Source organism: Ferroplasma acidarmanus Fer1, assembly GCF_000152265.2.
In the GTDB taxonomy this organism is placed as follows: domain Archaea; phylum Thermoplasmatota; class Thermoplasmata; order Thermoplasmatales; family Thermoplasmataceae; genus Ferroplasma; species Ferroplasma acidiphilum.
This window is the reverse complement of record NC_021592.1, coordinates 1-461,373: the sequence shown is the minus strand read 5'-3', so window position 1 is coordinate 461,373 and position 461,373 is coordinate 1. Positions and strand designations below refer to the sequence as shown.

At 35.8% G+C, this 461,373-nt stretch carries 425 protein-coding genes, 8 tRNA genes, 1 other RNA gene, 2 pseudogenes, 1 CRISPR repeat array and 1 riboswitch (1 of these 438 only partly in view); of the genes and pseudogenes, 213 read left to right on the top strand and 223 right to left on the bottom strand.

The window, feature by feature from the left end; genetic code table 11:
* Positions 1–442: the 3' portion of a M48 family metalloprotease gene (locus FACI_RS02135; protein ID WP_148285711.1), read on the top strand. Its footprint begins 131 nt before the window's first position; the window shows 442 of its 573 coding nt (coding positions 132–573); its start codon lies beyond the left edge, outside the window; the stop codon is at positions 440–442.
* An 11-nt stretch (positions 443–453) separates the two neighbouring features.
* On the top strand, positions 454–717 hold the full coding sequence (locus tag FACI_RS02130) for a hypothetical protein (protein WP_009886453.1): 264 nt from the start codon (positions 454–456) through the stop codon (positions 715–717).
* Positions 718–1,288: 571 nt separating this feature from the next.
* Here the strand turns inward: FACI_RS02130 and FACI_RS02125 are convergent.
* Positions 1,289–1,537, bottom strand: a complete 249-nt coding sequence (locus FACI_RS02125) for an AbrB/MazE/SpoVT family DNA-binding domain-containing protein (RefSeq protein ID WP_009886452.1) — start codon at positions 1,535–1,537, stop codon at positions 1,289–1,291.
* 270 nt (positions 1,538–1,807) lie between these two features.
* On the opposite strand from FACI_RS02125, the gene FACI_RS02120 reads away from it, so the two are divergent.
* Positions 1,808–1,882, top strand: a tRNA-Arg gene (locus tag FACI_RS02120).
* Between the two features lie 62 nt (positions 1,883–1,944).
* Here FACI_RS02120 and FACI_RS02115 read toward each other — a convergent pair.
* The gene (locus FACI_RS02115; protein WP_009886451.1) at positions 1,945–3,246 is read right to left on the bottom strand and encodes an ammonium transporter; all 1,302 of its coding nucleotides are present in this window, start codon (positions 3,244–3,246) and stop codon (positions 1,945–1,947) included.
* 295 nt (positions 3,247–3,541) lie between these two features.
* Between FACI_RS02115 and FACI_RS02110 the strand changes: the two genes are divergently transcribed.
* On the top strand, positions 3,542–4,141 hold the full coding sequence (locus FACI_RS02110; RefSeq protein ID WP_009886450.1) for a 2,3-diphosphoglycerate-dependent phosphoglycerate mutase: 600 nt from the start codon (positions 3,542–3,544) through the stop codon (positions 4,139–4,141).
* Here FACI_RS02110 and FACI_RS02105 read toward each other — a convergent pair.
* Both FACI_RS02105 and FACI_RS02100 read right to left on the bottom strand, forming a co-directional pair.
* The gene (locus FACI_RS02105; RefSeq protein ID WP_009886449.1) at positions 4,138–5,376 is read right to left on the bottom strand and encodes an MFS transporter; all 1,239 of its coding nucleotides are present in this window, start codon (positions 5,374–5,376) and stop codon (positions 4,138–4,140) included. The genes FACI_RS02110 and FACI_RS02105 overlap by 4 nt on opposite strands.
* Before the next feature lie 30 nt (positions 5,377–5,406).
* The gene (locus FACI_RS02100) at positions 5,407–6,069 is read right to left on the bottom strand and encodes a DedA family protein (protein WP_009886448.1); all 663 of its coding nucleotides are present in this window, start codon (positions 6,067–6,069) and stop codon (positions 5,407–5,409) included.
* 117 nt (positions 6,070–6,186) lie between these two features.
* Here FACI_RS02100 and FACI_RS02095 point away from each other — a divergent pair, with 117 nt between their 5' ends.
* From FACI_RS02095 to hemB, 3 genes are read left to right on the top strand one after another with little or no spacing between them, the layout of a single operon-like run.
* Positions 6,187–7,122 (top strand): 2-hydroxyacid dehydrogenase, encoded by a 936-nt coding sequence (locus FACI_RS02095; RefSeq protein ID WP_009886447.1) that lies wholly within the window; start codon positions 6,187–6,189, stop codon positions 7,120–7,122.
* A 22-nt stretch (positions 7,123–7,144) separates the two neighbouring features.
* The gene (gene queC, locus FACI_RS02090) at positions 7,145–7,864 is read left to right on the top strand and encodes a 7-cyano-7-deazaguanine synthase QueC (protein WP_009886446.1); all 720 of its coding nucleotides are present in this window, start codon (positions 7,145–7,147) and stop codon (positions 7,862–7,864) included.
* A gap of 40 nt (positions 7,865–7,904) precedes the next feature.
* Positions 7,905–8,873 carry a porphobilinogen synthase gene (gene hemB, locus FACI_RS02085; RefSeq protein WP_009886445.1) on the top strand — a complete coding sequence of 323 codons (969 nt, stop codon included), beginning with the start codon at positions 7,905–7,907 and terminating at the stop codon, positions 8,871–8,873.
* On the opposite strand, the gene FACI_RS02080 is transcribed toward hemB, so the two are convergent.
* The gene (locus FACI_RS02080; protein WP_009886444.1) at positions 8,803–10,656 is read right to left on the bottom strand and encodes a hypothetical protein; all 1,854 of its coding nucleotides are present in this window, start codon (positions 10,654–10,656) and stop codon (positions 8,803–8,805) included. The two genes, hemB and FACI_RS02080, sit on opposite strands and share 71 nt — an antisense overlap.
* A 1-nt stretch (position 10,657) precedes the next feature.
* Positions 10,658–11,434 carry a GtrA family protein gene (locus FACI_RS02075; protein WP_009886443.1) on the bottom strand — a complete coding sequence of 259 codons (777 nt, stop codon included), beginning with the start codon at positions 11,432–11,434 and terminating at the stop codon, positions 10,658–10,660.
* 110 nt (positions 11,435–11,544) lie between these two features.
* Between FACI_RS02075 and FACI_RS02070 the strand changes: the two genes are divergently transcribed.
* Positions 11,545–12,690: a cytochrome P450 gene (locus tag FACI_RS02070; protein ID WP_009886442.1), complete on the top strand. Its 1,146-nt coding sequence runs from the start codon at positions 11,545–11,547 to the stop codon at positions 12,688–12,690.
* 166 nt (positions 12,691–12,856) lie between these two features.
* Here FACI_RS02070 and FACI_RS02065 read toward each other — a convergent pair whose 3' ends face one another.
* Genes FACI_RS02065 through FACI_RS02050 form a run of 4 tightly spaced genes read right to left on the bottom strand, consistent with a single transcriptional unit; the run spans position 12,857 to position 17,543 of the window.
* Positions 12,857–13,714 (bottom strand): carbamate kinase, encoded by an 858-nt coding sequence (locus tag FACI_RS02065; protein ID WP_009886441.1) that lies wholly within the window; start codon positions 13,712–13,714, stop codon positions 12,857–12,859.
* A gap of 4 nt (positions 13,715–13,718) precedes the next feature.
* A complete protein-coding gene (gene argF, locus FACI_RS02060; RefSeq protein ID WP_048074133.1) occupies positions 13,719–14,648 on the bottom strand; it encodes an ornithine carbamoyltransferase in 930 nt (309 codons plus the stop codon).
* A 5-nt stretch (positions 14,649–14,653) separates the two neighbouring features.
* The gene (locus FACI_RS02055) at positions 14,654–15,955 is read right to left on the bottom strand and encodes an arginine deiminase family protein (RefSeq protein ID WP_009886439.1); all 1,302 of its coding nucleotides are present in this window, start codon (positions 15,953–15,955) and stop codon (positions 14,654–14,656) included.
* A 28-nt stretch (positions 15,956–15,983) separates the two neighbouring features.
* On the bottom strand, positions 15,984–17,543 hold the full coding sequence (locus tag FACI_RS02050) for an APC family permease (RefSeq protein ID WP_009886438.1): 1,560 nt from the start codon (positions 17,541–17,543) through the stop codon (positions 15,984–15,986).
* Positions 17,544–18,237: 694 nt separating this feature from the next.
* On the opposite strand from FACI_RS02050, the gene FACI_RS02045 reads away from it, so the two are divergent.
* From FACI_RS02045 to FACI_RS02035, 3 genes are read left to right on the top strand one after another with little or no spacing between them, the layout of a single operon-like run.
* Complete coding sequence (locus tag FACI_RS02045; RefSeq protein ID WP_009886437.1) at positions 18,238–19,233, top strand: sulfite exporter TauE/SafE family protein; 996 nt, start codon at positions 18,238–18,240, stop codon at positions 19,231–19,233.
* Entirely contained in the window at positions 19,214–19,615 is a 402-nt protein-coding gene (locus tag FACI_RS02040; protein WP_009886436.1) for a DUF1634 domain-containing protein, read from the top strand. The genes FACI_RS02045 and FACI_RS02040 overlap by 20 nt, the downstream gene beginning before the upstream one ends.
* Positions 19,616–19,646: 31 nt before the next feature.
* Positions 19,647–20,114, top strand: a complete 468-nt coding sequence (locus tag FACI_RS02035; protein ID WP_009886435.1) for a GNAT family N-acetyltransferase — start codon at positions 19,647–19,649, stop codon at positions 20,112–20,114.
* Positions 20,115–20,118: 4 nt separating this feature from the next.
* Here the strand turns inward: FACI_RS02035 and FACI_RS02030 are convergent, their stop codons facing one another.
* The 6 genes from FACI_RS02030 to polX all read right to left on the bottom strand — a co-directional run bounded on the left by FACI_RS02030 (position 20,119) and on the right by polX (position 27,142).
* The gene (locus tag FACI_RS02030) at positions 20,119–21,333 is read right to left on the bottom strand and encodes a methionine adenosyltransferase (RefSeq protein ID WP_019841393.1); all 1,215 of its coding nucleotides are present in this window, start codon (positions 21,331–21,333) and stop codon (positions 20,119–20,121) included.
* Between the two features lie 135 nt (positions 21,334–21,468).
* Positions 21,469–21,924 carry a DUF5680 domain-containing protein gene (locus tag FACI_RS02025; RefSeq protein ID WP_009886433.1) on the bottom strand — a complete coding sequence of 152 codons (456 nt, stop codon included), beginning with the start codon at positions 21,922–21,924 and terminating at the stop codon, positions 21,469–21,471.
* Positions 21,925–21,971: 47 nt separating this feature from the next.
* On the bottom strand, positions 21,972–22,364 hold the full coding sequence (locus tag FACI_RS02020; protein WP_009886432.1) for a hypothetical protein: 393 nt from the start codon (positions 22,362–22,364) through the stop codon (positions 21,972–21,974).
* 80 nt (positions 22,365–22,444) lie between these two features.
* Positions 22,445–22,783 (bottom strand): hypothetical protein, encoded by a 339-nt coding sequence (locus FACI_RS02015; protein ID WP_009886431.1) that lies wholly within the window; start codon positions 22,781–22,783, stop codon positions 22,445–22,447.
* Positions 22,780–25,281 (bottom strand): penicillin acylase family protein, encoded by a 2,502-nt coding sequence (locus tag FACI_RS02010; protein ID WP_009886430.1) that lies wholly within the window; start codon positions 25,279–25,281, stop codon positions 22,780–22,782. The genes FACI_RS02015 and FACI_RS02010 overlap by 4 nt, the downstream gene beginning before the upstream one ends.
* A 142-nt stretch (positions 25,282–25,423) precedes the next feature.
* A complete protein-coding gene (gene polX, locus FACI_RS02005; RefSeq protein WP_009886429.1) occupies positions 25,424–27,142 on the bottom strand; it encodes a DNA polymerase/3'-5' exonuclease PolX in 1,719 nt (572 codons plus the stop codon).
* 151 nt (positions 27,143–27,293) lie between these two features.
* On the opposite strand from polX, the gene purH reads away from it, so the two are divergent.
* The gene (purH, locus tag FACI_RS02000) at positions 27,294–28,796 is read left to right on the top strand and encodes a bifunctional phosphoribosylaminoimidazolecarboxamide formyltransferase/IMP cyclohydrolase (RefSeq protein WP_009886428.1); all 1,503 of its coding nucleotides are present in this window, start codon (positions 27,294–27,296) and stop codon (positions 28,794–28,796) included.
* Here purH and FACI_RS01995 read toward each other — a convergent pair.
* Together FACI_RS01995 and FACI_RS01990 are read right to left on the bottom strand one after the other, a co-directional pair.
* A complete protein-coding gene (locus tag FACI_RS01995; RefSeq protein ID WP_201800965.1) occupies positions 28,793–29,662 on the bottom strand; it encodes a presenilin family intramembrane aspartyl protease PSH in 870 nt (289 codons plus the stop codon). The genes purH and FACI_RS01995 overlap by 4 nt on opposite strands.
* A complete protein-coding gene (locus FACI_RS01990; protein WP_084593828.1) occupies positions 29,634–31,910 on the bottom strand; it encodes a DNA topoisomerase I in 2,277 nt (758 codons plus the stop codon). Before FACI_RS01990 ends, FACI_RS01995 begins: the two co-directional genes overlap by 29 nt.
* A 142-nt stretch (positions 31,911–32,052) precedes the next feature.
* Between FACI_RS01990 and FACI_RS01985 the strand changes: the two genes are divergently transcribed.
* Positions 32,053–32,328, top strand: coding sequence for a hypothetical protein (locus tag FACI_RS01985; protein ID WP_009886425.1), 276 nt, complete (start codon positions 32,053–32,055; stop codon positions 32,326–32,328).
* On the opposite strand, the gene FACI_RS01980 is transcribed toward FACI_RS01985, so the two are convergent.
* Positions 32,325–32,702, bottom strand: coding sequence for a transferase (locus tag FACI_RS01980; protein WP_238553356.1), 378 nt, complete (start codon positions 32,700–32,702; stop codon positions 32,325–32,327). The genes FACI_RS01985 and FACI_RS01980 overlap by 4 nt on opposite strands.
* A gap of 132 nt (positions 32,703–32,834) precedes the next feature.
* Between FACI_RS01980 and FACI_RS01975 the strand changes: the two genes are divergently transcribed.
* Positions 32,835–32,907, top strand: a tRNA-Val gene (locus FACI_RS01975).
* Between the two features lie 370 nt (positions 32,908–33,277).
* On the opposite strand, the gene FACI_RS01970 is transcribed toward FACI_RS01975, so the two are convergent.
* Positions 33,278–34,192 (bottom strand): hypothetical protein, encoded by a 915-nt coding sequence (locus FACI_RS01970; protein ID WP_148285710.1) that lies wholly within the window; start codon positions 34,190–34,192, stop codon positions 33,278–33,280.
* 259 nt (positions 34,193–34,451) lie between these two features.
* Positions 34,452–37,124 (bottom strand): ATP-dependent DNA helicase, encoded by a 2,673-nt coding sequence (locus FACI_RS01965; RefSeq protein WP_009886422.1) that lies wholly within the window; start codon positions 37,122–37,124, stop codon positions 34,452–34,454.
* A gap of 313 nt (positions 37,125–37,437) precedes the next feature.
* On the opposite strand from FACI_RS01965, the gene FACI_RS01960 reads away from it, so the two are divergent.
* Complete coding sequence (locus tag FACI_RS01960) at positions 37,438–38,169, top strand: hypothetical protein (protein ID WP_009886421.1); 732 nt, start codon at positions 37,438–37,440, stop codon at positions 38,167–38,169.
* 491 nt (positions 38,170–38,660) lie between these two features.
* A tRNA-Leu gene (locus FACI_RS01955) sits at positions 38,661–38,745 on the top strand.
* A 188-nt stretch (positions 38,746–38,933) separates the two neighbouring features.
* On the opposite strand, the gene FACI_RS01950 is transcribed toward FACI_RS01955, so the two are convergent.
* The 3 genes from FACI_RS01950 to FACI_RS09735 form a co-directional block, all read right to left on the bottom strand.
* Entirely contained in the window at positions 38,934–40,067 is a 1,134-nt protein-coding gene (locus tag FACI_RS01950; RefSeq protein WP_009886420.1) for an HD domain-containing protein, read from the bottom strand.
* A 12-nt stretch (positions 40,068–40,079) separates the two neighbouring features.
* An RNA gene (gene ffs / locus FACI_RS09925) (signal recognition particle sRNA) lies at positions 40,080–40,383 on the bottom strand.
* 33 nt (positions 40,384–40,416) lie between these two features.
* A complete protein-coding gene (locus FACI_RS09735; RefSeq protein ID WP_009886418.1) occupies positions 40,417–40,941 on the bottom strand; it encodes an NTP transferase domain-containing protein in 525 nt (174 codons plus the stop codon).
* A 191-nt stretch (positions 40,942–41,132) separates the two neighbouring features.
* Between FACI_RS09735 and FACI_RS01940 the strand changes: the two genes are divergently transcribed.
* Positions 41,133–41,333: a hypothetical protein gene (locus FACI_RS01940; RefSeq protein WP_009886417.1), complete on the top strand. Its 201-nt coding sequence runs from the start codon at positions 41,133–41,135 to the stop codon at positions 41,331–41,333.
* Positions 41,334–41,419: 86 nt separating this feature from the next.
* Entirely contained in the window at positions 41,420–42,010 is a 591-nt protein-coding gene (locus FACI_RS01935; RefSeq protein ID WP_009886416.1) for a class I SAM-dependent methyltransferase, read from the top strand.
* Here FACI_RS01935 and FACI_RS01930 read toward each other — a convergent pair whose 3' ends face one another.
* Genes FACI_RS01930 through FACI_RS10080 form a run of 4 tightly spaced genes read right to left on the bottom strand, consistent with a single transcriptional unit; the run spans position 42,011 to position 44,892 of the window.
* Complete coding sequence (locus FACI_RS01930; RefSeq protein ID WP_009886415.1) at positions 42,011–43,456, bottom strand: menaquinone biosynthesis decarboxylase; 1,446 nt, start codon at positions 43,454–43,456, stop codon at positions 42,011–42,013. It lies immediately after the preceding gene.
* 30 nt (positions 43,457–43,486) lie between these two features.
* Entirely contained in the window at positions 43,487–44,320 is an 834-nt protein-coding gene (locus tag FACI_RS01925; RefSeq protein WP_009886414.1) for a hypothetical protein, read from the bottom strand.
* A gap of 25 nt (positions 44,321–44,345) precedes the next feature.
* Positions 44,346–44,654, bottom strand: coding sequence for a winged helix-turn-helix transcriptional regulator (locus FACI_RS01920; RefSeq protein ID WP_009886413.1), 309 nt, complete (start codon positions 44,652–44,654; stop codon positions 44,346–44,348).
* On the bottom strand, positions 44,644–44,892 hold the full coding sequence (locus FACI_RS10080) for a hypothetical protein (protein WP_009886412.1): 249 nt from the start codon (positions 44,890–44,892) through the stop codon (positions 44,644–44,646). The genes FACI_RS01920 and FACI_RS10080 overlap by 11 nt, the downstream gene beginning before the upstream one ends.
* 91 nt (positions 44,893–44,983) lie before the next feature.
* On the opposite strand from FACI_RS10080, the gene FACI_RS01915 reads away from it, so the two are divergent.
* From FACI_RS01915 to FACI_RS10200, 3 genes are all read left to right on the top strand, one after another.
* Positions 44,984–45,196 carry a hypothetical protein gene (locus tag FACI_RS01915; protein WP_009886411.1) on the top strand — a complete coding sequence of 71 codons (213 nt, stop codon included), beginning with the start codon at positions 44,984–44,986 and terminating at the stop codon, positions 45,194–45,196.
* A 103-nt stretch (positions 45,197–45,299) separates the two neighbouring features.
* Positions 45,300–45,650, top strand: a complete 351-nt coding sequence (locus tag FACI_RS01910; protein ID WP_009886410.1) for a hypothetical protein — start codon at positions 45,300–45,302, stop codon at positions 45,648–45,650.
* Between the two features lie 720 nt (positions 45,651–46,370).
* Complete coding sequence (locus FACI_RS10200) at positions 46,371–46,535, top strand: hypothetical protein (RefSeq protein WP_009886408.1); 165 nt, start codon at positions 46,371–46,373, stop codon at positions 46,533–46,535.
* A 51-nt stretch (positions 46,536–46,586) separates the two neighbouring features.
* Here the strand turns inward: FACI_RS10200 and FACI_RS10195 are convergent, their stop codons facing one another.
* From FACI_RS10195 to FACI_RS01890, 5 genes are all read right to left on the bottom strand, one after another.
* Complete coding sequence (locus FACI_RS10195; RefSeq protein WP_009886407.1) at positions 46,587–46,763, bottom strand: hypothetical protein; 177 nt, start codon at positions 46,761–46,763, stop codon at positions 46,587–46,589.
* 180 nt (positions 46,764–46,943) lie between these two features.
* Positions 46,944–47,016: transfer RNA gene (locus tag FACI_RS01900), tRNA-Thr, on the bottom strand.
* Positions 47,007–48,167 (bottom strand): DUF1015 family protein, encoded by a 1,161-nt coding sequence (locus FACI_RS09920; RefSeq protein WP_009886406.1) that lies wholly within the window; start codon positions 48,165–48,167, stop codon positions 47,007–47,009. Before FACI_RS09920 ends, FACI_RS01900 begins: the two co-directional genes overlap by 10 nt.
* Complete coding sequence (locus FACI_RS01895) at positions 48,164–49,012, bottom strand: deoxyribonuclease IV (RefSeq protein WP_019841384.1); 849 nt, start codon at positions 49,010–49,012, stop codon at positions 48,164–48,166. Before FACI_RS01895 ends, FACI_RS09920 begins: the two co-directional genes overlap by 4 nt.
* Positions 48,996–49,709, bottom strand: coding sequence for a TrmB family transcriptional regulator (locus FACI_RS01890; RefSeq protein ID WP_019841382.1), 714 nt, complete (start codon positions 49,707–49,709; stop codon positions 48,996–48,998). Before FACI_RS01890 ends, FACI_RS01895 begins: the two co-directional genes overlap by 17 nt.
* A gap of 259 nt (positions 49,710–49,968) precedes the next feature.
* Here FACI_RS01890 and coaBC point away from each other — a divergent pair, with 259 nt between their 5' ends.
* The 4 genes from coaBC to FACI_RS01870 all read left to right on the top strand — a co-directional run bounded on the left by coaBC (position 49,969) and on the right by FACI_RS01870 (position 54,397).
* The gene (gene coaBC, locus FACI_RS01885) at positions 49,969–51,186 is read left to right on the top strand and encodes a bifunctional phosphopantothenoylcysteine decarboxylase/phosphopantothenate--cysteine ligase CoaBC (RefSeq protein WP_009886403.1); all 1,218 of its coding nucleotides are present in this window, start codon (positions 49,969–49,971) and stop codon (positions 51,184–51,186) included.
* A gap of 45 nt (positions 51,187–51,231) precedes the next feature.
* Entirely contained in the window at positions 51,232–52,284 is a 1,053-nt protein-coding gene (locus FACI_RS01880; RefSeq protein WP_009886402.1) for a Y-family DNA polymerase, read from the top strand.
* Between the two features lie 13 nt (positions 52,285–52,297).
* Positions 52,298–52,852, top strand: coding sequence for a DUF309 domain-containing protein (locus FACI_RS01875; RefSeq protein ID WP_187288959.1), 555 nt, complete (start codon positions 52,298–52,300; stop codon positions 52,850–52,852).
* 96 nt (positions 52,853–52,948) lie between these two features.
* Positions 52,949–54,397, top strand: a complete 1,449-nt coding sequence (locus tag FACI_RS01870) for an MFS transporter (RefSeq protein WP_009886400.1) — start codon at positions 52,949–52,951, stop codon at positions 54,395–54,397.
* 7 nt (positions 54,398–54,404) lie between these two features.
* On the opposite strand, the gene FACI_RS01865 is transcribed toward FACI_RS01870, so the two are convergent.
* Positions 54,405–56,042: an AMP-binding protein gene (locus tag FACI_RS01865; protein WP_009886399.1), complete on the bottom strand. Its 1,638-nt coding sequence runs from the start codon at positions 56,040–56,042 to the stop codon at positions 54,405–54,407.
* A 164-nt stretch (positions 56,043–56,206) separates the two neighbouring features.
* On the opposite strand from FACI_RS01865, the gene FACI_RS01860 reads away from it, so the two are divergent.
* On the top strand, positions 56,207–57,664 hold the full coding sequence (locus FACI_RS01860) for a 4-hydroxyphenylacetate 3-hydroxylase family protein (protein WP_009886398.1): 1,458 nt from the start codon (positions 56,207–56,209) through the stop codon (positions 57,662–57,664).
* Positions 57,665–57,744: 80 nt separating this feature from the next.
* On the opposite strand, the gene FACI_RS01855 is transcribed toward FACI_RS01860, so the two are convergent.
* The gene (locus FACI_RS01855; RefSeq protein WP_009886397.1) at positions 57,745–58,512 is read right to left on the bottom strand and encodes a crotonase/enoyl-CoA hydratase family protein; all 768 of its coding nucleotides are present in this window, start codon (positions 58,510–58,512) and stop codon (positions 57,745–57,747) included.
* A gap of 95 nt (positions 58,513–58,607) precedes the next feature.
* Between FACI_RS01855 and FACI_RS01850 the strand changes: the two genes are divergently transcribed.
* A complete protein-coding gene (locus FACI_RS01850) occupies positions 58,608–60,152 on the top strand; it encodes a thermopsin (RefSeq protein ID WP_009886396.1) in 1,545 nt (514 codons plus the stop codon).
* Between the two features lie 22 nt (positions 60,153–60,174).
* Here FACI_RS01850 and FACI_RS01845 read toward each other — a convergent pair whose 3' ends face one another.
* Both FACI_RS01845 and FACI_RS01840 read right to left on the bottom strand, forming a co-directional pair.
* Entirely contained in the window at positions 60,175–60,411 is a 237-nt protein-coding gene (locus tag FACI_RS01845) for a biotin/lipoyl-containing protein (protein WP_009886395.1), read from the bottom strand.
* Positions 60,408–62,435 (bottom strand): alpha-ketoacid dehydrogenase subunit alpha/beta, encoded by a 2,028-nt coding sequence (locus FACI_RS01840; protein ID WP_009886394.1) that lies wholly within the window; start codon positions 62,433–62,435, stop codon positions 60,408–60,410. Before FACI_RS01840 ends, FACI_RS01845 begins: the two co-directional genes overlap by 4 nt.
* A gap of 97 nt (positions 62,436–62,532) precedes the next feature.
* Between FACI_RS01840 and FACI_RS01835 the strand changes: the two genes are divergently transcribed.
* The gene (locus tag FACI_RS01835) at positions 62,533–62,931 is read left to right on the top strand and encodes a hypothetical protein (protein ID WP_009886393.1); all 399 of its coding nucleotides are present in this window, start codon (positions 62,533–62,535) and stop codon (positions 62,929–62,931) included.
* Here the strand turns inward: FACI_RS01835 and FACI_RS10190 are convergent.
* Positions 62,928–63,080, bottom strand: a complete 153-nt coding sequence (locus tag FACI_RS10190) for a hypothetical protein (protein ID WP_187288958.1) — start codon at positions 63,078–63,080, stop codon at positions 62,928–62,930. The genes FACI_RS01835 and FACI_RS10190 overlap by 4 nt on opposite strands.
* 106 nt (positions 63,081–63,186) lie before the next feature.
* Here FACI_RS10190 and FACI_RS01830 point away from each other — a divergent pair, with 106 nt between their 5' ends.
* Together FACI_RS01830 and FACI_RS01825 are read left to right on the top strand one after the other, a co-directional pair.
* Positions 63,187–64,551, top strand: a complete 1,365-nt coding sequence (locus FACI_RS01830; RefSeq protein ID WP_009886391.1) for an APC family permease — start codon at positions 63,187–63,189, stop codon at positions 64,549–64,551.
* A 79-nt stretch (positions 64,552–64,630) separates the two neighbouring features.
* Entirely contained in the window at positions 64,631–65,809 is a 1,179-nt protein-coding gene (locus FACI_RS01825) for an NADP-dependent isocitrate dehydrogenase (protein WP_009886390.1), read from the top strand.
* Positions 65,810–65,816: 7 nt separating this feature from the next.
* On the opposite strand, the gene FACI_RS01820 is transcribed toward FACI_RS01825, so the two are convergent.
* Positions 65,817–66,059 carry a hypothetical protein gene (locus FACI_RS01820; protein ID WP_019841370.1) on the bottom strand — a complete coding sequence of 81 codons (243 nt, stop codon included), beginning with the start codon at positions 66,057–66,059 and terminating at the stop codon, positions 65,817–65,819.
* Between the two features lie 249 nt (positions 66,060–66,308).
* Here FACI_RS01820 and FACI_RS01815 point away from each other — a divergent pair, with 249 nt between their 5' ends.
* Entirely contained in the window at positions 66,309–68,003 is a 1,695-nt protein-coding gene (locus FACI_RS01815; protein WP_148285709.1) for an APC family permease, read from the top strand.
* A 22-nt stretch (positions 68,004–68,025) separates the two neighbouring features.
* On the opposite strand, the gene FACI_RS01810 is transcribed toward FACI_RS01815, so the two are convergent.
* The 7 genes from FACI_RS01810 to FACI_RS01780 all read right to left on the bottom strand — a co-directional run bounded on the left by FACI_RS01810 (position 68,026) and on the right by FACI_RS01780 (position 74,199).
* Complete coding sequence (locus FACI_RS01810; protein ID WP_009886387.1) at positions 68,026–69,090, bottom strand: cobalt-precorrin-5B (C(1))-methyltransferase; 1,065 nt, start codon at positions 69,088–69,090, stop codon at positions 68,026–68,028.
* Positions 69,080–69,679, bottom strand: a complete 600-nt coding sequence (locus tag FACI_RS01805; protein ID WP_009886386.1) for a precorrin-8X methylmutase — start codon at positions 69,677–69,679, stop codon at positions 69,080–69,082. The genes FACI_RS01810 and FACI_RS01805 overlap by 11 nt, the downstream gene beginning before the upstream one ends.
* Positions 69,680–69,682: 3 nt before the next feature.
* A complete protein-coding gene (gene cobK, locus FACI_RS01800; protein ID WP_009886385.1) occupies positions 69,683–70,435 on the bottom strand; it encodes a precorrin-6A reductase in 753 nt (250 codons plus the stop codon).
* Between the two features lie 8 nt (positions 70,436–70,443).
* Positions 70,444–70,632, bottom strand: a complete 189-nt coding sequence (locus FACI_RS01795; RefSeq protein ID WP_009886384.1) for a hypothetical protein — start codon at positions 70,630–70,632, stop codon at positions 70,444–70,446.
* A 228-nt stretch (positions 70,633–70,860) separates the two neighbouring features.
* Positions 70,861–71,358, bottom strand: a complete 498-nt coding sequence (locus FACI_RS01790) for a PadR family transcriptional regulator (RefSeq protein ID WP_009886383.1) — start codon at positions 71,356–71,358, stop codon at positions 70,861–70,863.
* Between the two features lie 29 nt (positions 71,359–71,387).
* Positions 71,388–72,746 (bottom strand): COG1361 family protein, encoded by a 1,359-nt coding sequence (locus tag FACI_RS01785; RefSeq protein WP_009886382.1) that lies wholly within the window; start codon positions 72,744–72,746, stop codon positions 71,388–71,390.
* Positions 72,733–74,199: an MFS transporter gene (locus FACI_RS01780; protein WP_009886381.1), complete on the bottom strand. Its 1,467-nt coding sequence runs from the start codon at positions 74,197–74,199 to the stop codon at positions 72,733–72,735. The genes FACI_RS01785 and FACI_RS01780 overlap by 14 nt, the downstream gene beginning before the upstream one ends.
* Before the next feature lie 67 nt (positions 74,200–74,266).
* Between FACI_RS01780 and FACI_RS01775 the strand changes: the two genes are divergently transcribed.
* Positions 74,267–75,016 (top strand): enoyl-CoA hydratase/isomerase family protein, encoded by a 750-nt coding sequence (locus FACI_RS01775; RefSeq protein ID WP_009886380.1) that lies wholly within the window; start codon positions 74,267–74,269, stop codon positions 75,014–75,016.
* 42 nt (positions 75,017–75,058) lie between these two features.
* Here FACI_RS01775 and sdx read toward each other — a convergent pair whose 3' ends face one another.
* Positions 75,059–75,394 carry a sulredoxin gene (gene sdx / locus FACI_RS01770; RefSeq protein ID WP_009886379.1) on the bottom strand — a complete coding sequence of 112 codons (336 nt, stop codon included), beginning with the start codon at positions 75,392–75,394 and terminating at the stop codon, positions 75,059–75,061.
* A 115-nt stretch (positions 75,395–75,509) separates the two neighbouring features.
* Between sdx and FACI_RS01765 the strand changes: the two genes are divergently transcribed.
* Positions 75,510–75,887: a DUF302 domain-containing protein gene (locus FACI_RS01765; RefSeq protein ID WP_009886378.1), complete on the top strand. Its 378-nt coding sequence runs from the start codon at positions 75,510–75,512 to the stop codon at positions 75,885–75,887.
* A gap of 521 nt (positions 75,888–76,408) precedes the next feature.
* On the opposite strand, the gene FACI_RS01760 is transcribed toward FACI_RS01765, so the two are convergent.
* Together FACI_RS01760 and FACI_RS01755 are read right to left on the bottom strand one after the other, a co-directional pair.
* Positions 76,409–76,774 (bottom strand): hypothetical protein, encoded by a 366-nt coding sequence (locus tag FACI_RS01760; protein WP_009886377.1) that lies wholly within the window; start codon positions 76,772–76,774, stop codon positions 76,409–76,411.
* A 239-nt stretch (positions 76,775–77,013) separates the two neighbouring features.
* Entirely contained in the window at positions 77,014–77,982 is a 969-nt protein-coding gene (locus FACI_RS01755; RefSeq protein ID WP_009886376.1) for an MBL fold metallo-hydrolase, read from the bottom strand.
* 141 nt (positions 77,983–78,123) lie between these two features.
* Between FACI_RS01755 and FACI_RS01750 the strand changes: the two genes are divergently transcribed.
* The gene (locus tag FACI_RS01750) at positions 78,124–79,287 is read left to right on the top strand and encodes an MFS transporter (RefSeq protein ID WP_009886375.1); all 1,164 of its coding nucleotides are present in this window, start codon (positions 78,124–78,126) and stop codon (positions 79,285–79,287) included.
* 2 nt (positions 79,288–79,289) lie between these two features.
* Here the strand turns inward: FACI_RS01750 and FACI_RS01745 are convergent, their stop codons facing one another.
* Positions 79,290–80,801 (bottom strand): AMP-binding protein, encoded by a 1,512-nt coding sequence (locus tag FACI_RS01745; RefSeq protein ID WP_009886374.1) that lies wholly within the window; start codon positions 80,799–80,801, stop codon positions 79,290–79,292.
* 8 nt (positions 80,802–80,809) lie between these two features.
* A complete protein-coding gene (locus tag FACI_RS01740; protein WP_019841363.1) occupies positions 80,810–82,456 on the bottom strand; it encodes an acyl-CoA dehydrogenase family protein in 1,647 nt (548 codons plus the stop codon).
* A gap of 143 nt (positions 82,457–82,599) precedes the next feature.
* Between FACI_RS01740 and FACI_RS01735 the strand changes: the two genes are divergently transcribed.
* The 5 genes from FACI_RS01735 to FACI_RS01715 are packed head-to-tail and all read left to right on the top strand — an operon-like array spanning position 82,600 to position 87,449.
* Complete coding sequence (locus tag FACI_RS01735; protein ID WP_187288957.1) at positions 82,600–83,361, top strand: DNA adenine methylase; 762 nt, start codon at positions 82,600–82,602, stop codon at positions 83,359–83,361.
* Positions 83,362–83,410: 49 nt separating this feature from the next.
* Positions 83,411–84,196, top strand: coding sequence for a DUF72 domain-containing protein (locus FACI_RS01730; protein ID WP_009886371.1), 786 nt, complete (start codon positions 83,411–83,413; stop codon positions 84,194–84,196).
* Positions 84,197–84,245: 49 nt separating this feature from the next.
* Complete coding sequence (locus FACI_RS01725; RefSeq protein ID WP_019841362.1) at positions 84,246–84,503, top strand: hypothetical protein; 258 nt, start codon at positions 84,246–84,248, stop codon at positions 84,501–84,503.
* The gene (locus FACI_RS01720; protein WP_009886369.1) at positions 84,500–85,423 is read left to right on the top strand and encodes a hypothetical protein; all 924 of its coding nucleotides are present in this window, start codon (positions 84,500–84,502) and stop codon (positions 85,421–85,423) included. The genes FACI_RS01725 and FACI_RS01720 overlap by 4 nt, the downstream gene beginning before the upstream one ends.
* Positions 85,338–87,449, top strand: a complete 2,112-nt coding sequence (locus FACI_RS01715; RefSeq protein ID WP_084593826.1) for a helicase HerA domain-containing protein — start codon at positions 85,338–85,340, stop codon at positions 87,447–87,449. Before FACI_RS01720 ends, FACI_RS01715 begins: the two co-directional genes overlap by 86 nt.
* 24 nt (positions 87,450–87,473) lie before the next feature.
* On the opposite strand, the gene FACI_RS01710 is transcribed toward FACI_RS01715, so the two are convergent.
* Together FACI_RS01710 and FACI_RS01705 are read right to left on the bottom strand one after the other, a co-directional pair.
* Entirely contained in the window at positions 87,474–88,148 is a 675-nt protein-coding gene (locus FACI_RS01710; protein WP_009886367.1) for a metal-dependent hydrolase, read from the bottom strand.
* An 83-nt stretch (positions 88,149–88,231) separates the two neighbouring features.
* Positions 88,232–89,332, bottom strand: coding sequence for a glycosyltransferase family 4 protein (locus FACI_RS01705; RefSeq protein WP_009886366.1), 1,101 nt, complete (start codon positions 89,330–89,332; stop codon positions 88,232–88,234).
* 198 nt (positions 89,333–89,530) lie between these two features.
* Between FACI_RS01705 and FACI_RS01700 the strand changes: the two genes are divergently transcribed.
* The 3 genes from FACI_RS01700 to FACI_RS01690 all read left to right on the top strand — a co-directional run bounded on the left by FACI_RS01700 (position 89,531) and on the right by FACI_RS01690 (position 91,718).
* Entirely contained in the window at positions 89,531–89,797 is a 267-nt protein-coding gene (locus FACI_RS01700; protein WP_009886365.1) for a DUF211 domain-containing protein, read from the top strand.
* Complete coding sequence (locus FACI_RS01695; RefSeq protein ID WP_009886364.1) at positions 89,794–90,318, top strand: hypothetical protein; 525 nt, start codon at positions 89,794–89,796, stop codon at positions 90,316–90,318. The genes FACI_RS01700 and FACI_RS01695 overlap by 4 nt, the downstream gene beginning before the upstream one ends.
* Before the next feature lie 102 nt (positions 90,319–90,420).
* Positions 90,421–90,520: riboswitch (TPP riboswitch) on the top strand.
* A complete protein-coding gene (locus FACI_RS01690; RefSeq protein WP_009886363.1) occupies positions 90,507–91,718 on the top strand; it encodes an MFS transporter in 1,212 nt (403 codons plus the stop codon). Its footprint overlaps the riboswitch before it by 14 nt.
* Here FACI_RS01690 and FACI_RS09915 read toward each other — a convergent pair.
* Complete coding sequence (locus FACI_RS09915; protein WP_009886362.1) at positions 91,702–92,667, bottom strand: uracil-DNA glycosylase family protein; 966 nt, start codon at positions 92,665–92,667, stop codon at positions 91,702–91,704. The genes FACI_RS01690 and FACI_RS09915 overlap by 17 nt on opposite strands.
* A gap of 163 nt (positions 92,668–92,830) precedes the next feature.
* On the opposite strand from FACI_RS09915, the gene FACI_RS01680 reads away from it, so the two are divergent.
* The 6 genes from FACI_RS01680 to FACI_RS01655 all read left to right on the top strand — a co-directional run bounded on the left by FACI_RS01680 (position 92,831) and on the right by FACI_RS01655 (position 96,473).
* Positions 92,831–93,505, top strand: coding sequence for a hypothetical protein (locus tag FACI_RS01680; protein ID WP_009886361.1), 675 nt, complete (start codon positions 92,831–92,833; stop codon positions 93,503–93,505).
* A gap of 181 nt (positions 93,506–93,686) precedes the next feature.
* Positions 93,687–94,157 (top strand): hypothetical protein, encoded by a 471-nt coding sequence (locus tag FACI_RS01675; RefSeq protein ID WP_009886360.1) that lies wholly within the window; start codon positions 93,687–93,689, stop codon positions 94,155–94,157.
* 36 nt (positions 94,158–94,193) lie between these two features.
* Positions 94,194–95,090: a dihydroorotate dehydrogenase gene (locus FACI_RS01670; RefSeq protein ID WP_009886359.1), complete on the top strand. Its 897-nt coding sequence runs from the start codon at positions 94,194–94,196 to the stop codon at positions 95,088–95,090.
* Positions 95,087–95,830: a dihydroorotate dehydrogenase electron transfer subunit gene (locus FACI_RS01665; RefSeq protein ID WP_009886358.1), complete on the top strand. Its 744-nt coding sequence runs from the start codon at positions 95,087–95,089 to the stop codon at positions 95,828–95,830. Before FACI_RS01670 ends, FACI_RS01665 begins: the two co-directional genes overlap by 4 nt.
* 36 nt (positions 95,831–95,866) lie before the next feature.
* Positions 95,867–96,100, top strand: coding sequence for a hypothetical protein (locus FACI_RS01660; protein ID WP_009886357.1), 234 nt, complete (start codon positions 95,867–95,869; stop codon positions 96,098–96,100).
* 34 nt (positions 96,101–96,134) lie between these two features.
* Complete coding sequence (locus FACI_RS01655; protein WP_009886356.1) at positions 96,135–96,473, top strand: YidH family protein; 339 nt, start codon at positions 96,135–96,137, stop codon at positions 96,471–96,473.
* A gap of 10 nt (positions 96,474–96,483) precedes the next feature.
* Here FACI_RS01655 and ilvC read toward each other — a convergent pair whose 3' ends face one another.
* Genes ilvC through FACI_RS01640 form a run of 3 tightly spaced genes read right to left on the bottom strand, consistent with a single transcriptional unit; the run spans position 96,484 to position 99,494 of the window.
* Positions 96,484–97,482 carry a ketol-acid reductoisomerase gene (gene ilvC, locus FACI_RS01650; RefSeq protein WP_048074125.1) on the bottom strand — a complete coding sequence of 333 codons (999 nt, stop codon included), beginning with the start codon at positions 97,480–97,482 and terminating at the stop codon, positions 96,484–96,486.
* Between the two features lie 4 nt (positions 97,483–97,486).
* Positions 97,487–97,801: an ACT domain-containing protein gene (locus FACI_RS01645; protein WP_009886354.1), complete on the bottom strand. Its 315-nt coding sequence runs from the start codon at positions 97,799–97,801 to the stop codon at positions 97,487–97,489.
* Complete coding sequence (locus FACI_RS01640; RefSeq protein WP_048074123.1) at positions 97,761–99,494, bottom strand: acetolactate synthase large subunit; 1,734 nt, start codon at positions 99,492–99,494, stop codon at positions 97,761–97,763. The genes FACI_RS01645 and FACI_RS01640 overlap by 41 nt, the downstream gene beginning before the upstream one ends.
* A 317-nt stretch (positions 99,495–99,811) precedes the next feature.
* On the opposite strand from FACI_RS01640, the gene ilvD reads away from it, so the two are divergent.
* A complete protein-coding gene (ilvD, locus tag FACI_RS01635; protein ID WP_009886352.1) occupies positions 99,812–101,470 on the top strand; it encodes a dihydroxy-acid dehydratase in 1,659 nt (552 codons plus the stop codon).
* A 35-nt stretch (positions 101,471–101,505) separates the two neighbouring features.
* Positions 101,506–101,757, top strand: coding sequence for a hypothetical protein (locus FACI_RS01630; protein WP_009886351.1), 252 nt, complete (start codon positions 101,506–101,508; stop codon positions 101,755–101,757).
* Between the two features lie 265 nt (positions 101,758–102,022).
* Here FACI_RS01630 and FACI_RS09725 read toward each other — a convergent pair whose 3' ends face one another.
* The 3 genes from FACI_RS09725 to FACI_RS01615 all read right to left on the bottom strand — a co-directional run bounded on the left by FACI_RS09725 (position 102,023) and on the right by FACI_RS01615 (position 105,231).
* Positions 102,023–103,057: a signal peptidase I gene (locus FACI_RS09725; RefSeq protein WP_187288956.1), complete on the bottom strand. Its 1,035-nt coding sequence runs from the start codon at positions 103,055–103,057 to the stop codon at positions 102,023–102,025.
* 557 nt (positions 103,058–103,614) lie between these two features.
* Positions 103,615–103,965 (bottom strand): hypothetical protein, encoded by a 351-nt coding sequence (locus FACI_RS01620; RefSeq protein WP_009886349.1) that lies wholly within the window; start codon positions 103,963–103,965, stop codon positions 103,615–103,617.
* Between the two features lie 84 nt (positions 103,966–104,049).
* Positions 104,050–105,231, bottom strand: coding sequence for an acetyl-CoA C-acetyltransferase (locus tag FACI_RS01615; protein WP_009886348.1), 1,182 nt, complete (start codon positions 105,229–105,231; stop codon positions 104,050–104,052).
* A 292-nt stretch (positions 105,232–105,523) separates the two neighbouring features.
* On the opposite strand from FACI_RS01615, the gene FACI_RS01610 reads away from it, so the two are divergent.
* Together FACI_RS01610 and hepT are read left to right on the top strand one after the other, a co-directional pair.
* On the top strand, positions 105,524–105,892 hold the full coding sequence (locus FACI_RS01610) for a nucleotidyltransferase domain-containing protein (protein WP_009886347.1): 369 nt from the start codon (positions 105,524–105,526) through the stop codon (positions 105,890–105,892).
* Positions 105,889–106,311: a type VII toxin-antitoxin system HepT family RNase toxin gene (gene hepT / locus FACI_RS01605; RefSeq protein WP_009886346.1), complete on the top strand. Its 423-nt coding sequence runs from the start codon at positions 105,889–105,891 to the stop codon at positions 106,309–106,311. Before FACI_RS01610 ends, hepT begins: the two co-directional genes overlap by 4 nt.
* A 99-nt stretch (positions 106,312–106,410) precedes the next feature.
* On the opposite strand, the gene FACI_RS01600 is transcribed toward hepT, so the two are convergent.
* A complete protein-coding gene (locus FACI_RS01600) occupies positions 106,411–107,574 on the bottom strand; it encodes an acetyl-CoA C-acetyltransferase (RefSeq protein ID WP_009886345.1) in 1,164 nt (387 codons plus the stop codon).
* A gap of 92 nt (positions 107,575–107,666) precedes the next feature.
* Here FACI_RS01600 and FACI_RS01595 point away from each other — a divergent pair, with 92 nt between their 5' ends.
* The gene (locus FACI_RS01595; protein WP_009886344.1) at positions 107,667–108,185 is read left to right on the top strand and encodes a hypothetical protein; all 519 of its coding nucleotides are present in this window, start codon (positions 107,667–107,669) and stop codon (positions 108,183–108,185) included.
* On the opposite strand, the gene FACI_RS01590 is transcribed toward FACI_RS01595, so the two are convergent.
* Both FACI_RS01590 and FACI_RS01585 read right to left on the bottom strand, forming a co-directional pair.
* Positions 108,179–108,670 (bottom strand): TIGR00725 family protein, encoded by a 492-nt coding sequence (locus tag FACI_RS01590; RefSeq protein ID WP_009886343.1) that lies wholly within the window; start codon positions 108,668–108,670, stop codon positions 108,179–108,181. The genes FACI_RS01595 and FACI_RS01590 overlap by 7 nt on opposite strands.
* Before the next feature lie 28 nt (positions 108,671–108,698).
* Complete coding sequence (locus FACI_RS01585; protein WP_009886342.1) at positions 108,699–109,004, bottom strand: NfeD family protein; 306 nt, start codon at positions 109,002–109,004, stop codon at positions 108,699–108,701.
* Positions 109,005–109,139: 135 nt separating this feature from the next.
* Here FACI_RS01585 and FACI_RS01580 point away from each other — a divergent pair, with 135 nt between their 5' ends.
* Together FACI_RS01580 and FACI_RS01575 are read left to right on the top strand one after the other, a co-directional pair.
* Positions 109,140–109,847 (top strand): SDR family oxidoreductase, encoded by a 708-nt coding sequence (locus tag FACI_RS01580; protein ID WP_048074025.1) that lies wholly within the window; start codon positions 109,140–109,142, stop codon positions 109,845–109,847.
* Positions 109,844–110,506 carry a uracil-DNA glycosylase gene (locus tag FACI_RS01575; RefSeq protein ID WP_009886340.1) on the top strand — a complete coding sequence of 221 codons (663 nt, stop codon included), beginning with the start codon at positions 109,844–109,846 and terminating at the stop codon, positions 110,504–110,506. The genes FACI_RS01580 and FACI_RS01575 overlap by 4 nt, the downstream gene beginning before the upstream one ends.
* Here FACI_RS01575 and FACI_RS01570 read toward each other — a convergent pair whose 3' ends face one another.
* The gene (locus FACI_RS01570) at positions 110,507–110,851 is read right to left on the bottom strand and encodes a hypothetical protein (protein WP_019841360.1); all 345 of its coding nucleotides are present in this window, start codon (positions 110,849–110,851) and stop codon (positions 110,507–110,509) included.
* Between the two features lie 67 nt (positions 110,852–110,918).
* The gene (locus FACI_RS01565; RefSeq protein ID WP_009886338.1) at positions 110,919–111,839 is read right to left on the bottom strand and encodes an NAD-dependent epimerase/dehydratase family protein; all 921 of its coding nucleotides are present in this window, start codon (positions 111,837–111,839) and stop codon (positions 110,919–110,921) included.
* A gap of 309 nt (positions 111,840–112,148) precedes the next feature.
* Here FACI_RS01565 and FACI_RS01560 point away from each other — a divergent pair, with 309 nt between their 5' ends.
* Positions 112,149–112,928, top strand: coding sequence for a chorismate synthase (locus FACI_RS01560; protein WP_009886337.1), 780 nt, complete (start codon positions 112,149–112,151; stop codon positions 112,926–112,928).
* Here FACI_RS01560 and ppsA read toward each other — a convergent pair whose 3' ends face one another.
* Positions 112,929–115,292 (bottom strand): phosphoenolpyruvate synthase, encoded by a 2,364-nt coding sequence (ppsA, locus tag FACI_RS01555; protein ID WP_009886336.1) that lies wholly within the window; start codon positions 115,290–115,292, stop codon positions 112,929–112,931.
* A gap of 324 nt (positions 115,293–115,616) precedes the next feature.
* Here ppsA and FACI_RS01550 point away from each other — a divergent pair, with 324 nt between their 5' ends.
* Positions 115,617–116,201, top strand: coding sequence for an alpha/beta fold hydrolase (locus FACI_RS01550; RefSeq protein ID WP_009886335.1), 585 nt, complete (start codon positions 115,617–115,619; stop codon positions 116,199–116,201).
* Positions 116,202–116,224: 23 nt separating this feature from the next.
* Here the strand turns inward: FACI_RS01550 and FACI_RS01545 are convergent, their stop codons facing one another.
* Positions 116,225–117,202, bottom strand: a complete 978-nt coding sequence (locus tag FACI_RS01545) for an NAD(P)/FAD-dependent oxidoreductase (RefSeq protein ID WP_009886334.1) — start codon at positions 117,200–117,202, stop codon at positions 116,225–116,227.
* Between the two features lie 309 nt (positions 117,203–117,511).
* Here FACI_RS01545 and FACI_RS01540 point away from each other — a divergent pair, with 309 nt between their 5' ends.
* Entirely contained in the window at positions 117,512–118,294 is a 783-nt protein-coding gene (locus tag FACI_RS01540; RefSeq protein WP_009886333.1) for a coiled-coil domain-containing protein, read from the top strand.
* Positions 118,295–118,354: 60 nt separating this feature from the next.
* On the opposite strand, the gene FACI_RS01535 is transcribed toward FACI_RS01540, so the two are convergent.
* On the bottom strand, positions 118,355–118,978 hold the full coding sequence (locus FACI_RS01535) for a metal-dependent transcriptional regulator (protein ID WP_009886332.1): 624 nt from the start codon (positions 118,976–118,978) through the stop codon (positions 118,355–118,357).
* Between the two features lie 487 nt (positions 118,979–119,465).
* Here FACI_RS01535 and FACI_RS01530 point away from each other — a divergent pair, with 487 nt between their 5' ends.
* Positions 119,466–120,053, top strand: coding sequence for a peroxiredoxin (locus tag FACI_RS01530; RefSeq protein ID WP_009886331.1), 588 nt, complete (start codon positions 119,466–119,468; stop codon positions 120,051–120,053).
* Positions 120,054–120,104: 51 nt separating this feature from the next.
* Complete coding sequence (locus tag FACI_RS01525; protein ID WP_009886330.1) at positions 120,105–121,133, top strand: TrmB family transcriptional regulator; 1,029 nt, start codon at positions 120,105–120,107, stop codon at positions 121,131–121,133.
* A 92-nt stretch (positions 121,134–121,225) separates the two neighbouring features.
* Here the strand turns inward: FACI_RS01525 and FACI_RS10185 are convergent, their stop codons facing one another.
* Positions 121,226–121,369 carry a hypothetical protein gene (locus FACI_RS10185; RefSeq protein ID WP_187288955.1) on the bottom strand — a complete coding sequence of 48 codons (144 nt, stop codon included), beginning with the start codon at positions 121,367–121,369 and terminating at the stop codon, positions 121,226–121,228.
* Between the two features lie 53 nt (positions 121,370–121,422).
* Between FACI_RS10185 and FACI_RS01520 the strand changes: the two genes are divergently transcribed.
* Positions 121,423–122,178: a polyprenol monophosphomannose synthase gene (locus tag FACI_RS01520; RefSeq protein ID WP_009886329.1), complete on the top strand. Its 756-nt coding sequence runs from the start codon at positions 121,423–121,425 to the stop codon at positions 122,176–122,178.
* Here FACI_RS01520 and FACI_RS01515 read toward each other — a convergent pair.
* Entirely contained in the window at positions 122,152–123,468 is a 1,317-nt protein-coding gene (locus tag FACI_RS01515; RefSeq protein WP_009886328.1) for an FAD-dependent oxidoreductase, read from the bottom strand. The two genes, FACI_RS01520 and FACI_RS01515, sit on opposite strands and share 27 nt — an antisense overlap.
* 295 nt (positions 123,469–123,763) lie before the next feature.
* Between FACI_RS01515 and FACI_RS01510 the strand changes: the two genes are divergently transcribed.
* Positions 123,764–124,705 carry an alpha/beta hydrolase-fold protein gene (locus tag FACI_RS01510; protein WP_048074121.1) on the top strand — a complete coding sequence of 314 codons (942 nt, stop codon included), beginning with the start codon at positions 123,764–123,766 and terminating at the stop codon, positions 124,703–124,705.
* Positions 124,706–124,734: 29 nt separating this feature from the next.
* On the opposite strand, the gene FACI_RS01505 is transcribed toward FACI_RS01510, so the two are convergent.
* Positions 124,735–125,040, bottom strand: coding sequence for a hypothetical protein (locus FACI_RS01505; RefSeq protein WP_009886326.1), 306 nt, complete (start codon positions 125,038–125,040; stop codon positions 124,735–124,737).
* Between the two features lie 114 nt (positions 125,041–125,154).
* On the opposite strand from FACI_RS01505, the gene FACI_RS01500 reads away from it, so the two are divergent.
* Positions 125,155–125,967, top strand: coding sequence for a UbiA family prenyltransferase (locus FACI_RS01500; RefSeq protein WP_009886325.1), 813 nt, complete (start codon positions 125,155–125,157; stop codon positions 125,965–125,967).
* A 217-nt stretch (positions 125,968–126,184) separates the two neighbouring features.
* Here the strand turns inward: FACI_RS01500 and FACI_RS01495 are convergent.
* The 5 genes from FACI_RS01495 to FACI_RS01480 form a co-directional block, all read right to left on the bottom strand.
* Positions 126,185–126,267: transfer RNA gene (locus FACI_RS01495), tRNA-Ser, on the bottom strand.
* A 2-nt stretch (positions 126,268–126,269) separates the two neighbouring features.
* Positions 126,270–126,431, bottom strand: coding sequence for a hypothetical protein (locus tag FACI_RS10180; RefSeq protein WP_009886324.1), 162 nt, complete (start codon positions 126,429–126,431; stop codon positions 126,270–126,272).
* Between the two features lie 273 nt (positions 126,432–126,704).
* The gene (gene ribA, locus FACI_RS01490; protein WP_009886323.1) at positions 126,705–127,283 is read right to left on the bottom strand and encodes a GTP cyclohydrolase II; all 579 of its coding nucleotides are present in this window, start codon (positions 127,281–127,283) and stop codon (positions 126,705–126,707) included.
* 89 nt (positions 127,284–127,372) lie between these two features.
* Positions 127,373–128,533, bottom strand: coding sequence for an SAM-dependent methyltransferase (locus tag FACI_RS01485; protein ID WP_009886322.1), 1,161 nt, complete (start codon positions 128,531–128,533; stop codon positions 127,373–127,375).
* Positions 128,530–128,868 (bottom strand): carboxymuconolactone decarboxylase family protein, encoded by a 339-nt coding sequence (locus FACI_RS01480; RefSeq protein WP_009886321.1) that lies wholly within the window; start codon positions 128,866–128,868, stop codon positions 128,530–128,532. Before FACI_RS01480 ends, FACI_RS01485 begins: the two co-directional genes overlap by 4 nt.
* A 126-nt stretch (positions 128,869–128,994) precedes the next feature.
* On the opposite strand from FACI_RS01480, the gene FACI_RS01475 reads away from it, so the two are divergent.
* The 3 genes from FACI_RS01475 to FACI_RS01465 all read left to right on the top strand — a co-directional run bounded on the left by FACI_RS01475 (position 128,995) and on the right by FACI_RS01465 (position 131,490).
* Positions 128,995–130,083: a glucose 1-dehydrogenase gene (locus tag FACI_RS01475; protein WP_009886320.1), complete on the top strand. Its 1,089-nt coding sequence runs from the start codon at positions 128,995–128,997 to the stop codon at positions 130,081–130,083.
* 2 nt (positions 130,084–130,085) lie between these two features.
* Entirely contained in the window at positions 130,086–130,931 is an 846-nt protein-coding gene (gene folD / locus FACI_RS01470) for a bifunctional methylenetetrahydrofolate dehydrogenase/methenyltetrahydrofolate cyclohydrolase FolD (RefSeq protein WP_009886319.1), read from the top strand.
* Positions 130,932–131,220: 289 nt separating this feature from the next.
* A complete protein-coding gene (locus FACI_RS01465) occupies positions 131,221–131,490 on the top strand; it encodes a hypothetical protein (protein WP_009886317.1) in 270 nt (89 codons plus the stop codon).
* 3 nt (positions 131,491–131,493) lie between these two features.
* On the opposite strand, the gene FACI_RS01460 is transcribed toward FACI_RS01465, so the two are convergent.
* The 3 genes from FACI_RS01460 to FACI_RS01450 all read right to left on the bottom strand — a co-directional run bounded on the left by FACI_RS01460 (position 131,494) and on the right by FACI_RS01450 (position 134,122).
* Positions 131,494–132,300, bottom strand: coding sequence for a hypothetical protein (locus FACI_RS01460; protein WP_009886316.1), 807 nt, complete (start codon positions 132,298–132,300; stop codon positions 131,494–131,496).
* Between the two features lie 74 nt (positions 132,301–132,374).
* Complete coding sequence (locus tag FACI_RS01455; protein WP_009886315.1) at positions 132,375–133,343, bottom strand: GHMP family kinase ATP-binding protein; 969 nt, start codon at positions 133,341–133,343, stop codon at positions 132,375–132,377.
* A gap of 230 nt (positions 133,344–133,573) precedes the next feature.
* Positions 133,574–134,122, bottom strand: a complete 549-nt coding sequence (locus FACI_RS01450; RefSeq protein WP_009886314.1) for a D-sedoheptulose 7-phosphate isomerase — start codon at positions 134,120–134,122, stop codon at positions 133,574–133,576.
* A gap of 120 nt (positions 134,123–134,242) precedes the next feature.
* On the opposite strand from FACI_RS01450, the gene FACI_RS01445 reads away from it, so the two are divergent.
* From FACI_RS01445 to FACI_RS01415, 7 genes are all read left to right on the top strand, one after another.
* Positions 134,243–134,806, top strand: coding sequence for a hypothetical protein (locus tag FACI_RS01445; RefSeq protein WP_009886313.1), 564 nt, complete (start codon positions 134,243–134,245; stop codon positions 134,804–134,806).
* A 210-nt stretch (positions 134,807–135,016) separates the two neighbouring features.
* Positions 135,017–136,780: a chloride channel protein gene (locus tag FACI_RS01440; protein ID WP_009886312.1), complete on the top strand. Its 1,764-nt coding sequence runs from the start codon at positions 135,017–135,019 to the stop codon at positions 136,778–136,780.
* A 59-nt stretch (positions 136,781–136,839) separates the two neighbouring features.
* Positions 136,840–137,511, top strand: a complete 672-nt coding sequence (locus tag FACI_RS01435; RefSeq protein ID WP_009886311.1) for a stage II sporulation protein M — start codon at positions 136,840–136,842, stop codon at positions 137,509–137,511.
* A 24-nt stretch (positions 137,512–137,535) separates the two neighbouring features.
* On the top strand, positions 137,536–138,348 hold the full coding sequence (gene pheA / locus FACI_RS01430; protein ID WP_009886310.1) for a prephenate dehydratase: 813 nt from the start codon (positions 137,536–137,538) through the stop codon (positions 138,346–138,348).
* Positions 138,349–138,681: 333 nt separating this feature from the next.
* A complete protein-coding gene (locus FACI_RS01425; RefSeq protein ID WP_009886309.1) occupies positions 138,682–139,134 on the top strand; it encodes an SRPBCC family protein in 453 nt (150 codons plus the stop codon).
* A 13-nt stretch (positions 139,135–139,147) separates the two neighbouring features.
* The gene (locus tag FACI_RS01420; protein ID WP_009886308.1) at positions 139,148–139,408 is read left to right on the top strand and encodes a hypothetical protein; all 261 of its coding nucleotides are present in this window, start codon (positions 139,148–139,150) and stop codon (positions 139,406–139,408) included.
* Between the two features lie 56 nt (positions 139,409–139,464).
* Positions 139,465–139,989, top strand: coding sequence for a gamma carbonic anhydrase family protein (locus FACI_RS01415; protein ID WP_009886307.1), 525 nt, complete (start codon positions 139,465–139,467; stop codon positions 139,987–139,989).
* 21 nt (positions 139,990–140,010) lie between these two features.
* Here the strand turns inward: FACI_RS01415 and FACI_RS01410 are convergent, their stop codons facing one another.
* The 3 genes from FACI_RS01410 to FACI_RS01400 all read right to left on the bottom strand — a co-directional run bounded on the left by FACI_RS01410 (position 140,011) and on the right by FACI_RS01400 (position 142,162).
* Positions 140,011–140,481 (bottom strand): peroxiredoxin, encoded by a 471-nt coding sequence (locus tag FACI_RS01410; RefSeq protein WP_048074119.1) that lies wholly within the window; start codon positions 140,479–140,481, stop codon positions 140,011–140,013.
* Positions 140,482–140,610: 129 nt separating this feature from the next.
* Positions 140,611–141,288, bottom strand: a complete 678-nt coding sequence (locus tag FACI_RS01405; RefSeq protein ID WP_009886305.1) for a transaldolase family protein — start codon at positions 141,286–141,288, stop codon at positions 140,611–140,613.
* A gap of 460 nt (positions 141,289–141,748) precedes the next feature.
* Positions 141,749–142,162: an HIT family protein gene (locus FACI_RS01400; RefSeq protein ID WP_009886304.1), complete on the bottom strand. Its 414-nt coding sequence runs from the start codon at positions 142,160–142,162 to the stop codon at positions 141,749–141,751.
* Between the two features lie 687 nt (positions 142,163–142,849).
* Between FACI_RS01400 and FACI_RS01395 the strand changes: the two genes are divergently transcribed.
* Together FACI_RS01395 and FACI_RS01390 are read left to right on the top strand one after the other, a co-directional pair.
* Positions 142,850–144,019: a YeeE/YedE thiosulfate transporter family protein gene (locus FACI_RS01395; protein WP_009886302.1), complete on the top strand. Its 1,170-nt coding sequence runs from the start codon at positions 142,850–142,852 to the stop codon at positions 144,017–144,019.
* On the top strand, positions 144,020–144,298 hold the full coding sequence (locus FACI_RS01390) for a hypothetical protein (RefSeq protein ID WP_009886301.1): 279 nt from the start codon (positions 144,020–144,022) through the stop codon (positions 144,296–144,298).
* Positions 144,299–144,344: 46 nt separating this feature from the next.
* On the opposite strand, the gene ribH is transcribed toward FACI_RS01390, so the two are convergent.
* The 4 genes from ribH to FACI_RS01370 all read right to left on the bottom strand — a co-directional run bounded on the left by ribH (position 144,345) and on the right by FACI_RS01370 (position 146,568).
* Positions 144,345–144,749 (bottom strand): 6,7-dimethyl-8-ribityllumazine synthase, encoded by a 405-nt coding sequence (gene ribH, locus FACI_RS01385; RefSeq protein ID WP_009886300.1) that lies wholly within the window; start codon positions 144,747–144,749, stop codon positions 144,345–144,347.
* Between the two features lie 9 nt (positions 144,750–144,758).
* Positions 144,759–145,247: a riboflavin synthase gene (gene ribC / locus FACI_RS01380; RefSeq protein WP_009886299.1), complete on the bottom strand. Its 489-nt coding sequence runs from the start codon at positions 145,245–145,247 to the stop codon at positions 144,759–144,761.
* On the bottom strand, positions 145,244–145,936 hold the full coding sequence (gene ribB, locus FACI_RS01375) for a 3,4-dihydroxy-2-butanone-4-phosphate synthase (protein WP_009886298.1): 693 nt from the start codon (positions 145,934–145,936) through the stop codon (positions 145,244–145,246). Before ribB ends, ribC begins: the two co-directional genes overlap by 4 nt.
* Before the next feature lie 62 nt (positions 145,937–145,998).
* Positions 145,999–146,568: a RibD family protein gene (locus tag FACI_RS01370; RefSeq protein ID WP_009886297.1), complete on the bottom strand. Its 570-nt coding sequence runs from the start codon at positions 146,566–146,568 to the stop codon at positions 145,999–146,001.
* A gap of 86 nt (positions 146,569–146,654) precedes the next feature.
* Here FACI_RS01370 and FACI_RS01365 point away from each other — a divergent pair, with 86 nt between their 5' ends.
* From FACI_RS01365 to FACI_RS01355, 3 genes are all read left to right on the top strand, one after another.
* Complete coding sequence (locus FACI_RS01365; protein ID WP_009886296.1) at positions 146,655–147,653, top strand: amidohydrolase family protein; 999 nt, start codon at positions 146,655–146,657, stop codon at positions 147,651–147,653.
* 137 nt (positions 147,654–147,790) lie between these two features.
* Positions 147,791–148,024 (top strand): hypothetical protein, encoded by a 234-nt coding sequence (locus FACI_RS01360; protein WP_048074024.1) that lies wholly within the window; start codon positions 147,791–147,793, stop codon positions 148,022–148,024.
* A gap of 44 nt (positions 148,025–148,068) precedes the next feature.
* Complete coding sequence (locus tag FACI_RS01355) at positions 148,069–148,578, top strand: hypothetical protein (protein WP_009886294.1); 510 nt, start codon at positions 148,069–148,071, stop codon at positions 148,576–148,578.
* On the opposite strand, the gene FACI_RS01350 is transcribed toward FACI_RS01355, so the two are convergent.
* The 3 genes from FACI_RS01350 to FACI_RS01340 are packed head-to-tail and all read right to left on the bottom strand — an operon-like array spanning position 148,579 to position 151,266.
* Complete coding sequence (locus FACI_RS01350) at positions 148,579–149,298, bottom strand: alpha/beta fold hydrolase (RefSeq protein ID WP_009886293.1); 720 nt, start codon at positions 149,296–149,298, stop codon at positions 148,579–148,581.
* Between the two features lies 1 nt (position 149,299).
* A complete protein-coding gene (locus FACI_RS01345) occupies positions 149,300–150,028 on the bottom strand; it encodes a hypothetical protein (RefSeq protein WP_009886292.1) in 729 nt (242 codons plus the stop codon).
* A 2-nt stretch (positions 150,029–150,030) separates the two neighbouring features.
* Positions 150,031–151,266, bottom strand: coding sequence for a hydroxymethylglutaryl-CoA reductase, degradative (locus FACI_RS01340; RefSeq protein WP_019841351.1), 1,236 nt, complete (start codon positions 151,264–151,266; stop codon positions 150,031–150,033).
* 94 nt (positions 151,267–151,360) lie between these two features.
* Between FACI_RS01340 and FACI_RS01335 the strand changes: the two genes are divergently transcribed.
* Entirely contained in the window at positions 151,361–152,167 is an 807-nt protein-coding gene (locus FACI_RS01335) for a hypothetical protein (RefSeq protein ID WP_009886290.1), read from the top strand.
* Between the two features lie 17 nt (positions 152,168–152,184).
* Here the strand turns inward: FACI_RS01335 and FACI_RS01330 are convergent, their stop codons facing one another.
* A complete protein-coding gene (locus FACI_RS01330; RefSeq protein ID WP_009886289.1) occupies positions 152,185–152,538 on the bottom strand; it encodes a nuclear transport factor 2 family protein in 354 nt (117 codons plus the stop codon).
* Positions 152,539–152,774: 236 nt separating this feature from the next.
* On the opposite strand from FACI_RS01330, the gene pyrB reads away from it, so the two are divergent.
* Together pyrB and pyrI are read left to right on the top strand one after the other, a co-directional pair.
* Positions 152,775–153,692, top strand: a complete 918-nt coding sequence (gene pyrB, locus FACI_RS01325) for an aspartate carbamoyltransferase (protein WP_009886288.1) — start codon at positions 152,775–152,777, stop codon at positions 153,690–153,692.
* A gap of 1 nt (position 153,693) precedes the next feature.
* The gene (gene pyrI, locus FACI_RS01320) at positions 153,694–154,149 is read left to right on the top strand and encodes an aspartate carbamoyltransferase regulatory subunit (RefSeq protein ID WP_019841348.1); all 456 of its coding nucleotides are present in this window, start codon (positions 153,694–153,696) and stop codon (positions 154,147–154,149) included.
* A gap of 185 nt (positions 154,150–154,334) precedes the next feature.
* On the opposite strand, the gene FACI_RS01315 is transcribed toward pyrI, so the two are convergent.
* Genes FACI_RS01315 through FACI_RS01300 form a run of 4 tightly spaced genes read right to left on the bottom strand, consistent with a single transcriptional unit; the run spans position 154,335 to position 156,650 of the window.
* Positions 154,335–154,964 carry a diphthine--ammonia ligase gene (locus tag FACI_RS01315; RefSeq protein WP_009886286.1) on the bottom strand — a complete coding sequence of 210 codons (630 nt, stop codon included), beginning with the start codon at positions 154,962–154,964 and terminating at the stop codon, positions 154,335–154,337.
* A 5-nt stretch (positions 154,965–154,969) separates the two neighbouring features.
* A complete protein-coding gene (locus tag FACI_RS01310) occupies positions 154,970–155,632 on the bottom strand; it encodes a DUF120 domain-containing protein (protein ID WP_019841345.1) in 663 nt (220 codons plus the stop codon).
* A 50-nt stretch (positions 155,633–155,682) separates the two neighbouring features.
* Entirely contained in the window at positions 155,683–156,039 is a 357-nt protein-coding gene (locus FACI_RS01305; RefSeq protein ID WP_009886284.1) for a type II toxin-antitoxin system VapC family toxin, read from the bottom strand.
* A complete protein-coding gene (locus tag FACI_RS01300) occupies positions 156,039–156,650 on the bottom strand; it encodes a translation initiation factor IF-2 subunit beta (protein ID WP_009886283.1) in 612 nt (203 codons plus the stop codon). Before FACI_RS01300 ends, FACI_RS01305 begins: the two co-directional genes overlap by 1 nt.
* 243 nt (positions 156,651–156,893) lie before the next feature.
* Here FACI_RS01300 and FACI_RS01295 point away from each other — a divergent pair, with 243 nt between their 5' ends.
* On the top strand, positions 156,894–157,271 hold the full coding sequence (locus FACI_RS01295; protein ID WP_009886282.1) for a ribbon-helix-helix domain-containing protein: 378 nt from the start codon (positions 156,894–156,896) through the stop codon (positions 157,269–157,271).
* Entirely contained in the window at positions 157,258–157,749 is a 492-nt protein-coding gene (locus tag FACI_RS01290) for a hypothetical protein (protein ID WP_009886281.1), read from the top strand. Before FACI_RS01295 ends, FACI_RS01290 begins: the two co-directional genes overlap by 14 nt.
* On the opposite strand, the gene FACI_RS01285 is transcribed toward FACI_RS01290, so the two are convergent.
* The 3 genes from FACI_RS01285 to FACI_RS01275 are packed head-to-tail and all read right to left on the bottom strand — an operon-like array spanning position 157,727 to position 160,303.
* The gene (locus tag FACI_RS01285) at positions 157,727–158,626 is read right to left on the bottom strand and encodes an ABC transporter ATP-binding protein (protein WP_009886280.1); all 900 of its coding nucleotides are present in this window, start codon (positions 158,624–158,626) and stop codon (positions 157,727–157,729) included. The genes FACI_RS01290 and FACI_RS01285 overlap by 23 nt on opposite strands.
* A complete protein-coding gene (locus FACI_RS01280; protein ID WP_009886279.1) occupies positions 158,626–159,447 on the bottom strand; it encodes an ABC transporter permease in 822 nt (273 codons plus the stop codon). The genes FACI_RS01285 and FACI_RS01280 overlap by 1 nt, the downstream gene beginning before the upstream one ends.
* A gap of 7 nt (positions 159,448–159,454) precedes the next feature.
* Entirely contained in the window at positions 159,455–160,303 is an 849-nt protein-coding gene (locus FACI_RS01275; RefSeq protein ID WP_148285708.1) for a hypothetical protein, read from the bottom strand.
* 245 nt (positions 160,304–160,548) lie between these two features.
* On the opposite strand from FACI_RS01275, the gene FACI_RS01270 reads away from it, so the two are divergent.
* From FACI_RS01270 to FACI_RS01260, 3 genes are all read left to right on the top strand, one after another.
* Positions 160,549–160,623, top strand: a tRNA-Glu gene (locus tag FACI_RS01270).
* 7 nt (positions 160,624–160,630) lie between these two features.
* Positions 160,631–161,515, top strand: a complete 885-nt coding sequence (locus FACI_RS01265; RefSeq protein WP_009886277.1) for a universal stress protein — start codon at positions 160,631–160,633, stop codon at positions 161,513–161,515.
* A 40-nt stretch (positions 161,516–161,555) separates the two neighbouring features.
* Positions 161,556–162,212, top strand: a complete 657-nt coding sequence (locus FACI_RS01260; RefSeq protein ID WP_009886276.1) for a class II aldolase/adducin family protein — start codon at positions 161,556–161,558, stop codon at positions 162,210–162,212.
* Here the strand turns inward: FACI_RS01260 and FACI_RS01255 are convergent, their stop codons facing one another.
* Together FACI_RS01255 and FACI_RS01250 are read right to left on the bottom strand one after the other, a co-directional pair.
* Positions 162,213–163,760 (bottom strand): tRNA uridine(34) 5-carboxymethylaminomethyl modification radical SAM/GNAT enzyme Elp3, encoded by a 1,548-nt coding sequence (locus tag FACI_RS01255; RefSeq protein ID WP_009886275.1) that lies wholly within the window; start codon positions 163,758–163,760, stop codon positions 162,213–162,215.
* 22 nt (positions 163,761–163,782) lie between these two features.
* A complete protein-coding gene (locus tag FACI_RS01250; protein WP_009886274.1) occupies positions 163,783–164,466 on the bottom strand; it encodes a hypothetical protein in 684 nt (227 codons plus the stop codon).
* A 267-nt stretch (positions 164,467–164,733) separates the two neighbouring features.
* Between FACI_RS01250 and FACI_RS01245 the strand changes: the two genes are divergently transcribed.
* The gene (locus FACI_RS01245; RefSeq protein ID WP_009886273.1) at positions 164,734–165,630 is read left to right on the top strand and encodes a pyridoxal-phosphate dependent enzyme; all 897 of its coding nucleotides are present in this window, start codon (positions 164,734–164,736) and stop codon (positions 165,628–165,630) included.
* Here FACI_RS01245 and FACI_RS01240 read toward each other — a convergent pair.
* Positions 165,627–166,238: a histidine phosphatase family protein gene (locus FACI_RS01240; protein WP_009886272.1), complete on the bottom strand. Its 612-nt coding sequence runs from the start codon at positions 166,236–166,238 to the stop codon at positions 165,627–165,629. The genes FACI_RS01245 and FACI_RS01240 overlap by 4 nt on opposite strands.
* 111 nt (positions 166,239–166,349) lie before the next feature.
* On the opposite strand from FACI_RS01240, the gene FACI_RS01235 reads away from it, so the two are divergent.
* Both FACI_RS01235 and FACI_RS01230 read left to right on the top strand, forming a co-directional pair.
* Positions 166,350–167,234, top strand: a complete 885-nt coding sequence (locus tag FACI_RS01235; protein ID WP_048074118.1) for a phosphoribosylaminoimidazolesuccinocarboxamide synthase — start codon at positions 166,350–166,352, stop codon at positions 167,232–167,234.
* A gap of 584 nt (positions 167,235–167,818) precedes the next feature.
* Positions 167,819–169,495 (top strand): long-chain-fatty-acid--CoA ligase, encoded by a 1,677-nt coding sequence (locus tag FACI_RS01230; RefSeq protein ID WP_009886270.1) that lies wholly within the window; start codon positions 167,819–167,821, stop codon positions 169,493–169,495.
* Positions 169,496–169,656: 161 nt separating this feature from the next.
* Here the strand turns inward: FACI_RS01230 and gltA (FACI_RS01225) are convergent, their stop codons facing one another.
* Both gltA (FACI_RS01225) and FACI_RS01220 read right to left on the bottom strand, forming a co-directional pair.
* On the bottom strand, positions 169,657–170,781 hold the full coding sequence (gltA, locus tag FACI_RS01225; protein WP_009886269.1) for a citrate synthase: 1,125 nt from the start codon (positions 170,779–170,781) through the stop codon (positions 169,657–169,659).
* Position 170,782: 1 nt separating this feature from the next.
* Positions 170,783–171,208, bottom strand: a complete 426-nt coding sequence (locus FACI_RS01220; protein WP_019841339.1) for a CBS domain-containing protein — start codon at positions 171,206–171,208, stop codon at positions 170,783–170,785.
* A 144-nt stretch (positions 171,209–171,352) separates the two neighbouring features.
* On the opposite strand from FACI_RS01220, the gene FACI_RS01215 reads away from it, so the two are divergent.
* The 5 genes from FACI_RS01215 (at position 171,353) to FACI_RS01195 (ending at position 176,336) form a co-directional block, all read left to right on the top strand.
* Positions 171,353–172,093, top strand: a complete 741-nt coding sequence (locus FACI_RS01215; RefSeq protein WP_009886267.1) for a hypothetical protein — start codon at positions 171,353–171,355, stop codon at positions 172,091–172,093.
* Between the two features lie 106 nt (positions 172,094–172,199).
* Positions 172,200–174,026, top strand: a complete 1,827-nt coding sequence (locus FACI_RS01210) for an FAD-binding protein (protein WP_009886266.1) — start codon at positions 172,200–172,202, stop codon at positions 174,024–174,026.
* Entirely contained in the window at positions 174,019–175,212 is a 1,194-nt protein-coding gene (locus FACI_RS01205) for an NAD(P)/FAD-dependent oxidoreductase (protein WP_009886265.1), read from the top strand. Before FACI_RS01210 ends, FACI_RS01205 begins: the two co-directional genes overlap by 8 nt.
* Entirely contained in the window at positions 175,213–175,500 is a 288-nt protein-coding gene (locus tag FACI_RS01200; protein WP_009886264.1) for a ferredoxin family protein, read from the top strand.
* Positions 175,501–175,547: 47 nt separating this feature from the next.
* The gene (locus tag FACI_RS01195) at positions 175,548–176,336 is read left to right on the top strand and encodes an MBL fold metallo-hydrolase (RefSeq protein WP_009886263.1); all 789 of its coding nucleotides are present in this window, start codon (positions 175,548–175,550) and stop codon (positions 176,334–176,336) included.
* Between the two features lie 2 nt (positions 176,337–176,338).
* Here the strand turns inward: FACI_RS01195 and FACI_RS01190 are convergent, their stop codons facing one another.
* From FACI_RS01190 to carA, 4 genes are all read right to left on the bottom strand, one after another.
* The gene (locus tag FACI_RS01190) at positions 176,339–177,931 is read right to left on the bottom strand and encodes an amidohydrolase (protein WP_009886262.1); all 1,593 of its coding nucleotides are present in this window, start codon (positions 177,929–177,931) and stop codon (positions 176,339–176,341) included.
* 134 nt (positions 177,932–178,065) lie between these two features.
* A complete protein-coding gene (locus FACI_RS01185; RefSeq protein WP_009886261.1) occupies positions 178,066–178,719 on the bottom strand; it encodes an endonuclease III domain-containing protein in 654 nt (217 codons plus the stop codon).
* A gap of 66 nt (positions 178,720–178,785) precedes the next feature.
* Positions 178,786–181,941, bottom strand: a complete 3,156-nt coding sequence (gene carB, locus FACI_RS01180) for a carbamoyl-phosphate synthase (glutamine-hydrolyzing) large subunit (protein WP_009886260.1) — start codon at positions 181,939–181,941, stop codon at positions 178,786–178,788.
* Positions 181,938–182,990, bottom strand: a complete 1,053-nt coding sequence (carA, locus tag FACI_RS01175; protein ID WP_019841337.1) for a glutamine-hydrolyzing carbamoyl-phosphate synthase small subunit — start codon at positions 182,988–182,990, stop codon at positions 181,938–181,940. The genes carB and carA overlap by 4 nt, the downstream gene beginning before the upstream one ends.
* 559 nt (positions 182,991–183,549) lie before the next feature.
* Here carA and FACI_RS01170 point away from each other — a divergent pair.
* From FACI_RS01170 to FACI_RS01155, 4 genes are all read left to right on the top strand, one after another.
* On the top strand, positions 183,550–183,939 hold the full coding sequence (locus FACI_RS01170) for a HEPN domain-containing protein (RefSeq protein WP_048074023.1): 390 nt from the start codon (positions 183,550–183,552) through the stop codon (positions 183,937–183,939).
* On the top strand, positions 183,893–184,159 hold the full coding sequence (locus FACI_RS01165; protein WP_019841336.1) for a nucleotidyltransferase domain-containing protein: 267 nt from the start codon (positions 183,893–183,895) through the stop codon (positions 184,157–184,159). Before FACI_RS01170 ends, FACI_RS01165 begins: the two co-directional genes overlap by 47 nt.
* A gap of 224 nt (positions 184,160–184,383) precedes the next feature.
* Entirely contained in the window at positions 184,384–185,061 is a 678-nt protein-coding gene (locus FACI_RS01160) for a DUF3834 domain-containing protein (RefSeq protein WP_009886255.1), read from the top strand.
* 79 nt (positions 185,062–185,140) lie between these two features.
* Complete coding sequence (locus FACI_RS01155; protein ID WP_009886254.1) at positions 185,141–185,653, top strand: hypothetical protein; 513 nt, start codon at positions 185,141–185,143, stop codon at positions 185,651–185,653.
* A gap of 21 nt (positions 185,654–185,674) precedes the next feature.
* On the opposite strand, the gene FACI_RS01150 is transcribed toward FACI_RS01155, so the two are convergent.
* From FACI_RS01150 to FACI_RS01135, 4 genes are all read right to left on the bottom strand, one after another.
* On the bottom strand, positions 185,675–186,754 hold the full coding sequence (locus FACI_RS01150; protein ID WP_009886253.1) for a 5-(carboxyamino)imidazole ribonucleotide synthase: 1,080 nt from the start codon (positions 186,752–186,754) through the stop codon (positions 185,675–185,677).
* Positions 186,751–187,221, bottom strand: coding sequence for a 5-(carboxyamino)imidazole ribonucleotide mutase (purE, locus tag FACI_RS01145; protein WP_048074022.1), 471 nt, complete (start codon positions 187,219–187,221; stop codon positions 186,751–186,753). Before purE ends, FACI_RS01150 begins: the two co-directional genes overlap by 4 nt.
* 45 nt (positions 187,222–187,266) lie before the next feature.
* Positions 187,267–188,910: an oxidoreductase gene (locus FACI_RS01140; RefSeq protein WP_009886251.1), complete on the bottom strand. Its 1,644-nt coding sequence runs from the start codon at positions 188,908–188,910 to the stop codon at positions 187,267–187,269.
* A 67-nt stretch (positions 188,911–188,977) separates the two neighbouring features.
* The gene (locus tag FACI_RS01135; RefSeq protein ID WP_009886250.1) at positions 188,978–189,544 is read right to left on the bottom strand and encodes a DUF4382 domain-containing protein; all 567 of its coding nucleotides are present in this window, start codon (positions 189,542–189,544) and stop codon (positions 188,978–188,980) included.
* Positions 189,545–189,673: 129 nt separating this feature from the next.
* On the opposite strand from FACI_RS01135, the gene FACI_RS01130 reads away from it, so the two are divergent.
* The gene (locus tag FACI_RS01130; protein WP_009886249.1) at positions 189,674–191,125 is read left to right on the top strand and encodes a gamma-glutamyltransferase family protein; all 1,452 of its coding nucleotides are present in this window, start codon (positions 189,674–189,676) and stop codon (positions 191,123–191,125) included.
* Between the two features lie 15 nt (positions 191,126–191,140).
* Here the strand turns inward: FACI_RS01130 and FACI_RS01125 are convergent, their stop codons facing one another.
* From FACI_RS01125 to surE, 5 genes are all read right to left on the bottom strand, one after another.
* Entirely contained in the window at positions 191,141–191,377 is a 237-nt protein-coding gene (locus tag FACI_RS01125; protein WP_009886248.1) for a MoaD/ThiS family protein, read from the bottom strand.
* Between the two features lie 3 nt (positions 191,378–191,380).
* Positions 191,381–192,328 (bottom strand): GTP 3',8-cyclase MoaA, encoded by a 948-nt coding sequence (moaA, locus tag FACI_RS01120; RefSeq protein WP_009886247.1) that lies wholly within the window; start codon positions 192,326–192,328, stop codon positions 191,381–191,383.
* A 77-nt stretch (positions 192,329–192,405) separates the two neighbouring features.
* Entirely contained in the window at positions 192,406–193,128 is a 723-nt protein-coding gene (locus FACI_RS01115; RefSeq protein WP_019841335.1) for an ABC transporter permease, read from the bottom strand.
* Positions 193,118–193,957: an ABC transporter ATP-binding protein gene (locus tag FACI_RS01110; RefSeq protein WP_009886245.1), complete on the bottom strand. Its 840-nt coding sequence runs from the start codon at positions 193,955–193,957 to the stop codon at positions 193,118–193,120. The genes FACI_RS01115 and FACI_RS01110 overlap by 11 nt, the downstream gene beginning before the upstream one ends.
* Positions 193,958–194,062: 105 nt before the next feature.
* A complete protein-coding gene (gene surE, locus FACI_RS01105; RefSeq protein ID WP_009886244.1) occupies positions 194,063–194,872 on the bottom strand; it encodes a 5'/3'-nucleotidase SurE in 810 nt (269 codons plus the stop codon).
* Positions 194,873–195,163: 291 nt separating this feature from the next.
* On the opposite strand from surE, the gene FACI_RS01100 reads away from it, so the two are divergent.
* On the top strand, positions 195,164–195,469 hold the full coding sequence (locus FACI_RS01100; protein WP_009886243.1) for a hypothetical protein: 306 nt from the start codon (positions 195,164–195,166) through the stop codon (positions 195,467–195,469).
* A 111-nt stretch (positions 195,470–195,580) separates the two neighbouring features.
* Here FACI_RS01100 and FACI_RS01095 read toward each other — a convergent pair whose 3' ends face one another.
* Positions 195,581–196,201, bottom strand: coding sequence for a hypothetical protein (locus FACI_RS01095; protein WP_009886242.1), 621 nt, complete (start codon positions 196,199–196,201; stop codon positions 195,581–195,583).
* A 194-nt stretch (positions 196,202–196,395) separates the two neighbouring features.
* On the opposite strand from FACI_RS01095, the gene FACI_RS01090 reads away from it, so the two are divergent.
* The 4 genes from FACI_RS01090 (at position 196,396) to FACI_RS01075 (ending at position 201,218) form a co-directional block, all read left to right on the top strand.
* Positions 196,396–197,433, top strand: coding sequence for a TDT family transporter (locus tag FACI_RS01090; RefSeq protein ID WP_009886241.1), 1,038 nt, complete (start codon positions 196,396–196,398; stop codon positions 197,431–197,433).
* A gap of 27 nt (positions 197,434–197,460) precedes the next feature.
* The gene (gene proS, locus FACI_RS01085) at positions 197,461–198,852 is read left to right on the top strand and encodes a proline--tRNA ligase (RefSeq protein ID WP_048074115.1); all 1,392 of its coding nucleotides are present in this window, start codon (positions 197,461–197,463) and stop codon (positions 198,850–198,852) included.
* 1 nt (position 198,853) lies between these two features.
* Positions 198,854–199,492 (top strand): HAD-IB family phosphatase, encoded by a 639-nt coding sequence (locus FACI_RS01080; protein WP_009886239.1) that lies wholly within the window; start codon positions 198,854–198,856, stop codon positions 199,490–199,492.
* 310 nt (positions 199,493–199,802) lie between these two features.
* Positions 199,803–201,218, top strand: coding sequence for an ATP-binding protein (locus FACI_RS01075; protein WP_009886238.1), 1,416 nt, complete (start codon positions 199,803–199,805; stop codon positions 201,216–201,218).
* A gap of 108 nt (positions 201,219–201,326) precedes the next feature.
* On the opposite strand, the gene asd is transcribed toward FACI_RS01075, so the two are convergent.
* From asd to FACI_RS01055, 4 genes are all read right to left on the bottom strand, one after another.
* Positions 201,327–202,349 (bottom strand): aspartate-semialdehyde dehydrogenase, encoded by a 1,023-nt coding sequence (asd, locus tag FACI_RS01070; RefSeq protein WP_048074021.1) that lies wholly within the window; start codon positions 202,347–202,349, stop codon positions 201,327–201,329.
* Entirely contained in the window at positions 202,334–203,380 is a 1,047-nt protein-coding gene (locus FACI_RS01065; RefSeq protein ID WP_009886236.1) for an amino acid kinase family protein, read from the bottom strand. The genes asd and FACI_RS01065 overlap by 16 nt, the downstream gene beginning before the upstream one ends.
* A gap of 116 nt (positions 203,381–203,496) precedes the next feature.
* A complete protein-coding gene (locus FACI_RS01060) occupies positions 203,497–204,702 on the bottom strand; it encodes a (Fe-S)-binding protein (protein WP_009886235.1) in 1,206 nt (401 codons plus the stop codon).
* Positions 204,689–206,101 (bottom strand): FAD-binding oxidoreductase, encoded by a 1,413-nt coding sequence (locus tag FACI_RS01055; RefSeq protein WP_009886234.1) that lies wholly within the window; start codon positions 206,099–206,101, stop codon positions 204,689–204,691. The genes FACI_RS01060 and FACI_RS01055 overlap by 14 nt, the downstream gene beginning before the upstream one ends.
* 91 nt (positions 206,102–206,192) lie before the next feature.
* Here FACI_RS01055 and FACI_RS01050 point away from each other — a divergent pair, with 91 nt between their 5' ends.
* A complete protein-coding gene (locus FACI_RS01050) occupies positions 206,193–207,548 on the top strand; it encodes an MFS transporter (protein ID WP_009886233.1) in 1,356 nt (451 codons plus the stop codon).
* On the opposite strand, the gene FACI_RS01045 is transcribed toward FACI_RS01050, so the two are convergent.
* Both FACI_RS01045 and FACI_RS09720 read right to left on the bottom strand, forming a co-directional pair.
* On the bottom strand, positions 207,512–207,922 hold the full coding sequence (locus tag FACI_RS01045; protein WP_009886232.1) for a molybdenum cofactor biosynthesis protein MoaE: 411 nt from the start codon (positions 207,920–207,922) through the stop codon (positions 207,512–207,514). The genes FACI_RS01050 and FACI_RS01045 overlap by 37 nt on opposite strands.
* Before the next feature lie 45 nt (positions 207,923–207,967).
* Positions 207,968–208,336: a helix-turn-helix domain-containing protein gene (locus FACI_RS09720; protein WP_009886231.1), complete on the bottom strand. Its 369-nt coding sequence runs from the start codon at positions 208,334–208,336 to the stop codon at positions 207,968–207,970.
* A 109-nt stretch (positions 208,337–208,445) separates the two neighbouring features.
* Between FACI_RS09720 and trxA the strand changes: the two genes are divergently transcribed.
* Together trxA and FACI_RS01030 are read left to right on the top strand one after the other, a co-directional pair.
* Positions 208,446–208,832, top strand: coding sequence for a thioredoxin (trxA, locus tag FACI_RS01035; RefSeq protein ID WP_369678030.1), 387 nt, complete (start codon positions 208,446–208,448; stop codon positions 208,830–208,832).
* A gap of 10 nt (positions 208,833–208,842) precedes the next feature.
* Complete coding sequence (locus tag FACI_RS01030) at positions 208,843–209,799, top strand: NAD(P)/FAD-dependent oxidoreductase (protein WP_009886229.1); 957 nt, start codon at positions 208,843–208,845, stop codon at positions 209,797–209,799.
* A 174-nt stretch (positions 209,800–209,973) separates the two neighbouring features.
* Here the strand turns inward: FACI_RS01030 and FACI_RS01025 are convergent, their stop codons facing one another.
* A complete protein-coding gene (locus FACI_RS01025) occupies positions 209,974–210,816 on the bottom strand; it encodes a DUF929 family protein (protein ID WP_009886228.1) in 843 nt (280 codons plus the stop codon).
* Between the two features lie 107 nt (positions 210,817–210,923).
* Between FACI_RS01025 and FACI_RS01020 the strand changes: the two genes are divergently transcribed.
* The 3 genes from FACI_RS01020 (at position 210,924) to cobJ (ending at position 213,920) form a co-directional block, all read left to right on the top strand.
* Positions 210,924–212,213 carry an MmgE/PrpD family protein gene (locus FACI_RS01020; RefSeq protein WP_009886227.1) on the top strand — a complete coding sequence of 430 codons (1,290 nt, stop codon included), beginning with the start codon at positions 210,924–210,926 and terminating at the stop codon, positions 212,211–212,213.
* Entirely contained in the window at positions 212,206–213,063 is an 858-nt protein-coding gene (gene prpB, locus FACI_RS01015; RefSeq protein WP_009886226.1) for a methylisocitrate lyase, read from the top strand. The genes FACI_RS01020 and prpB overlap by 8 nt, the downstream gene beginning before the upstream one ends.
* A 113-nt stretch (positions 213,064–213,176) precedes the next feature.
* Complete coding sequence (gene cobJ / locus FACI_RS01010) at positions 213,177–213,920, top strand: precorrin-3B C(17)-methyltransferase (RefSeq protein ID WP_009886225.1); 744 nt, start codon at positions 213,177–213,179, stop codon at positions 213,918–213,920.
* Between the two features lie 44 nt (positions 213,921–213,964).
* On the opposite strand, the gene FACI_RS01005 is transcribed toward cobJ, so the two are convergent.
* Entirely contained in the window at positions 213,965–214,654 is a 690-nt protein-coding gene (locus tag FACI_RS01005; RefSeq protein ID WP_009886224.1) for a GNAT family N-acetyltransferase, read from the bottom strand.
* A 34-nt stretch (positions 214,655–214,688) separates the two neighbouring features.
* Positions 214,689–216,389: an MFS transporter gene (locus FACI_RS01000; RefSeq protein ID WP_009886223.1), complete on the bottom strand. Its 1,701-nt coding sequence runs from the start codon at positions 216,387–216,389 to the stop codon at positions 214,689–214,691.
* Between the two features lie 138 nt (positions 216,390–216,527).
* Here FACI_RS01000 and FACI_RS00995 point away from each other — a divergent pair, with 138 nt between their 5' ends.
* On the top strand, positions 216,528–217,235 hold the full coding sequence (locus tag FACI_RS00995) for a hypothetical protein (RefSeq protein WP_009886222.1): 708 nt from the start codon (positions 216,528–216,530) through the stop codon (positions 217,233–217,235).
* Between the two features lie 99 nt (positions 217,236–217,334).
* Positions 217,335–218,573 carry an NAD(P)/FAD-dependent oxidoreductase gene (locus FACI_RS00990; RefSeq protein ID WP_009886221.1) on the top strand — a complete coding sequence of 413 codons (1,239 nt, stop codon included), beginning with the start codon at positions 217,335–217,337 and terminating at the stop codon, positions 218,571–218,573.
* A 263-nt stretch (positions 218,574–218,836) separates the two neighbouring features.
* Here FACI_RS00990 and FACI_RS00985 read toward each other — a convergent pair whose 3' ends face one another.
* The 5 genes from FACI_RS00985 to FACI_RS00965 form a co-directional block, all read right to left on the bottom strand.
* Entirely contained in the window at positions 218,837–219,958 is a 1,122-nt protein-coding gene (locus FACI_RS00985; RefSeq protein WP_009886220.1) for an iron-containing alcohol dehydrogenase, read from the bottom strand.
* Between the two features lie 125 nt (positions 219,959–220,083).
* Positions 220,084–220,845: an SDR family oxidoreductase gene (locus tag FACI_RS00980; protein ID WP_048074111.1), complete on the bottom strand. Its 762-nt coding sequence runs from the start codon at positions 220,843–220,845 to the stop codon at positions 220,084–220,086.
* 56 nt (positions 220,846–220,901) lie between these two features.
* Positions 220,902–221,795 (bottom strand): diacylglycerol/lipid kinase family protein, encoded by an 894-nt coding sequence (locus tag FACI_RS00975; protein ID WP_009886218.1) that lies wholly within the window; start codon positions 221,793–221,795, stop codon positions 220,902–220,904.
* Positions 221,770–221,967 (bottom strand): hypothetical protein, encoded by a 198-nt coding sequence (locus FACI_RS00970; RefSeq protein WP_009886217.1) that lies wholly within the window; start codon positions 221,965–221,967, stop codon positions 221,770–221,772. The genes FACI_RS00975 and FACI_RS00970 overlap by 26 nt, the downstream gene beginning before the upstream one ends.
* Positions 221,968–222,053: 86 nt before the next feature.
* Complete coding sequence (locus tag FACI_RS00965) at positions 222,054–223,205, bottom strand: IS256-like element ISFac7 family transposase (RefSeq protein ID WP_081143164.1); 1,152 nt, start codon at positions 223,203–223,205, stop codon at positions 222,054–222,056.
* Positions 223,206–223,296: 91 nt separating this feature from the next.
* Here FACI_RS00965 and FACI_RS00960 point away from each other — a divergent pair, with 91 nt between their 5' ends.
* Both FACI_RS00960 and FACI_RS00955 read left to right on the top strand, forming a co-directional pair.
* Positions 223,297–223,968 (top strand): nucleoside phosphorylase, encoded by a 672-nt coding sequence (locus FACI_RS00960; protein ID WP_009886215.1) that lies wholly within the window; start codon positions 223,297–223,299, stop codon positions 223,966–223,968.
* Between the two features lie 57 nt (positions 223,969–224,025).
* Positions 224,026–224,916 (top strand): annotated as a pseudogene (locus FACI_RS00955) (IS256 family transposase); the annotation flags it as partial.
* 216 nt (positions 224,917–225,132) lie between these two features.
* On the opposite strand, the pseudogene FACI_RS00950 reads toward FACI_RS00955, so the two are convergent.
* The 8 genes and pseudogenes from FACI_RS00950 to FACI_RS00915 form a co-directional block, all read right to left on the bottom strand.
* Positions 225,133–225,849: pseudogene (locus FACI_RS00950) on the bottom strand (IS5 family transposase); the annotation flags it as partial.
* Between the two features lie 31 nt (positions 225,850–225,880).
* Positions 225,881–226,102: a hypothetical protein gene (locus tag FACI_RS00945; RefSeq protein ID WP_019841329.1), complete on the bottom strand. Its 222-nt coding sequence runs from the start codon at positions 226,100–226,102 to the stop codon at positions 225,881–225,883.
* 1 nt (position 226,103) lies between these two features.
* Positions 226,104–226,325 (bottom strand): hypothetical protein, encoded by a 222-nt coding sequence (locus tag FACI_RS00940; RefSeq protein ID WP_048074018.1) that lies wholly within the window; start codon positions 226,323–226,325, stop codon positions 226,104–226,106.
* Positions 226,326–226,424: 99 nt separating this feature from the next.
* The gene (locus tag FACI_RS00935) at positions 226,425–227,624 is read right to left on the bottom strand and encodes an MFS transporter (RefSeq protein ID WP_009886209.1); all 1,200 of its coding nucleotides are present in this window, start codon (positions 227,622–227,624) and stop codon (positions 226,425–226,427) included.
* A 3-nt stretch (positions 227,625–227,627) separates the two neighbouring features.
* Positions 227,628–228,050, bottom strand: a complete 423-nt coding sequence (locus FACI_RS00930) for a nuclear transport factor 2 family protein (RefSeq protein ID WP_009886208.1) — start codon at positions 228,048–228,050, stop codon at positions 227,628–227,630.
* A gap of 534 nt (positions 228,051–228,584) precedes the next feature.
* Positions 228,585–228,657, bottom strand: a tRNA-Arg gene (locus tag FACI_RS00925).
* Entirely contained in the window at positions 228,657–229,139 is a 483-nt protein-coding gene (locus FACI_RS00920; protein WP_009886207.1) for an adenosine-specific kinase, read from the bottom strand. Before FACI_RS00920 ends, FACI_RS00925 begins: the two co-directional genes overlap by 1 nt.
* Positions 229,140–229,291: 152 nt before the next feature.
* A complete protein-coding gene (locus FACI_RS00915) occupies positions 229,292–230,737 on the bottom strand; it encodes an amino acid permease (protein ID WP_009886206.1) in 1,446 nt (481 codons plus the stop codon).
* Between the two features lie 252 nt (positions 230,738–230,989).
* On the opposite strand from FACI_RS00915, the gene FACI_RS00910 reads away from it, so the two are divergent.
* Together FACI_RS00910 and gltA (FACI_RS00905) are read left to right on the top strand one after the other, a co-directional pair.
* On the top strand, positions 230,990–231,604 hold the full coding sequence (locus FACI_RS00910) for an MBL fold metallo-hydrolase (RefSeq protein WP_009886205.1): 615 nt from the start codon (positions 230,990–230,992) through the stop codon (positions 231,602–231,604).
* Between the two features lie 29 nt (positions 231,605–231,633).
* A complete protein-coding gene (gltA, locus tag FACI_RS00905; RefSeq protein ID WP_009886204.1) occupies positions 231,634–232,752 on the top strand; it encodes a citrate synthase in 1,119 nt (372 codons plus the stop codon).
* 2 nt (positions 232,753–232,754) lie between these two features.
* Here the strand turns inward: gltA (FACI_RS00905) and FACI_RS00900 are convergent, their stop codons facing one another.
* Positions 232,755–233,483, bottom strand: coding sequence for a metallophosphoesterase (locus FACI_RS00900; RefSeq protein ID WP_009886203.1), 729 nt, complete (start codon positions 233,481–233,483; stop codon positions 232,755–232,757).
* 306 nt (positions 233,484–233,789) lie between these two features.
* Here FACI_RS00900 and FACI_RS00895 point away from each other — a divergent pair, with 306 nt between their 5' ends.
* Together FACI_RS00895 and FACI_RS00890 are read left to right on the top strand one after the other, a co-directional pair.
* A complete protein-coding gene (locus FACI_RS00895) occupies positions 233,790–234,929 on the top strand; it encodes a pyridoxal phosphate-dependent aminotransferase (RefSeq protein ID WP_009886202.1) in 1,140 nt (379 codons plus the stop codon).
* A gap of 34 nt (positions 234,930–234,963) precedes the next feature.
* The gene (locus FACI_RS00890) at positions 234,964–237,273 is read left to right on the top strand and encodes a hypothetical protein (protein ID WP_019841327.1); all 2,310 of its coding nucleotides are present in this window, start codon (positions 234,964–234,966) and stop codon (positions 237,271–237,273) included.
* A 38-nt stretch (positions 237,274–237,311) separates the two neighbouring features.
* Here FACI_RS00890 and FACI_RS00885 read toward each other — a convergent pair whose 3' ends face one another.
* Entirely contained in the window at positions 237,312–237,647 is a 336-nt protein-coding gene (locus tag FACI_RS00885; RefSeq protein ID WP_009886200.1) for a DUF4870 domain-containing protein, read from the bottom strand.
* Between the two features lie 223 nt (positions 237,648–237,870).
* Here FACI_RS00885 and FACI_RS00880 point away from each other — a divergent pair, with 223 nt between their 5' ends.
* Positions 237,871–239,106 carry a glycosyltransferase family 2 protein gene (locus FACI_RS00880; RefSeq protein WP_009886199.1) on the top strand — a complete coding sequence of 412 codons (1,236 nt, stop codon included), beginning with the start codon at positions 237,871–237,873 and terminating at the stop codon, positions 239,104–239,106.
* Positions 239,107–239,110: 4 nt separating this feature from the next.
* On the opposite strand, the gene FACI_RS00875 is transcribed toward FACI_RS00880, so the two are convergent.
* From FACI_RS00875 to FACI_RS00860, 4 genes are all read right to left on the bottom strand, one after another.
* Positions 239,111–240,277 (bottom strand): lactate 2-monooxygenase, encoded by a 1,167-nt coding sequence (locus FACI_RS00875; RefSeq protein ID WP_009886198.1) that lies wholly within the window; start codon positions 240,275–240,277, stop codon positions 239,111–239,113.
* A gap of 54 nt (positions 240,278–240,331) precedes the next feature.
* The gene (locus FACI_RS00870; RefSeq protein WP_009886197.1) at positions 240,332–241,159 is read right to left on the bottom strand and encodes an SPL family radical SAM protein; all 828 of its coding nucleotides are present in this window, start codon (positions 241,157–241,159) and stop codon (positions 240,332–240,334) included.
* A 5-nt stretch (positions 241,160–241,164) separates the two neighbouring features.
* On the bottom strand, positions 241,165–242,394 hold the full coding sequence (locus tag FACI_RS00865; RefSeq protein WP_009886196.1) for an Nre family DNA repair protein: 1,230 nt from the start codon (positions 242,392–242,394) through the stop codon (positions 241,165–241,167).
* Positions 242,395–242,466: 72 nt separating this feature from the next.
* Positions 242,467–243,126 carry a helix-turn-helix transcriptional regulator gene (locus FACI_RS00860; RefSeq protein WP_009886195.1) on the bottom strand — a complete coding sequence of 220 codons (660 nt, stop codon included), beginning with the start codon at positions 243,124–243,126 and terminating at the stop codon, positions 242,467–242,469.
* Between the two features lie 113 nt (positions 243,127–243,239).
* On the opposite strand from FACI_RS00860, the gene sufC reads away from it, so the two are divergent.
* The 4 genes from sufC to FACI_RS00835 all read left to right on the top strand — a co-directional run bounded on the left by sufC (position 243,240) and on the right by FACI_RS00835 (position 249,622).
* A complete protein-coding gene (sufC, locus tag FACI_RS00855) occupies positions 243,240–243,974 on the top strand; it encodes a Fe-S cluster assembly ATPase SufC (RefSeq protein WP_048074108.1) in 735 nt (244 codons plus the stop codon).
* A 5-nt stretch (positions 243,975–243,979) separates the two neighbouring features.
* Positions 243,980–246,487 (top strand): SufD family Fe-S cluster assembly protein, encoded by a 2,508-nt coding sequence (locus FACI_RS10070; protein ID WP_009886193.1) that lies wholly within the window; start codon positions 243,980–243,982, stop codon positions 246,485–246,487.
* 31 nt (positions 246,488–246,518) lie between these two features.
* Positions 246,519–247,733: a SufD family Fe-S cluster assembly protein gene (locus tag FACI_RS00840; RefSeq protein ID WP_009886192.1), complete on the top strand. Its 1,215-nt coding sequence runs from the start codon at positions 246,519–246,521 to the stop codon at positions 247,731–247,733.
* A gap of 65 nt (positions 247,734–247,798) precedes the next feature.
* Positions 247,799–249,622 (top strand): amino acid permease, encoded by a 1,824-nt coding sequence (locus tag FACI_RS00835; protein WP_009886191.1) that lies wholly within the window; start codon positions 247,799–247,801, stop codon positions 249,620–249,622.
* A gap of 291 nt (positions 249,623–249,913) precedes the next feature.
* Here FACI_RS00835 and FACI_RS09710 read toward each other — a convergent pair whose 3' ends face one another.
* The 3 genes from FACI_RS09710 to FACI_RS00820 all read right to left on the bottom strand — a co-directional run bounded on the left by FACI_RS09710 (position 249,914) and on the right by FACI_RS00820 (position 251,156).
* Positions 249,914–250,618 (bottom strand): SDR family NAD(P)-dependent oxidoreductase, encoded by a 705-nt coding sequence (locus tag FACI_RS09710; protein ID WP_009886190.1) that lies wholly within the window; start codon positions 250,616–250,618, stop codon positions 249,914–249,916.
* Between the two features lie 47 nt (positions 250,619–250,665).
* A tRNA-Ser gene (locus FACI_RS00825) sits at positions 250,666–250,749 on the bottom strand.
* 17 nt (positions 250,750–250,766) lie between these two features.
* A complete protein-coding gene (locus FACI_RS00820; RefSeq protein ID WP_009886189.1) occupies positions 250,767–251,156 on the bottom strand; it encodes a CoA-binding protein in 390 nt (129 codons plus the stop codon).
* 151 nt (positions 251,157–251,307) lie between these two features.
* Between FACI_RS00820 and FACI_RS00815 the strand changes: the two genes are divergently transcribed.
* The 3 genes from FACI_RS00815 to FACI_RS00805 all read left to right on the top strand — a co-directional run bounded on the left by FACI_RS00815 (position 251,308) and on the right by FACI_RS00805 (position 254,991).
* Positions 251,308–251,613 (top strand): transcription factor S, encoded by a 306-nt coding sequence (locus FACI_RS00815; RefSeq protein ID WP_009886188.1) that lies wholly within the window; start codon positions 251,308–251,310, stop codon positions 251,611–251,613.
* Between the two features lie 57 nt (positions 251,614–251,670).
* Positions 251,671–253,044: a signal recognition particle protein Srp54 gene (locus FACI_RS00810; RefSeq protein ID WP_009886187.1), complete on the top strand. Its 1,374-nt coding sequence runs from the start codon at positions 251,671–251,673 to the stop codon at positions 253,042–253,044.
* Positions 253,045–253,341: 297 nt separating this feature from the next.
* Positions 253,342–254,991 carry a thiamine pyrophosphate-dependent enzyme gene (locus FACI_RS00805; RefSeq protein WP_009886186.1) on the top strand — a complete coding sequence of 550 codons (1,650 nt, stop codon included), beginning with the start codon at positions 253,342–253,344 and terminating at the stop codon, positions 254,989–254,991.
* A gap of 1 nt (position 254,992) precedes the next feature.
* On the opposite strand, the gene FACI_RS00800 is transcribed toward FACI_RS00805, so the two are convergent.
* A complete protein-coding gene (locus FACI_RS00800; RefSeq protein WP_009886185.1) occupies positions 254,993–256,183 on the bottom strand; it encodes a digeranylgeranylglycerophospholipid reductase in 1,191 nt (396 codons plus the stop codon).
* Positions 256,170–256,379: a DUF362 domain-containing protein gene (locus FACI_RS00795; protein ID WP_009886184.1), complete on the bottom strand. Its 210-nt coding sequence runs from the start codon at positions 256,377–256,379 to the stop codon at positions 256,170–256,172. The genes FACI_RS00800 and FACI_RS00795 overlap by 14 nt, the downstream gene beginning before the upstream one ends.
* A gap of 671 nt (positions 256,380–257,050) precedes the next feature.
* Here FACI_RS00795 and FACI_RS00790 point away from each other — a divergent pair.
* The 4 genes from FACI_RS00790 to FACI_RS00775 all read left to right on the top strand — a co-directional run bounded on the left by FACI_RS00790 (position 257,051) and on the right by FACI_RS00775 (position 262,879).
* The gene (locus FACI_RS00790) at positions 257,051–258,193 is read left to right on the top strand and encodes an RAD55 family ATPase (protein ID WP_009886183.1); all 1,143 of its coding nucleotides are present in this window, start codon (positions 257,051–257,053) and stop codon (positions 258,191–258,193) included.
* A 37-nt stretch (positions 258,194–258,230) separates the two neighbouring features.
* Entirely contained in the window at positions 258,231–259,727 is a 1,497-nt protein-coding gene (locus FACI_RS00785) for a glycosyltransferase family 2 protein (RefSeq protein WP_187288954.1), read from the top strand.
* 117 nt (positions 259,728–259,844) lie between these two features.
* The gene (locus tag FACI_RS00780) at positions 259,845–260,783 is read left to right on the top strand and encodes a hypothetical protein (RefSeq protein ID WP_009886181.1); all 939 of its coding nucleotides are present in this window, start codon (positions 259,845–259,847) and stop codon (positions 260,781–260,783) included.
* A gap of 665 nt (positions 260,784–261,448) precedes the next feature.
* On the top strand, positions 261,449–262,879 hold the full coding sequence (locus FACI_RS00775) for an APC family permease (RefSeq protein ID WP_009886178.1): 1,431 nt from the start codon (positions 261,449–261,451) through the stop codon (positions 262,877–262,879).
* 7 nt (positions 262,880–262,886) lie between these two features.
* Here FACI_RS00775 and FACI_RS00770 read toward each other — a convergent pair whose 3' ends face one another.
* Positions 262,887–264,380, bottom strand: coding sequence for an aldehyde dehydrogenase family protein (locus FACI_RS00770; RefSeq protein ID WP_009886177.1), 1,494 nt, complete (start codon positions 264,378–264,380; stop codon positions 262,887–262,889).
* A 5-nt stretch (positions 264,381–264,385) separates the two neighbouring features.
* Entirely contained in the window at positions 264,386–265,630 is a 1,245-nt protein-coding gene (locus tag FACI_RS00765; RefSeq protein ID WP_009886176.1) for an iron-containing alcohol dehydrogenase, read from the bottom strand.
* 327 nt (positions 265,631–265,957) lie between these two features.
* Between FACI_RS00765 and FACI_RS00760 the strand changes: the two genes are divergently transcribed.
* From FACI_RS00760 to FACI_RS00750, 3 genes are all read left to right on the top strand, one after another.
* Positions 265,958–266,464 (top strand): inorganic diphosphatase, encoded by a 507-nt coding sequence (locus FACI_RS00760; RefSeq protein ID WP_009886175.1) that lies wholly within the window; start codon positions 265,958–265,960, stop codon positions 266,462–266,464.
* 297 nt (positions 266,465–266,761) lie between these two features.
* Positions 266,762–268,438, top strand: coding sequence for an APC family permease (locus FACI_RS00755; RefSeq protein WP_009886174.1), 1,677 nt, complete (start codon positions 266,762–266,764; stop codon positions 268,436–268,438).
* A 66-nt stretch (positions 268,439–268,504) separates the two neighbouring features.
* Positions 268,505–268,888, top strand: coding sequence for a GntR family transcriptional regulator (locus FACI_RS00750; RefSeq protein WP_009886173.1), 384 nt, complete (start codon positions 268,505–268,507; stop codon positions 268,886–268,888).
* Positions 268,889–269,037: 149 nt separating this feature from the next.
* Here the strand turns inward: FACI_RS00750 and FACI_RS00745 are convergent, their stop codons facing one another.
* Entirely contained in the window at positions 269,038–270,636 is a 1,599-nt protein-coding gene (locus FACI_RS00745; protein WP_009886172.1) for a B12-binding domain-containing radical SAM protein, read from the bottom strand.
* A 169-nt stretch (positions 270,637–270,805) separates the two neighbouring features.
* Here FACI_RS00745 and FACI_RS00740 point away from each other — a divergent pair, with 169 nt between their 5' ends.
* Positions 270,806–271,696, top strand: coding sequence for a Rossmann-fold NAD(P)-binding domain-containing protein (locus FACI_RS00740; protein ID WP_009886171.1), 891 nt, complete (start codon positions 270,806–270,808; stop codon positions 271,694–271,696).
* Between the two features lie 16 nt (positions 271,697–271,712).
* Here the strand turns inward: FACI_RS00740 and FACI_RS00735 are convergent, their stop codons facing one another.
* Positions 271,713–273,731: a DUF2079 domain-containing protein gene (locus FACI_RS00735; RefSeq protein ID WP_009886170.1), complete on the bottom strand. Its 2,019-nt coding sequence runs from the start codon at positions 273,729–273,731 to the stop codon at positions 271,713–271,715.
* A 417-nt stretch (positions 273,732–274,148) separates the two neighbouring features.
* Here FACI_RS00735 and FACI_RS00730 point away from each other — a divergent pair, with 417 nt between their 5' ends.
* On the top strand, positions 274,149–275,657 hold the full coding sequence (locus FACI_RS00730; protein ID WP_009886169.1) for an oligosaccharide flippase family protein: 1,509 nt from the start codon (positions 274,149–274,151) through the stop codon (positions 275,655–275,657).
* Between the two features lie 117 nt (positions 275,658–275,774).
* Entirely contained in the window at positions 275,775–276,689 is a 915-nt protein-coding gene (locus FACI_RS09705; protein WP_009886168.1) for a glycosyltransferase family 2 protein, read from the top strand.
* Between the two features lie 2 nt (positions 276,690–276,691).
* On the opposite strand, the gene FACI_RS00720 is transcribed toward FACI_RS09705, so the two are convergent.
* Both FACI_RS00720 and FACI_RS00715 read right to left on the bottom strand, forming a co-directional pair.
* Complete coding sequence (locus tag FACI_RS00720; RefSeq protein ID WP_009886167.1) at positions 276,692–277,621, bottom strand: cyclase family protein; 930 nt, start codon at positions 277,619–277,621, stop codon at positions 276,692–276,694.
* A 44-nt stretch (positions 277,622–277,665) separates the two neighbouring features.
* Positions 277,666–279,606, bottom strand: a complete 1,941-nt coding sequence (locus tag FACI_RS00715; protein ID WP_009886166.1) for an acetoacetate--CoA ligase — start codon at positions 279,604–279,606, stop codon at positions 277,666–277,668.
* A gap of 119 nt (positions 279,607–279,725) precedes the next feature.
* Here FACI_RS00715 and hppD point away from each other — a divergent pair, with 119 nt between their 5' ends.
* The 4 genes from hppD to FACI_RS00695 all read left to right on the top strand — a co-directional run bounded on the left by hppD (position 279,726) and on the right by FACI_RS00695 (position 283,605).
* Positions 279,726–280,805 carry a 4-hydroxyphenylpyruvate dioxygenase gene (hppD, locus tag FACI_RS00710; protein ID WP_009886165.1) on the top strand — a complete coding sequence of 360 codons (1,080 nt, stop codon included), beginning with the start codon at positions 279,726–279,728 and terminating at the stop codon, positions 280,803–280,805.
* Positions 280,802–281,689 (top strand): fumarylacetoacetate hydrolase family protein, encoded by an 888-nt coding sequence (locus tag FACI_RS00705; protein ID WP_009886164.1) that lies wholly within the window; start codon positions 280,802–280,804, stop codon positions 281,687–281,689. Before hppD ends, FACI_RS00705 begins: the two co-directional genes overlap by 4 nt.
* The gene (locus FACI_RS00700) at positions 281,690–282,838 is read left to right on the top strand and encodes a homogentisate 1,2-dioxygenase (RefSeq protein ID WP_009886163.1); all 1,149 of its coding nucleotides are present in this window, start codon (positions 281,690–281,692) and stop codon (positions 282,836–282,838) included.
* Between the two features lie 368 nt (positions 282,839–283,206).
* Positions 283,207–283,605, top strand: coding sequence for a hypothetical protein (locus FACI_RS00695; RefSeq protein ID WP_009886162.1), 399 nt, complete (start codon positions 283,207–283,209; stop codon positions 283,603–283,605).
* 111 nt (positions 283,606–283,716) lie between these two features.
* Here the strand turns inward: FACI_RS00695 and FACI_RS00690 are convergent, their stop codons facing one another.
* On the bottom strand, positions 283,717–284,388 hold the full coding sequence (locus FACI_RS00690) for a TenA family transcriptional regulator (RefSeq protein WP_009886161.1): 672 nt from the start codon (positions 284,386–284,388) through the stop codon (positions 283,717–283,719).
* A gap of 458 nt (positions 284,389–284,846) precedes the next feature.
* On the opposite strand from FACI_RS00690, the gene FACI_RS00685 reads away from it, so the two are divergent.
* The 13 genes from FACI_RS00685 to FACI_RS00625 all read left to right on the top strand — a co-directional run bounded on the left by FACI_RS00685 (position 284,847) and on the right by FACI_RS00625 (position 300,649).
* Positions 284,847–286,640 (top strand): ABC transporter substrate-binding protein, encoded by a 1,794-nt coding sequence (locus tag FACI_RS00685; RefSeq protein ID WP_019841322.1) that lies wholly within the window; start codon positions 284,847–284,849, stop codon positions 286,638–286,640.
* Between the two features lie 10 nt (positions 286,641–286,650).
* Positions 286,651–287,652 carry an ABC transporter permease gene (locus FACI_RS00680; protein WP_238553354.1) on the top strand — a complete coding sequence of 334 codons (1,002 nt, stop codon included), beginning with the start codon at positions 286,651–286,653 and terminating at the stop codon, positions 287,650–287,652.
* The gene (locus FACI_RS00675; RefSeq protein WP_009886158.1) at positions 287,652–288,611 is read left to right on the top strand and encodes an ABC transporter permease; all 960 of its coding nucleotides are present in this window, start codon (positions 287,652–287,654) and stop codon (positions 288,609–288,611) included. The genes FACI_RS00680 and FACI_RS00675 overlap by 1 nt, the downstream gene beginning before the upstream one ends.
* On the top strand, positions 288,592–289,380 hold the full coding sequence (locus FACI_RS00670; RefSeq protein WP_019841321.1) for an ABC transporter ATP-binding protein: 789 nt from the start codon (positions 288,592–288,594) through the stop codon (positions 289,378–289,380). The genes FACI_RS00675 and FACI_RS00670 overlap by 20 nt, the downstream gene beginning before the upstream one ends.
* Before the next feature lies 1 nt (position 289,381).
* Positions 289,382–290,365 carry an ABC transporter ATP-binding protein gene (locus FACI_RS00665; RefSeq protein WP_009886156.1) on the top strand — a complete coding sequence of 328 codons (984 nt, stop codon included), beginning with the start codon at positions 289,382–289,384 and terminating at the stop codon, positions 290,363–290,365.
* A 34-nt stretch (positions 290,366–290,399) separates the two neighbouring features.
* On the top strand, positions 290,400–291,416 hold the full coding sequence (locus FACI_RS00660; RefSeq protein WP_009886155.1) for a TrmB family transcriptional regulator: 1,017 nt from the start codon (positions 290,400–290,402) through the stop codon (positions 291,414–291,416).
* A gap of 56 nt (positions 291,417–291,472) precedes the next feature.
* Positions 291,473–292,912 (top strand): beta-galactosidase BgaS, encoded by a 1,440-nt coding sequence (gene bgaS, locus FACI_RS00655; RefSeq protein ID WP_019841320.1) that lies wholly within the window; start codon positions 291,473–291,475, stop codon positions 292,910–292,912.
* 84 nt (positions 292,913–292,996) lie between these two features.
* Positions 292,997–293,638, top strand: a complete 642-nt coding sequence (locus FACI_RS00650; protein WP_009886153.1) for an SGNH/GDSL hydrolase family protein — start codon at positions 292,997–292,999, stop codon at positions 293,636–293,638.
* A gap of 946 nt (positions 293,639–294,584) precedes the next feature.
* On the top strand, positions 294,585–296,078 hold the full coding sequence (locus FACI_RS00645) for an IS1634 family transposase (RefSeq protein ID WP_009886151.1): 1,494 nt from the start codon (positions 294,585–294,587) through the stop codon (positions 296,076–296,078).
* Positions 296,079–296,218: 140 nt separating this feature from the next.
* Entirely contained in the window at positions 296,219–296,896 is a 678-nt protein-coding gene (locus FACI_RS00640; RefSeq protein WP_009886150.1) for a hypothetical protein, read from the top strand.
* A 360-nt stretch (positions 296,897–297,256) separates the two neighbouring features.
* Positions 297,257–297,940, top strand: a complete 684-nt coding sequence (locus tag FACI_RS00635; protein WP_009886148.1) for a DUF973 family protein — start codon at positions 297,257–297,259, stop codon at positions 297,938–297,940.
* Between the two features lie 68 nt (positions 297,941–298,008).
* Positions 298,009–300,000: a M13 family metallopeptidase gene (locus tag FACI_RS00630; protein WP_009886147.1), complete on the top strand. Its 1,992-nt coding sequence runs from the start codon at positions 298,009–298,011 to the stop codon at positions 299,998–300,000.
* A gap of 187 nt (positions 300,001–300,187) precedes the next feature.
* Complete coding sequence (locus FACI_RS00625; protein ID WP_009886146.1) at positions 300,188–300,649, top strand: hypothetical protein; 462 nt, start codon at positions 300,188–300,190, stop codon at positions 300,647–300,649.
* A 57-nt stretch (positions 300,650–300,706) separates the two neighbouring features.
* On the opposite strand, the gene FACI_RS00620 is transcribed toward FACI_RS00625, so the two are convergent.
* The 4 genes from FACI_RS00620 to FACI_RS09700 all read right to left on the bottom strand — a co-directional run bounded on the left by FACI_RS00620 (position 300,707) and on the right by FACI_RS09700 (position 306,225).
* Complete coding sequence (locus tag FACI_RS00620) at positions 300,707–301,216, bottom strand: class I SAM-dependent methyltransferase (RefSeq protein WP_019841317.1); 510 nt, start codon at positions 301,214–301,216, stop codon at positions 300,707–300,709.
* 126 nt (positions 301,217–301,342) lie between these two features.
* Positions 301,343–303,106 carry an alpha/beta hydrolase family protein gene (locus tag FACI_RS00615; RefSeq protein ID WP_009886144.1) on the bottom strand — a complete coding sequence of 588 codons (1,764 nt, stop codon included), beginning with the start codon at positions 303,104–303,106 and terminating at the stop codon, positions 301,343–301,345.
* A gap of 148 nt (positions 303,107–303,254) precedes the next feature.
* Entirely contained in the window at positions 303,255–305,051 is a 1,797-nt protein-coding gene (locus FACI_RS00610; RefSeq protein ID WP_009886143.1) for a phosphoenolpyruvate carboxykinase (GTP), read from the bottom strand.
* A gap of 133 nt (positions 305,052–305,184) precedes the next feature.
* Positions 305,185–306,225: an ISNCY-like element ISFac3 family transposase gene (locus tag FACI_RS09700; RefSeq protein WP_009886142.1), complete on the bottom strand. Its 1,041-nt coding sequence runs from the start codon at positions 306,223–306,225 to the stop codon at positions 305,185–305,187.
* Between the two features lie 35 nt (positions 306,226–306,260).
* On the opposite strand from FACI_RS09700, the gene FACI_RS00600 reads away from it, so the two are divergent.
* A complete protein-coding gene (locus FACI_RS00600) occupies positions 306,261–306,422 on the top strand; it encodes a DUF2080 family transposase-associated protein (RefSeq protein WP_009886141.1) in 162 nt (53 codons plus the stop codon).
* 580 nt (positions 306,423–307,002) lie between these two features.
* Here the strand turns inward: FACI_RS00600 and FACI_RS00595 are convergent.
* Complete coding sequence (locus FACI_RS00595) at positions 307,003–308,220, bottom strand: tetratricopeptide repeat protein (protein WP_009886140.1); 1,218 nt, start codon at positions 308,218–308,220, stop codon at positions 307,003–307,005.
* Positions 308,221–308,450: 230 nt separating this feature from the next.
* Between FACI_RS00595 and FACI_RS00590 the strand changes: the two genes are divergently transcribed.
* The 5 genes from FACI_RS00590 (at position 308,451) to ppcA (ending at position 316,710) form a co-directional block, all read left to right on the top strand.
* Entirely contained in the window at positions 308,451–309,668 is a 1,218-nt protein-coding gene (locus FACI_RS00590; protein ID WP_009886139.1) for an MFS transporter, read from the top strand.
* 28 nt (positions 309,669–309,696) lie between these two features.
* Entirely contained in the window at positions 309,697–310,950 is a 1,254-nt protein-coding gene (locus tag FACI_RS00585; protein ID WP_238553353.1) for an MFS transporter, read from the top strand.
* 133 nt (positions 310,951–311,083) lie between these two features.
* The gene (locus FACI_RS00580; protein WP_009886137.1) at positions 311,084–312,937 is read left to right on the top strand and encodes a DNA/RNA helicase domain-containing protein; all 1,854 of its coding nucleotides are present in this window, start codon (positions 311,084–311,086) and stop codon (positions 312,935–312,937) included.
* Between the two features lie 675 nt (positions 312,938–313,612).
* Positions 313,613–315,010, top strand: a complete 1,398-nt coding sequence (locus tag FACI_RS00575; protein WP_019841313.1) for an ammonium transporter — start codon at positions 313,613–313,615, stop codon at positions 315,008–315,010.
* A gap of 173 nt (positions 315,011–315,183) precedes the next feature.
* Entirely contained in the window at positions 315,184–316,710 is a 1,527-nt protein-coding gene (gene ppcA, locus FACI_RS00570; protein WP_019841312.1) for a phosphoenolpyruvate carboxylase, read from the top strand.
* 47 nt (positions 316,711–316,757) lie between these two features.
* Here ppcA and glnA read toward each other — a convergent pair whose 3' ends face one another.
* The 3 genes from glnA to FACI_RS00555 form a co-directional block, all read right to left on the bottom strand.
* A complete protein-coding gene (gene glnA / locus FACI_RS00565) occupies positions 316,758–318,083 on the bottom strand; it encodes a type I glutamate--ammonia ligase (protein ID WP_009886134.1) in 1,326 nt (441 codons plus the stop codon).
* Between the two features lie 356 nt (positions 318,084–318,439).
* Complete coding sequence (locus tag FACI_RS00560; RefSeq protein WP_009886133.1) at positions 318,440–320,335, bottom strand: class II glutamine amidotransferase; 1,896 nt, start codon at positions 320,333–320,335, stop codon at positions 318,440–318,442.
* On the bottom strand, positions 320,332–322,416 hold the full coding sequence (locus FACI_RS00555; protein WP_009886132.1) for an FMN-binding glutamate synthase family protein: 2,085 nt from the start codon (positions 322,414–322,416) through the stop codon (positions 320,332–320,334). The genes FACI_RS00560 and FACI_RS00555 overlap by 4 nt, the downstream gene beginning before the upstream one ends.
* 212 nt (positions 322,417–322,628) lie before the next feature.
* On the opposite strand from FACI_RS00555, the gene FACI_RS00550 reads away from it, so the two are divergent.
* Positions 322,629–323,846, top strand: a complete 1,218-nt coding sequence (locus FACI_RS00550) for an MFS transporter (protein WP_009886131.1) — start codon at positions 322,629–322,631, stop codon at positions 323,844–323,846.
* 101 nt (positions 323,847–323,947) lie between these two features.
* Here the strand turns inward: FACI_RS00550 and FACI_RS00545 are convergent, their stop codons facing one another.
* Positions 323,948–325,129: an MFS transporter gene (locus FACI_RS00545; RefSeq protein WP_019841311.1), complete on the bottom strand. Its 1,182-nt coding sequence runs from the start codon at positions 325,127–325,129 to the stop codon at positions 323,948–323,950.
* 251 nt (positions 325,130–325,380) lie between these two features.
* On the opposite strand from FACI_RS00545, the gene FACI_RS00540 reads away from it, so the two are divergent.
* Positions 325,381–325,950, top strand: coding sequence for a DUF998 domain-containing protein (locus tag FACI_RS00540; RefSeq protein WP_009886129.1), 570 nt, complete (start codon positions 325,381–325,383; stop codon positions 325,948–325,950).
* A gap of 146 nt (positions 325,951–326,096) precedes the next feature.
* Here FACI_RS00540 and FACI_RS00535 read toward each other — a convergent pair whose 3' ends face one another.
* On the bottom strand, positions 326,097–326,870 hold the full coding sequence (locus FACI_RS00535) for a DODA-type extradiol aromatic ring-opening family dioxygenase (protein ID WP_009886128.1): 774 nt from the start codon (positions 326,868–326,870) through the stop codon (positions 326,097–326,099).
* Between the two features lie 214 nt (positions 326,871–327,084).
* Here FACI_RS00535 and FACI_RS00530 point away from each other — a divergent pair, with 214 nt between their 5' ends.
* The 6 genes from FACI_RS00530 (at position 327,085) to glcV (ending at position 334,614) form a co-directional block, all read left to right on the top strand.
* Positions 327,085–328,242 carry a mandelate racemase/muconate lactonizing enzyme family protein gene (locus FACI_RS00530; protein ID WP_009886127.1) on the top strand — a complete coding sequence of 386 codons (1,158 nt, stop codon included), beginning with the start codon at positions 327,085–327,087 and terminating at the stop codon, positions 328,240–328,242.
* 45 nt (positions 328,243–328,287) lie between these two features.
* The gene (locus FACI_RS00525; RefSeq protein WP_009886126.1) at positions 328,288–329,364 is read left to right on the top strand and encodes a glucose 1-dehydrogenase; all 1,077 of its coding nucleotides are present in this window, start codon (positions 328,288–328,290) and stop codon (positions 329,362–329,364) included.
* 792 nt (positions 329,365–330,156) lie between these two features.
* Positions 330,157–331,731: a glucose ABC transporter substrate-binding protein GlcS gene (gene glcS / locus FACI_RS10175; protein WP_187288953.1), complete on the top strand. Its 1,575-nt coding sequence runs from the start codon at positions 330,157–330,159 to the stop codon at positions 331,729–331,731.
* A gap of 6 nt (positions 331,732–331,737) precedes the next feature.
* Positions 331,738–332,592: a glucose ABC transporter permease GlcT gene (gene glcT / locus FACI_RS00515; RefSeq protein ID WP_019841309.1), complete on the top strand. Its 855-nt coding sequence runs from the start codon at positions 331,738–331,740 to the stop codon at positions 332,590–332,592.
* The gene (glcU, locus tag FACI_RS00510) at positions 332,585–333,451 is read left to right on the top strand and encodes a glucose ABC transporter permease GlcU (protein WP_009886123.1); all 867 of its coding nucleotides are present in this window, start codon (positions 332,585–332,587) and stop codon (positions 333,449–333,451) included. Before glcT ends, glcU begins: the two co-directional genes overlap by 8 nt.
* Positions 333,452–333,465: 14 nt before the next feature.
* Positions 333,466–334,614 carry a glucose ABC transporter ATP-binding protein GlcV gene (glcV, locus tag FACI_RS00505; RefSeq protein WP_009886122.1) on the top strand — a complete coding sequence of 383 codons (1,149 nt, stop codon included), beginning with the start codon at positions 333,466–333,468 and terminating at the stop codon, positions 334,612–334,614.
* Positions 334,615–335,086: 472 nt separating this feature from the next.
* Here glcV and FACI_RS00500 read toward each other — a convergent pair whose 3' ends face one another.
* The 4 genes from FACI_RS00500 to acs all read right to left on the bottom strand — a co-directional run bounded on the left by FACI_RS00500 (position 335,087) and on the right by acs (position 342,074).
* Positions 335,087–336,247, bottom strand: a complete 1,161-nt coding sequence (locus FACI_RS00500; protein ID WP_009886121.1) for an MFS transporter — start codon at positions 336,245–336,247, stop codon at positions 335,087–335,089.
* Positions 336,248–336,657: 410 nt separating this feature from the next.
* A complete protein-coding gene (locus FACI_RS00495) occupies positions 336,658–338,526 on the bottom strand; it encodes a glycoside hydrolase family 15 protein (RefSeq protein ID WP_009886120.1) in 1,869 nt (622 codons plus the stop codon).
* Between the two features lie 295 nt (positions 338,527–338,821).
* Complete coding sequence (locus FACI_RS00490) at positions 338,822–339,850, bottom strand: aldo/keto reductase (RefSeq protein WP_009886119.1); 1,029 nt, start codon at positions 339,848–339,850, stop codon at positions 338,822–338,824.
* Positions 339,851–340,154: 304 nt separating this feature from the next.
* The gene (gene acs, locus FACI_RS00485) at positions 340,155–342,074 is read right to left on the bottom strand and encodes an acetate--CoA ligase (protein WP_009886118.1); all 1,920 of its coding nucleotides are present in this window, start codon (positions 342,072–342,074) and stop codon (positions 340,155–340,157) included.
* 601 nt (positions 342,075–342,675) lie between these two features.
* Here acs and FACI_RS00480 point away from each other — a divergent pair.
* The 3 genes from FACI_RS00480 to FACI_RS00470 all read left to right on the top strand — a co-directional run bounded on the left by FACI_RS00480 (position 342,676) and on the right by FACI_RS00470 (position 345,377).
* Positions 342,676–343,281, top strand: coding sequence for an acetate uptake transporter (locus tag FACI_RS00480; protein ID WP_009886117.1), 606 nt, complete (start codon positions 342,676–342,678; stop codon positions 343,279–343,281).
* Between the two features lie 265 nt (positions 343,282–343,546).
* Positions 343,547–344,323 (top strand): glucose 1-dehydrogenase, encoded by a 777-nt coding sequence (locus tag FACI_RS00475; RefSeq protein WP_009886116.1) that lies wholly within the window; start codon positions 343,547–343,549, stop codon positions 344,321–344,323.
* A gap of 64 nt (positions 344,324–344,387) precedes the next feature.
* Positions 344,388–345,377 (top strand): mannonate dehydratase, encoded by a 990-nt coding sequence (locus FACI_RS00470; protein ID WP_009886115.1) that lies wholly within the window; start codon positions 344,388–344,390, stop codon positions 345,375–345,377.
* A 53-nt stretch (positions 345,378–345,430) separates the two neighbouring features.
* Here FACI_RS00470 and FACI_RS00465 read toward each other — a convergent pair whose 3' ends face one another.
* The 5 genes from FACI_RS00465 to FACI_RS00445 form a co-directional block, all read right to left on the bottom strand.
* A complete protein-coding gene (locus tag FACI_RS00465) occupies positions 345,431–345,817 on the bottom strand; it encodes a TDT family transporter (RefSeq protein ID WP_009886114.1) in 387 nt (128 codons plus the stop codon).
* A 62-nt stretch (positions 345,818–345,879) separates the two neighbouring features.
* Positions 345,880–346,791, bottom strand: a complete 912-nt coding sequence (locus FACI_RS00460; protein ID WP_019841306.1) for a transposase — start codon at positions 346,789–346,791, stop codon at positions 345,880–345,882.
* Between the two features lie 49 nt (positions 346,792–346,840).
* Positions 346,841–347,407 carry a TDT family transporter gene (locus FACI_RS00455; RefSeq protein WP_009886112.1) on the bottom strand — a complete coding sequence of 189 codons (567 nt, stop codon included), beginning with the start codon at positions 347,405–347,407 and terminating at the stop codon, positions 346,841–346,843.
* A 79-nt stretch (positions 347,408–347,486) separates the two neighbouring features.
* The gene (locus tag FACI_RS00450) at positions 347,487–348,041 is read right to left on the bottom strand and encodes a hypothetical protein (protein WP_009886111.1); all 555 of its coding nucleotides are present in this window, start codon (positions 348,039–348,041) and stop codon (positions 347,487–347,489) included.
* Positions 348,038–348,628 carry a hypothetical protein gene (locus FACI_RS00445; protein ID WP_009886110.1) on the bottom strand — a complete coding sequence of 197 codons (591 nt, stop codon included), beginning with the start codon at positions 348,626–348,628 and terminating at the stop codon, positions 348,038–348,040. Before FACI_RS00445 ends, FACI_RS00450 begins: the two co-directional genes overlap by 4 nt.
* Before the next feature lie 556 nt (positions 348,629–349,184).
* Between FACI_RS00445 and FACI_RS00440 the strand changes: the two genes are divergently transcribed.
* Both FACI_RS00440 and FACI_RS00435 read left to right on the top strand, forming a co-directional pair.
* Positions 349,185–350,087 carry an oligopeptide/dipeptide ABC transporter ATP-binding protein gene (locus FACI_RS00440; protein ID WP_009886109.1) on the top strand — a complete coding sequence of 301 codons (903 nt, stop codon included), beginning with the start codon at positions 349,185–349,187 and terminating at the stop codon, positions 350,085–350,087.
* The gene (locus FACI_RS00435) at positions 350,074–350,811 is read left to right on the top strand and encodes an ABC transporter ATP-binding protein (protein ID WP_009886108.1); all 738 of its coding nucleotides are present in this window, start codon (positions 350,074–350,076) and stop codon (positions 350,809–350,811) included. The genes FACI_RS00440 and FACI_RS00435 overlap by 14 nt, the downstream gene beginning before the upstream one ends.
* Here FACI_RS00435 and FACI_RS00430 read toward each other — a convergent pair.
* Complete coding sequence (locus tag FACI_RS00430) at positions 350,808–352,370, bottom strand: APC family permease (RefSeq protein ID WP_009886107.1); 1,563 nt, start codon at positions 352,368–352,370, stop codon at positions 350,808–350,810. The two genes, FACI_RS00435 and FACI_RS00430, sit on opposite strands and share 4 nt — an antisense overlap.
* Positions 352,371–352,519: 149 nt before the next feature.
* Positions 352,520–353,680 (bottom strand): IS256-like element ISFac8 family transposase, encoded by a 1,161-nt coding sequence (locus FACI_RS00425; protein WP_009886106.1) that lies wholly within the window; start codon positions 353,678–353,680, stop codon positions 352,520–352,522.
* Between the two features lie 193 nt (positions 353,681–353,873).
* Here FACI_RS00425 and FACI_RS00420 point away from each other — a divergent pair, with 193 nt between their 5' ends.
* Positions 353,874–354,629, top strand: a complete 756-nt coding sequence (locus tag FACI_RS00420; protein WP_009886105.1) for a class I SAM-dependent methyltransferase — start codon at positions 353,874–353,876, stop codon at positions 354,627–354,629.
* A 266-nt stretch (positions 354,630–354,895) separates the two neighbouring features.
* Here FACI_RS00420 and FACI_RS00415 read toward each other — a convergent pair whose 3' ends face one another.
* The gene (locus FACI_RS00415; RefSeq protein ID WP_009886104.1) at positions 354,896–356,104 is read right to left on the bottom strand and encodes an MFS transporter; all 1,209 of its coding nucleotides are present in this window, start codon (positions 356,102–356,104) and stop codon (positions 354,896–354,898) included.
* 113 nt (positions 356,105–356,217) lie between these two features.
* Between FACI_RS00415 and FACI_RS00410 the strand changes: the two genes are divergently transcribed.
* The 3 genes from FACI_RS00410 to FACI_RS00400 all read left to right on the top strand — a co-directional run bounded on the left by FACI_RS00410 (position 356,218) and on the right by FACI_RS00400 (position 359,121).
* On the top strand, positions 356,218–356,940 hold the full coding sequence (locus FACI_RS00410) for an ArsR/SmtB family transcription factor (protein WP_019841303.1): 723 nt from the start codon (positions 356,218–356,220) through the stop codon (positions 356,938–356,940).
* Positions 356,941–356,969: 29 nt separating this feature from the next.
* Entirely contained in the window at positions 356,970–357,455 is a 486-nt protein-coding gene (locus FACI_RS00405) for a hemerythrin domain-containing protein (protein ID WP_009886102.1), read from the top strand.
* A 115-nt stretch (positions 357,456–357,570) separates the two neighbouring features.
* Positions 357,571–359,121: a tetratricopeptide repeat protein gene (locus FACI_RS00400; protein WP_009886101.1), complete on the top strand. Its 1,551-nt coding sequence runs from the start codon at positions 357,571–357,573 to the stop codon at positions 359,119–359,121.
* 30 nt (positions 359,122–359,151) lie between these two features.
* Here FACI_RS00400 and FACI_RS00395 read toward each other — a convergent pair whose 3' ends face one another.
* From FACI_RS00395 to FACI_RS00370, 7 genes are all read right to left on the bottom strand, one after another.
* Entirely contained in the window at positions 359,152–360,552 is a 1,401-nt protein-coding gene (locus FACI_RS00395) for a hypothetical protein (protein WP_009886100.1), read from the bottom strand.
* A 287-nt stretch (positions 360,553–360,839) separates the two neighbouring features.
* Complete coding sequence (locus FACI_RS00390; RefSeq protein ID WP_009886016.1) at positions 360,840–361,889, bottom strand: IS4-like element ISFac10 family transposase; 1,050 nt, start codon at positions 361,887–361,889, stop codon at positions 360,840–360,842.
* Between the two features lie 158 nt (positions 361,890–362,047).
* Positions 362,048–363,352 carry a glycosyltransferase family 2 protein gene (locus tag FACI_RS00385; protein WP_009886099.1) on the bottom strand — a complete coding sequence of 435 codons (1,305 nt, stop codon included), beginning with the start codon at positions 363,350–363,352 and terminating at the stop codon, positions 362,048–362,050.
* Positions 363,353–363,627: 275 nt separating this feature from the next.
* A complete protein-coding gene (locus FACI_RS00380) occupies positions 363,628–364,830 on the bottom strand; it encodes an RAD55 family ATPase (RefSeq protein ID WP_009886098.1) in 1,203 nt (400 codons plus the stop codon).
* A 72-nt stretch (positions 364,831–364,902) separates the two neighbouring features.
* The gene (locus FACI_RS10420; RefSeq protein WP_009886097.1) at positions 364,903–365,037 is read right to left on the bottom strand and encodes a hypothetical protein; all 135 of its coding nucleotides are present in this window, start codon (positions 365,035–365,037) and stop codon (positions 364,903–364,905) included.
* A gap of 243 nt (positions 365,038–365,280) precedes the next feature.
* Positions 365,281–366,606, bottom strand: a complete 1,326-nt coding sequence (locus FACI_RS00375) for a hypothetical protein (RefSeq protein WP_009886096.1) — start codon at positions 366,604–366,606, stop codon at positions 365,281–365,283.
* Between the two features lie 55 nt (positions 366,607–366,661).
* On the bottom strand, positions 366,662–367,285 hold the full coding sequence (locus tag FACI_RS00370) for a hypothetical protein (RefSeq protein WP_009886095.1): 624 nt from the start codon (positions 367,283–367,285) through the stop codon (positions 366,662–366,664).
* A 222-nt stretch (positions 367,286–367,507) separates the two neighbouring features.
* Between FACI_RS00370 and FACI_RS00365 the strand changes: the two genes are divergently transcribed.
* Together FACI_RS00365 and FACI_RS00360 are read left to right on the top strand one after the other, a co-directional pair.
* Complete coding sequence (locus tag FACI_RS00365; protein ID WP_369678029.1) at positions 367,508–369,007, top strand: long-chain-fatty-acid--CoA ligase; 1,500 nt, start codon at positions 367,508–367,510, stop codon at positions 369,005–369,007.
* A complete protein-coding gene (locus FACI_RS00360; protein WP_009886093.1) occupies positions 368,997–369,497 on the top strand; it encodes a hypothetical protein in 501 nt (166 codons plus the stop codon). The genes FACI_RS00365 and FACI_RS00360 overlap by 11 nt, the downstream gene beginning before the upstream one ends.
* A gap of 210 nt (positions 369,498–369,707) precedes the next feature.
* Here the strand turns inward: FACI_RS00360 and FACI_RS00355 are convergent, their stop codons facing one another.
* Entirely contained in the window at positions 369,708–370,964 is a 1,257-nt protein-coding gene (locus tag FACI_RS00355) for an MFS transporter (protein WP_009886092.1), read from the bottom strand.
* A gap of 146 nt (positions 370,965–371,110) precedes the next feature.
* Positions 371,111–371,467 carry a hypothetical protein gene (locus tag FACI_RS00350; RefSeq protein ID WP_009886091.1) on the bottom strand — a complete coding sequence of 119 codons (357 nt, stop codon included), beginning with the start codon at positions 371,465–371,467 and terminating at the stop codon, positions 371,111–371,113.
* A gap of 187 nt (positions 371,468–371,654) precedes the next feature.
* Here FACI_RS00350 and FACI_RS09905 point away from each other — a divergent pair, with 187 nt between their 5' ends.
* Positions 371,655–372,173, top strand: coding sequence for a DUF996 domain-containing protein (locus FACI_RS09905; RefSeq protein WP_187288952.1), 519 nt, complete (start codon positions 371,655–371,657; stop codon positions 372,171–372,173).
* Between the two features lie 30 nt (positions 372,174–372,203).
* Here the strand turns inward: FACI_RS09905 and FACI_RS00340 are convergent, their stop codons facing one another.
* Positions 372,204–373,430, bottom strand: a complete 1,227-nt coding sequence (locus FACI_RS00340; RefSeq protein ID WP_019841297.1) for an MFS transporter — start codon at positions 373,428–373,430, stop codon at positions 372,204–372,206.
* Between the two features lie 387 nt (positions 373,431–373,817).
* Between FACI_RS00340 and FACI_RS00330 the strand changes: the two genes are divergently transcribed.
* From FACI_RS00330 to FACI_RS00315, 4 genes are all read left to right on the top strand, one after another.
* The gene (locus FACI_RS00330; RefSeq protein WP_009886087.1) at positions 373,818–375,353 is read left to right on the top strand and encodes an RNA-guided endonuclease InsQ/TnpB family protein; all 1,536 of its coding nucleotides are present in this window, start codon (positions 373,818–373,820) and stop codon (positions 375,351–375,353) included.
* A 23-nt stretch (positions 375,354–375,376) separates the two neighbouring features.
* Positions 375,377–376,072 (top strand): hypothetical protein, encoded by a 696-nt coding sequence (locus FACI_RS00325; RefSeq protein ID WP_009886086.1) that lies wholly within the window; start codon positions 375,377–375,379, stop codon positions 376,070–376,072.
* Positions 376,073–376,184: 112 nt separating this feature from the next.
* Positions 376,185–376,985 (top strand): hypothetical protein, encoded by an 801-nt coding sequence (locus tag FACI_RS00320; protein ID WP_148285704.1) that lies wholly within the window; start codon positions 376,185–376,187, stop codon positions 376,983–376,985.
* A 451-nt stretch (positions 376,986–377,436) separates the two neighbouring features.
* Positions 377,437–379,116, top strand: a complete 1,680-nt coding sequence (locus FACI_RS00315) for an AMP-binding protein (protein WP_009886084.1) — start codon at positions 377,437–377,439, stop codon at positions 379,114–379,116.
* A 534-nt stretch (positions 379,117–379,650) separates the two neighbouring features.
* On the opposite strand, the gene FACI_RS00310 is transcribed toward FACI_RS00315, so the two are convergent.
* Positions 379,651–381,027 carry an IS1634 family transposase gene (locus FACI_RS00310; RefSeq protein WP_009886083.1) on the bottom strand — a complete coding sequence of 459 codons (1,377 nt, stop codon included), beginning with the start codon at positions 381,025–381,027 and terminating at the stop codon, positions 379,651–379,653.
* Between the two features lie 166 nt (positions 381,028–381,193).
* Here FACI_RS00310 and FACI_RS00305 point away from each other — a divergent pair, with 166 nt between their 5' ends.
* The 3 genes from FACI_RS00305 to FACI_RS09695 all read left to right on the top strand — a co-directional run bounded on the left by FACI_RS00305 (position 381,194) and on the right by FACI_RS09695 (position 384,305).
* On the top strand, positions 381,194–381,685 hold the full coding sequence (locus FACI_RS00305; protein ID WP_009886082.1) for a peroxiredoxin: 492 nt from the start codon (positions 381,194–381,196) through the stop codon (positions 381,683–381,685).
* A 191-nt stretch (positions 381,686–381,876) separates the two neighbouring features.
* Positions 381,877–383,076, top strand: a complete 1,200-nt coding sequence (locus FACI_RS00300; RefSeq protein ID WP_009886081.1) for an MFS transporter — start codon at positions 381,877–381,879, stop codon at positions 383,074–383,076.
* A 578-nt stretch (positions 383,077–383,654) separates the two neighbouring features.
* A complete protein-coding gene (locus FACI_RS09695; protein ID WP_009886079.1) occupies positions 383,655–384,305 on the top strand; it encodes a type II toxin-antitoxin system death-on-curing family toxin in 651 nt (216 codons plus the stop codon).
* 360 nt (positions 384,306–384,665) lie between these two features.
* On the opposite strand, the gene FACI_RS00290 is transcribed toward FACI_RS09695, so the two are convergent.
* Positions 384,666–384,926, bottom strand: a complete 261-nt coding sequence (locus FACI_RS00290; protein WP_009886078.1) for a TetR/AcrR family transcriptional regulator — start codon at positions 384,924–384,926, stop codon at positions 384,666–384,668.
* A gap of 89 nt (positions 384,927–385,015) precedes the next feature.
* Between FACI_RS00290 and FACI_RS00285 the strand changes: the two genes are divergently transcribed.
* Positions 385,016–386,050: an SLAC1 family transporter gene (locus FACI_RS00285; RefSeq protein WP_009886077.1), complete on the top strand. Its 1,035-nt coding sequence runs from the start codon at positions 385,016–385,018 to the stop codon at positions 386,048–386,050.
* 159 nt (positions 386,051–386,209) lie between these two features.
* On the opposite strand, the gene FACI_RS00280 is transcribed toward FACI_RS00285, so the two are convergent.
* Positions 386,210–386,878, bottom strand: a complete 669-nt coding sequence (locus tag FACI_RS00280; RefSeq protein WP_009886076.1) for a hypothetical protein — start codon at positions 386,876–386,878, stop codon at positions 386,210–386,212.
* Positions 386,879–387,097: 219 nt separating this feature from the next.
* Positions 387,098–388,645: an ATP-binding protein gene (locus tag FACI_RS00275; protein ID WP_009886075.1), complete on the bottom strand. Its 1,548-nt coding sequence runs from the start codon at positions 388,643–388,645 to the stop codon at positions 387,098–387,100.
* Between the two features lie 192 nt (positions 388,646–388,837).
* Between FACI_RS00275 and FACI_RS00270 the strand changes: the two genes are divergently transcribed.
* Positions 388,838–389,224: a hypothetical protein gene (locus tag FACI_RS00270; RefSeq protein WP_048074014.1), complete on the top strand. Its 387-nt coding sequence runs from the start codon at positions 388,838–388,840 to the stop codon at positions 389,222–389,224.
* 332 nt (positions 389,225–389,556) lie between these two features.
* Here FACI_RS00270 and FACI_RS10170 read toward each other — a convergent pair whose 3' ends face one another.
* From FACI_RS10170 to FACI_RS00240, 7 genes are all read right to left on the bottom strand, one after another.
* Positions 389,557–389,709 carry a hypothetical protein gene (locus FACI_RS10170; protein ID WP_009886073.1) on the bottom strand — a complete coding sequence of 51 codons (153 nt, stop codon included), beginning with the start codon at positions 389,707–389,709 and terminating at the stop codon, positions 389,557–389,559.
* 332 nt (positions 389,710–390,041) lie between these two features.
* The gene (locus FACI_RS00265) at positions 390,042–390,425 is read right to left on the bottom strand and encodes a type II toxin-antitoxin system VapC family toxin (protein ID WP_009886072.1); all 384 of its coding nucleotides are present in this window, start codon (positions 390,423–390,425) and stop codon (positions 390,042–390,044) included.
* A complete protein-coding gene (locus FACI_RS00260; protein ID WP_009886071.1) occupies positions 390,422–390,649 on the bottom strand; it encodes a hypothetical protein in 228 nt (75 codons plus the stop codon). The genes FACI_RS00265 and FACI_RS00260 overlap by 4 nt, the downstream gene beginning before the upstream one ends.
* A gap of 348 nt (positions 390,650–390,997) precedes the next feature.
* Positions 390,998–392,236: an MFS transporter gene (locus tag FACI_RS00255; protein ID WP_048074094.1), complete on the bottom strand. Its 1,239-nt coding sequence runs from the start codon at positions 392,234–392,236 to the stop codon at positions 390,998–391,000.
* Positions 392,237–392,608: 372 nt separating this feature from the next.
* The gene (locus tag FACI_RS00250; RefSeq protein ID WP_009886069.1) at positions 392,609–393,055 is read right to left on the bottom strand and encodes a hypothetical protein; all 447 of its coding nucleotides are present in this window, start codon (positions 393,053–393,055) and stop codon (positions 392,609–392,611) included.
* Positions 393,031–393,528: a hypothetical protein gene (locus FACI_RS00245; protein WP_009886068.1), complete on the bottom strand. Its 498-nt coding sequence runs from the start codon at positions 393,526–393,528 to the stop codon at positions 393,031–393,033. The genes FACI_RS00250 and FACI_RS00245 overlap by 25 nt, the downstream gene beginning before the upstream one ends.
* Before the next feature lie 16 nt (positions 393,529–393,544).
* Positions 393,545–394,201 carry a hypothetical protein gene (locus tag FACI_RS00240; protein WP_009886067.1) on the bottom strand — a complete coding sequence of 219 codons (657 nt, stop codon included), beginning with the start codon at positions 394,199–394,201 and terminating at the stop codon, positions 393,545–393,547.
* Between the two features lie 572 nt (positions 394,202–394,773).
* Here FACI_RS00240 and FACI_RS00235 point away from each other — a divergent pair.
* Complete coding sequence (locus FACI_RS00235) at positions 394,774–395,745, top strand: hypothetical protein (protein ID WP_019841293.1); 972 nt, start codon at positions 394,774–394,776, stop codon at positions 395,743–395,745.
* Positions 395,746–396,067: 322 nt separating this feature from the next.
* Here the strand turns inward: FACI_RS00235 and FACI_RS00230 are convergent, their stop codons facing one another.
* The gene (locus FACI_RS00230; protein ID WP_238553363.1) at positions 396,068–396,478 is read right to left on the bottom strand and encodes a GNAT family N-acetyltransferase; all 411 of its coding nucleotides are present in this window, start codon (positions 396,476–396,478) and stop codon (positions 396,068–396,070) included.
* A gap of 174 nt (positions 396,479–396,652) precedes the next feature.
* Positions 396,653–397,870, bottom strand: a complete 1,218-nt coding sequence (locus FACI_RS00225) for an ATP-binding protein (RefSeq protein WP_009886064.1) — start codon at positions 397,868–397,870, stop codon at positions 396,653–396,655.
* Positions 397,871–398,136: 266 nt separating this feature from the next.
* Here FACI_RS00225 and FACI_RS00220 point away from each other — a divergent pair, with 266 nt between their 5' ends.
* From FACI_RS00220 to FACI_RS00210, 3 genes are all read left to right on the top strand, one after another.
* Positions 398,137–398,535 (top strand): hypothetical protein, encoded by a 399-nt coding sequence (locus FACI_RS00220; protein WP_009886063.1) that lies wholly within the window; start codon positions 398,137–398,139, stop codon positions 398,533–398,535.
* 266 nt (positions 398,536–398,801) lie between these two features.
* Positions 398,802–399,404, top strand: a complete 603-nt coding sequence (locus FACI_RS00215; RefSeq protein ID WP_009886062.1) for a helix-turn-helix domain-containing protein — start codon at positions 398,802–398,804, stop codon at positions 399,402–399,404.
* A gap of 57 nt (positions 399,405–399,461) precedes the next feature.
* A complete protein-coding gene (locus FACI_RS00210; RefSeq protein ID WP_048074012.1) occupies positions 399,462–399,638 on the top strand; it encodes a DUF1059 domain-containing protein in 177 nt (58 codons plus the stop codon).
* A 245-nt stretch (positions 399,639–399,883) separates the two neighbouring features.
* Here FACI_RS00210 and FACI_RS00205 read toward each other — a convergent pair whose 3' ends face one another.
* From FACI_RS00205 to FACI_RS00175, 7 genes are all read right to left on the bottom strand, one after another.
* Positions 399,884–400,726, bottom strand: a complete 843-nt coding sequence (locus FACI_RS00205; RefSeq protein WP_009886060.1) for an SWIM zinc finger family protein — start codon at positions 400,724–400,726, stop codon at positions 399,884–399,886.
* On the bottom strand, positions 400,726–403,773 hold the full coding sequence (locus FACI_RS00200) for a DEAD/DEAH box helicase (protein WP_009886059.1): 3,048 nt from the start codon (positions 403,771–403,773) through the stop codon (positions 400,726–400,728). The genes FACI_RS00205 and FACI_RS00200 overlap by 1 nt, the downstream gene beginning before the upstream one ends.
* A 260-nt stretch (positions 403,774–404,033) precedes the next feature.
* On the bottom strand, positions 404,034–404,219 hold the full coding sequence (locus FACI_RS00195) for a hypothetical protein (RefSeq protein WP_009886058.1): 186 nt from the start codon (positions 404,217–404,219) through the stop codon (positions 404,034–404,036).
* A gap of 93 nt (positions 404,220–404,312) precedes the next feature.
* On the bottom strand, positions 404,313–404,444 hold the full coding sequence (locus FACI_RS10415; protein ID WP_256378721.1) for a hypothetical protein: 132 nt from the start codon (positions 404,442–404,444) through the stop codon (positions 404,313–404,315).
* A 536-nt stretch (positions 404,445–404,980) separates the two neighbouring features.
* Complete coding sequence (locus tag FACI_RS00185; protein ID WP_009886056.1) at positions 404,981–405,259, bottom strand: DUF6364 family protein; 279 nt, start codon at positions 405,257–405,259, stop codon at positions 404,981–404,983.
* 328 nt (positions 405,260–405,587) lie between these two features.
* A complete protein-coding gene (locus FACI_RS00180; RefSeq protein ID WP_148285702.1) occupies positions 405,588–405,872 on the bottom strand; it encodes a hypothetical protein in 285 nt (94 codons plus the stop codon).
* 98 nt (positions 405,873–405,970) lie between these two features.
* Positions 405,971–406,150: a hypothetical protein gene (locus FACI_RS00175; RefSeq protein ID WP_148285701.1), complete on the bottom strand. Its 180-nt coding sequence runs from the start codon at positions 406,148–406,150 to the stop codon at positions 405,971–405,973.
* Positions 406,151–406,964: 814 nt separating this feature from the next.
* Between FACI_RS00175 and FACI_RS00170 the strand changes: the two genes are divergently transcribed.
* From FACI_RS00170 to FACI_RS00160, 3 genes are all read left to right on the top strand, one after another.
* Positions 406,965–407,768: a DUF234 domain-containing protein gene (locus FACI_RS00170; RefSeq protein WP_052317721.1), complete on the top strand. Its 804-nt coding sequence runs from the start codon at positions 406,965–406,967 to the stop codon at positions 407,766–407,768.
* 179 nt (positions 407,769–407,947) lie between these two features.
* A complete protein-coding gene (locus FACI_RS00165) occupies positions 407,948–408,160 on the top strand; it encodes an antitoxin VapB family protein (RefSeq protein WP_019841290.1) in 213 nt (70 codons plus the stop codon).
* Between the two features lie 8 nt (positions 408,161–408,168).
* Positions 408,169–409,554, top strand: coding sequence for an ATP-binding protein (locus tag FACI_RS00160; protein WP_048074011.1), 1,386 nt, complete (start codon positions 408,169–408,171; stop codon positions 409,552–409,554).
* A 381-nt stretch (positions 409,555–409,935) separates the two neighbouring features.
* Here FACI_RS00160 and FACI_RS00155 read toward each other — a convergent pair whose 3' ends face one another.
* Positions 409,936–410,163, bottom strand: coding sequence for a hypothetical protein (locus FACI_RS00155; protein WP_048074010.1), 228 nt, complete (start codon positions 410,161–410,163; stop codon positions 409,936–409,938).
* An 888-nt stretch (positions 410,164–411,051) separates the two neighbouring features.
* Here FACI_RS00155 and FACI_RS00150 point away from each other — a divergent pair.
* Complete coding sequence (locus FACI_RS00150) at positions 411,052–412,455, top strand: APC family permease (protein ID WP_009886047.1); 1,404 nt, start codon at positions 411,052–411,054, stop codon at positions 412,453–412,455.
* 193 nt (positions 412,456–412,648) lie between these two features.
* On the opposite strand, the gene FACI_RS00145 is transcribed toward FACI_RS00150, so the two are convergent.
* Positions 412,649–413,809, bottom strand: a complete 1,161-nt coding sequence (locus FACI_RS00145) for a pyridoxal-phosphate-dependent aminotransferase family protein (protein WP_009886046.1) — start codon at positions 413,807–413,809, stop codon at positions 412,649–412,651.
* Between the two features lie 461 nt (positions 413,810–414,270).
* Between FACI_RS00145 and FACI_RS00140 the strand changes: the two genes are divergently transcribed.
* Entirely contained in the window at positions 414,271–414,981 is a 711-nt protein-coding gene (locus FACI_RS00140; RefSeq protein ID WP_148285700.1) for a hypothetical protein, read from the top strand.
* Positions 414,982–415,112: 131 nt separating this feature from the next.
* Here FACI_RS00140 and FACI_RS00135 read toward each other — a convergent pair whose 3' ends face one another.
* From FACI_RS00135 to FACI_RS00115, 5 genes are all read right to left on the bottom strand, one after another.
* Positions 415,113–417,452 carry a glycosyltransferase gene (locus tag FACI_RS00135; protein WP_009886044.1) on the bottom strand — a complete coding sequence of 780 codons (2,340 nt, stop codon included), beginning with the start codon at positions 417,450–417,452 and terminating at the stop codon, positions 415,113–415,115.
* A complete protein-coding gene (locus FACI_RS00130) occupies positions 417,406–420,291 on the bottom strand; it encodes a glycosyltransferase (protein WP_009886043.1) in 2,886 nt (961 codons plus the stop codon). Before FACI_RS00130 ends, FACI_RS00135 begins: the two co-directional genes overlap by 47 nt.
* Complete coding sequence (locus tag FACI_RS00125) at positions 420,275–421,126, bottom strand: UDP-glucose 6-dehydrogenase (protein ID WP_009886042.1); 852 nt, start codon at positions 421,124–421,126, stop codon at positions 420,275–420,277. The genes FACI_RS00130 and FACI_RS00125 overlap by 17 nt, the downstream gene beginning before the upstream one ends.
* Position 421,127: 1 nt before the next feature.
* Complete coding sequence (locus tag FACI_RS00120) at positions 421,128–421,709, bottom strand: NYN domain-containing protein (RefSeq protein ID WP_009886041.1); 582 nt, start codon at positions 421,707–421,709, stop codon at positions 421,128–421,130.
* A 492-nt stretch (positions 421,710–422,201) separates the two neighbouring features.
* A complete protein-coding gene (locus FACI_RS00115; RefSeq protein WP_009886040.1) occupies positions 422,202–424,838 on the bottom strand; it encodes a hypothetical protein in 2,637 nt (878 codons plus the stop codon).
* Positions 424,839–425,700: 862 nt separating this feature from the next.
* On the opposite strand from FACI_RS00115, the gene FACI_RS00110 reads away from it, so the two are divergent.
* The 7 genes from FACI_RS00110 (at position 425,701) to FACI_RS00080 (ending at position 441,000) form a co-directional block, all read left to right on the top strand.
* Positions 425,701–426,951, top strand: a complete 1,251-nt coding sequence (locus tag FACI_RS00110; RefSeq protein ID WP_048074008.1) for a DNA cytosine methyltransferase — start codon at positions 425,701–425,703, stop codon at positions 426,949–426,951.
* Positions 426,951–427,619 (top strand): HhH-GPD family protein, encoded by a 669-nt coding sequence (locus FACI_RS00105; RefSeq protein ID WP_187288950.1) that lies wholly within the window; start codon positions 426,951–426,953, stop codon positions 427,617–427,619. Before FACI_RS00110 ends, FACI_RS00105 begins: the two co-directional genes overlap by 1 nt.
* A gap of 1 nt (position 427,620) precedes the next feature.
* Positions 427,621–431,385: a DISARM system helicase DrmA gene (drmA, locus tag FACI_RS00100; RefSeq protein ID WP_009886037.1), complete on the top strand. Its 3,765-nt coding sequence runs from the start codon at positions 427,621–427,623 to the stop codon at positions 431,383–431,385.
* A gap of 1 nt (position 431,386) precedes the next feature.
* The gene (gene drmB / locus FACI_RS00095; RefSeq protein ID WP_009886036.1) at positions 431,387–433,264 is read left to right on the top strand and encodes a DUF1998 domain-containing protein; all 1,878 of its coding nucleotides are present in this window, start codon (positions 431,387–431,389) and stop codon (positions 433,262–433,264) included.
* Between the two features lie 3 nt (positions 433,265–433,267).
* Positions 433,268–436,294, top strand: coding sequence for a hypothetical protein (locus FACI_RS00090; protein ID WP_009886035.1), 3,027 nt, complete (start codon positions 433,268–433,270; stop codon positions 436,292–436,294).
* Positions 436,295–437,068: 774 nt separating this feature from the next.
* Entirely contained in the window at positions 437,069–439,843 is a 2,775-nt protein-coding gene (locus tag FACI_RS00085) for an ATP-dependent helicase (RefSeq protein WP_009886034.1), read from the top strand.
* A 248-nt stretch (positions 439,844–440,091) separates the two neighbouring features.
* Positions 440,092–441,000, top strand: coding sequence for a hypothetical protein (locus FACI_RS00080; RefSeq protein ID WP_009886033.1), 909 nt, complete (start codon positions 440,092–440,094; stop codon positions 440,998–441,000).
* Positions 441,001–441,232: 232 nt separating this feature from the next.
* Here FACI_RS00080 and FACI_RS00075 read toward each other — a convergent pair whose 3' ends face one another.
* From FACI_RS00075 to FACI_RS00050, 8 genes are all read right to left on the bottom strand, one after another.
* Positions 441,233–442,765, bottom strand: a complete 1,533-nt coding sequence (locus FACI_RS00075) for a hypothetical protein (RefSeq protein WP_009886032.1) — start codon at positions 442,763–442,765, stop codon at positions 441,233–441,235.
* Positions 442,758–442,922, bottom strand: coding sequence for a hypothetical protein (locus tag FACI_RS10165; RefSeq protein ID WP_009886031.1), 165 nt, complete (start codon positions 442,920–442,922; stop codon positions 442,758–442,760). Before FACI_RS10165 ends, FACI_RS00075 begins: the two co-directional genes overlap by 8 nt.
* A gap of 265 nt (positions 442,923–443,187) precedes the next feature.
* A complete protein-coding gene (locus FACI_RS10160; RefSeq protein ID WP_009886030.1) occupies positions 443,188–443,328 on the bottom strand; it encodes a hypothetical protein in 141 nt (46 codons plus the stop codon).
* A 269-nt stretch (positions 443,329–443,597) separates the two neighbouring features.
* Positions 443,598–444,026, bottom strand: a complete 429-nt coding sequence (locus tag FACI_RS00070; RefSeq protein ID WP_009886029.1) for a hypothetical protein — start codon at positions 444,024–444,026, stop codon at positions 443,598–443,600.
* Entirely contained in the window at positions 444,019–445,944 is a 1,926-nt protein-coding gene (locus FACI_RS00065; protein ID WP_009886028.1) for an AAA family ATPase, read from the bottom strand. The genes FACI_RS00070 and FACI_RS00065 overlap by 8 nt, the downstream gene beginning before the upstream one ends.
* Positions 445,931–446,110 (bottom strand): hypothetical protein, encoded by a 180-nt coding sequence (locus FACI_RS00060; RefSeq protein ID WP_148285699.1) that lies wholly within the window; start codon positions 446,108–446,110, stop codon positions 445,931–445,933. The genes FACI_RS00065 and FACI_RS00060 overlap by 14 nt, the downstream gene beginning before the upstream one ends.
* Positions 446,111–446,133: 23 nt before the next feature.
* Positions 446,134–447,489 (bottom strand): DEAD/DEAH box helicase family protein, encoded by a 1,356-nt coding sequence (locus FACI_RS00055; protein WP_009886026.1) that lies wholly within the window; start codon positions 447,487–447,489, stop codon positions 446,134–446,136.
* A 304-nt stretch (positions 447,490–447,793) separates the two neighbouring features.
* Positions 447,794–450,463: an ATP-dependent DNA helicase gene (locus tag FACI_RS00050; RefSeq protein ID WP_009886025.1), complete on the bottom strand. Its 2,670-nt coding sequence runs from the start codon at positions 450,461–450,463 to the stop codon at positions 447,794–447,796.
* A gap of 635 nt (positions 450,464–451,098) precedes the next feature.
* Here FACI_RS00050 and cas6 point away from each other — a divergent pair.
* From cas6 to FACI_RS00005, 9 genes are read left to right on the top strand one after another with little or no spacing between them, the layout of a single operon-like run.
* The gene (gene cas6, locus FACI_RS00045; RefSeq protein WP_019841286.1) at positions 451,099–451,824 is read left to right on the top strand and encodes a CRISPR-associated endoribonuclease Cas6; all 726 of its coding nucleotides are present in this window, start codon (positions 451,099–451,101) and stop codon (positions 451,822–451,824) included.
* Entirely contained in the window at positions 451,821–453,368 is a 1,548-nt protein-coding gene (locus FACI_RS00040; RefSeq protein WP_009886023.1) for a hypothetical protein, read from the top strand. The genes cas6 and FACI_RS00040 overlap by 4 nt, the downstream gene beginning before the upstream one ends.
* The gene (gene cas7i / locus FACI_RS00035; protein ID WP_009886022.1) at positions 453,358–454,266 is read left to right on the top strand and encodes a type I-B CRISPR-associated protein Cas7/Cst2/DevR; all 909 of its coding nucleotides are present in this window, start codon (positions 453,358–453,360) and stop codon (positions 454,264–454,266) included. The genes FACI_RS00040 and cas7i overlap by 11 nt, the downstream gene beginning before the upstream one ends.
* Positions 454,253–454,966, top strand: coding sequence for a type I-E CRISPR-associated protein Cas5/CasD (locus tag FACI_RS00030; RefSeq protein WP_009886021.1), 714 nt, complete (start codon positions 454,253–454,255; stop codon positions 454,964–454,966). The genes cas7i and FACI_RS00030 overlap by 14 nt, the downstream gene beginning before the upstream one ends.
* A complete protein-coding gene (locus FACI_RS00025; RefSeq protein WP_009886020.1) occupies positions 454,950–457,190 on the top strand; it encodes a CRISPR-associated helicase/endonuclease Cas3 in 2,241 nt (746 codons plus the stop codon). The genes FACI_RS00030 and FACI_RS00025 overlap by 17 nt, the downstream gene beginning before the upstream one ends.
* An 11-nt stretch (positions 457,191–457,201) precedes the next feature.
* Complete coding sequence (cas4, locus tag FACI_RS00020; protein WP_009886019.1) at positions 457,202–457,699, top strand: CRISPR-associated protein Cas4; 498 nt, start codon at positions 457,202–457,204, stop codon at positions 457,697–457,699.
* A 2-nt stretch (positions 457,700–457,701) separates the two neighbouring features.
* A complete protein-coding gene (gene cas1b, locus FACI_RS00015; protein WP_009886018.1) occupies positions 457,702–458,688 on the top strand; it encodes a type I-B CRISPR-associated endonuclease Cas1b in 987 nt (328 codons plus the stop codon).
* A 1-nt stretch (position 458,689) separates the two neighbouring features.
* Positions 458,690–458,935, top strand: coding sequence for a CRISPR-associated endonuclease Cas2 (gene cas2 / locus FACI_RS10450; protein WP_009886017.1), 246 nt, complete (start codon positions 458,690–458,692; stop codon positions 458,933–458,935).
* Positions 458,936–458,949: 14 nt separating this feature from the next.
* Entirely contained in the window at positions 458,950–459,999 is a 1,050-nt protein-coding gene (locus FACI_RS00005) for an IS4-like element ISFac10 family transposase (protein ID WP_009886016.1), read from the top strand.
* A 455-nt stretch (positions 460,000–460,454) separates the two neighbouring features.
* A CRISPR array of direct repeats spans positions 460,455–461,359; the repeat unit is 30 nt; unit sequence GTTAAAATAATTCCATATAGGAATTGAAAT.
* Positions 461,360–461,373 lie beyond the last annotated feature (14 nt).

Sequence of the window (461,373 nt, the reverse complement as noted above, 5' to 3'; positions counted from 1 at the left end):
TCTAGCCAGTCTCATCTCGTTTGCAGTAATTTTATTAATAATGATACAACTTCAAAGTTCAAAACAGGGAAGAAAAACGGATATAACTCAACGTTTCAGTGCAATAATAGATTATGATTTGTCTAAAAAATACACTGCACTAACCAAGCATATAACTCATGTTGATTTGGAAGTATTTAAATTCCCTGAAGTTAATAAAACATACAGATCTCCATCATTTACCCCTTTAGGAAAACAAGCAAAGATATTTATAAATGAAAATTTCTTTCATTCCTTGGACGATAGTGAAAGAGAAGCTTTAGTTTTTCACGAAATCCATCATTTCATTAGAAAAGATGCAGCCAAAACCTATATTCTAGCTCTCACAATTTTACTTATAGCAGCGGTATCTCTAATAGTATTGATACAATTCTGGCTTTCCGGTTTTATTTTCTTTTTATAATTTCTGCCATAGTGGCATTATCCAGTATAGTTATAATTATACTTATCCTCAAGATCCATCTCATATATAGCGAAATATCTGCAGATACATTTGCCGCAGAGACAATGGGAACAACTATTCCCGTAATTTCAACGCTAAAAAAAGCTTTGGAGATTGTTATACAAAATTACCCTGATAAAGGGAAAAGATATAATGCAATTTACCTCCGGAGAAAAATTAGCCTGGAGAAGAAAACATATTTAAATGGTGCAGATGAAAGTAACGCATCTAAATGACATGGTGATGGTATATATGGGCATTAGACCTATAAGATTATGTGTTTGAATACACCCGCGTTTCCACCAATTGATATAGATAAAAGGGGCGAATAGTTACTGACGGGTTACCGGTATACACAAATATCAGGATTGAGTTGAGAAAGGAATATACTTCTATACTCACCAATATTGGAAATAGAGAGTACTTTCAGTATACTGGAGGGGATACTAAAGTGTGAGAATATCTGGTACATAAGCAAAAGAAACTTTGTTGCTGCTATAGGCCTAAAAACAATTGCACACAATCTAATTCTAATATCAAACAGGAGACTGGAAAAAATCAGTGTAATATTGCAAAATGTATTTTAAAATTTGAGCTACTCCATAAAAAAATACTATTTAAATTCCATTATGCCTATTCTTTTTAACCCAGTTATTTTGTCAAAATTCCCATCCCAAGATATGTTAATGAGCTGGTAGATGCCTCGATACTTCTATTTTCCACTTTTTCTAAAATAAGTTTGGCATTATTCCCCCAATCCTTCATTGATAAGTGCAGCGAATATAAATATATTAGAATCGGTATATATCATGATTTATTCCTTTTAATAATTTCATCCTCATATTCGCTATATTTTATTTCATTTACATTTTTTCCCTTTTTTGAAGTCTCCCTGAATATATTGACTGAATCTATTTTTAATTTTTCCAGTATTATTTTATTACCGTCTATTTTGAAAATCATTTTTGAACCGGGGGTGATTTTTAATGTTTTCCTTAACGCAACCGGTATTACTACCTGCCCATTCGAACCCACAGTCATTTCCTTTTCAAACATATATAACTCAACAGTATACCAATGCATAACTTTTATCTATACTTTATTATCTGGTCTATAACCGATATTGACTGTATGTAATGATTTTCAATCTGTTATGGCGAGCACAGAAATACTGGATTTGCAATACAATAGCTTAGATAACAATTGTGACGTGCAGAAAAATATCTAAAAGTACCGTAATTTCCTGTAATTACATTGCAATAAGGCAGAAACTAAATATTCGGCATAGATAGAAATACTTATATTATATCCTAAAATATTGGAAGCGGGCTCGTGGCCTAGTATGGATAAGGCACCGTCCTTCTAAGTCGGTGATCGTGGGTCCAAATCCCACCGAGCCCGCTAGAATTCTCTTATTCATAGCATTGTCTAATTTAAAAAAACTAGAAAAATTTTAAAATTTATTATCTCTCCGATTGTTTATATGCGTCCTCATTGAGAATTCCATGGGATATTTTCCCAATAATGAATATAGCCAGGAAAGAGATCGCAAATACAGTTATAACTACAACGAAGACGCCGAAAGCCTCTATACCAAGCTGTCTTAGAGCAGCAAAACCACCACCGAATAATAATCCATTTGGCAGTATAGCGTTTCCAGAAGCTGCGGCAAATGCATGCTGTGTAAATAACCCTATCATCAATACACCGAATATGCCACCTACTCCATGGGCAGGGAATAATCCCACTGGGTCTGAGAACCATTTAACCTTAGCGAATAATTTTTCTGCGCCAACAAACAATGGGCCACCTATTAAACCAAGTATAAGTGCACTGGCAGGGCTGACAAATCCTGCCAGGGGAGTTACTATTATCAAACCCATTAATATCCCATTGACAGCGACAATAATAATTGGAGTTTCCCTATCAAACATTCTTGAAAACAACATGGTGGATACCATTCCAGCTCCAGAGGCGACAAATGTTGCAATCACAACTACCAATACATCATCATTGAATGCAAGTATGCTCCCCGGATTAAATCCAAACCACCCAATCCATAAAATCAATATTCCGACCGCTAGCCACTGGTAATCTGGCTTTATATTTACTTTCAATGATGTTTTTAACCCCTTTTTTCTCTCTTCCCTCCATATTTCATATACTATGGCGAGCCCGGCGATGGCAGCAGCCCCATGTACTACAATCCCGCCTGCAAAATCCCTCATGCCCATCTGGTAAAGCCAGCCAGATGGATTCCAGATCCATGCAGCAGGGAGATTCCATATAAATATAAAATATACTATAGAAAAAGCAAAAAAGGCCCCGAATTTTACCTTATTTAAAACTATGACACCAACAAGGGCGAGTGTTACAGCTGCACATGCAGTTTCAAAGAAAAAGTATGAACCTGTAGTTAAACCTGTATTAAAATACGAGGTACCCATTGACCACCAGGTATTGAATATGACTCCAGGGGAGAATCCGCCAAGCATGAAGCCATCCTTATAAAATGGATTTCCAATTATACCATATAGTGTAGGGGCAAAAGCCGTATTAAACCCGATTATAGCCATTACAAACATAGCTGTCCCGGTGATTACTATGGTTTTCAGCATACTATTTTTAAATTTCTTTCCCAGCTCACCTACTTCCAGGAATCCAACTGCAATTGTCATAGCAAAAATGAAAATTGCAGCGATTACTATCCACAAATTATTTATTAAAATATTAGAAATCGAAAGATAATCAATGAAATCAAACATATTTTCTACCTGCTGGGTAAACTGATGTTGTTATAAATAAATATTCATGGAGATATAATGCCCTGTTGCATGGATACTTTTAATCATAGTTGCCTGAAAGCAATACAAAACAATAGTATATCACTTTATCAGCTTTCAGGAATTTAAGGCAATCTCTACCTGAAACCCTTCAAGGATAGAAGAAATTAATTATTATCGCAGATATTGCAATATATATACATATTTGTCCGATAAAAACTCAATCAGGCAAAGTGATATGTATGTATATTTATTAATAATTATTTTATTCCCACCTATGAGAGGATATATATTTATCAGGCACGGTGAAAGCAACATAAATGTTGAAAAAGTACTTTCCGATGATGTTGACCACAATACACTTACGGATACAGGAGAAAAACAGGCAGAGAGAACCGGTGAACAATTAACCGGATTGAAATTTGATGGAATAATATCAAGCCCGATAAAGAGGGCATACGATACAGCGAATATTATTTCAAATTACGTTGGTCTGGATGTTAAAATAGATGACCGTTTAAGGGAGGTCTACCTGGGAAACGCTAATGGGCATAATATAAACGAATTCCTTGATACCCTGTATCCAAATTCACATATAACGGGAAAAGTAAGGGACTCACTGGGAATGGAAACGTGGGAACATCTACAGGAACGTGTTAAGGCATGCATGGATGAGTATAAGGGAAAATATATATTTGTTTCACATTCAGACCCTATCCGTGCAATTGCATCCTATTACATGGGATTATCTGAGGGAGAAAGTTTTGGCATGGCTATTAAAAATGCATCCATGACTGTTATTGCCCGGAGCCCTCTTAAATTACTGTCACTTGGAGCTATAAACCTTGATGATAAGATAAAATCAATATTTTCTTAATTGGTTTTTACTGTTTCACTTCTGCGTTCAGAACTCTTCTCCGGATGCCAGCTTTTCACAAGCACATAATAAAGAACTCCGCCGGCGGCCTGCATGGCTCCGCCAATCAATAATGGAAATGCAAAATTTAAATCCATAAGATAGCCAGATGCACCGGTTGTTAGCTGTGATCCCCTTCCGGACACTCCCTGTATTGAAGTGGATGTGCCATAATCCTCCTTGTCAATGCCCCTTACGTTTATGGCGCCCCTCATGGGCGATCCTATTCCTGCAACAGCCATTCTTCCAACATATATAGCGGTGGCTATAAACAGGAATGGGGTAAATGCTATTATTATAAACAATGCCCCCTGAAGAATATGGGCTATAGATGCCATCTTAAGTGAATCTATCCTGCCATTGATGAATTTTCCTGAAGTAAAAGACCCTATTGCCGTAGCCGCATAAGCTATTGTATATATATTTCCCACGGTTCCGGGGTCTACATGGAATTTCAGCTCAAAGAAAAGAGGCAGCAATGGCATCGCTATCCCAATTGCAGCGGCGTTTATGCTATTGGGCAAAATAATCCTCAATAGATACTTGAAACTGGCCTTTTTCATTATTCTTGTTGTCTTTTTAGGCCTTCTGTATTCATGAAGCCTTGATAATGCTATTAATGACCCGAATACCAGCAAAAATGATACTATAAAGAATACGCGGTAAAACAGAAGAATGCCTATGGCGGATGATATGATGCCATAGAGTGATAGGAATAATCCACCGAATATTGAAAAAAAGGATGCCGTTGCAGTCAGAAGCGACAGGCGGTTTACCCTGTTGCCTTCTCCTGGATAATTATTGGCGACGAATGCTGTCATTCCAGGTGAAAATGCACCTCTCATCCCCCCTGCACCACCGGTGATTCCAGCTATAATTGCACCTGTGGCTATAACATATATGTTCGTGGATAAGGCAAGCAATAATAATCCTACTACAGGAAACGCCTCGCCCAATATGAGTATTTTTGAATATCCGATCTTGTCACCGAGCCGTCCAAGAATAAGTACAAGGACTACATTAAAAAGTATAATGGGGATATATATGAGGCTGATAAATACCAGTGAGAAGTGGAGAAAGTGAAGATAAAGGGGCAGGGAGAGTGTTACAAATATAAGTGCAGAACTCCGGAGAGCCCTTGAAATGAGCAGATAACGGAAAGACCTGTTAACAACATCAGGCGAATCTGAAAACATATTATTCAATATTGTTTATTAGTATATTATTTATTTGTTTAGTTGTGTGTTCCGGTTTCTATTCCTTATTACCCTGACAATTAGATAAACAATTATTACAGCAAAGATGGCGATGCCCACATAGGAATATTCAGTAAAGTATTTTGAAAGAATTTCCCAGTGTGACCCGAATAGTATACCAAGGTAAATAAGTACCACATTAAATATAATGTCTCCCGAAAGTGTATAAATGGAAAATTTCCTGAAGTTCATTGTAGCAATCCCGGCCGGTATTGAAATAAAAGTCCTGAATACAGGTATAAACCGCGTTATAAAAACAGAAAGATCTCCATATCTGTTAAACCAGGCCTTTGTCCTGTCTATTGTATCAGGTTTCAAGAACAAATATTTTCCATATCTAATTATAAATGGGTCACCACCGTATTTGCCTATCCAGTAAGCTATCCATGCACCTATAAGGTCTCCAACAGAACCCACAATAAGAAGCAGTACAACTGAGACATAGGGGCTATACGGATCCAGGAGCCTGTAAAAAGCAAGGTAACCGGAAAATGTCATGACGATTTCAGATGGTATTGGCAGTAACATACCCTCAAGAAGCATAAGGAAAAATACTCCACCCAATCCAAGCTTTATTATTATTGCCTCAACGAACTTTATAAGGCCTACAGTTATAGAAGTAATTACACTCAATTTATCTGCTCTCTATTTTTAACGTATTATTAAGATTTATCTATATATACTATATATAAATATATAAAGCCCAATCTTTCATGGAAAAAGTTTTATTATTTTATTATATGAGTTTATATGTATAAAATTCTTGTGACCAGGAATATACCGGGAAATTATATTGAAAAAATAGAAAATATGGAGATAGAAGTTTTTTCCGGGAATGGGAATATGAGAGATTGGCTGCTTTCAAACATTGGAAGCGCTGATGGAATATTGATAACATTAAATGAGAAAATAGATAAAGAATTAATAGACCATGGTAAAAAATTGAAGGTAATAAGTACATACAGTGTTGGATACGACCATATTGATGTTGAATATGCAAAGTCAAAGGGGATAATAGTTACGAATACTCCAGAAGTGCTCACAGACGCTACAGCGGACCTGATATTTGGCCTGATGATAGCTGCAGCAAGAAACATTGTATCCGGAAACGACCTTATACATAAAAATGATTGGAAAGCCGGATGGAACCCCACATTTATGCTTGGAAGCGAAATACATGGCAAAACACTTGGAATAATAGGAATGGGTAGAATAGGGAAAGCAATAGCCAGAAGAGCCTCTGGCTTTGATATGAAAATTATATATTATAGCAGGCACAGGCATGATGTTGATGCTGATTTTGCCAGCATAGACGAACTTCTGCAACAATCAGATTTTGTTATAATAGCACTGGACCTTAATGCAGATACTTTCCATTTCATGGATTACCAGAAAATTTCTAAAATGAAGAAAACTGCATTTCTTATCAATGGCACAAGGGGAAAAATTGTAAATGAAAAAGACCTCGTAAGGGCACTGAATGAGAAAATAATTGAGGGTGCTGCACTTGATGTTTTCGAGGACGAGCCTGTTGACAATACAAATCCTATTCTTTCATTCAGCAACGTTGTCGTGACGCCACACCTTGGAAGTGCAACATATGAAACAAGGGACAAAATGGCTGAGACTGCAGTAACAAATCTTGTAAATGTGCTCAATGGGAAAGACCCGCTATATAAATTATAATACTGTGCTATAATTATGTGCCATGGCTAATGATAAGGCAGTGATACTGATTTCAGGAGGGCTTGATTCTCCTACCGTTCTGGCATATGCACTGGATAATGGTTATAAGGTTTATCCTGTAAGTTTTGACTACGGGCAGAGGCATATTCGGGAACTACAGAGTTCGGAGGATATTTGCAATTACTATGGGGTCAAGCTGAAGAAAATAAAAATTGACATGACACAGATAGGTGGTTCTGCACTCACAGATAAAATAGATGTGCCTGAGCGTGGATTGGAAAACATTGAAAAGGAAATACCGGTTACATATGTGCCAGCCAGGAATACCATATTCATCTCACTTGCTGCCGCATATGGAGAAACAATAAAAGCTAATTCTATTTTTATAGGGGCAAATGCAATAGATTATTCTGGATATCCTGATTGCAGGCCAGAATTCTTCAACACCATGGAAAAAACATTAAATCTTGGCACAGAACTGGGAATTACAGATGGATTCAGGATTATGGTGCCATTGCAATACCTTACAAAAAGTGATATAGTGAAGCTTGGCAGGAGACTTGGTGTTCCATACCGGCTTACATGGTCATGCTACAATGGAAGGGATAAAGCATGCGGAAAATGTGATTCATGCCTGCTCAGGCTGAAAGGCTTCATGGAAGCCCATGATTTCGATGATATAGAATATGAGGCCTATCCGGAATTTTACAGTGAATACTTAAAAAGCAACGGAAAAATTTGAATTAACAATATTTATTTAGCAATTAACCATATTTACCATTATGTTTCCAGTTGAACGTATGAGAAGGTACAGGTTAAATAGCAATCTAAGGGATATTTTCAGTGAAACTACAATAAATTCAGATAAGCTTATAATGCCAGTTTTTGTAGATGAGACAGAAAAATCGAAAACTGCAATTAAGTCAATGCCAGGAATTTACCGGTATGCATTGAACGAATATGAAAAATATATAGGGCATCTTGAGGACATCGGGGTCAAAAATATTATAATTTTCGGAATACCAAAACATAAGGATTCTTCAGGCACCGCATCCTATGACCATGATGGAATAGTCCAGAAAGCCATCAGGTCTGCAAAGTCAAATACAAAATTGAATGTAATTGCAGATCTCTGCCTCTGTGAATATACGGATACAGGTCATTGTGGGGTAATATCCAATGGCTATGTGGATAACGATAAAACCCTTGATATTTATGGAAAAGAGGCAATAAGCTATGCAGAGGCAGGCGTTGACATAGTTGCCCCTTCGGGTATGATGGACGGGCAGGTCGGGGCCATAAGGAAGGCAATGGATTCCAATGGCTATGTCAACACACTTATTATGGCATACAGTTCAAAATTTGCATCCAACCTCTATGGGCCATTCAGGGATGCCGCAGATTCCACACCACAATTTGGCGACAGGAAAAGTTATCAGATGGATTACCGGAATGGTGACGAGGCAATGCGTGAAATAGACCTTGACGTGAAGGAAGGCGCCGACATAATTATGGTAAAGCCAGCTTTATTCTACCTGGATATGATTTACCGGGCAAAGCAACTTTATAAAATGCCACTGGCAACATACATGGTGAGCGGTGAATATAGCATGGTCAAAAATGCAGTACTCTCAGGGGCACTGGCTCCCGATACTGTAAATGAAGCGCTTATTTCCCTGTTCAGGGCAGGCTCTGACCTAGCGATAACTTATTTTGCGGAGGATTATATAGCAAATCATGGTAAGGCATAACCTTCCAGTTATTTATTGTGTAAGCAGATGAACCCTGGACGGTTCCATTGTACCCTATCAGGTCAATTGTAATATTATCCGGTATTGTTTCACCCCTTACAGGGTACAGTGTAATATTTGTTGTGCTTCCCGGACTCAATCTATTACCAGTGTAATTAAACAGGAGGCCATTATAATTTGTTTCATTTATTATTCCCCTGAAATATATATTTTCCGCGGCAGTGCCTGTATATGTAACATTCATGTATATCTCCTGGATTTTACCCTTTGACATGTCAAGGCTTATGGAATTGACTTTCACATCCTCTGTGGAATGCACACCGAAATATGCCCCCACAATTAATATTGCAATTAATATTGCAAAAGCGTATGTGGCATAACGTTTCAGGGCTTTTTTATCTATATTTATTTTCTTTTTATAATTTATATCCTCTATGGATATGAGGGATATAATTGGCCAGAATGCAACATAGGTTATGAGCAGCCTGTAATTGAATAACAGTATCAGCATGGGAAATGCGAAAAGTTCGAATTTTAATGTATCATAATGGGTTACATATAAAATAAAGGTTACAACCAGTGACAGCACAAGCAAAACAGTAAACATGGTGGCAGGAATGTGTATAAAGTTAAGGAAAGACAATTGCGATGGCCCGAATCCGATGCCTATGAGCTTTGCTATCTCTGAAGAAAGGATATCTTTGAAATACAGTACAGGTGATTTGATAATAAAATATCCATTGATTAGCATGAATACCAGGAATGCAGATAAAGTCCACTTTATGGCTGCAACTATCCCCTTTTCCCTGTATATCATATAAAACATAAATGGGAAAATAATTGCAGGAAACTGCTTTGCTGACAATGCCAATCCAAAAAATATGCCGGAATACACTGGTTTATCCCTGTAATAATATGATACCATAATGAATACTACCCACACCAGCCCTATTAATGAAAAAGCCGAACTGTAAAGGAATATTACATTTACCAGCAGGGCAAACATTGCATACAGCGCTACTTTTCTGTTATTGAATTTTTTATATATTATAATGAACGGAATAAATGCTATAGCAGAAATTATCAGGTTTGCAAATTTGCCTATGTACACATAGGGTATGTAAATAAGGAAAGCCAGTGCGGGATATCCCTGCAGTGTTATATCCTTACCATACATGGTGGGGGTTACGTTAAGGTCAAGGTTGAAATGCTTGAAATATAGAAAGACCCCTGCCGTGGTTGCAGGATTATAGGGATTCAATCCATGCATGAATTTCATTGCGGAATACAAATCAATAAGAAACTCATCAGTGGGTTCAAATGCAACAAGTACCGCAATTGCAGACACAGCTACAATGAATGCAGCGGACACAATTATGTAAATAGGTTTTACCATATGCTCCCTTTTTTTCAGGAAATCGTAGGAATCCGGGTCTTTATAGAATATATAGGACACAAGCAGCAACAATGCTGTCACAACTGCAAGAAGAACATATTTCATTGCCCGGTTGGAAACTGCCAGAAATATTACCATGTCCACAAGCAACATGGTGGAATACAGGAAAGCCTGTACATAAATTGGGCTGAACCTGAACCACCCATTGAGGTTAGATGCAAGAAGTATTATAAATGCAAGCAGGAGCAATGCAGTTTCCAGTACTATGGCGTAAACGTTAAGGTAACCAAAAAGCCCGAATGCCACGAAAGCAGATAAAATTAGCACTGTGGCGGTTTCATTCAATATAATGCGTTGAATCCTGTTCAGTGTACCTGTTTTTTCCATGTTACCACACTATCATGGTGGCAGTTGTGTATGTAATTATAAATGCCACCAGTATACCAAGGAAATCTGCCACATATATATCTGTCCTGTAATACACCGCAGTATAATACACACCAAGATTGGCAGCGAATCCTATGAGATTAAATAAATTGTACTTAGCCAATCTCATGTAAAAATGCCCCCTCCCTTTAAATGTATATCTATTGTTTAAAATAAAGTTATAAATAATTGAAATTTCAATTGCAGGTATAATGCTTAATTCGCTTCCAAGCTTGCCATGCAGGAGGAGCAGCACACCCTCATTTACAATGACTCCTGTAATTCCAACAATAACATACCTGAACATATTTCCTCTTCTGATAGTCAGGTCCAGGAAGTCCTTAAAGTGAATATTTTCCCTGCAGCGCAATCCGGTATTTATTATCTTATATTCAAAACTCCTGTTCTTCAACAGCAATGTGTTTCCAAGTATCATGTTTTTTTCCATGTCAGGCACAATATTTTTTGAAATGAGATATTCATAGGCATTCTTTGAATAAATAGTTCCAAATGGAAGTACCTTCCCTTTCTTGACAGATAGGGAGAGTTTGATAAACAATCCATAAATAAAAGCGATAATACCCTGCTTTCCAAATAATAGTGTAAGGTCGTAACGATTGGAATAAACGTCATGGAAAATACCGTCAAAGGTATCTGATTTTATTGTCATACGGGATATAAGTATATAATCAAAATCATCTCCATATGAAGGTTTGCCCCTGTAATATTTCTGGATCATCTAAGAAGTGATATTATAATCCTTTTTATTTTTATTGATTAAGCTTAATCCTGCTGTCATATTTTAATTCACAATGGGCAAAATAATATATTAAATCGCAATATTAATTTATGGAAATTCCTACATATAAAGAAGAACCATTTGAATGGTATCGTGAAATGAGGAAGAACTCACCTGTATACAGGGAAGGAAATATGATACATATTTTCAAATATAATACTATATCCAAAATCCTTTCTGACCACCAGAATTTTTCTTCCCAGTTCCGTGATCTTTTAGGGGAAGAAATGGCCGCAATGCTCAATGAGAAAACCACACCAAGCATATTGCTGCTTGACCCTCCCCTGCACACCACTTTAAGAGGGCTTGTGGGCAGTGCGTTCACACCGCGGAGTATAGAATTATTTGAACCGAGAATAAGGGAAATTGCCAGAATGCTTGCTCATGCAATTGTGGAAAAGGAAAATTCAGATATTGTTTCAGATCTGTCCTACCAGTTGCCAATAAGGGTTATTTCTGAGATGCTGGGCGTTCCAGAGTCCGATTCTGAAATTTTTAGGGATTGGTCCGATAAGCTGGCAACATCACTTGGAAGGGGGCCTGATATAGAAACGCAATATGATATGGCAGATTATTTTTACAAAAAAATAGACAGGAACTCTAAGGGAAATAACCTCATATCAAGGCTTTCTACAGTTGAAATGGATGGAAGGAAGCTTTCAGATAAGGAAATTGCCGGATTTGCAATACTGCTTCTTGTGGCCGGAAACGAAACCACAACCAATCTCATCACAAATGCTATTCTTTCTTTATATGACCATCCTGAAATTTATAATGAAATGCGAAAAACACCATCCCTAATACCCGGCGTTGTAGAGGAAACCCTGAGATACAGATCGCCGGTGCAATCTACCCGGCGGTACTCTAAAATCGATACAGAGATAGAAGGTGAAGAGATTTTGAAAAATGACATACTTGCTTTGTACCTCGGATCCGCTAACAGGGATGAGGAAGCATTTGAGGACGGTGAATCATTTAATCCATACAGAAAGGAAAAGAGGCATATGGCATTCGGCCAGGGAATACACTTTTGCCTTGGTGCACCACTTGCAAGGTTAGAAGCCAGAATAGCACTGGAAGAATTTTCAAAGGCTGTTCCTGGATTTGAAATTGAAAAGCCTTCTCCTGATGATAGAATAGATAGCGATATAATGTATGGTTTCAGAAAGCTTAATTTGAAAGTAAACCGGAGTTAAGCTATTGCATGGGGAGAATATATAAACTCTGAAATTCATAACATAGGGTCATATGCCAGGCAGTACTCACCTGTAAATCACCGGCATAAATGCTTTAACATAACAAATTGAAAGAATTTTATTCTATATACCAGAATGCCTGGCCGTGATATCATAAATAATGCTTTTAATTCCGATCTATCACAGTCCCACTTTCCATATTTTCTATATTTGAAATTGAAGTGATATAGACCTTTTCGCCGCCGTGTTCAATAAATCTTAGTGCGGCAAGTATTTTAGGCTTAATTGTGCCCTCCTCAAACTTAATTTTGTTATAATATTCCAGCATTTGTTTATAGGATATTTTGTTAATGGGATCACTTTTATTCTTGAAATCCAGATATACGTTATTCACATCTGTAATAATAATAAATTTCTTTGCGTTTAGAAGTGTTGCGAGCAAGGACGAACTCAAATCCTTATCTATGACACCCTGAAACCCCATATATTTTTTATTCAATATTTCTACAGGCACCCCACCTCCTCCGACTGCCAGTGGCAAATAGCCATTTGACACCAGATTGATTATAGAATCTATCTCCAGAATACTTGCAGGTTCAGGAGATTTTACCATTTTCCTGTACCCTTTGTTCATTTCCATGGCATATGTATCGTCTATCTTATGATCGAAAAATGGGCCTATAGGCTTTAGAGTGTATTTATTTTCGTCTATAACAGTATTTGTCAGAATGGGGACTATATTTTTTTTGAGCTTGCCTGAAATCTTCAGGGAACCATATGCCATTGCCAGAATGTGCAAAAGCAGCCCCTGGGACATGCTGCCGCTAATATCTAAAGGATATCCTGTTTTATCGTATATTTCACCTACCTGTGGCCCATTTCCATAGGTTATTACAACTTCGTTGTTATTTATAATTTCTGACAGCCTTAGAAATGTTTCAGAGGCTTTTTCTATCTGTTCATCTATACTTGATTTTCCATTGTCGAGGGCATTCCCGCCAAGTGCTATTACTATGCGTTCCATAGAATTAATATCCCATTGCCCATTCTATGCTGCTTGCAGCACCGTATATTTTATTAACTCCCTGTTGCCATGCTACTGATTGTTTTCCTTCTATGACTTCATCTGTTATTTCAAGCCCTCTTTCTGCGGGTAAGCAATGCATTACAATGGCATCAGGCCTTGCAAGTTTCAATAATCCACTATTAATCTGAAATCCTTTGAAATCTTCAAGTCTTTTCTGCCGTTCTGCCTCCTCTCCCATGCTGACCCACACATCTGTATAAAGTATATCGGCCCCAATAGCCGAATCATGGACATTATCTGTTACTGTTATTGCAGACCCTGCTTTTTTCCCTAGTTTTTCAGCAAAAGCTTTATAAGACGCATCCGGCTGATACGCATCAGGAGTTGCTATTGTAAGATCAATTCCTGTCATGGAACATGCAAGCATAAGGGAATTAGCCATATTATTGGTGCCATCGCCGACAAATGTCATTTTTAATCCTTTAAATTTCTTTTTCTTTTCCATTATTGTAAGAAAATCAGAGACCATCTGTGTTGGATGTTCGGAATCGCTCAGTGCATTAATTACCGGGATGCCGGAATATTTCTTAAGCTCCTCAAGGGTAGATTGTGCGAATACCCTTGCAACCATGATATCCAGCCATCCACCAAGCATTCTAGCCACATCTTTTACAGGTTCTCCTCCGGAAAGATGGAGCTGGTCTGAAGATAAATAAAGTGCATGCCCACCCATTCTTTCCGAAGCTACCTCAAATGATGTCCTTGTCCTTGTTGATGGTTTCTCAAACAATAGCCCTGCATATTTTCCTTTTAATACTGGAACTACCATTTTCTTGTTTCCAATCATTGATTTATAATACACTGCCCTGTTTACCATTTCTGTAAATTCTTCCGGTTCTATATCCTTTAATGTTAATAACGACCTTACCATTTCAATCACTTTCTCTCTATTGCAGCTGTCATGCAGTGTGCCCCACCATATCCGCCTGTTATATTCTCAAGGTTGAGTACATATGCATCTATTCCGTTTTCGTACATCTCTTTTTTGTATGGGAAGACTCCCCCTGCCCCGGTGAACTGGGCATATTCCTTTTTTACTTCATCGAGTAAAGCGCCGTATCTGGAAGGGTTTTCTTTGGCTTTATATACCAGATCATTCAATACTGATTTTATAATTCGTGCACTATCTATAGCAAGTATTGTACCATCCTTTATGCACAGGAAGTTAGATGAATAAGACATCTGTTCCAGGGTGGACAGGCTAACTATGTTAAACCCCTTCGATTTTATGTAGTCATGCAGGTTTGTATGTGTTCCTGATTTTTTATAATTGCCCATCTCTTCCTTATAATATACATCGACCTTTGCATTATTCAATAAAAGTTCCGAACCTATTACAGTTGAGCTGGAAGCCACGTTAAAATATGTATCCACATGCATGTCTATCATGGGATCAGGCTGGTCTCCGGGTATTAAAGGGTGTAAAGGCTGGTGTACAACTGCAACTTCATCGAATCCAACCCCTGATTCAAGCATTTGTTTAACTCCCTCATCGTTTGTCCTGTCGCCATTGCCCAGCAGTGCAAAGTCTTTCATAGGTATAAAATCACCACCCTCTATGGTTGCGTTGCCCTTACCTTCACCTGCTATAGGAAGGTTCATAGCTTTCCATACCAATTTTGTTACCTCAGGCTCATGTCTCCTCTGTGGCTTAGACATTCTCGACATGAATATTCCCCTATCTGTTGTTGCCTGCTGGTCGCGCATGAAATATAGGTTTGATAATGGGTCATTGCTGGTTATTTTCATATGCATGGCCGACGCCCCCCTGGCACTTTTAAGATGGACTTCAGGCCTCATCAGAAGAATATCGATAAAGTGGTTCATGTCGTACAAATCGATGTTTTCTTTTAGCTGTGCTTTTGCTTCATTTACTTCCGCTTCCACTCCATCGAAATGGAGTACACTTAGTGCCATGTCTATTAATGCGGATTTTACCGAATTGTCCTTTTCTGCAATATCCATAAGAGACTTATCCATCCTCTGGACTGTGACACCAAATTCCTCCTTCAACGTTCTCTGCAGGGTATCATGCTCGGATCTTGCTTTGTACCTGTTAAATGCCCTTTCATAGAGTGAAGCTTCAGGGTCGAGAAGACCCATGAACATTTCTATTCCCGGCTTATGCACCACTACTTTTCTTAATGTATCCCATTCTGCTTTTATTTTTCCTTCCATTTTTTCACCTTTTATTATTTTTCCTTTTTTATTCTACCTGGTCAGCCAGGGGCTTGTACTTTATATTTTCAAAATATGCCCATACAAATATTATTGAGGCAAAGATCCCGAGTGTTATCAAATCGTATGGTGAATTTAATATTCCCAGCGGGGCTATGGGCAGGATATTATCATATATGTACGTCTTGCTTCCGATATAGGATATTACAACTATACCGACAAGATACACTATTAGCCAGAGGTTCCTCTTTAATTCAAATGTTTTTTCCTTTTTCACGAATATGTAAAGCACATAACCTATTAGAATCAGAATTCCTCCAATTATTGTCCATGGCCATGATGCAAAGTATATCAAAAAAGTGCTCAGAACAAAACCAAAGAATGCAAAAATTGTTCCACCATATAGCTTGAATGGCCGTGTTGTATCCTTATCGGTTTTTCTCAGGATGGGCAGCGACAATGCGGCGGCTGCATATGGCACCAGTGTTGTGATTGATGCGAGAAGTGCAACCTCCGGAAACGAGGGGAGCAGTATCATCGTCACTCCTGTGAGAACCGATGAGAATATTAATGCGTTCTGAGGGGTTTTATACTTTTCATTGACCTTGCCCATAGGTGCCCAGAAAAGATCGTTGTCTGCCATTGCATAGGGTATCCTTGCTTGAAGAAGCACCCAGTCCTCCCCTGCCCCAAGTGTGCTTATTATAACACCAGCTACCACGATCGCTGCCAGTACAGGAAGCCCTATAGAGTCAGCCGCTGTTGCAAATGGGGATGAAAGATTCCCAATAGCTCCCCAATCTCCTACTGGTATCCCGGCAGCGCTCCAGTTGAACATTCCCGTGAATGCAATAGACATTATAGCATAGACTGCTATAACTATTAATATTGTAAATATCATTGCCCTTGGTATGACTTTTGAAGGATTCTTAACCTCTCCTGAGGGTATTACAACACTTTCAAACCCTGTAAATGCGAAAAAGTCAAGTGCCATTGCCAGTCCAAGGCCACCAAGGCCATAGGGCAGGAATGGGGTGAAATTTGCAATTTTGAAGACTAAAAACCCAATTACCGCAAATATTACCAGCGGTATTATCTTGCCTATTGTTGTAATCACAGAGAACAAAGCCCCAAATTTAACTCCAAATACATTTATTATTGTAAATATAGCCAGTGCGACTAGAGATATCCCTATGCCCAGTGGTGTAAGCACAAGCCCTACTGAGAGTCCAGGAACATAAAATCCAAGGTATGTAATAAATATATCTATTATGGCAGCAGTCCCTGTAAAAGCATATATAAAATATCCCCAACCCAGCACGAATCCTGTATCATTCCCAAGCGCTTTCCTTGGAAGGGAATAGGGCCCACCGGTCATGGTGTATGTTGATCCCAGTTCGGCATAAATGAGCCCCAGAATAAGTATAATGATTCCAACAGCAACAACTGATATGACAAATCCCGGCCCCGCAACAGCTCCCATAATTGCCGGCAGGGCAAAAATACCTGATCCTATAACCCCACCAACACCAATTCCGACAAGCCCTACTAAACCAATATCTCTCTTGAGATTTTCCTTTTTAGGCATATAAATTAATCAATCAAGATGGACAGTTAAATATGTGTAAATGCAGGAACATGTTCACTTGATTGCAAAGAAATTAATATACAACGTATATATATTAAACAATTTATCTTATTTTCTATAAATTAATATACAACGTATATATATTAAACAATTTATCTTATTTTCCATGAAATATAAATAACATTATTATTTGTTTACTCCCTCTATATCCATATACTTTTCCTATGAATACCACTGAAGAAGCAGTCATCTGTGATGAAGGTCGCAAGACAGGATTCTGAGGAGAAATAGCTATATTTAACCGCCCCTGGTCTTTTATTGAATAAGGATCATGGCAAAACTTCAGAAATGTTTGTAATAGTATACAATGTACAATTACAGGGCATTTAATGAGTACAATCAGAGAAGGCAGAGAACAAAATACGTGCCAGGAGATCAAATATCGAATTCAAAGGGATGAAGAAGATATGATCATTTCAACAGAAAATTATTGTTAAGGCCGGTTTTATTAATAATGAAAGATATCAAACAGGAATAGGTCACCGGCAGAATTAATATTAACATGTACGTAGATCATGATGTTACAGCAACTTTTTGAAATTACAGCAATTTATATACACTATCAATAATTTAAAACAGGATATATATAATTTCCTTTGATAAATAATAAATATAGTAATGTAATAAAGTGTAAATGACTTTACTTTTAATAGCATTGAAATTCCTAACTATAGTTTTCGGTTCTATTATTGCAGGATTCATTGGATCATTAACGGGACTTGGAGGAGGAACAGTACTGGTTCCTGTGCTGACATTATTCTATGGCATTCCTTTTATCTTTGCTGCCGGTGCTAGCCTTATTTCTACTATAGCAACATCTGCAGGGTCTGCAAGCGCATACACAAAGAAAAAAATAGCCAATATAAAGATAGGAATAGGATTGGAAATTGCTACCACCACAGGGGCAATAGTTGGGTCGCTTACATTAGTTTTTATTGATAAGCACGCATTGATATGGTCCGTTTACGTTATCTTCGGGCTTGTGCTTTTATTTTCATTAATACCAACAATTAAAAAAATTGGAAAGGAAGTTCCACCTGAAACAAAACCGGACTGGAGCACAAAGTTATTCCAGCTTACCGGATCTTATTATGATGAAAGGTTGAGAAAAACAATAAAATATCATGGGATTAGATGGTGGCTTGGAGAAATAGTAATGTTTTTTGCAGGGTTTGTGTCAGGGCTACTCGGAATTGGCTCTGGTGCATTGAAAGTCCTGGGGATGGACTGGGCAATGAACCTTCCCATGAAGGTTACAACAACATCAAGCAATTTTATGATAGGAATAACCGCAGCAACAGGGAGTTCAATATACTGGTATGAAGGATATATAAATCTATTCATAGCTGCAGCGACGGCAATAGGTGTTTTAATAGGGGCATTTTTCGGGGCAAAGGTGCTTGTAAAAATTTCTAATGAGAACATAAGATGGATATTCTTCGCAATCCTATCATTCCTGGGGTTCGATATGGTGTTTAAAGGGCTCCACCTGATAAATTTCCTGATCACATTCTCATTGATGATACAGTTCTTTATATCTGTTATAATATCTATAGTCTTAATATCGCTTCTATATTACAACTCTAAAAGGAAAGAGTGGGGGAAGGTCAATGAAAAATCACGACGATGAAATAATAATTAGTTATTTCCTTAAAGCTGGAGTAATGATAAGCGTTTCTTTTATTATAGTTGGTGTCATAATACTGTTTGCGAAGAATGGGGGAGATGGATTCACACTATCTCAGATGTCCAATTATAATTACGCACTGGCACATGGAATAGATTCAAAATCAGTATCGCTGAGCAAGATAGTATCAGGCCTTTCTGCAATAGATGGCCTTTATTTTATAACAGTAGGACTGTGGGTTCTCATATTCACACCTATCACTGTGGTGTTTATAGGCTGGCTTTCATTTTTTGATGACAAAAACTATCTTTATGTGGGAATGGCTTCTATAGTACTTTTCAACCTGTTCTTTGCAATGCTTGTCATCCCAAGGTTCATAGTATAATTGGAAACATTATAATATTTTATACCTATATATGGCTTATATGGCCGCAGGCAACTCATTTTTTGGTTACCCCAGAGGATTCGAAATAAAAGATAGTGAGACTATCATGGAAATAATAAAGTGCTCATTGTCCGAGTACTATACTAAATCTCTGATACTTGACCTTTACAGGGCATGGCCCCAGGCATTTATAGTGTACGACAATTTTGATTCTGTAGTTGGTTTTATTATTGGAGCTAAATATTCCGGCACGGAAGGCAGAATTTTACTGTTTGCCGTTAGGCAGGAATTCCGGTTTGCAGGCATAGGCAAGGCACTGTTGACACAGGAGTTAAATGTCATGGTCCGTGCCGGGCTGTCAACAGTAAGGTTGGAAGTGCGCACTGACAATGAAAATGGAATAAAATTTTACAAAAGGAATGGTTTCTCTATTATTTCAACATTAAAAAATTATTACTCGGATTTATCCGATGCTTACCTTATGTGGAAAATAATATAAAATTTTAGAAGACGTCTGCTTTTCCGTCAACAAACATCTGGGTGAGCTGGTCTATGTGTGCCAGTTTGTCATCTGCTATTGCCCTTATATTGTTCTTATGTTTTGAAGGGTCAACATTGTCTTCGTAGATAAGCTGTAAAGATGCAACATGAGGCTCGTCTACAGGCCTTCCTATCTGGGAAACTATCCTTACAAGGACTTCCTTTATATCTCCTCCCTCTTCCTTTACCACTTTGTCTGCTATCTGGTTTGACAGTACATTATACAACTTTCCCACATGGGTTACAGGATTTTTCCCTGCTGCAGCTTCCATACTCATTGGCCTGTAAGGTGTAATTATCCCATTGACTCTGTTTCCTCTTCCTACAGAGCCATCATCTCCATTCTCCATGGAAAGCCCTGTAACAGTAAGGTAATAAACGCTGTCTGATTGGACATCTCCAGTATTTACAAATACCTGAACGTCCTCATCTGTGTATTTTACTGCATTATCCTTTATCTTGCTTACAAGTTCATCCTTTATGGAATAATATTCTGAAGGGTCTTTAACATATTTATCCACATATGCTGCTGCCACTGTAAGGTTTATGGTCCTTCCTTTCCTGAATCCCATTACCTTTATATCATATCCTATTGCTGGCAATGATTTCTTAAGGTCACCGTTTATATATTTCTCAGTAAGTTTTACAAGTGTCTCTGTATCGGTGAACGGTGCAAATCCAACTCCAAAAGAGGTGTCATTTGCTTTGAATTTCCTTGTATCATATAATCCTCTAAGATCCACGGATCCATTTCCTATTCTTGAATCTATCATTACATCTGAATCTATGTCAAGATCCGGGAAATGCTCTCTCAAGTAATCTTTTGCTGACTTAATTGCCAGTGATTTTACAGGAATTCTCTCGTTTCCAACGGATGCAGTAGCACGCCCACTTAATAATATGTATGTGGGGTCTAGAACATTTCCTCCTTTGAATTTAGGATCTGCCTGTCCTCCTACTACCTCTACCTGATCTGTATTATGGTGTAATATCCTGCCGTATTGTTTTAAGTAATATTTGCTCAATGCCCTGCTTACTGACTCGGCAATTCCATCCGCAACGCTGTCCGGATGCCCAATTCCCTTTCTCTCCACAATTTCAACTTCCCTGCTCATTGTAGGGCTCTGCTTTATTGCCTCTACCTGGATATTTCTTTCAACTTTTAATTGTGACTCCATAAGCCTCACATAGGTATAAGTTTTTAAACCTTTTGTCTTCAGGATATAGAAATTACTGGCTATTCATAAATATTACCATGAATCATTTTGAAGGTTCCCGGTTAAACATTTCAACATGGTTAAAATAATTTCAATTCAGAGGATATAACCGCCTGAATAATGCATTTCATAAATAACATTATCAGCTTCTTCAATTTCTTCATATCCCATAAAATGCCCTATATCCCCTTCACTGGCATTTTTGTATGTAAATTTATTATTTGAGAAAACATCCTTTCCTCTCAAGGGCAGGCTTTCCGGCATAGTCCTTAGGGCACTCCGGAGAAAATCATGGACCTCTTTTGAGTCATAGCTGTCATCCAGGATTGCACCGTAATATACCATACCCCACTGTGGAATATTATTGTCAAATACAGTTTCTTGCCCGATAAATGATACAGTTCCAGAATAAATGTCTGCATATTTCAATTTACCATCTTTAAATGAAAATTCCAGTGTTCCGGCAATTTTCCCCTTAGAATAAGCATTTCCGGAGCTATAGCCATTTAATTTTGCTGATGTTAAAAATTTTGTGAGTTTATTATCGTCCATTTATAGTATATTATGAACTAAAAGATAAAAATTTTCAGGATACTGTGTTATTGTTGTGTGGCTATGTTCTGCAACTCATCAAGCAACTCTTTTTCTACATGGTCTGACCATGCTATTTCAGGGACATCGACAACTATGAAAATTTCTGAAAGGAGGATAACCTCTATAGCTGTTACGGCAATATCGCCCAGCAATTTACCGACTCCAACCTGGACTTTAACCTGTGACCCGTCCGATGTAAATAGAAATGTAAGTGCCCTGTCAGCTGCAATCAATCCCCTTAATATTCCAAACTTTTGTGCCTGCAGTATTGCTTTGTCTGCCTGGACATTGCTCTGAACCCTCCATTTATTATCTGTAAGGTATTGTGAAAAGGCTTTAATCAGGTCAGGAAGATTTTTAGTAGTATCAATAGTTCTCTCTTTTTTAAATATTTCCATAATTATTTAATTCCTATATGGTATAAAAGTATTTTGAATAAATTATAGAAATAAAATATATTAAATACACTTCCTGGCAATTATTTATTAATTGACGAGCCTATTAGCAATCCCGTTATTGTTATGGCAAATATAATCAGGAAGGTTAACAGTATTACCAGGTAAAATGGAATTCCCGCTATGCTGGACGCTAATGCCGCACCCCTGATCCTTGTGGCATAGGATGGTATTAAAGCTATAAAAATTCCAAGCATTGAGGCTACGCCTGCTAAAACTATATATGAAATTTTCCTAACCATGAAATAGCCGATTATAATTGCAGGTACAATTTGCAAATACCAGTAACCATAATATCCTAGCAAAAAGGCAGTTACAATTAATATGAATATTCCATATATATTAAAATATTTATCATTCATTTTTGACCACCGTACCCCTGATAAAATTGTTCCGGCATATTTACTGGAATTAATGTATAATAGACACCGTTATTCCACGGTATGAAGTTGTTTGAATAATAACTGCTCAATGGGTTTTCAGAGACGCCACCGGGATATATGCCTACGGACTTTGCAGGATTTGAAAGATTCACAACAAGCCTCCATGAGGGGCCAAAATTGGATGTAAGCCCGTATGCTGCGTTTATTGTATTTCCATTTCCAGCCGCCGGGATTTCCTTTGTATTCAATGTATTTATGCCAAAGAAGCTGGATAAATACCTTGTATGAATATTGCCCCAGTCCCATTTCGATGATATTGTGCCATACTTTTTATTAAGCTCATTTATTGTCTGGTTAAATGCGTGCAGTGCCAGCGATGAAAAATTCTCAACATTGCCATTCAAAGGGTTATTGAAGTACGCTGAATCCGGAGAATTAATTGTCCAGTTTACCAGGTCTTCCATCAGGGGGCCATGGTATGTTACATCGCTACCAAGGAAGAATGATATGTTATATAATCCATCCTGAGAAGTTATTCCGTATTCTTCCATGTATGGCAGGAAAGTATCGTTTACTATATTATGTTCCCAGAAATGGAAAACACTTGCTGCTGAAGAATTAATATCCATATCTCCGTTCCATGACGCCAATTCATTATATATTTCTGTATTTCCATAGTATTTCTCTATGGATTTCAACAGGGGCTTCAGGAAAATATTGGTTGAATAATCATGTACCGACAACTGTACTTTTTCCATTTTTGACGTATTAAACCCGGAAGTTGAATTTAACAGTGAATATATCTCATTTGCACGTGGCCCTGTTTCATAAAGCCAGCCCGTGTAATATGGATAACCAGGCGAAACAGTTATCTGGTTAGCAGAGAATACAAATCCCCTTGCCGGGTCGTATAAGGACGGCTCATATTTCAATGGTATAAAGCCCACCCAGTTTGACCTGCCGGTTCCATTTAATACACCTCTGGGATTGCCTGATTCTATGACAGGATAATCTCCATACGGGAATATGCCGATATTGCCCTTTGAACCTGCAACTGCCCAGTTCTGTATTGCAACCTTGAAATATTGTGTAAGGTTGTCCCTGAACTGCGATACTGTATGTGCCCTGTCTATATGCAGGAAAAATGTAAGCTCATAACTCGGAGATAAACCTGTCCAGTCCATGGCAATTTTTGTTCCGGAATCATTGTCAACCACAACCCCATTGTCTGCAACTTCCAGCTGTAGATTATATGGCTTTGAATCCTTCACATTTATTGTTTCATTTATAACTGTGAATTTTGCCCAGCTTCCGTTGGAATAGTAACTGTATGGATGTGCACCGGATGTTTCTTCAGCATAGAAGTAAGTTTCCTGTGTCTGCCCGTTAGTTGCACCCCATGCTATATAGCTATTATGCCCGAGAATTACACCTGGAAAACCAGGGAACACAACTCCGATTACGTTCATGCCTGGAGATACAAGCTGGAAACCTATCCATATTGATGGCACACTTGTTGTGAGATGCGGGTCATTTGCAAGCAAAGCTGAAACATTGTCTGTTTTTACCCCATTGACTGCCCAGTCGTTGCTGAAACTTTCTGAGGATGGAAATGCAAGTGATGTTGGCGATGAAAATGCAGGTATGCTGCTAATGTTTACCGGGATATGCACAGATGGAGTGTATAATGTTAAATTGTTAATATCGCCTGTTTCGTTGTAAATTCCGGGATTGCATTGATAAGGCACAATGGGGTTTTGTATTCCTGCCTGGTATGCCGGATACAGTGCTTTTATAATGTTTTCAGGCATTTTCTGCAATGCATACTGGAAGTAAAGCGGCTCAAAGCCTCCTGCACTGTTTTCCCACAGAAAAGTTTGCTGTATTGCAAAGATATTGGTTATGTTAAAATCATTAGGCTTATAATTGAGCAGTTTAAAAAGCAGTGGCGTATTTCCATAGCTCAAATTGTTTATATATGAATTTATACCTGAGACAAAGTTGCTGGTTGCCATATAGGTGTAAGAGGTTTTTGAAAGGTTGTTTACTTCAGATTTAGCTATCTGGCAATCCATCAATTCCCTTGAAAATATATCTGATGATAATTCACTTTTGCCAACAAGCTGGGACAAAGTGCCCTGTGCTTCCTTCTTGATGAAAACCATCTGTGCAAGCCTGTATTTTGCTTCTAAATAGCCCTGTTCATAATATAACGACCAGTTATGGTTGCTATATACGCCTATAAACCCATCAGATTCCTGGAAAGTTATTACCTCTGCTGTTTTACCATTGTAAGTAATATTCATATATTTAGCACCGGTTTTATACTCCGGTGGAATAGAATAAATACCTTTTGAAGGATTTAGCAGTTTATTAGTCGGTGGCAAAGGCCCTATGGACACTGAGATCATTGAGATTATAACTATTGCAACAATTATCCCTACTATGAATCTTTTTTTAGACGAAAAGACTTTCATAAAATTTGATAACCAGGATTTATTTAAATATTAGTTAGTGGACGAATATAGATTTAACTATAAAATCCCTGGCAATTCCTAAATTCCTGAAAAATATTCATGGTTATTAAAATAAACAATTAAGATGCAGTTTATTAAATAATTATTTTTTTAAAAACTTCATCAGGCCATTTAAATCCATTGTATTTATTACTTTTTCCTTTCCGAGCCATCCCCTTCTTGCGGTTCCAACGCCCAATTCCATAAAATCATACCCGTAAATGTTATGCGAATCCGTGTTTATTGAATAATAAACATTGTACTTCGAGGTTTTTAGAATGTTTTCATCGTTTAAATCTAATCTCTCCGGAGAGGAATTAATTTCCAGTGCAGTTTTATATTTTTCACAGTATTTTGAGACCTCATCTAAATCTATTTCATATGGCGGTCTTTTATTAATCAACCTTCCGGTTGGGTGCCCCAGGATATTTACCTTACCAGTTTTTATTGCGTTTATTACTCTCTGTGTCATATCTTCCTTTCCCATTGAGGTATTCATATGGACAGAAGCAATTACGCAATCCATCTGTCCCAGTGTTTCATCCTTTAAATCCAGTGAGCCATCCTTTAAGATATCAACTTCTGCGCCTTTCAATATTTTTATCTTATATTTCTGATTTAATTTATCTACTGTATCAAAATATTTGATAAAATCCTGATCTCCCATTCCATGGGCTATTTTTAGATTTTTTGTGTGGTTTGTCATTGCAATATATTCATAACGCTTTTCCAGTGCAGCATTAACCATCTCTTCCGTTGTGTTCAGGCCATCGCTTTCCTTTGTATGCAAATGCAAATCTCCCTTTATGTCATTTAAACTTATTAATTCCGGTACCCTGTGTTGCAATGCCAGTTCTATCTCACCACGGTCTTCACGCATTTCTGGAGGTATATAATCCATATTTAGCCTGTTGTATATGAATTTTTCATCCTTACCGGCTGCTATATTGCTATCATTATAAAAGAGGCCGTATTCATTCAACTTATAATTATTGCCTATTGCTATTTTTCTTATCTTTATATTGTGGTCTTTGCTGCCAGTAAAATATTGCAATGCAGCACCAGAGCTTACATCGTTGATAACACGCAGGTCGCAGGTAACACCGGTGCTTAATAGAATTGTTGTTTTTGTCTCACCTTTTACCACTACTGACCTTGCATCCTCAAAATTTATAAATAAATCCATAGTTTTTTTGCTATCTTTCGATGTTGCCAGTATATCAATGTCCCCCAGAGTCTCTTTCATTCTTCTTGTTGACCCGGCGATAAAGCATCTGTCTATAAAATCACTTTTTGTTAAATATGAAATGATTTTTCTTGCCTCATTTAATCCCTGGGCAAGCAAAATTCTACCGTGCAACGAAGCCAGCATTGAAATATTCTTTAATATTAATTCTTCGCTTTTTTTCCCAAAGCCGGGGATATCTGCTATTTTATGTTCTTCTGCAGCTTTTTTTAAATCATTTAAATTTTTTATGCCGAGCTTTTTATACAGTAATATTGCTTTTTTAGGCCCTAATCCTTCTATCCGGAATAAATCTCCAAAATCAATAGGGTATTCACTTTTAATTTTTTCATATTTTTCTATTTTTCCGGTTTTCAGGTATTCTATTATATGCTGTGTGATTCCCTTGCCAACACCGGGAATTTTCATTAATCCATCAATGCCATATTTATCATAGAGATCAGAAACATCATCCGGCATTGATTGCAATTCCCTTGCCACCCTCTGGTATGCCAGGGCTTCAAATTTTGTTTTTTCATCAATGCTTAAAATATTGTATAAATTTTCAAAAATCCCAGCTATTTCCGAGTTTGACATATTAAATACATATTGCCCTTAATTATAAATCTATGGAATAAAATTAAATATGCATTTGTTCTGGTCAATCCCCTGAAATAATTATTGTAACCCGGAGATAAATATGATAACCTCTGCAATAAATATTTAAAACATTTTTTAATAGGGTAATATGAGAATTCTCATAAGCGTCTATGACAAGACAGGCCTGGTTAATTTTTTAAGTTCAATAAAGGACCATATTGATGAGATATATGGGACAGAAGGCACAGTAAAATACCTCAAAGATAATAATATTGCAGCAAATAATTCATCAAATCTTACGGGGTTCGACGATCTTCTTGGCGGGCGTGTAAAAACACTGCATCCCGCAATCTTTTCAGGAATACTTTCAAAACGTGACAGTGAAAGCAATATGCAGCTGGAAAAATATCATTATAAAGATTTTGACATGGTAATATGCAATTTATATCCATTCGTTGAGGCGTCTAAAACAGATGATCTTGAGAAAATGATAGAAAATATAGACATAGGTGGCTTGTCGCTTATAAGGGCAGCTGCAAAGAATTACAAAAATGTTGCAGTACTTTCACATCCGGATGATTACAGCATGGTAAAAGATGTTCTTCAAAAGAATGGGAAAATTGATATGAAAACCAGAGAAATACTGGGGTTAAGGGCATTCTCAAGATCTGCAGATTATGATATCCAGATATACAACAAGCTGTACAGAAAATTAAATGATAGGCAGCCCGAGGAATTATTTATACATGGCTACGATAGGACAGATCTGAGATATGGGGAAAATCCAGACCAGGAAGCATATATGTTTAAGGTAAATGAAAAATATGGCATACCGAATTCCATACAGTTAAACGGCAAAGAATTATCATATAATAATATACTGGATGCCAATGCAGCACTGGAAACAGTACAGGATTTTCAGGATATTACATCCGTAATAGTAAAGCACAGGACTCCATCAGGCGTATCCAGTGCAGGCACATTGAAAGAAGCCTTTATCAATTCATACAATGCAGACCCTGAATCAGCTTATGGATTTGTAGTTGCCCTGAACAGGAAGCTTGATATGGATACAGCAAAGGAAATGCAAAAAAAATTCATTGAGGTACTTATAGCCCCTGAATATGATACAGATGCATTGAACCTGTTAAAAAAGAAAAAGAATATGAGAATACTGAAATGTTCCATGGATCATGACCCTGAAAAAGCAATTTATTCGGTATCTGGAGGTGTACTTGTGCAGTCAAGGCTGGACTACAGGTATGACAATCTGGAATTGAAATCAACGGCAGAAGCAGGAAAGGAAAAACTTGCAGACCTGGAATTTGCGTGGAAGGTAGTTGCACATGCAAAGAGCAATGCTATGGTACTTGCAAAGAACAGGACAACCGTTGGAATTGGTGCAGGGCAAACATCCAGGATAGAATCATTAAAAATAGCTATAGAAAGGGGCAATAGCAATGTAAAGGGTTCAGTGCTGGCTTCTGACGCATTCATTCCATTTGACGACTCGGTCATTGAATGCTATAAGAATGGAATAGACGCTATCATACAGCCTGGTGGGTCCATAAGGGATGATGATGTAATAAAAAGGTGCAATGAATATAAAATACCATTATACTTTACCGGAAAGCGGGTTTTCCTTCATTAAATCGCTACAACTGCAAATGCAATGAGGAAGCCAATTATAACTCCAGTATTGATATAAGGAAGCCCTGGCGCAGGTTTTCCATGGTTAAAAAAGAAAAGAAATCCAAGGGCAGAGAGTGCCCCTGCCAGGGTAAGTGCAATAAACAATGCAATATGGAGTGGATTGTATATTGCAGAGGAGATAATTAATAGTTCAGGAATTGCCATATCTCCAAACCCCAGCATTATTACAGAATGTGTGCCGCGATTATCGAATGTAAGGTCTTTAATTTTGATTCCACCTTGAGATGGAAGGGTGAACATAAGTGGAAACTGATTGTCAATCGCCGCCTTAGCAAGTGTTACCATATGCTTCGTTTTATAAACTGATATATAATCATACACAGCGAAAACTACCAGCAAAGTTATTGCAATATAAGGCCTGAGAAGTATGCCCAGTATAGCCGCTGCCCCGGATATCATAATAAGCCCTGCAGCATCTGTGATATACCATTCATTCCGGAATATCAACATGTATGCAAAGAAACCTGTTACTATAGCAATTATTGCATAATATTCAGGAAGATTCACAGCAACTATTCCTGCAACTATGGATGACACCAGGAAAATCATGTATAGTACAAGTACAATAAATATTGCTTTCATTATCTTTGCATGTTTTTTAATTATGTAAAGTGCCGCAGCAGTAAAAATGACAATGAAAACTATATAGTATATAACAAAGATAAATGATATGCCATTTGACTCTGCAGCTATGCCGGAAATCTGGTCAAGGTTAAATGCCAGGTACAGTGCAAATGCTGTTGAAACTATGAAGAGCAGAATGCCGAACAGCTCACTATTTATTCTCTGATTCGCTTTTTTCAACTTTATCCTTCCTGTTGTATTCACATTTCATATTCGGGCAAAATTTCCATTTTCTCTTTCCATTAACCATTATAAGCAATGGTGCGCCACAGTACCGGCATATTTCTCCTGTTGGCATTATCACACCTTTCTGGGGAAGTGGATATGTTACGGTGCATTTAGGATAGTTGGAGCATCCCAGAAACCGCTTTCCATACCTGGATTGCCTGATTATGAGGTCACCATCATCAGAGGGGCATTTTCCAACAGAAAGCTTTTTTCTGTTATATTCGCAATTCGGATCGACACATCTATATTCGGGGGATTGCCCTTTCCTGATAATCTTTATAATTGGCAGGGAACATACATCACATCTTTTATCCGTCATCTGTACGAGCCCGGTGGCGTTAAGGTTAAAATTGATTTTGCAGCCTTCGGTTGAGCACTTTATTTTTGAAAAATTCCTGAATTTAACCAGTGATATTTCTCCTCCATCCAGCGGGCATGTCCCTATAGAATCGCCCTTGTTAGCATATGATGTAATTGTTTCTTTAATTTCTTCCTTATTTCCCCTGAAACCTTTTAACGCACTGTGAAGCATATTTCTTGAGTCATTGACAACATCATCTAATTTTTTCTGGTTTTCTGCTATTTTATCCATCTCTTTTTCCAGCTCGGCAGTCATATCAGGCTTTGCAATATCTGAATCGATAGTTGTTATAGATTTTATGAACCCTATACCCAGTGGCGTTGGCCTTAAGGGATTGCCTGTTGCAAAGTTCCTGTCATTGAGCTTCTGTATAATGTCATGCCTTGTGCTTTTTGTTCCGAGATTCAATGATTCCATGAGTTTAAGCAGGGATGCCACATCGTATCTCTTTGGAGGCTCTGTATACTTTTCTTCCATATCCCATTTTTTTCCTTTTACTGTTTCCCCTATTACCAGTTCCGGGAGTTTGGACTCTCTTAATTTTCTGTATTTGTAAATATCAAACCATCCGTTGTCTATTATTTTTTCGCCCGACACTTTAAAATTGTAACCTTTTATGTCAATATCCGCATCAGATTTTTCTATAACTGCATTTTTATACAATGTGGCTAAAAATCTTCTTACTATCAATTCATAGATATTTTTATATGCACCTGTAAGGGCCTTTTTCGGATATGAAACAGGGTATATTGGTGGGTGGTCTGTAGTCTCAACCTTGCCCCTGGATGGATAAATCTTTTCCTGCCCCAGTACCATCTTTGCTTCAGTATCAAATTCAGTCCCTTCAAATTTTTGGGCTATGCTTTTAAGTGGTATGGACCGCTGGTAAACTGTATTGTCAGTTCTTGGATAGCTTATAAGCCCGCTCATATAGAGCTTTTCGGCTATTTTCATAGCATTTGAGGGTGTAACCCCTATTCTGGATGCTTCCCTCAGGAAATCTGTTGTGCTGAATGGTGGGGGCTTATATACCTCTTTTTTCTCATTTTTATATGATTTTACTATTCCATCATTCCCATTTATTGCATTAAAAATTTTATTTGCTTCATCTTCGTCTTTTATATTTTTTTCATATACGCCCTGGAAATCTATTCCCTTATTGAATGTAACATTTATGACAAAATATTTTTCCGGCACAAAGCTTTTTATTTCTTCTTCCCTTTCAACTATCAATGCCAGTGTTGGCGTCTGTACCCTTCCCACAGAGATAAAATCTTTCCAGAGCCGGTTGCTTGTTACAGAAAAGAACCTTGTGAGGACAGCACCCCAGAGCAGGTCTATCTCTTCCCTTGCCTTGGCCGAGTCTGCAAGCCCGTAATTTACATCAAGAAGATTGTCAAAGGCATCCTTTACCTCCTGTGATGTCAATGCACTGAATTTGGCACGCCTGATGTTTGTATAACCCGGCTCTATAAATTTTAATGCCTCGACTCCTATAAGTTCTCCTTCACGGTCATAGTCAGTAGCTATAATGATATTATCAATGCCTGAAAATGATTTCAATGCAGAATATGCCCTCTGGTTGGTAACTTTATAGATAATATTGGAGTCTATAAGCTTATCAAGGTCAGATTTAACCCAATCTTTGAACTCTTCTGGAAAATCAGCTCCTAGTATATGCCCACTTAATGAGACCATGATATTCTGCTCATTGTTCCTTTCAAATTCTATATAACTGATGTTCTTAGTTTTTTTCTGCTTCGATGTTTTATCCGAGAGAATGTACGATATACGCCTTCCGGCATCCATTTTTTCTGCTATAATTAAATTGAGTACCAAAGTAATCTACTAATAATTAACAATACTAAATAAAGATTTTTAAGATGTATGGTGAAAACAGCGGCACATAAAATTTATGGCGATTTCTGTAATTAACTTAAATTATAGGAACATTTAAATATTTACGTTGTGATATAGATATATGACAGAAGTAATAGTAGTGCATAAATGGAAGGATGAACAGAAAGATCAGGTTATGAAGTTTGCAACAACCATAATGGATATGGCAAAATCAAAGAAATTGCCTGCAGGATTAAAACTTGAAGAGCTTTTCTTGGCAGATAAGGAAAACCAGGCAGTATGCAGATGGGATGTTGATACACTCGACCATTTGATGGAAACAGCAAAATCAATGAAACCAACATGGGACATACAGGCAACAGAAGTAACACAGAAATTTAAAAAAGGACTTTTCTAAATCTTTTTAGTTATTTTTGGGGGAATGCCAAGCTTAGAGGCATATTCCTCAATAGTTTTTATCTGCTCTCTATGAAGACCAAAAAATATCCCTTTTCCCTTGCCGCGCACATATAAATTTCCATGAAATTTCATGAGTTTCCCAAGTGTGGTGCTTATGAGTATGAGTTCATGTCCTTTTACAGGTATATTGACTTTCTCTGAATTCCAGTTAATTTCAGGATAATCGCTATGCCTTGGCAATAATATCTTTTTAAATGTCATGCTTTCTATATCGATATGTGTAACCCTTGCGCGGCCATATCCCTTTACATGAATGAAAATTATCGCATCATCAGATTTAACACCATCCAGGAATACCTCCCCAGATACCATTATCTTGCCCGGCATTATATTCAAAATATTATATTCATATTTAATAGCTTCATTATAATATAAAATAAATAAAATATATATTTTAAAGGACAGACATAAAAATTATTATATCATTATAGACTTATCCTCTACGGGCTCGTAGTCTAGTGGTTATGATACCGCCCTTACAAGGCGGTGATCACCGGTTCAAATCCGGTCGGGCCCATTTATAGTTAGAAAAGATAGATATAAATTCAAAATGTGCCGCTTTATTTCATTCAATTAATATAACATTATTTCCTGCATTAAAATATATAATATTCAAAATGTACTGCGGTCATATTTAATTTGTCCTTCATTTCCATTTTTGGTTCCATTTTTAAAATTTCTCAAACCCCTTTCTGAGGAAGTGAATGTTTGCCTTTGTTTCACTCTAATGTTAACGTCTATTACATGAAGTCTTTCTTGCCTACGTATTCAGAATAAAGTTCATGGGTTACATCCACTTATGGCATATCCGACAAATTGATATTTCTGTGTTGAGCTATAAGTTTTATTGTTAATAATTTATACAGAATGAATGTATTTTCATTGTATTACATTACTATATTGCTCTTTCCATTTAATTTCCCAAGAGTTGGCGCAGGGACGTTATCAATTATTCCGTTTATATTTATGTTTTTAATATTTTCGCCGTAGTATATACCTTTTTCAATTTTGTGGTATTCACTATTGCTTATTATTGCATCGATGTTTATATTCATTGAATTTGATATATGCAATGCTGTTTTTCCCGTGTCCCTTATCCGCACATCAATTTTTAATATATTATTCATATCTCTGCTATATTTTCCAATTAAAATACCATACTCATTATTATTAATATAAGCCTTATCGTTATTCCATACGGTTCCTTGAAAATATGAATTCTGTGTCGAGTCTATCTGCATTCCTGTGTACTGGCAAGAATCAATAGAAAAATTATTGATGCTTATATTATTCGCATTAAACATCCTTATCCCCGTCGAACAGTTAACTACCTGCAACTCTTTTATTCTTATATCTGATGCATTTTCGAGGCTTAAGCCTATATTGCCCAGGTAGATATCTATATTGTTGATGATAATATTGAAGCCATTTATTTCTATTGCTTTAATAATTCTATTATCAGGGCCATTCCCTGTATTGTATATTTTAATATAATCTATATTTATGGAATTATTTGCATTGTCTTTCCCTATGGATATTCCGGATTTGTTATTCGAATTCAGAATGAGATATTTTATATCTGAGTATTGTTCCACCACGATAAAAGGGATATATTTATTTTTCATATCATTAACCAGGATTGACTTATTATTGGAAATTAACATTGTTCCACTCTTTATAATTAGCTGGGTTTTTATATGATATTCTCCAGGTGAGAGAAATATATAACCAGATTTACTGGAATCTATTGCTTCCTGGATTCCTGAAGTTAATGAATTGTTGTCGGGATTTACAATATCCATTTTTAATACTATATATTTGCAGTAATAATACTTTTCTTTTATTGTAGGAGTTAAGCAGTTTGAGGATATTGCAATAAACCCCATGTGAAATTGAGTATGGTCCGCAAAATTCAGATTTAATCAGGGGAAAAATATTGAAACTATAAGGAACAAAAAAATTTCTTAATGCATACAATATTTATCTCAATACTGCCATCATAAAAGTAGTGAGGAAATAGCTACAAAATCTATGCACATTATGAATAGATAGAAATAGCAGTTATTTTAGAAGTTCTGCTAATCTTTCATATAATGTATCTTCACTGGGTTGCTTAAGATAGTCCTCAATAAATTTATCCGGATTGCTTTTATACTCAAGGAATTTTGATATATATTTTTTCAATGAATCTTCAGAACGCTTGTCCGGTTGTTTATAAATTAGGCCTGATGTATTCTCATGTGTGTTTATTTTTCCTCTCATGCTAATATACCCTATGGCAGTATCTATATTTTCAGGGTTGATATTATTTTTTATAGAATAGAGGATTTTATATGCTAATAACTGTACTCTGTGGTGCGATGCTTTTTCTATGGTTTTATCCGTCTTGTAATCCAGGATAACATATTTCTTTCCGTCACTGAAAACGGCATCAATTTTGCCGAAAAACATAATATTATCAGGTTGACCAGAAAACTCCTCAAACATCTGGTTTATCCTGGCTATTGCTGAAACTTCTGCCTCAATCTGCTCCATATTAAAACCTGATTTTATCTGGTTTACAACAGATTCTATGTTTGAGAGTATCTGTTTATCCACATTGCCAAGAAGTTCATTTTTTATTTCATTTTTATAAAGTGATTCCGCCATTTCATGGGCATTTAATCCGTAATACAGAGCATCTGTTTTTTCATTGAGCTTCAATATATTGTTCTTTAGCATGAAAAACGGGTTTTCAATGCTTATAAGAGAAAATGAGAGGACATTCTTATTCTGGAAAAATTCGTAGATTATATTCTTTAGCCAGTTTTCCTTGCTGGAAAGGGTCTCCTTAGCGCCATTATAATCACCTGATACGAACTGTAAATATGCTTCATTGTATTTTCCCGGTACCGTAACTTCCTGTTTCTCGGGAATATTCTCATAGGCAACCATTTCAGAATATTCAGGTATAAGGTAATTCGGTGCTTCCCTGCGATTTGTACACACCCAGAGCTCCTCTTTTGCCCTTGTAAAAGCCACAAAGTCTATTCTGACGCTCTCGTTTTTAAGTTCATCATCAACGTTGATCCGTTTTATTTCCTCTATTATAGAAGATACAATAATATCTATGTATGTATCTGATTTTCTCGGCTTTTTTGGTAGATATATTACATTGTCAAATTCGCGACCTTTGGCCTTGTGCACTGTGGTAAGGATTATCCTTGAATTGCCAGATTTGCTAGAATTTTCAGAATACGATAAATCCAGAAAATCGAAGAAATTTTTCCGTGTGTAATCACGTTCCGCATCAAAAAATTCACCTATTGATGATTTTACGGTAGCAGCTGTAAGGAAATATTCCCTGCTTATTGACGATGCAATAGGGAATATTCTGCTTTCGAAGAGGTCCATTATATTTTCCCTGGATAGTTCTTTATTTCTCAATGAGAAAAATGGATTTGAACTGTCAAATAAATCAATTGTGTTTTCTTCACTTCTAAGTGATTCAGCAATTTTGAAAGCCTCTTTCAGCGATATGCCAGAAAATGGTGTTACCATGGCATTAATTATATCATCCGGGCGATCATATAGAATACCCTTTAAAAATGCGGTTATATCTTTTTTTGCCTGGTTTATTGTGTGTACATTTGAATCACTTGAATAATCAATACTATATCTATCCAGAAGTGAAGATATAGTATCTATCTGTGAATTTGTCCTTGCTATGATTCCTATGTTGCCACTGGACACTGGAATGCTATTTATAATTTCCATGACAGATTCTTCTGGAGAATCTACTTCAACAATTTTTACTTTATTCCCATTTTTATTCGTTCCCCTGAAATTTTCAAGTTCCGGTACATCATTTTCGAATTTTAAATAGTATTGTTTCGAGTAAGCCAGTATGGTTTCAGTGCTTCTGTAGTTAATCTTCAGGTCTTTCTTCTCTATTCCGCTGTTTCCAATCAATGAGTTAAATACTGATAATGCGCCCCCCTGAAATCCGAATATGGACTGTTTCCTATCGCCCACCAGAAATTTCACATTTCCTGTAGACATTGCAATTCTGGATTCTATATCGTTAACATCCTGCAATTCATCAACAAAAACATATTCGTATGTTTTTTTATCTTCCAGTTTCTGGAATTGAAACAATAAATCATTGAAATCCGGATTTTCTTTATTTTCCTCATAATAATTAAATGCCTGGTAGAAATAATCAAACAGGTACTCTTCCTCCTCAAGGCCAATATTTCTTACAATTCCGGAGTTGTATTTTTTTCTCAGCGATTCCATTATAATATCCCTGTTTTTTGCTATATCCACCGGCATAATTCCGAAGCTTTTTATGTATCTGATTGCATTTTCCAGTTTAGGGACAATATCTTCTATAACATACTCCCTTCCATAATTGAATGCCTCAAGGTCCCTGAGTTTCTTATATATAAGGTACCTTGCAATATTATATGAGACTATATTTTTTTCCGCCTTTGATTGGAAAAGTTCCTGGAATGCCAGTGCATGGAATGTGTAAATGTTTACATCATATGCAGTTACATTCTTAATTTTATTGTCAATTAGCAATTTGTCAATGCTTTTCTGGAGTTCTCCCACTGCATTGTTTGTAAATGTGATGCAGAGTATTTTTTCCGGTTTTACCCCTTCTTTAATCAGATTAATAACTTCATTGGAAATCATGGTTGTTTTTCCTGTTCCTGGATTAGATATTACTAAAGTATCTCTATTGATCATTGTTAATATAATTGTTTTGTGTCTAATAAACTATAAGGTAGTGGTATGCCGGTGTAATAAAAGCTAATTAATCCCTGTATTTCACTTTACAGAAGATTTACATTGAATTGAAATTCTGGCAAAGTGAATTATGCAATACATTTTAAACAATTAAAGAATTTATATTACAATATGGTCAATATTATATTTTTAGATAACCATTTCAATGTTTTTTCATTAATTTCAAATAAGTAATATATAAATTTAATTTATTAATAAATTATTTACTAATACTATCATAGTAATATATATATATTTATGTATTAATATCATTGTGAATAAAAAGAAGGTAATAATAGGTGTGTTAATGGCAGCAATATTTATAATGCTCGCATTTATTCCTGCGGCAGATAATATGCATACAGCTCAAAGCAGTACAGCAATACCACAGCAGGGTAAAGCATATCAATTGAATAATCAGGCTACTCCACATTTTCTTTTAAATCATCCAAATATAACAATAAACACAGTAAAATTACGCGATGGGTTTATGATCTTAACTTTCATAAACGGTTCATTATCATCCTGGGTTATTTATCAGAACAATATTCAGGCTGGAAGAGTGAATATAATGGCATTCAGTGATGGAAATTTCTCACATTACTCACACAATGTTAATGAAAACAATACAACAGGTGCAGTGAATACCAGCAACATGACTAACCATACAAAGGCAAGTATAGCTGCTACCTATTCACCGGGAGATGCAAAGTACAGTATCGGGTGGGATGGCTGGGCTATAAGCTTTTCGCACTCCGAACTTTGTGAAATAGTGACAGCATTAAATGCGGGAAATGCTGTATCATCTATAATCGCACTTATTACTGGATTCAGTGGGATAGGTGCTGCAATAGCCGCAATACCTACTGTCGCATCAATAATTATGGGGTTAGGAGCTATAGGATTATCCGACCTTGCACATAAATGCGGTAATGGAGCTTGGATGGGGACAAATATTTTTGTCCATCCAGAAGTTGGTTGTAATCCCGTCCCGTACGGTTATTAAGGTAAATAATATGAATAGACATTTAGAACCATTTAAAAATTTACCGTTAAGCATTAGAATTATTTATTATGTTCTACTTATTTATGGATTTATATTCCTCTTTGTATATTTTTATTTGATTTATATCGGAGACTCTGGCAAATATGTATCAATTCTTACTATAAATCGGTGGATATTGACAATTAGCGTGGCACTGGCTGTGTTATACCGTATAATGAGAAAGTAGTTTAAACTACATTTTCAACCTAAATTGTTTAAATTTATTCCCGCTGTGCCTGTATAATTGGAATAAATCTGAATACAGTATATATTGACTAATTCATAAAGTTGTTAATTACAAAATTATACGGTAGTGGCACATACATATTAATTGTGAAACGTACTATCCTTTATTATAGTGTATAGATAGGAACTCAATTCTGGATATACTGATTCTGGTTTTTCGCTGGAAATTTGATTAAAGTTAATATATCTAAAAATAATACCCAAGGGCAGAGGTTACCGAGTTAGGACAAAGGCGCTAGATTAAGGGTCTAGTCTCGAAGGAGTTCGCGGGTTCAAATCCCGTCCTCTGCATAATTATAAGGGTTTTTGCATGGAATTAATTTTCCGGTGTTTTTTTAAAGCTATAAAGATTGTATTTAGACTAACTGCGCTTCTTCATACCTGAAGAAAACGTATGGCACGGTTATAAGAACCGTATTTCATAAAACATTAGGCATGAATATTTTAAAAGGTCTAAAGATGTAGTTTTTTTGTGAAAATCATATGCCATTTAATAATTTCCTTATTTTATCATATGACTTTTCTGAAGCAGATACTATTAACTGTTTATTTTCCATCTCCCCTGACAGGGCCATTGCCATAGATGACACGTTGTTTATGTTTTCCATTTTGCCCCTGTAATGCACTTTCGCATAATTTTTTATCCTGCTGCTGCCAGCAAAATACAGTGGTGGAATAATATCAACAATATATTCGTGTTCCTGGAAATCCTGTAGCAGTGAGTTTATATTTGACGTAGATTCCTCTGTATAGGCTCCCCTGTAAGCAACCTTGAACAGATTGCGGTTCATTATGCTTCTAACTAGTTCTGAAGAATTTCCATGTTCCAGCTTATTAATAAACTGGTAATCTGTCATTTTCATGTCATCACTGTTCTTTTCATTATTTTCAAGATATGCATATCCAAGCATTTTCTGTGCAATTCTACAGGTTTTGTGGAAATAAACTGTATTGAACATCAATATCCTGGTTATTATTATGGATTCTATCGTCGGAATTGATTTTTCCACTCCAACCAGGTCTGTTCCTTCCACAATTAATGTATTGAAAAGCCTTTTATAATCGATCTGTCCCATTGTTACCCCGCAGAATAAAGCATCCCTCCTGAGGTAATCTATCTCATCCACATCTATTGGCCCGCTAACCATTGTTGAATATAAAGGATATTTTTTAGAAGAACCTGTTGCCACTTCCGCTATTTCCCCTGGGTTGTAACCATATTTTTCAAGAATATCAGGAATGGTGCTATCACCGTATGGCCCCTTTCCCAGAATAACATCCTTTGTCATATCCTCATGCACTTTTCCGTAAAGCCCGTAAAATTCATTTTCCAACCCATGGCTAAACGGCATGTGGCCTATATCGTGCAGCAGGGCTGCAATTGCCGGTATCTCATCTTTCACTCCAAGGCTCTCTGAAAGCTCATGGGCCATAAACATTGCACCGACAGAGTGTTCAAACCGTGTATGGTTTGCGCCAGGGAATACGAGGTTGCAGAGTCCAAGTTGTTTTATATATCTTAGTCTCTGGAAGTAGCGGGAATCCACAATTTCGCTAAAGAGCCCCTCAATCTTTACCGGTCCATTTACAGGGTCCTGAATAATTTTATACATAAATAACCATAATACTGGACACATCTGGTTCAGACCAGGTGTTTTGGTAGCGTCCTCCACTTCCTCTCCTCCCCGCACCCTCTCAGCATCGATGGTTCGGAATACCGGTGTTCCCTTCCGGGCCTGGCGGGGTTTTCCCGACAGATTGTATATGCATCATCCTTTGAAGTTGCATATGCAAACCCCCGATCCAAAAGGACAGAGACTCTACGATTTCATGAAGACTGCCAAAGGCCTGGTTGCCCTCACCAGACAGTCGCCCCCGCATTTCGGCACGGGTCACAGGGAGTGCCTAGCTCCCCGGTCTAGTCCAGTAATACTCGAATGTGTACATGTTAAAAAAATTTTGCTATTTTCCAAACCTCTGTAAAGCTTCTTTGTAGTCATCAGGATAATTAAGGTTAAAAAAATCATCCCTTAATATCTCTATATTTTTATATGGGAGATTTCCTGTTTCCGGTTTTTTAAAAAACATAGAAATTCCGGATAATTGATTATTAACAATTAGTGTTGCAATTGCAGTGTCCAGGGAAGATGCGCTTGTAACGAAATCGTGTATCATATCAGGCGTGATTATAACATCAGATGGAACAATTAATACAGGCAACGAGCACGTTTTTATGGCATAATTGAGGTCAAGCGCATAATCGCCCTGCCCCATTATTGTTCTTAAAGAATGATACCCATCAAGAAATCTGGTGTTTTCACTTATGCAAAGGCTTATGTTAAAATTTAGATTTTGCAGGATTTTAATAATAGCATCAATAACTTTCTCTCCATTTATTTTCAGGAGCATTTTTTCCGCTGTGCCCATCCTGCTACCTTTCCCACCAGCCATTATAACTGCGTCCACCTGTGTATATTGCCTATCCATAATTTAATTTTGCCTGAATATCTTTTATTTAACATTATTATCCAATTTCATCTGCAAATTTTTTGAAATAAAGCATCAAACCATTCTAATATTATCACTTTGCCCTGTTCAGATACCTGGAATTGCTAGCAGTGAATTAAAGCTTCGTGGAATAATTTATATAATATACAAATATATATAATTGAATATATATGGCTGACGTAAAGTTCTGCCCCTCAGAGGCTCATATACAGGTTAAAAAGGGATTGATAAGAAGGTCCAGCACACAGGAAAACTATCCTATGGAACGGTTATACGTTCAGGATATAGTGGAAGGTGCAGTATCCTATAGAGCAGTAGGGTGGCTGTGCGATAAATGCAAATACGTAGAAATCGATGGCACACCAAAATAACAAAACCACAATTATTCAGAAAATATATATAATAATATATTAACAATAATAAGAAAATTTATAATTCCTGTTCACAATACCATAATATGAAAGATTATTATCTGGAAGGTGAAGAAAAGTTCGGATTTTTCACAACATCGTTTTACAATCGTGTTGCCTGGAGGCTTTTAAAAAAATTATATGGCTTTGCCCTGGATGAAATGAAGGATATGGAACCGTCGTCTATACTGGATATCGGTGCAGGCCCGGGCAAACTGTCATTAATGGTATCACAAAAATTTCCCCATGCAAAGTTTTTTGCCATAGACCCATCGTTAAATATGGTAAAGGCGGAGCAGAAGAATTTTGAAAAAGCCGGCATAAAGGCATCATGCAAGCCCGGGAGCAGCAGGGATATTCCATTTGACAACAAATTTGACCTTATATATACAACACTGTCATTCCACCACTGGCAGGATAGGGATAGCAATATCAAGTACATACTTTCAAAATTAGCCGATAATGGAACATTTTTAATAATAGAATTTATGCAGGATTATTACAAATCTCCCATGTCACTGCACGGAAAACATTCTATTTCAAAGAAATACGCAGAATCATTGAACTTCGATGGGTATGAGCGTGAAATAAATACTTCTGGAGAGTTTATCTCACTTAAATTCAAAAAAGTTTCCTGATCAGCTATGTGGCTGTTCAAGCTTTTTGAGCAATTCATCTGCCTTTCTTTCTATTTCCGGTGTCATTGATAATGTGTCTGGCCACGGCCTGTTATAATTTTCAGCTGGTGACTTTTTGGTTGCGTCTATGCCCATCTTTGAACCCAGGTTAAATAGCCTTGCCGGGTGGTCAAGTGAATCTGTCGGGGTATTTGGAACCATAAAAACATCGTTAACCGGGTCAATACGTGTAGTCATTGCCCACATAACCTGTTTCATGTCATGTACGTCCACATCATCATCAACTACAACAACAATTTTTGTGAACATCATCTGCCCGGTGCCCCATATGGCAAACATAACCTTCTTAGCCTGTCCGGGATACCTTTTTTTAATTGATACAACTATCATGTTGCTTACTACAGTTTCTTCAGGTATGTTCATATCAACAATTTCAGGTATCTGTATCTGAATTAACGGTAGAAACATCTTTTCTATTGCTTTTCCAATCCTTACATCCTCATGCCATAGTTTTCCAACTATTGTGGTGGAATAAACAGGTTCTAATTTCTGTACAACTTTCTTTACATGGAATACGGGGAAAGCTTCTTCAAGTGAATAATAGCCTGTATGGTCCCCAAATGGCCCCTCGATCCTGGTTTCAGAAGGGTCTATATAACCTTCAAGCACAATCTGAGAACTTCTTGGATATTCCATGTTAACTGTTTCGCCTTTTATAAGCTCAAGGTGTTTCTTTGCAAGTATTCCCCTGAAAGAAAATTCATCAATTCCATTGGGTAGTGGAGCTATTGAAGAGAAGAATGTAAGAGGGTCAACGCCTATTGCAACAGCAACGTCCATTATTTTACCCTCGTTTCTGTATTTGTCCATATGCTCTGCACCGCCTTTATGTATGTGCCAGTGCATGCCAACAGTTTCATCATCGTATACCTGCATCCTGTAAGTTCCAACATTTCTCGTTCCTGTATCCGGATCCTTGGTCATGACAACAGGCATTGTTATATAGCGGCCGCCATCTCCCGGCCAGTTCTTTGTTATTGGATAATCGGATAAATGCGGCTCTACAACTTCAAATTCAGAATTTTTCCTGTTATAAACCTTGGGCTTTATTCCACTCATTTCCTTCAGCATTTCAAGCCCGCGTGATATCATGGACTCGGTATCATCAGGTATTCTCACCAGATTCTTTAGTTTGAGGCCGATATTATACGGCGTATCACCCAGTATAGCCTCTATTTTCTTATCTGATGAAAATATATTTCCTATTACGGGCATCTTTGACCCCTTAACATTGTTGAATAGCATGGTTCTCTTCTTGCCTATGCGTTCCTCCTCGCTCAGTATATATGTAAGTTCCAGTTCAGGATCGACTTCTTCGTTTACCCTTACCAGGTCGCCGTTACTTTCCTGATATTTTATAAATTCTTTCAGGTCATCAAATGTCATAGTTACTGATGCCCTGATTAAATATAATTTTTATCTCATAAAATGTATTCTTGGTTTTATTACAGAATCATAAAATTTCATTATAGACTGGATAACGAATAATATTCCTGTAATTAATGCCAGGATTCCCGCAATTATGAGCACTCCAGAAATAGAATCGCCAAGTGCTGCAGGGAGTGCCACAACATTGTAAGAAACCATGGACGCGCCTGTAATAATTAATCCTATGCCAAAGATAAATATTGCGAGTGGTTTTGCAGAACTGGTAAGAAAATCCGATATCATTGCAGAGGGTTTGAAGATAAATCCAAGGATGAGAAGAATTTCCATCACTATAAAAGCCTGTGCCCACAGGGCTGAATTCAGGTAGGATGTGCCGAATACAAAAATATATGGTGCAAGCGGGTAACCGATCAATCCAATATATGCAAGCATTGCCGCGATTATAATCATTATCCTCGAAATTAATTCGTCATCCTTAAAGAAATAATATAGATACCCGAAAGCAAGTGAAACAAACCCCAGAATAGCTGGAATTATTGTGCTCCCTATGCTAATTGACAATAGAAGTTCAGAAATGAAAATCAACGAAAATAAAATCAGTGACATAAATATGAACCTATCCGTAATATCAAACTTGCCTGAACTATAAATGCTGAGTATTATAGCCGCATAGAAAATATCGAATATAATAACAATAATGTCACCAACTTTAAACAAACCACTATGGTGGGTAGTTAATGTATATATTGTGTTTATCAGGGAAGCAGCTATAAAGAATCCAATTGATATGAGCAAAAGCAATCTTGATATGCTATTTAGCCTCTCCCTTGAATTTTCGTTATAATATGAATTACCTGACATATAAAGCTAAACAAAAAAGGCATATTTAGTTTTTCCTATTCTTATTGAGGGATTCAATAGTATCAAGCGGGTCTATCATTGCTTTCCCCTTATCGGTAAGGTAGTACATCACACGTACCGGCTTAGATGAAATAATGTTTTTCCCTATTATACCCTCAGTGGAAAGCTTCCCTAATGCCTCAGTCAATGCCTTTGGTGTAATATTTTCCATAGAATTTGATATTTCGCTATATCCTGAACTCCCGTTAATTGATAAATATTTTATTATAAGGGGCTCCCATTTTCCCCTGAGCGGCCTTAAAGCAATGCTCAGCGGGCAATCATCAGTTTTCATTTTTCTCCCTCTGCTGGTATCTGGCCACCAGCCCATTCTCCAGTATATCCATGCTCGCCACATAATGCTTTCCATTCACATTGAAAGCCACACTGGCAGTCCATTTCTTTAGCCCGGAATAATAAAATACATCTAAAATTTCAACATTTTCAGCTGGAATATTCTCCATTTTTGTTATCTGTTCGACTATAGTACTCTTTAAATCTTCCATACGATCTATGGTTAATTTAAACTCCATAATCAATAATACATTCTATTATTATAAGGGTTTTTCAATTTTTAAGTAACAATATAAGCAAGTATTTTATATTTTTTATATATGCATTCCAATGGAAGACCGCAACACAGCTGCTGCATTTATCAGGGAATACATATACCATAATTATGGGGGCGTTGAAAATATAAGGATAAGGGAAATGAAATTTGATAAATATACAGGAAACTGGACTTCCCACACAAGTTTCAACGACATTGACAGGAGCTATGAAATTGCAATAGTTTTCAATAAGGATAAAATAATATTTGTTAAAGAATTTATATAATAGAATTTCTTAACCACAGTAGGAGCAAAGTTTCAGATTAAATCGTAGGAGTATATATAAAATCTCCTACAATAGAATTGCTTTATCTGTAAATACCAGCAATATGACTAACCATACACAGACAAGCATAGCTGCTACTTATACACCGGGAGACGCAAAGTACAGTACAGGATTCTTTGGTTGGACGGCAAGTTTTTCGCCTTCCGAACTCGAGTTGCTATCCATAGCATTAGGTAGTGGAGCGACCGTGGCAGGCGTAATTGCATTTTTTACCACAGGAACAATAGTGGGTATTCGATTAGCAGCTATACCAGCTGTCGCAGCTGCAATTATGGGGGTAGGGAGTGTAGCAATAGGCATTCTTGCATATGAGTGCGGTAATGGAGGCAATATTGGGACAACATGGTTTGGTTCTCCAGAATTTGGTTGTAATCCGGTTCCATGGGGTTTCTGAGGCAAAAATATGAATATGCATATAGAAACTTTTAAAAATTTTCCATTAAAACTTAGAATTATTGGCTATATTCTACTTACCGATGCATTTGCGAATTTATTGACAATTTTTATGATATATACTGGCAAATTACCATTTGAATACATGATAATTGCCGGTATAAATGCAATGGTATTGGGAATATGCTCGTTTTTCTTTGCGGAATACAGTATAAAGAAAAATATGCGTAATAGCAATAAACCCTAATACCTTATTCATTGATTAGCTCTTTATCTATATTATTACAGTAAGCGGGAAGGCTCAACTCTTTACAGTAGATCAAAAGTTATCCCTCGAGCGCCTGTTTGGATCAACAGGATTAGCAACAAAATGATTCGTTCTTATGTGTTTGGATAATCTAATTTATTTATTTATCCCAGAGCTAAATTGTTTTTTCAACAAAATACTTTGATATTATATAGGGTAAGCTCTATTGTTTTGGCATCATAAAGATATATCGTATATGCGCGCATATAAATATAATTAATTTTTCTCACAATTTTTATCCTTAAATTTCTTTAGCAGGTTCTGATCTTGTAAAATTTTTTCCAGGAGATTTACGATTATTTTATTTCTGCATCGCACTGGCTTTTTTCCAATATAATCTATCTGAATAGAGCCTTAAAAAATTCGTCTCCAAAAGTCCATAAACGCTTATATACAATAATTGGATATATTTTTATGATTTCTTTAAAATTCAAGGAAATGTTTTATGTTGATTACAGCTTGGCTTATGCAATAATAAAACAGTATGGTCTTACAGATAAGGATAAAGAAAAAATAGAAAAAATGAACATGGATCCAGGCGTTAGAAAAGCAATATATGAAATCCTGAAAATAGCATGATTTACTATTCCGCCCTTGCCGAATCATCAGCATTAATATTAACAATATACTTCATAATTTCAGATATATTTTTGAATAATGATACACGTAAAGTAAGGCTAACAGCATATCATAATTATTTATCCTTAATTTTTTTCTTTTTGTGCTATCTATTATAACCGCTATACTTGGTCTGTGGTATTCTATTATTATTTTTATAATATCTGCTATTTTCCTTGGATTTTCCATCGACAAGCTTTTCAAAATGCTTATAAAGGAAACACCTAATTAGCTTTATTATTGGTTTTTATTTCTCACCATCCCTGGCTTCTGTGTTAATCTTACACGCTCTGATTTTATAGCTCGTTCTACTCCATATATTGCCATTACTACCCTATGGATACAGAAGGATTTAACCTTTTGTTGGTTAGCCATCGGCGAGATTTGAACTCGCGACCTGCTGATTACGAATCAGCCACTCTTCCTGCTGAGCTACGATGGCTTGAGGTAAATAGCAATTCCTGATGGGATTTTTGGATAAAAATATGTTGATTTCTGCGGGAATATTACGCCATCCAGAGCCATTTTCAGGAAAACATCCTTCTGCCATGGCGGTATTATAATGGCAAAGTCGCATTCATGCATATCCACCGCATTTATGGCATCTGTGGTATTATATATATACCCTATTTTTGTTTGCATGTTACTTTTGTTAATTCCCAGCACTTCCCCGAATAATATCTTATTTACTATTTCAGTGGATACTTCATACTTGCTATCCATTACCTGGTCAATTGCATATTTTTTAGGTACAAGCTTATAGAAAAGCCCCCTGCTATAAACACGAATATTATTATCTTCCACTATTGTACGTTCAACAGTTACGTCAAATAAATTTTCTATTTTAGGGATATTCTCCTCAAAGTTGGTCCTGTAGACAAGCCTGTCTACTCCACCAATCATTAATCCATTGTCATATATTGAAGTTATATATGCCATGGCATAATTCCAGAAACTGTCTCCTGTTTCCTTTTTTAAATCCTTTATTGCCTGTGTACGGTGGTGCCCATCTGCAACTATCCCCTGGTCATTCTTTATGGAATCTTTCAGTTTTTCTATTTTTTCCTGGTCTTCCAGAAAATAAACATAATTTTCCACTCCACTCGGCTCCTCAAATTTGAATTTTTCCTCAAGGTTGCTGGCAAATCTCCTGACCATTTTATCAAACCCATTATCTGGCACAACAATGAAAATTGGCTCCGGCTCCCCGTTCAGTGAGATCATTACATTTTTTCTTTCCAGAACCTGTTTTTCAAATGTACTTTCATGTGCTTTCAGGCTACTATCTATTTCCGCAAGCGATATGATGCCGTACCTTGTAATAATTTCCTTATTAATGTAAAATACCTGTTTCAATATTATTATAATATCTTTCCCGTAAGGGTAGATAACATTATCGCCAATCCATTTTTTGATGAGTTTTTCCGGTGTTAAACTGGAATTTCCATACTCCGGAAGGCTTAATGCTGTAATGTTATACTTTGCAGCCCGGAGCTTTTTTTCCTGTTCAATTGTTATTGTGTCGAATGGAGGCGATACTGAATCTACTATGTTTCCTGAGAATATATACGGTTTGAATTCTTTAATATTCATTGCACCACCAGCAAGCTCTTCAATTTTTCCATATTTCCTGAATAATGTTCATCTCCACCTGGAGTTTCCATAATCATAGGTATATTATTGAATGTCCTGTCATTTATTATGTTTGAAAATCCAGCATCTCCTATGTATCCATTTCCAATATTTTCATGCCTGTCCTTTTTGGAGCCAATATCAAACATTGAATCATTGATATGCAATGCGCCTATATGGCCTGTAATACCATTGGATCTCAGTGAATCAATAGATTCTTTGTAGCCATTTTTCAAATCATAACCCCCAGCAAAGAAATGGCATGTATCCAGGCATATGCCTATCTTATTTTTTGATAAATCCAGCATTTTTCCCATCTCTTCCGATGTTGCTGGAACCGTGTTTCCTTTGCCGGATGAATTTTCTATAAGCATTGTCACATTTCCTGTTTCCAGTGAATTTAACAATTCCATAATCGAATTTAATGCAATCTCCCTGTTGCTATTGGAACCTGGGTGCAGTACCAGCCTGTCAACTCCAATTCTATTGCATACCTCTATCTCATATTTTATGTCATCCATAGACTTCTCAACCAGTTCGCGGTTTTCTGAACCGAGGTTTAAAAGATATGTGGCGTGTACAACCGGTTTTGCCATATGGAATTTCTTTACTCCATCCCTGAAATTTTCCACCTCTTCTTCAGTAACAGGCTTATATTTCCACTGGAGGTTGCTTTTAACAAATATCTGGAATGTATTGAACCCAAAGGCAGCAGCCCTCTCCGGTGAAAGCCCGATACTTCCTGCTATTGATACATGCCCTCCAACTAATTTATCAAAATCACCAAAATCACATTTTGACTTCATCATTCATCATCATGTTAATAAATTGCAGTACGTGCAGGGAGAGTATAGGGTTATCGGTGTAACCGCAGGCATCCAGATCCGCTCCTGCCAGCATTGCACGTGAATCGTCGCTTGCAACATCTGTTGCTATGAGCCCTTCTTTTCTATGCACCTCTGTGTTGTGCGGAACCCTCTTATTCGGCGGTGTAATAAAAACCACTTTTACACCCCTTTTAAGGGCATTATCGATATTTTTCTTTAACTCACTCCTTATTTCCCTTATTCTCGGTGTTGCAATAAGAATTTCACGCTCTGTCAAATCGAACATCTCGGCCATTTTATTCATTACCTTTGACCTTCCATAAATTGTGAAAACAAGTTGCGGGTCTCCCTTGGATGGAAGCACGTCCTGCAGTTCCCTCAAATCATCAAACAGTTTGTTGACGCTGTTTATGAAGTTTTCCCTGATTTTCCCCATATCTTCAGGTTTAAACATTCTGGGGCGCCCCTCTGTTTCCCTGGCAAACCCCCGTGAAACAAGCGATTCCATTACTTTATATGCAGAAGTTCTGGGAATCCCGGCCGTATCCGCAATAGTATCAGCGTTTGCCACACCATGATATACTAATGAGGCAAAGGCCTGTGCTTCATAGGACGACAGCCCAAGGATTTTAAGCATATTTGCAGTTTTCATAATATGTTCTGGATTAGCTTCCATAACTAATTAATGCTTTATTAATTTAAAACATTTTCCTTTTACCACTAAATAACAGCAATATTTAATCCGGAAAAATTAATTCTTTAGAATATGAATAGGCCATTTAATGGCAATATTTTAACGATACACCGGGATAATTTAAGCATAATTATGTCAAAGGTATATACACAATAAAATCCTTTGATTTCAGTAATATTCCGTGATAAAATCAATAATATGAATAGATAAAAGATATAAAACATGAAATACTATTAAAAATATGAATTACATAGAATCACATTTTGAGAATATGCTATCCGGCAAAAAAATAATAATAGCAAGTTCTGCAAGCATTTCCATATACCGTATTCCTGATCTTATAAGAGACCTCAAGCGTGAGGGTGCTTCTGTTGTATCTGCAATGAGCCAACAGGCTGTTTCCATGATAGGGCAAACAATAATGGAATGGGCTACCGGAAACCCTGCGGTTACCCAGATAACAGGGAATATAGAACACATATCAATGTTTGATGAAAATACAATACTCCTTGTGGCACCTGCATCATATAATACAATAGGAAAAATGGCCAATGGCATATCTGATAGCATTCCTTCACTATTTTTTTCCTATGCACTGGGCCACGGAAATAAAATAGTTGTTGTGCCGGCAATGCACAGGGATATGTTTGAAAATCCTGTCAATAAGGAAAATATTGAGAAATTAAAAAAACATGGCGTTCTGGTTGTTGATCCGGAATTCGATGAAACAAAGGCAAAGATAGCAGACAATGACCGGATAATTGATTACGTTTGCAGGTCTATTTATGGCAATGCCCTGAATGGCAAGAATGTTCTGATAATTTCAGGCAGGAGCGAGCTGGCAATTGATCCTGTAAGGGTAATCACAAACAGGTCATCGGGATATACAGGCTACTGGCTGGCCCGAAATGCTTTCAGGCTCGGTGCCTCAATAATTACCTATGTAGGAAATTCCGAATATAACATTCCCGGCTATGCAACATATATGGAAAAATACAATCTCCGTGATATAATTGTAGAAATAAACACATATATCAGCGTGAATAAATATGATTACATAATTATGCCCATGGCATTAATGGATTTTGACATGAAGGAAAGCAAAACAAAACTTGATAGCGGGGCAGATCAGAACCTGGTTTTAACACCACGCCCTAAAGTCAGGGACAGGATAAGGCAAATGGCTCCGGGTGCAGTGCTTGTTCTGTTTAATCTTGAAAGCGAAAAATCCTATAATAGCAAGAAATTTGAGAAATCAGATCCAGATATGGTGGTGCTTAACAGCTTTGATAAAAAGCCATTCGGGGATACTAAAAACGATTACACAATTATTTCAAAGGGCAGGAAAGAAGAAATAGAGAACGCAGACAAGGCTACAATCTCCCTGGAGATATACAACAGGATAAAGGATATGACACGCGATTCTGGAGAACCCGGGATGAATTCACTTGTACTTTGAATATTAAATGGCAAAAATTAAATTCAAAGTATTCATATAATATTTATGCCCTTCATCATATTCATTGATTTTGATTATTTTTATGCACAGGTGGAGGAAATAATGGATCCGTCTATAAAGGATAAGCCTGTGGTAGTATGCGTTTATTCCGGCAGAACAGAAAATAGCGGAGCTGTCGCCACATCCAATTATATTGCAAGGTCCATTGGAATTAAATCTGGCATGCCTTTGCCACAGGCAATGAATATAGGAAAGGATAAAGCTGTATTCATACCTATCAGGAAGGATTTTTACAAGGAATTTTCAGACAGGGTTATGAATACAATATCAACCTATTCAGATAAAATGGAAATAGCCAGTATTGACGAAGCTTACCTGGATGTAACCGGTGAGTGCAGCACTTTCCAGGATGCAGTTAAACTTGGAGAAGAAATAAAGGAAGAGATATTCAAAGAATACGGTATGAAAGTTTCTGCAGGCATATCAATTAATAAGGCCATAGCAAAGATTCTCGGTGACATGGCGAAACCTGATGGGTTAAAATATATCGACGAATCAATGGTTGAGGAATTTCTCAATACCCTGGAGGTAAAAAAAATACCCGGCATCGGATCGATCCTGTCAAAAAAATTAAACGATGCTGGCATAAAATATTTGAAAGATATACTTGGTGCAAACCGCCAGGCAATGATAGAAATACTTGGCAATGCCAGATATAATTATCTGGTTGAAATCGCTGAGAACCGTTATAATAGCCCTGTTGAAGAAAGAATAAGAAAAAATTACGGGCGTTATATAACACTCCCGGAAAACACAAGGGACACAAATATAATAATGCCACTGCTCCGGAAAGCCGTTGATTCCGCATTCAGCAAAGCGCCAGGGCTTCCGGGCGAGATATCTGCTATCGGGATAATGGAAGACCTTAATATTGTTTCCCGCTCTTATACAGGCGGAAGGATAAGCCTGGAGAGCGCATACGGTATTGCCACCGGCTTAATGGGAAAAATACTGGAAGCAGACAGCAGAAAATTAAGGCGTATAGGCGTAAGGATTGGAAAAATGAGCTCAAATGAAAGCCTTGATAATTTCTTCTGAGGGGATAGGTAATATGCAGGAATACTGGAATCCGGGAAGATATATTAACATATATAATATGCGCATGGACAGGCTTAAGAGAGACTCCTTATTCAGGAAATTAAAAGAAAATGATCCATTCGTGTATGATTTAAGGGTAGAGAATGGCATGGTAGAACTTTCTTATTTCCTGAATATCAATAAATATACAACAAATGCCATGGGAAAATATTTTTTTACCTCTGATATAAATTATCTTCAGGAAATAAGGTCATTCGATTTTGCAGTATACCTTATGGAAGGTGAGCGCTACTGGGAGGCACATGAGGTACTGGAAAATAACTGGAAGAACAGCTCCGGAATAGAAAAACTGACCTATCAATACATTATTCTACTGTGTGCAGCAGGAGTGCACATGCAAAGGGGGCATGATTCAGTATGCAGGAATATAATTCTAAGGGCAAATAAAATGAAAATCCTGAATACAATGGGCAAGCTTGATATTTCAGGCATGCGGAATGAAAAGTCGAAAAATCCATACGCAGAATTAAGCGATCTAGTTTTTCATTACAGTTTACAAAACCCTTAAATTTCATTTATAAATCACCGTTCTGTTTCATAAGCCTATTTAAACAGGGATTGGCACTCCCGCTGCAGTGACCCGACTGCGCGAAGTGATAATAAGATGGATAAAGTAGAGGATAAAAAACGTACGTATATTCTTGTCAGTGTTTTAATAGGAATGTTGATGTCGGCAATAGATACAACAATAGTTATACTGGCATTGCCCACACTTACAGTTGACCTCCATGCCCCTTTTATTAATACCATATGGGTTATACTGGTGTATCTTCTTGTTCTGGCTACATTGACAACACAGATGGGCAAGCTAGGCGATATATTTGGAAGAGGCAGGATATTTAATGTAGGGTTTATCATTTTTATAATAGGGTCAGTAATGTCAGGAGCCTCCCCTACTATTGACTTCCTCATTTTTTCACGTATAATACAGGGATTCGGCGCAGTACTGCTTCAGGCTAACAGCAACGCCATAATTGCAGATTATTTTCCAGCCCGTGAAAGGGGTAGGGCATTTGGCATTACCAGCATGGGATGGAGCATCGGCGGGGTCCTTGGAATTGTCCTTGGTGGAATTATAACCACTTTCATAGGATGGAGATATATATTTTATATAAATGTGCCAATAGGCCTCATAGGGTTTTACATAGCATCAAAGTACATAAAAGATAATAAAAAATCCAGTACAAAGATTGATTATACAGGAACGGCTTTAATTGTGGCCATGCTGGGGCTCATATCATATGGTGCCATTGAGGTGGCTTCAGTTGGCGCAAATTATTTTAATCTTGCACTGGTAATAATAGGGCTTATAATAATAATTCCCTTTGCCATTCTTGAAAAACGCTCAAAGAGCCCTGTTATAGATACACGGGTTTTCCAGAACAGAAAATTATCCATGTCCCTTGCTGCTGCTACACTCCAGGCAATAGGCTTTTTATCAGTAATTTTTATTCTTATAATGTATTTGCAGGGCGTAAGGGGATTGACACCATTTTACGCTTCCCTGGTTCTGGTTCCAGGCTATCTTCTATCCAGTTTTCTGTCACCTAAGATGGGCAAGCTTTCAGACAGGATTGCACCAGGGATGCTTGCCGGAACAGGCATATTATTAATGGCTGCAGGAATAGTTGTTTACCTGTTCCTCGGCGTATCGACACCGGTATATGTGGTAATAGCAGGGTCTATAATAACCGGGTTTGGCGGGTCCATGTTCTGGCCATCAAACACAAGCTCTGTCATGTCCAATTCGCCGAAACAGCTTTATGGATCCTCTTCCGGGTTGTTGAGGACGCTTACAAATATAGGCACATTGATGAGCTATGTCATTGCCATTACAGTAGCTGCATCCACAGTTCCACGGTATGTTACATTCGAAGTCTTCCTCGGCGTTGACAAACTTCAGGGCGGGTTATCCAGCAAGTTCATAGTAGGGTTGCATTACGCCCTTCTTGTTTCCATGATTGTTCTGGTTATGGGAGCCCTCATGTCATATATGACTGTGGCAAGAAAGAAGAAGGCAGCTTCAGTTGAAACAAACTCTGGAGGTAAATAATTTTAATTTATTTTTCCCTCTCCTGGAGTTTTCTCCAGTCAACTTTACCCGTTGCAGTTTTCGGCAACGATTCTATGAATTCAACTATTCTTGGATATTTATAACCACCTATTTCCTTTTTAGCCCATTCAACTATTTCCATTTCAGAGATTTTCTTGTTTCTTCCAGGCTCCCTAAGAACAACATAAGCCTTGACCTCTTCTCCATTTCTTGGATCAGGCGTGCCGACCACACAGGCTTCCAGTATATCCGAATGTTTTAGCATTAAACTATCCACCTGGGCTGGCCAGACCTTGAAACCCGCACGGTTTATCATTCTTTTTAGCCTGTCAACAACAAAAAATGAGCCTTCATTGTCCATATATCCAATATCTCCGGTTCTGAGATATTTTTGCCCATCGATATCTACAAAAGCCTGCATGGTATCAAGTGGCTTATTTAAATATCCGGTGAACAGGCTTGGCCCAGTGACCACAATCTCGCCCGTGCCTTCTTCTACAGGGGTTCCGGTTTCTGTGGAAATTATTTTTGCATCATAGCCAAATTGCGGTATTCCGATGCACTGCAATTTCCTGTGTTCCGGCGGATTTATGTGTGTTTGTCCCATGGTTTCTGTCATTCCATAGCCTTCTACAAAAGGAATATGAAATAAATCTTCCATATTCTCTGCAAGGATTTCTGGCATTGCTGCACCCCCGCCACCGATAAAACGCATGGAGGAGAAATCTCTATTTTCAAGGTTCTTCTGGTTCAGCAGGTCAACTATCATCGGGGCTACAGATACAAAATGGGTTACCCTGTATTTTTCAATTGCTTCTATTGCCGCCTCGCTATTCCATCTTGTTAATATTGCAATTGTTGCGCCGGAATACACTGGAGACAGCATCGAAAATGAGAGCCCTGTAACATGGAAAAATGGTGCTGCTCCCAGCTCAATTGCCGACGAAGTAAGCCTCCTCCATATGGAAGCTCCTATTGCATTGGATATCACCGATCTGTTTGTATGGACACATCCCTTAGGAATTCCTGTTGTGCCTGATGTATATGCTATCAATGCCTCGGCGTCAGCCCCCGACTCAATATGCCCGGCATCAGGGCGATTTTCCACCGCTTCGCTCCATGGTACGCCTTTTATATCCAGATCAGCGAGCACAAATTCAGGAACAGGGATATCGGGCTCTTTAATGTAATCCTTGAGCAGGCCGCATATTACAGGAATATTGAATTTTTCATGGAGGTCCCATGGCACCTTTAAAAGTTCAGCCGTGGTAATTACCATTTTTAAATTCGTATCTCTTGCAATATACTCTGCAGTTTCCATATCCAGTGCCGGGCTCATCAAAACAATTGTGGCTCCGGATCTTGATATGGCAAAAAATGAAATTATGAACTGGGGGGAATTCTGCATCATTATTCCGATTCTATCTCCTTTTCCAAACCCCATCATTTTTATATATGTAGAAAGATTTTTTACGTTCTGCCATAGCTCCCTGTATTTTATTCTATTTCCATAATATACCAATGCATTTTTATTCCCGTATAATCCGGATGGGCTTTCCAGCATTTCCCATATGTCCATTTCAGGATAATCTATTGTAAAAGGTAGATAGTAGGGCCAGATATCAAACCATTTCTTTTTTTCCATGGTTATTATAAAATTAAACTATATTTAAATCTGACGCTCTTCCTGTAAATGAAAAATAGGTATGATACCTGCTGGCTGCAAAAACATTATTATAAGATATATATCATTTTAATAGACTATAGTTTCCCCGGATAAAATTAAATAAGGCATCATTATAAATTATTATGTTAATGAATGTGGAAAGCTATAAGAACAGCCTCAATGATGGAAGAGTTGTATATTACCGTGGAAAGAGGGTGGAAAATGTGGCTGCACATCCTGCCCTTGGGGTTCCTGTCAGTCATGCATCCGGAATTTACCGGCTTCAGCAGGACAGCAAATATGAAAATATGATGTGTTTTACAGACAAAGAATCAGGAAAGGCAAGCATATTCTATAAAATACCGCAGAATACGGAAGACCTTGTTGCACGGCATAAATTAATATATGAAACTACCAGACTCGGCAGGGGGCAATTCAACATAGTAAAAGCCATCGGGTCAGATGCCCTTTTTGCCCTTATGTATGTTTCCAGGAGGATAGACAGTAAATATAAAACAGATTATTATAACCGGGTAATGGCCTTTTACAGGTATGTAGTTGAAAAAGACCTGAGCCTTTCGCTGGCACAGACCGACATGAAGGGGAATCGCTCATTAAGGCCATCGGAACAGGAAGACCCGGACATGTACGTACACATAGTAAAAAGGGATAAAAATGGAATTTATGTTTCAGGAGCGAAGGCACATACAACCCAATCCATAGCATCAAATGAAATTATAGTGATTCCTACGAGAAACATGACAGAAGCTGATAAAGATTACGCTGTTGCTTTTGCCATACCTGCAAACACCAAGGGAATTACTATGATTGCCCGCCCCCTGAAAGAAACTGAAACAACAATGAATGATTCCCTGTCGGTGATAGGCAGGGAAAATATAGAAGTTGAAACCATAACAATATTCGACAACGTATTCATTCCAATGGAGCGCGTATTTTTGAATGGTGAATATGATTTTGCAGGGCTCCTGGCCATGATGTTCCCCACTTTCCACAGATTCACTGCAATATCTTACAGGGCTGCAATGGCAGATTTCCTCATTGGCACAGGTAAACTGCTAGCTTCATATAATGGAGTTGATGATAAATCAAACATAAGGAGAAACCTTGCAGTGCTTATAAGCTATAAGGAGACATTAAAGGCAACAGCTATAGCTTCCTCATATAGCTGTACATATGATAAGCAGGCTTCTCTTGCAATACCGGATATAATCTTTACAAATGTGGGAAAATTATTCGCAAACGAGAATTATACTGATGTTGTAAAGAATATAGTTGACATAGCCGGAGGGCTGGTTGCTACTATGCCTTCCTACGAGGATTTTGAAAATAGCAATGAGAAAACCTATCTGATGAAATACCTTGCAGGAAGAAAGAAAGAAGAAACAATGGAACGTGTAAGGCTATTCCAGACACTAAGGGAATTTATATCGTCTCTGGGGAGCCTCTATCTGGCAGGAATGATTCATGCAGAAGGTTCCATTGAGGCAAGTACTATGGAACTCTGCAGGTCATATGATTACTCTTCAAGTATCGATCTGGCGAAATTTGCCTCAGGGATCAATGATAAACTGGAAAAGTAACTGCGGCTATTTATAGCGCCATGTCCCGTATACTATTCTGAACTTCCCGGGTTTCCAGTGCTATATCAATATATCATTTTTTACAATTTATCTATTTTTCCATGTCTTCCATTACCGGCAATAAACTTTTGCGCACCATCTTCCACTATTCCGCTATCTATAGTTTTTTTCCCGTATTCTGCTTCTATTCTCAATCCCTCGCAAAGAGGCCTAGATAACCCTTCAAGCAGGGCTAAACGATCGTTCAGCATTGTAACGGCAGGATACGAATCCATAAGTTTTGCTATTTCCATGGCTTTATCAAGGCTTTTTCCATGTTCTGTTACGTAGTTTACAAGCCCTATAGACTTTGCCTCATCAGCAGATACAAGCTTGCCGGTTAAAATCATGTCCAGTGCCCTCCCTATGCCTATTATCAATGGGAGCCTCTGAGTCCCACCATCTATCAATGGCACCCCGAAGCGCCTTTCCAGAAATCCAATCATTGAATCAGAATCAGCAATCCTTATATCAGCTGCCAGTGCCATTTCAAGCCCTCCGGCTACGCAATACCCTGATATTGCAGCTATTACAGGTTTTACAATTTTCATTCTCGTAAAGCCCATAGGCCCGTTTTCCCCGAGAACTTCCTGAGACATTGCCTTTGCATCGTTCAGGTCAGCGCCTGCAGAAAATATGCCATTTTCTCCTGTAATAATGGCTATGTGCTGTTCAGCATCCATGTTAAAATCAAGAAACGCATTCCCAAGCATCTTTGAAGTTTTATAACCCACCGCATTTCTAACGTTATACCTGTTTATGGAAATAATAGTTATATGCCCATGCTTTTTAATATTTATTTCACCCATAAATATTCAACATAAAGAATTTAATATTAATTTAACTATTTCGAAAAATATAGAGTTTTAAAAATCTTTTTATATTCAGCTATATTATTAAACTAATGAACAAATTCGCTATTGTTTTCATTTCAATTATTATGATTCTCTCTGTATATGGTGGAATTTACGTCCATAATGGCACTAATGCACATTTAAACAATTCTGCTGTTTCTCCAGCAGTGGTATATCCAGAGGGATATTATACAAAAGAACCGGCTCCTATGGGCATTGCTGATTATGGAATTGGGCCCGGTGGAACCCCCAGTTCCTTCAATTCAACAGCATTCACAGGTATTGTCAACATCACGGATTTAAAAACCTATAATGCGTCTATTTCCAGTTGCCCGAATAATATGGGAATACAGTTAAATTTGATTTATAGTTTTCAAAACGGGAATTCTACCTATTATTACTGGGTTCAAAATGTGGCTGTGCTGAACACTTCCAATCGGCAGGTGGTGTTTATAGATAATGTCTGGAATTTTACATCTACAAATGCAGAAATGCATAACAGTACAATGCATGGCAATGGGACATTAATGAACAGCAGTTCCGCGCACCTTTACTATTTTGCATCCGATAACGGCACATTCAGGTCTTTCAGTTATAGCAATATCAAGCTGAGAAGCGTATCCTATACTGCCAGTGGTTATCCACACATATACATGGAGTATAATGATGGAAATGGATGGAAAACCTATGATACCTTAAATTTCACCTTCGCTTCCAGTGTGTCCCACAACTACGGGTTCATAGTTAACGGGCAAAACCTTCTTCCCAATAATTCATATGCCGATGCGGGTTTAATTCTGGGCGGTCCGGGAAACTCAACCAATACCAGAGTTATACAGGCAAATCTGACAATGGGATTGGAATACTGGAACGGGCATAATTACCAGGTTGTATCCAACGCTTACAACCACGGAAGCGATACGGCAGAAGGCGTTTGTAATGTATCGGTATCCTATAATTCTGCTTCTATGATTCCCATGGCACACATAGAAACCGGAAACACTACTCCCGGCGAATTGTATAATTCAAGCAATGTGGCGGTATTTAACTTTAAGAGTACTGTTAAGAATACTTATATAAAGTTAAATGGAAGCAGATATAATTTTACGGGGCAATATCTAAATTTAACCCTAAATCCCGGAACGTATAACTTTACATTATTTTCCAAATACGGGCAGCCAGTTTATAGCAGGAATTATACTTTATCGGCTGGAGGATATTATAGTTATACCTCCGGCCCATCATACAATGTTACCTTTACAGAGAAGGGTTTGGCTGCCGGTACTGAATGGGGCGTGCAGGTCAATGGTAATGCACTGTATTCAACTGGCAATAACATTACATTCGTTCTGTACAACGGCACGTATAATTATACCATTCCTTCGGTAGCCGGTTATTCAATAACAGGTGGCTCAGGCAATTTTACCGTAAATGGTGCAGATAACAGTATAAATATAACCTTCGTACAGAATCCCTCCCCTGTAACATTGTATAATTATATACAGGATTATAAAATAATTATAACTATTGTAATAATTGGAATTGTTGCTCTAATTGCAATCGCCGCAATAAGGTCAGAGCATAATAAAAAATAATAATATTTTGATCAAATAATTTTTATGTTTCAACTTCCAGCAGATCATCTCCGGGAACTATCTCTGCGTTGATATCCCTAAAAATTTTTGTCACTTTACCTTTTGCCTTTCCTTCAACTTCAACGGTTACTTTGCCCGCCATAATCTGGCATACCGGGGTATCTTCCTTTATAGAATCCCCAACTTTTACATACCACTGTGTTATTATAGCTTTTCCAAGGCCCTGGACATCCCACAATTCCGGAACTTTTATTATCACTTTTTGAACATCTCCATAACTCTGTTTACAATTTTCTGTGTGTCCGGAAGCCAGTATTTCTCCATTGGCTGGCTATAGGGCACAGGCACATCAGGGGATACAATGCTTTCAGGAGCCTTATCAAGTTTCCCGAAGAGGGCATGGCTTACAGCCGATGTAATTTCCGATGCAAGCCCGAATGCAGCATAATCTTCATCAGCCACAAGCAGTGATCCGGTTTTCCCGACAGACCTTATAACAGTATCAGTATCAAGCGGCTTTATGCTTCTCAGGTCAATTACTTCAGCGTTAATTCCATTCTCTTCAAGCTCCATTGCAGCTTCCATTGCCATATGCACCGTAGCGCCTATACCGATTATTGTTATGTCTTTTCCTTCCCTGGCAATTCTGGCTTTTCCTATTGGGACAGTATATTCTTCCTCAGGTACTTCGGTCACTGTAGATTGTGGATATGGCATCCATGGCAATCCCAGAAGCCCCTTATGAAACATATAGACAACCGGGTTGTTATCTTTTATTGCAGATACCATCAACCCTTTTGCATCATAGCTGTTTGAAGGTACCACTACCTTAAGCCCGGGAAGATGCCCGAAGAGTGAATACAACGTTTGCGAATGCTGTGCTGCATCACCATAGCCGCCTCCAACAGCGGTGGTAATGACAACAGGCATATTTACAGTGCCGCCAGACATATAATGGTTTTTTGCTATCTGGTTCATTATGGGGTCAAGTGTTACGCCGACAAAATCTGAAAACATCAGCTCAACTATAGGTCGCTTCCCGGCAGCAGCGAGTCCAGCAGCCGAGCCAATAAATGCTGATTCGCTTATTGGAGTGTCCCTTATACGTTCAGCCCCAAATTTTTTAAACAGGCCGGTTGTTGCCCCAAAAATTCCGCCATATTTTCCCACATCTTCACCCATATAAAGTACATCTTTATTTCCCTCCATCTCCTGGGATATTGCCTCTGAAATTGCCATGTAAACCGGAAGTTTTCTGCCCTTTGTTGTGGGTTCTATTGAATAGTCTACAGGAGCATACACGTCATCCATGGAGTCGCTTCCCACCGGAAGAGGGCTGTCTTCTGCAAATGCAAATGCCTGGCTTATTTCTTCCATAGCCGAATTATTTATCCTGTCGTCTTCGTCCTTTGAGATAATGCCCTTCTTAAGCAGGTCGGATTCCATTATCTTTATGGGGTCTTTTGCAAGAAGTTCCTTTACCTGATCTTTAGGCCTGTATACTTCAGGATCACCTTCAAAATGCCCGTAGTACCTGTACGTATCGATAGCAATAAGGGTAGGCCCTTCCCCGCTCCTTGCCCTCTTAACAGCTTTTTCTGCCGCTTTATACATTTTTACAGGGTCATTATTTTCTATGTAAACTCCGGGCATTCCAAAACCATCGGCTCTTATAGCATCATTTTTAAGCGGCGTAGAATCCTTTGTTTCCACAGATATTGCCCAATCATTGTTTTCTATTACAAAAATTACGGGAAGTTTCCATAATGATGCAAGATTTAATGATTCAAGGAACATACCCTGGTTTAATGAACCATCACCTCCAAATGCCACTGCAATGCTGTCTTTACCATCGAGTTTCGATGCCAGGGCTGCTCCAAGTGCAGAGGGAAAAGATGAACCTACAATTCCGGCACAGGCGAAATTAACCTTTTTATCAAAAATATGCATATGCCCACCTTTTCCTTTGCTTAACCCACCATGCTTTCCCATTATCTCCGCAGTCATCCTGTTCAGGTCTACTCCCTTAGCTATGGCAGTATGGTGTGGCCTGTGTGTGCTGTAAACAAAATCATCATTCCTTAGCAAAACCGACATCCATGCAGCCGACGGTTCCTGGCCAGCCGAAAGATGCATTTCACCGGGAATCTTCCCGGCTGCAATGTTAAATAGTGGTTTTTTATCGCTGAGATAGATATCGCGCAATTTTTCTTCATATTTTCTGATCTTTATCATAGTAGAATATATCGTTATTAAATCTTCATTTTCTTCACTTTTTTCCAAAAAATCACCTAAAATATAACCTTATATGTATATATAAGCGTTGGCATTGAAACATATGTGCGGTAAAAATTGATATATATTATATACATCCCATCACATGGAATTTAAAAAAGAAATAGAGGTCAACTCGGACAGAGAGGATATCTGGGAACTTATAAAGGACTATAAAAGAATTCCTGAATTCTGGCATGGCACCAGAAGCATTGAAAAAGAAGGAAATTACTATATGGTACAGTTTGCCTTTCCTGGAAAGGGGAAAATGCAGCTCAAAGAAGATGAAGATAATTTCATATTAAGTGAGAATTACTTAAAAGGGCCATTCACTGGAGAAAAAACAACGCAGCTCTACGGTAATGATCCTGTAAAAATAGTGTCTGTATGGAATATAAAACTTTCACCGATGCTGAGGGCATTCTCAAACAAATTACAGGGGCATTTTGAACAGGGGACGGAGGACGCTTTGAAGCGCATAAAGGATTATTTTGAATCATCCTAGAGCTTAAAATCCAAATCATATTTGTGCTTTATAAATCCCTGGCAGCAGTCAAGGAATACTGTATGCCCGCACACAGGGCACGCAGAATAATGCCTGTAATTATAACAGCTATCGCATTTGCAGCTTTCATCCATACAATCTTCGCACATGTGTTATTAATTAGACTTTATTATTAAATTTTTTCTCTCTTATACCCCTATTACAATACCTCTTAGAATCAACATATTGATTTATGAAAGGGCAATATTGCGTTACATGGAAACATATGGCCTAAAAAGGATTCTTGGATTGCGGTCAGCCATAATTATTAATTTAGGGGCGATAATTGGCGCAGGTATATTCGTAATTATAGGCATCGCTGCGGGGAAGGCCGGCCCCGCAATTATAATTTCTATCTTTGTTTCAGCAATCATAGCTATATTTACGGGGCTGAGTTTTTCTGAAATAGCCCAGCACACATCCAAAGAAGGCGGCGTTTATGAGTACGCAAAAGAATCATTTGCCCCATCGGCCGGATTTATAGGCGGAACAATGTGGACATTCTCCAATATGATTGCCATTTCAGCAGTATCATTGAGCACTGGCAGTTACATTAACTCCCTTTTTCATCTTCATATAGATCTCATAGTTTTTGGCATTCCTATAATCATAATGTTTGCAATCCTGAATATGCTTGGCATAAAGAATTCTGCAAAGACCTTATCTATTCTTGTCGGGATAAATATCGCAATACTGATTATTTTTGTAGTTTCCGGCTTATTTTATTTTAAATTAACAGATTTTTCTAATTTCGACCCTCACGGATTTACCGGAATAATGGAGGGTTCTGCCCTGATATTTTTCGCTTTTACGGGATTTTCCCGGATAACAACTATTGGAGATGAAGTTAAGAATCCTGAAAAAAATATACCGAAAGCCATTATCATTTCCATAATTATATCATCTGCCCTTTATTCTATTGTAGCTGTAGTGGCAATAGGATTAATCCCATCATCCAATCTTGCATCAGCTTCAGCGCCCCTCTCAGCCGCAATAGCAGTTTTGCACAATTCCTATATTCTTATAATTGTAGCTATAGGGGGAATCACTGCAACTGCCGGTGTAGTATTAACAGGTATACTGGGTACCAGCAGGGTGCTCTACGCGATGGGAAGGGATAGGGAAATACCAGGTACCTTCGGCAGGATAGATAAATTTGGGACGCCTTTTTATTCCATATTGCTTTCTATGGCGATTAGCTTATTATTCGTTTATTTTGTTGGCTTTGCAACAATAATAGAAGCGTCAAATGTATCAGTGCTCATAGCATATTCAATAATAGATTTTTCAGCAATAATGCTCTGGAGAAAGGTAAAAAGAGAAAATCCCAAACATATGAGGGAACAGAAGTATTTTTTTATCATACCACTGATAGGCATGGCTACAATATTCATTACGATCAGTTATCTTGGCCTTCATGCAATAGAAATAAGCCTTGCAGTTCTGGCGCTGGTTTCAGGTATTTATGGCATAAAGCATGTCATGGAATCCGGAGGCTATATCAGGAAAGCGAAACAAATAATTCCAGGATATAGCAAAGTAAGGTTGTTTGGCAGGAGCAGGCAACAAATTAAAAAATGAGTATGTGTTTAAAGCAATTCAATTGATTGGTAATAACAGAAATATTAATAATTCATATGATAATTATACATAGGTTTTTATGGCAAAAATAACATTTGAAAATGGAAAGTGGAAAGTGCCCGATAATCCGACAATTCTGTACACAGACGGTGATGGCATAGGCCCAGAAATCATGGATGTAACGAGGAAAGTTGTGGATGCTGCAGTTAAAAAGGCATACAAAAATAAAAAAATAGAGTGGAAAGAAATTCTTGTAGGGGACAAAGCACTGAAAGAGAAAAATGATCGTTTCCCGGAAGAATCACAGGAGGCAATAAAACAATACCGTGTACTGTTAAAATCGCCGCTTGGAACACCTATAGGTACTGGTTTTAAGTCAATCAATGTAAGGATAAGAGTTATGCTCGACCTTTATTCAAATATAAGGCCTGTTAGTTTTATGAAAGGTTTAGAAAGCCCACTCAAACACCCGGAAAATGTAAATTTAACCATATTCAGGGAAAATACTGATGATCTTTACACCGGAATTGAGTATAAGTATGACAGCAAAGAGGCTGCCGAAATTAGAAAATTTTTCAAAGACAAATTACATGTTGAAATAAGCGACGATTCTGGAATTGGAATAAAGCCAATGAGCAAATATAAAACCCAGAGAATCACAAGAGCGGCTGCAAAATTTGCAATTGAAAACAACAAAAAGAAGATCACTATAATGCATAAGGGAAATGTAATGAAATACACGGAAGGCGCTTTCAGGGAATGGGCATATGAAACACTTAAAAACGAATTCGGTAATTATACATCAACCGATGATTCAAGTAAAATACTTGTAAACGACATGATAGCCGATAATATGTTCCAGCAGATAATAACAAGGCCTGAAAACTATGAAGTGATATTAGCTCCAAATATAGATGGGGATTATATTTCTGATGCAGCAGGTGCATTAATAGGAAATATCGGGACTCTAGGCGGCGCAAATGTTGGAGACGATGCAGGAATGTTTGAAGCAGTGCATGGAACCGCACCGAAATATGCAGGGCAGAATGTAGCAGACCCGCTGGGATTGATAAGAGGAGCGCAGCTTATGATTAAATACCTGAACTGGCACGAAGCATTTGATGTGATAGAAAAAGCTATAGGGGAAGCTATAGAGACAAAGAAAGTCACAAAGGACCTTGCTAAATTCTTTGATGTTCCGGCAATGGGGACAAAGGAATTTGGTGACTCGCTTGTGAAAATTATAGATGGGCTATAAGCCATATTTATAATTCCCTATTCATTTTTTCTACAGATTTTTTATAATTATAAAGTAAGACCAATTCAACCAGGAACAGGAATCCGGCTATAGCAAGTACCGTTAAAGTATCATTTAAGCCTATGCCAATTTTCAGATTCAAATATCCTGTAGCGATCTTTATTATAATCACCGTTACCCCATAGGAAAATAATACTTTTCGATGTTTCCACGTAAACCGCTCATAATCAGCCTGGCTTAATACGGTCATTACAACTTATATTTTTACACTATATAAATAATATTACTCATATCTATTATGGGCTTTCGAATTATTTGCAGAATAAATTTATCTCTATACTATGATACAATGTATAAATATGTAAATTTTATATGAAAAAATCTTTGAGTATTTATCAATAATTTTATGTATGTCGAAATTAATTTCATTTTTATAAAAAAAATAACGAAATTCATAATTTTGACGAAAGTATTAAATAAGCTCCCTGTATCTATTGCTATGCAAGACGTAGATAATAAAGTTTTGGGAAAGCGTACCAAAACTGGAATGAGACGGGGAATGAGCACACATGAAGCCATTATGTTTGGAGTGGGCGGAGCAGTAGGTTCTGGTATACTATTCGCAGCTGCAGGCGGAACAGGATATGCCGGCCCTGCAATTATAGTGTCATGGATTATTGCCGCGATTTTTATCATCCTTGTAACCCTCCCATTTGCTGAATATGCAGCAATGTTTCCGAGATCGGGTATAAGTGCAAGGGTGGCGTATTACTCATACGGTTCATATGGTGGATTTATGTCAGGTTGGGGACTGCTTATCTGGGCTGCAACAATACCTGCTATCGAAGCTGTTGCGGTGTCAACATATGCATCCTTATATTTCCCATTCCTGTATGATTCCACAACAGGAGTCCTTACAGGTTATGGAATACTGCTGGCAATTCTGCTTCTGCTAGGATTCTTTGCATTGAATATGGTGGGCATTGCCAGATTTGGAAAATTCAATAAAGTTCTAACATGGGTAAAGATTGGGGTAGTTGTTGCATTTATTGTAATACTTCCATTGTTTATATGGCACTGGGGCAATTTCACATCTGGCCTCGTAGGAGCAAGCAGTGCAGGAGGATTTGCTGGATTCATGCCATCAGTTGGCGGTTTATTCATCGCAATCCCTGCCTCTGGAATATTATTTTCCTTCGGCGGTTACAGGCAGGTAGCTGATATGGCAGGGGAAGTGAAAAACCCGGGCAAGACAATGCCTAAAATTATAGGAACAGTACTGGCAGTACAATCACTTTTATATATTGCAATGGCAGTGGTAATAGTAGGGACAGTCAGCTGGGCTGGATTTGGAATACAAACCGGAGACTGGAGCTTTGTAGCAGCCCTGGGATCTCCACTTTCCTCTATTATACATGCTAATATAATTCCAGGAATGACTGTAGCTGAAGCAGACCTCCTTGGTGGAATGGTAATTGTATTCTTCTTATTTGCCATATTTTCGCCCGGAGGCACCCTTGGAGTATACCTGACCGGAGCAAGCAGAATTATATTTGGGTATTCAGAAGAGGATGCACTGCCTAAAGGATTTAGAAAAACAACAAAACACGGTGCACCTTACTTTGCATTGATACTCGCACTGGTCCTAGCAATTATATTCCTTCTTCCGTTGCCCTCATGGTATGCACTCGTTGATTTCGTGGTAGTCGCAGCAGTGGCAAACTTTGCGGTGGCATCAATTTCACTTCCTGTACTGAGAAGATTGTATCCAAATGTGGAAAGGCCATTTAAAATCCCGCACCCAATGGCATGGGCTTTTGTCTCATTTGAAGTTGCAACTTTCTTAATCTACTGGGCAACATTCCCAACAACACTTTACGCACTTGGTGCAGTGCTTGCAGGTTCGGTTGTATTCATATACCAGGCCAGCAGAAAGCATTTCATGGGGCTGAATCTTCGCAACTCCGTATGGATACCCGTATACATAGCAGGAATGATAATTCTTTCCTATGTAGGCGGAACACCAACCGGGGGGTTGAACATTATAGCATATCCATTTGATTACGTTGTTCTTGCAATATATGCTGCAATATTCTTCGTGATAGGATTAATGAGTGCACCGAAAGAGGCTTTAATATCTGCCGATTCGTTGCTTGACACCACAAAAGAAGTGGATGTTGAGGGCGAATACTAATATTTTTTTAAATTTTAAATTATCAATATTCATTTTTTATAATTTCTATATCTACTTTAATTTTATTTCCTGTAATTTTATTGATGTTTTCTATGGATCTTTCCTTAAGAGTATCCAGGAATATACTATCATAGTTTATTATTTCCATTACATTCAATACAGTATTGGCATGGCGGATTCTGGAAATAATTTCATCCGGGTATCCTATTTTTTTCCCGATAGATGCCAGAAAATCAAAATTGACGGAACTCTTTGAAGAATGAAGGTCCATATTGTTATCTGCCAGTTTTGATATTTTTCCGGGCATTCCTGCAATTACAAGATTCCTGATTCCTGTGTCCACCGCCCGTTTTACAGAAAATCCAAGAAAATCACCGATTTCTATGAACTGTTCTTCTTTAAAATCCGGGAAAATTTTATGCACTGCAGTATCACTTCTTCCACCTGTGCTGAAAACCAGAGTATCCATATCCATGCGTGAAGCAACCCTGATTCCAAGCACTATTGAGGCTTTCCACGAAGAATCAGAGAACGGTATCACTATGCCTCTGGTGCCCAGTATCGATATTCCACCAATGATTCCAAGTTTAGGGTTGCATGTTTTCGTTGCTACTTCAGCACCTCCGGGCACAGATATTGTGATTTTCAGCCCACGGTGAACCTCATAGGAATCCAGTACTTCTGTAGCTGCAGCACGGAGCATTTTAAGCGGAACCGGATTTATTGCTGGATTTCCGGGCTTTATTGGCAGTCCCTCCTTAGTTACAACTCCAACACCCTCACCTCCGGTAATTTCTATACCAGATTTTTCTGAATATTCAACCCGGGAATAAATATACAGGCCTGTAGTAACGTCCGGGTCATCCCCTCCATCTTTCTTTACCGATGCTATGCAATAATTTTCGTATATTTTGGAATTTTCAATTAAAAAACGGGCAGTTTTTTTAGCCGGCAGGTTAATCTCAACATAATCAACAGTTTTCCCTGTAACCATCATGATCAATGCTGCCCTGGTAGCAGCCGTTGCACAGGCTCCGGTGGTATAACCGTACCTCAAGTTTGTCCTGTCAGGATTTTCAATATACATGTAAATACGCGACCATTGCATTAAATATAGACGCTGCTACTGCAGACCCTCCCTTATTGCTTATATTTGTAATAAAGTTCCCCTGAAATGCTAGCAATCTGGATTTCATTTCAAGGGCAGAGACAAAGCCTACCGGAACACCGATAACAAGCCTGGGAAAGCATATGCCGGCATCAATGGAATCAATCAATGCTTCCAGTGCAGTGGGGGCATCGCCTATAACATATATTGCTTCAGGGTTATCCCTGCATGCTCTGGACATAGATAAGTATGACCTTGAAATTCCGGTACGTTTTGCTTCCCGGATGATATCATTGTCGCCAATGTAGCATTTTTTATTGTTATACCTTGAAATTCCGGACATAACCATATTTATATCTGCAATAGCTATTGATCCCTCCTCAATTGCAGATAAAGAATCCTCAAATGATGATGAGAATACCATTGACTTTCCAATTTCAAAATCTGCAGTGGCATGCACAACACGCGTAATTATACTGGACTTAAGGGAGTTGTCAAGCCCCATCTTTTCCTGTATAAAGGTAAAGCTCCTTCTGTAAATCTCTGCCGGGCTAAGAGTACTGGTCATATCCTATTTTATTCTATAATGATTTAAAATCTTTGTTATTTGTAATGTTGTATGCCCTATATTCTCCCAGCTATAATTTTTCCTTGAAATAATTATTATGTTAATTCCAAGGGAAAGGGCTGCCAGAATTTTGGGTTCAGCATTGAAGCCACTATCCTTTGTAATAACTGTGTCAATTCCATAATATTCCATTATTGCCCTGTCCAGGCTTTCTGTAAAGTTTCCCTCCATGGCAATAATACTGGCTCGTCTTACGCCCATATCAATTAATGCTTTTATTCCATCCGGGTCAGGAAGAACGCGGAAATATACATTGTGCTCTTCCAGAAGCCCTTTATAATTTTCTATATTTCTTACCCCTGTGGTCACAAAAATATTTTTGCCTATTTTTCCGGCGAGGGCAACAGCTTTTTCATAATTGTCTGTGTATACGATCCTATCACTTTTTATTTTCACCATTTCCCTTTCAAATCTGATAAGTGGAATGCCAAGTTTTATGGATGCATTTATTGCATTTTCGTGCATTGCATCTGCATAGGGGTGTGACCCATCTATTATCGCATTTATAGAAAGTTCCCTGCATTTTGAAATAATGGTTTCATGATCAAGTTTTCCTTTAATTGCCTGAATATTTTCCTTTTCTAACTTTTCTGTACCTTCCTCTGTGGTTGCGGTAGCTATTATCGAATATCCATAGGATATAAGTTCTGAACCCAGTTTCCTTGAGTCAGAAGTTCCATCAAGAAGCAAAATCATATATTTCCCTATTTCCTTCCTTCCCTTATTTCTTTCTGGAATTTTTCCAGGTCTTTAAGCTTGACTTCAAGTACGAAAACACCAACATAATTGCATTCCTCGCATTTGTAGACCGGCCCTGCGATGCCTCCTGCAATCCAGTTAATCCTGAGTGATCCGCATTGTGGGCATATCTTCGTTGTCCTGTATTCGTCCATATAGATTGCCATATTGAAATTATATTTAATAATTGTTAATAGGTGCCTGCACCCGCAATTTTCCACAGGTGATTAATCTAAGCAGCTAAATTTATGGGGACTAACTAATTTTATTTCTCTGTAGTTGTTATGTACTTTATCCTGCCTTTAAACAGAATGTTATGGTTCCCAATCATATCTGTTTAGATTTATACCACCTAAGAATTCCTGATACCAAGAAACACCATATTATTTATTGTTGCGCAAATTTCTTTCTTTGGCACGTTCAAGCAATTCATCCATCATAGTTTTTATTAGCTCTATTCCTTCCTCATCTTTCTTCTTTCCCAGGTAGAACGCCTGGCGGATTATCTCTATAATCGGGTGCCCTATATCCTTTATAATATTTTTTAATAATGTATAATCCTCAACATCTGTAAACACGTTTATATATGGGAATTCACGGTCAATGGCATCAAAAATTGCCTGGTCCCGTACTTCCTCATTGAGGTCTAGAACATTTCCCACAAATTTTTTCCCTTTTTCTGTTAAATGATAATATTTCTTCCCATTTCTTACAGAAAAATCTATGAAATTGTCAGATAATAACCTGTTTAAGACCGGAATCAGTGCTCCGTTTGAGATATTTTTTCCCGTTGCAGAATTATAGAGTTTCCTGGAAAGGCCGTACCCTGTCATATCTTCAAGGTTGAGAATGTAAAGTATTCTAAGGGAATAATCGTTCATATTAACCAATTTCCAGGATATTTAAATATTTATGGTTTCTTCCCGGAACCATTATTATTTTTTTCTTCATGTTTTTCACTTCCTGCATGCCTTGATTTTCTGTTTTTCTTTCTTGTGTGCAGCACTGCTGCCCCTATTGCACCAAGAATGATAATTATAAGTGCTGCCATGCCCGCATATAGCGGTTCGGTCAATGTGTTGCTTATTTGCTGTGTTGTTGTAGGAACAATTTTCTGGTTGTAGGTGTACACTTTATTGAAAGTTTCTGCAGTATTATTGAAATGATATTCTACAAGCAACTGCACAGGGTAAGTACCGGCAGCGGAAGTAGAGGTATCTATTATGTAAGTTACCTTAATGCTCTGCCCTGGTTGGAGCTGTGCAAATGTTACATTATTTGCAGTAAGCGCACCAAGTGGATTTGATGATGATACGTGTATAGATAAAACACTGGGAGAAAGCATATGTATTTCAAGGTCTCTATATACTTTATTTCCTGTATTATTCAGATAAAATGTCAGAAGCTGTTTTTTTGTATCTGAGATCATGTCCTTATTTTTAATAGCCACTGTCAAATTATTCTTTTCATTTCCATGTATATATGTATCCATAGTATAAACTGCATTATCAATATGGAAATATACAGGAATTGTCCCTGTAACATTTCTAGCATTTATATAAAATGTAAAATTCATCAACGTTCCGGCAGGATAGTATGCAATTGAATAATTTGCCGGTGACACGACATTATAATCCATGGATGTTATATTGAAATTTACATTCTTCATTGCCGATGTGCCTGTATTTTCTGTATAAATTGTTAATTTAATGAATTTCTCGTTCTGATATATTACCGGTGGGTCGGTAGTATATGATATCACACTTATATCCGGTTTCCCAACAGGAATTGTGAACACTGTGTTCCCTGACATTGTGGTATTATCATAGCTTATGTTTTCATCATAGAAAGATCCACTGGCGGTTTTACTTATATTGACCAGCTGCATTATTGTATATGAGTGCCCTGCCTGAATTTCAGGAATCTGATTGTATGTGCGCACGTTTTTGTCAGGGCCGTTTATGTAAGCATATGTAAATGGTGATTTATAGGCGGACAGATTCATGGACACATTAGCATTTGCAATATCTGTGTAGGATTCAAATGTGACATAAAGTGGTATGCCATTGCTTCCAGGTGATGGCAATTCAGTTGAATTAGGAGCAAACCATGACACAGAAGTTACTGTAAGCTCATTGTTTGCAACCGTTGCCGGTGCCATTTTACTGTGGTTTGCATCTCCTGAAGGCATTAAGCCAGATGCACCGATAGCAAGCATTACCATAGATAAAACTATAAATCCAGTTATTAATTTTTTATATGTTTTCATTATTATCACCTTTTTTCTCCACTATAAGGGTTGTTAGCAGCACTGCAAACAGGAGGAATATTATACCTGTGATGTAGGTAAAATTATAGGCTGTAGCGGATGGGAATCCATAGGTAATTGGAATAAACGGCAATCCATTGAATCTGTAGGGTATTAATCCTATTATTACCCTGACTGAATACATTGTTTCATATGTTCCGCCCAATGCAGGCGCTATTGTCATTCCAAGTTCCCTGAATACTGTGTTCATGCCTGTTGCTTCTCCAGATTTTGATTTCGGTGTTGATATCAATAGAAGATTAATGATGCCCACCAGGACAAAGGAAAAACCGGTACCCAGGACTGTTGCGGCTTCTATAATATCCAGGATAGTTGATCTGTCCAGGATCAAAAGTATAAAAGCTATAAAACTGACTGAAAGGCCGATTAAGATTGAAATTTTAGGGCCACGGGCATCGGTGACCCTGGCGGCAACAGGCGCAAATACCATTGCGAGGATAGTTGCAGGAAGCATAATCAGGCCCGATGTGAAAATAGATTTTCCAAATCCGGAGGGGGCAGGGTCCTGAAGCAGTGTCGGGACAGTAAAAAATAGGAAATACATGCCTGCCATGGTGAGTAGCCCGACAAAATTCGCTATCAATATATTCCTGCTTTTTAATAAATGCATATCTATGAATGCATACCTGCTTGCAAGTTCATATTTTATAAATGCGTAAAATGCAGCAATTGAAAATACGAACGAAAATAATATGAGCGGGGAGAGCCATCCATAGGTATTTCCTTCAGACAACCCGAATATGAGCATTACCAGCCCTGATGCCATTATTGCGACCCCGGCAAAATCTATTTTTTCCTTTGCAGGCGCAGTGTTGTCTTTCAGGAAGAAATAAGATAATATGAATAATGCAAAGGCAACAGGGGCAATTGCGTGATAAGACCACTGCCAGCTATAGGCTTCTGTAATATATGCTCCGATAACCAGAGCCATGCCGGCACCTACAGCAAAGGTTGCACTCATCAATCCCTGTGCAAGAGCAAGTCTCGACCTCGGGACAACATCATTGATTATTGCGTAAGCTAGAGGGTACATGCCAAATCCAATGCCCTGAATTATCCTTATTACTATTAACTCATCAAGGCTTGTGGCAAATCCACCCATTGAAACGGAAATTGCATAAATTAATGAAAGAATTAAAAACACTTTTCTTTTGCCAAACACATCGCCAAGTTTTCCGAATATTCCGGCAGCTACTGTACCTGTAATAAGGTAAGCAGTGAGAATCCATGAGACATTATTATATGTTGTATTAAAAAAAGTGATAAATACAGGGATGGCAGGAACAATCATTGTTTCCACATAAACAATTAACGTCCCTGCAAACGCCATCAGGGCCACTATTCTTGCAATATCACCCTTTTCAATATTCTCCATATATGTCTTATTAGACATGTCTAACTAGTATAAATATATTACCGGCACTTCAAAATATTTATTTAAATGGCTATGTTATATAACTATGCCATATAAAACCATAAAAACAGCAGAGGAAAATGGCACGGGTTTCATTTATTTTGATAGGGAAGACCGCCTGAATACCATTACAGTTGAAATGATAAATGAGATATCCAGTGCATTATCTGATATGGAAAGCACATGCAGGTCAATTGTAATTGGTGGAAAAAAGAATTTCTCCGCCGGAGCGGACGTATTGCAATTTCCGGAGCTGAATCCATCAGAAGCCTATGAATTTCACAGGAAATTAAATGAACTTGCACTTTATTTCCGGGAATATACATGGCCGGTAATATCTTTTTTAAATGGATATGTCTTTGGGGGCGGACTTGAACTTTCGCTTTCTACTGATATAAGGGTGTGCAGCAGAGATGCACAGTTGAGCCAGCCAGAAATCGGGCTAGGCATAAACGCAGGTGCAGGTGGCAATGTAATACTTCCACATGTGGTTGGAAGAAATCGGGCACTCTACATGATACTGACCGGTGCAAGGCTAAATGCCCAGACTGCATACGAGTTCGGGCTTGTAGACATCCTGGCAGGCAATGCACTGGAAGAAGCTACAAGAATAGGGCAAGTAATCAATACTAAACCTGAGAATACTGTAAAACTGGCAAAACGTGCGGTAAACAATACTTCATCGTCACATATTAAAACTAACCTGGATTATGAGGCTGCATTGTTCGGGATTTTATTTTCCGGGCAGGATACGAAAGACAGGATAAATAATTTTATAAAAAAGAAAGAAAAATAATTTTAATTTTCATGGTTTATCTAATACTTTTCTGCTATATGGTTACTCTTCAATTTCAATAAAGTTGCCCTCTTCCCTCAGATTGTATGTTTCCAGTGTGTATTTTTCCATTGGAGTCTGGGGTGCTATAAACGGGGGCTCAACCATTTTTCCGGTGTCAAGTTCAAACTTTGCATTGTGGCATGGGCATATAACATGTTTGCCATCTTCAGACACATTGCCGAGTATACATTTAAGGTGGGAACATATTCCATTGATACCGTACAGCTTTCCATTTTGCTTTGTTATGAAAACTACTTTACCATCTCCAAGATTAATTGACACATGGTTGCCTGAGTTTTCCAGAGCTTTTATTCCCAATATTTTTCTCCATGTCATAGTTCAATATGCATTAATATAATTTATATTTTTACGGCTTCTATAGCAAGAATAAAAATATGCATTCTGTGCAATAATTCAAATAAATATTTATACCAATTAATAATAATAATCCATGTTTCTAAAATACAAAAGTGTACACACATTCGAAGAGACTGTGAAACTAGCCACTGATTTCATTAAATCAAAGGGCATAACTGTATTCTCTATAATAGACCACAGGAAAAATGCTGACAACGCAGGATTGGAAATGCAAAATGAAACTTTAATATTGTTTGGTTCTCCGGTGGTAGGCACATTATTGATGAAAGAAAACCCTGAAATCGGCATCGAACTGCCATCAAAATTATTAATCTATTCAACAAATAGCGATGTTTATATCCTGTACAAAGACCCGGAAGAATTTTTGAAAGTATATGCAATACGTGAATCCACGGATGCAATTGAAAAACTGAAAATGTTATATAAGCAAATAGTTGAGCAGGTAATTTAATCCAGCAACCTTTTTTTAATTCTTAAAACAATTTAAAACTTTTCCCCGGTTTAACGGATATTAATCACGTTTCATAATTTCCTGACCCACGGGGAATTCGAAGCCCAGCCCCTGATCGGATGGTCATTGCAATGTGACACGCAATATGCTATATCCGGAGCCCATTAAAGGCCGGGTTGCCTATAGTCTTACGTCGTCATATATATTCATAAATCGTATATACTTATTTATAAGACATATCTCTATTAATTACTGCTTTTAAATGTTTTGGAAATTACTGTTACAATTATATTAAGTTTGGAAAATAATTATTTTATATTCCATTCAACCTTTAAAATTACTGGTGCGGCAGAAATGTAATTCTTATGCAGCAATTTATAAGGATAAATGTATGGAGACCAGCTGGCAGGATAACGATAATCAATATTATTTATAAAAAGCGATGTAATTTCTGTGTGATATAATAAGTCTCATGCCATATTATAAAATAATAGCAAATATATAAAAAAATTACCGGCTTATTATGCCATAAATTTGGCAATTCTTTGGGAAACAGATGAGGGTACCTTGCCCATTGCAGATTGTATCATATTCATATCTCTTGTTCTAATATCAGCCGGGAGTTCTGAATTTGCTTTCATTCTTAAAGCCACAAATGCTTTCAGCTCATCATCTCCCATGCCTGATGCAATGCCAAGATTTGTGGTGCAAAGACCTATATATGTGGCATCATCTGTTTTGTTCATAGCCGTGATCAAATTTTTCATCATTTCCACCTTTTTGGCATCGTCCTCTTTAAACATATTCCCGAATAATTTCATCATTGTTTCCTTTCTCTTTTCGCTATCCATTTTTGCAATTGTCACTATATCTTCCATTTTTATCATTTTATAATAACTTTAAAACATAAAAAATTTTTTGTTACATATAATTCATAAATATGAAATTTACGAAATATATTTTAAAATTATAGAGATAACCTGCTAATGTGCTTGATATAGCAAATAAAACTTAACTGTATAATTCATCTTTTCTGAATTGCGAAGGTACTTAATGATCATATGCTACCCTCCATCTTAGAATTATGGCGATTCCTAGCATATATAAGGATTAAACTATAGGGCTGCTAATCTACCTGCTGGTTCTGAGGAAATTGCCCGACAATAGAATGGTATAGAACCGTTTCTCCGGAGTATTTTGAATCTATTTTGCCTGTTCTCTCCATATGTACCAGATGTGCAACAGTTTCCAGTATAGCAAAATTTTTCTCCATGTTGTTCATATCCTCCATTTTGCGCCCCCTGCTCCATGCTATGGAGGATGCTATGTCAAAGGCACTTCTCCAGGTGTTTAATTCTAGGGACATGTTATACATCCTCTTTTCGTGATGCTGAATGATCTGGTCAATTCTTTCTGTAAAATTAGTAAAAGTCTCCCTATGCCCCGGATATGCAATTTCAATATCATAATTTTGAATTTTTTTGAGGCTTTCAATATACATGCCAAGGTAGTCTACATTATTTCTGTAAACACTAATATTTGGAGATATATTTTTAAGTACATGGTCTCCTGTAACCATTGCATGGATATCTTTCAGGTATATAGCAACAGAACCGGGCGAGTGCCCGGGGACATCTATGATATCTGTATCTTTCATAGCCATATTGCCTATTATGTTCAGGTTCAATGATGCATAATAGTCCATAAATTTCATGACTGGATTTCCTTCTGTTATATTCCTGAATAACTCTTCTGGCACACCATTGGACATCATTAAATTTCTGTATTCACTGAAATACTCCTGCCTGTTGTCTACCATAGTTTTAATTATATCATAGTCATTTTTTGATATATATACGGGTATTTTATTATTTTTTTCCAGATAAAGTGCTCCGCCTATATGGTCAATGTGCAGATGTGTAATTATACACATATCTATGCGTGAAAGGTCAATAGTATTAGCAATCTGCCTGTATCCATTTTCGGACATGCCAGTATCAACAATGTAGTTATAATCCCCATTAATATTGTAAACATTTGCAGTTTTCAGTGCCCTGATTTCTATAGGGACCTCTATTTTCTGAATGGAATTCATTATAGCTCATTATAAACTATCTAATTAATAATTCCCAGTGGAACATAAAACCTGTTATGGGCATATTCTCTTGCCAGCAGTTGAGTTATGATTCCCGTTTACTGGTAAAATATTAATTAGTGTTTATAAATTACAAACGAGATGGCATTTAACAACACAGATGGAAATAACAGGCATTACACCGGAATTCTGGGTTCTTCAATAATGTCATTTTCAATGAATTCAACATTGCGATTTTTTATTCCTGTACTTATACCCCTGCTGGTATCATCCCTGAACATATCTGTATATCTTGGTTCCCTATTGATAACTGCATACTGGCTTGGTTACACGGTATTTCAGATCCCTGCCGGAATGATATCGGACCGTGTGGGCGTATCAAAAGTCGCTAAAATATCATTTATTTTGATGGTTCTGTCATTTTCATTATTCTACTTTTTTATGGATTCATATACAGGCATTTTCATTATACAGATATTACTTGGAAGCTTCTCTGCAACAGTATACCTTTCTGACACATCAGTGATACAGAAATGGCTTCCACAATCCAGCAGGGCAACCTTTGTAGGAATATACCAGACAGGATTTTTTATAGGGGCGTCACTGGGAGAATACCTTATCCTCCGCACACTTTCTATAGGTTTCCGTTTTGCATTCATTGTTATTCTGTCAATACTTATTATTGCAACAATACTGAACATTGTATTTTTAAGGGAGCCGGAACATAATAAACTGGCAAAGCATGGAAAAATTGATAGAAAAATAATTTATGTAGCCATGATTAGATTTTCTGCAGGGTTTTTATATATAGGATTTATAACCTTATTTACTACTTTTATTGTATTCGACCACATTGTGCCATATTCCAGCGCATACTTATATGCATGGATTCCTGCTGCAGGTGGAATTATTACATCTCCACTGGGCGGGATGATATCAAGAAGAATGAAGCATGGAAAATCCATAGTATCGGTATTGCCTGTAGTCGCCCTTGCAGTTACAATAATTTATATAAACTACGCTCCTGTTGCCGTAATTTTTCTTATATCATTTCTTACAGGAATGTTTTATGGTCTCTATGCAGGCCCTTCAATGGGAATGGCATCTGACTTTAGCGGGAGTGATGCCAACCTTGCCTCATCCAGCAGCATACTGAATTTCAGTTCACAGGTAGGCGGTACGGTTTCCCCGCTCCTTATGGGATTCATGTTCTCAATATATGGAAATTTTGCTCTGGCATTCACAGTTGTTGGCGCAATTTCAATTATTACACTCATAATCCCCTTTATAAAATTAACATTTTGAAATTATTTTTTCATTTCCCTGAGCTTTGCTTTGTCTATTTTTCCAACACTGGTCATAGGCATTTCTTCTATGATAATAAACTCAACTGGAATCCACCATTTGTTAATATTCCCGTTTGATGCGTGGGTTTCCATAAATTGCCTGATTTCTTTAATTTCAATATCTTCCGAAGCTTTGACCCATGCAACTGGCCTTTCTCCCCATTTCTCATCAGCTATACCGGTAACAGCCGCTATTTCTATTCCTGGAAACTCAGATATCAGGGATTCTATAATCGACGTTGGGATCCATTCGCCACCACTTTTAACCACATCCTTTACACGATCCAGGATTTTTATTCCACCATCAGGTGTCATTTCACCCACATCACCCGTCTTGAACCACCCGTTTTCATAGTCATGGTTTTCTGGCCTATTGAGGTATTTTTCCGGAAGCCATGGGGCATTAATCCATAATTCTCCTATTGTTCCGTTTTCCAGTATATTCCCGTTATTATCCCTGACTGTAGCACTTACCATAGGAACAGGGTATGTTACAGACCGTAAAGATTCGTGTTGATCCGGCCTCCCAAGGGAAATAGATGTGGCAAGCATATCTGTTCCGCCATATATTGTTGAAAATTTAATCCCCTTTGCATTTAACTTTTCCGCCAGGTTTTTGCTTATAGGGGAACCGCCTATTAACATTTTTATTCCATTCAGCCTGTTTTCCCTATCATGGGATAAGAGGTCATAAACCATTGTGGGTACAGCATTTATCCACGTTGCCTTATTCTCTTTTATTGCATTCAGCACATTCTCCGGATTATATTTTCCGGTGATTATATAATCTGCACCCAGATACGCAGCATGGAAAGCAGACCCCCATGACCATATGTGGTAAAATGGGATAAGAGACAATATAGTATCACTGGAAGTTAATTTGGCGGGTGTATTAAACAATCCAAGCTGGTAGAGAATACTTAATGCACCGTTTACAGATTTTTCGTTTGTATACAGCACTTCCTTGGGTTTTCCCGTTGTTCCAGAAGTAAATAATATGGAATAATTATCGTTTCCGGTTGTTTTCTCCTCCCTGTGCAAATCACTTGTAAGCATATCATGGAATTTAATATAATCTCCATTTTCAGACAGCGATACTATATGGTCGTCGCGGAATCCTTTGTATATGCCTGCATTCATAAACTCTTTTGATGCAAATACATATTCTGCCCCTGATTCTTTTACTGTTTCCATTGCCATATTCCATGGAAGTTTTATATTTACAGGATATATGATTGAACCTGTAAGGCTGGAAGCAAACAATAATTCCATAAACTCTATTGAATTATAATCAGCAACTGCAATCACCGTTCCTTTCGATATGCCCATTTTATTCATGGACGTTGACAGGCTCAAAACCTTTTCAAACAGGTCTCTGTATGTAATACTTCTGCTGCCAGATATAACTTTCTTTTCCGGAAAAAGGGACGAAGCTCTCTTCAGTATATTTATAACTGTGAATCCATTGCCCATTTTACCACCTAATTTTTCAAGGACCTCTCCGCACTATCTACATGGATGATTCCACCGGCTTGCCCGATAGCATTGCTTTCATAGTCCTCTTTCTTTACAAACCTTCTGGCATACAATGACCCTGCCTTTACAAAATCATTGTTCCCTGTTTTATTACCTATATGAATTAATAGAATAGCTGCCATGGAATGCCCCATAACCTCCATGCTATATTTTGCATGGAATTGTGCTTCTTCTACTCCCATAGATAATAAATTATCTATACTGTTTTTCAATGAATTGTAGCATGATTCTGCAGCAGCCTTCTCTTCTCTAATTTCAGATAGAATGTTCTTAAAGTCTGAGAGCAATTTTATGTGCGCCTTCTTTCTCATTATGGCTTCAAGCATATCAAGTGCCTGAATATTGCTTGCACCTTCCCATATGGGTGTTATAAGTGCCTCCCTGTGCCATCTTTCCACTGGAAATTCAGATAGGAATCCTATTCCACCATGTAGTTCTGTCGCCATCTGCGTAATTCTTGCTGAGGAATCTGCTGTAATGTTTTTCACTATATGTGTCATAAGCCTGGTATAATTATATTCATCATCGTAAGGCGGCTTTGAATTTATGGAATTGTTGAATAGTTCAATGGATTTAAACGTAAGTGCTATAGACCCTTCAAGCAGCACCTCCATATCCAGCAAATCCTTTACTATTCCCGGATGTTCAATAAGCAGTTTGCCAAAAGTCTTTCTTTTCCCGGTATAATAATAGGCTTCAAGGTATGCCTTTCTAGCTATTCCGCATGCTGCCGCGGCGTTATCTAATCTGGATACCATTAAATCTTCAGTTATATAGTATATTGCTTTGCCAGCATCACCTATCATATACGCTTCGGAACTATCAAGCTCAACCTCGCCAGAGGGAACACTTTTAGTAGCGCTTTTTTCTTTGAGTCTCCTGAGCCGGTAATTCAATTCGCCATCATTATTCTTTCTTGGAATAAGAAATAATGATAATCCTTTTGCCCCGTGATTATCACCATGAAATGCAGATGTAAGTGCAACATCTGCCAGTCCTGCATTGCTTGCAAAATATTTATCACCTGTAAGATACCAGAGGCCGTTTCCTGATTCAGCCCTGGTTTTATTTGCTCCGAGATCACTGCCTCCCTGAATCTCTGTAAACCATGTTGCACCGAGCAATGTATCTTTAGTATCACCTATCAGCCCTGGCACATAGTCATTCTGGAAGTCCGGTGCATATTTATGTATGGCATATGCTGTCTGGTGTGTAAGTGTGAGTATGCAGTATATGCCGGGGTCTGCTACCAGATACCCCATTGCGTAGTGCTCCATTATAGATTTCCCATGAAAATATGGCCTGCTTATGCCATACTCATGTATCAATTTGTCAAGGACATGCTTTTCCATCGGGCTAATCAGTATGCTATCTATCCTTTTTCCGTCTATACTCCACATCTTCTGCAATGGCTGTGAAACCTTATCTATATAATCGGTAGTTTCATACAGGTCTTTCCCGGCATATGCTCCCAGCGGGCTGAGATTTAGATGCTTGCCCATATAAAAGTCAAGTATTTTCTGGAATGGCTTATCAATATCATAATGGTTTTTTCCATATATACTGGATAGAAAAGAATATGTATCATCCATATTCATACAACTTCAATTTATATATAAAACCATTGATGTGGCTATTACTTCTTTTTCCCGGATTTTACTTCTGCTGGCATGCCAATACTACCATAAATTAAATACCAGATGTGCATAACATTAAATCTCATATGTTGAGAATAATGAAATATCCTGGATCGAAAACTGCAATAGTAGGTGAAATACAGAGAGTGTTTGACATATCACAATGCACCAGGTTTGTTGACGTGTTTTCCGGTTCAGGTTCTGTGATAATCAATATCCAAGCCGGGATTGAGGTATACAATGACCTTAACAGGGATCTTTTTATATTATTTAATTCACTAAAAAATAACTTTTCGCAGCTTTACAGGGCAGCTGATGCCGTGGCACGGGACAGAAAAATGTTTTTTGACTATTATGATGGCAGGATAGTTATGGATACAGGAAATCCAGACATTGAAAAGGCTTTTTCAATTTTTTTTAATTTTAACACCGGTTTCGGGGGAATGGGCAATAGCTATGGAAAGAAAGACAAATCACTTTTCGGCACATATAGAAAGAATGTATCCAACCTTCTTAAGGCAGAATCAAAAATAAGAAAAATGAAAATAGAAAATATGGACTTCCGCGAAGTTATAGACAAATATAATGACCCGGACACATTTTTTTACCTCGATCCTCCATATCCCGGAAAGGACTGGTATGTGCACAATTTTCTTGAAAGTGATTTCATGGAGTTAAGGAATACTCTGGGGAGCATTAAAGGCAAATATTTAATGAATTTTAATTCCACGGATAAACTCCCTGTAAAAGTATTCGGCAAACCCTCGTTTGTAAAGGAATATGCAAATGAGAATGGTAAACCGGGGGAAACAAATGCAAGAAAAGTATCATTTTATACCAATATGAATGTAAAAATATAATGCCATTGAGATAAGAATTATTATTTATTGTTATTCAATTACATTATACATGATTTACCGTACAGGATGCTCGGGCTGGAGCTATGATTTCTGGAAAGGAAAAATTTATGATTACTCTGAATCCCCATCTAACTATCTCAGGGACTATGCGAGAATATTTGACACTGTGGAAATAGATTCTACATTCTACGCTGCACAGAGCCAGGAAACAGTAGAAAAATGGGCTTCATCTGTACCTGAGAACTTCCTGTTTTCTCCTAAAATGCCACGTAAAATAACACATGAGTTCCGCCTTGAGAGATGCGAGGACGATCTTGCGTATTTCATGAAAAACATATCATTATTAAATAACAGGCTTGGCACTGTGCTTATCCAGTTGCCTCCGGACTTTCCATTTAATACCGGTGTTCTGGAGAACTTTATAGAGCTGCTTCCCAACAATATCAAATATGCTATTGAATTCAGGCATCCTTCGTGGTTCATAGATGAAGTCTATGGAATCCTCCGGAAATCAGGAATAACAATGGCATGGTCAGTCCTGGATTATATAAAAACGCCTGAAATTAAAACCACTGAGAACCTTTATGTGCGCTTTCTAGGAAACAAATCGCTTGAAAAGAAAGACCTTGGCGAAATAAGAATAAATCGGCATGGAGAAATTGAACAATGGGTCGGAAAAATAAAAAAGCAGGATTCAGGCCAGGGTACGGTTTTCATATATGCAAACAACCATTATGAGGGATTATCCCCGGACACCATAAAATTTATCAGGCACGAACTCGGGTTGCCCACAACCGGCAATATGCTGATGGACAGGCAAAAAAAGCTTTTCTGATCTATGTTTTTTACCGTTATTATTTTATATTTTCGTATTATTACCAAAAATGTTAATCGACTACGCCATTGCATCAATCAATGCAATGATGGGAAGAATAGATGATATAGTTATATCAGTATCCGCAGTTCTTATTACTCTCCTGTGGATACCTATTGCACTGAATTTCTTCAGTACCGATGAGAACAAAAAGATAATGGCAAGGGAACGGCTCAAGAATGCTGCTATAGGCACAGTAATATTTATCATGGCAATTAGCGGCATATTATTTACTGTTTTCAACTATGTGGTTACCGGTAAAGTATGACATATACCTCAATTTTCCAGGAAATTGTAAAGGCTATAATAGACCTATCAAGGCCTTCAATAATATTATTATGGCATATGATGGTAAAATACGGGCTTAACCCGGAATATTCCTATGAACAGTTTATAAAGGGTAATTCTCCATTCATTAATTTCTATAACTACCTTTTTTACAATGTTTATTCCGATGCCATCCTTGGAATAATAACAATTTCAGCCATAGTTATGCTTGTGTACAACTCATTTATAAAGCCATATCCGCCCGCTAAATTTTTAATAAAAACATTTGCAGCCGTCATACTTTTTGAAGCATCCTACAGAATATCCATGATATTTATCAGTATTTCCCTGGTATTTTATAATAATATATATTCGCTAAAAACAGGCTGGTATGGACTGGAATTTTCAGGGCTGTCTTTCTCAAATAGCCTTATATCGATTCTATTTACCGGAACATTTGTCATGGCAATTATGCTCCTTTTCGGCGTACTCATAATCAGGCAGGCCTTACTTCTGTTCTTTATTTTGTTTATGCCAGCAGCATCTTTACTGTTAATTATTCCCGGCAGCGAAAAGCAAATATTAAAACTGTACCGGATTTTCTTTGAACTTGCATTTTTCCCTTTTTTCACCATAATTATTCTTTATCTTATCGGCCTATTCAATAATCCATTTCTTGAAATTGGATTGATTTATGTAGCTGCAACTGCACCGTTGTTCTTTGTTACCGAAATGTACAGGTATTTTCAGGGAACTATGAATTTTCTTAACACGGACGCAGCTGTAACTGAAATCTCCTCTGGAATTGGTGATATAAATCCTGTTTCCGTGTTGAATGGAGGAATTAATTTCGGTATTGATCCTGACACATCAGAAAGCCGGATACCCGGAATCATTGACGAAAATGGTGGTATACATTAAAATTCCTTCAAACGTTTATAATTTTAAATCATACATATACGGAATGCCTGTGGAGAAATTTGTTATCATACTTTCCGGAATATCCATGGCGGCAATACTTTTTACCATATCGTTGCCTGTTACGATTTCCGCCGTTGCAATATATTTCGGGTTTATGGCATACATTAAATTTGACTTCTCAAACATTTATAAACTGAGAAAACTCTATTTTCACGGGCTCGCCGGGCATAATATAAAATTTGTCCGCAATGGGTTTTTATTCTGCATCCTGGGGCAGGATATATTTTCAGCAGTGGAAATAGAAAATCAGGAATTGTATACAGATAGCAGGAAACAAAATCATATAAGGGCTATAATGAATATCATTGATAGTCTGGATTGCAGTGCAAATATCATAACAAAAACGGAAGTTTACAATGGCAAAAATTATTACAGGACCTTTGTTATATTAAAAACACATGGATCCGGCATTGAAACATCCATGGATTTATTGAAAAGAAACATATCCCTTATCATTTCAAACACTGCGCTCCATGGAAAAGCTGTTGATGATGAAAAAACAATTAAATCAATGTTTCCAGAAAATGTAACACCGGGGTCAAGATATATAGATGCCGGCGGGTTTTACATGGCATATTTCGATCTGCTTGATACAGATTATTCACAGGATTTCTTTTATCAAACCCTTATTGAAAAAATGGGTTTTATGGTTGAAATTAACATGGAAATCAACCAGATTAAAAACCCTGAGATGCAGGTTAAAAGGCTTCTGGCGTCCAGGAAAGCAGAAATAGTTTATACAAAAACAGGGCATTACGCCGGGCTTATAAGAAAACAGATCTCTGCACTGGAATATATGTCAGGGCAAGAGAAGCTATATAATGCTTCGTTGAGGTTCTCTGTAATATCAGGGCATCCGGCTATTCTCCGCTCTAATGCCGAAATATTCAAAAAAACAATGGAATCTGCAGGATTCAGGTTAAAAACTTTCAATTATTTTAATAGAAATTCATTCAATCCCCTTGAACTGCAGGGACAGGGCATTAAATATATGCTGGATTCTGCTTCAATATCAGAACTCTTCCCATGTTCATTTACACCTATTCCAGATCGGGCAGCGGAACCACTTGGAATCAATGCAATAACCGGGAAGCCATTTTACTTCCAGCCATTCAGGGGCAATTCATATAATATTGCCATAACAGGCGAAACAGGTTCTGGAAAATCTTATTTTGCAAAAAAATTGCTGGATCAGAACGGAAATGCGAAGGTTTATGTCATTGACCCGCTAGGAGAATACTCTTACGGGCACGTGATAGACCTATCTCTTGGGGAGTATGTAGATTTTTTTATTGAAACTCCGGAAATGGCAAATATTATATCAACCGCCATAGCAAAACTGACAGGAATAGGCGAAAACACTATTACCGGAATTTTAACAGGATTAATGTCAAAATCCGGTGTTGCCACGTTCAATGAATTAATTTCTGAAATCAGGCTGGGCTATTCTGGAAATAAAAGTACACATGGAACCGTTTACAGTATGCCATTCAAAACACCTGTAAGACTTGAAGGAAATTTTACAGTATTCCGGTTCGGGCATAAAAATGCAGACATCCGTGATGCCTTCTTCGATCTGGTATTCAGCTATATAATTTCTACAGTTGAAAAAGGGGAGGGAGAGAAAATGGTTGTTATGGATGAAAGCCATCTGTTTCTGAGAAACTCCCGGGAGGCTGAGATTATAGATATGCTTGCCAGAAATTCCAGGCACTTCCGGACTTCTCTCATAACGGTAACACAGAATATAAATGATTATTATATGAACAATTATTCAGAATCTATACTCATGAATTCTATAAACTATTTTATATTCAGGCAACACGGAAAGATTAAAAGCAGTATGTTCCTTGGCTATGAAATTGATCCATCGGGCCTTGCGGGCGGGAGTTATTCCACCTATTCGGAATGCTTTTATTCAACAGGATCGCTTATAAGAAAAGTAAAAATATCTGAGAAGAAATAAAAATATTGCTGTTTGATTGGATTTTTATAGCTTGAAAGGCTTTGCGATATCAGGAACTATTGTCTTAACACCACTCCTTTCCGCTTTCTTCTGAAATTCTGAGGCATCTGCCTTAATCGGAGGGAATGTGTTATAATGCATAGGTATCGCATTTTTAACTTTAAGAAGTTTCAGCGCTTCTATTGCCCCATCCACATCCATTGTATAGTGGCCGCCAATTGGAAGCATTGCAATATCTGGGTGGTAAATTTCTCCTATGAGTTCCATATCTTTAAAAAATGTGGTATCGCCCGCATGGTATATTTTTAGATCACCATTATCGATAATAAATCCCATTGCTTCACCGGCATATGCGCCATTGTAACTTGATGAGTGTATTGCCGGAACCGCAGTTGCCTTCACACCATTATATTCTATTGTGCCTCCCGGGTTGATGTCTATTGTTTCAACATTTTCCTTTTTAATAATTTCAGAAAGCTCAAAAGAACATACAATAGGGGAACCATTTTTTTTAGCTATTGTTACAGCATCCCCTGCATGGTCAAAATGACCGTGGGTAACTAGTATCAGATCAGCTTTAATGCCATTAACGTCCTCACTGCTAAGCGGGTTTGCACTGAAGAACGGGTCAACAAGTACGTTAACAGCATTCTTTATTGAGAATCCAGCATGTCCGTGCCATATAATTTCTGTCGCCATAATGGTTCTATTTCAATATAATATAAAATTTTTAGTTTTTTTTATTTCCATAATAAAGCTAAAATATTCCATGCATGTGTATATCATTCACTGTAATAGGCGTTCTTCATTTTATTATAAAACTGTGGCAGCACAACATCCCACCCATATTTGCCCGAAATATAATTGTGCATTTTAACCCTGTTTTCATATTTTCCCGTGTATTCTATTTTCCTATTCAGATCTTCCAGTGATTTCAGTATTGCACTTTCTGTGCTCTCTATATATTCAAGAAAATTCATTTTTTCAATATCATCAAAGCGCGGCCTCAACGATTCTGACCCTATAACATAAAGCCCTGATGATAAGGCTTCCAGTACGACGTTTCCAAAATTCTCCAGAATCGAGGGGAAAATAAAAGCATCCGAGTTCCTGTATATTTCTGCAAGCTTTTCATTATCCGGATTTTTTAGATAATTTACATTTTTAACCGGCGTTGAAAAAAGTGATTCCAGTTCACCTGACCCTACAACTGTTAATTCAATATTTAGAAGATGCTTTTTAAATACGTTAACAATTTTATCTATTCCCTTTGATTTCTCCAGCCTTCCTACGAATAGAAGGCGAATTGAATTACGCATCCTTTCGGATGGAAAGAAACGTGAAGTGTCGACTCCATTGGGGACACAGAAGGTATTCTTGAATGGTGCCAGATTCATATTATAACAGTTTATGAGGTGCATTGCTTTTATTTTCCTGAATATGAGCTTATTCTTAATCAATGCATATATTGCATTATTCAGCGCTTTAATTCCTGTATAATTTGATGGTATGTTGCCATGCTCACTCCAGACAAAAAATTTCCCATGGGCGAATAAATAATAATAATCATCGTTTGTAAGGTAAATTACCTGTGAGTTGTTTTCAATGTTCCTGATAATCCTGTAGTTTAAGAGCCTATCAAATTTTAAAATAAAAGGCGCCATTGCCCTCACAAAAAAATTTAACTTACCTGATGTGGATATGATAAGTTTTGAATAGACAGAATTAATGCCATAGACATCTTTATTGTTACCTCCAGGTACACCCTGAAGCACTATTTTTTTGAAATCTTCTGTATTATAAGAATTATAGCGGGCTATAGTTTTCTCTATCCCGCCATTGTAATCCAGGCTGGAAGGTATCACAAATGTTATGGCAATCATTAAATTTGATATGCAATTTAATATAAAAATATATGCCGCAAATTTGGCTTGGTTAAGTTATGATTGCATAGAGCAGGTATAGTTTTTTGCTAATATATATTTAGAATTGCAAAAGGTTAATAAATCATAATTTAATAGTTGATTTAAATAGAGAAGAATGAAGCCCATGGCTGAAATGCTTCGAGGTTTGAAATATATATGAATCTGAGGAGAATTTTACTGGATGTAGACAAAGGATTGAATAGGCCAACACTGACTGAACTTGCCGGTTCCATCGAGGATGTGCCGGGAGTAGATGCCGTGAAAATTACGGTTACTGAAATGGACATGGAAACCATGGGTACGAGCATCACGGTAGAGGGAATAAATATTAATTATAATTATCTCATAAAAGTGATAGAGGATATGGGGTGCGCTATACATTCTATTGACGAAGTTATCACGGGAAAACACATAGTAAAATGAATAAAAAATATATATTCCCTGTTAGTATCGGGCTTTCGGATGGCATTATAACTGCATTGATACTTGCTTCAGGTGGGATAATAGGAAAGAGCAGCATAGATCTTTTCCAGGCTTTCAGGATATCATTTGGTTCATCTTTTGCAGGGGCTTTCAGTTATTTTATAGCACAGTATGCAGGCTTGAATGAAGAACTGCACAGGACAGCACTGCAATTGAACCTTAAATCGACAGATTACCTTTTAAAAGGGCACCTTGGCATAGAAATATTTGTTGAATCACTGCTGGGGGCATTAATCGCAGCCTTTTTCGGTTTCCTTGGAGCTTTAATCCCATTATCTTCATCACTTATAGTTAGAAATAATATTGAAATTCCATTATTCCTTTCATATTTATCACTGGCTGTGCTGGGGCTGTTCATAAGCAAAACAACTGCAGGCAGGGCAAAATTCTGGATAGTGGTAATGGTAATAGTTGGCATTATAGTAACCATTGCAGGTTATGAACTGAAACTAATAGTCTGACCACCCAATTTTCCATAGAATCCGGTTCGATCTTTTATATATAAAATAATGCTGATAAATTTCTACCCGGCAAAAATTAAATATTGCTTCAAAATAGCCTGTTAAATATCCAGGGGGAGCTATTATAGCTGAGAGGATAGGGATCGACCCCGGGAACCTGATCCGGCCAGTACCGGCGGAGGGATTGGATGAAAGATGTAGAAAATATAAACCTATCAGAGAAAATAAGCAGAATGCCATGGAACAGGAAGCACTGGATTATTTTCTTTACAGTATCAATTTCATTTTTTATGTGGGGAGTCACACTGGCAATAGCACCATTGATAACAACATGGTATTTTGTCCCGCAATTTTCATATTATTATATTATCGGTGCTGCACCTGCCGGCCTGCTTGCGGGAAATATGTCCATGGGCTATATATCGGACCGCCTGGGGAGAAAAAATATCTTCCTGCTGACTATGGGCATAACAGTTGCCGGCCTTATAGGAATCGGGGTATCTTATAATTACGTTGCACTTATAATATTTGTATTTATCGCGGAGTTCGGGCTTGGTGGAGATGAAACCCTCTCACTGGCAATACTGATAGAATATCTTCCATTAAAAAGCAGGGGGTTTGCAATTGTGGAATCCTCAAATATGGCAAACATTGGTGTTACTGCAATAGCCGGGCTTTTTCTCGTATATCCTTCATCTGTGATAACACAGAAGAGCCTGCTGCTAGCTATTGCAATTATAGCTGGTGGAGCAGCCATATTTGCCCGGTACCACATGGAAGAAAGCGGGCTATGGAATATTAGCAAAAAATTAAATGAAAAACTGGAAATTACTCCAAGAAATACATTGAAATTCCTGGCACTTACATTTATGGGAATGGCAATAATAGTGGGATTTGCATTTTCAGATCTTGTAATTGGCCCGTTCCATTTCCCGGAAGATACAGGGCTGATTATATTTTTTTCCGTCCTTGCAGAATCTTTAACGGGAGTAATTGGTGGATACTATCTAGGAAAAAGCAAAAGAAAATCTATAGCCATCACAGGGTTTTCAGGGCTTCTGATTTCCTGGGCAGTTATTATAGTATTTTTAGGTGCAATCATAGCAAATTTATATCTTCTGTTATTGATGCTGGCTATCAGTTCCATATTCGGGGAAATTGGCTGGGCAGCCAGAGAATTGCTTGAACCTGAAAACTTTATAAGCAAATACCGTGGGCGTGGAATAGGTGTTATCAGGTCAGCGGGCTACGTTCTATATATAATATTTATATTTGCCCTTATAAATGCGGATATTTCAACATACGCCTATTTCATTCTTGGCGTATACATAGCCGGATTTGCCGGATCATTGCTGTATGCTGTAACTGGAAAAGAAACCCGGTTCATTGCCGCCCGTTGACAATCTTTTCCAGAGCCCTGAAATCAGATCTCATGATCTCTACGTTTGCTGGATTACGCAGGGCTGCGGCAGGATGCAGGGTTACAAAATATTTATCCATAAACAGTTTTCCATGTTCTTTCATTATGCTTTTAACCTGAACCAGTGTACGGGCAGCAACTGCACCGAGCAGGACGATTATTGCAGGATTGACTATTTCAATCTGTTTCATAAGGTAAGGAAGGCATAGAGCTATCTCATCATCAGATGGTGCCCTGTTTTCAGGAGGAAAGAATTGAACTACACTGGTGATATAGAGTGACTCGCGATCCATGTGTAATTCATCAGTTATAAGGCTCTCAAGGAGTTTGCCGCTTCTTCCGACGAATGGTTTTTTCATTATATCCTCATTTCTTCCCGGTGCCTGCCCTACAATAAATATTGCGGCATTTAAATTTCCTTCTCCGGGAACAAAACTGGTGCTTAAATCCCATTTTCTGCCTCTGTAAATTTCACTATACTCTTTATTCAGGGCACGCATCCGGTCCAGTTTTTCAATATAAGTGTTTGTATATTCAAGCAAGCCTTTCTGATTGCCGAATCTGAGCTCCTCCATTGCCTCCTGATAGTTTAACCATACATATCCACGGTGTTCATATGATACTTTTACTGTTGTCTCCGGTAAAACTTCGGAAAGATACATGCCAACATGTTTCAGAATTTTGGTGCCCTTATATGTAAAAAAATAATCAATATTGTAATAGAAACCATGGACAAGATTGCCGGGCTGCAAACACACGCCGGATTCTTCGCAGGTTTCCCGTAATGCCGCTTTTACCCCATCTTCGCCTTTTTCAATATGTCCCTTGGGGAAGTCGAGCCACCCCTCTTCCCTTTTGAGCAATAGATATTTACATTCATTATTGAATTTAGAGTATACGACAGTTCCATAACTGAATTCTTCTCTCATAGATGTGTTATTTAATTATACTATAAAAAATAACACAGGCACACTAGAAAATAAAGTTTATTTGCCTTAAAAATTAATTAATCATGGTAATTTAAAATTAATGATTTCACGTATTTCAAAAGGCAATAACAAACTCTTTATTTAATAATTGCTAGCCCAATAGATGAAAACATATGCCGAAATATACCCTTCAAAGAATCTGGATAATATAAAAGATACCATTGATGCCCTGGAATCATTTGATGGGTTTAATATACCTGACAACCCACTGGGATATCCTACAATGCCACCGGAACTTATAGGCTATATTATAAGGCAGAAATTTCCAGAAAAAGACATTATAATAAACCAGAGGCTCAAAGATATCAATGAATTAAAGGTGAGGTCTATAATAACCGCATCTAAAGCCATAAACGCATCTATTATATTTACGCAGGGGGATACTCCAAAATTCGGAAAAGAATTCAATGAAGTCAGTTCATCATACGCAATGAAGCTTGCAATACACCGTGGCGTAGAATCAGGGCTTATTCTCAGCTTTAAAAAGCCATTGAATGAGATACTCCAGAGAATGCAGCTAAAATCAAATATTTTTCTTGTAATAAACATGGATAACCCTTCCATACTGGAAAACCTGGACACATCAAGGTTAATTCCATATATCATAGTAAAAACTAAAAAAAATGCAAATATACTGAATAAAATAAACCAGACTTCTGTGGATCTGGAAGATCTGGCCATCTACATGGATACACTTAATAAATACAGGCTTAAAGGAGTTTTGTTTTCAGTTCCCGGTGATAACGAAACAATGGAAAATATACGTGATTATTTTTAAATCCATTTATATATTGCCCCGGAAATAAAGTTTCATTGTTAAGCACATTTACATTTCTCAATTATATAGCTGGATATTTCATTTTTATCTACTTCGCCACTGTACCTGTTCTATGTTGAATTTAAACTTTAAATCCAGGCCTCGACAAAAATATTAATATTGTTTGGTATCATATTATGGCGTGTACTGCGTAACAATTAAGGACAGAAAGGTAGCAAATTATGAAAACATATACCAGATTTTGCAGTTAAAGGTTGATTCAATATTTGTGATAGATTACGATGCATTGAAAAACAGGTACTTAAATCTAAAACTCTATGAGGAACTTGCAAAATTTTTCGAACTGACAGTAATGAATTACCCGGAAACAGAAAGTGATCTCATGGACACAATAATAAATGGCGCTTCTGTGGTTGTTGTAAACAACAACCTTACATTTAAGCGCATAGCCAGGTATCTGGAATTTACCCAGAATATTGCCATGAAATACCGGTATATAGACACATGTATTTATTTTGCAGAAAAAGGCGGGAATATGTACCTCACGGATAAGGAAATAATGCTGCCATACACGCTCGCCTATAATGCCAGGGGATTTCCAATTAAAAACTCAGTCCAGCTACAGAATTTTCCCCCAGATTTGATGGATTAGAATAATTTAGATATAAAGAATAAATACTGAATATATATGAAATTAAAGCCAGATATAGGCATAGGTGCCGCTAATCCATTTATCCTTGCTTCGGGAATACTTGACGCAAATGGCTACACTATAAAAAGAATTCTAGAAAATGGTGCCGGGGCCGCCGTTACCAAATCCATAGGCTCTGAAGAAAGAAAAGGTTTTGACCCTCCTGTAATTTACAGCGATGGCCGCTCTGTAATAAATGCAATCGGGCTTTCAAATCCGGGCATAGAAAATTACGGGCAGGAAATAAAAATAGCAACATCTTCCGGCAAACCTGTAATAGGAAGCATATTCGGGCAAACTCCAGAAGAATTTGCAATGTTGGCAGAAAAAATGCAGGCATATGGCGCATCTGCAGTTGAGCTTAACCTTTCATGCCCCCATGTAAAAGGATATGGCACAGAAATCGGCTCAGACCCGGAACTTGTTTCTGCAATAGTGTCCGCGGTGAAATCCAGGATTAATATACCTGTATATGCAAAACTATCACCGAATACCTCTGATATGCTTGGACAGGCAATTGCTGCCGGAAAGGCTGATGGGTATGTACTTATAAATACTATAAAGGCAATGAAAATTGATATAAATACAGGAAAAGCTGTGCTGAGCAATATATATGGTGGTCTCAGTGGGAAATCCATAAAACCTGTAGGCATCAGATACGTATATGAAGTTAAAAAGGAAACAGGAAAAACTATTATAGGTGTGGGAGGCATTAATAATTTTGAGGATGCACTGGAATATATTATGGCAGGTGCATCGGCGGTGCAGATAGGGTCAGCAATTTCACAGGCAGGAATTGGAATATTTGCAAATTTAACAAAGGAACTGGAATCATACATGGAGGCAAATTCAATAGATAATATTGAGGAACTTGTGGGGGTGGCCATAGAATGAAATATTTTACAATCAAAGAGAACATAATGGAATCACGGGATGTAAACACCCTGACTTTTGAGGATGATATAAAAATAAAGCCCGGGCAATTTATCATGGCATGGGCTCCCCGCATTAACTATATACCATTATCTTTTTCATCTGTTTCACAGATAAAGAGCATTACTGTAAAGATATACGGAGAAGCTTCTGCATATCTCGCGGGATTGAAACCTGGTGAGAAATTATTTTATGATGGGATTTATGGCAATGGCTATGATGCAGTTCCAGGGAAAAAACTCCTGATAGGTGCTGGAAGCGGAATTGCATCCCTGATACCATTGATTGATGAAAATACAACTGGAATAATTTCCGGTAAAACTAAAACTGACATACTTTTCCGTTCTAAATTTAAAAAGGAAAAGCTGCATATTGTTACAGATGACGGGTCTATGGGGAAGAAAGGCTTTGTAGCAACAGCAATGGATGAACTTGATATTGAAAGTTTTGATATGATCTATGTCTGTGGTCCTGAGATTATGATGTTTTCGGTGTTAAATTACCTTAAGGGCATGAAAGTGAATTGCCAGTTTTCCCTGGAGAGGTCAATGAAATGCGGCATAGGGCTGTGTGATTCCTGTTCCATAAATGGATTCCAGGTATGCCGTGACGGCCCTGTATTTTCCATTGAGAAATTGAAATCAATGGACGAATTCGGAAGGACAAAACTTACATCCTCAGGCAAGCGGGTATCTGTTTAGAAAATATTTAATAACCCTGTACAATTATAATGATACATGGCAGATGGAAGCATAGAACAGGAATGTGTTTTTAACAGGGCAGGAAAATGCTATTTTCTTGAATCCAGTATTACAGCATGTTCACTCTGCTTTAATTTTAAAACATTCAATATGTTAGGCAAAAAAAGGAAGGTATACTATAACCTGTTTGATTATTTAAAGGAAGCAAATCTCTCTGAAGGGCTTTTCCCCAGCAATGATAGTGAACAGGATTCATTAAAAAATTTATAATAAATGTTATATCATTCAATGTTATGTAATCAGAATGTCATCCGATACAGATCATTTTGCCAACAAAAGGACATTTCTAGCATGGATGAGGACAGGTATCTCATTAATGGGTTTCGGATTTGTAATAGCAAAATTTGTTATATTCCTGCATGCCCTTGAGAACAAGCCAACTTCATCCTTCAGCACCTCATTAATCGCCGGGGAAGTTATGATAATTGTCGGTATTATAACTATTGGATATGGCTTCTATGAATATTATTCCACTGAAAAAGATATAGATAATAATAAATATTATTCAAGGACGACAGAACTTTTTGTATTTACCGCCATAATAATAGGAATGGCAATACTGCTCCTTCTGTTTATAATATAAAAAAATAAAATTATTTTTTCGGCTGCCCCCTCAATACAATTTCTCTCAGTTCCCTTCCAACCTGCTCCTCCAGTGAATTGTCAAGGTCATCCATCAGGGAAGCAAGGTTTTTAGAACCCTCATCATACTCCTCTATCCATTCATCGGCAAATTTCCCGCTTTTTATCCTCTCTGCTTTTTCCTTCATTCTTTTCTTGACATCATCATTAATTACATATGTGCCTACAGTAAGCCCACCATACTTTGCAGTATCTGAAACAGCCCGCAGCATTCCTGATAATCCTTTCTCGTATATCTGGTCTGTAATTAATTTCATTTCGTTTATAGCTTCGAAATATGCCATTTCCGGGCGGTATCCAAGGTCTACTATTGTGTGGAAGGTAGCACGCAGCATTGCAGTCAGCCCTCCGACCAGGTCCAGCTGCTCCCCCATAAGATCAGTTTCAGTTTCTTCCTTAAAAGTTGTTTCAAGGACACCTGCCTTTGTGGCCCCTAATCCTTTAGCAATTGCAAGAGCTTTTTGCAGCGCCTGCCCCGAGTAATCCTGATTTACGCCAACAAGAACAGGAACGCCGCCGCCCTTAACAAAGAATTCCCTCACAGAAGGGCCCGGTGCCTTGGGTGCTGCCATGTAAACATCAACGTTTTCAGGTGGCTGTATTAGCTTGTAGTGTATGTTAAACCCATGGGCAAAGACCAGATCCATCCCGGGCTTAAGTACAGGTTTTACCTTTTCAGAGTATATCTTTCTCTGAACCATGTCAGGGACAAGGAAGATAACTATATCAGCGCCTTTCAAAGCTTCTTCTGTTTTCATAGGCTTCACGCCGTCTTCCTGTGCTTTCTTCCAGGAATTTCCTTCCCTTTCAAGACCGAGCTTTACATTCAGCCCGGAATCCAGAAGGTTCAATACCCATGCTCTCCCCTGGCTCCCATAGCCCAGCACTGCTATATTTTTCTCCTTTACATATTTCAAATCTGCATCATTTTCCGTATAAACTTTTCCCAGTACTTTACTCACTTATAACACCCCATTCAAATTTTTTTGATTTTTTATAATTCATTTCAAATTTTTTGTATTCATATCCTTCCAGTTCTTCAACGAAGTCAATATCAACCATCTTGCTTAACGTCACGATGGATAGATCCAGATTTCCAAGATTGTGTGCATCATTTATTGACATGTATATGGTACACACACCAGAATCACATTCCATATTCATCCATTTTATGTCAACCCAGAATCTCCTGAAACTGGCAGCTATCCTTTCTACCAATCCGGAATCTCTATAATCTGCCTGGATTTTTATTACCTTTTCTTGGGTCACTCACTATCACCTCCCTTAATTTTCCACCGGGTGGAAGCGTCGGAAGTGCAAGTTCTTCCTTATCCACCGGCACACGTATTACAGCAGGGACATTATCCCGTATTGCTTTCCCTATAAATTCCGATATATCGGAGTAATTGTTTGCATCAAAGGCATCGGCTCCAAATGACTCTGCATATTTAAGTATATTGGGTGAATTGCCATAATCCACACCTACTATCCGTTTGCTCTGGAACATATCCTGAACCTGCCTTACCAGCCCCAGTGTTCTGTTATCGTTAACCACTGCTATTACAGGTATGTTTTCATCAACGGCAGTTGCAAGATTATTTCCTGTCATCATGAAAGAACCATCACCGTCATAATCTACCACAACTTTTTCAGGTTTTCCAACCTTGGCGCCAATTGCACAGGGAAGCCCGAACCCCATTGTTCCCATTCCTGTTGAAGAAAAGAAAGACCTTGGCTCAAGATTTTCCCAGTGTGTTTCCGCCCACATCTGGTGCTGCCCTACTCCCGTTGTCAATATTGCATCCCTTGGAAGAGACTCTCTAAGGGTTTTCAATATCTTCCATGGCCTCATATGCCCGTCATCAGGAGGGTGCGAAAACTGGGAATAGTATTCCTTCAATTCATTTATCCTCCTGTTCCATGCGTATCTTGTACCATTACGTGACATCTTTGACAGAGCTTTCAGAAGTTCATTTACGAGAATCTTTGCATTCCCTGCCATTGACACATCAGGTTTTATCCCCTTGGTAAAATCCGTCGGGTCAAGGTTTATTGCCATAAAGAGCTTCTTTGTATCATTCATTTCCTCATAGGATGTAAACGTCCTATCACTGAACCGCGCACCTACAGCCAGGAGAAGATCAGATTCCAGGGCGACCATGCTGGCTTCAGCCCTGCCATAGTACCCCATAGCACCCACGTACAGTGGATAATCAGCCGGAACAGCGGATTTCCCGGGCAATGTTGATACAACAGGGCATCCTAAGAATTCTGATAGCTTTAATACCTCCTCTGTTGCGTTAGCCCATGTAACACCATTGCCAACAAGGATAACCGGCTTTTCTGCCTTTAAGAGATTGGTTGCCATTTCCCTGACCGTATCCATGTTTATAACGGTACCGAAGGGTTTGTAATGCACATTGACTTTGCCAGGTTCCTCAACTTTCTCTATATTTTCCATCTGGATATCTCTTGGAATATCAACTACCACGGGCCCTGGCCGCCCGGTTGAGGCAATATAGAAGGCATTCCGTACCCATACAGGTATTTCTTCGATAGTTTTAACCTCTACGGCATACTTTGTCACAGGGAATGACACGCCAAGTGTATCAGATTCCTGGAAAGACAATTTCCCCATGGCATTCCGGTTTACCGCTCCTGTGATAGCTACCACCGGAGAGGAATCCTGGTATGCTGTTATTAACCCTGTTACTATATTTGTGACCCCCGGGCCTGCTGTAGCCGTACATACCCCAACATTTCCGGTAGCCCTTGCATATCCATCCGCTGCATGTGCTGCAGCCTGCTCATGCCTCATCAGTATATGCCTTAATTCTCCGGATTCTATATCTTCTATAAGGGAATCATACATGGGCATGTTGTACAGGCCCGGTATTCCAAATATACTTTTAGTGCCCTCTCTTTTCAGGGAATCCACAAGCAACTTAGAACCTATCAACAGGAACACCCTTTTAAAACTCTAAAACTCAATAACCAGCTATTACAAAATCTGCGATTAAAAACTCCGCCACAGATGTTAGATAAACCTGCTCACACTTTTCACATTTCTCACCTATGCCTTAATTTAAGTTATTGCCACACTGCTAGTCATAGACAGCCGTATTTAGCATAGCAACAATATTGTAATTAAGGTAATATCTTCAAATACTTTATACTATTTAGTATTTTCTTTTTTCTTACTTTTTGAACTGATACTTTATTCCAATTTTTAAAAATCTATTAAAAAATGTTAAATAATATATTGGCTTTTATTTAAAAATGAAACGTTCTGATTTAACATACAGTGGCCCGGAAAGGGCACCAAACAGGGCATACATGAAGGCTATGGGCTTAAATGACAATGATCTCAAAAATTACATGGTAGGCGTAGCAGCCGCATGGAATGAAGCAGGCCCCTGCAATATACATGTTTTATCCCTTGCAAACCATACAAAGGAAGGAATAAGGAGCAGGGAAGGGACTCCAAGAGTATTCGCCACACCTGTGGTAATAGATGGAATTGCAATGGGAACGGAAGGCATGAAGTATTCACTGGTAAGCCGTGAACTTACGGCCAACACTGTGGAGCTTACAGTAAATGCCCATGGATACGATGGGTTCGCAGCACTATCGGGCTGTGATAAGACATCTCCGGGAATGATGATGGCTATGGCAAGGATGAATATACCATCCATAGTTATGTATTCAGGCACAACATTGCCTGGATATTATAAGGGTAAGCGCATAGCTGTTGGAGACCTTTTTGAAGCCGTTGGGGCATATATGAATAATACAATGACATTGCAGGATTTCAAGCTGATGGAAGACAACGCAATACCAACCGCAGGTTCATGCGGCGGGCTTTATACAGCAAATACAATGGCCATGATGACAGAAGTGCTTGGCCTTGCATTGCCGGGCAGCGCTTCTCCACCTGCGGTTGATGGTGCAAAGCAGAAATTTGCATATAAAACAGGGGAGACTGTAATGCAACTCATAGAAACTGGATTGAAGCCAAGAGACATATTGACGGAGGAATCATTTTATAATGCAATAACAGTCCTGATGGCATCCGGCGGTTCTACCAATGCAGTTCTACACCTCCTGGCAATAGCACATGAAGCAAAAATAAAGCTGGATCTTGATGATTTTGACAGAATTTCAAGAAAGGTTCCGGAAATAGTCAACATGAAGCCATCAGGAGAATATGTAATGGCAGACCTTAATAATATCGGCGGGGTTCCTGTATTAATGAAAGTGCTTATGGACCATGGCCTGATAGATGGGGATCAGCTTACCGTTACCGGAAAAACAGTAAAGGAAAATCTTAAGGATATAAAAATTTACACAACCGGGGATGTCATATCTGATTTTGATAAGCCATACAAATCCGATGGTGGCATAAGCATACTCAAGGGTAATCTGGCTACAGAGGGTGGAGTTTTTAAGACATCCGCTTCGAAGGTAAAATACCATAAAGGCCCGGCAAAGGTATTTAACTCCGAGGAAGAAACCTTTAAAGGCATAAAAGATAAAAAAATAAAGGCAGGAGATACTGTTGTAATAAGATATGAAGGCCCCAAAGGCGGCCCCGGAATGAGAGAAATGCTTTCTGTAACATCGGAACTTATAGGTGAAGGGCTCGGTGATAGTGTTGCCCTGATAACAGATGGCAGATTCTCCGGGGCCACAAGGGGAATAATGGTTGGCCATATAGCTCCTGAAGCCATGGACGGGGGTTTAATCGCTATTGTTAAGGACGGTGATATGATAGAAATAGACGCACCCAACAGAAAAATAAACCTTCTTGTGGATGAGGCCGAGATAACCCGCAGGATGAAGGAGTGGAAAAAACCCGATATAAAATACGAAACAGGGCTTTTAAACCAGTATGCAAAACTTGTAGCATCTTCATCCAAAGGTGCTGTAATGCAATAACCAAAACACTATATATTTTTTATCAATGCCTATGAATGGATAGCACAGAAGATATGAAAAAACTTGAAGATAATATAACGGAACAACTGGATAATTTCAGGCAAACTGCAGAAAAAAACTTTAATGAGATTTATGATAAATTGAATAATCAGAAATTGTCAGAGGAGAACGAGGAAAACCTTTCACTTGCTTTGACAATGATGGAAGCACTTGGAATAGATATACTTCACCTGATAAGGGATTACGAGGATTTAGTAGATTATCTAGATATTCTGAAAAAATTATAAATTTTAAGTACAGAGATAATTGCTGAAATAAAATATTAAGAAATCCATATTACTTTTTATAATATAATGAGGAATCTTCATATTGAGATTATGAAATCCTGCATTATTTATGTGTATGAATACCAGTAGTTTATGTTGCAACTTAGAAGTATTTCATTATCATATAACCCTGGGACTATTGTGCTCCGACCCATGTGTGCCTGTATATGTGGCTATGGAAGCTCTTTATGAAGAATATTATAAAACACAATCATCAACATCATACCTATAATATTACCATAATTAGGATTAACGATATAGCAATGAAGTATATGTTGAAATATAGACTACTTTTCCGTGCCCTGATATTAAATGGAGTAAAAAATGGCAGGTCTTCTTTATTGCTATTATCGCCTATCATTTCTATGCCGGTAGCTCTCCTGTTAATGTAAACAACTTTAGCCACTGCGATGCCAACTATATCATCTAATCTTATTTTCATGTAATCTACTACTTTGTTATTATCTCCTTTAGTCCTTATTATATCGCCCGAAATCTCATGAATTCTATGCGTTATATACCCTGAAGCATTTAAAGGCGAGTTAATATTTGAAGATTTGTAAGTTATAATATCACCAACTTTTAGTTCATGCCATGTTTTAATTCTCTTTATTATAACCGAATCTCCTGCCTTAAATTCTGGATTCATACTTATGCCGCGAACTCCTATTAGTGCAAATTCATTTCCATTAATTTTAAACCAGTTCAATTTACGGTGAAAACTAGTGAAAATTGAATTAAGCAAAAAATATATTGAAAATGCACCATAAACTATCATATAAATACTACCTAAACTGATAATATCTATCGTGAAAAATCCAAATACGATGAATCCAAATAAAAATAAAGAAATAAAAAAATATAGTGAGAAATATTCTAATGCCGATATAAAATGATTTTTTAGCAATTTAAAGATGATTATAGCATCTACAGCAAGCATGTAAAAATCAATAAAATAAGCGACCTTTAGCCACTCTATAGAGACATGTTTCATATAAATCAGTTTTGTTTCTATAGGCCAGGCAAAAATGAAGCTAAAAATCGACATTAGTAATCCAGATGCAATAAATTTCATATACATTCTAGCACCAGTAAAATTATCCTTGAGTTTTACACTCTCTACTATAAACATAAACAAAATAAACGAAGCAGCACTTCCTATTACAGTTCCTGAGATTTCAAGTATCCCATTTGGTAGGACATAGTTAAAATAACCATCAAGCATAGAACCTACTATTACTGGTATAGTAATTATAGACATAAAATAAAGATTTGCAAAAGTTGGAAGAAATAGAAAGGGAGAACCTAAAAATATTAGTGAGAGGAAAGCCATGTTGTGTATAATTATAAAGAATGAGACCGTTTTTATATTTCCGACCGGTTTTAAAAATATCAAATAATTGTTGCTGGTTTCAGTTAAACTAAGATATAGAGGTTTATAAATAAGAAATATAAGTGATGTGAAGAACATAACTGAAAAAAATATAATAAATAAGAATATTGAGAATCCATAATAGAATCCTACATTGTCTTTATTATTAGAAAAAAACTTCCCCTTAAAATAAAGTATTATCGGCATTAAAGGAAATAACTCTAATAAACCGTAATAAAGTTTAAAGTGACCGGTTTTATAAAAATTCATAGAGATAAAACATAGATATAATACGATAGCGATGAAAATTGATCGTGATAATGTAGACGAGAATATAAATATTGAATTATGGAAAAAATCCACGAATAATATAGCTAGATAAAACACTAGAAAATAAAATAAAAGATAAGAATATATATTGTACGATTTGTTAGGCATATTCTATCTCACGCTGCCGCTCCAAATATTGCCAATAATATCATATAGCCCCATGGGCCCAGTACACTAAGAACTGTATATCGAATAAAGACTATAGTACCACCTGCAAGAAACGCTTCATATCCAGCAGTACCTAATAGATAAGTCATAGCAAAACCTCCCGGAAAACCCAATGCAGTTAAAGAAAGTGCAGCAGAACTTTCAGATATGTGCCCAGTAAAATACAATGCCAGTATAGCACTATTACCATACATCGTTATACCACTCATTCCTATTACTGCTATAGAAGCAAATGCAGCAATAGAAATCCCAATAGCCAACATTCTATAATTAAGACCTGTATCTCTATATTTATTCATAATTAAATATAACTCATATATATATATATATATATTGTATCTTTAATAACTACATAATGCAAATTATTTAACTAAATAATAATTTTAAACTTTTTCTATTAAGAGTGAGTATCCCTGTCCGCCACCTACACATAACGTTGCAACTCCAAGATTGCCTTTCTTTTCCTGAAGTGTCCTTGCAAGTGTTCCGGCTATTCTTGCACCGGTTGCACCTAGTGGATGCCCGATAGCTATAGACCCTCCATGTATATTTACCCGGTTTCTGTCTAAATTAAGGTGCTTGATAGCATTCAATGCAACAACTGCAAATGCCTCGTTAATTTCCCAGTAATCTATGTTATCCGGTGAAAGTTTATTTTTCTTTAGCAGTTTGTTAGTTGCAGGTACTGGCCCATGCCCCATTATGGTCGGGTCTACTCCGGCAGCAGCATAGTCTATTACTCTTGCAAGTGGCTTTAATCCATATTCTTTAATTTTTTCGCCAGACATAAGCATGAGAAGTGAAGCGCCGGAACTCAGCGGCGGCGAATTCCCGGCCGTCACTCTTCCGTTTTCTATAAATGCTGGTTTTAACTGGCTCATCTGTTCCAGGGTACTCTCTGGCCTTGGGGTCTGGTCGGCATTGATTGTTTTAGCACTTCCATCATGCGTTACTTTAACCGGAAGAATTTCATTATTATAGAACCCTTCTTCTATTGCATGTGCAGTGAGTTTCTGGGATTCAAATGAAAATTTATCCATTTCTTCCCTGGAAATATTATTAATGGCAGCAAGTTTCTCTGCTGTTAATCCAACATGGTATGTAACATCCATATCATATTTTCTGTATTCCGGCTTTTCCATTAATTCCGTATTATATTTTACATACGGATCATTATATAATGGCACATGTGTCATGTGTTCCATTCCTCCGGCAAGGACTACGTCAGAGTTCCCTGTCTGAATTTCCATTGCACCTATTGCAGTGGCATTTAGCGAAGATGAGCAGGCCCTGTCAATTGCCATTGATGGTACACTAACCGGCAATTCAGAAAGAAGTGTCTGGTGCCTGCCTCCATATGTCCAGTTTTCACCTGCCTGAATAGCGCATCCTGTAATTACATCGCCTATGTCTTCAGGATTTATTCCTGTGCTCAGGGAATCTTTTATAAGCTTTGAAAGCAGGACATCCATGGATACCCCGTTGTATACATCTTTTGATGGATTATCGGGCTTTGCTCTGGAGAACGGAGTTCTTTTATAATATGCTATATAAACATCTTTCATTTTAATCACTATTTAGTTTGAAATTTGCAACGGTGCATGGTTCAAACACAGTACTCATATGAGGAACATTTTAATAAATATTCCTTTGTAGAAATATTGTTATTAAGTTTGTACAGGATTGTTTTTGGCTTTCAGTATATATTGATACATTTCTATACAACTATATTAAGAACTTTCAGCTGAAAAATATTAGCAGAAAGTAAAATGCAACCGTTGAGGGAACTTTTGGGATGCAAAATGGAAAAACCTTTTAATTATAAATTTATACTGTTATGTGTATAATTTTGATAAAATGATATCAGACGCAGTCAAACAAATATTATTTTATGGAAATAATAAAGTTGTGTTTATAATGAATTATGGGTCATATTCAAATAATACGTTCCATAACGGGTCCGATATTGATTTATGCATATATTATAATGGCACCCTTGAAGAAAGGCAGAAATTCAGGCTAAGTATGTTGTCCAGTTTAAATGATATATTTGATGTGCAGATTTTTCAGGATTTGCCTTTGTATATCAGAAAGGACGTATTGAATGGCAAATTATTGTATATGAAAGATAAATCTATTTACGAGATAGCAAGAAATACAATTGAGGAATTTGAAGATTTTAGAAGAGGTTATTACGACGCAATCGGACTGGAGAAAATAATATGAGAAAGGATATAGTTAAAAATAAAATAAATGAAATAGAGCAAAGCCTCGATTTAGTTACTGAAAATATGCCCGATACTTTTGATAAGTTTAACGAGCTGGGTATAATAAAAGATGGAATTTATAAACGCATCGAATACTCTATTGAAAATCTTATAGATATATTTTATATGTTTAATTCTGACTTTAAGCTAGGCATACCCTCCGACGACTCTGACCTAATAAATAATTTAAAGGCAAAAAATATTATTTCAGAGGATATAGCTATTAGAATGAGGGATTTAAAGGGTTTTAGAAATATTGTGGTTCATAGATATAGTAAAATAGACGACCGCATGGCATATGATTTTATCAAAACTAATCTGGATGACTTTTATATTATAATTAATGCAATAAAATCTGTTATTGACCAGAATAAATGATACTCCATATCTCCACGTTTTGCATTAAGTGCATATAAAAATTAATCAAAGTTAGGCAATGTGCAGGAAATAAAAAATTATAGAATAAGCATTATATAACTACATCAGTTCGAGTGTAAGAGTATGTCCTCCTCCACCGCCATGGCAAATTGTTGCAAGCCCTGTTTTCATATGCCTGCTCTGTAATGCATTGATCAATGTCACAATTATTCTCGAACCGCTGTTTCCGAGTGGATGACCTATAGCAATGGCGCCGCCGTTAACATTAAACCTCTCCTGGGCAACTCCCAGCTGGTCCCTTACAATAATGGATGCTACTGAAAAAGCCTCATTATGTTCCACAAGATCGTAATAATCGATGTTTTTGTGCTGTTTTTCAAGCAACTTTCTGGTTGCAGGTATTGGAGCTTCTACAAAATCCCTTGTATCAAGTGAAGCTGAGCTGAATCCTGTGATTTTTGCTATTGGTTTTAATCCGTATTCATTCAAAGCCTTTTCCGAGGCAAGAATAAGAGCCGAAGCTCCATCAGACAACTGTGAAGAACTTCCTGCAGTGAGTATCCCATTCCTGTCAAAGGCAGGGTTTAGTTTCGCAAGGTCTTCCATTGATGTTTTCCTCATGCCCTCGTCTTTCTGAAGGTTGTCCAGTTTAACAATTTCCCTGGCAAACTCCCCGGATTCTGTGGCCCTGATAGCCCTGTTCTGGCTTTCTACTGAAAATCCATCTGTCTGGTCTCTTGTTATTCCGTATTTTTTTGCCGAACGCTCTGCGGATACACCCATATGTTCGCCGTACATGGCATCAACAAGACCATCAACAAGCATTGAATCTTCTATTTTGAGATTCTTATATAAAAGCTGTTTGGGCCCCCATCTGAATTCAGAAGGCATTATTAATGGGGAGTTGCTCATATTTTCAAACCCTCCTGAAACAATAATATCATGCTCTTCCAGCATAATTTCCCTTGCAGCATTCTCTGTTGCGAGCATCCCGGAGGCGCATACAACGTTTACTGTATTTTTTGTTACTTCCGGTTTGAGCCCGGCAGAAAACGCTGCCTGGCCTGCCGGATTTTGCCCGACATTAGCCTGTATAACGTTTCCCATTATAACCTCCTCAATAAGGTCTTTGTCTATGCCTGAATCCTGAATTACACCTTTAATAGCAGCCGCACCGAGTTCAGTGGCCTTTATTTTTGCCAGGGATTTTCCAAATTTCCCTATAGGTGTACGTTTTGCTGAAACAATATACACATCTTTCATATTTTTCCATATATGCCATGGCTTTATTTATTTTATCATCGGCTATTATCGAATATAGGAAAATTTAATAACGGGAAACTTATGTTAACTGAATGACGGAAGAAAATAGCGCGGAACCAAATCCGGAAGAAAATCATTCCCCCGATACTGTAAATCCCGGCGATAAGGACACAGGGACACAGAATAGGGAACAGGTCAAAACCACACCTGAGAAGTCAGATAAACATGTTAAATTATATATAGAAATTGGAATAGTCATAGTTGGAATTATACTTATAATAATTGCTTCTGTCCAGATTAAGAGCATTGCACATGTAAAATGGAATGAATTCAGTGAGATTGCATTACCATTAAGCATTATATTTATTGTGTTGCCCTCACTTCTGTATTTCAAAAAACTGAGATCATTAAAACCCGCACTGACACTGGTAATAATAGCTGTAATAGGGATAATATTGCTCTACTACCTGCTTGCTCCGTATAAGATGTTCAGTGTACGTTTCGGCCTTCTGGGTGATGTCTTAGTTGAGTATTTAATAGGAATTTTCCTGGTAATATTCATGATATCACACCTTACAAAGGTACATTTAATGAAAAATAAAACTCAGTGAAATTTTTCAACAAAATTTTTTGCTTCCTGTATAGCTATTTCTACGGCTTTTTCCGGATCATTCTCATGAACCAATTTTCCATCAGTATCCTTTGTTTTTATTTGCAGGTTTCCTATGGATACCACAGTTTTTCCTTCTGTTATTGCAAATGCGGCTTCAGACGTAGTTCCGGAATAACCTTCTATGGCTATTATTGCATCCGATGCCCTTATAATTAAGAAATTTCTCATGTATCCTATTCCTGTAGGGATAGTCAGTGAAAGATACTTATTGCCTTCCATCCTGTTTTCTCCGGGAAGAATGCCTACAACCATTCCATTACTGTCATGCACTCCATGGGACACGCATTCCATTATACCTTCTTTCCCACCACAGAAAACAGCACAATTATTTTCCGCAAGTTTTTTTCCAACTTCATATGCTATGTTGCAATATTTTTTATCCGCAAAACTCCCACCAATCACGCCAATATTATAATTATACATAATAAACAAAGTGTTAAAAGGTATATAATTATTTAATTTTGGAAATGTACAGTGTAAGATCCCTCACAGACTTTACATATGCAATTTCTCCCTTTTTAAAAGTTTCACCCGGATCGTCCGGAACAGCCCTCCATAGCTGTGAATCCACAGCAATTTCATAGAAATTATTTTTAAGCGTTGACTTGATTTCTCCAGTTTTTCCAACAAGGGAATCTTTCCCTGTGGCCGGTTTTCTCCGGAATGGATGCCTTAACCAGAATCTGGAAAACCATGCCCCAATGAAAAAAGCTACAATTGTATCTAAAATGTATCCAATTATTATTATCTGCCCCATGCAAAAATCAATATAATTATAATATATTAATCTTAAGATTCCGGTATTATTTTCGGCCAATACATAATGTACTATGATAACCGGAGGAAATTTCTATACCGCAATATATTTTAGATGGTAGCTAATGGTATCCATATGTCTGGAAAAAATATACTTATTGCAGGAACCGGAGAATTAGGGAAATCATTGAGTTACGATCTACTTCTTCAAAATAACCGCGTGATAATTAATTCCCGGGATGCCGGCAAGCTAAAAGAAATCGTTTCTGAATTTTCAATTTACGGAAAAATTGATTATATAGCCATGGAATTGAAGGATGAAGGAAGTTGCAAAAATCTGGTAGTGAAAGCTGCAGAATCAATAAAACATATTGATTCGTTGATTGTAATGGTGGGTGGCTTTATAGAAGATAGCATTGAGAACCTGGATGGGCTTGAAAGTATGATCACAAACCATCTGAAAATTCCACTATATCTGTCTAAATACGCTCTGGAACATATGGTATACGGCTCTTCAATAATTTTTGTTAGCAATTCTTCAATCTCCATAAAAAATAAGACCAATCTCCTGTCATATTCAATATCAAAATATGCACTGGAGAAGTCAGCAAAGATAATGGCGGCCGAGCTTCTTGAAAAAGGCATAAGGGTAAACGTTGTCGCCCCGGAATACATAAAGCAAAACTTTGAAATTGGAAGAAATTATTCAAAAATGAGAAAATACGGAGATCTGGAAACACCACCTGAGGATATATCCGATCTTATAGATTTCCTTGTAGAGGGAAAATCATCATGGATTAATGGCGCAATAATACCAGTAGACGGAGGGCACAGCCTGAAATGAATATAGAAAAATTAAACCGTGAAATTGTTTCCTGCAGAAAATGTACACGGCTAGTTGAATACCGGAGTAGCAGAAGCCCCCGGGCAGGATTTGCAGGGGAAACATACTGGAATAAGCCAATAACAGGTTATGGCAGTATAGGAAGCAGGATTCTTATTGTCGGGCTTGCACCTGCGTTTGATGGGGGAAACAGGACGGGAAGGATTTTCACAGGGGACAAAAGTTCAGATTTCCTTATTTCTTCCCTATATGCTGCCGGGCTTGCCAATATGCCAACATCAGAGCGGAAGGACGATGGGCTGAAGTATATAGATACTTACATTACCCTGGCATTGAAATGCGCACCACCGGACAATAAGCCCGAAAAAGAAGAACTTAACAATTGCAGTGGATTTTTTGAAAAAGAAATTGAACAGATGGAAAATCTTAAAGCCATACTGTGCCTGGGAAAGATCGCCTTTGATTCCACATTAAAATTCTTTAGAGCCCATCAAATTAATACTCGTGGCATTAAATTTATTCATGGAAAATACTACAATATTGGGGGTGTGCGCCTGTACTGTTCCTACCATCCCAGTCCCAGGAATGTAAATACCGGGCTGCTCAGGAAGGAGGAATTTATATCCTTGTTAAAGAAAATAAGGAATTTTGTCGGTTAATTATTCCTTTTTATGGTATATCCACCGGTCATTTTCCAGATGTATATATCCGCCATTTCTAAGGTATACCCTTATTACTTTATGATATCCTGATTCTATTTCTTCGAAGTTATGCCTGCATATCCTGCTTCTTTTTATGGCTTTTCTGGCACAATCCATCCTCGCCCCACATTTATTCAGGGCCTTCCTGAGGTTCGTAATATTGTCCTTTTCCGCCTTCATTTTCTGTTTTTCTTTGGTTAAGTATCCCGGTTCAAACCTTTCTCTAGATGAATGTTTTCTTTTGCGAACAAATGTTGCTCTTTTTGGAATAAACATGCCTTTTCTTGGAGATACTGACATCATATTATTAATGAAAAAATATTATTAAAAAGTATCCCTGCTTTTCTGCTAAACCAGAATATTTTTAAAATCAATAATTATAATATTTTATGAGTTTATCTATTCCCTCATCGAGGGAAATGCTGGCTTTGAAGCCTATTTTCTGCTCTGTTTTTTTAATATCAGCAAGGGTATAGTAAACATATGTGTCTTTCATGGGATTTTCGATATATTCGGGCTTTATGTCTTTTCCCAGATGTTTGTTAAGTATTTTTACCAGTTCATTAAGTGTATAATTTTTACCCGTTCCCACATTGTACACATTGAATTTTTTATTATTTTCGGCAGCAAGCATGAGTGCTTTGACAAGGTCTTCAACAAAGACAAAATCTCTTTTCTGTTCCCCATCACCGTATAATACAGGTGCAATGTTGTCATGCATTGCCCATAGGAACTGGGAAACCAGGTTCGCATAGATTTTTTTGGATCTTTCATTATACCCATACACCGAGAAAAATCTCATCCCTGAGACATCCATGCCATATAGATTGCAGTAAAGGTTGGCTATTCTTTCCATAGCTATTCTGGCTTCTGTATAATAATCTGATACCTTCGGTATTACATCTTCTTTCTGTTCCTCTATTCCATTATATATGGAAGAAGTTGAAGCATAAACTATTTTAGATTTATTCTTTTTTGCATATTCAAGTACAGTAATAAGATCATCTATGGCATTTGCTATTAGATGTGGATTATTTTTATACATTGGGGAAGAGGAGTATATGCCTATATGGAAAATATAATCAGGATTTATCTCATAATCATTTATATTCTTTACCCGGTCTTTAATAAATTCTATTCTGTCCATAGAATCTTTAAGATTATGCATTGACCCTGTTTGAAGATCATCCAGTGCATATACATGGTTGTCCTTTGATAATGTATTTACCAGGTTTGATCCTATAAATCCAGCTCCCCCGGTAACTAAAATTTCTTTGTTCTTTATTGACATGACCTGTAATTGCACATGTATATAAATAAGTTTTTTATTTATTTTTCTGGCGTTCAAGCAGCATTATTTTCCTGAAATTACAGGGTTTCGATGAGAATTATTCAGTATCTGGCATATGTGGATAAGTTTCAGCATAAAGCAGTGTATACTATATTAATGAATTTAACGTTGATTCCAACCTGAACTTATGCATGAAAAATATCTGATTACTATTTTAAAACAGTGTTATCCGGCTTAGACGATATATATTGCCACAACTTGACGGTAAATGGGCCAGTTAAATTTAAATTTAGTTCGCAATAAGGTTGCATGGAAGTCCGGCGTGTTGAAAATTCGTCAGAAATAGAAAATTTTATGGAAATTATAAAATCTGCCTGGCATAGTGATTCTGCATTATCCGGTTTTAAGGATACAATACACTCAATGGCATACCATGGTGGATTTGTTCTGGGCGCGTGGGATGAGGACAAATTAATTGGCATGAGTTTTTCATATCCAGGATATAAAAATAATTACACATACCTGTATTCACACATGACCGGTGTAATTGACCAGAAGAAATACTCCGGTGCCGGGTACTTGATGAAAATGAAACAGAAAGAGCTGGCACTGGACTATGGATACAGAATGATAGCATGGACCTTTGATCCTGTGATGAGCCTGAACGGCTATTTCAATATAGGCAAACTCGGTGCAGTGTCACGCAATTATCTGGACAATTTTTACGGTGTGATGAACGATGGGATTAATAAAGGCCTTCCAACCGACAGGCTTGTTGCCGAATGGCACATCAGGGAAAATTATAACGTTGAGTTCAACAATCCTCTATTTATTAATCAGGTTGATGGGTACAATATGGAGTTTACAGAAAAACCTGCAGGCGATGTTATCGGGATAAAAATAATCAGGGATTTTTATGAATTTAAAAAGAATGACCTTAATAAAGCTGTGCAGACTAAATTAATGTTGAGGTCTAAATTTCATGAGGTTTTTTCCGCAGGCTATGTTTTGATTAATTTTGACAAAGTTAACAATGCGTATATTTTTTCAAAAAATTATAAATTGGAAGAAAAAAATATATTCAACTGATTATGGAAGATCCCAATCAGGGTCAGAGTAAACCTTCCCCAGGGCTGCTTCCAGTTGAATCCTCTTTTCTACAGATGCAACCATCTTCCTGACATGTGTAACAGCATCAGGATTAACTGATATATCATCTATTCCGGACCTGACAAGAAAGTCCACTATTTCATCATACTGTGATGGTGCCTGCCCGCATATTGATACTATTTTGCCATCCCTGTGGGCTATTTTTATCAGATACCTGATTGCCCTTTTAATGGCAAGGTCACGTTCATCGAACATGGAGCTCATCTTTCCATTATTCCTGTCTGAACCCAGAAGAAGCATGGTAAGGTCATTGGAACCTATTGAATATCCATCAACATACTGGTTGAATTTGTCTGCTAATAAAATATTGCTCGGTATTTCTGCCATAAGGAACAGTTTGAAATCCTTTGTCCTTTCAAGTCCATTATCTTCCATTATCTTGACTACCCTTTTTAACTCCTCAACTGTTCTGGTGAAAGGTATCATAACCCATAGGTTTTTCAGGAGGTAATCGTCCCTTGCTTTCTTTATGCCCTGCAGTTCAAGTTTGAAAGCCTCCTTGTAGCGATCATCATAATACCTTGAAGCCCCCCTCCATCCCAGGAGTGGATTGTCCTCCTCAGGTTCAAATTCTTTTCCTCCTTTCAGGCTTTTGTATTCATCAGATTTAAAGTCAGAAAATCTCAATACTACAGGCCTCGGTGCAAAATCCCTGCAAACCTTTGCCAGTTCAGATGATAACCGGTCTACAAAGTATTCGCCCCTGCCATTTTTTATCAATGAGAGCGGATGTTCACCTATTTCTGCCCATATGAATTCTTCCCTCATAAGGCCTATCCCATCTGATGGAAGCTTGGAAACTTTTTCCGAAAGTTGTGGTTCACCCATATTAACAAGAACTTTGGTACCTGTTATAATGTCACTTTCGTAGGAAACATTCTGTTCCGGAGTTTTTTCTTCCGTTCCAGTGGTGATGCCTCCAAGGTATATGAGGCCGTTTTTAGCATCAATTGTAATGGTTTCCCCATCTTTCAGTACTTCTGTTGCCTTTTTTCCATAGGATGATGTACCGACAATGCATGGCACTCCAAGTTCCCTGGAAATTATTGCCGCATGGCATGTGAGTCCGCCCTCATCGGTTACTATAGCTTTTGCTTTGCCCATTATAGGGACCCAGTCAGGGGCAGTCATTTTTGTTACCAGTATGTCTCCTTCCTTAAATTTATCCATTTCCTCAACTGAGAGCAAAACTTTGGCCACTCCAGCCACCTTTCCCGGCGATGCAGGCAAACCTTTTAAAATAACCTCATTCTCATTTGCTTCTTTTTCCTGTTGCATTTTATCTTCACCAACTCTGTTTCCATTCCATACAGTTTCAAATCTAGCCTGTAGAATATATATTTTATGATCAAAAGAATCCTTCGCCCATTCAACATCCATGCTGTTTCCATAATGCTTCTCCAGCTGGAGCCCATAATTTGCCAGGTGGATGACTTCTTCATCTGAAAGCGATTGTTTATTCGCCATTTCTTTCTCAACCACCAGTTCCTCGGTTCCGCCTGTCTCCAGGCATTTTAACATTTTATTTTTGTTTGTTATTATCTTGTTTGTAATTTTCATTGTTGACTTGTCAACATAATATGTGTCGGGCGTAACAACACCGCCCACTATATATTCACCCAGGCCATAACTGGATTCAATAATTATTTTGGAATTGTCTCCTGTAGACACATCAACTGTAAACATAACCCCGGATACCTCAGAAAATAATTGTTTCTGTACTGCCACAGCAAGATATATATTGAAATGCCCGAAATTTTTCTTTTCCCTGTAATATATAGCCCGCGGGCTGAAAAGGCTTGCATAACAGGCCTTTATATTCTGTACCACATCATCTTCGCCGTGTATATTCAGATAGGTATCCTGTTCCCCTGCAAAGCTTGCATCTGGTAGGTCCTCTGATGTAGCAGATGATCTAACTGCAACGTATACGTTTTTTTCTTTTTCAATAAGTTTGCGGTAATATTCCCTGATTTCTTTCCCGAGGCTAGCGTTGAAATGGGCATTGAGGAATAGCTGCCTTATTTCTTCACTTGCTTCTTTGAGTTTTCTGGAATTTTCTATATCGGTGTGTTTTATTATATTAATAATTTTATCGTCCAGGTCATTTTCTATAATAAATTCTTTATAAGCATAACTGGTGGTGGAAAACCCGTTGGGTACAGGCACCGTTTTCATTTTAACCATTTCTCCCAGATTAGCAGATTTCCCGCCTACAAGAGGTAAATCTTCTTTTGATATCTCACTAAACCACAGAATTCTAGCACTAGTTCTATCTGTCATTGGCTAAATATTTTTTCTTGATATTTAACTACTACCTATAATAATAGCAATTTTTCGTCAATCAACGTTGATTAAATATAGTAAAAGTTTCAAAAATGAAAGTTGTACTATAATATTATGCAAATATTATGAGTTAAAATTACACATTTTGAACTGTTTGTAAATTACTTGATATGAATTTTATATTAAATACAATAATACAAAATATTTATATACTATAATTATATTATAATAGTTTATTGATACTTATATGAAAATACGTTTTAATAGGCTCTTTAAATAGGGGAATCCAAAATTTTAACTAATACGAAAGCATGTTCAATTATGTTAGAAGATAAATTTGTTAATATCAATGATGCGAAAATACACTATATAGAAGATGGAAAAGGTTTGCCATTTATTTTCTGCCATGGAGCCAGGTTTAATGCAAGGACATATGAAGAAACTGAAACTATACAGGCGGTCGTAGATTCAGGTTTCCATGCGATTTCTCTTGATTTTCCTGGATATGGAAAGTCTGAAAACCTTTCCATAGATATGTATACTTTTATTTCAAGTTTCATAGATGCCCTCAAGCTTGAACCTGTTGTTATATTGGGTGCTTCAATGGGTGGAGAGGCTGTGACAGGATTCGCAACAAAGTATCCAGACAAAGTTAAGGCAATGATTCTCGTAGGTGCCGTGGGGATATCTGATTTCGAACCTGATTTGAGCAAACTTGAAGGCAAGCCAATGCTTTTAATCTGGGGGAAGAACGACGCAATATCTGTGCCGGGTAACTATGAAATGCTCATGCGCTATAATCCATCAGCTGAATTTTCTAATATAGGAAGGCAACATGCCTGCTATCTGGACGATAGTAAAGGATTCAATGACCGTATAGTTGAGTTTCTCCACAAATTAATATAATTTTAACCACTAAAAATCCATTTTTAGCTGAGGAAATGCCTTAGAAATGGCATTATTTCAAGTTTAATTCCAAATTCATTTATTGTTTTCTTAATATCTTTTAAAGCAAGCAAATTTCCTGGTTTCATTATATTTCCCCTCTGTATATTCATAACCACCGATGCAAGTTTGTTGTAATATCCAAATTTCTGATTAATCAGCTTCCGGTATTCTGCCAGTATGCCGGTAACGTCTCCGGCCTTCAGGCAATTAAATAGTATCTCGGCGCTTTCAAGTGAAGGCACTATTCCCTCTCCGGTAATAGGCGACACAGTTCCAATAGCTTCCCCTATGCCTATTATATTTTCCTTTCCCATATTATTAAACAGTGGAGCCATCCTGATATTCCTAGTAGCGATCTTTATTTTTCTGTATTTTCTCACCAGTGAGAAATCTTCACTGGAAAGTGACCCGACACCTATATGGAACTCTTTGCCCAGTGGAAAACTCCAGAAATACCCCCTTCCTTCTGGAAGGAAATAAAAATAAAAATCTTTATAATCAGAATATGTAGTAAGATATTCGAGCGTTCTATATTGCAAATCACCGGCCGATGGCCCTATATATGCCCGTGAAATCCCTGTGGCATCAATTATTAAATCACCTTCTTCCTGCCGTATAGGTGACATTGGAATACCGGCGGCAGCGTTTTCCTCAAGCCTGTTTTTATCGAATGTGCACAAACCACTGGATTTCAGGATTCTGCCATCAAATTTGTTTCCAGAAAATGTAATATCATCTGCCCGGCTTAACACGTAGTCTGAAAATTCAATATTAATCTTTGACATGTATCTGGATATGTTAAATTCATTCGTAGCGTAGCCACATGGGATGTAATACCCTCTTTTTTTAGGATCAAAGGCGCATACGTCAAACCCCTCATCTTTTAATCTCCTGTAAAGATATATTCCTGATATTCCCAGACCCGCTATTTTTATCCTGTTATAATTTTTGTTATCCATACTGAAATCCCTCACCGGAAATTATTAACTCCTGTACAGTCAAAGCTTGTAAACTTAATATTAGATCGCACATTGCCCGAAATTATTTGTATACCAAACTTTAGAAGTTATTATCTCTTTGGTACTTAAATTTTCTGAATGTAACTCTGTGGTTATATCCTTGCCATAACTGTGATAAGAAAACACAGGCTAACTGTATTATGTATATTCAACACGATGCTATTTTTAGTGTATACCGGGAGTTAACGGCGAATGTATCTATACAAATTTAATACAAATAATTATATATTGAATATCACATAATGCTACATGGTTAATGCAAAAAAACAACTGGAAGATTTTCAGGAGCAACTACAGACAATGCATGCAAATCTTGAAGCTGTCCAGGCTGAAAATCAGGAATTAACATCTCATATAAATGAACTTAATAATAAAATAGCAGCAGGCCTGAAAAGGGAAGACGATCTAAAAAATCAGAACGAATCTCTTAAAAGTTCCCTTCTTGACACCAACGAGGCACTTGAATCCTTTAAGAAGCAGAATGAGGATATTCAGCATGAATTGGAAGATAAAAATACCAGGCTGGAAAGCACTGTAGAAAAAATAGAAACTCTGGAAGAGGAACTAGAAAAACTAAAAATTGAAAATGGTAAGATTCAGGAAGATATGGAAAATACTACTGCTTCCAGCCAGAAAATTTCATCAGAATTAAAGCAGAAAATTGACCGGCTACAAAAGTATATTTCCGAGCTTGAATCTAAAGATTCACAGAGCCAGAAAGCTATTAATGAACTATCGTCTACTGGTAGGGAACAGTCCGCACAAATTAAGTCACTTCAGAAAGAAATTAAGGATAAAAACTCACTCATAGAAGAACTGGATCTTCATAATTACGAGTTAAACCATGATTTAAAAACATACGAGATCAAAGAAAAAAGCCTGAGAGAAACTATGGAATTATTGAATGCAGCAAATGATAATTTTAAGGGATTGCTGGAAAAATACCGTTTTCTTCTGGAAAACAATATAACAGTAAAAAAACGTTCTATGTCTACTAAAAAACCGGTAAAGCCCAAAAAAACTCCTCCGTAAAATTTAGCTGCAACATAAATAAATCCTATTTATTATCTTATATGCATTATAATCCTATAACTATTTAATAAGCCTGATAGTCTTGCCCCATAAAATAGGCAACTTTAATTCACCATTTTCATTTGATATTACTGAGGCATTGTCTGGAAAAATCTCTACAGGCGTTCCCGGGTACATACCGAGGTCGGCTAATTTTTTCAATATATCTGTATTTTCATAAACAATTCTATTTAATTTATATTTACCTGAATTAGCTGTTAAAGCATTAATATCTTTTACTTCATGGTTAAAATATATCATATTGCCGTGCGGGCAGGTAAGTGGATTTCCAAGGTTTTTGGAGAACGTATCAAAATATTTGTCTTCTATTGTATGTTCTATATCCATAACTGCAGAATGTGAGTATTCCCATGGGACTTCTAGCATTTTTACTGCGAACACCTCAGAGACCCGGTGTTTTCTGATTACCGGTATAGCCATTGAGTAACCCTGCTTTGTCAGGTATATATCTCTGTTGTTCCTGGTTATCAGTTCTTTCCCTTCAAGTTTTGAAAGATATTCAGACACAGTAGCCATAGATACTCCAAGATCCTTGCTTACCATATTTTCATTGGCACTGCCGAATGCTTCGCATAATGAAAAAATTGTTTTAATGTAATCTTCCTCGTTATTCTTGAAGTTCATAAATAGGAATTATGTATATCTAATTAAGTTTTTTTATCCTAATACATGTTGTATCTAATTATATGCATGAATTTAAATTAATTAAGTGGGGTACTTTCCAATGCCTGGAAATATTTCCAGCGCCAATAAATACACACTTAATGGATGGCAACCCCTACTCACCTGAATTGTTGGGCTCAGCTGTTTGATCCCACTGCTTTCCTCATGTCTGTCGATGCAATATCACCACTTTCCACAAAGCCCATGGATTGCATTTAAATTTGAATTCTGCCGGAAAATTCCACATATAAAGAATATTATTATTCAGGGATACCGGGTAATTCTTTTCTTTCCACCACAGTAAGGATTACCTCAATCTGTATAGTCGGAATTATCCATATATTAACCTGCATTATGATAAGGTAAAATTGGGCCGCCAACATTTTATTTATATTTTATTTATAAGGATTAAATTAATATAAGATATAATTATCCAATATCGATAAATATGTTACAGATAGGAGAAGCAGCACCTGAATTTGACACGGAAACTTACTTTCCGGAAAAGAAAGAGATAAAGAAGATTAAATTGTCTGATTATAGAGGCAAGTGGGTTATACTGACCTTTTATCCGGGAGATTTCACATTTGTCTGTGCAACAGATATTGAGGCTCTTATGGGGTCATACGATAAATTCCTTAAGGAAGGGGCACAGGTATTTGGAATTAGCGAGGATTCAGTGTTTTCACATAAGGCATGGTGTGATACATCTCCAAGGGTAAGCAAGAGCAAAATACCCCTGATTGATGACTATACAAAGGAGATCGCGAAAAACTACGGATTCCTTGATTCAAAGGGATACCAGGCACAGAGGGGGCTTGTCATTATTGACCCTGAAGGAAAAATCCAGTATGAAGCCATGTTCAATGATGGCCTTGGAAAGGATGTCAGGCATATCTATGGCGCATTTATGGGCCTGAAAGTACTTCACGACACACCGGAAGGGGAAGGCCATATGTGTGCAATACCAGCAGACTGGACTCCAGGAGAATCTCCGCTGGATATAAATGTAGTAAGAGATATAGGAAAATTATAATTTTTTATTTTTCAATATAAATATTTATTTAGATAATTACAATAAACGTATATGACCGGTGATGAATTATTTAGCAAATTATCGAAATTTGGCCTATCGCCATATGAGATAAAGGTTTATAAGACACTGTTGTTGAATGGGCCTCAGACATCCACATCTATAGTATCGACCGCTGGCGTTCCACAACCGAGAGTTTATGATCTTTTTAACAATCTTTTAAATAAAGGATTAATTGAAATAAGCCCTGGAAAGAAAAAAATATACAGGGCAGTTCCAGTTGATATCGCACTTAATAAAATAATAGAGGATATGACAGCATACAAGGACGAATTGACAGAATATGTAAAAGTTTCAGAACCGGAAATGACCAAATATAATCCATATTTATGGTATTTAGACAATACAAATTTAATCCGGGAACAGATGAAAAATATGGTAATTAATGCAGAAACAGAAATAATACTTTCTTTACGGCTCCCGCTTTTAAAATACCTTGATAGGTATATACTGGATGCAGCCGATAGAGGCATTTCTGTAATACTTACAATATTCCCTGATTCTGACCGTTATGATATAAGTGAACTTGTTAACAGGGTTGTTATAAAAAGGAGGCCAGGAATTTCACCGGAAATCATGATAAAGGATAGAGATGAGGCAATAGTTTATGTGGACAATGTAAGTGCTCGGGCAAAATACGCACTTGATTTCCAGGAACAGGAAATGATACACATCATTAATTATTATTACTACAATATTGTATGGAAACCGTCAATTTACATATCAAAGTTCCAGATTAGACAAAAATGGGAATTTAAGACTTCATGGATATCCTGTGAGGCAATAAATGTATTCATGAACAATGGATATAAATTAACCGGGAGGGTAATAGGAGAAACCCAGAACGGTGAAATTGATATTAGCGGTAACGTAAAGGGAACAGATGTAATACCTGGATACAAAAATTCTTTCCTTATAGAAACCGATGAAAGGGTATTTACAGTTGGAGGAAGGTTAACAAGGATAGAAGATATAAGGCTCGAAAAATTCCAGTTAACCGCAGAAAAAAATAATACTAAATAATTCTGCCCGGGTTGTTTTATCCGGATAAATACCATTTATAATCGCATACCAGCATGTGTTATAGGGCAACTAACCTCTGTTAACTTGCCTGATTATAAAGTATATAGGTCCGTCCTGGATAGTGCCACAATAGAATTTTCGGCCGTATCCAGTTCCCTGCGCAGAGGAGTGCATAAAATATCTCTCCTTTCAACATTTAAGGTCGAGTAGCTTCCTGATATCCACCTTTTTATCATGGTTACACATACACTGCAATATTTTAATAGGAAAAATACTATTCCGTTTATATATGCAATATAATGCCTCTGTTGTAATTCCTGCCCTGAATGAAAAAGAAAATTTAAACAGGCTAATACCTGCTCTTGCAGATGACAACATTTCATCAATATATATCATAGATGACCAATCAACAGATGGCACAGCAGACCTGGTTAAAAAATATCCTGATGTGCATTTCCTTTTCAGGGGTGGCAGGCTGGGGCTTATAAGCGCAGAAATAGACGGAATGCGGTTAAGTGGCACCGAGTATGTTGTGGTAATGGACGCTGACCTTTCCCATCGGCCTGAAGATGTACCCGGGCTGATAGATCAGGCTATAAGAACTTCTTCAGATCTGGTTATAGGGTCTAGATACACAGATAAGGGTATAACAAATGATGAATTTATCCGTAAAATCATAAGCAGGATCGCCAATATGCTATTCCGGATATCATTTGATATAAATCTGAATGACTGTACATCCGGATTCAGGGTATACAGCAGAAAGGCATGTGATTACCTTGGGAAGCAGGTAGATATAGAAAATGGTTACGTTGGCCAGGTTGATATAGTAAGCAGGCTGGCACACAATGGATTTAAAATTACTGAATATCCTGTTGTATTTGTCAAGAGGACACAGGGAAAATCAAAGTTAAAAATGCGTGAAATTGTAAATTTTTTTCTTTTTGTAATATATAACAAAAAGATATTCCGCGCAATTCTTGGAATGGCTGCACTCGTTATACTGATGATAGTTTTTTCATACCTTTTTATTCTCTTTATCTAAGGCAAGGCTTGCTGAAATTATTATCGGGTCCCATACAGGGCCGTACTCCGGTTCATATCCAAGATCATTATACAACAGATCATATAGATTCATGTGGCCGGATATGGCTGTTGCTATTACATTTAACCTCCATGCAGCATTGTCTTTGCCAATAATCTGCCCACCCATAATTTCTTCTGTTTTTTTATTATAAATAATTTTCAGGAATATATCGGAGCCGTGCAGATAATTTGATTTGCTCTTTGCTTTTATGTAAACGCTTCCATAATCAATCCCGGTTTTCTTTGCGGTGGCTTCATTTATTCCGGTATATCCGACCTGGTAACCAAAGACATTTATTATTGTGGTCCCTAGCGCTCCAGGAAACGCCCTGCTATTTCCGAACATGTTAATTCCAATAGTCCTTCCCATTTTATTTGCAATCTGTGCCAGTGGATAATATCCATATGACCCGGTAACAATATTTTTTGTTGCTACATTATCGCCGGCAGCGTAAATATCCGGATTCGAAGTTTGCAAAAAGTCATTTACCTTGATGAGCCCATCTGCAGTCAGCTCCAATCCAGCTTTCTTTGCAAGTTCTGTTGATGGTTTAATTCCAGTAGCAAAAATTACAATCTGTGTATTGAATGACCCATTCCCGGTAGTTACCTGATAATTGCCCGGTGTTCCTGATATTGCTGATGGAACAGAGTTATATTCAATCTCATTTCCACTTTCATTCACTATGGAAGTGAGTACATTCCCCATATCAGTATCCATATGCGGGAGTACGTATTCATGTTTGGAAATTAACTTTACTTTGAATTTATGCGAAAGCAGTGAGAACAGTTCGGTACCCAGGACACCTGCACCTATTATAGTTACATTGTCCAGCCCTTTTATCTTTTCCTTTATGCCTATTGCGTCATCCATATTTCTCAGGGCATATGCATACCCTTTGAATTCATCAGGTATCCGTGGTTCTGCCCCGGTAGCTATAACCAGTTTATCGTATGGAAACTTTTTGTTCCCTGCGAATACATATTTTTCACCAGGATTTATAAATTCAACTTTCACCCCTGTTATTATTTCCAGGTTTCTATGTTCAGTAAATTCACTTAAAGGGTAATGAAGAAGTTCACCAGAATCCTCAAAATACCCTGAAAGATAATATGGCATTCCACATTCAGCATAGGATACATATCCAGTCTGTTCAATTACAGTTATGCGGGCAGTTTTGTCCATCCTCCTTGCTTTGGATGCTGCTGACATTCCTGCTGCACCTCCGCCAATAACCACTATATTCATGAATAATTATATGTACTGGCTATATAATGTTAATCTACAGCATTAAATAAAAAATCAAAAACAGATAAAAAGCATTTACAGGAAACAATTCTAGACAGCAATATTACTCGTCGTCTTCATCCTCGTCCCCATCATCATCGTCGTCATCGTCATAACGCGTCATGAAACTGACCATTGAAGCACCTCCACTGAATAGATAAATATAATGGCAAATAAACTTTTGGTATGATTGTTCGCTATGCCATTAATTAAAAACTCAAGCTCAAATCTTTATATGTCTGAAACATTGACCGGTATGCATGAAATTATTATAGACAAATTGGTGGCAGAATCTCTGAAAGGCAATCCTCTCGGGGATGAATACAACAGGGAAATAATAAAGATAGAGAACAATGTAAAATCCAGTACACCGGTATTTATAGGACTTCCAGGATTTTTTGGCTCAGGGAACAGTTTTCTTAATAAAAGTTATACATCCTTCGATTTCACAGATCTCCTTGACAGGCTGGATAGGGAATATGGCTACATTATTGTCCTGCCAGATACCATGACAAAATTTGGGGGAAATCAGTTTGTAGATTCAACTGCAATTGGAAACTATAAAAGTTTTATTGCCCGTGATCTGGTAGATTATATACACAGATTATATGGAAATCGTGACATTTATCTATTCGGGAAGTCATCAGGGGGATTCGGCTCAATTTCTATCACCCTGGATTACCCGGAGAGCTTCAAAGGATTTATAGACATATCGGGCGATTCATATTTTCCATACTGTTATCTACCGGATTTTTCAACTGCATACCTTGCAATGAAAGGAAAAACGCTGGAGGGCTTTATTGAATCATATCGCCAGCAAATGGTACACAGCCAGGATGAACTGGAGGCATACAATGTCGTGGCAATGGCCGCTTCCTATTCTCCAGATGGGAAAAATATACAGCTCCCATTTTCAATAGACACAGGTGAAATACTTCCAGAAGTATGGAATAAATGGCTGGAATTCGACCCTGTCAACAGGCTTTCCAGTGAAGTGGAAAAGCTAAAAGGCAAGAAAATAATATTGCAGACTGGCAATAGGGACGAGTACAAAATAAATATCGGAATGAATATGATACATGAAATATTAAAAAGAAATAAAATTGACCATTATTATAAGGAATACCCGAATGGGCATTTTAATACTAATTATTTCTATCTGGATTCATTTCCAGAAATTTTAAAAAGTTATAAATAAATTATTAATTTAATTATTTTCCGGTATTTTTATCCTTTCCAGATTCCAACACCAAGGCCTACCAGGAATAATACAAGCACAAGCGTAATTGATCCAACATGCCCAAGGCTTACTAACCCTGGAGCCTTGCTTATATTGTCAATGAAAAATGTCTTTGCATATGTGTATATCTTGCTGAATGAAACGTTGGGTACGAATGAAAGCCCGGCATAACTTGCCAGCACAAATGCTATTATGAGCAAGATAGCTGAAACAATTCCCTTTTTAATAGCAAGCCCGAAAAGTAATCCATCGATTAAAGCAATAGCTAATATTATATATCCCGAAACATCCATAAATGATTATGCGAATCAGAATATATAAATATATGCAAATTGGTCGAGAAAAATAATATTTTCAACTTTCAAACAGGACAAAAATATAATATCTATGTAAATATCAGTCTCTAAATGAATAAGTGGATTAAAATTACACGCCCGGTAAACGGATTCATGGGATTCTTCTCCATATACATAGTAGGATTTATTGCCGTTAACTTGCACATTGCTGAATTTATCATACCACTAACACTTGGGGCAATAAGCGTGTTCCTTGTAACAGCAGGCGGAAATATAATAAATGATATCAGTGATGTGGAAACAGATAAATATAACCATCCGGACAGGCCGTTGCCTTCAGGAACCATAACAAAAAAAGCAGCATACTATTTAGCTATCTCATTTTTTATTATTGCATTCATAGTATCTACTTTTATATCTCTTTTTATAAGTTTGGTGGTTGTAATAGCTGAATTGTTGCTTGTCAGCTATGAATTTAAAACTAAAAAAATTGGTTTACCAGGAAATCTTACAGTAAGCCTGCTTATAGGTATGATTTTTCTATACGGAGGTTTTATCACCGGCACTATATCAAAAATGCTCCTTCTCTTTCTACTTGCCTTTTTCTCCAATATGTCCAGAGAAATAATGAAAGATATAGAAGATATAAATGGGGATGTTGATAGGGTTACGTTCCCTAAAAAATACGGAATTGGCAAGGCAAAAATTGTATCAGCTATTTTTGTAGTCATAACAATTTCAGTATCTGTCCTGCCATATTATTTCCATGTGCTCTCAATTTACTATCTTTATGCAGTGGTATTAGACGATCTCCTATTTGCCATTACCATATGGTACTTGAAAGCTAATATATCCCGCGGTGAAAAAGTTTCGAAGGTAGCTATGATCTATGGAATGGTGTGTTTTCTAATAGGCGGAATATAAAACATCAAATTCCAGTAGAGGGCTCTAATTTTGCTAGTATCCCAATACTGCATATAATTGATGAAACACCACGAAATATTCAAGTGATATGAGAGTATGCAAGTTAACTATATTAGTTGTTATAAATTATAATTGAGCACCCGAAGGATCAAATAATTTTTAGCTATAATATATAAAAAATACTTCAATCAATTAATGTAAAATAATATAATTAGAACGCGGGGAATGGGATTTGAACCCATGCTCTCATTTCGAGAAACAGCTTAGCAGGCTGCCGCCGTACCACTGGGCCATCCCCGCATTTATGCTGGATACCTATCCTGGAGGTCGTTTGCTATTTCTTCCAGTATCTCTTCAAAGTTTTCATTCTCCATGCTAACAACTTCGCCACTCGGCAAAGTCATACGGACATAGTATATTTCGCCATCTTTAGATATTTCAATGTCAGCCAGACTTTCTCCCATACACCTATAATTATTAGGCATATATTATGTTTTTCAATATTTATAAGAGTTCAGTGGTTTGAATTACCTCCGGTTTAATATAGATTTGAATTTTCCTTCATGGGGAATTCCAGTACACGTTATACCATTATGTAATACGTTGCCCCTTTCCCTGATATTCAACTTCCTGGCACTTTCCTATACCTAACTATTATTAATCTCTCGTGCTCAGTCTATCAATATAAGATTAAATGGCAAACAAAGCCATCTGCCAAGTGCCAATTGGAAATATGGTTAAAGCATATGCCCCATTTTGTCTTTTTTTGTTTCCAGATAGAATTTATCAAAGGAATTTGGCTCTATTATTACCGGTATTCTCTTACTTATCTTTATGCCATTTTCTTCAAGGTTTTTAATTTTCTCCGGGTTATTTGTCATTAACTCTATAGATTTTATATTGAAGTATTTTATAACATCTATAGCAAAATTATAATGCCTGTTATCTGCTGGCAATCCCTGTTCTATATTTGCTTCTACAGTGTCTTTCCCGTTATCCTCGAGGTTATACGCCCGTATTTTATTTAAAAGGCCAATTCCCCGGCCTTCCTGCCTGAGGTATATTAACATCCCCCGTTCGCGGCTGCCTATATATTTTAAAGATGTTATGAGCTGATCCCTGCAGTCGCATCGCATGGAACCAAATACATCACCTGTCAAGCATTCAGAGTGTATACGTACCGGTACATTTTCTTCTTCCTCAATGTCTCCGTGAACAAGCACCGCATGATCTTTTTTATCTTCATTCTTGAATACGTATATATTAAACACACCAAACCTTGTTGGCAATTTTGCTTTTGCATAGAATTCAATCATATTTATCAAAAGAAATTACAAAATTCTATAAAAACATATTTAAAAATGTTTTTAATTATTTAAAATAAAGTTGATCTTTCATCAGAATGTCAATTTATCTCTTCAGCAATAATATATCTGTTGTTATTCCTGAATATGTACACATTTTTTGGCCCGGTTAATTCCTTTTCAATAGAATTCTTGTAAAGGTATGTTTCTTCCGGCTTCATTTTAAACCTGAAAAAAACCTTTCCAGCATCCACATTGCGCAGCAAAGGAATAATATTCATATCATCAGAATATGAAATCACACTATACTGTTTGCCAGGAAACGCTGATTCGTATGAGTTGCCGGAAAATATCTGCCTTCTTTCATCAATATATACCGGCACCCACTCTGGCTTTACAACCATGTTAAGAAGCCTTGCGTAGGTAATGGATATGTCAGGAACATATATGTACTGCCCTGTATTCTTTCCATATTCTATGTTTGCCTTAAATCCGCATGGCTTGCCTGTTATTATAATATTCTCAGGCAGGATTACTGCTGTACTTATTTTTTCAGAGATTGAAGGTGAATAGAGTGTAAGCCTGTTTAATGCACCTTTAATGGATATATACTCCTTCTCCCCTTTAAGTGGTATATTATCCCATTCCATATGTGGAGGAAGGTCGATGGCATAACCTGATAATTCTGGTTTTTTATGTATTATTTCTACAGGGTCCGGTACAAGCTGGGAAAATAACTTCTCACTGGAATTCACCGGCCTCAGCGGATCAGAAAATAAAATACTTCCGGAAAAATCACCATTAAATGAAAAAATGTCACTGTTAATAAAATTCACATTAGATATGTATGGTATTTTATTCAGGTTGGCCATTGCATACCTGTTTGAATCGATTTCCACACCTGTCACATCCGAGAACCCAGAAAACATTATATCCTGCATTCCAGCACCGCTGCCTGCATCTACTATTTTATTCCCGGCAAGCTTTTTCGCCCTGTATTTCCCCACTATCTCAGGTGTGGAATACATGGATGAATAATAATCCATGAATAAATGATCATGTAGAGAAAATTTGCCTGCAATTTTTATTCTCGATTTAGCAAATTCAAATAAAAAATTGAAGTTATTCTTATGAAGTTTTTTTATGTATTCTGGCTGATAGCCAGCACGGATGAGTTTTACGATCTCATTTATTTCGCTATCAATTAATTTATAGTAACTTTCTGAATTAACTAATTTTGCCAGGAAATTATATAATTTCATTGTTTTTCAAGTTTATTTATAGCATCAAGCAGACTATTCATTTCCATCAGGGCCTGTGAACCATACATTAACACGGTTACATATCCTACCTCCATAAGCTCTTTCCTGGTTGCTCCGGCTTTTATCGCCTCATTGACATGGTATGAAATGCACCATTCGCATCTGGCAGCTATCCCAAGTGCAAGTGCCAGGAATTCTTTCGTTTTAGTGTCAAGTGCGCCTTTTCCCATTGTGGCTCCCATGAAATTCATAAAAGAACCTGCAAATGCACTATTGTCTTTACCGGCTTCTTTCATTATTCTGTTTACTTCCTCTAATTTTTTTTCTGTGTCCATAGGTATCCTATATTCATTACTAGTATATATTTGAATATAATTATATTAAATATATCTATATTTATCTTATACTCTTCAAACAGTTATAATCGACAGGTTGATTTATCATCATATCCTAACCTAAGCATGGAAGGAGTTATGGCACTGACAACATCTCCACCCGGTGGTGGCATATCTTATAGCAGAATTACTATGGCAGATCATATGGATGGGAAAGCAAAGATAAGACCTGTATACACCGGAATATGTGGGACAGATCGTGCTGAAATTGCTGGCCACCTGCCATTTGCATATAATCCCACCGGGCAAAATTACATGGTCATTGGCCATGAGGCGGTTTGCCAGGTTATAGATATAGGAGAAAACAATTCCAGAATCAGGCCTGGTGACTACGTTATCCCCATTGTAAGGCGTAGGGGTACATGTATAAATTGCAGAATCGGGAGGCAGGATAATTGTTCGGATGCAGATAATGATATAACCGAGGCAGGTATAAGGGGCGCTGATGGTTTCAACTCCGAATATTTTTTCGATTCTCCGGAAAATTTAATAAAAGTTAATGATAGTTCAATGGTGATGTTAAGCACCCTGACAGAGCCAGCGAAAAACGTCATGAAAGCCTTTGAAATATTTAATAAATTATCGGCACGGTCAATATTCGAATCGGAAGATTCCACATACACATCTAAAAACTGCCTGATAATTGGAACTGGAAGTGAAGCTTTTCTATATGCCTTTATGGCGAGAGAATATGGCATGACCGTTTATCTAACAAACAGGCACAGGCTTTTAGAAGAGAAAATGAGAATTATAGAAGGAATTCACTGTTTGTTTTACAATTACCTTGAGGAAAATGGACCGGATAAAATAGATCTTCTTATTGATACCAGTGGTGACCCTGCAGCAGTTATGAAATTTGTAGGGAAATTAAATTATAACGGTATCGCTATTCTTTTCGGAACTAACGGCGCTGCTCCCGACTCACAATTGACGGGGAACGATCTGAACTATATCATTGAACATAATATTGCAGTTTCCGGGTCTGTTGATGGCTCCAAAAAACATTACATGGACGCTATCGGTTATCTGGAAAAGTGGAAATACTCCAGCAGTGGGATTATAAATAAGCTTATAACCGGAATTTATAAACCGGAAGATACGGAAATATTCAGGGCAAAGCCGCCTGAAGAAATTAAATCTATAATAAAGTGGTAAAAATGTTACTTGATGGAAAAGTAGTTGCATCTGAGAAAATGGAAAGATTGAAGAGTGAGATTAAAGGCATCATTGAAAAATATGGAATTGAGCCGGAATTAAAATTAATCCAGGTTGGCAATGACCCTGCAAGCACCATATATGCAAATTCAAAAATAAAGAGGGGTACAAAGCTTGGAATAAATGTTACCCTGGAAAAATTCGATAATATTACCATGGGCAAGCTGGTTGATTATATAAAAGATGCCAATGCAAATTCGCGTATAAATGGTATTATGGTGGAGTCTCCACTTCCTCCCTCACTTAATTTTCAGGAAGTAGTGGACAATATAAGTTTTTACAAAGATACGGATGGAATGACATCTTTTAATCAGGGAAACCTGTATACAAAGAATGAGATGATAGCACCGGCCACTGCGAGGGCAGTTGTAGATATACTGGAATATTATAAGATACAACCTGGAAATGCCTGCATTATAAACCGGTCAGCTGTAGTAGGGCGCCCTCTGGCAATGTTGTTGCTTAACAGGGACTATACTGTAACGTTATGCCATAGCAAAACCGTTGATATTAAAAGAATAGCAAGGGAAAACAACGTTCTTGTAGTTGCAATCGGAAAACCAGATTATATCGATGAAAGTTATGTAACATCTGAATCTACAGTAATAGATGTGGGAATAAATTATTCTGGAAATAAAATATCCGGTGACGTAAATTTTGATTCTGTGAGCAATAAAGCAAAAAATATAACGCCTGTACCCGGAGGGGTTGGAATAGTAACTGCAACAGACATATTCGAGAATTTTCTCAATGGGCTGAAATACCAAATCAAAGAGAAATTAATTTAATGGAATCATATAACAACATCTATTTCCCAAGCCATTCCATTTAATAACTTTTTATGCAATTTGCAGGCATCCCGGATCATGTGGCCTGAAATGAATATTTGCCATTTTGGCATTATAGTGAATAGCAATCCTCGCACAGTTGATCGACAACAAAAATACAGCATATTATTGCAATTCAACATAAAAATTTTAAGCCCGGATTTTTTTAATCCAGGTGAACGCACAATTTTTCATACAGTGCAAATAAGAATTAGAAACATTTATTAATTGACAGATATTACTTATGTTGATGGATGATATTGAACATTTTCTGGATGGATGCATATATTTCTCTATTAAAAATATCCAGATGAAATCATACATTCTGAAAGGGTTTTATGACGTATCTATCAATAAAACGGTATATTTAAAGATAAATATGCTTTCAATAAAAAACGAAAACCTGCACATATACAGGATAAGCTCACAGATTTTTTCTATTTCCATGGATAATATTAAAGAGTTCTGGATCAAATGGGATTACAGAAAGCCAGATTTCAGAATTCAGGCCAGAAATTAATTTTTAATGCTTATTTATTCCATGGTGAAAGGTTGGCTTTTTTGTATTCCTCCCATTCCCAGTATGTGCCATTTTATATCCATTGTTTTTTATTTCCATCCCCGGTTTAATTTCATAAAGCAACTTGCCTGCGGCATTGGCAGCCAGCTGTACACTTGGCAAAACAGGAAACAGGTTCCATTCATTTTCTCCATGTGCCAGCAAATTTCTTACATTTAACGAAAGCCTGAACATTAATTGTGTTGGTCTGTCCATAAATTTTGTCGCCCAGCCAAGCAATGCATTCTCTGACCCCGGAAAAATGTCTCCATTGACCTTTATATCGGTTCTGCCCAGATGGTTTAGCCTTATGTAGAGTTTCAACCGCCTGTAATCATAGTTTTCCAGAACAACATTATCCATTCCGTATCGGGATATTATAATTTTATTGCCCAGCCATTTTGAATAGGCACATCTCATAGCCATTTCCAGGAGTAGATAAAGTTCCAGTGTTGCGAGTTCATTAAATTTTTGCATACTGATAAGCTCTTCTGTATCGGTCTTTAGCTTCTCCAGTTTGGGCGGCAATTTATATTCTCTGTTGCCTCTTTCATTGAACATGAGTGGCAGGTTTGCCAGGAAAAAACCGAGCATATTTTCATCTGTATACTGAAAATCCGGCTTAACTTTTACACCGTTAAACAATAGATTGTCTCCTGAACACTCAAGTTTGCCAAGTGCAGCATTAATAATTGCCCGGTCATAATTTTCAGGATACTGAAAAAAATCAAAAATATTATCCAGTATATAACGGGAATGGTCTGAATTCATAGTACATAATTAATATTAATTATTAAAATAATATGCAAAATTCTGGGATGCAGGGCTATCTGTTTCACTTTATTTCACTGTGAAAAATATATTATTCTGGAACCTTCGAAATCAAAATCAAAATCTATCTCACGGAGCCCGAGTTCACGCAATTTGTGTTTATCTTTTGCCTCTACTATGAAGACCAGAAAACCACCGCCGCCTGCGCCGATGAGATTTCCACCATAAGCCCCGAGGCTAAGTGCTTTCGAGTAATATTCATCCACAACGGGTGTCGAAATTTCTTTGTATAACGCTCTCTTTGAATGCCAGTTCTGATCAAGAAGCTTTCCAAGTTTTTCAATATTCATGTCGTATAAAGCATGGTAAAAATCCATTGTATACTCTTTCATTTTCCGGTAATCATCCAGATGCTCCGATATTTCCCCTCGTATGTTACTGTGTATTCCTCCAGAATTGTGCCCTATCCCTGTGTAAAGCAAGGACATATTATCTTTCAGTTTCTCAAGTTTTTCATAATTTAATGTTACCGGATTTACATAAACGGAGTCGTTTTCATTAAATTTCAGCATGTTGATGCCACCAAAGGATGCCATATATTGATCCTGCATTCCTCCTGGTTCCTGCAATACATTTCTTTCTATTTCTATTGCTTCCCTCGCAAGTTGCTCCCTGCTGGCAAATTCTGATTTATATGCATGCAATGCGTTAAGGAGCCCTACAAGGAATGTTGAACTGGAACCTAATCCGGTTCCGGTCGATGGAATATCTGAAACACTGAGAATTTCAATTCCCCCATCTATATCAAGTAGTTTCATTGCTTCCCTTACACTGGGATGTTTTATCTGGTCAACGGTATCAACAATTTCTGTGCTGGAATATGATACCCTTATTTTATGGTCAAATTTTTTGTTTACAATAATATAAATATATTTATTAATGGCAGCAGAAAGAAGCAATCCTCCATAATTTCTATAATATTCTGGTATGTCCGTGCTCCCTCCAACCAAACCAATTCTCAATGGAGTTTTAGTTATAATCATAAAAGTTCAGTGAAAATCTTTATAAAAAATTATCTATGGTTTAAATTGTCAGGCTTTGTTTTCTATACAGTCTGGAAAATACACCCCAAATACCAAAGTTCCTTTTTCATCAGCAGGCCCTAATAAATGGATACGGGCTTATTCCTGTTTTGTTCCCTAAAAATTAGAAATATACTGGATACAATGAATCTATTCATTGAAACAAAAAGCTTCAGGGAATAGCTGAAATGTCAAAAATCCCCGTCTATAATAGCACAGATCATATGTATAGCTGTTATATGTATTTCCTGTATTATAGGAGTTATATCACTATCAGAATGAAAAACATCTCTGCATATTCCAGCAAGCTTGCCACCTGATTTCCCAGTAAATCCCAGTGTAAATGCGCCTATTGAGTTTGCTTCTTCTATCCCTGCTACAACGTTCTTTGAATTCCCTGACGTGCTTATTCCAACCACATAGTCTTCCTTTTTGCATAACGCCTGTACCTGCCTGGAAAATATATCATTATATGAGTAATCATTTCCAATTGCAGTAAGTGCTGAAGTATTTGTTGTCAGTGCAATAGCTGGGAGGGCCTTTCTCTCCTTCATGTAATGCCCTGTGAGTTCTGCAACGAAATGCTGTGCATCCGCAGCTGATCCACCATTTCCAAACACTATTAATTTTCCATTGTTTCTAAAAGAATTTATTATACCGTCGGCTATTTTCTTAATCTGGCTTGTGTCTATATTTTTCCGGGCTTTGATCCCTTCATTTTTGTATTGTTCCAGGTCCATGCTGGTAAAATTATCCTGTATTAATAAATATATGGTTTTCTATTTGATTAATTCCTGAATTCTGGAAGCCCTAACTTCATCTAAGAAAAAACTTAATTATATAAAGCAATAAAGGTATTAATGTCTTATATATTGTTTCCTAAAAATATTCAGGTTAAGGATAACACCAGCATATACATAGACAGGAAAACTGTGAAAGATGAAGAATCATTTTCCCTTTTAATACCTGAAAAAAAATCTGACATGGTGATACAGTATTTGAAAATACATAGGGGGTTTGCCAATGCAACTCCGAGTTTTGACCATGGCGAAGATTACGGTATTTCTAAGATAATAAAAGCTCCATGGGAGCTCCATATCCGGTTATACAATGACTCGTATTTTCCGGGCTATTCCAAGATGATGGCGCATATCGAAATTGCAAGAAAATACCTGCAACATTTAAATTTCGAATATGTGCAGCCTGTTATTTATGAACCCTATAGATATTATAAATCCGTATTCGGTGAATTTATACTGGCATACAAATCAAGGTACATGGTTGAAAATATTAATGAAAATTACTGGTTCCGCCTGCTGAATCCTGAATTACTTATCCCCTGGTCTCCAGCAGCATTGATGAAAACTTCATTCAATATCGTATCTGAAAAAATTAAAGATTATTTTGATAAGGGAAAGCCCTAAAATTCCAATACATATAGCAGGCATTGAAAACCTTAATTACTGGCAATTCATATTTATGATTCTCTGAATAACTCCAGAGACTATTGTTTCCAATTCTCAAAATTTATATAAATACTATTAATACTGTTTAATAATGTATCTAAATACATATTTACACTCATATCAAGTACTCTTAAAATTCAATAACAATGATATCCATATGGTGATGAAATGAATCTTAAACTATCATCACTCCCATACTTCCAGCGCTGGTTCATAGTGGGTGCCATAATTGGTGTTGTCGCCGGTTTTGGTGCACTGGCGTTTTATTTTACTATTCGCCTGTTTGAATTCATATTTTTTACCCATATAGTTGGGATGCCAATACCACATCCCCTGGGTGAAGGGGGTTCCCTTGTTTATCATTTCTACGCATTGAGGTATTACTTGATTCCTGTTGTAGTCGCTGCCGGGGGCCTGATTACCGGGTTTATAATTTATACATTTGACCCCTCATCGGAAGGGCACGGGACAGATGCAGCGATACGCTCATTTCACTATAACCATGGAAAAATTAAACGCAGAACTCCTGTGGTCAAAACAATAGCTTCTGCAATTACGATCGGTTCTGGCGGCAGTGCAGGTAGGGAAGGACCCACGGCTCTTATAGCTGCAGGAATAGGCTCATTTCTCGCTGATATTCTCGGGCTCAGTCCGAAAGATAGGCGAATAGCTGTAGCGGTTGGCATAGGCGCTGGCATAGGGACAATATTTAAAGCGCCTATTGGCGGAGCCGTTCTGGGAGCTGAAATACTATACCGGAGAGACTTTGAATCTGAAGTAATATTTCCATCTCTGGTGGCATCATCCATAGGCTACTCAATATTTGCATCCGTTGTTGGATTTGAACCTATATTTGGTGATTATCTCAACACATTCAATGTTTTGAGATTGCCTTTTTATGCAGTACTGGGCCTTGTTGCAGGATTATTCTCAATTCTCTATATCCGGACTTTCTATGGCGTTAGAAACCTATTCAAAAAATTTAAAATACCGAATCACTTCAAACCAATGATTGGTGGTGCGATAGTAGGAGTGATAGCCCTGCTGTTTCCTGAAATACTTGGCACCGGCTATGGCTGGGTTGAATTACTGGAATATGGGAAATTCAATGAACTGGTAACATTTGGGCTCCCGATTCTCCTTATTCTTGTATTGCTTCCATTTATCAAGATTATTGCAACATCCTTTACTGTTTCCTCGGGAGGAAGCGGTGGTGTTTTTGCACCGGGTATATTTATTGGTGCTTCACTTGGTGCACTTTTTGGCGTCCTGTTCCATATGATTTCCCCGGGAATTGTGCCAGTGGTAGCGCCATTCGTTATTATAGGCATGCTGTCATTTTTCGGTGCAGCGGGGAAGGCTCCACTTGCCGTGATACTTATGGTAGTTGAAATGACAGGAAGCCTGCAATTGTTGCCTGGTGCAATGCTAGCTGTATCTATTGCGTACATAGCATCAGGAACAAAATACTCCATTTACGAATCACAGGTGGAGCAGAGGAGGGACTCCCCGGCAAATATGGGTGAGTACCACACGCCCATGCTTCTGGAGATGAAAATTTCAAGTTTGAAGATTATTAATGATGTTTACGCAGACCTTTACTATACTATATACCGTGCTGATAATATTATGAAGGAAAATGATTTATTATCACTTCCAGTTGTTTACCATGAGAAGCTAATGGGAGCCGTTTATCTTTATGATATTGTAAACAGGTCATACGGTTATGTAAAGGATTATTACAAAGCTGGTATTTCATATGTGAAACTCGAAAATAGCGCAGAAAATGCATGGGAACTTATGATGAAAAATAGGACCAAATGGTGCGCTGTTGTGGATAATGGGAAATTTATAGGCATAATAACGCTTGATTCTATACTGAATAAATACGAAGATGATATAAAACTTATAAATCAGGAGGATTCCGACTAAATTATATTTTAGTCCATTTTTTGACCAAAATATAAATAATACAATTGAGATTAGGAAATATGGAAATAAAAATGCCGAGGCTCAGGAAAATATTTTTATTATCATTCATTATAGAACTCGTCGGGTTTGCCGTCATTTCATCCCTTCCAATACATGACCCTGCACTTTATGCAAGTTTTAAATCAGAAGATAGCGCCATTATATCACAATCCTTTTTTCCAATGTGGCTAAGCATATTTCCACATAACCTTTTAATAGCCAGTATAGAGTTTATACCTGTAGTAGGAATACTGATGTTCGGCTTTTCTATAGGGTCAACTGCAAGTGTGATAGCAGTAGAGGGAACTGCCACAAAGGTTAGCGGCCTGGCAATATTTACAAGCCTTATGATACTCCCGCATTCATGGCTTGAACTTCCAGCTTATGCTGTAGCTGTAAGCACCAGTATATACATATTATATTACCTGTTCAAAGGGGAACTGGGAAAGAAATACATGAAAATTATTTATATGTATATATTTGTAGTTATAGAACTGGCGTTTGCAGGAGCTATTGAAACATCTGAAATAATACTGGAAGAATCTGCACATCCATTATATTCTCTATATATGTGGATTCCTGCAGTTCCGATTATAATATTCCTTATATGGCTTTACAGGCGTATGGATTCAGATGAATATAAGCACAAAAAGGAAATAGAAAAAGATGAATACGACTTTAACCAGTTTTAAATATATTAATTATATTATGCTTTATTGAAAATAGGTTATTTTGGCGAACCGGGGGCATACAGCCATATTGCAGCTATACAGATGGCTACAGGTGAATATGTACCATTAGAATCGGTAAGGGCAGTATTCATGTCACTGGAGGATGGAAATATTAACCTTGCTGTCGTTCCTGTTGAAAATTCAATTGAAGGTGCAGTTAACCAGACATATGATTTTCTATTCAGGATGAATTTTTATATAATTAAAGAGTACTATCTGAGAATAAAACATTGCCTTATAGGGCATGCTGGAGCAAAAACAGATAATATAACACATGTCCACTCCCATCCACAGGCTTTATCGCAATGTTCCGATTTCATATACAGCCACGGCATGAAACCTGTAAGTGAATACGATACTGCCGGAAGTGTACAGATAATTAAAGAAAATTTTGGCTTATCCCATGCAGCTATTGCAAGTGAGATCGCAGCTAATTTAAATGGCATGCAGATACTTGAGAAAGACATAGAAAACAACAGGCACAGTTATACCAGGTTCTTTTTAATAGCTAAAGCACCTGTTAAGGCATCTGCTCCATCAAAGACATCAATAGTTTTTTCAACCAGAAATAAGCCTGGGGCCTTATATAAAATTTTGAAAATACTTAACGATTACGGGATAAATATGACAAAAATAGAGTCAAGGCCGGTACAATACATACCATTTCAATATATATTTTTTATAGATATAGAAAATAATAAAAATACTGATGCGGCAATAACAGATATACAGAAATCAGTAGAACAGTTTAAAATTCTGGGAACGTATGGAACTGCCCGTATCAACGATGAAGACTAATACCTGGTTCGCCCTATTCCTCTTACATCTTGTGGTTTATATACAACATAGAAGTTATATCATATAAGCGTGGTTGTAATCTATCAATTACACACAAAAGTGTAGGAAAGATGTGATTGGAGATAGCTGTGGATATGCTGCGGACAAATTATGGAAACTGTATATTGTAACAGAGGAAGAATAGTAAATTGATAGCACCTGGAAAAAATCATGCTGTTTATATTTGCACTATAAAAGTTTCATATAATTCTATGAAATATGCAGCGGGCCATTGAAAGCAAAAATACAATGGATTAGCATAAAGATTTATCTATTATGTTTTAATGTAATCATATGTTAACATTTGAAGACTCTTTTGATGTAAAAACCACGCCGGAAAAAGCTTACGGATATGTTGTGGACCAGGAAGCACTGATAAAACTTATTCCCGACCTCCTGAATTATGAGAAAGTAGATGAAAATGAAATGAAGCTAACTGCAAAAGCAGGCGTTTCATTCATAAAGGGAAAATTTGACCTGGTTCTGGATATTACCGACAAAAAAGCCAGTGAGCATATCACTTTAAAAGGCAAGGGAAACGGTTCAGGGGCATCTGTTGACTTTACCGTTAATTTTGATTTTTTGCCTGATGAAGATGGTACAAAGGTTAACTGGAAGGCTGATATGAATATTGTTGGGACCGCAGCAAGCATGGGTGCAAGGATGCTTAAAAGTGCTGCTCAAAAATATATTGTAAAACTGGTTGGTAATTATAAAAAAGCCCTTGAAGAGGATGCAGGGAACTGAAGAGTGATTTGCTATGCCTGTAGATAAACAACAGTTTGAATCTTCCGGAACCAATTCAATCGGCGCAACAGTACTTGAATTTCTTGAAAAAAACACGGTAAATGCATACACTTTAAAAGAAATAGATGAACATATTGCAAAGGACCACGATGATCTGATTATTCATATGGAACTTACATTTCTTGTATGGTCAGATAAAATTGAGTACAGGGACATATACAATCAGGACGGAAAGCTTGTGCGTTATTTCCGGTTCAAGGAAAGCAAAAAATAAATCCCGTACATTTTCCCAGATAATTAAATTTAAATCTTTATCTCTGTTCTACCTGCATGATATATGAGTTCGAAGGGCAGGTTCCGGAAATAAGCAGGAAAGCGTATGTTTTTGAGAATGCCACAGTGATAGGGAATGTCCATATAGGGGATTATGTGTGGATAGGCCCGGGCGCTGTATTGAGGGGGGATTATGGTGAAATATCTATCGGTGCTTACTCTGCAATTGAAGATAACTGTGTAATACACGCAAGGCCCGGGGAAAAAACTACAATAGGAGAACATGTAACAATCGGGCATCTGTCAGTTATACATACCGGCACCATAGATGATTATGCTGTGATAGGAATGAATTCTACCGTTTCAGATTTTGCCACAGTAGGAAAATGGGCGGCAATAGGCGAAGGCGCTGTTGTTAAAAGCAAGAGCAAAATACCTGACAGGTCAATCGCTGTAGGCGTTCCCGCAAAAGTTGTTGGTGAAGTTTCTGAAGACTACATAAAAACCTGGGAAAAGTATAAGGAAAATTACAATAGCTTCTGTAAGCGGTATCTGGAAAATTTAAAAGTAGTAAAAAAATAAATATTTCCGGTTAACTTCAATTTAATTATATTTTGAAATTACTTCTTCTATTTTCTTATAATCGGGTTCCTTTCCCGCATCTTCACTGACCCATTTATATACAATTTTACCAGTTTTGTCAAGTACAAAAACAGATCTTTTAGATGCTGTCAACCCGTTTATGTTAAGAAAACTTTTGTACAGAGCTCCGTATTTACCAGATATTTCACGGTTGCCATCACTTAACAGGTCAAATTGCAGTTTGTTCTTTGTGGCAAATTCCTTGAGTGAGAACGGTGAATCCACACTGATGCCCACGACTTTTGCATTAAATTTGTTAAAATTTGCCATAGAGTCCCTGAACGTGCACATTTCCTTTGTGCAGACAGATGTGAAAGCACCCGGGAAAAATGCGAGCACGGTAACGTTTCCCTTATAATCAGACAATTTTTTGCTTTTCAATCCTGTATCCAGAGCCTCGAAATCCGGGGCCAATTCTCCTTCTTCTACCATATCATTCATTAATATATACGAACTGCATATAAAAACATAATGTGGCTGAATTTATAAAACGAACTTTATTTACAGGACATTCCAAAGGTTCTGCAGGAGCCGGTACATATTTAAATTAATTTTATAATATTATTTATTAAAAAATGTTCTGCTGCTTTCAGCAATTCTATTCCACGCTTCCATCTGTTCAGCGATTTCGGTTCCCGTGTTAATATCTCCCTCCACCTGTTTCAGGAGCGGGTACGTAACTGAGATTGCACCGGCACCCATGATACCTGCCCTGGTTATGTCTTCAGGGTTTGAGATGCCTCCAACAAGAACCTTCGCGTCAAAGCCACAGTTTTTAAATGTTTGGTTTACATTGTAGGCCAGCTCCATCCCATCCTCGGCGGTATTTTTTATTTTTCCGGTTTTTATAGAAACATATTCCGCGTAGTTCTGTGCTGCCATAATGGCCTGAACTGTATTGTAAACAGATAAAGCAGAACATTTTACCTTTTTCTCGTTTAGCTTCAACATTGCCTTAATCCCGGTAAATGTTGCCGGAATGTTTACTATTACATTCATCCCGAGGGAATGGATTTTAAATGCCTGGGCCATTATAGAATCGTAATCCTGTGAAACAACCTGTATGTGCACCTCTCCATTAACTGCCTTTATTATGGATGTAATCACCTGTTCTGTAGTGGAACCCTTTGTTACTTCCCTTGCTATAGAAACAGGGTCCGTTGTAACCCCATCAATGAAGCCGTAATCTGATATCTCCTTGATTTCATTAATATCGGAACTGTCCAGAAAAACTTTCATTCAAATCCAGTTATAATTATTATTATATATATAATAATATTGAATTGCAGAATAAATTGCCTGATATAAATAACCATGCATTTGAACCAATTTTAATATTTTCCCTAAGTTTTGATAGGAGAACTTTGTGTCACCGGTAGAACGGAATAGTTGGAATTTATAACCACTGAGAAAGCCGCATTCAATGATAAACCGGACTTCTCGAAATTACATTTAGTGCGATTTATTTAATGGTGTAAATGTGTACATTCATACAATAAATATATGATGCAAAACTTGTGGTTGCAGCTACAACAATAATGGTAGAAATGTAAAAATAGTAGATAAATTAGCTGCTTTATTAATGAATTGAATAATGTCCCTTTATCTATACAGTTTGGAGAAAAAAACACCAACAAATTTTAATCCTGATAAAATTATAAATAAATATAGAAGTTATAATATAAAGTAAATATAATATTTAACTTTTTAATTTATTCATTATGCCATTTAAATTTTCATCATTAACTTTAATAATTTTATTAAGCCACCACTCATCTATAAAATTTAAATTATCATTTTCCCTCCGTGGAATAACATGTATATGGTAATGAAATACCGTTTGATTCGCTATCTCACCGTTGGAATTCATTATATTTACTGCGTTGATATTTAATTTATCCTTTAATATTCCTGTAATTGCTTTTACCGTTTTTATAGTTTCAATTAATATATTACTATCCATTTCATATATATCTTTATAATGTTCTTTTGGAATAACCAGTATATGTCCATTTGAGATTGGATGTATATCTAAAAACGCTAATGTTTTATTAGTCTCATATATCTTATGTGATTTTACCTTATCATTAACGATATCACAAAATATGCACATCAATAATTATACTTAAATCATATATTAATATATTTGTAATAATTTTCATGAAATATTAAACTTTCATTTTTATACTATGTTTATGTGGGGATATCTGATAGTACGTTCTCCCAAATAGATATATAATCGCTATTCGGAATCAATTATCATTAGAATAAAGGTACAAGAGCAGTCTATAAATTAGCTGCTTTATTAATGAATTGAATAATGTCATTTCAAGATTTAGGTTCCCGTAAAAAATATAAATTATATAATATTATAGTATTTTAATAAGATACCTTATATATAAGCATACAGTTTAAAATACCTAAAAATACTGTTAATTTGTAAGTAATAGAAACCAGATAAAAGAGTGAAGGAAATGATTAGTGGTGTGCCCCCTCTAAATTTGGACACTTTTGATGATATGGTTAGATTAATAAAATCCTTTATTTTGCTATATTTCCATAGACAAACCTTATCATCCTACTTTTGCAGCATATCCTTGTGATCTTTACTGGATTTCCAGATAAATTAAGTACCCGGAGTGGTTAATCTGTATATTTCTATATATGCCAATAATCAGAAATGTAGCAGATTTCTGGGATATTGTCATCTTTTATATATTCTCAATGATAACTGTCCTAAATTAAGTGGAGCAGATCAATTAGTGTAACTGCATGGGAATGGATTGGTTTATTTATTGGAATGGTAATAGGAGGGCTCGCTGAAGCCTGGGGAATATCTAATCCCGAGGTACTTCTAAGGTTAGGTAAATGGCAGGATAGGTTATTTGTAGGATGTATAGCAATAGCTATAGGAGCAGGAGCTCTTGCACTTTATGGGCTGGCTGCCTTTGGGGTTGCATTCCATTGGGGAGTTAAGCCCGATTATGTACTGGGTGTGGCCTTCGGAGCTGCATTGTTCGGAGTTGGAATTGCGGTTTCAGGATATGTTCCAGGTACGGTATGGATGGGACTCGGGGAAGGAAGGCGTGACGCCATATACGCGCTGCTTGGTGGATTGCTTGGGGCAGCATCCTGGACACTGATATATCAGACATCGTTCGGGCAATGGTTAGTGAGCTACGATAATTTTGGGCAAATTTATTTTGGTGGCAAAGTAGATACAAATCTATATGTTGGATTTGGAATAGCAGTTGTATGGGCGATAGTTATGTTTTCCATAGCATATTTCCTTCCAAGGTATAAGGGAGGAAAAAGCTGTGCATATACTTCATTGCACAAATCAAGGAAAATGAGTACAGTCGAACAGGAAAAATACATAGAAACTGCGGGAATGCTTATGGAAGGGGCTTCTATGCCACTTGGCAAGAACAATATTGCTGAGAAAGTAAATTATCACTGGACTGTTTCATCTAAATTATTTGGTGTGGTCATGATGTCCGTAGGAATAATTATAGGGCTAATGGTTGTACTGGAAATGTTTCTACACCAGATCTTTGGCGAATCAACAACATATTCGTGGATTGTGGCAAAATTATGGCTTCCGGCAGGGGCATATAGTTATAGCACTCTTGTTGTCCATACAATAGGATGGGAGCCTTTCAGTGATATAGGTACTCTATTCGGTGCTTTTCTGGCTTCAATATTCTTTACAAGGAGATTCCAATCATTCAACAGTGTTATTCCACCTTCATGGGAGACAAGGTTTGGGAATAGCCAGATAAAAAGGGCAGGAGGTGCTTTTACCGGTGGCTTCATGATGTTACTAGGAGCAAGGATGGCAGATGGCTGTGCTTCAGGGCATATATTGAGTGGTGATTTGCAGATGGCAGTAAGTAGCCTGGAATTCTTTATAGTAGTGATAATATTCCTGCTAATTGCTGCACGTTTAATATACAAGAAGGTGAACTAAATGGAAGAAAAAGAAATTGATCAGGCTGAAATAAGCAGAGAAAATGTTGAGCCGAAAAAGAAAGATGAAAGAGGAGTCAAAGCCTTCGTGATAACTATGGTGGGCATTGTGATAGTTACAGCTGCACTGACATCCGGTACATACAATGGTTATGATCCAAATGCATATTCTGTTGCAATTACAGGATTCTTTGTGATAGTCACAATTGTTATGACCGCAGCATGGTACAGAACAAAATATGACAATTATAGTTATGACCCGAAGAAAAATAAAAAATAATATTAAATTTTATTATGAAATTTCCAAATAATATATTAAAATAAATTTATAAATTATTCAATGATTTAACCATTTTAACGCAGCTTTCCAGAGCTTCTTTTGCCATGTCTATTCTGGCTTCAGCCTGCAATCTGGATTCCCCGGGACCGGATATGCCTAAAGCAACAGGTTTTTCATATTCCAATGATAAATCAGTTATTTTTCTTGCTGCATTTTCCATTATTATTCTGTGATGATCGGTTTCCCCTTTTATCACAGCACCTATTGCTATTATGCCATCTATATCGTCAATTTTTAACAATTTTTTAATTCCTAAGGGTATATCAAAAGTTCCCGGTACTTTAAGTATTTTATACTCAACACCTAGAAAATCTGCATAATCTTTAGCTCTCTCCACCATCATCATTGTTATATCATAATTAAATTCTGCAACTACCATTCCTATTTTCATTTAGATCACCTAATGTTTGTGCCCGGAACTTCCCGAATTTACCGGGCCCCTGTCCTCAAATCCCTGCCTTAACCCACTGCCCGCATTTTCCGTTAATTTGTCCGGCTCGAATAGCAAATAATATGCGTTCACTGCATGTTCCCTTGACCTGTTGTCACATAGCCATGCAAGTTCTCTGTCATCCTTCGCTTCATCTTCATGGACAAAAACTTCCAGAATATGCTTCATTGTTTTTAACTGTACTTCCATTAAACCTGTTGATGCTATCTGTGCTGACATTTTATCTACAGGCATCGGCCCGGGCATGCCAAATGCCATTACTAAATCGCAGTTGTATTCACTGAACAATCTTAATGCTGCTACTGGCGTATCCTTTATTCCAGGGACAGTGTATCTTTTTATTTCAAATCCAGTTCCGGTTTTATACAATTCATCTATTGCAGATGAAGCCATGTCGTACCTTGCAAATGTTGTATCCACTATCCCTATCAATTTCATTGTAAAACCCTGTCCGTTTTATTGAAATCGTCTATAATCTCTTTCCCATTTATCAACACCATATTATGTTCATCTGCATATTTTTCAGATTCATCCAGGGTCATGGAATTAAAGGAATCACTCAGTGTCTCTACTATTGTTGCACTGGGTACCAGACCTGCTTTCTCTACAATATATGTACTTAATTCAGTATGCCCCTTCCTCTCTTTAAAATAATTATTCCTTGCTATTAATAAATGTATATGGCCTGGAACCCTGAATATTTTTCCGAAATTCTTTTCATTTACATTTACATTATTTCCGAGAGCGTTTATAAATTCAGAAAAATGCTTTACCGTTTTATATCTATCATTGTCAGGTATGCCCGTGTAAGTATCCCTTGAATTTACTGTCAATGAAAATGCGTCTTTCGTATCATAGCCCATGTCTGATGAATTTAAAACAGATTTATCCATATTCAGTGACTTATAAAACAAATCATCCAGATAGGGCAAATTGAACTTTTTTGCATCTTTTTCCTTAATTGTAGTGCATATTAAACCTCCTCCATCTTTTCTCATTGTCCTTATTATTTCAGGGGTAACAAATTCGGATGCTATTACCATATCCGTCTCATTTTCTCTGTCATTGAAATCATGGATTAAAATTATTTTTTTATTTTTCAATGCCCTTATTGCCTCATCAATCATAAACCATGATTGTAACATATTATTTAATTATTTGGTAAATACTTATAAATGAGTTAATAATTTTAAAAACTATTAATACCTTTAATATTCAATAATAAACCCTCACCTTCCATGGATATTTTATAATTTAATTTCATTTCCTCTTTAAACAAGGATATTCCATCCAATATTAAGCCGGGATTTATAAATATATAAAATTCATCAAATATTTTTTCATCTATAAATTGATTTATAACATTGGAACCCCCTTCTACCAGTATGCTTTTTATTCCCATATCATATAGTTTTTTTAATATACTGGTTATTGACAAATCATCTAAAATTATTATTTCCGCATTTTTTATTTTCTTATTATTTTTTGAAAATATATATGATTTTGATTTTCCATCGAATACATGGTAATTGTCGTTTAATCTAAATTTCTCATCTAAAATTATTCTATTCTTTGCATAATTCAAAACCGGATTATCTACCTTTACGCTGTTAGCCCCCAGTAATACGCCGTCAACATTTTTCCTTATATCCATTACCCTGGTCATGTCAATGTCATTTGAAATCCTGTATCTTCCATTTATAGCCGATATTTTGCCATTTAGCGACATTGCAACGTTTATTATAATATATGGAATCATATAACCTTATTAAGAACTAATATAACAATTTTGAGATATTACCTAATTATGAGTTAAACTTTTATAATATATATCAATTATAAAAAATGGAATTTTCAGGCAATATATATTATAATGGAAAGTTGCGAAGAGGTACATTAAAAGTCGATGACACCGGCGAAATATATAGTAATAAAACAGGAAATATGAACCATGGTACATTAATTCCAATGCCCGTAAATGCCCATACACATGTGGGTGATTCATTTATAAACGAAGAGCCGAAAGGCACATTGCCTGAAATTGTGGGTCCGGATGGCTTAAAGCATAGATTTTTAGATAATGCTGATGACAATGAAGTAATAAATTATATATCAAAGACCAACAATTTTATGGAGAAAAATGGAATAATATCATATTTTGATTTCCGTGAAAATGGGTTGAAGGGAATAAATATGATAAAAAGAGGAAATAAAAAGTTTATAAAACCCGTAATATTTGCAAGGCCTTACAATAACGATGACATAGATAAAATCATAGCCAATTCTAACGGTATAGGCATAAGTTCAATCTCAGATATGGATTACAACGATATCTATGATATCAGCATTAAAACCCATAAAAAAAATAAAATATTTGCTTTGCATTTCAGCGAAAATATAAATGAAGATATAGATAAGGTTATGAATTTGAAACCGGATCTATTGATACACGGAATAGAATCGAATGATAATGATTTAGATAAAATAAGTAAAAATAATGTAAGTATTGTAATAACTCCCCGGTCAAATATATTCTATGGTAAAAGGCCAGATTATAATAAATTTTTAAAGCATAATATAAATTTAATGCTGGGAACTGACAATGTCTTTGTCACAGAGCCCGATATATTCTCGGAAATGGATTTTTTGTACAGGTATCAACGGTTTTTAAATTATGTAAGCCCTGAAAATATTTTAAAAATGGTTATAGATAATCCTTATACATTTCTTAAAAATAATAATATAAAAATTAAAAAGAGATACTTATTTTTCAAAAATGAATTGTTGAATGAATACCAGATAGTAACAAAAAAACATTATTTTAAACCGGTAAAAATTTTATAATTTTTTGGTTTGCTTAACATTTTATATGCACCTAATGCAGGTATCACATCCAGATCAACAATTATTAATATTGCAAATAATATAAAAAATAAATTGCAATTTGGAAACAATTATTAATAAAATACAGATAACCACCTATGGGAGTAGAAAGTATGAAAGATGTTAAACTCATTGCTGAAAAAAATATTAAGGATATGTATGGGGAGAACATCTCAAACTTTACAATTAACAGCATAGTAGACAATAGCGATAGATACGATGTATCAACAGAGTTTGACTATGCCGGCTTTCATTATACCGTTTATCTGAGTATAGATGATGATGGGAACGTTACAAAATTCAACCAGATAGCAAAGGCAAAGTTAGAATAAGCGCTGGTGGGAATATTTAATTAACATCCCGGATATTCAGTTATATGAAAAGTATTGATAACGCATGGAAGGTTCCGCTATCCAGAGGTGGCATTTTTAAAATCATAATAAATAAGGATAGCCTTGAAATTTACCGTATATTTTCCGGTAAATATATAGAAGAAAAACTTCATCTGAGAAAGGATATGGATTACATTGATTCACTTATTGTTCCTGGAGCTACAGACCCTGTGGAGCCTGAGGATCTTTATAATGATTTAAAAAACATGATTAAAACTATCTTCCAGCATTACAATTTAAACCAATCTGCAAAAATTCAGGAGATTGATAATGAAAAAGACAGTGCAGAATATCAGAAAATAAAATTTGCCGATATTCATGATATTAGCATATCTGTATCCGGAGATGAAAAGTTTCCGGAACTGGCTCTAAATGGTGATCGTTATATATTGCCATCAAAAAATTTCCTTGCATTTAGCGATGAGGACAGGGAGAGGTATGAAGAATACAAAAATATTGTTGATAGAATCAGGAAACAAACTGGAAAAATGTGATTAACAGAGAGAGTATTCTTTAATTTTTCTGTTTATTATTTCTGCGAATTCCTTGGGCATATCTATAAATGGTGTGTGGCTGGCATCAGGCATAACAATTAATTCACTGCCAGAAATTTTGCTTTCCATGGCATGCCCATAGGATACAGGTATTATATTATCCACACTTCCCCATATTATAGTTGTTTTGCTTTTGATATTGCCTAAAGCTGTATCGCTTATTTTCTCTTCCTGTTTTTTATTATTTTCCATTATTCTTTCCAATGCGTTTCTGTTATTATAATTCCTTAATTTCAAAATGGAATCAAGAACGCGGTTCATATTCTCCCTGCTTCCATTGCTTAAAGCAGGCGAGATTCCAGCGCTATCAACAGGGAAAATCATATCAGGTTCCAGCATTCCTGATGCAAGTTTCAGCGTAATCCAGCCCCCATAGGAGTTTCCTGCAATGGAAAATTTAGAAATATCAAGTGTATTGATTAAATCAACGATGGATTCAGCCTGTTGCTGTACTGTATATTCTATATCTGGCTTATCAGAATGGCCATGCCCGAGCAAATCCACAAGTACTGGCCGTATGCATTTTTCCAGGTACGGCGTGGTTTTCAGCCATGTGTTTCCTGTACCACCAAAACCGTGCAAAAAAATTACAGGATAACCGGAGTTGCCATCCAGGTATGACAGTTTTCCATACCGGGTTGTACAGTATTTTCTTTCCATTTTATTCCTTTGACCTGGCTGCTATTTTCATAGCTTCATCTATATTTTCAAGCTCCATTGCAATATCAGATACAGAGTCATAGAGGTATGAAACAGAGTCTTTAAATTCTTTTTTATCCTTCTTTGTTTTAATAGTATTCATTACCGTATCTATTTTATCCAGCCCTGCTTTTCCAGCATCGAAGGCAGCATTGATATCGGCATCACGTAATATGCTAATTTTCCCATACAATGCCTCGAAGTAATTCTCCCAATCTTCTGACTTCTCTGTTAGTTCCAGAACGTTATCATATATTTTCATTGCCTCTGCCTGTTTGGATTTCAGGCTGGAAAGTGCCTCTGCCTTTGCATTGTTTGAAAGTGCAAATAAAGTAACATCCTTTATAGCATCTGCTGCCTCTATAGCTTTATTGAAATAAGAAATCCCATCTTCCCTTTTGCCACTGTCCAGATAAATATAGCCAATATTTATCAGATCCATTACCTCAAGCTCGCTATCTCCAAGTTTGTGGTGGAGTTCAAGTGACTCTTCTGCATATTTAAGCGGATTTTCTGTGCTTTTGTGATCCAGGGAAGAATAACACTGGGAGAGTTTATAACAAATTTCAGCTTTTATGTCATCCTCTGAAATTGCGTCATATGCTTTAGTATACTCCCTGATAGCATCCATGAATTTTTCCTTCTTAACAAATGCATCCCCATTCTTTATATTCTGTTCGTATTCTTCCATATTTATTCATCCCTAAATTTTTTAATTATATCGACTGCTGCTGTGTAGCTAATGCTCCCGGTGGATATCATCTCGCCGGCAACTTTTTCAACCATTTCTCCTGTAGCACCTGCTGCAATAGCTATATTTCTTGCATGCAATTTCATATGCCCGCTCTGGATTCCCTCTGCTGCCAGTGCCCGCAGTGCTGCAAAATTTTGTGCCAGCCCGACTGAACCCAGGATATTTGAAAATTCACCGGATCCATGTATTCCCATTATCTTCATTGCAAGCATTGCTTTTCTGGATGTTTTTGTTGCCCCGCCTACTGTGCCAACAGCTATAGGGATTTTTATTGATCCAATCAAATTCCCGTCAATGTCTTTTCTATACTCTGTCAGTGGGCCATATCCACCCATGGATGCATAGGCATGTGAGTTTGCTTCCTGTGCCCTGAAATCATTCATGGTTGCCAGAAGCACAGCATCGATGCCGTTCATTATACCCTTATTATGGGTAGTGGCACGGTATATATCATTTTTTGCAAATTCATTTGCCCGTATTATCCTATCCACTGTTTCCTCTCCAAGCATTTTCCCGTCAAATTTTGCATATGCATATGTAATTCTTTCTGTTGTAAGGTTGCTCATGATCCTGAGATTTGCCTGTCCTCCTGTGAGTTCTTCTATATAGCCTGACACATATTCGAGCATGGTATTTATTATATTAGCGCCCATAGCATCAGCCACATCTATTATAATATTAATTATAAGTTCATTATTAACAAAATGCAGGTCTATTGATTTTGCACCAGCATTCATGCCTGAGAGTGTTTTTGATCTTGTATTTGCCATTTTCAATATATTTTCCTTATTTTTAAGAATATTTATGGCTGCATAATCCGGGTCCGGTACATTATATAATTCAATTTCGCCCCGCATATAAGAATTAGTAGAATATGCGGTAAAGCCTCCTGGCCGTGCATATCTGGCGGCATTGGAACACGCAGCTATAACAGATGGTTCTTCGAGGCTCATAGGTATTAAATATTCTTTATCATTAATTTTGAAGTTTGTGGCAATTCCCACTGGATAATCCATAATAGTATACACATTTTCTATCATATTTCCGGCGGTGCTAATATCCATCCTGTAATCCATTGCCTCCATATCTTCTGAAGAGAGGCCTGAAAACTCCCTGATGATCTGTCTTCTTTCATCTACGGTCATCTTATGAAAGCCATGTATTAATGAATCCATGTTAAGTAATCATTCATATATTATTAATTTTTATCACAATTCCGGATCCAGATTACAATAAAAGCATTTAAAATATAAATGAATACATGTGGATATGGGAAAAGATAAGCCTTTTAAATATAAAAAATATACAGCTAACTTTGAAAAACGGTCAATACTGGATTATCTGGGAAATAATGTGATTATAAATGAAAATTATGAAAGCAAAGCAATTGAGTTGATGCAATATATAACAGACAAAACAGACAAACACTTTTCTTATAATATAACAGGAAGTGCCATTACTGCCCTGAAACAGGCACATTTTTCTGCTAAAAACGGAATGGCCAGTGCAGCATTCGAGAATACCAGATTTTTTCTTGAACGAATTTCACTGGTAAAAATAATTTCAATGATGAAAACTGAAAACAATCCATACGAAATTGCACTGGAACACATGGAATGGCACAGATTGATAGATAAAAAATTTATATTATATGGCTTACAGCAATTTACTGGCCGGATATGGCATTACATGGGAGAGAAATATGTTCCAACAGGCAATACCATATTTCTAAGCGGGATTGCGCTCTGTGGAAATCATTCAAAGGCTTACACAAAATATTCCCGGACCGTAAAGGAAATAGAGGATGAGGCGGGAATATCCATTGAGGAAAAATGTGCAAAATGCGGGAAGGAAGCCACAAGGTTTACAATTTCACTCCCAAAGGCGGGTGCTATACTTGGGATGCTTGGTTTTTACACTGGTTTTGATATCACAAAACTGGGGCGTTTTTATGGAGATTATTCCAGGGTCCTCCATCCATACGGATTTTACAATTATCCTGGACATTTTTTGATTAATCTATGGAGCATTGATTTTATACGGCTCGGCGTGGAGCTTGATAAAATATTATTTTAGGATTATTGATAGGAAAATTAAACGCTCTGCCCATCGAAATAAGTATGCCTTTTTATGGCTTTCCCGCTGGAAAATGTATACACATCAACGAAAGTTGTGTGGGATTTGCTGCCATCCTTTAAAATACCATTGAATTCTCCTTCAACAATCACATAAGGGTCGCTTGCTATGATATTCGATAGGGTATGGTGACCCTCTTTTATTATTCTATTCTTCTGATAAAACTCTTTAAAGTTTGCCATGCCCTCTATAGGTTCGTATCCGGGTCGTTTGTAAACTATGTTATCGGCAAATATAGAAAACAGGGTATCCAGATCATTTTTATCTACAGCAATATAATATTTTTTTACAGTATCTTTCAGGTCTTCCATTATTGCATATTTATTCTCATTATAAATTACTTTTGAACATTATAATGAATCTTATTTATGGCGCGGCATGAAACACCCGTTTACATGAATATTGCCAAATTTAATATCAATAAAATATAACTGCTTGCTGGAAAAACACATTCTAAAATAATCTGTTTATTTATAAAAATCTGTTATTATAATATACATAACCATTTATAATAAAGTTAAAGATAGTGTTAATAATTATGGTAATAATGTTAAAAAACAGAAGCATTATTTCAATCTCTGACCTTGACGGTGAAGACATAAATGAAGTATTTTCCCGGGCAGATAAGATGCTTGAAAATATAGAATCAGGAAAGAAAATTAATGTTATGTCCTCTAAAATACTTGCAACTCTTTTTTATGAACCCAGTACACGGACACGGCTATCCTTTGAATCAGCAATGGAACGGCTTGGAGGTTCAGTAATCAGCATGGCTGATTCAAAAACGTCCTCGACTTCAAAGGGAGAAACACTTGCGGATACTATAAGAATAGTGGAATCCTATTCCGATCTTATTGTAATCAGGCACCCTCTTGAAGGAGCTGCATTTCTTGCATCCAGATTCTCATCAAAGCCCATAATCAACGCAGGAGATGGTTCTGGTGAGCATCCCACACAGACCCTTATTGATCTTTATACAATAAGGAAAGAATTCGGTTCCATAGACGGCAAAACCATAACTATTATTGGTGACCTTAAATATGGCAGGACAGTTCATTCACTGCTCTCTGCCCTCTCGAGGTATAATGTCACTGTTAACCTTGTCTCTCCGGAAAATCTTGCAATACCGAAACATGTATACAATGACGTAAAGGGCAGGCTAAATATGAATATTTCAACTGACATTACTAAATATCTCGGGGAAACCGACATACTTTATGTTACAAGGATACAGAAAGAGCGGTTTACGGATAAGAATGAATACGCACGGCTTATCGGTTCATATAAAATAACTGTAAGTGATGTGAATAAGTTAAAGAAGGGAGCTATTATAATGCACCCTCTTCCAAGGGTAGACGAAATCTCCTCAGAGGTAGATAATACTCCTGCTGCAAGATATTTCAAGCAGGCATATTATGGGGTACCTGTTAGGATGGCTATAATTTCTATGATAGCAGGTGAATAAAATGGATAAAACGTTAAAAATATCAAAAATAAAGGATGGGACAGTAATAGACCATATAGCCGCCGGGAAAGCCCTGAAAGTCCTTGCCATTCTTGGCATTGACGAGTCAAATTCTATAAGTATTGGCATCAGGGTCACCAGTGAGAAGCTTGCCTATAAAGATGTCATAAAAATAGAAAATAAATTCCTTGAAAAACTTGAACTGGACAAAATAGCACTCATAGCAAATGAAGCCACTATTAGCATAATTAAGAATTATGAAATCATAGAGAAGTTCAAGCTTGATATGCCACAGGTGTTTAAAGGCATAGTTAAATGTGCAAACCAGAACTGTATAACAAATGCTGGTGAACCAGTAAAATCCGAGTTTATGACTGTGAATGCTGACCCATTAACAATTAAATGTGTTTACTGCAAGAAAGAGATGTCTGGAGAAGAGATAATTAATAATATATAGTAAATTAAAAATAATTGTATATATTATTAACAATAAAACTTAAAGGGTTATAACCTGGCACACAGATATTAATTGTATAATAAAATGTGGCTCCTCCGTATAATTGCATCTATTTCGGTTTCAATGTAATTATGAATAAATGTGTTATAAAGCCATTGACCTGGTACAATTTTATCATCACGGCATCAGGTGCTGAGAATCATATATCCTCCTGAATTTTTCCATATTTTTTCTTTCTTAAGGCCATGTATTTCCATGTTTCCAAGCCCGTAGACAAAAGTTTCATATTCCCCGCCCTCGCCAGCTATATTTATTCCATATTTTCCATTAATATATTTTAGATGCTGGAAATAATCTCTATCAATTGTAGCGCCAAGGTCACCTTCTCCCAACCCTTCGGCTGATACAGATACAATCATAGCCCGTATATCGCGCAAAATTAACTGGTCTATGATACATTCCTGATTTTTTCTCCACAGGGGGGAGTATATGATAGTATCGGTATCATAGCATGCTCTTTCTATTCTGGTTTTCTGGTAATCTGAAGCTATGGCACCAGTTATTATGGCATCAATGCCATTCCTGCATATTTCTCCAAGGTAGCTCCTGTAATCCTTTTCGTTGATATATTTAATGCTGAAACCAAGAAGTGAAGCGGCATATTCTGATATCCTCGAGTTTGGATAGTGGAACATCATTGAATACTCTTCAGGAACAACTGTTACCCCGTAGATAATTTCATATCCCTGTTCCACGGCCATCATAGCCGACAAAAACGAATCCTTGCCGCCGGAAAATAACGCTACAGCTTTCATATTATTCAGTGATCAAGTGCTACCCTGATATTTAATTCATCCCCATCCTGAAGTTTTAAATCTTTTCGAAGGAACTTATCCGAAATGATCTCAACAATATCGGTATAATTGCTTCTTTCAGGGAAAATTAGCCATGCCCTGGTACCATCGATTCTCCCTGAGAAACATTTTACCCCGCCGAATGTCCTTTCCTTATCTTTAAATCCACCTATATGTATTCCATCGGCACTGCGTATCCTTCTCAGAACGTTTTCATATTCAGGAAAAATTTTTATATTCAATGTGCCAGGGTATGGCGAAATTCCTAATTTGTCGAGAAATTGGGCCATGTAACCTTCCTGGGAAATGTAATATTTTCCCTCTCCCAATCCACTCTGTATCTCTCCTTTTAAATTAAATTCCTGCCGCATCTCAAGAATGGAATTGAGCTGGTTTAATTCCGAATATAGCAGATCAAGGGAGGGCTCCAGCAATGTAATCTTCTGTTTCCTGTTCTGCAATGTCCTTTCGATATATTTTTTATCAGCCAGTTCTATAATAAACCGTGATGATGTTTGCTGGCTAACACCGAGTTCCTCAGCAAGTTCGCCTGATGAAATATATACTGTATTGCCTGAACCGGAGAGCTTTTTAAGTATCTTTATTGTATTGTATAAGTTATAATCCATGTATGGGTATATCTCTATAATATTTATAATATTTTTAATGGCTATAGGAATCAATAAAACTGAAGGTTATTCTGGTTGCCCATTGTAACACACGGAATTCCCTTATTTTTCAATATTTTGCGAAAACGCCTGTCGTTTGTAAGAACCGCGGCATTTAATGATTTAGCAACCACCATTATGCAGAAATCTCCTTCACCATGGGATTCTATGTTTTTAAACCTTTCACTATATTTCAAGGCTGCCTTTGCATACCATTTTGTTGTTGCCAGCCCACGCAATTCGGCCAGAACGCATGCGGGGATAAGTGGCTCCATCCTCGGGGTTATTGACATTATGCCATTTTCAAGATCAATTTTGTTTTGAATTGCATAAATCAATATATTGGTATCCAGAATTATTTTGTCCATTATTTTACGACTTCCCCTATTGCTATATTTTTCCTGATTTTCTTGATCAATACTTTTGGGCGTTCTCCCTTCTTTGTTCCCGGCACATATATTGTGAAATCACCATAAAATGCATGCCCTTCTCCGGATTTGCCAATTTCTGTGATCTGGACTGTGTAGGTTTTTCCTTCAGTAAGCTGGTCTTCGTTTTCCTTAATTTCCCTTGAAGCTTTAATTGGATGCTCTGCACCGCACGCCTTACATACGAGAAGGTATGTCCTGCCAACTTTCTCTATTGTAGTATCCGGCGAGGAACATTCATAGCAGAGTACATATGTAGCCATATAGGCATTCAATTTTTCCCTGATCTCTTCTTCCCTGAGTTTTCTATTGATAATAAGCCGCCTGCCGGCTACGGAAGCTCCTATCCCGAATTCCTTTGTAAAATATTTTACCAGATCCTCCGGATTCCTGTTTAGCATCTCTGTAATATCAATAAAATTCCTGATAATAGTAGATTTTCCCTCGTATATTATCTCCGGTTCAGGCACCTTTAGCCGATCTTCTGTCCGGTTTTTGGACGATAGAACGCCGGATGCATCCTTTAGTAATTTATTATAATCAAATTCCATAATATCTAATTATAAACACGTTAATTAATATTGTTTTATTATTAATTTTTAAAATTAAATGTACAAAATAAAATTAAAAAAAATTAGAGTTTGATGATTTTATTATTTGTATTCCTGAATCCTTTATTTTAAGGCTAATTAACTTATGTATATTATTTAGCTCTAACAAATTAAATGTACATTTCTAGAATATTGTCCTTACAAACAATAAATTTAAATACAGATATATCTATTAACATAATAATGACAGAAAAGAGTGAAAAGCTCACCATACGTATATCTAATGACGAACTCGAAGAAATAGATTCTTTTCTCTCATACAACAGCAATTATGCGAGCCGGTCAGAATTTATACGAATGGCTGTATTAGAATACATTTCCATAAAAAGGATAGGGATAATCACCAAAAATAACAGTATCCATCCGGATCCACTTATTGAAAAAGCAATTAGCAAAATGGTGTCAGCTGGATTCTACAAAAGCATAGATGACGCATATGAGGAAATAATAAAGGAAGCATGGAGGCAAAATCTGATATCTGGGATGTTGAAAGCCACCGGTGATGAATTTAGCAAAATTGAAAAAATACTTGAGGAGGAAAAAAGATATGATAAATTATGACGATCTTGAGGAGATGCTGGCTAATACGGATGTTAAATATTTCGCTTTTATAGGGGATGATCGGAATATATTAACAGGATTTAAAGAGAATATAAGGAATGTTTCTACTTTTGTCGCTGTCAGAAAAATGGCTAAAAAAATTTCTGTTGAGGAATATACAAATACAAAATTAAAGAAAGTGGAGCAGGATGATACCATGGTAATAGAGCAGGAAATAAAAATGCCTGACTATAAGTTCGTAAGGCTCGGGGTATTCAGATCAATGGAAGATGTAATCTCACAGGCAATTGATGAACCTTCCATGTATGTGTTTATAGATTCCGGAACCACTTTTGACTCACTATGCAAATACCTGTCATCGGCAGAAATACCATTTCTGCACATAAAATACAACCGTAACGGGCTGGCTCTCAACGGGAGAAGGTTTTCATCAATTAGCAGTTTAACGGGCTATATTATGAAAAATTATTATCTTTAGCCTTTCCTCCTATCACTGAAACATAAATATTTTCAAGATTATCGAATTTTTCCACATATTCTATTTTAAGCCCCTGCTTAATTAAATCACCTATTATATCGTAATTGCTGAAGCTTGGGTTTTTCTCAATTATAAACACATTTCCATCCCGGGAATAATCTTTTATTTTGTCACCGGTTATGTCGATACTGTTCGTGGCTGTAATTTTTAATAAACTCCGCTCAGCAGACATAGCTGAATCATATTCTATTTTCCCGCCGTTAATAATTATAGTCCTGTCACATAACTCACGCGCTTCAGAAATCAGGTGGGTGCTCAGAAGAACTAGATGCTCCTTAGCTATATCTTTTATAATATTCCTCACATCAACCATGCCCTTTGGATCAAGACCGAAAGTAGGTTCATCAAGTATTATTATTTCCGGGTTTCCAAGCATTGCCACTGATAATGCAAGCCTCTGTTTCATCCCGCGTGAATAGGTGCCGGTTTTTCTATCGGCATATGCATCTATCCCGGTAAGTTCCCCGAGGCGTTTCATCTCTGATTTGAATTCGTCCTTCCCGATACCTTTTATCTTTGATGTAAATTCCAGAATCTCATATCCTGTAAGGTAACTGTAAAACTCTGGCTGTTCGATAAGTGCACCAACAGGTTCAAGTGCCTTTTCTGGATAAATTGCAACATTTACATTATTTAATTCAACCTTGCCATGTGACGGTTTTATTATGTTCGTGCACAGTTTTAACATTGTAGTTTTTCCTGCTCCATTGGGGCCAAGCAGTCCGGTACACCCATGCCCTTCTATTTTAAGGTTTATTGAATCAAGTGCCTTTATCTTTCTATAATTTTTTGTTAAACTGTCAAGATATATTTCCATCAGGACACCTCCTTTTTATCGAACAGCAACATGCCTATTACCAGTGCTATTACCGCATATATCACCATTATAAGGGCAGAAAGCATTATTTCAGAAAATGATGCAGGATTAATATCTATATGGCTTACAAATGCATTGCCAGGGTTTATGTTTATATATACCCTTTCTATGATGCTGGCTGCATCATTCAGGAAATATACCGGAGTATATTTGTATAATAATTCTATAATAAAGGAGCCTGCTTCAAAAAATATGTAATATATAACAAAAACTGTAATGTATGCATATGTGTTTTTATTGAATATTGCACTTATAAGGAAAGTTACAGACATTATGCTTAATATGAACAGAACCAGCATTATGAACGAGTATGAAAAATAGGTGGCCGGTATAGCACCTAAAAGGTATGATAATGTAAAAACTTCGAATATCAGGTATATTCCAACAATAAACATTGTAACTGTGAATGCTGCAAAATATTTTCCAAAGAATAATTTGTATCTATTAATTGGCAATGGAAATATAAAATATGCTGTTTTGTTTTCTATCTCGCTGGATATGGCAGGAGACCCGAAGAATACTGATGCAAATACAGGTATATATAAGAGTACAAGTGTCCAGAGATAATAGAATACATTAACCTTCATAGAGGCCGGGAATACAGTGCCGCCCAGGAACGATGGAAGATCATTTACATATTTAAATGAAAAATATGACATCATTGAACCTATAAGCAGTATAAGGAAAAGCATCAGGAAGAAACTTCTGGATCTGTAATAGTTTTTAATGTACTGTAAATAAATAGTAGAGGTTTTTGACATATATTACTTATATAACTCCTATATTTAACGTTTTAAGTACTGCTGGCAGGCTGGTATAGCCCTTATCTATGTTTAAATGTATCTGACTGTTTGATATTGTAATTGTATAGTTATTTCCTATTTCCCGGGATACATTAGAATTGCTTATTGCCGTTTGAATAAGAAATTTGTCAACCTGGAGGTCATTTGAATTTACAGGACTTATATTAAAATATGTTTTGTTGGACGTTGAGTTCATTGTAATATAGCTTATAGTGGGAATTGTATTATTCGCCCTGTAGTACAGAGAAATGTTGGAACTATCATTCATATACCCTTTGAAGCTTACCGCATCTCTCGATGATAGGTGGGCCGATATAGACTCATTTATCGCTTTCTGTTCCCCGATAACTATGAAATTTCCTGATGTATCGTATGCAAATATGTTTGCTGTAGTGTTTGTATTTTTCAATGATACGTTTAGCATATTTTGAAGTATTCCTGATACGTTGATATTCTGTATTTCGTAGACTGTAACATGGTCATAGGTAATGGTTTTGACATTGGACCCGGAGAATAATCCTGCAGTGCCTGAACCTGATACAGCAGCAGGGCTATTTGATGCAGTTAAATTCGGGTCAACCTGTGAAATAGCTGAAATATTGGCTACTATTCCAATACTGCCGCCATCCATGTATAAATAGTATTCAGTTCCATTCGTATGCACGGTTGATATCACTGTTGAATTTCCCGGTATATATTGAAAAGGCTGTATGGATGATGGGACATTTGATTTTGAGTAGTATTCATATGCAAAGTATGCAGCCGGTGCAACAATTGCCGCCGCTATGATAATAACAACAATCTTGGTTGCCATAGGTTTCATATATATACATGTAAATCAGGCTAAAAAGACTTTCCCATTAACATACATTTTTATATATTTTTATATATTTTTATATATTTTTATATACGGAATTTCTTATCATCCTGTTGTGTACATAATTCTAGTTAAATATAAACCCTCTGTTATCAATAAATTGATCATTAAATAATAGGAAAGGGCATCTCTCCGTGGATGGAATGAATATATTAAATATAAAAAAGTAATACTCTTCTTAAGCTCCGGTGGTGTAGCCAGGCCAAGCATTAGGGACTCTCAATCCCCCGACTCGGGTCCAAATCCCGGCCGGAGCATAATTGTATGATTTTTGAAGAACCACAGGTTGTCACACTTAAAAATAGCAATTTTTATATTCTTTTCAAACATAAATATAATATGTTTGAGTCTTCAAGGTCATATTACCTGAAAATAGACCACTTAATAATTCCAATGTTCAAAGGCACCAATTCCAGCAAGGTTTTAAAAATGTCATATGATATGGCTAAAGCTAATAATTCAGAAATAACTGCTATAACCATCAGGGAAAAAAATGACCCGATAGACATTTCCGGGAGGCTTGGTGTAGTAACTACTGCCTACAACGAGGGGAAAAAAGCAGGAATAAAGGTCATACCAAAAATCCAAACATTTGATAATGCAAGGGAAGGGCTGGTTATGGAAACATCGGGCCATTATTATGACCTTCTTATACTTTCAACAAGAAAAAGGTCAATGCTTTCAAGCTCAATTTTTGGCAATATAGGAGATTATGTATTGAAAAACTCCTCAATACCAGTGGCAATCTTGAGTTCAGGGGAGAGAGGTTATCCATATAGCAATATTATGTTGCCACTTTCCGAATCTATTAATACACGGGCGGCCGTATTTTTTGCCCTTCAACTTGCAAAACTTAACCGGTCAAATGTTACAATACTGGATTTGCGGAAATATGACAAAAATCCGGTTCATGGTTTTAAAGCACTGATGGAAAATCCTGGCATACTATCTGAAAGCAAGATAGAAATAAGAATTGTGCGGTCCGGTGGCTTCACAGGAATAAAAGAAGAGGTTGGAAATTATATTAAATCCGATAACCCGGATTGTATAGTGGTTGGTACTAGCAGATCACACAATATAAGAATGACATCAGATATCAAGTTTATAATCAAAGAACCGGAAATTGACACAATTCTTGTTAAAAAATAAAAACAAAAAAATATTTTATAGAGAATGGCAATTATTTAGAATGCTTTATTCAGAAGAAAGAGAAATTGTTTTAAATGCCTGCAGGGAAATGGTAAGCAGCAATCTTACTGTCGGTTCATGGGGGAATATCAGTTTGAGGGCCAAAGATGGCAATATAGTTATTACGCCAAGTGGTACAAACTATAATAAAAGCAATGCAGAGGATATGGTTATCACCGATATTGATGGTAAAGTGATAGACGGAAAATTAAAGCCTTCAAGTGAGCGCCTGATGCATTATGAAATATATAAAAATAGGGCTGATGTAATGGCAATAGTACACACACATTCTATATATTCTTCAGTACTGGCAGTTACCGGTGACGGCATTCCTCCTGTGACAGAGGACACGGCAATGCTGTTGGGAAACCGGGTGAATGTATCCCGTTACGCTTTAACAGGGACCATGGAATTAGCCAGATATGTTGTTGAAGGGCTGGAGTTGAATAACGCTACCATAATGAAAAATCACGGGGCTGTATCTGTTGGCACAGACATGGAGAGAGCAATTATAGCATCCCAGGTTCTTGAAAAATCAGCAAGAATTTTCGTTACAGCAAAAATGATAGGAGAAGTAAATATACTCCCGCCGGAAGATGTAAAAAAACTCAGGGAAATGTCAGAAGGTTATCTGAATCAGTGGAAGAACTGGAAATAATTAAGAAATTTCCTTGGCCATATAGGGACCCAGCCTTTCATATCCATATTTCCTGAAATAGTTTCTAACTCCTATTCCACTGATTACAATTATACGCTTTTTACCATATTCCTCAAGTGATATCCTTTCGGCTTCATCCAGCAGTTTTTTCCCGAATCCATGGTGCTGCCAGTTTTCTCCGGACTCTTCACCTATCGGTACTATATTTCCCATAACCTTTATTTCCCTTATCACTGATGAGGATAGAACTTCCTTGCGATGTGCCATTTCTGATGGAATTCTAAGCCTGAGGTATCCAATAATATCACCATTCGAACTCTCAAAGGAAAGGAATATTTCATCACCGCCGGATGCCCTGTAATTCCTTCTTGTGAGGGTATAATCATTTCCAAAGGAATCTTTCATTATTCCAACTTCCCGGCTTCTAATTTCCATAGTTTTTATTCCCATTTCCTCCATTTCCAGGTCAACAAGGTTATGCAGGTCACTCCTCTTTACCCCTGCCTCAATAAAATTAACAGGTATATCCCTCTGCATCCTCATTACCCTTACCCATGGTGGCATGTTTTTCATAAAATAGGTAACCATCCTGACTACCTTTTCAGTATCGTATGGTATGTATTTTCCTTCTTTCCAGTACTTATACAATGCTGTATTTTTTACAACGAGCGTTGGATATATCTTTAGCATATCTGGCCTGAACCTCTCATCACCCATAACCATATCAAAGCTTTTTATATCCTCTTTATAGGACGACCCGTACATTCCTGGCATAAGGTGATATAAAACCTTCAATCCCGCATCCCTTGCGAGCTGGGTTGACCTCACTATTTCTTCCACGCCATGCCCTCTTCTGTTAAGCCTGAGTATCCTGTCATTAAGTACCTGAATGCCAAGCTCAACCTTAGTTGTCCCGTAGGATAACGCCTCATCTATTTCCCTCTCGTTGAACCAGTCAGGCTTTGTTTCAATAGTCATGCCAACACAGCGCCTCTGTGAAAATTCATTTTCCAGTATTGCCTGGTCCAGCGTAGGGGATATTTTCCTGTTCATTCCATCAATGCATCCTTTAACAAATTCTTCCTGGTATTCTCTGGATCTGGCGGTAAATGTACCACCCATGACTATTAAATCAACTTTACTGGTATCATGGCCTATTGTTTCCAGCTGTTTTAGCCTGCTGAATGCAATATTATAAGAATCATAATAATTTGTCCTTCCCCTGAGGGCAGATGGCTCATACCCTGTATATGATTGGGGAGAATTGCTGTCAATTCCACCAGGGCAGAAAATACATTTGCCGTGGGGGCAAGCTTCAGGGGATGTCATAGCCGCCACAACCGCAACTCCTGACACAGTCCTGGTAGGTTTCTTCCTCAGCAACTGCACAAATCTTCTATTATCTCCATAATTAAGAATTTCTACATCACTGGGAACAACGTCGAGATTGAATTTTTTTGATAATAAGAGTTTCTCTCTCTGAAGCTGATCCTTATCCTTAATTTTCCCGTTAACTATTAGAGAAGTTATCTGATCATAAAAATCCATAATATATGATAATTGTATATGGTTATAAATTTTTATTCATTCCATTGTCTTCATCATTTTTGTGCTCTTCCTGGTACTTCTTCCGTCCTGCAGACCGTATAACGAATGAAAGGGCTATGACTATTATCAGTATCAGGAAATCGTAATCTCCCGGTATTCCAAGAGATGTTGAGAATACAATAATAACAATTGCAACAAGGAAAATAACATTGGATAAAATTGCATATATCCGTGGCATCCTGTATGCATTTGCTCTTCTGTTCCCCTGCGGATTCTGTGCATTTATACCATTATATGTAGATTTTACATAGGGGGACATAACACTCATATAGACTATAACCGGTACTTCATCATTCATATAATCATATGTGCCCGTTAGGACACCAGCCCCGAAAGTAAGGGTGCCTATTTTAGAATCATCGGATTTAATGTCCATTTTTCTGGTATCCATATCTGCATATGGCTTTGATAGAGAATATGTCCTGCCGTTATAGCTCATTACAAGGTTTCTGGAAAGGGTTCCCATGTCCATAGATCCCTGGCTAATTTTATAGCCACCAGGTGCTTTGTCAATATAAACACTCTGGAGGCCCGAGGTATTTGATATCTCTATTGATTTCGCTCCCAGGGAAGATGAATTTGATTTTATTGTGTAAATTTCATTGTCATCCTGGTATATCTTTCCATCCTTAAATGTATATTCCACTCATTAACATTTAAATATCGTATATTATTTTTTCTATACGCACTGTACAATTTTAATAATGCAAATAGTCCGGCAGCATAAGCCGGCTCTCCTTGCTATCCTGGAAAAGCTATATGTGGCACATTAAGGAAACCATCCTGTTCCGGCTCTGTGATTCAAGAATAAGAAAATTTTATAGAAAAATCAGCATGTTAGAATATATACTATGTTTAGTTAATATTCCGGGTCTTTCAATAGTGTTAATTACTTAATTTTAATTTGCTATTCATGTCACTATTTAATGAAATTGCTATGGAATCCAATAAAATTGGAATTGGAAACACACCACTATTCAAAATAGGAGAAACAGGAATATATTCTAAACTTGAATATTACAATCGCTTCAGGTCAATTAAGGATCGGGCAGCATTTTTTATGATAGATTATGCACTTAAAAGCGGAGAGTTGCGAAGCGACCAGACTATTATAGAAGCATCATCAGGAAATACCGGTATTGCTATTGCTGGAATTTCAAGTATACTTAACTTAAAAAACGAGATAGTCATTCCGGAATCGGCACCTGACGCCACGAAGAAATTGCTTTCAAGTTTTGGTTCCAGAGTTGTAACAACTCCAGGCAATAGCACAGAAAACTCAATAAACTATGTAGAAGACATGATAGAAAAATATCCGGAAAAATACTACAGGCTAAGCCAGCATGCAAATATTATGAATTCTAACGCCCATTATTACGGAACCGGGCCTGAAATTAATGAAAAATTGGAGCATATTGACAATCTCGTGGTGGGAGTAGGCACCGGTGGGACTATTACAGGGCTTGCCAGATATTTTAAGGAAAAATACAACATAAATGTCACAGGCGTACTTCCAGCAGAAGGGTCAAGAATAGTTGGACTGCGCAATCCATTTAAATCAAACCACAGAGTTCTTCTTGATACCTATAAATCTCTTATAGATAATTTTGTAACCGTCTCGGAAGACGATGCATATGAGGGTGTCAGGCAACTCAAGGCTAAATATAACTTACTCGTTGGCCCTTCGTCGGGTGCTAATTATATGGCATCCCTGGCAATATCTGAAAATAAAGGTACTACCGTAACTGTATTTCCTGACGACTATTATAAATATCAGTCAATATACATTGAGAAATCAATAATAGATTAATTGAAAGATTTATTTTTCCTATCGGGGTAGTTGTTTAGTGGAAGCCAGTTAAACCCTTTCAATTCTATATCAAAACCTTCAACAGAGAAAATAGATATGGAACAGTTGCTAATTTCAAGACTCGTCAATGGCAGCCCCTCCACTCCTGTTGACAGCGAATACATACCACGGATCGGTTCAAGGTGTGTTGCAATAAGTACCTTCTTAAAACCGTTCCCTGAAATAGAACCTATAAATTCCTTCACCCTTTTTTTGAGATCAGAAAACTTTTCCACACCGTATCTGTTCTCAACCCCATCCTGAAATGTTGAGTACCACGCCGGATCCTTGGATTCAATTTCCGTTATTTTCATTCCTGTGAGCTTCCCTGTGCCAATATCCCTTAGCCTGTTGTCCGTGATATATCTATCAATTCCCATATTTTCAAGTGTTTGTTTTACCCGCAAAACCGGGCTGCTGTATACAGCATCAAAATATAACTGTTCCAGATATTTTCCCGTTTCCCTGGCCTGTTCCAATCCATTTTCATTTAATTCAGTATCATCAAGAGGAAATACAGCAGACGCATTATTATATGTCTCACCGTGCCTTACCATGTATACAAGCATGAACCGTTATTTAGCATTGATAATTAATTTTTATGTTTAAATTTGGGTGACTCACAAATATTTATTCATTAGAAATCAATAAAATTATATTGGCATTAACTATTTATGGGCATGGAACTTCTTAGAAAAGGCAAGGTAAAGGATGTATATGACGATGGAAAGGATCTGGTCTTTAAATTTTCGGACAGAATATCCGTATTCGATAAGATTATTCCAGATTCTATCCCACATAAGGGCGAATCACTGTGCAGAACCTCAACTTACTGGTATAATATTGTATCATCCCTGGGGATAGATACAGATTTTATTGAACTTGTGTCTGATTCAGAAATGAAAGTAAAAAAATTCAGGCAGATAGACCGCGGTTATAAATTTCTTTCAAATTATATGGTACCTCTGGAGTTTATAACAAGGTACTATCTTGCTGGTTCCGCCTATGACAGGGTAAAATCGGGGGAAATTGACTATCATTCCCTGGGTTTCAAGAATCCTCCTGTTTATGGAGAAAAACTTCCAGACCCATTTTTTGAAGTTTCAACAAAATTCGAAAAGTTTGATAGATATCTTCATACTGATGAGGCACTTGAAATTTCTGGCCTTGATGCCGGTGAATTATGCGAGATTCAGGAAACCATTTTTAAGATAGACAGAAGGATAAATAGTTCTGTGGAAAGCAGGGGGCTTATTCATGCCGATGGAAAGAAAGAATTTGCACTGGGCCTTGAAAGAAAACCGGTAATAATTGATACATTCGGCACGCTGGATGAAGACAGGTTCTGGGATAAGAAAGATTATGAGAACGGGCAGGTAAATGAACTCAGCAAGGAAATGGTAAGGCAATATTACAGAAAAACAGGATACCACCAGAAACTCTATGATGCCAGGGATAATAATCAACCGGAGCCGGATATAGAACCTTTGCCGGAAAATATTGTTAAAACAGTTTCAGATTTATACATTCATATGTACGAAAAAATAACTGGATTAAAGTGGTGAACTACCTCATTCCAAAGCATTGAAGCTTCCTGGTTCATCGACATAATTTGCCTTCACATATGAAGTATTAAGCCCTTCAAAGGTATCGGTTAATGTTTCCCCGGGCGTAAATCCCCTGCTATCTTCAGGTAAAATATAGGTGTTGATGCCTTATGTTTAAGTGCATCGATTATTCCACCTACGTTAATAAATTTAATATTATCATATAAACATTACTATTATATATGCATATGTTATAATTATCTGAAAAATAATTAATTTGTTGTTATTTTAAAAATTATAACTTTCATGGGATTTGAAAATTGTTTAAATATTAACTAATTATTGAATATTTAAACAATTCCATAAATTCATCCACATCGTAAACTCAGTGGCTTTCTTTCTGGTAGCTCGATTTGTAATAAATTTCTGTTCTTGTCATTTTTTATTAAGGAAATAATCTATAATAAAACGGATCTCCAATCATATCTATTTCATTCCTCTGAGTTTTTGTTCCCATAGGAATATTATTTAAACAGTGTGGGATACGACGGCATCGGGATTTATATTGTTTTAAAATCTCACAGGTGATCGTTGTGGAATCGATGATGAAAGAAGAAGACCTTGACAGCTTAATGATAAAATCTTATCCGCCCGGCATTAAAAGACATATTCAAATTCCTGAAATTGGAATTTACCAGCAATTTTGCAGGTCGGCCAGTAAATATGCTTCCCATGTGGCTATAGACTTTATGGGAAATAGGATAAGTTATTCCAGGTTAAAGCAGGAAATAGAGTCTGCAGCATCATTTTTAAAAGGGCTGAATCTCCATAAGGGTGATAAGCTCACAATTATGCTGCCAAATATTCCCCAGTATGTTATTTTTTTCTTTGCCTCAATGAAACTTGGAATATCTGTAGTCCAGATGAATCCTATGTACATGTTGCCGGAAATTGAATATGAACTCAATGATTCAGGGTCAAGAAATATTGTAGTTATGCATGATATGCTCTCAAAGGTTTTGCCGTTGAAGGAAAAAATGCTTGACAATATTATAGATGTAAGGGTTGAAGATTACCTGCCACCGGTAAAAGCCCTTCTTTATAAAGCTGTAAAAAAAGGGAAAAGTGAAAAGCTTGCAGCTCCAGCAGGAATTATACCTTATTCAGGGAAATCCAGGAATCCTGCTGCAGATGACGAATCAATTGATCCCTATAATGACGCTGCCCTATTACAGTATACTGGAGGAACTACAGGTGTCCCAAAGGCAGCTACACTGACACACAGGAATTTGCTGGCAAACGTAAATCAGCTGATAGAATGGTTTCCTGAGGATTTCAAGGAGAGCATATCTTATTTATCGTCCATACCTTTTTTCCATGTTTACGGAATGATGACTGCAATGTTAACCCCGCTTATGCAGGGGTCTACTATTATTCCTGTACCCGACCCGAGGGATCTGAAAATGACATTGAACATAATCAAGAAGAAAAAGCCCACGGCGTTTCCCGGCATACCAACAATGTATCATAGCATAATTAACTATCCAGATCTGGAAAAATATGATATCAGCAATATTAAACTTTGCATTTCCGGGGCTATGCCACTCCCGCTGGAACTGCAGAAAAAATTCGAGGGCAAAACCGGTGGAACGCTGGTAGAAGGATATGGATTAAGCGAATGTTCCCCGGTAACCAATATTTCTCCTTTATTGCCGGAGTGGAAAAATCGCAGGAAGCCAGGGTCCATAGGGCTTCCATTGCCTGAAACATATGAAAAAATAGTAGATATTGATGACGGCATAACAGAAGTACCACAGGGCGTGGAAGGAGAACTTCTCATTAAAGGGCCGCAGGTAATGAAAGGCTACTGGAACAGGCCTGAGGAAAATAAACAGATCCTGGTGGACGGGTGGCTCCATACAGGCGATATAGCTAAAATGGATAGCGAGGGTTATTTCTATATAGTGGACAGGAAGAAAGATATGATAATTGCAGGTGGGTATAATATATACCCGGAGGAAGTGGAGAAAGTTCTCTACGAACATCCTGGCGTGTCCCAGTGTGCTGTTGTAGGGGTACCTGACGCGCATCGCGGGGAAACTGTTAAGGCAATAATAGTACTTTCCGACAAATCCGTTACGGAGGACGAAATTAAAAAATACTGCCAGGAAAAACTCGCAAAATATAAAGTTCCAAAAATTATCCAGTTCACTGATAGCTTACCACTGACACCTGTGGGAAAGATTGATAAAAAAGCCCTCAGGCATGATAAAAACTAGGAAAAATTTAATTTTATAATTTTTAGTATCTATAAATATAAATATTGGATAAATCTGTATATATTTATAACCTGCATCTTATACTTATAAAGTCAACGTATGGAAAAACTTTTTAAAAATTATATGGTATTAATTAATTTTGTGAGAAATAAATGAAATTATTATTTTCTATCCTGAATTTTCACAAAATCACGTTTGTCTGGCCCTGTATAGACTGCCCTGGGCCTGATTAACCTCTCCTCTTCCTCTACATACTCTGTTATATGTGAAAGCCATCCGAGAACCCTGGAAAATCCAAACAGGGTTGTAAACATGTATATGGGGAAGCCGATTTCATTGAAAACTATGCCGGAATAATAATCTGTATTTGGATATATTCCTTTGCCACCGAATTCCTTTACACCAAGTTCCTCGAGTTTAACTGCAATTTCAAAGAGTTTTTTCTGCTCATCTGTCTGTTCCAGTGTAGTTGCCAGTTTCTTGAATATTTTCATTCTCGGGTCATATGTCCTGTAAACCCTGTGCCCGAATCCCATTAGTCTTCTCTTGCCATCTAATATGTTTGTTTTGAACCAGTTCTCCACATTGTCAACATTTCCTATGTCAAGCAACTGCTTATATGCCGCTTCAGCTGCTCCACCATGCAGCGGGCCTTTAAGTGCAGCAGTAGCTGCTGTTATGCATGAATACATATCGGAAAGAGTAGAAGAAGCAACAAGGGCTGCTGTTGTAGAAGCAGGGACCTCATGGTCAACGTATATAACAAGAGCAGCATTCATTGCAGAAATCTTTTTCTCATCAGCATTTCCAAAGCAGTTCCTTAGAAATGCTTCGGCGTAGTCGTATTTCGGGTCAGGATTCTGGAGTCCCATTCCCATCTTGTGCCTGTATATATTTGATATTATTCCCAAATTTTCCCCGAGGATTTTTGGAACCTGTTTTCTGTCATTTTCCTTATTCCACTGGTAATCACCTGAGGAGAGAGAGGCAAATGCGGTTTCCATCATTGTAAGTGTATCCGCTTCCCTTGGCAGGTCAGATATTAATTCCATAACATGGTCAGGCAGCTTATAATGTTCCTTAACAGATTTTTTAAATTCTGCCAGCTGCTGGCTATTCGGTAGCTCCCCATTGGTCATGAGATAGCACACTTCCTCGAATCCAGTATTCTGGACAAGATCGTTTATGTCATATCCCCTGTATCTTAGCACGCCTGCGTTTCCATCTATAAATGTTAACCCTGTATATTTTATGAATACATCTTCCAATCCCAAACTTACTGCCATTTTAATCACTTCCAAACCAATCTGAATTTTTTACGTTTGCCAATTCTTTCAAAGTATAGCTCTCACGCATCAGGTCCCTTGTAGAGAGAACTCCCGTTACAGCACCATTTTCCGATTTTACTATGAGGTGCCTTATATTATGTTTGCTCATAAGTACAGCTGCCTTTGTTATGGAGTCATCCTCATGCACAAAAATTAAATTCTCCTTTGTTGCAACGTCCCCGACCGGTGCAGTCAGAGACTTTCCTCCGGCAATTGCCTTAATAATATCCCGTTCCGTAACAATCCCTTTCATGGATTCGGCGGAACCAAGCAGGAGAGACCCTTTGTTTTCTTCAGTCATTTTCTTCGCCCCATCATATATAGTTGAAGCACCATCTATATAAGCAGGATGTTTTTGCATGATATTACTTATTTCGAGAGTCATTGGCTAATCATGGTACGATTTAATTTAAACATTACGTTTGGTAAAAAAATGGCAGCATTAAACGAAATTTACCAATAAAATATCGTCAATTAATGAATAGAGAAAAATCCATAAAAGATATAAATTATAATTTTATGGGCTGGTATGAAAAATAAAAGTCTCATACTCTTTATGGTTGGCATTATTATAATTTTGAATGGTTATGAGCTTTATTCAAAATTTGGATACCTATTTTACCCTGAATCATATAATTACCTGGCATCTGCAAGTACTGCCAGGCTATACACCTCACTGGATGATATTATATTCATTTTAGGTGCCCTCTTTATTGGCATATCGATATATATGTTCATAAAATCACGTTATTCTATTCCAAAGCTCAAACATTTTTACCCCATTCTTGCAATTTATACCATTATTCTTATGGTAGAGGGAGGAATGGTACACATCATGCCATCGGGATATAAGTACCCCCATTATCTTACATCTGTATACGGGCTTCCAATGTTTACCCCTAATTTCCTGTTTTATGAATCACATATAATTGGAATATATATTTACCCTTTTCAGGTCCTTTCTTTAATAGGCGCATCAATACTTGGCAGTTCAATATTTGCCTTTTCAATTATGGGGCTAAAATTGAAGAAGGCAACACCCCTGTCCCTTGTAGGCGCCATAGGTGTATGCCCGGCATGTGCTACAGGAACATTTTTCGGGTTAGTTATAGGTGCAAGCCCATTTTTAAGTTCTTTCTACCTCAACCAGATTTACGGCAGCACCTTTAATGAAATCATATTAAGCGTAATATCTATTGCCCTGTTGCTTGGTATTTTTCTGTACATGATAAGAAAAAATAAAATCACATTTAAATATTTTAAAAATTAAGTATTTTTGTCATTTTGACACAATTTTAATGGATTGCTTTTACGCTTTTAAATAAAATCTTATTTCCTTTCGAAAAGATTTTTAATAGAACTCTGTATATACCTTCATGAAAGGCATTAATATTGTTGTTTCTGTAAAGCAGGTTCCGGATGCCGACGATTTAAGGATCGATCCGGTAACAAATAATCTGGTCAGGGAGGGCGTGCCGGCCATTATTAATCCTCCTGATTTGCACGCCATAGAGGAGGCTCTCAGATTAAAGGAAAAATATGGTGGAACCGTTTCAATAGTTTCTATGGGTCCGCCTAAGGGTGATATTACACTCCGGGAATCCGTTGCAATGGGCGCCGACAATGTCTATTTAGTTACAGATGCGGCTATGGTTGGATCCGATACATGGGCTACATCATATACCATATCCAGAAGCATTGAAAAAATAGGAAAGCCTGATATAATTTTATTCGGAAGGAGGGCCCTGGATGGGGAAACACAGCAGGTAGGCCCACAAACAGCAATGTGGCTTGGAATTCCTGAAGTTGCTTACACCGATAAAATTATAGACATAGATATGGAAACAAAAATTGCCAGATTGCAGAGAACTACAGAATTTGATACTGAAACTGTAGAGGTCAAGATGCCATTTGTTGCGACAATTACGGAAAATTCCAACAGTCCAAGGGAAGCCACGCTTGAAGGCATGATTAAATCAATAACATTCCCTGTTACCAGATATTCAAAAACTGATATAAACGCTGACCCGAAAATGATCGGGTTAGCAGCATCTCCCACAAAAGTTATACGGGTAAGGCCACCGCCTAAAATGAGAAATCCAGAAATTATAAAAAATGAAGATTTAAACAAAACGGTTGATTTTCTTATATCAAAGATCAAAGGTTCCCTTACAGGAATGAAGGCAATGGAGGAGGCATATCAAAAACCTGAACCGGTTACAAAGGTTGAAGATAGTATATGGGTATACATAGACCATTTTGACGGTGAATTGAACAAAACCTCACTTGAAATTCTTGGTGCAGCCAGGAGAGTAGCTGATTTGATGAGCACTAAACTGGGGGCAATTATAATCGGCACAGGAGATGAGAACCTGATTGATGAGGCCTTTAAGTATGGAGCTGATGAAGCCTATTACTGCGAAACTGACAATGCAAAGAGGTATGACAATGATATTTATACCCAGGCTCTGGGAATGATGATTAATAAATATAAGCCGAACTCACTCTTTTTCCCGGGAACATATAATTCCAGGGAACTGGCAGCCACAACCGCAATAAAGGTCAACACAGGTTTAATAGCGGATTGCATTATATTTGATGTTGATGAAAAAGGGCAGTTGCAGGCAACAAGGCCTGATTTCGGTGGAAAGGAAACATCTACAATTATATGCCCAAACAATAAGCCCGTAATGGTGACAACAAGGGCAGGCGTATTCTCAGCACTGCCAGAACGTGATTTTAAGGGTAAGGTAATTAAAGACAAACTGGAAAAACCCGTTTCCAGATTCAAAATCACAGATTACAAGAATATAGAAAAAACCAATGCCCTTGCAGCCGCACAGGTTGTAGTTGGAGTTGGAAGGGGAATTGTAAATAAAGACAACATAAAATTAGCTGAAGACCTGGCAAAGAAAATTGGTGGAATAGTGGGTGTAAGCAAACCACTTGCAGATTCTGACTGGTATCCAAAGGATAGGCAGGTAGGGCAGACAGGAACAACAATAAAGCCTAACTTATACATTGCCATGGGAATATCGGGAGCTATACAGCATCTTGTAGGAATACAGGGTTCCAAGAGAATAATAGCTATCAACTCAGACCCTGATGCCCAGATATTTGAAAACTGCGACTATGGAGTTGTAGGTGATATATTCCAGATAGTTCCAGAACTGATTAAAAAAATTGGTGATTTAAATGCTTGAATATGATATTGTTATAGTTGGCGCAGGTCCAGCCGGATCAGCAGCCGCTCTGAAAGCGGCATCGGAAGGAAAAAAGGTTCTTGTTATTGAAAGGGGGCCTGAACCCGGTTCAAAGAACGTTTCAGGTGCAGAGGTCAGAAAGGATTACATAACATCTGTTTTCGGGGAAGGCATGCCATATGAAAGAACTGTTGATACCATGAAGCTTTCACTGTACGAAAAAGATAAGCCTGTAAATATTGATTTCCATCCTGAAGGGCTTGTCACAACAGGAAGATTAAAACTCGATAAATGGCTTTCATCTGTATCCGAACAGGCAGGTGCTACTATTATTCCAAAAACCACCGCACTTAAGCTGAACTGGGAGAACGGGATTGCAAAATCACTTACAACAGACAGGGGAGATGTTGCTGCAAAATCTTTCGTTCTTGCAGAGGGTGTAAATGCCCTTGTATCCATGAACTCAGGAATAAATGTGGACTGGACACCTTCAAACTCTGTACAGGCCGTTAAAATGGTATACTCTATTAAAAAAGGAGACCTGAACAATATATTCGGTTTTCCAGATGACGATACAGGCATGTCCTGGAGAATGATTATGTCAGATCCACTTGTTGCTGGATTCATGTACACCTACAAAGATAGCCTGGCAGTTGGAATTGGTTCTCCAATAAAGGAACTTGTTGACAGGAAGATCAGGCCAGAGGCTCTGCTGGATAAATTCCTTGAAACAACGGGCATAGCGGAAAAGGTGAAGGGATACTCATTGAGGGAATACTCAGCCAAGGTTATACCTGAAGGAGGGTTCCCGGAAACAAATGTGGCAAAGGGCAATGTATACCTGTGTGGGGATGCAATCGGCCTTGTAGACCCGCTCACATTTGATGGGATAACCCCTGCTATAGCATCCGGAACACTTGCAGGTGAAGCAGCTGTTATGAACTACGATAAGGAAGTTTACAGGTATAACCTGATGAAACACCCGGAAATTTCAAAAATAGCTAAAGAAAGAAAATTGGAATCTGACTTCATGACCAGCAACAAAGCAGGAGAATACATAAACATGGTTTCTTCCCTTCTTGAAGGCTGGGCTGCTGGAGATTTGATTGGAATTAGAAATACCATGGTAGGTAATTATAGAAATATTATACCTGACCTGATGAGTTTTGTTATGAGGATGAGATAAATGAGAACAGAAGAGAAATTATATACACTGAGATATAAAAAGGACGATAAATCACATCTTGGCATTAAGGATGTAAATACCTGCCTTGAATGCACTGAGAGATTTGGCGAGCCACAGCCGTGTGTATCCATTTGCCCGGCAAATGTTTTTACATGGGAAAACAACAGGATAATCATAGGATATGAAAATTGTGTTGAATGCGGTGCTTCAAGAATAGCCTGCCCCTATGACAATATTGACTGGAACTATCCCAGATTCGGAAAGGGAATCGCGTTGAGATACGCGTAATTCCGTTAATTTAAAAAGATTAATATTTTTATTTATACTATTTAACTATGGAAGAAATCTATTTTTTAAACGATGGCACATATGAGCTTGATTCAGGAGCTTATTTCGGTATAGTTCCAAAAGTATTATGGTCGAAATATATCAGTGATAATAACAATAAAATAAGGATTACAACAAATATTCCATTTTTACGTGTAAACGATAAAAATATAATGGTGGATGCAGGGATCGGAAATAATTTTTCTGACAGGTTCCGTAGAATATTCGTGCCGGAGAAAAATAATGACATTGCAGATTCCCTGGAAAACGATTATCATATAAAGGGAGTTGATAACATTATACTATCACACATGCATTTTGACCACAATGGCCATATATTCTCTGGAAATAAATTATTCAGGAACTCGCAGATAATAATGCAGGAAAAAGAGCTAAAAGCCTTCAGGCATCCAAATGACTTTACAAGGGGAAGTTACATCCCTGGCAAAATTCATGGAAAAATTAAAACTATTGAGGGCTCCAGAAAGATTACCGGCAACATAACAGCTATAAATACAGGCGGGCACACGGAAGGGCACATGGTAATATTCTTTGAAATAAATTCAAAAAAATATATGTATGGCGGGGATTTATTTCCATCATCATTCCACCTGAAACCATACTATATCACAGCCATAGATTCATACCCCATTGAAACACTGAAGATGAAGAAAAAACTCTTAAAAAAAGCTATAAATGAAAATATATCGATAATATTTAACCATGATAATAAAAATATAATGGGAAAAGTTTACGGAAGTGCAGAAAAACCTGAAATAGAATTTGGAAACCCATAACCTTAAAGGGTAATGGATTTAAGATTTATGTGCAGATAATCTTCTATATTTTTCCCGGCTGTTGCAGGATCAGGGTCCCAGACAGTAAAATCTGAAAATTTGCCAGTTTCCAGCGATCCTATTTCATTCCATCCAATTACCGCTGCACTTTCAGATGTATATGTTTTCACTGTCTCTTCAATGGTAAGTGATTCATTGTTACTGTAAACAGAAGAGTTTTTCCCTGTAAGTGTTTTTCTGAATACAGATGAATATATCCCATATAGCGGGTCAAATGGTGTCACCGGGCTGTCAGAACCATTTGATACCCTGATGCCTTTTTCAACCATAGTTTTTGCAGGAAACAGGCATTTAGATTGGTCGAGCCCTATATTGTCACTCAATGAGTCTCCTATAAAATACACAAAGGCAAGCTGTGTTTCAACACCCACATCAAGTTTCTTAATTTTCTCTATTGTTTTCTCCTCAAGCTTGTAGCAGTGTACCAGGGCATATGTGGATGCAATGCCGGAGCTTTTTAATTTCTCAATAGAATCCAGTGCAGTTTCAATAGCACGGTCTCCAATTGTATGAATGCTTATGTGGTGGCCGGTAGCCGAAAGCTGTTTGAGGCCTTCCCTGAAATTTTTAATGTCCCACAGCGGGATGCCCATATTGCCTTTGCTGCCCACATAGCTATGCTTCATCCACGCAGTTCTGGATAATATGCTTCCATCAAGGAACATCTTGAACCCTGCAAACATGATATGCTGATTTTCCTCCAATATGCTAGCCAGCTCAATTTTTCTGCTGACATCCTTTAGCGAGTAAACAGGCAGTGCCACTGCAATTCTTATTTTATGGTTTCCCTCTTTGCTTATCCGGTTTAAAGCACAGATTCTGGTTTCTTCGTTAACATCGTTTCCTGTTCCACCAATATCCTTTACCGTTGAAAGCCCGGCTTTTCTGTACATTTCAGACCCGGATATTATTGCTTCAATATAATCATCTAAGGTATATTCGGGAATTCTGCTCTTGACCATGTCCATTGCATTGGCCTCATAGAGTACCCCGTCAGGATTTCCATCTGAATTTCTTCCAAGTTTGCCGTTTGCAGGGTCTGCCGTATTCCTATCTATTCCCGCTATTTCAAGGGACCGGGAATTGCAGATGCCGTAATGTTCTGTCATCTGTGTTATAAATACCGGTGTGTTTCCCATAATTTCGTCAATAATTTTTATATCTGGCAACCTCTTTTCTTTCATGTTGTACTCATTAATGCCATACCCCTGAAACCATCCGTGTACGATTTTGTTTCTGTTCTCCTCCAGCACCCTCCGAAAATCTTCAAATGAGCGCACACCTGAGAAATCTACCTGGTATTTCAATTTCAGGGATGTGAGCATAAAATGGTCATGGGAGTCTATTAACCCTGGAGTAACAAATTTTCCACGCAAATCCAGAACTTCGTTGCCACTCTCCATGATGTTTTCCATATCCTGCTTATTTGCAGTATATTTTTCTGCTATAATCCCGTTTTTAACCTTAAAAATTGTGGAATTATTCTCCCATTTATATCCATCAAAGTATCTGTCCACTATAACATATTTTTCCATTTATACCACCATGACTTCCCTGAATGTTCCTGTGAGAAAGGATATATCGGGGTACCGTTGCCGGAATTCTATTAATTCAAATAATACACATACCATTTATTATCCTTTCGTTTCACCATTTTCCTTTACCCGTGCTATTTTTTAGATTTTATTGCGGTATCGCCGGTATTTTTCTGGGCAAAATAATCACAGCAATCTGATACCGGGCATATATTGCATCGTGGTGATACGGGTTTGCAGATATTTTTGCCAAATTCTACCATAACAGGATTAAATTCTACCTGGTACTCAAGAGGCACTATGCTTTTCAATGCCTCTTCCGTTTCATCTGGATTCTTTGTATGTACCAATCCGATTCTGTTTGACACCCTGAAAACGTGTGTATCTACTGCAATAGCTGGAATATTGAATCCCTGGGTTAACACTATATTTGCAGTTTTACTTCCTGTGCCCGGAAGTTTCACAAGCTCATCATGGGTATCAGGCACTTTTCCACCATATTCATGGTTAATTATTCTGGCAATCTCTATAATCCTCAGTGATTTCACATTGCTGAACCCCACATATTTTATAATGGCTTTTACATCCGCAGGATCGGCGTTTTCGAGTCCCACAGAATCATGGTATTTATTATATAAGGACCGCGCAGCCTGATCTGTTACAATATCCTTTGTCCTGTGTGAAAGTATAGTTGTTATAAGTATCCAGAACGGTGAATCTGTAAATTCAAAATGGTGTTCCGGTGATACCTCCCTGATTTTCATATAAATATTTTTAAAATCTTTCATAGAAGCATAATAATTGTATTCTTTATATGTTTTCCTTTAAAATTTATATGTTAATTAAATATTATATCAATAATATTCTGTCAATTCCATTACCTGTGCCTTTTTTTCATGTAAAATGGAATCTACAAGTTCGGATGCAAACCTGATATTTGTTATGAGCGGAATATCTTTCTTGATTCCGAGGTTTCTGATTGAGAACCCATCCCTTATAGAGCCATATGATTCTGAAGGCGTATTGATTATCATTGATATATCTTCATTTTTTATTATTTCGCTGATTCCCGGTGACCTCAAATCTTTGACCCTGTAAACAACATTTGATTTCACTCCTGCATCCTTCATGGCATTGTATGTACCCGGTGTTGCATATATTTTAACATTCTTTGCTGCGAGTTTTCTGCCTATTTTTATGGCTTCATTTTTATCAGCATCATTTACTGTAATAATGACAGAGTTTAATTTAAAATCCCTTTTCATGATGCGTATTACCTTAGACATAGCCTCCTGGAAAGTTTTTCCGCAACACATTGCCTCACCGGTTGATTTCATTTCCGGGCCGAGGATGACATCCATATCCCTGAACCTTTTGAATGGGAATACAGGCACTTTTATAAAGAATGATGCCGGCTCAGAATATTTCAGGTCTGGCTCAATTCCAAGCATAGCTTTAACACCGGAATCTATCCAGTTAATTCCAGTTGCCTTGGACACAAATGGAACAGACCTTGAAGACCTTGCATTCAGTTCGATAACATATATTTCACTGTCCTTTATTGCCAGCTGAAGATTGGATAACCCTGAAAGGTTAAAATTTTGCCTCATCTTTTCAACTATTTCTTTGAGCTGTTCCAGCGTATCAGAATCCACTACACCGGGGCCAAGTACCATTGTCGCATCTCCGGAATGTGTTCCAGCTTCTTCTATGTGTACAGAAATACCCGCTATTATAGATTTCTCAGCTGAGGAAATAAAATCAACATCAATTTCGGTTGCATTTTTTAGATAACTGCTTACAAGGACAGGTGAGCCCGGGCGTTCAATAAATAATTCCCTGACACGGCTAACCAGAATATCATAGTCGTATATTATATCCATAGCCCTCCCACCTATAATAAAACTTGACCTTATGATTACAGGAAGGCTAATGCCCTTGATTTTTTCTTCCAGCTCATTAATATTTGAAGCTTCAATGAAATCTGGTTGTTTTATGCCAAGGCTCCTTAAGGTCTTTGAGAATATCGTACGTTCTTCTATTCTGTATATATCTTCCGGCTTAGTTCCCAGAATTATGTTGTTAAATATTTCCGATATTCCGGATGCCATATTCTGCCCGGTCTGGCCTGAAAACTGAATAATAATTCCCTCAGGTTTTTCTGCACTGGCAATATTAGAAATATGTTCCAGGGTAACAGGTTCAAAATAAAGTTTATCAGATATATCAAAATCCGTTGATACAGTTTCAGGATTGCTGTTAACCATTATAGCTTCGTATCCCATTGAACGCAATGACAGTATAGATTTAACGGCACCATAGTCAAATTCAACTCCCTGAGATATCCTGTTAGGGCCAGAACCTATGACTATAACTTTCTTTTTATTGCTTATTCTGTTGTCATTATGTGTATCATAGGCTGAATAGAGGTAGGTGGTATCAGCATTAAACTCACCGGAGCATGTATCTATATTTTTGTATACAGGAACAATCTTTTTTTCAATTCTATATTTTATTATTTCAGTTTGTGGAATGCCGGTATAATATGAAATAGTTTCATCTGAAATTCCAAGCATTTTTAGATTCTCCATATTTTCAGGGATTACACCCCTTTTTATTGTTTCCATGGCATCTACAATATTTTTTATTTTCACTATGAAAAATTTATCATACCCTGACAATTCTGAAATTTTATCCACACCTATGCCCTGGAATAATCCATCAAATATGGCAAATAACCTCAGGTCATTTGGCACTTTCATCAGTTCTATTGTCTTTTCCGGAGATGTAAATAACCTCATGGGTATAGATTGTTTAATGTCCAGCGAAGATATGGCTTTCATCAAAGCCTCTTCGAATATTCTGCCAATGCCCATTGCTTCCCCAATGGATTTCATTTCAATTCCTATCTCTCTCTTTACTGAGAATTTGTCGAATGGCCACCTTGGAATTTTAACAGTTATGTAATCCATTGATGGTTCAAATGCAGCATATGTGTTTTTGGTTACAGGATTTTTTATCTCATTTAAGTTATATCCTACTGCAATTTTAGTTGATACCCTGGCTATTGGATATCCCGATGCTTTGGATGCGAGTGCAGAGGATCTTGATGTTCTCGGGTTTACCTCAACAATGTAATACTCATCTTTCTCCTGGTCAAGGGCAAACTGTATGTTGCAGGATCCAATAACACCAATTTCATTGACAACATGGATAGCAGATGTCCTTAATTTCTGGTAACTATCATTGCTCAATGTGAGTGATGGCGTTGTTACTATGCTTTCACCGGTATGTACTCCCATGGGGTCAAGATTCTCCATGTTGCATATTGAAATGCAGTTTCCATTATTGTCACGCATCATTTCGTACTCTATTTCCTTAAGGCCAAGTAACGACTCATCAAGCTCTACCATATCATCATGAACTGAAAAATAATCATCACAGTAATCGCTCAACTCCTTCACATTCTTAATTATGACGCCGCCTGATCCGCCCAGTGAGAATCCCGTGCGCAATATTAATGGATATTTTTTAATGCCAGGCATTAAATCCCTGTAATCATTTTTTGTGAGTGTATATGATTCTATTACAGGCTCCCCAATTTTTTTCATCAGGTTAAAGAATTTTTTCCGATCTTCTGCAATTTCTATTGATGTTACAGGTGTTCCAAGCACCTTGATATTGTATGAGGAAAGTATTCCAAGCCTCTCAAGCAGGATAACAAGGTTTAACCCGACCTGCCCACCGGTTGAAGGAAGTATAGAATCTATTTTTTCTTTTTTGATAATTGCCAATACACTTTCCGGGTCTACCGGCTCTATGTATACCCTGTCAGCTATTTCTCTGTCTGTCTGTATAGTTGCAGGATTTGAATTGAGGAGTACTGTCTTTATTCCCTCTTCCTTCAATGCCAGGCAGGCCTGAGACCCTGAATAATCAAATTCTGCAGCCTGGCCTATTACTATTGGGCCTGAACCTATAACCAGTGTGCATTTTATGTCTGAATTCATATTTTTTCACCTAGAGTTGTTTTAATATCATTGAAAAACCATGTACTATCGTAGGGCCCTGGATATGCTTCGGGATGAAACTGGACAGAAAATACCGGGAGTTCCCTGTGCTTTATCATTTCAACCGTACCATCATTGATATCGGTGCCACAGATTTCCATGCCCGTACCCTTCAGGGAATCTCCGTTAACGGCGTATCCATGGTTATGTGATGTAATGTAAACCCTGTTCCCTATGAGCACAGCATGGTTTATTCCCCTGTGCCCGTATTTCATTTTCTCTGTTTTGCCGCCCATAGAAAGTGCTATAAGTTGATTCCCAAGGCACACACCCATTACAGGCATGCTGCTACTTTTCTCCCTTATAAACGCCCTTAATGGCTCTAAAGAACTATGGCCAGGGTTTCCCGGACCATTGGGCAGAAAAATTGCATCATAGTGGAATTTAATGTTAAAGAAATCATAGTTATATGGAACTATGTGCAGGGAAGCTGTTTCACTTAGCCTCTTAATAAGGCTATTTTTTGTTCCAACATCTATGAAAAGTATCTGTTTTTTATGCCCTGAATTGTAATACTTATATTTTTTAATTGACACCATGGAAACAAGGTCCAGATCCATGGTATCCTCAAATTTATCCGGAAATTCATTTTTGTTTTTTATATAACCCTTAATTGCGCCAGATTCCCTTATTTTTTCTACCAGTGACCTGGTATCTATCCCGTCTATTGCAGGCACCATGTTTTGCTTTAAAAACTCATTGAATCCTGTTCCTGATTCTCCGCCAGAATAAATTGAATGTGCGTCCTTTGTAATAATCCCGGCGACCTGCACCTTACTGGATTCCATATGTTCCAGATTTAAGGGGTAATTTGCAATTTCCGGGAAGGCGAAAATTAGTATTTCACCAGCATACGATGGATCCGTAATAGTTTCCAGATAACCGGACATTGAAGTTGTAAAAACTATTTCACCGTTTGTCTCGCCCTCATAGCCATAACCAGTGCCTTCATAAGTTGTGCCGTCCTCCAGTAATAAATATCTTTTCATGTAAATCTTAAAAAACCTAATTTCAACTTTAAATATATCATTTTCTATTTTTTTTGATAGTTCCAATGTATGAATTTATATTATTTCCTATGTGGCTACTGTATAATTTTTATATATATTATTTACAATATTTAACCTACCTTGAATATCTGATTTTACACGAATTCTTTAAGCACGAAAGTCACAAAGCCTGTTATGTGGATGAAATAGTAAAAACATATTAAAGTTTAAAATGCATACACCTGCAACTGCTAAATTTTGACACGCTTATTTCCATGTTGCTCTATGCCTGGTTAAGAATAATTCTGCTATTCTATTACCGGGGCATTAAATTTCGAGTACTTTCCAGTTTCTGCAGAATTTATATATTTTAATTCACCAATTTTAGTTCAAAAACATGCATTCCACTATTTTATTTAACGGTCAATTTATTAATAAATATATTACCGCATAAGAACCATGATAATTTCTATAAGGCAATTGAATTATTTAAAAACAGAGATTGCAGACCAACAAAGATCATAGAAATGCTTATAAAGACTTTAATTATAGTTAGTAAATGCCGTCAAGATCGATGGATTGGCTAAAACAGGCTAAAAGGGATCTCGAAGAGGCTGAAGGCTCATTAAATAATGAAAAATACGAATGGGCTTGCTTTGCATCCCAGCAATCTGCTGAGAAAGCAGTGATAGCCTTGTACCATTCAATAAATAAGGAAATATGGAGCCAGTCCGTATCAAGGATGTTATCGCAACTAACGGAATTCAATATTGATAATAATATAATTGCCACAGCAATGGAGCTCGATAGAGTGTATATAGGTTCAAGATACCCCGATTATTACAGTGAAGGCTCGCCATTTGAGTACTATTCAATAGAAGACGCAAAGAGGTGTTTAAATTATGCAAAGGAAATATTTGAATTCTGCAACAAGAACATACGAAATTAATTACCCTTTTATTTTTGAAAAACTCATTGAATATGGAAATAATTCAATTAAAAAAGGTTCATTGCTTACAATATTGATTGGTTCTCTTGCCAGAGGAGATTGTACTCCATTTTCAGATGCCGATGTTATAATAATTACAGATTCAACCAGAAGTGAAATAGAATTCATGGACCCTTATATGCCAATTGATATAGAACCGCGTGTTTTCACAATAAATTAGATATACGAAATGGCAAAAGGCAGAAGAAAAATAATAGAAGAAATAATAAAAAATAGCAAAATCCTTGCTGGCAACTATGAAATATTTAATAATTTAATTAAATTATATAAAATAGATTAATAACAATAAGTAAAGATGCTGCTGGAATTTTGTTTATAATATTTATTTTATTTTTATCCATTAAATTGACAGCAACTTAATTAATATTGTTGCAATTTAATGGTATGAAAGTTATAGCAGCACCTGGACCGGTTTGCTACCCTCTGGTAGCAGCAATGATGGAACGTAAAGATATCGATATAGAATTCAAAAAATCTTCAGAAATAGGCAATGATAAGCCTGATGTTGTTCTGGATTCAACTGTCTCTCTCGTGAAGAGTGGATTGCCAATAGACTATGTAACCATAAATGGGCTATCAAGGGTTGCCCCTAAACTTGGATATAAGGTAGGGATGACCAGAAAGGGTGGAGCCGCTGATATTCTCTTCCGTGCATACGTTGGTGAATCCAAAAAGGATGTGGAAATAGAATATTTTGAAAATATGAGTGACCTGATGGGAGCACTGAATTCCAATAAGGTAGATACCGTAGTCGTGCCCGCTATTGATAATTCAGGCGTGAGCATAGAAGAATACATGAAGAAGATAAATGTAAATATCCCGGGAAGTTGCGGAGCAACTGTATACAATAACGAGAAGGAATTTGTTGATGCGTATAATCTGGGCATTAAACTATTAAAAGAAAAGCCCGAAGAGGCAGCAAAATTTGTTGTGGAACATTTACCCATGCAATTCCCTGTGGAATTCGTAGCTAACACTATGAAAAACTCTAATTTAAATGTCCACAAACCGGAAAATTATGACGTTTTTGTAAATTTAGTTAAAAAATATTCTTCCCAGTGAAGATAAAAATTAATAATTTACTTTGAAAAATTAATATTTTATATTGTATTTTTAAATACTTCATTTACATTAAGCTTTTATGTGGGACTACATAAACAAGGTATTCGATAATTACCCGGCGGAAAAGAAAGTGGTGCAAAAAATGCTTAAAATAGGCATATCGGTAAAAATTCTATATGATGAGCCGAAGTTATTCTGTGAATCAATTGAGATTAAGCCAAATTCAATAGCCCGGGCTTTCCATGTTGATCGAAGGGTAATTGTCAATATGATCCAGAAAATTATAAATGACCCTGAGCTTTTTGATTTTTTCAGCAATCTTGAGCCCATGTCAAATTTTGAAAATTCTGGCTCAAAGATGGGATTCGGGGTGATTGAAATTATCCCTACGGATGCATCTATGCCCGGTATTATAGCAGGCGTAATGAATGTACTTGCCGAGAGTGGCATATCAGTAAGGCAGTTCATAGCCGATGACCCTGACCTCGTGGACAATCCGCGTGCAATTATTGTCACAACAAATACCATAACAGGAGATGTGCTTAACGGCATTAAAAAAGCCAGAGGAGTAAAGGCTGTAATGTTGCTTTAAAAAATAAAATTATTCTTGAAATTATTGAATAAAATCTTCAAGTCTATCTCCGTACAGTATTTCTATTATTTCTCTTATTTTTTGTTCAACGGCATTGTATGATTCGCCATATACATTTACATGCCCCATTTTTCTCTTTCCCCGCACCTCATTTTTATGGTACCAGTAAATATTTGTATTTCCGAGGTTTAATAGGGATCCTATCTTCTCTCTAATATCGGTTCCTATAATGTTAACAATCCCTGAGGGCACAAACAGATCGGGCCTGACTATATTCATTCCAGCAACAGCCAGTATATGTTCTTCAAACTGGGAAATAGAACTGCCGGTTAAAGTATGGTGGCCTGTGTTATGTACCCTCGGAGCGTACTCATTGATTATAACTTTTCCATCCACCACGTAATATTCTATTCCCATGACACCTATATATTCCAGGGAATCCATAAGTTTTTTCGCAATATCGATCATCTCAATGGTGTTGCCTATGGGGGAGATATTGTAAATTAGTATTCCATTCTGGTTGTAATTAAAGGAGGGTTCAAAATGGTAAAATTTGCCATTTGCATCCCGGACCGCTATAATAGAAGCTTCATATTCATAATCAATAAATTTTTCCACCACGTACGGAATATCAGGATGTCCTTCAAATCTGGAACTGTTGTCAATAAAATATTGATTTTTCCCATCATAGCCACCCTTGCAGCTTTTTATTACCGCTTTGCCAAAATTTTTTGCCTTATTGAATGCATCCCTGTAAGTTTCGGCATATTCGTAATCTGCGATGGGAAATCCATGATCTTTCAGGTATTTCTTTTCAAGTGACCTGTCCTGTTTAAGCTCAACCGCCTTAATAGAAGGCCTTAATTTTCCTTTGCTATCTGCATATTCCAGTATATTTTTATCGATATGTTCGAATTCGTAGGTTACATAATCACAGGAATCAACAAATTCTTTATACTGTGAAACATCAAAGAATTTATCGGCAATAAAAGCGGATGGGCCTTTATTATCATCTATCACATAAAATTCTATGGGGTATCTTCTCATAGTGTTTATCATCATATATCCGAGTTGCCCGGAACCAATAATTCCAACTTTCATAGTTTATCACCTAAAACTGTATCCCGCTGGTTGTCTATAAATGCCTGCAGCATTTCCTTTATTTTAGGATATTTTATTGAAAGAATCCTTACTGCAAGGAGGGCAGCGTTCCTCGCTCCATTGATGGACACTGTAGCTACAGGAATTCCTGGGGGCATCTGCACTATTGAGAGAAGAGAATCAATGCCGTTCAATGCCTTTGATTGCACCGGAACCCCGATAACTGGCAACGTTGTCATTGAAGCCACCATGCCTGGCAAATGTGCAGCTCCGCCTGCTCCAGCTATAATAACCTCTATATTATTATTTATGGCATTACGGGCATATTCCAGCATAAATTCCGGCGTCCTGTGTGCGGATACAATCCTGTATTCCACTTCAATGCCAAAATTTTTTAACTCATTAACTGCGTCCTGCATTACGGGAAAATCTGACCTGCTTCCCATTATAACCGCAACTTTCATGATTCATCATTAATATGACACTAATAAAAATTTAGATGGTTTAAATTTTTACAGGAATTCTGTTTCGTTTTCGAGAATATAGTTTTCAATAACCCTTCTACCGCTTTTCATGGCCTCAAGTATATCGTACTGGCTGCTGTCATATAACTTGAAATCATAGTGATCCATATCTTTGAATTCTATTCCTGCTTTCTCTGCTAGCCTCCGGTACCCGGTTACCCTTGACCTCTCAAGGCTATTAAGGGAATTATTGCTCATAATAACCTTATTTTTTTCAGCTATTCTCAGGGCATCATCGAAATATCTGTATATATTCGTATCAATTGATACATCCCCCACATCCAGAATATCAGGATATACCTTATCAGGAAGGCAAAATATTCCTGTATTTGAGGATTCCTGCCTTATTTCTATTCCATACTTTTCAAGCATTGACCTGTAATACTCTATCAGTGGCGTAAAATCACGTTTTTTGTATTTATCAATTATTTCGTTGAATTGCCCGCCAAAACTTGATTCTTCATATATAATAGGTTTGAAGCCTTTGTTTGCAGAGTATAAAGCTGCTTCCAATCCCTTTATTCCGGAACCAACTATAGCAATTTCACCATGGTATTTCCTGCCAGGGTGAACTGTTCCTTCAATTCCTGTGTATGGATTAATAGTGCATCGAACTTCCGCGTTGGCCAGATTTCTGCATGCCTGGTTGCACCTTATGCATACCCTGTATGGCATTTTCATCTTAATTTTTACAGGTGTGTATGGATCTGCAAGAGCCTGCCTGCCCAGTACAACAAAATCAGAAACTGTTAAAGCTTTTTCTATATCTTCCATAGATCTTATGGAACCTACAAGCATTGTATTTTTATCAAGTTTTTTCTTAAGCTTTGCACCTATATGCACGTTGTCATAGTAGAAAGAGGCAGAGGATCCCGGTGGGGCAAACCTCCCGGAAGAAAAATGTACATAGTCCATATTTTCCAGCCTTGATGCCACATCTATCCCATAATCAGCATCGTATCCACCCTCGTCATCCTCATAGAGGCTTAGCCTGATTCCTAAAGGCATATTGAGTTTTGATTTTATAGCACTAGAAATCTCATTTAATATCCTTATTCTGTTTTCTACAGAACCGCCATATTCATCAGTCCTTTTATTCAGTGCCGGTGAAATAAATTCCTGAAGAAGGTACCCGTGCGCACCATGGAGTTCTATTCCATCAAATCCGGCCCGGTATGCAAGTTCAGCAGCGTTTACAAACTTCTCCTCCACTTTTTTGATATCATCTTTTGTCATTTCTTCAGGTATACTTCCGATATAATCAACGCTGGAAGGAGCGAATATTTTACCGGTGTTATAATGGGGATTTGCCTTTCCTCCGGAATGTACAAGCTGGACAAATATTTTTGAACCTGCTGAATGTATTCTTTCCGTTAATCTTGACAGTTTTGGCAACTGTGACCTGGAAAATATTCCCATTTCGTTTGGCGAGCCTTTTCCATTAGAGTCATCTACATAAGCGTATTCAGTGATTATTAGCCCGAAGCCACCACGGGCCCTTTCCTCCAGGTATCTAATATGATTTTCATTTGTAGTTCCATCTGGATTGCAAAGGTTAGAAATCATGGGTGCCATGACAAATCTGTTTTTAATTTCTGCTCCACCTATATTTGCTTTTTCAAAAGGATTCATCTTTTCAGAAGTAAATAATTAAAATAAAGTTTTTGTGTATTCCAATGAAATGAAAAATTTATAAAAATTAAGAAACAACATCTACTGTTGCGCTTATATTAAATGTTTTGGTTGATAGATGTATGTTATTGGCCAGGGCAAGATCTGTTACTATGCTTGTAGTTGAATGTGCAGATACTGTCACTGGATGTACAAGAACTATAGTGGCAAAATTATGTGCCAGATGCAAGCTAACTGTTGAGTTTAAGCTATATATACCCTGTAATGATGAATTTATGTATACAGTTACACTTTTGATGTATATCTTCATCTTATTATACGAGCCAGCATGTACAGACAGGTTAGACAGAAACGCTGCGTTGCTTGCATTTAAATTCAGTATATTTACAGTCTTATCATGTAGTGAGTAGTTCGTCCATCCTGTTGAGTTTGAGGATGCATTAACAGAGTGCAATGCAATTGAACTGAATGTAACATTTACATCCATAACTCCTGTAAGACCTGTAGAGGTATCAGCTGCACTTACTTTCATAGTTCCGGTGGTTTCATAATGATAAGCGTAGTAGCTACCGCCTGCTATCACTGCAATTATTATAATTGCCACTATTACTGCCATCAATTTTTTTGATTTCATAAGCTTAAAGTGAAATTTAGATATATAAGTGTTTATATTTACTTATAGCGATAAAAAGTTCTGAATTTTAACTTTAACGTATGGAACCTTATTGAAATTATTTATATAGTTTGAATAAATATTTGCACTATGAAATATAATGTTGCCACAAGCCACCCGTTGAGCACAATGGCGGGAATGGAAGCACTGGAAAGGGGAGGCAATGCCTACGACGCCATGCTTGCTTCATCATCTGCCCTCGTTGTCGTCCAGCCCCATTTTAACGGGCTTGGAGGGGATTTATTTGCCACAATAAAGGATAATGGATATTACTGCATCAATGCAAGCGGGTATGCAGCATCCGCAGCGAGCATCGATTTTTATTCCAGAAATGGCTATCAGGAGATACCAAAAAGAGGCAGCCTCTCGTCATTTTCAATTCCCGGACTTGTAGCTTCATGGAAAATTGCTGCGGAAAAATCCACGATGGGCATAGGTGAAAATTTTAAGAGGGCAATACAGTTCGCAAAGGATGGCTTCGAACCAAGCAGAAAACTTGTAAGGGCAATTAACCGGTTCGAAGGCGGCGATGAAGATTTTAATAATATTTATAAGGGCACTGACTCATGGCTTGTACAGAAAAGCCTTGGCAATACTCTTGAAACATTGGTAACGGAAGGGTTAGATTCATTTTATAACGGTAACATTGCTGATAAAATAGAGGCCGATATGAAGGAAAAGGGCGGACTTATCACAAAAAAAGACCTTTTAGATTACAAAGCCTCTATCACAGAACCGGTAAAGGTGAATTACAGGGGGTATAATGTTTATACAAATCCACCTGTTAGCCAGGGATTGACAGCATCTGTATGGCTAAGAGACCTGAATGCCTATGATCTTGCGGGCATGGAGCACCAGGAATATTACGATACTTTGATAAAAACCATGCATGACGCGTACAATATTCGCAGGAAGTACGTATACGATGGCGTGAAATTACCGGAAAACATAGATGACATGAAACCGGATAATGATCAACCAGGAAATCAGAAATCCAATCTTTCCGATACAACTGCATATTCAATTTTCGATGGTGAAATAGAGATTAGTGCTATACAGAGCAATTATATGGGCTTCGGTTCAGGGCATAGCATTAAGGGAACTGGCATAAATATGAACAACAGGGGCAGTTATTTTTCCCTTGACAGTGAAAATAAAAATAGCCTGAAACCGGGCAAAAAAACATTCCACACACTTATGAGCATTCTTGCCTCTGGAAAAAAGGATGTAATTTTAGGAACCATGGGAGGTGATGTCCAGCCACAGGTCAATGTTCAGATACTTTCAAGGGTCATTGACCTCGGAAGCAATATGCCGGATGCTATAGCTTACCCTAGATTTGCATATCCAGCATCTATTTACGGTGATTCAAAGGTTTATTATGAAAGTACATTGAGGCTTAACCACTATGAACCGGTTGATGACCTTAACGATATGATGGGCCATGCCCAGGGAATATTAATTGATTCTGATTCAGAAGCTGGTGTTGATCCCAGGGGCGATGGGCTACTACATTATATGAAGGAAAAATACTTTAAATAATTTTGTAAATCAGGGTTACCCACCGCTTACAGGGGGGAAAAATGCAACCCTGTCATTTTCATTGAGCGGGAGCCCGGAATAATATTCATTATTTACTGATATGAGCAAATTATTAATGGCTCTCAACTGTGGATATTTGCTGAAAATCTTTTCCCTTAACAGATCCATGTTGCCTGTCTCAAGGTCAAAAACTTCCTGCGGCAACCCGGTTATATCTCTCACATGGGCAAAATAAAGAACTACTATCTTCATCTATTACCTCCAGTATGGCACCCTTGCCTCTACAGCTTTCCTGTACATGCTATCAATTTCACTTTCATCACCGAGCATATCTTTTATGTCGAAATAATCATTTTCCCTTAATAAGCAGGTCTTGAACTGGCCATCAGCCGTGAGCCTCAATCTGGTGCAATGTTTGCAGAAATCTTTATTTCGCATGGGTTTTACAAATTCTATCTTTACTTCTCCATAATCGGTTTTAACTGTGTATCTCTCCCTGTTATGCAATGGATTGTGCTCCACATCCATAGCCTGTTTCTGTATTCTCCTTTCTATGGGCTCAAGTGGAACGTGATATTTAAGATACTCCTCACTATGCTCCTTTTCCCTGTTAGCCTCGAATTCTATTAACTGCAGGGTAGAATCATTTTCAGCACAGAATTTTATCATTCCATCAACCTGATCCTCATTGATATTTTTCATAAGCACAAAATTAATTTTTATAGGCCCAAGACCCGCATCCCTGGCAGCCTGTATTCCCTGTTTTACTATGGGAAGAAAGTTTTTCTTTGTGTCTGTTATAAAATGGAAATTGTACTCATCTATTGCATGCATAGATATATTTACCCTATCCAGCCCCGCCTCTTTAAGTCCCTTTGCCAGTTTAGGAAGTTCCACTCCATTGGTTGTTAATGAAATATTTCCGGTAATATGCTTTCTGGTCCTCCTGACAATTTCCAGTATGTCTTCCCTTAAAAGCGGTTCGCCCCCTGTAAATTTAATTTTGTTTACACCATGGCTTGCTGCTACAGCTACAACATTTTCAATCTGTTCCGGAGTCATATATTGCATGCTCCTTTCTGTTCCTTCCATGTGGCAGAATATACAGTGAAAATTGCATATGGCATTTAACTGGATTCTCATACTATTTACTGGCCTGCCAAAGTTATCATAAAGCAGCCCTGAATGCACACTGTTTAACATATAATTTCATATTGCCTGAAAAGTATATAAGCATTTCTTAATGCTTTGATCCAAAAAATGTATAAATATCCGGGTTATTAGTTTTCCCTCCATCGGACAAGTATTCTGGCAAGTATAGTATAGATCACCGTTTCAATTATCATTATGTAAAACATGGAATCCATAGGAACTGAAAGCCCGAATGCACCCTGGGCAATGACCGCTGCTGGCGTTGTAGGCGAAAGTGCTATAATGTATAAAAATGACTTTGGAACATAACTGTATGGATAGAATGTTGGTGGCAATATGCTTGTGATGATGGTCAATATACCGGTTATGCCCCATATATTCCTTAAATGTTTAATAGAACCTGATATTATAAAGGATATAGATGTGGTAGATATTATCAATAAAACCATAACCAGCAGCATCATTGAAGAATCGTACAGGTTGAAAAGATGGTAAGAGAGCCCGAGATAAATATACAGTATTATTCCAGGTACAGAAAAAACCAGATAGCTCAGTGTGAAGGCAGCCATATAATCAAATGGAGAAACTTTGCTCGGAACATACAGATCCTGGATTCTCAATTGAAGCCTGAAAAAGGCTGAATCTCCAGCACCGGAAAGGCCTACAGAACCAACAAATGCAATCAACCCTCCGACAATAGCAAATTTAACCAGGGCCCCATGGCTCAATACAAATACAAGAAAGAGCAAGGTTAAAGGTGTTGCCAGTGAAGCAATCAAATAGGAAGGGCCCCTGAAAATAGTTTTGATTCCATAATACCATGCCATTGACAGTATAAATCTAAGATTCAAGGTCAACCCCCCTTATTATAAATAAATCCTCTATTGATATCTGCTTAATCGAATAATAAAGATTTTCGTATCTGTCTAAATCCGATTTATCCACATATTTTACATATATATTTCCAATTCTATAGGACCCCTGCATCTGCTCCTTAGATTCTATCCTGACTTTACCCCTTAAATCATAGAGGAGTTCATCTGCAGTTCCTGACCCGATGAATTTTCCCGAGTCCATCATGTATATTTTCCTGGATAACTCTGTAGCCTCTTCCATATAATGTGTCGTAAGAACAACATTTCCTGTAAGCTCCTTTATTGCACCCCATGTTTCCATTCTGGATAAGGGGTCAAGCCCGGTTGTGGGTTCATCTAAAAATACAGTTTCAGCATTGCATCCCAGTGCCATAGCAACAAACATTTTTCTCTTCATGCCTCCGGAGAGTATATCAGTTGGGACATCCATCTTATCTCCCAATCCAACAACCTTCAAGGCCATTCTGGATTCCTGCCTGGCTGAATGGAAAGAAAATCCCTTCCCTGTAAGATATAAAAAAACCTGCTCATATGCTGTAAGTATTCCTATAGGAGACGCTTCCTGTGGAATGCTTACTATTTTATTTCTGATTTCTTTAATATCTTTATTAATACTGAGCCCGTCGATGAATGCATCACCGGATGATGATTTCAGCTGTGTGGATAATATTCTCAAAAGAGTTGTTTTCCCTGCTCCATTTTTGCCAATGATTGATACTATTCCACTATCCAGATCCTGGGTTATATGATCGAGGGCTCTCTGGTGTTTGCCATATTCTTTTTCAAGCTCCCGGATTTGAATCATCCTGGGCTATTAACATGAATAATATAATATATTGCATTTCGTAGGGTGACCTGTTATACAGCAATCATGGGCAGAAATTCAACTATCAGGCTCTATTATTAAAATTTATAACATGCTATCTTCATTTTCAATTATCTTTTTTGTTATCCCAGCGAAAAATTTCCTTGTAGGCTCATAATTTTTTACAGTGTGCCCATACACAGAGAGAGGAGTTACGGAAATATTATTTTCCTCCATCAATACGTAGTAATCTGTATTCCTGTCCTGCGTTTTTTCTACGGTATTTCCCAGCCAGTAGTAATCCTTTCCATTGGGGTCCACATTATGCTCAAGATAATCATGGAAAACATTTTCGGCCATGGGGACAACCTTGATTTCTGTCTCATCTGTAATCTGTGCAGGAAAATTAATATTAAGTATATCTGCGTTTTCAGGAAATCCAGATTTTTTAAATTCTTCTATAATATATCTTGAATACATTCCAGCCTTTGAAAAATCAGGTCCTTCATTACCATTTATCTGGTCAGTAACCATTGAAAATGCGATGGACTTTATTCCCTTTAATGCAGCCGCAATTGCAGCAGATATAGTTCCACTGGCATATATTGATCTGAGTGATATGTTAGAGCCTATATTAATCCCGCTTGCTACCAGATCTATCTTTTTGCCCTTTAATATAATATTCTGTGCTACCGTGATTGTGTCAGCAGGATAGCCTGATACACAGTATCCATTAATTCCATATGTTTCCAGTGATTGTATTCTCATAGGCCTTGTAAATGTTATACTCATTCCAGAAGCGCTTCTCATGCTATCCGGTGCAACCATTACGGCATCATCCACCATGGATGCGTTTTTATAAAGCTGCTTTATGCCAGCAGCATTAAAACCATCATCATTTGTAACCAAAATCATAATGCCATAATATACCCATATAATATTTAATAATTATTGTGCATATATTGCTGGAAAAGTGGAAAATTTATCCAGGAACCACAAATAAAGCTGATCATTGGGGATTCGGAAATAGCAAGTTTAATTTATGTGGCATAGCCATTTGAAGCATTTTCAACATAGTCGATCGGGCAGGATTGGTCGTGAATTTAATATTGCAACCGGCAATGAGGCTTCATTTTCATATATAAATGCGGGCACGTATCTAACATGTTAGAGGAACACTTAAATATAACATAGGGATAATATATTATGGAGCCATTTTTATTTAAATCATATGATAGAATATTAGGGATTGCCTGTGATATTGAAAGCCTTATAACTGAATTACAGTGTGTTAGCAATTATGATTATGATGCAGCCAGTTACCACATTATAAATGGGCATATTTCTATGTGGTTAAATTATATGGGTTTTCCTGAACTTGCTGAAAATTTAAAGACAGCCAGATCACCTGATGAAGCTATAAGGATTCTAAAATCTTCTCAAAGATGGAAAACTAGAAGTCCAGAACATGCAGGAAAACACCAGAGAAACATGAAGCAAAAAATGGCTTAATTATAATTTATTATATTTAATTCATGGTTAATTGTCATGCCGGTCTAGTATACATTGAAGTGCATTATTGTAATCCTCAGCATTTTCTGTTTTCATTGCTTTTTAAAGCATTTACACACAATTGTTATCGCCAGCTGCAGATATTGTGTCATTGAATAGTGGTTTTATGGGGTTGTTTACCCTCATCAATGCGCTTTTAACAGTGAACGGGTCATCCGGGCATCCATAATCGGTGCTGGATTCTTCATTATATAATGTGCATTGTTTTTTCTCATATTTTATGCTAAAATCTTTCGTCCCTGAATATTTTGCAAGTACAATTTTAATTCCCCCCGGTTCTACTCCCGTCCAGCCGCCTTCCAGTACAGAATACTTGCTGCCACCTGATAATGTGTAAAGAAAAGCCACAAGCAATCTGGAATCTGAATTTTCTATAACCGCCAGGGGAGCATTATTGGTTCTGGCCGAAACGTTAGCCAGTGGTTCCGGTTCAGTCACGAAATCAACATTGAAATTTTTATAATAAAGCGGATAGAAAGCGTCACCGAATGCATATATCTCAGAAACTTTATTGTTCTCTGTAATTCCCCTTAAAAGTATAAATGATCTTGTGGTACTGCCTGTGTTTTCAAAATTCCACTGTATTATTCCCTTTGCTTTTTCATACCATGTATAATTGACCTTTACCGGATTCTCTATCGCCTGTTCAGAAATAAGTCCCGCTATTCTCATAAATAATATAACAGAATTATACTATAAAAATGTTAACTGTTAAATACGTTTTGCGTAATAATTAACATGAAAGTATATCCTTTGACTTTCCTATTTTGCCAGATAAACTTATATTTAATCCTCCAATTATTGCCGGCTTAATGACCTATTAATAAATAGATGAAATTATTAATAATGTAGTTATTGCCAGTTTAATGGCTTATAAGGGATTGGATTCAACATGGTTTCCCGTTGTTCTGGGAACATTATCTGTTTCACTTGCGTTTTTTATCATATACCTTGTTTTTCACAACGTATTAATTTTTAACATAGGAAAAATAATATATTTTATCGTCCTGATATTTTTTGCTTTTGTATTTGCCTCATGGATTTACAGATATATAAAAAATAAAAAACTTATAAAAGAGGATTATAATGACATGACAAAGTTAAGCTTTCTGGCATTTCTGGGCATATTTTATTATGCCTTTGCCTTTTTCTATGTCGCATATGTAGGGGTAAACGCATTTGTGGCATACCTGTTTTATTATCTTCTTTTCCTCTTTTATATTCTGGTACTGGTTATCAATATAATACTTAATTATAATTTATATACAAATAAGTATAGCTTTGACAGGATAACGTATGCTATTCTTGTTCCAAACGTTGTTATGAGTGCAAATATAATACTTACATCCATTATGTTAACTCCACCAATGTCCGGGTACTATAACACAACAATTCTGCGTACAGTTTATTTTATGGTTATGGTTGCATTTGGGATATCCTTTTTCCAGTTTCTTTTTGTTGGGATTTCAGCATATATTTCACATATAAGCAATAAGCCAAATTATCTTCAGACCGTTCCAGCAGCAATGATTCCTGTGGGAGCTTCAAGCATGCTAATAATAAATATTATGTTCATGCCCCAGTTTAATTACATAGGAATTTTTAATGTTCCACCAAACCTTGCAATAGACATTTCCGTTATATTATGGGGATTCGATTTATTTCTCTTCCTTGTTTCCGGCGCTATAGCGATTACCCACATAAAGAAGAGGCAATCCATGACTGTATGGGCTTATGTTTTCCCTGTTGGTGTATCCACATTCGCAGATTACATGATTTACGACTACACGAAACTGGAAATTTTTGTGTATTCAATAATTGCATTTACCGCAGCCCTTATAATTTTATATGTATATTCCTGGATTAATACATATTTTATAACAGGCAGGCCGGTTAAAAAATAATATATAATGGTTAAAGATAAATGCCAGATGGAAAATAAAAAAATTGATTTCAGTGAATGGTACAATGAAATTATTGACACTGCAAAATTGAGCGATAAGCGGTATAACATTAAAGGAATGAATGTCTGGCTCCCCTATGGGCTTAAAATAATACACTCCATAGATTCGCTTCTCAGGGAATACTCGGATGATGGCGGGATAGAAGAGGTAAGTTTTCCTGTATTAATCTCCAGGGAACAGCTGGAGGTTGAGTTCGAACATGTCAAGGGGTTTGAAAACGAGATATACTGGGTGACAAAGGGCGGAACCACACCACTGGATATAGACCTTGCACTAAGGCCTACCAGCGAGGCTGCAATGTATACAATGTTTCCACTCTGGATTAGATCTCACTCAGACCTGCCATTCAGAATATACCAGATAGTAAATGTATACAGATATGAGACAAAGCACACAAGATCATTTATCCGTGTTAGAGAAATCCATTTTTACGAAGCACATACAGCACATGTGGATTTCGAAGATGCAGAAAAGCAGATGGATGAATACTTAAAAATAATGGAAAGGCTCTCAGATGACCTGTGCATATATTTTTCAATGGATATTCGGCCTGACTGGGATAAGTTTCCAGGGGCTATGTATTCAGTTGCATTTGACACGCCAATGCCAGGGTATAGAAGCCTTCAAATAGGGACAATACACGAATACGGTGAAAATTTCGCTAAAAATTATGGAATAAAATATCTGGATGAGAATGGTGATATGAAATACGTTTCACAGACAACTTTCGGACTCAGTGAGAGACTTATGGCAGCCGTAATAGGAATCCATGGAGACGATAAAGGGCTTGTATTGCCATACAAACTTGCACCGGTGCAGGTAATAATAGTTCCAATACCCTCAGATAATTACGATGAAATAATTGAATATTCAAACGGAATTAAATCAAAGTTGATGGAGATTGGAATCCGGTGCCAGATTGATAACAGCGATTACACACCGGGTTACAAATTTAATGAATGGGAAATGAGGGGAGTCCCTGTAAGAATAGAAATAGGAAAGCGGGAGGTAAACGATAAAACACTTACAATTTCATTAAGGACAAGAAAGAAAAAGATAAAAATTGAGTTAGAAGAGATAAGCAATATGTACCAGTACCTGAAAGAAGTAAATTTAGATATTAAATCAAAAGCATCGGAGTTTTATATGGCAAATAAAGTATTCATTGACAGCCTGGAAAAAATAAAGGAAGATAAAATGGTTACTGCATACTGGTGCGGTTCAAAGGCTTGCTCTGACGAAATAGAATCCTTATCGGAAAAAGCGGCTCTAGGTGCAGTGAGAAATGATGGCACCTCTGGTCCGTGCATTGTATGTGGCAGTCCAGGGAAACTATCCGCGTTTTCGAGGACATATTAGGATGATCAAATTAATTTTCTTTGACATGGATGGAGTACTTACAGTAGAAAAGAGCAGCTGGTTCTATGTGAATAACCGCCTGGGCATAAACAACAGGGAAAATTATTTGAAATATATAAGTGGAAAGCTTGATTACTACGATTTTTTCAGAATGGACATAGCTGCATGGCGCGAAAAATATCCAGAAATCACCATGGAAGAGATAAAAGGCATACTGGATGAGATACCCGTAATACCGGGCATTGAAAAATGCATGGCATACCTGAAGAAAAATAAAATTATATCAGTAATTGTTTCGGGAGGCATCTCATGGCTCTCAGACCGGCTTAAAAACAGTTTTGGAATTGATGAAGCATATGCCAACAGGATTTTTTCTGATCATGAGGGCAAATTAATTCCTGAGGGTGAGGTACAGGTAAATCCAATGAGAAAGGATATAGTAATGGAGAAAATAATGGCAGAGCATAACGTATCTCCTAAGGATTGCATCGCTCTCGGGGATTCGGAATCAGATTATTCTATGTATAAAGCTGTGAATAATTTCATTGCATTTAATAGTGATAGCGATCTTCTGTCCAGAGTTGCTAGAATAAATTTGAGTGGCAATATAGATTCGATTATCGATTATATAAATGAATAAAAATTCCGGATATATTTGGATATGTTAGAAATTCCACATACCAGGTTAATAGCAGTTAAATCCGCATATAGGAAATACGGGTATAACCTGCTTGCTGAATAAGTAAAAGCTATACTGGATAACTGGCATATTCTCACAGCTAAAGCCAGTGAGCTTTCTATCAAGGGATCAAAAAGAAATATGACGAGAAGTTGTTTTATATTTTTTATTTATTTTATATTAAACATAATCTATATTATGATAATTTAGATTATGATAATACAAATTATTAAAATGGAAATATTTATAACATTATAAATCATCTATAACTATGTTCATAGGAAGGAAAAATGAAATAAATTACTTAACTAGCCAATACAGAAACAATGAAAGCTCATTAATATTGATATATGGGAGAAGAAGAGTTGGAAAAACTGCATTAATAGAAGAATTTATAAAATCAAAAAAATACATTTATTTGCTTGCAACGCAGCAGGATATAAATATTATAATAAGAAATTTTTCAATGGAAATGGCCGAATTTTTTCATGATGATATAACCTACAGAAATCCATTAACTAACTGGGATGATTTATTTAAATATTTAATAAAAAATTTACAAAATGTTGATGAGAAAATAATATTTGCGCTTGATGAGTTTACATATTTAGTAGCAAAGGACAAATCTATACTGTCAATTTTGCAGAAATATTATGATTTATATTTTAAAGATATGAAAATTTTTATTATCATAACGGGGTCATTGATGGGAATAATAAACGATAAAATATTAAGTTACGAATCTCCATTATATGGACGGAGAACCGGAAATATATTGCTAAACAAAATGAATTTATGGGAAATTAAAGATTTTTTTCCGTATTATAGTGTTCAGGACCTGATTAAAATTTATTCGATTACCGGTGGACTTCCATATTATTTAAGTGCATTAAAAAATAAAAAGTTCAATGATATAATAAGTACCGTTATTAATAAAAATTCAATTTTTTATAATGATGCATTTTTTATATTAAAAGAAGAACTGAAAGAACCTTCAAAATATTTCAGTATATTGAATATAATTTCAACCGGCCATAATAGAATAGGCGAGATTGCATCATTATTAAATACAAACAGCGGAGAGATCACCCAGTATCTGGACAATCTCATTAAACTCGGAATAATAAGCAAACGCAAACCATTTTTCAGTAATGAGTCAAATAAACAAAGCATATATAAAATAAATAATAACTATTTCAATTTCTTTTTTAGATATATTTTTCCATACCAGAATTTAATAGAAATAGATAATTACAATGTATTATTGAATATAATAAAAAATGATTTTGATTTTTACACATCAAAGATTTTCGAGGATATCTCAAGAAATATACTATTTAAATTTGGCAAAAACCTGACCGGGGATAATATAACAGGCATAGGAACATGGTGGGGGAAAAATAAACTGGAAAATAATGGAAAAAATGAGGAGGAAATTGATATTATAGCTTTAACTGAAGATAAAAATATTATTGTGGGAGAAGTTAAATGGAGAAATAAACCCTTGAAAATTGAAGTGCTTTATTCGTTGCAAAATAAATCTGTTTTTATTAAACCTTATAAATATATATTATTTTCAAAATCTGGTTTTGATGAAAATTTAACTAAACTATCTGAAATAGATAAAAATATAATATTAGTAGATTTAAATAAAATAGGTGAGTTGTTTAATAGCATCCCGGATTAAAATAATCTAAAAAACCAGATATTGATATAATAGAAAACATATTTCACTCGACTAACAGTAAATTCAAAATCTAGATGGAATATATATTTTAGCAAGCACGGAAAATAATTATAATTTCATCTGTTCCATGAGTTCAAGTGTGAGTATTGTAATTCCAGCCGCGCCCCTTACAAGGTTATTGCCAAGTATTACCATTCTCAGATTCCTATCAGTGTATGAAATTCTGCCAACATGGACTTCCATGCCATTATATGTATCTATTGCGTTCTGTGGCCTATCTGCCTCATTATGTACAACTATGGGGTGTGCAGGTGCATTGTAAAGCCCGTTGAAACCTTTCAGGGGTGAAAAATTATTCAGGTTTTTAATAAGTTCTTCTACATCAACACCCTTTTTTATTTCCATGTTAAGGACACCCATATGTCCTACCTTTACCGGAACCCTCACAGAGGTTACAGACATTCTGATATTCTTTCCGTTGATTTTTCCATCCTGCACTGTTCCATACATTTTTGAAATTTCTGCTGGTATCTTCTCTTCTTCTCCATGGATATAAGGTATTATATTGTCATCTATGGACATATATGGCAATCCGGAAAATCCCGCACCACTTATGGCCTGCATTGAAACAAGTGAAATTCTATCGTAATCAAATCCTAAAAGTTTGACCAGTGGCATTGCCATTATTGCAGATGTGCAGTTTGGATTTTTTACGAATTTTGTATCTTTTCCCTCCAGTATCCTCAAATGTTCAAAATTTATTTCAGGATTTATGAGTGGTATATCCTTAGAAAGCCTGTATGGAGATGCATTTGAAATGACATTTATCCCGTTTTTAACAAGTTTTAATTCTACAGGTTCAGCAGCCTCTGGAGGAAGCGCTGAAAGAACATAATCAACATCTTTATTATCCTCCGGTGATGTGGATACAAGCTTCATGTCGCGAAATTTTTCGGGTATGCTTCCGTTCTCTATCCATTTTACAGTTTCTGAATATTTTTTTCCAATACGGGAATCAGAAGCGCTTAGCTTTACCAGTTCTATATATGGATGATCTGCCAGAAGTTTAATCATTTTTTGGCCAACCATGCCAGTTGCCCCGAGAAGTGAGACTTTTATTTTATCCATAATGGCGCCTCTTCGAAATAGTTGCTGTGCTTTATCAGATCTTCATCTACAAGAATGGAGAGTGAAAGAGAATCCATATGATACAGGTGGTCTTTTCCAATTTTAGAAATTATATCCCTGCTTATAGACGGGTCAGAAAGTCCGTGCCCTATAAACACAAGCATATTCTTTCTATCTTTCCTTCCATAATTTGTCATAGCAACGCATTTAATGCTATTCACAGGTTTTTTTGTTATGCGGGTTACACTATCTACATAAAGTGATTCCACAGTAATGTTTATATCTGTTCCAAGAACTGGCATAAAGGTTTTGTAATTAAAGTTCTTAACTCCAAAATATGACATTTTAAGGACTTCACTAAGTGAAACTTCCGCAAGCGTCCTGGAATTTTTGAATAATTTCGGGTCTGATGTCATTATTCCGGGCACGTCTGTAATTATTCTAACATCGCAATTAAGTATGGAAGCTAATACCATAGCTGTATAATCGCTGCCCCCGCGCCCCACAGTTGTTATTTTTCCCTCAATGGTAGCACCATAAAATCCAGGCACTATGGTGAAATCTCCAAAAACACAGTTCTTTATTTTTCTGGCTGTTTCATCCATAAGGCAACTGGAATCTCCATAATTGTTATCAGTTACCAGCAAAGGCTCTATTATATATGAAACATTAAATCCGTTGTCCTTGAAGAAATTATAAAGAACCAGTGTTGACATACGCTCTCCGTATGATATTATATGGTCACGCAAAGAAGGAGAATTTTCCCGAACAACCAATTTTTTCAATTCTTCCCTTATCCCTGCAAGGGTTGATATTATACTATTGTCAAGTTGTATCATATCTGTATGCATGTGGTAAATACTGTCAATAATACCTGTATTTTTTGTTTCGTAGGCTTCTATCAACATATTCGTTACATTCTTCAGGGCGGATGTAACAATAATGCAATTATGGCAGTCTATCAATTTTTGTTTTATAAGGTTTAAATCTTCCTTATTTTTCAATATTGATCCACCGATCTTTACAACTTGCATTTTACCACTTTCATTTTGTATGACTCTTCCGTATTAATATTTTTCGAAATCAGTATATAACGAAATGAGGGGCAGTAATTTAATATACAAAATTTGAATAAATAAAGTGAAAAATATTATTTTTTTACCATAAGTTTACCCATAAATTCGGAAAAATCCATAACATTTTCATCATATGCCAGATTATTGTAACATAATGGACATATTGTAATTACATTATCAGATTTTGCTTTGAGATCTTTATACCTTTTCATAGAAACTTTTTTTGCTGTATCAGGGAAAAGCAATTCGTCTGGCCCGCCGCAGCACATTGTTGATTTTCCGCTCCTCTCAGGAAGTTTTATTTCTGCCACGGAATTTAATATGTCCATCGCTTTAAAATTATTATTATGCAATACAATATGGCAGGGTTCCTGAACTGTTATATTGCCATTAAATTTTCTGTATTCAAGATCGAGGAGGTCTGTGTAATAAACTACTGGAATTTTAAAGCCTTTCACAACTTCGGGGTAAACATTCTTGAAAATATCATAGGTATGAGGGTCTATAGCAATAATTCTCTTCACACCCTTTTCTTTAAGCAAGTTATATACAGTTTCCGCATACTCCTTGAATTCCTTTGCATATCCCAGTTCATGCAGGAACATACCAGGATACGGCTCTTCAGCACCCAGGTAATTAAACTTCACACCGGATTTCTGAAGCATGGAAACGATATTTTTTAAATCACCATTCATCTTATCCCTGAATTGCTTATTATAGAAATGCCGTGAAAATTTAATCAGTGATATATGCCTTATCATTGCTGATGCTATGTTTATTGTTAAATTCTCGTCAATATATTTCCTAACTTTATTGATTTTTCTTGTATATGGCATCATCTGGTACATTTGCCCTGTAATCAGCATTGTGCTGCTATCATCAAATTTAATGCCATCAGCCCATTCGGCTGATTCCTCCTTCAACCCAAGAGGGTTTCCGTATTCCATTATGCTGGTTTTTATCATTTCAGCCACAGGATTCTTTGTACCCCTATTTCCGGAAGCTACAAGCTCCCTCATAAGTTCACTTACAACCCCTGCATTTACCCCGGCAGGGCATACGTTAACGCAGGCATAGCAATCAAGGCAGGAATAGAAAGAATTGCCCAGTTCAAGCCCTTCCGAACTTTCTTTTAATGCAAAATCAGCCAGAATTACCCTGCCCCTGGCGCCGAATACAGAATTATACCCATCCGGCTCAAGTGTAGGGCACACACTTTCACAGAATCCACAACTTATGCATTTATCTGTAATTTCCTCTATCTGCTTAATCAGGTTCATAAAATATCTTACCTCTGTTCAGTATATTGTTCGGGTCAAATGCTTTCTTTATTAATCTCATTACTTCAAGCGTGTATAGGGAATTTCGTTCCTTATACTCCTCGTAAAGCAGCTCATTTTTTTCTGTTCCGATTCCATGCTCAGCAGAAACCGATCCCCTATGCCTTATAGCTACCCTGGCTATATCCATCTGGAGTTTTGCCATCTTTTTTCTGCCCTCTTCTGTATTGTCCATAAATATATTCGCGTGAATGTTTCCATCCCCTATATGCCCGAAAAGGGTGGTTTTTAACCCATCAGTTCTGGCATAGCCCTCTATTTGACCGAGTGCATCTGCCAGCTGGCTTGATGGTACAATTACGTCCCCTATAACAATTAGCTGGTTGCTGTTATCCCTCTGTTCCAGAAGGGCAGAATATGCGCCTTTTCTTGCTGCGTATATCTCATCCATCCTTTTCTGGTCCCTTATCACTATTACATCCTCTGAAAATTTGCCCATTATATCTTTTGCCGAAGCAAGTTTTCTTTCTAAAGCCTCAGGAGCGCTGTCAATATCAACCATCAGAAGGTACTGTGTGTATGCAGGTACCTCAATTCCCATAGCTTTTTTGATTGAATTTATTGTTGGAAGGTCCATGAATTCCGCTATTATGGGTGTAATTCCCTGGCTTTTTATTGTATCCATGGATTTCCCGACAGATAATATGTCACGGTAAAACCCCATAATTTTTGCAGTGGTTTCAGGCAATGGCTCAATTTTTAATATTGCTTTTGTTATTATCCCCAGTGTTCCTTCGCTTCCTATCATCAATGCAGTAAGGTCATAGCCTGCACTACGTTTCAATGTGTATTCGCCGGTCCTTATAATTTCCCCTGTTGGCAGAACTACTTCCATGCCAAGCACCCATTCCTTTGTGGCTCCATACCTTACTGCCCGCAATCCTCCTGCATTGGTGGACAATGAGCCACCTATTGTTGATGCCCTTGAACTGGCAGGGTCAGGCGGGTAAAAAAAATTATGCTTTTTAAGCTCCGCATTCAATATATCTATCCTCACTCCCGGTTCACATACCACATACCTTGAGGATAAATCCAGTTCAAGGAGCCTGTTTAAATTCATGGTGCTTATAATTATTCCGTCAAAGCTTTCTACCGATGAACCGGTGAGTGAAGTGCCGCCGCTTCTTGCAGTAACATTGATTTTAAATTTATTGCATATTTTGAGTATGCTGGAAATCTGGTCTGCATTTTCTGGAAGGCAAACAGCCAGTGGCATTTTTCCCTTAATATATGAAGCATCCTTCATATAAGGTATTAATTCTTCCTTGGTCGTTAAAATAATATCTTTGCCAAGTTTATCTATCAATTCCTGGATAGCACTTTTACCTGATATTTGCATGATAAATGTAAAGCCTGCTAACTAATAATACTTTCTTATTTCCGGGGCTTATTCGCAAATATTTATATTTTCATGATGCTTAACCAGTACAATGGAATCGAATACCGTTGCTGATTTTGTATATAAGCACAATAATATAAAGGGTGCATATATGGTATTTATAGCTTCCGCCAGCGTATTTCTCGATGTCTGGGATTTAACATCATTTGGCTTTGTCCTCGATTTTTTTAAGGCAGATCTCCATCCAGCCGGTGCCATGCTTGGCATCTCGGTAGCCGCAGCGAACATAGGTGCCATTGCCGGGGCCATTCTTGGTGGATACCTTACCGATAAATTTGGCCGGAAAAGGCTTTTAATGTATAATATGGCAGTATTCATTATATTCGCATTTTTAATCGCCATTTCTACTAATATATTTGAATTTACATTATTCAGGCTCATTATGGGCTTTTCTATTGGAAGTGATGTTGCAACCGGATTTTCATATATTTATGAATATATAAGCAGGAAACAGAGAAACCATTATTACTCATTATGGGCATACAGTTTTTCAGTTGTTGCGTTAATAGCCATTGCCTCTGTATTTCTCCTATATCACATAACACATAATGATTCGGTCTGGCGTTATATATTTGTTATAGGTGGTATTTTTGCAGCCATAATACTCTTATTAAGGTCAAGAATGACTGAAACCCCTATCTGGCTTTATGGAAATGGAAAATACAAAGAAACCCAAGATGTAATAAAGCACGTTTATGGAGAGGATATAAATATAAACCAATCCGGCCAGAAAAACCATGTAACCTTGAAAAATATTATTTCATTATTCCGCAATGGCCTTAACAGGGAACTGGTTTTTGCCTTTTCCCTGAATGGCATAGTTGGATTTATAGGCTGGGGATTCGCATTTTATATTACATACATGCTGGAAACCTTAAAGCTGTTTACATTTTATCAGATACTGGGGGCTGATGCTATAATATACAGTTTTGGTTTTGCCGGCGCAATAATTTCGCCAGTAATGGCTAAACATTTAGGCATTTACCGTGCATCGGTTATTCCCTCAATAATAGCTGCAATAGCAATATTTGCACTTTTCATAACATTCGCTGGCATTCTGCCTGTATACCTTGTTATTCCATTTTCAATAATTATTATCTTTATGAATTATTCAGGCCCCATGGCTTACAATGCCGTACTCAATGGTTTTATTCCCACATCATTAAGGGGCGTGGGCAATGGCTGGAATTACATGTTTAATAAGATTACAGAAGCCGTAAGCGGTTTAACAGGTGGAGCCATTCTTGTTCTTGTTGGATTAAAATTCAACACTATTATCCTGTTCATAATAGTTGCAGCCTTTACAGTCATAGCAGTTTATACAGGAAAATCAAAATATTTTAAAAAAGGCTATGCCTCTGACCTCCAGACTTCGCCTGAGGAGTAAATCTCCTTTTTCCATATTGGCGGCAAAATTTTTATTTTGTCTATTATAAATTCACAGGCATGGAATGCGCTATCCCTGTGTTCAGAGGAAACAGCTATGCCTATGGAGTCCTCACCAACATTTACGCGCCCTATTCTCTGAATCACAGCCACATTGATTACCGGATACTTTTTCTGTGCGTCTTTTATTATTTCTTCTATTTTTTTAATTGCCATCTCTTCATATGCTTCATATACCAGTGCTATAATATCATCAGAAGTTTCATCTATTGACCTAACTGTTCCATAAAATGTGACGATGGCGCCAGCCTTATCATTTTTAACTTCATTTACCAGTGTTTCATGGTCTATTTTTTCTTCCTGTATTTTGATCATTACTATAATAATTGCTAATCAATATTAATATTTTTGATTGGCATCTTATTTTTTAAATTCACTTTCCATATCTTTGAGGAGGCATTGAAGTACAGAATGGAATTCCCCTTCGCGGTTATTGATAAGCTCTACTATTTTTGCTTTGCTAATCCGGGAGTACGAATAATAATATCCTCCCTTTTCAAGGATACTTTTCTTTTTCGTTACAATTCCTGTTCCAACAAGCCTCTGAAGGGAGCGGAATACCGTTGTCCGGTCTTTGTGTACCTTCACTGCAACGTCATCAAGTGTTGCCCCTGTTTCATTATCAAGGGAATAGAGGACAGCTACATCCGCTGGCGATAGGTCAAAGAAATATTCAAACATGTCCCTGCATGTTGCATTTTCGTCCAGTATCTGGTTAAATGAACCCATATGCACTGTATAACAAATTTCTATATAACGGTATTGTATTGTTTATACAATATAATACAATACAGTTAAATATTTCTTTATAATATAGTAACAATAACATAGCTATCAAATTAGCTGTGCTATTGGTAGGGTAATTAAAACGGAAAACAATAATGTATTTGGCAAAAGTTCAGGAACCAGCGGACCTGTAGAGTTGAATGATGGAAATTTCCAGTCATTCGTAAGTTCATCGAAGTTATCAGTCATAGATATGTGGGCAGCATGGTGTGCTCCGTGCAGATACCTCTCTCCTGTAGTTGACGAACTTTCAAAGGAATATGCAAATGTTGCTAACTTCGGAAAGGTAAATGTGGATGAAAATCCAGTTACATCAAGAAATTACAGAATAGAAAGCATACCTACAATACTGTTCTTTAAAAACGGAAAAGCTGTTGATATGTCAATAGGTGTTGTACCTAAGGAAGTTCTGGCACAGAAAATTAAAAGCCTGGCATGAATGTGATATCATGGATTCCTATGATACCATAATAGTGGGCGGTGCTTCTGCCGGCCTATCTGCAGCAATTTACGCTGCAAGGCAGGGCATGAAAACACTTGTAATAACAAAGGATATAGGCGGGCAGGCTTTGCTGACAACAGATATTCAGAACTACCCTGGCTTTGATATGATCGGTGGATTTGAACTGGCAAATAAGTTCAAGGAACAGGCAGAGCATTATGGAACAGAATTCGTGTACGATGAAGTTTTAAAGATTTCAAAGGAAGGCGATAAATTTTTCCTGAAAACAGCAGGCAAAGAATACTCATCCATGTCCTTAATACTTGCATTCGGAAAAACTCCAAGAGACCTTGATGTAGAAGGCGAATCCAGATTAAAAGGGCATGGCATCTCATACTGTGCAATCTGTGATGGCCCACTTTTTAAAGGTAAGGAGGTAGCGGTAGTCGGGAATGGGAGCCATGCACTTGAAGCTCTTGTGTACCTTTCATCGGTTGCAGGAAAGGTTTATTATATTACCAATGCTAAAAAGCTGGTGGGAGATGATGAACTTCTCCAGACCGTTAATAGCATAGAAAATAAAGAAATATACTTTGATAGTGTGCCTGCATCGATTAATGGTTCGGAATCTGTTGAATCCGTTACTTTCCAGAACAAATCCAGTGGCGAAAATAAAACGGTAAAATTATCAGGTGTATTTGCGGAGAAAGGGTATATTGCTAAATCTGAATTTGTCAGGAACCTGGTAGATCTGAATGAGAACAATGAGGTAGTCGTCGATAAATATTGCAAAACTTCTACGGATGGAGTGTTTGCATGTGGCGATGTTACGGATACGCCATATAAACAGGCTGTAATCTCTGCCGGGCAGGGAGCTATCGCAGCACTTTCCGCATACAATTATGTACAGAAAAAGAAGGGCAAAGTTGCAGCAAAAAGTGACTGGAAACTCATAAAAAATTAATTCCATTTATTTTTTTTTATTTATATAGATTTATCTTTTTATCGGGACTCTATTGCATATTGCAGTTAAAAATCAAAATTATGTATAAGCATCTAACTTCATCCATTTTCAAATTCAACTTTGATAGTAGCAGATATCTTTATAATCTAATGTCCCAGGAACATGTTGTGGATTTCATTGTACCTTGGAAAGATATCCACTGAATGTCCCGGCTGCATCTGTTATGCTTTTTGATTCAGATAAATGAGACATTACATGTTCTGGAGTATTTGGTTGCCAGCTTCCACTGGAGGGAGTTCCACTTCCAAGCAAACCACCTGAAACAGGTGTATACATGTAAGAATTCAATATATATGAGCCATGTGGCCCTGTTATTAAAACCGTAGTGGTCAGGTGATGGTCATATTCAGTATAATTAGAATACTTATAGAACATGGCTGCAACCCTGGCAGGATATGTTTCGTTTATCAGATTAAGGCCGTAAGGGATAAGCTGTGATGTATTCAATTTACTATTTGTCACTGTACCTGTCATGTTTTCATTATACATATATAAAGGATAGAATGTGAATTTATGACCGGATGTTGTAAATGTAAAATTTCCCTTGAATAAGAGCCCTGGTTGGCCTGTAGTGCCATTAGAGTATACATCTGTGGGGTCTGCAGTATGCAATTTAACGTGGCTGTATATGTCACTGGTGGAATTAATTGCAGAATAAATAGCCCAGGAATCTGTTGCACCTATAGGGCATCCAATCCATGATAAAAAGAATACAGCTGATTGTCCATTTGATAGAAGGTCTCCTCCAGAAACTTTATAATAAGTGTCAGGGTGTATGCTTGCCGGTGGTTCAAAGAAGGGATTAAAAATGGCAACCAGTACAATAACCACTATAATAACGGTACCTATAACTGTCCATATAAAATTCCTGCTTTTAATAAATCCTGTGTAGTTTTCTTTTTTAGTATTGATTTTCTTTGTACTTTTGTTATTTTTTTTATTATTCTTGCTGGCCAATTTAATCTATTAATTTAATCTCCTTTATTAAAGTTTTGTGTATGCAATTAATCTCATTATCAATTTCTCAATAACAAACAATATATTATTTGATGTTATTATTTATTATGGCTATTGAAAATAAACTGGCTGAATTTATTACGGGGGTATCCTATAAAAGTTTAGGAGAAGACGTAAAGCATGAAGTAAAACGAAGATTCATAGATGCTCTTGGTGTTGCCTATTCATCTATTGATTCTCCGCCGGCATTAAAAATTAAGAAAATGATAGGATTATACCCTGGAAATGCAAAGATTATAGGCATGGGAACATCATCTCCTGATTATTCTGCATTCCTAAATTCATTATTTATAAGATACATGGATTTTAATGACACATATCTTTCACTTGAGCCACTGCATCCAAGCGATATGTTTGGCCCACTGGTAACCCTCTCTTCCATTTTCAATAAAACAGGTAAAGACCTGATCACAGCAGCAGCAGTCGGCTATGAAATCGGCACAAGGCTATGCGACTCCACCTCCCTCAGGGCAAAAGGTTACGACCATGTTAATTTTACAGAAATAGCCATGGCAGCAGCACTTTCCAGGTTGCTGGAATTTGATGAGAGCCAGACAATAAATGCAATATCGATAGCGCTTGTTCCACATGTGGCATTAAGGCAGCCAAGGGTTGGGGACCTCACAATGTGGAAGGCAGGCGCAGCAGCAAATAGCGCCAGAAATTCAGTTTTCGGTACCCTGGCAACATTGTATGGGTTTACATCGCCAACTGAGCCACTGTCAGGCAAAATGGGGTTCAAAAATATAGTTGCCCCTGATATAGATTTCTCAAAACTGGAGGGAAGCAAAGTTAATGGAATTATGAGGACATACGTTAAGAAATATCCTGTTGAATACCATGCCATGGCTGCAGTTGAAGCTTCATTGAAACTTGTTAATGACATGGATTTAAACCATACCGATTCAATAGAAGTTTATACCTATGAGGCAGCAGTTTCTATACTGGCTGATAAGGAGAAATGGCATCCGGAAAACAAGGAAACCGCAGACCATAGCCTCCCATTCATCATAGCTTCTACTCTTGTCAATAAGGATTTCTGGGTAAATAATTATAATGATATAAGAAACAAGCAGATTTCTGAACTGATGGGAAAAATCCACGTAACGGAATTGAAAGAATTCACGGAACAGTACCCGGATAAACTGCCCATAAGATTGGAGGCAAAGTGCAATGGAAAGAAGGTAGAAAGCGAGATAGAAATACCCAGAGGGCATTATAAGAATCCTATGGATGACAGGGAAATCGAATCAAAATTTGTCAGGCTTACAGGAATTACAGATTCCTTAAAGGATATGTGGACAATGGAAGACAGGGAGGTGTCAGAACTTGTCTAATCTTCTTGATAATAAATTTTTATCTGTTCCAGGTGTTTATAATCCGTTTTCTGCTATGCTGGCAGAGAGGAAAGGCTTCAAGGCTGTATATCTGTCGGGCGGTGGATTAACGGCATCCATGGGCCTTCCGGACCTGGGTGTAATAACATTGACAGAGCTTACAAATATGGTAAGGGGAATACACGAAATTACAGACATACCTATCATAGTTGATGCTGATACCGGCTTTGGGGAAACCCTGAGCGTATACAGGACTGTTAAGCTTCTGGAAGAAGCAGGGGCATCTGCTATACAGATTGAAGACCAGGTGTCACCAAAAAGATGCGGCCACCTCAATGGAAAGGAGGTTATATCCAGGGATAACATGGTTGAAAAAATCAGGGCAGCAAATGCAGCAAGAAAGAATGCTTTGATAATTGCAAGGACGGATGCAAGGGCTGTAACGGGCATGGAGGATGCCTTGTCCAGGGCTAAAACATACATAAAAGAGGGCGCGGACATAATATTTCCCGAAGCCCTGACAGACCGCGATGAATTCAAATATTTCGCAGACAATACAGACTTTCCATTGCTGGCAAATATGACCGAATTCGGAAAAACGCCATTTATAAAAGCAGGAGAGTTTCAGGAAATGGGGTACAGAATAGTTATTTTCCCGGTTACATTGTTTAGAATCGCTGCAAAGGCTATGGATTTAGCACTTGATGCACTCAAAAAAGATGGAAACCAGGAAAAGATTATTGATCAAATGATGACCAGGAAGGAGCAATACGAAGTTATAAACTATGATTTTTATCAGGATTTTGATAAGAATATATCAGATAAACCCTCAAAGGCGAACGATCAATAAAAATTTAAAACCATCTACAAGGCTCCATTATATATGGAGATATATTTATCCGATGTTGTATATTTATTTATAAAAAATAGCAAAGAATATTATTAATTCATTTATGAAGGTCTATGCCTAAGTTATATTTAATTGGTATCGGGCCAGGCAGCAATGGGGAAATTACAGGTGACGCCATAGAAAGCCTGAAAAACTCAGATATTATTATGGGATATAGCAAATATATAGAGTTAATTGAAGAATTTGTAAGCGATAAGGAAATAGAATCAGGCCCTGTAACGGACGAAATAGGCCGTGCAAATAATGCAATAAAATATGTAATGTCAGGAAAAACTGTATCTATTGTTTCCAGCGGAGATTCAGCCATATATGGCATGGCAGGCATCGTTTTTGAAATTATTGCATCACATAATTACAGAATTGATTTGCAGATAATTCCTGGCATTACAGCATTAAGTTCTGCAGGGTCGTTGCTGGGAGTTCCTTTTATGAATGATTTCTGCTCCATAAGCCTTAGCAATAAATTGACGCCTGAGGATGTTATACTTAAAAGAATACACGCTGCTGGTGCCGGTGATTTTGTCACTGCTATTTATAACCCCGTGAGTTTAAAAAGAACAGAACTTATAAAGAAAGCAAGGGAAATAATGCTGGGATATAGAAATAAAGACACACCTGTGGGTTTGGTGACAAATGCCTACAGGAAAGAACAGAAAGTAGAAATATCCACACTTGGGGACTTCCTGCAATCTGATATTAATATGTTTACCCTGGTAGTAATTGGCAATTCAAGTACATACGTATATGGAAAATACATGATAACTCCGAGAAATTACGATAATAAGTATAGCATCTAGGAGCGGCATTCAAAGCTGTTAATAGAAATTACTATGTAATGAATTTATAAGTTATCTGGCCTATGCGAGGTTTCCATTTCAAATATATATCCAGATTGAAATCCATAATCAGGTTGCAATTTTATAAAAGGCGCAATTGTTTCCGGGGCGCAGGTTGATCCTTCATCAGTATATTTGAATTCATCCCCACTTAATACGGTATAGTATAGCATTCTTCCAGTATGAAGGTAAACTTGCCTATTTCCCTTAGAATAAACAATCTCATGCACACTATCAAACTTCCATTCCTTATTGGCATAATTTCCTACATGAGAATATGATTTTTCAAAGCCAGATATATCTATCCCTCCGGAAAAAAAGAAATATTTATCAACAACAGATAAACCGAAAGATTCCATAAGCCTGATAGATGGGATATTATTTGTTTCTACCATACATCTGAGCGACTTATAACCATTGTTTATAGCATGATCAAGTGCGAATTTGAGAAGTTTTGTTCCCACATGATTCCTGCGTGATTCTGGCCCGACTCTCAATCCACTGAACCATAATGATTTGTCAGCAAGTGGCTCCAGTTTAATAAAACCATCGATTTCCTGCGAAATATGTACGTAAACGTCACGTCCATCCAGATAAGATCTACCAAATTCCATGTTAATGTAATCATCATATCCTGCCCTTGCCGAAATGGAACTTATGGATTCCCAGTCTTCTACATTGGCTTTCCTTATCATGGTGGATTAATTTAAAGGCATTTAAATATACTTTCTATTTTGACCTGTTGTTCCGGGAAGCATTATTACCCCCTACTTTTGCTTCACCATTATCACCAGAAGGCGTTCTGAAGAGCGATGCGATGCCTGCAATGATCGATGCTCCAAAACCAACGTAGAATACGTCGTGCATAGATGTCATGAAAGCCGTGGCTATAGTTTCAGGGAACCATATATTGCCGGAAATAGTGTCCATTACCCCTGAAGGGAGACCTGAAACTACGCTGGTTGGTATTGTAGAGATAACATCTTTCACAGTGTTTAGCCCGAGAAATGTGGAAAATAATATTTCTGTAGGTGGAATATTATTGAAATACTGGACGAGGCTACCAGCATTTTCAGCTGTCAATCCATGTGTGATTGAACCTGGATATGTTAAGGAAAGCCCCAGCAACAATATTGAGAAAAATGCCCCTATGCTTGCCGCGTATCCGGTATTTCTCATAGTATTGAGTATTCCTGATGTAGCACCCCTTTCATCTGCCGGGACAGATGACATAGCTACGGTTAAATTGGGAACGTTAAATATGCCATACCCGATTCCGAAAATACTTATTACAATGGCGAGGAAAACATAGGAAAAGTTATACGTTAATGTAACCAGTGCAAGGAGGGCAAAGCCAGATATGAAAAGCCCTATTGTAGTGAGCCACCTCGCATCGAACCGTTCTGCAAGTTTACTGGAAAGAACTCCTAATATGCCCATAAATATTGGCAGTGGCAGCATATATATGCCTGCCCATAGAGGTGTTACTGCATACCTGTATCCACGTATCGGGAGCCAGATTCCCTGAAATATGAGCGTGAGCATATACATTAAGCCCATCATGGTCATCGCTGAAACAAATGCTGTAAATATGCTTATGCTAAAATTTCTTGATTTGAATAACCGCATATCAAACATGGGACCTTTTACCCTGTTTTCTACAAATGGGAACAGAACCAGCATTATCGCCCCAATTGCAAGGGCTGATATCACAAGCGGGTTGGTCCATCCCATGGGATTATTCCTATATGGTGTTATGCCATATGTTACCCCGAGGAGCAATATGATAAGGCCTACAGCAAAGAGTATATTGCCCGGGATGTCTATATGCCTTGCAGCCCTTTCCCGGACGTCCTTCAGTTTAAGGAATGACCATAAAGTACCGAATACGCCTATTGGTATACTTATAAGAAAAATGTCCCTCCAGTATATGGTTGACAGGATTCCTCCCAGGACCACACCAATGCTCACTCCGGAAACTGCAGCCACACTGTTTATGGAAATTGCAAAACCACGTTCTTTAGGTGAAAAGTTATCTGTGATTATGGCAAATGTGTTGGCCATTATGAATGCCCCACCCACAGCCTGGACAATCCTGAATATTATAAGTTCCAGAGCCACGGTGTATCCTGTTCCCGGTGCTATATAAAGCAATATAGAACCTATGGTAAAAATTAAAAAACCAAGATTGAATATTTTTACCCGTCCAAATATATCGGAAAGTTTTCCAATACTGACGAGAAGTACAGAGAGAACTATCATATAGCTCATGATAAGCCATAAAAGATAGGGAAATGAACTGGCCTGCATAGGATTTAAATGAATGCCGACAAAAATTGATGGAAGTGCTACTATAATTATGCTGGTGTTTATTGTGGCCATTAATTGTCCTATAGTTGTGTTGCTGAGTGCAATCCATTTTTCCTGCATCAGTTTAAAATTGCAATACATTATATAAATATTATTACTAAACTATTTATTACTAAATTGTATAATCACGTTGGTTCATTTTGTATCTGCTACCAGTTTAATACGGCATATTAATTTATAAATAATACATTATCAAACATGGAAAATATCGTTCCGTTCAAAACTGAAAATACATACATGGCAACAGAATTCATGATGAAAGACCCTTACAAAAATACACGGCTCGTTTCATTGCTGGAAGATTATCCAGATTACTCAAAGATAATATATGACAACGGAGTAATAAAAGGGATCCTTTCAGTTGACCCTGTACACGATGAAATGTGGTTCTATGGAAACAGTAAATCTCTTAAGGCAGTTATAGGAAATATTGAAATTAAAAGCAACCAGGTTCTGTACATAGATAAAAAGAACCTGGATATAATACAATCCAGGTTTAGTGTTGAATATTCTGGTTTACTGGCAATGAGGCTTAAAATCAGGGAATATGAGGGCACAACAGTTGCAGATGGCGTAGAAAGAGATACGGGAAGCACCGGAAAAGAAGATAGGCATAATAATATTTTCATTAAACGCAAAAACGGTGAGATACTAGGCTCTGTAAAGGTGCTTTCATTAAATATTAAGTCATGCGCTATAGGATGCCTGCATTATAAAGATGGTTACGAAGGGTCTATTTATGATATAATATCCTCTATAGCCAATATATATAAATCGCAGACCGAAAATATTGTTATATATGCGCCATACCAGGAAAAACTAAAAGATGGGCTATTAAAATTGGGATTTATCAATTCAGGTGAATTATTGAAACTATATAATATTGCCCCTCACCAGGCCAAATAATAAAATTGTGCAGGGTAATCCGGCAAAGCACACAAAAAATATCATTCCATTATATTCTCTAAACATAGATTTATATAAAGTTGTGAATTTTCCAATGATATGAAGTATGATGTAGTTGTTATAGGTGCGGGAATAACAGGGTTGAGCTCTGCTTACCATCTCAAGAAAAAGGATTCGTCACTTAAAATTCTTGTGGTGGACAAGTTTAAGACTTTTTCACAGGGAAATACAGCAAAAAGTGCAGCTGCATTCAGGGATTTCTTTACTTTGAGGGAAAATCAGGTTATGGCACAGACTGCCATAAATTTCTATAAGCATTTACAGAACGATATGGATGTCGACCTGGGGATGAAATTTACCGGCTACCTATTCCTATTCGACCATGAAAAAGCCAGGGATTTTATATCAAAATATCCTCATTCACGTTTTGTAGACGAAGACCTTTCGGAAATTTTTAATTTAAATATAGATAAGGACACAAGGGAAGTCATGGGTATAGACTCAATTAAATCTGCTGTCATAGACGAAAATGCAGGCATTATAGAACCAGACCTCCTATCAAAATGGTACTACGACAGGCTTCTGGAAATGGGTGTTAATTTCATGTTCAATACATTTGTAAAAAAACTTGTTCTTGCCCCTGACACGTCTTTAAATTATCCAGGAGAGCCATTTAACTGGCAGAAATCGGAAATAAAATATGCTGAGACCGATAAGGGAATTCTGGAATCTGATTTTTATGTGTTATGCACAGATGTCTGGACAACCGCATTACTGAATCCTGTAGGAATAGATTCACATCTCAGGCCTAAAAAGCGGCAGATATTCCAGATAACCTCACCGGGAATACAGAAACTTATCGGCAAAAATATTTTTAACGATTCCGGTGTATTTCCATTTACAATATTCCCTACTGGCGTATACATGAGGCCCTATCCCCAGGCTAATTCATTCTGGACAAGTCTTGCAGATGAACTTAACAGAGATTTTTCATTTACTGAAAATCCAGAACCTGAACCGGATTTTTATACATACAACATAAAGCCAATACTGGACAATTATTTCCCGGCATCTGAAGACTCAAGGATCACCGCATCATGGGCAGGATACTATTCATACAACACCATAGATTTCATGCCATATATATTCAACGAGATCAATTTAATTGTGGTTTCCGGTTCTACCGGTGGAGGAATTATGAAGGGGGACTCAATAGGAAGAATCGTGGCAGCAAGATATGACCATAAAAACACCACAACACTTTATGGAGGCAAGAAGATTAATAATACATACACTGGAAGGTACAGAAGCACAAAGATCGAGGATATGGTGCTCTAATTTTCCCCTATTATAAATGAATCCTAACCTTTAATACTCGTCTTTTTTTATTATAAACTGGTTTATTAAAATAAGAAAATGCAAGTGAATTTAATACTATGAACTGAAGGCACAGGAGGTTGTGCTTTAAAATTCTACGGGCAATCGAAAATTATCATTTTGCTAACAAATTTTAATGCTTTAAAGATTTTAGTATAAAGCTATATGTACAGTGACTTTTGCCAGCGAAACAGAAAATAATTAACTCGCTGGAGCAGTTCGGATTACCACGAATCCAGAAACAGCCGCGTTATGTCATCCCTGCTGGCATCCGCTGGATTTGTTACAATTCCCGTGGATTCCGATGCCAGGCTCACAAGCTTATCGAGATTATTCCGGAATGCTTTTTCGTCTATCCCTGTTTCAGATATCCTGATAGTTTGCCCCAGAGCTTTGAGTATAATAACTATGGATTCGTACAGTGTTTTCCCTCTATACATTTCAGGAATTAAGAGGTTAAGCCTCTGATACTTCTCCCCGGCTGCCGCATAATTAAATTTAATTACTCCTGGAAGAAATATGCCAACAGATTTTCCATGCGCCACATGAAACATTGCACCTAGAGAATGGCCCAGAGCATGCGCTAGCCCTATCTGGGAATTTGAAAATGATAATCCTGCCATAGATGCCCCTATATGAACATTATTTCTCAACTCCAGATTCTCCGGATCTTTCACCAGTTTAACTATTGACGGAATAATTAGTTCAATGGCCTTCTCAGCCATGGCATCGGAATATGGATTGTTCCATCTGCTTGTGTAACCTTCTATGGCGTGTGTGATAGCATCGGTTGCAGTATTTATTGTCTGGGTTTTTGGCAGTGATTTAACCATCTGCGGGTCAAGTATTGCATAGTCAGGCATTATTTCCGGTGATGCCAGCTCATCTTTCCTATTTTCCATTTCATCTGAAATTACTGCAGCCCAGGTACATTCCGAACCGGTGCCACTGGTTGTGGGAATCGAAATTAATTTGCTTTTCTGCCTCAAATTCAGTTTAACAAGTGGTGTAACATCATAAAATTCGAGATCCGGGCGTTCATACTTAAAGAATAATATTTTTGAACTATCTATAACAGAACCGCCTCCTACAGATATAAAATAATCCGGTTTGAATTGATTTATCTCATCCAGGTGTTTTGCAATAGCTCTGTATTCCGGCTCTTCCGGGATATCATCAATTATTAATAATTCTGTTCCATGCAGGTTCTTTATTACTAGGTCTACAATGCCTGCTTTTCTGATATTTTTATCTGAAACTATAACAGCTCTTTTTATTGACAATGATTCCAGAAATCCTAATGATTCATCACCAAATATTATCTGCGGCGACCTAAAAAACCACATATAAATCGCCTCTTTCTGAATTGTTGTTATTATTATAGATTTTTTCCGGCTTTACGTTTATAAATTCCCACATAAAAAAATATTATGTATCTGTATATTAATATTATTATGGGTACATTAACCCTTTATCTGAAATAATCCGTTGCCATCTGTTCTCCGCCAGAGTCTATTGTTATAACCTGGCCAGTCATAGATTCGTTCCTGATCAAATAAAGAACCGTATCTGCAACTTCATCAGGGTCTATGAGTTTGCCCGTAAGCGTAAATTTCTTAGAAAAATTTTTCTCGTCTAGATTCATAATTTTCAGGAGGCTGTCGCCCATCCTGGTTTTAACTACTCCCGGTGCAACAGCATTTACACGGATATGGTGGCCGGCAGCTTCCAGGGAAAGATATTTAGTCATGCTAATAAGCGCTGCCTTGGTCATTCCATATACAGATAGCCCGGGGAAAGGGGATATGCCTGCCAGTGAGGCCATATTTATAATAACGCCATTGTCGTACTTGCTAACGAACTCTCTGGAAAGCCATACTGGAGAATAGAGGTTAGTGTTAAACATCAATTGCATGTGTTTTTCATCTATGTTTTCGAATGGCTCGAGAATACCAACTCCTGCGTTGTTGATAAGTATGTCAGGTTTTCCAAGTTTTTCTATAGCATCCCTGAATAATTTTTTCCTGCCTTCTTCTGTTGAAACATCCGCCATTGAAAGAATTCCGGACGATGCCTTATTTACCTCCTCCAGCGTCTGCATGCCTTCATCCTCATGGGTTCTAACGTTAACCACAATCTTCCCGCCTGCCTGTGCAAGTTTAATCGCAATAGCTTTTCCTATTCCCCTTCCTGACCCTGTTACTATACATACTTTATCTTTTATATCATACATTTCAACCATCACCTTTTTTTGGAATTATACGTATAGTTATCAGTCTCATTTTCTATTTAAATTTTATTTATGGCACTATTATCCTCTCCGGGCAACTCAAAAATATTTATTATACCCGGTAGAACTTCCACGGAGAAGGAATCAGCAATTATTATTTCTCCATCTATTTCAACAATGCTTTTGCAATTCACGCTTGCTTCTTTTATTTTTTTGTTAATTACATATTTGTCAGAGATGTAGGCGCCTGAACGGAGAGATGGGAGTTTAAATAAAATTCGTGACCTTGGCATGTATTTTATCAGATGCAGATCCAGGAATCCATCATCAATTTTAGAATCGGGGGATGCATGCATGCCCTTGCCAAAATACTGCCCATTTGCTATGATAATATCTATTATCTGCTCATGTATAATTTCATCCCCGATTTTTATGTCAGCCCCAATACTTTTCATCGTTAAAATATAGTAAAGGATAGCCTTCACGAATGTGGATCCTGTTCGATGCTCAGTGGAATTTACCCTCACCATTACATTCCCACCAAGGCCTGTTTCCATGATATTCATAAAATACCGGGATTTCCCGTTTATGTGCACAAGGCCGAGATCAACTTTTCTGAATCTCCCACCAGAAATAATCTCAGGGATTTCTTTTACAGTAACACGGCCTATTGTCCTTGTCAGGTCTGATCCGGTACCTGCTGGAACGGGAATGAGTATGGTATCCTTTCCCGCAAGTGCCTGTATTGCGTAATTTACAGTGCCATCACCATCGATAGCAATAAGATATTTTATATCTGGATTTTCGTCCATGAACTGGATAAAATTTGCAGGATCTTTTTCCGTGAAAGAGGAAGTCAGTTCATACCGATTTAATATGGATTTTATTTCTTCCATAATCTTTAAGGCATTTCCAGAACCTGCATGTTCATTTGCCAGTATATGTATTTTCATAATAACTCTCCATTAACGAATTAATACTATTCTCCATTGATTTCCCGGAATCAGTGGAGTAAATACTGAGAGCTAACCTGCGCCTGATAATATCCCCGGAGTATACAGGGCACTCATTTTTAATTATGTCCTCTATGCTATCAGATTTCCTGCTATAATCTATATAGGGCATATTTTTAATTTATTTTTATGTAAAATTTATAGCTTATAATTTAAATATTGATAATGTACATTATTTTCTGTAAATTGTAAATAGCCTTACTGACTGTTGATTTCCTCCATATTTATATATTTTCTTCCTGTTACATACTCCTCATTTATGTCTATCATTATTGAGCCTGCCAATCTCATTGCAGAATCATCAGATGGAAATGCACCTATTTTCTTAGTCCTTCTTTTTATTTCTGCATTTAAACGTTCTATAGTATTGGATACTCTTAATCTCCTTAATCCCTGTATATTTGTATTGAATGATCTGTAGTTGTATAATGAATCATAGTATTTATCGAACATAGTAGAACATTTATCTAATCCTCTATCAAAAAGCTTATCCTGCAGTAAAGGGAGTATATCAGGATTATCCAGTGCCTGTTTTATAAGCAATGATAGAAACTTCCATTGCTGTTTTCCCGTTGATTTCCTTAAGTTCCTCATAAAATGGACATGGCAGTATTGCCAAGATGATCCAGGGAATGACTGTTTAACTGCTTCCCTAATACCCTTATTGCCATCTGATATTACCATCTCAACACCATTCAATCCCCTATCCTTAAGATCATCAAAGAATAGTTCCCACTCTATTTCAGTTTCAGAGTCATATATTCTTGCTCCAAGAACTTCACGATATCCATCACTGTTAATCCCTACACAGATGTATATTGCCTTATTCCTGTACCTCCCATTATTTCTTATTTTAAGGTATGTTCCATCTATATATATGAATTTATATTCTCCATCAATCTTCCTTTCAAGGAATTCATTTACTGTTTTATCAAGCCTTGAGGATAATGATGACACATAGGATGGTGATACTTCTATGCCTAAGGATTTTATTACCTTATTAACGCTTCTTGTAGATACACCGCTCAGGTATGATTCCAGTATTATGGATTCTACTGATTTTTCTACTCTGGAATAATTGTCAAATACAGCTGTATGGAAAGATGTTTCCCTGAACTGTGGCTTATCTAATATAACCTTTCCATCTGTTGTTAACAATGATCTCTGCTTATACCCATTCCTGTAATCCTTTCTATTGCTATTTCTCTCATACCTGGATGCATTGATCTGTTCCTCTGCTTCCTCATTCATGAGATCATTAAGAATCCATTTCTTTAAATCTCTCATATTCTCCCTGTTCAATCCATAACTTTTTATCTTTTCTTTTACTTCTTTTAATTGGTCTTGCACTTTTTTCACCCCAATCTAAATTGTGCAAGGCCATTTATAATTTACAGACAATTACTTACACTATCTAAATATTAATATTTAATAGTAAAATATGGTTTTTAAATCTAAAAAAGGAGATATTGCAGGAAATGCATTAGTAGTAGCAAATGTAGATCGTTTTAATATGGTTAAAAATAAATTAAGCGATATAAAGCTTGTTAATGATTTTATGGGATATTATACATATACAGGTTTTTATGAAAATAAAAGACTAACATTATCATGGAGCGGAATAGGAAATACTTCGCTTGCACTGGATACTTTAGAGCTTTATAAATTAGGGGCAAAAAATATTATAAGATTCGGTTCGACAGCATCCATAAATAAGAATATTAAACCCGGTTCATATGTAATGCCAATATCATATTCGCATAATAATGGCGGATTATTCAACGAAGAAATTAAGGACAATTTATCTATATCATTATCTGCTGATTATGATTTATTAAAAAAATTTGATTTGAATCTTAAAGATTATGAACATTATATTACAGATGCTTTTACTACCGATTCGCAGAAAGTAAGGACAAATGAATTCATAGATAAATTAAATAAATTAGGCATAGATAATTTGGATATGGAAGGATCTGCTCTTTATTTAAATTCTAAATTATATAATTTTAAAGCTTTATCAGTTCTTACGGTATATTCAAATTTAATTACAGGGGAATCCTTGGTTGTGTATGTAATTTTGTGTAAATATAAACCCCCCTGTTATCAATGAATTTAATCATTAAATAACAGGAAAGGATACCTCTTTTGAGCAGAGAGGTAACAAAATATGGAAAATACAGATATAAACATATCGGCTCTTGAGAATGTAGATATAGATAGAATATTAAAGGAAGCAATAAAAGAGAAAATAGAGAAATTAATGGAAACAGAATTAAATGCATATCTAGAGGAAAATCCAGGAATAAAGAATGGAAAATATAAAAGAGATTTAAAGACAAAGTATGGTGAAATAAAACAATTAAATGTTCCCAGAGACAGGGATAGCAATTTCCATACACAGGTAATAGAACCATATAACAGATCAATAGGAATGGAAGATCTTATAGTATCAATGTATTCCAATGGAATATCTACAAGGAGAATAGCAGGTATAATGGAGGATATTTTAGGGAATAAATATTCTAAATCTACTATATCCAGAATAACAGATTTAACCATAGAAGAGGTTTATAAATTTATTAACAGGCCATTGGACAAAAGGTATATAGCAGTATTCTTAGATGGATTATTCTTCTATTTAAGAAGGGGAAATGTAGATAAAGAGCCTGTTATATTTGCATTAGGAATAAAAGAAACAGGAGAGTATGAAGTATTAGGGTTCTATTTAACAGTTAAAGAATCACATAATGCATACAAGGAAGTACTTGAAGATCTGTATAATAGAGGATTAAAGGAGCCATTGTTAATTGTAGCAGATGGAATAAAGAATTTAGATGAGGAAGTAATGGAAATATATCCCCGATCAGAATTCCAATTGTGTACAATACACTATGCAAGGGGATTAAAATCCAATGTAAGGGAGAAAGATATTGATGAAATAACAATAGATGCGAATAAGATGTTTAAATGTGATAATAAGGAAGAAGCTATAATAAGATTTAATGATTTCAAGAGTTTTTATTATTCCATTCTTAACCGCAGCCCTGATTCCGTTTACATTCCACGACAGTATTTTCATATTATTGTAATAATTATGTTATATATAAAGCAGGGTGTGGAATTTATCAAAATTACAAAACTTTCCTATCCGGATAAATTGCAAGATCTGTAATATGCTATGGAAATATGGATAAATAAAGCTACTGGTTACACAGTAAGTTCGAGAAATAAATGAAACATAAATGTTATTCATAAAATGTAGTGTGTTGCATAATTAATAGGCATGTGTCATCCCCCTCATAATATTGTAATTGACTACCTTAAGAGCTAATTCCTGTATAATATACTCTATTTTCTTAGCTTTAATTATCTCTGTCATTACTCTTTTTAATCCTGAAAAATATATTTCCACGAGCCACCTTTTGCCATAGCTATTGTTCTCTTTCAACTGTTCCATAGAATTCTTTTTAATATATCTTACAATCCTGGCCCTTGTGGATGAACCTCTGGATTTGGTAGAAGCATTTTTCCTGGGAGGTATTATTGCATTATATCCGAACATATTGTAAATATACTTTGAATCATATCCCCTATCTCCAAATATTCTTAGAATATTATTTTTCATTTTACTCAATAGTTTTCTAGCAGCTTTAGAATCATGTGTATGCTCATCTGTAATTGTGAATGATAATACAGTAACATCTTTTAATGATATTATTACATGTAATTTGAGCCATCCATTCCTTTTCCTATGCCATTTATGCCTTAAATAGTCTCCCCTTATTGTTATCTTAGAGCCAGTAGAATCTATAATGCAATCCAGCTTACTGTTAATATTGCTATTCAGATCTGGCTTAATTCTCCTTATCCTCCTGAATATTTCACTATATGATATTGATTTTATATTAGCTATAATTGCTAAGGACCTTAACATGCCTTCAAGTGACCTGAATGGAACATTGAATATAGATCTTAATCTAGCGCTATAAACTGTGTAGCCTTTCCAACTATTTCCCAATCAGTCATAATCTCACCGCCCTCAATTCATCATTTTCTCCGCGGAATATTGTCCATCCAGGCGGAACAAAGGTGCTTGACCCATCTTCTTCAATTACAGATGGCCCTTTTATCTCCTTCTTTACTGGCAATGAATTCCGCTGGTAAACCTCAACATTTTCCCATTTGCCATTTATGTATACATTTCTCTTCTGTGGAGCCAGTTCCTTGTTTTTTACACTATGCATATCAGGTTTTACCCTTTTCTTTATTGCAAAATTTGTATGGATGTCCTATTTTACCATTATTATTTTCCTCCAATAGAGAATCATAATCCCTTATGAATGATAGATCTGCAAGGTATTCTATTCTATCTGCAAGTGATTCATTATACTTTTCCCATCTCCTGTTTGATCCAATCCAGTACCTTTTTATACTTCTATTTATTTTATTATTGATTTGTGGAGTCAAAGCAAATCACCCCTATATTTCACTATATAGGGGGTTTTCCTTTTAAGTTTTAAATTTATTATGGAATAATTATTAAATTGAAATGAATTATGCAACACACTATAATTTTAGTTTATTTTTATATAGAATCAATGTAATTGATAATGCTGTTAAATTGAAAATAATTATTATTAATATAACATAATTCAAATTTAACAGTAATTTTGAGGCTATTCCAAGACCGATTGCATTTGTTACTATTCCCTGCAATGACCTTATTCCTGAACCTGTTATCCTATCATTTTTATTTAATGAATTCATTGTATATGCTGTATTTGATGTTGTTGCAACTCCTGTAGATGAACCTAAAAATACTTCAGGAAATAGAAAATTAAAGAATAATAACAATGAAAACACACTCATTGATAAAAATCCAAGGGATGCTATTTTTAATCCGTATTTATCATGCAATTTTCCTGAAATAAATGATGTAAATGTAAAGAATAATGGATATATTAAAACCAATAAACCGACAATTAAAGGACTGTATTTCAATGAATACAATAAAAATACAAAGTATGCTGCAAGCATATTTCTTGTTATAGAATGTAAAAATCCTGAAAATGATGATAATGAAAATTCTTTGCTTAATTTAATTCTAAATGATAATACTAAACCTATTATTGCAATAATTATAAATGGAATATAATATATCGATAATATTAATCCGGAGAATAATAATGTAATATAAAATGATGATTTTCCTATTTCTGATTTTCCTTTTATTTCATCTATATTTATTATTAATATAATTGATAATAATGATAAAAATGCTGTAAATAAAAATAGGTACTTATAATTTATTGATGCCATTAAACCGCCCAATGGAAGACCTATAACATAGCCTAAGCTTATTATTGTATGGTTTAACCCTATTGATTTACCTCTATTTATATCAGAGCTTATTAATGATGCATATGATAATGATGTTAATATGACCATTGATCCTCCAATGCCCTGAATTGCCCTTAATAAAAGCATTACAATAAAATTATTTGAAATAAAAATCAAGATTGATGCTATTAGCATTATAAATGAACCGGTTATCATTACCTTTTTTATTCCCTTTTTATCTGCTATTAATGAAAAAGGAATAACAAGCAATGTTTCTGTTATTACAAATATTATTATTAATAATGTCGATTCTGAATATGATATGCTGAATTCCTTTGATATTTCAGGTATAGCAAGTAGAATCATTGTTGCTTCTAACGCTGCTGTAAATCCAGGCAATGATGTAAATACTATTTTTTTATTCATTTTTCACTTAAATATATTTATTCCAACTGCTTTAAGTACAGATAAAACATCAAAATAAACATGTTCTTCCTTTATACATGTGTGCGATTTATTTAAAACCAAAACATCCACACCGTAAATCTCAAAAGGTTTATTACTAATTTTTAAGTTGTATCTTAAACCGTTAAAAGTGGCTTTTCCGAGCCATTCGCCAAATCCTACATTATTATTCCATGCAACGTTTATTAATGTAAAAGTATAATCAGGAAATGTCTCAAAAAATTTTTTTAAATAAACTTCGAAATCACCTTTTTTCCTTATAATTTTTGGTTCTTCTCCTGGATGTATATATAACATATCATCATCATAATATTTTAGTAATTCAAAAATATTATGTGAATTCCAGGCATTAATAAAATCTATTTCAAATTTTTTATAATTATTCATACTAACTTTAAATACTTTGATATATATATATATATTGGTAATAATATTAATAAATAATTTATTAATAAATTAATATTGTTTAAATTAAAATATACCAAGTTTCAATATATAAATATTATACATGACCGCGTCATATTTATTTTATAATTTATAATTGGTATGTCCCATCTAAATTTGGACACTTCTGATGATATGGTTAGATTAATAAAATCTGGTCTGCTCCATTTATTATTTAGACAGTTATCAAGTGGAATATATAGAAATTGATAAATATAAATTGGAATATAATGAGGTGATATAATTAAAATCCATGTTATTTTTATCAAATTATAGATCGTTGGTTTTATATATTGGAAATTGGTATGTTAATATAAATATCAGATAGTTTATTCCTGTTTTTTATTTTCCTGAAAAATCTGTTAATATACCAATGAAATAATGATTTGTTGATATCAGGATAAAATTAATGCAAAGCAGTTTAAATGTATATAAAAAAGGTGTTATATGAGTTCATTTCAGTTACCATTAATGAAATGAGCCCGCCGGGATTCGAACCCGGATTATAGGCTCCGGAGGCCTATATGATAATCCGTTACACCACGGGCCCTAAGACTTATAACCTATGTCCCTGAGGAATTTCCTGCGTTTTTCCTTATCTTTATCTGTTTCAACTCCAACAGGGGAATAGCCATCCGCAACGCCTATAACTGCATTTGTATTTTCTGTTTTCGCAAGTATCACTTTGATAGGATTTGCAGTGGCAGCAAAAATAGCCCCGAGCTCCTGCGTCATCTTCAATTGTGGCAGGATGTTAATTGGAAATGCATTTCTAAGCAGTATCATAAACGTGTGCCCGGCAGAAATTTTTTTGATATTTTCTATTCCACAGTCTATCAACTCCTTATTGTTACCTTCATAACGGATTAATTTATCGCCGGAAGCTTCAGAAAATACAATAGCATATTCACACCCTGGAATGGTTGTTTTTATGATTTCATTCATATCTTCAACCGTTTTGATGAAATGTGAATAACCTAATATGATGTTCACATCTTCAGGTTTGTTAATTTCTACGGCAACAATTTCCATAGTGGCATAATCAATTAAACGAATATTAATTTAATGTTTATTGCTGTGTTATAACGTACAAACAATTAATCTGATAAGATAGTTTAAATCTGAACTTTAATTATATCTATGAAAATAATAATTATAAAAATTTTGTTATAATAATAAAAAATTTATGTTCTGGACTTCATATTGAATTCCCCTGCATCTTTCAGAATTTCAGGCTTTTTAATTCTATAGTAAAGTGTTACCACTATACCACCTAACAGTATCCACAGGATAGTAACAACGAAAGACACGAAATATGCGTCATTTACTGCGCTTGGAGTGACAAGGAACTTTTTAAATATATCACTCATGGTAAAGTATATGACAACAAGCCCGATGATTGTAGCCAGCGAGGGCAATATCCCATGTTTCAGCAGGTTGAACCTATTAACTCTTCTGGTATATAGAGTAAGCGATGTATTTGCAATCATATGGACTATTACTATAGAGATCCCTGTGCCAGCTTCAAGTACAAAGGCGGCACTGAGCGGGCCAAAAATGAGGCCCATGATTACGTCAAGCACAAATGAAAGTCCAGCCCATATTATTGCAGCATTGGCAGGAGAATGGTGTTTTTCATTAATTTTTCCTATAGTTTCTGGAAATACCACATGGTCCCTGGCCGCCGAGTACCACCATCTGCTAACTGCAGTTGCCTTTGAAACTCCGTTTGAAAAATAGCTGTTAATTGTAAACACTATCAAAAGCACCAGCCCTATAGGTCCAAGGTATCTCGAGAAAACAGTTAAACCAGCATCGCTATGTGATGCAAAACTCCCAATACTGCTGACTCCCCAGCCAACTGTTAAAGCGTATGCTGCCGGTATAAGTGCAACTGCAGTGAGGACCATAGCAAATATTATAGATTTTCCAATGTTTTTCTTCGGCTTGCTTATCTCCTCAGATATTGTGGTAACTACACCTGAACCTGTAAAGTCCAGAATTGAGAAAACAGAAGCGAACATTATAGATGAAAATCCAACGCTATAGGGCCCTGTAATCTCAAATGGCACCACAGAATTATGCCCGCCTACCCTTATAATAATAATTATGGATCCTATCAGGAGAAACATAATTTCCAGCAACCCTGTTATTGCTGTATAATTCAATGAGGGCCGGATACCGAGATATGTTACAATTATAATGAAAGCGGTAAAAATACCTGCAAACAGAATCCAGAGATAGGGTATGGAAGTAACCTCAGGGGCCATAAGGAATATAAAGCTTGAAAGCCCTAGTATTCCAAATGCGGCTCCTGTAATATCATAATACATGAAGCTTAATGCCGTTATTGGCCCCAGCCTTCCCTTTTCAGTTGCTCCTGCAGCATATGCATAATAACTACCCGAATTTGATTTAATTTTGGAAAATTCATAGGGTGTAATCATCCATAATGCATATATAATCCAGCCTATAATTACAGACATAACTGTCTGGGCTCCGGAAATTGAAAATGAAGCTACAAGCAATATAGCTATATCGGCGGCCGGCGCCACCTGCCCCAGAGATTGGAAAATTCCCTGCAAAAGCCCGACAGAGTCTCTCTTTAATTTGGTGTGAGTAATAACCATTTAGACACCTGTATGTATTATATTTATATAGTATAAAGGTTTTTTGGTATAAATTGTGAAAATTTATATAATTATAATAGTAATATAATTGGAAATTGCCATATACTATGGTTTGTACTGATATAAATCCCAAGATTAATGGGGATTTATCTGCCATATATAAAAACTAATTTATATTGAAATTAAATCAAGCTCGGAAAAATATGAACTGCCATAGGATATCTTTATAAATACATACAAGTTATAGCCAGTATGAAAATTTCAGATTCAATTGAAAAGATAGATGGAGCTATGGCAAATTCGTATCTCATAATGATTGACGGAATGAACATTATTGTGGACGCCGGCACACCGGGTTCAGGTAAGAAAATTACAGGATACCTGGAAGATCATAAAATTAAGCTAGATGCAATACTCATAACACATTATCACGTTGACCATGTAGGGGGACTTTCCAGAATTTATGAAAAATACCATCCTGAAATCTTTGTCCCTGCTAATGAGCTCAGTATTATATCAGGGTCTGAACCTGTTCCACCAAAACCTTTCTTGCCTAAATTTGCATCCACAATTATGCGTGCCCGGAAAGTGAAGGACCTGAAACCATCTTCAGATATGAATATCTCCGGCATTGAACTGGTAAAAACGCCTGGGCATACAAGGGATTCAACATCATACTATCTAAAGGAACAGAAAGTAGTCTTCAGTGGAGATGCCGCTGTAAATCTTAAAGGTGTTCCGGGATACAATAAAGGATTCGCAGCGAACCCGGAAAATGCAGAGAAATCTCTTAAAGCCATACGTACCATGGATGCATTAATCCTGCCCGGTCATGGCGATAAAATGGATTTAAGGACAGGCATCTAACCTTTTATATATTTAATGCATTACATTATATGGAAGAAATTAGCCCGGGACTTGAAAACGTATACATAAAATATACAGAATTGACTTTTATTGATGGACAGAAAGGAATAATGCGATACAGGGGATATGATATTAATGAACTGGCAGAAAAATCATCCTTTGAAAAAGTTTCTTATCTAATGCTTTTCGGAAAGTTTCCTGATGATTCCGAATTAAAAAATTTCCAAAATAAGATAAACAGCCATCTGGCACTGGATGATTATTTAAAGGATATACTAAGAGCCATGCCAGAAACCTCTGATTCACTTGGAATATTGCAGACACTGTTGTCAGCGAAAGCATCTAAAGAATCTAATTATAAATATACGAAAGAAAATGATGGGGAAAAAATACCAGAAATTCTGGGCTCTGTCCTTTCTATGGTTGCAAATATATACAGGCTCAAATCAGGAAACAATATAATAGACCCTGAACCCGGTGAAAGTTATGCAGAAACATTCCTGAAAGCCTGTTCTGGAAGTGCAGATAAAAATAAAATAAGTGCTATGGATTCTGCACTTATTCTTTATATGGATCATGAAATACCGGCATCCACAACAGCTGCACTGGTAACAGCATCCACACTATCTGATATGTATTCATCACTGGCATCAGCCATTGCAGCATTGCGTGGCCCACTCCATGGCGGAGCCGCTGAGGGTGCTTACAGGCAGTTTCTGGAAATAGGGGAACCAGAAAATGTTAATGCATGGTTTGAAAACAATATACTCAATGGGAAAAGAAGGCTTGTTGGATTCGGGCACAGGGTTTACAGGACATATGACCCCCGTTTGAAAACTTTCAAGAAATATGCCGATATACTTTCAACAACAGAAGAGCAGAAAAAAATACTGGCTATTGCAAAAAGGCTTGAAGAAGCAGGTGTCAAAGCTTTTGGGTCTAAGGGTATATATACAAATACAGATTTCTATGCAGGGATGGTTTTTAATGCAATAGGCTTTCCGGTAGACATGTTTACCACTTTATTTGGACTTTCAAGAATATCAGGGATTCTGGCACACATTACAGAATACGTGGAAACACAGGAGAGGCTTATCAGGCCAAGGGCGATATATAGAGGTTCTGGAGAAAGGAAATACCCGGAATAATTTTATAATTTCTGTGCAAGGTCTGTAACATACCCGAAATCGAGAAGGCCAAAGTCTTCTGTTATACCATAAGCTCTGAATTTCTTTGAAACATTTTTTAAAACGGGAGTGAAATGTTCATTATTTAATAAGGATTCAGATACATCTGTTCCTGAAGAGAAAAAACTCATTGCAGGGGTGATTAACATTTTCTGTTCATTATTGTAGACAAAGGCAGGGAGTTTAAACACACTTCCAATTTCATCCCTGAGCACTACCGAAGGGTGTTCATGCCCCAGTATAGTTAATTTTCTGTAGGACATATCCCGGTCTCCATGATATATGTAATAATTATCAGTTTCATAATAATCATATATTTCTAGGCCATTTGACTTTAATATGGTCATGAGGTAGTTGTCATGGTTTCCCCTTACGAATATTAGCTCTGACTCCTTCCTGTACCTGTCAATGAAATGGTTAACATCGTCCCATTCCTGTGGAAGATTTCTGGAGAATTCCTGTTTGAAGTCTCCGTTAATAATAATTTTAGATGGTGAATACCTATCCATTATCTGGTCAACCATTTTTTCAACATGGCTTCTCTGCAATTTCGGCAAAAAAATACCGTGCAGGTTCATTTCCTCCTCAAAACCCAGGTGCAGATCTGAAATTACAACTGCAGATATATCCTGCAGGTAAACGCAATACAGGTCTGATATGAAAACATCTTTTACAATCTGAATATCTTTCAATCTGTATAATCATTGAAAATATAATAATAATCTTTGCGGAAGGGCGAAGAAAACCGGATTTTATTTGTATTATAAAATTGCAGCTATGAAACCCGGGGCTTAGCATTCTGAGAGACCCCGGAACCGGAACAAAACCATAGGGAAATCATTACTCCAGAATATGAATAAAACCGTGATATCAATTATCCGGCCTTCTATACCGAATTACTCTATAACTATACTGCATGACCGGTTAAGCCTACGTATACAATCATTTATACATATTTCAAATGGACAAATATTTAAGCTATATAGTTATGACTTTTTATGGTATCTTCCAGAGTAAACGGCATAAACGAATCTGCCACTGTCAGTATGTCCAATAAGGCTGCAGAACTGAAAGCAGCAGGAAAAACAATCTACAGTTTCGGTATAGGGGAACCGGACTTTACAACGCCTGAAGAAATAATAGATTATGCTTTTAAAGAAGCCAGAGAGGGAAAAACCCATTATACCCCATCGGCAGGCATTATGGAATTAAGGGAGAAAATAGCAGAAAAAATGAAGAAAAAGAATAATATAGATGCAACTGCATCAAATGTTCTGGTTACACCAACTAAATTTTCACTGAATCTGGCATTGTATTCGATTATAGATCCTGGTGAAGAAGTTCTCCTTCCGGCACCTTATTATGTATCATATCCTGATATAATAAAGTTGAATCAGGGCAAAATGATAACAGTACCTACGGATGAAAATTATGAATTTGATTTTCAGGAAATGAAAAAATACATATCGCCCAAAACAAAGGCATTTATGTTTAACAATCCTGTGAATCCAACGGGAAAGGTATATTCAGAGAAATCATTGAGGGCACTTGCAGACTTTATACTGGAAAATGACCTTTATCTGATTTCGGATGAGATTTATGAAGATTTAATCTACAAAGGCAGGATGTTTTCTCCAGGGTCTATAGAGGAGATGAAGGATAAAACAGTAACATTAAGCGGATTTTCAAAAAGTTACGCTATGACCGGCTGGAGGATAGGATATATGGTGGCACCATTGGATATAATAAAAGCTGCTAATAAGGTCCAGCAGCAGACATTGACCTGTGCACCTTCCATATCACAATATGGTGCAATGAAAGCACTCGAGGATGAAGAAAGTGTTGCAAAGATGAGGCAGGAATTCGCAAAAAGGCGGGATTTAACGGTTTCCCTGTTGAAAGAGATAGATGGGATAACGTTATATGAACCTGAAGGGGCTTTTTATGCATTTCCGGGATATTCGACTGAAAAGGCAGATGATAAGTTATCTATGGAACTTCTTGAAAAATACAACGTTATTGTTACACCAGGGAGTCCATTTGGAGCTCCCGGGCATTTCAGGATTTCCTATGCCACATCACAGGATGTTATCAGGGAAGGTATTGGAAGAATAGAGAAATATTTCAATAATTTATAAAAAGATATATATATAAAAATTTACATTACCGTGAATGGGAAAATTAACTGCCATTATAGTAGGGTATATAGCTACTACTTTCGCGGCGTATATTATTTTATCTGTAAGTTATAATCCACTGGTAAACTGGCTTGGTCCATATTTTGGCTACCGTTTTCCATTCATACTTGGGATTATTTATCTCATTGTAGGATCGCCATTACATAACACAATTATACTGGAAGTATGGATTATAATAGGGTTGCTTGTTGGAATTTCCACACGGAAGGGCTTGCGTGCATGGGGATCTGCGAGCCTTGTCTGGACATTGACCACAATTACCATGGCACTTTCCGCCATTGCAATGCTTGGAATCTCTTTAGGAAACATAACCAGCGTTTCAATAATTTCGGGTACTGTTTCACAGCTTTTGGATGTATTACTGGCTGCAACAGCTTTCGTCCCATACAGCACCAATATAGCTACTATCGCAACAGAGCCGGTATTACGGGTTTTAATTCCATATCTTTCATCCTCCATCACCTCGGGCACCACAGGCACAGCAGGATTGAGCGGAGCTATTACAGAATTGTCAATACATGCACTGGAAAATTATATAATATTTGTAGCCACATCCATAATCTCAGGGGCTGTAATACACAGGGTCCTCCACGGAAAGAAAAAAATATCCAGGAAGGCTGTAGCAGCGGCCATATCAATATTTATTGCCATCATTTTTATAGCAATGGCTGCTTCTGCAGGAATCAGTTCCAGCAGCCAGCCAGCACTTCAGACAGGTGAAACTGGAAACCATGAAATTCCTGCTGTCGGGTTAAATACATTATTTCCTCTTTCTATATCCGGTAATTCAGCAAGGATAGCTGAAAATAATACTGTAATGCCATCATACGCTACAGGAAATAATTCATCTGATCAGGCAGCCCTGAGTTTGATAACTCCTCAGGGGAATCTGTACAATCTATTTGCAATGGATTCTTCCAGCAATAATTCCAATTCTATCTGGAGTGGAAACGGGCTAATGTTAGGAGATTTTATAGTCTCAGCCAATATGACATCTCTCATAGGGAGTGAGCTGGGAGCAGAATATAGCAAACTAGCATCTTTCGCCCCACAGAATGCCCTTATACTTGCATATAATGGGACAGGACATAGTGGATCAGCATCCTCAATGGCTTCTTCCATTGGAAAAGAAATTGGAACGACATTTAATCCTGTTGTCGCATTAAAAAATATTACACTTTCAGGAAATAATGTTGAGATCTTTATTTATTCCTCATCCGCCTCCATTCATAAACTTGATAGTGACTTTATGGCTACATTTGGTAATGGCTACAATGGCAGCGTTCCTGAAATATTTGTTACAGACCAGGGATTAAACAATTACAATTCATACATTCTCTCTTCAGGATATATTAATGCATCAATTGTTAAATCCCTTGCTGGAAATACAGGCATTAACCTTTCTAACGAGTTATTTACTGCGGGGTTATTTGAATACACCAACCATTTCCATTCGTCCGGAGATGTGCATTCATACAATCTGTCAGAGCTCATGCAATATAGTTCTAACATCTCGTTCAGCAATTCGTCGCAGCTTTCGCTTGTAGGCATAGGTTATAATAATGGCACTGGCAGTGTTGTTGATACTTCAAATTATACCTTTGATATATACTCAAACAATGCGTCGCTTGCAGCACAAACAGCCCTGAACACCCCCGGTTCAACTTTTCATAATTCAAATTACCGGGCATTTTCACCTTCGTCTGTGTCAGTAAAGTTTAATGCAGTCTTCCCCGCATATATATTATATGATACAACCGTTAAAAGGGTATCTGCAAATACTGTTGAAATTAACGTACACATAAAAAACAATGACACATCACAGTTAAAAGACTTTTACGCATCGCAATCCGCATTTGTAAATAATTATGTAAAGTACGGGGCTGCATCATCAGTTTCAGGAAACTACAACGAATCTAATATAACCTTATCTCCCGGGCACTATGCAAATTTCACATATAAAATATCATTTACAGGCATAGGCACATATGTAATACCATATACTAATATATCATATAACCTCCAGGGAAAGGCTTTTTCATACGGAACCAATGCTACATATATATCCCAGGAAAAACCAGGATACATCACCGCTATGAATTCCATGATAAACAATGAAGCTTCACAGTATACTTTTCTGGGCAAAACAATCATAGCAGTCCAGGGATTTGCTATATCATTAATTGACATCATACTGTTCGCTATCGTGGCTCTGGATGTAGTGATAGAAGTGAAAGGATTAAGGAAGCTGATTAGGGAACATAACCAGAATACTGAAAAATAAAATATTATTTTTAAATTAGTTGTAATTATGCAATTATTTTAAAGTTTTGATGCATAATCTGATAGATATGGTATATTTGCATTCATCCCTCTTGAGGCCCTGTAACCGGTGTATATGCCATATAGCCATACCAGAACAAGAATCAGGTCTAATATCCCAGAAATTACCTGCCCACCTACACCTGTTATAAAGATGTCAAAAATTCCGAAGATTATTGATGCAACAATAAGACATATGCCAAGTAAAATAGCCTGTATACTCTGGAACCTGAGCTTGCTGTCTCTGCTTCCATAGAGAATATAAACTAAAAGACCCGTTATCAATGGGATTAAATATGCAACAATAAACATAATATTGTTCTCTTTATGTTCCATTACACTATATCCTAATTGTCTTATTTAAATATTGAGCCTGATGTCTGACAAAAACACTAAATTATATATTCATAATTTAACTGAACACCTAGAATGATGCAAGTGATCATATTAATGTCTGACAAAATCAATATGATTGCATACCTCTAAATCATCATACTTAATAAATGCAATTAAACATTAACTATAAAAATATTTATTTATATGTAAAGCATGTAACCATGTGAGGTTCTTCCTGATAATTTATATGGCGTTGCTTGCAGTTACTGTCATATCCTTTATATATTATCTGTTAAATGCATACTATTCCACATATTACAGGAAAGGGGAAACAATTTCAAATGTTAATCCGGATGAAGCCACTATTGTAATGCCGGTTTACAATGAAGACGTTGAAATTTTCAGGCAGGCTATAGTATCACTCGCACTTCAGGGTTCAAAGTTTATTGTTGTAGGTGATTCAAGCCTTGAACCCTATAAGACTATAACCGAACAGAACGGAGGAAGGTTTATTTATTTAAGCCAGAGAGGCGGGAAAAAGAATGCCCTGGTTCAGGGGATTAAACACGTTTCAACGAAATATGTTATGTTTGTAGACAGTGATACAATAATACCTGCAGATACATTAAAAAGCATGCTTTCTTATTTTTCCAACGGCATAGCCGGAGTGGGTGTAAACATACACATTAAAAATGATGGCACAAATATCTCATATGCATCTGAATTTATTGAAAGGCTTACGGAAATGATATCAAAATCCATGTCAAGGCACGGAAATGTTTACGTTCTGGACGGCAGATGCGCCATGTATATAACAGATGTGGTAAAGCCTTTCATGGTTTCTGATGAATTCCTTAATAAGAAAATTTTTGGCAAGAAAGTTGTCCTTGGAGATGACATGCAATTAACAAGCTTCCTTATTAAAAATAAATATAAAATGATAAAAGATTATGATATTACAGTTGAAACAGAACCGCAAAAAGGCACCAGGAAATTTTTAAATCAGCAAATTAGATGGTCCAGAAGAGGGTGGTACTTCTTCTTTAAAAACCTGAGCGATGGAACAACAAAGAATGGCGGGAAGTTTTACGCCTTTGAAATGTTTTACATATACCTGATACCCATAATTGGATTCATACTATTTTTGTTCCGTGGCATGTTTATCCTTAGATTTCTCGGCCATATTGATTATCTCAGTGTTTCATCTGTAAACTACCTGATAATGGCACATTTATTACATCTTCATTCCCATGATATTCTAGGTTCCTTAATAAATGGAATAATGTATACCCTAGGGGCTATTGGCGATAGCATTTTTGTGGGAGCAATAATGATACGGATTCCAAAGAACAGAATAAGGACACTGGCATACGGGGCAATGGGCCTTGGTGTACTTTTCTTCGTTAACCTTTACGGTCTATTCACATTCTGGAAGCAATCAAAATGGCTAACAAGATAAGAAATTAATACGGGGATTTTTTATATATAGTATGCCTTCCAAGTTGAGAAATCGAGCTATAACCTGATAAAGCCATTTGAAGGTCAAACTCAGCCCTCAATTGATTGAGATACCGTTCTATGCCTCTTTGCCCAGCAACTGCCATTGCATAACAGTATGGCCTGCCTATTAGAACGCCTGAAGCACCAAGAGCGAGGGCCTTCATGGCATCGGCAGCATGCCTGATCCCGCTGTCAAAAAGTATGGTAAATTCCGGCTTATTTTCACCGGTTATCTCATCAAGTGCTTCCAGTGAGGATATTGAACCATCAACCTGCCTTCCCCCATGATTGGAAATTATCACGCCATCTGCACCGTATTTAACTGCAGTATGCACATCTTCTTCTGACGATATTCCTTTGATTAAAATGGGCAGTTTTGTCCAGCTCCTTATTTTCCTGAAGCCATCCCATGTGAACGAAGGGTTGACATAAACCATAAGGAACTCTTCAATTGCGGCCTGCATATTATTTTCAGGTGAAGTTTCAAGCATTTTCAAAAATTCAGGGTCAGTTATGAAGTTTGCAATGCCCTCTCCCTGCAGGAATGGAAGATACGCATTTTTAATATCCTGTTCCCTCCAACCCAGCATTGTTGTGTCAACCGTTACCACTATGACTTTGTATCCGGCTTTTTCCGCTCTGTTGACCATACTCTTCATGACATTTTCATCCTTTCCGGGGTAAAGCTGGAACCATTTCTCGCTCTCCGGGAACTTTGCTGCTATGTCCTCAATGCTGGTTGATGAAACAGTACTCAGTATATATGGCATGCCCAGTGAAGCAGCAGCTCCTGCACTGGCATATTCTGCATCTTTATGTATTATCGATTGCACACCAATAGGTGCTATTATAAATGGTGAATCCTGTTTCCGGCCAAATAGTGTTATGGATTGATTTCTGTTTTCTACATCATGCAGGTATCGTGGCCTTATCCTATACCTGGAAAATGCCTTTATATTTTCTATCATGGTATCTTCCGACCCTGCGGCACCTTCGAGATATCCCCAGGGACCATCCTGCAATGCCATTCTGGCAGAAGACCTCCAGGATTCAAGCGATACAGGAAGATCAGAATCTGCATCCATTTTCAAGTAAATTTTAAGTTGATAATCCAATCCAAATTGTGTCATTATTATTAAAAGAATAAATCCTATTTAAAGGTTGGCTGCTCTAAAAGCCAGGCACTAAAACAATGTCCGGAACCTGCTCTGTGCTTCATATTTCCACTCATCCTCCTCTGATGTACATATAACATTATTTCTCCGGCAGGCTTCTTCGATGGCTCGCCGGAAGCTATTCCACCATTCATTCCCTGTTTTAATATATCCCGTTCCTGCCATATATGGAACGGTGCCTTTAAAATCCTGAAATGAGTCATATATTATTCTTGTCCCTGTTGAAGCACAGAATTCTATTATCCTGTCAATATCATCTATATTGTCGTTTACCCCATTGGCTATGGGCCCTAAATAAAGCCATGTTCTGATTCCGGTTTCAGCCAACTTTTTCAGGGCATTTAAACGCTTAAATGGATCAGGTGCATATGGCTCCAGTATTTTTGAGACTTTTCTATTAATAGTTGTTACTGTAATGCCAACATCAATATTTTTTTTATATTTTTCAAGAATTTTGATATCCTTTAAAATAAGTGGTGATTTTGTCTGGATGGTGACATAAAAACCATTCTTCACCAGTATTCCTATAGCCTCTGGCACTATTCTGTATTTCATTTCAATAGACTGGTAAGGGTCTGTAATTGTTGATATTCCAACTATTCCCTTTTTATATGTTCTTGCCTCATGTTCCAGTAATTCAATTATATTTTTTCTGACAAAAACTACCTTCCCCCAGTTATTAGCCGCTTCTGCGGGTGACATATCTATTGCATAACAGTAACGGCAACCATGAAAGCATCCAAGATATGGATTAAATGCATAATCAAGCTCAGCCATTCCTGATTTACCCAGTGCATGTTTTGCATTTGTTTCAATTATTTTTATATTATCCGGCATATTTATCAGTAATTATCAAGGCTGGACACAAGATATTTTAAATTGTTTGATTTTGCTTTCCATGCCTTTATGTCAACCTTTGTAAATTTTCCAACATATTTTATTGCATCCTGTATATTATCGAACTTCTCCGGCTTTCCTTTAAGCAATTCCCTGACATTTTCCCTTACATACCAGACCCCTACAGGTATATTAAAACCGGGATATATCTCCCTCCAGAGCATCGCTGACCCGGTTCTTTTGATTTCCCTGTATTTCTCTGCAACAGCAAGCCTGGAAGAATAATAACACCCGCCTATTCCCGGATATGTCTTCCTTCCGTAATACCCTTCATAGTCAAGTTCAACTTCAACAGAATCGCCAAAACTATTCCATGTGCTTCCCGGGAACCATGATTCGCCCCATTCAAACATCCACTGACCAGGTGCCAGTATTGCTATAAATAAATTGCCTGAGGTTTCCCTTATGTAAACTTCAAATTCATCTATTTCCCTGTAATCCTTTATCTCTTCCACTAAATTATCAGATATTGATTTATCCGTAGCCGTTATTGACCATCTGGTTGGCACTATCCTCCTCTTTTTTCCTGTTCCAAGGGAACCTGAACTGAGGGCCTTGGAAATCCCATTAATTCCCATTCCCCTTTCATATAGCTTCAGTATTCCACTTCCTGCCTTCAGGTCCTTATCATAGTATATCTTTTCAATCCTGTTATCTATATGGTAATTCCCGAATTTAATGCTCTTCAGTGGCGATGATGGCCCCATAGGCGTTATATTTTCATCAAGCACAACATTATCTTTAAATGATTTTTCCACAGTCATCTCAACATCCACAGGCCTGGATGATAATGAGCTTATCTGGATTTCCTGGAGCCTGTAGTCCGGGTCTGAAGCCTTCGTTGCTTCAATTTTAATTCCACCCCTTAAGAGTGAAAGCCTGCTGGAGAGAAACTCATTCAAATCTGTGGAAAGCCATTTTGACTCGTCCTCCATATAGGCTGTATCACCGGAGAAAGGGGGTGTTGACGGATAAATATTAATTTTTGGGTAGCCATACCTGCCAACAAAGAGCGATGGCGGTGAGGAACCTGAAATTGAATTTCCATTGAATGTATAAACTTTTTTAACCCTGTCCACAATAGAAACAGGGCAATATGAAAGACCGCATAGCATCTTTGCACCGCGGCATTTTACGCATAACGATGGTGGAATTTTAACCAGCTTTTTTCCCATGTAACCTTATTAATTCTAAATACTATATTAACCCTTTTCAATATTGCCAGCTTCTATAAACTTTATATTTTATTATGGAGAAAGTGTAATTTCAACAACACATTTATTGTCCCCATCAGGAAAATTCTCAATTAGCTTGAAACCTTCATTTGAAGTGTTAGGCAGCATTGAACCTTCAAGTGAGCCACAGACCATGTCTTTATTATTTTTTGCCAGTTCGTAGAAAATACAGTTATGCCTGATGATTTTAACTGTGTCATGATCCACTTCCATCTTTGCATAATAACCAAGCTTGTTCAGAATATTAACGTATTCACCTATTTTTTCAAGTTTTTCTTCCCTGTTCAGTGATGTTAGCGACATGTTATCTGATGTAACTTCCTTTATAATGTCTTCTGCCATCCGCATGAGAATTTTATTTAATCCTACAGTCCCCAGTTCTCTCTCTACTTCTTTTAAAAGCATAGATGAAAAATTGATATACTGTTTTGGGAAAATTTGCATTCCATTCTTTGTTAACTTATAATATTTTTTTGGCCTTCCTGTTTTAGCTCTGACAAAATAAGATGAAACAAGATTATGTGTTTCAAGATAATAGATATGCTCCTGGACTGCATTTTTGTTAATACCCATAATCTCGGATAATTGATCGAGTGTTTTATCATCGTATAGTAGAGAACTGAGTATAGTGCTTTTGCTATTGCCCAGATAATCATTAACTATTACTTCCATACAATCACTAAATATATATTCTAATTTAATATTTATACTTATATGTACTTTAGTTACTTTATACATAATAAAATGTTTAAATACCAATTTGTAATGAATCTATAATGACAGATATGGCACTCAAGATAGAAAATCTTAAAGCCGAAGTAGAAGGCAAAGAAATACTAAAGGGTATTGACCTTACTATTAACTCAGGCGAAATTCACGCTTTAATGGGTCCTAACGGGGCCGGCAAAAGTACCCTTGGTGAGGTACTTATAGGGCATCCTAACTATAAAATCACAGGCGGAAAGATCCTGATAAATGGCAGGGACTTGACAAACGCCACGCCGGAAGAACGTGCCAGGGCAGGTTTATTCCTGGCTTTTCAGAATCCAATTAGCATAAGTGGGGTAAAAATATCTACTTTTCTTAGAATGGCATACAATAATCTATATCCCGATGAAAAGATGCCACTTAAGGAATTTTTTAATATGGTCAAAACTGTAATGAAAGATGTTGACATGGACGAATCCTTTATATCAAGATCTATAAATGATGGCTTTTCCGGGGGAGAGAGAAAGCGTTTTGAAGTTCTACAGATGGTTATACTGAAGCCAAAAATAGTAATACTGGATGAAATTGATTCCGGACTTGATGTGGATGCACTGAAACTTGTATCAGCTGAAATCAAGAAAATGCATGATCAAAAAGTAGGATTTCTCATAATTACACATTACCAGAGGATATTAAAGGACATTATCCCTGAATTTGTCCATGTGTTAAAGGATGGCAGAATAGTAATGAATGGTGATAACAAAGTATCCGATAGAATAGAAGATGAAGGATACGACTGGATAAAGGAGTGATAAAAATGGAAGACTACAATAAAGATGAAGAAATAGAAAAACTTACTGAAAGTTTAAAGCACAACAAAAAGTCAGATTTTGAATTCCACGATACAATAAATCCCGTTTATTCAACAGGAACAGGTTTGAATAGAAAGACCGTAGAAGAAATATCAGATATCAAGCATGAACCTGACTGGATGAGGAGGAGCAGGCTTAAAGCTCTTGACATATTCCTGTCGAAGCCAATGCCAACATGGGGGCCAGACCTATCAGGAATAAACTTTGATGAATTAACATACTACTCAAAGCCAGGGGAAACAAAAGCCAAAAACTGGGATGACGTGCCTGATAAAATCAAGGAAACATTCAATAAACTCGGCATACCACAGATGGAGCAGAAATATCTTGCAGGGTCTGTTGCCCAGTATGATAGTGAAGGCGTTTACGGCAGCCTGAGGAAGGAATGGGAAGACAAAGGCGTAATATTTACCGATCTTGATACCGCTGTACAGGAGCATCCTGACCTTGTGAAAGATTACTATTGCAGGGCCATTCCACCCAGTGATAATAAATTCGCAGCTTTAAATGGTGCTGTATGGTCAGGAGGGTCATTCCTTTATGTCCCGAAAAACGTTACAATAGATATGCCATTGCAGACATATTTTAGAATGAATGGTGAACAGAGCGGACAGTTTGAACATACTATAGTTGTAGCTGATGAGGGTGCAAAAGTCCATTATATCGAAGGCTGCCTGCCTGAGGATGAATTGATCAGCCAGGGCGATAAATTTGTGCCAATAAATGAACTATTGACAGATGATTCAGTAGTCTCAAACACCGGCAATCAAAGAAAGATTACACGCAAATATGTGCATCCATACAGTGGCTTGATGTATAAAATAACACCATTATCACCTGGAAATGCTTTCAGGGCAACATCAGAACATCCTGTTCTAAGTATAAAGAAAGAGGATGTAACGTCAAGAATAAGGGATGGGCATTACGAAATATCAACAAAAAAGCTGATGGAAGCTATACCCGAATACAGAAGAATGGATGAATTGAGCGAAGGAGACTTTATCGTTTACGTATCGCCTGTTGAAACAGAAGATGACGCTTCCATAGATGAGGATATGCTTAAAATCCTTGGCCTTTATACCGCAGAAGGTTCAATATCATTCAATAAATCTCTGAATTTATATCAGATGTCTTTCTCATTCGGTTTATCAGCAAAGGAAGAAAAAATTGCATATGAATTGTATAATATCATAAAAGAGAAAGGCGAGCGGGCGAATATATTCAAAGCAGATAAAAAATATTACACAGTATCGACATACTCAAAAACACTGATAGACTTCTGCTTAAATAATGCTGGAAAGTATGCGGACAAAAAGGCATTCTCTGAAAAAATAATGAAACTGCCACCGGAAAAACAGAAACTATTGATCGATTATTACCTGAAGGGCGATGGCAATGTGTACATTAAAAAGGGCAAATCAAAAATGATCCGTGCTGGCACGGCTAGTAAAATACTTGCATTGCAGCTACAGGAAATGTTATCGAGAAATAACACATTTGCCAGCATAATGATAAGAAAAGCTTCAGACGATGTAATACTGGGTAGAAATATAAAAAGAAAGGAACAATATATCGTAGAGTATACAGAGAATATAAAATTCAGCAGGGTAAGGCATAAGGATAACTACTATTATGTTCCCATAAAGAAAATGGAAGCCGAAGTATATGACGACATTGTATACAATATGGAAGTAGAAACAGACGATTCCTATCTGGTAAAAGGATTCGCAGTCCATAACTGCACTGCTCCCAAATACAACACAAGTTCATTGCACACCGCAATAGTGGAAATATACGCCAGGAAGAATTCTGATGTAAAGTACACAAGTGTACAGAACTGGTCCGATAGTGTATACAACCTCCCTGTCAAAAGGGCATGGGTTGATGAAAATGCCCATATGGACTGGGTAACAGGTGAACTGGGATCCAAAGTAACCATGATATATCCATCATCATACCTCAGGGGGAGGGGCGCATCCACATCAAATCTCCAGATAACCCTTGCAACGAAGGACACATTCAAGGATGCAGGAGGAAAGGCATTGCACCTGGCACCGGATACCACATCCAGAATAGTATCTAAATCTATCAGCCTTGATAACGGGCTTACCGCCTATAGGGGCCTTGTAAGGATGAATGAAGGTGCAAAGCGCGCTAAAAGCCATGTACAGTGTGATGCACTGTTGATAAATAGCGATTCCAAGAACTACACATATCCCTATGATGAGATATATGAGCCAACAGCAGAATTCAGCCATGAAGCTACTGTAGGAAAGATAGGTACAGATGAGCTTACATACCTGAGATCCAGGGGATTGAGCGAAGATGAAGCTTCATCCATGATAGTTCTAGGGTTTATGGATGATATTATGAAGGAAATCCCTATGGAGTTTGCCGTGGAAATGAACAGGCTCGTAAAACTCGAAATGTCAAAAATGGGAGCTGTGGGATAAACCATTTTTTTAATTTATACCGGTGATTAACATGATAGAGAATTATTTAGAAACATTAAATCAAAGATTTAGAGATTTTGACATCGAATATAGAAAACAGGCTTATATTTATTATTTAAAATATCCAGACCCGCCTTACAAGGAAAGCCCGGACAAAAAAACTTATGTAAATATTACTGAAAAAGACCTTGAAAGGATGGCATATGGTGAGCTCTCAGTTTCTATCAAAAAAGAAGAAAAAATTGATAGCAATTATGATCTCGTTGTAACCGATTCTGATTTTATTATAAGCAGGCAAAAAAAGGAAGTATATATTTCAAATATGAAAACTGCATTTGAGGAGAAAAAGGACCTGTTCAAAAAGTATGTTGACCAGCAGTTAGGCAAATATAATCGGGAATACCTGATCAATTTTTCCTATGAAAACGGATACTTTATACATTTCCCTGATAATACCACCAACGATGTGAAGATAGAATCAATACAGGATTCCAATGCGTCATTTGCCTTCAAAAATGTTATCATAGTTGGAAAAAATGCATCGGTTGAGATCACAGATGTATATAAGAAACACAATAAGGGAAATGGCGTCCATGGAAGGAATATATACATATTCTGCGGGGAAGGTTCCCATGTGAAATACAACTATGTCCAGGATGAGGGGGAAGATACAGTCAACTTAACCTATGTAAGACCGGTTCTTTACCGTGATTCAGAAATCAGGATAATAGATGTTAACGCAGGCGCAAACAAGGTCTTTTATAACCACGAAAGTGAAATGTACGACAACACAACAATGAAATCATATGGAGTCAATGTTTCAAGGGGTGACCAGGAAATGGATATATGGGACTCAAGTGTGCAGTACGGAAAGTATTCAAACTGTGATATAAATATAAAGGGCGTTGTTCTGGATAGGAGTTCCACCATGCATAGGGGAAATATAGATATAGAGCCTGAAGGTGTAAAATCATCTGGATTTTATGGTTCAGCCATATTGCTTATGTCCGAAAACGGAAAGGGAAACTCAAAGCCAGCATTATTGATTAAAAACAACGATACAAAGTCAAAGCACTCATCATCAATATCCAGCCTTGACCCGGAGCAGATATTCTACCTGAGATCCAGGGGATTGAGCGAGGCGGAAGCAACTGATATGATCATAAATGGCTTTACAGGATATATTGAAGATATAACAGACAACGAGTTCCTTAAGGCCACTATAAAAGATATTTTAAAGCTTTAATTTAATTAATGAATTTTATTTCTGTAAAAGATAAACTTTTATAACATTGATATACTTATGAACGGATGACAGAAACGTCACCGCAAAACGGTGAACTTACAAGGCACTTAACTTTCAAGGATGTTTTCTTCCTTTCATTCGGCGGCATGTCTCCACTTTTAAGTATACTCACATATGCTGCCTTCGTAATAACACTGGTGGGATATGACGCTCCAATAGTCATGGTCATTGGTATGCTCCTGGTGCTTGTAAACGGGCTCGTTGTAACACAATTATCCAAAAGATTTTCGTCATCTGGTGGATATTACACATACGCTTTTCAGGCATTATCTGCAAGAATAGGGTTTGATACAGGGTGGATGTACATCTTCTATTCTATCCTATACGCCCTTGCTTATCTTACCGGTGCAATATTTATAATTGTCACCGTACTGGGCATTTCAGAGTATTATGCCTTTCTTCTCATAATAATTCCCTCTATTACATTCCTTATTGTAGGAATAAAGCTTTCTTCCAGATATGCACTCTATGCCGTAGCAATTGAAATATCTCTCATGCTGGCTATAGTAGTAATATCATTTGTAGTGACAAAGGGTGCTGCATACATTCCAAATCCAGCCGTATACCACATCAGCGGTGGCGATTTTGCCCTCGGGATATTATTTGCCATGGGAATTCCTACAGGGTATGGTTCCATAGCACCGGTATCAGGCGAGGTGTCCAATCCGAAGAAAGTTGTAGGGCGTAGCGTTATATCTGTTATACTAATCGGTGGCACCCTGGCAACATTGATGATCTATGCATTTGCCAATCTCATTCTGCAGAATAACATCATTATCCCTACAAGTGATAAATTGCCGGTTATAGGTATTATCCTGCACAATTTCGGAAAATACGGAATATACCTATACTATGCTGTAGCAATTGCAACCATCAACGATGCTATATTAGCTATACTTTCATTCGGCTCTGCAGCATCCCGTACATTTTTCAGAATGGGATATGATAAATCTTTCCCCTCTATTTTCGCAAAAAAAGTAAAAGACAATCCTATTGTTGCCAGTTTCGCAGTGAGCGCTATAATGGTTGCACTTCCATTGCTTATTATGCATTACATAACAGTAGAAACCGCTTTTATATTACTTGGAACAATATCTGCCCTTGGGGGATTATTTATACACGTCAGTGCCAATTTCTCCCTTATCAGAATAGGGCTAAGGCGTGGAAGAAGGCTGATATCACGTACACAAAAAGGCATATACTCTTACATAAAAGATTTTAAAGAGGTAATACTCGCCCTGGTTGCAGCTATTATCAGCTCTATAGTGCTTGTCTATTCAGCATATTCTACTGTATCATGGTACACATTACTATTTCTGGTCTGGATTGTGGTAGGATTTATATTGTCCGAAGTAAAAGCAATTACATTGAAAACATCGGATGATATGATGGATATAAGCAAAGAAGGAAAAATACTTGCTGAAAATCTAATGAACATAAAGGTTATGGACGCAAGAATCCCTGGACTTGATGTAATTGTTGGAATTAACGATCCATTAAGGGCTGCTCTGGAAAAACTACTTTCTAAAAACATACCCTATGCAATAGTTCTTGATGGGAACATGAAGCCTGTTGGAACTTTGTATGTAATCGACATACTTCTCCTCCCTAAAGACGCCATCGATCGTGGGAAAGTAAATCAGATGCATCTTGAAAAAGTTGTCAACATAAGTGTTAATGATGAGGTAACAGACGCTGTCAGAATTCTCAAGGAAAATAATGTAAATATCCTCTCAATTGTTGACGGGTCAGGAAAATGTACAGGCACAATCACAGAGAGGGAAATTCTATTAAAGCTCGCGAGTACGGATAAGCCCGCAGTTGAGTAAATATATGTCCACAACTCCAGTGCTTGCCCGTGGCACTAATATAGATGTAATTTAAGCGGTATACACAATATGAGCAAAAGAATAATTATCGGGTATGAATCTCCCGGTTTCGTGTTCTTCAAAATCTAAAAAAATTCGGAAAACAAGGAACCGCAAATAGACATAGAGGTTAAAATTTTGATTAACTTTTACATAAATGCACAAAATATTTTAATAAATATATTCATTGATTTGATTGTGTAATATAACAGGAAATACTGTGTTATTAAACCCTTTACTGTAATTATACATTTATATGCCAGAATTCAAATTTATGTCATGGCCCCCGGCTACTGGTATAATCTCTCCTGTGACCATTTCAGAGTTGATCAGAAATTCTATAGTTCTGTTAATATCATCTGGTGGATATCTCCGGGTTATTCCAAGTTCTATATTTGATTTCATTTCATCATCATCTTTTCCAATGAATCCCGGAGCAACACCATTTACTTTTATGTTATATTTAATAAGTTCCCTGGCGAGGCTTTTTACCATGTAATAAACTGCCCCCTTTCCTGCTGCATACCCAGGATTTGAATTATAATACACATTTTCTGACGCGGAAAATCCTATTATGGAGCCATGTTTTTGCCGTTTAAGCAAAGGAATTGCTGCACGGGCAATGTTGTAAAATGTCCTAGCATTATTCAAAATAGCCTCCATGAACATTTCTGGCTCTGTTTCTTCAATACTTTTATTTGAATAATAATTTCCTGCTACATTGATAACCGCATCTATGCCTCCCATTGATCGATCCGCTGCCTTAATGGCTTCCACGCATTGTGGATATGAATTCAAATCTGCATTATAAAACTCGCATTCAGTTTTACCGGCAACTTCTCTTACATTGCTTCCACGGGATATTAGAAAAACGTTGTAGTCTCCACCTTTGAGATAATATGCGAGAGAACTACCCATTCCCTTTCCAACACCTGCTATAACAATATTCGATTTCATAGTTAAATATGATTATGCTGTATATATATTTACTAGAAATTTAAAAGCGCTGGGAGGGAGATTTGAACTCCCGAGCTATTTCTAGCAGTAGATTTCGAATCTACCGTCTTACCGGGCTAGGCTATCCCAGCTTAATCCAGTATTTCTATTATTTATTTAATTTTTGATGTTCTTTCTTCATGCATTTATCCATTATAACTTCCATTCCCATATCTATTGCAAGTTTTTTTGCATCTTCATTTACTATTCCTTCCTGCATCCATATGACCCTGGCTTTCCCCTTTGCATCTTTCACTATTTCTTCAACAAATTCAGGTTTGCGGAATATATCGACAACATCCACGTTTCCCTCAATGGACTTTACATCCTTATAAACCTTTTTTCCTTCCCAGTGTTCCAGCACAGGATTAACCGGAATTATGTTATATCCATTTCCCATGAGGTACTTTGAAACCTGATAGCTGGCCCTATCGGGCTTATCAGAAATACCTACGACAGCGATATCCCTGTATTTTTTCAATATTTCCTCTGCATTCATAATCAGGAATCGTTAAATTTATTATTAAAGGTATCTAAATCAAATTGTAATGTTACAGGCATATTGAAATAAAAAGAGTATGCATAAGATAGTTATCCATAGAAATCCAGCAACAAACAATATTTAAATATCGTTTTGAAATAAGGTATATATGTTCTGTTCTAAATGCGGTGCACTGATGACACCCTCAAGGGATAAATATATCTGCAATAGTTGTGGCAATGAAATTCCAAAAGCAGGAACAGCTGACCAGAAAATTATATCAAAGAGTTCAGATAAAGAAATTATAATGGTAGCCAAGGAAGTAAACGCGGAACCACTTGATAGCGATGCCGTGTGCCCGGTATGCCATCATACAGGAGCCTATTATCTCCTCAAGCAAACACGTTCTGCAGATGAACCTGAAACAAAGTTTTATACATGTGAGTCCTGCGGGCATAGATGGAGAGAGTATTGAATTATATTCTCTATAGAATTTTACAAAAAATTAAATAATATATTTTGATGTTTGCTTATGGTTCTAGACAATTTATCAGAGTCACTTAAGAGCATTATGCGTAAAATCTCCGGTTCAAGTTTTATTGACAAGGACACTATAAAGGAGGTCACAAAAGAAATTCAAAGAGCTTTATTAAAAGCTGATGTGAATGTTAAACTCGTATTAAAGTTAACCAATACAGTTCAGGAAAGGGCGTTAAATGAAAAGCCGCCTGCAGGCATGACAGCGCAGGATTATATTATACGTGTTATCTACGAAGAGCTTCTAAAAATACTCGGCACAGATTCAAATTTCGATCTTAAGCCCCAGACAATTATGCTTGTGGGTTTGTATGGAAACGGTAAAACAACAACAGCAGGAAAACTTGCCAGACTTTTTATGAAGAAAGGCTTATCCACGGGTCTGATAGCTGCTGATGTCCACAGGCCAGGTGCATTTGAACAACTCCAGCAGATTTCCGGGGATGTAAACTGTGGATTTTATGGTGAAAAGGAAGAAAAAAACGCCCTTAAAATAGTTCGAAACGGCATAAAGGAACTTGAAGACTTCAAAATAAAGATTATCGATACCAGCGGCAGGGATTCACTGGACCAGGAATTGATAGACGAAGTACATGAAATTAAGGAAAAAATCAATCCTGATACGGTGCTTTTTGTTATAGACGCAACACTTGGCCAGCAGGCTGGCCCTCAGGCAAAAACCCTGCACGATGCTGTAAACATAGATGGAGTAATTATTACAAAGATGGATGGTACTGGAAAGGCTGGTGGTGCGCTGAGTGCTGTCGCCGATATACAATCACCTGTCTATTTTATTGGAACCGGGGAACACATGGATGATATCCAGATATTTAATCCGAAAAAGTTCCTGTCAAGGCTACTGGGTATGGGTGATATAGATGCCCTTATGGAAGTAGTAAAGGAAACAAACATAACTGAAGAAGAAGCTGAAGCCTCACTGGATAAACTCATGTCAGGGAAATTTGATTTAAAGGATATGTATGATGTCTGGGAGAAATTTGCCAAGCCAGGGTTGCTTAAGAAATTCTTTGGAGCACTCCCACTTGGAAAAATGCCAGGAGGCAACAAACTTGACGAATCACAGCTGGACCAGGCAGATGAGAAATTAAGGCTTTACCGTGTAATACTCGATTCAATGACATTTTATGAACTGGAAAACCCGGATGTATTGAATGCAAAACGTATCAAAAGAATTGCTGCTGGCTCCGGGCAGGGTGAGAAAAACGTGCGCCAGTTGCTTAAAGAATATAACGCCATGAAGAAAAACATGAAAAGCATAAAAAAGAACAGAAATTTCAAGAAAATGCTAAAAACCCAGCTCAAAGGCGGGAATTTCAGCCTCGATGACCTGGAATCAAAAATGTTATAAAATTAAAATTTATTTTTTTATGCCAGAAACACATAAGCAAATAACTTGTATGCCTTGTATGTTCATTAAAATGTACAATGGAACCGGGTATGAAACTGTGTACCTGGTAGCAAACCAGTTAAATAAAACGGAAACATAATTCTAAAATATTAAATAGCACCCATTGTGCTAACCGGATATACTATAACACTGCCGATACCATTTGCCAGTCCTACCCGTATCATGGAGATTCCCGTTAAGAAGTTAATAAATGTATTAAACACAAGGATTTATAAAAGATAAAATTATTAATATATTATGCCAACTGTAGCCGATGTCATAATTAAAACACTCGTAAACTTCGGTGTAAAAAGAATATATGCAATTCCAGGGGATTCTCTAAATCCTATAATCGATGCAATACGGAGAAATAAAGATATAAAATATGTTCAGGTAAGGCATGAAGAAGGCGGTGCCCTCAGTGCTTCATATGAATCAAAATATACGGGGAATTTGGCAGCATGTATGGGAACTTCTGGCCCTGGTTCAATACATCTGCTAAATGGATTATATGATGCAAAAACGCAGCATGTTCCTGTAATAGCTTTAACAGGCCAGGTGGAAACAGAACTGTTGCATCATGATTATTTTCAGGAAGTAAACCTGGTTAAATTATTTGATGACGTTTCTGTCTTCAATGCAAGAATTATAACACCGGACAATGCACATTATTTAATATGGAAGGCCTGCAGAGAGGCTATAACGAAGAAAGGTGTAGGGCATATTGATATGCCTGTAGATATTTTAATGGAATCATGCAAAGAGGAGGACCTATCATATTACATAAATCCGGTAAATTATAACCCGGGCGGCCTGGATGAGGCTGTAAATTTGATTAATAATAGAAATAAACCGGTTATAATGATTGGTGGCGGTTCCAGAAACTATCGCGGAGAAATAGACGAATTTGCCGAAAAGATAGGAGCTCCGATAATATATTCATTGAACGGCAAGGGTGTGTTCAACGATACGGATAAAAAAGTGATGGGGGGCATCGGACTTCTGGGTACAAAGCCATCTATCAAAGCAATAGAAAAATCAGATTTAATAATATTCCTGGGTACCATATTCCCGTATACACAGTTTTTGAAAAATGTAGACAATATTCAGGTGAATACAAATATAGATGATTTGAATAAAATAATGAAGGCAAATTATTCTTATCTATGCGATATAAAATATTTCCTTGATAATATCAATGTAAATGAAAAAGATAAAAAATTCTATCAGGAAATGCAGGATGAAAAGGCAAAATGGTCGGAAGATATGGTCAGGCTCGCGAGCAACCATAAAAATCCCATAAGGGCTGAACTCTTAACAGATAAAATATCAAAGAAAATTGAAGACGATGCAATAATAATTACAGATACGGGCAATGTAACCCTGTGGTCAAACCGTTTTCTTAATGCTGGGAACAACAATAAGTTTTATTTTTCATCCTGGTTAGGAACCATGGGTTCCGGAATTCCCGGATCAGTAGGTCTTGCCTTTGCATCAGGGAAAAAAATTTGTGGACTGATAGGCGATGGCAGCTTTGCAATGACGGTAATGGAATTGATTACTATCAAAAAGTATAATCTGCCGGTTAAATTAATAGTGTATGATAACAGCATACTGGGCATGATTAAACTTGAGGAGGAGGTAATGGGATATCCGGAATACGGCGTGGACTTATATAATCCAGATTTCGCAAAGCTTGCAGAATCAATTGGCATTACAGGAATAAGAGTTGATACCGTCGAAGCACTGGATGCAGGGATTGATAAATTTTTTAAATGCGATGGGCCGGCAGTACTTGATGTTGTGACTGAAACAAATGAAACTCCTATGCCTCCAAAACTTAATTTCAAAGTTGCAGAAAAATATGTAACATCAATATTAAAAGAAAAATTAGAAACAAAAGATTAATTTAAATCAGGTCTTCCAGCTGTGAAACAAGTTCAGGATATTTCAGTTGAACTCCTTTCAATATTTCTTCAACAGATATACTTGTCATTTTCACGTCAGCAACAACGTCAACAAGCTTGTCCAGTGTCTCATCTGAAAGTGTACCCAATTTTTCCTTTGCAAACCAGTTTCTCAGATGCTTCCTCTCGAATTTGTCCTTTACCATGAGATCGTAATTCTTCATCATTTCTTCTGAAAAATCATTTTCATCAATCGCTTTCTTTGAGACCTGGGCTGCAAACTTTCCGGATATCATTCCGTTGGCTATACCGCCACCGGTAATAGGATCTATAAGCCTTGCTGCGTCTCCTATTGCAAGAAGACCCGGAAGGCTCATCTTATCCTTTACCTTATTAACTGAAACTCCGCCACTTATCTGCTGGATTATTCTACCCTTGCTATATGCAGGATGTGATTTAATCCAGGAATCAAGATAGTTTTTCACGTCAAGCCTGTCTTTCATCATTGTTATTGTTACGCCGATTCCAACATTAGCTTCATGCGGACCCTTTGGAAATACCCAGAGGTATCCTGCTGGTGCTATAGAGCCAAGATAGAAGTCTGTGAAATCCTCATTAGAATCAACGTTTTCCATCCTGTATTCCAGTGCAGATATTATATCATTCTTCTTCAAAATAGGTGATTTTAATCCAGCCCACCTTGAGAATTCACTTTCAAATCCATCTGCTGCTATTACCATCTTTGCACGTACTTCAACTTCTTCCCCGTTGTGCCTTATCTTTGCGCCAACAACCCTGTTCCCCTCTTTTATGACAGACATAGCAGGAGATTTTATCCATATATCTGCTCCTTCAGTTGCTGCAAGTGTGGCAATATGCTTGTCAAATTTATCTCTCTCAACAACAAATCCAACCTCATTCCCTGCACTCTCGGCGGTAAGCATAATAGGCTTTTTTTCCGACGGGCCATATATACGCGCTCCTTTGACTTCGTCTGATATCCAGTGTGCTTCCGGCTTTATATCTACTTCTGGCATCCATGCTTTTGAAATTCCTTCACCGCATCTTACCGGTGACCCTATGTCTGGCCTTTTTTCAACAAGCAACGTTTTCAATCCGTATCTTGATGCATATCTTGCAGCAGAACTTCCTGCTGGACCTGCACCTATTACAAGAACATCATAGTTTAGCATGGAACCACTCCGCTGATATTGCCCCGGTAGGGCATCCAATTACACAAAATTCGCATTTTATGCATTTATCCTCATTTATAGCTATTACGGTCTCATCTAAATTAATCGCGTCTGTGGGGCACATTCCAACGCAGGCTCCGCAATAGTCGCAAAGCCCTCTGTCCACATCCATCTCGCTCTTAACTTTCACTTCCATAAGCGTAAAAGCTACATACCTATATCTATTTTTTGCTTTTGACTATAACAGTCAATAGTCATTAGTTCATTCCTGTTTATTATAGAATTTATTTGATTTTTCTGATACTACCTGAAGGTTTATATTATACACGGTATAGCAGTGTCAATTCTATATACCTGTTTCAGTGCATAATGCAGTTTCTATATCAAAATAACTTATAGACAATGATTATATTGCATATACCGGCAAAAATTCCTCCGGCATATAATTGTAAAGAGAGCATATTTAAATAAATTTACAGTTATATCTGAAAAAAATGATATTGTAGATATATATTTTACCTATCATCTGGATAATGTGATTAAAATCAATTCCAACACAACGGGTATATTTACGGGCAGATGCTGATGAAATTAGGGGAAGAATAATTTCTACTTCTTCCAAAACCAGCCCAACTAAATGATGGAATATTTAAAATCAGGATTTCCATAGTTAATATAGTTTTATATTAAAAATTTTATTCGATAGAAACAATATCGAAATTTCGAGACGAATGGATTACCTGGTTTATAAACTTTATGAATCTAAAATATTTATAAGAGATTTTCTTTGATAATACAGGGTTATTTAATGATATTTATCTATGTTTTTTAAAAAAATTTATATGCCTATTTGAAATAGGACACCTATTGATAAAACTGGATGATGATATCCTGGCGCAAATTGCCTTGCAAAAATTTCAATTTGATATACACAAAGTTAAGGTAGTTGGGGGAATGGCAGTTCAGGGTGCATCTGGATTAAGTTATAAATTTGATTATATAATTGCTTCAGGGGAAGATAAAATCGCCGTAAAGCTTGCAAATTCAGATATCACAACGAATGATATCATGGTTTTTAATTCCCAGGCTACAGATGCAGGCATTGCAAGAAAAATTTTAATAAGTGAAATTGAACTTGGCGAGTACGTAAAAAAAATGTGCAACATTTACGGTATTATAATATCAGACCCAAGAGAAATCGCCACACCGGATGCTTTCCGTGCAAGATTTGGAATTCCTATCCTCGATGCGAAATTATCCGGAGGGCTCAGGCCCGGGTATGTGTATATGATATCTGGCAAACCCGGTGTGGGTAAAACAACACTCTCAAGTACCTTTCTCTCATACGGTGCCAGTATCGGTGAAAAGGGTTTGATGATACTTACCGATACTTTCCCTGACCAATTTATTGATAATATACGTACAATGAATATCGGATTTGCAGAGGCATACAAAGATAGAAAAATAGAGGTAATGGAGATTTCCGACCAGATACGGTCAATGAAATCTGATATATCCCAGGGAAAAGCAGATTCCAGAAAATTTATCACAAAACTGGTCACAGAACTAAAGAAAATTATTATTTCCAAAGATATTAAACGTGTTGTTATAGACCCGATCACGCTCCTTATTATACCTGATGATGATTTTGTTAACCTCCTCTTAAATAGCATGGCGATCAAAGGAGTCACAATATTAATTACAAGTGGTTTGAGGAATAGCAATTTAAGCATTTTTGGCATTGAAGAATATTACACCACAGGCATTATAAAACTTGAATATAGACCGCAGAATGATATAAGTACCAGAACCGGAAGCATAATAAAAATGAGGGGCACTGCCTTCGATCCAAATCCATTTGACTTTAAAATTACTGCGGACGGCATAGTGCCTTTGAGCAATATTAAAATGCCAGAACCGGAAGCAACAAAATCAAATCAGGAAGCTATTGAAGGCAACTCACCAGAAAATCCCACTTCAGATGACAGCCTATTTAGAAGCACAAGGTGATAATCTGGGCAGACGAACTGTTATTTTTGTAAATATAATGAGTATACTCTCTATAGTTTTCATAATCATCGGTATTGCTTCAGCTTTATATTCGGCATTGGTTTTAAAGAATGGCACTACTTTTGATTATATATTCACCGCGTGGTTCTGGATTGCAAGCGTGTTTTTTGGGATTCAAAGTATAACATACTTTCTATCCTTCCACCGTAGTGTTACTGACTATACAGATACAATACATGATTCTTATGTACCTGGGCTTCGTGGCAAAGTAGCTGTCCTTGTACCTATTTTCAATGAAGAAGAGGAAATGGTAATTACTAATCTGGTAGCCATTTATTCCAACGCGGGAGAAGACTCTGATATATATGTCCTTGACGATTCAACACGTGGCGATTCTGCTCCCATAATAGATTTATGCCGGAAACTGGGGATGAAATACATACACCGTGAAAATAGAAATGGATACAAGGCCGGTGCATTGAATAATGTCCTTAAAACACTGGAAGTGCCATATGTTGCAGTAATTGATATAGACCAGACGCCGGCTCCTGATTTTCTACGGGAGACTACAGCTGTACTGGCAAAGGATCCAAAAATAGGGTTTATCCAGGTTCCACAGGTATACTCAAATATTGATTCAAGCATCCTAGCAGAGATAGCACAGGCCCAGCAATTCATATTTTATGACATACTCACGGAAGGTAAAAGTGTAGCAGGCACATTATTCTCCTGTGGCACAAATGTAGTGTATAATCTAGATGCGTTGAAGTCAGTAGGTTATTTTGATGAGAATAACATAGTTGAAGATATAGCCACATCTGTTAACATGGCAATAAATGGATGGACCGGTGTATATTACAATAAAAAGTTAGTGTTTGGGCGGGCTCCGGTAACGATGCAGGGGTACATTAATCAGCAATGGAGATGGATGTATGGTTCGCTGTCTTTAATGCCAAAAATTGTCAAAAAAATCCTTTTAAGCAGAAAATTTTCGCCGAAACAGAAATTAGACTGGTTTGCAACATCAACATGGTATATCTTCGGCTGGTTTTATCTAATTTTCCTCCTTTCTCCGATACTTGAAATTGTTGGAATACGGGTTCTGACAATAAACAGTCTTCTTTACCTTCTTGCCTGGTTGCCATATACCATACTTCTCATGACAACATTTACCCTTTCCCAGGTATCTAAAAAGGCACCATTAAGGTTTGTCTTCTATAATATGGCCGCAAATCTCCTGATATTCCCTCTGAGCATTTCTACTTCAATCAGTGTGTTACTGAAAAAATCCAAACCATTTACAACAGCCAGAACAGGCGGAAACATTCCTCTGTACCGTTTCTGGCCACAGTTCACAATTCTAATCCTCCTGCCTCTTGCTGCAATTTATCTCATTTTACAGCACAACACCTTTTCATATATTACTGCGTTCTGGGCGTTTTTTCAGTTCACACTTCTCATGCCGGTATTCTGGTTAAATAAAACCCCACGTGCATCATCAATGGACGATCCTGCCTTCAAAAATTCTATGTAGGTTTGTATTCATTTAATTTGGCGGATTCCAGAAGCGTTTACACGGCCTAGCAATTTTAAGGCTGATAATTTAGCCATTAAAAGAATATTTTTATATATTCATATGTTATAGAAATTAATGAAACCGGTTAATTTTGATCAAAAGCTTTCAAAATATTTTGATATTTCTATAAATTTTAACTCCCGGCAAATAGCATTGTTCCGTGCAACCGGGTATAACGGTGCGGGCAGCCTTATTAGGGATGGCCATGATTTCCTTTTTAATCTTTTTATCCCGAAATCAGATGATATTACAGCCTTAAAACCGTTCTTTCAACTGGTTGATATAGAAGAGAAGGCGCGTTATTATTTTTACAGTGAAAAAATTCAAGATCCTTACTTATCAGGATTTTTAGGAGACCTTGATAGCATAACCGGGCTGGTAATCAGTTATGCTGGTATTGAATCTGGCAAATTGAAATTACAAGGTTTTATGCATACAAACTCTGAGACAGATTTTTCTAATTTATTGAGCAAGTATAACTATATGCAGGTAAACATTGAAAAACTAACCTTTAAGCCATCCATGGGCTTTTATGATTTTATGAAGAATATGGGGATTCCACTTAAAAGTATCACCATAAGCCTTCCTATGTCTGAATTCTCGCAGTACCAGATAATCAAAGTATTGAAAGGCACTAATACAGTAATTCAGTACGTAGACAACATCACCAAAGGTGGGAAGTTCAGGATTATCCTTTATTCTGATAGTAATCTGGGTGAGGTTGAAGGCATTAAAGTTATATCAGACACTGACCACATATATGAAACCAGTATAGACGAAAGTATATTGGTGCTGTTTGCATCAAACGTCATAAAGAATAATATAACATCAAATTTTACATTTATGTATGAAAGTGAAGATAAGTTATTATTAAATTTTATCGTTCCAGAATTCATGGCAAAAGAATACTTTAGGCTTATAGTAGATACTGAAATCGATTTAAAAAATTTTGAATGGGTTACTCTGGAATCCTATGGAGATTTAGACAATTTTGAACGGTTATTTAATCAGTGATAGTAGACATGCCCCTTATTGTAAAATCAATTATCCACCAGTGTTTATTAAATTAACATTTAAATGGATAATAAAAATAGTAGTGCATATCAACCGGAGCCAATATATGATAGCAAGTGTCATGTCCCTGAATGGGGATATAAAGCCACACGATAGTGGTAATCTTATGTTAACAGAATATATAATATCAGCCAGGGAGGATCATGGTATATAATGTTGGAAGAAGAGAATGGAACATAGAAGAAAAACTTGCAATAATTAAATAGATTGAAAATGCAGGATAAATAAAAAGAGTTATGGTGTATTTAGATTGGATAGCATTAGGCCTGATGCGGCAAGGATAGGTACTGATATAAGGAAGATGAAGGCTGGAAATGAAAAGCTTAAGAAAATGCTTGCACAGAAAGAGCTGAATAATTCCTGATTAATTGACCTTAAAAATATTATACTTACACAATATCTAGATCAGAAATTCCTCAACCTCCTCTGTTGATTAAGCATAAACAATTGATTATATGTTGCAGGATAAAAAGAAAGATTCATCGCGCATTTCATATCTGTGATTCATAACAATTTAAACGTTTTGACATACTATGTATGCTAAGACTTAACAATTTCTAATATGTTTTTGTCAATGTTTATATATAATTAAAAATTATATTCGAATGGATACTAATGAACCTGTACTTGAATCTAAATTTCAACTGAAAAAAGGTGCAGTAGGAAAATGGCATGCTGTTTTTCAGGCATATACACATGTTGCACCCTCAGGAGATATCGGAATATTGCTTACAGGTGTTGCACTTTTTGCACTTGGAGCATCGCCTCTGGCTGTGTTATTATCATGGGTCATTTATCTCTTAATGGTCAATACCAATTATAGATTTAGCCAGAGGGTTTCACATGCTGGAGGGTATTATGCAATTGGTGGACACGGAATGGGCGGCTTTTATGGGTTTATGAATGGCTGGATATACCTTCTTGATGAAATGATAATTTATCCAAGTTTCGGCCTTCTAGGTTTTGCGTCAGTCATATTCCTATTGAGTCCTGCAATATCTTCAATACCATTCATCTGGGTGCCATTGATACTTATTCCCTTCGCAACCGGATTACTGTTTAACTATTTCGGCATAAAGCCCTCCCTGGTTTATCTACTTATTACTGCCACAGTTGAGGTTATATTCCTTCTGTCAACAAGCTGGTATATTATATTTACAATGGGGCCTGCAAATACTTTAAGCGTGTTTTCCCTTTCAGGGATTAATGTAATTCCATTTATCTTTGCGCTGTTATACGGCATAGAAGCTTATGGTGGGCTAGGTACAGTTATTGGCATCAGCGAGGAAACAAAACAGTCTAAACTCAATATTCCAAGGGCCATAATAATAGCAGCAATACTTGCAGGAGCAACACTTATTTCAGCCATGTATGCCCTGACAATAGCATGGGGACCTACCAGCATGACTAGCTATGCAACATCGCCTGATCCGGGATTAATTATATGGCATAGGTTCTTCGGACTTCCAGGAGAGATAATACTCCTGTTCTTCATACTTAATGGCTACATTGCATACACTGTTGCGAATCCTATAGTGCAGTCCAGAGTTATCTATGCCATGGCACGTGATGGAGTTTTTCCCAGGTGGTTCGCAGTCACTCATAAAAAATATAAAACACCATACCGTGCGGTCATTCTCGTATCCATTATAGCACTTATTGTTTCCATGGGATTGTCATTTCCATTCGGACCATTTAACGCCGCAATTATAACAGGAGCCATGGCGGGGATAGGACTGGTATCGGCACATGCAATGTCAAGCCTTGCTTATATAAGATATGCAAGGAAAGACAATAAAATTAAGTATAGTATTGTCAAGGATGCAATAATACCCTTAGCCTCCCTTATAATCCTAATCCCAATTATCATATTTGCATTTGATGAACTGACGTGGCCTTATATCCTATCGCCTATTCTGGCTGGATTATGGGTTCTGGGTGCGTTTATATTTGGATTATACCTGTATAAAAATAAGAGAAAAGACCTGAAGAATGCAGGGTCAGAAGATTTTTCCGAGGTAATTACCACGGATTAATATATTATTATCCTTTGAATATTTGATCATACCAGTCTTTTCTTACTTTCCCTGTTAGATCGAAGTATACATGTTTTATATATGTAAATTCCTCTAGAGAATAGGGTGATAAGGATGCTCCATGACCACTTTCCTTATATCCTGCCCATGGCATTTCAGAAGGCACCACAACATGTTCATTGACCCAGACTGTTCCGAATCTTAAATCCCTTGTTGCTCTCATGGCTGTGGTAATATCCGATGTCCATACAGAGGACCCGAGCCCATAGGTAACGTCGTTGCTTCTTCTTATTGCATCATTATAGTCTTTAAATTTTAATATGGTAAATACCGGGCCAAATATCTCCTCTTTTACAATTGCAGAATCCTCATTCTCTGTGTAAATAAGTGCAGGGTTTATGTAATAACCTTTTTTGTGGCCCGGTATCTCAGGCCTCTCTCCACCTGAAAGCAATTTTCCGCCTTCTTTAATCCCTTTTTCTATATATCCTTCAACCCTTTCTCTCTGGGTTTCAGATATTAATGGCCCCATATCAGTTGACGGGTCCATGGGGTCTCCAATTCTTAATTTCTGTATCCTTTTTTTCAACAGGGAAACGAATTTATCGAACACCTCTTCCTGTATATAATACCTTGTTGAGTTTGCACAATCCTGGCCGTTGTTTACCAATCCGCCTACAATGGCACTTTCAACCGCAGCATCTATATTGGCATCTTTGAAAACTATAAACGGTGCTTTTCCCCCAAGTTCCAGTGAAACTTTTTTTAAATTGGAAGCAGCAAGTACTGACAGGCGTTTTCCAACCTCTGTGCTACCGGTAAATGCTATCATGTCCAGCTTTTCGCTTTTTGCCATTTCCTCCCCGACAGAGCTGCCTGGCCCAGTAATCACATTGAATACCCCATCCGGAACTCCTGCTTCTTTCAGTATATCCGCAAGCATAAGTGTTGTCAGTGGTGTATAGCTAGCCGGTTTTACCACGACAGAATTGCCCATTGCAAGGGCAGGAAAAGCTCTCCAAACAACCATCATTAATGGATAATTCCATGGTGTTATAATGCCAATAGCCCCTATGGGCTCACGCCTTATTGCACTTGTCCCATCTGCAACATATTCATTCATTGCTTTCCCTTCAAGCGTCCTGCAGGCACCTGCTAGGAAGCGTATGTTGTCTACAGTATATGGAATATCATAACCGGATATCTGTTTTATACTTTTTCCGGAGTTCTCAGTTTCAACTTTAATAAATTTATCCTGGTTCTTCTCTATAAGATCCGCCACTTTTAGAAGGACATTTGACCTGTCTCCGGGGGTGGCCCTGCTCCAGATTCCTGAGTCAAATGAGTTTCTTGCTGCGTCTATAGCTTTCCCGACATCATCTCTGGATGCGGATTGGACACTGGCAACAGGCAATCCTGTAGATGGATTCAGTACTTTCAGAACCTGGTTCTCTGATGATTCTACCCATTCACCGCCAATAAACATTTTATATGTTTCCATAGTAATTACCTTACCTGGTTTTCCAGTGTACCATCATACATATTCTGTATTAGCCTGATAGAATTTTCTTTTGTGAGCCTCCTGGGATTAAATCTGGGGAGATCGTAGAGTTTCTGCCTTGATGAAAATATATAATCACCAAATTTTTCAATATCAGATGCTGGGAAATTTATATCCTTCAGCGTTGTAGGCATTTCCAGGTCTTCAAGCAGCTGGATTATTGCCGGTGGAATTTTTGATGCTACGGCCCTTGCCGATTCTCCTTTATAACGTATATTGAATATTCTGGCCAGTGAGCCTATCTTGTTATAGGCAGCAGATATGTTGAAATCCAGTATGTATGGCAGTGCCATGCCTACTGCAACGCCGTGAATTGCTCCATATTTTGGCCCAAAAGCTTCGCCAAGGCAATGCCCGAGAACCGCCGGGCCGGCTACCCACGGGAAAGTGATCACCATTCCACCAAGCATAGCGGACATTGACATTGCCGATCTTGCCTCCATATTAGAAGGGTCATTGTAGGCTGTCCGTAAATTTCTAAAAATTAATGACGCAGCCTTTGTGGCCATGCCATCAGAAATAGGATTAGCCTCTTTGCTGATTAACCCCTCTATATTGTGCGCAAGGGCATCCATCCCACTCGCTGCAGTAGTCCGTGGTGGTGCGCTGACATTCAGTACAGGATCTACTATTGCAGTATCTGCAAGAAGGTTGCTGCTGGCCGCCCATGTTTTATACATAGATTCCCTGTTTATAACAACGGACATGTTTGAAACTTCGCTTCCTGTACCGCCAGTTGTGGGTATCAGAATCTTGGGAAGCCCCGGATTTTTAAATTTATCCTCGACCGGCGTTAAGTATTCCGCAGGCTCTCCCTTATTGGTTACCATAGATGCCACCATCTTGCTGGTATCAAGGACACTTCCTCCACCTACTGCAACTACCGAGTCAAATTTTCCATTGCTTCTCGCAAATTCCACCGCATTCACGATGTTCTCCATTGTAGGTTCATTGGAAATTTTATCATAAACTTCGTACTTTATCTGAAATTTGGAAAGTGATGTTTCAATGTCGTTCAGTAACCCGAATTTGTAAACATTAGGATCAGTTACAATTAGGGTATTTTTCTTTTCTATTTCTTTTAATTGTTCGCCAACGCGCATAGATTGCCACTCACCGAATAAAATACGTTTCACCTGGTCAAATTTCAATTCTTTATTATAAGCATATGCGTTTTCAAAATCATCCATTAAAATATATATTAAATGTGAATATAATTTTTTTGTTTGGAACTATGGCAGTCATTGACTGTATGTAATAAATCTGAATTCGTTATGGCGGTTCTGGAAATACTGGATTTGCAATACAATAGCCCGGATAACAATTGGGGTGTATAGAAAAATATCTAAAAGTACAGCAATTTTCTGTATCCACATCCCAATGGGGCAGACAATCAATGACCGGCATAGGTTTGGAATCTGATACCTCACTGAAAAATAATTAAAATGATGGCATGGTCAATTACGAAAATCCTAAAATTTAGATAATATTTATATTAAATAGAGCAATAACAAAATATGAAATTTAATGTGCAGACAGAAAATTTCCCTGACTCTTTCTATGTCTTTATAGAAATTCCCCAGGGAGGAAACACAAAGCTTGAATATAAATTTGATGTAGAAAATATAGTTTTAGATCGAATACTTTTTACATCAATGGTATACCCGACAAATTACGGGTTTGTGCTTAACACAAAAGCAAAGGATGAGGATCCGCTTGATGTCCTTGTTATTTCATCTGTACCTATGCCTTCTGGTGCCATAGTTAAATGCAGGGCTATCGGCATAGCTGAAATGAGCGATGAGGAAGGTTCTGACAATAAGGTTATAGCGGTACCACTGGATAAGGTGGACCCGATGTCTAAAGAATACACTGACATAAAGGATGTCCCTGATGCCGTTAAAGATAAGATAAAGCATTTCTTCCAGCACTATAAAGAACTGGAAAAGGGCAAATTTATGACCTTCCATGATTTCAAAGGAAAAGATGAGGCCATAAAGCAAATTAAAGAATCACTTCTTTGATAAATTAATCTAATTCCAATAAAATATCTCTCTATTTTGTTATTTTTATATTTTCAGATGGTAATTCCCTGGTCGCTTAAAGAATTTTTAGATACGTATTCAAAAAATTTCTATACTGTTGTTCAGTACATGTAATATAAATTTACCCTTTCATTTTCGCATAATATTCTAAAACCAATCCTTTAAAATAACCATATTTTTATAATTTTTCAATTATGCAAATTTTCGATGATTTAAGTCCACATATATATTCTTTTTCATGAATATTTAAATATAAATATGCACTAAACAACTATTATGGAAAACTCTAATACTATGAAACACAATATAATAAAACGAAAACCAAGACTTAAAAAAGACCTGACATTTAATCAAATGCTTATGGTCGGTCTTGTAGGTGCATTTGGTAATGGAGCTTTGTTTGGAACAGTTGCTATGATAACTATAGCAGGGCCTGAAGCAATTCTGGCATTTATACTGGGTGCCGCTATATATTCCCTGATAGGATTGACATACATGGAACTTGGTGTTACCTACCCGGAGGCGGGTGGCCCAACAAGGTATTCAATTTATACACATGGGCGATGGACAAACATCATAAATGCCATGTCCGATATTATCTGGTATCTGTTTATACCGCCGGTTGAAGTAATTTCCATAATAGCAGGTATAAATTATTTTGACCCCATTTTTCTGGCCGCCAGCGGGGCTCCCACATATACCGGTGTGGCACTGGGGCTTGCACTTATGCTCGGCTTAATTCCATTTAACTATTATGGTATAAAGCAGTTCGGAAAATCTACGCTATATACAGGTGCTGTTAAAATATTCTTTTACCTGTCAATGTCGCTTGGATTAGTATTTTTTGCCTTTGATTACGCCAATTTCTACAAATATGGCTTCGCCCCATACGGAGTTGCTATTCCTCTATTCTCTATAATGCCATACGCAATGTATGATTTCGGTGCAATACGGGTAATACCTGACCTCGCTGAAGAAACAAATAACAGAAGCAAAATGCCAAGGGCAATAGGAATGGTTCTATTATTTGAAACATTAATATATATCAGTGTAGCCTTTGCTCTCACAATGGGGACAAACTGGTCACTTATTGGTGTAATACCCGGGAACTTCCTGGGCGTGCAGGCGGCTTTCCATGGGGATAATCCATTTTTCTTGCTGTCCAAGCCATTCCCATTTGTATTTATAGCTGCTGTAATAACAGGAGTGCTAACTCCATTTGTTACCGGTTACATTTACCTGGGTTCAGGAACCAGGGTTCTTTTCTCCATGGGAAGATCTGGCTATATGTCAAATAAATTAAAAAGCATCGAAAGCAAGCATTCGGTACCATTGTGGTCTTTAATTATATTCGCGGTAGTTGGTGTAGTGCTTGTATTTGTGACTGCGCCTGTACCAAGCATATATACCTTTATAGACGATGCAACTGCAGCAGGTTACATCGGGCTGATAACTAATCCAATCGCCCTTATGGTAACAAGGAGGCAGGGAATAACAAAGAAGAAAGATATGGTACGTGGAATGAGTATCATAGCGCCACTTGCTACAGCCGGTTCAGCCCTAATCGTGTTCTGGACAGGATGGCCATCTGAACCCTATGCTGTAATACTCATAGCTGCTGGTGCAGTACTGTTCGGTGCCCTTTCAAAGGTAAAAATAGGTGCAAAAAATGCCCTGTGGTATGTATTCTTTATAGGATTCGCAACTTTTATGGTTGCTACAAGCCACGATGGATTGACATCTGCTGTATTTCCGCAATACTTTACATACCTGCAGGGAACTATCATAACCTTTATAGTGGGACTCTTTGTAATATATCCGCTTGGTGTGCTGTCTGGCTTTAAAAAGCAATTTATACACAAGGACTTTACTGAGCAACTCTACACAAAACAGGGTGAAGCCGATTGGAAAGATAGCCAGAATAGTAAACCGGAAGTGGAAGAGTCCCAGTAAAAATTTAAATTTTTTAGTATTTTATGAACGTAATAAATTTATATTATTATAGAATAACTATAACATATGGTAAAAACTTTAGAAATTGTTATTGATAGAAATTCTGAACAACCGCTGTATCTGCAGATTTACAATCAGATAACATATAATATTTCAACCCGAAAATTAAATCCTGGTGACGTTCTCCCATCATCCAGAACACTTGCCAGCGTGCTCGATATAAACTTTCATACTGTAAACCAGGCATACCAGAAATTGCGAAACAATGGAATTATCGTTCTTGGAAAAAGCAAGAAATATGCAATTGCTGGTGGAAATAATTCGGAAAAAGGAACAAAATTAATTGAAAAGGAAAAGGATATGGTAAACGAGGCACTTGCGATGGGTTATACTGAGAATGATATAATTGAGAGCGTTAAAAGAATAATTTCTTCCATAAGGTCAGATTAAAATTAATCCACAATAACCTGCGGTACAATAACCTGCGGTACAATAACCTGCGGTACAATAACCTGCGGTACAATAATATGCATTTAGCCGGTATTTAACAGCAATTTTTATAAAAATATGATATGGTGAAGCCATCTGGCAATCTGCATTTAACGCTTTATCATATAATATACATTTTTCTTTTTCCCCATATCATAAATTATCTTATTTGAATTGGAAACAAGTTCCTCATGCCCTTCTTTTCCGATAAATCCATTCTTCTTCGAGTTCCAGTACATATCGTATGTTTCCAGCAAATGCCTGGGAAATCGGGCAATGCTCCGTAAATATTCTGGCATCATATCAACTATAAATTTTGTTCCGGTATCAATCAATTTTCTCTTTTTTCCGGCCAGTTGCAATCCTATAATCTTTCCTCTTAAAAATTTATAGATATAGAATGAATAGGATGCATAGAACTGCACCATCTGGTCAAGCACCGGACCGACACGGGTTTTCATAACAGGCGTAAGGACATCAAATCTATCCCAATCCAATGTGAAGAGCGACTTTTTCTCCAGTGCTTCATCGAATATCCTGGTACCTGGAAGTGGCGTATATATTGAAAATTGAAGGGCATCGGCCCCTGCCCTTGCCAATTCCCTTGAAAATCTGACCGTGGATCTTAAATCACGGTACCTTTCATATGGTGCCCCAATCATCATGCCAACTATGACAACGATGTCATTGCTGGATAGAATTCTAACTGCCTGTGCGGACTGTGGAGTAAATTCTCCCTTATGCATTTTCTTTAATATCTCTTCACTGCCTGACTCCACTCCAAGGAATGAAATGCTCATTCCAGCCTTAGCGGCCTTTTCAATCAGATCCGGATGGCGTGATGTAACATCGACGCGCATCTGGACAATCCATGAAGTATTAAGATTCTTTTCCAGTATCATATCAAATAAAGCTTCCCTGTGCTTAACATTTGGCTCCACTATGAATATGTCATCAGTAAAGAATATCCAGTTATACCCATAACTTTTAGCGTTTTCCATTTCCTTTATAATACGTTCGTTGGATTTGTTTCTCCAGGTATTTCCCCATGTTGGTGTTACCGAGCAGAAATCACAGCCATAGGGGCACCCGCGGGAAGTCTCCAGGCACATAACCCTGTCATCAGTGCCAAATACCTTGAATGTGTATTTCGAAGGGTCAAGAAGTCCAAGTGGGGGCATGGGAAGCGTGTCCAGGTCCTGGATTAATTTTCTGGGCATTGTCCGCTTGGTGCTTCCATCCTCCCTGAAAACTATTCCATTTATATGATTAAAGCTTCCATTTTCTACTATTGCCATAGCTATATCATAAATGGTTTCATCCCCTTCACCAAGGACAGATATATCGAAGCCCGCTTCTATAAGTTCTTCCGGGAGAAAAGTAGCATGGTGGCCACCCGCCACAAGAACTGTATCCGGTTTAGCTTTCTTGATACCGCGGGCTATATACCCTGCATTATTGTGTGCAGCAGTGGCATGAAGTGTAATTCCCACCAGGTCAGGCTTAAATTCAAGAATTTGTATTATGGCCTCATCCAGGGAGATATTATCTGCTTCCATGTCTATAATTTTTACTTTACTATCCGGGATCCTTTTGATCTCTCCTGCTAGAGCTAACAAACCCAGGGGTGCTGGAAGGAACCCCCACTTGCTTAAATATGCTGACCCGGTACGATTGCTGGGCCTTATAAAAACTGCCCTGAATGACATACTATTTATATAATTAACGAATATTTACGTTTTACGCAGTATATATTATAACAATTAATTATAATGTAATGAATATAAGAATGGTGAATCTCTTTTTGAATGGAGTTATAGTTAAAACATTATAGCGGTTTAAACACAAATTTTATTAAAGCAAAAACAATTAAATTTTATGATTACCTACGTAACGGAAGAGGATGTAAGATCAAATTTGAAAATGGGCGAATGCATTGAAGAGTTAAGAAAAGCCTTCAAATCCTACGGAAATGGTGCTTCAGATGCCCATCCAAGAGACAGAATAATGAATAATAATAGCATGCTTAATACTATGCCAGGAGTTTATGGGGATAGGCATTTAGCTGGATTAAAAACCTATTATGCAGGTCCATCCGGAATACATTTTGTAGTTGTAATATTCAATACGGAAAAACCTGAAGACCTTTACATACTGGAGGCAAACACACTTGGGCAGGTCAGGACAGGAGCGCTTGCTGCAATGGCGACTTCAGAGGTTGTCAAAGAAAAATCCATAAATTTTACGATTATAGGATCTGGATACCAGGCAGAATCACAGTTTCTGGCAATGAAAGAGATTTTTAATTTAAAGCATGCCCATGTATATTCAAAGAATCCTTCACATTCAAAGGCCTTTGCAGACAAATTTGGAATAGAGTCAGTTGACTCACTTGATGTTTTAAAGGAATCGGATGTCATTACAAGCATTACGAATAGCAATAGCCCTATATTCAACTATAGCCAGCTGCCAGAGCGGTACCATATAAACCTCGCAGGATCCAATTTTCCTATCAGAAGGGAGGCCGCACCTGATGTACTGGACAACTCTGACGTAGTGATAGTGGAAAATCTGGAACAGGGAATGAAAGAATCGGCAGAAATAATGGGTGTACAGAAAAAGGAAAAAATAGTTGAGTTGAAGGATTATATGATAAATAAAGGCAAATATCCCGGAAATAAAACCATATTTAAATCCATGGGAATAGGATTGGAAGATGTTGCAGCAGGTTATGTAATATTAAAAAATATGGGAATAATAAATTTCTGATTTTTCTTTATTTTTGTTATACATAATTCTGCATTATTGACATTCCATTTATGGAAGGAACGCCGGTGAATACGTAAGTAACTCCAGTATATATCTCTGTGCTGTTCACATTGAATGTTAAAGTTTCACCATTTAATCTGTATGAGCTGGAATTTATCGTATATAGAGAAACCCTTCCATTGTCGAGAATAGTGATATTAATCCCGGATGCAGGTATTTTATAGCTGCTGTTTAAATACACAGATATGCTGTAATTCCCGGGCAAAAGATAGGTGGTGTTGCCGGAAAAAACATCTGCCCCCAGATTTTCTAATTCTTGAAAACTGGACATGTTTTTATCCGGTATCGGGCCATAGACCTTACCGTTATTATGGTCAAATTCCTTTGAACTATAGGAAATATTTAATGGGTTAAATATTAATGGTTTTCCTGTATAATGGAGTTCAAGTGCTATCACACCGTAACCCTCAGCAAGTATGCCATAGGAACCACTATTCATATAATCCGATGCAAGATTTGCTAGTGATATGTTATAAGCATTTTCAATGTAGGTCTGGCTATCATTTAAATCTGCAATTAGATACTTAAAATGCACAGATGGCGATGAAATATTATTGTACGGAAACGCTGTTGCGTTTAAATCTCTATAAAATAGCGGGTAAATGTTGTTGCCGGTTACAAGGGACGAATTCATACTTATATTATTTTCCAGTGAATATACAAGGTGGTTCCGTTCTGCAGAATATCCTGTTGAATCATTTACAATATTATGGATGCCTGAAGGTTCCAGAGATACAGGTGATATGGGTGACACCACTATAAACGCTGCAATTGCAAATACAGCAATAACTACCATGGTATTTTTTAAATTCCTGTATGCCCGTTTAGTTTTAATTGAAGGCGTAGGCTTAAATTCCATCATTTTAGATATTCCAAATACGGCGGCGATAAATATCATGGGTATAAACATCATGGAGTACTGGTATCCTATAAAATAATAAGGTATGTATGAGGAAGTCATGGCATATACAAGATATGGAATAGCCGGGATTAAACCAATAGGGAAACGGTAAAATGCAAAATCGACGGCCAGAAATGCAAGAACCAGGAAGAGGAGCTTAATCTGGTAATTGGCGATGATATAAGTCATAAATCTGTATGGATGGAGAAAAAATGTTAAAACAAGGCCAGTTATGCTTCTCGACGCAGAACCCGTAGCTCCACTTGCGAAAAGCAAAATACTCTGGCTATGTGCTATGTCTCCTTTGAGGTAGCCTGCTGCAGTATAATATATAAGTAAAACTAAAAGTGATGTGATAAATATGTATGACATTCTTTTTGTCCGCTCGCCGGATTCTTTGAAATAATACCGTGATATCATCATTTCCATTATTAATGTCATTACTACAATAAAAACAAAGGAAGCATGAAGGCTTACTATCAGGGCAAGAAAAACAATATTCCATGCCATCCTGTTTTTAATGTAAAAATAAATTGCCATAAAATAAAAGAATGGGAGAAATATCATTAAATGGAAATCAAAATAAATCGGGCTTTCTGTTAAGGGTGAAAGTAGAAAGGCACTTGCTATTATAAATGAATAAAGGGCAGGATTTTTTATGTTTTCCGGGTATGTTTCCTTTATCCTGGAAAAAATATGCATGGAGATGTAGTAAAGTGGAAGTGTTGCGAAGCTTATGAATACTGCCTGAATAATAAGCAATATGTATGGATTCGGATATATGTAAAAGACACCGAGAAGGGCAAACATAAATGGCGAGAAATGTTCTGCAAGATAACTCTCTCCAAGCAGGTTTGAATAGAATAATTGCCCGTGCATGGATGAATAAAATGCCTGAGAATATAATCCCAGGTCCCATGCATACGCATTAAGTGTATATGCCTTTAATATAGAATAAAATGAAAAGAAAATAGCGAATATAATGGATAATAAAATAAGAATGTTGTGGTAATTTACAGTCTTTCCATCCGTAAATATTCTTTTTATCTGGAGGGGCATCCACTCAAATTGCATCTAACTGCCAAGTCTTTATTGATATATTTATTTTATCATATAACTAAAGGCCATTACAATATTCTATTCAAAAGCAGTTTTTTTATAATTTATAAAAAGTTTATGTTATTAACCTTAAAAACAAATTGAATATCTGTCAGTATCAATTATTCATAAAGTTAATTAGGTATTCTGCACATTGATTTATATTGGGTGTTGATTATAATGTGATAAACTGATGAAAAAATAATATAATAAATACGCAAAATAAACGATTTGAACCGTGTTTATGTTAATGATGGGGACCTATTTCAGGACAGTCAGGAACGACATCTTTATGCATAAGTTTTTATTTAGAATTTATATACCTATTCATTGGGTAATATAACTGAATCTTTTAGTTCTGGCGTCACATTTCAGTATTCGGCAGTTGCCTCTATGTTTATTTCTTCCAGCCTGTTTTATTTTTTCATAGCACATCTCCTGCCTGTTTCCGTAGTAGGTTCAATCTCTCTGCTATATGCTATAATGAACATAATGGCTGTTGTATTTGTGTTCGGACTTTCGAACGGTGTCCAGCATTATCTTTCATACCATATTGCACGGGAAAACCATAGCGCTGTAATAAAATTAATGAAACAAACTATCGCATTTTCAATAATATTAGCACTTGCGGCTTTTGGCTTTATGTACTTCTCTGCAGGTGAAATTGCAATATTATTTTTCCACAGCAGCGCTTATGTGCTGTCAATCAAGCTTATTGGAATTGCAATAGCTGGTTCTGTGATGATAAATGTATCCGGTTCAATGCTGCTTGGATTAAACCAGTATAAAAAATATTCACTGATTTACATTTTCATAAATATTTTTACCTATTTCTTCCCGCTTTCAATGCTTTTTATTACTGGAAAATCTGTATACCTGATAGCCGGGCTGGCAACAATTAATATTATAAGTGCCATGCTTTTCATGATTTTTGTTTATAAGGTGTATAACAGGCTCAGCGGGTTGCAGACAAAAGCGGTTAAAGAACCATACCGCAATCTTGTTTACTATTCTATTCCCTTATTTTTTTCATCAATAATGGGAACCAGCGCCACATATATTGACAGGATAGTGGTTTCCTATTTCATTAATCTTTCATATCTGGGGATTTATAATTTTGCCCTGATCATAGCATCTGCTGCCACATTCCTTGTGGTACCTGTTTCAAACCTGCTCGTTCCAAAGCTTTCCTCATTCTTTTCACTGGATAATAAAGAAGGTTTCAGAAAAAGTATCAGGATTCTTCTGAATATTGTCTCACTTATTTACATACCTGCAGCTCTTGGCATAGCCGCACTTTCGAGAATAATACTCTATGAGTTTGCAGGCTCAGATTATACAATAGCTTATATTCCACTCATTATAATTATGTTCATAACATCCATTTTTATCGGCACAACAGTTCTTGCATCAGGCATCTCCAGTATAAGAAAGACCAGAATATTCCTTTATTCTTCCGGTTTTGCACTGGCATCCAATATTGTCCTTTCTGTCATACTCATACCAAGATTTAATATTATAGGCGCTGCAATTGCTTATTCCTCCATGAATGCAGTTAATTTTAGCATAGTTTATTATTATGCAAGGAAGTTTTCTGTAAATAATTATGATATTTCCAGAGTAATAAAAATATGGATTTCGGCTATAATTATGTTCGGCATAATATTTACGATACAGGGCTTATTCCCATATACAATGATAAATATTTTCATATATATACTGGCCGGGCTTTTGATCTATCTAGTAGAAATCAAGGTGTTCCATCTGATAAGCCAGGAGGAAATGGGATATATAATATCTGTAATACCGGAACGTTTTGGCACACTGAGATACATGGCAAAGCGCATGGCATACAATGAACACAATGGAAACTATGACCGGCTCTTCAGATTTATTAAATAATTGCATGGCAATCTTTAAAAATAATACTGTAATGGAACTCTATAGGAAACAATGTGCATAATAACTGTATAAATGTTAACAAATATTTGCAGTAAAATAGTTAGTGCGGTGACCCTTATGGCGAAATCAAATAATTACATATCTGTCATAATTACAGCATATAATAGAAGGCAATACGTTCTGGACGCTTTAAAGTCAACAACTGAGCAATCACTTTCACGGCAATTATACGAAATAATTATTGTTAAAAACTTCCGGGATACAAATATTGACGCTTTTGCAGAAGAGTATAATGTAATTAATATTTATAGTGAAAATGAAACGCTCTCTGGAAAGATAATAGAAGCAATCGGGATCGCCAGGGGGAATATTCTATGTTTTCTGGATGACGATGATATGTTTTACCGGGAAAAACTTGAATATGTATTAAATAAGTTTAAAGAGAGCAATAATCTATGCTATTTGCATAATAATTTTACAGCAATAGACAGAGACGGGAAACCACTGTCCTATTATAACAGAAATCCAGATTTTAATATGTCTTCAATATCTATTCGGAGGGAAATCATTAACGGTGAAGCATTTGGAAATGTATCAAAAAGCATTGACACATTGATTTATTTATATGCAAAGGAATCAGGGATGGAACTGGAGATTGACAGCAGGGAACTAACATATTACCGGGTTACAGATCAAAGTGTAACACATTCTTTCACCGATTTTAATTCTTTTATTGAATTTTCCCACAATTCCCTGAATATTATACTCAATTCATATATTCAGATGCTCTCCATTTTTCACTCCAGAGAAACCCTGGGAATTCTCAAGCATAAAATCAGCTTTACAAGGATTAGACTGAATATTTTTGGTGGAAAAACAGCAGGATTTAAAGATTACCTGGTTTTGCTATATACACCAACACTGGAATCCAGGTCATATGAAATTAAAGTTTCCATCGCATCGCTCTTTATGAGAAAATATAGCGTGATGAAATTATACAAAAATGAGAAAATGAAACAGGAAGCAAAATAAATTTATACTATTGCAACAGGGGAAACAGGTGATGCTGTGGCTCCCTTGAAAGGTATGGGAGAACATACAAATAGGAAACGGTAAGCCCTGTCCTTTGCCATCCTGTGGAGGCTAAGGTTGTCTATTATATGTATACCAGCTTTTGCAATTAAATACTGGTGGACAGGCAATCTTGTATTTCCATCCTCGGGAGGAACAACTTCAGATGAAGGAGTATCACTTCCTGTTACTGAAATTTTTAGCTCGCTTAAATACCTTGCAAGATCGTACCCTATTCCAGGAGAAGAATCATAAAATTTATCGTATTTGCCAGGATTTGAAAACATTGAAGAGGCCCCGGTATGGAAGAACATTGCATCACCTGGCTCCGGGGTTATGCTGTTATCTTTCAGGAAATTTTTAACTTCCTTCACAGTAATAGGATATCCGCCCTCCAGAATATCAGTGCCACTGGCTGCAGCTGCATCAACCATTATTCCGCCCGTTATAATTGGCCCTGCATTTTCTACTCCAAGCTTTTTATAGCCTGTATTTGTAATTACCTCATTTACGGGTATATTGTTGAAAAACTTCCCATCATAAGCCATATGGGAAAGTGCATCAAAATGTGTTCCGGTATGGTCACACATTTCAAGCCTGCCAAGTGAAGGCCCGTATTTATTGGCATATTTTTCAGTAAAGCCATTATCATAGGGCCTCAACATAATATCAAAGAAATAGGGGCCGTGTGTTGGCCTGTCTGCCATTCCATTGTAAATAGTATGTGACATGCGATATACTTTTCCAGTCTCAGGTATTTTAAGTGATTTTATTACCTTTATATTATCAATCAGGTTCAGGTTTCCCCTCTGGTCATCCTTGCCAAAAACAGAGGATAGGTCGCTTTCAGTGTTATACAGCTTATTTCCATTTTCACTATTGATTTTTGCCATACCTGTGCATCGGCAATATCTATAAAATTATAACGACAGAGAAATCAGAAAATAGTTTTCCCTACTGCAACATAATAATCCAGTGAATCAGGATTTTTTACGGAATCCCTGTTTAAAATATCTCCTGGCAATGCACCTTCCAGAATTCTTCTCACAGGAACTTCCATTTTCTTCCCATTTAAAGTATAAGGCACTGAAGGAGCTTGCAAAATATAATCCGGAACGTGCCTGGGTGAAAGGTCATCCCTGATTTTACTTTTAATGGTTCCAATCAGATTATCGTCCAGTTTTGCATTCCCTCTTAGAACTACAAAAAGTGTTATTCTGTATATTTTCCTGGAATCTGTATAACCTATTACAATGGAATCATCCACCATTTCAATCCCATTGAGGGATGAATATATCTCGCCTGTTCCTATCCTTATGCCGTTACGGTTCAATATTGCATCTGACCTACCATAGATTATTACCCTGCCCTCATCATCTATGGAAATATAATCACCGTGCCTCCATATGCCTGGATAAAAGTTATAATAACTCTCATAGTAACGGGTTTTATCCGGGTCGTTCCAGAAAAATACTGGCATGTCTGGCATCGGATCCATTATCGCAAGTTCCCCTTTTTCATTTATTACTGGCTTTCCATCCGGATCAAGTGCCTCTACATGTGCTCCGAGGCCCCTGCACTGGAGCATGCCACTATATACGGGCAATGTGGGCGAACCAAGACAGATGGCAGAACAGAGGTCGGTTCCACCGCTTAAAGATGAAAGCCATACATTACCTTTAATGTTTTCATATACGAATTCAAAAGCATCAGGGGATAATGGGCTGCCCGTTGACCCTATAAACTCGAGTTTATCCAGCTGATAATGATCCTTAATTTTTATCCTGGAATCCATCAATGACCCGATATAAGCAGCACTGACACCTAAATGTGTTATACCATATTTTTCAGATAGTTTCCATAGTATGCCTGTATCCGGATATGAAAGGCTTCCGTCGTAGAGCAATATAGTTGAGCCGGCCAGGAGCCCGCCTACAAGGACATTCCACATCATCCACCCTGTTGTGGTGGCCCATGTGAATACACTATTTTCCTTAATATTCATATGCAGCATTATTACCTTCAAATGTTCCAGGAGTATCCCCCCATGTCCGTGCACAATTGCTTTAGGTTTTCCTGTTGTACCTGAGGAATAAAGTATCCATAGTGGATGTGAAAATTCAACTTTTATTGGGACGAACTCACTTCTGCTGTCTGGAATTGAATTCATCTTTGTGAAATCATGTATTTCTTTATTTCCAGTAGTTATTGCAATCCGAACTTCAGGAAGTGCTTTCAAAATTTTAATTGCATTTTCAGTCCTGTCATATAATTTGCCGTTGTATGAGTATTCCGGTGAAACTATCAACACCTTAGGTGAAATCTGTGAGAATCGCTCAATAACACCTTTAATGCCGAAATCGGGAGAGCATGATGACCATATTGCCCCTATAGATGCTGTTGCAAGTAAAGTTATCACCGCTTCCGGTATATTCCCGATATATGCGCAGACAGTGTCACTGGCAGCTATTCCATTGCTTTGAAAATATGCAGCGAGAGAAGAAACTTTTTGCCACAGGCTATGGTAAGTTATAACCTGCTCTTTTCCTTCCTCATTATATGAAATAATAGCAGCCTTTTCTATGTTACGCATTCTGTACACACGATCGGCATAATTAACCCTTGCTCCTTCAAACCATCTGGCATTTACATTGTTTTCAGATAATATAGAATTGTATTCCCCTAAATCCAGCCCGGAGAAGTCTGCCAGTGATATCCAGAAGATTTCAGGATTTTTTACAGACCATTCCCAGAGCTCCTTATAACTATTCATATTCGTATGATTATTGGTATTTACATAATTTAAAAATTGATTCATTGTTGATTTTTCTTTATATTCATTTCCAGGTTCCCAGAGTGTTTTTACCCCTGCATCCATAATGCTTCAACATATCTTTATATAAATAAATTGCTTTGGAGCATATGTGTTCGTGCATGATACTATCATGCATATATAATTACCGTAAAGTTTATATTTTATAATGTAAATAAGCCTCTATGTATAATAATGACGAACTTTTTAAAAAAATAAACCATATAGAGTTCTATGTTTCCAGTGCCAAGACATGGTCATATTTTATGGAAAGGGGGCTGGGGCTTGACCTTAAAGCTTACTCAGGGCTTGAAACAGGAAACCGTGGCAAATCTTCCTATGTATTGAACAAAGGTGACATAAATCTTGTGTTCTCCAGTTCAATGGAAAAGCATTCTGAAATAAATGATTCAATAAGCCTTCATGGCGATGGGGTCAGGGACATATCACTGGAAGTGGATGATATAGAATTTACCAAAAAGCACCTGGAATCCAGAAACATTAAAGTTTCATCAATTAAAGAGGAGAAAGACGATAATGGAAAAATCAGGAGGGCTGTAATGCAAACTTATGGCGATACAATACATACTATGATAGAAAAGGGAGATTATAAGGGCTTTCTCCCCGGGTACAGGGAAGAAGATACACATACCGCTGACACTGGAATATACAAGGTTGACCATGTTGTCGGGAACGTCTACGAAGGTGAAATGGACCAGTGGGTTAATTACTATATTAAAAATATGAATTTTAGCCAGCTTGTAACATTTGATGACAAAATGATCAGGACTGACTATTCTGCCCTAAGGTCCAAGGTTGTCAAATATAACGACAATATAGTATTTCCAATAAATGAACCGGCACAGGGATTAAAAAAATCACAGATACAGGAATATCTTGATTATTACAATTCACAGGGAGTGCAACATATAGCACTAAAAACGGATAATATAATAGAAACTGTATCAAAGATGAAGCAGAATGGAATACAATTCCTGCAGACTCCTGCCTCATACTATGACACATTAACTGAAAGGGTAGGCAATGTGGATGAGGATATTGAAGAACTCAAGAAACTCAATATACTTGTAGACCGCGATGATGATGGATACCTGCTCCAGATATTTACAAAACCACTGACAGACAGACCCACAGTATTCTTCGAAGTCATAGAAAGGAAAGGGGCAAAATCATTTGGCGCCGGTAACTTTAAGGCCCTCTTCGAATCTATTGAAAGAGATCAGGCCATGAGAGGGAATCTATGAAGATCTGCCTTATTGAATATTCAGGGTCTTACCGGTACTGCATATACCATGAAGGAAAATATTTCGAAATGGCTCCAATGCTGAATATGCAGGAAGATGAACTTGTGAGTGAATTCTATAATCTCTACAGTAAAATTATAAATTTAAAGCTGGATGATAAGTATGCCATAAAACCGGAAACGATAAAATATGGTGTACCCATCCCGGGAATGAGGTCGGTGCGAGATTTCTATGCCTTTGAAGACCATGTAAAAAATGCAAGAAAGAATAAGGGCCTGGATATGATCAAAGAATGGTACGATTTTCCTGTTTTCTACTTTTCATGCACACCCAATGTTTATCCATCGGGATATGAAATTAAATATCCTGAAAAAAGCAAAGCCTTTGACTATGAAATGGAAGTTGCTGCTGTCATAGGAAACAGAACTATTGACTGCCATGAAAAATGCATGGATTCCATATTCGGTTTCATAACAATGAATGACTGGAGCCTCCGGGATATCCAGAAGGAGGAGATGAAAGTAATGCTCGGCCCTGCCAAGGGAAAGGATTATGCCACATCATTCGGGCCATTCCTTGTGACAAAGGATGAAATACTCAGTGGATCAGAAGGCGGAAAAATCAATATAGAGCTTAAGGGCTATGTTAATGGAAAATTATACTCCCACAATAATCTAAAGAATATTTATTTCAGCTTTTCAGAACTGCTGGAACGGGCATCTGAATCAGTACCTCTGTTGCCCGGCGATGTAATAGGAAGCGGAACATTTGGCACAGGCTGCATCCTTGAACTTGGCCCGGAGAAATATGGCTGGCTTAAGGCCGGGGATGAAGTAATACTGGAATCTCCACAATTAGGCAATTTAGTTAACAGGGTGGTATAAATGGTTTATTATGTAAAAAAAGGGAAGGTGCCTGAACAACGCCATACATACGATGACAGGTCACATATTTTTAAGGAAGAGCTATTCGGATTGAAGGCATTTGATGGAAAATACTCATTGCTATATCATAAATATGACCCGGCAGAAATTGAAAAAACCTCTGTGGAATACAGGGAAAAATTATCCAAGGTAGATCTTGTAGAACACAGGCATATAAAGGCCGGATTGCTTGGAAAACTTAATAATTTTTACACCGGCAGGCAGACTCTTTTCTATAATGATTCCACAAGCACAGGAGTAATAGATACAGACTCAACCCCAGATGCCTATTTCAGGAATGCCCTCTGCGATGAGGTCTTTTATGTGCAATCCGGGAAAGGTTCCATTGAATCACCATTTGGCACACTTAAATTCAGGAAAGGGGATTTCATTTATATTCCAAGGGGAACAACATACCGTGCAGTTATGGATGAGCGGTCTTTCTTCTTTTTCACAATTTCATCAGACCATATGGATATACCTGCACATTACATGAATAAATACGGGCAGATAAAAGAGGGCATGCCATATTACACAAGGGATATTGAAATCCCCGAATTTCATGAAAGCACTGAATCTCCCGGCGAATACCATATAATGGTTGACTACGGCAGTTACTATCTTAATATTTCCAGAACTTACCCTGTACTGGATTTAGAGGGCTATGATGGTTATCTGTACCCATTCACAATAAATATAGACAAATTTGCACCTATTGTAGGTAAATTGCACATGCCACCGCCTGTCCACACAGTGTTCGAAGCAGAACATTTTATGATAGGCGCTTTTCTTCCGAGATTATTTGACTTCCACGAAAGGGCAATACCCATACCATATTACCACAATAATATTGATTCGGATGAACTTATATTCTACTCTTCTGGGAACTTTATGAGCAGAACGGGCATAGGAGAGAAATCAATAACCATGCATGTGCACGGAATAATCCACGGACCGCAGCCTGGAGTTGTAGGAAATAGTCTGGGAGAAACAAAAACGGACGAAGTTGCAATTATGGTAGAGTCATATAAATGGCTTATGCCAACGGAAAAAGCTGAATCTGTAAAGGATAAAAATTATATGTATTCATGGAAAGCAGGAAAGGATTGAATATTTTAAACTATATTATTTACTATTTTTATACTAAAAAATATACATTTTGGGTCCTCTAATACACAGCAAAACCATATAATCTGGAATAAAGACAACGTACAATTTTCAGTTTGTATATATAATAGTATTCCAAGTTCAGACCTTATTCAGGGGGCATTTGAAGTGCTATACAGTGTTGTAAAGTCAGGGTGATTAATTTCCGGAACTTATATAGTTCACATATAATTTATTCTCATTTATTCCGTTTTATTGCACAATAATTCCCCATGCTGTGAAATCAGTATTTCATGAATTATTTAGCTTCAACACGAAACTCTGATAATTGTACAGAAAAATTTTTATAAATTGATTTCCATAATCAAAACATGGCAACAAATAAGGCAATTGATATTTTAAGATGGCTGGGGATATTGGGCTCAGCTATATGGGCTGGAATACATATGACTTTATTGGGGATAACTTTGCCATATATAGTAAAAGTATTTTTTGGATTTGTAATTGCAATTGCAATAGTATCCGCAATGATATATGTGAGCGATAGGAAAGAATTCTATTTGCCAGTTTTTATATTCTATATACTTGATACTGTATTACTATTAGAGTCAAGAATAAGCATAGCCCCGGTATTTAATGAAAGGCTCCCATGGACAGCATCCGCAATAGATAGTATCATACTTGATGTTATAATGATAATAATATCAGGCGCGATATACTTTTCAACAAAGGCCTTTAAATCAAAAGACAAACCGGCAAACCAGAAATAATAATTTTATAATTTTAATAAAATTAATTGACAGATTCTGAACAAACAAAAAATATGCTTTTATTCTTCAATAGTAAAAATTGAAATTTATAAAATCTTTACGTATGTATCATTATTTTTTATCAGATAAACCCAGCCAGAATTTCTCTTCAAGATCGAGCATCCCCTTTGCACTGGAGATAAATTGTTCTTTCTGGTCGTTGCTGTGTACGCCTATTATATTTTCCATAGCGTCTTCATGGGTTGATTCCAGTTCCCTGTGGAATGTGAAATAAAGTATATCCATGTCTTTATATTTCCTTTCTTTCATGATCTTTAGCCCTGGCAGAAGTTTATCCCACATTGGTATTGCCATATTTTCGAGTGCAAATTCAGCTCCCAGAGCCTTTGCGTGGTCAGAGGAAAAATATTCTCTCATTCCGTCAAGCCATCCTTTTGTTGTAGAAAGCTGTTCCCTTTTTACAAGTTCTTCTGGCTTAAAGCCAATAGACCTCAGGTATCTTCTGTAAAGCAACTCATGCCTTTTTCCTGAATCACCGCTCCCAAGTTCGGAAACCAGAATGCCTGTCAACTCGTATGCGTCATCTTCATTCTCTGTGCTCACCAGCAATTTGGCAAGTATTTCTGGCCATTCCCTGGTAAAATGGTAAAACTCAATAGAGAACCTTTTAAATTCCTCCTCGGTAATATCGCCTCTGGAAAACCTATTGATGAAATCATTATCAGTTGCCGGGTGGCTCTTTACAACTCTTTTTATTTCTCCATAAAAATCCGATTGTTGCATATATAATAATATAATAAACTATACTTAAGTTTTTTGAAATAAGGAAATATACATTATAAAATATATACTTACCTAGATATGATATAAAATTAAAAGAATAGATTTACCCTGGATCATGCTATAATATAATTTCATTAATGGATAGTATTAAAGCTATTCATGAATCGTATAATCTCAAGATTAAATACATCTTATTTTATTACTATATAAATCGTATTCTTTTTGAAGTTTTAAATCTATATTATTTTTTATTTCCTTCTGGATACTTGAAGCATACACCTCTCTCTATAAAATGTTAACACTGCACTATTATAGATATTTATTATCACTTTTTATTAATAGCGTCATGCATAATGATTAAATATTTGAAACAGGAATGTTATTTACTAATTGTATGAGTAAGGTATAAACATATAAATACATAATGGTTTATTCATATGATATTCAGAGGTATGAATATGAAAAACAAAAAATTGTTAGTAACGATTGTAATGGCAATTGTTTTCATTATGGTTGCTACTAGTTTAACCAGTTTTTATCAAAATGATCAGAAGGCTAACCCGAATAATGTAAATAATGGTCCAAGTGGAACGTTATATATTTCACCCGGTCCTACACCGGCATTTACAGATAATTTCAATCCATTTAATATATGGAGCGCCCCAGCTGGTATAATGTCGTTGATTTATGAACCACTTTTGCAGATAAACACTTACAATGGCACAACAATACCATGGTTAGCGACAAATTATACATGGTCACATAACGATACAATGCTAACATTAAACTTAAGGCATAACGTTACATTCAGCAATGGCATGCCGTTTAATTCAACTGACGTGGTATATACATTCCATATTCAGAAAAAATTACTGGGGCAGTGGGGCCATATAAAAAACATAACAGCAGTGAATCAGTATACAGTTGATTTTAATTTCTCCACAATAGACACACAGTGTTTGTTTTATATTGGCTCCAATTTCATGCTTCCAGAGCCATTATGGGTGAACATATCAAGTCCAAACAGTAAAGTTGTCACCAATCCAATAGGGACCGGCCCATACGTCTTAAGCAGCTTCAGTGCCCAGAAAATAGTGTTAACCGCAAATCCACACTATTGGAAATCGGATGAACCACATATAAAAAACGTTGTTTATGTTGATTATACAAGTGCTAGTGCCTTAACGTTAGCCTTGCAGGAAGGCAAGGTTCAATGGACATCAGCTTTTGAACCAAACGTATCGAAGTTATTTGTTCATTATAATCCAAAATATAACCACTATTATTTCCCACCAGGTCAACCGTCTACGTTAATAACAAACGATGCAATATATCCGCTTAATTTAAGTTACTTCAGGCAGGCAATGAGCATGTCAATAAACCGTACAAATATATGTAATATAGGCGAATATGGATATGAAAAACCTGCCAATGCAGCAAATATATTACAGCAGCAGTTGTCCTGGCTAAATTCAACAAACGCAAATGAAGCAAATAAACTGGCGCAGTATAACATAACTGAAGCGAAAAAATTACTTGCGGCGCACGGATTTACAATAAAAAATGGAAAATTATATGAGCCTAATGGAACCAAAGTACCAAGCTTAACTTTAATTTCAGTTGCTGGATATACTGACTGGGATACAGATATATCTATTATAGCTAGTGACCTGAAGGAAATTGGCCTGACGATAAACATAGCAACTCCAACAGCGGCTACGGTGGAAGCAGATATTGCAAGCGGGAATTATCAGATGGCACTGGATACGGTTACAGGAATAGGTCCCAATCCCTGGTATGATTACACTGCGCTAATTGGTAACTTAACAAAGATAGGGAAAACTGCAAGTGTAAATGAGGAAAGATGGAACTATACACAAACAGACTTCATGAACTATTACAACAATTTCTCAAAAACCAGCAATGCTTCAGAACAGAAAGTACTGGTTAATAATATGGCAAATATAATGTTGAACCAGATGCCAATGATACCACTAGTATATTCTGCCGATTGGTATGAATACGTTAACAGTTCTATTGGAGGATTCCCCAACCAAAACAATTCGTACTGGATACCTATGCCATGGTATCCAGGGCCTATGGAAGTTGTAATGCTACATCTTTATTCAAAACAGAATATCAACACAACAAGCTATAAAGATTATTACATTGTAGCCGGAATTATTGCAATAGCCGCCATAGCAGGGATATCATCTATATACATAAAAAAGAGGAGGATGAAAGACAATTAAAGTGAATATGATGATACCCTATAAATATATTTTTAAAAAGATCATTGCGTTTCTAGCAGTTTTATACGGAGCAATAACATTAAATTTTTTATTACCCCGACTAATCCCGGGAAATCCAGCAGAAATTGTGTATCTATCCATATTAAAGCAAGGCGGTGCATCAATAAATCCTATATATGAGCATCAGCTTGAGGCCGAATATGGTATATCACATGCACCTATGTATATCCAGTATTTTCAATACTTAAAAGATTTAGCAAATGGAAATCTGGGTGTTTCCATAGCATTTTTCCCGGAGCCTGTAAGTTCAATATTAAGAGAAGCGTTACCATGGACGCTGTATCTGGTAATAAGTTCAATAGCTATATCATTTTTTATCGGTAATCGATTGGGACGGTATGCAGGCATTAATAGAAACACGGTTAAGGACTTATCAATTGATCTCTTTTCAATGTTCATGGCATCTTTCCCTGCATTTGTTCTTGCCTTTATAATACTTGATGTATTCTCTGTGAGTGGTGGTGTATTTCCCATTGGTGGTGCATATAGTTCAACAGTAAATATAGGATTCAATTTACCATTCATAATAAGTGCAATATATCACTCGATTTTACCTATATTAACAATAGTATTGACATCTATAGGTGGATGGGTGTTAGGCATGAGAAATAATATTATCCCTAATGTTAACAGTGATTTTATAAAATTTTCCGAAACTCTTGGTTTAAGGAAAGAGCAGATAAACAGAATAGCATATAGAAATGCAATATTACCAAATTTAACCGGATTTTCAATGTCAATAGGCCTGTCAGTGAGCGGTGTTATAATAGAAGAATCAATTTTTTCATATCCTGGTGTTGGCCTGTATATGATGACGGCAATAGATTCTCTAGATTACCCCCTGATTCAGGGTATATTTTTGATGGTAATTATAGCAGTATTAGTAGGTAATGCAATAGTTGATATATTATACGGATTTTTTGACCCCAGAATAAGGGAGGAGGGAGAATAATGAATAATGACGCATCTAAAGATAGTTTCTTAAATAAAGTTCAATTACAATATCACGGAATAATAAAACCTCTGAAACTGTTGTTAATTAACAATAAGGCGAAAGCGGGATTTGTAATATTGGTTGGAATGATAATTTTTAGCGTGCTTGGCCAATTTTTTGCACCATATAATCCAAATAAATATGAGTTTGCAAGATCTGCACCACCAACATATGCTCATCTACTGGGCACAACTGTATATGGCCAGGATGTTTTTTCACAGCTATTTTATGGTGCAGCACCAACATTACTTGTAGGTTTTGCAGTTGGCTTTATGGGTACATTTATATCCATTTTTGTTGGCATAAGTGCGGGTTTCGCATCAGAAAGAGTAAATAATATTGTTTCTGGAGTCATAAATATATTTCTAATAATACCAGGTGTCCTATTGATTATGCTTTTTGGCTCGTATTTTCTTGGCATTCACGAATCCCTCGGGTATTTACCAACAATACTGATACTTGTAATAACCGGATGGGCATTTGGTGCAAGAACTTTCAGATCGATAACTTTATCAATAGCGAAGAGAGATTTCATATTATCATCAATGCTAATAGGCGAATCCAGATTAAGTATAATATTCAGGCAGATTATAAGGGCCATATTTCCGGTTATAGTATCAAACTTTTTCTTCACAGCTATGTACGGCACACTTGGGTTAACTTTTGTAGAATATTTAGGCGTTGGGAACCTTTTACAGATAAATTGGGGTACAATGCTCTATTGGGCAATAAATAATGAAGCATATCTTACCGGATTATGGTGGTGGATTTTACCCCCAAGCTTCATGATTTCAATACTAATGTTTTCATTTATACTGTTAAATTTTGGTATGGATGAAATTGGAAACCCTTCATTGAGGAGATTTGATAGCAAAAAAAATAAGAAAGGTGAAATTAATGAGTATACTGAGAACTGAGAACTTATCTAAAATATTTATTTCAAAAAAAGGAATTATAAAGGGCAGAAATGTCGTAGCACTTGATAATGTTAATATAGAATTGAATGAACGAGAATTAATCGGCATTGTTGGTGCAAGTGGAAGCGGTAAAAGTACTCTGGCGAAAATATTTGTTTTACTATATAGACCAACATCTGGGAGCATATATTTCAATGATGAAAATATTACTAAATATAAATCAGGAAAAATTAAAAAATATAGAAAAAATATACAGATGGTTTTTCAGGACCCATACGCATCACTGGATCCAAATCATACAGTGGAATGGCATATCAAAAGGCCCTTAATTTTAATAAAATATAAAGGTGATATAAACGAAAGGATAAATCAATTATTGAATATGGTTACGCTGGATCCGCCGGAATATTATAAGAACAAATTCCCACATCAATTATCGGGTGGCCAGAGGCAAAGGGTTTATCTTGCAAGGACACTGGCAGTTGAACCAAAAATATTGATTGCTGATGAGCCTGTATCAATGCTTGACGTTTCCGTAAGAATAGATATATTAAACCTATTAAAAACTATCCGGGATAATCTGAATTTAAGTATAATCTATATTACACATGATTTGAATACAGTAAGTATGATTACTGATAGATTATATGTGATGCACGATGGGAAAATAGTTGAGGAAGGCAATACAGATAATATAATAAAAAATCCCGTGGATCGGTATACTAGAGAATTAATAGAATCTGCACCTAATCCATATAAGAGGATATAAAATGTATAACTATGTTCTTGAAGTTAACAACTTAAATGCTGGATATTACATGGAAACCGGTTTTGCAAAAATTCTAAAAAATATAAATTTCTCTGTACAGAAAAATATTATACTTGGAATTGCAGGAGAATCGGGTTCTGGTAAAAGTACATTGGCTTCATCATTATATAATTACTTAAAGTATCCTGGGAAGATTACTGGAGGAAATATAATATTCAATGGAATTAATATCTTAAATGCAAAGCCCAATGACCTGAGAAAACTGAGAGGCGTAAAATATTCTTTTATACCACAGGCGGCAATGAACGCATTGAACCCTGTTAAAAAAATAAGATTTCAGTTCTATGATATGATGATGGCTCATAATATAAATAACGAAAATGAACAGGATAGAAAAATCGATGAAATATTAAAACTTGTAAGACTTAATAATAATGTTCTAGATAACTATCCACATGAATTGTCAGGAGGCATGCGGCAGAGGGTAGTGATAGCAATGGCATTGATTTTATCTCCAGAACTTGTTATACTTGATGAACCAACCACCGGTCTCGATGTGGTTGTCGAACACAATATCCTTGTTGATATAAAAAAAATACAGAGGAGCCTCGGAATGACAATGATTTTTATTTCCCATGACCTGTCAATATTATTTGAAATATCAGATGAGATGATAATGATGTATTCTGGTGAAATAGTCGAATCTGGTTCCTATGATAGTTTATTGAATAGCCCTGCACACCCATATACCTATTCACTCGAAAAAAGCATACCGAGAATTGGGATGAAGATAAATAAGGAGTCAATAATAAAAGGAAGCACTATAAATCTTTCAAACAGGGAAAACAGTGGCTGTTATTTTTATGATAGGTGTATATATGCAGAAAATCAATGTTCGCTTGCACATCCAGAGCTCCGGTCAATAAACATGGAACATCACCTGTACAGATGTTTTAGATACCCGGCATGGAAAAAAATGACATAATAAATATTAAATATAAAATTCGGATAATATATAAATGGATGCGGATTTATTCGACGAATTAAAACGTTTTGGGTTATCAAACTATGAAATAAAGATCTATAAAACTTTATTATTGAAAGGTCCAAATACAGCCACAGGAACAGTTAAAATAGCGGGGGTACCTCAACCCCGAATATATGACCTATTTTCATCCCTGGAGGGAAAAGGTTTCGTTGACACAGTAACGGGGAAAAGGCATTTATACCGGGCAGTTCCTGTTTCCCAAGTATTAAGACGTGAAATTATATGGCTTGACAATTATGTGAATGAGTTTGAAAGCTATGTTGAAAAACACAGGGAAACTGAAGATTTAAAGGAACCATATATATGGTTTGTCAAGGGTAATAAAAATGTAACCGAGCGAATAATATCAATGATTTACTCTGCTAAAAATGAAATTATAATGGCATTATCACATGATTCATTTGTTAACGTACGAAAATTTATAAACTCAGCTTTAAAAAAAGGCATTACTGTTGCACTTGTACTTTTCGATGATACAAATGACAATGAATTAAAAACAGTGCCTCCCGGAGTGATATTAAAAAAACGTTTAGAAAAGCCCATGGAAATGGTACTTGTTGACAGAAACTTCATTTTGTCAAATTTAAAAAGTGGTATAGAAAATATGGATTACTCAATATATCTTGAGGAAGACCAGCTGTTACATGTTTTAAGTTATTATTTTTTTTACGATATATGGCTACCATCAAAATATATAATTTATCCTGAAAACTTTATTCATTATAAATTAAATAATATCTGGCTGACATGCGATATTATAGATTATTATCTTACTAATAATATTAAATTGAAAGCCGATTTAAATGGTATAATTAATAATAAAAATATTTCATTAAAATGTGAAATAATTAAAACAGAACGAATTAACGGAGTGAGACAAACATTTTTTGTAAAGGATGATAAAAATACCTATTCTGTTGGGGGCAAATCCGCTCTCAGAGAGGATATAAAACTTATAGATGTTACAATATCCAGATTATCTACCTAATACTATCAAAAAAAGTATTCTACAAATATTTTAATAACAAAAATCAATAAAATATTATGGTTCCAAATAATTTTAAGTTTGGTTTTTCAGAGTGTGGATTTCAATCTGAAATGGGTTTGTCTGGTACGGATAATAACTCTGACTGGTTTATATGGTCAAACGATAAAAGAAACATTGAAAAACATTATGTGTCCGGTGACCTGCCTCAAAACGGTGTAGCCTATTGGGATTTATATAAACAGGACCATGATAATGCAGACAAATTAAATATAAACGCTGCAAGACTTGGAATCGAATGGTCAAGAATCTTTACGGAATCAACAGAAAATATAGAAGTTGATATAAAATATGACAATGACGATATAATAAATATAAGTATAAATGATGAAACAATAAGGAAATTGGATGAAATTTCAAATAAAGATGCAATAAAACGGTATATGGATATATTCAAGGATTTTAAATCAAGGAATAAATTTTTAATTATAAATCTTTATCACTGGACAATACCAAAATGGCTGAATGATCCATCCAAATTTTCAGATAATGATAAGCAGAGAGCAATAGGTGGTTGTTTTAACAATCATATAATTATAGAATTTACAAAGTATTGCGCATACATTGCCAGCAAATTTGATAATATAGTAGATCGCTGGTCAACAATGAATGAGCCAAACATGGTGTATCAGGGTTGCAGTGTTGACAGTTCGTATAATGGCATATCCGCAAGAAAAAAGAAATTTGCAGAGGCACATGCCAGGGCATACGACGCCATAAAGCTATATTCACAAAAACCTGTGGGCATAATATTTGCAAATGGTGATATCCAATCTATAGATGGCGATAATGATATAGTTGATAAGGCTAAATTTTTTAACAGGTATTCCTTTTTTGATTCCATAATTAATGGTGATTTGTCATGGTACCACGAATTAACAAACGATGGAAAACCAATAAAAACACGTAGTGATATGAAAAACAAAGTTGACTGGCTTGGACTGAATTATTATAGCAGGGATGTTATAAAAAGAAATGACTCAGGTTGGGAAATATTAAAAGGTTATGGCCATTACTGTGGGGATATCAAAAATTCTCTGGATAATAGGTCAGTGAGTGATACCGGTTGGGAAATATATCCTGAAGGCATATATAATATAATAATGGATTATCATAATAGATATAAAATACCTATAACTATTACTGAAAATGGATTAGCTGATGATATGGATAGATACAGGTCTAATTACATTTTATCACATTTTTATAATATAGAACGTGCAATAAGCGACGGTGCAATAGTAGAAGGTTACTATCACTGGTCATTGACAGACAATTATGAATGGGCATCTGGTTTCTCAAAAAAATTTGGCTTATTTAAGGTAAATATGGAAACAAAGGAAAGGTATATGAGACCGAGTGCACTAATTTATAAGGAAATAATAGATAGCCATGGTGTTCCTGATAACCTTAAATGGATATCCAGATATAAAATATAACACTTAATGAGTCTTATGATTACGGAAGTGAGAAATCAATAATGGGAAATCAAAGGGTATAATAAAAAGGAAGTAACGCTTTAAATGATATTAAATAATAAGGATACTATACTGATGATAGGTGATTCTGTGACAGACTCCAATCGTGAACGCCCTGTTGGCAGATATCCCTGGGGCTTAGGCAATGGATATGTTTCTTATATAGATGCCCTTTTAGGTTATTTATATCCTGATATTGACCAGAAAATTGTAAATATGGGAATAGCGGGCGACACTATTCGAGACTTAAAATATAGATGGAATTCCGATGTTATAAGTCAAAATCCGGACTGGGTGTCTATCATGATTGGAATTAATGATGTATGGAGGCATTTTGATCAGCCATCCGATCACCTTTCCTTAATATCTCCTGTTGAATATGCAACAACCATAAACACATTGATAAAAAGAACTATTCATCACGTAAAAGGTATTATATTAATGTCACCTTTTTATATCATAGCATCTTTAGACAATGTAATGCGTCAGGAAACACTGTATTATGCGCACATAATGGAATCAATAAGCATCCGGTATAAAACTCGATTTGTACACACACAGGCATGGTTAGATGCATACATGAGTGGAACTGGCGCGAAACGATTATCCAACGACGGGGTACATCCAAATCCACTTACCAATATGATTTTGGCCAATGCATGGATTCACGAGGGAATGGATGGATAGCGATATTCAGGCATAATACTACTTTCAAGCAAGTTATGCCAGTAAATCCTGAGTACATCCTTGTTCCGGAAGGACTTGTGTAACAAGGTTGGGAACGCCTCTATGCTCCGGTAGAGCACAGGTAAAAGGCTCAGGAAAGATTTGCTGGCAAGCACTCCACTGACAGCTCCTTGCGGGAACGGAGCACAATAGGGAAGTTGACCTCAGGGAACAACCCCAACCAGTCCTTTCAAATGATGGCATTGCCCTCGCCAGTCGGGCAGAAGCTTATTTATACATCCCTCGGTGTTGCCACCGGAGCCCCTCAGACAGCCTTAGACACAATCCATGCGAGTCAGGTGGTTTTAATTATAAAAATAATAAGAGAATAGTATATAGACACGTTGCAATTCCTCCTATGGCTAAAGCTATAGATCCCTCGCCAATTGATCGTGAAACCTGGATAGAAATGGCAAAAGAAACACTAAAAAGCTGCGTAGAAACGATTAATTCACCGTACAATATTTAATTTTCAAGCCATTTTAAATGCAATTTAATACACTATACTTTATATACCTTTAATGTGATAAAAATATATATGTGCAGATACCTAGCAATACATTATTCTGTAATCCTGTTTACATTGTATATTTCTATTGCGGGTAAGCTTCGGCAATTACGCCATTTGAAATTCTGTAAATTCTTAGATATTATTCGTCCGTAATAACATTTAAACATATTTAAATAAATGTTTAACATAATATGTCAGGCTATGTCTTATACTTGACTTTACAACTATTTAAAATATTTTTCCTGAAAATAATTGAAATTACAGTGTTGTAACAATATTATTATGTGGGTACACTAATAATTCATATATTTTATTTCTATTTTATTCTATATTTCAGGTATTTCTAATGATTATTACAATGCAAATATTTATTAATGTGGGTACACTATATTATTGATGGTATATTACACATTCAAACGATCGGGGAAGAACAGGTATCTGGTGCTGAGGTGGAAGAAAAGGATAAATGGCGTGCCTACAATAGTTAAGGAGATCAGCGTTGGCACAGCTGAGAACCTTGCAAAGATGCTTGAGGACAGCATGGAAAATATTATGCTGAAAAGCTACAGTGCAGGTTCTGCACTTGCTTCACTTTATATGGATAAGGCACTGGGCTTAAGGGATATTGTTAACAATGCAATGGGCCATAAGGGAAATGGAATGTCCCCTGGAGATTATTTGCTGTTATTTATTATGAACAGGCTATCAGAACCATGCTCCAAGAATAGTATAGGGAAATGGATGAAAAGGAATTATGCATCCATAATATTCCCTGAAGCATCCTCACAGGATTTCTGGAATATAATGGACAGGTTTGCTGATAAGAATATAAAGAATATAATGGATAGGGTAAGGGATAGAATTATGGAAATGGGGTATAATACAGGAGATATATTCTTTGATGCATCCAATATGTACACATTCATGGAGGAGAACAGCATAGCCAAGAAGGGGCATAATAAGAAGCACAGGTATGATTTAAATCAGGTATCATACTATATAGCTTCAACATACGACTACATACCACTGTATGGAGAAGCCTACCCTGGCAATATTCATGATTCCAGAACATTTGAAAATATTGTAAAGAATATACCTGAAGATTCAACGCTTATATTTGACAGGGGCTACAATTCAAAGGATAATATTGATATGATTTCTAACAGAAGGTACATAGGTGCATTGAAACAATCAGACAACCATAGCATAATGGAGATCAATGTAAAGGAAGATTCGTATATTGAATTAATAAGGAATGTTTACGGGAAAGACCATAGAATTATACTGTACCATTCAAAATCACTGGAAACAAGAAAGAAAAACAAGTTTATGAAGCATCTGGCAAAGGTAATGGTGAAAGCAAAGAAGATTATTGATTCAGGTGATTCAGATTCCATGGAGAAAGCAAGAATATACCTGGAATCAGAGCACCTGAATGAAACAATACTATTGCCATCACTGGAGATTGACGGTGAAAGGATGGAATACCGTATATCAATGATGGGAAAGAATGCAATATTCACAAATATTATAGATAAGGATGCAGAAAGCATAGTAGAATTGTATAAAAAGAGGGCAAGGGTAGAGCACTGCTTCAGGACAATAAATGCAAAGGGCATTGCATTTCCACTATACCACTGGACACCACAGAAGATAAAGGTGCATATGTTCTTCTCATTGATGGCATACTTGTTTTTAGCATTAATTTATAATGAAATACATAGGAATAGCAAAACAGCTTCATTAATATCTACTATTGATTACCTAAAAGATATCAATATCAATTATGCCATTAAGGGGAAGATAGTAACAACTAAAATAGAATGCAAATCGGATATTGCAGTGCTGATAAAGGATACTATGGAATTTGAAAAACTGGCAAAGTATTAGTGCACCCACAGAAGATTATTTAGAGAATATTGAAAAAGCTTAGTCTATGGCAAATAAAAATTATATGGATGTAAAGTCAAGTTATATGAAAAATAATAGGATGTGGTAAGTAAAAGTAAAGTATTAAAGGTGAAGTTTAAATGTATATTTTAGCAGTAATATCAACTATAGTTATTTTGATTTTAAGCTTAGGGCTGTCGATTTTAATTTCCTCAAATTATATAAGGAAGAAACAATTAAATTTACTGGCATGGACCCTAGGACTCTGGGTATTTTCAATTTCAGTAGCGCTTGAAGTTGTATTCTCAACAAATTATGAGACATCTCTGTTGATGAAATCATATCTAATTCTGGTATCAGTACTTGTGGAACTCCTTGCCCTCGGGTCAGTTCTGCTTCTTAAAAAGCATAATATTACAATTTATTATGGCATTTATATGATAATATCAACTGTTTTCGTTATAGTTTCTGCACTAATTTCCCACGTGGGAGATATAGTAACCCATGGTGTTGTATATGGGGTCCTCCCTATATTAATATCCATATCGTCGATAACTGTAACATTCCCGGCGGCTATTCTGCTTATCTTAATCTCTCTGAGCAGTTATGTTAAGACAAAGAATCCAAAATTGTTAAGCATTGTTGTAGGAGTTATAATAGTGAGCGTTGCAGGTACATTATATATTGTTGAATTCCCGGCTTTTCTATACTACGCAGAATTCTTCGGTATATTGCTTCTATGGATAGGTTTTGTGGATTTCAAGGTACTGAAAAGCCTCTTTAAAACGCATAATAATATTGCCCCGAAAAAAGAATAAGTTATTGAAATACCATAAATCCAGGGATTTCGAATAATATTAATGAATATTCAATAGCTTATAAAATTTATATATACTAAAGCGTTCCTTTCCCTTAACTCATATATACTCTTTAACATATTTGTCCGGGCCGTAGGTGTAATCGGTGCGGCTTCATAGTATGTTTTCGGGTATGAAACCGGGGAAAATATACCTGTAGAAGAAATAAATGCGTAAACATCAGGCATGTTAATTTACCATATTTAATGGCTAGAGCAATTACATTCAGTTAAAAGAATAATCACACAATTCAATTTGATGTAATTTCCATAGTTTAATAGAAAAAATTTATCTACTTTTAGCGATATCAATTGTTATTAAATGGATAATACAGTAGAAAATCTGAGCAGGGCTGGAATTGGATACATAAAAAGAGGTTCTATATATGCAATTATCGTTGCTATTCTGGACATTCCCCTATATATTCTGGAATTCCTGTTTATATCCCGGTTCACAGGAATTATAAATTCGGTAACATCAAATGGCCTGCATATGCCCGCAGGAGAGTATTATATATTTTACACATTAATGTTAATAAGCCTTGCTGGCTTAATTATATTGACATTCGGCATAGCCAATTATAGAGAAGGATTTCGAAATTTCAAGGGTCTGGATACACGTTTCTCCAAACCATTTTCATATTCAAAATATGTTATTATGTTATATATTATATTTATTATTGTTTATGTATTTATACTCGCATTCTTGCCGGCTTCTAACCAAAACATTCATTTTCCAGCCCTTTCTTCATCCAGCACATTAGCACATGTTTTTCTGGTGCTTTTACTTATATCGGCGTTAATTGTTTTAATTATTTCAGTGCTGGCTTTAGTTGGGTTTATATACATTCTTATCGGTTTATATAGGTTTTCAGGAATGGTACACCAGGAAGTTGGAGAGTTAGGTGCAATACTATATATTATCCCTATTGCAAATATTGTCTCACCATTCTTAATCTATGTTGCATCGTCAAGAGCTGAAAAATTGAGAGTTCCAGATGAATGAGACCCTCTTTTTGCCAATAGAATAAAAATTTCATGAAAAGATTAATAGAAATACGATTATCAGGTATTATGGCCGGTAGATTAGACGGAATACCAATTATATCTGAGAAAGAGAAACCTGAAAAACCCGTTTTTTGCATAAATTATGTAGATAAATCATATGACCCTATGGAAGATTTTTCAATATATTCATATGGAAAGTGGGTAAAATCACATCCTGTACCTGAAGACAAATACGTGTATGACGCATCCACTGAACTTATGGAATGGAATAACTTTATACTTGGGAAAATTTTAGAATCATGTGCACGAAATAGCCAGAACCCTGCGGAAAGAGCCCTGGGTGATTTCTACATATCTATTATGGATGTAGATGGAATTGAAAAGAATGGTTTTAAGCCAGTTAGCAGATTTATGGAAATAATTGATAGGATAGATAGCAAAAACAATATTATTGAAACTTTTGGAGAATTCAATACTATGGGCATTTCAGGATTGTTCTCATTTGACTCCATGCCCGATGAGAAGAACAGTTCTGTTTACGCATGTTATCTAAATCAGGATGGCTTATCATTGCCAAATCGTGATTACTATTTTGATGACTCATTTAAGGAAATAAGGGCGCAATACATAAATCATATAAAAAATATGTTCATTCTATACGGATTTGACGATAAAACATCAGAGAATATGGGAAATACAGTATTAAAAATTGAAACAAGCCTTGCATTAAAAAGCAGGTCTCCTGTTGAACTCAGGGACCCGGATAAAAATTATAACCGGTTCCAGTTTAATGATATAGAGAAGGAATTCCCGGGGTTGCGCCATAGAGAATACTTTTCAAAAATAGGTTTAACCGGTTTAGATTACATCATAATAGGCCAACCAGAATTCTTCCGTGACCTGGACTCTATTATTCAACAATATACACTGGATGACTGGAAAATTTACATGAAATGGAATGTACTTAACTCTGCAGCCCCGTTCCTGTTCGGGGATGTTGAAATGGAGCATTTTGATTTCTTCCAGAGAAAATTGCTGGGGCAGCAATTGCCTGCTAAAAGATGGAAAAAGGCGGTTTCAATTATCGATAGTTTTATGGGCGAGGCACTGGGCAAAATTTATGTGGAAAAGCAATTCGGAGAGGATTCAAAGAGAAGGATGGATGATATGATTGAAGATCTGAAGGAGGTTTTTATTGAAAGAATCAATAATTTATCATGGATGGGCAGGGAAACTAAGGAAAAGGCACTGGAAAAATTTAGCAAATTCAGGGCTAAGGTTGGATATCCATCTAAATACATAGATTATTCATCTATAAAAATAAGTCAGGATAGACTCTTCGAAAATATTATAAATTGCAATAAATTCGAGCTGGAAAGAGAGACTAAAAGAATAGGGAAGCCTGTGGATAAGGAACTCTGGGAAATGACTCCACCAACTGTAAATGCATATTTTTCTCCTACAGACAATGAAATTGTTTTTCCTGCCGGAATTCTCCAGCCCCCGTTTTTTGACCCTGAAATGGATGATGCTGTAAACTATGGGGCTACCGGCGCTACAATAGCACATGAAATATCCCATGGTTTCGATGACGAGGGAAGAAAATATGATTTGAACGGAAATCTGAATGACTGGTGGACACCGGAAGATGATAAAGCCTTTACAGAGAAGGCGAAGAGTGTTGTTGAGCTGTATAATTCCATTGAAGCCTTGCCCGGTATCCATGTAAATGGTCCATTAACACTTGGGGAAAATATAGCGGATATCGGCGGGGTGAGCATAGCATTTGAGGCACTTGAACACAGGTTAAAGAAAAACCCGGAATTAAGGAAAGTAATAGACGGATATACACCGGAGCAAAGATTTTTCATGGGTTGGGCACAGAGCTGGAGAACTACTGTAAAGGATGAGGCACTAAAATGGCAGATTCTTAACGATGTCCATTCCCCGGAAAAAATCAGGGCTGAAATACCTGCTTATGTAAATCCAAACTTCCAGCACACTTTCACTGGCTTGTCAAATAATAATCTCAAATACCGCGAAATAATTATCTGGTAAATTTACCCTGCAAGCAGATTATTTACTGGAAACATTAAATTTCATACTTTGCAGGAAATTTCTGTAAAATTAACCTGTAACTTTATATTATATGCAGGATGGCAAATAACCGGGACTGTAATAGTTTATTTTATTTCAATACGTATTAGAAAAAAAATGATATTGAATATTGCAATATTAGATTACTATGGATCAACTTTTAGAAAATGTAAAAATAAAAATGAAAAACTCAAACTATTTATCTTCAATTAAGGAAAAACTTCTGGATTATTCAGAGATAATAAAAAAGCTATACCAGTTTTCATTATACAAATCATATGAAGATATTAATATTAATTATTATGGCTATAAATTATACATTGACTTTGATTTCAAGCCAGATGTGCAGATAAAATTTGTTCAGCATATTCATACAAATAACTCGGCTGATGTTTTTTTCGAATTTATGAAATATGAGGATGTTAAACTTGAAAGAAAGGCAAAAAATGCTGTAGCTGCGGATGAATTAATTAACAGGCAATTCAACAATGTTAAGAGTTCAACACTTGTATTTAATCTAACAATAAATGAGGTCGATATAATTATAATATCTGATAAACAATATGAGACTGTACTGGAGAAAGATTGTGATTTTCAAATAGAAAATTAAATTACGGATAAACTATCATCGTTCTCTTAATGCCCTGTTGTCCTGTATTATTCCAGATTAATTTTTTTTATAAATCATATACCACATGCTGCCATCTTTAACTGCATAATTGTTTTTTATTCCATGACTCTTTACCTTGCTCATTGGAATTTCAAGTTGTTCCGGGCTATGGGGATTTGTTTTTCCGGCCGATTCAGGACCCCAATCAGCTATGATAATGGTCCCCGATGTAACTCTATTTATTTCATCCAGTGCCTTAATTATATCTTTAAAGTGATGAGCAGAGAAAAGTGATATTGTTGTTGTAAATTCATTATCCCTGAACGGTAGATTCTCTGCATATGCATTCATCAATTTTAATCTATTTTCATAAATTTCGGTTAAAAATGTGTTTTTTAACTCATCAAACCTCCATGTTTCCGGGTCTATACTTGTAATTTTTAGATCTTTATTATTTATCAATGCCTTAATTACAATCCCAAACCCGGTACCAATATCTAAAACATTGTTGCCGGTAACAAGCGGGCTAATTTTCTCCATTATTTCATCCATTGATCGTTCTTCCATAGTTTCATCTCTTTTATTTTAATATAATTGAAATCAATTTAAAATATAAACCCTATGTCAAATACAATAGTTAATGGGAGCCAGTGACTATGAATGCTATTCATATCAACTAACATCCAGTATTTTTCATTTATAGCGGTTAAAGAAATCTATTGTTTCTTTATACTGCGTAATCATATGATCCTTCTCTGTAAATCCATGCCCTTCCCTGGGGTAAACTAATAATCTTACAGATTTGCCATGTTCCTTCAAAAATCTGTAAAACTCATAATACTGCCCTATGGGAACATATGGATCTTCCACCCCGTGCATCAGCAATACAGGAGTTTTTACATCATGATCCATTCTTATTGCGGAAAATCCATCGTATTTTTTGAAATTATAGGGGTCATCATTCATATGTACCTGATCCCAGTTATAGAGATTGGATACACCGTGGAAACTAATCCAGTCAGAAATTCCGTAGAGCGAAACAGAAGCTTTGAATATATCTGATTTCATTATCGCCAGAGCGGAAATATACCCGCCATATGAACCACCTGTTATATATATTCTATCGGTCTTTATTTTTCCCTGTTTCTTAAGATAATTTATTCCAGTAATAACATCTTCAAAATCCATGCCGCCCATATCTCCCCGATTTGATTCAGCGTATTGCCTGCCCATTCCTATGCTTCCCCTGTAATTAGGGAGGAACACTGAAAATCCGGCACCGAGATACATTGTTGTCCTGTCTATGAATGCAGGATAGGAAAAGGATGTAGGCCCTCCATGTATGTATACAATTACAGGTTTTTCGGAGCCTTCCGATCTGAAGAAGCCGTAGATATCCTTGCCATCTGAGGATTTCCATTCTACGAGTTCTGATGGATACGCCTTAAGGTTCTGCAGCTCACTATTTATTCCAGATCTGCTAACCTTTCCAGATTCTACACGCACGATTTCTGCTATTTCCTTTTCATTGGAATACGGAAATACAAATATATTCCCATTGGTTGAAAATGCAGGTGAAAATACAGGATATACAATTCCGCTCCCCTTCCATATAGCTTTTCCGGATTCCATATTTCTTATTGTAAATGTGCCCATGTGGTTTTCCAGTGCATACATAGAATTCTTGTGAAATTCAATGTGTGAATATGTTGTTTCTGAGCCCATTGTAATATTCTTAGCATGTCCATTTTCCAAAAGGATTATATCTCCGGATATGACACCCCTGTCGCTCATTATTGATTCAAGGAAAGCTGCCCTGTTTCCATTGACTGTAATTTTTCCAAGTTCCCTGAAATCCGGGTCATAAACCTTTTCTACCTTTCCATCCAGGTATATTTTCGAAACAGATGAATTGTACCAGCAACTCTCCATAGGTTTGCTGGATGTAACAGCGTATATATTTTCACCATCATTATCGAATTCCCATATGTGTATATTTCCGGTTATTTTTTTAATTCCATGTGAAAGGTCCAGCAAATACATTTCATTCAACGGATCATTTTCTTCAAAAAAGTAGGCATCTTCAGGGCTGCTGTGTTTTTTTACTGTGGCTGTGAAAAGTATTTTATCCCCCATCCACTTTGCCTGCTGTATTCCACCGTCAAATTTTATGTTAAGGTCTGAAAAGCCATTCCCTGTTATATGTATTCCATGCCCATCAGCATACAGTAGCCGGCCTGTATCTGAGATATCAATACATTTTATTCCAGTTCCCTGAATCACCCTCTCTGTTGAAAGGTCTTCCTTGAGAATGTAAATATACTTATTAAACTCCTTTTTCTTATAGTCTCTGTACGTGCTTCCCGCCAGTGCGGCAATACGTTTTCCCGTACTGTCGATTATAACATTTTCAATATTTTTTAATCTCAGAAGATCTTCTATTCTATGCCCTTCCATTGTTTTATAATTCAAATTAATATTAAAACTTGGTTATTGGATTTCCATTAAAGTAATTGCTTTATCACTGTTTTATTCAATTCTGTAAGCATTTATGATCTGGTTACCAATAAAATATAATGTTAAAATTAATTGCAAATATTATAATTTAAATTTGTTTTTCCACTCCATCTTTCATGTTATGAAATTCTCTCCACAGTTCTTCGGGGAAACTATCGCCTATCTTTTTGAAAAATGGTTCTATTTCGTTAAGTTCCTTTAACCATCCCGGATAATCTATCTCAAAGAGCTGCTCTAATTTGTTTTTGCCTAAATTTCCAGAGGCGAAATTAGCTATGTCGGGAATTAATCCAACAGGGGTTTCAATGGCATTTGCTTTTGCATCCAGCCTGCTGGCAATCCATTCAATAACCCTGAAATTCTCACTGAAGCCAGGCCAGATGAAATTTCCATCTGAATCTTTTCTGAACCAGTTCACATAAAAAATCTCAGGCCTGTGCTGTACTAGTTTTCCCATATCAAGCCAGTGCTGGAAGTAATCGCCTATGTTATACCCGCAGAACGGAATCATGGCCATAGGGTCGTTTCTCAATATTCCAACTTTTCCAGTTGTAGCAGCCGTTGTTTCAGCTCTTATCATTGCGCCGAAAAGCACGCCCTGCGCCCAGCTCTTTGCCTGCCTCACAAGCGGTATGAGATCACTGCGCCTGCCTCCGAATAACATAGCGTCAATTTTCAAGCCTTCATTATCATAGAATTTACTAGAAAGATACGGGTAATTCTTTATTGGTGTAGTAAAACGTGAGTTTGGATGGGCCGCATTCTTTAAATCCGTAGTTAAATTGCCATGCCAGTCATATACCTCACTTACAGAAGGGTCAAGTGAATACCACCAGGGTTTGCCATCCGTTGTTAGTGCAGTGTTTGTAAAAATTGTATCCCTATTGAATGCTTTCATTGCATTGGGATTTGTTGTTGCATTGGTGCCAGGTGCAACACCGAAAAATCCATATTCAGGGTTAATTGCGTATAGCGAGTCATTATTGATATGCATCCATATAATATCATCACTCAATAGTTGCGCATCCCAGCCAGCCATATCAGTAGGAGTCCGTATCATAGATAGGTTCGTTTTGCCACTGGCGCTTGGAAAAGCTCCTGAGATGCCGTATTTTCTCCCGCTGGGTGATGTAACTTCAAGTGCCATCATATGTTCTGCCATCCTTGAGTTGTCCCTTGCGTGTACACTTGCTATTCTCAGCGCGTAGCCTTTTTTGGTCAGGAGGGCATTTCCGCCATATGCGGTATTTACACTAATTATCAGGTCTTCATCTGTGAAATGTGCAATGTATCTGTTATTTTTATCCAGGGTACCGGTTACATGGATTGCTACCACATATTTGCCTGTATTTTCAATACGGTTTATGGCTTCTTTTCCAACAAGCGATATTTTTATTAAGTTAATTACAACATATGGATTATCTGTAATCTGTATGCCCGCTTCACTGTATTTCGAACCTGCGGGGCCCAGAATAAATGGTACGATATACATGGTTTTATTCTTCATTGAACCTTTAATTAAATTGAAAATGCGGGATTTTAAGTGTTCTGGTTCCATCCAGTTATTTGTTGCACCAGCATTCTTCTCATCTAAACTGGATATGTATGTATCCTTCTCAGTCCTTGCAACATCATCTGGATTGCTCCTGTACAGGTAAGAATTACTGTAATATTTCCTATTCAATTCTATAAGTTCATGGTCTGTTGCCATTTCCCCTACCAGTTTTTTTTCATAAAAATCTGGGTCAGTAATAACAACAATATTCGCTGGTTCAAGCATTCTCACAAATGTTTCCAGTCTTCCATTCAATTCTGGATTTCTATGGAATAATAACATTTTTAGCTGATTTTCCGGATTTTTTGATATATTTTCTATATCACCCATATAGTTTGATGTGAATCCTGTTATATAAACCTGCTATAATTTTAAAAATTAATAAATAATATATTGAATTATTTATAAAACACTAAAAATTCTAATAACCGGCCTTTCCATTCTCCGGGTGTGGGACACTATTCTAATACCTCCCCATATTGAATAAATTGTGCCAGACATTGGTGCATAACAGTGCATTGCCTATCCTGTCATCCCTTCTCTGTGCCATATTCCATCCCAGCATCTTCTTGTCTGCTGCAAATCCTGATTCTGAATTGCTTCTTTTATGGTACTTTTCAAGGTAATTCATAGTGTCATTGAGAAATTCCCTTATTATAGATTTCCATTTATGTGAACCGTGCAATGTAGAATTCTTCTTAGGTATAATGTATACCTTTGTATCCCCTAATTTATCTACATATGAAGGTGATGAATAATACCTGTCAAGCCTTATAGAATCTATATTAATACCTATTTTGTTGACAATCCTCATTGCATTGTCATATGCATTTCTTTCAGATTTCATGCTTGTTCCGGAGGCTATATACATCCTTGTCCTTAAATCCATAATGGAAAAGGAATATGCAAACAATCTTTTTCTATGCCCTTTTGATTTTTTATCCTTATGTTCTTCCTTTCCAATTTCTTTATTCTCCTTTGCAAGGTCTTTCAACCTCTGTGCATAGGATTCGTAGTTCTTCTTTACTGTTAATGAATAGCCCGTGCCATCGCCTGTTGCATCTGAATTTGCAATATTCTTATTCTTCAGTAACAATACATGGAGATTGAATATGGCCATTACAACTTCATTGTCTGAATATAGCCTTTCTATTGTTTTATATGATACATCTATGCCTGAAAGCATAGAAAATATATCGAGCATATTAACAAACATCCTGTTTGATTCGCCAACAAGCTGTTTTATAAGTATTAATTTCACCCTCTGGGCAAGTAATAATGAATGTGGATGCCCTGGCCTTTTAGCAATATGCATAATGGATACGGCTTTTTCAATAAGGGGATCAAGTTCCTTCATTGCAGTTTTAATTCTCCGTGAAAACTCGGATTCGTATGTTCTCCAGTTTCTCCCCTTTTCCGGATGTTCCTGTACATACTTCTTCCCCAGTATATTGTTTATCTCCTCAAGTTTATACTGTATGTCCTCACTCCTGACAAGACCCATAGATAGATATATATACAATGTATATATACATTACTATGGGAAAAGTGGAAATACATGAGACAACAGAGGTCTCTATAAAAGGAATATATGGATTCATAGAGAGGAAAGTAACAAAGTTCGGATCGGGTGCAAAGGTGGATTGCCCTAAGGAATTTCTCGGCAAAAGGGTTTACATTGTAATAACCAGGGACGAATAATAGTGTCCCACACCCCCATTCTCCTAAAAACTTTAATAGTAAAAAAATATTAGTATTGAATTCATTTCTTATCGTTAAATATTATGTATTGTCTTATATAAAAATTCCATTGTACATTAAATTTATCTGATGATGAAAAATTTAAGCATATTTACGAATATAGCATCCAAAACCGGCAAACTATAAAAATTCCAAACGTATAAGGTATGGTGCTATGCCAAACACAATAGTGATATAAAAAGTAATATTCTTGTTAGGAAATAATAAAAACACAAGTTTTAGAAATCTGATTTTAATAATTTATCAGAATAGCTCGTGTTAAACGCAATGAATAATTATAATTCATAGTAAGGTTACTTTTTCCTTAACTATATAAAATATACCTCTGGAAGCCACCATTCTTATAATACTCAAACTCCGGGAGGATAGCGCTACACCATCTATCCAGTTCCCTCTGGTTCCGAGATGGCCATTTTATCAATGGAATGACCTGTATGCTTTTATTGTTACTATAATATATAATAGGAATAGATAGATTTATCATTTAACTTGAGTCAATAATTTATTCGTGTGCATTGCTTCATTGCATGTCATCTAGTAATTTTTTATATAACTTGACATTCTGTGTTTTACCGGTGGCATTGCAACTATTGATAAGGTCATTTAATCCGGATATAAGGTGGTTATCCTCGCATTCATCTTCTGCGCACATTTTTTTAATAGTTTTCAGGCCATATGAAAAGATTGGTGATAGAAGTGATACCACATCACTGTACCTTGCCAGTTCAAATAGTATATGTCCCATTTTTACCGGAATTATTACACTTCCTGGTTCTCTCTTAAATGCCTGTTCATAGGTGGCAATGGCGTCATCTGCTTTATTAAGCAAATATAAGTCATTTGCTTTTTTAAGAAATGCTGGAATAGCTGCATTTGAAGGCGATTTTGTTCCTTCATAGTAATTATCAACCAGTTTAATTGCCTTATCATAATTTTCAATGGCGTTACTATAGTTTTTCATATTGTCGTACATAATTCCCATATCATAATAGGCCGCAGCAAATCTACTGTCAAGTTCTATTGCTTCACCATAATATTTTAAGGCCTCTTCGTATTTTTCCATTGCTGCTAAAATGTTTCCCATTAAATCGAAATTATCCGGAACGTCTGATTCAAGATCCATTGCCCTCTCAGCATCCCGGATGGCATCTTCAAACTTATCCTGATCCAGATAAATTATTGATCTGTTGTAATAAGCTTCCCCAAAATTTGGCTCAATTTCTATAACTCTGTTATATTCTTCAAGCGCTTCAGGAAATTTTTCCATATACGAATAAGCCATGGCTTTTCCATAATGGAACTGGTATACACCTGGAAGTATTTTTATTGCTGTATTATACTGTTCTAGAGCAGGGCCATATTTTTTGTCGTCAAGAAGCAGATCTCCTTTAATAGAATGGTAATCGGGATTCCCTGGAGCCATATTTATTGCTGTATCAAGTGCCGTGTATGCCTCACTGTTATTGTTATCATTTATCAATGCGTATGCCTTTGCAATATAATACTCCGGCTTTTTAACTATGGATAAGGCCTTATCTATGTCTTCTATTGCCTTCTTGCTCTCGTCTGTATATATATAACACCACGACCGCTTTTCATAATACTCTGGATTGCCATTATCTAATTTAATGGCCCTGGTTAACGGAAGGATTGCTTTATCATATATTTCATCATTAAAAAGTTTCATTGCTTCGTTATAATATTTGTCAACCTGTTTATCAATACTTTTATCAGCCATAGGGATTATAGCCTTAAGTTATATAATAAAGTTCTATTCTTTACTGATATTGCCCATGGCTTTTTCCAATGCTGGCACATTTGTATAAATTATACCTGATATGTGCGTATAACTAAATTATGTTGTCTCGAGGTCAATTATTCATTGTTTTTATCTTTTCTGGAAGTTATATGAAAACTATCAATATACAAAACGTATGTTTATTAATACTATAGCTATGTTAATAAAAAGTGGTAAATATACCAAAAAGCACCAGTTATTTATTAAAAATGAATGCCATACATCTTGGCACCAATTATCTATGGATTTCATATGAATCTTATATACTGCCCATTGAATTATTGTCGTATAATAAAAGTAGTTTATTCCTGGGAATAATTGCATTTATAGGTACTGCCCTCGGTGTATTTATTGGTCTTTTTTTCGGGACATTGAGTGACAAGTATAATTTTGGGTGGGGTCGCCGTGGACCTTATATTATGGCTGGAGCAATATTCATAGTGCTATCAATGTTTCTTAATCAGCTTCTAACTATTACACTTGCGGGCGTTCTTCTCGGGTATATTATGATACAGATCTCTTCGAATGTAGCAGTAGGGGCATACCAGCCACTATACGCAGATATTCTGGGAGAAGATCAAAGAGGTAAGGGTAGTGGAATAGGGGGCATATTCAGACTTTTAGGCTCTATGATGGGATATGGCATCACAGGTTTCCTGATAGACACACCGTATAGGCAGTATGTAATTGTTTTAATAACGGTCGTAGTGGTGGTTACTGCCCTCCTGTCCACCAACACCATAAAGAAATCAGACCTGATAATTAAGCGGAAGAAGCCGGGGATAACAAAATTATTCATGGATATGTTCAATTTAAAAAATGGTTTAAAAAATTATATCTATGTAGTTGTTGGAAGCTTCATGGTATTTTCAGGTGTTATAGGGCTATCATTCTTTGAGCTGTATTTTTTTAAATACATATTGCATTACGCAAATCCGGCATATTATGTCTCAATAGCTGGCATTGTAGTACTTATTACATCTGCGTTTGCATCATTTGTTTTCGGTGTATTGTCAGATAAAATAGGCAGGAAAAAAATCCTTGTTTATATAACCGTTATCGGTGGAATCGCAATGATTCTCATACCTGAATTTGAGAAATTTGTCTATTTTCTTATATTAGGCTCCATAATAGGCATGTCATATGGAATATTTATGAGTGTTTCAGATGCTTTAGCCAGCGATATGGCCCCCGGTGAGGAAACTGGAAAATATATGGGTTACTATAATATGGCCACAGGTGGCGCATCCTCTGTGTCACCCCTCATATACGGATTAATCCTTTATTTTTCTTCATCCTATTCCCTGGGTTTCAGATATGTTTTTTATGCCGCAGGAGGATTTTTCTTTATAGGATTTGCTATGTTTTATAAGATACTGAAAGATTAATTTATAAGCTACCTGCTTATCCATTATAGTGAACGAACACTCATTGAAGTCTTTCAGGTATATTTTTGGGATGAATTCCGTATATCTTGGAAATAATTATTTATGGACTTCCTTTGAGTCATTATTCCTCCCATATGTAATAGAATTATTAGTTCCATCCAGGCTCCAGACGATATATCTTGGAATAATTGCTTTTGCGGGCATAATTATCGGAATTGCATTCAATTTTCTTTCCGGATCATTTTCAGATAAATTCCATTCAAGATATGGCCGTAGAAGACCTATGATTTTAATAGGTTCTATAATTGTTATATTTTCTTTATTGCTATTTATAATAATCAAAGAAACCATTGTTACAATTTTTATTATTTACATCCTGATTGAGATCGGGTCCAATATTGCTTATGGCTCCTACCAGCCGTTGATTAGAGATATAATCCCCGAATCGCAGAGAAGTACATCATCAGGAGTAGGTGGTTTTTTCACACTGATTGGTTCAGCTTTTGGATTCGGGTTATCGGGAGTTTTAATCGGAACCGGGCGAATAGAGCTTGCTACTGTATTAATACTTATAACGATAGCTGCAGGGTCTATAATCACAATATTTACAATAAAAAGGGAGGATTATATAAGCAACTCAGAAATTATACGCAGGAAGCTTTCCGGTGTTATTAAAAACTTTAAACAATCTACAAAATTTAAATGGATGGCAATAGCGAATTTTTTCATAACCACAGGGAGCTCTGGACTGGTATTCTTTGAATATTATTATTTTGAATATTCACTTGATTTGAAGGATACTGCAATCTATGTTGCAATAGCAGGGGTAACTATACTTTTAATTTCAGCGTTGTCTACTGTGGGCATTGGAATTCTGGCTGATAAAATAAATAAAGAAATATTTCTGTTAATATTTCCATTGATAAGTGGATTCAGCATATTATTTATCTCGTTCATACACGCATTTTACTTATTTTTAGTCCTTGGTTCATTAATAGGTATAGCATATGGAAATTATTTTACAATTACAAATTCATATATGAGTTTCATAGTTCCGCATGGAAGTGCAGGCAAATATTTATCCATATTCCTTGTTTCCACAGAGATAGGTGCAGCGTTTTCCCCATTGATATATGGTCTGGTCCTTTTTCTATTCCGGGGTATGGGATCTGCTGAGTATTCCCGGCTTTTTGAATTATCCTCTATTTTCTATTTTATAGGTTTTGCCCTGATACTGTTAAAGGTGGTCAACATACAAGGTACTGCGAATGGTCGGGCTTAGGGCGCAAAATTTTACCGTTTACCCTGAATATAAGGAAAATAATACTGTATCTCAGGATACCTGGTTGTAATATATAAGGATTTTTCTTTTATATAAAGAAAATTATTAAATAAGTTATAATATTGTTATTACAATGAATTATTTATATTATAACAACACCAAATCTTTTCTTGAAGAATACAATAAAGATTTTCCAGATGCCCTGGCAAACAAATATAGAGAACTATTTCATGTATCTCCCGGGTTATACCTGTATAATTCCTGGAAGGGTTCTATTGCATATCTATATAATCTGATCACAGCACTTAACAGCAAGGGCATTGTTCTTGAGTACATCATTCCTGCAGGAGGAGAGCGGGCAGATGCTATATTTGTCGGAAATACTGTATCTCCATCACTGATGATAATTGAAATGAAAGGCTGGAGAACCATGGAAATAGTCGATGATTATTCTGTAATTGCTGATAACAAAAAAGAAGTTAATCCTTCATATCAGGTGTTGAACTATTCTGGAAAAATAAAGTATAGTATAGAAGGGATAGAAAATTTTAACATTAATTCTATGGTCATTTTATACAACATATTAAATCACAACAAATCTATGGATGGAATATATTCTGGAAATGAACGGGAATTAATAATAAAGGAATTGAAGAAAAATTTAGACCCTGGATTCGATCCTCACAGCCTGACGACCTTTGTCAATGCAAGGTACAGGCAAAATATAAACTTATTTGAGGCTGTAAGGAAATACCATCTTGATATCAAAAATGGCGCAATGAAAGCCCTTGCATCTGAAGGTTATGGCCTTTACAGCGAGCAATTGGAGCCCTATCTTGAAATAATTAATAACCTGCTTACAGGAACGCCAGGAAATTATATAATCCACGGCGGACCCGGTTCCGGAAAATCATTGATTGCCCTCAACCTTCTTCTCAGGTCATCAGCAATGGGCAAACAATCTGTACTTTCTTACAGGAATAACAGGATGGTCGCATCGCTGCGTAAACTCCTTGATAGTATTAGCACGGGAATGTCCACCCTGATTAAATATTATTCAACCGGAAGGCCCGGCAATCCCGGTGTTGCTGAAGATAAATTTCCAGTACATTATGATATTGCTATATTCGACGAATCACAGAGAATGACCGTTAAAAATATTAAAAATGCAGGAAAAGTAGCAGATATATCGGTATTCTTCTATGACGATTCCCAGATACTTGGAACGCGCGAACAGGGAACACAATCAAATTTTTTAAAGTATCTTGAGAACCCGCATGAAATAACACTTAAAGGCTTATATAGAAATGGTAATGAGTACGGAGAATTTGTAAATAAACTGCTGAAAGGTGAATCCACAATTTATCCTGAACCGTATGACCTGCAATATTTTCCAGATATAAAATGCCTTATAAATACACTTAAAACAAAAATAGACCTTGGAAAAAAATCCGCTCTGGTTGCCTCATTCACTGAAGCAAAGGGAAACATACACGATATTAATTCACAGGATAATATCAGGATAGGGGATAGAATTCCATCCGGGCTTAATCTATACTCTGGAACCGGAATAGCGGTAAGGTGGCTTATGGACCCTAAAAAAGAGTATGCTCCTTTCTGGGTAGGTGGGGAATCAAATAAACTGGAGAAATGTGCTTCTGTTTATGGCGCACAGGGATTTGAAGCTGATTATACCGGTGTCATATGGGGAAGAGACCTTGTGAGGAGAGATAATAAATGGGTGCTTGGAGACAATTGCGAAGATTTTGAAATTAAAAAACTATTCTTTAAAGGAAAGAATGGAGATAAAACATCATATGACACTGCTATAGAGCTTCTTGTTAATCGATACAGAATTCTACTAACAAGGGGAATTTATGGAACGTATATATTCTGTGAAGACAGCGAAACTGGTGAATACCTTAAAAGACAATGCCATATGGAAATGGATTTGAATGATCGTAGTAATTCTATGGATGTACAATAATATAGTAAAATAACTGGATTTAAAACTACCGGTGAAATTGAACCTGAGGATATGCAGTATTTCTCTCTACTGGCAGTGCTTTCCTATGCTCAATAAATCTTTGCATTAGCAACTGCTCGATATCTGTAAAACGGAACAACAATATAGTCAGGCAGTGGGAAAAACGCCACTATGATAAACATCACGGTGTAACCAAGTCTATACACAGGTTCAAATATTCCAAAACTGATGTGCTTAAGGTCTATCTAACCGATGAAGTGTAAGTAACTATTTGCAATTCCTATTGTACTTAAAACTATGAATATCATAAGAAGGGTCAGAACATATATTTCATATTTTTTCTGGTTTTCTCTGATAAATATCAGTGAATTTTTTTAAGCCATGGTAATCTGTATCTCAATATTAATTACAAATATTCGCAGGTGGTATTTTGACAATTGGCGACTACACATGCCATGCAAACAATTTTCAGACATTTCTATCTTAATGCGTAATTTCTTTGTATATCTAAAAGTTTTTATTTTACTTATTTATTTCGTATTACTATATATTTTATAACTTAAAGGCATATTATACTCTAATATATATTTTTTATTCGGATAATATCTTATAATTAAAATAATTGACAGAAAATAAAGAAAAATATTTATCTATAAAGAACTGCTACTATGTATCATGTTACTGAATAGCATGATATTGTATTATACAACTATCCCCGATAGTACATCATGGCTTAACACAGGAAATAATGGATGGATGCTTACCGCTTCCACACTGGTTGGGCTTATGAGCATACCCGGTCTGGCAATATACTACGCAGGCTTGACAAAAAGGAAATATATGGTAAATGCCATGATGATGGCTTTATATGCCTTTGCCGCAGTACTTATAATATGGATTCTGGCTGGTTATAATTTTGGCTTTGGCACATCGAGTTTATTGAAAATAGATGGGTATTATATTTTTGGAATTCCATCACCTGCAGGTGCAGGGTCATTTATATCCGGCCAGGCAATAGTTGGGCCCTTAAAAGATGCATTAACGATACCAAATTCAACAGTTATGTTTTTTCAATTTGTATTTGCCGCTATTACACCTATCCTATTGCTGGGTGGAATTTTAGAAAGAATGAATTTCAAAGCGTGGATGATTTTTGTTCCAATCTGGTCGCTGATAGTTTATAGTCCTGTTGCATACTGGCTTTTCGCAGGTGGGTGGTTAAACCAGCTTGGGGCGGTAGATTTTTCCGGCGGTTATGTCATACACCTTGATGCTGGAATAGGGGCTTTAGCAGCAGCCTTTGTAATAGGCCCTAGATTGAAAGATGAAATGAAGATGAAGGCAAATAACCTGGGATTGGTAATGCTGGGCCTCGGATTAATATGGCTGGGCTGGGACGGATTCAACGGTGGCGATCCCTACGGAGCCACTATAGATGCTGGAATAGCAATAATAAATACGAATGTTGCAACAGCAGTAAGCATGATGACATGGATGTTCATGGATCTGAAGTTTTTCAAGAAACCCTCATTAATTGGTGCATCTGTTGGAGCTATAGCCGGTCTGGTTGGAATAACACCTGCTGCAGGTTATGTTAACATTTATGGTGCAATGGTAATAGGAATCGCTACAGGAATAATACCATGGATATTTCTATATAAAATAGAGCCTAAATTCAAGGTGGATGATAGCCTCGGCGTATTTTCATCTCATGCCGTTGCCGGGGTAGTTGGTGGATTATTAACCGGGGTACTTGCCGATCCGGTGGTAACACAGTATATTGACCCGGGATTGCGTGGTGCCCTGTATGGTAATTTTTATGAGCTCGGCATACAGGCATTTGCCGCAGTTATAGTTATATTATATGTATTCGCATTGACATACGGTTTATTAAGGTTGATCGGGGTGTTTATTCCATTGCGGGAGACCAATGCAAGGCTAAAAATAGGTGATATGGCTATTCACGGGGAAGCTGGGCTTGATATCACCGGTTATCCGCCCTCGCCGCCCATGCACGCAATTGAACATAATAACATTCATATGGAGGGCAATGAAAAAATAGATAAAGATTAATAAGTGTAATGCCCCCAAATCTATTATATTTTATTTCCAGTATAGACAGAAATCATATTTTGATAGCTTACAAGCGATACTCTATTGAACCCCCTCTTATTTTACATGTATAAATGAGACAGATGCCATTTTTTTAATCAATTTATATATTTACATCCTTCGCATTAAGGATTATGATTCCAAAAACGATGTCAACCCAACATCCTGACAATGCATTGATGCCGGAATGGAGTTCAAATAAAAATATAATTACAAATGAAGACGAAATCGAAGAAGCTTACATAGCGTATAAAAAATTAGGAATACAGGAGGTAATGTGGGATGCAGAAGGGAAAGATGTAGATACACATGTAATAAGGAAATTATTTGCAAAGGACCGCATTTTCTTTGAAAATAGCAAAATTGGGCAGGATATTTTCCTGACATACCGGGTTCCAAATCCATTAATTGAAGGGGCTGAAAGAAAAATTCTGAATGAGACTCTAAATAGCATCCCACTTAATTATGATGTTTCAAACAGGATATTCAATAATGGAATAGCTCCAATATTTGAGGTAATACTTCCCTTCACCACAGATTACAGGAGCATGCTGAATGTGGTCAAATTTTATGAAAAATGTGTGGTGGGAGCACAATCCATCAACCTTTATGACAATGTTTATTCAAGGGATGTTACAGGGGAAGTTCTTCCAGGCAAGATTAACCTGATTCCATTGATAGAAGATAAAGATTCAATATTTAATATTGAGCATATTGTTAAGGAATATCACAGGGTTATTTCTCCAGAATATATGAGAATCTTTATTGCAAGGTCAGATCCTGCAATGAATTACGGGATGATCCCTGCAACGTTGCTTGCAAAATATGCAGCGTCTAAAATGGGCCAAATAAGTGATGATACTGGAATGTCAGTATATCCCATAATCGGAGCCGGGTCTTCACCATTCAGGGGAAATCTTGGCCCTGCAAATATAAAAAGGGCACTTTCTGAATACGATCAATACTATACTTTCTCCATACAATCAGCTTTTAGATATGATTACAATGATCAGGAAGTTAAAGATTCAATTAAATTAATCAATAAACATACGCCACAGAAAGCTGAATTTATTGATATAGAAACTGAAAAAATAATAAAGGGAATTGTAGGCACATATTCTGAAAGATTTCAGAAAATTATAGAGGATATTGCACAGCCAATTAATGACATAACATTTTACCTTCCGAAGAGAAGGGAGCGGAAATTGCATATAGGGCTATTCGGATATTCCAGAAGTACAGGAAAAGCCAGTTTGCCACGTGCAATTTCCTTTGTTGGTGCACTTTATTCAATTGGAGTTCCCCCGGAGATACTTGGAATAGCTTCCTTATCGTCCCTACCGGAATCCAGTCAGGTGCTGTTAAAGAAATTATACCGTTATATGGAACAGGATATAAAAGCCAGTGCACAATACTTCAACTACGAATCACTTGACTATTTAAAAGAAATCTGGAAGGTTAGCGATAAAACTCTGGATATGATCAGGGAGGATATTAAATATGTTGAAGATAACATAGGCATTCCAACCGAAACATCATATAATGTGCAGAAACATAATTTATACACTAAATTACTGCTCATGGCGTTTAAAAATAGGAAATTTGAAGAAGTTAAATCATATATTTACGAGCTCAGCCTGTTAAGAAAATTCATAGGTTAATAACTTTTCATCTAAATATTGAAATGGCTATTAGGAATAATCGAAAATTAATAAATATCCAGGTACTTATTAATCTCCCAGTCCGTGACCTCTGACCTGAACTCATTCCATTCATTTTCTTTTATGCGCAGCAGATTATTGAATACAGATTCACCGAATATTTTCTTCATCAATTCACTGTTGCGGAATGATTCTATTGCCTGGCCAAGTGATCCTGGCATGGACTTTATCCCATTCTTCTGCCTTTCTGCCAGATCCATTTCAAATATATTTTTCTCCATTGCTTCAGGTGGATTTGTCTTATTTTCTATGCCATCAAGACCCATTCCAAGTATTGCAGCAAATTGCAGATACTGGTTTCCAGCAGCATCAGGGAACCTTAACTCCATTCTCTTGCCCTTAGGAGGTGCAGCAGGTATTCTCACAAGTGCACTCCTGTTCCTGTTTGCCCATGCAATATATACAGGAGCTTCATAGCCAGGTACCAGTCTTTTATAGGAATTTACAGTTGATGCAAGGACAAGTGATGCGTTGCTTACATTGTTAAGTATTCCACCAAGGTAATGCATTGCATAGTCGCTCAATCCATACTTATTGGACTCATTGTAGAAGAGGTTTTCATCACCTGAGAATATGCTCTGGTGCACATGCATTCCATTGCCATTTACACCCTTTACCGGCTTTGGCATAAATGTAGCATAATATCCATATTCATTGGCAGTTTCCTTTACAACGCTTTTTATCATAATTATTCTATCTGCCATTGTAACAGCATCTGAGTACTTCACATCTATTTCATGCTGGCTGTATGCTACCTCGTGGTGTGATGCCTCAGGATAGTAATGGAGACCTTCAAGCTTCCTTATTATCTCCTGCTTTACTGTGAATGCCTTATCAAGAGGTTCTTTGTCAAAATATCCCCCATAATCGCTTGGCTCTATTGTTGGCTCACCATTCTCATCCTGCTTGAAAAGGAAATATTCAAGTTCAGGACCCAGATAATAGGTTTTATTTTCCTTTGTTAGCTTCTCAACCTGTTTTTCCAGTATGTACCTTGGGTCTCCCTCAAACCTTGTGCCATCTGAATTGAATATCTTGCATACAAACCTTACAGTTTTCCCTGCATAGTTCTCATTGGTAAGTATAGTATAAGAAGAGAGTTCCGGTACTGCTTTCATATCAGAATCCTCTATCTGTTTGTATCCAACAATGGAACTCCCATCAAACATAACACCGTTGTAAATAACATCCTCAAACCTGTTATGTGGTATGGTCAATGATTTAACTGAGCCAGAAATATCTGTAAATTGCAGTTGCAAAAATTCAACTTCATCTTTCTTTAACTTTTCAATAAAGGACTCTTCATCCTGCATATCACCTAATGCAAACAGGTAATAAATACTTTTACGGGGATAATCCGGATAAATGATTTTGCTTAGAATCTGTATCTTACATTAAATTGATGGAAATGCAGCATCTATATAGAAAAGGGTACTGATCTATGTTTATGTTTCATGCAACTTATTTAAATATTAATAACAGAATATGAACAGAATGACAACATAGAAAGATAGTGTATTATGGAATTTAATACGATTACTGACGTTTCTATTATGGTTGAGATATAGTTGTTTATAGAATATAAATTGAAACAGTAGATAGAATTGAAATCAATATGTCATATATAGCCCTTAATGAAAAGGGACGCAATAAAAGAGGATATCATAATTCAATAATTTCCTGGCATTATTATTGTATACTTATCACCCAAAAATTCTGTACTATGTGTTTCCATTTCAGTATCAAATTCATTCACAATACTATTTAATTTTATTTTTTCCTGACTATTCAAATAACGGTATTCGTATTCAGGCAATTCGTGCCCTGAATAAAATTTTCTTACAAATTTTCTGGAATCGGATGGAAGAAACTTAATCATGTCTATAAAACTCATTCCCTTTAATTTATGATATTCTTTATCTGTGATCAATTCTGATTTCCTGAGTGCATTTAACATTCCATTTACAGCAGTTTCAGGAGGTTGAATGCCTATGTTCCTGCTGTTAACCTTTCCTCTTATAAATATAGTCCCTCCTATCATTCCGGATCCTATATACTTCCCGAAATTTCTGGCACTGTTGGAGAGAACCAGCAAAGTGCCACCTGACATATATTCACCAAGATAATCATCAAATTTTCCGTTAATTACAACTACAGTAGATTTGTCCACGTATTCCCGCATCTGGATACATGCCCTATTGCCAGCATTGCCGAGCACATAAACTTTCCCTCCATTTAATGCCTGGCACAAGATATCTCCTGCATCCCCGTAGATTTTTACCATTCCTCCCCCCATAGAATCACAGCAATCATCCGCAACATTACCATAAATTGTAGAAATATTGTTTTCGTTGAGATTCATAAAGCAATTCCCCAGTGTTCCATAAATAGTTATATCTTTCTCTGAATCAGGAAAATTTATTCCTACATACCTGTGCCCGGCTACATTATTTATTGTTATCGCCTGATCTCCTTTTAATATAGCCTGGTTAAGCCTGTTATATTCTATTGCCCCTGCATCAATCTGAAAAGAATCGGGGATCTTGATTTTATTCGTATTCTCAATGCCCACTCTCCCGGGACTTATAATGCCACGGTTAAAGGATGCTATAAAATAAGAGTCAGGCTCCAGTGTCCATATTCTTGCACCTGGGCTAATAAGCCTGATCTGGCTTTCTTCACTGGCTATAAAGAAATTGCCATCATCCTCGCCAAGTATTGCAGGCCTTAATTTTGTACGATCCGCAATACAAATCATATACAGGTCATTGCCATCATCATAGCCTATAACAAGTGTGTATGGGCCATCAAGGACAGCTCCTCTGTTTTTATATTTCATAACAGGGTCTTCAATTTTACCTGCCATGATTTTTACTGTGGTAATTAAATCATATTGCTTCAATAATTCCCTGAAAATATAAGCTATAACTTCGCTATCAGTTCCCACGAAACTATTAACACCTTTTGATTTCAGGAATTCCCTGTTGGCGCCAAATGAACTGATATCACCATTATGTACTATAGCTATGTTAAATGAAGAAAATGGATGTGACCAGTATGGCAGATATCCCGGTGAGTTTGTTGGCTGCCTTGTATGTGCGAGCCACATGTCAGCTTCCTTTGATTCTATAGAATACTCTTTTCCCACATCGTCCGGATAACCTATGCCCTTAAAAATATCCAGTGATGTGCCTGAACTGTAAATACGGCCTGTGCCTTCCTTCCATAAAACATCATTAACATTGTCTATGGAACTCATATCTCCAATAGAAACATCATAGCAATAGCTTTTTATGTTATTCCCATTCCGGACTTCCATTTTATTTATGCCAAAGCCATTCTGCTCCAGCAACGACCTTAATTGATGTTCATCTTCTTCATAAAACACGTTTATACTGTAATGGTTGTTTTGGTTAACATTGAAAGATGCATAGCCGGAACCTTTGTCGCTACCACGGTACCGGATTGAATTCAGGCATTTTACCGGAATGGATCCAGGTATTTTTTTCCTGTCATTTTTCCTCATTATTCCAAAAAGGCCACAGCTGGATGGTATATAATTCATCTGCTTCCACCCTCCTGTACATTTATGGCTTTGCCTATACTGCTATCAAGGTTCACAGACCTTAATAGCTCTTTATTACCGACAATTGAATATTGAAGATTTGATATCCCCATGGCCCCGGATAACAGTGCAAGTTCTTTCCTTATGCCCATTAAAAAATTCAATGCCTTTTCCTTTAGATTGGAATAATTATTTTCAAGCCCACTTTCGAATATCTTTGAAGATAATATAACAGAATCACACCCGAGGGCGAGGTACTTGATAATGTCACCAGAATTCCTGAATCTAGAGATTTCAAGGATTAAATCATAGTTTTCTCGTATTCCTTCTTTTCCCAGTATATCATTAATTTCTGTGATTTTAAGCTCTGTATACCTGTCCTCCTCCAGAATAAAGCCACCCGCATTGCGATCAAGGGTTTCTCCCGAGGCTATAAATGAATACCGGTGTTTTCCAGAATGTGTCCCATGAAAATTTATTTCGGGATTGTCCATCTCAGGATTATAATCTATTGTAACCGAACCTATAAACAATGAAGCCCATTCCAGTGCCTCCATTACATTTTTATCCGAACCATTGACATTTATTATTACAGGCATTGAAATAACCAGATCTCCTCCTGATAAATAAAAATCCAGGTTTATGTTTTCTCTGTAAGGATCTATGGAGGGCCTTGTAACCTGTGCTCCATCAAGCCTTAGCCAGTCTATTATTCTGGCAGGTTTATCAACCTCTGGAGGCGCGTTGCTTCCCATGCTGCTCATTACAGGTTCCCCCTTATTTATGAGGCTATTTAGATATTTTATGTCATATTCAAAATTTCCCTGTATAGGATCCAGGTCTACAGGATTTCCGTACCGTATTCCAAGCAATTCCATGGTTTCTCCGGAAAGATTTCTGGCTTCCAGCAAATCCCTATTGCCGGTAAGTTCTTTCATGCTGTTTATCCCCAGTTTTCCCATCATTTCAGCCATTTCACTTCTGAACCCATTTATGAAGTTCACAACACGGTTTACTGCAAAATCAATATCCAGGGATTTGCTGCTATCTGTCCTATTAGTCAATGCAACCGGGCAATAGCCTAAATTGCATTTCTTTACCATTATGCATCCCATTGCTATGAGAATAGATGTGCCAAGGCTAACAACGTCCGCACCCAGCGCGTAAAGTTTCATGGCATCTGTGGAATTTGACACTCTTCCTGCTGCTATAATGGTAAAATTTTTTCTGAGGTTTTCCTTTTTCAATATAGAATCAGCGGAAGCTACTGCAAGTTCCACAGGTATGCCCATATTGTCCCTGACTGCAACAGGGGCTGCTCCTGTTCCTGCCCCATGTCCATCGATTATAACTCCTGCAGCACCTGATCTTGCAATTCCCGTAACTATATACGGTATGTAATTGGTTGCTGCAACCTTTACAAATACAGGCTTATCAGATAATATTTTTAATGCTTCTATTCTCTGTGTCAGGTCTTCTATTGAATATATATCATGGTGTGGTGCCGGTGATATTGCATCCATATTCTCAGGTATTTTTCTTGCCAGCGATATATTATGCGTTACCTTGCTTCCAGGAAGGTGCCCTCCTATTCCGGGTTTCGCCCCCTGCCCTATTTTTATTACTATGGCTGCACCCTGGTTAAGGGAACTTGCGCTAACACCAAAACGTGCGGATGCCCACTGGACAAATATCCTTTTTGACCCGGAAACAGATCCGTACAATCCACCCTCTCCAGTACCTGCCATGGTTTCCGTGATTTCAGCCGTCTTTGCAATTGCAATATTCGGATTTCCGCTTAACGCACCGTATGACATATCTCCGAGGTATACCGGAACGGATAGTTTCATGCCGGCAAGCATAGTATCTGTTTGTATGTCCATGTTCGGAATAGCATGGGATTTATTTCCTCTAAAAATAATGTTATCAAGTATTCTCAGACTCTCATTATTTTCAACAAATATTTCTGAAGCCATTCCAGTGCCTGATAATTTTCTAATATGCCCTATTTTCTGATGAGACCAGAAATCAACTCTTTTTTGCACGGGCAATTCAATAAATTTTGATATAGTATTGTCCATATATACATGAATGATACTATCTATCTATAAGTATTTTATTATTATCAAAGAGTAATAACTTTTATACAAAAATAATTACTGGATGTAATTTGTTTCCACTATTGTATTTCCTGTGACAGGTTAAGTGCCATGGCTATGTATTATTAAAATTGATGTGGACGTATTTACTGTATTTTTAAAAAATTAAATATTAATATGTAATTACTTTATTAATGAATAATACTAACAATAAACTACTTTTAATAAACCTGATAATGCTACTATCTGTCGCATTTACCATGAGGACCTCAACCAATATGCTTATGACAGTCGTTCCTGTATTTACTAAATATGTTATAAATGCAGATGTATTCTTTGTGGGCTTAACTGCAACCTTATACGGCATAGGGGCAATGGTTGCCAATGTCCTGATCAACGGGAGAATAAATATAGAAAAAACACCCAGGACTATAGCATTATTACTTTTGATAATGACAGGGGGGATATTCTTTTACCTCTTATCCAATAATGTATATGAGGTATTGATTTTGTCAACAGTAACCGGGTTGTCCATGGGAGTTGTACAGCCTCTGTTAATGACAGTGACAAACGTTATTGCCCCGCCGGGTAAACGGGACAGGTACATAGCAGCGTATACTGCATCACTGTCATTGAGCTTAATATTCGGGGTTGTTATGGAAGGATTAATAACCTCATCAATAAATGTCAGGTATGCGTTTTTAATATTTTTATTCATATCGCTAATTTCCACCGTGTTGATGTTTTCCCTATCAACAAGGATAAAGATGAACATGAAGAGGAAAAATAGATTAACCTTTAAGGAAATACTGGGCAAGGCATCACATTCATTAAAACAGGGGAAAGTATTGTTTGCCCTGTTCGGCAATATAGCCTATGCATTTCCTTTTATTTTACTGATAACATATGGATCAATTATGGGAAAGGAATATGATGGCATAAATCCTGATATTTTCTTCTATCTTCTGGCTTTATTCTATAGTGTTTCGTTCCTGACAAGGCTTGTGTTATCGGTTAAAAATGTTAAAAATCATGAAATCTTGATGTATGCATCATTCGCCGCAACTATTATAGGATATCTGCTACTGGGAATTGATGCAGGCATAATAATGTTCATAGGGTCATTGTTAATACTTGGATTTCCACATGGTTCAATATACCCAACAGCAAGCTATTATATCGCATCAAGTGTGGAGCTTGAAGACCTTAATGTTGTTTATTCGGTTTTTATATTGATAATGGATGTTATAATATTTCTAATACCATTTGTATTCGGAATAATTTCAACAATATATAGTATAAGAATGGCCATATATTTGACAGCAGTACCAATGGTGCTATTGCTGTTAACATCTGTATTCTTTAATATAAAGGACAATAAAGCAATTAAAAAGACAGCGGTAACGCAATAACTATTTTTAAATTGCAGACAGGCCATTAATATATTGTAAATTTTAATAATTTTACATAAAAAAGCACTATTAATCAATGGGGAGACGGCGACGATTTAACATCACGATTGGCTATTGATTTCAGGAATTTTTTTGTAATCATATATTATAATAAAAAATAATATTATAACCGGAAAAGCAAAAAATAGAAAAGTTTCCCTTAAACCTATTGTATATACCATTAATCCTGAAATTGATGGCACAATAACAGCAATTAACATCATTATTGCATAAAAATATGTATTGGCTATAGATATTTCATCTTCATCAAATGATCTTGATAATGCGGTAAGTGATGTGGGATATGTTAGCCCATGTGGTATTCCGAGAAAACATATGATAATAAAATAAACAATTAAATTATTTGAAAAATATATCATTATTAATCCGATGATTGTTATTGAAATTGAAATTATAGTGGTAAAATATAATTTTTTAAAATGTTTATATGATAAAATAAGTCTTGAAATAAATGATAAGGCAAAGAAACCTGCGAGCAATATCTCGATAAATGAATAGGGAGCATTGAATTCTGTCCTTGCAAAAATACCACCAAATGTCAGGATTAATGCAAACGGGGTATCATATGAAATATTATTGAAAATTGATAATTGAAATCCTTTATTTTTAAAAACATTTATTTTATTTTTTCTTTCATTTCTATTTTCTTCTGGAAATTTGATTTTAAACGATAACGCAACTGCTAGAATACCGAAAGGTATAAAAAATAAGAACAGCTGGTATAAATTAAAATACAACAACAGGTATGATTCTAATAAAGGCCCTGCTATTAAGCTTGTACTTAAAGACAGTGTGTATAATGCCACCGTTCTTTCCCTTGTTTTTTTATCCTTTATTGTTCCGGTAGAGCTTATTATATTGGGCATAACAGTTCCGAAAAAGAATCCAGATATTATAACAAAAACCCATATACTGTAGCGATTTGAAAAATAAAATAAAGGCAAAAATATTAAATAAATTATAATTGATGCAATAAATAATTTCCTTCTGTTTTCACTGCACAATTTCGAATTTATAAGAGCACTCATTATGCCCGCGCTTCCTACTGCCAGTGCGCCCAGTATTCCAATTTCTAAGCTGTTGAAATTCAGGTAATATTTGGAAATTAATGGTATTGTAGTAAGTATTAAATTATTGTTTATCCTGGTGGAAAAGGTAATCACAACTACTATTGTGATATACAGGATTATGTTATTATTTTTATTATTGGAAAACACGCGCATATATTATTAATTTACAAATCGTTAATAAAATTTAGGTCATGCCAGGGTTTCTACAACATCATTATATGTAAATATAACCGCCTGTTACCACTGAATTTAATTGTAAAACATGAAGTACGCCGACTTTGTATAAATGCATAATATTAGGGATTTGGGGCATGTATTTTCTCTTCTTATCTCAGTCACATTTGAATAACAGGCGTTTTTATAGACAATAGGTAAATTTTTATACTTACTATTGTTAAATATAAATGAAAATTTCAGATAAAACAGCTATGAAAATATCCGGGCTTGTGTTATTTGCAGGCGCTGCCCAGTTTTTTCTGCTGGTGCTAATTGCAGAGGCTTTATATCCTCACTACAGCGTTGCTAATAATTATATCAGCGACCTCGGAGTTGGAAGCACGGCATATATATTCAATACATCTATTGTTCTACTGGGAATTGCAATAATAATTTCTGCAGTCTTTCTGTTAAAGTTCTCAAAACCCTTACGTATTGTTCTTATTCTGGCAGGCATCGGAGCTATGGGCGTGGGAATATTTCCAGAAACTACCGGGGCTATACATCTTTATTCCTCTCTCCTGGTATTTTTTATGGCTTCAATTGCAACATACTTTATATTATGGAGATTAAAGAACATTATATCCGTTTTCTGGGCTATTCTGGGAACAGTAGCTTTGATAGCACTGGTTCTTTATGCTATGGGGATTTACCTTGGATTAGGGGTAGGTGGAATGGAGCGGCTCATAGTATATCCGGATATTTTATGGGCTTTAGGATTTGGAGGGTGGATAGTTGCAAAGTATGAGGAAGACTGAAATTATTTATGTTGATCCAGGCTAGCATATTTCCACCTACCTTTAAATAAATATCATTTTTAGTATATTGAATAGCGAAAAGTAAATTCATATTTAATTATGAATATATATAATACTTCCATGGCATATGCCATGTTGCAAAAATTCTAAGTAGAATGGGCAAGCATCATGCCAAAATAAATTTCAACATAATGGTAATCAAGTCGCATTTTCCTTCCGGATGCCTGCAATATTCCATACATTACCATAAGATTCCAGAAACTGTCAGGTTTTCCTGTATCTATAATTTCCTGTTCAATTTTATATAACTCCTCAAAAGATCCTGTTTCGAAGCAATGTTTTACGGTATGTTCATACTTTTCCGCATTCTGCGAGTATCCATATGGCCCCTTATCCGAGTGTGTGTGGGCCTGATCTGCACTTATGATTATGCTTACTTTCTTATTGTATGCCTGAACACTATTGTAAAGTGATTTTCCAAAGTTTATTAATTTATCCCTGTTATTAATCCTTGACTGCCCGATAAGTACTATATTTCTCTGCTTGAAGAAAGAAAGTGGTATGCTTGAACCAAAATCAAGGGGAAATACCGAAATATCCCCTGAGTATGTTATAAATCTTAACTCTTCTGTTGTGTCCCGGGTAGATTTTATGATATCTTCAGTAAGTTTTCTCTCATTCTGCGCTTTAAAATCAAGATATGTATTCTTTAATTGTGTATCAGCCTTAAAGTATTCTGTATTCACAACAGCGATATTTTTTGAAAGATTTACTCCGTGGGGCGAGAGGATGACCAGCACATCTGAGCTGTCATTTTCGGCAAGTTCTTTCAAGGCATTGTTTAATTTCCTGCTATCTTCGTCCGGTATATCTATAAGTTCATCTCCGTGTGGAATCATATAAATATTATTGAGAACCATATTGTATAATCTAATGCTATTATTTATTATTATACCGGTTATTAATTGGATAGATCACAATTCAATAGTAACAAAGGTGGTAAAATATCAGGAATGCCGAAGGATGGAATATTAAGAAAACACCAGCAGGAAATAAGAACAATTACGCATTACAGTAATGAACCAATTTTCGATTCAATCACAAAATATTTATGCTAACTATTACTATAAAAATATGAAAATTGTTGATTTAAAATCTTATATAATAAAAAACACATGGAAAAAATGGGTTTTTATAGAAATCATAACTGACAATGGGGAAAATGGCTATGGAGAAGCAACTGTGTATTCAGGTCAATTTTCCGTAGTTAACCATATTAAAGATATTAAAAAATTTATTGTAAATAAAGACCCATTTAAAGTGAGGGAATTGGTAAATGAATGGTTTACATCATCCTTTAACAGGAATAGGGACATAGTAAATATGTCATTGATCAGCGGTGTTGAATCTGCATGTTTTGACTTAATCGGCAAGCATTTTGGATCTACAATTTATAATCTGTTCGGTGGGCCTGTAAGAAACAAAATAAAGGTATATGCAAATGGCTGGTATACAAATATAAATAACATTGAAGACTGGGGTAAAGAAGCCAGGAAGGTTATAAATAAAGGCTATAGGGCATTAAAGTTTGACCCATTTGGCAGTGGTTCCGGATTCCTGGAATATGACGAATTTAAAAAATCTATGGAAATAATACAGATTGTCCACGGTGTTGTTGGGGATAAAATTGAAATGCTGATTGAAGGCCACGGAAGATTCAACAGGTCTACAGCAATGAAAATAGGCAGGGAACTTGAAAAATATCCTAATATTGGATGGTTTGAAGAACCTGTTATACCCGAGGATATAGAGGGCATGGCTATGCTGTCAAAGTCTTTAAAAATTCCAATTGCTGCAGGCGAACGGTTGATCACATCCTATGATTTTACGCAATTATTTAAGTTAAACTCTGTTAGCATAGCACAGCCAGATCTAATAAATACAGGTGGCATTATAGAATTGCTGAAAATAGGAGCAATGGCAGAGGCTAACAATATTTCAATGGCACCACATCAGGCTGAAGGGCCATTGAATACATTTACAACCCTGAATATAGATGCCTTGATGAATAACCTGAAAATCCAGGAAATGTTCGATGAATTTGCATACCCTGCCTGGATTACCGATATAGTTGATACTGTACCTGAAGTTAAAAACGGATATGTGGAACTTCCTGAAAAACCCGGAATAGGAGTAAATCTAAAGGATAAAATTAATAATTATATTGCAGACGAAAACGATACTGATTTTAATTTATTCTCAGAGGGCTGGGAAAAGAGGGGTTTTAAATAAATTCTCCTCCGAAAGATTTTATACATATTATACTATTATTTCTTTATGGAAGCAATAATTGTGAAGCCACCTGAAGCAGGAATAACTTTTCAAAATTTAGATTATAAAAATAATGGAATTAAAATAAAAATTCTGGAAAATGGCATATGTGGCACTGATAGGGAAATAGTAAAAGGGCAATTAAATTCTGCAGCGATTCCGGCTGGATCTAATTATCTTATTCTGGGTCATGAAGCCATAGGCACTGTGATGGAAGATGGAACTATCTTTAAAAAAGGGGATATAGTAATGCCTGTAAACAGAAGGGGGTGCGGGAAATGCCTGAACTGCCTGGTTGGGAGGCCTGATTTCTGTGAAACGGGAAATTTTGTTGAGGCTGGAATAAAAGGCATGCAGGGGTTTATGGGCGAATATATATACGATGATGAGAAATATTTAGTGAGGGTCCCTGCCGGGATAAAAAACATGGCCATACTGGCACAGCCACTGGCTGATTTAGAAAAATCAATGGATGAGATTATCAATATACAGAAAAGGATGATATGGAGATGCAGCGATAATACCTTCCACTGCCGCAATGCACTGGTAATAGGAACAGGAACAATAGGCGTATTGTTTTCACTGCTTTTAAAAACATATGGGTTTAGTGTAACAATAGCAAACAGAAGATATGCACATGACAAGGAATCAAAAATATGTAATATAGCAGATATTAAATATTATAATTCAGCTACTGGATATAAATTTGATGATAATTCATTCGATTTAATAATAGAAGCATCAGGTTCCTCTGCAGATGTAATATCCCAAACAATGGGTTTTCTAAAAAATAATGGAATATTTGGATTGTTCGGATTTATAAGGTCAGGTGAGCTCAGTATAAATAGCCATATGCTTCAGGATTTCGTTTATAAATCAATTGCAATGGTGGGACTGATCAACGGCCAGAAGCCACATTTTGAAATGGCAATGGATCATTTAATGCAATGGAAATATATGTATCCTGGAATAGAGAAACTATTGATAACAGATGAAATTAAAATATCAGATAGGGAGAAAATAACCACTGTATTGACAGAAAAGTCTAAAGATGAAATAAAAACCAGGATATTATGGGATTAATTCAAACTACTTGATTGATAGGTTTTATAATTTGTGTATTTTGAAAATGATAATATTCGATTTTACTATCATTTTATCCCTGTCATACAACATTTATATATGATATACTGAAATCAGTTCCGTTATATTTATTATTACTTAGCATTTAAATTATCTCATTTTCATCATATGGCCATAGTAAATTGTTGTGTTTCCTTTTATATTTCATACATTTTCTCTGTTTTTTCTTATTATTGGTGTTATTCGGTATGTTTAATGATAACGGTATTCTGTAAATATTGTTTTTACCATAATTTATATGTTTTCTTTTCAGATATTCTTTATTCTTTTAGGTCCTAATATTGGATATTAATATTTTATTTCTTTAACGGTATTTATATTATTACTACTTAAGTTTATGGATTTTTTCTAAAAGTAATTTATATATAGAGTTAGTATTTTCATTTCTATAATTATTCTTCTAGATGATCTTTTTGGATTTTCTCTAATTTATTATAATTTATTCCCCCTCCTTTGATTTAATCCCAGCTTATATTATTTAATTATACTTTCGGATGGTATATATATGAAATATTTATGGGATAGTATAATATAAACTTTTAATGAAAATGTTTAAATATATTAATATAAATTAATAGTAACATTTAGGTTCTTTGAGAAATATTTTTATAGGATATATAATTGTTATTATCAGTTAAAAACTAAAAAGGTGAATAAATGAAAAATCCGAATGATGAGGTTAAGCCACCTTCGAAGATGAAATATGTTATTATTGCAATAGTTGTTGTAATAATGGTTGGAGCTGGAGTTACATTAGCACTTTACCATCCAGCCAAATCTAAGAAGGTGACATTTTATACATGGTGGGCTACCGAGGGAAAAGTTGCAGTAGATAAAGAATATGCTGCATTCCATGCAGCGTATCCGAATCTAACTGCCGTTTCAGAGCTTAAGGCCGGAGCTGGGGGGTCTGCGGCTAAGGGAGAAATACTTACGTTAATACGAGATGGTGACCCTCCTGAAGCGTTCCAAGCACATTATGGCCCTGGAATGCTTAGCTATGTTGAAGCTGCCAGCCAGCACTCAAAAGAATTCGTGAATATGACACCTATTTTAGATTCAATGACGAACGTTATCCCTGAAGTTGTAGAAGCAGGTGAGTATAACGGTACTTCGTTCTCACTACCAGTTGATATGCATAGAGGTGCTGAACTTTATATTAACCCTAATTTACTATACAATAACAGCATATCACAACTTCCAACAAACATCACAGAATTACTTAGTGACAGTAAAACTCTGAACAGCGCATTATCATCTACCGGTGGTGGAGGTTGGACAATTCCAGGTGGAGATGGAGGTTGGGACCAGATGCAGGTATGGGAAGACTTCTTCCTTGCTAATTCCATCAATACCACTGGAAACGCTACACTGTATGATGAACTAATGTACGGTACCTTAAACATGCACAGTTCTACAGCAATGAAGGTAATCAATGAAACAAATAATGACTATCTTACAGCGTATGGCGAAAGAATGCACGGAATCAGCACACTCACATGGACTGCTGTTATCCATGACATAACTGGAAGCAAATCAGGTTTTCAGGCAAATGGTAACTGGTATGTGAATGCCTATGACTATCTTAACGTGACAGCGTACCCTATGAATTCAAGTACGATCAACACAGCGTATGACCATAGCCATCATATAAATCTAATTGCCATGCCATTCCCTGGAACAAAGGGATATTTCGCATTGATCGATGACTCTGTAGCAATTCCAACAGGACCGAATCAGGCCACCGGGTTAACATTTGCTAAGTATTTTTCATCATTCGCAGGTGACAAAGTATTTACAAAATGGAAAGCTTCTTCATACTACGACAATATAACTTCACCGAGCTTTTATAATACACCATCTCAGTGGGGAGATTATGAATGCGCTGTTAACGATTCAGGAAACTCAAGCAGGTGGGTTTATCAGCTCTCCGATGGTGGGATGTTTGCATCTCAGACTAGCAGTTTCGAGACAGACCTAGAATCTCTAACATCAGCGTCATCTGTCAGTACATGGAATTCCCACCTAGGTTCTGTAATAAGCAGTGAAGAATCATCGTGGTTAGCTGGGCATAATCTAAGTCTTGGATTCCTTGGAACGGTATCTCATCCATTTGGTGGATACCTACCACCATGGGTTCATGATCCGGTTAACCCCGGTGCAACTGCAGCACAAAATACTATAAGTACGGTGAACGCTAATAATCAGTCAACAGCCGCTTCTTCCACGTCATCCCCATCGATTGCTATAATAGTTGTTGGTCTGACATCAATATTTTTGGCTAATGCTGTAATTAAAAAACGGTGAATAACTTTGAAAATTTCTAAAACTATACTTTTTTCTTTACCAGCATTATTTTTTGGTGCTATACTAATATATTTCCTGTTATGGAATGTATATTTCTCATTTACTAACCTATCGCCTATTCACTCCAGTTATACTATTGTTGGGTTTGCTACGTATGAAAGCGTACTTATAAGAAGAATATTTCAGTCTACTTTACTTAGAACTCTTGAATGGACAGGCGGAATGTTTCTGGTAGGTAATGGAATGGGTATCTTATTTGCATCATTGATATTTTTCTTGAAAAATCCCAAAGCTAGAACAGTATACAGTTCATTGTTCCTTTATCCACTCGCAGTTGCTATGTCAGCAGTAGCAATAATCTGGAGCTGGATTTATTCTCCTAGCGAGGGAATTGACACATTACTACGGGCAGTTGGTCTTCCAGCACCAAACTGGTTAAGTAGCGCACCACAGGCCTTGCCGAGTCTAATTATAATTACAACATGGGTTTATTCAGGACTTGCAGCTGTATTTTATCTAGCTGCATTCCAAAATGTAAATTCTGAAAGTATAGAATCTGCCAAACTTGATGTTGCGGGGCCATTTGTAATATTGAGAAAAATCTTACTACCCGAATCCAAAAATGCTTTCATCGTTACATCTGCCCTGCTTATTATATTCTCCTTAAGAATTTTTACTATTCCATATGTGGCTACTGGGATTAATCCACGGACAGAAACTTCAGTTCTTTACCTGTTTAATTTTTACACATACGGTTATTACGCCGAAGCAGCAGCTGTGAGTATAATTGTAATAGTTATAGCTATTGTTGTGGTTATACCATACGCTCTGCTTGGTATAAAGAGGTGGATAAATGCATAATTTAGATAAAATAGAATTTAGAAGGAAATCCTCCACGGTTAGAAAGATAAGGGGGGTATTGCATCACGTTGTACTGGTTTTGCTTGCAATCATATGGATTTTTCCAGTATATGTTCTTGTTGTTGATAGCCTAAAAACTACGGGCTCAGTATTAACAACACCAATTCTCGTGCCGGCATCAGCCACTCTACATTCTATTATAACAGTTTTTGAGGCACTCATTACGCAATTCTTCAACAGTGTGGTAATAGCTATTTCCACAGCAGTTATATCAACATTTATAGGGGCAATGGCTGCGTATTATTTCTACAGGATTTCCTCTAGAATAAATGATGTTATATTTACAGTAATAGCTATAGCGACATTTATTCCTTTTGAAGTAACATCGGTTCCGCTGGATAAGCTACTTATAGAAATTGGACTTTTCAACTCTATACCAGGGCTAATATTTTCATTTCTTATATTCTATCTTCCAACCGGGGCACTTTTAATGTCAATATTCTTGGCGGTTCTGCCCAAGTCAACAATAGAATCAGCCAGAATTGATGGGGCAAACGATTGGACTATATTTTCAAAAGTTGTAATTCCTCTTACTTATCCCGGTTTGATATCAACATTCATATTTATAATGATTGAAACGTGGAATAATTTCTTTTTACCGCTGGTTGCTACCAGCACACCTTCAGTTTCAACAATTTCATTGAGTCTATTATCATATACGGGTGGGTATGGAGTGCTTTACAATGATAGTTTTGCGGCAGCTCTTATTGCTTCAATATTCCCTCTTGTGGTTTTTATACTTCTGGGAAGGTACTTTGTAAAAGGATTAATGGCTATGGGAACAGGTTCGAAAGGATAATAAGGTGAAAAATAATGGTACAGATAAATATAGAAAACGTAACAAAAAAATTCGAGAAGAAAAATAAAGTGACAATGGCATTGCAGCACATCAATCTTGATATTGATTCTGGAGAATTCTTCGGGATCCTGGGTTCAAGTGGCTCTGGAAAAACTACTCTGATGAGGATTATTGCCGGTCTGGAAATACCAACAGAAGGGACAGTTTCTTTCGATCAAAAACCTGTTTCAAAGGATAACAAGATTATAACAGAAGTAGAAGATAGAAATATAGGAATGGTGTTTCAGAACTGGGCACTCTACCCACATTTAACTAACTTTGAGAATATTGCTTTTCCGTTGAGAATAATGAGATTGAAAGAAAGCGCTGTTAATAGAAGGGTAAAAGAAATAGCAGAGTTGCTCGATATAAGTGAGGTACTTAATAAACATCCTAAGGAAGCAAGCGGAGGACAGCAGCAAAGAGTAGCTTATGCTAGGGCACTTGTAAAAAACCCGGCTTTACTACTACTTGACGAACCCTTCAGCAACCTGGATGCGACAATAAAGGATGTTGCAAGGAAATACACAAAGGAACTTCAGAACATATTAGGTTTCACAGCAATCATAGTATCGCACGATCCTGCGGATATTTTTTCTCTTTCACGGCAGGTAGGTGTTATAAATAAAAGTTTGATTATGCAAACAGGGAAGCCAATTGATGTTTTTACCGATCCAGTAAGTATAGAAGTAGCCAGATCAACTGGTGAATATAATACTATACTCGTAAATGTAAAGGAAAATGGCCTTAGATACAACCTCAGTGTCGGCAATATGTTAAATATGGATATAGACATAAGTAAGGTTAAAAAGAGTGATACAATTGAATATCCTGCCGGGGAGGTGCTACTTGGTTTCAGACCATCTGATGTTATTGTAATTCCTTCTGATATGGCAGGCAGCTCTGATTTGCCCAGAGGATTTAAAGAATGTGGTGAAGCAGAAGTTGCAATTTCCAGTTATTATCAAGGTTCGTTTAGAGTTACACTCTCATTTAAGGATTCATCAGAGTCCTTTTTCTGTTTTCACAACACACCGCTACAGCCTGGAGAAAAAGTGAATATTTATTTAAATCCTGACCTGATTCACCTTTTCAATGCTAAAACGAATAAAATAATTTTTTAATCCCGATTTTTATTTTAATTGTTACAATATACACAATTCTTGTTATTGCACTTGTTTTCTGGTCCACCTATGCGGGAATTATAGCAAGCATAAGCACACTGAGTTTCGAGATGCAATGCCTTGAATTATAGCTTATTTTACGGAAAACACTCGGAAATTGTGAGTTGTTGCATGTAAATATGAGAAACTATTATAAAGTGTGATAGAAGTATTGTGAAAGATAGGATAGTAATTTTCATAACATAAAGGTCAAACCTGATATGTGATGTACATTATTCTAATACTGAAAACATAGGTTTAGGAGCAAAGAATTAAAATGTAGAGAAGATTACAGTAAACTTCTGAGAATTGTGCAAAGTGGTATTATAATTATATATTTAATAGGTGAGTATGAACGCATGAATTCATCAAGAGAGAACAAAAATACTTTATATTCTCTAAAACATTCATATATTGTGAGTGTGTTTATTATTTAAACATGTTTTAGTGATTCAACATTCCTGAATTTTATTATAAATATTATGCAGGCCACAAATCCGGTAAACGTGGTAAAAAGCCATATTTCATATGGAACGGTAAAAAGAGTAAACGCCACCCCTCCCAGAGTTGGCCCTATAGCCCTCCCCACACTTAAAAACGCATTATATATCCCCATATTCTTTCCAATATTTTCAGGTTTTGAAACTGCTGAAACCATTGAGTATCCTACAGGGAATGCAAAATCTTCGCCGATTGTAAGCACAATTGTGGAAATAACCATTCCGATAATTCCAGTATCGAATGCATATGAAAAGAAGCCAAATGAATAAACAAAAGAGCCTATTGCAAAGGAAGAAAAGTTTCCTATTTTTCTGATAATTTTATATATGAATCCCTGCAACACTATTACGAATATACCATTTGTAAGGTATACTATGCCAAGCTGGTAGATTTTAATAGATCGGAATATAGTTGCATAATTGGTAAGTGTAACAGTTTCCTGGGACTGGACAACAAAGAGCAGAAGGGCAATCAATGATAACTGGATCAGCCATGTGTTGCTGGTAGTCAATGGTACCTTTCCGATTTTCCCATCATATTTTACATTCTTGAGGAACAGGCTAATTCCCAGTGAAATTATACCCATAATAAGCCCGAATACAAAAAGCAGGTGATACCCCCCAAATGATTCAATAAATCCACCTATTGCAGGGCCAAAACCCCATCCTATATTATTTCCAACCCTCAGTATAGAAAAGCCCTTAAGCTGTATATCTGAAGAACGCGATATAAGTGCATTGGAGGCAGGGGACATTATCGCATTTGCAATCATGAACATTATAAAAGCAACAGGATATAGAAGAGCTGAAAGTGAAACTCCTGGAACAAAACTCAATACTGCATATATGACAACGGAAATTGAAAAAGAAAAAATCATAGTTCCCTTGTAACCCACCCTGTCAGATATTGCGCCTCCATAAATATTAACCAGGGCTGCTATAAAGCCTCCTGCGGTAAATATTATGCCAACATATAGAAGGGATATATGCAGGATATCGTGCATATACAGGGAACTGTAAATCCATATTGAAGAATAGCCAAAACCTCTCACAGTTGAGGCGCCGGTTATTAGTGGAACGTTCCTTTCAGCCATTTCCGCAGAGATTCAATTCTTCAATATATACTGTTTGTTGACTCGGTGTCAGAATTCGTTATGGTTAAATATGCAGTATGTGGGATAGGGAAAACATACGAATGTTCTTTTATTTAAATGTAATACTTGCAATGTTCTCAAAAGTATTTTAGATACAATGTAGCCATAGAATCGCCTTAATTTCCCATATCAAATAATACTGAATTATAAAAGGAGTTAATTCAATATATCAGGTGAATATATTAAATATATCCCGCTCTTAATATTAAATGGTGAAAATTGGCGATATTCTTAGTATTACTTTGCCGTTCTCCTGATTATCTACTTGGTGTAGCAATGAAATTATACCCAATAATTTTTAATCGAATTATAATTTAATTATATCTATCACTGTTCGACGATTTGAGCTATTATTCTATTTTTAAATTTGATTTTTTATGATTGACCATTGGGGATTTCTGGGTATTTGAAAATTGTTCATTCAGTTTTACAATGGCTCTTATTACGCCTAAATGTGTAATTGCCTGGGGGAAATTTCCAAGGAAATCGTGGGTCTGCAAATCAATTTCTTCAGAAAATAACATTAAATGATTTGATAAATTTAATATGGTTTCCAGGGCGTTTTTCGCATCCTTTATTTTTTTCATTTTTATCAGGTCTTCTATATACCAGAATGACAGCAATAAAAATGCGTTATCGTCCCCCTTTAATCCATCATCCTCATTATACCTTTTAAACAGGTAATTGTTATGCATCAGATCACTTTCTATTTTTTTTAAAGTTCCTGTTATTCTATAATCATTAACCGGTAGAAAATCTGTTAATGGAATTCTGAGAAGTGAAGCATCTACATTAGTTGAGCCATAATACTGTGTGAATGAATTAATTTCGCTATTAAATCCATTTTTTAATATATCATTTTTTATTTCATCTTCTATCTGTTTCCATTCATTATACGGTGCAGAATAACCTAATGCTTTACCCATTATAATTGCTTCATGAAACGCAGTCCAGGATATAATTTTTGAATATACATACTGCTTTGGTTCCGTTCTAAATTCCCATATTGATGAATCCGGATACTTCCAAATTGATTTTAATGAATTTAATATGGAAAGGACAAAATCCCACAATTGTATGGTAACCATACCTCCTGCCAGATTAAACTGGTAAATTGCATTTATAATTGAACCGAATTGATCCAGTTGTAACTGGTCTCCAGCTTTATTGCCAATACGCACCGGAGCCGAATTCATATACCCGGAATAATCTATTATTTTTTCATCGGTAGTATCCGAGTCGTCAATAGAATATATCGTTCTTAGTTTCTGGTCCCTATTTATTCTATACAGTAAGTCATAGAGAAATTTTGTTGCTTCGTCATTCAATCTGATCAGTGATAATGCTTCTATTACATAAGCAGTGTCCCTTATCCAGGTAAACCGGTAATCCCAGTTTCTTTCACCACCTATGGATTCGGGTAAACTTGATGTCGGTGCTGCTACCATCATACCGGTGGGTTCATAAAATAAGCCCTTCAGTGCCAGTGCCGATCTAACAATATACTTGTGATATAATCCCTGATAATAAATAGTATTCGACCAATTTTTCCAGTAATTTCTTGTGTACTCCAGCAATTTATATGATTTATACTCATCAACGTTGCTTAGATGGTTAATGTCTGTTGATATTACAATCCACTGAAATGAACCTTTATTTAATTTTATATTATCATTATAAACCATAGTTTTATTTTTATTTAACTTAAAATTTGTTGATATCCCTATATTTCTCTCTGTTCTATGAAATAAGTACCCATTTTTATCTTTTTCAATAGAAGGTATTTCCTGCCCATAGTTAAACGACGGTTTAAAATATAATTTTATTGTGACGTCATCTAACGCTTCAACAAATCTATGTATTTCCGGAAAATTCGTAGTTGAAAACTTTGATGCAGGTAAAAAGTCAGTTAATTTCAAGATTATATTATTGTCTTTTATGAATTCTGTAATCAATATATTTGTAAATTCCTCGTAATACTGGTTAATTGTTGTGTTGCACAGTGGCTTTACCATTAAATAGCCGCCCTTTTTATAATCTAATATAGAATCAAAAATAGGTATGGAATTAAAATTTGGAAAACATGCCCAGTCAATGGTACCATCAGCCCCTATCAAAGCAGCGGTCCTGTTATTGAATATTACGCCATGGTTTTGAATTTTTATATAATTATTATCTGTTTCTTCAGGGGAACTTGTAACGTTGCTAGTAACCACCATTTATAGATAATTTAATAAAAATATTAATATGTATCCTTTCCACATTTTTATAGAGTTGATTTATAGATATGTTTTTGAATTGCATTTAAAGGGAAACTCACCTTCCAGTATTCATCCTGCCATATTTATTTATGGTCTTATTTTTATGCATTTTATTTTTTTCTACTTCAACTTTGCATTATGATTTTAACCATAACTCCATAATGGCAATGTTCCCGGAATATTGATTTAACTTTGTAGTTGAATCCACATTGATGAGCATATACCATCTTAAAAATGTATTATTTTTTATAAACTAATGGTTTATCTTGCTATTAGCATAACTACTTGATATTTCGTTTATATATTTCATATCCTCATCCTTTAAGTTCACATTCAGTGCATTTATATTGTCGTCCAGATATTTTATATTTGTTATTCCCAGGAGCGGTATAATCTTAATATTCAATTCTGCACCTCTTTTTAATAGCCATGCTATAGCAAGCTGGGATAGGGTAATATCATTTTCATCCGCAAATTCCTTTAATTTTTTTACCGTATTCAATGTTCTATCTATTTCATTTTGTAACCCAGAATAGTATGTTATTCTGGAACCTTTTCCGTAATTGTTTAAGTACTTCCCTGCAAGTATTCCCTGGTCAAGTGGTATATATGCAAGCAAGCCTAAGTTGTATCTCTGTGCATATAAAATTTTATCATTCTCAATTTTCCTGTCGAGTATATTATAAGCCTCCTGCATTGTTATAAAATTATTTAAATTATATTTTTCTGACAAATTCATAAACTCCGGGATATCACAGGCATTAACATTGCTCATGCCTATATACCTGGAGAGGTCAAGGTCAACTATATGGCTCATTGCCTTTAATGTCTCGATTAATGGAGTATCATTATCTGACCAGTGGAACTGGTATAAATCCACATAATCTGTTTTTAGCCTTTCCAGTGAACTCTTAATACCGTGCATTATATGTTTTCTGGATAGGCCGGATGAATTAACATAATAATTCATAGGTCCAGCTACCTTTGTAGATATAACCAGTGATTCCCTATCATAATCTTTTATAATATTACCAAGAACCCTTTCTGAGTTGCCTGTGCATTCTATGCAATCCTCATTATTTTCCACCCTTCCATGGTAAATATCTGCTGTATCATAGAAATTTATTCCAAAATCATATGCTTTCTTGAAAATTTTCTTAAATTCTTCCTCATTTACAGATTCAACCTTATTAACAAATTGCCCAGACCCTGGCAGATGCCATGTACCTATGGCCACTGTAGAAACTTTTAATCCGGATTTTCCAACATTAACATATTTCATTAAATAAAATTTATAATCCCTATTTAATACTTGGGATACCGGATAATTGTGGGACACAGAAAATTAATACATAATTTAATGTTAATCCTTCTTGAATTTGCCTACATACAAATCATGAACCGGTCAAAAAGATAAAAAAATATCCTGATGGCAGAGTCCAGTATGGCAATTATATTCAGATACAAAAATGTTCTAAGTAAACCATAGAATACCCGGAATCGCCAGCAACCTTAAAAGGCACTAAACACAATGGAATAAATCCAATGGTTCATGGTTTAAGGGGAATGATTTATTTTTTCCCAAATCACTCTCCTTTCTTTATAATGTCCACTGCCCTTTTTATTTCTTCAACAGATGCTTCATTTTCCAGTGTGCTGATATCTCCTGGCAATTGATCCAGGTAAACTGCCTTAATTACCCTCCTCATTATTTTTCCACTTCTGGTTTTCGGCACTGTACTCACTATGTGAATTTCCTCCGGAACCATAATTGGGCCGAGATTATTCCTTATCCTTTTTTTAATATTCTCTATTAATTCAGGGGATTTTTCATATCCATCTTTTAATGTTGCAAATGCAACGATGGTATCTCCTTTTACCGTATCCGGTTTGCCAAATACAGCTGCTTCAGCTATTTCCTTCATGGATACTAAACCGTCTTCTACTTCAATGGTACCAATCCTGTGCCCGGATACCTTCAAAACCTCATCCGATCTTCCCAGAAGCCAGTAATACCCATCATCATCCTGAATGGCATAGTCACCCATGAAATATTTGCCTTTGAATTTTGAGAAATATGTGTCGATGTACCTTTTATCATCATTATTCACTGTGAGCATCAATCCGGGCCATGGCTTTTTAATTACTATATACCCCTTTTCCCCTGGCTTCACATTCTTTCCATTTTCATCCAGGATTTCTGCATCTATACCGGGCATAGGGAACGTGGCCGAACCTGGTTTTAGATCGGGCAATCCTAGCCTGGCTGAAGGTGATATTGTGAAACCGCCCGTTTCAGTCTGCCAGTAGGTATCAATTATGGGACATCTGCTCTTTCCAATTACTTCATAGTACCAGTGCCATGCTGCAGGATTTATAGGTTCGCCAACTGTGCCCAGGGTCTTTAAGGAAGATAAATCATGTGATAGTGGATATTTTTCCCCATATTTCATTAACAGCCTTATAGCCGTCGGTGAAGTATATAAAAGGTTAACGCCATATCTTTCAATAATCTCCCACATCCTGTCTGGCTTTGGATAATCTATAGCCCCTTCATACATTACAGACGTTAAGCCAAGCAATAAAGGTGCAAACACTATATAGCTATGCCCGGTGATCCATCCAATATCAGCAGCACACCACCATCTATCCTCGTCTTTCGGATTAAATGCCCATTTTAAGGTATTGGCAATCCAGACAGGATATCCTCCGTTGGCATGTAAAATACCTTTGGGCTTTCCTGTAGTTCCTGAGGTATACAGAATAAATAATGGGTCATTTGAATCCATTTGCTCGGGCTCTACATATCCATCTTCTATAATGTCATCATAGTAATAATCACGGTCCGGCTCCATGTCTATTTCTGTATGTGTGTTTTTCACTACAATTACATTGTCCACGCCATTGCTAAGGTCTATAGCCTTATCAACAATATTTTTTAGCTGTATAATATTGCCTTTTCTATATCCCCCGTCAGCAGTTATAATTGTTTTAGAATTTGAATTATTTATTCTCTCAGCCAGGGCCTGTTCACCGAAACCGGAGAATACAACATTAAATACCGCACCTATTCTCGCACACGCCAGCATTGCTATTGGTGCTTCAAGGATCATTGGCATGTATATTGTAATTTTATCTCCTTTTTTTACACCGAGGTTTAATAATCCTCTGGCAAATGCATTGACCCTCCTGTATAATCCAAAATATGTTACAACCTTTTCCTCTCCTTTCTCCGGAACCCATATAAACGCTACTTTGTTCCGCTTTTCGTTCTGTATGTGCCTGTCAAGGCAATTATATGACAGATTAGTTTTTCCGTTGATAAACCAGCGGTAAAATGGTTTTTTAGAGTCATCAAGTACTTTATCAAACGGCTTAAACCAGTCTATTATCCGTCCATTTTCATTCCAGAATCCGTTAACATCTTTTAAAGACCTTTCGTATTCTTCAAAGTATTTGCTCATGTGCACTTTGTATTTTTCATCCATTGGCAAAGTATCTTTCATAGATAAATATAGGATTGACACATATTTAAATTTTGTGAAATAGGCTATATAAATAAATACGTCAATAGATAGATAATTTTTGTAAATTTTTCTCGTTTACACGTATTTTTTCCTAATACTTACTTATATAATTTTCCTCCATCGAACCTACATGCTGATAATTAGTTATTAGATTCCCGGTGTAATTCGTCTCCAGTAAATTTTTCAAAAGAAAATGTAAGCTGAATATTGTTAGGCACTATTCACATATAATATTAAATTTTAAAGTACTACTAGCAGAGAATGAATTTTATGCTGAATATTAGTGTATCTCGTATAAATCGATTGATATTATATGGTGCCTTTGAGAATCGGGATATAAGATTTGGATTTCCAGTTCTCAATTTAAGTTCGTTGATTATATAATATGCTCCTGGCTAGCTGCAGATGCTCTTATAGTATTATGAAACACAGAGAAGGTGGTATAATGAGAACTGGCACAGGCTATAAAAAATAATAACAATATAGTAATGTACCATACAATAAATTTTTATATAAATAATGATTAATTTCGTTAACTGTAACAATCAAGTTGAATTGTTGCAAATAAGGGAGTGTAAATATGGATGAAACTGAAAATGTATTTGGAACGGTTTTTAAGGTAGACCCTGCACCACTTGGATTAACTGGCTTTGCGCTGACAACATTTATGCTCAGTTTTGTCAATGCCGGAATTATTGGGTCAAAGGGTGGAACTGGAATGGCAATTTCCTTTGCTTTTGCTTACGGGGGCATCGCCCAGCTTATAGCAGGCCAATGGGAAATGAGAAGGGGGTCACAATTCGGTTTTGTTGCCTTCTCAACTTATGGGGCATTCTGGCTATGGTACGTATTTCTAGAGGTTGCGGCCCATTTTGGTGTTATCACAGTTACTAACGAGGCACTTGGTATTTCATTGATTCTGTGGGGAGTATTTACCCTGTATATGTTTGTAACAGCAATCAGATTAAATATGGGACTTATGTTTACTTTCCTGTTCCTCTGGCTTACGTTCTTCTTCCTGGGTGCCGGCGCAATGTCAGGCGTTGTAATAATAACTCACATTGGAGGATATCTTGGAATACTGGCTGCAGCATTTGCTATATATACTGCATTCGCCGTAGTTACTAACAGTAATCATGCGGGAAGAATACCACTTGGCCCTGGCCTGGGCAGTAAAAAGAAGTAAATTTATTATTTATTTTTTATATAATAATTTAATTATGTTCTATACCAAATATTAAAATGCACCATTATTGACATATTAAGAATACTATAGATTGCTTTACAAATTTATCCATATGATTATTGATACTAAAGGCTATATACGCTGTCTCCTGCGCCAGGAATGAAATTCACACACCACTGGATTTTAATAACCCCACAATTCACCCTAGATTTTTTATAAATGTAATTCAACACATCCTTAAATATTTTCATCAGATTTGTTATCTATGTATAATGATTTAAAAGGTAAAAATGTCCTTGTTACAGGTGGAACTAAAGGTATTGGCAAGGCCATATCATTGGGATTTGCAGTTGAAGGTGCACGGGTTATCTCAATATCAAGGCACACTCCAGAAGATACTGATGATCGAATTACCTACTATAATTGCGATGTTTCCAGTAGCAACGATGTAAAAAGTACCATTGAAAATATTCTTTCTAAATTTAATACTATAGATATTCTTGTTAATAACGCAGGGATAGAAGAGTATGCAAGTCTTGATAAAACAGATGAAGGCATGTGGGATCGAATTATGGACATAAATGTTAAAGGAGTTTATAATGTATCAAAGTACTGCATTCAGGAAATGATAAAAAACCATGGTGGCAATATAATAAATATCTCATCAGTCCAGGCAAATATTATAACAAAAAACGCAGCTGCATATGTAACATCAAAGCATGCGATAATAGGTTTAACAAAGAGCATAGCTCTGGATTATGCTCCTGAAATAAGATGCAATGCTGTATTGCCAGCCACAATAGATACACCTCTGGTCAGGAAAGCAGCTATTCTGGAAGTCGGCAACAATGAAGAAAAAATTAAAGAAAAAATAAGGGAATGGGGTTTGCAGCATCCTTTAGGAAGAATAGGAAAGCCTGAAGAAGTTGCAAATACAGTATTATTTCTGGCATCAAACCAGTCGTCATTTATAACCGGAGCATCAATAATGGTGGATGGGGGTTTAAGCATAAAAGCACCTATAAGCACACCTGACGAATAAGAAACGGGAATAAATATTAATGTTGCGCCACGATAATTTAATAATTTATTCACATTAACATATTATGGCATTGAATTTTAAACTGGCAGAAATTATACTGGAATCAAAACCAGATAGATTCTGGAAAATATTAAAACAGATAGGGGTTAATGACGCAGTAGGAGTATTGCCAAGGAATTATAATGATTGGAGAAAGTCTACAGAAGACGAGCCCTGGGATTATTACCCCCTGATGAAATACATGAATATGTTGCAGGACAGTGGATTAAACTTGATTGCCATTGAAGACAACCCTCCGATGAATGGAATTATGTATGGCAACAGCGACAGGGAAAAAGAAATCGATTATATTTCTAAAATGATAGAAAACATGGGTGAATTGAACATAAAAATCTGGTGTTATAACTGGATGGCCGGGTCAGGATGGTCGAGGACAAAATCAGATATTATAGGAAAAAATGGTGAGTATGTATCTGGCTTTGACTATAATGACATAAAAAATATAGAACCACCGGTGATGGGAAAGATTGGAAAAGATGAATTATGGAAAAATCTAAAATATTTTCTTGACAATATTATCCCGGTAGCTGAGGAAAACGATGTGAAGCTGGCAATGCATCCCGATGACCCGCCCATAGAAAACTTCAGGGGGATTGATAGAATAATGAATTCTATAGAATCATATGATAAACTGTTAGAATTAAATAGAAGCAAATATAATGGCATAACACTTTGCCAGGGTAATTTCACCCTTATGACTGATAACCTTCCTTCTGCAATAAGGCATTTCAATGACAGAATATTTTTTGTGCATTTCAGGGATGTAAACGGAAATAAATATAATTACCAGGAAAGCCTGATAAACGAAGGCAGGACCGATATGGCTGCATGCATGAAGGCATATAATGATATAAATTACAATGGCATAATGAGAGTTGACCATACACCAACCCTGGAAGGGGATATTGAGTTAGTTCCAGGATATTCATATTCCGGAAGAATATATTCTATAGGATACATTAAGGGATTAAGAGATAGCATATCCCGGCCATAAATATAATGCATCCATATTCTTTATTTCCAGTAATAATGAGTCTCTCTTATCTATTAGGGTTTACCTTTGCCCAGTAAGACTATAATCTGTATAATTCCTATTATTATAAGGGATAATGCTACTGAAACATAGAATAATGACAGGAAAGAAAGAATATTTATATGGTTATATCTGCCTGTAAGATATGAGGCACTTGAAAGCACGCCAAATGGGAATACTGCTCCCCAAATAGATATTTTATAATTTAAATCAATACTGTTTTTGATTATTTTCAGGATAGAAAATAGAATTAAAAACACGGATAAACCCACAGAATAGGCATAATCCACTGTTACAATCCAATGAATCAATACATAGAAGCTATTGCCATGTAACCCATAATTTTCTATTATCAGTGTTCCGGATACCGTTGTTAGGGAAGATATCCCTGCATAGATCATATAAAATCCATTTAAACTCTTATAGTTGAAATATTTCTTATAATTTTAGGGTGTCTCACATTTTAACAATTGACGATTTTCATTATCCTCCTTGGTTTTTCTCCCAGTACCCTGTTTGATATTACCATGAGATTGTATGCAATGGCCTTTAATCCAATTGCAGTATCATAGTCCCTGTTCACAGTGTACCAGATATACTCTGCTTTCATAATCTCTTCAAGTATGCTGAAGGTACGTTCTATTTCCCACCTAAGAGGATACATTGAAGCATATTCTTTTCTCAGGTCAATGCCTATTTTCCTGTTTACTGGTAATCTATTATCTACTATCCCTCTTCTCTTATTGGTATCAATTACAGGTAGAGCATGTGTATTTTCAAATATATAATCATAAATATCTGATGCATCGTAAGCTGAATCTGCAAGAATATATGAGAAGTCTCTCACAGAATCCACCATATCATGCGACACATGTGAATCATGCATATTTCCCTTTGTAATAAGCCATTCCATTATAATGAGAGAATCTATATCTATTGACATATGGCATTTTCTACCATAAGACCATCCCTTTGTGGTCTTTGACCATCCAGATACAGGGTCTTTATAATTACCCCATACTTTTCTCCTCATTGCAGTTGAATGCTTGCATGTATGGATTATAAATGAATCTATTGCAGCTATGGATTCAACTGAATAAAGATAGGTAATTTCGTTGTTTATAGCATGGAGGTCTATCATCCTTGCCCTCCTTGAAAGGGTCTGGAAGCTTGGTATTTCTGTGATACCAGCCATTCTGATATATTCCTCATGGTTTGTGAGGAATATTCTGGCTGATCTATAAGATATATTGAAAATCTGTAAAACTATCAGTACCTTCAATATCTGTCTATCTGTGTACTTTCTTTTCCTGTCATCAGGCGAAACAATATTATCTATGATTTCCATAATCAATGGGATTTGCTGTGAGGGCATATCCCATTATTGTTTTTTTGTTAATAATGTTCGACATTTGTCTGATATTTTATGAAATGTGAGACACTCTATTATAATTTATAAAACTTAAAATTGTTATAATCCATGATAGATTTCCTATGATAAAAAGTGATACCGGAACCCATATTGATATTGCAGGATTAAAAGCTCCATGCAGATGTGTGAACAGATTTGAGAGGCTTAACACGCCTATAAAGGGCATAAACATAAAATAAATTTCAGGAATTTCTCTTTTTCTGATGGTCTTTGCCAGTAACAGGAAACCTAGATAAATTATGAAAATTATTGCAATTAACAATAGTATTTTTGAGAAAAATATGAAGCCGCCCATATACAATCTAGAACCAAGCACGCTGCTGCCTGCCGCAAACGCGAAAGATGCAGGGACCATTGTTTTATTCTTTATTATTTTTTTGCGGTACACCAGCATAAAGATAAAATATACAACTAAAAATACATAGACTATAACCCCAAGGTATTCTAAGAATCCAGATATAGCTGCCAATCTATGAAAATGAAATGCAATGGAGGAAATTTCCATACCCATAACAGAGGAAAATGCGGATACAGGTATGTTAAATTTCTTTGATGCCATTTATTCAGAAATTAAAAAAATCATTTAAAGCTTTATATTAGTCCATATTCAGCTATGTTATCTACTGTAACTAAAAAGTTTAAATAAAAACAACGATATATGCCATTAAGCTTATAATAATAATTTGTAAAACCATCTGTAGGGATGCAGCCTTTGCAATACGCATTAATAATTTCCCATTCCTGCTTTCATCAACATTATTGCTTTTAAATCCCGTATAAATACTGTATATTGCGGGAACAATTACAGCAAAGGACACCACTGCGAGGATAATTGAAATTGTTATGATTGCTATGAACAGGTAATCTAACCTGAATATGTTTTCCCTCATGGCAAGGGTGAAGCCAAGTAAAGGCGTGAATACGGACATTGCAGGAATAAAATATAAGAGCATAGGAATTAATCTAAAGGAAATGTCAGATCTGATTTTATCTTCCATCCCTGAAAGCACAATAAAGAATATTAGCCCCATGAAGACATCAACACCTGTCCATAAGGCACCAAAAAGGACGTGAACATAGTCAAGAATTAAAATTCCTGGAATTATAAGTGCCGCTATAAACGCTATTGCAGGTACTACCAGTGCAATAACTCCCATACGTATTTCATGGCCAATATTTTTTGAATTATTCAAAAATTCACCCGCACTGAAAAATGTGCCATAATCAAAATTATAGTGATCTGGAATATTACCTGTACCAGAGATAATTTAAGGTTTAACATTGTTAACCGCACAATTTTTTCTGTGTTCTTTGCACCATGTAGAATTTCGTTATAAACACGGAGTTCGTTTGGCAGGAAAATCCCTATGCCTTCAATAAAGAGAATTGCAGATATAACAAGAGCAGCTATGATATATGGAGATGAAAATGGTATGTGTAGTGCCATTGCTGTATATATGCCGGCTGTGATTGTTGATGCTGATATTGCGGGCATAAAATACAGCATTGTTGGAGTTAACCTCATGGAAATTCTGGTTTTCTCGAAATTATCCAATCCCCTCATAACATAGGAAAAAAATATTCCCAGTATGAGGTCCATCCCCGTCCACATTGATCCTGCAACCACGTGAAAATACTCCAGGGAATAGAAATTATGAGCAAGTAAAATTATAATAAGCAGCACTGGTGGGACTATGAGCATGGAAAATCCACGTATAAATGAATTTTTCATGTTAAATCTACTGTCCAGTGTTATGCCATGTGTTTCGCTCTGTACCACACGGTAGAATTATATATGCGTATAAAGATATTTAGTTAACAGGTTAATCACAAAATCAATTTTCTATTTGAACAAATCTTTCTTATGGTTGCACTTATATATTCATAACCTAAATTCCATGTATGTTAAGACATATTATGCTAAACGAATAATGCTCTGCTCTCTGGAGACTCCGGAGATGATATATCCGTAATAGAATCTGTGACACTGTATTAATCTCCACACCATATTAGGCAGGAGGAAGCAAAAATGCAATATAAGTTGGTTAAAAATCTCCAGTTGTTAAGATACCTGGCACTTTAATGCATTAAATAATAAAAATCCAGAGTCTTTACCATATATTGAAATCACTGGAATTGTTAAGAAAATGCTGGGGTTTTTTATTATAAAAATAAACAATGAAATTTATTTTAGTCTAATTCAGATTAGTCTAATTGAAATTAGAAAAATATTTTAATGATAATGATCAAGGTGGATTGAAAGCACTTTCTAAAAAATCCTGACTTAACTATTAGTATATTACTAATATTTATATATACTCCCCTGATTAACTTTTATGCTTCAGGTCAACAACCTTCATTCTGGCTATTATAGTGATAAAAAATATACAGAGATTTTAAAAAATATCAATATGCATGTTGCAGACCATGAAATAGTTGGTGTACTGGGTGCAAATGGTTCAGGAAAAACCACACTTATGAAATCCATTATGGGAGATATATATGCCAGTGAAGGAGATGTTCTGTATAATGGAAAAAGCATATACCGGAAGGAAAATTATGGCAAATACAGGCGTGTGGCTATTTACGTTAAACAGGATTCTTTTAACAGCCTTAAGCCACTCAAAACGGTAAATTTTCAGATAGGCAAGCTTTATGACTGGAAATCCTTTGATAAGGAATATGTCCGGTTATTATTCAAAGAACTGAACCTTGACCCTGAAATATTTAATATGAAGGCTATCCAGTTAAGTGATGGAATGAGGCATCGTGTGGTTATTGCCATGGCTTTGCTTACAAATCCTGAATTGCTGGTGCTGGATGAGCCTACAACAGGGCTTGATTCAATATCTACATATAACCTTCTTATTATGTTAAAAACTATTAAAAAGAAAGCTTCTGTACTTTTTTCCAGCAACGATGTAAACGCATTGTTCCAGGTGTGTGACAGAGTTTACATACTCTATGGTGGTGAAATAATAGAGGATGGTGAATATTCAAGCATACTTGATGGACCATTCCACCCATATACTGACACACTACTGAAATATGTGCCATTATATTCAAACCGCAATAGAGAATATATCGAAATAAATAATAAAAAATATGGTGGATGCGTATTTATCAATAATTGCAGGTACTGGACTAAAGAATGTGAATCACAGATTGAATACAGAACTATAAATAACCATGGAGTACGCTGCATAAATTATCCGGGGTGGAAAAATGATACAGCTTGATGGCATATCAAAAGTTTATAAGATAAGATCAGGATATATGAAATATCATGATTTATATGCACTTGATAATATATCCACAACATTCCGGAACAATAATATCAGCGGGATTACAGGAGCATCAGGATCTGGAAAGACAACACTGGCTAACATAATAACCGGCTACGATACTGATTATGCAGGGCAAATCCTTTACAATAGTTCACTGGTTAGAACCCTCGGGTCTGTCAGGTATGTATTCCAGGACCCGTACACATCAATGAATCCTGTAAAAACTGTAGAATGGCATCTTGCAACCGCTGCAAGCATCAATAATGTAGAAATGAGCGATGCCATTAAAAAGCTGGAGATCGCAGGGATGGATTATAGCATTTACAAGGACCGTTACGGGCATTCATTGTCCGGGGGAGAACTGCAGAAACTTGCCTTAGCTATATCAATAATCCCAGAACCTGAGTTTATAGTCCTGGATGAAGCCTTTTCCATGATGGATTCAATTACGCTCTTTAAAACATTAAATTTTCTCAAGCAGTTGAAGAAAACCATTTCAATAATTTATATAGACCACGATATTAACAGGATTGCTTTTGCTTCAGACTATGTCTATATTCTGAACCACGGAAAAATAATAGAGGAAAATTATACTGATAAGATAATGAATGACCCACTAAATGATTTCACAAAAGAATTAATAAAATATTCTCCTGATTATCACAGGAGAATCTAACTTTTATCGTGTTCTTCATCTACAATATTTACATACTTACCTGCTTTTTTTGCCAGCTCCGGCTTTTTATATTTTATATAAAGTGCGTATACTACCGAAAACACTGTATAAACACCTATGATAAGTATAGCATATGTAATGGGATACACCGGTGGTACAAGTGACTCATAAAGAACGAAGATAAATATTACGGTTGCTATGGAAGGGAATAGATAATGCTGGGTCATATGTAATACGATATCACGTATTCCGGTGTGTTTCTCTTTTAATCTTCTAAACATTGTCATTACACTCGTATTAAGAAGAATATGGGTTATAATTAATCCGGCGAGAGCCATGGTTGTGAGAAACTGGAATGTATCTGTGAGGGCTTTTATTATTACAGGGTCACTTGCCTTATTATCCATCAGGGCATAGGGGCTTACGCCTGCACCCATAGCAACAATGAAAGTGGATAGCACCGCCACTATGGATGAAACCACACCTACGAATATTAATGCCTTTGAAGGCGTAACATATTTTTTATGTATAAATGAAAAGAATTTTGGAATAATCCCATCCCTGCCCATAGCAAAATAAACACGTCCCGCGTTTGCCTGCATTGCAACGCCATCAGAAAAGGCTGAATTGAATGCCACCAGTGCAAACATCACACCACCTACTATTCCAGTATACGTAGTTGCAACAATAATTCCAGGAATTCCACTTGAACTGAATGTTTGCATCAGGGGTATTCCCCAACCAACTATCTGTGCATATGCTACTTCTGTCATTACTATGCCTACAATAAAAAGGCCAAAAGTAAGTGATCTTGTAATTGCCTTAGGATTTGTGGCTTCCTCGCCAAGCGGTGCAGAGCCACCATATCCAATAAAGCTGGTAAGCCCGAATATCATTCCCAGCCCTACTCCGGTAAAAACCCCTCCTTCAGGGGCAAACCATGAACTGTACTGGGGCCACGCAAAAGGATTGAATACATTCAATGTGTTGTCCGGCGCCTTTATAATTATAATAGCTGAAAGCACAGCAAGGAAAATAATCTCAAAGAATCCAGCTACACGTATGTATTTCATCTGTGGCCTTATCCCGACAATGGCAATGACAATAGGGACTATAATAAATGCCAGGATAAAAGGTATCCATATCCATGCTGGCATTCCCACTCCAAGAAAATACATTACAACGCCAGGGAGGACTACACCTGCTACGAATACCGGAATAGCTGCCGTACTAACTGTCTGGTACATTGGATACATCAATCCTGCGCTTATTGCTGGAACTGGCCCAAATGCATTTGCTATATATCCATAGTATCCGCCCGCACTGGCATGCCTCTTTGACAGATGGTATAAAGTATTTACTTCAAGGAACATTGTCAATGTCGCAATAATAAAGGATAATGGCGTAAGGAAAAATGCAAAGACAGCGGATGATACAACAAACGCTATTGAATCGCATGCAGGTGCCATAGCGGATATTTCCTCAGCTATTGCGCCCCATGTTCCAACCTGCCCGGTCATCAGACGGTTAGAATATTGCTTTGTTTTATTATCTACCATATGAAATTAGTATGACACTAATGTATATAAGCTTTTTTAGAATTGGTTTATTATATACACGTATAATCTTTACTATAAGAGAACATTATACGATAATTTAATGATCAGGTCAGGCTATAACCGTGGATTGTGTCCAGAATTCTGTGTATTTATAAAGGATACCGCTTCTGAAACATTTCCTTTATTTCATCCTTGCATTTATAGTATCCGTTCATCTTCCTGAATGCATGCTTTGAATTGTATTCTATTGACTTATAATAGAATACCTTCATTGCTGAATCTTCATCAGGGAATGATGATATTGTTTTTACCCTTCTCCTTACTTCTCCGTTAAATCTCTCTATGGCATTGGTAGATTTCAATGATTTCCTTATATTTACAGGATAATTATAGAATCTTAATAATTTACCTAGATTCTTTTCAGTATTGTATATAACTTTAGGATACTTACTCTTCCATTTGTATTTAAAATCATTAAATCTTATTATAGCTTCTTCCTTATTATCACATTTAAACATCTTATTCGCATCTATTGTTATTTCATCAATATCTTTCTCCCTTACATTGGATTTTAATCCCCTTGCATAGTGTATTGTACACAATTGGAATTCTGATCGGGGATATATTTCCATTACTTCCTCATCTAAATTCTTTATTCCATCTGCTACAATTAACAATGGCTCCTTTAATCCTCTATTATACAGATCTTCAAGTACTTCCTTGTATGCATTATGTGATTCTTTAACTGTTAAATAGAACCCTAATACTTCATACTCTCCTGTTTCTTTTATTCCTAATGCAAATATAACAGGCTCTTTATCTACATTTCCCCTTCTTAAATAGAAGAATAATCCATCTAAGAATACTGCTATATACCTTTTGTCCAATGGCCTGTTAATAAATTTATAAACCTCTTCTATGGTTAAATCTGTTATTCTGGATATAGTAGATTTAGAATATTTATTCCCTAAAATATCCTCCATTATACCTGCTATTCTCCTTGTAGATATTCCATTGGAATACATTGATACTATAAGATCTTCCATTCCTATTGATCTGTTATATGGTTCTATTACCTGTGTATGGAAATTGCTATCCCTGTCTCTGGGAACATTTAATTGTTTTATTTCACCATACTTTGTCTTTAAATCCCTTTTGTATTTCCCATTCTTTATTCCTGGATTTTCCTCTAAATATGCATTTAACTCTATTTCCATTAATTTCTCTATTTTCTCCTTTATTGTTTGCTTGAGTATTTTATCTATATCTACATTCAAAAGAGCCGATATGTTTATATCTGTATTTTCCATATTTTGTTACCTCTCTGCTCAAAAGAGGTATCCTTTCCTGTTATTTAATGATTAAATTCATTGATAACAGGGGGGTTTATATTTACACAAAATTACATACACAACCTAACCGTGAATATTGAGAAACTTATAAACATATAGAATTCTTAACATCATTAGTAAAATTTAATTTACATTTTATTATCTATTGTATATGGTGATAAATTATGATGAATTCCTATCAAGCTGGGAATTGCAGCAAAGCGCACTTATAGAAATGAGAGAAGAACGATTTTCATTTATGATGGATGTAATAGAAGAAACACATCCAGAAGTTAATAGAATACTGGATGCTGGATGTGGACCTGCTTCATTCACCGTCAGGCTCGCCAGAAGATTCAAGGATGCCAGAATATACTCAATAGATTATGACCCGGTACTGTTGGCGCTCGCAAAAAGCAATGCATCTATATATGGATCCAGGGTAAAGATACTCGAATATGACCTTAAAGGAAATGCATGGGCAAAGGACCTTGCAGACGAGGGATTTGATGCAATAGTATCCACAACTGCATTGCACTGGATACCGCGCAATAACTTATCAAACGTATACGAAAATTTCTATAAACTCCTGAAAGATGGTGGAATTTTCATGGACGGCGACCATTTCAGGAGTAACAGTGATTCTGTTTACCTGCATGAGATGTATTCAAAAATAAGAAATAAGATATCCGCACTTAATATTTCCAGGGAAAAGGCTATGAACTGGGAAGAATGGTGGGAATACATATTAAATAGCGGGGTATTTAGGGAAGAATTAATGGAAAGGTCAAAGCGCTACCTTTCAGGATCGCACGATCAAAATGTTAGCCTTGAGGAACATATAGATATACTCAACCATGCTGGATTTAGCTCCACCGGAGTAATATGGCAGTATCTGGACAACAGGGTGCTTTTTTCCAGAAAATAATATCAACTAGATATAAATTTTATTTTAATAGTATATATCTTGTATAACAAGGATTTCACACGAGAAACCTTAATCCATAATAAATGAGTCCGGAGGTTTAATTGAATTAAATGACCTGATAAATTTCTACAGGCAACAAAGGTAAAGAAGACAATAAATGAAAAGTGCCTATAACACATTAAAGATAGATAGAGTGTTCTTAACAGGTCTGATATGTTTATGTTTTAACGAAATTATGGGTATTACCTAAAAATGTTATAATAATGTCAATCTATTGCAATTTTTATCCTATACTTATGCAGGAATATTATAATTATAAGTGAACAAATTATCAGGGAGGAGCCATAATAAAGAATTCCACTGAATAATCCAGAAATCATGTCTATGAGCCCTAAAATAACTGTGGGGATTCCTACCCCAAAATATATTATGATATAATAATTTGATAAAACCCCACCCATTTTTAATGGAGGTGAAATTGTTCTAATTTCCCTTGTGGCTCCGGTAAAAGCAAATCCCTGCCCGATTCCAGTCATAATGGTTGCCACAATAAAAATATCCATGGATTTAAATGGGAACGATATTACAATAAGAGCAATTGCAATAATAAGGGATATTATACCGGTGAGCAAGGAAGAAAATATAGTACTTTTCATGGATAAAATCTGCATTATTGAGGCTATCCCCAGCATCAAAAACACTATTAGCCCTGTTATGGCTATATTGGAAATGCCCAGTAACCTTATGATGTAAAGCGGTGACATAGACATATAGAATGCAGTTATAGACCATGCAATAAATGCTGTGGCTGCACTTAATGTAAATAGATTCTTCTCTTCCATATCCAGTTTTGGAAAATGAAATTCAAAAACATTATGATTGGATTGCCTTTTTACTATTGATTTATTTATCATAGGAGCAATACGGGCGACTGGAATTATGATAATTATTAATGATAGAATATATACTAACTTCAAATGAAATGGAAGATATTCAGCCATAACCCCGCCTAATAGTGGCCCTACTGCAGTTCCAGACGATGTTGAGACAGATGTTAAAATTGCACCTGCCTTGCCACGATAATGAAATAATAAGGCACTGGCAGGCCCTGATATTGCACCACTTGCTAAGCCCTGAAAAGCCCGGGCCAGGAATAGTTCTGATATATTCCCTGCTAGTAAAAAAGCTATAATGCCTGCAATCTCAAAAATAATTCCGAGAATAATGGGGATTTTCCCGCCTTTTACATCGGAATACTGGCCCCAGAATAATAAAGATGGAATAAGAAATACCACATAGATTGCGAATATGCCTGCTATTGCTAGAGACCCGAAATTGAACTTAATTGCGTACAATGCATACAGCGGTGTTGGTATGTTAGATACTACCATAATAGCGAAAATAAGGAGTGCAACAATCAATCCATATTTTCTATTTGCTTTTTCATTTATTTCCTGCTTATAGCTGTTTCCCATGAAGATTGTATAATATTGAATATATTATATGGAACGATATATACTGAAATTCTTATGTATAGGCAAGTTATTATACATATAATTATACTAGACAATATAGAGGATTGAAAAATTTGGAGAATGTTAGTAAAAAGGGCAAATACGATTCAAATCATAACCCTGGTGCAAAATCATTGCCTGATCGGCTATTCTATTGTTTATCAAATCCGGTCAGGTTGCGCATTATTTTATTGCTTTCAAAAGGCAAATTGAACGTTAACCAATTATCCAGCACCTTCAATGTATCACAGCCGAAAATATCTGCACAGTTATCGATACTCCAGAATTATGGAATAGTCCATGGATGGCAGGTAGGCAGAGAAAAATATTATAAAATTATACCAGAATCCATAGAGTCATTAACATCATGGCTTGACAACATTGCAACATCTGTAACTGTGGATAATTTACCGGAATTCGATTCACATAAACAATTTCAGAAGGGCAGAAGGTGTTATGATCATATGGCCGGGCAATCCGGGGTTATGTTATTAAAATTATTGTTATCCAGGAAATGGATATCCATTAAGAATGATAAGCCTGAATATGAATTGACAGATTCCGGAGAAATTATACTAACCAGGCTGGGAGTGAATATACCTGTGCAGAAAAAGCATGGAAGAATATTTGCTTATGGGTGCATGGATTTAACAGAAAAAGAATACCATCTTGGCGGAGCCCTTGGATCGGAAATTATGAAAGCTCTTATAAATCAAAATTATATTAAAATATACAGAAATACAAGGGTAATTGACATAATCAAACCGCTCGAATCATGGTTTGGTGTAATACCATAACTTTTATAGTGCCAGTAGAATGTATATTAATGGATACAGTAGAATTGCTTATGGTCGAACATTCTGGAATCAGAATAATAGCTTATAATAATATACTCCAGAAAGGCAGCGCTGAATTAATAGATTTCAATAAATTCCTATTAAATATTCATGTTAACATTGAAGAAACTGTTGTATTTCCCTTATTAAAAGAGAACGACAGTTCCACATCAAAATTAATAAGTACTCTTATTGCAGATCATAAATTGATAGAAACACTGTTCAATAATTTATATAAATGGAAATTAAGTGAGAATCCTTTATTCAATGTACGGTTGCCCCTATTTTATAAAACTCTAACAGAGCACAATTCCAATGAAGAAATACTCTTATTTTCCCGGTGGAAAAATATTAATCAGGAACAGCAGGATATTGCTATGAAAAATGCACATGAAATAATATTATCAAATGATGTTGAAAATTATGCAAAAGAGACGGGAATATCAAAAGAGATGATGGATTATATTTTTATTTAATCCTGTGGCACTGGAAAATTTCAATTTCTGTTAGATATAACTTTTACCATGCAGGGGAAAAAAATTGAACTCAGGTTATTAGAAAACATAATAATGCATTCATAAATTAAGTTCTATGTTTCGCACTGATAATAAAAATGTTTATGAACTGACAGAGAAAGCCCAGAAATTATTTGAGGCTGATGATTTCGCCGGAGCATTAGAAGCCATAAACCGGGCAATTTCAATATTGCCCAGGAACGTTGATCTCCATGATTTCAAATCTGATATATTATTCCACAGCGGCGATTTTGAGGAAACTATAAAGGAACTGGAGTTTATAGAAACACTGGACCCCGGTGACGCATCACATTACTCCATGGAAAGTTTATGTTATTTGCAGATGGGAGAAGATGAAAAAGCTCTTGAACTTGCGGACAAGGCAATAAAAGTCGATAATGATTATGAATTTTCCTATTATAACCGTGCAAAGGCACTTAACAATTTAGGAAGGACAGAAGATGCAATATCCGCATACAGGTTATCCCTGGAGAAAAACCCATCTGATCCGGATGGGCACAGAGACCTGGCGGAACTATACCTTGATGCTGGAAACTATAAAATGGCAGAAAGAGAATTAAAATTGTCCCTGCGTTTCAGGAAAAACGATAAAATCACAAATGACCTGATGGTTGAGCTTAAACTGGCAACAGGAGGTGCATTTGAATTTACCAAGGCTCTATTAGATGCTTTTAAAAATACTGCTGATACGGATTACCTGGTAAGAATTACCGATTTTCTACTCGATAATGGGGATATGGATAATGCTGAGAAAATTGCTAAAGATTTCTATAATAGCGCTTTAGATAATCTTGACATGGCATCTAATCTTGCAAAAGTGTACTATATTGAACAGAAATACGATATGGGTAACGGTATATTTAAGGAATATATAAAAAGAAACAACAATATTGAGGCCAATGAAGAATATATAAAGATGCTTGTAACAACCGCACAATATGACCTTGCATTATCCATTATAGAGGAAAATGCCAGAAAATACCCTGAGGAAGAAACTTTTATCTTTTATAAATTCTATGCCCTCTCTGAAAAAGGGGAACATGCAGATGCATTGCTGCCAATTAAAACACTATACGATAAACAACCGGATTCTATACAATACGGAATTAATTATGCAATTGAGCTTTCCCATAATGGTGTAAAAGATGAACCTGTAGATATTCTGAACAGGATTTCAAAACTGGATAAAGGCCCTGAAATAGAAAGGGCATATTACACTGTTTATGCTAACATGGGCTTATACGATAAAGCTGTTGAATACCTTGGCAGGGCTGTTGAAATGGAAGATGATATTGAAGATATCTCCGATATATTGAATCCGGCAATAGAAGATTCAATCACAAAGAATTATCATGAGAAAATAATTCAATTGCTGAACACTCTTCCTGATAAAGAAGAAAATATTATACATGCTTTATACGCTATAGAAAAGGCATGCATATTATCTGCAGTTAACAGGACTGAAGAAGCTACAAAAATACTTGAAGGCATTGATTCAAAGGAGGATGTGTGCATGATAATTAATCAATACATGGACTTTGAAAATTCTAAAATTTCAGAATTTTTAGAAGATTATTTTAATAAACATTGTAATAATTTAAATTAATTTTCTTATAATTAAGAAATAATCTATAACTCAATTATAATTGGAGAATTTTAATTCCCTTATCATTGAAGAAAGCAACATTAAAGCAAATACAATTTTTGCCCGATTTTCAGACACATTCTGTGTAGCTTTCATTACCATAACATTTCTCGGGAAAATGTCCAGCCAGTGTCTGTAAGCACCCTCGTCCCTGGTCACTATTGCACAGTCTTTTATCAGAAGCGGGTCAATCATTGGAATAACTCCATCACAGAAAAAAGCCTCGGTACGCAGCATTTGATTGCGATTCATCAATTCGGTTAAACTTTCCCAGAGAAACGTGCCATATACATATTTAATTCTGTTATCCGCGTCATATTTTAGCAATTCTGATCTTCTGTTGGCTATTTCAACATAGGTACAGTATGGAATCATCATTTTCATGCCCTTGTACATTAAGATGCCAGAGTAAACAAGATTTGTGTCCACAACAATGCCTTTAACCTGATCTCCGAGATTTTCTACGGGCCGTTCCATTAGATTTTCACCTTCAACTTTTATATCTTCGAACCCTAGAAGCCCGATAATATCTGCAGGTGATATAGCATTTCTTCCTGAGTTATCCTTATTGAGATTTTCCAGATCGGCATCTATCGCTATTTTAATTAAATTTTTCATATCCTGAAAAGCCCCCCTTTCAATTTGCCTGAATTCACCATCTTTATTGTAAGATAAGTTAAAATTTTTAGCTTTATTTTCAAACTGGAATTTAATTATACTGTCAGAATCGCTTTTGTTTAAGGACATAGCCCCATTTTTGCTTATTCCCAGAGAGGTTGAAACATTTGGTGTTCCATCATAATAATTCAGCGGGTTGTTTAAGTTTAATTTTAATGCCATATTGCCCACCCTGAAACTTATTTTAGACGCTCCGAGTTTCTGATAGGTAAACCCGCTGATGCTCTTTTTAACTGCTTCCTCATTGTCGAATATATTCCTTACTTTTTCTTGAGGTTGTATGTCTCCATTTATTGTTTTTACTGGCTGGAAGAATCTGGGAACAAAGGGGTAAAACATTCCCTTCCACGGCCCGAAAGGAAACATGGTATGGATTATAGTTGTGTTTTTCTCCACTGCTATTTTTGTGGATACGAAAGCATAAAACTTTGAACCTGATGTAGGGCTTAGGATAGTGTTGCTATCTATTAATTCGTTGAATTGTGTTTCATAACTGTTTTCATTAATTTGTTCACCAGTTATAGTTATGTATTTGTCCTTCAGGACTTTCTGAAGTAGTTCTTTTAATTTAATGCATTGATCTTCTGCAAATGATGAATATAAAATTTTGACAGAATCTATATCGAAGGATTCAACAAGGCGCAAAGTGGAAGAAAAAGAAGATTCAAGTAAATCTGTAGATGAACCAAATAAAACAAGAGCCTTAAAACTCATAAAGAGCAATAATGTTAAAGTATATAAATTATGACAAAATATTTTATATAATTACATACAGATTTCCAATATTTATATCTGATCATTTGCAATTTCATAAAGATAACATCAATTTACACAGTGTTGCTATGACAATTATTGTCGAGCAATGGAATTATAATTAAAATTCTCTGATTGCTGGTTGTAAATCCAATGGAAAAATTATTATAAAAAATTAAGATCATAATATTGCCTGATGGAAGGGGTAAGGGCTTACTATTAAGTAAGCCCGATTTAATTTATTGCTATTATATTTTATTGAAATTGCTCATGTAATCATGGCCAATATCAAGCTCTTTACTGTTCCTTATTGACCTTACTATTTCCGCAGGAGTATGGTATATATTCATTGATGATTGCAATATCAACAGTACAATATAGGAAATAAGAGTTGCAAATACCTGGTTTATAATTCCATTTAAATCCCTTGATATTAAATGTGTTATTTTTAAAATCCTTTTCATATTTTCAAATATTTTCTCTATTACCCATCTTCTCATGTAGATATAATAAATGTATATTTCAGGAAGGTCCAGTATATCTGTTATATATTCCCTTTTCCTATTATTAATATCCAGTGATACCAATCTTAATTCCAATCCATTTCTAAACCTTACAATCTTAGAATTGAATGTTTCCTCCTTTATTACAGTATAATCAGCATTCTTCTTTATCCTTGAAACAAAATTTATACCTTTTTCCTTTAACTCCATGAACCTGCCAAGATTATAGTACCCTAAATCAAATGTTAATACTGTATTGCCAGATATGTATTCATTGATATATTCCAGCAGATCATCAAATACTTTAGAATCATGTACATTTGCAGGTGTAATTATTGCCTTCAATGGCAAAGGATAGGGGCTTGCAATGGCTGCAGTATGTATTTTTATTCCATTTCTCCTTTCCCCCCTCTGATAGATGCCTGAACCCTTAACCATTGTTTCTATAAATGTAGAATCTATTGCCAGAACACTGTATAATCTGTCAATATAATCATGGTATATATCATACCTGTGTGCCTTTATAAAGGGCCTCAGAATACTGTAAAATACCTTTTCAAATATACTGTATGGCCTTTTATTGTTAAGCTTTGACAGCTGTGATTTGCTTATTCCATTGTTATATGCTATATCTGTAAGGTCATTCTTTTTAATTATTCCAGTTGCTAAAATGGATAGATGTGCTGATAGGTTAAATTTCCTGGAATAGCTGTCTATGCCTATTCCTTCAACCTTTGATTCTTTAGATATTTTATTGCAGTGTTTTTTAAGGATTTTATTGACATTCTCATCCATAATTAAAAATTAAATCATAGAATAAATATGACATGGTCATGCATAATGGTTAAATATAGGAAACTGGTATGATAATTAATAAGTTTATAACATAAAATTATTATGTGCCGGAAAATATAGCGCATATTCCAGATACTTTCTGGGAAAAGAGGTTTAAGTTATCTGTTATAATAAAACAGGGTAGAGCTTAAAGAAAAGAAATATAGCATAAAAATTCCATTTAATAAATACTCCAGAGTCCCTGAAATCAGGTATCTGTATACCGAGTAAATTAACCCTATACCGGTTATAAAAAATATTAAAAGCTGTGCCCATACACCTTTTAACGGAATTCTGGAAGAATCTTCTTTTGGTGTAACTTTAAATGAAGTCTTTTTTCCAATCAATGCAAAGACTGCTGACTTAATAAATATCGGGCTGGATATAAATGTAAGGGACATATTCCGCATTACCGGAATTATTGATTTCTCCACGCTGTAAACAGACGAAGAAAATGCAAAGAAGTTGAATATTATATAAAATGCGAATATAAATATATAGTTTTCAGGAGTAATTATGGATACAATATTAAAAAATATAAATAGCAATGGGAATACAAGCATAAGCATATTTACAACACCGACGAAGTACCAGGATGTAGAAACAAAATATCCTGTTTTTTGCCTTAAAGTCAGCTTCTTTCTTCTAAATAACAATTTTATTACCTGAAAAAAAATGCCTATGGAACCCTGTGACCATCTGGATTGCTGTATAAAATAAGAATTAAGTGTTTGTGGTGCCTCACCGTAAGCAAGGGGCCTGTTATAATATATGCTATGGTACCCGCTTTCATGCAATTTAATTGATGTTGCCAGGTCTTCTGTAACATTCTTTTCATTAAATCCCCCGATACTTTTTATTGTTTCAGTTCTGTATATAACATTGGAACCGCATGAGAACATGCTATTTTCAAGGCTTTTTCCCTCAGTTATAAAGTTATAAAATACTTCCTGAATATCGTTGGCACCTTTAGCTACAGGAGTATTATTGTTTACATATTTCTGTGGTACCTGGATTATGGACAGGTCATCGTTGTCTTCCATTATTGGAATTAATTCTGTCAGAAATTCCTGCAGTGGTTCCTGATCTGCATCAAATACTGCAAAATATTTTGAATCTGTTATTTTTAGCGCATCATTCAATGCACCAGCCTTGTATCCTCTTCTGTTATCCCTGTGTATGTAGCCAATCCTGTATCGTAGTGCCAGGTCTTTAATATCCTCTATGGTCTTTTTATCTGTTGAGTCGTCAAGAATATACGGTGAACCATTTCCACGTTTGCACATCTGCTTTATGCTGAATATGGTATTTTCAAGAACGTCCACCGGTTCGTTGTAACAGGCGATAAACACAGTTGTGGTGAATGGAAAATATCTGCTGAAATAATATGCCACTGATTGCTCATATTTTGATGATGCTATCAAATAATAGGGGTCAAGTTAGTATAAAAAAGCAGGCATATGTTGTATAAATATATGCCACTGTTGCTCATATTTTGATGATGCTATCAAATAATAATATAAATATTCCAGAGTATGCATGATAAAAAAACCATTTATCAATATGAGCAATACAGTAAGAAATTTTGTTGCTATAGTTTAATCCAGTGATATAAGTGAAATTACCAGAAAATATAAATATAGCACGATGAAAATTATGGAGAGAAATACAATAAAATACGGTTTCTTCCCCATGCATGTCACTTTATTTCGAGGGTATTTTTGTCTGTTATATTGTATTCAACCAGTCTCCTGGAATTATCCCTTATCATGAATTTTTTTATCACAATAATATTTTTAATGGAATTTAAATCAATTACCGTTCCAATTTCAACTATTCCTGTAAAATACATATCCTCTATTGAATTTGAATTTATATTATTGATATATTTCGTTGCCATGGTCACACAGTCAAGATTTTTCAGTTCGTTGAAAAGATATCTTATACTATCCTCACCCGGACTAATTTCAAGTGGCTCTATTGAGTCTATAACCAGCCTTTTTATATTGTATTTAGTAATATATTTGCCAATTTCAGATATAACCTTTGATATGTGGTCCCTGATCTTCCATATGTCAGATTCACTGTGCTGGAATTTCTCCAGGGAGGAGTTACCGTCGAATATGAATATCTTTTTGTCGTTTACCAGCTGCTTTATATTTATGCCAAAACTATCAGCGATTTTTAATATATACTCCGGGGAATACCTTGTGGTTATATAGAGTCCGTTCTGACCGTTCAACGCTCCCTGCATCAGGAATTTGGAGAGGAAATACAAAGTGTTCCCGGATGAAAATGTCTCAATGCCGTATACATTATTTTCTTCCAGCCCGTATAACAAAATATTGTCAAATTCATCTATGCCAAACCTGTACTCCTTAGAAGTTATAAGTTTATTTACATACTGTCTCAATTTCAGGACAAGGTCGTCTTTGCTGGCCGCACTGTAATATTCAATTTCGCTGCCGGTATCTCTATCGGAAAATTCATCAGATATATTAAAAATGGCTATTTTTCTGGAAGGAAATTCAGATTTGAATAACTCTGTATTTTCCAGTACTTCCCTGAAATCAGCATGTGAATACATATCAATAAAGTAATCATAATCTGCCCTTATTTTTACACTGAAAATATGGCTTCTTGATTTACATGTTATCATGGAAGGTATTTCGTATGTTAATTTATTTTCATCCAGTATTTTTGTAAATTCATGCAGTGCATCTGCCACATTGTTTACCACATCTTTTATTAAATATTTTTTATGTTTATCCCATTCACCACCCGGAATATTAATTTTTCTGCAGTCCCTGCATATGTAAACCTCCTTTAGATTATCCGGACCAGGTGGAGATTTATCCATATCCACGGGGATATTGCCGGATTCAGAAAATGGGACTACCAAAAATTTGTCCCCACCACAGTACTTGCATTTTAAATCGAATACTGAGCCCTGTTCAATTACATATCCGTAATCCTAAAGCCTCTCCAGTATGCCTGGCAAATCTTCATTCATATACTCCCCGTCTATGGCGTAAAATTCACCATTAATTAACTGGCCATTGAGTTTTCCATATTTTAAATCGTAAATAAACAAATCATCAACATTCATCTGATATTAATATCTGTATATCTATTAAATTTTACCTGTGCTCTTGCAGCTATTACACGCATTTACCCGGGCAAATTATATTGATAATATATGGTAAATCCAGCTGGTTCTGTTCATATTTCTATGTTTCTGGAATATTTCCTTAATATATAGCTTAAATAAAAAAATTAGGTCCGAACTGCCTGGCATTTCCAGGTGAAATGTAGTTAGCCTTTAAAGCATATTCTGCATTGTTACACTGAATTACATTTTTCTGTAAAGCATCAAGGATTCAAAATCTTTTATGTTTATGTCTTTATTAATAGAATTTAATTTCTTATCAATATTTTTGGTAATTTTAGGCAAGTATAAATGATTCTTGATTAAAAACAAATCAACTCCGGACAGTTCAAGTAGCAGAGTATCTATATATTTGCTCCTGTATGGATAAATGAAGTCAGAATACCTGTACAATAGTAAATACATTTCCAGGGCTATTGAATTGAGTATGAGATAGCCATCTACGGACATATTATTTTTTAAATAAATACTGTCATTGTATATTCTGTATCTGGAATATAGCAATTTTTTATAGAGAAAATTTCTTATGTTTATGGCCTGATAGATCAGGTTCTGATTTATATCAAGATTTGACAGTACAATTTTTACATTTGCATTTGCCTCAACAATTTCCCTTCCATTAAGAATTTTGTCGTAAAAAAAGTAATAAAATATATTCCCTGAGCTGTATTTCGTATAATATAAATCATGTTTTAACAATTCATTATATTCCCGTTTTAGCAATAACTTATCTATCTTTAACATTTTCTTAATTTTTGGCAACTGGGCTTCCTCTATTTCCATTATAAAATTTCTTTTGCCATCCAGTAAAATTTTAAGATTTTTCTTATTATAATATTTACCCTCAGGGATTATTACGCCGTTATTCCTCGCAATTCGATCACAAAGATCTATAAATTGGCCAACCGAATCATTGACTCCAGCCATATGCTTAACATTTATTACTTTTAACGTCAAAGCATCAATCAATATATCTATTATTACCGGGCTTGCGCTATTTTTATTCAGGGTTTGTACATTTATGGATATTTCTATATGCATCAATAGCATATTTTCTTCTATAACAGTCATACTTTCATACAAATTCCGTTCACTGGAAAGCTCTTTTAAAATGCCCGGGATATTTTCCTCATTGAGCCTGACTCTCGGCCATATATATGATAAGAACGTTCTTTTATAGTAATATTTAGAAAATGCTAATGGTGAGCCATATAATGAAATTATAAAAGCAAGGACAATAATTTCCGTTTTATATTTTGTGAAACCTCTTAGTATTTTAATGACTAAATCCTTATTAAGATCCATTAATAATGCAATATCTCCATATTGCAGAGATTTTTCTGGCAATACAAAATCTTTCTGTATTATCCTACCATCTTTTACCTTCCCCATATACTTGCTTTTTTTAATTTCCTTTTTTGTTCTTTTATCCCATTTATTTACCGTGTAATACGCATACAGTTTCCCCTTTATTTTCTTTACTTCTATATGCCCACTTCCTTCTTCCATAAGTAAATATAAATGCATATGGTTAATTAATGTTATTATAGTGAAATAGAGCTTTCTAAGCACTAATTAAGAGTGATAACTTCCCTGCAGTCATGTTTATATAAGTCCCTAATAATAATTTACTGTAAAAGGTGATATAAATATCAAGATTTATTGACAATACAAAAAATATCCACGCAAGGAGGAATAAATTAATTACTATTGCAATTGCTTTAGCTGCAATTAGCATAGTTTCCGGTGTTTCATATGCAGCAGTAACATCAGGAACAGTAACCGCAAAGTCTATAAGCTTGACTGATTTCTCTATTAAAGCATCTAAAATGACCTTAATTAACCCGGAGATACAAACTATAAATGTCAGTGGTGTTACTGAATATAAGGTGACTATGAGCAAAGTCGTTATTTCCAGTATGGTACTTACAAAATACATCAATTCCACAACATCCACGACAATTACTTCGCCCTGTGCGGTAGGTACCAATGTTACTTTATACGCATACCATATATATGCCACAAACACGTCATACGTGAATCTAACTATATCTGAAAATCCCCATTTCACAATAACAGCTAACCAGATAACCCAGACAAATGTGACTATAAATGCATCATACCAGAAGGCAGGGTCTTTCAGTATGAGCAATCTAAACCTTGGCTTTTCATTCCTGGCGGCCCACATAATGATGGGAGATAATAGAATGGTGATAAAATGATTGAAGTAAAGGTTAACAGCCTTGATGAAGCTTTACAGAAAAGTTACCCTCCTTGGGTAAGGAGAACTATTGAAATACGGATATAAGCATATACAGAGCATTCTCTGACTCAGTTGAAAAAAATAAAGATAATATTGCAATAGATTTCATGGGCAAAAAAATAACATACAGTAGCCTGAAAGAAAACAATCGATTCTATTTCTGTGAGGTTGGGGGAGTTAGGTATCACCAAAGGTGACAGAATTGCAGTTATGCTGCCTAACATACCGCAGTACATAACATATTTCTTTGCGATTGTTAAACTTGGTGCTATTATTGTACAGGTAAATCCATTGTATACAATGCGAGAACTGGAATTTGAAATAAAGGATTCAGGGGCAAATACACTTATAGTAATGGATGATTTTATAGACAAGGCATTGCCATTATATCCGGCTAAATTGAAAAGAATTCTTGTCGTGAAGGTTCAATATTACCTGCCACCGGTTGTATCACAGTTATATACATTGATTAAAAAAGAACATAAGAAGATACCTGTAGCAGACAATATATATTTATGCAAGGTGCCTAAAAAATCTAAATTACCATCAAAGGAAGCTGATATAGACCCGGAAAATGACCCTGCCCTGCTTCAGTATACAGGAGGCACTACCGGATTGCCAAAGGCTGCAATACTTACACATAAAAATTTAATTTCAAACGCATATCAGATAATTGAATACATGCCTGACAAATATAAGAAAAACATTTCCTATCTATCATCAATACCCTTTTTCCATGTATACGGCATGATGACGGCAATGTTGACACCATTGCTGCAGGGTTCTAAAATTATCCTTATACCGGATCCCAGGGATATTAAGACTGCATTAAAAATAATAGATAAGAAAAAGCCTGTAGCATTTCCGGGAATACCCACACTTTACCATGGAATAATTACATATAAGGATGTTAAGAAATACCATATTGACAATGTAAAAATATGTATTTCAGGGGCATCTCCATTGCCGGTAGAACTGCAAAAGAATTTTGAATCAATGACCGGTGCAATTCTCGTTGAAGGATACGGGTTAAGTGAATGTTCGCCTGTTGCCAATGTTACACCGCTGGTTGAGGATGATAGGGAAAAATACAGGAGATTTGGTTCTGTAGGCTTGCCTGTATCCAATACATATGAAAAAATAGTTTCAACAGAGGATGGAGTAACTGAAATGCCTCTTAATGAACCTGGAGAACTAGTAATCAAAGGTCCGCAGGTTATGAAAGGGTACTGGAACAGGCCTGATGAAAATGCAAAAACAATGGTAGATGGGTGGCTGCATACCGGTGATATTGCAAAGATGGATGAAGATGGTTACGTATATATCGTCGACCGTGAAAAGGATTTAATTATAGCAGGCGGCTATAACATATATCCAAGGGAAGTTGAAGAAGTTATATATGAAAATCCGAAAGTTTCTGAGTGTGCTGTTATAGGGGTGAAAGATGCACATCGCGGTGAAACTGTAAAGGCATTTATTGTAAAAAAGGATAGTTCACTGACTGATGCTGAGATAATAAATTTCTGCAAAGAAAGGCTGGCAGTTTATAAAGTACCGAAAATAATAGAATTCAGGGACGAACTTCCGCTAACCCTTGTTGGAAAAGTTGATAAGAAGGCTCTGCGCGGTGGAGATAATGGTAAATAAAAAATATCTAATAGTTGTGCCAGTAGTGGCAGTTATTCTCTTATCATCCATTATTTTTGTACCATACAGTACCGGTACATCAGGCAATCAGTATTCAGCCTCAAATTCTGGATCCCAGCCGGCGTATATGAATATTACAAGCATAACATTGCACTATGGTGTTATTACTCCCGAATTAAATGGGACATACCACATAACGGCAGTAAGTGCCAACCTCACATCCCTGTCGCTTATACATATAATTGCATCAAATGGGAAAGTCAATATAACCGCAACAACCGGAAATCTTACAGGACTTAATCTGTGGTCGAATTCCCTGGGTTTCTCCGTGATTGATACTCTTGTTGATGGGATATTAACTCCAATTACCTTGATTACTGGGGTAATAAGCGGAAACATAACTATACAGGACGCAACACTGAAGCCAACGTATTTCCATGCTGATTACCAGGATTTAAGTAATTCAAACATAAATATGGATAACTTATAAACTCAATATATGACATCCCGGGAACCATTGCATGATACTGTAATGAATCATAGAAGTTGTACCTGATGCTTCCTTTACAGATAACCGGATACGAAAGGTAATAGGAATTACAAGAGAATATCAGAATGAGTGCTTACTATTATCTCAATGGGGTAGGTGTAGTGCTTCCCGCTGTCAATTGACCAACCCGCAATAAACATTTATTTCTAATCATCTCGGATGTATTACTGCACCTGATGGAGAACCTGCTCCCTTTGGCTTAAATAGTATTGATAATACGCTATTATTTCTGCCACCTGAATTTTCTTCAATCAATCCCCTGAAAAGGAAAGAAGACAGAAATCTTCCTGCAAAGACTATTAAATATGATAGTAGGAGTGCAATCTTTAAAGGTTCTATAGACAGGAATAAAGTTAAAAGATAACCGCCAGTTAGTGCTCCGAAGAAATAAACCATGCCATTGAACCCGTTTAATATTGATATATATTCAGCCTTGTTATTCTGTGGCACAATATCCAGAGTATATGACGTTGTAACCGTATTCTGAATTGAGCCGATAAAGCCGCTATAAATTTCCAGCAATATAAATAATGGCAGAATATTAAAAAATGCATACATTAATGGTATCCCGCTCAGCATTATCCTGTTCAAAAATATAATTGGCACACGATTAACCTTATCTATAAATTTCCCGATAATATACTGTGTTAGTAACATGGTTAATGTTGATGATATCGTTAATACAGCAACAATTTCCAGTGAAAAATGCATTATTGAAACTATCGTTATTGGGAACATGGGCCATGCCATTGACCAGAAAAATGATTGAATATTTGTAGCCCTGAAGTATTTATAAAACGCATTGTTATTTTTTAAATTTTTCAAGGTTTTGTATAAATTGCGGGTCATAACACTCTTGCTTTTGGATTCCTTGAATTTGAACACAGTAACTGCAGAGATAACATATGAGGCTGCAGCGGTACTGAAAGGTATTACAACATCATCCGGGTATTTAGCCAGGATAAAAACCATTGCTATCAAGGACACAATTGTACCGGCAGATGCTATATCATTTATGAGTGTTAAAAATCGGCCACGTTCTGATATAATATTATCCGCTATAAATGAATACCAGTTAACCGTTATCATTGCAGAAAATATTGATATCAGGGAATACAGGACTATTAAATTAACCGGAGTTCTGGAGTAAGGAAGCAAAAACCATAGCACAGCAAGTATAACACTTCCACTCACAAGAAATGGTTTTCTTTTGCCAACCCTATCACTTATCCTTCCCCAGAGAATCTGCCCTAAATTGCTTAATGAATTTGATGAAGATTGCAGCCATCCCATTTCTGCTGCTGTTGCTCCGATCATGACGCCATATACGCCGACAAAGGAGGCTGCCACAGTTGCGCCCGCAGCAATTATAAGTGACCGGAATGCAATAAGTTTTTTATTATCCATTGATTTATAGTTCAATATATGGAAATATTTTAATATATCTGCTAATAAGAATTTTTATCCTGCTTTATTTCACTGTTACAAAGCTACATATTAGGTTGAATCATTGATAACAATGCATGATAAGGAAAAGGTAAGTGCTACAGATTTCACATATTTGGCTGGAAGGTCATTGATACGCCCATCCCTCCCGGGATGCTCATTGATATGCTAAAGTATAACACCCCAATTTTCTTAGCTATTCTCTCTATATCGCCCTTTTCCCTCTCAAACCAGGAAGATAAGGTAGAAATCAGGTCCGGCCGCTTACTCAGTATTGAATTCACGAAGCCATTCACTTTTAAAATGTTAAAATAAGCTTTATATGGAGTTAAATCAGCGATTAAATCAATTTTTAAATCATCATATAATTTTGTTATAAAATCCCCAAATCCAGATAAATCATCCTGAAAATCACTATCTGATAATTTATTATGTTCCCATTTTTTATATAAGTCCTCTATCATAAATCATTATCATTTTAATATTATTTAAAATATAGGTAATTTTAGAACAATAATTTATAATAACAATTATCATACCATAAATACGAATACACAAAAAATTCAGGAACTGGAATCGGCGCGTACATATGGAATTATAGGTATAATCCTCGAATTTATCGGCGGTCCCGCAGATATTATATTTCATGGATTGGGGCTTATTATCTCGATTATCGGATTAATTTTACTTTTCCTTGCAGTTAAATCTATATCTAACTATTATAGCAATCAGACGCCGTTTAAGTATATGCTATACAGCCTGATTTCAGGTATCATATTAGCAATTGTAGCAGGAATATCATTATTTCTGTTACTCATACCCATATTTAACTCTGCATCAAGTACCAGTAGTACATCTACTTTTTATGTGTCACTAATTTCTATATTCTTGCTTATAGTAGTTCTGGTACTGGTGCCAAGCTTCGTTTCTATAATTTTTCAATATCTGGCATACGACAGTGTAGGAAAATTAACCGGAATACATGAGTTTCATACCGCGGCACTGCTACTACTTATTGGTATAATTCTTACTATCATAGTTATAGGCATTATCCTGATATTCATTGGAATAATATTTCTCATAATAGCATTTGCGAAACTTCCAGGTGAAGCAAAGCCTGCTTTAAATGATCAAACTTTTAATCAGGATACTAACAAAGAAATATTTTAAACCGGATATAGAAGTATCAGGCACTGAATTTCATCTATGTTTTTGATAATATCCAGACAAATAGAACCTTTTTGGATTTTTATCCGGTTGTGCTTTAATCTGCATTTTCCTGAAGGAATATATTACAACAAAAACAAAAGCCAGCACAAAAATGCCCTGTATTGCAATTAAAATTCCCGACCCTGTGTATTTTATTATTAATATGAAAATTGCAAGAAATGCTATCCTGGCCATATATGAAATTGTCTCCAGAGAACCATACACACGGCCTATAAATTTTTTAGGTATAGTTTTCATCATTATTGTTTTTCTTATTATGCGTATTGCCGGATTTCCATATCCCTGAATTGCTTCAAGGCCCAGAAATATAATAACAATTTTAATTAATCCCATAGCTATTGTTCCAACTGAAAATACAATCATAGAAATAACTATCAATACGAACTCATTTTTTTCATTCATTTTTGGTATTAGCAATGAAGTGATAACGGCTGATATCGCGTAGATACTTTCCATTGCACCTATTATAACCGGTGTGCCATTTAATACGTTAACGACAAAAGCCGGTTGTGTAAAATTCCCTATAATAATTGCTATAAATGGAGTGTATAATGCAAATAAGAGAAAGAATAAATATTTATTATTCTTAAGATAAGTGAATCCACTGAAAGTTGAATTGCTTATATTATTTTTTTCAGCCTCAATAATCTTAATTTTTTTGAACGTCATAGCACTTATTGCAAAGGCAATGGAACATGCAATTATTATAAATAAAAAATTTACTGAATAAATTATAAATCCTGCTATTATAGAAAATACAGAGGATATTTGCCCGATAATTTCCATTTTGCTGTTTATGGACTTATATTCCTTTATACTAAAGATTTGCTGTGTTATTGATAATATTATATTCCAGTAAAACATGGAATACACTGATAATATCATATATGAAACGAAAAGCGTTGCAATACCGAATTCAATATTTCTAATTAATAATAAAAATATGAGGAGAAATAACAGTGAAACAATGAGATGCAATCGAATGAAAATTTTCTTTTTATTGTACCTGTCTATGATTTTCCCTATAAAATTTGATATTGCAAAACCTGTGATGGTGGCGGTTAAAACAATGGAGCCGTATAATATTTCACCGTTCACAGATGTCAGAACATACCAGGTTATTCCTATATATAGTATACTGGAGGCAATGTTTGCAATCAAAGTTGATAAAATAAGATAGAAAAAATTCTTCTGCATTATATCACCTCTTCGAGAGAATTTGCCATATTTGAAATCAATAAGCACATAATATTTTATACTTTATAATATAATAAATTTAATTATTTATAAAGTTTATAAAGTAGAAAATATTACTTCAAATGCTATTGGCCTGCAGAATTATTTGAACCTCCTTCCGTAAAATAATACCGAATTCTAAATTGAGTTTATTCAATGTGTCAGATGAATTTACTAGGGGTATATAGGGCATAATATTAAATGATAAAAACGTTGATAATTTTTACAAATCATTCTACCAGAAAGAAAGCCACTGAGTTTACGATGTGGATGAATTTCTGGAAATAAAGAAATAAATGGAAATAATTTATATATTAAATTGATATAATAAAATTAATAGAAGAAAGTATGATAGAAACAAAGAGAAATAAAATTAAAAATTCGTTAAGAATAACAAGAGAAAGAAGAAAAACACAGAATGTAATCGTTCTTAAACTAAAAATAGACAATGATAAATTAAATAATAAAAGTATTAAAACATTAAACACAATCTTTTTAGAAGCTAAATGGCTATATAATTATGTTATAAACAAAGAATTCAACAATGATATTTTTAATATAGATCCTAAAATAAAGAATGTAAATGTATATGTTAAAGACCATTATGAAACAAGGGAATTAACATATTTATCATCACAGATGAAGGAGGAAATTATTAACAGGGCAATGGACAATATAAGAGGTCTTCATAAATTAAAAGAAAAGGGCTCTAAAGTTGGAAAATTGAAATTTAAATCATTTATAACATCAATACCATTGAATCAATATACTATAACATATAAAATAATAAATAATAATTATATTAAAATACAGGGCATAAAGCAGTTATTAAAAGTAAATGGATTAGATAACTTAGAATGCTATTATGAACCGGCAAGTGCATTGTTAATCAATAATAATAACAATAATTATTATATCAACATAACAGCATATAAAAATAAATACATTTTAGAAAAACCTGTTAATAATCAAAAAATATTATCATTTGATTTAGGAATAAAGAATCAGTTAACATGCTCTAATGGCTCAATATTAAACTATAATATACCAAAATCCAAAAGAGAAATAAGACTGCAAAGGTCATTATCAAGAAAAGCCAGATATGTAGAAGGAACCAATTCAAAGAATAAACTCAGTAGAGAGCAATCCAAGAATTATTATAAAAACAAAAATAAATTAAACAGAGAGCAAACTAAAACAACGAACAAAAGAAAAGATACTATAAACAAAATAACCCATTATCTAACATTCAATTATGATATAGTAGTAACACAGAACGACAATATATCCGGATGGCAGCATCTCTTTGGCAAAAAAATAGAATCTACAGGTATAGGTGGAATAATCGATGCACTTAAACATAAGGCATCAACACTTATACTTATAGATCGTTTTATTCCTACTACAAAGGAATGCTCTAATTGCCATAATAAATATAATATAAAATTAGATGAAAGGATATATAAATGTACTAATTGTGGTTTTATTATAGATAGGGATTATAATTCTGCATTGAATATGATTTATTATGGAATAATAAAATTAAATGAATTATTAAAAATTAAAAATAAAAAATTAAATAATTATTTTAAGAAATATAATATAAATTTAAATGTACCTATGGAGCGTAGGGAACTAACGCCTGTGGAGATTATTGCCTCTGGCTTTGAAGGGTTAAGTATTAGCCCCTATGTGAAGTTAAGCATGGTCAATGAAGCAGGAAGCCTCTATGCTTTACATGAGGTAGTTCACTTATTAATTGTAACGCCCGACGCATGTCAAGACAACGGTCGAAGCCAGCCAACAAAATTGGGGGCAAAGGTCTATTGGGTTTCGGATTATTATTCAGAGATTATATATCCACACGAAATAAAAATATATTAATGATAAATGACTATTATATTTAAATGACTGTATCAAAGCTATTCTACAATCATAAAAACAATATTACTTTTTGTGCACCAAATTCTTTATATTTACAGATAAATTCGGAGATTATTTCAAATCTTAAGAATACTAACAATGAAATTATAACACTTGATGATATAGCTAGAAATATTGGTTTTACTCCTTCAATGGGTTCAAAAATTGAACCTGGAAGACTATCGAAACTATCCAATAGAGTTAACTCTATTGCGGAAAAACAGAAATTAAGTTTGCCAAAATTAAACTTACAATTGTTAGATGAATATGAATCCCTCAGACAGTTACCTTTGCCGAAATCAAGGAATCATATTTTTACTATATGCATATCATACTCCCAATATTATAAATTCCTTAAAATCAATAATTATATGTTAGAGTATTATACAACAGCTGAGCCACCTTCAAGAAATACTATTTCCCAGCATTGCATATCTTTGTTAACAACAGAAGATAAAGATAAAAACATAATAATAGATCCAAATATGCCCTTGGGAAATTTAGAAGAAAAAGTAATAAATATAAATAGCATTACTGATTTATATGGTAAGAGTGTAATTATCATTAATGAAAATGATATTAATACTCTGTTAACTTTGAGATATGATGGCCTGGATGATGATAGAAAAATAGTTACACTTGAATTTGATGTGAATTCGAGCCTGGACAAATACTTATGATATGGTGATTAATTTGAATAAAGAAATGTATATTAGTAGAGAATATAAAATAGGAACTAAAGAAAAAATAAGTATTGCAAATAATTTTATACATGATTATTACGGCCAATTTTTGTATACTAACAAGATGGAAAATAGCAGTTTTTTCATTAATGCAAGTTTGCCATACGAAATACTTGATAATAATAAAAGAATGCTCAGGTTTGATAATTATAACCATATAGCCGAAATTAAAGTCGAAATTAATGACAGAATTATGAAATTCACGGGGTTGAACTCCAGGAAGATTGAAAAGAGTATAGAGATCGCAAAAAGTGTTAAAATAAAGAAATCTGAAATATTATTATTTAAAATATCCAATAATAAATTTTCGGAACTCCCGGCCACATCTGTATTTTATATGCCTATTAAGGAAATCATAACGAAAGTATATAACAAAGGTTCTATGGATATCAAAAATCGGACTTCCAATAATAAACTCATAAAATATGCTAAATTTCTTGAGCAACTAGGAATAATAAAAATAACAGTAGATGGCGAAACTTATAAATTTAGTATTGGAGAACAGGCTAAGTTAATCGAGATAAAATCAAAAAATCCTGTTATGGACCTATTCGACTATTCCTTACTTCACGGATATGATTATTTATACAACGATATCGGGATAAGATCGCTCAGCCCATATTTAAAAATAGCAAATTCTCTCTATTATAACGTATCCAAACTTGGAAAAAATATTACGGTAAATGAAAACGAACTCAATGAATTTTATAACTATATGTACAATACAAAAATGGAAGATTATAAGTTCGATGTCTACCTTGACAACTTATCCCGTGTTAATATAATAGATAAGAAAGAGGATATTGTTACAGGTAACAGGGGGATTATGGAGAAGTTACTTAAAGCTTGATAGTTACAACTAGTATTCCTTATATTACAACTTTTAGTCAGTAATTTTATATTGTATATATTTATTCCCGGGTGTTTATCTATCATTTCAAAAAAACCGGAATTCTTAAACAATTTCCTTATTTATGCCCTGAGTTCTCAATACATATGAATATTTAATGGATTGTTACCATTTGTAATCTGTTTGTCAAGTGTATAGGCATTTCCAGCATAAATCCTGTATTAACTTCCGGGCAAATCGTATAAGTGTATACGCTTTCCCAAGCATTAAAAATTCTATTACATGATGCTGACATACTCCTACAGCCAAAGCCAACAGGCTTTCCTTCCCGGGAACGTAAAAAAGGTACTTCCCTACTTTACATCAATAAGTTAATATTATTAGATCCAACTTAATAGAAAACAAATTGTACAGTAAGGAAATTTAATATACTTACAGCAATTAATTCTCTATGTTTCCTCCAGACCCAACTTCTAAAAAAGGCTTTTTTAATGAACGCATATATGTAGAGGCCTTAAAACGCTATAAATCCATTCCTGAATTGATTAGGAAAAAAGCAGAAGAAAATGACCGTAAGATCTGCCTTATTTTTCAGGATGGTAGAAAATATACATATGCACAGATAGACCTACTATCAAATAATATAGCTATTAATCTATTGTCAAGGGGATTTAAAAAGGGGAACAAAATTGCTATATTTGCCCTGAATTCTCCAGAATGGATACTGGCATATTTTGGAATTTTGAAGGCAGGTTGTATACCTGTTACAGTAAACACATCTTTTGTTAAAGAGCCACTTGTATATAATTTTCAGATGACGGATGCCCTATCAGTTATTCTGGATTCCCGTCTTGCTAAAAATTTTATAAACGTCCAATTGTCACTTTCCAATATCCAATCTGTTTTTATTATAGGGAATTCAAATGAAGACACCAACAAAATAGAAGGAAATGTAGAAAATTTCTCTAATCTCTTAAATGATAATATATCAAAGAATATTAAAATTAAACTCCCTGATCTGACCGGCAAAGACCCATCTGCAATGATATTAACCTCCGGTACAACCGGGCGGTCAAAAGTCGTTGTTGAAAGCAATTCGCAGTTTATAGCTACAGCGCTGGATATGATTGATGCAGGTGGTGTTGCTTCTGACAGCAGAATATATGTGTATCTTCCATTGTTTCATATAATGGCACTGGACCTGGCTATCATATCCTCAATTCTTTCAAACTCTACCGTATATCTCGTTGAAAAATTTAATCCATCCACTTTCTGGAAAGATATTGTTGGTTATCAAATAACTCATTTCCATGCTGTAGGCCCCATCTTTGAAATGTTGATTAAACAAAATCCGTCTGCTGAGGAGAAGCAACACGGAACCATTATCGCTATTGCTTATTCATCAAGGGAGGTCTGGACTACTGCAGAGAATAGGTTTGGAATAAAAATTACCGGTGGATATGGAGGCACAGAGGCAGGAATTCCTGTAACTTCCCCATATAGTGAGGTCGTTAACGGTATCAATCCTCCGGGTAGTTGTGGTAAAGCAACACCGCCATACGAAGTCGCTATAATAGATGAATCTGGGTTTCCTGTAGTAACAGGTGCAATCGGTGAAATAGTGATCCGGCCGAAGTTACCATGGGTTACTTTTCTGGAATATTATAAAATGCAAAAGGAATCACTACAGGCATTTACCGGATTATGGTTTCATACAGGCGATCTTGGAAAATATGATAATAACGGATATATCTATTTTGTTGACCGATCTAAGGATTCGATACGCAGGAGGGGTGAGAATATATCGTCATTCGAAGTTGAACAAACTATTCTAAAAATGGATGGAGTGTTAGAAGTTGCTGTTTATCCCGTTCCATCAAACCTTGGAGAAGATGAGGTTATGGTAGCACTATCGAGAAACAATAGTGAGTTAAAACCAGAAAATATAATTGAATATTGCTTGAATAATATGCCACCTTACTGGATCCCCAATTATATTCGCTTTCTTGACTCCCTTCCAAAAACTCCTACCGGAAGGATTGAAAAATATAAATTAAAAAATGAGGCGGTAACAACAGACGCATACCATATGGCAGAATATATTAGAGACAGGTTAAAGAATAAACTATAATTTATCATTTAAAAAACTGTAGATATCAAAATATAATGTTAAAAATGAAAATTGCGATAAAGCTGACAATATGTTGTATGATATAGGAAATAGATTTTTGAATTTCTATAGTAATAGTCATATACAGAGCTTCTTCCATATACAATATGGAATAAAAATAAGTATTCCGAAGTAAAAAACAACTCGGGGAATTTTGTTTTTATCTGCTTAGAGAATAATTTGAACTTATTGAAAATATTCGGCTTTCGCTAACAACAACAATATTTTTTGTGCCACTTATCTGTTATTTAATCTTGCAGTACAAGAACAGCGAAATCTTTAAAAATTATTTAACAGATATTGTTCCTGCTTTTTTTACCTCAATTATAATTTTTATCTTTAATCACACTTCATTGATCTCGAATCCTTAATATGAATATTGAAAACGAATGTAGATTTCTATTTATAATTTACTTGTATCACTATCAAAATGGTATACAATACAATCAACTTTCGTCCAATTTTTAATGAAGCATAAGCTTAAACCTTAACTCTTCATTTTTTACGTAATATGTCCAGGTCTATCCCTAATTTTGATATAAGCTCCTTTGCCTTCTTAGGTATTTCACTTACCATCTCAGTTTTCCCTGTATTGTATATTTTTATCCTTGAAAGTATCAGGAGAACATCCTTTACACTGTATTTTCCATCTATCATGTTAAGTACCTGGAAATGCAGGTACAGTGATAGTAAATTAAGGAACATGTATGCTGAAAGCATGTGGTCGTCCCTTATATATGATCTATCTGCCTCAAGATCGTTCTTGTACACATTAAAAGCGTATTCAACGTATTCACGATCTTTGTACAATCTGTATATCCTTTCTGGTTCATCATTGATATCGGAAAGGAGGTAAAGCTTTCCAAAGTCACCAGAATGGTCATAGTATGATGATTTAGGCCTTATATTGTCATGAATCCTTATGAGATAGTCCCTCTCTTCCTCTGATTTTAGAACAGGGTCCTCAAACATGTAAACACCATTCTCAGGCTTCCAGTACTTTACTGGTTTCCCATTGTACATGAATACACCAAGGAAATCATCAGTATCAGGTACAAGGGAAGAATTCCTCCTCAATGGTATTATGTAGCTCAGGTGCCTCTTCTTTAGCTTTTTAATATTGTCTGCGGAGAAGAAACCCTTGTCAGCAACTATAACGCATTTCTCAATACCTGCCATGTCTATTGTATTTGCCATAGCTGACACATCCCTTATTGACCCTGGAAGTACCCTTATAAATGTGGGTAGAGTCCTTGTTGATGAGAATAACATCATAACATTGATCTGTGGCAGGTGTATCTCCTTAGAATTATGGCCGGGTTCCAGGAATGATATATTATCCGATCTGGAGAATATGGCTGTTGAATCCATTAAAACATATTCTCCCTTCTCCGTGAGCTTCCCCATTGCATTTACCATGCCTTCCTGTGGCAGTGATGACAGCATTCCGGAAATAGACCCGGGAGACATGGATTCCCTATACATTCTTGAAAGGTATGTTTTCTCATATAAATACCTTAAAGATTTCATTGGAAGTGGCTGTATATCCCTGAGGATAACATATATTATTATCCTGTCGTACATGTATGGAAATACCTGCTTCAGTACCGGGAGTACTGTCTTCCCTGCTATTCCATACAGTAATGCAATATTTCCATATTCATAGTCTCCCCTTATGCCCGAAACATCGCTCTTCTTTATTATCCCTGCAGGTGTTACAACACCAAGGTATTTGCCTGTAACTTTCCTTGCTCTTTTGAGATCCTTGTCATACCTGCTTGACGATTCATATGCATAATACCTGTCACCGAATCTCCTTATTTCTATCCCTTTGCCCTTATGTTCCAGTACCCAGTCTGGCATATTATTCATATAACGTATATATACGTAATATGTATATAAATATTTCTCTAATCTAATGTGGTAATAAACCCCGTAAAACACTAACTCACTATTACATTGATAGAAAGAATAAAGATGATCTATAACGTAAAAAACTAATAGTTAAGGCTTAAATTATACTTACACATGATATAACATGGCACTTAAAATTGGGGATAAGGCACCGGATTTCAAAGCAAACGATGAGCTGGGGAAAACAGTTTCTCTTGCAGATTTCAGAGGGAAATCACCTGTTGTATTGTATTTTTATCCAAAAGCTGAGACCCCAGGATGTACTGCCGAGGCAAAATGTTTCAGGGACAACTGGGATGCAATTAAGCCATTGGGAGCAATTGTGCTTGGTGTGAGTTCAGATAGCGAAGAGAAGCAAAAATCTTTTAAAGACCACTATAAACTGCAGTTTACACTGTTAAGCGATAAGAATAAAAGCATAAGGGAAGCATATGATGCTAAAGGGTTCTTAATCCCGGCAAGGATAACATATATTATTGATAAGCAAGGCATTATCAGGGGCGTACATAACTCCCAGATGGATCCGAAAAGCCACATAGATTTTGCAATTAAGACACTCAAGGAAATAAGTTCCACTCAGGAGAAAAATAGTCCAGAGGCTTCTGCACAGGAATGAATGTATTGATTTTTATTTGTCCTGCAGGTTAAATTTGAATCCGAATATAATGTCTATTTCATATAATTTTAACCGAATATACAAAACCGCTGATACCAGGGTAAAATATGATTACAAATTAATATATTTTCGTACATTCAGAGGAACGGATGATACACTTAAACATTTATATAGAGTAATTATTCCCTTACATGGATGAAAAATGGTTTAAACTTTTATCATACTGGTTCCTGTTATTTACAATAGGATTTGGGTGGTTTATACTTGCACCACTGGTACCGGAACTTAGCAGTTCATTTAGCGTAGGTTTAAGTTCTATACTCCTTTTAGTTTCAACCTACGGTTATACTATGGTTATACTGGGGTTGCTTGCCGGATGGTTGTCGGCTAAATTCACAGTTAAAAGTTCACTTTACACAGCTGCAGGATTGTCCATAATAGGCTTGATCGGGAGAGCATTGTCACCGGATTACTTATCTTTCCTGGTAACCGGGATAATAGCAGCAGCAGCTTACCCGCTGGCTATGGCTCCTGTAGGAAGTGTTGCAGATTCACTTTTCCATGACAGGTCACACACGGTAATAGGTATCAGTGTAGGCATGCTTTTCCTCGGGATGGCATTCGGGTCTTTCTTTGGGCCAGGCATTTTTACTGCACTGGGACTCAGGGGCGCTATGTGGATTCCAGTTATCCTCGCTATAATAGCCGTTATATGGCTCGTACCTGGAATACGTGGCTATCCAACATCTTATAAGGGCAGGTCACTGAGAGGAGCTTTCAGGATAGGAATGGTTAAAAACTGGTATATAGGCCTTGCAATATCAGCTATGTCTGTAATGTTCGGGTCACTGGGTTCTACAGTCCTGCTGTTGCACCATATGGCTACTGCCCAGGCACTCGCTTACGGCGGCCTTCTGGGTGGCCTTGCCTTCCTGGGTTCTGCCCTTGGTGCATTAATACTGCCTCCAGTATTCGAGAAGTACAATAGAATACGTACAGGATTAATTACTACCGGTGTACTGATGTTCATATTTACCGCTGTGATGACAGTGAGCCTGTCCTATTCCACAATTATAATATTAATTGGGGCCGGCTATTTCTTCTTCGGTATCTTCGGAAACGCTTACTGGTCGATGGCTATGACGCTGACTACTAGATATGTCTCAGATCCAGCACAGGCAGGATTCGCAACATCCATGTACAGTGTGTTTACGAATTTAGGAGTGGCTTTCATACCAGTATTCCTTGGACCGGAATTTGGAAGCCTTGCTACAATAACAGTCGGTGTTTCAGTGGTACTGGCTATAGAAGTTGTAGCGATGATACTGGCACCATTTCTTAAAGTTAGGACAACTGGAGCACAGGAAACGACTAAAGTTGGGGAAAGGTGAATCAAACTCTGTTACCTGCTTTTTTATTATAATATTAACACATTTTAAGACTTTTATAATACCAGGAAGTAAATTTATTAAAATGTTGGACTATTAATATTAAGCAATAAAATAAAGCGATGAAAAATAATATAATAAAAGCGATAATTCGGTGACCTTTAATCTGCATATAGATAATTGATTGACCTGGTTATGTACATAATTATGTGTAAATATAAACTCTCTTCGTCAACGAATCTAATGATCAAACAGCATAGGAAAATATCTCTTTTGAGTAAGGAAGTTACAAAATATAGCAAATACTGATATTAACATACCAGCTATTAAAAATATAGATATAGATCTATTAATGGGACTCAAGAGACAAAGATATAGAGCGACATTACTGGAAGTATTATTCTTGTATCTACATTTTTATAGAAATATATTTAAATATAAAAGTTATAAGAGTTTATAGTGAAAAATATGGAAACTAAAATAACAAAGGAAATGGTGGATAAATACATGGATTTAATGCTGAATGAAAACCCGATGTATAAGTCAGTTATGGATAGACTTTCAAAATTATAATTTTTTAAATGAAATTTACATACAAAAATATTATAGAGATACATGAGAAGATTGCTAAGAATTATTCTATAGATTCTAATTATCTTAATATTAACGCAATAAAAAGTATTGTTTACCGCATGAATGATAATTTTAACAATAGCGATATTTATCCTACTATATATGACAAAGCAGCAGTCTTGTTTATGAGAATCATCCGGTGCCATCCATTTATTGATGGTAATAAAAGAACTGCATTGGCATCTCTCTCAGAGTATTTAGTCGATAATAACATTGTTTATTTAACATTTCCAAGTGATATCAGGTTTAGTGTAGAAATCGCCAAAATTCATTCAAATAATATTAGTGATTCACATATTTTAAAAAATATAAAAAGATGGATTATGTTTCATACTGCAAATTCTAACGATGATATAGATATTATCATAGATAGACAGCTATCTTTAATTAAAACAATTATAGGCGTGGCAAAAAATAAGAATAGGCCTTCTATGATTGACAAAACTTTTGATTACTGGTATGCTACGGATATATATCCTTATTATACACCGTCCTATAGTGGTTTAGAAGGTATAATGCAAGAATTGGAAATGGAAAAAGTATTCTTTAAGCAGGTCGATTCTTTGATAGAACTAATATTAAAAGTGGGCCGAAAATAAAAGCGTGGTCATAGGTTTATATCCATTATACTATACGTATAATATAGAGGATAGTTGTGTAATAAATATACAACTAAAATATTTATTTATTCAGAAATCCGTTTACAAGGTCTTCTACATAATTTTCTATATTCTGGTCATTGTCATCCCACCATATAAGATAGCATAGAAGTGAACCGAAAAAAGACCTTTTCTTAGCTAATGAAAAATCAAGATTAGATATATTTTTGATTTTACTGAAAATTTCATCGAAGTTTGTAAAACATAGCTCCTTAAGTTTTTCCTTTATTTCAGGATACTTATTCTTATTGCTTATTGTATAAAGAAAAAGATTTCTGAGGTCCTGATTCTTATACGAATCTAAAAATCTTGTACCCAGGTCATATAATATCGAATGGATATCACTGTATTCTTTGTTTCTATGTAATTAAGCACATCTAATGGAACAGATTTTATAGCAGCGTCAATTATTAAATTTTCTTTGCTTTTATAATAGAAAAAAAGTAAACCCTTGCTAACTTTTGCATCATATGCTATTTCATCCATAGATGCTTCATAGCCGTTAATTGCAAAATTTTTAATTGCTGATTCTAGAATTAAATCTTTCTTTAATTCTTTCATACCCAGTTATTCTTTATTTATATAAATAATATTTGACCAGTTAGTCAAAATACTTATATAATTACTGACTATACAGTCAATAGAGTAAGATGAAAAACAAAATTCTTTACATTTTCGGTTCAGAATGGTTCGGTATGGTAATAGCAACACTTGCAGTTTCCCAGGTTTTCTTTTTAGTATCAAAGTATTTAGTGAATATTGACTTAAAATATACAGGAGAGGTGTTCTTTGGGCTTGGAATTATAATGTTTATCGTAATATTTATTCTCTGGGCTATAAGGGGGCTTACAATACATGATAAAAAATATTTACACTGGAATAACTTAACGAGATTAAGTTTCATAGCCTTAATTCCCATTATATTATTCATAATGGATCATATATTAATAGATTTAATAGGAATGTCAAAACTTTTAGCAGAAGTATCTTTATATAATTACTTTTTCAGCTATTTCCTTGCACTGGTTCTAGGAATATTGCTTGGTTATAGATTATATACAAAGGAAATAGACAAAAATGAGATAAATTATGCTATAATAATACCTCCACTATCTATCGGTACAAGTATTTTCCTGGCAACACCCTTAATGGGATATTACCACGGAGATATAGCAGAAACCATTTATTTCCTGGTGTTAATGGGCCTGGGTATATTCTTTTTCCTGTACATCTTTATAGGCTCGATTGCATTATCGGGCCATGTTTCGAATAAATCAGATTCCACATTGCCTACTGCGATGCTTCCTGTAGGTGTTTCAAGCTTAATAATAATTAATCTGTTATCAATAATGTCATTTGGCAAAGTAATAGGAGATATTACCTTAAATTTCGGAACTGTAGAATTTATTTCAATATTATTATATGGATTTGAAGTCTGGAATTTCATTGTGGTTTTCATATTGATATTCAGGAAAACAACATTCGGATATTTGTCAGTATGGGCATATGGATTTCCTTTAGGTTTGTTTGCAACATCCACAATAAAACTTGAAAGCGCTTTAAAAATTCCATTCTTAGGTGATGTATTTATTTTCATCTGGATAGTTTTAATGATATTATGGGTGTACGCTTTAATTAATACATATGTATTTGTCGACAGAATAAAGCACTCAGTAAAAGCATAAATATTTTTAAATATTTTTTAAATTTTAATAATTTGTGAGAATAAAGGAGATAATAAAATATAGAAAACACATATATAATTATACATAATATTCAGAAAACCAATAGTATGTATCCCTGAAGGAGTATTATTTATAAATGGATAGCAATTTAAATATAATTTAATTGATTTTGAATAATTTATAATTATATGATTTATACATATAAAATGCTAATAAAACAATTATTGCAGAAAATATTGCTATTATTGTTATTGAAAATAAATTCAAGAATCCACTCATTTCAGATATTAATAATATTATAATATTCGCAATAGACAGTATTAGTAGTATACCGCCAATGTCCACTAATGTAGAATATTTTATATTTTTATTAAAATTAGTATTTATTGATATTATCCCTGAATTAAGAAGTTTATAAAATATATTCATCATTTTGGATATTATTATTGAACAAATTAGTAAAAGAGCCACTAAAATATAAAGTGTTATACTATTTTTACTTAATAAATAATAAACTGAAAAACTAATAATTATTGATAATAATACAAAACCCTCGATTAGTTTTGTTTTGGCATGATTTTCTATTTTTTTATTGAGTTTTATATTAATTTTATTTATTAATTTAACTGAGGTTATAATTACTATTGAAAAACCAATTAATATTGGAATTAACGCATAATGGATTATTAGATTTTTAGAAGTAATAGCCTCAACTGAAAACATTACAATATAAATTAAAATAGCAGATATAAAGAGTTTAACGGCTATCGTTTTATTTTTCTCCCGTTTTTCTTTAACATTGACTTTAATTCTTTCAGGATCATACATTCATATAATTATATAAATTTTTTATATTAATATTTCTACTATAATTGCAGGGAATGATAATATCACCTGTATTGAACCAAATTGGTGAAATTTCCAAAAAATACGGTATGCTCTCAATCTGCCTAGGCCTTTAGATACATTATTCTAATGTTATATTCTTTGTTGGCATTTAACATTATGGAGCAATCTTAAAACTAGAATTCATAAATAAATTTAGCATTATAAATCATCCAGATCAAATACATAATAACCATTTTGCCTGAGAAGTTCTTTGTTTTCTACATTCTTCGCAATTATACCGAATACAGGATGGCTATTCACACTTATATTGTTATATATTTCTTGCATGTTCTTTATTATTTTATATGCATCTCCATAGCTCAATTTTTTATATTTTACTTCAAATATTCCGGTATAGTATTTTTTGGCGTCCTGTATCACCACATCAAATTCATAATTAGAATTATTGCCTACCTTATTTTTAAGTTTTCCCCAGGATCGGCCTATATAGGATATGGCAAATGGTAATTTATCTTGATTATGCAATAATAAATCCCGGGCTATGAATTCAAATCTATGGCCGAATAATGTATTTATCTCACTTTTAATTTTAGAAATAACTACTTCTTCATTATTCATTTCCAGCAAACTACGGAAAGGGTAAACGAATTTAAACCAGAAGTTAAAAAGATTATCCTTAATATAGTAACTGTGAATATTCCTGACATTACTTTTAATTATCGATTCCTCCCTTGCTATTAACTCGGCCCGTATTAATACATCAAGAACCTTAGATAGTTTATTCTGTGCTATCCTGGATTTTACCGAAATTTCATTAAAAGTAGTTGCACCTGATCCTATTGTATCCAGAACTGCAAAATAAGATGTTAAATCCTTAAACTCCTCATGTAATAAATTTAGAGGTTCATTATACAAAAATGAATTTTTATTAAGAATTTTTTTGATTATATTATTATATATATTTCCGGAATCAAATTCCTCAAGATATCGTGGGACACCACCCAGAATCATATATATTTTAACCAGATTATTTATATCTGTGTTAAAAAAACTTCCCGTATCGATAAAATTCAAAGGCTTTATATTCATCTCACCGGTTTTTCTGCCATATAATGCAGAGCCGTATCCCATGGCAATTCTGTATATTGAGGATACCAGGGAACCTGAAAGAACCAGGAATATTTTCGTGGTCTTCAATTTTTCCCAATGCCTTTGCAATATCGTTGGCCAGGATTTTAAAACCGCTGTTAAATACTGAAATTCATCTATTACTACAATAAATCTATTCTCTTTCGATTTAGAATAGAGGAAATCAAAAAAATTATCCCAGTTTTGAAATCTCACATTATTGAACTTTTCAGATGCTATATCAGAAAATGTATCCAGGATGTTTTCACTCGCATCTGCCATAAAAAACAGAGCGTTGTCTTTATTTTTTAAAAATTCATACAGTAAAGTAGTTTTTCCAATTCTCCTTCTACCATATATCAGAATTAATTGGGCTCTATTTTCATTGCTCAAATCTTCTAAATTCTGTAATTCATTTATTCTATCAACAAACATTCTTTCAGGTATCATACTTTGAATAATGTAAAAGTGTATTAAAAGTTTTACATTCCAAGTGTACGTAGACAGGGATGCATGCAAAGTGAACACTGAGGGCCCTGAAGAGGCAACGTTATCACCGGTAGTGAACTCCAATACTATTATTACTGCAACTCCTTTAGCAAGTGTGGATTTTAGCATTTGAATGCTCCCTATTACATTTGCTTTATATTGAGGGCTTTCGTTTTATGTATTTCAATAAAAAAAATTACATTGACAAACATTATTCTGGCCTGCTGCAAAATTTATACAAGCATAAAACATAGTTGCTAGAATTCTGGATAAAGTATACATTTAATTATCCTGATCATATAAGGATTCTGGTAATGAAGTTTGGACAAAATTGAACGCGTTTTATGGGCTACTTCCGGTATTACTCTCATACAAATTATGGTTGGATTTTATCTCTCACAGATTGCAAACCCTGCAAATTCTGAAATTTTAATTTTACATATATCACTGGGTGTACTTCTCTTTATCATGTCAATTTTATCTTACGTGTACACTAAAAATATAATCAGACTTGCCCATCTTGCAATAGTTAATATTTTGTTGATAGTTATAACCGGTATAATCGGGTCAGGATTTATCATACTTAAAACAAATAGCTTCTACTCAACATATATTCCATATTTGCATATGTTACTGGCAATTGGAATAATAAGCAATTATGCCGTCATGCTTGGCATTAAGAGGACAATTAATAGTGTAGACAAGTAATGAAAGGCTAGGAAATGAATAATAACGCATTTTTACATTTTCCAAATAAATGCCCACTTAAAGGGCAGATTTAATCTGTGCAGCTCAAATGTATAAAATAAACCTCATCAACTCATTTATATCTCACTTATTATGAAATAAGTCCAGCAGGTAAGTATTAGAATTCAGTAGAAAATTCAATAATTTAACATATTGAATTTGAATGCCATTAACGGTTTCAACCTTTTCCATATTATAATTTATAATAATACCATGATGCAAATTGAATTTCTTGCAATATCCGCACCCTGGTTTCCTACCTGGTCAACACAGCCTGTTATCACGTCATCAATTCAATGAGGATCTATTTTATTAATTGCAAGAGTATCTCTGGTTAGATTGCCCAGAAGGTCCACGGGATGCACATCTTTTAAACTTCCATTCCTTTTACCTATGGGCGTCCTTTTTGAATCTATGATATATGCAGTATTGCCTGAATTTTTCATAAAAACACTATTATCTATTATGGCTTAAAAATTTTGATTGGGCATTTAGGAATGCTGGATTAAAATGTCAAATGGCAATATAACTTATCGGTTTTTCCTATTTCCTACGATTTGTAAATTCCGGTATTTGATTAGCAACGTATAAAAAATAGCACTTTTGCTGTATTCATATATAATCGGGTCATCCTGTTTGGAAAAATAAAGTTATTGATATAATACTCATTTGAGTTTCTTTCACAGTAATTTTATCGACTCAATATTTTATTGATTTGCATATTTCTTCGCCAGAAAAATATATATTTTATCCCCTTAATGAACGGAATTATATTTAATTAAAGGTCTTTGGTCATCTTTACTGCTATCCTGATACTTGCTATTCTAAATAGTTTTATATCATCAGTTATCAGACCATAACCTCTTTCAATTGAAGCTCCAAGAAATGACGAATCGTAGAATGTCAGCCCCTCTGTTAAAGCAAGGGACAAAACAGAAGACCATGTAGGAATAACCTGTTCTATAGAATTAATTAATTCAAACAAAACCGAACCAATATCTTTTGCCTCTTCCTTTGATATTGTATTCTTAACATTACTGTTTTTCCATAAAACATTTCCAACTTCATAAATTGCAAGAGGTATAGTCGCATTATCCAGGATTTCTGTATACTTGCCACGCCGGAACAGGTTAAATATTGAGGAGGTATCCAATATATTCATCTTTCCCTATCCTCTCTAATGTCTTTTACCAATTCATCCATTTTTAATTTCGATAGCACGGGAGCAACTTTTTTCATTTTTTCCATTAGCTCATTATCCCTGGCCCTTTTAATTTCATCGTGAATGGCTTTTCTAATAATTTCAGTCGGATTTATACCCAGTTTTCTTAATTCTTCTCTATCTTCTTTAGTAATTTTCGCTGATAGTGTCGTATACTTATTCATATTATAATATATACTACATATACTTAAGAATTTTTGTAATACATACTATACCTATAATATAACTACAAATTGTTATTATACTGGTGAGAACGCAGAGATTTTTCTGAAATTTAATAAATAGTCTCCATAACATTGATATTACTTTAGATCTCTGAATTCCTGAATTGCTCCAGGTACCGAGGAACTAATCTCCTGTACCAAATATAGTTCAGTTAAACAGCCACGCCGATGGTGACATTTGATCTACTGGTGAGTCTGTAGATTTTCTGCGAATGGATCGTAAAAAATAGCACTTTATTTTTATTCATATACAATGGGGTTACCCTGTTTGCAAAAATAAATTAAAATTTATTTAGATGCTGTATAAGCCTCTACATTCTGTTCAAGTGATTTATTCTTCGTTTCAGGTGCTAAAAATATAACTACAAATAAACCTAAAACCGAAAAGGCGGCAAATATTGATAAGGATTTAAAAAGTGGGAATAAAGGAAATAAAACTATACCCATTATTGCACCTACCCTTGAAACAGATGTTGCAAGCCCCTGGACGCTTGATCTTATAGAAGTGTCGAATATTTCCGTAGGATAGAATAATGTCACAGCACCTACCCATTGCTCAAAGAGAACAAATAGAAAATAAAATGGAACTGCATATAATCCTGTTATTTTTATTACTGACCCTAGAATTAAAAGCACCGACATAATAAAAAATCCAGCTATAATTAAAAATCTTCTGCCAAGTTTGTCTGCTAAGGGCAAAGCAATTAAGTAGCCTGAAATGCCACCTACCGATATTAACATGCTGATCTCAGCTATTTGCCTGAACTGATCCTTGAATCCCAGTGCACTGAAAATGACTGGATAATAAAATCCTAATCCATATGCCGCAACATCAAAGACAAACCATGCAAGCAAAACAAATATTAGCATTGTATAGAATTTAGGGGATTTCTTATTATATTTCTTATAATCTTTCTCCTTTGATAAGAGCCACCTCGGGGATTCAGGTATTTTAAACCTTAATAATATTACAGGTATAGCTATCAGGCCGCCTATTATAAACGTATATCTCCAGAAATATGCATTAATCACAAATATATAATTAACAAAAGACGAAACAAAAGCACCTAACCAGTACATGCCTACCATTGAAATTAATAATTTGCCTCTTGATTTCTTAGGTGAAAACTCTGCCATCATTGTTGAACTTATTGGATAATCGCCGCCAATGCCTATTCCCATTAAAAACCTTGATAAAAACAATTCAATAAAATTATTTGATAAGCCAGCTGTTATGGCAAAAACAACGAAGAATATCAGGTCCAGCCCGAAAATCTTCTTTCTTCCTATTCTGTCGGATAATAATCCGAGTACAGGCGCTCCGATAAGCATTCCAACAAAGGATGAAATATCAACAAATATATATTCCATTTTTGTGAAATCCAATTGTGCAGGTATAACCAGTATGGCCATTGTTATTATTGACAGATCATAGCCATCCAGGAATATGCCCATAGAGGACAGTGTAAATAACTTCTTCTGTTGAAACCCTATCTTTCCGGTATCCAGTTTATTAAAATTATCCATATAACCACCTTTTACACTTAAAGAATCCATATCAGGGTTCAAAATACAGAAATTACTTAATTCTAAACTATTATTGTGAATATTTATTTAAATTTTTTTACTGGGTGTAGTAATATTTACCATCTGTATATGTAAATATTATAATATCAACGATGTGAAATAAAAAATTTATAATATCTGAAATATTTAAAAGGTCTTATAATAACTTAACTAAAATAATAGATAATTATAATACAATAGGCATAAGTTCCATAGCAGATATGGATTACAGTTGTATCCGTGGTATAATAATTAAAACATATTTAAAAAAATTTGCATGGCATTCCAGCTAAAATATAAATAAAAATGCAGGCAACGCCAGAAATAATATAGTCAAATCCCCTCATCCACCTTATTTTTCAGCACTTCTAGAATATGGATGAAACTTTCATGGGCTTTTCTTAAGGATTTATTATTAATAGGCACTCTTTCTGATCCTATTGATTCCGTATTATATGAGGTTACCCTGGCTGGATTTTCCAATCTATGATCACACGCGTTGCGGTAATTAGAAAGGGTGAATATATATTTACTACCTATCCCTATAAAGCTTTTTTCAAACCGTGTCATTGTAAAATCATCGTTCGTAAACGCCTTACCCTTACCATTGCCAATTTGGTTATTTTGATAATACTCAATAGCAGCCCAGAAATTAAACAGTGACATATACATGGTGCTTATGCTTCTGCGGATCAAAAGTTCATCAGTAGTCTCCACATCAATGCCGTCTAGTAACCTGGCCGGATTAAGTGTGTTTATTCTATTAATCCCTTTATACATCCTATCATTAAATATCCTTTAAGTAAATTCTCTCTTGCCAGTAAGTTTTTATCAAGTACATCCCATTCTTCCCAGTTGCAATCTGGAATTAGGAGCTTTAAATATGAAGGTGAGGAATTTTCATCCAGCACAACTTCAATTGCTGGGGTTCCATAAGTTGCCATGTAATAGGTAAAATAATATACTAATAAATTAAACAATTCTTCCATTTGGGCAATACTTAGAAGTTCACGGAACTCTGCAGGGTTATTTATATAAGCTATTGAATTCACACATTTGATTAATATCTCGGTTAGGAAAGCTTTATCATCTGGTTGAACGACTGATGATATATTATTATCATCTTTGTCATATCCAATGGCGAATACATTTTTCATTATTATCTCCCGATTATTAAACTCTTCATCATAACCACTATTCACCGGAATAGATGATGGCGTATCAAAGTCAATGTATGGTGAAATGTTTTCCATTATTATCACTTAATTATTATCTAATCATATTTACAATTTTCCCTATATCAGCCAGTAATCTGGTTAACGAGTCAATATGGAAGTCAGGAGTCCTGTATACGGCCAGCAGGTTAGATTTGCCTGGCTCGATCACATTTTGTTCAATATCTATTTCACTTATATATTGCTCCCTTAGATCTGTACTGGTATCTGCACCGTCTATGATTTTAATTGATCTATATTTTGGGGACGACATTGTTTGCAAATTTTCTACCTGTTTAAACTCTTCATAATTTTTATAATTTATTATTCCGGTAATAGAGATTTCATAAGCAAATACATTGGTATATTGTAAATTGGTCACTAAATCTTTGAGTTTAGAAAAGATTTGTTCATTAGAACTTATATTTGAATTGTTCACATTTGTTGAAATTCTAAAAGCCCCTCTAATTTTTTTACCATAATTAATGTTAAAAATCGCCAAATCTATTCCTTCAATAATTTTCTTTAATGTAAAATTCTGGTTAAGCTGGGCACTGAAAGAAAAGTTTTGATTGACATTATTGGTTGGAGCCGGGAACGTGAATGCTTCTTTAAATGCTTTATCATCGCTGCGTGTGAATAGGTTAAATATATCCACGGGCTCGTCAACGATAATTATAAAATTTACAGCATGATTAAATTCATAATCCATCTATTATCAATTAAGTAATGTAAATACAAGTATAAAGATTATGGTTACAGGAATCGCCATTAGAAAAGACCAGATAAGATCATAATCTACGTTCATTCCCATATACCAACTTCTATGGGGTCTTGTGCACTCCATTCAAATTCAGAAACTTTGAACGGTATGATTAAATTAATGCAATAATTTGTTCAACTATCTGTATATAAATAAATATTATCATACTATTTTCACACCATACCGGGGTTATTACTACGAGTTTAGCAGAAAAATTTTGATACTTGCATGTTTAACCCAGCAAATATTTTCAGTGGTTGATAATTTAGCAAAACTGGTTTGAACTAGACTTGTGTGTTCCTGAAAGGCAAGCGGCTAGAAATATCCTGCTCGAAATAGCTATGGAATTAAATCTATGGAAACCGGATAAATCCTAATATATGTATATACGTAAACTGATATTTAATACTGAAACTAAATATTTTCATAGCAGTTGTCTGAAATGAAATCGCAGTCAGCTGGCATAACAATTAAAATCCACCGGTCAAAAAATTTATATGCAAATAATGATTTATATCTCAATGGTAAAATTAATTAGCAATTTTAAGTATGTCATGTTCCTGATTGCTACTGGCTTATTTGTAGGAGTTTTTACTTTTCTGATCCTATCCTTGCCGGGAATATACCGTGACACAGTATCGGTGTTTATTTTGCCTCCAGCTATTGCAGCCATATTCACGTTAATCAGTTTTACCTCGGCAAGAAAATTAAGAATGAGTGGAAAAAGGCTGGCCAGGTCGCTGGGGCTTTTCTTTATAATGGCCTATATAATGCTTGAATCCATTTTTGTCATTATTACCTTCCATACAATAGAGGCATTATTACTGCTAATCCCTGCAGACCTTGTACTAATGTCCATTCCTCTTTTTATCCTCTTTAGCAGGGGCAAGAAACAGGAAGGATTAGAATTCAATAGTGATTTAACCTCAAGGTTGCAGTCTATGCTTGGAACCAATGCACCTGAAGTGTATACAAAAGCAGGTGTTGGCCTTATGTTTGGTGGAAGTACTGATGATGAACCATGGAAAATCATCATCTATAAACACGCTTTGGAATCCTTAAATGATGACGAACTGGATATGTTAATGCTGGAAATATACTACAAAAAATTATTAAAAACAGGCCGGAAAACAGTAAACTTTGCATTCTCTCTTGTTACATTTTTATTCGACGCCTATATTGCTTTATATGTAGTGGACATGAACGTTGCTCCGGTATATACTCTATATTTTATCGGGGCAGAATTAGGGCTTTTTATAGTTATTCTTTTGATTCCCTTAATATTTTCCCGTGTAGCCATGAAAGGAAATATTGCTGTAGATAAGCAAATACTCTCACATAACGGCAACAGGATGGCCCTGATTTCACTTATTAATAGAGAGAATGACCGGGAACCTGCAACAATGATGACACAGAGGCAGTATGACCGTTTAAAGGCAAAACAGAAAATGAATGCTAAAAAGCGCATAGAAAACCTTGATGTTATAGATTAATTACAACATATTTGTTTTTAGTTTATTCCATGGTAATATCCGATAGAATTTTTCTATATGCGGTAAGTCTCTACATCGCCGATTCATCAAAATATCTGGCCGGGATTATCTAAGCATATGAAAATAACAATTCAATTGAATATTTTATTCTGATGCGTCTTACCTGGCATGTACATTAATAAAAAATATTAACTGAAATTTTTTCGTATTTATATGCGTTCAGATTGTTATTAATTATAAATAACCCGATATTTATAGCTTCTGATAGGGTGTAGAAAGTCCTGTAAAACAACTCTTAACGTTTTAAAATACATCGGTGAAGCTATAGTTTTCTGTACATAAAGTTCATCTTCTTCTTGAAACCCATCTTTTCGAACTTCTTTACATTGAAATCTTTGGTGTGCAATCCTACCGAGACTGCCTTTCCCTTCCATTCCTCGAGGAAAAGGTTCATCATTTGTTTTCCCAGGCCCTGACCTCTCAGCTCCTTAAGGACAAATATGTCATCTACGTAAAGCCTGTTCTTTTCCAAAAGCGACCCTCTCAGGAACCCAACGATTCCTCCATCTACAACAGCTACCAGCACATTGAACTTTGACTTACCTATCAGCTTTTTCATTTCACTTGCCTCAAGACAGTCCCACCAATCTGGAAATTCCTGGTGGGCAAGTCTGTCTATTTTCAGCAATGATTCAAGATCTTTCGTCTCGGCAAATCTAATCGTAGTTTCCATCTGAATCAACATTAAAAAAAGAGACATCACTATTAAAACATTATTCTGTAAACTAATTATAAGGTCCAGCGACTGGTGGTCTGTAGAATACAAAATATTATCTATTCTCTGTACTCTACGGGAATATTCAAATGTATTGACAAACACTTACCAGGTATAATTTGTTAATCATACTTATATCCTTTCCAGCATCCATTTCCATACCGGTTTTACCAGTATTTTTTTGTTTTCTATTTCAAAGGCATCTTCCTGATCCAGTGTGATTATTAAACCGGTGGAAAGATTGAACTTCTTAACAGCTTCTATTATTCCATCAATTTCCCTTTTCTTATTATCCACATTTAATTCAGATGTTACCTGTACTGCCATTTTTATATTATTTTTCTCTTTAACTATGAAATCACATTCATTATTACCTTTATAATAGAATATCTCTTTATAAGTTCTGCGTATAAATAAAAATACAGAATTTTCCAGTAATCTGCCATAATCCATGGAAAATGATGCTGAGTTTGCCAGTATAAGCTTATTATCTATACAATATACCTTCTTCTGATTCATTATCTGTTTTTTAAACGAATAATCAAATTTTGGAATTGTAAATAGTAAATAAGAATCTTCTAGATAATGAATGAATGAAATTACAGTGTTTACAGAACCCAGGTTAAAAGTTTTTTTGAGTTTATTATAAGAAAATTCATTTCCTGTGTTTGTCAATAAATATAAAGCAATATTTTTTAATAGTTTTGAATCGCGTAATTGATGCCTGGCAACTATATCCCGCTCTATTATATCAATGAATAATTCTCTTAGTATTTCTTCCTTTTTATACTTCAAATATTCCGGAAATCCACCTTCCTGTAAATATTTCATGAATGATTCAGTGTTTGCCTCTAAATTTTCCAGGGATAAAAACTCTTTAAACGAGAATGGAAAAAGTTCAATATTGATATGCCTGCCTGTAAGTTTTGTTCCCAGCTCTTTACTTAATAGTGATGCATTTGAGCCTGTAATGAGAAACCTTTTGTCTATGTCCAATTGTTGCCTAACAAAAACTTCCCATTTATCAATGTTTTGAATCTCATCAAACATATAATAATTACATTCTTTAAACAGTTCTTTAAAGACATCATCAAGTTTTTCAAAATCGTTGCTATCAAAATCATTAAGCCGGGCATCTTCAAAATTTAAGTAATAATAATTATCAATATTGCTGATATACTGGTGCAATAATGTACTTTTACCGCATCTGCGTATGCCGGATAATATTATTGCGTATGGCATATCTAGATTGATATCTTCTAGTTTCTCTCTGGTAGTTCCATATTCAAAGGCTTTCAGATCATCCCTCTGTGCATTTACTACTCTCTTTAATGTTTCCTTTAGAATCATTCCTTATATATTGCATGGTATATATTTAAGTCTATTCATTGCTAATGAAAACTATTGTTCATTACAACTGCACAGAAATTTAAAGACTGCTCCATACAATTTCGTAGTCTTATCAAACATGTAATTATGCATAAAGCAATGGTAGCTAATAAAACCGTTACGGTAAAACATTATTCACCTGATGGAGGGAGCTTCCATGGCTCTAATATACGCAATCAAAAATTTTGCCTAAGTATTTATATATTTTACAAAAATGTGCATTTATAATGCAGAAAAATAAGTGGTACTTAACAAAAATAAATTCTGATAGTTTCAATTTATCTATGGTTGCTCTTGATTGTGCCTATTCAATTGAGCAATTAATAAAAAATAAAAATCAATCAAAATACAGAGAATATTTAAACAGTGGCATATTATTATTAAATTTACTTAGAAATGCAGCTTCAACTCAGTTCACTCATTCAAATATAAATGGCGAATTACTGGACAGAACAGTACGTGAGCTGACGATGTCACTCGGGTTAACTCAAATTAGTGAATTAACTATGGAATTGGTACGTGTTATCAACGACATTAACTCAGAGAATTATAATCATGATAATATTGATTTCTTCCTAAAAATTTATGATGCAATGAACAAAAGTTCAGCTGAAATATTATTATGAAAAATAAATTATTATATATCTGAACAAATAATAAATGATACGGGTGATTTAATAAAATCGTTTATTTAGCTATATCCAAACAGATAAGCATTAACAAATTATCTGTCTGGATTATCAAATAACGTACGATACTAAAATTATCAACCTATAGATACGTATAGTGGCCATCAACCCGGAGAATAGCACTTTCCAGGAATATTAAAATGTTTTAATATGTTTTCATAATAAATGATATTATTTATAAATGAACATTATATATAATCAACATGAAAGGGCATCTTATAGAAATAACACTGACGGCGGAAAAACCATCCTGCGACGTATTAAAAAAATTGGCACCATTAAATTTAAAGGTCAGAATATTCCAGATAAATCCTTCTGCAGGCAGTACAAATCACCTTATGGGAATTGAAAATTATAAGAAAATCCGCGAAAGCATAAAAGATGACAAAATCACTATTTATGAAAACCAGAGAGATAAGACCTGGTTAGAAACACATAGCTGCGAAATATGCAGGGCAGTTGCCTTATCAGGCTCAATAATAACCTCGGTTAAGATATTAGAAAATTTAAAAGTACAGTATAAAATTTTACTTAAAAATAAGAAGGCCCTGGAAACTCTTGACCAATCAATAGATGGAATTAATTACAATTATGTGGAAAGTGTAACTAAACTGCCGGAGGAGCTGACTTTAAGGCAAAAAGAAGTATTGTATATTGCATTTAAAAATGGTTATTTTGAATTTCAGAGAGGGATTAACCTGGACGGATTGGCCAGTGAACTTGGAATAAGCAAGAAGGCTGTCCAATCAGACCTGAAAAGAGGTATTGACAAGATAGTAAAAGAATACATATTTAATAACATATAGGTACACATATGATATGCTTAAGTTATATCCTATTTGTCTATAATTGAATTGATAGAAATGGCTTACGAATTTAAATGTAAGGATATAGGAATGGATTGCGGATTTGACGTAAAGGCAGATTCAGTGGATGAATTAATACCTGTAATACAGGTACATGCAAAGAATGCACACAACATCACTGAGATAACACCTGAACTGTTTTCAAAGGTTAAGGCCGCAATAAAACAGGATTAAACATATAAATTTTATATTTTAAGGCTTTAAAAATAATTTTTTTATTAATTTAATGGAAATTTTAGATTCTTTTAATATTTATTTCTGTTAAGATGATACACAATTATGTGAATAAATTAAAGGTAGGAAGTACCTCTATTGAAATGTCCAGCTTTCTCTATATATTGCTGGGTATTCATTTTCAATGAATACTATTGTTCAGTATAACTGAACAGATAAAAAATTATATAATAGTTATAATAAAATTATACCAAATCCTCTTTAATTTTTTTGAGGTTTTCATTAATCCTATTATAATATAATTCAAGCATATACTGGATTTCCGGGTCATTGAACTCCATAGGCAATGGGTATTTCTTCAACGGCGATAATGTATTCTTTCTAACATTTTCTACCGGTATATGTAAATCAGGTGGTTTCCAGAAATTATTTAACTCTTCCACAGCAACTGATGTATCCTTATTATTTTCCTTATTTTCCGGTATATTCCCGTCATTATTCTTTGAAATAGCGGAAATGAGCTCTTCTTTTCTTTTTCCATTTAATTCGAATAATAAAAATGGATCATCATCAAGCCGGTCTGCCAGAATATAAAATACAGCAGCTATGTGTTTACAGGGAATAGCATAATCCGGGCAAGTGCAGTTCATGTTAATTTCATCTCCACTTTGAGGGAACAATGATGCACCACCCTGTTTAAATGCATTTTCCAGCTCTGATGGTACTTCACCGGCAAGCATTCCAGCAACCAACCCCTTTGTGGATATTATCTGCTTTACTATTTTTTCCCATGCACTATCACCAAGTCGCGGAAATTCAATACTTATTCTATATGGCTTTTTCCTTGAACCCTGGACATCAGCACTAACTACATTCGAATCTATATTAACGCTTAAAACCTGACCTACCCTTGCATATCTTTTTCCTCTCTGAAGCCGGGTTTCCCAGCCATAAGAATTTAAAATGGCTATAAACCTTTTTGACCACCATTTAGTTCCTATATCTCCTTTTTTTGATTTTACCTTCATGCCACCGGTTGTTTTTATCGCAGTCCTATAATAATCATCATAATATTTTCTTCTTGCCATTATTCATCATCCTCCGAAGCAATAACTTCCCTGCGCAATGAAAACACATTTTTAAGATCTGTGCTGGATAATCCTGTAATCCAGGATTCATCAGATGCACCGATAATTTTCTCCCTCAACATGCTTTTCCCCTCTATTATATCATCAATTTTTTCTTCTATCGTGCCTGTGGAAATAAACTTGTAAACGTGGACATTTTTCATTTGACCTATCCGGTATGCCCGATCTGTTGCCTGGTCTTCCACAGATGGATTCCACCAGCGGTCAAAGTGTATTACGTTTGTTGCTGCTGTAAGGTTAATTCCCGCACCGCCAGCCTTCACCGAAATTATAAAAATTTTAGGGCCATCAGGATCCTGAAAACGTTCAACCATATTCTGCCTTAAAGACATAGGGGTGCTCCCATTGAGATAAAGCGCTTCTTCACCCAGTTTTTTAAGCATTTCTTCCTTTATTATCTTTCCGGCATCGGTATACTGTGTGAATACCAGTGTTTTCTGATTGCTGTCAATGGCTTCTTCAAGCATTTCCCTCAGCCTTACCAGCTTTTCTGATCTGTCGAGCCTTCTGTCCAGATCACCTGAAACCAGTGAAGGATGGTCTAAAAGCCGCTTTAATTTCGTTATTGTGGATAGTATTACGCTTTTTCTCTCTATACCTTTTTTCGTATTTACGGATTCAAGCATTGTGTTCACAGCTGCTTCATATAATGATGCCTGTTCCCCTGTCAATGGTATATACACCTTTACCTCTTCCTTATCCGGCAGGTCCTGTATTATACTTTTATCTGTTTTTACCCTTCTTAATATCATGGGATTTACCAGGGTATTCAAGGCATTCATTGCATTTTCATCGCCATATCTCTCAATAGGAATAGAAAAAGTTTCCCTGAATTTTTTTTCTCCGCTAAGATATCCGGGATTTATAAATTCAAATATTGACCTTAAATCCTGAAGCCTGTTTTCTATTGGCGTTCCAGTTAACGCAATTTTAAAATTGCCCTGTAATGACCTTATAGCCCTGCTCTGCTTTGTAGAATAATTTTTAATGTACTGGGCTTCGTCTGCTATAATTCCATCCCAGTTTACCTGTGACAAAAATTTAATGTCCCTCTGGAGCAGCGAATATGATGTCAATACAATTTTATAATCTGTAATATTGTCTATAAAATTATCATCCTTTTTTCTTGAATTTCCATGGTGTATGTATACATTCAATGAAGGTGCGAATTTATGGATTTCGTGCTCCCAGTTGCTAATAACAGATGTGGGGCATAGTATCAATGATGTTGATCCGTTATTTTCGAGCCTGTCCAGCAAAAATGCAATGATTTCAATAGTTTTCCCTAAACCCATGTCGTCAGCAAGGCAGCATCCAAAACCTGCGCCTGTCATAAATTTTAGCCATGCAACACCGTGTTTCTGGTATGCCCTTAAATTTCCAATGAAATTTTCCGGCTCGTCTATAGGCAATGTTTTTGCGTTGCCACTTATTATATCTCCAACCCATCCTTCCCCTGAAATTTCAACCACCGGAATTGAATTGCTATTTTCCATTGTTAGAAGTTCCGGCAGGGACATTTTTTTATTGCCTTTGTCTAAAAGTTTCAATATTTTATTTAACTGATCATTATCTATCTCTACCCATTTCTTTCCAATCTGCACTAAGTGGCTTTTCATAATGGCGAGTTTTTCTAAATCACTTTTGGAAACCGGTTCACCGTTAAGGACAATATCCAGGCTGTAATCCAGCAGTGCATTAATTCCCAATTTTACAGAATTATTAATATCCCCAGCTTTAACTTTTATTTTAATACCCAGTTTGTTCTCTTTCTTTCCCCACCATTCTGGAAACAGTATACCGAATCCAGCTTCCTCCATAGAACTACTGTACGTCTTTAATAAATCAAAAACCTCTTCATCCGAGAGATATACACCATCCGGTTTTGAGGTGATATTTTTTCCGATAGGAGAAAATATTGACTGTGCAATTCCTATTGAACGCAATAAAAACTCTTCTGGAAATGCAGTATATTTATTAATCAGGGAAATAGTTTCAGAGTCTTTTCTATCCCATATTTTGCCATATGGCACCATCAGGCTCGGATCCTTTTTGGATTGCAAAAAGAATTTAAGAAACCATTGCCCATTATTTTCCGGAGGTATAAGATCCATGCATGTCCTGAATGGAAAATTTAGTGTGCTCTTGATCTTCTCTGACCATGAAACAAGTTTTTGCATTGCCAGGCTACGGCCATATGTAACAAATGGATTATCCAGCGATAATGAGTTTACCCATTTGGCGGCATCACCTACCGAACCTTTTACTGGCTTCCCGGGATTATAGGCAAATCTTCTGGAAATACTATCTATAACCTCTGATATAAACATCCTTAGCATTGTTTCCCTGTCAATCTCCATGTGATTAAACGCAAGGCATACTCCGGGCATGTTTTTTGATAATTCATATATTAAACTCTGGTCTTCATATGTTTCCAGAATGGGAAGCCATCTGGATTTTATAGTAGTCCCTTCTTCTGTTGCAGAAGGTATAAACTTTTGCTGAGTTAATAGGTTAAATGCACTACTGGCGGCGAGTTTCCAGAACTTTAAATCATCTCCTATTATAATTCCGTTTATAATGTTATTATTTAACTGTAGCAGCATCAGGAAAACATCTGTTATATTTACTGAGATTCCGTTAATATGCCATTCCATATACGAAAATGTATCGTTTTCGTTTTCATTTGAAACTATGCCTGATAGTTCACCTGATACCAGTGGCTGATCAAGTGAAGTTGGAAAAACAGCGGATAAAGTTTCGTTCTTAAAATTAATTTTATTGCCCCATATTTTTTTAACCGCATTGACAGCAACCTTTGAAGTGCCTGAAAATGGATGGATAGCAGGATTTTTTATTTTCGTTTCTGTGGTTTCTGACCATAAAAAGAATGAGATACCCTTTTCCTCAACATGGCAACTTCCATGCAATACTATAATACTGCCTGTCTCTTCTAGCCTAACATTCAGAGTTTTACTATCCTTCATTATATTACCCGCTAATCATTTTTAAACGGAAATACAATGCATAACCACAATATATATTATTCCCAACCCTTGATTATGCCCATAATGAACGCCGTATGAGAAATAACCTATGTTAAGAATCACTCTGAATTAATTAAGGTGTATAGGAGAAGCAAAAACACGTTATACTTATGTACTTTATGTACTAGCTAGCGAATCTCCCATGATTCATCATTGCTGATATGTTTTTTCTTTTTAATGGGAAGGTAATAGGTATCCGCTTAATGATTTTTTATTTTGATAAGTATTGAGACCATGAATATCCTCAGATTATCTGCTATGATTATGATTTTTGATACAATATTCATGAGAACCCATATATTATATAGTAGTATTGCAAGATAGAAATACAATAGCCTTACATTGAGTCTTCTGGATGTAGTTCTTGCAAGGAATTTCCTTATCATCCAGTATCCTGTCTCTATTCCCCATCTTTTCCTGTACAGTTTGAGCAGCTTATTCGGTGATAGGGCAATGTTTGTTGCGAATATGTATAATCCCTAACCCTGCCTGCTGTGCCCGTATAGGGAAACAATGTGGAATGAGGCCTGACCCCTCTTTCTCCTTGCATGTGAAGAGGTTGTAAATTTCCAGTCAGAGGATCGCATGAACATATTAAACTGGTCGTTCATAACATAAGTATACAGGTTTGAAATTTAATTATTATACATATATAGCTAAAGAAAGTGCAAAAAATATGAAAAATAGAGACCGTAAAGTGTAGAAATATCAAAACAGGTATTAACAGGTTCAAATAAATCTGGTTTTTACACCTAAAGAAGACGCTATAGAATTTTGTTCCTTATCTGCGGTAATAAAAAGTGAGGAAATATTCATTGATGAGATTATATGTATCACGGCTGCTAACGGTTTGTGCAAGTCCATACAAATTTTACTAGAACGAATCATGATATCACTGTTAATATTTATTAAATCAATAGCATTTAATTTTATTAAATTTCTTACTTCATCATAAAACCTATTAAACATCTCAATAGGGTCATCTATAATTTGCTTTCTCCATGATTTATCAAAAACTATTGAAATTTCACCAATTGTTAAGATAGAGGTAATGATCTTTATTTTACTATTGTACGCATCGTTAAATAAGGCATTAATAGTCTCCGAAATTGCTTTGCTTATGTGCCTTTATACATAGTCACCTGCATCAGGATAAACGTTTATCCATTTCATCTCTTGTTTCATCAAGTATTTTTTGTGTATCAACAATTTTCAGCTTTTTTCTTTTCTCAACTATCTCATCAGGTGAAGTGTAATTATATTTAATTCCTATATCTATAAAAGATTTATCATGTTCTTCTACGGATAATAATAATCTTAATTTGGTTTCTACAAACTCGCTTAATGTTACATTTTTCAAGAGCAGGATCGATTTAGCTTTTATTATTATATCCTCATCTATTAATAATGTCAATTTTTTCTTCACATAGATATAAATATATACATATATAAAAAGTTTATTTTTTTCATTATGCCAGACATAGAGTCTCTATTCGTTACTAGATGGATACAGGAAATTTCGGTATTTCTAGACGTTATTCCATATGTGCCAACTATTATCTGAGGTATTGCATTACAAATCTAGTATTTCCGCCACATACCAGATTTAAAAATATTTCGAACGATGTACACCATAGTAATATTGCAAGCTTTCTTCAGCTATCTGTTTGCTTGTCTATCTTGTTATATATTATTTCTACTCCTTATCTGTTATTATATATTCTGTTAATATGTAATTATTCTAGAAGGCACTTTTAGGTTATCACATACGATGTAGAACAAATGTTTTCCTCTATTTTTATACTAAGATAATAAAGATCATTGGGGTCCTCTAGAGCGACCTGAGGATGAAGGTTGGACTGGCCGTGTGCCTGCTTTTTTATACTAACTTGACCCCATTTTATTTTCAATTCTTCCTGGAATATATAACAATGCCATTTCCTTAAATAGGTTTCAAATTTTTCTTTTATTGTCTTTAAAACCGGTTGTTTGTCCTCTTTGCTAAGATGTAACACCGTTTTCAGGAAAGTGTCATTCATTAAAGTAAAAATATGGTTATATTTTATTACACTCTCTTGAAGTTTGAGAACTGGATCCATCCGCTATCCTTAATTTTGCGAGCATTACATCTCTAGATTCAGGCATGTTCCCAACCGCTGTAATCTCCTTCTTCCCATAGTTCTTTCATTTTTGATTCCTGGGCTTTCGCGACAAATGTATTAAGTTCCGAGGTCTCTCGGGCATCCTTTATAAGGTCTAGAATGATTTCATTGTATGTCTCACGTGGGTCCTTCTTTATTTCTTTAAGAGCATTCACCACAGACTTCTTTAATTGTATAGTAGTTATTTCATCTTCCAATATATATCACCTATATGTTTACTATAGTATGCTATAGTTTATAAATATTCACTTATCACCCATATAAATTATATTACTATTTGAAAATAATTATTTTTTACACGTCTATCTTACACCTATTTTTATTAAATTTACGATAAACTGGCATTTTAAAATGTTCTTCTGTAACTGCTGCGCTGTTATACTGTTGCATTGTCCTGCTTTCCAGTTCCATCGCCTTTCCGATGATATAAGCTTTCTTACAACTGGGTCGTGAATATAAGGAAAACAATCTTGGTGCATCTCCATATGTGTTTCTGGGAGTGATGCATCATTTACGGCATACAGGCAGCAGTCCTGTTAGTATAATATGGAAACTTAAGGAACCTTCCCTCCACAATATATAGAAAAACTGAATGGCATGCTTCGTGCATGACCGGTGAATTATACTATACATTAATTTATTTATCAATTTATAACCTTTCATAATTATATTATGGCACTGAACTATATATTTTAATATACAGTTATAGACACAATTGCCCATAATTAACAATAAAAATATAGAAATACAAATTTCAATATGAATCTATAAATCTTGAGAATAAAGATTATAAATATAATCATTATATACATAATTATGGAAATATTCTTTGATAGAGAGAAAGACTGGATGGATTAATTGATGAGATAAAAAATACAATTCCTCATAGTTTTAATATATCGTGTGTTCGGAGGCATACCTCATTTTAATAAGTATTTTTATACACACAAATTAAAAAATATTGAAGAGATGATTAAAAATATTTTTCAGGAAACAAGTGTATACGCATATGAGCCAAGGGATTTCCTAATGGAAGAATTTGGAAGAGGTTCAGCAACATATTTTAGTATATTATATGCTATTTCAACCGGTAAAACTAAGGTATCCGATATTGCTGGAGTTACAGATATAAAAGCTACATCACTTCAGCCGTACTTATATGAATTAAGGGGTGTTTTGAATATAATTATCTATGAATTGCCTGTAACACAAAACAATAGGGGCATAAATAAAAAAGGAATATACAAAGTTAATGATAATTACATGGAATTCTGGTTCAGCAAGTTTTATCCGGTAATAAACCAATTTGAACTGGGCAACTATGAAGGTGTTATAAATAACCTGATAAATTCTATTAATTCAATAGTGCCATATAAATTCGAAGATATATGCAAAGAATTTCTGGTTTATTTAAATAACAATTCCAGCTATTTACCATTTAGCATCAGTAAAATAGGAAAATGGTGGGGCAAAAATAAACTGGAACCAAACTATAATCAAGAGGAAATTGATATTATAGCAATTAACGATAGTACACTGGATATTATTTTCTCAGAATGCAAATGGAGCAATAAGCCGATAGACATAGATGTATACAGTAACTTAAAAAGAAAATCCGGGTTAGTATCATGGAATAATGATAAAAGAATAGAACATTTTATATTATTCAGCAAATCTGGTTTTACGGATAGAATGAGGGAAACTGCAAAACTTAATAATATAATTTTATTCGATCTAGTTAAAATGCAGGAAATAATAGATAGCGTGGTCTGATCAATCGTGCAAGCAGTTTAAACGGGAAATTAAAATACAGGGGAAGGGACATGTCAACGTTTTTCCCTGCCAAATAACTTAGGCAGAAAGCTGCTCTTCACTTCCTTATCAAAAATCCGGCCATTTATGAAGGCCCCCTCTCCACAAAAAATAAATATATAGTATACGTATACTATATTATGGTAAAAATGGTATCTCTGTCCAATAAAGCATATGCTGAATTAAAGGATATCAAAAATATAGACGAATCATTTTCGGATGTAATACTAAGATTACTAAAAAATACAAAGGACATAAAACAGTTTGCAGGAATTCTCAAAGACCATAAAAGCGAACTCGACTTAATGGAAGAAAGCATTACAGACGATAGAATGCCTGCTTTTTTATACTAACTTGACCCCTGGGTTATGATTACTCACGAAATGATAGTTCACTTTTTATTATATATGGCAGGAGAAGGGTAGGCAAAACAGAATTAATAAACCAGTTCATAGGCAAGAATGGAATATATTTCCTTTCTACAGATGAGGGGGATATTCAAAATATAAAAGATTTTCAGAAAGTTATTTCAAATTTTTTGAATGATGATAGTATTAATAACGGCGTATACAATGATTTCTATTCATTCTTTTCTATGCTGGCAAATAATGTTTCATTTAAAGACTATGTATCAAGGAAGAAATTAATAATAGCAATAGATGAATTTCCATATCTAATCGAAGGGAACAGATCAATACCTTCAGTATTCCAGAAAATATATGATCTGTTATTAAAGAATATGAATGTCATGTTAATTCTCTCCGGTTCTTCCATAACAATGATGGAGAATAATGTACTGTCGTATAAGTCCCCACTGTATGGGAGAAGGAGTGGCCAGATAAAATTAAAACCCATAAAATTCAGATATATAAAAGAATTTATAAATTACAATTTTACAGAACTATGTAAAATCTATTTTATTCTTGGAGGGATACCGGAATATCTATTAAAAATAGATAATAAATTAACTTTTGATGAAAATATTTTACACAATATAATAAATAAAAGTTCAACACTGTATAATGAAGCTGAATTCCTTTTGAGAACTGAATTAAGGGAGACCCGGAATTATATGTTAATCTTAAGATCTATTGCAGGAGGTTATAGAACTGTAGGTGAAATCAACTCATATACAAATATGGATAAAAGCATGGTTTCAAAATATATAGATATTTTACTGTCCCTGGAATTAATATCCTATGAGATACCTTTCGGGGAAACTGAAAAGTTCAGGAAGAGGTTATATTATATTAATGATAATTATCTCAAATTCTGGTTCAGGTATATTTTACCCAACAGGACAGGAATAGAAAATTTTAATTACCTTGAAGTTGCAAGGAAAATAGAAAATGATTTTTCCCAATTTGCAGGAGAACAGTTTGAATATTTAATGAGAGAATTAATCATGGACGGTATTCTCGGTAGAACCTTTACCACTGTTTCTCGATGGTGGGGCAAAGTTGGAAATAATACTGGCAAAAATATTGAAGAGATAGATATTGTTGCATATTCTGACACAAGAGATGAGATATTATTCTGTGAATGCAAATGGACGAATAAAAAAGTAAGTTATAAAATTATAGAGGAATTGATAAGGAAATCAAAGTGGCTTTTAAATAAATATAATAATAGTAAAGTTTCATATGCTGTATTTTCTAAATCAGGTTTTGATTTCAATACTGATACACTTGAAAAAAACATTATAGCAATGGATTTGAAGGGAATTGAAAATGCATTGTATAAATAAATCCTAGAAAAGCTACAGATAAGTAAAATATAGCCTTCACCCTTTTATAACATAGTTTAATTTTTCTAATTTCCATTTGAAAAGAACAGAGTTATAAGTCGATACAATTTATATTATTGATTTTTCCATATCCTGTTTTTAAATATAATTAATCTTATTGAGAATATAAGCAATATAGAAAATAATATGAGCAGATATTTATATACTGCAATATTCTGATATATCCCATGAACAGATATTCCTATGCCTCCAATGGAAACAAATAACTCTAAACTAATGTATATTAATATGCCGATTCCTTTTTTGAGTGATGTTTAATTTCCATTTCTTTCACAATTTATCACCCGAATTAAAGGCCTAACCTTTCCAGGCGTATAATAATCATTCATTATTCTTATTCCATTCTATTAATTCCCTTATTTTCTCTTTTTTATCTGGAAATCTATTACTGAAAGATTCCAGTGCTGTTAATTTTCTGTTTGTTTCTTCTACTCCGTATAATTCGTCCGCTTTTTTTATTGCTATTTTCTGTTTTTCTATATCTTCCTCCTCATTATAGCCCAGGTCCTTTAAAGAACCGGGATGACTTATTTCTATCTTTTTTACCATAATTAATACCATGAATTTTTTTATATATAAAACAGCGGAATTAATTGCTCATCTTCCTTTAATAAATGGTAATCGTCATTAATTTATGATTGGTAAATAAATGATTTTCCATCGTATGGGAATATTAAATAATCATATATCCTCCGGACCAGTTAATACTATCATTTTCATATTTCAACAGCATTGCTGATTATCTGTGCATTTGCAGGCAGTAGATTATTTTTAACCTGAATATGAAAAGGGAAATATGTGCTTCTTAGGGTAGATTTAACCATAAGATTAAACCTGTATTCCCAGGCCATTCAAATAATGGAATGATGATTAATATCATTATGCAAGAATATACAGTTGACAGGCAATACGAATCACATAGGAGCATGGAAGAAGTCAGATTGGCAAATGTAATGGAACTGGAAAGCATAGCAATAAAATAGTGTACCCACACAGCAGTTGCAGAAAAACCTTTTAAAATGGCAGTATACAGCAAATTAAAAAATATAGAGGTAAAGCCACATTAAATCAGGGTAGTGTTTTAAGAATTAGTAAAATCAAACATTGTTTATGAAAAATTTTGTATTATCGGTACCGATACTATATCGGTAGCGATAGAATTTGATCTGTTCTACTTAATTTTGGGCCGTTATATATAAAAATCATTAAGTATTCTATATTATTGGCAACTGGGCATATTCAATAGCAACTCATTTTAAAATTTTAATTGTTCCGGGAAATCCTCAAAAATCACATGTGTATAGAATGAAAATGGTGTGATAAGGTTTGTATATGGTATCCTGGTGAAATAAAGAATTCGATTAATCTGATCATATCGTTCAAAGTATTCAAATTCAGGACAACAATATTTAAATATTAAAAATACTTGGATTCAAAATGAAAGAAACCGTTAAAGGCTCCAACAAACTTAAATCAAACGAACTGGGTCTTTGGCATGGGATATTCCAGAGCTTCAGCCACGTCGCACCTGCAGCAGAGGTTGCAATTCTCATTACAGGAACAGCTCTGGTAGCTGAAGGATCTACGCCATTGATTTTCATACTGGCACCGTTGATTGTCCTGTTGTGGCTTAACACAAATTACCAGTTTTCCGGATATGTGGCAAGCTCTGGAGGCTACTCGGCATTCGCTAGAGCTGGCCTTGGAAAGTCTGCCGGAGATATAACAGGTTGGCTGTTTTTCTTCAATGAATTTCTGACATACATTGGATTTGCACTTCTGTCCTTTGCAGCGTTTGTGTATCTCCTTTCCCCTTCCATAACTTCTATTCCTTATCTGTGGGTTCCAATTTTGCTAATCCCTCTGGTGTTCTCAACAGCCATGGTTTACCGTGGTGTAAAATTATCACTGAACTACGCTGCATACACGGGTTTCATTGAGACAGCTGTTCTTACCATTGCCGCCCTTATAATAATCTTTAAACTCGGTTCTTCCAATACATTTTATGTTTTCACTGCAGTTCCGGTACATAACGATTTTTCAATCATCGGCCTCGGGCTTCTGTTTGGACTGTATTCCTATGGCGGAACCGGTTCTGTTGTAGCCCTTGGGGAAGAAATGAAGGAGCCAAAGAAGGTAATCGGGAAAGCTATAATTTACGGATGGCTGCTTGTGCTAATTCCCCTTGCGCTCAATGCTTATGCCCTGACTGTTGGATGGGGGCTTTCTAACATTTCTTCCTTTGGGACCTCACCTGATCCGGGGGTTATTGAATACTTCAGTTTCCTTGGCCCTTTTGGAGGATGGATTTTTGTTGCAGTGGTGATCAACAGCTTCTTAGATTTTGGCATTGCCATTAACAATTCTCTCACAAGGATGCTATACTATCTGGCCAGGGACAGCAACCTGCTCCCCCGTTTCCTTACAAAAACCCACCCCAAATACGGAACTCCATACAAGGCTATAATTGCAGTTGCAATAGTGTCGTTTATTATTGCTGTGGTTTCCGGCATTATATTTGGGCCATTTGTTGGCGCACTTGTAATTGAGGGTGCTGCGTCAATCGCTTTTATGCTGCAGCATTCCCTGGCAACTCTGAGCCTTCCTTTTTATTCGCGCAGGGAAAAACACCTCAAAGTTACGGTTCATGTGGTAATTCCAGCAATTTCCTTAGTATTCATAGCATTTGCCATACTGAGTACTGTGTACCCGATACCGGCATTCCCGCTTAATCTTCCTGCATATATGGTGATTGCCTGGACCATTGCAGGCGTGTTGCTTATTGCATTATTGAGACAGGCAGGGAGGGATAGAGAAAGGAATAAGGACATAGCATCCTAATTTCCTAATTCGGCGCCTCATCCCTTACATTTTAATGTTAATTAAATTCCGAAAATTCCCACTTCCGCACTTTTAATGATGATTTAATAAGAATAAAATTCATCCTACTGGCAAAGCGAAATCAAAACTTGTGTATGTATAATATTAAAAAAAGTCCGGAGAATATAGGCCGCTCCAGTGCTTTCCAGAGGGTTCAGATTTCATGATGTTTCGAGAACACTTCTTCTGCAGCCAGCGCACTTCCATGGCCAACTTCCTTTCCAATCTCCTCAAGCGAGGACTCTATCACATTGAGGGCAGTTATTATGTGTTCCGGTTTTACCCATCCCATGTGCCCTACCCTGAAATACCTGTCCCGGAAAGCGGGATGCACGCCTGCGCCGAATTCCACACCTTTCTTCATGCACCTCTGCAGAAAATCTGGAATGTCAATACCGTCCACAATCACACCGGTAACTGTATTGCTTCTCAGTTTCTCGGATGCCAGGATTTCAAGGCCCATATGACTGATTCCTGCCCTGAATGCCTGTGAGCAGATCTCGTGACGCTTTATCCTTGCTTCAATAGTCTCCGATCTTATTAGAGCCATGCTCTTCTGTATTGAGAACACCGTCCCTATGGGAGGAGTTGCAAAATATCCACCTCCTCCAGCAAGAAACTTATTCATTAAATCGGACCAGTTTCTAAGATCAGCGAAATAGCCGCTTATAGATTCTTCCCTTAGCTTCTCTATGGCTGATCTGGATGCCACCAGCAGCCCGGCTCCCGCCTGTGCTCCCAGTGCCTTCTGGCTTGCAGTGAGGACCACGTCTATACCCCACCTAGCTGCCTGCATATTCTCTCCCCCTATGCTTGCAACCCCATCCACAATTATAAGATCAACTTTGTTCCTGACTGTCTTTGCAACTGATTCAACATCCAGCTTCACACCGGTGCTTGTCTCGACCTGGGTCATAGCAACAGCGAAGTACCTCCTTGAAGATACCTCGTGATCAATATCTTCAAGCGACACAGACTTCCCGGCCTCTGCCTTCAGTACCTTTATTGCAACAGGATATCTGGACATTATTGCTTCCCAGCGATCTCCAAATACGCCATTACTTACCACCAGTATGCGGGAGTTCCTTGGAATGAATGACATTACACTTTCCATTGCAACTGTTCCGCTGCCCGGAAGTATAAAGGGTGTGTAAGAATCGGCTGCTCCGGTAATATACCTGAGCCCCTCAAGAGAACTCTTCATGGCGCTGTTAAACTCCGGTGAGGCAAAGCCTATATTTGGTTGAACAGCAGCTGACAGTACATCATAGTTGCCAATAGATGGCCCCACGTGCATTAATATCCTTGAAGTCATAGATATTTATTCTGCAATAGGATAAAAACTCTTGCGCAACTCCGTAATGGCGAAGAACTACAGAATTTTACAGCAATAGGGCGTATTACTGATGACGAACCATATCAGGTAGGGATGAACCCAGATTTTTACCCTTGGCGGGGGCACGATGTGTTCTTTAATAGTCAGGAGGCATCCATCTTCCCATTGATTGAAAAACTTTGTTTCATCGAGAATAAAAAGTATTGGGGGCATTATATACGTAGTGGCCTTTTTAAGGCTGCCAGATCAGCTTTTGAGTGCATAGCAGACCCTATGAATGTCAGAATTTCCCATTAGTTGTGAAACATGGAGCAGTATGTGATCTATAATGTGTATAACTCTACAGATTTGGACAATGGGATTGCAGTCAGGAATATATTTATATATACTACGTATGTTAAATTGATATACACATGAAGCTACAAAACGAACCCGACCCAATGATAGAAAAAGAGCTTGTAATTAGACGTCTATGGAATATTTATAGCTTCACAGGCTTCAATGATTTTGCTGAGTATGTTAAAAACACGTATCCTGGATTTATTATAACCCCTGATATCAATAGTAAATTAAAAGATAATAATAACTTAAATATGCTAGAAGCGGAAAAACTCATTAAGTCTGCTGCATATGCTATTCCATCCTTTGAAGACTTTAAAACAATTATAAATAATGCACCTCCCCGGGCTAAGGAAGAAGGACAAGATTTCGACCTTCCATTTACAGGATATTATATAAATATAGATGCAAAATGGAATATTAAATTAGAAAGCAAATGGCAGGAATTGTATACAGAATTGAATAAAAGCCTGAATAAAAAGAAACCGAATTTTACAGGCATTAAAACATATGCGGTACTCAAAGCTTTATTCAGCAACTATACTAATGATGGAACTTATGAAATTTCAACAATAAAATTAGTCACAGAGGCTAATAGTATGCTGAATCAGAATCAGGAAATAAGAGTGTGGTATAACAATTTCAATGATTTAATTGGGGCTGGAATATTGTATAATACAAGATCAAATAAATACGGCCAGATGACTATATTGCCTGAAACTATGCCACTCATTAAATTGATTTTAAATGAATATGAACAAAGTAATGTGAGAGAGCTTAATGAGGTTAAAAACGGTAGGTTGCCGTATTAATAAATAAAATAGCTCAAGGTTTATAAAATATATATAAATTTGTAACATAATGAAATCAAACATAATTACGTTAGCACCGCCAGGAAATACTAGCTCCTGGAAATTAATATGCCCAATCAGTTTTTAACTGATCATTTTGTTCTACGTGCCTGTTTTGCTATAATCCGCGCGATAATTTCATCAAGTTCTTCTCTACTTCGTCTGTACTTATCTTCTGATGGATCGTAATAGTATATTTTATCTGCAATATTAACTGGATTTTTAGATAATTCGACGAGCCGGAGCATAAATGCCCAGTCTTCGGCCACTGATATCCACCCATTATCCAGTTTCAAATCTTCCATATCCAGTGAATCAAAGAGATATTTTTTAAAAGTTCTTATGTGTTGCCATACGTTTCCGCCACCTTTTTTCCCTAGACTGTCAAAATTTACTTTATACCTGGCTTCTTTATCTGCCCGTAACATAGAACCAACAGTTAAATCAGCACCATTATGGTAGAGTTCCATAATTTTGCTTAATGCATTATCCGCAATTAATGCGTCATCGGCATCAAGCATCACTATTATTGACTCTGGATTTTTACAGATTCTTTCTATCGCAATATATATATTTTCTATAGAGCTCCTAGGTTCAACGTTTTTAAAAGTCGTGATTCTGTCCCTGAATAGTCTACCGGCTATTTCGTAAAGATATTCAACCATTCCATTAACAGATGCCGCATCAATAGCGATTATTCCGAAATTCTGGTAGTCCTGCCTGGATAAAGATTTAATACATCTCCTTAGTTTCTGGAATGATACATTTCTACCTTTAACAATTATAACCATCTCCTCCTTTCTTTCCGGCAATATCAGTCCAGGGTCACTTGAAATCAGGTTAACATTTCCAGCTTGATTTTCATTAACATACTCTCTCTCAACTGAATACATAGAATTCAGCCATCCGTTAATATCATTCTTATAATTATTAGGAACATGGATAAAGAATGCATTGCCATCGTTACCACGGTATGATCCATATTTTGAGTTTTTATTCAACATATCAACAGACCTGTGCCATGGCAATGCAAGTTTGCCTGTTTCATCCAGTTTATTGGGTAAGGGCAATAAATTCATCATTAACTCCCTATTAATAAGGGAAAATCTGACTTCTGTCCTCCATTTATTATAATTATTTCCAATTGTGAAATCAGCTCTGGTCTTGCTGTATATTGGGAAGCCCACGGTTAATGCGTCATCATTATTTTCCAAAACATTTTTTAAAACTTTGAGGTAGCTGGGCCCCGGAGTTCTCCCGATTATACAATCTGAATCTAACTGTAATATATATTTAGTTTTTAGCTGTTCAAATCCATATATTGATGTGATAGTGTTTTGCCCGTTTGATGCCCGTATATCTGTTGTTTCTACTCCAAACCATTTTAAAGAAAGTTCTTTAATATATTCACTTTCATCAGGCGTAAATATTACCCTGTCTATAATACCATCAGAGATCAGGGAATTCAGTTTTTTGATAAAATTTTCCATGTCTGCATAATCATACTGTCGCAGGAAGCCTGATGTATTTTTATCCGTAACAACAATCTTTTCAAAAAACTTTTCCGGCCCTTCCAGCTGATTAACTATATGCCTTATCCGTGTATCTATGGTACGCCACTCCATAGCCGAAGCTTTTATCATTAGGGAAACATCAGGATTAATTATTTCCCTGCGCGCTTTACAGGTAATAAACAGAAATTCTGATCCTGGTAGCTGATTGTCTATATCTATTCCATCTGTTTCACTGATATCGGTAACTATGAAAGAGGCCTTTTTTAATTCTGAAATATACCAGTTTACCGGCCTGTGATATTCAATTCTGGTTCCACCGGTGAATTTTACAAATTTTCTGTACTGGAAATTGGAATTATAATCCCCTGTGGGCTGAATTTTAATGTGGGTTTGTGTTTCATTATTATTAAGATTATAGGGGTTGCAGATAGATACTACCAGATTGCCATTTTCATGTATTACTCCTTTTATTTTACCTAGAATATCAGTTACTTCTTCATCATTTACACTGCAGAGAACCTGGGAAAGCAGTACAGTATGGTATAATTCCTTCTTTTTATCTATGAAGTCCATATCCAGCGCCTTCAATGCTGCTGGTTGACCCGGGGCCGGATGATGCTTATAGAATCCACTCATGTCTATATCGAATACTGAAACATTATACTTTTTAGAAAGAGCATCTGCAATTGCTCCTGTTCCACAACCATAGTCAAGCACATTGTCTGGATGTATTTTATTTAATATTTCTTCTATTTTTGTTATCCCCATCTGGTAATTTGTCTTAATGCTCAGTGACTCCATGAAAATATCAAAGCCATAAAGCTCTGGAAAAGTTTCATCTGTGATTGACATATGGAGAAGTGTGGCAATATCAGTCCTGAAATACCATCTGTATGTTATATAGCATTTCCTGCACATTTTTATAAATCCTGGTCTGTATATTCTTCAATGTCCTGCCTATGTCAACATATTTTATACCGGATGAATTCACTATAATATTCTTCGGTGAAATATTGGTTATGCATATCCAGTTTGATCTGCATTCAAGCAATAAATTGAGCAAATTGTGTAAATGTCCACCATTATAAATATCTCCATCTACATATTCTGTTTTTATTATTATTTGATTCTTATTTTTATGTATGTCTATAATGCGTGATATATTATCGAATGCTTTGCCTCTGAGATTATTAGCAATAAACGTTAATTTTTTGTTAAAATCATTATCAGAATTATAAAAATATTTATAGCAAAATTTACCATCTGTGAACACAGCGCCTTCTTTGCCATTTCCCAGAAACTTTATATTATCTACCTTAAATTCATCTTCAATAATCTTTTTAATTTCCATTAATTCACTTTCATGTTTATAAAACTCAAGATGCACTGAATAATTATAATTGGATAAGTACATTTTTGATAGAAAATCTTCCAGATCTTTCATGTTATAATTTTTGATGCTGCAAACTATTTCATCAATGGTTTTTTCATTGAATACTGAACTGGCATTTTCCTTAAGTATTCTCCAGTTATCCCTTATCATGGTTTTAGTGGCTGAATCAATGTTAGCTACTCCAATTATGTGGGAAACTGCATTATCTATTGAACTTATCAACCCTTTAATACGCCAGTAGTTCATAATTAATTGTAATAATCTGTTCTCCAGTTTAATGTCAATATTTGAAACTATTTCTGATATTTCATATGGCGTAAAATTTAAGATATTTAATGTTTCATGATTTTTAGTGTCCGGTAATTGCTTTATTTTTTTATACAGGTATTGATCCATACTTCTGGTAAAGCATGAACCCAGTACATCCGATATGAGCTTGTTAATTTTAGTTGTCGAGTCTTCTTTTCCTGAACGCTTTTGCACAAGCATTAAAGGCGAAGAAATTATGTGTGCACCAGGGTGTAATTCAGTTCTTTTATTGAGTATTACCCATAATGTATCACCCCTCCTATATGGAATATTATTGTTCACAGGTGCACTATCTGTAAATTCTTTAAGGACCTCACGGTCAAGAATTATTACATTTCCGCCGCGTGTTGGGCCTGTATCAACTGTTGTTTTATCATAATAAATATCATCAAGTCCATAATGCTCAACCTTCCTGAATATTGACCTATCAAGGATTTCAGGCATGTCTCCTGCTATTCTATCTAATATCTCATGTATATTGTTGGTAGTAATAGAACAAGGGTGCCACATTGGGGTTTCGAGATTCCGGAAATCATTCTCCGGGAAGTCATAATAATAAGATTGGAATTCTGCAATATATTTATTATTCTGCATTGTTCTCGTTTTATAATTCATCCGTGCGGTGTGATTTGAGAACGCTCTCAGGTTAAAATATAAATCCAGCAGCTGAGTTCTCATTGTTGACAGTGCTGGCAAAGGTGCATCCCCTCCAATTTTTCCAACAACAATAGAAACATTTGCATTTTTCCATTCTTTGATTCGCGCCATGAATCTATTTTTGCTTATCCTGTTAGATATATTGCCCCAGTAGATATTGCTTATATCTATATCATCATCAATTATCCATATCACAGGGTTTGCAAACTTCAATGATTCTATATATAATACTCTTTGAAGTGCTGTCCTGCCAAAGGGAATGCCAAGCCTACGTGATTTTTCTCTGTAATAATTACCTAAAAGGCCATTATCCGCCATTGAAGCAATATCATCCTTTTTTATTATTTTAAGCTCGATGCCATTTTCCTTCAGTTTTTCTTCTTTCCCTTCTGAAAAATCTTTCTGGCCAGTATTGTCAAGCATCACCACTTCATTAATTTTGATTTTACTGTTAAATTCTATGAATTTATCGATTAAAATATCTCCCCGTGCTACGTCCGATACCATCACACCGAATATAATATGTGTCCGAATTTCTGGACATGCTTTATTCTCTACGATCGAATCTCCCTGATTCCGGCCAACCTCATTATAATTATATTCTGTAATGTCATATCTAAACAGCTCCCTGCTCCGACGTATAAATGCATTATATGAAACATCATCCATTATATTCCGGTATTTGTCATTAAAATTCTGTAGCCCGACCGCTTTCCTGCGTGATGATGGATCGGAAAGCCTTTCATTTCCATAAGCTCTGTAATGTACCATATATTTTCTGAGAAATGTATATTTTATATTTCCCATAGCAAGTAATCTTATGCACAGATCTCTATCCGTTGTGCTTGGAAGGTTTTCATCATAGCCTCCAGCCATAAGCAGGTATGATAGTCGTATAAAAAGGTTGGAACCCTGTATATGGGGATTTCCAGCGAAAAAATCCTTTTCGTCCAGAGAAGCCGGGATTGAAAGCTTAATACCTTCTCCGGTCTCAGTTTCATGGCGAATAATACCTGAGATGACCCAATCGGCATTTTCTTCAATAGCTTTATCAAGGGAGTTCTTAAGATAACCGGGTTCCCACCAGTCATCATCATCCAGCACTGCAATAAATGTATTATCCGGGTCGTATCCAGTATTCAGAATTTCTGAAAGTGCTGTGTTAATTGCACCGGAAAGATTCTTCTCTCTTCTGTTAACAATTTTTTTAATTTGAAGTTTATTTATTTCCGGAATATTTATCGTATCAAGCTTCTCCCATGAATCGGCAACAAGGTACGTGGCATCAGGTGTTAGTTCCTGGTTTATTATAGAGGGAAGTGAAATAGTTGAAACATCACCAGGCCTTGTAACAGCAGTTATGGTGATGATGGCGTATTTTTTATCTGTGCTCGCCATAGTTATCACTATCAGGTATCCCCTTGTCGGTTGTACTATTTTTCATGTTAGACTTTACTGTTTCATTAACCACAAAATCTGCCTTAAATAAAAGGGATTCTGATGAAAAAGCATTCATCAATTCCATGGTATCTTTAGGTACACATTTGCCTCCAAAAGCACCTAAATGAGGTGTTAAGTGTGCCATGTTTCTGACCCTCCTATCGGTATAAACAATTTTCATTATATCGTCTATATTCCCTCTACCTCTGGCAGCAATATTTTCCATGGTATTTGTAAACGACACTTTCGTTGCGATAAATGCATTATGGGCCAGTTTTCCTATTTCGGCACTTCTGTAATCGGTAATAATTATATCTACGCCGGTAGCCCAGGAATAAATCTTTAAAGCTTCCCTGACATCATCTTCTTTGCCAGAAAATACAAGTCTGTCAGGATTGGCAGTCCATTCCAGAGCACTTTTTTCACGTAAAAATTCTGGTGAATAAACTATTCTCAATTCAGGGAACTTACTGGTAACATTTTCCATGAATCCAACACCCAGCGTGCTTTTAATTATTATTACGCCTGAATAATTGCTGGATGCAAGCTTTTGCAGTGTATCTTCAACATGGTTGCAATCAAGCCTCCCATTGCGGTCTCCAGGTGTCTGGACACAGATAAATGATACGGGGCATTTCAGTATATCGTTCCAGTTATAATTTCCTATTATGTCGTATCCCGATACGTTGTAAAAATTTGAGAGGTGTTTGAAAAGTGCACTTCCCACTGAACCTAGCCCGATTATTCCTACTTTATCTATTAATTCTTTATTAGTAATTTTGTTAACAACCATATTAATCACACACCTCTGGCCAATCAACCCAACTAAGAGGGAGTTTTGTTATTTTGACTTCTGGAAGTTTTGTGTATAATGAACTTATTTTACCAGGAAAAATTATAATAAATTCAAGATGGTTTCTCACAGCTAACTCTGCTACAGGATAAAAATCTCCATCACCACTTACTATGATTAATCTATGAAATATCCCTGAATGTATTAATTCAGTTGCATCCATAGCCAGTTTTACATCTACACCTTTTTCAAATATGCCCTGTTTTCTATACATGAGAGGAGAAGATACTGTCTCAAAACCAATGTTTTTCAATTCTCCATGTAAAATATTTGTTTCATTATTAGATTTTCTTCTGTTTTTAAACGATTCAGGAAATTTACTATCGTAACCGATTGCCTTATCAGCGGGATGTTCATGTTTTAATTTCGTCATATATTTTACAATATATCTATTGATAGTTGATCGATTGGCATGGCTATTGTATGATTTTTTAACAGCATTAAATAAGCATGAAATGTCTGCGAGAATTACAGTTTTAAGCTCGTCATTCCCGGAAGTATGGGAGAAATCTGGATTAGTCATAGATATCTCCCTATTAACGTTATATGCTTTAATGAAATTTTTCTACTGCAATAGTTATGTGTGTCATGAATTAATTTCCAGGACCTTATCCTATTTGTAAAACAACTATAACATTGTAATGACACAATTGCTAGCAATTCCTTTATGTACTCTACATCGAAAACCTGCCTGCACTTACGATTACATACATATCTTATATGTTTATAATCCCAATGCCACCTAGGTTTAATAGGTAGAATACATCTTTTTTCAAAGATGTATCTTTGCATAATACAATTATAACTTAGTAGTATATATATTTTTTATATAAGTTCCAATATGTGATATCTTGAAATATGTATACTAATAAATTTAGTTTTTTCTAACATTTAATTGGTATACTCCTCCCAAATAATGATACAAAGTCTTCATGTAAGGGCGATTGTATGCTAACAACATATGTTATATAGATAAGGGAGGCTGATTCAAATCCTATAAAGATTATATGGCAATTTATCTAACATCCGAATTTTTTATATCTTTATAGTATTTTTCCACCTTCCTCAAATAATCACCTATTTCAATTAGCTGTGGTAGTTCTGTTTCCGGTGAATCCTCATTTACAGGTAATAGAACATTGAAATTAATGCCATTATCATTCAGGTAATTCAACCACCCGGCAACCCCAACAATATCCAGAAGTACAGGTAAAGGTCTCATTATAACTGATATCCGTTGTTCCTGGAAAATCGAATATTTCATTGTTTCGTGTACCTCATCGCCGGGTATTACCCCGAGGCTTGATTTTGCATCCATAATAATTTCAGGCCCTACGAATATGTCTGGTTTCAATGCACCAGCTTCATCAAACTGGTTCTCAACTTTTATAATTGAAGGATCAATAGAACAATCTTTGATAAGATATAAAATTCCCATAGCTTTAAGGTTTCTATGTATATCGCTTTCTCTGCCGTTGTTGGGTTTATCTAGATTTATGTGGTTTTCCCTTAACCACCTGCGGCTTTCAGTAAGTATGGCTTCAATGTATTTCTTATGTGCAGGAAGAGATGAATAACCATTCTCCTTTAAGCACAATCCTGATGCAGCAAAAGTTAATGTTGATACTAAACTTTCCTCTATGTTTTCCTTTACTATTCTCGAGGCTTTCTGCTCTATTACCGGTAGATAATGAATATAAAAACAATTAGGCACAATGATAATAGAGTACTTATTACCTATCATGCCGTCCAAAGACTCTTTTACTGTTTTATCTATTTCCTTATCCATATTACCGCAAACATCGTGCCCAATAACAAAAATTCCTGTATCTTTTCCAAGTTCCGATATTGTATATTTCTGGAATTCAGTAAGAGATTTAATTACTATTGGATTGAATTCAAATCCTTGAATCAAAGCTATTTCGGTAGCTAAACTGGCAAGGCTATCTTCTATACCTTTCTTATTCTCATCGTATACAATGACTGTAGTGCCACTATTAGCACTGATTAGATTATCTATGGCGTTCATAGAATCTAGAAAGTCTGATACAAAACTGAAATCCTTGATGTGTAATGGAACAGGATTATTATTTTGAGGCATATCTATATGGCCCGGTATCTGTTTAATATCAATAGGTGCTTTAGTTGTGTGCTTTAACCATACCTCTCTGAGCGTTATATATTCACTATCATTTTCCACCATATAGTCATATATAGGTGTGACGACATCACATTTCACCTTGGTGCAAATTAAATTAATGTTGGTCCCCAGAGCATTAAGCGATTTATCGTACAGTAGATAAGGCGAGTTAACCAGAATTTTAACTATATTTCTTTGTTCCGGTATATTGAAACCAAAAAGACCCGGTGGAAATAGTATTATTGCTACATCTTTATCGGAAAGTAGCAACTCGCTTGCAACAGTGTCTTTTACATAGGTGGTCACTATAAACAGCTGCGTTTTTTTCCCGTCATAAAATTCACTTGGCGTTCCTGTCAGGGCCGGGATAACCATGAAGCGTCTATCGGAAATTAAGTCTATATTGTCAAGAAATCCCACAATTTTGCTTCTTATTCTGCTAGAGGCAATATCATAACCGGGATAATTACTTCTTTCATAAATCTCTGATAATAAGAGAAAGGAATTAAAATCATTTGATGGGTCGAGTGTGGCCTCAGCAAACTGAATCATAGTTTCTCTTTCAAAAAGGAAGGGATATGCATTGGTTTTGAGAAGCATTGCTATGCCTTTTTCCAGGTCACTTTTAAATAATGTTGCAAGTGTTGAGCTGTGTCCAGTAATATTATTCAATAAAAGTGATGTATATGCCATGAACCAGGAAGATTTAGATATTTCTTTAAATTTAAGTATAGCTTCTTCTCTAGTTTTATTGAAATAATTATTGACAAGAGAGCCCCATTCCTCCATGCCGGCAATCCCGTAAGTGCTTATTGCACTTCTAAGCAATTCAAGTTCATCTATCCCCAACATCGCCGGCTGAACACGCTCAAATTGCTCAAATCTATTACTCCTCTGCAAAAAATAGGTAACATCCTCTTCGCTAAAGAAGAGCATGGGAATTATATTATAACCAGATATGTGTTTATTTATCTGATTAACGACATAATTATATACTATTTTCCTTATTTTAGGAATTTCATTTTTATATTGAATGGTTTCTGGAACTTCTGATTCAATTTTAGCTTCCAGGTCAATTGTAAGTTTATTTAGTTCAATACTATCGAGATAAGTTGTTGAATTTAAGAGTGAACTGGCAAATACAATGGCATTATCTATAAATTCTAAGAACAGTGGGTCAGAAGCTGTGCTTCGAAGTTTTCTCATCGAATCTACGGTCTGATCGCCAAGTTTTTTAATTTCCTTGAATAAAAGAAGATAGGGATAATTCCGGGTATTGATCTGTATATTAATCGATTTATCATATTTTTTAGTTGATAATGATATAATACGCCCCTGATCACTTTTTTTATTTTCTTCAATTGGTAATGTATTGTATTGTTCCTGATATGATTTAACAAAAGAGTCCACATTATGTTTAGTTTCTTTTTGATCTTTTAGCATTCTGTTTTTAATTTCACCCCGTTTTCGTCTATTGTTTTCCCACATTTCCCTATACTTTTTCACATCCATGACATGTTATTTACTGAATAGTGATAAGCTTTTGGCACTTCTCAAGAATTAATGAGGGTTTATTTCACGACAGTATATGGGATAAACGTTCCTATCACGTTGCGATAAAATTTAAACGGAAAGGTAATTTGTCAGTCTTATTTAGTGCATTACAACTCTGTCAAATTTTCCATAAATTGGTTGATTGAATTTTAATATTAGTTCGTATCAAATTCATGTTGTAATATATTTGCATAAATTCCGAAAGTCAAATTGAAATAATACCAGCAGATCCGTTTCCAATCGTGTCTATAATTATGTATTTGTTGTAAGTGATTTTTTTGCTCTTAATTTCTTTTCTGGGGCTCAAAATTTTAGTGTAACTTTACGTACTCATTCTCTAGCTAATTTATAGTTATTTAATTCCATATGTTGCAGCCTATAACTATAATAATAAGTAATTCCAGCTACATATAATATTACTGTATGATTTTAGTTAATACTTAAGATATAGACTGTTACTAAATATTTTTATTTCTGATATAACGTATAATATGGTATAAATGTTATTTTCCAGATAGCTATACTTATAGCAGTATAAAAGTCAGTAATAATCAAAATAATTACGGGATTAGAAGATGCTATTAGCAGTGAGTGATAAAATGGAGTATAACAATTACACAAACCCACCCATTATAGCCTGGAAATTAAATGAAATTTAAAGGTTCCACATAAGAAACTTTATAAACTAAAATGTATAATGCATATAATATATGTATTACACAATAGTTAGAGAGTTGTTATTGCATGATTCACAGGTGGATTTATATAATATGAGTGTTACATGTGTATAGTAAATTTAAGGTGATAAAACACGAAAAATATTAATGTTATTGATATTTTTTCCGGTGCCGGCGGGCTTTCCGAAGGTTTTTATAACGCAAAGGAGTTTAATTTCATTTCACAGGTCGAGATGGATAAATACGCTTCAGCAACTCTAAGAACAAGAGCTCTGTACCATGCACTCCACGAGAATAATAAAGATGATATTTATTATGAATATGTTGGAAATAAAACAACAGTGGATAGTTTATCTGAGAGCGTAAAAGACATCAATGTTCCAGAAATTATAAATAAAGAAATTACGGAAGAAAATCAGGAAATAATAGCAGATGAAATTACAGATAAGATGAAATTAAAGGGAATACATAAAGTAGATGTTATGATAGGGGGCCCACCCTGCCAGACCTATTCTGTTATAAGGCGTTTTGATTCTAAAATGCAAGGAAGAAACTGGAAAGATGATCCAAGAAATTACCTCTTTAAAAGATATGTTTACTTTTTACAAAAATTTAGCCCCGATATTTTTGTATTTGAAAATGTGCCGGGTATTAAATCCGCAAATGGTGGAGAGTTCCTGCATAATTTTGTCACCATGGTAAATAAAGCAGGATACAATATTACCGAAAAAATTCTTAATGCTAAGGATTTCATGGTTCTCCAGCAGAGAAAGAGAGAAATAATTATAGGCTGGAAAAAAGGATATAAACTCGATTATCCTGAATTCGAAACTGTTGAACATAATTATAATGTAGGTGAACTTTTAAACGATCTGCCAGGACTTGAACCGGGGCAGGGAGATTATCTTCAGGAATATAAATCAGGTGCTTCAGATTATCTGGAAAAAACCGGTATTAGAAAACATAATGATATTTTGATACAGCATAAAGCAAGATATCACAATGAAAGGGACAGGAGAATATATAGATATGTTATAAACGAGTGGAATACGAATCACAGGCATATTAAATACGGGGAGCTTCCAGCAGAGTTGAGGCCCTATGAAAATACAGGAACCTTTTCTGATAAATTCAAGGTTGTAGCGTCAGATCTTAATTATTCCCAGACAATAACGGCGCATCTTTCCAGGGACGGGCATTATTACATTCACCCGGATATAGAACAGGCACGTTCAATTACAGTAAGGGAAGCAGCTCGGCTGCAGTCATTTCCTGATAATTTTAAATTTGAAGGGCCCGTTAGTGCACAGTACAGACAGATAGGAAATGCTGTACCGCCAATAATGGCGAAATCCATAGCTTTGAAAATAAAAAAAATGCTTGATGAAATATGATGGAGATAAATAAGAAGGAGGAAAGTGACATTTCGTTCAGGATCAGGAATATTATACTTGCATGGGGAGAGAAAAACATGAGGAACTTTCCATGGAGGCATACCGGAGATCCATATAAAATTTTAATTGCCGAGATCATGCTTCACAGGACAAGAGCGGAGCAAGTGAACCGTATTTATGACAGTTTCATAATGAAATATCCCGATATATATGCCATAGTAGATGCTGGTCCGCATGCATTAAAAAATGATCTGAAATCTCTAGGTTTATCATATAGAGGTGATATGCTTTATAGACTAGCTGCCCAGATTATTGAAAAATATGATGGCAATATTCCGGACAACATTAATGACCTTGCATCTCTACCCGGAATAGGCGACTATGCAGCCTCAGCTGTAATGTGTTCTGCGTATAAGTCTCCAGCACCATTTCTGGATACCAACACGGTGAGAATAATAAGCAGGGTGTATGGCATCAAGCCTACAGATTCCTCAAGAAGAAGTAAGGAATTTAAAATGATAATGAACAGTATTATTGACTCATCTGACACAAGGAAGCTAATGTTTTCCATGCTAGATTTTGCTGCGATAGTTTGTACACATCACACACCAGAATGCAGTGTGTGTGGATTAAATAGAGACTGCATTTTCCACAAAGAGATGAAATAAAATGAGAGAAAAATTAATAGAAGATATGATAAAGGAGGTTTACGGCCCAAGATATGGGGCAGAGGAAGAAATGGATGAGGAAGAAAATGTGCTAAAAGAATATATCACTGGGATACTAATACCATCTTCGTATGTTGGACATTCCAATGACCCGGATTCAGAATCACATGATACTGTAACAGATGGTACAGAAGATAATGATTCAGATGATGATAAGGCAGTTCCAATTTCCTCGGAACTGAATGCGAAATTAAGGATCAAATCAGCAGGTATTTCTTTCAATGTTCCTGAAGGAGAAGCATCATTTAGAATATGTATAACATGGGGTAGATATCATAAAAAAGATAAAATGTGGAAAAGAACGCCATACCAGTTCTTATCCCAAATCGAGATAAATGATACAGGGAAATTTATTTCTATTTATAAAGGCGATGACGGGCATATAGACCTTTATATGCGTAAAGTATCCCCTGGAAATCACATAAACAGTATTATCGCAATAGTAATAAACAATCTCAATATTGAATCAGATGCAAATAATAACAAGTTAACAGCAGCAAGTATATTCCAGCTGTCCATAAGGGTGAATCGGTTAGATAAAAAAATTAGTGTATCATTACCTACGGAAAATAACTCTGAAGATCTTTTAAATTTTTTATACAGAAATAAAAGTGCTAGGGCAAGGGGATTTATGTGTTCTGCTGTATGGAAAGATATTGAATATCCTGAAAGTATTCAAAATTTTATATGGCCCGATGGCTTATATTTCTATGGGCAGAATAGTGCTACATATGAGGAATTTAAAGCCCCGGATTTCAGAACCGATTTTATACCTCTTTATGCTGACCCATCACCAGAGTTGAACTGGGATAAGAAATATGAGGAAGAACCTGTTTTATCAGCATATAAACTGTCTGAAATGTGGGATATAGAACAGATAAACAGATATCTAAATCCGCTCGTTAGAGCTTATAAAAAATGGGTTGATGAAAACAGAAAGATTGCTGATAATATAAATACTGGCCTTACATCAGAACTTATTAGCAGGCAGGAAACCTTTATCCGCAGGGTGGAAGATGGAATAAATGCTCTAAAAATAAATAGTGATGTTAGACTGGCATTCTGTTTTTCAATGCGTGTATTATGGTTACAGTATAAATGGAGGAATGGAACCGACAATTTTAAATTAAGACCTTTTCAGCTCGCATTTTTACTTATTAATATTGATCCGTTGAATGATAGCAAATCCAGTTACAGGGATGCTCTGGATCTTCTGTGGATTCCCACGGGAGGTGGAAAAACTGAAGCTTACCTGTCTGTAATGGCGTTTGATATGGCATTAAGAAGAATTAAAGGAATAAGAAGCGGAGAAACCGGCGGTGGAACTGCCGTTATAACCCGGTATACTTTACGTCTTCTTACTATACAGCAATTTGCAAGAACAATGAAAATGGTGACTGCCGCCGAGTATCTAAGAGTTATGAAAAGTGGTAATTTTACAGGGTGGAGACCCGAAAAATGTGAGCTTAAGAATGATTTTCTATATGGCTCTATTAGATTTTCTGCAGGGATATGGGTTGGTGGTTCAATGTCTCCCAATTCATTGGATGATGCTATAAAAGCTCTAACCGGCAAGGATGAACAAAATTTGGGTGACCCTGCTCAGGTTATAAGATGCCCGGCATGTGGTTCATGGCTTTCCATTCCACCTGCTGGCTTACCGCCGGGAAATAACACACTTTATTTTGTGTTTAACTACAGGGGGACAACTGAAGAGCTGTATAATATAATACAAAATATAGATACTAAAGTAGACAATTCAATCAATATAATCAGTAAAAGCATAATAAATTCAAATCATAACTCAAACTATTTTACATTAAAAATGTCAGTACATTCCACTATAAAACTGAAACCACAGATTGTGGATTATGTCTGGGATATGATCAGTGATAAAAATACATGTATGAAAATTGCATCTTTCCGGGCTTCCAGATCGGGTTATTTTGGGTTGCAAAAGGAAGTTCGAAGAAAAAAATCCCGGAATGGAGAACCCACATACTATGACTTTGAAATATATTGTACCAACCCTTCATGTGCTCTTAATAATAATGTATTTCATATAGAGGGGGTACCTCCGATAAATACCGGGGAAAATATACTGCCGGATAAGTATATGGAGAAAAAAACTGAAATCGAGGCGTTTAAAGAACATTCAAGAATACCTGTGCCGGCTTATACGGTAGACGAGCAGATATATCGTAAATGCCCTACTATTCTAATAAGTACAGTTGATAAAATAGCAAGATTAGCGTTTGAACCCGCAGCATCCTCTATATTTGGAAATATAAGATATTATAATAAATATTATGGGTATTATTTCAATGAGCATCAATTCGATAACTCCCCCAAATCAGTAATGAGCAGTTCAATTAAAATTGACAGACCTTTCGCACCGCCTGAACTTATAGTCCAGGATGAATTACACTTATTAACCGGTGCATTAGGCAGCATGTTCGGACTATATGAATCCGTAATTGAAGGGCTTATTGAAGTAAATGGAGATGGTACAAAACCAAGATATATAGCATCGACAGCCACAATTAAGGATGCAGATAATCAGATAAAGCAACTCTTTAATCGTGGAGTGTCAATTTTTCCACCATACGGTATGGATATCTCAGATAATTTCTTCAGCAGACGGATTGAAAATAGTTTAATCTGGAATGAGGAAAATCCTGGCCGTATTTATATGGGAATATATTCTCCGGGAATGGGACCTTTAACACCACTGATTAGAATCTGGGCACAGCTCCTCAAAACGAGGAATAATAATTACAATGATAAAAATTTAAAATACTACCAGACAATAGTTGGTTATTTTAATGCTATTCGTGAACTTGGCGGTGGGACTTCAATTTACCGCGAAGATATCCTAGAACGTCTGGATACTATAACAAACCACGAAGGGGCATTTGATCCTAACAATACGATAGAACTATCAAGTAGAATAAATTCCACAGATATACCTCCCATGCTTGATGAACTGGAAAAAGGTATAGAGAAGTCACCAGAGGATAATCCTGATGCTATATTTACAACTTCCATGTTTGGAACCGGGGTAGATATTTCACATCTATCACTGATGATTGTAAATGGCCAGCCAAAGACAACTTCGCAGTATATACAGGCTACCGGGAGAACTGGTAGGTCACACGGCGGTCTTGTAGTTACATTTCTCCATGCAGGTAAACCAAGAGATCTGAGCCATTACGAGATGTTCACTACATACCACAGCAGAACATATACAGAAGTAGAACCTCCATCTGTATTGCCATTTGCAGAAGGCACACTGAGCAGAGTTCTGGGACCTGTAATGGTTTCATTTTTGAGGAATCTATATGATTCCCATGTTGACTGGTATAAAAAAGACGGCGGTTGTGAAGTTATAAAAGAACAGGCTGTAAACGATATTGAAATATTTAAAAATATCATGGTTACGCGTTGTAAATCAATTACAGGAATAGATATATCTGAGCGTATAAATCGCACTGAAAATATATGGAAAGATGTGGCGGAGCAAATTCAGAAGAAAAATGGAAAGCTATCGTTTGTGGAATATCCCCCATATACAGGCGAATTACATAAAAATGTTGTTCTGGGCGATCCTGCCCATAAGCATAATCACAATTTATATGTAGTGTATCAAAACGCTCCACAGTCCTTAAGAGAGGTAGAAGAAACAATACGTTTTGAGGTGATATAGCATGAAAATTTATACACAGGAAATTAGAAGGTCACAGCTTGTCCTTACGTATGGGCCTGGAGCTATCATAGAAAGTATATATGGCCCGCGATTAATCAAATCAACTATTAACGGTATGCAAGGACAATTCTCAGAGGGAAATCTCGAGAAATATGAGATAGATAATGATAGATTATGCACCGGAATACAGAGTATTGTTAACGGGTATCAGTCCAGAAAAATTATAGGAGGTAACTTTCCAAAAGATACTGATAATGTACATATATTTTCACCTATATCGAATATTGAACTCGAGGGTCGTTTATCCCAAAAGGCACGTTACTCTACACTGGAATTTCCGGAATGGAAAATATGTTATGGAAAAATGCCGGATAAAAAACATGATGACCCTGTACTCTTTAATAGTAAAAATTCAAAAAAATGCCCTGTGTGCCAGAATACTTATACGTCAAGTGTAAGGTTCCTTATGGCATGCAGAAGGGGCCATCTTGATAATGTTAAATGGAAATGGATAGTACATAAAAATAGTTCGATTAAGGAGTGTAATCCAGATTATTATGTCTGGAAAGCAGGTGGAGTATCACTAGCCAGTATAGCTATCAGGTGCCCAGAATGCCAATCCGAGGTTACTATGAATGATGTTTATAACACAAGGTTTGATTGTACCGGAAAATATCCTGAAAGTCCTGAAAACTCCGGCGAAAAGGGGTGTGACGAATATATGCATGTGATGCAGCGACAAGCATCATCACTTTACCTTCCTTTGACTATTATGCTGGTAAAAATACCGGAATACGATTCTGGTATAAATAGCCTGTTTAACAATACAAGGATTTTCCTGACAGCAAATCCCCTGATAAAAAAATGGAAAAATAATGATGATATTATTCAAATCCTGGATGAACTCCACGATTCTTTTAATGCTAATGGGATATTAGAAGAGACTTACATAATATTTAAAAATTATCTGATGGAATATGGAATTGAAAAGTTAAAATCTTCTTTAGAAAAATTTAATAATACAAGAAAGATGAATTTTATTGATTTCATAGATCAAGAATTTGATTCGTTACTACAGGGACCCCGTAATTGTGAGAACTTTGTTATGGGTAAACATGAAATAATTAAGAGTATTGATAGTTTCCCCGCACTTAATGTTTATCCTGTTAATCGTTTAAAGACTACTACTGTGCAGATTGGTTATACCAGAAAGGTGCCAACTGATAAAAAGAATAAAAAAGATAAAAACCAGGAATACCAGGAACTGGATCCTATTGTATCATCCGCTTCAGCTATTAGAAGCGATAATCACGATGGTAATGATTACTGGTATCAGGGATTCGAGGGTGTAGGTGAAGGAATTTTTATAACGTTTTCAGAAGGTGAATTTTCCGGTTTGAAAAAGAGGAAAGCCTATAATGAGTGGTACTCAACCTTTTCGAAAGGGGATGTAAAAAACACCATGTCCGGGAACACTTCTGTTACACATCCATTATATGTATGGCTTCATACGTTATCCCACGCAATAATAAATGTATTATCGCTTTACTCCGGTTATTCATCAGCATCGATGAGGGAGAGAATTTACATAGATAGGAACCAGAAAAATGGGGGCATTCTGATTTATACATCTACCCCCGGTGAGGATGCAGGTATGGGTGGGCTTTCCGGTCTGGTGACGCAGGAAAAACTACAACAGATACTGGTAAAAGCAAAGGAACGGATTGATATATGTTCCAACGATCCACTCTGCCTGGATGTAAGCAAGGGCAGTAAAAGCCAGAACGGTGCTGCATGTTATAGCTGTATTTTAATATCAGAAACTTCATGTGAACAGCGCAATATGTTTCTAGATAGGCATTTAATTACAGGTGACTAACCTATGGCCAGTAATGAAAGAGTATATTACCATAAATTTATAACATGTCCTGATTGCCATGAACCACATAACAGCGATGAGGTTCATAAGAGCGGTTTACCGCTTGTACGTAAGGGTGATGGTAATACTTTTATATGTTCATCATGTAAATCAATTTTCACCGATTCAATAAACTTTGTAAATAATGAATTTTCAGATTATACCGGCACAGTAAAAATGGTAAATAATGGAAAGTCTGAAGAGTATTTATCGAAATTTCCACTTATATGGAAAGTAGAACCTAACATCATCGAAAATAACTACTTAAAATGGATAAAAACAATTGATCGTGGTAAGTTCCTTATTACGTGGCCATGGAAGAGGGTAAAATTTCTTCCTTTGCTGGTATCAGAATACTACTTAGACAGTGATAGGCGAAATGGAAACGTAGTAGTTATTTATAATCCCATGGAACAGGCTGAAAATGAAATTAATGAACCGGACATGTATGAAACATTCAAACATATTCTATACGTTGACGGACCCCTAGATGTAATGGATAGTAGAATACTGGAAGAATACAAAAAATTTGATAAGAAATCTATATTCATAAAGAAAGCTGTAACACATTACAGGATTAAAGAGGTGGGGAGAGGCATTACCCGTGATGAAATATGTACTGATAGCTTCAGGTCATGTATAAATCAAATCACTAGGTTTATAAACACAAATTATGGTAACAAATATATAAGGAGTATCTTACAGAATAAACTGAATAAAAAGAAAGTTTATAGATCGGTAAATGAAAATGGAACTATGGATCTAATTTTTGAAGAAAGATTGCAGAGATATGGGAAACTTAATTACAGGAAAGAGTGGATATGGGATGTACTGACAAATTACAGGAAGATCAAAGTTTTAAAAACTGTAATTCCAAATATACAGGTAAAATCTGAAGATGATAAAATACCGGACTCTAACAGAACATTATTTATGATACCATCGACCCTGGAACTTTCAAATATTTATGAATACATTGATAAAATTAACCCTTCATTTCTAATAATTGAAGACGTTGATTATTTTATAAAAGACCTCTATTCCTATTATACAGATACAGAATACATACTTAACTATGTGAAAAGGAGTAATATACCTTTAATTATGATGTTCTCCACCGATCCTTCGATAAGGAATATTTATACAATTAATTCTCAGAATACCGGAATCACAGATAAATATGGTATAACAGTTCATACCTGGGATTCAGAACTGCTACTGGCTAAAATAGCTGCAAAAAACAGTGTTACAGACAATTATCCATCTCCTGTTTCCTCATTATTTGTTCCACCAGATGAATCCACCCGTATACCAGACGTCGAATATATAAGGATAAAAGAACTTGACAATTTAGATGAGTTAATATCAATATTTGGATCATTTAACATTGATGAAAATGTGAAATCTGACGTGCTGAGATACCTGAAGATGCTTAAAATGTCAACTCTGAAATTAAAAGGTGATTATCTAAATAATGATGTTTTCACATTCAAGGGCCAAGATGAAATTACCTATGATATTTTAAAGAATATCCTGAGTCAAAATGTATCTGTTGAAGAGTACGATCGTCTAATAAAAATATTTAATTCCATATATATGGATTCTGAATTAAGTATCAGCCCCATTATGAACCAGATTAATAGATATATAGAAGATATAGCAATGAAGGCTCCTGATGTATTTATTACAATAGTTACATATCATACTAAAGGAACGAAAGAACTCCTGGAGACTCACGGAGTGAAAAATGAGATAGATATATGCTCATGGGAGAATTTGAATAAACATGAGAAATCTCCTCAGGGAAATTCTGAACATTATGTGATTTCTACTTTACCCCCTTCATTGAGATATTCATTATATCTGGGGAATATAACTAAACTGATATTCATTGGGAGTGAAGAGAATATAGAACTTATACAAAGAAATGTGGATACCCGGCTATCTATTAGTAAATCAAAACCATTGTACAAACCTGACGATAGTGACAATTATCCCGATCTATTGAAAAATATTATGGAAGATGTGAGTATACCATCAAATGAGGTAATTGGCAGAGTGCTAGATTTTGAGATTGATACCGATACATATAATAATAACGTCAGTAAATCTTACGTAAATTATTCTTATTTAAAAAAAGGAGAAAAAGCCTATCTTATTATAAATGAGGCAGGAATTGGCATGTTAATACCGGAAGATGCCCAGCTAACTATAAGTAAAAATGGAGTTCCGGACTTTCTGGACATAGGGGAAATTCAGAAAAAAAATCTTAAGGATAAAATGGAAGGTAAAGAGATATTTATAGATTCAAGGGGCATAAGTATATCAATTAAAGATATCTTTACAAAATTCATGCTTGAATATAAAGGCATAATACGATTCAGGTCTGAGCGTTATCAGTGGAATGGGTTTATTGAGTTATACAATTCAAGCACCCTCTGGAGGAGAATGATTGAAGAAGCTGTGGAGCTATGTAAGGGAAAAAATAACAGTCATATAGACTGTGATGACTTTATTTCTGAATATCTTGCAAAACTGGGATTGACTGCAGGGAATCAGGATTACATAAAGAGCTGGTGGACAAAGTATTATAATATTTCTGCAGGTGGGAAAGAATATAAAGCATACAATATAGAGCATCCAAAAAGTATGGAGGACTTAGTAAAAATCTGTAGAGGATTGAACGAAATATATCCCTACCTTAAATTGGAAATTAAAGATTTGGAGGAAAGCTACGTGTCAGCAAGAACAATACAGAAAATAAGAAAAGATCTAAGGGATTACATAGGTGGAGACAGTAAAGATGCAAGATACGATTTCTTACCAATGTACGAATCAATAAAAAAGCGTATACTGCCACTATTTGCGAGTTTTCCGACATTCAGGATAAAAATAATATATCCAGTGGAAATAATATATGATACTGCACCATTTAAAATTATGGAAAGAATACAGTATGAGGAAATATGCAGAGTTATTAACCGGGCATAAATAATTTATATGAAGTGAATAGTAATCTTTACTTCAATTCATTATTTTCCTTTGAGAAAAAATATATGTTAAGTTGCACTTAAATATTTTTATTCAAAAAGAAAAGTATCTTCCTCAAGCTATAGAATCTATCCATTAATGATAATGTCATTGAAGATTTCTACAGATATTTGAAAGAGATAATTTGCTCTATTGATTATATTTGTTAACTCTCCCAATGATGAATTCCAATAAACCAACCTATTTCTGTATTCTCTTGCATTCTTAAATATGATAATATGTCATAGGTGATCAAAGCCCGGAAACTCAAATAAATTATACAGGAGCTAGTTTTCAATGGGATTAATGACAATATTGGAGGGATGATAACATATGCCTATTAATTATACAATACTTATATTTGATGGATTTTATAATAATGTTTTATTTTAAATTTAATATTAAAAATGAGGGGTTATTATTATAATTCTATAACATATTTCTTTCTATAGCTTATGGTTCTACACATTAAAGTCTAGAAAAACAATTTTCCCAGGCAAAATCAAATTCCTAAATTCACGCGCCTAAAAGAAACGTTGGAAATAACCACATACGCATGGTGGGAAAGTATACCGGTCAACGCTTCAATATTCTAATAGAAAAATTCTTGATTGCATACATGATAATATTCCATTCTGAAATCAGTCCGGGCACTGTCATGGCTCGTGTTAAGCATCAAATTAAAGATTACCGGCTTAGCGATAATTTAATAAGAGCCCGTGTCAATACTTACTTATGAATCCAGACATCAATCTTACAGATGAACAGGAAAAGGCAATAGCGCATAAATCCGGTAGATTAAGGGTAATCGCCTGTCCCGGCTCTGGAAAAACCGAGGTTATTGCTAGAAGAGTTGCCAAGCTCATCAAAGATGGTGAGAAACCCGAAGGAATTGTAGCAATCACATTCACCGAGAAGGCTGCAGAAGAACTCAAAACAAGGATAAGGAAGATACTTGATGTGGAATGCCCGGAAAGGGCAGATTTCGGTGACATGTTTACCGGAACAATTCATGGCTTTGCACTGGATATTCTACGTGAGTTAGATCCCTATTACCGTACCTTTGACGTTCTCGAAGATGCGAGGAGAGTTGCGTACGTCTCAAAGAGTCAGAATTACTATAGAAGGATCGGTCTGGTTAGACTGGAAAATGCATATGGACTCAAGTACTACAATGTAATCAGCCAATTTCTAAAGAGTGTCGATATAATGCTAATGGAGCAGATCGATCCCGGTAATCTAACTAATAAGGAATTCGCTAAATGCTTTGCGGATTACATGGATTCACTGAAGGAAGATCGCTATTTTGATTTTGCCACAATATTATACAATCTGGTATATGAGCTAAAAAATAATCCCGAAAAGATAAATCTCATCACTCACCGGGTCAGACACATAATTGTAGATGAGTTTCAGGACGTCGATAAGCTTCAAAACACACTTTTGGAACTCCTGTCACCGGTAACCGAATCTATATGTGTTGTCGGTGATGATGATCAGGGAATATACCACTGGCGCGGAACTGATGTAGGCCTGATTATGAACTTCAGCAATCCAGAAAACTCCGCAAAGTGTACGGATGTGGCTTTAAACACAAATTTCAGGAGCACCCGTGCGGTGGTGGAACTTTCCAGGCAATTCATCGAGAATAACGGTTCGCGTCTTCCGAAGGGAATGACAGAGAATCCTGGTTTAAAGAGGAAATACGAGGAAGGAGATATCCAGTCCTGCGAATTTGAAAATGAGAAAGACGAGCTGGATTTTATAGTATCAAAGATAGGAGAACTCGTTGGCACAGATTTTCTGGACAGAAACAATAAACCATTTTCCCTTTCTCTAAGTGACTTTGCTGTTCTGACCCGTACCAATAAATGGGCGAAAAAAATTATTGACCGCCTTGATCGTGAGGGTATACCATCTGTGGCATACAGTGGTGAAAGTATATTTGAGCGGCCGGAGGTGGAATTTGCACTGCACTCCATAGCTTATACATTCGAATGTAAAATACGTTACGGGAAAGGGAATTACCGTGTTCCTGATTTGAGTGAACTGTCCGGAATGTACAGCAGGATATTTACTATAGACCATTTTCCACGAGCGGACACCGGAATATTTTCGAGAAACATTGCTGCTCTAAGGAAGGAAGCGGAGGATATTCTCTCAAAGGGAACAAAGGATTATCTTGGAGACCTTGGTCTTCAGGGATTTTATCACCGTATACTGCAGGCTATGGGCGCAGACAGGTTCGATTTTGGTGAAAAATATAACTACAATCTTGCCTGCCTTAGCAGGGCGATTTCAGATTATGAATCTGTATGGATCAGACTCAGAGCTTCTGAGGTAAAGTGGTTCTTCACCTTCATGGGTGTATACGGAAAGTCAGAATACACAGACCCCCAGCATCAGGACCCCTCTATTATAAATGCCGTAAAAATACTTACAATCCATAAAGCCAAAGGGCTTGAATTTCCTGTCGTTTTCGTCCCGGATTTTATAAAGCCGAACCATAGAACACCTGACAGGAATTTTGTGGACAATGTGCTTTACGATTCAGAGAGGTATACAGGTACTGATGAAGATGAAAGGCGTGTTTATTACACTGCCTTTACCAGGTCGGAGAAATACCTCTTTATGACATGGTCGAGATTCCCGGAAGGTGGCGTGCGTCCAAGAAAACACCACCCATTCCTTGAAGAATTGCCGGAAAAATATATTTCCGGACCTATGCAATTAAAGAAGTCACGGAGTGGATATCCTGATAGGCGGACGGCCACTGGAGAATATTCTACCTCATACAGTGAACTAACAAGCTACCTGAGATGTCCGAATGATTTTCTCCTCAGAAATGTCTATGGATACAATGCGGGAGTGCCCGCTGGATTCGGCTACGGGACAAATATACATAACGTGCTGAATATGATTCATAGAGATTATATCAGAAATGAAAAGGTCCCGGACATGGACGAAGTTGTAGCAATGGTAGATAGAATGTTTCACCTTAGATATGCCACTGATGCCATGTCAGATAATATGAAGAAGGCAGCTGAGAGGGTTGTCAGGAGTTATGTCGCAGAACATAGTAAGGATTTTTCCAGAATTCTTGAGACAGAGAAAAGATTTGAGTTTGTTCTCGGGGAAGCACTCATAGCAGGGCAGATTGACCTCCTGAAAAAGACTAACCCTGATGGTAGCCTCAAAGAGGTTGAAATAATTGACTTTAAAACAGAAAAAATTGATGGCGTATATTCGGCTGATTACGACAGGCAGCTTAGATACTATGCTTTAGCCTGTCTTAAATCTCTCAACCTCAAACCCCAGAAGGCTATTGTCCACCATCTGGACGATGACAGTATTACCCAGGTAGATATTTCTGATGTGGAACTTACGAAGACGGTAGCAGAAGTCGGAAAAACTGTCGACAATATACTGAAAAAGAAATTCCCCCCAAGTCCAGAGAGCAAAAAATGTGATGGATGTGATTATAGAAAACTGTGTTCATACCGGAGCTGATAACGCCAGGACTCGTTAATTGCTATAACTCCATAAATTAATTAACTCAGGTCTTATTATTTAGCAATTGATTGTATCTCTATCAATACTCCTGTTGACGTATGCGGTTCTTCAATTAACTTTAATGTTATTATTCAGGAATGTTTTTTTAATTGTTCTCTATAAGCTTGAATAAATCTGTTAAAATGGTAGAATAATTCAAATCATCGAATACATAAATTTTTATTCATAACACACATATTTATTACATGATTGTTGAATGTAAGCCACACAGAGCGGAATTAGAATGGGCCGTATTTCTATTTAATACGATGGGTGAGGATAACTCGTATTTTGTGGATTTGTGGAAAGTACAGGAATTATATAAGATACAAGAAGAAAATAAAGTGAAGATGAAACCGGGAAAAGCTGTAGTTGATTTCTTGAACCATTGGAGTATGAGGGCAACAAAGAAGCCAATTGCAACAGCAATTGATAAGTGGTATAACGGTAATGGAGTGGCTGAAAAATTAAAGCTTCTACCGGAGACCCTTACAGGAAAAGATTTAAATGATGAGTTGGAGGAAAATGTAACTTACCTATACACGGCTCTCGATGGGCTTACGGGTATTGGTGAACCCACGGAAGCCGAACATGATGACTCACAGTTAAAACAGAAGCACCATTATACAGTTATACGTGACACAGGTGCTTCAAAGATACTTCATATACTCAAGCCTGGATTTTTTGTTATGTGGGATAACCCTATACGTCAACATTATATGGGTAATTGTAAGGGATCAGGAGCATATTTTTTCTTCCTGAAGAAAATGCAGGAGAAAGCTAAGTGCCTTCGGAATCAAAATAGTAACATTTTTAAGGAACTCCTCCTGAACATAAAGGAGCCACTGGAAACAAATCTGAAAAATGTTATTTCTAGAAACGGAAGTAAGCAAGAGATATTAAATTTTATGAAAGAAAATCAACTCAAAGAAATACCAAATAATGGTGAATTAACAGAGAATACTGTAACAGCAATAATATCTAAATTCATCGAGGACAGATACAATAATGACGGATACATTGATGCTAAATTCCTTGATGAATACAACTGGATAGTGCATACCAAGAACATTAAGTTACCTCCAGCGTGGCATCCTTCGGACTATAAGGCATAGACGTGACAATAAATGAAATTTCCGCGGTTTGATCAACGAAATTAACGATATTTCTCGACAGCTTAGAGAATTCTTATAATGTACCACGTCATTCTGCAAATAAAGGAGAGTTAGACCCTGGTACTTCTCCAGATATGTTCAAGATGGAAAGGAGGATGCATATCCTACCTTCAATTAATCTTCACGGATCACACCCTCCTTTATGACTACCTTTATTTTTATAATAGTTATACTAAGTGGAATTGCATTTTCTGATCACATAAATATACGTTTCACTTAGTTTTAAAAACATATCTGTTGAAGTTTCTTTTTTCAAAAAATCATTTTCCGTATTAAAAATTTCTTCAATGTATTTTTCAGCAAGGCAATATTCCTTTATTCTGAGCGAAGCGAAGATGAGGTTTAACAACAGCGACACTCTGATAGGTGTGGTATTACTTTTCAGTACTTTCTTATTTTCTGTAAGTACATAATTAGAGGTATTTTTTATTAAGTTTAAGGATGCCATGTATTCCCCCGTAAATTGGTCTCTTTTAGAAAACATTTCATTCAGAATTATAATCGCATCATTACGTCTCCCATTGAAGGCGAGCGCTTCTGCATATCTAATTTTTAATAGAGCAAGAACGAATAGATCCTGCTGTGAATCAAGATTCCTGTCGGCATCTTCAGTGAAGGCTAGCATCTCACTATATTTTCCAGCTTCTCTTAAAAGCGCACTGAATTCTAGGGCCATTTCCACTGCCAACTCGAAGTCATTGTTCTGTGCAATTAATTTGTTCATCAGAAAGATTGCAATATCGCTGAAACCATAATGCATTAAGGAATCTGTTGCTTGCATCAAAAGATGTATAACCATGGAATTTTCTATTCCTGAATTTTTCAAGATTTCCATGGTTTTTTCAATATCAGCTTTACTAACCACAAGCTGCGGCTTTGCAGCAAATATGGAAGCGCGTTTACTATTGTCTTTTCTCATAAACCATGATATTTCACTGATTGCATTGATGTGTTCATACAACATTAAGAAATAGGGAGAAATCGAATCTATCTCACCTTCTAGGGCTATATAATTTGCACTAACTTTTATGTCTCCCTCAAATGACGATAAAGTATGAGTCATGATTTCGCGCAAATGCATTATATCCTCCCATTTTTCAGGAAATATTTGCATAAAGGATGCTGTCATTGAAATATTTAATATGTCATCTGTAGTTTCAGGATTGTTTTTTAATTCATCTTCCCACATTTTTTTGCCCTGTTTCAGAGATGGGTCTATCTTATCATACCTCATAGTAAAAGCTGTTGTATAATTTATTTTCCGTTCATCATCTTCCCCATGTCCCTTTTTAACTACAAGTTCATTTAATTCTTCGTTTAACATTCTCCTTGAGTGCCGTGGGGTATAATCACCCTCCTTATTCTTAATATGGAATGGTTCAAGTGATTCTTCTGATTCGATGTCTATCATGCCAGAAAGTTGGATTGTGTTGAATTCCCCGATACAGAGGTCCCTGAGAATTGCCTTTAATGTAAACTTCCGCTTGCTTTCAAAATTAGTGCTTTTATGTGCTTCTGCAAATATATATCTGAAGAAAGCAGGGTCTTGGCTTCTTCTTCTCTGGAAAAGTAAATGGTCCAGTTGATACTGGAAATCGTATTTTATGGGCTCACTGAGCCGTTCCTTGTTATACAGAATAGCTGTCCTGTTAATCCCGAAGGTTATCATATTCCTAAGCTTCTCTTCTTTCGTTTCATTATTCATTATTTACCACCACCACAAAATTATAGTGTTCAGGAGGAGATATTACAACGGGACGCGTATCTTTCATGCAAAACGCTCTCAATTTTAATACACCATCCTTCCTACTTTTTACATAACAGTGTGTTGTAACTCCATCATATTCTGTAAGTTTTTCCATTCTATCACCTTTTTATATACAAATTTATATTAACTATTCTTATGTATTTTTATTTTACACATACTTAATTCTAATTTTAACACATTTTACTTATATGCTATTTATATTGTAATCCTATCTGCTTAAATAATTTATTTTTTGTTGATTAACTACACTATTTCTTTTATTCTTCCTTATTATTAAAGACGGCATCAATAATTAAATTCTGGATATTATACCAATATGAAAATAAAAAAATTATAAATTTTACCCATGCTCTGTATGTTTACTTCCCTCTTGATTTGTGGTAAGCAGAGTTGTTAGGGTTCATCTGGTTTGATTTGTTGTCGCCTGCGGCTTTATTGTCTGAACTTGTTGGGTTATGGACATTAGACCGTTGGTCATTTGATTTTTTTTCAGTTGCCATTTCATTCACCTCCTGCTTATATATCTGTTGTTAATAAATAAAGAAAGCGGACATTTCTTTCATCCTCCTTGAAACATTATTTTTCTATAAAAATTTTCAAAAAGAGCCCTTTTATGAACCCAAAGTTCTTTGAGTATCATTGCTTTATAACTCGAATGCTTTTTCTGTACATTTCATATATTCTTATGTTTTTTATCAACTTTTAATTAGAAATAATAAAATATTTTTAAATTTAAGTCATATTTTTTAAACATAAGGCGATATAATTATTAACCTTTGACCAAGTTAAATAATTGATTTTCGAGGTTATTCATATAATTTTTATAATCTTTATCTACACCTAGGTCATAAAGTATATCAATACCAGCATTTACATATTCTTCCGCTATGGTATAGTATTTGAGTGGATTTGAAATTATATTAAAATCACCGGTTTCTTTAATTGCTATGGCCTTTATCAAAGCTTTTTCAGATTCATTTAGATAAACGACTCTTAGATCAAACTCCGCCCTACTCTCAATTGGATATTTTATACTTGCCTGGAAACCAGTTACAAGTGCTAACATAAACAAATCCTTATTACCTAATTTATTGCCTGCTTTTTTAAATATACTATCTGTATTATGTAATAATTGATCTTCTTTACTTTTATATTTTTTATCTATATATAGCAATACAGGCTCTGTATTTTCAGTCAACTCTTATCACCTCTGTATACGCACCATTAATGAATTCATTATAAATTAATTTAAAAATACCTGAACATTTGTCTTCTATTTTATTTCTAAATTTATCAGTAAATTCACTTTCAGTAACTAATAGTATCAACTGTGTGCCTGTAAATATATTATCAAATATATTTGCAATATTCTCCTTAACATTTGGGTCAAGCCTTCCTAACAAAGTATCTGCAATTATAGGCACATCTATTTCGGTTATATCATTTAATGCTGCGATAAATGACAAGGCTAAAGACTCCCGTTCCCCGGCACTTAATGTACCAAGAGATTCCTCATCATTTATATCTTTCACTGAAAAACTATAATTATCACTTATGTGTACTTCTTTAAATGTCTGTTGTTTTTCTATAATTTCTAGAAATATTTCATTTGTCGTTTTCTCAATTTGTTTCTTCATATTATTTGTTATATTATCTTTTGATAATTTCACTGCATCTATAATTTTATTTATAAAATTTATCTCCTTTCTATAGCCTTCTGTTTCCTTGTTGCTTTTTAAAGCTTCAGTATACTCTTTCTGTTTAATCGGTAACTGCTTGTTAAATTGATTAATAGCGCTATTAATCTCACCTATCTTTATATCGCCGTTCTCTATTTCTTCGTCGTAATCCTTTAGTTCCTTCTGCCAAATTTTTATTTGCTCATTATCATATCCATCAATTTCATTTTGTATTTTCTCCATGCTCTTAGAAGTACTGTTAAATTTATCCTCCAGTTTCGCATCCTTATCGTGTAAGTTTTGTATAGTATTTCTGAAACTATTTACATGAGAATCAAAATCTTTTAATGTATGATATAAAACTGAAAGGCTATCACTATTATTTGTTTCCTCATTTGTATTGTTATATAGTTGAGTTAATAAATTCTTACTATCTACATCGAGGTCTCTACCGCATATACACACATTTTTATCAAGAATATTGGTTAAAAAATCTTTTTTATACATAGGGGGAATTTCACCCTTATCAATTTTGTTGGAGAGATCTTCAGTAATTTCCTTTGACTCTTTCATGGTGATTATGTAAGGGTCTTCCTTTATTAATGTTGAATATAATTCAATTTCAATCCCATCCCTATCCTTTTTAATATTTTTAAGTTCATTTTTATATGCGTCTATTAATTCTTCTTTATCTGATATACTTGGTATGCCCTGTAGCTGTTTTCTAAGATTGTCTCTATTATTTTTAGCATCCTGTATATCATGTTTTTGTTTTTCTAATGATCTGGTTTGTTCATCAATACCTTGATTAATTTGCTCTATTTCGGTATCTATTTTATTAGTACTTATTATATTTTTATTCCTTACCCTGTATTTAATATCTGTCAACACCGCTTTGATATGTGTATTTACCTTATCCAGCAATTCAATATTTGATAAATTATATACCTCTTTTTTAATTTTTTCATTATCATTTTGAAAATACTCTTCAAGCATTTCTCCATCAAATAAGAAATAATGCATAATTGATTCCGGGAAATGTTTTTCGATAAAATTTTCGGCATCTAAAATTGGTTGATACTCCCTGCTATCCTCCGATTTGTATAATACATAAAATTGAGGTCTGTTATTAGTATTATTGAGAGCTCTGACAATTTCAAATTTATTTTTTTGTTTATCTGTCATTATAATGGAAACTCTTATTTCATTTTCATTGTCGTTCTTAGCAATATTGTTTATTAAAGATAGCCCTATGTTCTTCGATGTGTTTGATTCTTTTCCATAAAGACACCAGGCAATTGCATTTAAAAATGTTGTTTTACCTTTGCCATTATCACCTATTATTATAGCTATATTTTTATTATTAGCACTATTGAAATCAATATTAACATTTTTATATAACCTGAAGTTTTTTATTATTATGTTATTGATGTACATCTTCCTCACCATCTATATACTTTTCAATCAACCCGTTATACATCGACGTAACCCTTGGTTTTTCATTATCCCTGAATTCATATTCTAAACTCAAAGCATCCTTTAAAAAATTCTTTATGTTACTATCACAGTCTAATTTATCTATTTCTTCATCTATCCTTGTCAAAATACTAAATTGAATTTTGTTCATTATATCATCCCCAACTCTTTTTTTACTGCATGTAACTTATTCCAGCATTCTAAACGATTATCAGCATTTGAAATAAATTCTGTATATCTTGATAATTCTTTCTCGAATAATTTGTACTCAATGTTTTTATACTCTATTAAAGCACTTTTTACGGGCTTTACAATTATATCATATATATACGCATGGTCTTTATTTTTGTCTCTTCTCAAAATTCTACCCATTCGTTGGTACCATTCCCTCAAATTACCGCTGCTTGACATCAATATTGCATTTTTAATTGATGGTACATCAACACCCTCATCAAGGCATTTCATTGCAACGAGAGTGCTGTAAGCACCTTCCGAAAATTTATGTAATATAAAATCTCTTTCACTTAAACCATTATATTTCTTATCTGGTTTAGTTCCTTCAATCATTGTGAATTTATGATTTATTATATTTTTTTCTGATAATAAATTCTGAACCTCATCAATTTGCTGAGGAGAACAATAAATTAAAGTATTACTTGTATTATAAGATTTTATAAAATTATCCATTATAATGTTTAAGATATTATATTTATTGGTGGCGTTTTTTAAAATATTTTGTCTTTTGAACAGTAACCTTTCTTTCACATCCTGAAATTCTTTCACGTTGTATATTTTTACTAATTTCTTGGTTATTTCTATATATTTTTCCCCCTCGTCAGGAGTTAAATCAATAAAATAGGGAATATAGTCATAATGCACAATAAATGATTTATTCGTATCTGGATTTATATGTTCTAGAGCCTCTTTTAAAGAAAATGTATAAACTATGCCAGAGAAATAATTTAAAATAAATTCTGTTCCCTCCTCATCAAAATATCTTTGAGGAGTAGCACTTAATCCAAGTCTATATTGAAACATTTCAGATAATCCCAATCTATGTTGTGCGGAACCAATATCATGGACTTCGTCAACTATAAGGAATTTTGGATAATCACTACTGCTTAGTATATTCAAAAATTCATTATTTGCTAAAGTATTATGTGTTGTCAATATTATTAAGATCTTGGAACTATACCTTAATTTAATAATTTCTTGACCCAATTTCTCTTTCCATTTAGTTATATTGGTATTAAATATACTAGTCAATCCGACATTATTGAGGCTTTTCTGCCATTGAGTTAATAAATGTACATAGGGACATGCTATAACGATTAGTAATTTCTCATTGGTTTGTATTAATTCATTTATACATAGAATTGATGTATAAGTTTTTCCAGTACCAGTGGCCATTTCAAAAATTCCATTCATATTATGATTTTTCCACTTATTAACGGCATCTTGTTGATAATCCCTTATCTCCATTTTTGATGCCAATGAATTTTCCATTATACTATTAATACTTTATTATATAGATCTTTTTCTATATCCCTAAATATTTTTTTCTTAAAATAAAAATTGATTTTCTTATTAAACAACCTCCTTTTTGGGCTCTATGCCTGTTTAATTTAGGAACTTGGTTTCACCATTTGACGAGTTAAAAGTAGATTAAAACATATGCATTTAAAAATAAAAATAGAGAATATAGATACATTGTACCGGGAATTAGTTAGCATTATATTTAATTATTAAATGTATTGCATACTACGGATTTGGCCAATAATTTTATAAATATGATAAAATTCAGGTATTATTAATCCGTTTTATATTTACAAATTTCTAGGTATTCACATCTGTCACAGAACTTAGATTTTTTACCTTTGAACTCCCCATTTTTCAAAGAGTTTATTAGACCTTCCGTTCTTTTCTTATTTTCGCTTATTATGTTATCATCTATTTCTTGTTCATTCTTTTCATTGGTTTTTATGGAAATGGTAGAAACCTTTGTAACATGATAACCCTGACTTCTTAAACCTTCAGCATATAATAGTATCTGCATATCTGCCTCCTCTTTTGTAACAACATCTTCCGAAGTCTTGTAATCTCTAATTTCCGCATTACCGTGTTTATCAATTATTACATCGATTTTACCATCTATAATTGCATTTTCTACCGGAAATTCTATCCTTGATTCTACTTCGCTGATTTTATTATTTTTTAGGTAAGTATCAAAAATCAGCTTTATTTTTTTATTTATGTCCTTCTTTTGATTGTCTAGAAACTGTGTTGATGCGAATGGCAAAAAGAATTTAGTATTTACAACATTTTCGATGTAATGTTCGTCGATTTGTTTGTTATTTATTATTGCTTCCGATAAGCATTGTAAAATGTAATGTAAAGCTTCGCCATATCCCATAAAGGGACTTACTCCCTGTGTATATCCCCACTCTTTAGATAATTTATAATGATATGGACACCTTTTATAATCAATCAAGGATGTGACCGGAATAGAAAAAACATCGGTTGAATTGAAATTATCTTCGGTTTCAATTTCAATATCTTCTACTGGCTCATATTTATCTATTATCCTCATAAACTCGCTTTCGCTCGTTTTTCTCCCTGTAGGATACGCGGAGAAATTGCTCATTAAACAATAATTTTTCGCTCTTGTGACAGCAACATAAAATAACCGGTACTCGCTATCAAGGCTTGTTTCATATCTACTATACTCGTACAATGATTGATCTATCATTAAATTAGACTTAAAATGAGTTAACGACGGAAATCTTTTATTTATTATAGACGGTAAAAAAACAGTTTGCCATTCTAGACCTTTAGATTGATGTATCGTACTCACTGTGACAACGTTATCTTTAGAAAGGTCTTCAATTTTCGCCTCCTGGTAAGAATGATTTGCATAGGTGTTTATAAACCAGCATAAATCTTTCATTTCCTTTTGAATGTTTTTGTTTCCCCCTCCATAACGCACAGATTGCTCATAATCACCTAAAACCTTTGTGAATCTACCTATATTAGCTAATATAGCATTGTCAAGATCATTGTCCTGATCCAATGCCGAATAATCAAACCGCTTCAAAACATCCTGGTATAATACCCTGTAATCACCATATGAATTTAGGCTAGATTTTATGTGGTTTAAGTCGTCTTTAATATTATTATTTAATTTATTAACTGTGGTTTCCCAGTTTTCTATTGCTTTCTCTAACAACTCGTTGTCTGTTAATTTATACCTGCCAACATACCAGAAACCGTCATCTGCAAACCAGCAAAATATCTGTGCAAGTGCTAAAACTTCTCCCCTCTTGAATAATCCTGCATTGCCAGCAACCAGATAAGGAATTTTTTGTTTTTTAAATTCATCTATTATCAGGTCTCCTGAAGTATTTACACTCCGCAATAATACGGCAAATTTTGAATATTTTTTATCTTTCTTTATTTCACATTTTATTTTATTTGCGATACCTTCCGCTTCTCTAGAAGCGTTTTCATATTCAGTTGCAATTACATCACCTGATTTTTCTCTTACCGGCACCATATCAGGATATCCGGGGTTATCTGGAAATTGCTTAACTATTGTATTGGAAATATTGACAATGCTTTTTGTGCTTCTTCTATTTTCATTTAATGTGAATTCTTCAGCGTTTGAAAAATCGTTGCTGAACTCTTCAAAATATTTATAATTAGAACCTCTCCATTCATATATACTCTGTCTTGGGTCGCCCACGGCAAATATGCTTGCATTTTCTCCTATTTGTTTAATTAAATCGTACTGTACTTTATTAATATCCTGGTATTCATCGACCAGGAGATACTTTATATTACTTATTTTTTCTTTATTATCCTTAATTTTGTTCACAGCAAAGTAAATGAGTTGTGAAAACGAAATAATTTTATTTTTATTCATACTATTTTCATATCTATCTAATATTTTTATAAAATTAGGATTTAGTTCATTAATGTTGTCTCTTGGTATCTCCTCGCCATAATATATATCAAGTGTTTTCTGAAAATTGATACATTTATCTGAATAGGTTGAACCTTCTACTTGTTTAAGGCCGTAAGTATATCCATTTTGTAATATATACGCCATTTCCTGGTTCTGATCAACTGTTTTATACATACCGTAGTCAAAGTGCTCCTGCAATAATCTTAAACAAAATGAGTGAATAGTTCCTATATACATATTCAATATACTCGAAGTGTTAAATTGAGGAGCTATTTCCTGTATTCTCTTTAATACCCTATTTTTCATCTCTTTAGCGGCTTTATCGGTGAATGTGAATGCTACTATAGATTCTGGAGGTGCATCCGTGTTTAACAGCAAATTTACTATTCTTCTGGTTAACACCTCTGTTTTCCCTGCACCTGCTCCTGCTAAAATCTTTATATATCTAGATGAGGAATTAACAGGTTTTATTTGCTCATTTGAGAGTTTAAAGGGTTTTTCAAATAAATTATACATTGATGTGTAAATATTAGTATATACTTAAATTTTTGGCCAGTAAATGATACATTCAAGAAATATTTAAGTGTGAATATTTTTATTTTATTCGTAAATAGAAATGGTTTCGATATAGTAACAACTATTACGAAACATTAACCTTGGTGTCTTCTACAAATGTGCTAGAATTATATTATTAGTGTTACTTTTTCAGATATATCATGCTGAATATACCGTTCGCATATTTTCGCTAAAGAGAAAAGTTAATAAATATCGTAAAATTAATGATATTACTTTAGAGTTAAAATTGAACCTTTATAGGATTGAAAGAAGATAATCCACATTTAATCCCTCATAACATATGGTGTTAAAATAGAACCTTAATAGGATAAAAAGATGCCAACACATTAATTCTTTTAGGCCCTATCTCTCCACATTGTAAGAAGCAGTATACCATTATAACTATCAAGGGTGGATGCCTCATTGTTAGATCGTTGCAATAAAGTTCCACTTGCAATGGTGTATAAAAATAAAATGTCGGTAAAATAAAAAAATGTAAATTAGCGAGATATATAAAGAAAATAATACCCAGTCATTCTAGAACATACAATATATGCGTAAATTTAAATAAAGCCTTGATATATAATTTTATTAATATGAGATTGGAAATTAACATATATAATATTGACAATAATATGTTGACTTATAATTATAATGAGTCTTTAAGGGGGGTTATACTTGAAAAGTTAAGGGTAGTTAATCCAGAATTGTCTAAAATATATCATGATGATCCGAAGCATATTTTTAATTTTAGTCAAATATTAGGCAGATCGCATTCAAATCAATATGGCATACATATTAAACGTGGTGTACTCTTTATTTCTTCCCTGGAAAAAGAGTTTATATCAAATATTATTAAATCTTTTTTGAAAAATCCTTTATTTGAAATTAATAACAATGGTTCAACAACAAGGTTTGCCACATCAAATATGAGAATAATTGATAATTACAATAATAAATCCAATGTAAAGTTAATAACATTAAGTCCTATAATACTAAAACTGAAGGATGAAAATAAATTTCTTGCAATTAATAGTGAAAGCAATGATTCTGATATAGATACATGGTTAAACACATTAAAATATAGCATTAAAAGCAGGTATATGTATTTTACAAACGATGAAATTAATAATTTAGAGATAAAAATTGATAAAAATGACTTCAAAACAAAATATATTAAAATAAAAAATCAGAGATATTTGTGTAGCGATGGCACAATAGATATAAGTGCGGAACCAAAACTAATACGCTTTATTAATGATGTGGGCCTCGGCATGAAATTAAAGTTTGGCTTCGGATTTATGGAGGAGAGTAATAAATGAAAGCACAATTCGGTATCTCCAATGACCCCTGGATCAGAAATGGCGCTATAATATTCTTTATGCACATAAAGAAGATGAATTCTATAAACGAAGATTTTTCAGAAATAACTAACGGTAAAATAGATTATAATAATTTATCAATAGAATACGATGACTTGGAAGATTTAAAAAATATTTTTACCTTTATTATTGATGATGTACGAGCAAATTATATAAAAACTAAGAATAAAGATGTAAAAATTGACGTGCAGAACGATACTATGGAAACTATAGACAGAGAAAGTTTTTCACAATTGACAAAATTTTTCTTTAAAGGCATACTACCGCAGCCACAAAAAAGGGAGCAATATAAATTAGAAGAAATTTCTGAGAAATTACAGAAGGAATATAATAGCATATCAGAAAACATCAATCAAAAAGGAATGAAAATATATGATAGATGTGCAAAATTGAATGTAATAAACTTGAATGACTTTAATCGCAAAGGCCATTGTGATTTTTGCGGGAATAATGATGTTAATATAGATAAAATAAAGACAAAATATTATCCATTTGCTGCAAGTCTAAATAAATATGGAAATTTCTATAGCAACTTTAAAAGCAATTTAAACATATGTATGTACTGTTCTCTTTCATCCTTTCTTATTTATGAAAAATTGCCATTTTTAATTTCCGGTAAAAAACTTTTTTTTGCTATACCTGTAATAAATTTAAATTTTAAACAATTCTGGCAACATATAGATTTTAACACAGGTGAAAACGCTTTAAATAAAGACTACGGTAATATAGGTAATAGAAGTGTAGATGGTATTTTTAATGCTTTTATAAATTTAATATATTATTTAAATGAGAAAATTGATGAAATTAAAGATGTAGATATAGAAGAAACGAAAAATCAATGGAGAAATTTATCGTGGATGATTGGAAACGCTACAGACAAGCATTTTATTAACATATATACTTATAATGACACAGCAAAATTATCCAATTTAATATCTAAATTAAAAAATAATAATATAAATTTACCTGTGTTACTCCGGAATTTTGTAATTGTTAACGGACAAAATAGGAATAGCATTTATTCAAATGAAATATCAAGATTGATAATGTATTCACAGGATATCAACGGGGAAATTGAACAATTTTATTCAGAAAGCATCAAAAGCGGTAAAGCAAAGGAAGTAAAGTTTCTGAATAGTTTTGTTATGATATACAATCAGGAGGTAATGAATATGGAAAATGAGGATTTAAGGGGATACTACGGAATTGGCAAAGAAATAGGAAGATACTGCAGGGGCGATAAAGATAAAGGAATACCGCCGGATAAGGATATGTTATACGAACTTAGAAGTTGCACAAATTTAAAGCAATTTTTACAATTCTTTGATCGTGCAACGTTTAAAATAGATACGTTACATATATCGTATAATTTCTTATTGAAAATAGATGATAGTAACTGGCAGGACTTAAAATCAATCATATCTATTTTTGCACACCAGGAATTTTATAATAATAAACAGGAGGAGATAAAAAATGAACAATAAAGTAAACTGTATAACTTTTACTTCAATAATAAAAGTGAATGGGAATGTTAATGGAAGCTGGGGAGAGGATATAATATCAACCATAAAGAAAATCAGGATGCCAGATTCAACTATGAGAACTTACATAAGTGGCCAGGCGTTAAGACGTATGAGCAGGGGACAGTTCAGTTCTTTAGGGTATATAACGAGTGCAAAAGATCCAAATGTAAAAAACGATAAGCAGCCATTGTCAACCCAATGCGACCCGGAAAAATACATAGATGATGATTTATATGGCTATATGAAAACTATTGGTAAAGGTGAAAAAGTTTTAACCCGTATTAGCCCTGTAAGGGTATCACCTGCTATATCGTTATTCCCATATTACTTTGAGAGAGATTTAGGCCTTCAGAATAATAATGATATAAAAAAGGATAATAGATTTTATGAAACAGAAATATCGATGAATTATTATGTTTATACAGTTTTAATTGAAGCAGATAGGGTAGGTGTTTTCGATGAAAATTCATTAAGTATAGAGGAGAGAAAGGAAAGAATAAAAACAGTAATAAAAAGTTTTCAGTATCTATGGGGTGGAGGCCACCAGAGCAGATTGCTTGCAGATTTGTCCACAAAATTTATCGGATATCAGAGCCAGAAAATAAAAAAACCATCATTTATGGATTATGTATCCGTGGACGAAAAACTCAATATTGATAGCGATTTAATCCAGGATGCAATAAATCAAACGGGTGAAATCAGAAATAATTTAGTAATTGGTTTAAGCAAATCGTTGAATATGGATACAGGAATATTAAAAGAATCCGGTAATAATGTTCTGACTATTGATGAAGCCTTTAAAAAAATTTATGAAGATATAGATTCAATGGATCTTGCTGATATAAATGAAAGAAATTAAATTAATAAGAATAAATGCATACGGCATAATAAATTCTTTCAGAATACCTTTACACATGACAATACACGATACTTTGGATTTGCCTGTTAAAACACACATAATAGGCATGATTGCTGCTGCAATGGGATATTTAAGGGATGATAAAGAAAAAATAGAAAGTCTTTATAAAAATACAAGTATAGGCATATATGGCACGTCGTATAGCAAGTTCTACGATTTAATTCGTATATACAAATACAAAGGTAAAGAAGTCGAAGTAAGTTTGGTTAACCGGCAAATTAATTATAAAAATAATTATACAATTTATATAGAAAACAATAATTTGGAGGAGATTTATAATTTTTTAAAAAACCCGGTATTTGCATTATCGCTTGGTAAAGCGCACGATTTAATAAACATAAAAGATATATCTATTATAAATGCAACAATAGTCGAAGATGATTATATAGACCTTTCAAATACAGTTCTGCCATTTAATTTATATGACTTTGAAATAATTGATCTTAAGGATAATACAAATATCACGCCATTTCAGACATATAAATTGCCATTATCTTTTAATATTGAAAAAAATTACAGGGAGGCAACTCATTTAAGCGATACAACAATTATAGGTGATATTAAATTGAAAATTAAAAGAAATAAGGAATATAAAACTATACATGACAATGAAGGAGGCATAAATGTCATCATCTATTAAAATAATAGCAAAATCAAACGGAGAATCCCTTGAAGAACATACAAAAAAATGTATTGATAATTTTATAATTATAAAAGAAGCTTTAAACGAAAAAATTAGTTATATATTGAATAAGTACAATATAGATAATAATAATTTCTGGATACATGCTTTTTATGCCGTTGCATTTCACGATTTCGGAAAATTAGATAAATCATTTCAGGATATGATAAATAAAGTTATACAGCAGGACCCGGGGGATAAGGTAGATATACCTAAAGCATTACCTCATGCATTAATATCGGCAATTGCATTACTTAATTTTGAAGAGAATAATTACCTTTTTGATAATATTCCAATATCATCAATATGTGTATTAACACATCATTCAATGTTAAAAGATAATTTATTTGAAAGAAATTCAAATTTAAGTAATATGAATTTATATGATTATTCTGATTTTATTTCCTTTGTAAATAAAGAATTTAAAGAAATTTTTAACACAGACCCGTATAAATTTAATATTAATATAAACAACGTAGATTATAAAAAAATAATAAAGGGTATACATAATAAAATTATAGAATACTATGAGAAAGATAAATTAAGAATTATGTATATAATAATAGAGAATATTATACATATGTGCGATTGGAATGCAAGTTCAAATAAGTCTTTAAATATGGATATAGATTATGACAATAAAATTTGCATGTATCTGCAAAATAGGCCAGATTTTAACAAATTAAACGAATTGCAGATATTCATGCAGGAAAATAATGATAATTATATAATTCAGAGTCCGACAGGATCCGGCAAAACAGAAGCTTCTTTGCTATGGTCAAAATATAACAATGGCAGAATTGTATACATATTGCCAACTATGGTAACAAGCAACAAAATTTTTGAAAGATTAAAACAAATATTTGGTGATATTGTTGGGATACAGCATAGTACATCTTTACTTTTAATGGATACCGATATAGATGCAGATAAAAATAATTATAATCATGATGCGTTTGCAAGATTTTATTATAAAACGTTTAGCAGCCCGATCATGGTTTCTACTGTTGATCAATTACTATACTCATTATTTAATATAAATAGATGGGACAGCGTATTTTTCAACTCTGGTATAAGTAATGTAATATTTGATGAAATACATGCATACGATCCTTATACAACTTCGTTGATAATAGAATATATAAATAAAGCACATATATTTAACCAGAGAGTTTTAATTATGAGTGCAACAATTCCAGACATTTTAAAGGATTTTATAAAATGTAAAACAAAAAAAATAAATTTTGTTGATAAGGAATTCGATATTAATGAAATAAGATATAATGTAAATGTTATAGATGGCGATATTAATAATTCAATTGACATAATAAAAAAACATAAAGATATTAAAAAAATACTGGTAATAGCAAATACAATAAAAACAGCAAAATATTTGTATTCACAGATTAGAGACATTGACGAGATAAAGGATAAAAAAGTTGTATTATTCCACAGCCAATTTACATATAATGATAGGAAAGAAAAATCAGAATTATTAGAAAAGGAAGATAATATAATAGCGATAGCAACCCAGGTAGTTGAAGTTAGTCTTGATATTGATTTTGATCTGTTAATAACTCAGATTGCTCCTCCCGATGCACTTATACAAAGGTTTGGAAGAGTTAACAGACGTGGTAAAAAAGGAAATACAAAAATTTTTATTTATAAAAATTGTGAAAATGATAAATATGTTTACAAAAATGAATTAATGAAAAAAACTTTTGATTATTTCAACAAATATAACTATAAATCTAACACGGATTCAAAGAAACTTATAAATGAAATATATAATGATAATGAATATAAGGAAAATCTTAAAAATGCATATACTGAAGTTAAAAATAAAATTTATGAAATCCAGGTAGAAGACTTAAAATCTGTATACAAATTTAATATTGAAGAGCAAATTGCAGAAAAACATAACTTAATAAGAAAAATCAGTTATATCAAGATTCTTTGTATTCCAGATAAATATTATAATAATGTTTTCCAGGCTTATGAAAAATCTATATATGAAGGCTGGAAAGAATTCCTAAAATATTCATTGAATATACCATATGAATCTACAAAAGGCCATATAAAAACATGTGAGACTTATAATTTCAAATATTTTGATTTTGAATATACTTTTGAAGAAGGTATAAACTATGATAAAATTAATATAGACTCAACTATTATTTAAATGATTAATTAATGGATGAAGACACAAATATCACCGGTGTACAGATGTCATATTATGTTATCTGTAAAACAAAATTATGGTTGCATTCCCATAAAGTATCAATGGAAAAGGAAAATGAAAATGTAAAAATAGGAAAAGAATTACATGACATCAGATATAAAAATGAGAGAAAAGAAGTATCCATGGATAACATAAAATATGATTTTATAAGAAAGGGAAAAAATATAGAAATACATGAAATCAAAAAAACGGACAAATTGGAAAAGGCACATACAATACAGGTTCTCTATTACTTATTTAGATTAGACTTAAACGGTATAAAAGCAACAGGCTTTCTTGATTATCCACTTACAAATAAACATAAGAAAATAGTATTAGAAGATGAGGATAAATGTGAAATAATAAAAATAATTGAAAATATTAAGAAAATTATATCTAATGAGCCACCACAACCTGAATACAAAAATTATTGTAAATCATGTTCATATTTTGAATTTTGCTGGTGTTAAAAATGGTTAAAAGCGATTATCATATAATACATGAAAGTACGGTCTATGTTGATGGTGGTACAATTATAATTGAAAATAGTATTGGAAAAAATGCAATCCCTGTAGAAAATGTTAGATCTGTATATGCACATAAACCCGTTTCAATATCATCTGGTGTTGTATCTATAATTTCAAAACTTGGGATACCTATACATTTTTTTAACTGGTACGGAAATTATGAGGCAACTCTATGGCCAAAAAGTAAAGACATCTCGGGAGATGTAATAATTAAGCAAGCTCAAAAATATCTGGATATACATGAAAGAATTAATATTGCCAAAAGCTTTGTTTCCGGCGCTTTACACAATTTTAATAGGATATTATCGGAGTATGATACTGAAACAGTTAAGAAAAGTCGTGAAGACATTAAATCTAACATTGGCAATTTAACGAATGCTATGGATATAACCGAAATTATGGGAATTGAAGGGAGATCACATAATAGTTATTTCAAAGCTATGGATTCGGTAATACCTGAAAAATTCAGGATAAATAAAAGAATTAGAAGACCGCCAGGTAATATGGGAAATGCGCTAATTTCTTTCGGCAATAGCCTTGTGTATGCATCCGTTTTAACTGAAATATATTTCACACATTTAAATCCTACAATTTCTTATTTGCATGAGCCGTCAGAAAGAAGATTTTCTTTATCTCTAGATATAGCTGAAATATTTAAGCCTATAATTTCGCATAAGTTATTCTTATATTTAATTAATAAAAAAATTATAAATGAAAACGATTTTGATAATAGTTTAGAAAAAGTTATTTTAAACGAAAAAGGCAAAAAGTTATATTTGAAAAATTATGAGGAGAAATTAACCAGTACTGTATTTCATAGGACATTGAAAAAAAATGTAACGTATCAGGATTTAATAAGAATGGAAGTGTACAAATTGGAAAAAGATTTATTGGGAATAAAACCATACAAACCATTCATTATATGGTGGTAAAATGTATGTAATTATTGTTTATGATGTAGCGGTAGATAGAATAAATAATATAAGAAAATTCTTAAAAAGATTCTTAAACTGGATTCAGAATTCAGTTTTTGAGGGAGAAATAACGGAATCACAACTAATAAGAATAGAGAATTATCTAAATAAGAAGACAGAACAGGACTATGATTTCATAAAGATATATCATACCAGTTTCCTATATTTAACCATTATGCATGACCATGTCATATTTATTCTATGATTTAATTTTTAATTATGGATGAGAATGTCAATAAAATCCTTAAAAAACACTGCAATAAAATATCTAAAGAATCAAAGGTTGAAGGAATAGGCATAGACAGCTATTCCAGGAAATTTAACCTATCAGCACATCTATCCATTTTAGCAACTGGAATAATTAAAAAGAATGACCTTACAGATATAGCATATAACAATGGAATAAGCAAATCACAGCTGTCAAAGCTTAACAATAAAAGGCCATACAGTATATTTGAAAAGGTATTTTACAGTATTCTGAGGCCCTTTATAAAGGCACACAGGTATGATATATACCATGATTATATTGACAGATTATACAGTGTTCTGGCAATAGATTCTACATTTATAGAAACAATGGTTAAGGGTTCAGGCATCTATCAGAGGGGGGAAAGGAGAAATGGAATAAAAATACATACTGCAGCCATTGCAAGCCCCTATCCTTTGCCATTGAAGGCAATAATTACACCTGCAAATGTACATGATTCTAAAGTATTTGATGATCTGCTGGAATATATCAATGAATACATATCTGGCAATACAGTATTAACATTTGATTTAGGGTACTATAATCTTGGCAGGTTCATGGAGTTAAAGGAAAAAGGTATAAATTTTGTTTCAAGGATAAAGAAGAATGCTGATTATACTGTAATAAAGGAGGAAACATTCAATTCTAAGATTGTAAGGTTTAGAAATGGATTGGAATTAAGATTGGTATCACTGGATATTAATAATAGGAAAAGGGAATATATAACAGATATACTGGACCTTCCTGAAATATACATTTATTATATCTACATGAGAAGATGGGTAATAGAGAAAATATTTGAAAATATGAAAAGGATTTTAAAAATAACACATTTAATATCAAGGGATTTAAATGGAATTATAAACCAGGTATTTGCAACTCTTATTTCCTATATTGTACTGTTGATATTGCAATCATCAATGAATATATACCATACTCCTGCGGAAATAGTAAGGTCAATAAGGAACAGTAAAGAGCTTGATATTGGCCATGATTACATGAGCAATTTCAATAAAATATAATAGCAATAAATTAAATCGGGCTTACTTAATAGTAAGCCCTTACCCCTTCCATCAGGCAATATTATGATCTTAATTTTTTATAATAATTTTTCCATTGGATTTACAACCAGCAATCAGAGAATTTTAATTATAATTCCATTGCTCGACAATAATTGTCATAGCAACACTGTGTAAATTGATGTTATCTTTATGAAATTGCAAATGATCAGATATAAATATTGGAAATCTGTATGTTAAAAATAGATGTGATAGGCACAGTTAAAAAAGAGAACTCAAACATTATATAAAATCCGGAATGATTGTTTTGTAATTCTATTTAAATACTTAAGCTGATTAAAACTCGTATTATTTATATATCATAGAAAAAAACTCATAAATTTTTAAAATTGCATATAAACGTAAAAATTCACAAAAATTAAGTAATATACTGTGTTACTATTAAATTAATGAACTGGGTTAAAATAATTCCATATAGGAATTGAAATCTAGACCAAAAAAAGGCATAATCATTTAAAAAATCAACGTTAAAATAATTCCATATAGGAATTGAAATATTATCTCGCCATCTTCATGAAACCGTTGAATTTTCTGTTAAAATAATTCCATATAGGAATTGAAATACGGAGACCTGCTGGGCATGATATTCCCTGTGCAGAGTTAAAATAATTCCATATAGGAATTGAAATTTGGCACAAGGGATCTGTTCCTTGGCATTGAGGCACGGTTAAAATAATTCCATATAGGAATTGAAATGCAAGTGCAACAGTTTACCAGAACAATACTCTTTTTGTTAAAATAATTCCATATAGGAATTGAAATTATTCCCTGACGGTTGCAGTGAGACCTATAAGATATTGTTAAAATAATTCCATATAGGAATTGAAATCGGATATATCCTGGCATGGAGAACCTCCAACGAGAAGGTTAAAATAATTCCATATAGGAATTGAAATGCCCTGGCGGGAAAAGATACGGGGAAATGTAATCCCTCAGTTAAAATAATTCCATATAGGAATTGAAATCTTTTAAAAGCTGGTTTTTGTAATCCCTTAATTTTTCAGGTTAAAATAATTCCATATAGGAATTGAAATTTAAAATAATTTAAACGTCATTACAACGTTGTTCATCAAGTTAAAATAATTCCATATAGGAATTGAAATGCTTTCAGGAACTCCTAAATCGAATCCAGCAGCACCGTTAAAATAATTCCATATAGGAATTGAAATGAAAAATTAGGTAAATGAGCTTTATATCTTTTTTTAGGTTAAAATAATTCCATATAGGAATTGAAATTAAGCATTTCTTTTATATTAGTTGGTTTGTCTAATAAGTTAAAATAATTCCATATAGGAATTGAAATCAAAATGGGAATAT

Coding starts and splice junctions, on each gene's coding strand:
- FACI_RS02125 (WP_009886452.1), bottom strand. CDS start 1,537: ATGTTTGAAAAGGAAATGACTGTGGGTTCGAATGGGCAGGTAGTAATA.
- FACI_RS02115 (WP_009886451.1), bottom strand. CDS start 3,246: ATGTTTGATTTCATTGATTATCTTTCGATTTCTAATATTTTAATAAAT.
- FACI_RS02110 (WP_009886450.1), top strand. CDS start 3,542: ATGAGAGGATATATATTTATCAGGCACGGTGAAAGCAACATAAATGTT.
- FACI_RS02105 (WP_009886449.1), bottom strand. CDS start 5,376: ATGTTTTCAGATTCGCCTGATGTTGTTAACAGGTCTTTCCGTTATCTG.
- FACI_RS02095 (WP_009886447.1), top strand. CDS start 6,187: ATGTATAAAATTCTTGTGACCAGGAATATACCGGGAAATTATATTGAA.
- queC (WP_009886446.1), top strand. CDS start 7,145: ATGGCTAATGATAAGGCAGTGATACTGATTTCAGGAGGGCTTGATTCT.
- hemB (WP_009886445.1), top strand. CDS start 7,905: ATGTTTCCAGTTGAACGTATGAGAAGGTACAGGTTAAATAGCAATCTA.
- FACI_RS02080 (WP_009886444.1), bottom strand. CDS start 10,656: ATGGAAAAAACAGGTACACTGAACAGGATTCAACGCATTATATTGAAT.
- FACI_RS02075 (WP_009886443.1), bottom strand. CDS start 11,434: ATGATCCAGAAATATTACAGGGGCAAACCTTCATATGGAGATGATTTT.
- FACI_RS02070 (WP_009886442.1), top strand. CDS start 11,545: ATGGAAATTCCTACATATAAAGAAGAACCATTTGAATGGTATCGTGAA.
- FACI_RS02065 (WP_009886441.1), bottom strand. CDS start 13,714: ATGGAACGCATAGTAATAGCACTTGGCGGGAATGCCCTCGACAATGGA.
- argF (WP_048074133.1), bottom strand. CDS start 14,648: ATGGTAAGGTCGTTATTAACATTAAAGGATATAGAACCGGAAGAATTT.
- FACI_RS02055 (WP_009886439.1), bottom strand. CDS start 15,955: ATGGAAGGAAAAATAAAAGCAGAATGGGATACATTAAGAAAAGTAGTG.
- FACI_RS02050 (WP_009886438.1), bottom strand. CDS start 17,543: ATGCCTAAAAAGGAAAATCTCAAGAGAGATATTGGTTTAGTAGGGCTT.
- FACI_RS02045 (WP_009886437.1), top strand. CDS start 18,238: ATGACTTTACTTTTAATAGCATTGAAATTCCTAACTATAGTTTTCGGT.
- FACI_RS02040 (WP_009886436.1), top strand. CDS start 19,214: ATGAAAAATCACGACGATGAAATAATAATTAGTTATTTCCTTAAAGCT.
- FACI_RS02035 (WP_009886435.1), top strand. CDS start 19,647: ATGGCTTATATGGCCGCAGGCAACTCATTTTTTGGTTACCCCAGAGGA.
- FACI_RS02030 (WP_019841393.1), bottom strand. CDS start 21,333: ATGGAGTCACAATTAAAAGTTGAAAGAAATATCCAGGTAGAGGCAATA.
- FACI_RS02025 (WP_009886433.1), bottom strand. CDS start 21,924: ATGGACGATAATAAACTCACAAAATTTTTAACATCAGCAAAATTAAAT.
- FACI_RS02020 (WP_009886432.1), bottom strand. CDS start 22,364: ATGGAAATATTTAAAAAAGAGAGAACTATTGATACTACTAAAAATCTT.
- FACI_RS02015 (WP_009886431.1), bottom strand. CDS start 22,783: ATGAATGATAAATATTTTAATATATATGGAATATTCATATTAATTGTA.
- FACI_RS02010 (WP_009886430.1), bottom strand. CDS start 25,281: ATGAAAGTCTTTTCGTCTAAAAAAAGATTCATAGTAGGGATAATTGTT.
- polX (WP_009886429.1), bottom strand. CDS start 27,142: ATGTCAAACTCGGAAATAGCTGGGATTTTTGAAAATTTATACAATATT.
- purH (WP_009886428.1), top strand. CDS start 27,294: ATGAGAATTCTCATAAGCGTCTATGACAAGACAGGCCTGGTTAATTTT.
- FACI_RS01985 (WP_009886425.1), top strand. CDS start 32,053: ATGACAGAAGTAATAGTAGTGCATAAATGGAAGGATGAACAGAAAGAT.
- FACI_RS01980 (WP_238553356.1), bottom strand. CDS start 32,702: ATGGTATCTGGGGAGGTATTCCTGGATGGTGTTAAATCTGATGATGCG.
- FACI_RS01970 (WP_148285710.1), bottom strand. CDS start 34,192: ATGGATATTGTAAATCCCGACAACAATTCATTAACTTCAGGAATCCAG.
- FACI_RS01965 (WP_009886422.1), bottom strand. CDS start 37,124: ATGATCAATAGAGATACTTTAGTAATATCTAATCCAGGAACAGGAAAA.
- FACI_RS01950 (WP_009886420.1), bottom strand. CDS start 40,067: ATGTATAAAATTATTCAGGACCCTGTAAATGGACCGGTAAAGATTGAG.
- FACI_RS09735 (WP_009886418.1), bottom strand. CDS start 40,941: ATGGATAGGCAATATACACAGGTGGACGCAGTTATAATGGCTGGTGGG.
- FACI_RS01940 (WP_009886417.1), top strand. CDS start 41,133: ATGGCTGACGTAAAGTTCTGCCCCTCAGAGGCTCATATACAGGTTAAA.
- FACI_RS01935 (WP_009886416.1), top strand. CDS start 41,420: ATGAAAGATTATTATCTGGAAGGTGAAGAAAAGTTCGGATTTTTCACA.
- FACI_RS01930 (WP_009886415.1), bottom strand. CDS start 43,456: ATGACATTTGATGACCTGAAAGAATTTATAAAATATCAGGAAAGTAAC.
- FACI_RS01925 (WP_009886414.1), bottom strand. CDS start 44,320: ATGTCAGGTAATTCATATTATAACGAAAATTCAAGGGAGAGGCTAAAT.
- FACI_RS01920 (WP_009886413.1), bottom strand. CDS start 44,654: ATGAAAACTGATGATTGCCCGCTGAGCATTGCTTTAAGGCCGCTCAGG.
- FACI_RS10080 (WP_009886412.1), bottom strand. CDS start 44,892: ATGGAGTTTAAATTAACCATAGATCGTATGGAAGATTTAAAGAGTACT.
- FACI_RS01915 (WP_009886411.1), top strand. CDS start 44,984: ATGGAAGACCGCAACACAGCTGCTGCATTTATCAGGGAATACATATAC.
- FACI_RS01910 (WP_009886410.1), top strand. CDS start 45,300: ATGACTAACCATACACAGACAAGCATAGCTGCTACTTATACACCGGGA.
- FACI_RS10200 (WP_009886408.1), top strand. CDS start 46,371: ATGATTTCTTTAAAATTCAAGGAAATGTTTTATGTTGATTACAGCTTG.
- FACI_RS10195 (WP_009886407.1), bottom strand. CDS start 46,763: ATGGAAAATCCAAGGAAAATAGCAGATATTATAAAAATAATAATAGAA.
- FACI_RS09920 (WP_009886406.1), bottom strand. CDS start 48,167: ATGAATATTAAAGAATTCAAACCGTATATATTCTCAGGAAACATAGTA.
- FACI_RS01895 (WP_019841384.1), bottom strand. CDS start 49,012: ATGAAGTCAAAATGTGATTTTGGTGATTTTGATAAATTAGTTGGAGGG.
- FACI_RS01890 (WP_019841382.1), bottom strand. CDS start 49,709: ATGGAAGCTAATCCAGAACATATTATGAAAACTGCAAATATGCTTAAA.
- coaBC (WP_009886403.1), top strand. CDS start 49,969: ATGAATTACATAGAATCACATTTTGAGAATATGCTATCCGGCAAAAAA.
- FACI_RS01880 (WP_009886402.1), top strand. CDS start 51,232: ATGCCCTTCATCATATTCATTGATTTTGATTATTTTTATGCACAGGTG.
- FACI_RS01875 (WP_187288959.1), top strand. CDS start 52,298: ATGCAGGAATACTGGAATCCGGGAAGATATATTAACATATATAATATG.
- FACI_RS01870 (WP_009886400.1), top strand. CDS start 52,949: ATGGATAAAGTAGAGGATAAAAAACGTACGTATATTCTTGTCAGTGTT.
- FACI_RS01865 (WP_009886399.1), bottom strand. CDS start 56,042: ATGGAAAAAAAGAAATGGTTTGATATCTGGCCCTACTATCTACCTTTT.
- FACI_RS01860 (WP_009886398.1), top strand. CDS start 56,207: ATGTTAATGAATGTGGAAAGCTATAAGAACAGCCTCAATGATGGAAGA.
- FACI_RS01855 (WP_009886397.1), bottom strand. CDS start 58,512: ATGGGTGAAATAAATATTAAAAAGCATGGGCATATAACTATTATTTCC.
- FACI_RS01850 (WP_009886396.1), top strand. CDS start 58,608: ATGAACAAATTCGCTATTGTTTTCATTTCAATTATTATGATTCTCTCT.
- FACI_RS01835 (WP_009886393.1), top strand. CDS start 62,533: ATGGAATTTAAAAAAGAAATAGAGGTCAACTCGGACAGAGAGGATATC.
- FACI_RS10190 (WP_187288958.1), bottom strand. CDS start 63,080: ATGTGCGAAGATTGTATGGATGAAAGCTGCAAATGCGATAGCTGTTAT.
- FACI_RS01830 (WP_009886391.1), top strand. CDS start 63,187: ATGGAAACATATGGCCTAAAAAGGATTCTTGGATTGCGGTCAGCCATA.
- FACI_RS01825 (WP_009886390.1), top strand. CDS start 64,631: ATGGCAAAAATAACATTTGAAAATGGAAAGTGGAAAGTGCCCGATAAT.
- FACI_RS01820 (WP_019841370.1), bottom strand. CDS start 66,059: ATGACCGTATTAAGCCAGGCTGATTATGAGCGGTTTACGTGGAAACAT.
- FACI_RS01815 (WP_148285709.1), top strand. CDS start 66,309: ATGCAAGACGTAGATAATAAAGTTTTGGGAAAGCGTACCAAAACTGGA.
- FACI_RS01810 (WP_009886387.1), bottom strand. CDS start 69,090: ATGTATATTGAAAATCCTGACAGGACAAACTTGAGGTACGGTTATACC.
- FACI_RS01805 (WP_009886386.1), bottom strand. CDS start 69,679: ATGACCAGTACTCTTAGCCCGGCAGAGATTTACAGAAGGAGCTTTACC.
- cobK (WP_009886385.1), bottom strand. CDS start 70,435: ATGATTTTGCTTCTTGATGGAACTTCTGACTCAAGGAAACTGGGTTCA.
- FACI_RS01795 (WP_009886384.1), bottom strand. CDS start 70,632: ATGGACGAATACAGGACAACGAAGATATGCCCACAATGCGGATCACTC.
- FACI_RS01790 (WP_009886383.1), bottom strand. CDS start 71,358: ATGAACGATTATTCCCTTAGAATACTTTACATTCTCAACCTTGAAGAT.
- FACI_RS01785 (WP_009886382.1), bottom strand. CDS start 72,746: ATGAAAACATATAAAAAATTAATAACTGGATTTATAGTTTTATCTATG.
- FACI_RS01780 (WP_009886381.1), bottom strand. CDS start 74,199: ATGTCTAATAAGACATATATGGAGAATATTGAAAAGGGTGATATTGCA.
- FACI_RS01775 (WP_009886380.1), top strand. CDS start 74,267: ATGCCATATAAAACCATAAAAACAGCAGAGGAAAATGGCACGGGTTTC.
- sdx (WP_009886379.1), bottom strand. CDS start 75,394: ATGACATGGAGAAAAATATTGGGAATAAAAGCTCTGGAAAACTCAGGC.
- FACI_RS01765 (WP_009886378.1), top strand. CDS start 75,510: ATGTTTCTAAAATACAAAAGTGTACACACATTCGAAGAGACTGTGAAA.
- FACI_RS01760 (WP_009886377.1), bottom strand. CDS start 76,774: ATGATAAAAATGGAAGATATAGTGACAATTGCAAAAATGGATAGCGAA.
- FACI_RS01755 (WP_009886376.1), bottom strand. CDS start 77,982: ATGAATTCCATTCAGAAAATAGAGGTCCCTATAGAAATCAGGGCACTG.
- FACI_RS01750 (WP_009886375.1), top strand. CDS start 78,124: ATGGCATTTAACAACACAGATGGAAATAACAGGCATTACACCGGAATT.
- FACI_RS01745 (WP_009886374.1), bottom strand. CDS start 80,801: ATGGGCAATGGATTCACAGTTATAAATATACTGAAGAGAGCTTCGTCC.
- FACI_RS01740 (WP_019841363.1), bottom strand. CDS start 82,456: ATGGATGATACATATTCTTTTCTATCCAGTATATATGGAAAAAACCAT.
- FACI_RS01735 (WP_187288957.1), top strand. CDS start 82,600: ATGAAATATCCTGGATCGAAAACTGCAATAGTAGGTGAAATACAGAGA.
- FACI_RS01730 (WP_009886371.1), top strand. CDS start 83,411: ATGATTTACCGTACAGGATGCTCGGGCTGGAGCTATGATTTCTGGAAA.
- FACI_RS01725 (WP_019841362.1), top strand. CDS start 84,246: ATGTTAATCGACTACGCCATTGCATCAATCAATGCAATGATGGGAAGA.
- FACI_RS01720 (WP_009886369.1), top strand. CDS start 84,500: ATGACATATACCTCAATTTTCCAGGAAATTGTAAAGGCTATAATAGAC.
- FACI_RS01715 (WP_084593826.1), top strand. CDS start 85,338: ATGGAGGAATTAATTTCGGTATTGATCCTGACACATCAGAAAGCCGGA.
- FACI_RS01710 (WP_009886367.1), bottom strand. CDS start 88,148: ATGGCGACAGAAATTATATGGCACGGACATGCTGGATTCTCAATAAAG.
- FACI_RS01705 (WP_009886366.1), bottom strand. CDS start 89,332: ATGATTGCCATAACATTTGTGATACCTTCCAGCCTGGATTACAATGGC.
- FACI_RS01700 (WP_009886365.1), top strand. CDS start 89,531: ATGAATCTGAGGAGAATTTTACTGGATGTAGACAAAGGATTGAATAGG.
- FACI_RS01695 (WP_009886364.1), top strand. CDS start 89,794: ATGAATAAAAAATATATATTCCCTGTTAGTATCGGGCTTTCGGATGGC.
- FACI_RS01690 (WP_009886363.1), top strand. CDS start 90,507: ATGAAAGATGTAGAAAATATAAACCTATCAGAGAAAATAAGCAGAATG.
- FACI_RS09915 (WP_009886362.1), bottom strand. CDS start 92,667: ATGAGAGAAGAATTCAGTTATGGAACTGTCGTATACTCTAAATTCAAT.
- FACI_RS01680 (WP_009886361.1), top strand. CDS start 92,831: ATGAAAACATATGCCGAAATATACCCTTCAAAGAATCTGGATAATATA.
- FACI_RS01670 (WP_009886359.1), top strand. CDS start 94,194: ATGAAATTAAAGCCAGATATAGGCATAGGTGCCGCTAATCCATTTATC.
- FACI_RS01665 (WP_009886358.1), top strand. CDS start 95,087: ATGAAATATTTTACAATCAAAGAGAACATAATGGAATCACGGGATGTA.
- FACI_RS01660 (WP_009886357.1), top strand. CDS start 95,867: ATGGCAGATGGAAGCATAGAACAGGAATGTGTTTTTAACAGGGCAGGA.
- FACI_RS01655 (WP_009886356.1), top strand. CDS start 96,135: ATGTCATCCGATACAGATCATTTTGCCAACAAAAGGACATTTCTAGCA.
- ilvD (WP_009886352.1), top strand. CDS start 99,812: ATGAAACGTTCTGATTTAACATACAGTGGCCCGGAAAGGGCACCAAAC.
- FACI_RS01630 (WP_009886351.1), top strand. CDS start 101,506: ATGGATAGCACAGAAGATATGAAAAAACTTGAAGATAATATAACGGAA.
- FACI_RS09725 (WP_187288956.1), bottom strand. CDS start 103,057: ATGTCTATAATTACTATACCAGTAATAGTAGGTTCTATGCTTGATGGT.
- FACI_RS01620 (WP_009886349.1), bottom strand. CDS start 103,965: ATGAATAAATATAGAGATACAGGTCTTAATTATAGAATGTTGGCTATT.
- FACI_RS01615 (WP_009886348.1), bottom strand. CDS start 105,231: ATGAAAGATGTTTATATAGCATATTATAAAAGAACTCCGTTCTCCAGA.
- FACI_RS01610 (WP_009886347.1), top strand. CDS start 105,524: ATGATATCAGACGCAGTCAAACAAATATTATTTTATGGAAATAATAAA.
- hepT (WP_009886346.1), top strand. CDS start 105,889: ATGAGAAAGGATATAGTTAAAAATAAAATAAATGAAATAGAGCAAAGC.
- FACI_RS01600 (WP_009886345.1), bottom strand. CDS start 107,574: ATGAAAGATGTGTATATTGTTTCAGCAAAACGTACACCTATAGGGAAA.
- FACI_RS01595 (WP_009886344.1), top strand. CDS start 107,667: ATGACGGAAGAAAATAGCGCGGAACCAAATCCGGAAGAAAATCATTCC.
- FACI_RS01590 (WP_009886343.1), bottom strand. CDS start 108,670: ATGTATAATTATAATATTGGCGTGATTGGTGGGAGTTTTGCGGATAAA.
- FACI_RS01585 (WP_009886342.1), bottom strand. CDS start 109,004: ATGGGGCAGATAATAATAATTGGATACATTTTAGATACAATTGTAGCT.
- FACI_RS01580 (WP_048074025.1), top strand. CDS start 109,140: ATGTCTGGAAAAAATATACTTATTGCAGGAACCGGAGAATTAGGGAAA.
- FACI_RS01575 (WP_009886340.1), top strand. CDS start 109,844: ATGAATATAGAAAAATTAAACCGTGAAATTGTTTCCTGCAGAAAATGT.
- FACI_RS01570 (WP_019841360.1), bottom strand. CDS start 110,851: ATGATGTCAGTATCTCCAAGAAAAGGCATGTTTATTCCAAAAAGAGCA.
- FACI_RS01565 (WP_009886338.1), bottom strand. CDS start 111,839: ATGTCAATAAAGAACAAAGAAATTTTAGTTACCGGGGGAGCTGGATTT.
- FACI_RS01560 (WP_009886337.1), top strand. CDS start 112,149: ATGGAAGTCCGGCGTGTTGAAAATTCGTCAGAAATAGAAAATTTTATG.
- ppsA (WP_009886336.1), bottom strand. CDS start 115,292: ATGACAGATAGAACTAGTGCTAGAATTCTGTGGTTTAGTGAGATATCA.
- FACI_RS01550 (WP_009886335.1), top strand. CDS start 115,617: ATGTTAGAAGATAAATTTGTTAATATCAATGATGCGAAAATACACTAT.
- FACI_RS01545 (WP_009886334.1), bottom strand. CDS start 117,202: ATGGATAACAAAAATTATAACAGGATAAAAATAGCGGGTCTGGGAATA.
- FACI_RS01540 (WP_009886333.1), top strand. CDS start 117,512: ATGGTTAATGCAAAAAAACAACTGGAAGATTTTCAGGAGCAACTACAG.
- FACI_RS01535 (WP_009886332.1), bottom strand. CDS start 118,978: ATGAACTTCAAGAATAACGAGGAAGATTACATTAAAACAATTTTTTCA.
- FACI_RS01530 (WP_009886331.1), top strand. CDS start 119,466: ATGTTACAGATAGGAGAAGCAGCACCTGAATTTGACACGGAAACTTAC.
- FACI_RS01525 (WP_009886330.1), top strand. CDS start 120,105: ATGACCGGTGATGAATTATTTAGCAAATTATCGAAATTTGGCCTATCG.
- FACI_RS10185 (WP_187288955.1), bottom strand. CDS start 121,369: ATGATAAAAAGGTGGATATCAGGAAGCTACTCGACCTTAAATGTTGAA.
- FACI_RS01520 (WP_009886329.1), top strand. CDS start 121,423: ATGCAATATAATGCCTCTGTTGTAATTCCTGCCCTGAATGAAAAAGAA.
- FACI_RS01515 (WP_009886328.1), bottom strand. CDS start 123,468: ATGAATATAGTGGTTATTGGCGGAGGTGCAGCAGGAATGTCAGCAGCA.
- FACI_RS01510 (WP_048074121.1), top strand. CDS start 123,764: ATGCATGAAATTATTATAGACAAATTGGTGGCAGAATCTCTGAAAGGC.
- FACI_RS01505 (WP_009886326.1), bottom strand. CDS start 125,040: ATGGATGTTTCGGGATATATAATATTAGCTATTGCTTTAATCGATGGA.
- FACI_RS01500 (WP_009886325.1), top strand. CDS start 125,155: ATGAATAAGTGGATTAAAATTACACGCCCGGTAAACGGATTCATGGGA.
- FACI_RS10180 (WP_009886324.1), bottom strand. CDS start 126,431: ATGGGAGAAAGTCTGGCTGACATTGAAATATCTAAAGATGGCGAAATA.
- ribA (WP_009886323.1), bottom strand. CDS start 127,283: ATGATTGAATTCTATGCAAAAGCAAAATTGCCAACAAGGTTTGGTGTG.
- FACI_RS01485 (WP_009886322.1), bottom strand. CDS start 128,533: ATGAAATTATATAATTTCCTGGCAAAATTAGTTAATTCAGAAAGTTAC.
- FACI_RS01480 (WP_009886321.1), bottom strand. CDS start 128,868: ATGGACACAGAAAAAAAATTAGAGGAAGTAAACAGAATAATGAAAGAA.
- FACI_RS01475 (WP_009886320.1), top strand. CDS start 128,995: ATGGAAGGAGTTATGGCACTGACAACATCTCCACCCGGTGGTGGCATA.
- folD (WP_009886319.1), top strand. CDS start 130,086: ATGTTACTTGATGGAAAAGTAGTTGCATCTGAGAAAATGGAAAGATTG.
- FACI_RS01465 (WP_009886317.1), top strand. CDS start 131,221: ATGGATGATATTGAACATTTTCTGGATGGATGCATATATTTCTCTATT.
- FACI_RS01460 (WP_009886316.1), bottom strand. CDS start 132,300: ATGAATTCAGACCATTCCCGTTATATACTGGATAATATTTTTGATTTT.
- FACI_RS01455 (WP_009886315.1), bottom strand. CDS start 133,343: ATGATTATAACTAAAACTCCATTGAGAATTGGTTTGGTTGGAGGGAGC.
- FACI_RS01450 (WP_009886314.1), bottom strand. CDS start 134,122: ATGGACCTGGAACAATACAAAAATGAAGGGATCAAAGCCCGGAAAAAT.
- FACI_RS01445 (WP_009886313.1), top strand. CDS start 134,243: ATGTCTTATATATTGTTTCCTAAAAATATTCAGGTTAAGGATAACACC.
- FACI_RS01440 (WP_009886312.1), top strand. CDS start 135,017: ATGAATCTTAAACTATCATCACTCCCATACTTCCAGCGCTGGTTCATA.
- FACI_RS01435 (WP_009886311.1), top strand. CDS start 136,840: ATGGAAATAAAAATGCCGAGGCTCAGGAAAATATTTTTATTATCATTC.
- FACI_RS01425 (WP_009886309.1), top strand. CDS start 138,682: ATGTTAACATTTGAAGACTCTTTTGATGTAAAAACCACGCCGGAAAAA.
- FACI_RS01420 (WP_009886308.1), top strand. CDS start 139,148: ATGCCTGTAGATAAACAACAGTTTGAATCTTCCGGAACCAATTCAATC.
- FACI_RS01415 (WP_009886307.1), top strand. CDS start 139,465: ATGATATATGAGTTCGAAGGGCAGGTTCCGGAAATAAGCAGGAAAGCG.
- FACI_RS01410 (WP_048074119.1), bottom strand. CDS start 140,481: ATGGTAGAAGAAGGAGAATTGGCCCCGGATTTCGAGGCTCTGGATACA.
- FACI_RS01405 (WP_009886305.1), bottom strand. CDS start 141,288: ATGAAAGTTTTTCTGGACAGTTCCGATATTAATGAAATCAAGGAGATA.
- FACI_RS01400 (WP_009886304.1), bottom strand. CDS start 142,162: ATGTGCATATTTTGTGATATCGTTAATGATAAGGTAAAATCACATAAG.
- FACI_RS01395 (WP_009886302.1), top strand. CDS start 142,850: ATGGTAATAGGAGGGCTCGCTGAAGCCTGGGGAATATCTAATCCCGAG.
- FACI_RS01390 (WP_009886301.1), top strand. CDS start 144,020: ATGGAAGAAAAAGAAATTGATCAGGCTGAAATAAGCAGAGAAAATGTT.
- ribH (WP_009886300.1), bottom strand. CDS start 144,749: ATGAAAATAGGAATGGTAGTTGCAGAATTTAATTATGATATAACAATG.
- ribC (WP_009886299.1), bottom strand. CDS start 145,247: ATGAAATTGATAGGGATAGTGGATACAACATTTGCAAGGTACGACATG.
- ribB (WP_009886298.1), bottom strand. CDS start 145,936: ATGATTGATGAGGCAATAAGGGCATTGAAAAATAAAAAAATAATTTTA.
- FACI_RS01370 (WP_009886297.1), bottom strand. CDS start 146,568: ATGATTCCATATATTATAATAAACGTTGCAATGTCGCTAAATGGCAAA.
- FACI_RS01365 (WP_009886296.1), top strand. CDS start 146,655: ATGGAATTTTCAGGCAATATATATTATAATGGAAAGTTGCGAAGAGGT.
- FACI_RS01360 (WP_048074024.1), top strand. CDS start 147,791: ATGGGAGTAGAAAGTATGAAAGATGTTAAACTCATTGCTGAAAAAAAT.
- FACI_RS01355 (WP_009886294.1), top strand. CDS start 148,069: ATGAAAAGTATTGATAACGCATGGAAGGTTCCGCTATCCAGAGGTGGC.
- FACI_RS01350 (WP_009886293.1), bottom strand. CDS start 149,298: ATGGAAAGAAAATACTGTACAACCCGGTATGGAAAACTGTCATACCTG.
- FACI_RS01345 (WP_009886292.1), bottom strand. CDS start 150,028: ATGGAAGAATACGAACAGAATATAAAGAATGGGGATGCATTTGTTAAG.
- FACI_RS01340 (WP_019841351.1), bottom strand. CDS start 151,266: ATGGATTCATTAATACATGGCTTTCATAAGATGACCGTAGATGAAAGA.
- FACI_RS01335 (WP_009886290.1), top strand. CDS start 151,361: ATGGGAAAAGATAAGCCTTTTAAATATAAAAAATATACAGCTAACTTT.
- FACI_RS01330 (WP_009886289.1), bottom strand. CDS start 152,538: ATGGAAGACCTGAAAGATACTGTAAAAAAATATTATATTGCTGTAGAT.
- pyrB (WP_009886288.1), top strand. CDS start 152,775: ATGTTAAAAAACAGAAGCATTATTTCAATCTCTGACCTTGACGGTGAA.
- pyrI (WP_019841348.1), top strand. CDS start 153,694: ATGGATAAAACGTTAAAAATATCAAAAATAAAGGATGGGACAGTAATA.
- FACI_RS01315 (WP_009886286.1), bottom strand. CDS start 154,964: ATGAAAGCTGTAGCGTTATTTTCCGGCGGCAAGGATTCGTTTTTGTCG.
- FACI_RS01310 (WP_019841345.1), bottom strand. CDS start 155,632: ATGGATTATAACTTATACAATACAATAAAGATACTTAAAAAGCTCTCC.
- FACI_RS01305 (WP_009886284.1), bottom strand. CDS start 156,039: ATGGACAAAATAATTCTGGATACCAATATATTGATTTATGCAATTCAA.
- FACI_RS01300 (WP_009886283.1), bottom strand. CDS start 156,650: ATGGAATTTGATTATAATAAATTACTAAAGGATGCATCCGGCGTTCTA.
- FACI_RS01295 (WP_009886282.1), top strand. CDS start 156,894: ATGACAGAAAAGAGTGAAAAGCTCACCATACGTATATCTAATGACGAA.
- FACI_RS01290 (WP_009886281.1), top strand. CDS start 157,258: ATGATAAATTATGACGATCTTGAGGAGATGCTGGCTAATACGGATGTT.
- FACI_RS01285 (WP_009886280.1), bottom strand. CDS start 158,626: ATGGAAATATATCTTGACAGTTTAACAAAAAATTATAGAAAGATAAAG.
- FACI_RS01280 (WP_009886279.1), bottom strand. CDS start 159,447: ATGTCAAAAACCTCTACTATTTATTTACAGTACATTAAAAACTATTAC.
- FACI_RS01275 (WP_148285708.1), bottom strand. CDS start 160,303: ATGGCAACCAAGATTGTTGTTATTATCATAGCGGCGGCAATTGTTGCA.
- FACI_RS01265 (WP_009886277.1), top strand. CDS start 160,631: ATGATTTTTGAAGAACCACAGGTTGTCACACTTAAAAATAGCAATTTT.
- FACI_RS01260 (WP_009886276.1), top strand. CDS start 161,556: ATGCTTTATTCAGAAGAAAGAGAAATTGTTTTAAATGCCTGCAGGGAA.
- FACI_RS01255 (WP_009886275.1), bottom strand. CDS start 163,760: ATGGATTTTTATGATCAGATAACTTCTCTAATAGTTAACGGGAAAATT.
- FACI_RS01245 (WP_009886273.1), top strand. CDS start 164,734: ATGTCACTATTTAATGAAATTGCTATGGAATCCAATAAAATTGGAATT.
- FACI_RS01240 (WP_009886272.1), bottom strand. CDS start 166,238: ATGCTTGTATACATGGTAAGGCACGGTGAGACATATAATAATGCGTCT.
- FACI_RS01235 (WP_048074118.1), top strand. CDS start 166,350: ATGGAACTTCTTAGAAAAGGCAAGGTAAAGGATGTATATGACGATGGA.
- FACI_RS01230 (WP_009886270.1), top strand. CDS start 167,819: ATGATGAAAGAAGAAGACCTTGACAGCTTAATGATAAAATCTTATCCG.
- gltA (WP_009886269.1), bottom strand. CDS start 170,781: ATGGCAGTAAGTTTGGGATTGGAAGATGTATTCATAAAATATACAGGG.
- FACI_RS01220 (WP_019841339.1), bottom strand. CDS start 171,208: ATGACTCTCGAAATAAGTAATATCATGCAAAAACATCCTGCTTATATA.
- FACI_RS01215 (WP_009886267.1), top strand. CDS start 171,353: ATGAAAAATAAAAGTCTCATACTCTTTATGGTTGGCATTATTATAATT.
- FACI_RS01210 (WP_009886266.1), top strand. CDS start 172,200: ATGAAAGGCATTAATATTGTTGTTTCTGTAAAGCAGGTTCCGGATGCC.
- FACI_RS01205 (WP_009886265.1), top strand. CDS start 174,019: ATGCTTGAATATGATATTGTTATAGTTGGCGCAGGTCCAGCCGGATCA.
- FACI_RS01200 (WP_009886264.1), top strand. CDS start 175,213: ATGAGAACAGAAGAGAAATTATATACACTGAGATATAAAAAGGACGAT.
- FACI_RS01195 (WP_009886263.1), top strand. CDS start 175,548: ATGGAAGAAATCTATTTTTTAAACGATGGCACATATGAGCTTGATTCA.
- FACI_RS01190 (WP_009886262.1), bottom strand. CDS start 177,931: ATGGAAAAATATGTTATAGTGGACAGATACTTTGATGGATATAAATGG.
- FACI_RS01185 (WP_009886261.1), bottom strand. CDS start 178,719: ATGAAAGATTTTAAAAATATTTATATGAAAATCAGGGAGGTATCACCG.
- carB (WP_009886260.1), bottom strand. CDS start 181,941: ATGAATTCAGACATAAAATGCACACTGGTTATAGGTTCAGGCCCAATA.
- carA (WP_019841337.1), bottom strand. CDS start 182,990: ATGAAAAGATATTTATTACTGGAGGACGGCACAACTTATGAAGGCACT.
- FACI_RS01170 (WP_048074023.1), top strand. CDS start 183,550: ATGCCGTCAAGATCGATGGATTGGCTAAAACAGGCTAAAAGGGATCTC.
- FACI_RS01165 (WP_019841336.1), top strand. CDS start 183,893: ATGCAAAGGAAATATTTGAATTCTGCAACAAGAACATACGAAATTAAT.
- FACI_RS01160 (WP_009886255.1), top strand. CDS start 184,384: ATGAAAGTTATAGCAGCACCTGGACCGGTTTGCTACCCTCTGGTAGCA.
- FACI_RS01155 (WP_009886254.1), top strand. CDS start 185,141: ATGTGGGACTACATAAACAAGGTATTCGATAATTACCCGGCGGAAAAG.
- FACI_RS01150 (WP_009886253.1), bottom strand. CDS start 186,754: ATGAAAGTTGGAATTATTGGTTCCGGGCAACTCGGATATATGATGATA.
- FACI_RS01140 (WP_009886251.1), bottom strand. CDS start 188,910: ATGAATCCTTTTGAAAAAGCAAATATAGGTGGAGCAGAAATTAAAAAC.
- FACI_RS01135 (WP_009886250.1), bottom strand. CDS start 189,544: ATGAAATCAAAAAAATTGATGGCAGTAATAGTGGCAATTATAATAATT.
- FACI_RS01130 (WP_009886249.1), top strand. CDS start 189,674: ATGAAATATAATGTTGCCACAAGCCACCCGTTGAGCACAATGGCGGGA.
- FACI_RS01125 (WP_009886248.1), bottom strand. CDS start 191,377: ATGAAGATAGTAGTTCTTTATTTTGCCCATGTGAGAGATATAACCGGG.
- moaA (WP_009886247.1), bottom strand. CDS start 192,328: ATGTTAAACAGTGTGCATTCAGGGCTGCTTTATGATAACTTTGGCAGG.
- FACI_RS01110 (WP_009886245.1), bottom strand. CDS start 193,957: ATGATTCAAATCCGGGAGCTTGAAAAAGAATATGGCAAACACCAGAGA.
- surE (WP_009886244.1), bottom strand. CDS start 194,872: ATGATTTTGGTTACAAATGATGATGGTTTTAATGCTGCTGGCATAAAG.
- FACI_RS01100 (WP_009886243.1), top strand. CDS start 195,164: ATGGAGCCATTTTTATTTAAATCATATGATAGAATATTAGGGATTGCC.
- FACI_RS01095 (WP_009886242.1), bottom strand. CDS start 196,201: ATGAGAATAGCGGGACTTATTTCTGAACAGGCGATAGAGAATCCGGTA.
- FACI_RS01090 (WP_009886241.1), top strand. CDS start 196,396: ATGGCTTATAAGGGATTGGATTCAACATGGTTTCCCGTTGTTCTGGGA.
- proS (WP_048074115.1), top strand. CDS start 197,461: ATGGAAAATAAAAAAATTGATTTCAGTGAATGGTACAATGAAATTATT.
- FACI_RS01080 (WP_009886239.1), top strand. CDS start 198,854: ATGATCAAATTAATTTTCTTTGACATGGATGGAGTACTTACAGTAGAA.
- FACI_RS01075 (WP_009886238.1), top strand. CDS start 199,803: ATGTTCATAGGAAGGAAAAATGAAATAAATTACTTAACTAGCCAATAC.
- FACI_RS01065 (WP_009886236.1), bottom strand. CDS start 203,380: ATGCAAGTTGTAAAGATCGGTGGATCAATATTGAAAAATAAGGAAGAT.
- FACI_RS01060 (WP_009886235.1), bottom strand. CDS start 204,702: ATGAACCTGATTAAGCAGATAGAGGAAATTACAGATAAATGCATAAGT.
- FACI_RS01055 (WP_009886234.1), bottom strand. CDS start 206,101: ATGCAAATATCAGGTAAAAGTGCTATCCAGGAATTGATAGATAAACTT.
- FACI_RS01050 (WP_009886233.1), top strand. CDS start 206,193: ATGGAATCGAATACCGTTGCTGATTTTGTATATAAGCACAATAATATA.
- FACI_RS01045 (WP_009886232.1), bottom strand. CDS start 207,922: ATGATCAAAATACAGGAAGAAAAAATAGACCATGAAACACTGGTAAAT.
- FACI_RS09720 (WP_009886231.1), bottom strand. CDS start 208,336: ATGGGTTCATTTAACCAGATACTGGACGAAAATGCAACATGCAGGGAC.
- FACI_RS01030 (WP_009886229.1), top strand. CDS start 208,843: ATGGATTCCTATGATACCATAATAGTGGGCGGTGCTTCTGCCGGCCTA.
- FACI_RS01020 (WP_009886227.1), top strand. CDS start 210,924: ATGGCTATTGAAAATAAACTGGCTGAATTTATTACGGGGGTATCCTAT.
- cobJ (WP_009886225.1), top strand. CDS start 213,177: ATGCCTAAGTTATATTTAATTGGTATCGGGCCAGGCAGCAATGGGGAA.
- FACI_RS01005 (WP_009886224.1), bottom strand. CDS start 214,654: ATGATAAGGAAAGCCAATGTAGAAGACTGGGAATCCATAAGTTCCATT.
- FACI_RS01000 (WP_009886223.1), bottom strand. CDS start 216,389: ATGCAGGAAAAATGGATTGCACTCAGCAACACAACTATAGGACAATTA.
- FACI_RS00995 (WP_009886222.1), top strand. CDS start 216,528: ATGGAAAATATCGTTCCGTTCAAAACTGAAAATACATACATGGCAACA.
- FACI_RS00990 (WP_009886221.1), top strand. CDS start 217,335: ATGAAGTATGATGTAGTTGTTATAGGTGCGGGAATAACAGGGTTGAGC.
- FACI_RS00985 (WP_009886220.1), bottom strand. CDS start 219,958: ATGTGGTTTTTTAGGTCGCCGCAGATAATATTTGGTGATGAATCATTA.
- FACI_RS00980 (WP_048074111.1), bottom strand. CDS start 220,845: ATGTATGATATAAAAGATAAAGTATGTATAGTAACAGGGTCAGGAAGG.
- FACI_RS00975 (WP_009886218.1), bottom strand. CDS start 221,795: ATGAAAATACATATACTGGCAAATGAACATGCAGGTTCTGGAAATGCC.
- FACI_RS00970 (WP_009886217.1), bottom strand. CDS start 221,967: ATGCCCTATATAGATTATAGCAGGAAATCTGATAGCATAGAGGACATA.
- FACI_RS00960 (WP_009886215.1), top strand. CDS start 223,297: ATGGTTTTTAAATCTAAAAAAGGAGATATTGCAGGAAATGCATTAGTA.
- FACI_RS00945 (WP_019841329.1), bottom strand. CDS start 226,102: ATGCATAGTGTAAAAAACAAGGAACTGGCTCCACAGAAGAGAAATGTA.
- FACI_RS00935 (WP_009886209.1), bottom strand. CDS start 227,624: ATGAATAAAAAAATAGTATTTACATCATTGCCTGGATTTACAGCAGCG.
- FACI_RS00930 (WP_009886208.1), bottom strand. CDS start 228,050: ATGAATAATTATAAAAAATTTGAAATAGATTTTATTAATGCCTGGAAT.
- FACI_RS00920 (WP_009886207.1), bottom strand. CDS start 229,139: ATGGAAATTGTTGCCGTAGAAATTAACAAACCTGAAGATGTGAACATC.
- FACI_RS00915 (WP_009886206.1), bottom strand. CDS start 230,737: ATGGTTATTACTCACACCAAATTAAAGAGAGACTCTGTCGGGCTTTTG.
- FACI_RS00910 (WP_009886205.1), top strand. CDS start 230,990: ATGAAAATTTCAGATTCAATTGAAAAGATAGATGGAGCTATGGCAAAT.
- gltA (WP_009886204.1), top strand. CDS start 231,634: ATGGAAGAAATTAGCCCGGGACTTGAAAACGTATACATAAAATATACA.
- FACI_RS00895 (WP_009886202.1), top strand. CDS start 233,790: ATGGTATCTTCCAGAGTAAACGGCATAAACGAATCTGCCACTGTCAGT.
- FACI_RS00890 (WP_019841327.1), top strand. CDS start 234,964: ATGGGAAAATTAACTGCCATTATAGTAGGGTATATAGCTACTACTTTC.
- FACI_RS00885 (WP_009886200.1), bottom strand. CDS start 237,647: ATGGAACATAAAGAGAACAATATTATGTTTATTGTTGCATATTTAATC.
- FACI_RS00875 (WP_009886198.1), bottom strand. CDS start 240,277: ATGACACAATTTGGATTGGATTATCAACTTAAAATTTACTTGAAAATG.
- FACI_RS00870 (WP_009886197.1), bottom strand. CDS start 241,159: ATGCCGGATAATATAAAAATAATTGAAACAAATGCAAAACATGCACTG.
- FACI_RS00865 (WP_009886196.1), bottom strand. CDS start 242,394: ATGGGAAAAAAGCTGGTTAAAATTCCACCATCGTTATGCGTAAAATGC.
- FACI_RS00860 (WP_009886195.1), bottom strand. CDS start 243,126: ATGGAAGTAATAGTTAATGATTATCTGGGCAATAGCAAAAGCACTATA.
- sufC (WP_048074108.1), top strand. CDS start 243,240: ATGGCACTCAAGATAGAAAATCTTAAAGCCGAAGTAGAAGGCAAAGAA.
- FACI_RS10070 (WP_009886193.1), top strand. CDS start 243,980: ATGGAAGACTACAATAAAGATGAAGAAATAGAAAAACTTACTGAAAGT.
- FACI_RS00840 (WP_009886192.1), top strand. CDS start 246,519: ATGATAGAGAATTATTTAGAAACATTAAATCAAAGATTTAGAGATTTT.
- FACI_RS00835 (WP_009886191.1), top strand. CDS start 247,799: ATGACAGAAACGTCACCGCAAAACGGTGAACTTACAAGGCACTTAACT.
- FACI_RS09710 (WP_009886190.1), bottom strand. CDS start 250,618: ATGAAATCGAATATTGTTATAGCAGGTGTTGGAAAGGGAATGGGTAGT.
- FACI_RS00820 (WP_009886189.1), bottom strand. CDS start 251,156: ATGAATGCAGAGGAAATATTGAAAAAATACAGGGATATCGCTGTCGTA.
- FACI_RS00815 (WP_009886188.1), top strand. CDS start 251,308: ATGTTCTGTTCTAAATGCGGTGCACTGATGACACCCTCAAGGGATAAA.
- FACI_RS00810 (WP_009886187.1), top strand. CDS start 251,671: ATGGTTCTAGACAATTTATCAGAGTCACTTAAGAGCATTATGCGTAAA.
- FACI_RS00805 (WP_009886186.1), top strand. CDS start 253,342: ATGCCAACTGTAGCCGATGTCATAATTAAAACACTCGTAAACTTCGGT.
- FACI_RS00800 (WP_009886185.1), bottom strand. CDS start 256,183: ATGCTAAACTATGATGTTCTTGTAATAGGTGCAGGTCCAGCAGGAAGT.
- FACI_RS00795 (WP_009886184.1), bottom strand. CDS start 256,379: ATGGAAGTGAAAGTTAAGAGCGAGATGGATGTGGACAGAGGGCTTTGC.
- FACI_RS00785 (WP_187288954.1), top strand. CDS start 258,231: ATGAGTATACTCTCTATAGTTTTCATAATCATCGGTATTGCTTCAGCT.
- FACI_RS00780 (WP_009886181.1), top strand. CDS start 259,845: ATGAAACCGGTTAATTTTGATCAAAAGCTTTCAAAATATTTTGATATT.
- FACI_RS00775 (WP_009886178.1), top strand. CDS start 261,449: ATGGATACTAATGAACCTGTACTTGAATCTAAATTTCAACTGAAAAAA.
- FACI_RS00770 (WP_009886177.1), bottom strand. CDS start 264,380: ATGGAAACATATAAAATGTTTATTGGCGGTGAATGGGTAGAATCATCA.
- FACI_RS00765 (WP_009886176.1), bottom strand. CDS start 265,630: ATGGATGATTTTGAAAACGCATATGCTTATAATAAAGAATTGAAATTT.
- FACI_RS00760 (WP_009886175.1), top strand. CDS start 265,958: ATGAAATTTAATGTGCAGACAGAAAATTTCCCTGACTCTTTCTATGTC.
- FACI_RS00755 (WP_009886174.1), top strand. CDS start 266,762: ATGGAAAACTCTAATACTATGAAACACAATATAATAAAACGAAAACCA.
- FACI_RS00750 (WP_009886173.1), top strand. CDS start 268,505: ATGGTAAAAACTTTAGAAATTGTTATTGATAGAAATTCTGAACAACCG.
- FACI_RS00745 (WP_009886172.1), bottom strand. CDS start 270,636: ATGTCATTCAGGGCAGTTTTTATAAGGCCCAGCAATCGTACCGGGTCA.
- FACI_RS00740 (WP_009886171.1), top strand. CDS start 270,806: ATGATTACCTACGTAACGGAAGAGGATGTAAGATCAAATTTGAAAATG.
- FACI_RS00735 (WP_009886170.1), bottom strand. CDS start 273,731: ATGCAATTTGAGTGGATGCCCCTCCAGATAAAAAGAATATTTACGGAT.
- FACI_RS00730 (WP_009886169.1), top strand. CDS start 274,149: ATGTTTATTTCTTCCAGCCTGTTTTATTTTTTCATAGCACATCTCCTG.
- FACI_RS09705 (WP_009886168.1), top strand. CDS start 275,775: ATGGCGAAATCAAATAATTACATATCTGTCATAATTACAGCATATAAT.
- FACI_RS00720 (WP_009886167.1), bottom strand. CDS start 277,621: ATGGCAAAAATCAATAGTGAAAATGGAAATAAGCTGTATAACACTGAA.
- FACI_RS00715 (WP_009886166.1), bottom strand. CDS start 279,606: ATGGATGCAGGGGTAAAAACACTCTGGGAACCTGGAAATGAATATAAA.
- hppD (WP_009886165.1), top strand. CDS start 279,726: ATGTATAATAATGACGAACTTTTTAAAAAAATAAACCATATAGAGTTC.
- FACI_RS00705 (WP_009886164.1), top strand. CDS start 280,802: ATGAAGATCTGCCTTATTGAATATTCAGGGTCTTACCGGTACTGCATA.
- FACI_RS00700 (WP_009886163.1), top strand. CDS start 281,690: ATGGTTTATTATGTAAAAAAAGGGAAGGTGCCTGAACAACGCCATACA.
- FACI_RS00695 (WP_009886162.1), top strand. CDS start 283,207: ATGGCAACAAATAAGGCAATTGATATTTTAAGATGGCTGGGGATATTG.
- FACI_RS00690 (WP_009886161.1), bottom strand. CDS start 284,388: ATGCAACAATCGGATTTTTATGGAGAAATAAAAAGAGTTGTAAAGAGC.
- FACI_RS00685 (WP_019841322.1), top strand. CDS start 284,847: ATGAAAAACAAAAAATTGTTAGTAACGATTGTAATGGCAATTGTTTTC.
- FACI_RS00680 (WP_238553354.1), top strand. CDS start 286,651: ATGATACCCTATAAATATATTTTTAAAAAGATCATTGCGTTTCTAGCA.
- FACI_RS00675 (WP_009886158.1), top strand. CDS start 287,652: ATGAATAATGACGCATCTAAAGATAGTTTCTTAAATAAAGTTCAATTA.
- FACI_RS00670 (WP_019841321.1), top strand. CDS start 288,592: ATGAGTATACTGAGAACTGAGAACTTATCTAAAATATTTATTTCAAAA.
- FACI_RS00665 (WP_009886156.1), top strand. CDS start 289,382: ATGTATAACTATGTTCTTGAAGTTAACAACTTAAATGCTGGATATTAC.
- FACI_RS00660 (WP_009886155.1), top strand. CDS start 290,400: ATGGATGCGGATTTATTCGACGAATTAAAACGTTTTGGGTTATCAAAC.
- bgaS (WP_019841320.1), top strand. CDS start 291,473: ATGGTTCCAAATAATTTTAAGTTTGGTTTTTCAGAGTGTGGATTTCAA.
- FACI_RS00650 (WP_009886153.1), top strand. CDS start 292,997: ATGATATTAAATAATAAGGATACTATACTGATGATAGGTGATTCTGTG.
- FACI_RS00645 (WP_009886151.1), top strand. CDS start 294,585: ATGGTATATTACACATTCAAACGATCGGGGAAGAACAGGTATCTGGTG.
- FACI_RS00640 (WP_009886150.1), top strand. CDS start 296,219: ATGTATATTTTAGCAGTAATATCAACTATAGTTATTTTGATTTTAAGC.
- FACI_RS00635 (WP_009886148.1), top strand. CDS start 297,257: ATGGATAATACAGTAGAAAATCTGAGCAGGGCTGGAATTGGATACATA.
- FACI_RS00630 (WP_009886147.1), top strand. CDS start 298,009: ATGGCCGGTAGATTAGACGGAATACCAATTATATCTGAGAAAGAGAAA.
- FACI_RS00625 (WP_009886146.1), top strand. CDS start 300,188: ATGGATCAACTTTTAGAAAATGTAAAAATAAAAATGAAAAACTCAAAC.
- FACI_RS00620 (WP_019841317.1), bottom strand. CDS start 301,216: ATGGAAGAACGATCAATGGATGAAATAATGGAGAAAATTAGCCCGCTT.
- FACI_RS00615 (WP_009886144.1), bottom strand. CDS start 303,106: ATGGAAGGGCATAGAATAGAAGATCTTCTGAGATTAAAAAATATTGAA.
- FACI_RS00610 (WP_009886143.1), bottom strand. CDS start 305,051: ATGGGTGATATAGAAAATATATCAAAAAATCCGGAAAATCAGCTAAAA.
- FACI_RS09700 (WP_009886142.1), bottom strand. CDS start 306,225: ATGGGTCTTGTCAGGAGTGAGGACATACAGTATAAACTTGAGGAGATA.
- FACI_RS00600 (WP_009886141.1), top strand. CDS start 306,261: ATGGGAAAAGTGGAAATACATGAGACAACAGAGGTCTCTATAAAAGGA.
- FACI_RS00595 (WP_009886140.1), bottom strand. CDS start 308,220: ATGGCTGATAAAAGTATTGATAAACAGGTTGACAAATATTATAACGAA.
- FACI_RS00580 (WP_009886137.1), top strand. CDS start 311,084: ATGAATTATTTATATTATAACAACACCAAATCTTTTCTTGAAGAATAC.
- FACI_RS00575 (WP_019841313.1), top strand. CDS start 313,613: ATGTTACTGAATAGCATGATATTGTATTATACAACTATCCCCGATAGT.
- ppcA (WP_019841312.1), top strand. CDS start 315,184: ATGATTCCAAAAACGATGTCAACCCAACATCCTGACAATGCATTGATG.
- glnA (WP_009886134.1), bottom strand. CDS start 318,083: ATGCAGGATGAAGAGTCCTTTATTGAAAAGTTAAAGAAAGATGAAGTT.
- FACI_RS00560 (WP_009886133.1), bottom strand. CDS start 320,335: ATGAATTATATACCATCCAGCTGTGGCCTTTTTGGAATAATGAGGAAA.
- FACI_RS00555 (WP_009886132.1), bottom strand. CDS start 322,416: ATGGACAATACTATATCAAAATTTATTGAATTGCCCGTGCAAAAAAGA.
- FACI_RS00550 (WP_009886131.1), top strand. CDS start 322,629: ATGAATAATACTAACAATAAACTACTTTTAATAAACCTGATAATGCTA.
- FACI_RS00545 (WP_019841311.1), bottom strand. CDS start 325,129: ATGCGCGTGTTTTCCAATAATAAAAATAATAACATAATCCTGTATATC.
- FACI_RS00540 (WP_009886129.1), top strand. CDS start 325,381: ATGAAAATTTCAGATAAAACAGCTATGAAAATATCCGGGCTTGTGTTA.
- FACI_RS00535 (WP_009886128.1), bottom strand. CDS start 326,870: ATGGTTCTCAATAATATTTATATGATTCCACACGGAGATGAACTTATA.
- FACI_RS00530 (WP_009886127.1), top strand. CDS start 327,085: ATGAAAATTGTTGATTTAAAATCTTATATAATAAAAAACACATGGAAA.
- FACI_RS00525 (WP_009886126.1), top strand. CDS start 328,288: ATGGAAGCAATAATTGTGAAGCCACCTGAAGCAGGAATAACTTTTCAA.
- glcS (WP_187288953.1), top strand. CDS start 330,157: ATGGTTGGAGCTGGAGTTACATTAGCACTTTACCATCCAGCCAAATCT.
- glcU (WP_009886123.1), top strand. CDS start 332,585: ATGCATAATTTAGATAAAATAGAATTTAGAAGGAAATCCTCCACGGTT.
- glcV (WP_009886122.1), top strand. CDS start 333,466: ATGGTACAGATAAATATAGAAAACGTAACAAAAAAATTCGAGAAGAAA.
- FACI_RS00500 (WP_009886121.1), bottom strand. CDS start 336,247: ATGGCTGAAAGGAACGTTCCACTAATAACCGGCGCCTCAACTGTGAGA.
- FACI_RS00495 (WP_009886120.1), bottom strand. CDS start 338,526: ATGGTGGTTACTAGCAACGTTACAAGTTCCCCTGAAGAAACAGATAAT.
- FACI_RS00490 (WP_009886119.1), bottom strand. CDS start 339,850: ATGAAATATGTTAATGTTGGAAAATCCGGATTAAAAGTTTCTACAGTG.
- acs (WP_009886118.1), bottom strand. CDS start 342,074: ATGAAAGATACTTTGCCAATGGATGAAAAATACAAAGTGCACATGAGC.
- FACI_RS00480 (WP_009886117.1), top strand. CDS start 342,676: ATGGATGAAACTGAAAATGTATTTGGAACGGTTTTTAAGGTAGACCCT.
- FACI_RS00475 (WP_009886116.1), top strand. CDS start 343,547: ATGTATAATGATTTAAAAGGTAAAAATGTCCTTGTTACAGGTGGAACT.
- FACI_RS00470 (WP_009886115.1), top strand. CDS start 344,388: ATGGCATTGAATTTTAAACTGGCAGAAATTATACTGGAATCAAAACCA.
- FACI_RS00465 (WP_009886114.1), bottom strand. CDS start 345,817: ATGATCTATGCAGGGATATCTTCCCTAACAACGGTATCCGGAACACTG.
- FACI_RS00460 (WP_019841306.1), bottom strand. CDS start 346,791: ATGCCCTCACAGCAAATCCCATTGATTATGGAAATCATAGATAATATT.
- FACI_RS00455 (WP_009886112.1), bottom strand. CDS start 347,407: ATGGCATCAAAGAAATTTAACATACCTGTATCCGCATTTTCCTCTGTT.
- FACI_RS00440 (WP_009886109.1), top strand. CDS start 349,185: ATGCTTCAGGTCAACAACCTTCATTCTGGCTATTATAGTGATAAAAAA.
- FACI_RS00435 (WP_009886108.1), top strand. CDS start 350,074: ATGATACAGCTTGATGGCATATCAAAAGTTTATAAGATAAGATCAGGA.
- FACI_RS00430 (WP_009886107.1), bottom strand. CDS start 352,370: ATGGTAGATAATAAAACAAAGCAATATTCTAACCGTCTGATGACCGGG.
- FACI_RS00425 (WP_009886106.1), bottom strand. CDS start 353,680: ATGGAAAATACAGATATAAACATATCGGCTCTTTTGAATGTAGATATA.
- FACI_RS00420 (WP_009886105.1), top strand. CDS start 353,874: ATGGTGATAAATTATGATGAATTCCTATCAAGCTGGGAATTGCAGCAA.
- FACI_RS00415 (WP_009886104.1), bottom strand. CDS start 356,104: ATGGGAAACAGCTATAAGCAGGAAATAAATGAAAAAGCAAATAGAAAA.
- FACI_RS00405 (WP_009886102.1), top strand. CDS start 356,970: ATGGATACAGTAGAATTGCTTATGGTCGAACATTCTGGAATCAGAATA.
- FACI_RS00400 (WP_009886101.1), top strand. CDS start 357,571: ATGTTTCGCACTGATAATAAAAATGTTTATGAACTGACAGAGAAAGCC.
- FACI_RS00395 (WP_009886100.1), bottom strand. CDS start 360,552: ATGAGTTTTAAGGCTCTTGTTTTATTTGGTTCATCTACAGATTTACTT.
- FACI_RS00390 (WP_009886016.1), bottom strand. CDS start 361,889: ATGGATGAGAATGTCAATAAAATCCTTAAAAAACACTGCAATAAAATA.
- FACI_RS10420 (WP_009886097.1), bottom strand. CDS start 365,037: ATGAATGTTGATGATTTGTTTATTTACGATTTAAAATATGGAAAACTC.
- FACI_RS00375 (WP_009886096.1), bottom strand. CDS start 366,606: ATGGAAGAAGGAAGTGGGCATATAGAAGTAAAGAAAATAAAGGGGAAA.
- FACI_RS00370 (WP_009886095.1), bottom strand. CDS start 367,285: ATGTGGGCCGCCAGGAATGAAAAGCCAAGGTTTAGATTGCTCATACTG.
- FACI_RS00360 (WP_009886093.1), top strand. CDS start 368,997: ATGGTAAATAAAAAATATCTAATAGTTGTGCCAGTAGTGGCAGTTATT.
- FACI_RS00355 (WP_009886092.1), bottom strand. CDS start 370,964: ATGGATAATAAAAAACTTATTGCATTCCGGTCACTTATAATTGCTGCG.
- FACI_RS00350 (WP_009886091.1), bottom strand. CDS start 371,467: ATGATAGAGGACTTATATAAAAAATGGGAACATAATAAATTATCAGAT.
- FACI_RS00340 (WP_019841297.1), bottom strand. CDS start 373,430: ATGCAGAAGAATTTTTTCTATCTTATTTTATCAACTTTGATTGCAAAC.
- FACI_RS00330 (WP_009886087.1), top strand. CDS start 373,818: ATGATAGAAACAAAGAGAAATAAAATTAAAAATTCGTTAAGAATAACA.
- FACI_RS00325 (WP_009886086.1), top strand. CDS start 375,377: ATGACTGTATCAAAGCTATTCTACAATCATAAAAACAATATTACTTTT.
- FACI_RS00315 (WP_009886084.1), top strand. CDS start 377,437: ATGTTTCCTCCAGACCCAACTTCTAAAAAAGGCTTTTTTAATGAACGC.
- FACI_RS00310 (WP_009886083.1), bottom strand. CDS start 381,027: ATGAATAATATGCCAGACTGGGTACTGGAACATAAGGGCAAAGGGATA.
- FACI_RS00305 (WP_009886082.1), top strand. CDS start 381,194: ATGGCACTTAAAATTGGGGATAAGGCACCGGATTTCAAAGCAAACGAT.
- FACI_RS00300 (WP_009886081.1), top strand. CDS start 381,877: ATGGATGAAAAATGGTTTAAACTTTTATCATACTGGTTCCTGTTATTT.
- FACI_RS09695 (WP_009886079.1), top strand. CDS start 383,655: ATGAAATTTACATACAAAAATATTATAGAGATACATGAGAAGATTGCT.
- FACI_RS00290 (WP_009886078.1), bottom strand. CDS start 384,926: ATGAAAGAATTAAAGAAAGATTTAATTCTAGAATCAGCAATTAAAAAT.
- FACI_RS00285 (WP_009886077.1), top strand. CDS start 385,016: ATGAAAAACAAAATTCTTTACATTTTCGGTTCAGAATGGTTCGGTATG.
- FACI_RS00280 (WP_009886076.1), bottom strand. CDS start 386,878: ATGTATGATCCTGAAAGAATTAAAGTCAATGTTAAAGAAAAACGGGAG.
- FACI_RS00275 (WP_009886075.1), bottom strand. CDS start 388,645: ATGCTAAAATCCACACTTGCTAAAGGAGTTGCAGTAATAATAGTATTG.
- FACI_RS10170 (WP_009886073.1), bottom strand. CDS start 389,709: ATGAAAAATTCAGGCAATACTGCATATATCATAGATTCAAAAAGGACG.
- FACI_RS00265 (WP_009886072.1), bottom strand. CDS start 390,425: ATGAATATATTGGATACCTCCTCAATATTTAACCTGTTCCGGCGTGGC.
- FACI_RS00260 (WP_009886071.1), bottom strand. CDS start 390,649: ATGAATAAGTATACGACACTATCAGCGAAAATTACTAAAGAAGATAGA.
- FACI_RS00255 (WP_048074094.1), bottom strand. CDS start 392,236: ATGGATAATTTTAATAAACTGGATACCGGAAAGATAGGGTTTCAACAG.
- FACI_RS00250 (WP_009886069.1), bottom strand. CDS start 393,055: ATGTATAAAGGGATTAATAGAATAAACACACTTAATCCGGCCAGGTTA.
- FACI_RS00245 (WP_009886068.1), bottom strand. CDS start 393,528: ATGGAAAACATTTCACCATACATTGACTTTGATACGCCATCATCTATT.
- FACI_RS00240 (WP_009886067.1), bottom strand. CDS start 394,201: ATGGATTATGAATTTAATCATGCTGTAAATTTTATAATTATCGTTGAC.
- FACI_RS00235 (WP_019841293.1), top strand. CDS start 394,774: ATGGTAAAATTAATTAGCAATTTTAAGTATGTCATGTTCCTGATTGCT.
- FACI_RS00230 (WP_238553363.1), bottom strand. CDS start 396,478: ATGGAAACTACGATTAGATTTGCCGAGACGAAAGATCTTGAATCATTG.
- FACI_RS00225 (WP_009886064.1), bottom strand. CDS start 397,870: ATGATTCTAAAGGAAACATTAAAGAGAGTAGTAAATGCACAGAGGGAT.
- FACI_RS00220 (WP_009886063.1), top strand. CDS start 398,137: ATGCAGAAAAATAAGTGGTACTTAACAAAAATAAATTCTGATAGTTTC.
- FACI_RS00215 (WP_009886062.1), top strand. CDS start 398,802: ATGAAAGGGCATCTTATAGAAATAACACTGACGGCGGAAAAACCATCC.
- FACI_RS00210 (WP_048074012.1), top strand. CDS start 399,462: ATGGCTTACGAATTTAAATGTAAGGATATAGGAATGGATTGCGGATTT.
- FACI_RS00205 (WP_009886060.1), bottom strand. CDS start 400,726: ATGGCAAGAAGAAAATATTATGATGATTATTATAGGACTGCGATAAAA.
- FACI_RS00200 (WP_009886059.1), bottom strand. CDS start 403,773: ATGAAGGATAGTAAAACTCTGAATGTTAGGCTAGAAGAGACAGGCAGT.
- FACI_RS00195 (WP_009886058.1), bottom strand. CDS start 404,219: ATGATAAGGAAATTCCTTGCAAGAACTACATCCAGAAGACTCAATGTA.
- FACI_RS10415 (WP_256378721.1), bottom strand. CDS start 404,444: ATGAACGACCAGTTTAATATGTTCATGCGATCCTCTGACTGGAAATTT.
- FACI_RS00180 (WP_148285702.1), bottom strand. CDS start 405,872: ATGAATGACACTTTCCTGAAAACGGTGTTACATCTTAGCAAAGAGGAC.
- FACI_RS00170 (WP_052317721.1), top strand. CDS start 406,965: ATGATTAAAAATATTTTTCAGGAAACAAGTGTATACGCATATGAGCCA.
- FACI_RS00165 (WP_019841290.1), top strand. CDS start 407,948: ATGGTAAAAATGGTATCTCTGTCCAATAAAGCATATGCTGAATTAAAG.
- FACI_RS00155 (WP_048074010.1), bottom strand. CDS start 410,163: ATGGTAAAAAAGATAGAAATAAGTCATCCCGGTTCTTTAAAGGACCTG.
- FACI_RS00150 (WP_009886047.1), top strand. CDS start 411,052: ATGAAAGAAACCGTTAAAGGCTCCAACAAACTTAAATCAAACGAACTG.
- FACI_RS00145 (WP_009886046.1), bottom strand. CDS start 413,809: ATGACTTCAAGGATATTAATGCACGTGGGGCCATCTATTGGCAACTAT.
- FACI_RS00140 (WP_148285700.1), top strand. CDS start 414,271: ATGATAGAAAAAGAGCTTGTAATTAGACGTCTATGGAATATTTATAGC.
- FACI_RS00135 (WP_009886044.1), bottom strand. CDS start 417,452: ATGTGCAGGAAATGCTATATAACATACAGATGGTATTTCAGGACTGAT.
- FACI_RS00130 (WP_009886043.1), bottom strand. CDS start 420,291: ATGGCGAGCACAGATAAAAAATACGCCATCATCACCATAACTGCTGTT.
- FACI_RS00125 (WP_009886042.1), bottom strand. CDS start 421,126: ATGGTTGTTAACAAAATTACTAATAAAGAATTAATAGATAAAGTAGGA.
- FACI_RS00120 (WP_009886041.1), bottom strand. CDS start 421,709: ATGACTAATCCAGATTTCTCCCATACTTCCGGGAATGACGAGCTTAAA.
- FACI_RS00115 (WP_009886040.1), bottom strand. CDS start 424,838: ATGGATGTGAAAAAGTATAGGGAAATGTGGGAAAACAATAGACGAAAA.
- FACI_RS00105 (WP_187288950.1), top strand. CDS start 426,951: ATGGAGATAAATAAGAAGGAGGAAAGTGACATTTCGTTCAGGATCAGG.
- drmA (WP_009886037.1), top strand. CDS start 427,621: ATGAGAGAAAAATTAATAGAAGATATGATAAAGGAGGTTTACGGCCCA.
- drmB (WP_009886036.1), top strand. CDS start 431,387: ATGAAAATTTATACACAGGAAATTAGAAGGTCACAGCTTGTCCTTACG.
- FACI_RS00090 (WP_009886035.1), top strand. CDS start 433,268: ATGGCCAGTAATGAAAGAGTATATTACCATAAATTTATAACATGTCCT.
- FACI_RS00085 (WP_009886034.1), top strand. CDS start 437,069: ATGAATCCAGACATCAATCTTACAGATGAACAGGAAAAGGCAATAGCG.
- FACI_RS00080 (WP_009886033.1), top strand. CDS start 440,092: ATGATTGTTGAATGTAAGCCACACAGAGCGGAATTAGAATGGGCCGTA.
- FACI_RS00075 (WP_009886032.1), bottom strand. CDS start 442,765: ATGAATAATGAAACGAAAGAAGAGAAGCTTAGGAATATGATAACCTTC.
- FACI_RS10165 (WP_009886031.1), bottom strand. CDS start 442,922: ATGGAAAAACTTACAGAATATGATGGAGTTACAACACACTGTTATGTA.
- FACI_RS10160 (WP_009886030.1), bottom strand. CDS start 443,328: ATGGCAACTGAAAAAAAATCAAATGACCAACGGTCTAATGTCCATAAC.
- FACI_RS00065 (WP_009886028.1), bottom strand. CDS start 445,944: ATGTACATCAATAACATAATAATAAAAAACTTCAGGTTATATAAAAAT.
- FACI_RS00055 (WP_009886026.1), bottom strand. CDS start 447,489: ATGGAAAATTCATTGGCATCAAAAATGGAGATAAGGGATTATCAACAA.
- FACI_RS00050 (WP_009886025.1), bottom strand. CDS start 450,463: ATGTATAATTTATTTGAAAAACCCTTTAAACTCTCAAATGAGCAAATA.
- cas6 (WP_019841286.1), top strand. CDS start 451,099: ATGAGATTGGAAATTAACATATATAATATTGACAATAATATGTTGACT.
- FACI_RS00040 (WP_009886023.1), top strand. CDS start 451,821: ATGAAAGCACAATTCGGTATCTCCAATGACCCCTGGATCAGAAATGGC.
- cas7i (WP_009886022.1), top strand. CDS start 453,358: ATGAACAATAAAGTAAACTGTATAACTTTTACTTCAATAATAAAAGTG.
- FACI_RS00030 (WP_009886021.1), top strand. CDS start 454,253: ATGAAAGAAATTAAATTAATAAGAATAAATGCATACGGCATAATAAAT.
- FACI_RS00025 (WP_009886020.1), top strand. CDS start 454,950: ATGTCATCATCTATTAAAATAATAGCAAAATCAAACGGAGAATCCCTT.
- cas4 (WP_009886019.1), top strand. CDS start 457,202: ATGGATGAAGACACAAATATCACCGGTGTACAGATGTCATATTATGTT.
- cas1b (WP_009886018.1), top strand. CDS start 457,702: ATGGTTAAAAGCGATTATCATATAATACATGAAAGTACGGTCTATGTT.
- cas2 (WP_009886017.1), top strand. CDS start 458,690: ATGTATGTAATTATTGTTTATGATGTAGCGGTAGATAGAATAAATAAT.
- FACI_RS00005 (WP_009886016.1), top strand. CDS start 458,950: ATGGATGAGAATGTCAATAAAATCCTTAAAAAACACTGCAATAAAATA.